At 71.3% G+C, this 443,532-nt stretch carries 418 protein-coding genes, 6 tRNA genes, 1 rRNA gene and 3 pseudogenes; 256 read left to right on the top strand and 172 right to left on the bottom strand.

The features are described from left to right. The 6 genes from ACIBQ8_RS17690 to dcm form a co-directional block, all read left to right on the top strand. Positions 1 to 417, top strand: a 417-nt coding sequence (locus ACIBQ8_RS17690) for a WD40 repeat domain-containing protein (RefSeq protein WP_397192438.1), incomplete at its 5' end; no start/stop codon positions are given. Positions 418 to 731: 314 nt separating this feature from the next. Continuing rightward, the gene (locus ACIBQ8_RS17685) at positions 732 to 2,201 is read left to right on the top strand and encodes an ATP-binding protein (protein WP_397192437.1); all 1,470 of its coding nucleotides are present in this window, start codon (positions 732 to 734) and stop codon (positions 2,199 to 2,201) included. Between the two features lie 2 nt (positions 2,202 to 2,203). Continuing rightward, positions 2,204 to 5,026: a Z1 domain-containing protein gene (locus ACIBQ8_RS17680; RefSeq protein WP_397192436.1), complete on the top strand. Its 2,823-nt coding sequence runs from the start codon at positions 2,204 to 2,206 to the stop codon at positions 5,024 to 5,026. Next, entirely contained in the window at positions 5,023 to 6,012 is a 990-nt protein-coding gene (locus ACIBQ8_RS17675) for a PD-(D/E)XK motif protein (RefSeq protein ID WP_397192435.1), read from the top strand. The genes ACIBQ8_RS17680 and ACIBQ8_RS17675 overlap by 4 nt, the downstream gene beginning before the upstream one ends. A 3-nt stretch (positions 6,013 to 6,015) precedes the next feature. Next, positions 6,016 to 7,752 (top strand): AIPR family protein, encoded by a 1,737-nt coding sequence (locus ACIBQ8_RS17670; protein WP_397192434.1) that lies wholly within the window; start codon positions 6,016 to 6,018, stop codon positions 7,750 to 7,752. 249 nt (positions 7,753 to 8,001) lie between these two features. After that, a complete protein-coding gene (gene dcm / locus ACIBQ8_RS17665; RefSeq protein WP_397192433.1) occupies positions 8,002 to 9,888 on the top strand; it encodes a DNA (cytosine-5-)-methyltransferase in 1,887 nt (628 codons plus the stop codon). A 1-nt stretch (position 9,889) separates the two neighbouring features. On the opposite strand, the gene ACIBQ8_RS17660 is transcribed toward dcm, so the two are convergent. The 4 genes and pseudogenes from ACIBQ8_RS17660 to ACIBQ8_RS17645 all read right to left on the bottom strand — a co-directional run bounded on the left by ACIBQ8_RS17660 (position 9,890) and on the right by ACIBQ8_RS17645 (position 12,555). Further along, positions 9,890 to 10,339: a very short patch repair endonuclease gene (locus ACIBQ8_RS17660; protein WP_397192432.1), complete on the bottom strand. Its 450-nt coding sequence runs from the start codon at positions 10,337 to 10,339 to the stop codon at positions 9,890 to 9,892. Between the two features lie 330 nt (positions 10,340 to 10,669). Further along, positions 10,670 to 10,891, bottom strand: a complete 222-nt coding sequence (locus ACIBQ8_RS17655) for a hypothetical protein (RefSeq protein WP_397192431.1) — start codon at positions 10,889 to 10,891, stop codon at positions 10,670 to 10,672. 894 nt (positions 10,892 to 11,785) lie between these two features. Continuing rightward, positions 11,786 to 12,269, bottom strand: a pseudogene (locus ACIBQ8_RS17650) (NUDIX hydrolase). A gap of 34 nt (positions 12,270 to 12,303) precedes the next feature. Continuing rightward, positions 12,304 to 12,555 (bottom strand): winged helix-turn-helix domain-containing protein, encoded by a 252-nt coding sequence (locus ACIBQ8_RS17645; RefSeq protein WP_357696295.1) that lies wholly within the window; start codon positions 12,553 to 12,555, stop codon positions 12,304 to 12,306. A 118-nt stretch (positions 12,556 to 12,673) separates the two neighbouring features. Here ACIBQ8_RS17645 and ACIBQ8_RS17640 point away from each other — a divergent pair, with 118 nt between their 5' ends. Then, complete coding sequence (locus ACIBQ8_RS17640) at positions 12,674 to 12,892, top strand: hypothetical protein (protein ID WP_364341064.1); 219 nt, start codon at positions 12,674 to 12,676, stop codon at positions 12,890 to 12,892. Positions 12,893 to 13,169: 277 nt separating this feature from the next. On the opposite strand, the gene ACIBQ8_RS17635 is transcribed toward ACIBQ8_RS17640, so the two are convergent. From ACIBQ8_RS17635 to ACIBQ8_RS17625, 3 genes are all read right to left on the bottom strand, one after another. Beyond that, the gene (locus ACIBQ8_RS17635) at positions 13,170 to 13,736 is read right to left on the bottom strand and encodes a guanylate kinase (protein WP_397192430.1); all 567 of its coding nucleotides are present in this window, start codon (positions 13,734 to 13,736) and stop codon (positions 13,170 to 13,172) included. Then, entirely contained in the window at positions 13,733 to 14,761 is a 1,029-nt protein-coding gene (locus ACIBQ8_RS17630; protein ID WP_397192429.1) for an AAA family ATPase, read from the bottom strand. Before ACIBQ8_RS17630 ends, ACIBQ8_RS17635 begins: the two co-directional genes overlap by 4 nt. A 247-nt stretch (positions 14,762 to 15,008) precedes the next feature. Beyond that, the gene (locus tag ACIBQ8_RS17625) at positions 15,009 to 15,374 is read right to left on the bottom strand and encodes a GntR family transcriptional regulator (RefSeq protein WP_397192428.1); all 366 of its coding nucleotides are present in this window, start codon (positions 15,372 to 15,374) and stop codon (positions 15,009 to 15,011) included. 152 nt (positions 15,375 to 15,526) lie between these two features. Here ACIBQ8_RS17625 and ACIBQ8_RS17620 point away from each other — a divergent pair, with 152 nt between their 5' ends. From ACIBQ8_RS17620 to ACIBQ8_RS17585, 8 genes are all read left to right on the top strand, one after another. Then, the gene (locus tag ACIBQ8_RS17620; protein WP_357696286.1) at positions 15,527 to 15,856 is read left to right on the top strand and encodes a hypothetical protein; all 330 of its coding nucleotides are present in this window, start codon (positions 15,527 to 15,529) and stop codon (positions 15,854 to 15,856) included. Continuing rightward, positions 15,849 to 17,183, top strand: coding sequence for an FtsK/SpoIIIE domain-containing protein (locus ACIBQ8_RS17615; RefSeq protein ID WP_397192427.1), 1,335 nt, complete (start codon positions 15,849 to 15,851; stop codon positions 17,181 to 17,183). The genes ACIBQ8_RS17620 and ACIBQ8_RS17615 overlap by 8 nt, the downstream gene beginning before the upstream one ends. A 22-nt stretch (positions 17,184 to 17,205) precedes the next feature. Next, a complete protein-coding gene (locus ACIBQ8_RS17610; RefSeq protein WP_397192426.1) occupies positions 17,206 to 17,892 on the top strand; it encodes a DUF2637 domain-containing protein in 687 nt (228 codons plus the stop codon). 10 nt (positions 17,893 to 17,902) lie between these two features. Continuing rightward, positions 17,903 to 18,232, top strand: coding sequence for a hypothetical protein (locus ACIBQ8_RS17605; RefSeq protein ID WP_397192425.1), 330 nt, complete (start codon positions 17,903 to 17,905; stop codon positions 18,230 to 18,232). Positions 18,233 to 18,244: 12 nt separating this feature from the next. Beyond that, on the top strand, positions 18,245 to 18,406 hold the full coding sequence (locus ACIBQ8_RS17600) for a hypothetical protein (protein ID WP_357696279.1): 162 nt from the start codon (positions 18,245 to 18,247) through the stop codon (positions 18,404 to 18,406). A 241-nt stretch (positions 18,407 to 18,647) separates the two neighbouring features. Next, entirely contained in the window at positions 18,648 to 19,982 is a 1,335-nt protein-coding gene (locus tag ACIBQ8_RS17595; RefSeq protein ID WP_397192424.1) for a replication initiator, read from the top strand. Further along, entirely contained in the window at positions 19,975 to 20,166 is a 192-nt protein-coding gene (locus tag ACIBQ8_RS17590) for a helix-turn-helix domain-containing protein (protein WP_357999261.1), read from the top strand. Before ACIBQ8_RS17595 ends, ACIBQ8_RS17590 begins: the two co-directional genes overlap by 8 nt. Beyond that, positions 20,163 to 21,527, top strand: coding sequence for a tyrosine-type recombinase/integrase (locus ACIBQ8_RS17585; protein ID WP_397192423.1), 1,365 nt, complete (start codon positions 20,163 to 20,165; stop codon positions 21,525 to 21,527). The genes ACIBQ8_RS17590 and ACIBQ8_RS17585 overlap by 4 nt, the downstream gene beginning before the upstream one ends. An 823-nt stretch (positions 21,528 to 22,350) precedes the next feature. Here the strand turns inward: ACIBQ8_RS17585 and ACIBQ8_RS17580 are convergent. From ACIBQ8_RS17580 to ACIBQ8_RS17565, 4 genes are all read right to left on the bottom strand, one after another. After that, entirely contained in the window at positions 22,351 to 22,947 is a 597-nt protein-coding gene (locus ACIBQ8_RS17580) for a hypothetical protein (protein WP_397192422.1), read from the bottom strand. A gap of 1 nt (position 22,948) precedes the next feature. After that, entirely contained in the window at positions 22,949 to 25,069 is a 2,121-nt protein-coding gene (locus tag ACIBQ8_RS17575) for a hypothetical protein (protein WP_397192421.1), read from the bottom strand. Continuing rightward, positions 25,066 to 25,299 carry a hypothetical protein gene (locus ACIBQ8_RS17570; RefSeq protein WP_397192420.1) on the bottom strand — a complete coding sequence of 78 codons (234 nt, stop codon included), beginning with the start codon at positions 25,297 to 25,299 and terminating at the stop codon, positions 25,066 to 25,068. Before ACIBQ8_RS17570 ends, ACIBQ8_RS17575 begins: the two co-directional genes overlap by 4 nt. 238 nt (positions 25,300 to 25,537) lie before the next feature. After that, a complete protein-coding gene (locus ACIBQ8_RS17565) occupies positions 25,538 to 26,194 on the bottom strand; it encodes an HAD family hydrolase (RefSeq protein ID WP_397192419.1) in 657 nt (218 codons plus the stop codon). Between the two features lie 296 nt (positions 26,195 to 26,490). Between ACIBQ8_RS17565 and ACIBQ8_RS17560 the strand changes: the two genes are divergently transcribed. Together ACIBQ8_RS17560 and ACIBQ8_RS17555 are read left to right on the top strand one after the other, a co-directional pair. Then, positions 26,491 to 28,374 (top strand): DNA/RNA helicase domain-containing protein, encoded by a 1,884-nt coding sequence (locus ACIBQ8_RS17560; RefSeq protein WP_397192418.1) that lies wholly within the window; start codon positions 26,491 to 26,493, stop codon positions 28,372 to 28,374. Positions 28,375 to 28,479: 105 nt separating this feature from the next. Continuing rightward, positions 28,480 to 29,025: a GIY-YIG nuclease family protein gene (locus ACIBQ8_RS17555; RefSeq protein ID WP_397192417.1), complete on the top strand. Its 546-nt coding sequence runs from the start codon at positions 28,480 to 28,482 to the stop codon at positions 29,023 to 29,025. A gap of 173 nt (positions 29,026 to 29,198) precedes the next feature. On the opposite strand, the gene ACIBQ8_RS17550 is transcribed toward ACIBQ8_RS17555, so the two are convergent. Next, on the bottom strand, positions 29,199 to 29,498 hold the full coding sequence (locus tag ACIBQ8_RS17550; protein WP_397192416.1) for a hypothetical protein: 300 nt from the start codon (positions 29,496 to 29,498) through the stop codon (positions 29,199 to 29,201). A gap of 126 nt (positions 29,499 to 29,624) precedes the next feature. Between ACIBQ8_RS17550 and ACIBQ8_RS17545 the strand changes: the two genes are divergently transcribed. Further along, entirely contained in the window at positions 29,625 to 30,638 is a 1,014-nt protein-coding gene (locus ACIBQ8_RS17545; RefSeq protein ID WP_397192415.1) for an HNH endonuclease, read from the top strand. Positions 30,639 to 30,915: 277 nt separating this feature from the next. Here ACIBQ8_RS17545 and ACIBQ8_RS17540 read toward each other — a convergent pair. After that, positions 30,916 to 30,988, bottom strand: a tRNA-Arg gene (locus ACIBQ8_RS17540). A gap of 1,675 nt (positions 30,989 to 32,663) precedes the next feature. Between ACIBQ8_RS17540 and ACIBQ8_RS17535 the strand changes: the two genes are divergently transcribed. After that, the gene (locus tag ACIBQ8_RS17535; RefSeq protein WP_397180196.1) at positions 32,664 to 33,677 is read left to right on the top strand and encodes a D-alanyl-D-alanine carboxypeptidase family protein; all 1,014 of its coding nucleotides are present in this window, start codon (positions 32,664 to 32,666) and stop codon (positions 33,675 to 33,677) included. On the opposite strand, the gene mscL is transcribed toward ACIBQ8_RS17535, so the two are convergent. From mscL to ACIBQ8_RS17520, 3 genes are read right to left on the bottom strand one after another with little or no spacing between them, the layout of a single operon-like run. Further along, complete coding sequence (mscL, locus tag ACIBQ8_RS17530) at positions 33,674 to 34,072, bottom strand: large conductance mechanosensitive channel protein MscL (RefSeq protein WP_397180195.1); 399 nt, start codon at positions 34,070 to 34,072, stop codon at positions 33,674 to 33,676. The genes ACIBQ8_RS17535 and mscL overlap by 4 nt on opposite strands. Positions 34,073 to 34,105: 33 nt before the next feature. Then, positions 34,106 to 34,687 carry an RcpC/CpaB family pilus assembly protein gene (locus tag ACIBQ8_RS17525; RefSeq protein WP_397192414.1) on the bottom strand — a complete coding sequence of 194 codons (582 nt, stop codon included), beginning with the start codon at positions 34,685 to 34,687 and terminating at the stop codon, positions 34,106 to 34,108. Continuing rightward, entirely contained in the window at positions 34,684 to 35,493 is an 810-nt protein-coding gene (locus ACIBQ8_RS17520; RefSeq protein WP_397192413.1) for an S-methyl-5'-thioadenosine phosphorylase, read from the bottom strand. The genes ACIBQ8_RS17525 and ACIBQ8_RS17520 overlap by 4 nt, the downstream gene beginning before the upstream one ends. A gap of 133 nt (positions 35,494 to 35,626) precedes the next feature. Between ACIBQ8_RS17520 and ACIBQ8_RS17515 the strand changes: the two genes are divergently transcribed. Next, positions 35,627 to 37,594 carry an MFS transporter gene (locus ACIBQ8_RS17515; protein WP_397192412.1) on the top strand — a complete coding sequence of 656 codons (1,968 nt, stop codon included), beginning with the start codon at positions 35,627 to 35,629 and terminating at the stop codon, positions 37,592 to 37,594. Between the two features lie 31 nt (positions 37,595 to 37,625). Here ACIBQ8_RS17515 and ACIBQ8_RS17510 read toward each other — a convergent pair whose 3' ends face one another. The 3 genes from ACIBQ8_RS17510 to ACIBQ8_RS17500 form a co-directional block, all read right to left on the bottom strand. Next, entirely contained in the window at positions 37,626 to 37,931 is a 306-nt protein-coding gene (locus ACIBQ8_RS17510; RefSeq protein WP_352366385.1) for an FmdB family zinc ribbon protein, read from the bottom strand. Positions 37,932 to 38,000: 69 nt separating this feature from the next. Beyond that, complete coding sequence (locus ACIBQ8_RS17505) at positions 38,001 to 39,506, bottom strand: potassium/proton antiporter (protein WP_397180191.1); 1,506 nt, start codon at positions 39,504 to 39,506, stop codon at positions 38,001 to 38,003. Between the two features lie 23 nt (positions 39,507 to 39,529). Then, entirely contained in the window at positions 39,530 to 40,099 is a 570-nt protein-coding gene (locus ACIBQ8_RS17500; protein WP_352366381.1) for a 5-formyltetrahydrofolate cyclo-ligase, read from the bottom strand. A gap of 24 nt (positions 40,100 to 40,123) precedes the next feature. Between ACIBQ8_RS17500 and galU the strand changes: the two genes are divergently transcribed. The 7 genes from galU to ACIBQ8_RS17465 all read left to right on the top strand — a co-directional run bounded on the left by galU (position 40,124) and on the right by ACIBQ8_RS17465 (position 44,672). Continuing rightward, the gene (gene galU, locus ACIBQ8_RS17495) at positions 40,124 to 41,026 is read left to right on the top strand and encodes a UTP--glucose-1-phosphate uridylyltransferase GalU (RefSeq protein WP_397180190.1); all 903 of its coding nucleotides are present in this window, start codon (positions 40,124 to 40,126) and stop codon (positions 41,024 to 41,026) included. After that, positions 41,013 to 42,188 carry a gephyrin-like molybdotransferase Glp gene (glp, locus tag ACIBQ8_RS17490; RefSeq protein WP_397180189.1) on the top strand — a complete coding sequence of 392 codons (1,176 nt, stop codon included), beginning with the start codon at positions 41,013 to 41,015 and terminating at the stop codon, positions 42,186 to 42,188. Before galU ends, glp begins: the two co-directional genes overlap by 14 nt. After that, positions 42,185 to 42,661, top strand: coding sequence for a cyclic pyranopterin monophosphate synthase MoaC (gene moaC, locus ACIBQ8_RS17485; protein ID WP_397180188.1), 477 nt, complete (start codon positions 42,185 to 42,187; stop codon positions 42,659 to 42,661). The genes glp and moaC overlap by 4 nt, the downstream gene beginning before the upstream one ends. Continuing rightward, positions 42,658 to 43,137 (top strand): molybdenum cofactor biosynthesis protein B, encoded by a 480-nt coding sequence (locus ACIBQ8_RS17480; protein WP_397180187.1) that lies wholly within the window; start codon positions 42,658 to 42,660, stop codon positions 43,135 to 43,137. Before moaC ends, ACIBQ8_RS17480 begins: the two co-directional genes overlap by 4 nt. Positions 43,138 to 43,195: 58 nt before the next feature. Further along, positions 43,196 to 43,849, top strand: a complete 654-nt coding sequence (locus tag ACIBQ8_RS17475; protein WP_352366396.1) for a GNAT family protein — start codon at positions 43,196 to 43,198, stop codon at positions 43,847 to 43,849. A 124-nt stretch (positions 43,850 to 43,973) separates the two neighbouring features. After that, positions 43,974 to 44,546 (top strand): hypothetical protein, encoded by a 573-nt coding sequence (locus ACIBQ8_RS17470; RefSeq protein ID WP_352325747.1) that lies wholly within the window; start codon positions 43,974 to 43,976, stop codon positions 44,544 to 44,546. A 49-nt stretch (positions 44,547 to 44,595) separates the two neighbouring features. Then, positions 44,596 to 44,672 (top strand) — tRNA-Ala (locus ACIBQ8_RS17465). A 704-nt stretch (positions 44,673 to 45,376) separates the two neighbouring features. Here the strand turns inward: ACIBQ8_RS17465 and ACIBQ8_RS17460 are convergent. Both ACIBQ8_RS17460 and ACIBQ8_RS17455 read right to left on the bottom strand, forming a co-directional pair. Beyond that, entirely contained in the window at positions 45,377 to 46,558 is a 1,182-nt protein-coding gene (locus tag ACIBQ8_RS17460) for a hypothetical protein (protein ID WP_397192411.1), read from the bottom strand. 140 nt (positions 46,559 to 46,698) lie between these two features. Then, positions 46,699 to 47,634 (bottom strand): hypothetical protein, encoded by a 936-nt coding sequence (locus tag ACIBQ8_RS17455; protein ID WP_397192410.1) that lies wholly within the window; start codon positions 47,632 to 47,634, stop codon positions 46,699 to 46,701. Positions 47,635 to 47,706: 72 nt separating this feature from the next. Here ACIBQ8_RS17455 and ACIBQ8_RS17450 point away from each other — a divergent pair, with 72 nt between their 5' ends. After that, positions 47,707 to 48,021 (top strand): helix-turn-helix domain-containing protein, encoded by a 315-nt coding sequence (locus ACIBQ8_RS17450; RefSeq protein ID WP_397192409.1) that lies wholly within the window; start codon positions 47,707 to 47,709, stop codon positions 48,019 to 48,021. Between the two features lie 279 nt (positions 48,022 to 48,300). Here ACIBQ8_RS17450 and ACIBQ8_RS17445 read toward each other — a convergent pair whose 3' ends face one another. After that, positions 48,301 to 48,792, bottom strand: a complete 492-nt coding sequence (locus ACIBQ8_RS17445) for a hypothetical protein (protein ID WP_397192408.1) — start codon at positions 48,790 to 48,792, stop codon at positions 48,301 to 48,303. 326 nt (positions 48,793 to 49,118) lie between these two features. Between ACIBQ8_RS17445 and ACIBQ8_RS17440 the strand changes: the two genes are divergently transcribed. The 3 genes from ACIBQ8_RS17440 (at position 49,119) to ACIBQ8_RS17430 (ending at position 52,367) form a co-directional block, all read left to right on the top strand. Next, complete coding sequence (locus tag ACIBQ8_RS17440) at positions 49,119 to 49,796, top strand: DUF6461 domain-containing protein (protein WP_397192407.1); 678 nt, start codon at positions 49,119 to 49,121, stop codon at positions 49,794 to 49,796. Between the two features lie 324 nt (positions 49,797 to 50,120). Further along, complete coding sequence (locus ACIBQ8_RS17435; RefSeq protein WP_397192406.1) at positions 50,121 to 51,374, top strand: WD40 repeat domain-containing protein; 1,254 nt, start codon at positions 50,121 to 50,123, stop codon at positions 51,372 to 51,374. Positions 51,375 to 52,187: 813 nt separating this feature from the next. Further along, the gene (locus tag ACIBQ8_RS17430; RefSeq protein WP_397176619.1) at positions 52,188 to 52,367 is read left to right on the top strand and encodes a hypothetical protein; all 180 of its coding nucleotides are present in this window, start codon (positions 52,188 to 52,190) and stop codon (positions 52,365 to 52,367) included. Between the two features lie 359 nt (positions 52,368 to 52,726). On the opposite strand, the gene ACIBQ8_RS17425 is transcribed toward ACIBQ8_RS17430, so the two are convergent. Next, the gene (locus ACIBQ8_RS17425) at positions 52,727 to 53,560 is read right to left on the bottom strand and encodes an SDR family oxidoreductase (RefSeq protein ID WP_397192405.1); all 834 of its coding nucleotides are present in this window, start codon (positions 53,558 to 53,560) and stop codon (positions 52,727 to 52,729) included. A gap of 571 nt (positions 53,561 to 54,131) precedes the next feature. Beyond that, positions 54,132 to 54,659 carry a CGNR zinc finger domain-containing protein gene (locus ACIBQ8_RS17420; protein ID WP_397192404.1) on the bottom strand — a complete coding sequence of 176 codons (528 nt, stop codon included), beginning with the start codon at positions 54,657 to 54,659 and terminating at the stop codon, positions 54,132 to 54,134. 26 nt (positions 54,660 to 54,685) lie between these two features. Between ACIBQ8_RS17420 and ACIBQ8_RS17415 the strand changes: the two genes are divergently transcribed. Beyond that, positions 54,686 to 55,150: a GNAT family N-acetyltransferase gene (locus ACIBQ8_RS17415; RefSeq protein WP_397192403.1), complete on the top strand. Its 465-nt coding sequence runs from the start codon at positions 54,686 to 54,688 to the stop codon at positions 55,148 to 55,150. Beyond that, on the top strand, positions 55,147 to 56,310 hold the full coding sequence (locus ACIBQ8_RS17410) for an MFS transporter (RefSeq protein ID WP_397192402.1): 1,164 nt from the start codon (positions 55,147 to 55,149) through the stop codon (positions 56,308 to 56,310). Before ACIBQ8_RS17415 ends, ACIBQ8_RS17410 begins: the two co-directional genes overlap by 4 nt. 70 nt (positions 56,311 to 56,380) lie before the next feature. On the opposite strand, the gene ACIBQ8_RS17405 is transcribed toward ACIBQ8_RS17410, so the two are convergent. Beyond that, the gene (locus ACIBQ8_RS17405; protein WP_397176629.1) at positions 56,381 to 57,145 is read right to left on the bottom strand and encodes an SDR family oxidoreductase; all 765 of its coding nucleotides are present in this window, start codon (positions 57,143 to 57,145) and stop codon (positions 56,381 to 56,383) included. A 240-nt stretch (positions 57,146 to 57,385) separates the two neighbouring features. Here ACIBQ8_RS17405 and ACIBQ8_RS17400 point away from each other — a divergent pair, with 240 nt between their 5' ends. Further along, positions 57,386 to 57,904: an NUDIX hydrolase gene (locus ACIBQ8_RS17400; RefSeq protein WP_397192401.1), complete on the top strand. Its 519-nt coding sequence runs from the start codon at positions 57,386 to 57,388 to the stop codon at positions 57,902 to 57,904. Here ACIBQ8_RS17400 and ACIBQ8_RS17395 read toward each other — a convergent pair. Continuing rightward, positions 57,894 to 58,043: a hypothetical protein gene (locus ACIBQ8_RS17395; protein WP_397192400.1), complete on the bottom strand. Its 150-nt coding sequence runs from the start codon at positions 58,041 to 58,043 to the stop codon at positions 57,894 to 57,896. The two genes, ACIBQ8_RS17400 and ACIBQ8_RS17395, sit on opposite strands and share 11 nt — an antisense overlap. Before the next feature lie 196 nt (positions 58,044 to 58,239). On the opposite strand from ACIBQ8_RS17395, the gene ACIBQ8_RS17390 reads away from it, so the two are divergent. After that, entirely contained in the window at positions 58,240 to 58,719 is a 480-nt protein-coding gene (locus ACIBQ8_RS17390) for a hypothetical protein (RefSeq protein ID WP_397192399.1), read from the top strand. Positions 58,720 to 58,735: 16 nt separating this feature from the next. Here ACIBQ8_RS17390 and ACIBQ8_RS17385 read toward each other — a convergent pair whose 3' ends face one another. Further along, positions 58,736 to 59,305, bottom strand: coding sequence for a TetR/AcrR family transcriptional regulator (locus ACIBQ8_RS17385; RefSeq protein ID WP_397192398.1), 570 nt, complete (start codon positions 59,303 to 59,305; stop codon positions 58,736 to 58,738). 67 nt (positions 59,306 to 59,372) lie between these two features. On the opposite strand from ACIBQ8_RS17385, the gene ACIBQ8_RS17380 reads away from it, so the two are divergent. Together ACIBQ8_RS17380 and ACIBQ8_RS17375 are read left to right on the top strand one after the other, a co-directional pair. Continuing rightward, the gene (locus ACIBQ8_RS17380) at positions 59,373 to 60,227 is read left to right on the top strand and encodes an FAD-dependent monooxygenase (protein WP_397192397.1); all 855 of its coding nucleotides are present in this window, start codon (positions 59,373 to 59,375) and stop codon (positions 60,225 to 60,227) included. Between the two features lie 42 nt (positions 60,228 to 60,269). Then, on the top strand, positions 60,270 to 60,542 hold the full coding sequence (locus tag ACIBQ8_RS17375; protein WP_397192396.1) for a hypothetical protein: 273 nt from the start codon (positions 60,270 to 60,272) through the stop codon (positions 60,540 to 60,542). 13 nt (positions 60,543 to 60,555) lie between these two features. Here ACIBQ8_RS17375 and ACIBQ8_RS17370 read toward each other — a convergent pair whose 3' ends face one another. After that, positions 60,556 to 61,554, bottom strand: coding sequence for a lytic murein transglycosylase (locus ACIBQ8_RS17370; protein ID WP_397176637.1), 999 nt, complete (start codon positions 61,552 to 61,554; stop codon positions 60,556 to 60,558). A gap of 152 nt (positions 61,555 to 61,706) precedes the next feature. On the opposite strand from ACIBQ8_RS17370, the gene ACIBQ8_RS17365 reads away from it, so the two are divergent. Beyond that, a complete protein-coding gene (locus tag ACIBQ8_RS17365; RefSeq protein ID WP_397192395.1) occupies positions 61,707 to 62,216 on the top strand; it encodes an STAS domain-containing protein in 510 nt (169 codons plus the stop codon). 43 nt (positions 62,217 to 62,259) lie between these two features. On the opposite strand, the gene ACIBQ8_RS17360 is transcribed toward ACIBQ8_RS17365, so the two are convergent. The 3 genes from ACIBQ8_RS17360 to ACIBQ8_RS17350 are packed head-to-tail and all read right to left on the bottom strand — an operon-like array spanning position 62,260 to position 65,440. Further along, complete coding sequence (locus tag ACIBQ8_RS17360) at positions 62,260 to 62,628, bottom strand: STAS domain-containing protein (RefSeq protein WP_397176640.1); 369 nt, start codon at positions 62,626 to 62,628, stop codon at positions 62,260 to 62,262. Further along, positions 62,625 to 63,725 carry a B12-binding domain-containing protein gene (locus tag ACIBQ8_RS17355; RefSeq protein ID WP_397192394.1) on the bottom strand — a complete coding sequence of 367 codons (1,101 nt, stop codon included), beginning with the start codon at positions 63,723 to 63,725 and terminating at the stop codon, positions 62,625 to 62,627. Before ACIBQ8_RS17355 ends, ACIBQ8_RS17360 begins: the two co-directional genes overlap by 4 nt. Further along, a complete protein-coding gene (locus tag ACIBQ8_RS17350) occupies positions 63,722 to 65,440 on the bottom strand; it encodes a SpoIIE family protein phosphatase (protein ID WP_397192393.1) in 1,719 nt (572 codons plus the stop codon). The genes ACIBQ8_RS17355 and ACIBQ8_RS17350 overlap by 4 nt, the downstream gene beginning before the upstream one ends. Positions 65,441 to 65,660: 220 nt before the next feature. Here ACIBQ8_RS17350 and ACIBQ8_RS17345 point away from each other — a divergent pair, with 220 nt between their 5' ends. The 3 genes from ACIBQ8_RS17345 to ACIBQ8_RS17335 all read left to right on the top strand — a co-directional run bounded on the left by ACIBQ8_RS17345 (position 65,661) and on the right by ACIBQ8_RS17335 (position 68,219). Then, the gene (locus ACIBQ8_RS17345; protein WP_397176646.1) at positions 65,661 to 66,446 is read left to right on the top strand and encodes a hypothetical protein; all 786 of its coding nucleotides are present in this window, start codon (positions 65,661 to 65,663) and stop codon (positions 66,444 to 66,446) included. 7 nt (positions 66,447 to 66,453) lie between these two features. Then, a complete protein-coding gene (locus tag ACIBQ8_RS17340) occupies positions 66,454 to 66,846 on the top strand; it encodes a hypothetical protein (protein WP_397192392.1) in 393 nt (130 codons plus the stop codon). Between the two features lie 101 nt (positions 66,847 to 66,947). Then, positions 66,948 to 68,219 (top strand): MATE family efflux transporter, encoded by a 1,272-nt coding sequence (locus ACIBQ8_RS17335; protein WP_397192391.1) that lies wholly within the window; start codon positions 66,948 to 66,950, stop codon positions 68,217 to 68,219. A gap of 42 nt (positions 68,220 to 68,261) precedes the next feature. Here ACIBQ8_RS17335 and ACIBQ8_RS17330 read toward each other — a convergent pair whose 3' ends face one another. From ACIBQ8_RS17330 to ACIBQ8_RS17315, 4 genes are read right to left on the bottom strand one after another with little or no spacing between them, the layout of a single operon-like run. After that, a complete protein-coding gene (locus ACIBQ8_RS17330) occupies positions 68,262 to 69,005 on the bottom strand; it encodes an amino acid ABC transporter ATP-binding protein (RefSeq protein WP_358301108.1) in 744 nt (247 codons plus the stop codon). A gap of 29 nt (positions 69,006 to 69,034) precedes the next feature. Next, positions 69,035 to 69,943 carry an amino acid ABC transporter permease gene (locus ACIBQ8_RS17325; protein ID WP_352322116.1) on the bottom strand — a complete coding sequence of 303 codons (909 nt, stop codon included), beginning with the start codon at positions 69,941 to 69,943 and terminating at the stop codon, positions 69,035 to 69,037. A gap of 2 nt (positions 69,944 to 69,945) precedes the next feature. Next, positions 69,946 to 70,911, bottom strand: coding sequence for an ABC transporter substrate-binding protein (locus ACIBQ8_RS17320; RefSeq protein WP_397192390.1), 966 nt, complete (start codon positions 70,909 to 70,911; stop codon positions 69,946 to 69,948). 14 nt (positions 70,912 to 70,925) lie between these two features. Continuing rightward, positions 70,926 to 72,488 carry an amidohydrolase gene (locus tag ACIBQ8_RS17315; RefSeq protein WP_397192389.1) on the bottom strand — a complete coding sequence of 521 codons (1,563 nt, stop codon included), beginning with the start codon at positions 72,486 to 72,488 and terminating at the stop codon, positions 70,926 to 70,928. A gap of 116 nt (positions 72,489 to 72,604) precedes the next feature. On the opposite strand from ACIBQ8_RS17315, the gene ACIBQ8_RS17310 reads away from it, so the two are divergent. Both ACIBQ8_RS17310 and ACIBQ8_RS17305 read left to right on the top strand, forming a co-directional pair. Next, positions 72,605 to 73,480, top strand: a complete 876-nt coding sequence (locus ACIBQ8_RS17310; protein WP_352322122.1) for a LysR family transcriptional regulator — start codon at positions 72,605 to 72,607, stop codon at positions 73,478 to 73,480. Positions 73,481 to 73,605: 125 nt separating this feature from the next. After that, a complete protein-coding gene (locus ACIBQ8_RS17305) occupies positions 73,606 to 74,781 on the top strand; it encodes an amidase (RefSeq protein WP_397192388.1) in 1,176 nt (391 codons plus the stop codon). Between the two features lie 18 nt (positions 74,782 to 74,799). Here ACIBQ8_RS17305 and ACIBQ8_RS17300 read toward each other — a convergent pair whose 3' ends face one another. Next, a complete protein-coding gene (locus ACIBQ8_RS17300; RefSeq protein WP_397176657.1) occupies positions 74,800 to 75,840 on the bottom strand; it encodes an Lrp/AsnC family transcriptional regulator in 1,041 nt (346 codons plus the stop codon). A gap of 111 nt (positions 75,841 to 75,951) precedes the next feature. On the opposite strand from ACIBQ8_RS17300, the gene ACIBQ8_RS17295 reads away from it, so the two are divergent. The 7 genes from ACIBQ8_RS17295 (at position 75,952) to ACIBQ8_RS17265 (ending at position 80,905) form a co-directional block, all read left to right on the top strand. After that, positions 75,952 to 76,671, top strand: a complete 720-nt coding sequence (locus tag ACIBQ8_RS17295) for an aspartate/glutamate racemase family protein (protein ID WP_397192387.1) — start codon at positions 75,952 to 75,954, stop codon at positions 76,669 to 76,671. 146 nt (positions 76,672 to 76,817) lie between these two features. After that, the gene (locus tag ACIBQ8_RS17290) at positions 76,818 to 76,970 is read left to right on the top strand and encodes a hypothetical protein (protein ID WP_357985462.1); all 153 of its coding nucleotides are present in this window, start codon (positions 76,818 to 76,820) and stop codon (positions 76,968 to 76,970) included. A 64-nt stretch (positions 76,971 to 77,034) separates the two neighbouring features. Beyond that, positions 77,035 to 78,012 carry an MvdC/MvdD family ATP grasp protein gene (locus ACIBQ8_RS17285; protein ID WP_397192386.1) on the top strand — a complete coding sequence of 326 codons (978 nt, stop codon included), beginning with the start codon at positions 77,035 to 77,037 and terminating at the stop codon, positions 78,010 to 78,012. Beyond that, entirely contained in the window at positions 78,009 to 78,977 is a 969-nt protein-coding gene (locus ACIBQ8_RS17280) for a TIGR04500 family putative peptide maturation system protein (RefSeq protein WP_397176662.1), read from the top strand. The genes ACIBQ8_RS17285 and ACIBQ8_RS17280 overlap by 4 nt, the downstream gene beginning before the upstream one ends. Positions 78,978 to 79,065: 88 nt before the next feature. Next, positions 79,066 to 80,274, top strand: a complete 1,209-nt coding sequence (locus tag ACIBQ8_RS17275) for an SMI1/KNR4 family protein (protein ID WP_397192385.1) — start codon at positions 79,066 to 79,068, stop codon at positions 80,272 to 80,274. 51 nt (positions 80,275 to 80,325) lie between these two features. Further along, positions 80,326 to 80,664, top strand: coding sequence for a hypothetical protein (locus ACIBQ8_RS17270; RefSeq protein WP_397192384.1), 339 nt, complete (start codon positions 80,326 to 80,328; stop codon positions 80,662 to 80,664). Between the two features lie 109 nt (positions 80,665 to 80,773). Then, the gene (locus ACIBQ8_RS17265; RefSeq protein ID WP_352353089.1) at positions 80,774 to 80,905 is read left to right on the top strand and encodes a bacteriocin; all 132 of its coding nucleotides are present in this window, start codon (positions 80,774 to 80,776) and stop codon (positions 80,903 to 80,905) included. A 57-nt stretch (positions 80,906 to 80,962) separates the two neighbouring features. On the opposite strand, the gene ACIBQ8_RS17260 is transcribed toward ACIBQ8_RS17265, so the two are convergent. Beyond that, entirely contained in the window at positions 80,963 to 81,406 is a 444-nt protein-coding gene (locus ACIBQ8_RS17260) for a PaaI family thioesterase (protein WP_397176668.1), read from the bottom strand. Between the two features lie 46 nt (positions 81,407 to 81,452). Beyond that, positions 81,453 to 83,396 (bottom strand): BTAD domain-containing putative transcriptional regulator, encoded by a 1,944-nt coding sequence (locus ACIBQ8_RS17255; RefSeq protein WP_397176669.1) that lies wholly within the window; start codon positions 83,394 to 83,396, stop codon positions 81,453 to 81,455. Positions 83,397 to 83,474: 78 nt separating this feature from the next. On the opposite strand from ACIBQ8_RS17255, the gene ACIBQ8_RS17250 reads away from it, so the two are divergent. The 18 genes from ACIBQ8_RS17250 (at position 83,475) to ACIBQ8_RS17165 (ending at position 103,104) form a co-directional block, all read left to right on the top strand. Beyond that, on the top strand, positions 83,475 to 84,347 hold the full coding sequence (locus ACIBQ8_RS17250; RefSeq protein WP_397176670.1) for an alpha/beta fold hydrolase: 873 nt from the start codon (positions 83,475 to 83,477) through the stop codon (positions 84,345 to 84,347). A gap of 157 nt (positions 84,348 to 84,504) precedes the next feature. Next, the gene (locus ACIBQ8_RS17245; RefSeq protein WP_397192383.1) at positions 84,505 to 85,527 is read left to right on the top strand and encodes an oxidoreductase; all 1,023 of its coding nucleotides are present in this window, start codon (positions 84,505 to 84,507) and stop codon (positions 85,525 to 85,527) included. After that, entirely contained in the window at positions 85,508 to 86,356 is an 849-nt protein-coding gene (locus ACIBQ8_RS17240) for a sugar phosphate isomerase/epimerase family protein (protein WP_397176674.1), read from the top strand. Before ACIBQ8_RS17245 ends, ACIBQ8_RS17240 begins: the two co-directional genes overlap by 20 nt. Beyond that, entirely contained in the window at positions 86,346 to 87,632 is a 1,287-nt protein-coding gene (locus ACIBQ8_RS17235) for a M20/M25/M40 family metallo-hydrolase (RefSeq protein WP_397192382.1), read from the top strand. Before ACIBQ8_RS17240 ends, ACIBQ8_RS17235 begins: the two co-directional genes overlap by 11 nt. After that, on the top strand, positions 87,629 to 88,843 hold the full coding sequence (locus ACIBQ8_RS17230; RefSeq protein ID WP_397192381.1) for an Ldh family oxidoreductase: 1,215 nt from the start codon (positions 87,629 to 87,631) through the stop codon (positions 88,841 to 88,843). The genes ACIBQ8_RS17235 and ACIBQ8_RS17230 overlap by 4 nt, the downstream gene beginning before the upstream one ends. Continuing rightward, on the top strand, positions 88,840 to 89,760 hold the full coding sequence (locus tag ACIBQ8_RS17225; protein WP_397192380.1) for a Gfo/Idh/MocA family protein: 921 nt from the start codon (positions 88,840 to 88,842) through the stop codon (positions 89,758 to 89,760). Before ACIBQ8_RS17230 ends, ACIBQ8_RS17225 begins: the two co-directional genes overlap by 4 nt. Then, positions 89,757 to 90,215, top strand: a complete 459-nt coding sequence (locus tag ACIBQ8_RS17220; RefSeq protein ID WP_397176679.1) for a DUF6917 domain-containing protein — start codon at positions 89,757 to 89,759, stop codon at positions 90,213 to 90,215. The genes ACIBQ8_RS17225 and ACIBQ8_RS17220 overlap by 4 nt, the downstream gene beginning before the upstream one ends. 185 nt (positions 90,216 to 90,400) lie before the next feature. Beyond that, positions 90,401 to 90,928, top strand: a complete 528-nt coding sequence (locus ACIBQ8_RS17215) for an EF-hand domain-containing protein (RefSeq protein WP_397176680.1) — start codon at positions 90,401 to 90,403, stop codon at positions 90,926 to 90,928. A 170-nt stretch (positions 90,929 to 91,098) separates the two neighbouring features. After that, complete coding sequence (locus tag ACIBQ8_RS17210) at positions 91,099 to 92,301, top strand: DegT/DnrJ/EryC1/StrS family aminotransferase (RefSeq protein ID WP_397192379.1); 1,203 nt, start codon at positions 91,099 to 91,101, stop codon at positions 92,299 to 92,301. After that, the gene (locus tag ACIBQ8_RS17205; protein WP_397176683.1) at positions 92,298 to 93,437 is read left to right on the top strand and encodes a DegT/DnrJ/EryC1/StrS family aminotransferase; all 1,140 of its coding nucleotides are present in this window, start codon (positions 92,298 to 92,300) and stop codon (positions 93,435 to 93,437) included. The genes ACIBQ8_RS17210 and ACIBQ8_RS17205 overlap by 4 nt, the downstream gene beginning before the upstream one ends. After that, complete coding sequence (locus tag ACIBQ8_RS17200) at positions 93,434 to 94,360, top strand: UbiA family prenyltransferase (RefSeq protein ID WP_397176685.1); 927 nt, start codon at positions 93,434 to 93,436, stop codon at positions 94,358 to 94,360. The genes ACIBQ8_RS17205 and ACIBQ8_RS17200 overlap by 4 nt, the downstream gene beginning before the upstream one ends. Continuing rightward, positions 94,357 to 95,634: a protoporphyrinogen/coproporphyrinogen oxidase gene (locus ACIBQ8_RS17195; RefSeq protein ID WP_397176686.1), complete on the top strand. Its 1,278-nt coding sequence runs from the start codon at positions 94,357 to 94,359 to the stop codon at positions 95,632 to 95,634. The genes ACIBQ8_RS17200 and ACIBQ8_RS17195 overlap by 4 nt, the downstream gene beginning before the upstream one ends. Positions 95,635 to 95,678: 44 nt before the next feature. Then, positions 95,679 to 97,286: an AMP-binding protein gene (locus ACIBQ8_RS17190; RefSeq protein WP_397192378.1), complete on the top strand. Its 1,608-nt coding sequence runs from the start codon at positions 95,679 to 95,681 to the stop codon at positions 97,284 to 97,286. Further along, positions 97,277 to 99,016 carry a CoA transferase gene (locus tag ACIBQ8_RS17185; protein WP_397192377.1) on the top strand — a complete coding sequence of 580 codons (1,740 nt, stop codon included), beginning with the start codon at positions 97,277 to 97,279 and terminating at the stop codon, positions 99,014 to 99,016. Before ACIBQ8_RS17190 ends, ACIBQ8_RS17185 begins: the two co-directional genes overlap by 10 nt. Next, positions 99,017 to 100,678, top strand: coding sequence for a class I adenylate-forming enzyme family protein (locus ACIBQ8_RS17180; RefSeq protein WP_397192376.1), 1,662 nt, complete (start codon positions 99,017 to 99,019; stop codon positions 100,676 to 100,678). Continuing rightward, on the top strand, positions 100,675 to 101,472 hold the full coding sequence (locus ACIBQ8_RS17175; protein ID WP_397192375.1) for a class I SAM-dependent methyltransferase: 798 nt from the start codon (positions 100,675 to 100,677) through the stop codon (positions 101,470 to 101,472). Before ACIBQ8_RS17180 ends, ACIBQ8_RS17175 begins: the two co-directional genes overlap by 4 nt. Beyond that, complete coding sequence (locus ACIBQ8_RS17170) at positions 101,472 to 101,900, top strand: carboxymuconolactone decarboxylase family protein (RefSeq protein ID WP_397192374.1); 429 nt, start codon at positions 101,472 to 101,474, stop codon at positions 101,898 to 101,900. The genes ACIBQ8_RS17175 and ACIBQ8_RS17170 overlap by 1 nt, the downstream gene beginning before the upstream one ends. A gap of 25 nt (positions 101,901 to 101,925) precedes the next feature. After that, the gene (locus ACIBQ8_RS17165) at positions 101,926 to 103,104 is read left to right on the top strand and encodes a hypothetical protein (RefSeq protein ID WP_397192373.1); all 1,179 of its coding nucleotides are present in this window, start codon (positions 101,926 to 101,928) and stop codon (positions 103,102 to 103,104) included. Positions 103,105 to 103,108: 4 nt separating this feature from the next. Here the strand turns inward: ACIBQ8_RS17165 and ACIBQ8_RS17160 are convergent, their stop codons facing one another. Then, positions 103,109 to 103,762 (bottom strand): SDR family NAD(P)-dependent oxidoreductase, encoded by a 654-nt coding sequence (locus ACIBQ8_RS17160; protein WP_397192372.1) that lies wholly within the window; start codon positions 103,760 to 103,762, stop codon positions 103,109 to 103,111. A 77-nt stretch (positions 103,763 to 103,839) separates the two neighbouring features. Between ACIBQ8_RS17160 and ACIBQ8_RS17155 the strand changes: the two genes are divergently transcribed. After that, positions 103,840 to 104,223 (top strand): MerR family transcriptional regulator, encoded by a 384-nt coding sequence (locus ACIBQ8_RS17155; protein ID WP_397176699.1) that lies wholly within the window; start codon positions 103,840 to 103,842, stop codon positions 104,221 to 104,223. Positions 104,224 to 104,227: 4 nt separating this feature from the next. Further along, entirely contained in the window at positions 104,228 to 104,683 is a 456-nt protein-coding gene (locus ACIBQ8_RS17150; protein ID WP_397192371.1) for a pyridoxamine 5'-phosphate oxidase family protein, read from the top strand. A gap of 12 nt (positions 104,684 to 104,695) precedes the next feature. Here the strand turns inward: ACIBQ8_RS17150 and ACIBQ8_RS17145 are convergent, their stop codons facing one another. Beyond that, the gene (locus tag ACIBQ8_RS17145) at positions 104,696 to 105,487 is read right to left on the bottom strand and encodes a maleylpyruvate isomerase family mycothiol-dependent enzyme (RefSeq protein WP_397176702.1); all 792 of its coding nucleotides are present in this window, start codon (positions 105,485 to 105,487) and stop codon (positions 104,696 to 104,698) included. 97 nt (positions 105,488 to 105,584) lie between these two features. Between ACIBQ8_RS17145 and ACIBQ8_RS17140 the strand changes: the two genes are divergently transcribed. Both ACIBQ8_RS17140 and ACIBQ8_RS17135 read left to right on the top strand, forming a co-directional pair. Next, positions 105,585 to 106,133, top strand: coding sequence for a TetR/AcrR family transcriptional regulator (locus tag ACIBQ8_RS17140; RefSeq protein ID WP_352326247.1), 549 nt, complete (start codon positions 105,585 to 105,587; stop codon positions 106,131 to 106,133). Beyond that, positions 106,117 to 106,536 carry a DUF5360 family protein gene (locus ACIBQ8_RS17135; RefSeq protein WP_397176703.1) on the top strand — a complete coding sequence of 140 codons (420 nt, stop codon included), beginning with the start codon at positions 106,117 to 106,119 and terminating at the stop codon, positions 106,534 to 106,536. Before ACIBQ8_RS17140 ends, ACIBQ8_RS17135 begins: the two co-directional genes overlap by 17 nt. Here ACIBQ8_RS17135 and ACIBQ8_RS17130 read toward each other — a convergent pair. Then, entirely contained in the window at positions 106,487 to 106,969 is a 483-nt protein-coding gene (locus ACIBQ8_RS17130) for a VOC family protein (RefSeq protein ID WP_397176705.1), read from the bottom strand. The two genes, ACIBQ8_RS17135 and ACIBQ8_RS17130, sit on opposite strands and share 50 nt — an antisense overlap. 87 nt (positions 106,970 to 107,056) lie before the next feature. On the opposite strand from ACIBQ8_RS17130, the gene ACIBQ8_RS17125 reads away from it, so the two are divergent. Beyond that, complete coding sequence (locus ACIBQ8_RS17125) at positions 107,057 to 108,064, top strand: helix-turn-helix transcriptional regulator (RefSeq protein ID WP_397192370.1); 1,008 nt, start codon at positions 107,057 to 107,059, stop codon at positions 108,062 to 108,064. On the opposite strand, the gene ACIBQ8_RS17120 is transcribed toward ACIBQ8_RS17125, so the two are convergent. Next, positions 107,973 to 108,758, bottom strand: a complete 786-nt coding sequence (locus ACIBQ8_RS17120) for an alpha/beta fold hydrolase (RefSeq protein ID WP_364341222.1) — start codon at positions 108,756 to 108,758, stop codon at positions 107,973 to 107,975. The genes ACIBQ8_RS17125 and ACIBQ8_RS17120 overlap by 92 nt on opposite strands. Before the next feature lie 70 nt (positions 108,759 to 108,828). Between ACIBQ8_RS17120 and ACIBQ8_RS17115 the strand changes: the two genes are divergently transcribed. Beyond that, positions 108,829 to 109,455, top strand: a complete 627-nt coding sequence (locus ACIBQ8_RS17115) for a TetR/AcrR family transcriptional regulator (RefSeq protein ID WP_397176709.1) — start codon at positions 108,829 to 108,831, stop codon at positions 109,453 to 109,455. Then, positions 109,452 to 110,870, top strand: a complete 1,419-nt coding sequence (locus tag ACIBQ8_RS17110) for an MFS transporter (RefSeq protein ID WP_397176711.1) — start codon at positions 109,452 to 109,454, stop codon at positions 110,868 to 110,870. Before ACIBQ8_RS17115 ends, ACIBQ8_RS17110 begins: the two co-directional genes overlap by 4 nt. Before the next feature lie 214 nt (positions 110,871 to 111,084). Here ACIBQ8_RS17110 and ACIBQ8_RS17105 read toward each other — a convergent pair whose 3' ends face one another. Then, the gene (locus ACIBQ8_RS17105; protein ID WP_397192369.1) at positions 111,085 to 112,026 is read right to left on the bottom strand and encodes a DUF5996 family protein; all 942 of its coding nucleotides are present in this window, start codon (positions 112,024 to 112,026) and stop codon (positions 111,085 to 111,087) included. Positions 112,027 to 112,117: 91 nt separating this feature from the next. Here ACIBQ8_RS17105 and ACIBQ8_RS17100 point away from each other — a divergent pair, with 91 nt between their 5' ends. Continuing rightward, positions 112,118 to 112,516 (top strand): MerR family transcriptional regulator, encoded by a 399-nt coding sequence (locus tag ACIBQ8_RS17100; RefSeq protein ID WP_397176715.1) that lies wholly within the window; start codon positions 112,118 to 112,120, stop codon positions 112,514 to 112,516. On the opposite strand, the gene ACIBQ8_RS17095 is transcribed toward ACIBQ8_RS17100, so the two are convergent. Together ACIBQ8_RS17095 and ACIBQ8_RS17090 are read right to left on the bottom strand one after the other, a co-directional pair. After that, entirely contained in the window at positions 112,503 to 113,702 is a 1,200-nt protein-coding gene (locus ACIBQ8_RS17095) for a hypothetical protein (RefSeq protein ID WP_397192368.1), read from the bottom strand. The genes ACIBQ8_RS17100 and ACIBQ8_RS17095 overlap by 14 nt on opposite strands. Before the next feature lie 112 nt (positions 113,703 to 113,814). After that, on the bottom strand, positions 113,815 to 115,446 hold the full coding sequence (locus ACIBQ8_RS17090) for a dolichyl-phosphate-mannose--protein mannosyltransferase (protein WP_397192367.1): 1,632 nt from the start codon (positions 115,444 to 115,446) through the stop codon (positions 113,815 to 113,817). Positions 115,447 to 115,525: 79 nt separating this feature from the next. On the opposite strand from ACIBQ8_RS17090, the gene rsmI reads away from it, so the two are divergent. Further along, positions 115,526 to 116,368 carry a 16S rRNA (cytidine(1402)-2'-O)-methyltransferase gene (rsmI, locus tag ACIBQ8_RS17085; RefSeq protein ID WP_387676853.1) on the top strand — a complete coding sequence of 281 codons (843 nt, stop codon included), beginning with the start codon at positions 115,526 to 115,528 and terminating at the stop codon, positions 116,366 to 116,368. Between the two features lie 5 nt (positions 116,369 to 116,373). Beyond that, positions 116,374 to 117,951, top strand: coding sequence for a dolichyl-phosphate-mannose--protein mannosyltransferase (locus ACIBQ8_RS17080; RefSeq protein WP_397192366.1), 1,578 nt, complete (start codon positions 116,374 to 116,376; stop codon positions 117,949 to 117,951). Here ACIBQ8_RS17080 and ACIBQ8_RS17075 read toward each other — a convergent pair. Further along, on the bottom strand, positions 117,887 to 119,374 hold the full coding sequence (locus ACIBQ8_RS17075; protein WP_397176720.1) for a hypothetical protein: 1,488 nt from the start codon (positions 119,372 to 119,374) through the stop codon (positions 117,887 to 117,889). The genes ACIBQ8_RS17080 and ACIBQ8_RS17075 overlap by 65 nt on opposite strands. A gap of 160 nt (positions 119,375 to 119,534) precedes the next feature. Here ACIBQ8_RS17075 and ACIBQ8_RS17070 point away from each other — a divergent pair, with 160 nt between their 5' ends. Continuing rightward, complete coding sequence (locus ACIBQ8_RS17070; protein ID WP_397192365.1) at positions 119,535 to 120,755, top strand: glycosyltransferase; 1,221 nt, start codon at positions 119,535 to 119,537, stop codon at positions 120,753 to 120,755. 119 nt (positions 120,756 to 120,874) lie between these two features. After that, on the top strand, positions 120,875 to 122,656 hold the full coding sequence (metG, locus tag ACIBQ8_RS17065; RefSeq protein WP_397176724.1) for a methionine--tRNA ligase: 1,782 nt from the start codon (positions 120,875 to 120,877) through the stop codon (positions 122,654 to 122,656). Here the strand turns inward: metG and ACIBQ8_RS17060 are convergent. Both ACIBQ8_RS17060 and ACIBQ8_RS17055 read right to left on the bottom strand, forming a co-directional pair. Beyond that, positions 122,601 to 123,830 (bottom strand): FAD-dependent monooxygenase, encoded by a 1,230-nt coding sequence (locus ACIBQ8_RS17060; protein WP_397192364.1) that lies wholly within the window; start codon positions 123,828 to 123,830, stop codon positions 122,601 to 122,603. The two genes, metG and ACIBQ8_RS17060, sit on opposite strands and share 56 nt — an antisense overlap. Before the next feature lie 150 nt (positions 123,831 to 123,980). After that, positions 123,981 to 126,773: an ATP-binding protein gene (locus ACIBQ8_RS17055; RefSeq protein ID WP_397192519.1), complete on the bottom strand. Its 2,793-nt coding sequence runs from the start codon at positions 126,771 to 126,773 to the stop codon at positions 123,981 to 123,983. A 414-nt stretch (positions 126,774 to 127,187) separates the two neighbouring features. On the opposite strand from ACIBQ8_RS17055, the gene ACIBQ8_RS17050 reads away from it, so the two are divergent. After that, positions 127,188 to 128,042: a TatD family hydrolase gene (locus tag ACIBQ8_RS17050; RefSeq protein ID WP_397192363.1), complete on the top strand. Its 855-nt coding sequence runs from the start codon at positions 127,188 to 127,190 to the stop codon at positions 128,040 to 128,042. A gap of 167 nt (positions 128,043 to 128,209) precedes the next feature. Beyond that, positions 128,210 to 129,046: a ubiquitin-like domain-containing protein gene (locus tag ACIBQ8_RS17045; protein WP_397176730.1), complete on the top strand. Its 837-nt coding sequence runs from the start codon at positions 128,210 to 128,212 to the stop codon at positions 129,044 to 129,046. 64 nt (positions 129,047 to 129,110) lie between these two features. Here ACIBQ8_RS17045 and ACIBQ8_RS17040 read toward each other — a convergent pair whose 3' ends face one another. Continuing rightward, positions 129,111 to 130,355, bottom strand: a complete 1,245-nt coding sequence (locus ACIBQ8_RS17040) for an FG-GAP-like repeat-containing protein (RefSeq protein ID WP_397192362.1) — start codon at positions 130,353 to 130,355, stop codon at positions 129,111 to 129,113. Beyond that, positions 130,352 to 132,655 carry a protein kinase gene (locus ACIBQ8_RS17035; RefSeq protein WP_397192361.1) on the bottom strand — a complete coding sequence of 768 codons (2,304 nt, stop codon included), beginning with the start codon at positions 132,653 to 132,655 and terminating at the stop codon, positions 130,352 to 130,354. The genes ACIBQ8_RS17040 and ACIBQ8_RS17035 overlap by 4 nt, the downstream gene beginning before the upstream one ends. Positions 132,656 to 132,702: 47 nt before the next feature. Between ACIBQ8_RS17035 and rsmA the strand changes: the two genes are divergently transcribed. Both rsmA and ACIBQ8_RS17025 read left to right on the top strand, forming a co-directional pair. Beyond that, a complete protein-coding gene (gene rsmA, locus ACIBQ8_RS17030; protein ID WP_397192360.1) occupies positions 132,703 to 133,563 on the top strand; it encodes a 16S rRNA (adenine(1518)-N(6)/adenine(1519)-N(6))-dimethyltransferase RsmA in 861 nt (286 codons plus the stop codon). 425 nt (positions 133,564 to 133,988) lie between these two features. Further along, entirely contained in the window at positions 133,989 to 134,621 is a 633-nt protein-coding gene (locus tag ACIBQ8_RS17025) for an NlpC/P60 family protein (RefSeq protein WP_397192359.1), read from the top strand. A 286-nt stretch (positions 134,622 to 134,907) separates the two neighbouring features. Here ACIBQ8_RS17025 and ACIBQ8_RS17020 read toward each other — a convergent pair whose 3' ends face one another. From ACIBQ8_RS17020 to ACIBQ8_RS17010, 3 genes are all read right to left on the bottom strand, one after another. Beyond that, a complete protein-coding gene (locus ACIBQ8_RS17020) occupies positions 134,908 to 135,717 on the bottom strand; it encodes an arginase family protein (RefSeq protein ID WP_397192358.1) in 810 nt (269 codons plus the stop codon). 271 nt (positions 135,718 to 135,988) lie between these two features. After that, positions 135,989 to 137,176, bottom strand: a complete 1,188-nt coding sequence (locus ACIBQ8_RS17015) for a CU044_5270 family protein (RefSeq protein ID WP_397192357.1) — start codon at positions 137,174 to 137,176, stop codon at positions 135,989 to 135,991. Further along, positions 137,173 to 137,682 carry an RNA polymerase sigma factor gene (locus ACIBQ8_RS17010; RefSeq protein WP_397192356.1) on the bottom strand — a complete coding sequence of 170 codons (510 nt, stop codon included), beginning with the start codon at positions 137,680 to 137,682 and terminating at the stop codon, positions 137,173 to 137,175. The genes ACIBQ8_RS17015 and ACIBQ8_RS17010 overlap by 4 nt, the downstream gene beginning before the upstream one ends. Before the next feature lie 334 nt (positions 137,683 to 138,016). Between ACIBQ8_RS17010 and ACIBQ8_RS17005 the strand changes: the two genes are divergently transcribed. Beyond that, complete coding sequence (locus ACIBQ8_RS17005; RefSeq protein ID WP_352321954.1) at positions 138,017 to 138,919, top strand: 4-(cytidine 5'-diphospho)-2-C-methyl-D-erythritol kinase; 903 nt, start codon at positions 138,017 to 138,019, stop codon at positions 138,917 to 138,919. A gap of 502 nt (positions 138,920 to 139,421) precedes the next feature. Continuing rightward, a complete protein-coding gene (locus ACIBQ8_RS17000) occupies positions 139,422 to 141,239 on the top strand; it encodes an ABC-F family ATP-binding cassette domain-containing protein (RefSeq protein ID WP_397176745.1) in 1,818 nt (605 codons plus the stop codon). A 617-nt stretch (positions 141,240 to 141,856) separates the two neighbouring features. Here the strand turns inward: ACIBQ8_RS17000 and ACIBQ8_RS16995 are convergent. Continuing rightward, positions 141,857 to 142,360: a MarR family transcriptional regulator gene (locus tag ACIBQ8_RS16995; protein WP_352321957.1), complete on the bottom strand. Its 504-nt coding sequence runs from the start codon at positions 142,358 to 142,360 to the stop codon at positions 141,857 to 141,859. A gap of 56 nt (positions 142,361 to 142,416) precedes the next feature. Here ACIBQ8_RS16995 and ACIBQ8_RS16990 point away from each other — a divergent pair, with 56 nt between their 5' ends. Genes ACIBQ8_RS16990 through ACIBQ8_RS16975 form a run of 4 tightly spaced genes read left to right on the top strand, consistent with a single transcriptional unit; the run spans position 142,417 to position 146,275 of the window. Next, positions 142,417 to 143,187 (top strand): trans-aconitate 2-methyltransferase, encoded by a 771-nt coding sequence (locus ACIBQ8_RS16990; protein WP_397176747.1) that lies wholly within the window; start codon positions 142,417 to 142,419, stop codon positions 143,185 to 143,187. Positions 143,188 to 143,224: 37 nt separating this feature from the next. Next, positions 143,225 to 143,575, top strand: a complete 351-nt coding sequence (locus tag ACIBQ8_RS16985; protein ID WP_397192355.1) for a VOC family protein — start codon at positions 143,225 to 143,227, stop codon at positions 143,573 to 143,575. 52 nt (positions 143,576 to 143,627) lie between these two features. After that, positions 143,628 to 145,103: a CHAD domain-containing protein gene (locus tag ACIBQ8_RS16980; protein ID WP_397192354.1), complete on the top strand. Its 1,476-nt coding sequence runs from the start codon at positions 143,628 to 143,630 to the stop codon at positions 145,101 to 145,103. Then, positions 145,100 to 146,275 (top strand): cytochrome P450, encoded by a 1,176-nt coding sequence (locus ACIBQ8_RS16975; RefSeq protein WP_397176751.1) that lies wholly within the window; start codon positions 145,100 to 145,102, stop codon positions 146,273 to 146,275. Before ACIBQ8_RS16980 ends, ACIBQ8_RS16975 begins: the two co-directional genes overlap by 4 nt. 58 nt (positions 146,276 to 146,333) lie before the next feature. On the opposite strand, the gene ACIBQ8_RS16970 is transcribed toward ACIBQ8_RS16975, so the two are convergent. The 4 genes from ACIBQ8_RS16970 to ACIBQ8_RS16955 are packed head-to-tail and all read right to left on the bottom strand — an operon-like array spanning position 146,334 to position 151,160. Continuing rightward, the gene (locus ACIBQ8_RS16970; RefSeq protein ID WP_397176753.1) at positions 146,334 to 147,167 is read right to left on the bottom strand and encodes an NUDIX domain-containing protein; all 834 of its coding nucleotides are present in this window, start codon (positions 147,165 to 147,167) and stop codon (positions 146,334 to 146,336) included. After that, on the bottom strand, positions 147,157 to 149,217 hold the full coding sequence (locus tag ACIBQ8_RS16965; RefSeq protein WP_397192353.1) for an RNA degradosome polyphosphate kinase: 2,061 nt from the start codon (positions 149,215 to 149,217) through the stop codon (positions 147,157 to 147,159). The genes ACIBQ8_RS16970 and ACIBQ8_RS16965 overlap by 11 nt, the downstream gene beginning before the upstream one ends. Positions 149,218 to 149,272: 55 nt before the next feature. Beyond that, positions 149,273 to 150,178 carry a TetR family transcriptional regulator gene (locus tag ACIBQ8_RS16960; RefSeq protein WP_397192518.1) on the bottom strand — a complete coding sequence of 302 codons (906 nt, stop codon included), beginning with the start codon at positions 150,176 to 150,178 and terminating at the stop codon, positions 149,273 to 149,275. Between the two features lie 43 nt (positions 150,179 to 150,221). Further along, a complete protein-coding gene (locus tag ACIBQ8_RS16955; RefSeq protein ID WP_397176759.1) occupies positions 150,222 to 151,160 on the bottom strand; it encodes an acyl-CoA desaturase in 939 nt (312 codons plus the stop codon). Positions 151,161 to 151,464: 304 nt separating this feature from the next. Here ACIBQ8_RS16955 and ACIBQ8_RS16950 point away from each other — a divergent pair. The 12 genes from ACIBQ8_RS16950 to ACIBQ8_RS16895 all read left to right on the top strand — a co-directional run bounded on the left by ACIBQ8_RS16950 (position 151,465) and on the right by ACIBQ8_RS16895 (position 162,920). Then, positions 151,465 to 151,536 (top strand) — tRNA-Gln (locus ACIBQ8_RS16950). Between the two features lie 135 nt (positions 151,537 to 151,671). Further along, positions 151,672 to 153,123 carry a bifunctional UDP-N-acetylglucosamine diphosphorylase/glucosamine-1-phosphate N-acetyltransferase GlmU gene (gene glmU / locus ACIBQ8_RS16945; protein ID WP_397176761.1) on the top strand — a complete coding sequence of 484 codons (1,452 nt, stop codon included), beginning with the start codon at positions 151,672 to 151,674 and terminating at the stop codon, positions 153,121 to 153,123. Further along, a complete protein-coding gene (locus ACIBQ8_RS16940; protein ID WP_352321976.1) occupies positions 153,120 to 154,097 on the top strand; it encodes a ribose-phosphate diphosphokinase in 978 nt (325 codons plus the stop codon). The genes glmU and ACIBQ8_RS16940 overlap by 4 nt, the downstream gene beginning before the upstream one ends. A gap of 97 nt (positions 154,098 to 154,194) precedes the next feature. Beyond that, positions 154,195 to 154,824, top strand: a complete 630-nt coding sequence (locus ACIBQ8_RS16935) for a 50S ribosomal protein L25/general stress protein Ctc (protein ID WP_397176763.1) — start codon at positions 154,195 to 154,197, stop codon at positions 154,822 to 154,824. A gap of 62 nt (positions 154,825 to 154,886) precedes the next feature. Then, positions 154,887 to 155,471: an aminoacyl-tRNA hydrolase gene (pth, locus tag ACIBQ8_RS16930; protein ID WP_397176765.1), complete on the top strand. Its 585-nt coding sequence runs from the start codon at positions 154,887 to 154,889 to the stop codon at positions 155,469 to 155,471. Positions 155,472 to 155,703: 232 nt separating this feature from the next. Beyond that, positions 155,704 to 157,080, top strand: coding sequence for a sugar transferase (locus ACIBQ8_RS16925; RefSeq protein WP_397177142.1), 1,377 nt, complete (start codon positions 155,704 to 155,706; stop codon positions 157,078 to 157,080). After that, positions 157,080 to 157,844: a 3'(2'),5'-bisphosphate nucleotidase CysQ gene (locus ACIBQ8_RS16920; RefSeq protein WP_397176767.1), complete on the top strand. Its 765-nt coding sequence runs from the start codon at positions 157,080 to 157,082 to the stop codon at positions 157,842 to 157,844. Before ACIBQ8_RS16925 ends, ACIBQ8_RS16920 begins: the two co-directional genes overlap by 1 nt. Before the next feature lie 18 nt (positions 157,845 to 157,862). Further along, complete coding sequence (gene cysD / locus ACIBQ8_RS16915) at positions 157,863 to 158,777, top strand: sulfate adenylyltransferase subunit CysD (protein ID WP_352321984.1); 915 nt, start codon at positions 157,863 to 157,865, stop codon at positions 158,775 to 158,777. Next, positions 158,777 to 160,039, top strand: a complete 1,263-nt coding sequence (gene cysN / locus ACIBQ8_RS16910) for a sulfate adenylyltransferase subunit CysN (protein ID WP_397176769.1) — start codon at positions 158,777 to 158,779, stop codon at positions 160,037 to 160,039. The genes cysD and cysN overlap by 1 nt, the downstream gene beginning before the upstream one ends. Positions 160,040 to 160,177: 138 nt before the next feature. Continuing rightward, positions 160,178 to 161,077, top strand: coding sequence for a sulfotransferase (locus tag ACIBQ8_RS16905; protein ID WP_397176771.1), 900 nt, complete (start codon positions 160,178 to 160,180; stop codon positions 161,075 to 161,077). Beyond that, the gene (locus ACIBQ8_RS16900; protein WP_397192352.1) at positions 161,074 to 161,961 is read left to right on the top strand and encodes a glycosyltransferase family 2 protein; all 888 of its coding nucleotides are present in this window, start codon (positions 161,074 to 161,076) and stop codon (positions 161,959 to 161,961) included. The genes ACIBQ8_RS16905 and ACIBQ8_RS16900 overlap by 4 nt, the downstream gene beginning before the upstream one ends. Further along, complete coding sequence (locus ACIBQ8_RS16895; RefSeq protein WP_397192351.1) at positions 161,958 to 162,920, top strand: WecB/TagA/CpsF family glycosyltransferase; 963 nt, start codon at positions 161,958 to 161,960, stop codon at positions 162,918 to 162,920. Before ACIBQ8_RS16900 ends, ACIBQ8_RS16895 begins: the two co-directional genes overlap by 4 nt. On the opposite strand, the gene ACIBQ8_RS16890 is transcribed toward ACIBQ8_RS16895, so the two are convergent. The 6 genes from ACIBQ8_RS16890 to ACIBQ8_RS16865 are packed head-to-tail and all read right to left on the bottom strand — an operon-like array spanning position 162,910 to position 169,357. After that, positions 162,910 to 163,800, bottom strand: coding sequence for a sulfotransferase (locus ACIBQ8_RS16890; RefSeq protein ID WP_397192350.1), 891 nt, complete (start codon positions 163,798 to 163,800; stop codon positions 162,910 to 162,912). The two genes, ACIBQ8_RS16895 and ACIBQ8_RS16890, sit on opposite strands and share 11 nt — an antisense overlap. After that, positions 163,797 to 165,050, bottom strand: coding sequence for a lipopolysaccharide biosynthesis protein (locus ACIBQ8_RS16885; RefSeq protein ID WP_397176778.1), 1,254 nt, complete (start codon positions 165,048 to 165,050; stop codon positions 163,797 to 163,799). Before ACIBQ8_RS16885 ends, ACIBQ8_RS16890 begins: the two co-directional genes overlap by 4 nt. Further along, positions 165,038 to 165,892 (bottom strand): sulfotransferase domain-containing protein, encoded by an 855-nt coding sequence (locus ACIBQ8_RS16880; RefSeq protein WP_397176780.1) that lies wholly within the window; start codon positions 165,890 to 165,892, stop codon positions 165,038 to 165,040. Before ACIBQ8_RS16880 ends, ACIBQ8_RS16885 begins: the two co-directional genes overlap by 13 nt. Continuing rightward, positions 165,889 to 166,785, bottom strand: coding sequence for a hypothetical protein (locus tag ACIBQ8_RS16875; RefSeq protein ID WP_397176781.1), 897 nt, complete (start codon positions 166,783 to 166,785; stop codon positions 165,889 to 165,891). The genes ACIBQ8_RS16880 and ACIBQ8_RS16875 overlap by 4 nt, the downstream gene beginning before the upstream one ends. Beyond that, a complete protein-coding gene (locus ACIBQ8_RS16870; RefSeq protein WP_397192349.1) occupies positions 166,782 to 168,047 on the bottom strand; it encodes an O-antigen ligase family protein in 1,266 nt (421 codons plus the stop codon). Before ACIBQ8_RS16870 ends, ACIBQ8_RS16875 begins: the two co-directional genes overlap by 4 nt. Further along, positions 168,044 to 169,357 carry a Wzz/FepE/Etk N-terminal domain-containing protein gene (locus tag ACIBQ8_RS16865; protein ID WP_397192348.1) on the bottom strand — a complete coding sequence of 438 codons (1,314 nt, stop codon included), beginning with the start codon at positions 169,355 to 169,357 and terminating at the stop codon, positions 168,044 to 168,046. Before ACIBQ8_RS16865 ends, ACIBQ8_RS16870 begins: the two co-directional genes overlap by 4 nt. A 384-nt stretch (positions 169,358 to 169,741) precedes the next feature. Here ACIBQ8_RS16865 and ACIBQ8_RS16860 point away from each other — a divergent pair, with 384 nt between their 5' ends. Further along, positions 169,742 to 170,761 carry a glycoside hydrolase family 26 protein gene (locus ACIBQ8_RS16860; protein ID WP_397176786.1) on the top strand — a complete coding sequence of 340 codons (1,020 nt, stop codon included), beginning with the start codon at positions 169,742 to 169,744 and terminating at the stop codon, positions 170,759 to 170,761. Here ACIBQ8_RS16860 and ACIBQ8_RS16855 read toward each other — a convergent pair. The 3 genes from ACIBQ8_RS16855 to ACIBQ8_RS16845 form a co-directional block, all read right to left on the bottom strand. Further along, positions 170,758 to 171,657 (bottom strand): sulfite exporter TauE/SafE family protein, encoded by a 900-nt coding sequence (locus ACIBQ8_RS16855; protein WP_397192347.1) that lies wholly within the window; start codon positions 171,655 to 171,657, stop codon positions 170,758 to 170,760. The genes ACIBQ8_RS16860 and ACIBQ8_RS16855 overlap by 4 nt on opposite strands. After that, positions 171,654 to 172,868 (bottom strand): adenylyl-sulfate kinase, encoded by a 1,215-nt coding sequence (cysC, locus tag ACIBQ8_RS16850; RefSeq protein ID WP_397176789.1) that lies wholly within the window; start codon positions 172,866 to 172,868, stop codon positions 171,654 to 171,656. Before cysC ends, ACIBQ8_RS16855 begins: the two co-directional genes overlap by 4 nt. A 70-nt stretch (positions 172,869 to 172,938) precedes the next feature. After that, positions 172,939 to 173,658, bottom strand: coding sequence for a methyltransferase domain-containing protein (locus tag ACIBQ8_RS16845; protein ID WP_397176791.1), 720 nt, complete (start codon positions 173,656 to 173,658; stop codon positions 172,939 to 172,941). Positions 173,659 to 173,720: 62 nt separating this feature from the next. Here ACIBQ8_RS16845 and ACIBQ8_RS16840 point away from each other — a divergent pair, with 62 nt between their 5' ends. From ACIBQ8_RS16840 to ACIBQ8_RS16740, 21 genes and pseudogenes are all read left to right on the top strand, one after another. Then, positions 173,721 to 174,092: a signal peptidase I gene (locus ACIBQ8_RS16840; protein ID WP_397192346.1), complete on the top strand. Its 372-nt coding sequence runs from the start codon at positions 173,721 to 173,723 to the stop codon at positions 174,090 to 174,092. A gap of 75 nt (positions 174,093 to 174,167) precedes the next feature. Next, the gene (mfd, locus tag ACIBQ8_RS16835; RefSeq protein WP_397192345.1) at positions 174,168 to 177,668 is read left to right on the top strand and encodes a transcription-repair coupling factor; all 3,501 of its coding nucleotides are present in this window, start codon (positions 174,168 to 174,170) and stop codon (positions 177,666 to 177,668) included. A gap of 23 nt (positions 177,669 to 177,691) precedes the next feature. Continuing rightward, positions 177,692 to 178,285, top strand: a pseudogene (locus tag ACIBQ8_RS16830) (SurA N-terminal domain-containing protein); the annotation flags it as partial. 4 nt (positions 178,286 to 178,289) lie between these two features. Then, on the top strand, positions 178,290 to 179,222 hold the full coding sequence (locus ACIBQ8_RS16825) for a MazG family protein (protein WP_397176797.1): 933 nt from the start codon (positions 178,290 to 178,292) through the stop codon (positions 179,220 to 179,222). Positions 179,223 to 179,297: 75 nt separating this feature from the next. Beyond that, positions 179,298 to 180,149 carry a serine/threonine-protein kinase gene (locus ACIBQ8_RS16820; RefSeq protein WP_397192344.1) on the top strand — a complete coding sequence of 284 codons (852 nt, stop codon included), beginning with the start codon at positions 179,298 to 179,300 and terminating at the stop codon, positions 180,147 to 180,149. Between the two features lie 31 nt (positions 180,150 to 180,180). Continuing rightward, the gene (locus tag ACIBQ8_RS16815) at positions 180,181 to 181,179 is read left to right on the top strand and encodes a WD40 repeat domain-containing protein (RefSeq protein ID WP_397192343.1); all 999 of its coding nucleotides are present in this window, start codon (positions 180,181 to 180,183) and stop codon (positions 181,177 to 181,179) included. A 99-nt stretch (positions 181,180 to 181,278) separates the two neighbouring features. Further along, positions 181,279 to 182,556, top strand: coding sequence for a phosphopyruvate hydratase (eno, locus tag ACIBQ8_RS16810; RefSeq protein ID WP_397176801.1), 1,278 nt, complete (start codon positions 181,279 to 181,281; stop codon positions 182,554 to 182,556). A gap of 71 nt (positions 182,557 to 182,627) precedes the next feature. Continuing rightward, positions 182,628 to 183,038 carry a septum formation initiator family protein gene (locus ACIBQ8_RS16805; protein WP_352323568.1) on the top strand — a complete coding sequence of 137 codons (411 nt, stop codon included), beginning with the start codon at positions 182,628 to 182,630 and terminating at the stop codon, positions 183,036 to 183,038. Beyond that, positions 183,028 to 183,516 (top strand): DUF501 domain-containing protein, encoded by a 489-nt coding sequence (locus ACIBQ8_RS16800; RefSeq protein ID WP_352323567.1) that lies wholly within the window; start codon positions 183,028 to 183,030, stop codon positions 183,514 to 183,516. The genes ACIBQ8_RS16805 and ACIBQ8_RS16800 overlap by 11 nt, the downstream gene beginning before the upstream one ends. Beyond that, complete coding sequence (locus ACIBQ8_RS16795) at positions 183,507 to 184,454, top strand: exopolyphosphatase (RefSeq protein ID WP_397192342.1); 948 nt, start codon at positions 183,507 to 183,509, stop codon at positions 184,452 to 184,454. The genes ACIBQ8_RS16800 and ACIBQ8_RS16795 overlap by 10 nt, the downstream gene beginning before the upstream one ends. Before the next feature lie 188 nt (positions 184,455 to 184,642). Beyond that, positions 184,643 to 186,064, top strand: a complete 1,422-nt coding sequence (locus ACIBQ8_RS16790; RefSeq protein ID WP_397176805.1) for a hypothetical protein — start codon at positions 184,643 to 184,645, stop codon at positions 186,062 to 186,064. Positions 186,065 to 186,152: 88 nt separating this feature from the next. Next, entirely contained in the window at positions 186,153 to 186,479 is a 327-nt protein-coding gene (locus tag ACIBQ8_RS16785) for a PadR family transcriptional regulator (RefSeq protein ID WP_397176807.1), read from the top strand. Then, positions 186,476 to 187,408 carry a hypothetical protein gene (locus tag ACIBQ8_RS16780; protein ID WP_397192341.1) on the top strand — a complete coding sequence of 311 codons (933 nt, stop codon included), beginning with the start codon at positions 186,476 to 186,478 and terminating at the stop codon, positions 187,406 to 187,408. Before ACIBQ8_RS16785 ends, ACIBQ8_RS16780 begins: the two co-directional genes overlap by 4 nt. An 18-nt stretch (positions 187,409 to 187,426) precedes the next feature. Then, the gene (locus ACIBQ8_RS16775) at positions 187,427 to 188,221 is read left to right on the top strand and encodes a uracil-DNA glycosylase (protein ID WP_397192340.1); all 795 of its coding nucleotides are present in this window, start codon (positions 187,427 to 187,429) and stop codon (positions 188,219 to 188,221) included. Positions 188,222 to 188,316: 95 nt separating this feature from the next. Beyond that, positions 188,317 to 189,633 (top strand): NAD(P)/FAD-dependent oxidoreductase, encoded by a 1,317-nt coding sequence (locus ACIBQ8_RS16770; RefSeq protein WP_364337717.1) that lies wholly within the window; start codon positions 188,317 to 188,319, stop codon positions 189,631 to 189,633. Positions 189,634 to 189,713: 80 nt separating this feature from the next. After that, a complete protein-coding gene (locus ACIBQ8_RS16765) occupies positions 189,714 to 190,226 on the top strand; it encodes a glycine cleavage system protein R (protein ID WP_397192339.1) in 513 nt (170 codons plus the stop codon). Continuing rightward, entirely contained in the window at positions 190,223 to 190,747 is a 525-nt protein-coding gene (locus ACIBQ8_RS16760) for a peptide deformylase (RefSeq protein ID WP_357974728.1), read from the top strand. Before ACIBQ8_RS16765 ends, ACIBQ8_RS16760 begins: the two co-directional genes overlap by 4 nt. A gap of 49 nt (positions 190,748 to 190,796) precedes the next feature. Then, a tRNA-Leu gene (locus tag ACIBQ8_RS16755) sits at positions 190,797 to 190,872 on the top strand. Positions 190,873 to 191,238: 366 nt separating this feature from the next. Further along, the gene (locus tag ACIBQ8_RS16750) at positions 191,239 to 192,030 is read left to right on the top strand and encodes a Bax inhibitor-1/YccA family protein (protein WP_397192338.1); all 792 of its coding nucleotides are present in this window, start codon (positions 191,239 to 191,241) and stop codon (positions 192,028 to 192,030) included. A gap of 159 nt (positions 192,031 to 192,189) precedes the next feature. Continuing rightward, on the top strand, positions 192,190 to 192,423 hold the full coding sequence (locus ACIBQ8_RS16745; protein ID WP_352323556.1) for a DUF4287 domain-containing protein: 234 nt from the start codon (positions 192,190 to 192,192) through the stop codon (positions 192,421 to 192,423). Between the two features lie 56 nt (positions 192,424 to 192,479). Then, positions 192,480 to 192,887, top strand: a complete 408-nt coding sequence (locus tag ACIBQ8_RS16740; protein ID WP_397176818.1) for a PPOX class F420-dependent oxidoreductase — start codon at positions 192,480 to 192,482, stop codon at positions 192,885 to 192,887. 63 nt (positions 192,888 to 192,950) lie between these two features. Here ACIBQ8_RS16740 and ACIBQ8_RS16735 read toward each other — a convergent pair whose 3' ends face one another. The 3 genes from ACIBQ8_RS16735 to ACIBQ8_RS16725 all read right to left on the bottom strand — a co-directional run bounded on the left by ACIBQ8_RS16735 (position 192,951) and on the right by ACIBQ8_RS16725 (position 196,702). Continuing rightward, positions 192,951 to 194,168 carry an acetyl-CoA C-acetyltransferase gene (locus tag ACIBQ8_RS16735; protein WP_397176820.1) on the bottom strand — a complete coding sequence of 406 codons (1,218 nt, stop codon included), beginning with the start codon at positions 194,166 to 194,168 and terminating at the stop codon, positions 192,951 to 192,953. Between the two features lie 74 nt (positions 194,169 to 194,242). Further along, entirely contained in the window at positions 194,243 to 195,571 is a 1,329-nt protein-coding gene (locus tag ACIBQ8_RS16730) for a PQQ-binding-like beta-propeller repeat protein (protein ID WP_397176822.1), read from the bottom strand. 147 nt (positions 195,572 to 195,718) lie between these two features. After that, on the bottom strand, positions 195,719 to 196,702 hold the full coding sequence (locus ACIBQ8_RS16725; RefSeq protein ID WP_397192337.1) for an SGNH/GDSL hydrolase family protein: 984 nt from the start codon (positions 196,700 to 196,702) through the stop codon (positions 195,719 to 195,721). A gap of 126 nt (positions 196,703 to 196,828) precedes the next feature. On the opposite strand from ACIBQ8_RS16725, the gene ACIBQ8_RS16720 reads away from it, so the two are divergent. Further along, a complete protein-coding gene (locus ACIBQ8_RS16720; RefSeq protein WP_352323551.1) occupies positions 196,829 to 198,199 on the top strand; it encodes a cystathionine beta-synthase in 1,371 nt (456 codons plus the stop codon). On the opposite strand, the gene ACIBQ8_RS16715 is transcribed toward ACIBQ8_RS16720, so the two are convergent. Next, complete coding sequence (locus ACIBQ8_RS16715; protein WP_397176826.1) at positions 198,200 to 199,048, bottom strand: NAD(P)-dependent oxidoreductase; 849 nt, start codon at positions 199,046 to 199,048, stop codon at positions 198,200 to 198,202. A gap of 72 nt (positions 199,049 to 199,120) precedes the next feature. Here ACIBQ8_RS16715 and ACIBQ8_RS16710 point away from each other — a divergent pair, with 72 nt between their 5' ends. Continuing rightward, the gene (locus ACIBQ8_RS16710) at positions 199,121 to 202,261 is read left to right on the top strand and encodes a BTAD domain-containing putative transcriptional regulator (protein WP_397192336.1); all 3,141 of its coding nucleotides are present in this window, start codon (positions 199,121 to 199,123) and stop codon (positions 202,259 to 202,261) included. 285 nt (positions 202,262 to 202,546) lie between these two features. Here the strand turns inward: ACIBQ8_RS16710 and ACIBQ8_RS16705 are convergent. Beyond that, a pseudogene (locus ACIBQ8_RS16705) lies at positions 202,547 to 202,813 on the bottom strand (histidine kinase); the annotation flags it as partial. A gap of 588 nt (positions 202,814 to 203,401) precedes the next feature. On the opposite strand from ACIBQ8_RS16705, the gene ACIBQ8_RS16700 reads away from it, so the two are divergent. Next, the gene (locus ACIBQ8_RS16700) at positions 203,402 to 203,602 is read left to right on the top strand and encodes a hypothetical protein (RefSeq protein WP_397192335.1); all 201 of its coding nucleotides are present in this window, start codon (positions 203,402 to 203,404) and stop codon (positions 203,600 to 203,602) included. Between the two features lie 133 nt (positions 203,603 to 203,735). Beyond that, the gene (locus ACIBQ8_RS16695; RefSeq protein ID WP_397176831.1) at positions 203,736 to 204,875 is read left to right on the top strand and encodes a cystathionine gamma-synthase; all 1,140 of its coding nucleotides are present in this window, start codon (positions 203,736 to 203,738) and stop codon (positions 204,873 to 204,875) included. Here ACIBQ8_RS16695 and ACIBQ8_RS16690 read toward each other — a convergent pair. Then, positions 204,872 to 205,303: a DUF2269 family protein gene (locus ACIBQ8_RS16690; protein ID WP_397176833.1), complete on the bottom strand. Its 432-nt coding sequence runs from the start codon at positions 205,301 to 205,303 to the stop codon at positions 204,872 to 204,874. The two genes, ACIBQ8_RS16695 and ACIBQ8_RS16690, sit on opposite strands and share 4 nt — an antisense overlap. A gap of 10 nt (positions 205,304 to 205,313) precedes the next feature. Next, a complete protein-coding gene (locus tag ACIBQ8_RS16685) occupies positions 205,314 to 205,439 on the bottom strand; it encodes a hypothetical protein (RefSeq protein WP_352326121.1) in 126 nt (41 codons plus the stop codon). Between the two features lie 139 nt (positions 205,440 to 205,578). Between ACIBQ8_RS16685 and ACIBQ8_RS16680 the strand changes: the two genes are divergently transcribed. From ACIBQ8_RS16680 to ACIBQ8_RS16670, 3 genes are all read left to right on the top strand, one after another. Beyond that, a complete protein-coding gene (locus ACIBQ8_RS16680; protein WP_358294493.1) occupies positions 205,579 to 206,001 on the top strand; it encodes a DUF6292 family protein in 423 nt (140 codons plus the stop codon). 360 nt (positions 206,002 to 206,361) lie between these two features. Continuing rightward, the gene (gene vph, locus ACIBQ8_RS16675; protein WP_397192334.1) at positions 206,362 to 207,225 is read left to right on the top strand and encodes a viomycin phosphotransferase; all 864 of its coding nucleotides are present in this window, start codon (positions 206,362 to 206,364) and stop codon (positions 207,223 to 207,225) included. Between the two features lie 279 nt (positions 207,226 to 207,504). Next, positions 207,505 to 207,627 carry a hypothetical protein gene (locus ACIBQ8_RS16670; RefSeq protein ID WP_397192333.1) on the top strand — a complete coding sequence of 41 codons (123 nt, stop codon included), beginning with the start codon at positions 207,505 to 207,507 and terminating at the stop codon, positions 207,625 to 207,627. 67 nt (positions 207,628 to 207,694) lie between these two features. Here ACIBQ8_RS16670 and ACIBQ8_RS16665 read toward each other — a convergent pair whose 3' ends face one another. The 3 genes from ACIBQ8_RS16665 to ACIBQ8_RS16655 all read right to left on the bottom strand — a co-directional run bounded on the left by ACIBQ8_RS16665 (position 207,695) and on the right by ACIBQ8_RS16655 (position 211,912). Then, the gene (locus ACIBQ8_RS16665) at positions 207,695 to 209,662 is read right to left on the bottom strand and encodes a VWA domain-containing protein (RefSeq protein ID WP_397192517.1); all 1,968 of its coding nucleotides are present in this window, start codon (positions 209,660 to 209,662) and stop codon (positions 207,695 to 207,697) included. A 37-nt stretch (positions 209,663 to 209,699) separates the two neighbouring features. Beyond that, entirely contained in the window at positions 209,700 to 210,458 is a 759-nt protein-coding gene (locus tag ACIBQ8_RS16660; RefSeq protein ID WP_397192332.1) for a hypothetical protein, read from the bottom strand. A gap of 62 nt (positions 210,459 to 210,520) precedes the next feature. Next, on the bottom strand, positions 210,521 to 211,912 hold the full coding sequence (locus tag ACIBQ8_RS16655) for a sigma 54-interacting transcriptional regulator (protein ID WP_397176839.1): 1,392 nt from the start codon (positions 211,910 to 211,912) through the stop codon (positions 210,521 to 210,523). A gap of 172 nt (positions 211,913 to 212,084) precedes the next feature. Between ACIBQ8_RS16655 and ACIBQ8_RS16650 the strand changes: the two genes are divergently transcribed. Together ACIBQ8_RS16650 and ACIBQ8_RS16645 are read left to right on the top strand one after the other, a co-directional pair. Further along, positions 212,085 to 213,266 (top strand): FIST N-terminal domain-containing protein, encoded by a 1,182-nt coding sequence (locus tag ACIBQ8_RS16650; protein WP_352353142.1) that lies wholly within the window; start codon positions 212,085 to 212,087, stop codon positions 213,264 to 213,266. Next, positions 213,263 to 214,546: an ROK family protein gene (locus tag ACIBQ8_RS16645; protein ID WP_397192331.1), complete on the top strand. Its 1,284-nt coding sequence runs from the start codon at positions 213,263 to 213,265 to the stop codon at positions 214,544 to 214,546. The genes ACIBQ8_RS16650 and ACIBQ8_RS16645 overlap by 4 nt, the downstream gene beginning before the upstream one ends. Positions 214,547 to 214,660: 114 nt before the next feature. On the opposite strand, the gene ACIBQ8_RS16640 is transcribed toward ACIBQ8_RS16645, so the two are convergent. From ACIBQ8_RS16640 to hppD, 4 genes are all read right to left on the bottom strand, one after another. Then, on the bottom strand, positions 214,661 to 215,308 hold the full coding sequence (locus tag ACIBQ8_RS16640; protein WP_397176842.1) for a hypothetical protein: 648 nt from the start codon (positions 215,306 to 215,308) through the stop codon (positions 214,661 to 214,663). Beyond that, complete coding sequence (locus ACIBQ8_RS16635) at positions 215,305 to 215,850, bottom strand: RNA polymerase sigma factor (protein ID WP_397176844.1); 546 nt, start codon at positions 215,848 to 215,850, stop codon at positions 215,305 to 215,307. Before ACIBQ8_RS16635 ends, ACIBQ8_RS16640 begins: the two co-directional genes overlap by 4 nt. Positions 215,851 to 215,923: 73 nt before the next feature. Beyond that, positions 215,924 to 217,330 carry a M1 family metallopeptidase gene (locus ACIBQ8_RS16630; RefSeq protein ID WP_397176845.1) on the bottom strand — a complete coding sequence of 469 codons (1,407 nt, stop codon included), beginning with the start codon at positions 217,328 to 217,330 and terminating at the stop codon, positions 215,924 to 215,926. Positions 217,331 to 217,516: 186 nt separating this feature from the next. Further along, on the bottom strand, positions 217,517 to 218,599 hold the full coding sequence (hppD, locus tag ACIBQ8_RS16625; protein ID WP_397192330.1) for a 4-hydroxyphenylpyruvate dioxygenase: 1,083 nt from the start codon (positions 218,597 to 218,599) through the stop codon (positions 217,517 to 217,519). A gap of 130 nt (positions 218,600 to 218,729) precedes the next feature. On the opposite strand from hppD, the gene ACIBQ8_RS16620 reads away from it, so the two are divergent. Both ACIBQ8_RS16620 and ACIBQ8_RS16615 read left to right on the top strand, forming a co-directional pair. Continuing rightward, positions 218,730 to 219,209 carry an Lrp/AsnC family transcriptional regulator gene (locus ACIBQ8_RS16620; RefSeq protein ID WP_397176849.1) on the top strand — a complete coding sequence of 160 codons (480 nt, stop codon included), beginning with the start codon at positions 218,730 to 218,732 and terminating at the stop codon, positions 219,207 to 219,209. Between the two features lie 217 nt (positions 219,210 to 219,426). Next, on the top strand, positions 219,427 to 221,505 hold the full coding sequence (locus tag ACIBQ8_RS16615; protein WP_397192329.1) for a transglycosylase domain-containing protein: 2,079 nt from the start codon (positions 219,427 to 219,429) through the stop codon (positions 221,503 to 221,505). Here the strand turns inward: ACIBQ8_RS16615 and ACIBQ8_RS16610 are convergent. After that, positions 221,491 to 223,455 (bottom strand): thioredoxin domain-containing protein, encoded by a 1,965-nt coding sequence (locus ACIBQ8_RS16610; RefSeq protein ID WP_397192328.1) that lies wholly within the window; start codon positions 223,453 to 223,455, stop codon positions 221,491 to 221,493. The two genes, ACIBQ8_RS16615 and ACIBQ8_RS16610, sit on opposite strands and share 15 nt — an antisense overlap. Before the next feature lie 95 nt (positions 223,456 to 223,550). On the opposite strand from ACIBQ8_RS16610, the gene ACIBQ8_RS16605 reads away from it, so the two are divergent. Next, a complete protein-coding gene (locus tag ACIBQ8_RS16605) occupies positions 223,551 to 224,702 on the top strand; it encodes a hypothetical protein (protein ID WP_397176854.1) in 1,152 nt (383 codons plus the stop codon). Here ACIBQ8_RS16605 and ACIBQ8_RS16600 read toward each other — a convergent pair. The 3 genes from ACIBQ8_RS16600 to mca are packed head-to-tail and all read right to left on the bottom strand — an operon-like array spanning position 224,688 to position 226,062. Then, positions 224,688 to 224,981 (bottom strand): GNAT family N-acetyltransferase, encoded by a 294-nt coding sequence (locus tag ACIBQ8_RS16600; RefSeq protein ID WP_397176856.1) that lies wholly within the window; start codon positions 224,979 to 224,981, stop codon positions 224,688 to 224,690. The genes ACIBQ8_RS16605 and ACIBQ8_RS16600 overlap by 15 nt on opposite strands. Beyond that, positions 224,982 to 225,143 carry a hypothetical protein gene (locus ACIBQ8_RS16595; protein WP_397176858.1) on the bottom strand — a complete coding sequence of 54 codons (162 nt, stop codon included), beginning with the start codon at positions 225,141 to 225,143 and terminating at the stop codon, positions 224,982 to 224,984. A gap of 34 nt (positions 225,144 to 225,177) precedes the next feature. Continuing rightward, positions 225,178 to 226,062, bottom strand: a complete 885-nt coding sequence (gene mca / locus ACIBQ8_RS16590; protein ID WP_364337743.1) for a mycothiol conjugate amidase Mca — start codon at positions 226,060 to 226,062, stop codon at positions 225,178 to 225,180. Between the two features lie 147 nt (positions 226,063 to 226,209). Here mca and ACIBQ8_RS16585 point away from each other — a divergent pair, with 147 nt between their 5' ends. From ACIBQ8_RS16585 to ACIBQ8_RS16525, 13 genes are all read left to right on the top strand, one after another. Next, positions 226,210 to 226,632, top strand: a complete 423-nt coding sequence (locus ACIBQ8_RS16585) for a DUF4307 domain-containing protein (RefSeq protein WP_357974645.1) — start codon at positions 226,210 to 226,212, stop codon at positions 226,630 to 226,632. A 108-nt stretch (positions 226,633 to 226,740) separates the two neighbouring features. Then, positions 226,741 to 227,241 carry a transcription elongation factor GreA gene (gene greA, locus ACIBQ8_RS16580; RefSeq protein WP_352323258.1) on the top strand — a complete coding sequence of 167 codons (501 nt, stop codon included), beginning with the start codon at positions 226,741 to 226,743 and terminating at the stop codon, positions 227,239 to 227,241. Between the two features lie 140 nt (positions 227,242 to 227,381). Continuing rightward, complete coding sequence (locus ACIBQ8_RS16575) at positions 227,382 to 228,491, top strand: C40 family peptidase (protein ID WP_397177146.1); 1,110 nt, start codon at positions 227,382 to 227,384, stop codon at positions 228,489 to 228,491. A 69-nt stretch (positions 228,492 to 228,560) separates the two neighbouring features. Further along, positions 228,561 to 229,082 (top strand): hypothetical protein, encoded by a 522-nt coding sequence (locus tag ACIBQ8_RS16570; protein ID WP_397176859.1) that lies wholly within the window; start codon positions 228,561 to 228,563, stop codon positions 229,080 to 229,082. Positions 229,083 to 229,330: 248 nt separating this feature from the next. Further along, on the top strand, positions 229,331 to 231,124 hold the full coding sequence (locus tag ACIBQ8_RS16565; protein ID WP_397192327.1) for a phosphoenolpyruvate carboxykinase (GTP): 1,794 nt from the start codon (positions 229,331 to 229,333) through the stop codon (positions 231,122 to 231,124). Between the two features lie 111 nt (positions 231,125 to 231,235). Continuing rightward, the gene (locus tag ACIBQ8_RS16560) at positions 231,236 to 232,159 is read left to right on the top strand and encodes a TIGR04222 domain-containing membrane protein (RefSeq protein ID WP_397192326.1); all 924 of its coding nucleotides are present in this window, start codon (positions 231,236 to 231,238) and stop codon (positions 232,157 to 232,159) included. A gap of 1 nt (position 232,160) precedes the next feature. Next, on the top strand, positions 232,161 to 233,009 hold the full coding sequence (locus tag ACIBQ8_RS16555) for a DUF692 family multinuclear iron-containing protein (protein ID WP_397192325.1): 849 nt from the start codon (positions 232,161 to 232,163) through the stop codon (positions 233,007 to 233,009). Next, complete coding sequence (locus ACIBQ8_RS16550; RefSeq protein WP_397176866.1) at positions 233,002 to 233,400, top strand: hypothetical protein; 399 nt, start codon at positions 233,002 to 233,004, stop codon at positions 233,398 to 233,400. The genes ACIBQ8_RS16555 and ACIBQ8_RS16550 overlap by 8 nt, the downstream gene beginning before the upstream one ends. A gap of 36 nt (positions 233,401 to 233,436) precedes the next feature. Next, positions 233,437 to 234,315 carry a hypothetical protein gene (locus ACIBQ8_RS16545; RefSeq protein WP_397192324.1) on the top strand — a complete coding sequence of 293 codons (879 nt, stop codon included), beginning with the start codon at positions 233,437 to 233,439 and terminating at the stop codon, positions 234,313 to 234,315. 27 nt (positions 234,316 to 234,342) lie between these two features. Continuing rightward, on the top strand, positions 234,343 to 235,170 hold the full coding sequence (locus ACIBQ8_RS16540; RefSeq protein ID WP_397192323.1) for an amidohydrolase family protein: 828 nt from the start codon (positions 234,343 to 234,345) through the stop codon (positions 235,168 to 235,170). A gap of 25 nt (positions 235,171 to 235,195) precedes the next feature. Continuing rightward, complete coding sequence (locus ACIBQ8_RS16535; RefSeq protein ID WP_397176872.1) at positions 235,196 to 235,744, top strand: hypothetical protein; 549 nt, start codon at positions 235,196 to 235,198, stop codon at positions 235,742 to 235,744. Between the two features lie 55 nt (positions 235,745 to 235,799). Continuing rightward, the gene (locus tag ACIBQ8_RS16530; protein ID WP_357974621.1) at positions 235,800 to 236,561 is read left to right on the top strand and encodes an isoprenyl transferase; all 762 of its coding nucleotides are present in this window, start codon (positions 235,800 to 235,802) and stop codon (positions 236,559 to 236,561) included. Positions 236,562 to 236,768: 207 nt separating this feature from the next. Then, positions 236,769 to 238,088: a PhoH family protein gene (locus ACIBQ8_RS16525; RefSeq protein ID WP_352323269.1), complete on the top strand. Its 1,320-nt coding sequence runs from the start codon at positions 236,769 to 236,771 to the stop codon at positions 238,086 to 238,088. A gap of 12 nt (positions 238,089 to 238,100) precedes the next feature. Here ACIBQ8_RS16525 and ACIBQ8_RS16520 read toward each other — a convergent pair whose 3' ends face one another. From ACIBQ8_RS16520 to ACIBQ8_RS16510, 3 genes are read right to left on the bottom strand one after another with little or no spacing between them, the layout of a single operon-like run. Then, a complete protein-coding gene (locus tag ACIBQ8_RS16520) occupies positions 238,101 to 238,622 on the bottom strand; it encodes a hypothetical protein (RefSeq protein WP_397176874.1) in 522 nt (173 codons plus the stop codon). Beyond that, the gene (locus ACIBQ8_RS16515) at positions 238,619 to 240,034 is read right to left on the bottom strand and encodes an ATP-binding protein (RefSeq protein ID WP_397176876.1); all 1,416 of its coding nucleotides are present in this window, start codon (positions 240,032 to 240,034) and stop codon (positions 238,619 to 238,621) included. The genes ACIBQ8_RS16520 and ACIBQ8_RS16515 overlap by 4 nt, the downstream gene beginning before the upstream one ends. Continuing rightward, positions 240,031 to 240,705, bottom strand: a complete 675-nt coding sequence (locus tag ACIBQ8_RS16510) for a response regulator transcription factor (RefSeq protein ID WP_125636689.1) — start codon at positions 240,703 to 240,705, stop codon at positions 240,031 to 240,033. Before ACIBQ8_RS16510 ends, ACIBQ8_RS16515 begins: the two co-directional genes overlap by 4 nt. Positions 240,706 to 240,990: 285 nt before the next feature. Here ACIBQ8_RS16510 and ACIBQ8_RS16505 point away from each other — a divergent pair, with 285 nt between their 5' ends. Further along, positions 240,991 to 241,683 carry a lytic transglycosylase domain-containing protein gene (locus tag ACIBQ8_RS16505; protein ID WP_397192322.1) on the top strand — a complete coding sequence of 231 codons (693 nt, stop codon included), beginning with the start codon at positions 240,991 to 240,993 and terminating at the stop codon, positions 241,681 to 241,683. Positions 241,684 to 241,754: 71 nt separating this feature from the next. Further along, a complete protein-coding gene (locus tag ACIBQ8_RS16500) occupies positions 241,755 to 243,755 on the top strand; it encodes a glycosyltransferase family 2 protein (RefSeq protein ID WP_397176878.1) in 2,001 nt (666 codons plus the stop codon). Here ACIBQ8_RS16500 and ACIBQ8_RS16495 read toward each other — a convergent pair. The 9 genes from ACIBQ8_RS16495 to ACIBQ8_RS16455 all read right to left on the bottom strand — a co-directional run bounded on the left by ACIBQ8_RS16495 (position 243,745) and on the right by ACIBQ8_RS16455 (position 255,244). After that, positions 243,745 to 244,911 carry an alpha/beta hydrolase family protein gene (locus tag ACIBQ8_RS16495; protein ID WP_397176880.1) on the bottom strand — a complete coding sequence of 389 codons (1,167 nt, stop codon included), beginning with the start codon at positions 244,909 to 244,911 and terminating at the stop codon, positions 243,745 to 243,747. The genes ACIBQ8_RS16500 and ACIBQ8_RS16495 overlap by 11 nt on opposite strands. After that, entirely contained in the window at positions 244,911 to 245,912 is a 1,002-nt protein-coding gene (locus ACIBQ8_RS16490; protein WP_397192321.1) for an alpha/beta fold hydrolase, read from the bottom strand. Before ACIBQ8_RS16490 ends, ACIBQ8_RS16495 begins: the two co-directional genes overlap by 1 nt. Further along, complete coding sequence (locus tag ACIBQ8_RS16485; RefSeq protein WP_397176884.1) at positions 245,909 to 247,183, bottom strand: MFS transporter; 1,275 nt, start codon at positions 247,181 to 247,183, stop codon at positions 245,909 to 245,911. The genes ACIBQ8_RS16490 and ACIBQ8_RS16485 overlap by 4 nt, the downstream gene beginning before the upstream one ends. A gap of 31 nt (positions 247,184 to 247,214) precedes the next feature. Then, complete coding sequence (locus tag ACIBQ8_RS16480) at positions 247,215 to 249,140, bottom strand: helix-turn-helix domain-containing protein (RefSeq protein WP_397192320.1); 1,926 nt, start codon at positions 249,138 to 249,140, stop codon at positions 247,215 to 247,217. A 219-nt stretch (positions 249,141 to 249,359) separates the two neighbouring features. Then, positions 249,360 to 250,112 (bottom strand): 3-hydroxybutyrate dehydrogenase, encoded by a 753-nt coding sequence (locus ACIBQ8_RS16475; RefSeq protein WP_397176887.1) that lies wholly within the window; start codon positions 250,110 to 250,112, stop codon positions 249,360 to 249,362. Between the two features lie 75 nt (positions 250,113 to 250,187). Continuing rightward, a complete protein-coding gene (locus ACIBQ8_RS16470) occupies positions 250,188 to 251,585 on the bottom strand; it encodes a class II fumarate hydratase (RefSeq protein WP_397192319.1) in 1,398 nt (465 codons plus the stop codon). A 98-nt stretch (positions 251,586 to 251,683) separates the two neighbouring features. After that, the gene (locus ACIBQ8_RS16465; RefSeq protein WP_397176891.1) at positions 251,684 to 253,420 is read right to left on the bottom strand and encodes a protein kinase; all 1,737 of its coding nucleotides are present in this window, start codon (positions 253,418 to 253,420) and stop codon (positions 251,684 to 251,686) included. A 35-nt stretch (positions 253,421 to 253,455) separates the two neighbouring features. Further along, entirely contained in the window at positions 253,456 to 254,565 is a 1,110-nt protein-coding gene (locus tag ACIBQ8_RS16460) for a serine/threonine-protein kinase (RefSeq protein WP_397176893.1), read from the bottom strand. 70 nt (positions 254,566 to 254,635) lie between these two features. Beyond that, a complete protein-coding gene (locus tag ACIBQ8_RS16455) occupies positions 254,636 to 255,244 on the bottom strand; it encodes a superoxide dismutase (protein WP_352330694.1) in 609 nt (202 codons plus the stop codon). A 340-nt stretch (positions 255,245 to 255,584) separates the two neighbouring features. On the opposite strand from ACIBQ8_RS16455, the gene ACIBQ8_RS16450 reads away from it, so the two are divergent. Further along, positions 255,585 to 256,256, top strand: a complete 672-nt coding sequence (locus ACIBQ8_RS16450; RefSeq protein WP_397176895.1) for a CHAP domain-containing protein — start codon at positions 255,585 to 255,587, stop codon at positions 256,254 to 256,256. Positions 256,257 to 256,719: 463 nt separating this feature from the next. Continuing rightward, the gene (locus tag ACIBQ8_RS16445; protein ID WP_352327892.1) at positions 256,720 to 256,908 is read left to right on the top strand and encodes a DUF5999 family protein; all 189 of its coding nucleotides are present in this window, start codon (positions 256,720 to 256,722) and stop codon (positions 256,906 to 256,908) included. 80 nt (positions 256,909 to 256,988) lie between these two features. Here the strand turns inward: ACIBQ8_RS16445 and ACIBQ8_RS16440 are convergent, their stop codons facing one another. Further along, a complete protein-coding gene (locus ACIBQ8_RS16440; protein WP_397192318.1) occupies positions 256,989 to 258,638 on the bottom strand; it encodes a fumarate hydratase in 1,650 nt (549 codons plus the stop codon). Between the two features lie 31 nt (positions 258,639 to 258,669). Continuing rightward, complete coding sequence (locus ACIBQ8_RS16435) at positions 258,670 to 259,536, bottom strand: DMT family transporter (protein ID WP_397176898.1); 867 nt, start codon at positions 259,534 to 259,536, stop codon at positions 258,670 to 258,672. 68 nt (positions 259,537 to 259,604) lie between these two features. On the opposite strand from ACIBQ8_RS16435, the gene ACIBQ8_RS16430 reads away from it, so the two are divergent. Together ACIBQ8_RS16430 and ACIBQ8_RS16425 are read left to right on the top strand one after the other, a co-directional pair. Next, positions 259,605 to 260,981: a PLP-dependent aminotransferase family protein gene (locus ACIBQ8_RS16430; protein WP_397176900.1), complete on the top strand. Its 1,377-nt coding sequence runs from the start codon at positions 259,605 to 259,607 to the stop codon at positions 260,979 to 260,981. A gap of 25 nt (positions 260,982 to 261,006) precedes the next feature. After that, positions 261,007 to 261,945, top strand: coding sequence for a Gfo/Idh/MocA family oxidoreductase (locus ACIBQ8_RS16425; RefSeq protein ID WP_397176901.1), 939 nt, complete (start codon positions 261,007 to 261,009; stop codon positions 261,943 to 261,945). Between the two features lie 13 nt (positions 261,946 to 261,958). Here the strand turns inward: ACIBQ8_RS16425 and ACIBQ8_RS16420 are convergent, their stop codons facing one another. Continuing rightward, positions 261,959 to 263,122 carry an MFS transporter gene (locus ACIBQ8_RS16420; protein WP_397192317.1) on the bottom strand — a complete coding sequence of 388 codons (1,164 nt, stop codon included), beginning with the start codon at positions 263,120 to 263,122 and terminating at the stop codon, positions 261,959 to 261,961. 93 nt (positions 263,123 to 263,215) lie between these two features. On the opposite strand from ACIBQ8_RS16420, the gene ACIBQ8_RS16415 reads away from it, so the two are divergent. After that, complete coding sequence (locus tag ACIBQ8_RS16415; RefSeq protein ID WP_397176904.1) at positions 263,216 to 263,833, top strand: TetR/AcrR family transcriptional regulator; 618 nt, start codon at positions 263,216 to 263,218, stop codon at positions 263,831 to 263,833. Here ACIBQ8_RS16415 and ACIBQ8_RS16410 read toward each other — a convergent pair. After that, positions 263,808 to 264,470 (bottom strand): DUF998 domain-containing protein, encoded by a 663-nt coding sequence (locus ACIBQ8_RS16410; protein WP_397192316.1) that lies wholly within the window; start codon positions 264,468 to 264,470, stop codon positions 263,808 to 263,810. The two genes, ACIBQ8_RS16415 and ACIBQ8_RS16410, sit on opposite strands and share 26 nt — an antisense overlap. A gap of 213 nt (positions 264,471 to 264,683) precedes the next feature. Here ACIBQ8_RS16410 and ACIBQ8_RS16405 point away from each other — a divergent pair, with 213 nt between their 5' ends. After that, entirely contained in the window at positions 264,684 to 265,334 is a 651-nt protein-coding gene (locus tag ACIBQ8_RS16405; protein ID WP_397192315.1) for a DUF1707 domain-containing protein, read from the top strand. 6 nt (positions 265,335 to 265,340) lie between these two features. Here the strand turns inward: ACIBQ8_RS16405 and glpX are convergent, their stop codons facing one another. Next, the gene (gene glpX / locus ACIBQ8_RS16400) at positions 265,341 to 266,375 is read right to left on the bottom strand and encodes a class II fructose-bisphosphatase (protein ID WP_397176909.1); all 1,035 of its coding nucleotides are present in this window, start codon (positions 266,373 to 266,375) and stop codon (positions 265,341 to 265,343) included. Between the two features lie 248 nt (positions 266,376 to 266,623). On the opposite strand from glpX, the gene ACIBQ8_RS16395 reads away from it, so the two are divergent. The 3 genes from ACIBQ8_RS16395 to ACIBQ8_RS16385 are packed head-to-tail and all read left to right on the top strand — an operon-like array spanning position 266,624 to position 268,038. Continuing rightward, on the top strand, positions 266,624 to 267,232 hold the full coding sequence (locus ACIBQ8_RS16395) for a TetR/AcrR family transcriptional regulator (RefSeq protein ID WP_397176911.1): 609 nt from the start codon (positions 266,624 to 266,626) through the stop codon (positions 267,230 to 267,232). 11 nt (positions 267,233 to 267,243) lie between these two features. Then, on the top strand, positions 267,244 to 267,774 hold the full coding sequence (locus ACIBQ8_RS16390) for a DUF4245 domain-containing protein (RefSeq protein WP_397176912.1): 531 nt from the start codon (positions 267,244 to 267,246) through the stop codon (positions 267,772 to 267,774). A gap of 36 nt (positions 267,775 to 267,810) precedes the next feature. Then, on the top strand, positions 267,811 to 268,038 hold the full coding sequence (locus ACIBQ8_RS16385) for an exodeoxyribonuclease VII small subunit (protein WP_352325447.1): 228 nt from the start codon (positions 267,811 to 267,813) through the stop codon (positions 268,036 to 268,038). A 4-nt stretch (positions 268,039 to 268,042) separates the two neighbouring features. Here the strand turns inward: ACIBQ8_RS16385 and ACIBQ8_RS16380 are convergent, their stop codons facing one another. Beyond that, positions 268,043 to 268,456 carry a nitroreductase family deazaflavin-dependent oxidoreductase gene (locus tag ACIBQ8_RS16380; protein WP_397192314.1) on the bottom strand — a complete coding sequence of 138 codons (414 nt, stop codon included), beginning with the start codon at positions 268,454 to 268,456 and terminating at the stop codon, positions 268,043 to 268,045. 83 nt (positions 268,457 to 268,539) lie between these two features. Between ACIBQ8_RS16380 and ACIBQ8_RS16375 the strand changes: the two genes are divergently transcribed. Next, positions 268,540 to 269,145, top strand: coding sequence for a TetR/AcrR family transcriptional regulator (locus ACIBQ8_RS16375; RefSeq protein ID WP_397176915.1), 606 nt, complete (start codon positions 268,540 to 268,542; stop codon positions 269,143 to 269,145). Here ACIBQ8_RS16375 and xseA read toward each other — a convergent pair. Further along, positions 269,142 to 270,344, bottom strand: coding sequence for an exodeoxyribonuclease VII large subunit (gene xseA / locus ACIBQ8_RS16370; RefSeq protein ID WP_397176916.1), 1,203 nt, complete (start codon positions 270,342 to 270,344; stop codon positions 269,142 to 269,144). The genes ACIBQ8_RS16375 and xseA overlap by 4 nt on opposite strands. Positions 270,345 to 270,370: 26 nt before the next feature. Then, a complete protein-coding gene (locus ACIBQ8_RS16365) occupies positions 270,371 to 271,459 on the bottom strand; it encodes a hypothetical protein (RefSeq protein WP_397192313.1) in 1,089 nt (362 codons plus the stop codon). A gap of 100 nt (positions 271,460 to 271,559) precedes the next feature. Between ACIBQ8_RS16365 and ACIBQ8_RS16360 the strand changes: the two genes are divergently transcribed. After that, positions 271,560 to 272,525 carry a 4-hydroxy-3-methylbut-2-enyl diphosphate reductase gene (locus ACIBQ8_RS16360; protein WP_397176919.1) on the top strand — a complete coding sequence of 322 codons (966 nt, stop codon included), beginning with the start codon at positions 271,560 to 271,562 and terminating at the stop codon, positions 272,523 to 272,525. Here the strand turns inward: ACIBQ8_RS16360 and ACIBQ8_RS16355 are convergent. Beyond that, entirely contained in the window at positions 272,522 to 273,031 is a 510-nt protein-coding gene (locus ACIBQ8_RS16355) for a DUF6542 domain-containing protein (protein WP_397176921.1), read from the bottom strand. The genes ACIBQ8_RS16360 and ACIBQ8_RS16355 overlap by 4 nt on opposite strands. Before the next feature lie 14 nt (positions 273,032 to 273,045). Next, positions 273,046 to 274,302, bottom strand: a complete 1,257-nt coding sequence (locus ACIBQ8_RS16350) for a DNA recombination protein RmuC (RefSeq protein ID WP_397176922.1) — start codon at positions 274,300 to 274,302, stop codon at positions 273,046 to 273,048. A gap of 95 nt (positions 274,303 to 274,397) precedes the next feature. On the opposite strand from ACIBQ8_RS16350, the gene ACIBQ8_RS16345 reads away from it, so the two are divergent. Then, positions 274,398 to 275,123: a hypothetical protein gene (locus ACIBQ8_RS16345; protein WP_397176924.1), complete on the top strand. Its 726-nt coding sequence runs from the start codon at positions 274,398 to 274,400 to the stop codon at positions 275,121 to 275,123. Between the two features lie 11 nt (positions 275,124 to 275,134). After that, the gene (gene ychF / locus ACIBQ8_RS16340) at positions 275,135 to 276,211 is read left to right on the top strand and encodes a redox-regulated ATPase YchF (protein ID WP_397176925.1); all 1,077 of its coding nucleotides are present in this window, start codon (positions 275,135 to 275,137) and stop codon (positions 276,209 to 276,211) included. 14 nt (positions 276,212 to 276,225) lie between these two features. On the opposite strand, the gene ACIBQ8_RS16335 is transcribed toward ychF, so the two are convergent. Then, entirely contained in the window at positions 276,226 to 276,525 is a 300-nt protein-coding gene (locus ACIBQ8_RS16335) for a hypothetical protein (RefSeq protein WP_397176926.1), read from the bottom strand. 197 nt (positions 276,526 to 276,722) lie between these two features. Between ACIBQ8_RS16335 and ACIBQ8_RS16330 the strand changes: the two genes are divergently transcribed. The 9 genes from ACIBQ8_RS16330 (at position 276,723) to ACIBQ8_RS16290 (ending at position 288,770) form a co-directional block, all read left to right on the top strand. Continuing rightward, complete coding sequence (locus tag ACIBQ8_RS16330) at positions 276,723 to 277,022, top strand: hypothetical protein (protein ID WP_397176928.1); 300 nt, start codon at positions 276,723 to 276,725, stop codon at positions 277,020 to 277,022. A gap of 623 nt (positions 277,023 to 277,645) precedes the next feature. Continuing rightward, positions 277,646 to 278,398, top strand: coding sequence for a conjugal transfer protein (locus ACIBQ8_RS16325; protein ID WP_397176930.1), 753 nt, complete (start codon positions 277,646 to 277,648; stop codon positions 278,396 to 278,398). Positions 278,399 to 278,479: 81 nt separating this feature from the next. Next, entirely contained in the window at positions 278,480 to 278,725 is a 246-nt protein-coding gene (locus ACIBQ8_RS16320) for a hypothetical protein (RefSeq protein ID WP_357974902.1), read from the top strand. Between the two features lie 55 nt (positions 278,726 to 278,780). Continuing rightward, positions 278,781 to 281,828, top strand: coding sequence for a TcpE family conjugal transfer membrane protein (locus ACIBQ8_RS16315; RefSeq protein WP_397192312.1), 3,048 nt, complete (start codon positions 278,781 to 278,783; stop codon positions 281,826 to 281,828). A gap of 47 nt (positions 281,829 to 281,875) precedes the next feature. Then, positions 281,876 to 284,353: an ATP-binding protein gene (locus ACIBQ8_RS16310; RefSeq protein ID WP_397176933.1), complete on the top strand. Its 2,478-nt coding sequence runs from the start codon at positions 281,876 to 281,878 to the stop codon at positions 284,351 to 284,353. Next, positions 284,350 to 286,635 carry a type IV secretion system protein gene (locus ACIBQ8_RS16305; protein WP_397192311.1) on the top strand — a complete coding sequence of 762 codons (2,286 nt, stop codon included), beginning with the start codon at positions 284,350 to 284,352 and terminating at the stop codon, positions 286,633 to 286,635. The genes ACIBQ8_RS16310 and ACIBQ8_RS16305 overlap by 4 nt, the downstream gene beginning before the upstream one ends. A 2-nt stretch (positions 286,636 to 286,637) precedes the next feature. Beyond that, on the top strand, positions 286,638 to 287,264 hold the full coding sequence (locus tag ACIBQ8_RS16300; protein ID WP_397176937.1) for a hypothetical protein: 627 nt from the start codon (positions 286,638 to 286,640) through the stop codon (positions 287,262 to 287,264). Between the two features lie 2 nt (positions 287,265 to 287,266). Next, on the top strand, positions 287,267 to 288,364 hold the full coding sequence (locus tag ACIBQ8_RS16295) for an NlpC/P60 family protein (protein ID WP_397176939.1): 1,098 nt from the start codon (positions 287,267 to 287,269) through the stop codon (positions 288,362 to 288,364). A 13-nt stretch (positions 288,365 to 288,377) separates the two neighbouring features. Beyond that, entirely contained in the window at positions 288,378 to 288,770 is a 393-nt protein-coding gene (locus ACIBQ8_RS16290) for a (deoxy)nucleoside triphosphate pyrophosphohydrolase (RefSeq protein WP_397176941.1), read from the top strand. Positions 288,771 to 289,822: 1,052 nt separating this feature from the next. Here the strand turns inward: ACIBQ8_RS16290 and ACIBQ8_RS16285 are convergent. Further along, positions 289,823 to 289,987: a hypothetical protein gene (locus ACIBQ8_RS16285; protein WP_397176943.1), complete on the bottom strand. Its 165-nt coding sequence runs from the start codon at positions 289,985 to 289,987 to the stop codon at positions 289,823 to 289,825. A 1,140-nt stretch (positions 289,988 to 291,127) separates the two neighbouring features. On the opposite strand from ACIBQ8_RS16285, the gene ACIBQ8_RS16280 reads away from it, so the two are divergent. Further along, positions 291,128 to 292,528, top strand: coding sequence for a hypothetical protein (locus ACIBQ8_RS16280; RefSeq protein WP_397192310.1), 1,401 nt, complete (start codon positions 291,128 to 291,130; stop codon positions 292,526 to 292,528). Positions 292,529 to 292,582: 54 nt separating this feature from the next. Here the strand turns inward: ACIBQ8_RS16280 and ACIBQ8_RS16275 are convergent, their stop codons facing one another. From ACIBQ8_RS16275 to ACIBQ8_RS16245, 7 genes are all read right to left on the bottom strand, one after another. After that, on the bottom strand, positions 292,583 to 293,335 hold the full coding sequence (locus ACIBQ8_RS16275; protein WP_352324162.1) for a succinate dehydrogenase/fumarate reductase iron-sulfur subunit: 753 nt from the start codon (positions 293,333 to 293,335) through the stop codon (positions 292,583 to 292,585). Then, positions 293,332 to 295,218 (bottom strand): fumarate reductase/succinate dehydrogenase flavoprotein subunit, encoded by a 1,887-nt coding sequence (locus ACIBQ8_RS16270; RefSeq protein ID WP_397192309.1) that lies wholly within the window; start codon positions 295,216 to 295,218, stop codon positions 293,332 to 293,334. Before ACIBQ8_RS16270 ends, ACIBQ8_RS16275 begins: the two co-directional genes overlap by 4 nt. A gap of 13 nt (positions 295,219 to 295,231) precedes the next feature. After that, the gene (locus tag ACIBQ8_RS16265; RefSeq protein ID WP_397176948.1) at positions 295,232 to 296,017 is read right to left on the bottom strand and encodes a hypothetical protein; all 786 of its coding nucleotides are present in this window, start codon (positions 296,015 to 296,017) and stop codon (positions 295,232 to 295,234) included. Positions 296,018 to 296,212: 195 nt separating this feature from the next. Continuing rightward, positions 296,213 to 296,662, bottom strand: a complete 450-nt coding sequence (locus tag ACIBQ8_RS16260) for a response regulator (RefSeq protein ID WP_397176949.1) — start codon at positions 296,660 to 296,662, stop codon at positions 296,213 to 296,215. Then, the gene (locus ACIBQ8_RS16255; protein ID WP_397192308.1) at positions 296,659 to 297,801 is read right to left on the bottom strand and encodes an ATP-binding protein; all 1,143 of its coding nucleotides are present in this window, start codon (positions 297,799 to 297,801) and stop codon (positions 296,659 to 296,661) included. The genes ACIBQ8_RS16260 and ACIBQ8_RS16255 overlap by 4 nt, the downstream gene beginning before the upstream one ends. Beyond that, entirely contained in the window at positions 297,798 to 298,934 is a 1,137-nt protein-coding gene (locus ACIBQ8_RS16250) for a PP2C family protein-serine/threonine phosphatase (RefSeq protein ID WP_397176952.1), read from the bottom strand. Before ACIBQ8_RS16250 ends, ACIBQ8_RS16255 begins: the two co-directional genes overlap by 4 nt. Positions 298,935 to 298,968: 34 nt before the next feature. After that, the gene (locus tag ACIBQ8_RS16245) at positions 298,969 to 299,898 is read right to left on the bottom strand and encodes a LysR family transcriptional regulator (protein ID WP_397176954.1); all 930 of its coding nucleotides are present in this window, start codon (positions 299,896 to 299,898) and stop codon (positions 298,969 to 298,971) included. A gap of 132 nt (positions 299,899 to 300,030) precedes the next feature. Between ACIBQ8_RS16245 and ACIBQ8_RS16240 the strand changes: the two genes are divergently transcribed. From ACIBQ8_RS16240 to ACIBQ8_RS16220, 5 genes are all read left to right on the top strand, one after another. Further along, positions 300,031 to 300,789: a succinate dehydrogenase cytochrome b subunit gene (locus tag ACIBQ8_RS16240; RefSeq protein WP_352352918.1), complete on the top strand. Its 759-nt coding sequence runs from the start codon at positions 300,031 to 300,033 to the stop codon at positions 300,787 to 300,789. After that, positions 300,786 to 302,711 carry a fumarate reductase/succinate dehydrogenase flavoprotein subunit gene (locus ACIBQ8_RS16235; RefSeq protein ID WP_352352917.1) on the top strand — a complete coding sequence of 642 codons (1,926 nt, stop codon included), beginning with the start codon at positions 300,786 to 300,788 and terminating at the stop codon, positions 302,709 to 302,711. The genes ACIBQ8_RS16240 and ACIBQ8_RS16235 overlap by 4 nt, the downstream gene beginning before the upstream one ends. After that, positions 302,708 to 303,448 (top strand): succinate dehydrogenase/fumarate reductase iron-sulfur subunit, encoded by a 741-nt coding sequence (locus ACIBQ8_RS16230; RefSeq protein WP_352352916.1) that lies wholly within the window; start codon positions 302,708 to 302,710, stop codon positions 303,446 to 303,448. Before ACIBQ8_RS16235 ends, ACIBQ8_RS16230 begins: the two co-directional genes overlap by 4 nt. Positions 303,449 to 303,584: 136 nt before the next feature. Next, the gene (locus ACIBQ8_RS16225) at positions 303,585 to 304,115 is read left to right on the top strand and encodes an RNA polymerase sigma factor (RefSeq protein WP_397176956.1); all 531 of its coding nucleotides are present in this window, start codon (positions 303,585 to 303,587) and stop codon (positions 304,113 to 304,115) included. Then, positions 304,112 to 305,251 (top strand): CU044_5270 family protein, encoded by a 1,140-nt coding sequence (locus ACIBQ8_RS16220; RefSeq protein WP_397192307.1) that lies wholly within the window; start codon positions 304,112 to 304,114, stop codon positions 305,249 to 305,251. Before ACIBQ8_RS16225 ends, ACIBQ8_RS16220 begins: the two co-directional genes overlap by 4 nt. Positions 305,252 to 305,307: 56 nt before the next feature. Here the strand turns inward: ACIBQ8_RS16220 and ACIBQ8_RS16215 are convergent, their stop codons facing one another. Then, complete coding sequence (locus ACIBQ8_RS16215; protein ID WP_397192306.1) at positions 305,308 to 306,255, bottom strand: anti-sigma factor RsbA family regulatory protein; 948 nt, start codon at positions 306,253 to 306,255, stop codon at positions 305,308 to 305,310. A 266-nt stretch (positions 306,256 to 306,521) separates the two neighbouring features. Between ACIBQ8_RS16215 and ACIBQ8_RS16210 the strand changes: the two genes are divergently transcribed. After that, on the top strand, positions 306,522 to 307,709 hold the full coding sequence (locus ACIBQ8_RS16210; protein ID WP_397176961.1) for an RtcB family protein: 1,188 nt from the start codon (positions 306,522 to 306,524) through the stop codon (positions 307,707 to 307,709). A gap of 54 nt (positions 307,710 to 307,763) precedes the next feature. On the opposite strand, the gene ACIBQ8_RS16205 is transcribed toward ACIBQ8_RS16210, so the two are convergent. Next, positions 307,764 to 308,153, bottom strand: a complete 390-nt coding sequence (locus tag ACIBQ8_RS16205) for a VOC family protein (protein ID WP_397176963.1) — start codon at positions 308,151 to 308,153, stop codon at positions 307,764 to 307,766. A gap of 73 nt (positions 308,154 to 308,226) precedes the next feature. On the opposite strand from ACIBQ8_RS16205, the gene ACIBQ8_RS16200 reads away from it, so the two are divergent. Next, the gene (locus tag ACIBQ8_RS16200; protein ID WP_397192305.1) at positions 308,227 to 308,907 is read left to right on the top strand and encodes a phosphotransferase; all 681 of its coding nucleotides are present in this window, start codon (positions 308,227 to 308,229) and stop codon (positions 308,905 to 308,907) included. A gap of 159 nt (positions 308,908 to 309,066) precedes the next feature. Continuing rightward, on the top strand, positions 309,067 to 309,486 hold the full coding sequence (locus tag ACIBQ8_RS16195; RefSeq protein ID WP_397192304.1) for a spore-associated protein A: 420 nt from the start codon (positions 309,067 to 309,069) through the stop codon (positions 309,484 to 309,486). A 53-nt stretch (positions 309,487 to 309,539) separates the two neighbouring features. On the opposite strand, the gene ACIBQ8_RS16190 is transcribed toward ACIBQ8_RS16195, so the two are convergent. From ACIBQ8_RS16190 to ACIBQ8_RS16170, 5 genes are read right to left on the bottom strand one after another with little or no spacing between them, the layout of a single operon-like run. Next, positions 309,540 to 310,160, bottom strand: coding sequence for a phosphotransferase (locus tag ACIBQ8_RS16190; RefSeq protein ID WP_397176967.1), 621 nt, complete (start codon positions 310,158 to 310,160; stop codon positions 309,540 to 309,542). A gap of 48 nt (positions 310,161 to 310,208) precedes the next feature. Continuing rightward, entirely contained in the window at positions 310,209 to 310,889 is a 681-nt protein-coding gene (narI, locus tag ACIBQ8_RS16185) for a respiratory nitrate reductase subunit gamma (protein ID WP_397192303.1), read from the bottom strand. Further along, complete coding sequence (gene narJ / locus ACIBQ8_RS16180; RefSeq protein ID WP_397192302.1) at positions 310,886 to 311,440, bottom strand: nitrate reductase molybdenum cofactor assembly chaperone; 555 nt, start codon at positions 311,438 to 311,440, stop codon at positions 310,886 to 310,888. Before narJ ends, narI begins: the two co-directional genes overlap by 4 nt. Continuing rightward, positions 311,437 to 313,038: a nitrate reductase subunit beta gene (gene narH, locus ACIBQ8_RS16175; RefSeq protein WP_397192301.1), complete on the bottom strand. Its 1,602-nt coding sequence runs from the start codon at positions 313,036 to 313,038 to the stop codon at positions 311,437 to 311,439. The genes narJ and narH overlap by 4 nt, the downstream gene beginning before the upstream one ends. Next, on the bottom strand, positions 313,038 to 316,550 hold the full coding sequence (locus tag ACIBQ8_RS16170) for a nitrate reductase subunit alpha (protein WP_397192300.1): 3,513 nt from the start codon (positions 316,548 to 316,550) through the stop codon (positions 313,038 to 313,040). The genes narH and ACIBQ8_RS16170 overlap by 1 nt, the downstream gene beginning before the upstream one ends. Positions 316,551 to 316,595: 45 nt before the next feature. Between ACIBQ8_RS16170 and ACIBQ8_RS16165 the strand changes: the two genes are divergently transcribed. The 3 genes from ACIBQ8_RS16165 to ACIBQ8_RS16155 all read left to right on the top strand — a co-directional run bounded on the left by ACIBQ8_RS16165 (position 316,596) and on the right by ACIBQ8_RS16155 (position 321,301). Further along, on the top strand, positions 316,596 to 317,771 hold the full coding sequence (locus tag ACIBQ8_RS16165; RefSeq protein WP_397192299.1) for a nitrate/nitrite transporter: 1,176 nt from the start codon (positions 316,596 to 316,598) through the stop codon (positions 317,769 to 317,771). A gap of 84 nt (positions 317,772 to 317,855) precedes the next feature. Further along, the gene (locus tag ACIBQ8_RS16160) at positions 317,856 to 319,544 is read left to right on the top strand and encodes an ABC transporter ATP-binding protein (RefSeq protein WP_397192298.1); all 1,689 of its coding nucleotides are present in this window, start codon (positions 317,856 to 317,858) and stop codon (positions 319,542 to 319,544) included. A 2-nt stretch (positions 319,545 to 319,546) separates the two neighbouring features. Further along, positions 319,547 to 321,301 (top strand): ABC transporter ATP-binding protein, encoded by a 1,755-nt coding sequence (locus tag ACIBQ8_RS16155; protein WP_397192297.1) that lies wholly within the window; start codon positions 319,547 to 319,549, stop codon positions 321,299 to 321,301. Here ACIBQ8_RS16155 and ACIBQ8_RS16150 read toward each other — a convergent pair. Beyond that, the gene (locus tag ACIBQ8_RS16150) at positions 321,298 to 322,173 is read right to left on the bottom strand and encodes an MBL fold metallo-hydrolase (RefSeq protein WP_397192296.1); all 876 of its coding nucleotides are present in this window, start codon (positions 322,171 to 322,173) and stop codon (positions 321,298 to 321,300) included. The two genes, ACIBQ8_RS16155 and ACIBQ8_RS16150, sit on opposite strands and share 4 nt — an antisense overlap. 64 nt (positions 322,174 to 322,237) lie before the next feature. Here ACIBQ8_RS16150 and ACIBQ8_RS16145 point away from each other — a divergent pair, with 64 nt between their 5' ends. Both ACIBQ8_RS16145 and ACIBQ8_RS16140 read left to right on the top strand, forming a co-directional pair. Further along, positions 322,238 to 322,666, top strand: a complete 429-nt coding sequence (locus ACIBQ8_RS16145; RefSeq protein WP_397192295.1) for a MarR family winged helix-turn-helix transcriptional regulator — start codon at positions 322,238 to 322,240, stop codon at positions 322,664 to 322,666. Between the two features lie 48 nt (positions 322,667 to 322,714). Continuing rightward, complete coding sequence (locus ACIBQ8_RS16140) at positions 322,715 to 323,578, top strand: hypothetical protein (RefSeq protein ID WP_397192294.1); 864 nt, start codon at positions 322,715 to 322,717, stop codon at positions 323,576 to 323,578. Here ACIBQ8_RS16140 and ACIBQ8_RS16135 read toward each other — a convergent pair. Beyond that, on the bottom strand, positions 323,575 to 325,641 hold the full coding sequence (locus ACIBQ8_RS16135; protein ID WP_397192293.1) for a prolyl oligopeptidase family serine peptidase: 2,067 nt from the start codon (positions 325,639 to 325,641) through the stop codon (positions 323,575 to 323,577). The genes ACIBQ8_RS16140 and ACIBQ8_RS16135 overlap by 4 nt on opposite strands. A gap of 44 nt (positions 325,642 to 325,685) precedes the next feature. Here ACIBQ8_RS16135 and mshB point away from each other — a divergent pair, with 44 nt between their 5' ends. From mshB to ACIBQ8_RS16120, 3 genes are read left to right on the top strand one after another with little or no spacing between them, the layout of a single operon-like run. Next, positions 325,686 to 326,615 carry an N-acetyl-1-D-myo-inositol-2-amino-2-deoxy-alpha-D-glucopyranoside deacetylase gene (mshB, locus tag ACIBQ8_RS16130; RefSeq protein ID WP_397176988.1) on the top strand — a complete coding sequence of 310 codons (930 nt, stop codon included), beginning with the start codon at positions 325,686 to 325,688 and terminating at the stop codon, positions 326,613 to 326,615. 11 nt (positions 326,616 to 326,626) lie between these two features. Then, complete coding sequence (locus ACIBQ8_RS16125) at positions 326,627 to 327,046, top strand: DUF6113 family protein (protein ID WP_397176990.1); 420 nt, start codon at positions 326,627 to 326,629, stop codon at positions 327,044 to 327,046. Between the two features lie 17 nt (positions 327,047 to 327,063). Then, complete coding sequence (locus tag ACIBQ8_RS16120) at positions 327,064 to 327,558, top strand: flavin reductase family protein (RefSeq protein ID WP_397192292.1); 495 nt, start codon at positions 327,064 to 327,066, stop codon at positions 327,556 to 327,558. Between the two features lie 351 nt (positions 327,559 to 327,909). Here the strand turns inward: ACIBQ8_RS16120 and ACIBQ8_RS16115 are convergent, their stop codons facing one another. Further along, positions 327,910 to 328,374 carry a VOC family protein gene (locus ACIBQ8_RS16115; protein WP_397192291.1) on the bottom strand — a complete coding sequence of 155 codons (465 nt, stop codon included), beginning with the start codon at positions 328,372 to 328,374 and terminating at the stop codon, positions 327,910 to 327,912. Between the two features lie 53 nt (positions 328,375 to 328,427). On the opposite strand from ACIBQ8_RS16115, the gene ACIBQ8_RS16110 reads away from it, so the two are divergent. Beyond that, on the top strand, positions 328,428 to 329,066 hold the full coding sequence (locus ACIBQ8_RS16110; protein WP_397176997.1) for a TetR/AcrR family transcriptional regulator: 639 nt from the start codon (positions 328,428 to 328,430) through the stop codon (positions 329,064 to 329,066). A 127-nt stretch (positions 329,067 to 329,193) separates the two neighbouring features. Here ACIBQ8_RS16110 and ACIBQ8_RS16105 read toward each other — a convergent pair whose 3' ends face one another. Next, complete coding sequence (locus tag ACIBQ8_RS16105; RefSeq protein WP_397192290.1) at positions 329,194 to 330,183, bottom strand: hypothetical protein; 990 nt, start codon at positions 330,181 to 330,183, stop codon at positions 329,194 to 329,196. 75 nt (positions 330,184 to 330,258) lie between these two features. Here ACIBQ8_RS16105 and ACIBQ8_RS16100 point away from each other — a divergent pair, with 75 nt between their 5' ends. Further along, on the top strand, positions 330,259 to 330,681 hold the full coding sequence (locus tag ACIBQ8_RS16100) for a hypothetical protein (protein WP_397177001.1): 423 nt from the start codon (positions 330,259 to 330,261) through the stop codon (positions 330,679 to 330,681). A gap of 15 nt (positions 330,682 to 330,696) precedes the next feature. Here ACIBQ8_RS16100 and ACIBQ8_RS16095 read toward each other — a convergent pair whose 3' ends face one another. From ACIBQ8_RS16095 to ACIBQ8_RS16050, 10 genes are all read right to left on the bottom strand, one after another. Next, entirely contained in the window at positions 330,697 to 331,548 is an 852-nt protein-coding gene (locus tag ACIBQ8_RS16095) for a hypothetical protein (protein WP_397177002.1), read from the bottom strand. A gap of 128 nt (positions 331,549 to 331,676) precedes the next feature. Next, complete coding sequence (locus tag ACIBQ8_RS16090; RefSeq protein ID WP_397192289.1) at positions 331,677 to 332,105, bottom strand: RICIN domain-containing protein; 429 nt, start codon at positions 332,103 to 332,105, stop codon at positions 331,677 to 331,679. Between the two features lie 146 nt (positions 332,106 to 332,251). After that, on the bottom strand, positions 332,252 to 334,738 hold the full coding sequence (locus ACIBQ8_RS16085; protein ID WP_397192516.1) for a penicillin acylase family protein: 2,487 nt from the start codon (positions 334,736 to 334,738) through the stop codon (positions 332,252 to 332,254). A 119-nt stretch (positions 334,739 to 334,857) separates the two neighbouring features. Beyond that, positions 334,858 to 336,195 (bottom strand): cysteine--tRNA ligase, encoded by a 1,338-nt coding sequence (locus ACIBQ8_RS16080; RefSeq protein WP_397192288.1) that lies wholly within the window; start codon positions 336,193 to 336,195, stop codon positions 334,858 to 334,860. Between the two features lie 16 nt (positions 336,196 to 336,211). Continuing rightward, positions 336,212 to 338,056 (bottom strand): sigma factor-like helix-turn-helix DNA-binding protein, encoded by a 1,845-nt coding sequence (locus ACIBQ8_RS16075; protein WP_397177007.1) that lies wholly within the window; start codon positions 338,054 to 338,056, stop codon positions 336,212 to 336,214. A gap of 48 nt (positions 338,057 to 338,104) precedes the next feature. After that, on the bottom strand, positions 338,105 to 339,865 hold the full coding sequence (locus tag ACIBQ8_RS16070; RefSeq protein ID WP_397177008.1) for a UvrD-helicase domain-containing protein: 1,761 nt from the start codon (positions 339,863 to 339,865) through the stop codon (positions 338,105 to 338,107). Positions 339,866 to 339,931: 66 nt separating this feature from the next. Next, a complete protein-coding gene (locus ACIBQ8_RS16065; RefSeq protein ID WP_397192287.1) occupies positions 339,932 to 342,136 on the bottom strand; it encodes a hypothetical protein in 2,205 nt (734 codons plus the stop codon). A 226-nt stretch (positions 342,137 to 342,362) separates the two neighbouring features. Next, complete coding sequence (locus ACIBQ8_RS16060) at positions 342,363 to 343,139, bottom strand: class I SAM-dependent methyltransferase (protein ID WP_397192286.1); 777 nt, start codon at positions 343,137 to 343,139, stop codon at positions 342,363 to 342,365. Between the two features lie 101 nt (positions 343,140 to 343,240). Continuing rightward, entirely contained in the window at positions 343,241 to 344,314 is a 1,074-nt protein-coding gene (locus ACIBQ8_RS16055; protein ID WP_397192285.1) for an ABC transporter substrate-binding protein, read from the bottom strand. A 17-nt stretch (positions 344,315 to 344,331) separates the two neighbouring features. Further along, entirely contained in the window at positions 344,332 to 344,562 is a 231-nt protein-coding gene (locus tag ACIBQ8_RS16050) for a hypothetical protein (RefSeq protein WP_352325366.1), read from the bottom strand. 105 nt (positions 344,563 to 344,667) lie between these two features. Between ACIBQ8_RS16050 and fdxA the strand changes: the two genes are divergently transcribed. The 3 genes from fdxA to ACIBQ8_RS16035 all read left to right on the top strand — a co-directional run bounded on the left by fdxA (position 344,668) and on the right by ACIBQ8_RS16035 (position 346,924). Beyond that, on the top strand, positions 344,668 to 344,994 hold the full coding sequence (gene fdxA, locus ACIBQ8_RS16045; protein ID WP_106240826.1) for a ferredoxin: 327 nt from the start codon (positions 344,668 to 344,670) through the stop codon (positions 344,992 to 344,994). Between the two features lie 94 nt (positions 344,995 to 345,088). Further along, positions 345,089 to 346,159: a succinyldiaminopimelate transaminase gene (gene dapC, locus ACIBQ8_RS16040; RefSeq protein ID WP_397192284.1), complete on the top strand. Its 1,071-nt coding sequence runs from the start codon at positions 345,089 to 345,091 to the stop codon at positions 346,157 to 346,159. A gap of 90 nt (positions 346,160 to 346,249) precedes the next feature. Continuing rightward, entirely contained in the window at positions 346,250 to 346,924 is a 675-nt protein-coding gene (locus ACIBQ8_RS16035) for a DUF4178 domain-containing protein (RefSeq protein WP_352352881.1), read from the top strand. A 30-nt stretch (positions 346,925 to 346,954) separates the two neighbouring features. On the opposite strand, the gene ACIBQ8_RS16030 is transcribed toward ACIBQ8_RS16035, so the two are convergent. Further along, complete coding sequence (locus ACIBQ8_RS16030; protein ID WP_397192283.1) at positions 346,955 to 347,812, bottom strand: hypothetical protein; 858 nt, start codon at positions 347,810 to 347,812, stop codon at positions 346,955 to 346,957. Between ACIBQ8_RS16030 and ACIBQ8_RS16025 the strand changes: the two genes are divergently transcribed. The 6 genes from ACIBQ8_RS16025 to ACIBQ8_RS16000 all read left to right on the top strand — a co-directional run bounded on the left by ACIBQ8_RS16025 (position 347,811) and on the right by ACIBQ8_RS16000 (position 352,500). Then, positions 347,811 to 348,629: a 2,3,4,5-tetrahydropyridine-2,6-dicarboxylate N-succinyltransferase gene (locus ACIBQ8_RS16025; RefSeq protein WP_352325370.1), complete on the top strand. Its 819-nt coding sequence runs from the start codon at positions 347,811 to 347,813 to the stop codon at positions 348,627 to 348,629. The genes ACIBQ8_RS16030 and ACIBQ8_RS16025 overlap by 2 nt on opposite strands. Next, positions 348,629 to 349,684: a succinyl-diaminopimelate desuccinylase gene (gene dapE, locus ACIBQ8_RS16020; protein WP_397192282.1), complete on the top strand. Its 1,056-nt coding sequence runs from the start codon at positions 348,629 to 348,631 to the stop codon at positions 349,682 to 349,684. Before ACIBQ8_RS16025 ends, dapE begins: the two co-directional genes overlap by 1 nt. A gap of 238 nt (positions 349,685 to 349,922) precedes the next feature. Next, on the top strand, positions 349,923 to 350,723 hold the full coding sequence (locus ACIBQ8_RS16015; RefSeq protein WP_397177019.1) for a TIGR00730 family Rossman fold protein: 801 nt from the start codon (positions 349,923 to 349,925) through the stop codon (positions 350,721 to 350,723). Positions 350,724 to 350,734: 11 nt separating this feature from the next. After that, positions 350,735 to 351,319, top strand: a complete 585-nt coding sequence (locus ACIBQ8_RS16010) for a TIGR00730 family Rossman fold protein (RefSeq protein WP_397177021.1) — start codon at positions 350,735 to 350,737, stop codon at positions 351,317 to 351,319. A gap of 72 nt (positions 351,320 to 351,391) precedes the next feature. Then, on the top strand, positions 351,392 to 351,958 hold the full coding sequence (locus tag ACIBQ8_RS16005; protein ID WP_397192281.1) for a hypothetical protein: 567 nt from the start codon (positions 351,392 to 351,394) through the stop codon (positions 351,956 to 351,958). After that, positions 351,955 to 352,500 carry a DNA-3-methyladenine glycosylase I gene (locus ACIBQ8_RS16000; protein WP_397177024.1) on the top strand — a complete coding sequence of 182 codons (546 nt, stop codon included), beginning with the start codon at positions 351,955 to 351,957 and terminating at the stop codon, positions 352,498 to 352,500. Before ACIBQ8_RS16005 ends, ACIBQ8_RS16000 begins: the two co-directional genes overlap by 4 nt. 22 nt (positions 352,501 to 352,522) lie before the next feature. On the opposite strand, the gene ACIBQ8_RS15995 is transcribed toward ACIBQ8_RS16000, so the two are convergent. Both ACIBQ8_RS15995 and ACIBQ8_RS15990 read right to left on the bottom strand, forming a co-directional pair. Next, positions 352,523 to 353,284 carry an enoyl-CoA hydratase-related protein gene (locus ACIBQ8_RS15995; RefSeq protein WP_397192515.1) on the bottom strand — a complete coding sequence of 254 codons (762 nt, stop codon included), beginning with the start codon at positions 353,282 to 353,284 and terminating at the stop codon, positions 352,523 to 352,525. 11 nt (positions 353,285 to 353,295) lie between these two features. Continuing rightward, positions 353,296 to 354,093 carry a PaaX family transcriptional regulator C-terminal domain-containing protein gene (locus ACIBQ8_RS15990; protein WP_397177026.1) on the bottom strand — a complete coding sequence of 266 codons (798 nt, stop codon included), beginning with the start codon at positions 354,091 to 354,093 and terminating at the stop codon, positions 353,296 to 353,298. Positions 354,094 to 354,252: 159 nt separating this feature from the next. Between ACIBQ8_RS15990 and ACIBQ8_RS15985 the strand changes: the two genes are divergently transcribed. Together ACIBQ8_RS15985 and ACIBQ8_RS15980 are read left to right on the top strand one after the other, a co-directional pair. Continuing rightward, the gene (locus ACIBQ8_RS15985) at positions 354,253 to 354,420 is read left to right on the top strand and encodes a DUF3117 domain-containing protein (protein ID WP_020545024.1); all 168 of its coding nucleotides are present in this window, start codon (positions 354,253 to 354,255) and stop codon (positions 354,418 to 354,420) included. A gap of 75 nt (positions 354,421 to 354,495) precedes the next feature. After that, a complete protein-coding gene (locus tag ACIBQ8_RS15980) occupies positions 354,496 to 355,911 on the top strand; it encodes a leucyl aminopeptidase (RefSeq protein ID WP_397177028.1) in 1,416 nt (471 codons plus the stop codon). 67 nt (positions 355,912 to 355,978) lie between these two features. Here the strand turns inward: ACIBQ8_RS15980 and ACIBQ8_RS15975 are convergent, their stop codons facing one another. Continuing rightward, complete coding sequence (locus ACIBQ8_RS15975) at positions 355,979 to 356,617, bottom strand: O-methyltransferase (RefSeq protein ID WP_352325381.1); 639 nt, start codon at positions 356,615 to 356,617, stop codon at positions 355,979 to 355,981. A 161-nt stretch (positions 356,618 to 356,778) separates the two neighbouring features. Between ACIBQ8_RS15975 and sigE the strand changes: the two genes are divergently transcribed. The 4 genes from sigE to ACIBQ8_RS15955 all read left to right on the top strand — a co-directional run bounded on the left by sigE (position 356,779) and on the right by ACIBQ8_RS15955 (position 360,232). Next, positions 356,779 to 357,411 carry an RNA polymerase sigma factor SigE gene (sigE, locus tag ACIBQ8_RS15970; RefSeq protein ID WP_352325382.1) on the top strand — a complete coding sequence of 211 codons (633 nt, stop codon included), beginning with the start codon at positions 356,779 to 356,781 and terminating at the stop codon, positions 357,409 to 357,411. Between the two features lies 1 nt (position 357,412). Further along, positions 357,413 to 357,937, top strand: coding sequence for an anti-sigma factor family protein (locus ACIBQ8_RS15965; RefSeq protein ID WP_397177030.1), 525 nt, complete (start codon positions 357,413 to 357,415; stop codon positions 357,935 to 357,937). A gap of 156 nt (positions 357,938 to 358,093) precedes the next feature. After that, positions 358,094 to 359,770, top strand: a complete 1,677-nt coding sequence (locus ACIBQ8_RS15960) for a S1C family serine protease (RefSeq protein WP_397177031.1) — start codon at positions 358,094 to 358,096, stop codon at positions 359,768 to 359,770. A gap of 96 nt (positions 359,771 to 359,866) precedes the next feature. Further along, on the top strand, positions 359,867 to 360,232 hold the full coding sequence (locus tag ACIBQ8_RS15955; protein ID WP_397192280.1) for a sec-independent translocase: 366 nt from the start codon (positions 359,867 to 359,869) through the stop codon (positions 360,230 to 360,232). Between the two features lie 69 nt (positions 360,233 to 360,301). Here ACIBQ8_RS15955 and ACIBQ8_RS15950 read toward each other — a convergent pair whose 3' ends face one another. Beyond that, entirely contained in the window at positions 360,302 to 361,441 is a 1,140-nt protein-coding gene (locus ACIBQ8_RS15950) for an Mrp/NBP35 family ATP-binding protein (protein ID WP_397177035.1), read from the bottom strand. Between the two features lie 160 nt (positions 361,442 to 361,601). Here ACIBQ8_RS15950 and ACIBQ8_RS15945 point away from each other — a divergent pair, with 160 nt between their 5' ends. Next, positions 361,602 to 362,063 (top strand): MarR family winged helix-turn-helix transcriptional regulator, encoded by a 462-nt coding sequence (locus ACIBQ8_RS15945; RefSeq protein ID WP_397177037.1) that lies wholly within the window; start codon positions 361,602 to 361,604, stop codon positions 362,061 to 362,063. Here the strand turns inward: ACIBQ8_RS15945 and ACIBQ8_RS15940 are convergent. After that, a complete protein-coding gene (locus ACIBQ8_RS15940) occupies positions 362,047 to 362,514 on the bottom strand; it encodes a DUF1003 domain-containing protein (RefSeq protein WP_397177039.1) in 468 nt (155 codons plus the stop codon). The two genes, ACIBQ8_RS15945 and ACIBQ8_RS15940, sit on opposite strands and share 17 nt — an antisense overlap. Then, on the bottom strand, positions 362,504 to 363,712 hold the full coding sequence (locus ACIBQ8_RS15935; protein WP_397177041.1) for a magnesium transporter MgtE N-terminal domain-containing protein: 1,209 nt from the start codon (positions 363,710 to 363,712) through the stop codon (positions 362,504 to 362,506). The genes ACIBQ8_RS15940 and ACIBQ8_RS15935 overlap by 11 nt, the downstream gene beginning before the upstream one ends. A 161-nt stretch (positions 363,713 to 363,873) precedes the next feature. On the opposite strand from ACIBQ8_RS15935, the gene ACIBQ8_RS15930 reads away from it, so the two are divergent. Further along, positions 363,874 to 364,761 carry an EamA family transporter gene (locus ACIBQ8_RS15930; protein ID WP_397177042.1) on the top strand — a complete coding sequence of 296 codons (888 nt, stop codon included), beginning with the start codon at positions 363,874 to 363,876 and terminating at the stop codon, positions 364,759 to 364,761. 64 nt (positions 364,762 to 364,825) lie between these two features. On the opposite strand, the gene ACIBQ8_RS15925 is transcribed toward ACIBQ8_RS15930, so the two are convergent. Continuing rightward, complete coding sequence (locus ACIBQ8_RS15925) at positions 364,826 to 365,194, bottom strand: hypothetical protein (RefSeq protein WP_397192279.1); 369 nt, start codon at positions 365,192 to 365,194, stop codon at positions 364,826 to 364,828. A 61-nt stretch (positions 365,195 to 365,255) separates the two neighbouring features. Between ACIBQ8_RS15925 and ACIBQ8_RS15920 the strand changes: the two genes are divergently transcribed. The 6 genes from ACIBQ8_RS15920 to ACIBQ8_RS15895 are packed head-to-tail and all read left to right on the top strand — an operon-like array spanning position 365,256 to position 369,131. After that, a complete protein-coding gene (locus ACIBQ8_RS15920; RefSeq protein ID WP_397192278.1) occupies positions 365,256 to 365,897 on the top strand; it encodes a hypothetical protein in 642 nt (213 codons plus the stop codon). Positions 365,898 to 365,952: 55 nt separating this feature from the next. After that, positions 365,953 to 366,564, top strand: a complete 612-nt coding sequence (locus ACIBQ8_RS15915; RefSeq protein ID WP_352319223.1) for a molybdopterin-dependent oxidoreductase — start codon at positions 365,953 to 365,955, stop codon at positions 366,562 to 366,564. Beyond that, a complete protein-coding gene (locus ACIBQ8_RS15910) occupies positions 366,534 to 367,259 on the top strand; it encodes a ferredoxin reductase (RefSeq protein ID WP_397192277.1) in 726 nt (241 codons plus the stop codon). The genes ACIBQ8_RS15915 and ACIBQ8_RS15910 overlap by 31 nt, the downstream gene beginning before the upstream one ends. 10 nt (positions 367,260 to 367,269) lie before the next feature. Continuing rightward, complete coding sequence (locus tag ACIBQ8_RS15905) at positions 367,270 to 367,539, top strand: DUF6510 family protein (RefSeq protein WP_397177050.1); 270 nt, start codon at positions 367,270 to 367,272, stop codon at positions 367,537 to 367,539. Between the two features lie 2 nt (positions 367,540 to 367,541). Next, entirely contained in the window at positions 367,542 to 368,138 is a 597-nt protein-coding gene (locus ACIBQ8_RS15900; protein ID WP_397177051.1) for a sulfite oxidase-like oxidoreductase, read from the top strand. 60 nt (positions 368,139 to 368,198) lie between these two features. Continuing rightward, a complete protein-coding gene (locus ACIBQ8_RS15895; RefSeq protein WP_397177053.1) occupies positions 368,199 to 369,131 on the top strand; it encodes an HpcH/HpaI aldolase/citrate lyase family protein in 933 nt (310 codons plus the stop codon). On the opposite strand, the gene ACIBQ8_RS15890 is transcribed toward ACIBQ8_RS15895, so the two are convergent. Continuing rightward, complete coding sequence (locus ACIBQ8_RS15890; protein ID WP_397192276.1) at positions 369,121 to 369,678, bottom strand: DUF6529 family protein; 558 nt, start codon at positions 369,676 to 369,678, stop codon at positions 369,121 to 369,123. The two genes, ACIBQ8_RS15895 and ACIBQ8_RS15890, sit on opposite strands and share 11 nt — an antisense overlap. Then, complete coding sequence (locus ACIBQ8_RS15885) at positions 369,675 to 370,388, bottom strand: hypothetical protein (protein ID WP_397192275.1); 714 nt, start codon at positions 370,386 to 370,388, stop codon at positions 369,675 to 369,677. The genes ACIBQ8_RS15890 and ACIBQ8_RS15885 overlap by 4 nt, the downstream gene beginning before the upstream one ends. 188 nt (positions 370,389 to 370,576) lie before the next feature. On the opposite strand from ACIBQ8_RS15885, the gene ACIBQ8_RS15880 reads away from it, so the two are divergent. Next, entirely contained in the window at positions 370,577 to 371,503 is a 927-nt protein-coding gene (locus ACIBQ8_RS15880) for a lysostaphin resistance A-like protein (protein ID WP_397177058.1), read from the top strand. A 525-nt stretch (positions 371,504 to 372,028) separates the two neighbouring features. Continuing rightward, a complete protein-coding gene (locus tag ACIBQ8_RS15875; RefSeq protein ID WP_397192274.1) occupies positions 372,029 to 374,929 on the top strand; it encodes a hypothetical protein in 2,901 nt (966 codons plus the stop codon). On the opposite strand, the gene ACIBQ8_RS15870 is transcribed toward ACIBQ8_RS15875, so the two are convergent. After that, positions 374,913 to 375,314 carry an NUDIX hydrolase gene (locus tag ACIBQ8_RS15870; RefSeq protein WP_397177062.1) on the bottom strand — a complete coding sequence of 134 codons (402 nt, stop codon included), beginning with the start codon at positions 375,312 to 375,314 and terminating at the stop codon, positions 374,913 to 374,915. The genes ACIBQ8_RS15875 and ACIBQ8_RS15870 overlap by 17 nt on opposite strands. 47 nt (positions 375,315 to 375,361) lie before the next feature. On the opposite strand from ACIBQ8_RS15870, the gene ACIBQ8_RS15865 reads away from it, so the two are divergent. The 4 genes from ACIBQ8_RS15865 to ACIBQ8_RS15850 all read left to right on the top strand — a co-directional run bounded on the left by ACIBQ8_RS15865 (position 375,362) and on the right by ACIBQ8_RS15850 (position 378,367). Next, positions 375,362 to 376,015 (top strand): DUF6758 family protein, encoded by a 654-nt coding sequence (locus ACIBQ8_RS15865; protein ID WP_397192273.1) that lies wholly within the window; start codon positions 375,362 to 375,364, stop codon positions 376,013 to 376,015. A gap of 82 nt (positions 376,016 to 376,097) precedes the next feature. After that, the gene (locus ACIBQ8_RS15860; RefSeq protein WP_352319244.1) at positions 376,098 to 376,712 is read left to right on the top strand and encodes a MarC family protein; all 615 of its coding nucleotides are present in this window, start codon (positions 376,098 to 376,100) and stop codon (positions 376,710 to 376,712) included. Positions 376,713 to 376,723: 11 nt separating this feature from the next. Continuing rightward, positions 376,724 to 377,443, top strand: a complete 720-nt coding sequence (locus tag ACIBQ8_RS15855; protein ID WP_352352854.1) for an MBL fold metallo-hydrolase — start codon at positions 376,724 to 376,726, stop codon at positions 377,441 to 377,443. Further along, positions 377,444 to 378,367 carry a RecB family exonuclease gene (locus ACIBQ8_RS15850; protein WP_397177064.1) on the top strand — a complete coding sequence of 308 codons (924 nt, stop codon included), beginning with the start codon at positions 377,444 to 377,446 and terminating at the stop codon, positions 378,365 to 378,367. Between the two features lie 15 nt (positions 378,368 to 378,382). Here ACIBQ8_RS15850 and ACIBQ8_RS15845 read toward each other — a convergent pair whose 3' ends face one another. The 3 genes from ACIBQ8_RS15845 to ACIBQ8_RS15835 form a co-directional block, all read right to left on the bottom strand. Then, positions 378,383 to 379,288 (bottom strand): oxygenase MpaB family protein, encoded by a 906-nt coding sequence (locus tag ACIBQ8_RS15845; protein WP_397192272.1) that lies wholly within the window; start codon positions 379,286 to 379,288, stop codon positions 378,383 to 378,385. Between the two features lie 13 nt (positions 379,289 to 379,301). Then, entirely contained in the window at positions 379,302 to 380,192 is an 891-nt protein-coding gene (locus ACIBQ8_RS15840) for an alpha/beta fold hydrolase (protein ID WP_397192271.1), read from the bottom strand. A 312-nt stretch (positions 380,193 to 380,504) separates the two neighbouring features. After that, positions 380,505 to 382,361 carry a DEAD/DEAH box helicase gene (locus tag ACIBQ8_RS15835; protein ID WP_397177070.1) on the bottom strand — a complete coding sequence of 619 codons (1,857 nt, stop codon included), beginning with the start codon at positions 382,359 to 382,361 and terminating at the stop codon, positions 380,505 to 380,507. Between the two features lie 350 nt (positions 382,362 to 382,711). Between ACIBQ8_RS15835 and ACIBQ8_RS15830 the strand changes: the two genes are divergently transcribed. After that, positions 382,712 to 383,365, top strand: coding sequence for a ferritin-like fold-containing protein (locus tag ACIBQ8_RS15830; RefSeq protein ID WP_397177072.1), 654 nt, complete (start codon positions 382,712 to 382,714; stop codon positions 383,363 to 383,365). Between the two features lie 515 nt (positions 383,366 to 383,880). On the opposite strand, the gene ACIBQ8_RS15825 is transcribed toward ACIBQ8_RS15830, so the two are convergent. From ACIBQ8_RS15825 to ligD (ACIBQ8_RS15805), 5 genes are all read right to left on the bottom strand, one after another. Next, positions 383,881 to 384,111, bottom strand: coding sequence for a DUF3107 domain-containing protein (locus ACIBQ8_RS15825; protein WP_397177073.1), 231 nt, complete (start codon positions 384,109 to 384,111; stop codon positions 383,881 to 383,883). Positions 384,112 to 384,202: 91 nt separating this feature from the next. Continuing rightward, positions 384,203 to 384,823, bottom strand: coding sequence for a TetR/AcrR family transcriptional regulator (locus ACIBQ8_RS15820; RefSeq protein ID WP_352319259.1), 621 nt, complete (start codon positions 384,821 to 384,823; stop codon positions 384,203 to 384,205). Between the two features lie 108 nt (positions 384,824 to 384,931). Continuing rightward, complete coding sequence (locus ACIBQ8_RS15815; RefSeq protein ID WP_397192270.1) at positions 384,932 to 385,141, bottom strand: hypothetical protein; 210 nt, start codon at positions 385,139 to 385,141, stop codon at positions 384,932 to 384,934. Between the two features lie 43 nt (positions 385,142 to 385,184). Continuing rightward, positions 385,185 to 386,060, bottom strand: coding sequence for a non-homologous end-joining DNA ligase (gene ligD / locus ACIBQ8_RS15810; RefSeq protein WP_397177077.1), 876 nt, complete (start codon positions 386,058 to 386,060; stop codon positions 385,185 to 385,187). Further along, positions 386,057 to 386,938, bottom strand: coding sequence for a non-homologous end-joining DNA ligase (ligD, locus tag ACIBQ8_RS15805; RefSeq protein ID WP_397192269.1), 882 nt, complete (start codon positions 386,936 to 386,938; stop codon positions 386,057 to 386,059). Before ligD (ACIBQ8_RS15805) ends, ligD (ACIBQ8_RS15810) begins: the two co-directional genes overlap by 4 nt. Positions 386,939 to 387,019: 81 nt before the next feature. Between ligD (ACIBQ8_RS15805) and ACIBQ8_RS15800 the strand changes: the two genes are divergently transcribed. The 3 genes from ACIBQ8_RS15800 to ACIBQ8_RS15790 all read left to right on the top strand — a co-directional run bounded on the left by ACIBQ8_RS15800 (position 387,020) and on the right by ACIBQ8_RS15790 (position 389,961). Then, a complete protein-coding gene (locus ACIBQ8_RS15800; protein ID WP_397177080.1) occupies positions 387,020 to 387,919 on the top strand; it encodes a Ku protein in 900 nt (299 codons plus the stop codon). Between the two features lie 983 nt (positions 387,920 to 388,902). Then, positions 388,903 to 389,274, top strand: a complete 372-nt coding sequence (locus tag ACIBQ8_RS15795) for a hypothetical protein (RefSeq protein ID WP_397177082.1) — start codon at positions 388,903 to 388,905, stop codon at positions 389,272 to 389,274. A 366-nt stretch (positions 389,275 to 389,640) separates the two neighbouring features. Beyond that, positions 389,641 to 389,961, top strand: a complete 321-nt coding sequence (locus ACIBQ8_RS15790; RefSeq protein WP_397177084.1) for a hypothetical protein — start codon at positions 389,641 to 389,643, stop codon at positions 389,959 to 389,961. A gap of 340 nt (positions 389,962 to 390,301) precedes the next feature. On the opposite strand, the gene ACIBQ8_RS15785 is transcribed toward ACIBQ8_RS15790, so the two are convergent. Next, on the bottom strand, positions 390,302 to 390,718 hold the full coding sequence (locus ACIBQ8_RS15785) for a hypothetical protein (protein ID WP_397177085.1): 417 nt from the start codon (positions 390,716 to 390,718) through the stop codon (positions 390,302 to 390,304). A gap of 462 nt (positions 390,719 to 391,180) precedes the next feature. Beyond that, positions 391,181 to 391,570, bottom strand: coding sequence for a hypothetical protein (locus ACIBQ8_RS15780; protein ID WP_397177087.1), 390 nt, complete (start codon positions 391,568 to 391,570; stop codon positions 391,181 to 391,183). Positions 391,571 to 392,346: 776 nt separating this feature from the next. On the opposite strand from ACIBQ8_RS15780, the gene ACIBQ8_RS15775 reads away from it, so the two are divergent. The 9 genes from ACIBQ8_RS15775 (at position 392,347) to ACIBQ8_RS15735 (ending at position 402,245) form a co-directional block, all read left to right on the top strand. Continuing rightward, positions 392,347 to 393,252 (top strand): alpha/beta fold hydrolase, encoded by a 906-nt coding sequence (locus ACIBQ8_RS15775; protein WP_397177089.1) that lies wholly within the window; start codon positions 392,347 to 392,349, stop codon positions 393,250 to 393,252. 43 nt (positions 393,253 to 393,295) lie between these two features. Beyond that, positions 393,296 to 394,477, top strand: coding sequence for an adenylyltransferase/sulfurtransferase MoeZ (moeZ, locus tag ACIBQ8_RS15770; protein WP_397192268.1), 1,182 nt, complete (start codon positions 393,296 to 393,298; stop codon positions 394,475 to 394,477). Between the two features lie 46 nt (positions 394,478 to 394,523). Then, positions 394,524 to 395,246: a hypothetical protein gene (locus ACIBQ8_RS15765; protein ID WP_397177092.1), complete on the top strand. Its 723-nt coding sequence runs from the start codon at positions 394,524 to 394,526 to the stop codon at positions 395,244 to 395,246. Continuing rightward, positions 395,240 to 396,469 carry a S8 family serine peptidase gene (locus tag ACIBQ8_RS15760; RefSeq protein WP_397192267.1) on the top strand — a complete coding sequence of 410 codons (1,230 nt, stop codon included), beginning with the start codon at positions 395,240 to 395,242 and terminating at the stop codon, positions 396,467 to 396,469. Before ACIBQ8_RS15765 ends, ACIBQ8_RS15760 begins: the two co-directional genes overlap by 7 nt. A gap of 158 nt (positions 396,470 to 396,627) precedes the next feature. Then, positions 396,628 to 397,428, top strand: a complete 801-nt coding sequence (locus ACIBQ8_RS15755) for a hypothetical protein (RefSeq protein WP_397177096.1) — start codon at positions 396,628 to 396,630, stop codon at positions 397,426 to 397,428. Next, positions 397,404 to 398,573, top strand: a complete 1,170-nt coding sequence (locus ACIBQ8_RS15750) for a S8 family serine peptidase (protein ID WP_397177097.1) — start codon at positions 397,404 to 397,406, stop codon at positions 398,571 to 398,573. The genes ACIBQ8_RS15755 and ACIBQ8_RS15750 overlap by 25 nt, the downstream gene beginning before the upstream one ends. Positions 398,574 to 398,629: 56 nt before the next feature. Then, positions 398,630 to 398,989, top strand: a complete 360-nt coding sequence (locus ACIBQ8_RS15745) for a hypothetical protein (RefSeq protein ID WP_357987375.1) — start codon at positions 398,630 to 398,632, stop codon at positions 398,987 to 398,989. Next, a complete protein-coding gene (locus ACIBQ8_RS15740; RefSeq protein ID WP_352319290.1) occupies positions 398,977 to 399,291 on the top strand; it encodes an MGMT family protein in 315 nt (104 codons plus the stop codon). The genes ACIBQ8_RS15745 and ACIBQ8_RS15740 overlap by 13 nt, the downstream gene beginning before the upstream one ends. A 101-nt stretch (positions 399,292 to 399,392) precedes the next feature. Then, entirely contained in the window at positions 399,393 to 402,245 is a 2,853-nt protein-coding gene (locus ACIBQ8_RS15735; protein WP_397177099.1) for a CDP-glycerol glycerophosphotransferase family protein, read from the top strand. A 10-nt stretch (positions 402,246 to 402,255) separates the two neighbouring features. Here the strand turns inward: ACIBQ8_RS15735 and ACIBQ8_RS15730 are convergent, their stop codons facing one another. Next, positions 402,256 to 402,855 carry an NUDIX domain-containing protein gene (locus ACIBQ8_RS15730; protein ID WP_397192266.1) on the bottom strand — a complete coding sequence of 200 codons (600 nt, stop codon included), beginning with the start codon at positions 402,853 to 402,855 and terminating at the stop codon, positions 402,256 to 402,258. A 301-nt stretch (positions 402,856 to 403,156) separates the two neighbouring features. Between ACIBQ8_RS15730 and ACIBQ8_RS15725 the strand changes: the two genes are divergently transcribed. Both ACIBQ8_RS15725 and ACIBQ8_RS15720 read left to right on the top strand, forming a co-directional pair. Then, positions 403,157 to 406,408: an ATP-dependent helicase gene (locus ACIBQ8_RS15725; RefSeq protein ID WP_397192265.1), complete on the top strand. Its 3,252-nt coding sequence runs from the start codon at positions 403,157 to 403,159 to the stop codon at positions 406,406 to 406,408. Then, on the top strand, positions 406,402 to 409,662 hold the full coding sequence (locus ACIBQ8_RS15720) for an ATP-dependent helicase (protein WP_397192264.1): 3,261 nt from the start codon (positions 406,402 to 406,404) through the stop codon (positions 409,660 to 409,662). Before ACIBQ8_RS15725 ends, ACIBQ8_RS15720 begins: the two co-directional genes overlap by 7 nt. On the opposite strand, the gene ACIBQ8_RS15715 is transcribed toward ACIBQ8_RS15720, so the two are convergent. The 4 genes from ACIBQ8_RS15715 to ACIBQ8_RS15700 all read right to left on the bottom strand — a co-directional run bounded on the left by ACIBQ8_RS15715 (position 409,651) and on the right by ACIBQ8_RS15700 (position 415,102). Continuing rightward, a complete protein-coding gene (locus tag ACIBQ8_RS15715) occupies positions 409,651 to 410,703 on the bottom strand; it encodes a type III PLP-dependent enzyme (protein WP_397192263.1) in 1,053 nt (350 codons plus the stop codon). The two genes, ACIBQ8_RS15720 and ACIBQ8_RS15715, sit on opposite strands and share 12 nt — an antisense overlap. Before the next feature lie 104 nt (positions 410,704 to 410,807). Then, positions 410,808 to 412,508 (bottom strand): IucA/IucC family protein, encoded by a 1,701-nt coding sequence (locus ACIBQ8_RS15710; RefSeq protein WP_397192262.1) that lies wholly within the window; start codon positions 412,506 to 412,508, stop codon positions 410,808 to 410,810. Next, entirely contained in the window at positions 412,509 to 413,972 is a 1,464-nt protein-coding gene (locus ACIBQ8_RS15705) for an IucA/IucC family protein (protein ID WP_397192261.1), read from the bottom strand. Further along, positions 413,969 to 415,102, bottom strand: coding sequence for a siderophore biosynthesis protein (locus ACIBQ8_RS15700; RefSeq protein WP_397192260.1), 1,134 nt, complete (start codon positions 415,100 to 415,102; stop codon positions 413,969 to 413,971). The genes ACIBQ8_RS15705 and ACIBQ8_RS15700 overlap by 4 nt, the downstream gene beginning before the upstream one ends. 145 nt (positions 415,103 to 415,247) lie before the next feature. Between ACIBQ8_RS15700 and nudC the strand changes: the two genes are divergently transcribed. Further along, a complete protein-coding gene (gene nudC, locus ACIBQ8_RS15695) occupies positions 415,248 to 416,222 on the top strand; it encodes an NAD(+) diphosphatase (protein ID WP_397177112.1) in 975 nt (324 codons plus the stop codon). On the opposite strand, the gene ACIBQ8_RS15690 is transcribed toward nudC, so the two are convergent. Beyond that, a complete protein-coding gene (locus ACIBQ8_RS15690) occupies positions 416,223 to 416,471 on the bottom strand; it encodes a mycoredoxin (protein ID WP_397177114.1) in 249 nt (82 codons plus the stop codon). A 98-nt stretch (positions 416,472 to 416,569) separates the two neighbouring features. Next, the gene (locus tag ACIBQ8_RS15685; RefSeq protein ID WP_397177116.1) at positions 416,570 to 417,466 is read right to left on the bottom strand and encodes an alpha/beta hydrolase; all 897 of its coding nucleotides are present in this window, start codon (positions 417,464 to 417,466) and stop codon (positions 416,570 to 416,572) included. Positions 417,467 to 417,620: 154 nt separating this feature from the next. Between ACIBQ8_RS15685 and ACIBQ8_RS15680 the strand changes: the two genes are divergently transcribed. The 6 genes from ACIBQ8_RS15680 (at position 417,621) to ACIBQ8_RS15655 (ending at position 423,349) form a co-directional block, all read left to right on the top strand. Beyond that, positions 417,621 to 419,654, top strand: coding sequence for an ATP-dependent DNA helicase UvrD2 (locus ACIBQ8_RS15680; RefSeq protein ID WP_397177154.1), 2,034 nt, complete (start codon positions 417,621 to 417,623; stop codon positions 419,652 to 419,654). Between the two features lie 156 nt (positions 419,655 to 419,810). Then, the gene (locus ACIBQ8_RS15675; RefSeq protein ID WP_352352821.1) at positions 419,811 to 420,680 is read left to right on the top strand and encodes an acyl-CoA thioesterase II; all 870 of its coding nucleotides are present in this window, start codon (positions 419,811 to 419,813) and stop codon (positions 420,678 to 420,680) included. Positions 420,681 to 421,229: 549 nt separating this feature from the next. Further along, positions 421,230 to 421,499 carry a WhiB family transcriptional regulator gene (locus ACIBQ8_RS15670; protein WP_352319337.1) on the top strand — a complete coding sequence of 90 codons (270 nt, stop codon included), beginning with the start codon at positions 421,230 to 421,232 and terminating at the stop codon, positions 421,497 to 421,499. A 41-nt stretch (positions 421,500 to 421,540) separates the two neighbouring features. Further along, positions 421,541 to 421,735: a hypothetical protein gene (locus ACIBQ8_RS15665; protein WP_352319311.1), complete on the top strand. Its 195-nt coding sequence runs from the start codon at positions 421,541 to 421,543 to the stop codon at positions 421,733 to 421,735. A 733-nt stretch (positions 421,736 to 422,468) separates the two neighbouring features. After that, positions 422,469 to 422,912 carry a helix-turn-helix transcriptional regulator gene (locus tag ACIBQ8_RS15660; RefSeq protein ID WP_357987330.1) on the top strand — a complete coding sequence of 148 codons (444 nt, stop codon included), beginning with the start codon at positions 422,469 to 422,471 and terminating at the stop codon, positions 422,910 to 422,912. A 20-nt stretch (positions 422,913 to 422,932) separates the two neighbouring features. After that, a complete protein-coding gene (locus ACIBQ8_RS15655; RefSeq protein WP_352352819.1) occupies positions 422,933 to 423,349 on the top strand; it encodes a VOC family protein in 417 nt (138 codons plus the stop codon). 750 nt (positions 423,350 to 424,099) lie between these two features. Here ACIBQ8_RS15655 and ACIBQ8_RS15650 read toward each other — a convergent pair. Together ACIBQ8_RS15650 and ACIBQ8_RS15645 are read right to left on the bottom strand one after the other, a co-directional pair. Beyond that, complete coding sequence (locus ACIBQ8_RS15650) at positions 424,100 to 425,434, bottom strand: ABC1 kinase family protein (protein WP_397192514.1); 1,335 nt, start codon at positions 425,432 to 425,434, stop codon at positions 424,100 to 424,102. Between the two features lie 63 nt (positions 425,435 to 425,497). Beyond that, entirely contained in the window at positions 425,498 to 426,742 is a 1,245-nt protein-coding gene (locus ACIBQ8_RS15645; RefSeq protein WP_397192259.1) for a ThiF family adenylyltransferase, read from the bottom strand. A 164-nt stretch (positions 426,743 to 426,906) separates the two neighbouring features. Between ACIBQ8_RS15645 and ACIBQ8_RS15640 the strand changes: the two genes are divergently transcribed. The 3 genes from ACIBQ8_RS15640 to ACIBQ8_RS15630 all read left to right on the top strand — a co-directional run bounded on the left by ACIBQ8_RS15640 (position 426,907) and on the right by ACIBQ8_RS15630 (position 428,853). Next, on the top strand, positions 426,907 to 427,689 hold the full coding sequence (locus ACIBQ8_RS15640; protein WP_397192258.1) for an enoyl-CoA hydratase/isomerase family protein: 783 nt from the start codon (positions 426,907 to 426,909) through the stop codon (positions 427,687 to 427,689). Between the two features lie 67 nt (positions 427,690 to 427,756). Further along, positions 427,757 to 428,272 (top strand): M48 family metallopeptidase, encoded by a 516-nt coding sequence (locus ACIBQ8_RS15635; RefSeq protein ID WP_352319320.1) that lies wholly within the window; start codon positions 427,757 to 427,759, stop codon positions 428,270 to 428,272. Beyond that, positions 428,269 to 428,853, top strand: coding sequence for a hypothetical protein (locus ACIBQ8_RS15630; RefSeq protein WP_397177121.1), 585 nt, complete (start codon positions 428,269 to 428,271; stop codon positions 428,851 to 428,853). Before ACIBQ8_RS15635 ends, ACIBQ8_RS15630 begins: the two co-directional genes overlap by 4 nt. A gap of 7 nt (positions 428,854 to 428,860) precedes the next feature. Here the strand turns inward: ACIBQ8_RS15630 and ACIBQ8_RS15625 are convergent, their stop codons facing one another. From ACIBQ8_RS15625 to ACIBQ8_RS15615, 3 genes are read right to left on the bottom strand one after another with little or no spacing between them, the layout of a single operon-like run. Next, entirely contained in the window at positions 428,861 to 429,847 is a 987-nt protein-coding gene (locus ACIBQ8_RS15625) for an endonuclease/exonuclease/phosphatase family protein (RefSeq protein WP_397177122.1), read from the bottom strand. A gap of 30 nt (positions 429,848 to 429,877) precedes the next feature. Further along, a complete protein-coding gene (locus ACIBQ8_RS15620; protein WP_358294320.1) occupies positions 429,878 to 430,438 on the bottom strand; it encodes an NUDIX domain-containing protein in 561 nt (186 codons plus the stop codon). After that, positions 430,435 to 431,664 (bottom strand): zinc-dependent metalloprotease, encoded by a 1,230-nt coding sequence (locus ACIBQ8_RS15615; RefSeq protein WP_397177124.1) that lies wholly within the window; start codon positions 431,662 to 431,664, stop codon positions 430,435 to 430,437. The genes ACIBQ8_RS15620 and ACIBQ8_RS15615 overlap by 4 nt, the downstream gene beginning before the upstream one ends. 130 nt (positions 431,665 to 431,794) lie before the next feature. Between ACIBQ8_RS15615 and ACIBQ8_RS15610 the strand changes: the two genes are divergently transcribed. The 5 genes from ACIBQ8_RS15610 (at position 431,795) to ACIBQ8_RS15590 (ending at position 437,604) form a co-directional block, all read left to right on the top strand. Continuing rightward, positions 431,795 to 432,868: an NAD-dependent epimerase/dehydratase family protein gene (locus tag ACIBQ8_RS15610; RefSeq protein ID WP_397177157.1), complete on the top strand. Its 1,074-nt coding sequence runs from the start codon at positions 431,795 to 431,797 to the stop codon at positions 432,866 to 432,868. A gap of 23 nt (positions 432,869 to 432,891) precedes the next feature. Then, positions 432,892 to 433,317 carry a molybdenum cofactor biosynthesis protein MoaE gene (locus ACIBQ8_RS15605; protein WP_358294316.1) on the top strand — a complete coding sequence of 142 codons (426 nt, stop codon included), beginning with the start codon at positions 432,892 to 432,894 and terminating at the stop codon, positions 433,315 to 433,317. A 10-nt stretch (positions 433,318 to 433,327) separates the two neighbouring features. Next, a complete protein-coding gene (locus ACIBQ8_RS15600; protein ID WP_397192257.1) occupies positions 433,328 to 434,374 on the top strand; it encodes a PDZ domain-containing protein in 1,047 nt (348 codons plus the stop codon). A gap of 129 nt (positions 434,375 to 434,503) precedes the next feature. Then, positions 434,504 to 437,470, top strand: a complete 2,967-nt coding sequence (locus ACIBQ8_RS15595) for a UPF0182 family protein (RefSeq protein WP_397192256.1) — start codon at positions 434,504 to 434,506, stop codon at positions 437,468 to 437,470. 57 nt (positions 437,471 to 437,527) lie between these two features. After that, a tRNA-Met gene (locus ACIBQ8_RS15590) sits at positions 437,528 to 437,604 on the top strand. Positions 437,605 to 437,645: 41 nt separating this feature from the next. Here the strand turns inward: ACIBQ8_RS15590 and ACIBQ8_RS15585 are convergent. Further along, the gene (locus tag ACIBQ8_RS15585) at positions 437,646 to 437,918 is read right to left on the bottom strand and encodes a hypothetical protein (protein WP_397192255.1); all 273 of its coding nucleotides are present in this window, start codon (positions 437,916 to 437,918) and stop codon (positions 437,646 to 437,648) included. 224 nt (positions 437,919 to 438,142) lie between these two features. Here ACIBQ8_RS15585 and ACIBQ8_RS15580 point away from each other — a divergent pair. The 4 genes from ACIBQ8_RS15580 to ACIBQ8_RS15565 all read left to right on the top strand — a co-directional run bounded on the left by ACIBQ8_RS15580 (position 438,143) and on the right by ACIBQ8_RS15565 (position 441,993). Beyond that, a tRNA-Met gene (locus ACIBQ8_RS15580) sits at positions 438,143 to 438,219 on the top strand. Between the two features lie 94 nt (positions 438,220 to 438,313). Then, the gene (locus tag ACIBQ8_RS15575) at positions 438,314 to 438,781 is read left to right on the top strand and encodes a group II truncated hemoglobin (RefSeq protein WP_397177131.1); all 468 of its coding nucleotides are present in this window, start codon (positions 438,314 to 438,316) and stop codon (positions 438,779 to 438,781) included. Positions 438,782 to 438,790: 9 nt separating this feature from the next. Continuing rightward, on the top strand, positions 438,791 to 441,325 hold the full coding sequence (locus ACIBQ8_RS15570) for a DUF4118 domain-containing protein (protein ID WP_397192254.1): 2,535 nt from the start codon (positions 438,791 to 438,793) through the stop codon (positions 441,323 to 441,325). Then, on the top strand, positions 441,322 to 441,993 hold the full coding sequence (locus ACIBQ8_RS15565) for a response regulator (protein WP_397192253.1): 672 nt from the start codon (positions 441,322 to 441,324) through the stop codon (positions 441,991 to 441,993). The genes ACIBQ8_RS15570 and ACIBQ8_RS15565 overlap by 4 nt, the downstream gene beginning before the upstream one ends. 293 nt (positions 441,994 to 442,286) lie before the next feature. Here ACIBQ8_RS15565 and ACIBQ8_RS15560 read toward each other — a convergent pair whose 3' ends face one another. Further along, entirely contained in the window at positions 442,287 to 442,712 is a 426-nt protein-coding gene (locus ACIBQ8_RS15560; RefSeq protein ID WP_397192252.1) for a hypothetical protein, read from the bottom strand. 610 nt (positions 442,713 to 443,322) lie between these two features. On the opposite strand from ACIBQ8_RS15560, the gene ACIBQ8_RS15555 reads away from it, so the two are divergent. Continuing rightward, positions 443,323 to 443,532 (top strand): 16S ribosomal RNA (locus ACIBQ8_RS15555); the annotation flags it as partial.

The following is a 443,532-nucleotide window of genomic DNA, read 5'->3' as shown; positions in this document are numbered from 1 at the left end:
TCCGCCGTAGGTAGCCTGACCGGCCACACAAGCGCGGTGTCCGCGATTGCCTTTGCGACACTCCCCGACGGCACCCCACTACTAGCCACCGGCAGCCACGACCAGACGGTGCGGCTCTGGAACCCCGCCACCGGCAGCCAACGCACCACATTGGTCGGGCACGCAAGCGCGGTGTCGGCAGTCGCCTTCGCGACACTCCCCGACGGCACCCCACTACTGGCCACCGGCAGCCACGACCAGACGGTGCGGCTCTGGAACCCCGCCACCGCAACCGCCACCGACGGCCTGCCCCTCTCGGCTTCCGTAAGAGCACTCGCCCATGCCAGCAGTCGCCTTGCCATCGGAACCGATCACGGCGTCCTGATGTTCGATCTCGGAAAGCCGACCCTCCCTGAACAGACCTTTGCGGCGCGCTAGATCACGGCTCTTCGAATCTAGTGCGGTGCTCGCTGGTGGTGTCCACAACCGCCGACTTACACCAGGTCCTCATCCAGAACCGCGGCCTTCGGCCCCCCGACGCGTGCCATGGCGAGATACCCGAGCTTCGAGGTCTATTCCCGCCCATCCGGCCCGAATCAGCCCGGTTGCCCGTTCCCCGACACTGAGTCCGCTACATAGAATCCTTTTGCGCCCGCATGACACCAATCTCGGTTCGTTACGTCCATCACTTTTGTCAGCCCCCTCCTCTAGCCTCTCGGTAAAGCGGAGAACGAGAGAGATCCGAGCTGAATATGACGGCATCTGGTCCAGCAGACGAGCTCCTCGACCCATGTGCCGAGGACCTGATCGAGTCGCTGCGCGCCTTTGGATATGACCTGCCAACGGCCCTTGCCGACTTGATCGACAACAGTATTGCTGCCGGAGCCCAGAATGTCCGGGTGGAGTACTCCTCCGATCCGGGGTCAGCATGGGTTGCCGTCTTGGACGACGGGCGCGGGATGAACGAGAACGAGCTGAGGTCCGCCATGCGGTTCGCTCGCAATCCCAACGCACACCGCACCGCCAGCGACCTCGGTCGGTTTGGGCTCGGTTTGAAGACGGCGTCCCTGTCCCAGGTCAGGAATCTCACCGTGCTGTCGCGGGACTCCAACGGGGAGCTATCCAGCCGGACGTGGGATATCGACCACGTCACACACCAGCGCCAGTGGATGGTGCTCACCGAACTGGACGATGGGGCTCGAGCAATCGTCGACCTACTGGGATTCACCGGCCAGGGCACCCTCGTCCTTTGGCGGAACCCCGACAGGCTGGGGGACGGCCCCGATCTTTCTCGCCGGATCAAGGAAGCAGGCCGGGAGCTCTCTCTGTTGTTCCACCGCTTCATTGCTAACAAGCGTCTCGCCATCCTGGTCGGTGGGAATCGTCTGGAGGCGATGGATCCCTTCCTGCGCACGCACCCAGCGACCCAGGACCGCGGCTACGAGGACCTCAAGCACGGCCACCACCGGATCCGGGTTAACCCGGTGATCCTTCCCCATCCTTCACGACTCTCCAAGGGAGATACCACCAAGTCCACTGGGTCGGGTGGGATGCTTGCCCGACAGGGGTTCTACGTCTATCGGGGCGACCGGCTCGTGGTAGCAGGCGGCTGGCTTGGGATCTCTGGCCTCTACAACTCCCAGCCCACCCGACTGGCCCGGCTCTCCGTCGAGATCCCCCCCGGCGCGGACCTCGACTGGGAGGTCGACGTCCGGAAATCCACCGTTCGACCACCATCTCCGATCGAGAAACGTCTGGTCGAGATCGCGAAGGACCTGCGAGCGGGCTCAGAACGAGTCTTCACCCATCGTGGCACCCCGGTCCCTGGCCATCGCGCTCGGGGCGAGGTTCAACTCGTATGGCAACAGGTTCGGCGGCTTGGCATGTCGGAGTACCTCGTGAACCGCTCCCACCCGCTCGTCAGCGCAGCGCTGACCGGCCCCGGAGGAGAGTCCCTCGAAGGCCTCCTGCGGCTTATCGAAACGACATTCCCGATCGACCTGGTCGTCCAAGAGGTGGCGACGTCAACTGCGCAGGAGCAGGTAGAAGCTCCTGACGTTGAGGAGATCCTCTCCGAGTTCCGTTCGATGCTGACTGGACTTCCACAGGATCCGGTGGTCAGAGCCGCCCTCACCTCCGCCCTCATGGAATCTGAGCCCTTCAGCCGGTACCCCGGTCTCATCCAGGAGATCGTCAAGTCCGAGACGACCGAGGAGGATTGAACGTGTTTGACCCTATCGAAATGGCCAAGAACGCGGTTCTGAGCCTGGAGCGGCATCAGCGGACCCCCGAACGTCTCCGGGAGATTGCGTCGCAGGTCGCTGTTGTACTGAGGCCAACCCAGGGTGAGATCTCTGTCGACGACCTGGTTAAGGTCCTTGAATCCGAGTTCGATGTCTGGATCACTCCACCGGTGGTGGTCAGCGACCCTGACGGACACGAGCCCTGGCTGGAGCAACGGCGAGCGGGCATCAAATTCTCCTACTGGAAGCGATACCGCACCCTGCTCTCCAAGAGGTGGAAACCTGGAGCAATCGAGGCGTTGGACGGGAGCACCGACCAGATTCTCGGTCTGATGGAGGATCCGAAACGGCCCGGCAGTTGGAAGACCTATGGGATGGTTTACGGGCAGGTTCAGTCGGGCAAGACCGCGAGTTACACAGGGGTGATCTCCAAAGCTGTCGACGCCGGCTACCAGGTCGTGATCGTTCTCACTAGCCAGCACGAGAGTCTTCGCCACCAGACCCAGGCGCGCCTCGATCTGGAGTTTCTCGGGTTCAACAGCAAGTTCACCAGGGATTCCACCTCCGGGGACTCGATGAACATCGGGGTCGGTACCCTGGGCCTCCAGAAGCCAGAGGTTGCCTGCCTTACCCTGACCACCCGCGACAGCGACTTCACTGCGGCCAAATTTCAGGGCAGCGCGATCGACATTCACTCCTTCCGGGTCCTGGTCGTCTCCAAGAAGAACAAGAGGATCCTGGAGAACCTCCGGGACTGGCTTGCCAATGCCGCCACAACGGGTCCTGACAGCTCCCGGCTGATCCGCAACGCTCCCCTGCTTCTGATCGACGACGAGGCCGACTACGCATCTGTCGACACGAAGAAGGCCGCGAAGGGCCGCACCCAGAGCGACCCCGACCACGATCCGACCGCGATCAACAAAGCCATCCGCGAACTCCTGGAGCTCTTCGAGAAGCGGGTGTACCTCGCCTATACGGCTACACCGTTTGCCAACATCTTCATCTCGGAGTCGACCTCCCATGAAAAGTACGGTGCGGACCTGTTCCCCCGCAGTTTTATGGTGGCCCTGGAACCTCCCTCGAACTACTGTGGCCCCGAGGTCGTGTTTGGTCTTGAAGACCCCTCCGCGGCAGAAATCCGTGAGCCGCTCCCGATCATCCGGGAAATCGGCGACCACGAGGACTGGATGCCCGACGGTCACCGCAAGGGCCACATGCCTGAGCTTCCACTTCCGGCATCTCTGGTAGAAGCATTGGACGCCTTCGTCCTGTCCACCGCCGTGCGCGGGGTCCGTCGGGACCAGTACAGCGTGGGCGGCGGCCACAACACCATGCTCATTCACGTCACCCGCTTCACTGACGTGCAGGGGCAGGTGGCCAGACAGGTCCAAGACCATCTGCGTGCCACAGCCGACGCTTGGGGCGACTACGGCGAGGCCGGGCGATCCGTCCAGAGGCGTCTCGCTGCTCTGTGGGAGAAGGACTTCGCCCCCACATATGACACGCTCGCGGAATACACCGACGTAAGCTCTTCGATCGGACCACAGGTCACTTGGGACCAGGTTCGGAGACTCGTCCCGGAAGTGTTGGAGAACGCCGCCCATGGCGTTAGGCGGATCAACGGGACTGCCGCCGACGTACTCGACTACCAGTCCACCACCCCCGTCACCGTGGTAGCTGTGGGAGGTGACAAACTCTCACGAGGGTTGACCCTCGAAGGACTCTCGGTCTCCTACTACCTGCGCACTTCCCAGACCTACGACACCCTGCTACAGATGGGCAGATGGTTTGGGTATCGTCCTGGCTACCTCGATGCCACCCGGCTCTACACCACACCGGAGCTCGTCGGGTACTACGTGCACATTACCCGGGCGAACCGCGAACTTATGGACCTCACCAGCGCCGTGGCGCGGGCCGGTGGCACCCCGAAGCGTGTCGGCCTGCGGGTCATGGACGGCGTCGGCAACCTCCAGGTGACCGCCTCCGCGAAGATGCGCTCAACAAAGATCATGACGGTCAGCTTCTCCGGAACCCGCGTCGAGACCCTGGTGATGCTCACCAGCGCCAAGGCTCTTCGACACAACCATGCCAAGCTGGAGAAACTTGTTGCAGAAATACTTCCGTACGGGGAGGTTCCACCGGACCGGCGGGAGGGGATCGGAGACGGATTCTTCCGGGAAGGTGTGCCCTCGAGCACAGTTTTGGACTTCTTCACTGGGTTCGCGGTCTCGCCCAGAGTTCTCGCCGCTAATCCCGAAAACCTGACCGACTACATCCGCGCACAGAACGACATCGGTGAACTCACCCGCTGGACAGTCGCGGTAACCGCCGGAAATGCCTCCAACATGCTCTCCCTGCCTGGCGCTGACATCGCCATGGTCAAACGAAAGACCATCACTGGCCACGCCCGTGTGCAGGACGGAGAGTTCGAGGTCGGCGTCTTGGTCAGCCCGATCCATGAGTCTCTGGGACTGTCGCGCGAAAGATACCGGCGAGCGTACGAGCGCACGGTGGAGGAATTTAGGAAGAGCGGCAGAGAGAAGAAACCTGCGAGAGCCAGCGGCGAGTCCCTGAGGGGGCTCCGGGACCCGGAGGAGGGCCTCCTGCTGATTTATCCGATCGACCCCGCGACATCCAAGGTTGCCGTCCCCGCCGAGGTCCACGGTCTTCCCGCTCTGGGATATGCCGTCGTGTTCCCTGTCTCCGATCGAGCCCAGAAGGTCAAATATCGCGTAAATGAGATATTCCTGAACAATCTCGCCACCGCCATGGGTGATGATGAAGAGGAAAACGAGGACCAGTGACCACGCCCACACCGGAGGAACTCGAACATTCCTTCCTCGCGGCAGAGGAAAAGGGCGGGCCCCCAGAAGGATCCGTACGCCGGAGGATTCTGCCTTCGTCGAAGGTCGATATTTTCGTCGAAGTCCGGTTCCCTGGCCTTGAATGGGCACTGGTGGTGAGGAGCAGGGAGAAGCTTGAGGACCGAGATCTCATGCTTACCAACGGACTGACCTGCCGTATACGAGAAGGCTCCGTCGAGATCCTGGCGGACCAGCAGACGGATCGGCTCCTGTTTTGCTCGCTCCTGGCCGACCTGGTCGGCCACCTACAGCTACCCAGCAAGATGCCGACGAGGACACTGGTTCGCAGGCTCAATGCCTGGCGCCGGATGCTCACCCGGGGGCTGCCCACAGGTCTCACCCCAGAAGCACGCCTGGGGCTCTTCGGGGAGCTGCTTGTGCTCCAGGACCTGATGCTCTCCGCTCTCGGAACCGCGGCCGTGCGCTCTTGGGTCGGCCCACGTCAGTCACCCCAAGACTTCGTCCTCGGGTCCACAGCCGTCGAGGTCAAGAGCGTGGCACGCAAGGAGATGCATAGCTGTCGCATCAGTAACGAGAACCAACTCGACTCCGATGGTCTGAATAGCCTGTTCCTCGTCCACCAGGTGGTGGACCAATCTCCGGAGGGTATCTCGCTCCCCGAACTTGTGGACGACCTGCGCGAGGATCCCCTCATCGGCCCAGAGCTCTCCTGGTTCGAGAACTCCCTCATGGAGGCGGGGTGGCTGGACTCCCACCGCGACAATTACCTCAGTGATCGCTATGCGTTGGTCCGCCGGCAATGCTTCACTATAGAGACAGGATTTCCACGAATGACACCTGTGGACCTCCCTGTAGGAGTGTCTGGAGTATCATATTTTATTGATCTATCCACCTGCGAAAGCCACCGAGTGGACGAGGGCAAGGTCCGCGAGTCCCTCATAGGGGCAGGCGCGGCGGAGAGGTAGCACATGGGTGACGAGAGCACTGAAGAGTTCGCGCTCAGTCTCGAAAGGGACGTTGAAGAGCGGCTGGGACTGGACTCAGGCCGCCTCAAGCGAGACGTCTTCGTGCAGATCGCCGCCGAGTACCTTGTCGAAGACGGGGCATTGGAGGACCTGACCGTCTGCTACTTCAAGGCCCCCCTCGCGCAGAGCTACATGGAGGTCGCTGGGTACCACCTCAGTGACGACGGGCACGTCCTCGACCTAGTCGTGGCCAACTATGGACATCTCGGCCAGACACTGGCGAAGGACCAGGCGATCCGACAGCTTCGCTGGGCGAAGAACTTCGCCATCCAATGCCACGCAGGTCACCACCTCAAGATGGAAGAAGCCAGCGCAGCTTACGACATGGTGCAGGATATCAACGCGCACTGGTCCGAGCTCGACAAGATCCGGATATTTCTTATAACCGATGGTCGGACCACCATCGACTCCTTGGAGGAGGATTCCGTAGGAAGCCTTCCGGTGATCCAGCACGTCTGGGACATCGAACGTCTGCACCGACTCGTAGCATCAGGTCGGCATGAGGAGCCGATCAACATCGACTTCAAGGAGCTTGGCAGCCCCGTCGCCTGCCTCCCCGCATCCGGCACCGACGGCGACCACCAGTGCTTTATGGCCATCCTCCCTGGCCAGGTCCTCGCGGACATGTACGAGAAGCACGGCACGAAGCTGCTCCAGCGGAATGTGCGGGCCTTTCTGCAGGCTCGGGGCAAGGTCAACAAGGGGCTCAACGAGACCATCCGCAACGATCCTGGCCGGTTCCTGGCCTACAACAACGGCATCTCGGTGACAGCCACTGGCGTCCAACTCACGGAGGGCCCAACGGGACCGCTCCTAGCAAGCCTGAGCGACCTCCAGATTGTGAACGGCGGGCAGACCACCGCCTCCCTTCACCATGCCTTGAAGCGCGACAAGGCGGATCTGAGCCGGATTCAGGTCCCGGCGAAGATCACCGTTGTCGAACCCGAGTTGCTCGACCAGCTCATCCCGCGAATATCCCTCTACGCGAACTCTCAGAACGCCATCAACGAGGCGGACTTCCAGTCCAACAGCCCGTTCCATGTGGAACTAGAGCGACTGTCACGGCGGCTCTGGGCTCCTGCTCCCCCAGGGTCAAAGCAGGAAACCCACTGGTACTACGAGCGTGTACGTGGACAGTACGATGTCGACCGAGGCCGCCAGCCGAAAGGCGCACCACAGAAGAAGTTCGTCAAGGAGAACCCCTCCCTGCAGCGGTTCACCAAGACGGATGTGGCGAAGTTCGAGATGGTCTTCCTTCAGCTGCCTCATATTGCCAGTTGGGGGGCGCAGAAATGCTTCCGGCAATGGACCCTCGACGTCCTCTCGCACCGGACCGAGCTCCCGGACGAACAGTACTTTCGGAACCTGATCGCGAAGGCCATCTTCTTCACCCAGGCACGAAGGGAGATCATGCGGCTCAACCCAGGTGCGGGCTATCCCGCCCAGGTCACCGCCCACACTCTCGCGCGACTGGTTCCAGAAGTCGCTCTGGAGGCGATACTCGGCGCGATCTGGCGCAACCAGGCTCTCCCCTCGGAAGTGACGCAGGCCGTCGGCCCCCTGAGCACCCTCGTCCGCGAGGTGTTGCTGGACACGCCCTCAGGCGGCAATGTGACCGAGTGGGCCAAGAAGGAAGCGTGCACGAAGCGGGTCATGGATATCCACTGGGTAGGCGTCTGACACCTCGTTGTCCACAGCCGGTCCGAGACCTCATGGGATGCCTCCTCGAGACTCGTACAGTGCAACCCCAGGAAGGGCGCATGGGCCTGCAGGACCAGTTTGGTAGGTCGAGGGGAAAGGAGTACCTTCTGAGATTGGCGCCGCTTCGGGAGGCAAAAGTGACGCCTGTTGAGGCAGAATGCCTTGCACGACCGGGGCCTCTGTGTTCTCCTGGTGGTCATTGGGGAGTACAACGGGATGGAGGGTCGCGTGGCATTTTACGGGGTGAAGCTGCATCGCAGCGACGTCCTACAGCTCCCCGATCCTGACGATCGTTGCACCGAGGACATCTTCGTTGAGTGGTGCGACAAGCGCCTGGCTGCGGGTGAACGACTTGCGGTTGATCTTTTTTCCGGTGCTGGTGGACTAAGTCTTGGCCTCGAACGGGCTGGTTGGACCGTTGTCGCCGCAGTGGATCATGATCGGCGCGCATTGGAGACCCACAGGGCCAACTTCCCAGGACTGTCGCTGGACGTGGACATGTCCGACGTCCGCGCCAGAGCAGACCTCATAGCTCTTCTGAAGCAAACCAAGATCGATCTTGTTGCCGGCGGCCCACCATGTCAGCCTTTCAGTAGAGCCGGTCGAAGCAAGATACGCAGCCTCGTCGACTATGCGGGACGCGACCCCCACGATGCGCGCAAGGAGCTATGGAAGGCCTTCCTCGAGGTCGCGCTGGCCATCCAACCCCGCGCCGTTCTCATGGAGAACGTTCCCGACATGGCGCTGGGCGATGACTTCCGTGTCGTTCGAGAAATCGTCGAGCACCTTGAGGGCGACGGCTATCACACCGACGTTCGCCTGGTTGACGCGTGGAAGTACGGAGTTCCTCAGCACAGGAAGCGCTTGATCGTCCTCGCCCGAACTGATCACCATGAGTTCCCTTGGCCCGAGGCTCTCCCCAAAGTCACAGTGCGGGATGCGATCGGCGATCTTCCCGTGCTGCCCGAAGACGACCCTGTCGGCGATCGCCGCCTTCCATACCAGGGGGAGTCATTGGCCTCTGCGTTCGCAAGGCGAATGCGAGAAAATGAGCACTCCGGTTTCGTCTGGGACCACATGACCCGCCCGGTCCGGCGTGACGACCTCGAGACGTTCAAGCTCATGGACCACAAAACTCTGTACCGCGACATCCGACCCGACCTTCGTCGGTATACCGCCGAGACCTTCGATGACAAGTACAACCGCTTGGGCTGGGACGAACTCAGTAGATCCATTACAGCCCATATCGCCAAGGACGGCTACTGGTATATACATCCCGAGCAGCATCGAACACTTACCGTGCGAGAAGCGGCTCGAATTCAAACTTTTCCGGACGATTTTCGCTTTTCCGGTACGCGAAGCGATGCCTTCCGGCAGATTGGAAATGCCGTACCTCCAGAACTTGGCAGAGTCGCCGCCCAGGCGATCAATCCCGAGAACACCATTCAGGAAACGCTGTTCTCGACGCCCGCCCGCTGGGCACTGATCCATAAGGCCCTTACATCCTGGGCCGAAGAACAGCGGAAGGGCTCGGACTGGTTCAACATTCCTAGCGATGACGTTACTCCGGCCGTTGCCCTTGTCGTTGCAATGCTCAGCGCCAACGGGAGGGCCGAGACCCGCGGGCTTGCTCAAGCCTTGGAGCCGCTGCGCGGCGTGGCCAAGGTGACGGCTAGAGAACTCCGCTCCCTGATGGACCGTCTCGGCCCACGTGCGGAAAGCCGGCTTGCCCCCCTACAGGAACTCACGGCCAAGCACAACGTATGGAAGAACCCCGCCGACCTGGCCGAGGCGCTACGCCTGAAGCCGGCAGAGGAATCCCTCCTTACGTTGCTTAGCGGGCACGACGTCATGCTCACCTCGCAGGTGTCCCTGCGGGTTGCGGCTCGGGTATCTGGCACGAACTCCGACCAGACCAATCGCCTTACGGACGGCAGAGTTGATTTGGCGCGGCTCATCGGAGGCGGTAAGCCGGCCCCCCTTCGCATGGCGGCTCTACGAGTACTCGGTATGACGACCTGCACTCCGAACGAGCCGTTGTGCAGCACCTGTCCGCTGACGACTTGGTGCAGTTACTCCATCGAGGAACGTCCACGCGCCTCTACACTCTGGTAGGTCAACGACCAGACGGATCTCGGGGAACGCTTCCTTCTCTAGCCTTACGCCCAACTTCCTCGGCTGCGAGACGCACGTCTCTCCTAATTTCACACTCCCATACACGGTGCACGCGCCAACCAGCCTCCTCAAGGGATGCGTCGTTCCGACGGTCCCTGGCGCGGTTTGTATCGATCTTTATGCGCCACCGCTCCGCATTCGGCCCCCTGAAAGCTGGCGCGTGATCAGGGCAGCCGTGCCAGAAGCAACCGTCCACAAAAACCGCCAGTCTCCACCGGGGAAGAACGAAATCCGGAGTGCATCTAGCGACGAGTTGCTGGTGGAGTCGGAATCGGAAACCCAGCGCGTGAACAGCACTGCGTAGCGCTACTTCCGGCTTAGTGTTCCTCGTACGACGTCCGCGGAGGTGTGCTCCCTTCTCTGTCGCCTCCCACGATCGGTCGGCAGCCACGTAGAACTCCTTTCAATCAGGTACGTCCGCCGGTTCTGATGGTACGTGCCTCGGCCATCAGCCGATGTCATTCAGAACTACCCTCTTCGCGACGCCCTTGAGGAGATTGCATTGCTGCCCGGTCAACTCGCTGGCCAGACGACAACCGCGCATTAAGCTCCTCCGAGAGCAACGATGACGCGACGGTTGATGTCCAGCGCTTCAGCTCAAATCCCCAGTCAGGCCAGCACTCTTGATCCACCGCACCCATCGAGGACTTCCCTCGAAGTGCTCCGTGATCATGGCGCCCGACGGAAGGGAGCCGTCTGAGCGCCTGTTGGACTGTGCCCATTACCATGCCACCTGGCGGAGGTCCGAGGCGCTCTTCCGCGCGATGGTGGACACTCTGATGTCCCTGCACCTGCGCTCCTGCCACATCAGCATCTTGTAGGCACCGATCAGCGCGAACGAGGGCCAGGCGGCGACGATCTGTGCCACAAGGTTCGGGTCGGCAACCGCGACATTCGCTGCCAGGCTTGCCATGCTGCTGACGATGAGCAACGTCCAGGCCAAGGTCTCCATCAAAGCCGGGGCGGTTCAACATGCGGTCTGGCGGCTGGGCTCGCATCTTCTCATCGTGGCCCAAGGCGACGACCTCACGACGTACGGCTCTACGACGAGGCTTCGCTCCAAGTGGTCGATTATCCGGCCAACATGCCTATTCCGACAGGCTGGGATCTCCACGGTCTTCTGCTGGGCTCCAATCTGGAATGAGGCCGGGCTGTGCGCCCGTGCACGCCTGATCGTCTACCTGAGATTCGCTGAGGTTCGGGCCACGCAGAGAGACACACGTAGTCCGGCGGGCCAGGGCTGAGGAACGAAGCCTTGGCCCTTCGATCGCCCCCGACCATGCACGATGCCCGGCCATGCTGTGGCGATCGTAGGGCTGCATCTGTGCGGCGGCGTGGCAACCCCGGTCGACGCGTTCAGTTGGTACGGCGGGGCGGGCGTGCGGTGGCCGACCCGGTGTCCCGCACGCCGTCCGGGACCGGCCCCCAGGCCCCACGCCCAAACGGCGTGTGGGCGGAGGGCCGGGGGTACGGCGGCGCGCCGCGCCGCCGCTTGATCTCCTATCGGTACAACCCGGCAAGCTTGAGGATGCGGAGCCTCACGCGGTGTAGTGCTGAGGCACCAGATCCATACGGTCGATGCCTATGCCATGATGCGCCTCTCGACGTTCTTGCTGTCCGCCGTGTTGCTTGCAGCGCGTGGGTGGTGCTGGCCGCGACCGGCCGAAGAGCCGCAGCGCGGCCAGCGACCGCCCGACGCGCGGCGAGACGCCGCAGGCGGCTCGCCTTTAAAACCGTGGAGAAAGTCCTCATCCACTTGTCGATCACGCTTCTGACCTGCGACTCTGTCGGAGTTCCATAGTGCTTAGCTATGGCTCCATGCCGGTTGTCTCAGGTCTCAGCCGATGCACGGGTCTGCTGCTTCGAGGTAGTGGTTGATGCGCATGCGCATGCGCATGCGCATTGACCGATCCATCGGGTGGCTCTCGATGTCCTGTCGCGCTACCATCGGACCTCGCGGGACTCTGAGCTCGGAGTTGGCTCGCCCCCGGTAGGGCGTGCCGTGAGCACGATGGAGAGCTCTTGTCGCGCCTCCCCATTGCTGGTGTAGAGGATGACGTGCCTGGGGTCGCTGTACGTGCCGACGATCCCGGTGATCTCGCAGGTGATTCCCGTCTCTTCCAGGGTCTCGCGGATGGCTGCGGCGGGGATGGACTCGCCGAGGTCGATGGCGCCGCCGGGGAGGGCCAGTTGTCGTTGTCGCTACGGCGGATGAGGAGCAGGGCGCCGGCCTCGTTGGTGACGGCCACATTGACCGAGGGCACGAGGCTGTTCGGCAGAGGCGCGTCTGGGTCGTCGTAGTAGTCGATCCGGCGGTTCATGCTCGGGGAGAGTACTCCGCCAATGTGCCGGGGCTCAGCTCTTCGTGGATTCGGCTTCGCCGGGTGGGCTTACGAAGCTGCCGAGGTTCGGCACGGTGTAGATCAGCCCTTCGTCGCGGAGTTGGCGGATCGCCTTGCGGATGGTGTCGCGGGCTACGCCGAACTCCTGGACGAGGCGGACTTCCGAGACGAGGTACTTTGGCGGGTATTCGCCGCTGCTGATGCGTCCGCGGAGGACGTCGGCGACCTGCTGCCAGCGGGGGCGATCCGGCTCGAATTCGATCACGAGGCCCAAGCGTAGAAAGGGGACTTCAAGGGTCGTCACTCGCCTATAGGGATCTATCGCTATCCCTCGGTATCCCTAGGGGTAGACAGGCTCTTCGCTCAGCTTCTACGCTCGTGACATGGCGACCAAGAGTCACTGCCTTGTAGCGCTTCGCGCCTGCTTCCCCGGCTGGTCCTTCTTCCAGAGTGACGCAGGGGCCTTCTACGGGAGCCGGAGCGGCGTACGGCTCAGCGACAAAGAGGTTGACGCTGGGATGCAGCAGACGGTGAGCGCGGATGACCTGGAAACCTTCGTCAGGCTGCTTCTCGCGCAAGCGCAGTTGGGGGCCGAGGTATGAACGTACCGTCGTGGCGCTTCGACCATCACAGCCATCACTTGGCAGTTCCTCAGGAGGATGTGCTTCAAGTGGCCTGGCAAGACGTTGTGCGGCGATGCGATCGGATCAGGGTCCATGAGCACACGTGCACCTGCATGCCTCCGATGTATGAGCTGTGCGCGGCCGGCGGGTTGTCGTTCATTCGACGCATGTCATGGGACGGCCGTCCGCGCGTCGTTCAGACTGAATGGATGTCTGCTCGGGCTGCTCGGCAGCTATGGATGCAGATCCTCACCGGCTACGCGCGTTGATCCATCGGCGCCACTTCGCGGCCGTGGTAGGCGCTTGCGATTTGCTGCGCTATCTCTTCCGGCGCGATCAGGTCGGTTCGGTGTCGGTGATGGAACGTGCTCTCACCATGGGTGTACAGGTCGGCGAATGCCTCGTCCCATGCTGCCAAGCGGTGTGGGGTGTCTATGTCGAGGCGCTGTCGCGAGCGTTCCTCGCAGACCGCCCGCGGTACCCACAGCAGGACGACCAGCCAGGCTGTTGCCTCGGTCAGCCGGCGGATGTCGGCGATGGTGCCCAGATGGACGATCGGTACCTGGCCGGACGAGACCAGTTCGTCGATCTGGTGGCGGTCGATGGCGTACGTGTTGCCGTAGCGGCGCGTCTCCAGGAGGAGGCGGCCGGCGGCTCGCAGCCTGGCCAGCTCCTCGACGGGGACGAAGTCGTACTCTGTGCCGCGCTGGTTGCCGGCCTTGAGCTTGCGCACCAGCGCGAACCGCGGGTCGAGTCGGCTGAGGGCGGCGGTGATGGTGCTCTTGCCGCTGGCGGGTGGCCCGTACAGGACGATGCCCCTCATGTGAGGATCCGCTTCAGGGTCTCGCGGGTCTGGTCGGCAAGGCTGATGGCGGCGCCGAGGCGGTTGTCGACGGTGATGTGGGCGGTGGGCGGGCTGGTCTCGGAGTTGAGGCCGCTGACGTACGTCTGCCAGTTGGCGAGCTTCCAGGCGTCTCGGGGCGCGCCGCGGAATTCGATGTACTCACGCATGGACTCGGCGTCGCAGCGTACCCAGACCACGGCCACGTCGATGCCCTTGGCCGCGCATCGGTTGGTGAGGCGGGAGATCCAGTCGGGGGATTGGAGTTCGGCAATGAATGGCGCCGCGAGGATGGCCGAGGTGCCGACTTTGAGGTTGTCGAACGCGGTTTCCATCAGGCACCGGTACTCCAGTGGACGGACCTCGCTCAGGTACAGCTCGGTGTGCCGGTCGTGGGGGTCGCCGCCGAGGGAGATCAGCAGGCGCTCGACCATGGGGCGCGTCAGGGAGTCCTTGTCCAGGAAGGCCCAGCCGGTGATGTCGGACAGGAAGCGGGAGAACTCTGTCTTGCGGGATCCCTCGTAGCCGCCGACGAGGGTGAGGATGGGCTTGGGGCTGCCCTGGCCGTGGCGGCGTCGCCAGGCGTCCACGACTCGGTTGAGGAGGGCGTTCTGCTCACCGTTGATGGGAGCGCCCGAGACTTTGACGAGGGCCTGTTCGATCACCTCGGCGGCGGCGTTGTCCACGGCAGGGTCGGTGGGCTGGGGCAAATCCGAGATGGAATTTTCCACTTCGGATATTTCGCCAGGAAGCGGCAGCCGGAAACCCAGTGTGGGTTCGTTTGCCTGGTATAGAAGGCAATAGGCTCGTCGGTAGTGAGGCCCGGGATATACCGATCCCTGTTCGTGTGCCCAGAGTGTCTGGAAATTCGCGGCCGGCGCGGTGAGCCCGTGCCGTGCGGCGACCTGGCGTAGCTGGTCACCTGCAGCTTCGAGGGTGAGTCCGTGTGCTTCGCGGTACTGGCGCAGCAGCAGGGGTTGCCATCCGGGGCGGTGAATTGTCTTCATCGCATCCTTTTGCGCGCTTGGAGGGGTGGGCGTGTGTAAGCGCATGTGTAACCGCCGTGCAGGCAGCAATGCAGAAGCTTAGCTAACGCTCCGTGATACTCAACAGCGGCGATACGCGATGAACTAACGGCATCCCGCAGGGGATTACGAACCACCAGAAATGGGGTGCCGAGAGTGACCGCAAACGAGCGAATTCTGGCCGAACTTCAGGCCATTCGGTCGGAGATGGAGGAGTTGGCCTGTCGGGTCAGCGAGATCGCTTCCGCTCTTGGAACACGGCCTTCTCCAGGTCGGCGATCCGCTCGCCGAGAGTCGCCAGAGTGCTCCGCATCTGAGAGAGCTGGTCCATGACGTCCGACGGGGCCGGCTCTTGGAGCGACTCCGCCGCGCCCTCCCGTACGAACACACCCTTGCCCTGCTGGCCGACGATCAGCCCCTCGGTGCGGAGCACGCTGATCGCGGCCTTGACCACGCTGGCGGACACGTCGTAGCGCTGGCCGAGCTGGGCGGTCGAGGGCAGCGCAGCGCCGGGTGCGAGTGAGCCCGTTCTGATCTGCGTACGAAGGTCGTCCGCTATCTGGAGGTAGCCGGGGCGACCGCTCTTCTCGACCATTCCGCGCCTTCCGTGAGGTCGTCTGGCCTCTACTTCAGCACACCCCGCACGACATGCCAACCAAGTCTTCGTGGAATCCCTTGACAACTTAGAACGCCAAGTATTCCATGCATACTAAGAGTCGCAACGTCACTACGTAAGGAACTCACGCCATGCGCACCGTCCCCATCCCTGTGGACACCAGCAAGCTCGCGATCACCTGCGTGAAGGCGCCGCGCCCGCGGCTGCTCAACAAGGACACCGGCGAGATCAAGACCGACAAGAACGGCAACACCGTCTACGAGGTGACGGTGTCGGTAGAGGACGAGTTCGGCCGGATCGAGCTCGTGAAGATCGGTATCAGCGGAGAACCGCCCATCAAGGCCGGCGACGCCGTCAACGCCGTCGGCCTGCTCGGCTACGTCTGGGAGATCGCCGGCCGTTGGGGGATCGCCTACCGGGCCGCTGCCCTGCTCCCGCAGCAGGAGGCCGCCAGTGTTTGATCAGCTCTACACCCTGCTCGGAGTCCTGGCCGCTGTCGCGGCCGGGCTCTGGGCCTGGCGCCGCTGGCATCACCCGTCGTTCTGGCTCGTTGTCGGCTATCCGCTGACCGCGATCAGCGTGCGGGCGTCCTGGCGCAAGGTCGCCCTCGGATGCGGTCTGACCAAGAAGCGGCAGCGGTTCTGGTTCACCACCGTTCCCGGGATGGTGGCCTCGACCGGCGTCGTCCGCGTCCGGCGCAAGTTCCAGCGCGTCGCCGTGGACACCAAGCCGTTCATGTGGCTGCCGCTGCCCACCCGTTACGGCTGGCGGGTCACGCTGCACACCCTTGAAGGCCAGATCCCGGCCGACTACTCCGACGCCGCCGAACGGCTGGCGCACTCCTGGGGCGTGCATGCTGTGCGCGTCTCCTCCGACAAGCCTGGTCGGGTACGGATCGCCGTCACCCTGCGCGATCCGCTGGTCAAGGTTGATGACCTGCCACCCTCGACGGAGCTGCTCAAGGTCACCGTCGGTCGGCTGGAGACCGGCAAGCCCTGGACCGTCGACTTCCGGACGGTCCCGCACTGGCTGAACGCCGGCGCCACCCAGTCCGGCAAGTCCAACCTGGCCAACGCGCTCATCGTCGGCCTGGCCCCGCAACCCGTCGCTCTGGTCGGTTTCGACCTTAAGGGCGGAGTCGAGTTCACGCCGTACGCGCCGCGGCTGTCCGCGCTGGCCACGAGCCGCGCCGAGTGCGGGGGACTGCTCGACGACCTGGTGGAGCTCATGACCGACCGGATGGGCTTGTGCCGGATGGCCTCGGCCCGCAACATCTGGCAGCTCCCGCCGGGCATGCGTCCGGTCCCGGTCGTGGTCCTGGTCGACGAGCTGGCCGAGCTCTACCTGATGGCCGACAAGTCGGAGAAGGACGAGATCGCCAAGACGTCGACCGCGCTGCTTCGGGTGGCGCAGCTCGGGCGAGCGTTCGGCATCTACCTGTTCTGCTGTGGTCAGCGCATCGGCTCTGACCTCGGTCCCGGTGTCACCGCCCTTCGGGCTCAGTGCTCCGGGCGGATCTGCCACCGGGTGAACGATCCCGAGACCGCCACCATGACCCTCGGCGATCTCGACCCGGCGGCGCTCGACTCGGCTCGCGCCATCGCCGCCGAGACGCCGGGTGTCGCCATCGTCGCCGGTCAGGACGGCCAGTGGTACCGGGCCCGGTCGTTCTACGTCAGCGAGCAAGCCGCCGAACACGCCGCCCACACCTACGCCGACAGAGCGCCGAAGTGGGCGGAGGTCATGGCCGCACAACCTCACCAGACACCCGACTCCCAGACCGCCTGACTCGCCGGAGAGGAGGAGCAAGATGCGACGCTTCGCCGCCTGGCTGCTCGACACCGGCCCCGTCGTCGTCCTGGCCCTCATCGCCGGAGCTGGATCCTTCACCCACATCCGCGACACCGCCACCGAGAACGGCCAGCAGGGCTGGATGGCGTGGGCCATCGCGGTCTGTGTCGATCTGACTTGCGTCATGGCTGCCCGGGAACGCCAGCGCGACAAAAAGACAGGCAAAGCTCGGCGCGGTCTCGTCTCCTGGCCCGTCCTCGTCCTATCCGGAGGCGTCGTTCTGTCCCTGGCCGCGAACCTGCAACAAGCCACCCCGACCATCTGGGGCTGGATAACCGCTGCCACTCCGGCCGGCGCCTTCCTCGTCGCGGTCTCCATGCTCGAACGCCGCGCCACCACTGCCCGTACTGAACCGTCCCAGGACGTCCTGCAGCCGTCCTCGTCCTGGGCAGAAGCGTCCCCGTCCGTTCCCGAGACGTCCCAAGCCGTCTCGTACGAGGACCGTCCCGCGCTCGTCCCCGCTGACGACGACGGTCCCGCTCCCGCACCAGCCCTGGTCGACTACGCCCGCCGCGTAGCCGCAGAACACCAGACCAAGCACGGCAAGCCCATCACCTGCGACCTGCTGCGCGCCCGCCTGGGCGTGTCCGACCAACTCGCCTCCGCCCTGCTCCGCACCCTGCGGACCACACCAGAGATCCCTTGAGAGGAACGTCATGCGCGACCACCGCCGAGAACTGATCAACGGCCTGCTCAACCTGGCCATCTTCCTGGAGACCCACCCCGACGTACCGGCTCCGCCCGACCCGACCCTTCACTACTTCTCCGCCCACGAAGCCGACGAGGACATGCGCGCTGAGATCGACCAGATCGCCGCCCGGATCGGATCACCCATCGAATTCGACAACTCGCCGTACGGCCACTACGCGACCTCCGTGCACTTCGGCCCCGTCGAATACCGGGCCGTGGCCATCCTCGCCGCCGCCCAAGCGCGCCACGACGCCGTGAACAGCTACCGCGACTCCATCCAGCACGACGAGATCTAGGAGATCACCAACATGCGTATCCGCCTCGAAGGAAATCGCGCGGAGATCACCCTCGGTCTGATCCATCTGCGTGAGGTCTTCACGGTCACCGCGATGTCGCGGGCGTACCCGGACCGTGCTCACCCGCGCAAGTACCGCGTGTACGTCCGCATCGTCCCTCGGGACAACCGGTGACCATCCCGATCCCGCGCTACTGCTGCTGCACCTGCAACGGCACTGGCGTCACCGACGACCAGACCTGCGCCGACTGCCACGGCAGCGGCATCGACAACCACGGCGCATAACGCGTAGCGCCCCCCGCCTGGCCACACATCCGCCAAGATCCGCGCCAGGCCGGGGGCCATCCACACCAGCGTCACTGGATAGGACGGAACCCATCTTGCCCCACCTTGCCCGCTCTCACGCGGTAGCCGGGATGATCGACCGGCTCCACCAACCCGACTACGACCGCTGGGCGCACCAGATCAAGCGCACCGGCGGCTGCCGACAGCCCATCCACCTGCGTGGCAAGGTCGAGCACTTCGACCAGGCCACCGGCGAGCTGCTCCACCGCTACAGCACCAACCGAGAACCGGGCGGCGTCCTGCGCGTTCCGTGTAAGACTCGCCGCGCCTCCCGTTGCCCGGCCTGCGCCGAGGTCTACCGCTCCGACACCTACCAACTCGTCCGCGCCGGCCTCATCGGCGGCAAGGGCGTCCCGGAGACGGTCAGCTCGCATCCGTGCCTGTTCGTCACCCTCACCGCGCCCTCCTTCGGGAGTGTTCACGTGCGGCGGGAGAAGAACGGCAAGGTCCAGCCCTGCCACGCCCGCCGCAACGCCCAGACCTGCCCGCACGGACACCCCATGTCCTGCACCGACCGGCACCACGCCGACGATCCGCGGCTCGGCGAACCGCTGTGCCCCGACTGCTACGACTACGACGGCTCGGTCCTGTTCAACGCCATCAGCCCCGAACTGTGGCGCCGCTTCACCCTCGCCCTGCGCCGCCGCTTCGCCCGCCTCAACGGCCTGACCGTCAAAGCCCTGCGCGATCAGGTCACCATCGCCTTCGCCAAGGTCGCCGAGTACCAGCGCCGCGGCGTCGTCCACTTCCACGCCGTCATCCGCCTCGACGGACCCGACGGCCCCAACTCGCCGCCACCGGCCTGGGCCACCGCCGACGCCCTGGCCGACGCCGTCCAGCACGCGACAGCCGCCGTGACCGCCGAGATCAAGCCATTGGGTCGCACGTTCCGGTGGGGAACCCAGCTCGACGTCCGACGCATCACCATGAACGGCGACCTCATCGAACAGGCCGTTGCCGCCTACATCGCCAAGTACGCCACCAAGGCCGCTGAATGCGTCGGCACCCTGGACCGCCGCATCCAACCACTCGACAACCTCGACGCCCTACCCGTCCGCGACCACGCCCGCCGACTGATCGCCGCCTGCATGCGACTGGGCGGCGACGAGGACCTGGCCGACCTACGGCTCACCCACTGGGCCCACATGCTCGGCTTCCGCGGCCACTTCTCCACCAAGAGCCGCCACTACTCCACCACCCTCGGCGACCTCCGAGCCGCCCGCGAAGAACACATGCGCACAGAAGAGATCAGCCTCGGGCGGCTGCCGCTGTTCGACGAGGACACCGTCCTCGTCGTCGCCCACTGGGAGTACGCCGGACAAGGACTCTCCCTCGGAGATCAACTCCTTGTGGCTGCACTCACCGGCACACCACTCGCAATGCAGTTGGTGACCGCCGATGAGTAGGCGCGACGAACTGCTGACCGTCCCGCAGGTTCTCGCCGAACTGGGCGGCGTCTCCCGACGCACCTTCTACCGCTGGCGCGAGCTCGGCCGCGCGCCGGTCTGCGTCCAACTGCCCAACCTCGAACTCCGCGTCTGGCGGAGCGACCTCACAGCCTGGCTCGACTCGCGACGGGGGGCCGTATGAACACCACTTACGACGTGAAGCTCGGCGAAATCCAGCACCGTACGGACCGCGAGACTCCTACATTCATCGCCCGCTGGCGGGTCGCGGGCAAGCCCAAGTCCAAGAGCTTCAGGACCAAGGGCCTGGCCAACGCCTTCGTCTCTGATCTGCGCCAGGCTGCCAAGGCGGGGGAGGAGTTCGACATCGCCACCGGCCTGCCGGTGTCGATGCTCGCCGCCGGGTCCTCCGGGCCGTCCTTCCTTGAGTTCGCTCAGGCGTACGTTCTCCGGCGCTGGAACACCTCAGCGGCCCGGACCCGCGAGACGGACGCGTACGCGCTCCTGACCCTGATTCCAGCCCTGGTGTCCGATGCACCCCGCCGGCCCGCCGCTGAGGAACTGCGGGAAGTCCTCAGGATTCACGCACTGCTCCCGGAGGGCAGACGTGACGCTCTGGCGACGGCCCAAGCAGCGGCATTGGCCTGGCTTGAGAGGGCGTCACTCCCGCTCTCGGCACTGGGAGAGGCACACGTTCTCCGTACGGCCCTCGACGCCATCTCGGTCACCTTCGCCGGCACTCCTGCGGGGGCGAACACGGTACGGCGCAAGCGCGCCATTCTGCATCACCTGCTGGAACACGCAGTAGAGCAGAAGGTGTTCAACACCAACCCGCTGGACGAGATCAAGTGGACGGCACCGAGGGCCGTCACAGTCATCGACCCTCGTACGGTGGTCAATCCCGCCCAAGCACGGCAACTCCTCAACGCCCTGCCCAAGGTGGGCCGCAAGCGGGGCGCTCGACTTCAAGCCCTGTTCGCCTGTATCTATTACGCCGCTCTCCGGCCAGAGGAGGCGGCCGACCTCCGGCTGAAGAACTGCACGCTGCCTGAAACGGGCTGGGGCCTGATCGTGCTGGAGAAGGCCCGTCCCCAAGGCACGAAACGCTGGACCAACTCCGGCGAGACCCACGAATCCCGCAGCCTGAAGCACCGCGCGGACAAGGAGACACGAGAGATCCCCATTCCGCCCACCCTGGTCACCTTGCTCCGCGACCACGTCGCCGAGTACGGCACGGCCAAGGATGGCAGGATCTTCAGCACGGGCACAGGCGGCACCTACTCCAGTTCAGCGCACTCCTACGTCTGGCAAGAAGCCCGCAAGCTGGCTCTCACCCCGGAACAGGCCGCGTCCTCGCTTGCAGCACGACCGTACGACCTCCGCCACGCCGCGGTCTCCCTCTGGCTGAACGCAGGCGTCCCGGCCCCCGAGGTAGCCAAACGTGCTGGTCACAGTGTGGACGTGCTCCTTCGGGTCTACGCCAAATGCATCGACGGCCAGCAAGAACACATCAACAGCAAAATCAACAACGCCCTCGACACATAGCCATCCTTGCCCACCTTCGGCCCCGGATCTGCCGGGGCCATTTCGTTTCACGCTGTCACCCATGCGCGTCGTTCCCGCCGAAGCCCGTCACGCTGCGCGACCCTGTCATGCACGCAACGAGAGGAGGGCCATGAACCCCGATTACGCCCACTCCGCGTCGTCCCCAGAAGAGCACCGCCCATTGCGGCGACCGCGCTACGGCCTCCCACTCCAGAACCGGCCTCGGCTTCTCAACGCGTCCGACTCCCTCGACTGGCGAACGTATTCAACTCCCGCCCCACCCGGGAGATCATTTCTGCGAATGCAGGATCGTCTGACCCGTTCGGTGCTCATCGCCAGCCTCCTGGCCTGCGCCAGCATCGGCATTTGGTCAAGCGCGTGGGGCAATGACAACGCCTCACCTCAGGTAAAAGCCGTTTCGATGCCGACGCCTCGCGAAAGCCCAACCGCACGCCCAACTGTGCTCACCTCACCGGCGACGCACACGCCTGCTCCCCATAAGCCTTCACCTTCGGCGGTGCCGCAGACAGATCACGAGCAGTCGAAGAACAAGGTGAGACGAGAGAGGAACCGTCATGAAGCACGACGCGGGACTGCGTCCCTTCAACGTTACGACGATGCCCCTGAAACGCCACACACGACGATTACGACGCCGCCCCGCCGTCAAAGGAAGACAAAGCCCGTCGTTCCTGAGAACCGCGGTAGGAGGAGTGTGGATTCCTTGATCGACGCAACATGCGACGGACTGTTCCCACATTCCCGTCCCGCGTTCCGCATCCGTAACCTTGCATGCCACCTGATCTACGGATAGCGTCAACGCATGTCAGCTCGGCTTAGGGGTGCATTTATGCAGTTCGCCGTACCGCTTCCGGGCGATGCTGAGCAGCTGCGTCAGGTCGCTGACTGGGTCGCGGCCCTTGGCGACCTCGGAAAGATCGACGCTGATCCACGGATGCTTGTCACCGCACCGGAACAGCATATGGGTGTAGTACGGGTTGGTGCGAGGCAGGCGACCGGTGTAGGAAATGAGCCCGCTACCGAGATTTGCCGGCAGGCCTGCCAGTTGATGGGCTCCGAAGTTCTCCTGTGCGAGGTCCGTCGCCTCCTTGCCGCCAAATGTGGCCCACACCACTGAGAGTCGGTCATATTCATTGCGAAGCGAGCATTGCCCATGAGATGCCGGTACTCCGCTCTTGCGCTCCTCGAGTGGAATGGTGAGCCCGGTGATTGTACGGATGGCCTGTTGTGGAAGAAAGTCGCACCAGTAGGGTGGAGAGTCGGTAACCGGACTGATGGGGGCCTTTCCGGTGGGACTCGGCGGCACTTGTGTGGGGGTACCGGTGCAACTGGTAGTCATAGCGAAGAGGAATGCCAGGCCAACAGTAATGTTGCGGCGGACGCGAACGACTCGAAGCGGCATGTCAGTACCTGCTGACATTGAGGTTTCCGGGGACAGTGGTCGTGGCGATATTTCCCATGGTGGTTTGCAAGTCGTTCGCTGTGCTCTCAGTATTAGTGAAACGTTGTGCCCATTCAATGAAGTCGTCGAAAGTCGTCGGCTCTGCCAGTATCTCCTCAAGGGGTCTGATCTGGGGCGGCTGATCGCGGGTGGCGAAGCTCTTGCCCTTGACTGCTTCCATGGCGTTCTTGGACCAATCGCCTGCGGCGATCTTTGCGCTGATGATGGCCCTCTTCATCAGCCACCCCACCATCTCGGTTTGGTTTTCGGAGGTCTTCAACGCGTCGCCTGAGGTAACGCCCACTTCGATCACCTGTTTGGCGATGAATGAGGCGAGTGTGTCCAGCGACAGTTCAGCGCCCTTTTCCCCAATCTTCCCGCCGATCTCTCCCGCCACCTTGGTACCGAGTCGCCCAGTCGGCCCAGTCAGTTCGGAGAATGCGGAGTTGAGTGTTTCCTTCAGGTCCTTTCTGGCCTGCTCGTCGCTCCAGGCGTTGGCGAGCAAGGCTTGCCTGCGGGCTTCCACCAGGTGTCCGAATACCCTCGCTTCTGGAATGAGCTGGTCCTTTACATGCTTTCCGCCGTCCACCTTGAAGGCATCGTTGACCCGATCGCCCACCCTGCCAGCCTCGGCAGCTTGGAGTTCCGTGGCGGCTTCCTTGTCGCCGCTCACCAGAACTAGTAGTCGATCCATGTCGGGCTTGTCGATGCCTGAGAAGCCATGGGTCTTGGTCTCGAACGTGCCGTAAAGCTGGTCGATATGTGCGGCTAAAGCGCTGCCCGCGGGATACCTGAGGAAGGTCAACTGATCGAACAGCTTCCGGTCGGTAATTGAGAGGCGGTTGTTGTCGTCTGGCCCGAATGCCTTTTTGGCGTGCTCCTTGAGGACGTTTAGCGCCTCTCCGGTCAGTTTCAGCGAGGTGTCGTCCTTCCCTGTCATCGCCTTCCGCATTGCTTGGGCGAACGGGTCGGTGTTGCCGTGGAACTGGAATGCGGCGAGGCGGTCGGTCAGCATGTAGGACAGGACCGACTGCTTCCATCCGGCCGGCGTGTGATTGAGGAGGACTTGTGAAGCCTTCGCATCGCTGGCCGCCGCATGGAACAGGTCGTCGATGACCGCTGAGCCAGGATGCTTCCGCGACTCGTCTATGGGCTGTTTTGCCGGGCCGATAGTAGGGGTCCTGGGAATCATCCACTGGGTCACGCCGAGCGTGGTGGCGAGGTCCGCCATCGGGACCTGTTGGCTGCCCAGGGCGCTCCCGATCGCGTCCTTGGATGCCTTCCAGCGATCCTCGAACTTCTCCTTCTCGAAGACGATGGCATCTCGTCCGACAACCTGCATGAACTTCTCGGAGAACGGCGGATTGCCCTCGCTTGCCTGCCAGATCATCGCCTGTGCTTGGTATCCAAAGTAGGAGATGCCGTTCAGCTTGAACTCGCTGCGGCCGTGCTTCACCAGATCGGTGAGGAAGGCGTCGCCCATGTACGCGGGATCGCTGGGATTGGTCCCCTTGGCGAGCGCGGTAGCGAGCAGTCGCATCGCCTCCCGGGCTTCCTTGGACGCCTGTCCGGTGCCACCTGCTGAGGCTGCCGCCTTGAGCTGTCCGGCGATCGTGGCGGGCAGTTCCGTCACTCCCTTGGCGCCGAGTTGGGAGAGGAACGCCTTGACGAATGTGGCGTCGCGCGTCTTCGACACGTACGCCTGCAGTTGCTTCAACGCGTTCTTATCGCCTGCTGCCGCGGCCTTGGCGGCGTTAGCTGCGGCAGTGCCGTCGAGTTGCCCTTGAGCCTGAGGGAGAGAGTCCGGCATCGCGATGAGGGTTCCTGCCACAGCGGCCGGCCCGAGGGAGACCTTGAGCCGCTCCATCTCCCGGACGATGCCCTGCCGCTTGCGCAAGTCTGCGGCTTCCTGGCCGACCTGTGCCGCGAGTCGCCTTATCCGTTCCGCAGGAGCGGTATCGAGCCCTGCGCCGTTGAGCTCCCCGTACAACAGTGAGGCCAGCTCCTCGATCTGCATGGCGGCTGCCGTGTGGCGGGTGACCAAGGTGTCGAACTCCGGCAGTTTGACTCCGCTGAAGCTCATGTCGCCCTCGTCAGCTCGTCCCGGGCCATGGTGACGGCCTCAGCCAGCATCGCACGCAGCTCCTGCTGACTTTTATGAACGGCGTCACCGAAGCTGGTCCCGCTCGGCCCGACCCATGCTTGGGCTTCCATCAAGGTGCAGGAAGCGTGCAGGACCCACCAGTTGTCATCGGACAGCTTCTGGATGCGGGACATCGCAGCCTGCATCGCCTCGCGGTCAAGACCAGGCATGCCGATCTCTCCTCGTATGGCTCCTCAAGGACCCCCAACCGACGATAACCCCGCCCGAGTCGATTGCCATGGAAACCAACCGATTCGCGATTCTTGCTAAGAAATCGATCCAAACGGCAGGACCTGTGCGTACACCTACGAAGGGCTGCAGATACCAACTACTCGAATGGCCGCCGCGTATCGTCGCTTACCTCAGGGCAGTCTCGAGGGCGTCATACCCCGGGCGCGCTCTGCCGTGTTATCCGTGACGCTGTCCGCGCATGATGGTGATTGCCTCAGACACGTCTGCCACCACGTGATCGGCCCGATGTTCGTGCCCCGACCACGTACCTCGATCGACCCAGATCCCGCGCAAGCCCGCAGCCTGAGCACCTGCGATGTCCGCGATGAGGTTGTCACCCACCATCCAACCGCCATCGATGAGGCTGGCTCCGCACCGCTCGGCGGCGATCTGGAACAGGCGAGCATCCGGCTTTCGGACACCCTCAACCCCCGACACGGCGTAGCCAGCAACCGCGCCGGCCAGGCCAGTTCGGTGGAGCTTGCCGAGCTGGTTGTCCGCCATGCCATTCGTGACGATTCCTACTCGCCACCCCGCGGCCCGTAGGTCAGCCAACTCCGCCATGACGCCGGGGTAACACTCCACGAGATACGGCATCCGCTGACGGTAACCGGCCCACAGCTCTTCGACCGGGTCCGGCAGCGCGAAGTGCTCGCGCACCTTGGTGAAGAAGACGTCTCGGTGAGGGTGTACGCCCTGATCCAGGGAGGTGAGCCAGGAGATGTCTTCCGGCTGCAAGTGATGGTGCTCAGCGAACTCCTCGGCCCACCGTAGGAACGCGCCGCTGAGGTCAATGAGCGTCCTGTCGAGGTCGAAGAGGGCAAGGCGCTGCACGATGACACCCTAGGTGTGAACATCCCACGACAACAGTCCGTCCTGGGGCCCGCTGAGTACCTCGGCCAGTGCCCTCCGATTCGTCACGTCGCATCAACTGGCCTGGCACCTGCGAAATGCGGAAAGGTGATGCAGGCTGCTCCGCTCAAGGCTTTCGTCGGCTTATCCGGGAGTGGATCCAGGCGAGATCCCGCTAATCTTTGACGCATCGGTGATGCGGCCCGACGGGCTTCCGCCCCAGTTGCGGACACGCCCCCATACCGCACGAGTCTTTCGTGCTGCCTGGGGGTACATCCGTGGCCGTTTTCCGGCACTCGGCGGAAAGCCTTGTCCAGTTGGTGTCTGAGTCGGTGCCTGAACGCGTCCTCAGCGAGGTGATCGCTGAGAACATGCGCGCCACCCAAGGCATCAATCCAGGCAAGAGCGAGCGCAGGTCCTGGGACCGGAGCATCCCGATCTTGGCCCGCGATCTGATGGAAGCCGGGCTCGGTGGCGTCGAGATGCTGATTGAGTACCAACTGCCGTTAACCAGCAAGCGGGCGGACGTCATTCTCGCCGGACGCGACCGGCGCACAGGAGCCGACTCCTACCTGATCGTCGAGCTCAAGCAGTGGAGCCAGGCTGAGCTGTACGAAGACGACGCTGACATGGTCCTGGTGTCGGGCATGGGGTCGCGGCCCAAGCTCCACCCGGTCGTGCAGGTGCGGGGCTACTGCGAATACCTGGCCGACTTCGTCGGAGCCCTGGACCAGCACCACAACGCCGTGCGTGGAGTGGCCTACCTGCACAACGCCAGCGACCCGGACATCCACGATCTCTACGACCATGTCGAGGACGAACGCACCCGGCTCTTCAGCAAGACACGCCGCGGCCAGTTCGTCGACTACCTCAAGGCACAGTTCGCGCCTGAGCCCGGGGCTGCTGCGGCCGATCGCCTGCTGTCCAGTTCCATCCGGCCGTCCAAGCAACTGCTCAAGGTCGCTGCCGGCGAGATCAAGAACCGCGATCAGTTCGTCCTGCTGGCCGAGCAGCGGTTGGCCTACGAGATGGTCCTGCACGCGGTGGAGAAGGCTCGAGCGAACAATTCGAAGCAAGTGGTGATCATCACCGGAGGGCCGGGTTCCGGTAAGAGCGTCATCGCGCTGTCCCTGCTGGGTGAGCTCTCCGGCCATGGGTACTCGGCTCTGCACGCCACCGGTTCACGGTCCTTCACCGAGACGATGAGGCGCGTCGTCGCCAAGGGGTCGACCCGGCTGAAGGGGATGTTCAAGTACTTCAACAACTTCATGACCGCCAACCCCAATGACGTGGATGTCCTGATCTGCGACGAGGCCCACCGCATTCGCGAGACCTCGGCCAACAGGTTCACCAGATCAGACCAGCGAACAGGCCGGCCGCAGCTGGATGAGCTGATCAACGCAGCGAGAGTGCCGGTCTTCCTGCTGGATGAGCATCAGGTGGTACGGCCCGGCGAGATGGGACGCGTCGCCGACATCACCACCTACGCCGAATCACTCGGCCTCGCCGTGCACCAGGTCGACCTGGACGCACAGTTCCGCTGCGGTGGAAGCCGCAAGTACGAGGAATGGGTGCTGCGCCTGCTGGGCTTGGACGGCGACTCGCCAGAGGTGTGGAAGGGGGACGACCACTTCGCTGTCTCCCTGACCGAGTCTCCGTACGAGTTGGAGGCCACACTGCGAGCCAGGCTTCAAGCGGGCTACTCGGCGCGGATGACAGCCGGGTTCTGCTGGCCCTGGAGTGCGCCGAATGGGGATGACAGCCTGGTCGCCGACGTGCGGATCGGTGAATGGGCGCGGCCGTGGAACGTCAAGGGTGACAGGGCCGTGGGGAATGCGCCGGCCAGCGCCTTGTGGGCCTCGGCGGCCGGTGGCTTCGAGCAGGTGGGGTGCGTCTACACGGCGCAGGGCTTCGAGTACGACTGGAACGGCGTGATCTTCGGTCCGGACCTCGTCTACCGCGACGGCAGGTTGGTCACTGTTCGCAGCGCCAGCAAGGATCCAGCGCTCATGCGGAGAGGAGTCAGCGACGAACAGGCGGACCGGTTGATCCGCAACACCTACAAAGTGCTGCTGACCCGCGGCATGATGGGCACCGCCGTGTACTCGGTCGATCGGGCGACGCAAGAGTTCCTCTCAGGGCTGCTGGAATCGCAGGCATGAACGACCGGGCAGAGATAGAACCTGCCCGGTACCCGTTGCAGCGCCTTCATCCGCATTGTCGGTGGCGTGCCTTAGCCTTCTGCACGGACGAGACCGGAGGCAAGGATGGACACTGCTGGGCTGCTGAATCCGGCCAAGTTGTGGGAGGCAGCAGAAGTCCTCACCCGCCCAAGCCCGGTGCCTGGTGCTGCAGGTATCTATGGCTGGTACTTCACCCAGCCTCCACATCCGAGCCTGCCCGCTGACCGTCTCCTCTACGTCGGGATCGCTCCCCGTCGTATGGCGACGCGAGCCAGCAGGCAGAATCTCCGGAGCAGGGTGCGGTATCACTTCCGCGGCAACGCTGAGGGCTCCACCCTGCGGCTCAGCCTCGGTTGCCTGCTCGGGCTCGAGCTCCGGCGGGTAGGCAGCGGGAAGCGGTTGACCTTCGGCCAGGCCGGCGAGAAGGAACTGACGGATTGGATGGCGGAACACGCCCGGGTGTGTTGGGTTCGTCATGAGGAGCCCTGGACGGGGGAGTCTGCGCTGATCGCTCAGCTGGATCTTCCACTGAATCTGGATCAGAACCGCCGTCATGCTTTTCATCCGTACTTGAGTGGTCTCCGTTCCTCGGCGCGCGCCCATGCTCGCGGCCTGCCGATCAGCTCTTGAGCTTGCGGGCGGCGTTACGAGTGTGCTCATCGCTCTTTCAGGATCGTTGGAGATTACGCCGACGGGCAATTTTGGGGAGTTACAGGACGCTCCGAATTCTCGCGGGGCCATTCACTCTGCTACGAATCACATCTGAGCAGAGATCCTCATGGTTCAGCCTGGGCAATGACCCATCACGCCAGGTAGAGACGGTGGTGGAACCCTCCGCGCTCCTTGCGTTTGCTGGCTGCCACCTTCTCAATCGCGCTCCAGTCGTGCCCATGGACCGTAGCTAGCGCACGCAAAACTTCGTACACATCGGCGATCTCCTCCGCGACTTCGGAGGGAGACGCTTCGCCGAGTTCGGTGGCCTCTTCAATCAATTTAGTCAGCAGAGCATTGCGGTAGTCGACGCCTTCGAGCACGGTAATGACCGGTTCTTCACCGCCCTGGCGGATGATGTCCGGAATCTTGTCCCGAACCAGTTTGCCCATGCTCCACGTCCTTCACTTCGAGCGCCCTACCTGCAAGGCTTCTGAGCCTATCGAGCCTCAGTGACATCCACGTGATCGCGAACTACCCTGAACCGGTCGAAACGCGATCAAGGCTGGTATGTACGGATGACTGTGGAGTTCTTTCGCGAAGAACCGACCGCTCGCTCCTCATGGAGGCTGGCGGTGCTCATGGGCGCCAACTCGCGTACCTACAAGTTCGCCTTGGGGGAGGCGCTGCTGGGCGCCGCTGCCGAGGGGCGCACCGACATCCCTCTACGGGAGCTGGCCAGGCCGTACGCGATGAGCCTGGTGGAACATCTGGCGCAGGCGCCGCAAACCTCGCAGCGGAGCGCTACCGGCGGAGCCGACTTCCTGACCGTGGCTCAGGAGGAGACCGCAGAGTCCGTACGACTTGGTTCACCCACCGAGAAGTTGCTCGCCGCTGCGATGAAGTCGATGCCTGAGATGGTGATGCAGAAGTTTCACAATCTGCGTGGCAACGGCGGTGCTGAGATACCCCATCGCTTCTACGAGGTGACCGGCAGCGCTCGGGAACGGGTGGTCAAGCTGACAGAGCCTCTCCGTGAGGTTGCTCTGTCGGAGCAGAGGACAACTCTGCAAGCAGAGCTGGCTGCTAGGTGGAGCATCGTTGAGACCTCCTTCGCCGCCGGAGTAGGCCGAAGTCTGGTGGAGGAGGGCGTCGCGGTCGATCTGACGACGCTGCGGATCACCGACAAAGAACGGCGGCGCTCAGTCGCCGGGGTCACTGAGGCCGTCATCGGGTTTCAGCATGGCCGTTGCACCATCTGCGCCCAACCGCTCATCCCTGGCGCCGATGAGGTTGCGGTCGACCACGTGTTTCCGTACTCCTTCAAGCGGCTCCTGAGCGGTGCGAAAGTCGACCTGGACGCGATCTGGAACCTTGCCCCCGCACACAGGCTCTGCAACGGACAAAAGAGCAACCAGCCGCCCTCACAGGGCGAGCTCACTCGTCTGGCTCTGCGGAACGAGGCGATCATGCAGTCACCCCATCCGCTGAAGCGGACCCTCCAACTGACGCTGAAGCGGCACGGCTATTCAGGTGGACGGGTCGGCGAATGGTGGGACTTCATCAACGAAGTGCGTAGCCGGCTCCAATAGCGGCGCGGGACGGTCAGACGGTGCACTGCCGTGCCTGTCGAGGCTCACCCGAGCTCGCCGTCTGCAGGAGAAAGTGGGCGGCAGGGGGAGCGTGGCTGAGTATGAACCCAGGCTCAGGTGTTCCGGGGACGTTCCAAGATCATCCCCCACATGTCCCCAGAGCGCTGTCCTACGGCTGCATTCGGGTGCGCTCGGCGGCCTACCAAGGGTCTGGTAAGCAAAAGACCTGCGGTCAAGAAACCGCAGGTCAGAAGGTGAAACGCCTGATCAAGATGAGTGCCCCCGGCAGGATTCGAACCTGCGGCACCCGCTTTAGGAGAGCGGTGCTCTATCCCCTGAGCTACGGAGGCGGACTCTCGTAAGCCTAGCGAAAGTTGGGCAGTGCGTGGGCCGCTGGGCCGGGGTCAGTTTGGTGAGGTTGGTTATGGGTGCTCTGAGCTGCGGTAAAGGCATGGCAAGCGGTCGGATTCCGGTGCTTCGTGCGTGGCTAGGTTCTGCCTGTGACCATGAGGCGATCCACGCAAGCTCGTAGGCGGCCCGTTGTGTTGTTCGGGGCGTTGCTGGCGCCGGCGATTCTTGCCGGTGGGCTGTTGGCGGGGGAGATGCGGGGGTTCGAGGGAGTTGGTGCGCCGGTGGGGATGGAGGAGCGGAGGGCGGTGCGGGTGGCGTTCGAGCCTGTGTGGATGCCCGCGCCTGCGCATCCTGATCGGCGGTACGAAGGGGTGATTCCGGCGCCTGTGCGGAAGGTCCCCAAGGTGTCTGAGGCGTTGGAGGTGCGGTCGTCGGTGCCCGCGCCCGAGCCCGAGCCGGATCCTGTGGTTGAGGAAGATCCATACGAGCCTGAGGCTTCGCGGTCCTCGCCTGGGTGCGCGGGGGAGTGGGAGGACACCTGGCTGTGGGACATGTGCCGGGAACGGGAGCAGGAGGCGGCACAGAATGCCCGGTATGGCTGGTTGTCTGGCTTGTGAAGTCGGTGAGGGGCGTGGGCTGAGGAGGGTGTGGTCACGGGGTGCGGCGGTGCCCAGGCCGCCGACGGCCGGCTAGGCCAATGACCTGTCTGACTACCGTGTCGCTGTGTCTCGGAGCGGTTGGGCGGCGGGAGGTGCTTGGGGATCCTGATGTCCGTTGCGGGTGGGGTTTCCGATCAGGGGCACTGCGCTGCCGGGGCAGGGGCTTCGGCTTCGGTGGCACTTGGAGGCAGACCTGCGTGCGATCGCGCGGCTGGTGTGAAGGCTCTGAAACAGAGGGTTGGGTTGAGGTCCTGAGTGACCCGGCGACGATGCGCTTCGTGTGGAGGGCTGTAGGTCGGGTGGCGCAGCTCTTGGGATGGACCTTCCGCGACAGGCTCGGAGGTGGGGGACGCTGTCGGCGGTGATCTCGGGAGGAACTGGCCGCAAGGGAGTAGAGCACTGTTCGGGAGGAGACCGAGCCGCCGAAGATCAGACGACGGAGGTTCCGTAGAGGGGGCTTCGCGGGCCTCGTAAGCGGTCGCGGGTTCTCGTGACAAGAGGGACGCCGAAGGCTTTCGGGGAGGTGAGCAAGGGTGCTGTAGCGGACATCGGACACGAACCGCCGCAAGGAAGCTCAGAGTGGCGTCGTGCGTGGAGCTATGCCATGCCAGGGCGGCTGCAGGTCGGGGTGTGCGCGGGGCGGCGATGTATGAGGGGCGCAGCGTGTATGCCGGGCAAGGGCGCGGTTGGCCCGTTTGGCCAGTGTGTGCTCTCGCAGCCGTCTCCGGGCTGCGCAGCGACAGCGCCTCGCGGGCCGCCGGAACCCCGGCAGAAGAGGCCAGGACGGAGGCAACACGGAGGTAGGGATGCGATGCCGCTGGTGGGGAGGGGGAGCCGTACATAGTGCGCTTTTTGTCTCATAGCAGCTCTTCGGAGTTCGGTCCGGACACTCGGGGGGCTGTAGTAACGTGCGTGCCTGACCCGGGTAACGAGTGTGCAAACGGAGGAGTCGAACGTGCCATCCCCTCGATCAGCGGGTCTGATCGCGGTCGTCATGGCGATGGCTTCTCTCTTCGTGCCATCAGCGGTTCAGGCGCAGGCGCGGACCCAGGTGGAGCGGCGGGATCCGAGCAATCTGGCGGAGCTGCGCAAGGAGGCCGAGAAGTCGGCCAAGGAGCTTGAGGACGCGACCAAGGCGCTGGAGAAGCGGCGTGCCACGATCGCGGCGTCCGAGAAGGAGCTCAAGACCAAGCTGAACGGGCTGCAGGATCTGGAGCGCAGGCTCGCGGTGATCCGGCAGCCGGTCTCGCAGCTCGCGGAGCTGCTCTACGAGCAGCCCGTCGGGGCGGACGGCGTGGTGCCGTTCCTGTCGGGGGACGCCGGGATCGGCACCCTGCGGGCGCTCTCGGACTCGACCGAGATGGTCCGGGTGCGGCAGCAGGCCGTGGAGCAGACCAGCACCCTGTACAAGGAGGCGGAACGGCTGGCCGCCGAGGCTCAGGAGCTGAGGGCGGGCAACCTGCTGGCCGAGGCCCAGATGGCGGCCGAGATCGACACGCTCAGGCAGCGTTCGGACAAGATCGTGAAGTCGCTCACCGCGGCGCTGGTGAAGCTGGGCATCAAGATCGACAAGGTCGGACGGGCGGCGCTGGGCTGCAACCCCCTCCAGGCCGCCACGGCCAACAGCTACCCCAACGGGCTCATCCCCAAGAGCATGCTCTGTCCGCTGCAGCAGAAGGGGTTCAGTCTGCGGGCGGACGCCACCATCGCCTTCGTCAGCCTCAACGAGGCCTACCGGAGGCGGTTCGGCAAGGCGATCTGCGTGACGGACGCCTACCGGAGCCTGGCCGAGCAGCAGTCCGTCTACTACCGGCGGCCGGGGTTCGCGGCCGTGCCGGGGCGGAGCAACCACGGTCTCGGGCTGGCTGTGGACCTGTGCGGCGGCGTGGAGCGGTTCCGGTCCACGGAGTTCGTGTGGATGGAGAAGAACTCCAAGAGGTACGGGTGGTTCCATCCTGCCTGGGCCTACAGCAGCCCGTTCGAGCCGTGGCACTGGGAGTACGACCCGAAGATCGACTCGCAGCTCTAGGCGGGCACGACCTCGGCGCTGCAGAAGGCGCAGCGGGAGGCGGCCTTCGGGATCTCCGACAGGCATTCGGGGCAGTCGCGGGTCTTGGCCTCGACCTGGGCCGCCGCACGCTCCTTGAAATGCGTGTACGGCTTGACGACCAGGAAGTAGATCACCGCCGCGATCATCAGGAACGAGATCACCGCGTTGACGAACTTGCCGTACATGAAGTTGGACGCGCCGACGGTGATCTTCAGCGAGGAGAAGTCGGGCAGGCCGCCGAAGGCCGAGATCAGTGGGGTCAGCAGGTCGGCGACGAACGACTGCACGATCGAGTTGAAGGCCGCCCCGATGACCACCGCGACGGCCAGGTCGAGGACGTTGCCCTGCATGAGGAACTTCTTGAATCCGTTCATGGGCAAGAATCGTAGTCGAACGATTACTTTCGGTTAACTCTTGAAGGTGATGGAGAGGCGGCCCGCTGTCTGGGCCCCCGCCAGCTGGGCCGCCTGCTGCGGGGTGGCCGCCAGCACCACCAGCGCGCCGCCGGTACGGGAGTCGTCGGCGGGACGCGGGATGGTGATCACGCGCACGTCGTCGGCGATGAGCTGGGCCGGCTGACCGCTCTCCCCGGCGGCCAGGACGCCGACGATCGAGCCGGGGGAGATGAGGGCGACGGCGTCGGGATCGGCGATGCGCACGGGGGCGGCCACCGTGCCCGGCGGCAGCGGCACGGGATGGAGCAGCCGCGCGTCGGTCAGCGGCTCGCCCCGGCGCATGGGCCCGGCGAGGTAGCGGCCCGCCGCGTACGACCGGACGGCCCCGTCGGGCGGATGGGCGAGCGGCGCCGGACGGAGGTCGCCCGGACGCAGGGGGCCGGGGACGAGGTCGCGGGCGGCGACCAGGACCTCGGGGCCCGCGGCGGGACGGAGGGCGACATAGGCCGACAGGACGCCCACCGCGGCCAGGGCCGCCGCGATCAGACGCCGCCGCCGGGCCCACGGCCGCAGCCAGGCCGGCTGCCTGCTCACGGCAGCTCGAAGGGCAGCTTGATGCCGTCGAGGGCCGAGCCGCAGGAACACGTGCGGTCGATGGGTAGGGCCTGGACGGTCTCGGCGATCAGCGTGCGCATGCGGGTGACGTTGCGGGCGAAGAACTCCAGCACCTCGTCGTGGGTCACGCCCTGACCGGCCTCGACCCCGGCGTCGTGGTCGGTCACCAGGGAGAGCGAGGTGTAGCACAGGGCCAGCTCGCGGGCCAGCACGGACTCGGGGTAGCCGGTCATGCCCACGATCGACCATCCGTTGGCGGCGAACCATTGGGACTCGGCCCGGCTGGAGAAGCGGGGGCCCTCGATGACCACCAGCGTGCCGCCGTCGACGACGTCGCCCCAGCCGGTGGAGCGGGCCGTGGCCACGGCCGCGGCTCTGCCGGACGGGCAGTAGGGGTCGGCGAAGGAGACGTGGACGGCCCCCGAGACGTCGTAGTACGTCTGAGGCCGGCCCGAGGTGCGGTCGACGATCTGGTCGGGCACGACGATGGCGCCGGGGCCGTACTCGGCCTTGAGCGAACCGACGGCGCTGGGGGCGAGCACCTGGGTCACGCCGAGCGAGCGCAGCGCCCACAGGTTGGCGCGGTAGGGGATGCGATGGGGAGGGAAGCGGTGATCCCGGCCGTGCCGGGGGATGAACGCGACCGAACGCGAGCCGATGCGGCCGACGGTGACGACGTCGCTGGGCGGCCCGTAGGGGGTGGAGAGCTCGATCTCCTCCGCGTCGTCGAGGAGGGAGTAGAAGCCCGAGCCGCCGAGGACGCCGATGTCTGCGCGAGTGACCATGGCGCCGAGAGTAGCCGGACGGCCGGGGGCCCCGAGAACGCCGAACGCCGTTCTGTGGACAACCGCACGGGCGCCGGTCACACCGCTCGAACGCGGAGCGTACGCACACCAGTACGAAGAGTAGGATCGCCGCATGCGGCAAAAAGGGCTGGGCCTCATCATTCTCGCGCTGATGCTCGGGATGCTGCTGGCCTCGCTCGACCAGACCATAGTCTCCACGGCCCTGCCGACGATCGTGAGCGACCTGGGCGGGCTGGAGCAGCTCTCCTGGGTCGTGACGGGCTACATGCTCGCCTCGACCGTCTCCACGCCGTTGTGGGGCAAACTGGGCGACCAGTACGGCCGCAAGAAGCTCTTCATCGCCGCGATCATCATCTTCCTCATCGGATCGGCCCTGTGCGGGCTGAGCCGGAACATGGGGGAGCTGATCGGGTTCCGGTCGATCCAGGGGCTGGGCGGCGGCGGGCTCATGGTGCTCGCGCAGGCGATCGTGGGCGACGTGGTCTCGGCCCGCGAACGAGGGCGCTACCAGGGCTTCTTCGGCGCCGTCTTCGCCGTCAGCAGCATCGTGGGGCCGCTGCTCGGCGGGTTGTTCGTCGACCATCTGTCCTGGCACTGGGTGTTCTACGTCAACCTCCCCCTGGGCGCGATCGCCCTGGCCGTGATCGCGGCGGCGCTGCCCGGCGACGACACGCGCACCAGCCATCGCATCGACTACGCCGGGGTGGTGCTGCTCGGCGGCGCGACCTCGTGCCTGGTGCTCATCACGACGTGGGGCGGCGCCGTCCATCCCTGGGCGAGCCCGGTCATCGCCGGCCTGGCGCTGGGGGCGGCGGCGCTGGTCGCGGCGTGGGTGGCCGTCGAGCGACGGGCCCCCGAGCCGGTGCTGCCCCTGGGGCTGTTCCGGGTGCGGGCGTTCGCGATGTCGTCCGCGGTGGGGTTCGTGGTGGGGTTCGCGATGTTCGGGGCGCTCACGTACCTGCCGCTGTTCCTGCAGGTCGTGCACGGGGTGAGTCCCACCTTGTCCGGGGTGTACCTGCTGCCGATGATGGCCGGGATGCTCACGATGTCGATCGTCAGCGGGCTGGTGATCTCCAAGACCGGCAGATACCGCTTCCTGCCCATCGCGGGCACGGCCGTGGCGACGGCGGGGCTGTTCCTGCTGTCCGGGCTGAGCGAGCGCAGCAGCCTGCTGACGATGGGCGGCTACCTGCTGGTGCTCGGCGTCGGGCTCGGGATGACCATGCAGGTGCTGGTGATCGTCGTGCAGAACGCCGTCGACTTCAAGGACCTCGGCGTCGCCACGTCGGGGGCGACGTTCTTCCGGTCGATCGGCGGGTCCTTCGGGGTCGCCACGCTGGGGGCGGTCTTCACCGGCACGCTCAACGGCGACCTGCGGGAGGTGCTGGCCAGGGCCCGGTTGCCGGCGGGGTTCGACCCGTCCAGGATCCAGCGCGACCCGACCGTCATCCAGCGGCTGCCTCCCGCGCTGGCCGGTCAGTTCCTCCATGTGTACGCCGACGCCATCGCCACCGTCTTCAGGGTGGCCGCGCCGGTGATGTTCGGCGCGTTCGCGCTGAGCTGGTTCATCCCGCAGACGCGGCTCAGGGAGACCACCAAGGCGGCGGACCTGGGCGAGGGGCTGGGCGCCACGTCGGCCGAGCGGTCGTCGCTGGAGGAGGTCGAACGGGGGCTCATGCGGCTCGCCGACGCCGACCTGCGCAGGGGCTACTACGAAAGGCTCGGGGCGCTGGCCGGGCTGAGCGGCCTCGCGCCGCAAGGGGTGTGGGTGCTCGCCAGGCTCAACGGCAAGGGCTGGGTCGGTGCGGACGAGCTGGCCGAGTGCGCCAAGGTGAGCAGGGCACACGGACGGCCCCACGTCGACCGGCTGGTGGACGAGGGGCTGGTGGAGCGTTCTGACGACGGCGAGCGGCTGCGGCTCACGCCGAAGGGGGACCGGGCGGCCCTGGGGCTCGTGCGCTGCTCACGCGAAGGGTTGAGCAGGCTCGTGGCCGACTGGGGGCCCGATCCACAGCTGAGGCGGCTCGTCGATCGCATCGCGCCGGAACTGCTCGGCGCGTACGCCGACCGGCCTCGATGAGGCCCCCGCCCGTGCGGGCGGGGTGACGCGCCTAGTTGGAAGCCGCGGCGGGCGCCGGCGCCGGGGTGGACGACGACGAGGACGACGCGGACGACGACTCGCTCGACTTGCTCTCGGCCGGCTTCGACGGGGTGGTCGAAGAGGCGGAGGACGTCGAGGACGAGCGGTTGTCGGTGCGGTAGAAGCCCGAACCCTTGAACACGATGCCGACGGCGGAGAACACCTTCCGCAGGTTGCCCTGACAGTTGGGGCACACCGTCAGCGCATCGTCGGTGAACTTCTGCACGACTTCGAGCTGCTCGCCGCAGTCGTTGCAGGCGTACTGGTAGGTCGGCACGCGCTCCTCCTTATACGTTCTGGCACTCGAGCGATGCGACTGCTAATGCTAACCGATTGGGCCAAACACCTATTCCAACCCCCGCTCCCCGTACCAACCGGCCAGCTTGCCGCTGCGGCTCACCGCGCGCAGGCGGCGTTCGACCTGGTCACGGCAGGCGGCCGTGGTGACCACCAGGAGCTGGTCGTCGGCCCGGACGCGGGTGCTGTTGTCCGGCACGAACGATTTGCCGTCGCGGACCACGAGCGTGACGGCCGCTCCGGCGGGCAGGCGCAGCTCGAAGACCTCCACGCCGTGCAGACGCGACCCGACGGGCACCTTGACCTGGAGCAGGTCCGCCTTGAGCTCCTCCAGCGGCGCGGACTCCACCTCCAATTCGTGCGCCTCGCCCGGCGCGCTCACCCCGAGCAGCCGGGCCGCGTACGGCAGTGTGGGCCCCTGCAGCAGCGTGAACACGATCACGATCACGAAGACCTGGTTGAAGATCTCCTTCGAGCCCTGCACGCCGGACGCCCACGGGATGGTCGCCAGCACGATGGGGATCGCGCCGCGCAGCCCGGCCCACGACAGGAACGCCTGGTCGCGCCAGCTCACCCGATCCAGCCGCAACACCCGGGCCACGGTCGAGCTGACCAGCACCGACAGCGGGCGGGCCACCATCACCAGCACGGACCCGGCGATCACGCCTGGCACGATGGCCGACGGCAGCTCGTCGGGCGTGGCCAGCAGGCCGAGCATGACGAACAGCCCGATCTGCGCCAGCCATGCCGCGCCTTCGGCGAACCCCCTGGTCGCGGCGCGGTGCGGCAGGCGTGAATTGCCCAGGATGAGGGCCGTGAGGTAGACGGCCAGGAAGCCGGAGCCGTGCAGCAGCACCGCGCCGCCGTAGGAGACGAAGGTGAGGGCGAGCACGGCGATCGGGTAGAGGCCGGAGGCGGGCAGGGCGACGCGGCGCAGCGCGTACGCGCCCGCCGGTCCGACCGCGAGGCCCACGGCCGCGCCGATGACCAGCTCGATGGCCGTCTCCAGCAGGAACGTTCCCACGGACGCCGGCCGCCGGGACGCCCCGCTGAGCAGCACGACGGCGATGACCGTGGGTGCGTCGTTGAACCCGGACTCCGCTTCCAGGACCCCCGCCAAGCGGGTCGGGAGCGGCAACCTGCGCAGCACCGAGAAGACGGCGGCCGCGTCCGTCGAGGCCAGCACGGCGCCGAGGACGAGCGCCGCGGTCGGATCCATGCCGAGCAGCCCCTGGACGGCCAGCGCCACGACCACGATGCTCACCGTCACGCCGACGGTGGCCAGGATCAGGGCGAGGGGCACCGATTTGCGGACGTGCGACCAGGTCGTGGTCAGACCGCCCTCGGCCAGGATCACCGCCAGCGCGATCAGGCCGATCTGCTGGACGGCCTGCGGGCTCTCCAGCTTGGCGCCGAACCCCGAGGCCCCCAGAACCAGACCGAGGGCCAGGAAGAGGAGAAGACTGGGCAGACCGCTGCGATGTGTGATGCGTACGGACGCGATGGCCGCGATGACAATTCCGGCGCCGATCAGGAGCCAGACATCAAGCGTCATCCAGCCCCCTCTCGTCCCTTCGGTCACATAAGCCTAGTGAGTCCGCGCGGCGTCATCGCAAAACGGACCCGGTGGTCGTGCGGCTCGGCGGGCACGTCGTCGATCAGCTCGCCGTCGTGCAGCAGGGCCACCGTGGGGACGTTGGGCCCCACCCTGGCCAGCGCGCGGTCGTACGAACCGCCGCCGCGTCCGAGCCGCACCCCCGTGCGGCGGTCGACCGCGAGGGCGGGCACGATCACCAGCGCGGCCGTGCGGACGGCGTCGACGCCCCGGCGCGTGTCGACCGGTTCCATGATGCCGAAGCGGCCAGGGGCGAGCGTGTCCGGGCCGTCGTAGACCGCCCAATCCAGGTCATTGTCCTCTTTCAGCACCGGAAGGATCACCGTCGCGCCGTGTTTCCACAGAGCGAACACGAGACCGTGCGTCTCCGGCTCCGACCCCGCCGACCAGTAGCAGGCCACCAGACCGGCCATCTGGACCCACGGCTGCTCGAGCAGCGTCTCGCGGACCTTGGTGGCGTTTGCCCGCAGTTGTTCGGGGGACAGAGCGGTACGCGCCGCGAGCAGTCGGCGACGCAGGTTCAGCTTGTCCACAGGTACCTCCACTAGGGTCTACTCATGGCTGACTTCGACCCTGTGACGAAAGCCGTCGTGCCCGCCGCGGGTCTGGGCACCCGGTTCCTCCCGGCGACCAAGGCGACACCCAAAGAGATGTTGCCCATCGTCGACAAGCCCGCGATCCAGTATGTCGTCGAGGAGGCGGCCTCCGCCGGGCTCCTCGACGTCCTCATGGTCACCGGCAAGAACAAGCGGTCCATCGAAGACCACTTCGACCGCGCGTTCGAGCTGGAAGAGGCCCTGGAGGCCAAGGGCGACGAGCAACGGTTGTCCCAGGTCCGCGAGCCCGCCTCGCTCGCCACGCTGCACTACGTGCGGCAGGGCGAGCCGAAGGGGCTCGGGCACGCGGTGCTGTGCGCCAAGCAGCACGTCGGCGACCACCCGTTCGCCTGCCTGCTCGGTGACGACCTGATCGACTACCGCGACCAGCTGCTCAAGCGCATGATCGAGGTGCGTGACACGTTCGGCGGAAGCGTGGTGGCGCTGATGGAGGTGCCGCGGGAGCAGGTCTCGCTCTACGGCGTGGCCACCATCGCCGGCACCGTCGAGGACGACGTCGTGCGCGTGACCGACCTGGTGGAGAAGCCGCCGGTGGACGAGGCGCCCTCCACGTGGGCGGTCATCGGGCGATACGTGCTCGATCCCGCCGTTTTCGAGGTCCTGGAGAACACCCCGCCGGGGCGCGGCAACGAGATCCAGCTCACCGACGCGCTGCGCACGCTGGCCGGCCGCGGCTCCGAGCAGGGCGGGCCGGTGCACGGCGTGCTGTTCCGCGGGCGGCGGTACGACACCGGCGACAAGCTCGACTATCTGCGGACGGTGGTGAAGTTCGCCGCCGATCGCGAGGATCTGGCGCCGGAGTTCGTGCCGTGGCTGCGGGAGTTCCTCGATGAGATCGGTTGACGCGCATCTGGCCGAGATCCTGGCCACTGTGCGTCCGCTGGCGCCCCTGGAGCTGGAGCTGGAGCGGGCGCTCGGCACGACCCTGGCCGAGGACGTCTCCTCGCCGGTGCCGCTGCCGCCGTTCGACAACTCCGCGATGGACGGCTACGCGGTCAGGGCCGAGGACGTCCCCGGCACGCTGCCGGTGATCGACGACGTCGCCGCCGGCTCCGACGAGCTGCGGGCGGTGGGCCCCGGGCACGCCGTCCGCATCATGACCGGGGCGCCGATGCCGGCCGGGGCGGACTCCGTCGTGCCGGTGGAGTGGACGGACGGCGGCACGGTCTCCGTCCGGATCAATCGTGATGTCCCGGTTGGCAACGCGATTCGCCGGGCGGGCGAGGACGTCCAGGCGGGCGAGGTGGTGCTCAAGGCCGGCACGGTGATCGGGCCGGCCCAGCTCGGGATCATCGCCGGTGTGGGCCGGCGGCGCGTGTGGGTGCGTCCGCAGCCGCGCGTCGTCGTCATCTCGACCGGCGCCGAGCTGGTCGAGCCGGGGGCGCCGCTGGGCCGCGGGCAGATCTGGGACTCCAACAGCTTCGCCCTGACGGCCGCGGTGCGGCAGGCGGGCGCCGAGGGGTTCCGGGCGGGGTCCGTCGGCGACGACCCCGCCGTCCTGCTCGACCAGCTCGACACCCATCTGGTACGCGCCGACGCGATCATCACCAGCGGCGGCGTCTCCATGGGGGCCTACGAGCCCGTCAAGGAGGCGCTGTCGCCGCTCGGCACGGTCCGGTTCGAGAAGGTCGCGATGCAGCCCGGCATGCCGCAGGGGTTCGGCGTCCTGGGCGACGACCGGGTGCCGATCTTCGCCCTGCCGGGCAACCCGGTGTCGTCCTTCGTGTCGTTCATGCTGTTCGTCCGTCCCGCGCTGGACAAGATGCGCGGTCTGCCCACCGAGACCGCTCCGGTGACCGCCTACGTCACCGCGGCGCTGCGCTCGCCGTCGGGCCGGCGCTCGTACCTGCGCGGCGTGCTGTCCTCCGACGGCACGGTCGCGCCGGTCCACGGGCAGGGCTCCCACCAGCTCGCGGCCCTGGCCTCGGCGAACGCGCTGATCGTGGTGCCGGAGGACGTGACCGAGGTGCCCGGCGGGTCCGAGGTGGAGGTGATCCGGCTGTGAGCGAGTTCACGCACCTCGACGAGACGGGCGCGGCGCGCATGATCGACGTCTCGGCCAAGGACGTCTCCGCCCGTACCGCGACGGCGACCGGGCGGGTGCTGCTGTCGTCCGAGGTGGTGGCGCTGCTGCGGTCGGGCGAGGTGCCCAAGGGCGACGCGCTGGGGGTGGCCCGGATCGCCGGGATCATGGGGGCGAAACGCACGCCCGACCTCGTCCCGCTCTGCCATCCGATCGCGTTGCACGGCGTCAAGGTCGTGCTCGACGTCGAGGACTGGGGGGTGGCGATCACCGCCCGGGTGAAGACGGCCGACCGCACGGGGGTGGAGATGGAGGCGCTGACCGCCGTCACCGTGGCCGCGCTGGCGCTGATCGACATGGTCAAGGCGGTCGACCCGGCCGCCGTGATCACCGACGTCCGGGTGGAGGAGAAGGTGGGCGGCAAGACCGGCCTGTGGACCAGGGAAGCCACGTGATCAGGGCGCTCGTGGTGACCGTGTCGAACCGCGCGTCCGCGGGGATTTATGCCGACAAGTCAGGGCCGTTGCTGGCCGAGTTGCTGGCCTCCGACGCCGGTTGCGAGGTCTCCGGGCCCGTGGTCGTCCCCGACGGCGACGCGGTCGAGACGGCCCTGCGGGACGGCGTCGCGCAGGGGTACGACGTGATCGTCACCACCGGCGGCACCGGGCTCACGCCCCTCGACCTGACGCCGGAGATGACCGCCCGCGTGATCACCAGGGAAATTCCTGGTATAGCGGAGGCCATTCGCCTGGCGAATCGCGACAAGGTGCCCACGTCGGTCCTGTCCCGCGGGCTGGCCGGTCAGGCGGGTGACACGTTGATCGTGAATCTGCCTGGCTCGTCCGGTGGCGTCCGGGATGGGGTGGCGGTGCTCGCACCCGTCCTGCGGCACGCCGTCGAGCAGATGAAGGGCGGCGACCACCCCCGCTGACCAGGTTTCGGTCTGCCGATCGATGATCCGTGGCGACATCGAGCCCGATGGGGGGATGATGAGAGGCGTGGATCGACTTCGTGGCTGGCCGGCGATTCTGAACGAGGGCCCGGTAGGACTGCGGCCGCTGCGGCTGAGCGACGTACGCGTCTGGCGCGAGACCAGGTTGCGCAACGCCGACTGGCTGCGTCCCTGGGAACCGAGCAACCCCGAGACCCCGCTGTTCAGAACGGGGCTCGGCCCGTACATCTCCATGGTCGGCACCCTGCGCCGCGAGGCCAGGCAGGGGCTGGCGCTGCCCTGGGTGGTCACCTACGGCGGCCGTTTCGCGGGGCAGCTCACCGTGGGGGCCATCGTGTGGGGATCTGCCCGTTCTGCCCAGGTCGGTTACTGGGTGGACGGCGCGCTGGCCGGGCGGGCCATCATCCCCACCGCCCTGGCCCTGGCCGTCGATCATTGCTTTTTCACCACCGGATTGCATCGGCTAGAGGCGAACATCCGTCCTGAGAACCAGGCCAGCCGTAGGGTGGTGGAGAAGCTCGGGTTCAGGGAAGAAGGCATTCGGCGTCGCCAACTCCACATCGACGGGGCCTGGCGCGACCACATCTGCTACGCGCTGACCGTCGAGGACGTCCCCGGCGGCCTGCTCGTACAGTGGCGGCGCGCCCGTGAGGCGGCCGCTCACGGCGGTTCTCCGATCGAAGAGGTTTGACGATCTCGCGACACACCGCACCGAATGCTCGTCAATCAGTGACACACGGTCTTACGGTGCGTGACGTGAGCACAATGAAGGCGCGACGAGCACAGACGCGCTTTCGTGCTGCCCGGAGGTGGTCGTGAGCAGCGCCTTCCTCTATGTCGCCATTGTGGTGATGTGGCTGTGCGTCCTGATCCCGATGTGGTTGCGCCGGGACAAGACGAACCTCCAGGAGCTGGCCGAACTCGAAGAGCACTACACCGGCGAGCACGCGCTGCCCGACCTGGACAACCTCGACGCCACCCTCGGCGACGAGGACGCGCCGGAGGTCGAGAAGGTCGATGTCCGGCAGTTCCGGCTTCGGCGTAGGGCGATCATCGTAGCGCGCCGCCGGAGGTTGTTGTTCTTCACCGCGCTGCTCGTGCTCGCCTCGGTGGTCACGGCCGGGGTCGAGATGATCCCGTGGTGGGGTGTGGCGCCGTCCGTGGTCGTCATGCTGTCGTACATGGCCTTTCTGCGGATCGCCGTACAGGTGGATCGCGAACGCCGCGAGCGGGCGCTCCAGGCGCGCTCTGAGCGGCTGCGACGGGCCCGCGAGCGGCGGCGGGCGGCGGCCGAGGTCGAGGCCGAGGTGATCGACCTGACCGCGCTGCACGCCGACGTCCTGTTCGACCAGTACGCCGAACCACCCAAACGGGCGGTGGGGGACTGAGACGATGGCGCGAGGACCCTCGGGAGTTTGCTAATCTGGTCGAGTCCTTGGGGATGTAGCGCAGTCCGGTAGCGCACTTCGTTCGCATCGAAGGGGTCAGGGGTTCGAATCCCCTCATCTCCACCAGGAGCCGTTCTTGAAACGGCTGGACTGAAGTTGACGGGATCCCGTCTGATCGTTCAGATCAGGCGGGATCTCGTCATTTCAGGTGTTTCCGAATCGGATTCGTCCTGGTTCGGGGACTGCGGAATCAGCTTCGGAAGGCCCGGGTGGTGTCAGGCCGCTGGTGGAGGAGCGAGATCCGGCCGTTGGGCATGGCGAAGCCGACGGTGAGCGGGGCGCTGCGACAAGGTGGCGGTTTCTGCGGCTTATGGGGCGGGTGGCGGCCTGCTCTGCCCTGCGGGTGGTATGCCGTCGAAGGGCTGAGGTGGAGCCTGCGGCGTGTCGGCGAGTATGACGGGCTCGTCTTGGGGCTCGTGGATGTGGCGCCATTGGTCGAGGAAGTGGTCGTTGGCGACCGTGACGAGCAGCGCGATCAGGATGGTTTGGGCGACGCGGCCGTGGGCGAGCCGGTTCTTGGGATCGCCGAGGTCGAGGTCGTGTCCCTTGAGTCTGCCGTTGATGCCTTCGGTGTTGGCGCGGACAGACTTGTAGGTCCCGATCCAGGCGGAACTCAGGTAGGCCAGGTCCTGGCGGAACTTGTCGAGGTGGCCGAGATCGTCCTTGCGGACGGTGATCGTGTGCTGGCCGCAGATCTTCGGCAGTTGGCCGGCCTTCAGATCAGGTTGTGGCGGCAGGACGCGGGGTTTGGCCGCGGGGTGGGCGGCTCGCTACCGGGCATCGGTGAGGTCGACAGCGGTGGGCCGGCTGGATCCGCGCTGGTGGAGGCGGTCGAAGCGGGGGCAGGTGACCGAGGGGGAGGTGCCTGCTGCCGGGCATTGGTAGCGGACGGCGCCGTCTGCGTTCGCGCTCTGTTTGAGGCGCAGCAAGTACGGCTCTCGCGCGGCGATCAACGCGGTGAGCTCTTGCGATGGTGTGCGGATGGCGGCGTCGTCCAGGCCGGTGGTCGCCTGGGCAAGCCTGTCGGGAATCAGCGGGCAGGCCGGGGAACCGTCGATGAGCGGGCTGTCGTGGACGCTGCCCTGCACTCCCCGCTGCTCCACTTTGTAATCAAGTGCGAGCCGGTAGCCGAGTTCGCGTGCTGGCCGGGCGAAGTGGCCAGGTTGCTGGTCGGTGTAGGCGCGGTCGGCGACGGCGAAGCCGGCGGGAAAGCCGAGCGTGGCCAGGGGTTTGAGAGTGGCGATGGCGTTGGCGCCGATGCGTTTGTGCGGGGTGTCGAGGACCAGGCCGAGCGCCAGTTGAGGGAAGGAGCCGAGTGCCGGGCGGGTGCGGGCGGCGACGGTGAGGGTGGCGCTGTAGCCGTACTCGGGTGGGCCGTTGCCGGCCGAGTGGTGCCAGCCCGCGGTGATCTCGGTGGAGGCGATCAATTCCCCGGTGGAGCGGCGGGCCCGGGGTGGGCGGGCGAGGACAGGGGCGGCGGTGGTGTCGATGCCGACGTCGCCGCGGAAGTGACGGAGGTAGCCCCGGCCTTTGGCCCAGCGCACTGGGGTGAGCACCAGCGCGGTGACAATGGCCTGCAGCAGTTCCCGCTTGCGCGCGTGTGCTGGGTTGTCATGCTCCCACGCGGTGGCCAGCGCGTCGGCCTGATGCTGGGGCAGGCGGGCGCGCCGATCGTGGCGGGCTGGATCCAGCACGGTGGTCAGCCGGTCGAAGGCCCGATAGAAGCGGCGAGAAGAGGCGAGCACCTGGTGGATGTCTTCGCGGTTGATGTCGGGCAGGCCGAGCCGGTGGCGTGCGGCGGCGCTCAGGCAGAACGCGGCGATCCGCCAGGCCTCGACGAGCGTGGCCTTGCCGGTGTGGTTGATGGACAGCAGCAGGCAGGTCAGCACCGCGGCGATGGGCAGACCGGGCGGGCCGGGCCGCGGGCCGAGTTCGGCGTCGATCAACGGCATGATGCCGGAGTCGTTCAGCAGCCGGGCATAGTGACCGACGACGGCATCGGGGATCTGTGCCGTCTGCTTGGCAGGTGGCCGGGGCCGGGTGGCTCGGGCTCGGGTGGTGCGCGGCGGCCAGGCGCGTGGTTTCGCCGTACTCAATGGGCCCGTTCGTCGGGCCTGCCGCGCAGCAGCGCGACAGCGGTGGACTCGTCCAGGACGGGGACGAAATGTTGGTAGCGGGCCAGCGCGGCGGCGCTCATCCCGGCCGCGGCTGCCACTACCCCCAGATCGATCCGCGCGCTCAGCAGCTCGACGATCCACGAGGAGCGCAGTCGGCGCACCGACAGGGCGGGCAGGCCCCCGGTCGGGGTGTGGCGGGCTGTCCAGGAGCTGAACAGGTTCTTGGCGTGCCGGGCGGTGCGCCCGGGCCGGAACACGAACCGGTCGCCCGGCTGGCCGGCAGCATAGGCCAGGACGTCCTCCCAGGCAGCGCGGCAGACGATCAGCCGCTCGGTGCCGGCGACGGTGACCACGACCGCGCCGCAGTCCAGGCGGCGCAGATGCCCGGTCCGGACGGCGGCCACTTCCTCAGAGGTCAGGCCGCAACCGAAGGCGAGCGCCATCAACGCCAGCGCGTCGCCTCTGGCCTGGCCGGGCAGGCGTTCGGCCCAGCCGCGAAGGCGGCCGAGCTGGGCCGGCGAGTACGGCGGGCTGACCTTCTTGGGGGCTTTCATCGGCGGTGGCACCTGTTCGCCGCGCTCCAGCCAGGCCAGCGTGGCGCGCATGTGCCGCAGCCAACTGCGGTAGGTCTGCGCCGAGCTCGGGGCCAGGTCGGTGCAGCCGGTCAGGACGAACGCGTCGATCGTCTCGTGCCGCAGCCACACTTCCGGGTTATCCGGCAGGCCGGAGCGGTGACACCACACGGCCAGGCGGGTGGTCGCGGTGAGCAGCCGTTGCACCCGGTAGGGGGAGCGGTCGGCGCTGCCGGCGACCAGCATCCGCACGTGCCCGGCGATCTGTTCCCATTCCGGCGGGACCTGCTGCGGCCGGTAGCCGGTGATCGTTGCCGAGATTTCCGCGTCGAGGGTCACACCCCATCCATAGCGGCAGAACAATCTGCCGTTACGGAGGGCGACGACATCTACCGAAAGGAGTCGTTTGTCATGGTCGGAGGACGCGGGCGTTCGATCTCTCCCCGGGAGTTGGCCGACGACCCGGAGAACTGGCCCCACGCGGACCTGTCCGGCCATCCGGCCGCTGCCGTCGTCCAGGCCATCGCCGCGGCTCTGCAAGCAGTGATGGCCGAGCAGGGGCTGAGTTTCCGCCGGCTGGCCGAGGTCAGTGGGGTGAACCGGCAGACCGTCAACGATGTGGTCGTTGGGCGTTGCTGGCCGGATGTGGCCACCATCGCCCAACTGGAGGCCGGCCTGACCGTCCGGCTGTGGCCTGCTTCGCCCGCCGATGCGGGCGGAAGCTGACCCTCGCCGGACTCCTTCTCGCCCTGGTGAGGGCATCATCGATCCTTCCCTCGCCTGCCCTGCTGATCGCAGGGCAGGCGAAATCTAGGCTCGACGCCTCCCTAAAGGCCCCCATTCGAGTTACTCTCGGGAGTGCGCGAGACACTGTCAGTTAGAACCTGGAGGGTGCTCACGCAACCTCGGGTGCCGCCGAGGGCCTAATCTCGGCGGCACCCTGCTCGTCCGGCCCGGCGTCCCACGACCGTCGTTGAACGCCTGGCCTGCAATGTGTCTGTCGCCCTATGCCTCGTCGTTGGCGACTCCCCCCAGCGCGTGACCATTGATGCCCGCGGCGATCGAGAACAGGCCCGGCTCGTGCTGAGTCAGCCAGCCGAGCGCCGTCAGCCGCTTGAGCCGTGCCCGGGTGGTCTCCACCCGGCCTCGCACGTCAGGCTCGCCCAGCGCCTGAGCCACTTCTTTGGCGCGCATCGTCCGTCCGGAACTCGCCATGATCACGACGACCCGCTGGTCGAGCCCGGTGACTTGTTTTGGCGCCAGCGCGACTTTCTCCGGCGAGGTGTGTGTCGGGGCGTCAGGCGTGCCGCCAGAAAGCGCTTGCGCGGGCTGGGGGTGCCTGGCCAGCATCGGCGCGACTATCCTTCGAGCGGTGGCCAGGTCGCTCAGCTGCTCTTCCAGGGCCGCCACCTGCTCACGCAACGACTCAATTTGCCTGCGGACGGACTCCTCGCCCGCAGCCAGTTGCTCCAGCAGCGATGCTTCGCCCAACGTCATGCCGAGCTCCACTTACTGGCGCCGTGCGCAACCCGCAGAGAATGTGCGACTGCACAGAGTCACGCAGCGCCTGCAAATCGTAACTGCAGATGGCTTTGCAGCTCGCGTGAAGAGACACATCTGCAACAGGCCCCTCACCGAGTGCAGCTCTCCCTTCGCAACTACAGACCCGCCAGATGGCCCGACTCGCGCGGCGTGGCATCGCTTACTCCTCAGCCTGCGCAGAGAGTCAGCGGAAAGCCCCGGGCACAGAGTGTCTGGCCGGTTTCGCCACACCTCTGGGATGATCGTCACCGTCCGTTCCCGTCGAATAAAGGAGCCCCTGCTTGGACACCGGACAGCCGCCGACCGACGACCTGCGCGAGTACTACCGAGGCCTGATGAACCGCACGCGCTGGCTCAGCAACGGCATGTGCTGGACGGCGGTGATCCCCGATGACGGGAGAGAGCTCACTTTGGACCAGGTCGCCGCCCGGCTCGCCGGGAACACGCCTTACCGTCTGCATGAGCCGGCGTCGCTCGACGCCGTCGGGCCGCCCGAACGCGACGCCTACCTCGTGTTCGTCGGCGAGTTCGGCTCGGCCACCGCTTTGTTCGAGTGGGGCCATCTTGGGACAAGCCCCGCCGTGCTGCGGCGGCTCAGCCAGAAGGCGCGTGTCTACAGCGCCTGGTGGAACGTCAACGCCAGCAATCTGCTGAGTTTCGCGGCCGGAGGCGAGCACGTCCTGGCGATCGACGCGCTCTTCCCCGGGCGGCAGGAACACCATGCCGGTCTGGCTCAATGGCCCGAACTGCAGGCGATGACGGACTTCTTCGCCGCGCCCGCGTCCGAGGACTCCGACGAGGACGAGGATGAGGACGACCTCGACGACCGCGCCGACTACGACTGGAGGGCCGCCTGCCTCGCAGTCATCGACCGCACCACCGGGGCGCGGCTGACCGGAGAGTGGCTGGAACAGCCGCATCCCTACGTGACGGTCCGCATGCCCGATGCGACCCGCTGACCCCTGAACGGCCAGCGCCAGAGCTGCGTATGCGGGAAGCGATCATCCTCTTCTCGGGAAGCGATCTTCTCAACCCCTCTTGCGCCCCAGGCCAGTCCTATTCGTGAACACCCCACCAGGTCAAAGGCCGCTTCCGAGTAATCGGGAGCGGCCTTCTGCGTTGCCGGGTGACTACGGTTTCTTTCTTCGAGCTCAGCCCTCGGAGCGTTCGAGTCGCTCGCATGATCTAGCGCACTCGGGCCACTCCCATTACTGTCGGCCATCTGTGATCGCATGACTCCTCCGGCCCCCCGAGGTAAGAGCCGGCCATAAGGACGGTGAGCGGTGTCTGATCTGGTGCGGCTGGACATGGACGACGGGTCCGGACATGGTGCGGCCAGGCGGGGCGTGAGTGATCCCCCGGTGGACGACCTATTTGTCCCATCTACTTCGCCCGGTTCCATGGGCTTCTGGGCTGATGGCTACACGGTCCCCGCCGGTGAAGGCGTGGGTATGTCAGCCGCATCGACGCGGCCATCACTCCTTCGTCGAGACCTCCCGTGGATCGTCGCGCTGGCGCTTGTGGCGGCGTTGACCATCGCTGTGTGGCCTTCCTCGGTTCTGCTGGGGCATCACGACGACCCCGTCGTGGCGATGGCGGTAGGGGAACTGGAGGGCCGGCCGGTCGCCGTGAGCGCTGGTAGCGGCTACGACGACACCGCCTTACGGGTGTGGGACCTGACCACGGGCGATCCCGTCGGCGAACCGATCGTCGCTCACCCGGTCGGTGTCCTGACGCTGGCGCTCGGGGAGGTGGACGGTCGGCCGGTAGCTGTCATAGGCGGCTACGACGATGCCGTACGGGTGTTGGATCTGACCACACGCGAACTCGTGGGCGAACCGATGAGGCTCAGTAAGTCTGACCGCGTCGATGCGGTGGCGGTCGGGGAGGTCAACGGTCGGGCCGTCGTCGTCGTTGCGGGAGATTGGGGCGACGCCGCCACCCGGAAGCTACCTGTGCGGGTCTGGGATCTGGCCACGCATGAGCCCGTCGGCGAACCGCTGGTCGGACACACCGGCCTCGTCTTGAGCGTGGCCCTTGGAGAGGTGAACGGTCGAGCGGTTGCCGTCACTGGCAGCGTTGACGGTACGACACGCATATGGGATCTGGTCACCCGCAAGCAGATGGGCGATCCGATAGTCAGCGCGACCGGTGTCGGGAACGTCGCGCTCGGGCAGGTGGACGGCAGACAGGTCGTCGTCTCCACCGACGACGAGAACATATCGGTGTGGGACCTGGCCACCCGCCGACTCATCGGTGCACCGATACCGACAGGTCTCACCTATGGGGTCAGGACCGTAGTGATTGAAGAGGTTGACGGCCGGTCAGTCATCCTCGCCGGTGGTGGTGACGGCGATGACGGCGGTGCCGTGCAGGTTTGGGATCTCGGTACGCATGAACCACTGGGCAGACGGATGAGATACGCCAACTGGGTCGGGAACGTGGCGATCGGACATGTGGCTGGAAGAGTGGTCGCCGTCACCGGAGACGGTGACGGCGAAGTGCGAATGCGGGACTTGAGCGGCCACACACAATGAGCCAGTGTCGCCGAGGACACGCCTCAGGTTGGCCAGGTAGTCCGCGACAGACTTTGACGTATGGAAATACTTCCCGGCGCAGGCGTGGCCTTGGTAAAGGGCGGGGATCGGGTTCTTCGAGGGCGTGCAGTTGACCTACCGGTTCATGGATGAGGTGGTTTCTGATCTGGCGGGGAAGGGCTGCACGAGCACTTCTTCTGACATCGGATTCACTTTCCACGCGGGCTTCTCGGTGTGGTCGATGGGATCTCTGTGGGTTCGTGATCTAAACCATGAAGCTGACGAGGAGGACGAACGCTCAATCGTCGAAGGGGTGTCTGTGCCCCCTACTCGTAGTGGGGCGAGGGCTGAATGGGCCATCTGCGCAGGCAGCCGACCGGTTCCAGGGCGTCGGCGCGAGCCTGCTCGATCAGCTCCCTGCGGAGTCTTTGGGCTCTGTACGTGCTACGGCAGCGTGCTCCAGATCGATTTCCGTCGATGCCTGGATCACAGTGCTCATCAGTGCGTCAGTCAATAGCTGATTCCGGTTCTGACGATGCAACCAGGCTTCTGCGGTCTTGGTATCGCCGGGGTTGGTATCGCGAGCACACCTTGAATGACATAGTGGCGCCCGATATGCTGCTGGAGCTGTTTCTGTATTGACACGTCTCGGCGGAGGCGGCGGGTAGGAATTTCCTTGAAACATCCCGACACTCGCGAATGCCGCGCCCGCGAGCCCGATTGATCGGATCGCTGCGGACATAAGTGATCATGAGTCCGCCGCAACCGGCTCATCCTGGAACACGAACCAGTTGCAGCGAGAGATTGCAGGTCGTGGAATTGGACGCGCTGTGGGTGATCGGGGTCGTCTCCGCCTTGGCCGCGGTATGCGCCGTGACGGCCTCGATCGTGACGACTCGAAGACAGACGGGGCTGAGCCGTCTGTTCGCCGGGATCGCCGTCGCCCTGGTCGCGATTTTTGTCATCATCGCGCGGACCAGGAATCTGCGATAACGAAGAACTGCCGACGCGTGCACGACTCTCATGAGAGTAGTCGTGGCTTCAGTGCCCGTGTGCGTCTGTGCCGCTGCGCGGCGATTCCGGAAGAGGGGACGATCTTCCCACGCCTCAACTGCGTTGAGATGCCCACCGTTGGCCAGATCGGCCTTGGCCGACTGTCAGACCGGAAGCTGTTGCCGCCGTCTGGAGGGGGCCTCCTGAAAGGTGATGCCGGGATCTCTGTAGAGCCCGCAACCGCCTCAGGGGGCCGGCCGTTGCTGCCCGTCACCCGCCACGTCAAGGCGGCTTCCCTTTTCCATCGAGCGGCTCTTGCTTCTACTCCGGAACGGCCTCATGCGACATCCTTCATGCCGTCAGTGGAAGGCTGTGGCGTTGCGCTTGGCCCAGGTGGCGAAGGTTGCGGGGGTGCGGCCGAGGATGTTCTGGACGTCGGGGCTGACGGTCTGTTCGCGCAGGGTTGGGGTGCCGAGGATGTCGAGGGTGGTGTCGGCCACCGGGGCGGGCATGAAGGTGAGCATCTGGGTCCGGGCCTCTTCTCGGGTCTGGTCGATGAAGGTGATGGGCTCGCCGATGGCGTCCCCGATGGCGGCCGCGCGCTCGCGTGGGGTGGTCGGCGTGGGGCCGGTCAGTTCGTAGATCGCCTTCGTGTGGCCGGGCTGGGTCAGGGTGGTGGCGGCCACGGCGGCGATGTCGTCGGGGTCGATGACCGGGAGGCCGACCTCGGCGAAGGGGGCGGCGATCGTGCGGGTCGCCTGGACGGACGAGACCCAGGCGTAGGCGTTGGAGGCGAAGCCGCCGGGGCGCAGGATGGTCCAGTCGGTACCGGAGTCCATGACGGCCTGTTCGAAGGCGGCGAAGGCCTTTCCGTGTGACAAGGAGTCCGGGCGGGTGGCCACTCCCTGGGAAGAGAGCAGGACGATCCTGCCGGAGTCCGCGAACTGGGCGACGACCCGGGCGGGGTCGCCGGCCATCATCAGGTCACCGCCGATGAGGAGGAAGACCGCGTCCGGCGCGGAAGGCAGGTCGGCGGGCGATTGGGAGAGGTCGGCGGCGATCGTGCGGACGCCGGGTGGTACGTCGGCATTGGTGATGCGGCGGGAGACGGCGGTCACTTCGTGGCCCTGCTCCGCGAGGATGCGGACCAGCGTGCGGCCGACATTTCCGGTGGCTCCTGTGACGACGATCATGGCAGTACCTCGATGTTGAGAGTTAGTTGGCTGACTGACTAAGTAGACGGTAGCACGACTTGCGCTCCTGTAGTTAGTCGGATGACTGACTTTTGCGACGTCCGCCTGCGGGGTGGAGGTCGGCGGTGAGGGGGAGGGGTTCATCAGGGCGGAGGTCGAGGCGTGTGCTGGCTGGACGCTGGGCGCACGCGACCTCGTTACGACGCCAGTGCACTGGCTGGGCGTTGAGTGCACACGACCTCGTTACGACGTCAGTGCGCCGCCGGAGCCGCTGATCCCGCTCAACGTCGGGACATGTCCGGATCCGCGCCCTAGCCGCCTTGCGCCGTCACCCCTCGCCCGGATTCGGCACCCGTTGGCCCGGTCGCCAGGGCGGGATCGCTGCGAAGGGGCTTCCCTCCTGTGTGCATGTTCGAGGACGTGGCGGGTCCTCGGTGAGGAGGGCGGTGGCGGTTCAGGCGGTTGAGGCGTGCGGGGGAGGGTGCTCGGCCTGCCTTCGAAGTGGCTCACCGGCCTGGGGGTGAGTGCGAAGGCGGCCAGCAGGGGCGGTGTACAGGTGACGACGTGAATGTCAGGTGAGGGGGGTGGAGTGGCGGGCGCGGTGGCGGCGTACTGCGTCTCTGTTGGCGCACGAGGGGGAGCAGTAGCGCTGGCGTGCGGTGCGTGAGGTGTCCGCGAAGATCGTGTCGCAGCCGGCGGCGGCGCACCGTCCGAGCCGGTCCATACCCCGGCTGACCAGGTGCATCGCCGTGCCGACGGAGATCAGCGCGAACAGCACCGCGCCGAGCGGCTGCAGGTCGTCGCGATAGTGCAGGTGCCAGCCGTGGGCGTGGTCGGTCATCCGGGGGTAGGCGGCCGACTGGGCCAGCATCTCGTTGACCAGCTCGGCCTTCTCGCGCTCGCCCGTGGCGTCGACGACGTTGGTCCAGGCGGCGATGACGGCGAGGGTCTGGTCGAGATCCGACGGTTCGACCGGGCGTTCCAGCACCAGGCCGGCCGTACGGCAGCGATGGGCGAGTTCGTCGGCGGACACCGGTGGGTGGTTCGCCAGTTCCGCGGCGAAGTTCACCACGTCCGCGCCGTAAGGGTTGAGGTGCACAAGGGCATTACATCAGCCTGTACGTCATGACGCGAACAGCAACGGAACAGGATGTTCCGGAACTCGTCCGCCTCCGGGCGCTGCTCTTCGACGACCTCGGCGGCGACTTCTTCAACCCCGCGGACGCCGATGACGACTGGCGCGACGCGCTCGCCCGGGTCTTCAAGCGGAAGCTGGCCGAACCCGACTGTCAGATCCTGGTCGTGGACGGCGACACCGGCCTGGCCGCCTGCGGCATCGGCACGATCGAACAGTGGTTCCCCGGCCCCCACTCCCGCAACGGCAGGATCGGCCACGTCATCGGCATGGTCACCGACCCGTCGTACCGGCGGCGTGGGCACGGCCGGGCGATCATGCTCGGCCTGCTCGACTGGTTCCGCGACCGGGACGCCGTACGGGTCGATCTCACCGCCTCCCGCGAGGCGGAACCGCTCTACCGGCGACTCGGCTTCGCCGACCACCCCGATCCCCTGCTGTGCTGGAAGCCGTGAGGACATCGCGATACCGCTGGATCATTCTGGGGGTCGCGACCTTCACGCAGGCCGCGTCCGCGTTCTTCGTGCAGGGCATCGGCGCGATGAGCGTCCACCTGCAACGGGACCTGAGGCTGAACACGACCCAGCTCGGCCTGCTGCAGTCGGCGGCCCAGTTGCTTCCGCTGGCCGGGCTGCTCGTGGCGGGACGGCTGCTGGACCGCCACGGCGAACGCTGGGTCGTCGGGATCGGCGCTCTCGTGGTCGCCGCCGCGCTGGCCGCCGGGAGCGCGACGACGGGGTACGTCTCCTTGGTCGTCGTCCTGCTGGTCGTGGGTGCGGGGTACAGCGCCGTTCAGCCGGGTGGGAGCAAGTTGGTGGCGTCCTGGTTCGATGCCTCGAAGCGCGGGCTGGCCATGGGGATTCGTCAGGCGGGGCTTCCGCTGGGCGGCGTCCTCGCCGCGTTCGTGCTTCCCGCGCTGGCGACGAGCTTCGGCCGGCGGTCGACGTTCGTGGCCGGCGCGCTCGTCGCATTGTCGGGCGCCGTCGTCTTCATGGCCCTCTGTCGTCATCCGCCGGACCGGCGGCCGGCGCCGGGCGCGTCCCGTGTGCGGCCGGAGCTGTTGCGCGGACCGTACCTGAAGAAGGTCATCCTGTCCGGCACGAGCATGGTGGCGGTGCACAGCGGCGTGGGCGTCCTCACTGTGCTGTATCTGCATGAGGTGGCGTCCATGGACGCCGCCTCGGCGGCCCTGGTCTACGTCGCGGTCCAGTGCGCGGGCGCGCTGGGCCGGGTCTGCCTGGCGGCGTGGAGCGACCGGCACAGCTCCGGCCGCTACGCCTGCGTCATGACGTGCCTGGCCGCCGTGATCATCGGGATGACGCTGCTGGCCACCCCCGTCGGCCGATCTCCCGTCGCGGCGTGCCTGCTGTTCAGCTGGCTCGGCTTCTTCGGAATCGGCTGGTACGGCCCCTGGATCGCCTACGCCGCCGAATCGGCGCCGCCGGACCACACCGGATCCGTCCTCGGACTGGCCATGGCCGTCAACCAGGTGGCGATCGTCCTGACGCCACCTGTGCTCGGCCTGCTCACGGACCTGACCGGCGGCTTCGCGCCCGCCTGGGCCCTGCTCGCCGCGCTGACCGCGGCCACCATGGCGGCGACCGCCCGGCCGTGACCGGTTCGGACGGCCGCCGCCGCAGCCTCCTCTGATGACGATGCATCGGCCGCGTCCTCTTGCCGGATCGTCACCAGGGCAGGGGGCCGTCCTCGCTGAAGAAACCGCCGGTGGGGCCGTCCTCGCCGAGGGTGGCCAGGCGCACCACCACGGCCGCGCCCTGCGCCGGGGTGAGGAAGCCGCTGTGGCCGTTGATGTCGGTGTCGACGTAACCAGGGGCGGCGGCGTTGACCAGGATGTTCTCTTTGCGTAGCTCGTTTGCGTACTGCAGGGTCAGCGCGTTCAGCGCGGCCTTGGACGGCGAGTAGGCCGCTGACGTCAGCCCCGACAGGGGCCCGTCGACCTCGGCGGTCAGCGTCAGCGAGGCGGCGTGGCTGGAGAGGTTGACGATCCGGGCGGCGGGGGATCGCCGCAGCAGCGGGAGCACCGCGTTGGTCACGTTGATCACTCCGAGGACGTTGGTCTCGAACACCTCGCGGACCAGCTCCACGTCCACGGCACTGGGGACCCGGTCCAGGGCGTCCTGGGGCGCGGCCTGGCCCGATCCGGTGATACCGGCGTTGTTGACCAGCACGTCCAGGCGGCCGAAGCGCTCGTCGATCCAGGAAGCGGCCGCCCGGGCGGTGGAGGGGGCGGTGACGTCCAGTTCGAGCGCGTGTGCGTCGCCGCCCGTGGCGCGGATCGCCGCCGCGGCCTCCTCGCCGCGGCGCGCGTCACGGGCGCCGACCAGGACGGTCACCTGCCGTGCGGCCAGCAGTTCGGCGACCGCGCGGCCGATCCCCTTGTTCGCGCCGGTGATCAGGGCCACCTTCGGCTGTGACGTGTGCTCGTTCATGGGCGGGGTTTCCTTCCGAGTCGGGCGGTTGAGGTGTCGCCGCTTTGTCCATGGAGACTCCGATCCAGGGGATCCTGTGACGCTGTTCCCCTGTGGTGTGCGTCACGTCCGTGCGAGGCGGAGTGGGGGCCGTCCGGCTGGGAGGCTGCCGGTCCGGGACAGACAGTCGGAGGGCGGTTCCAGGTGGTCCGAATGCCGTCTTCGATGTCTGTCGGTGATCGCGCGTCCGAGGAGGGTCGTATGGCAGCTTTGGTCGCTGCTCGTGACGGGGAGCGCATGCCCATGCGTTCGAACGGCCAGGACTGGCTGGTGTCCTGGCACCCGGTCGACGACCCGCAGGAAGGCCGGTCCAACGGCGCCGCCGGCGTCTGCGTGACGGCTGCCGGCGGGCTGGTCCTCATCAGTCATGACGGCGAGCACTGGGGTTTCCCGGCCGGACGGCCTGAGGGCACGGAGACGATAGAGGAGACCCTGCGCCGGGAGATGCTCGAGGAAGCGTGCGTCACGGTCACCGGCAGTCGCCTGCTCGGGTGTTCCCGCAGCGAGTGCGTGCGCGGGCGCGAGCTCGGCCTGGTCCTCGTCCGCTCCTACTGGCGTGCGGAGGTCCGGCTTGACGATTGGGCGCCGCGGTTCGAGATCCGGCACCGGCGGGTGGTTCCGGTGTCCGAGGCGAAGAAGTACGTCCGCGATCCCGACCCGGCCGCGACCCGGATCTCCTTCCGCGCCCTGGACGAAGCCGCCGACGCCTTCAGCCCCTGACCTCGGCGAGCGTCCTCGGCGGCGCGCAGACGGCGTCCGGGGGCGACAGCAGCACCCGCGCCGGCCCGACGCCTCCCGCCGGCTGCGCCGGACGCAGGCCGATCAGACCGCCAGCGGCCCACCGGGGAGCGGATCGCACGCCCAGAGACCGGTGCCGACGGCCCGGGAACCGTGCGGTGAGCCGGTCGCGATTGTGGTCCGCAGCGGCGAGCGCGGCTGGTTTAACGGCGAATGTCAAGAATGACGCGGTGATTGCATTCAGGAATGTTCTGCGGTTCGGCATTTCGACCTCCCGGGCCGGGCGCGACCCTTTTTAGCCTGGGCTAAAAGGCATTGTGGGGCGTGTTGCGGCTGGGGCAGGCTTCCCGTCATCGGGGCGCACCGGGTCCGGTGAAATCGCCGAACAGCGGTGTCGCCGTGGTTCCGCACGGCCGGAGAGGACGAGAAATGTTCGGAACGGGAAATCGGACGAGGAAACTGCTTGCCACGGCGGCCGCCGCCGGAGCGGCTCTGACGATCGTGGCCCCCCCGGCTCGGCCGCCGCGTCGGCGTCGGCGTGGTGCCAGTCGAGCTACCTGGTCTACAAGTACTGGAAGTCGGACGGCAGCATCGGCAGCTGGAGCAAGAACTGCAGCGGTGACTACTCGCTCAATTCCAAGGGCTACAAGCTGGAGCCCGGCGGCTGGTCCGGTTACATCGACTACAGCGACGGCACCTGGGATTACTTCTGCGACTTCCAGAACAAATGGCTGGGCAAGCGGGTCGTCAAAATCACGATGGCCGCCGCGAAGATCGAGTACTGCGTCAATAAGTGATCGCCGGGCCGAGGGGTCATCGGCCGGGGCGCAGGCCGTCCAGCAAGACGGTGAGGTAGGCGTCGGCGAGGGCCTGTGAGGGAGGCTGGGCGCGGGCGACGGCCAGGGCGGTCCGGCCGAGGAGCGTCGTGACGACGGCGGGGTCGAGGTCGGTGCGGATCGCTCCCTCGCGGCGCGCCCCCTCGATCATCTCCTCGACGGCGGCGGCCAGCCCGGCGCGCAGGGCGGTGGTGGCCGGCAGGTCCAGGCCGTTGAGCTGGTCGTTGACGGCGTGGTGGGCGGTCTGGAACGCGATCAGCTCGCGGAGGAAGGTCCGCAGGGCCTGGTGGGCCGTGGTCTCGGCGAGCAGGTCGCCAGCGCGCTGGACGACCGGTTCGAGCAGACGGGAGACGGCGGCGTCCAGCAGGGCGTCCTTGCCGCCGAAGGCGCGTACGACGGTCGCGGCCCCCAGCCCCGCCTGCTTGGCGATGGCCTCGACGGTGAGCGTCGCGCCGGGTTCGGCCAGCAGCGTCATGGCGGCGTCGAGGGCGAGTCGGCGGTTGCGCACGGCGTCGGCGCGGCGCTTGGGCTCAGCGGGTGTTGACAACTGAAATGCTCATTCCACATAGTTAACTGGAACGCTTATTTCAGTTACTGTACCCCGAGGAGCCCTGGTGAACGAGCGCATCCTGATCTCCGGGGCCGGCATCGCCGGGCTGGCCCTGGCCCACTGGCTGGCCAGGCTGGGCTTCCGGCCCACGATCGTCGAGCGCGCCCCGCGCCTGCGCGCCGGCGGCAACGGTGTGGATCTGCGTGACCACGCCGTCGAGGTGGCCGCGCGGATGGGCATCATGCCGCGGGTGCGCGCGCTGGCCGCCGACGTGCGCGGCATGAAGTTCGTGGACGCCGGCGGCCGGCCCGTCGCCCGCGTCGACACCCGCGACCCCGGCTCGGTGGAGATCATGCGCGGCGACCTGGTGGCGCTGCTGCATGGGGCGACCGACGTGGAGATCATGTTCGGCGACGCGATCAGCGGCCTGGACCAGGACGGGCAAGGTGTGCGGGTCGCCTTCGAGCACGCGCCCGCCCGCACCTTCGACCTGGTCGTCGGCGCCGACGGCATGCACTCCCGCGTGCGGCGGCTGGCCTTCGGGCCGGAGGAGGAGTTCGTCCGGCACAAGGACCACTACTTCGCCTTCGCCGACGCCGACGCCGCGCTCGGGGAGGACCGCTGGGTCACGATGTTCAACACGCCCGGCCGCATGGCCGGCGTCTACCGGTCGGGCAAGCACCCGCAGGCCAAGGCGTACTTCATCTTCCGCTCCGCGCCGCTGGACTACGACCGCCGGGACGTCGCCGAGCACAAGCGGCTGGTGAGCCGGACGTTCGGGGACGAGACGGCCTGGCGTACCCGGGAGCTGCTCGACTCGGCCCTGGCCGACCCCGACTTCTACTTCGACGCGCTGGGCCAGGTGCACATGGACGCGTGGTCCGAGGGCCGCGTCGCGCTCGTCGGCGACGCCGCCTAGTGCGCCTCGCCGGCTTCGGGCGCGGGCGCGGAGCTGGCCCTGGTGGGGGCGTACCGGCTGGCGGGAGAGCTCGCCGCCGCCGGTGGCGAGCACCGGGTCGCCTTCGCGCGGTACGAGGCCGCCCATCGTCCGCTGGTGACCAGGAAGCAGCAGATCGGCCCGAACGTCCGTCTCATGGTGCCGAGAACCGAGGGCGGCCGATGCGTCCGGGACGCCCTGGTCCGCCTCCCGCTGATGAGGGCCATGAGCGCGGTGGAACGCCACGTCCGGACCAGGACCACCCACCCCCTGCCGGACTACGGCCCGGTCCGATAGCGCGACCGGCGGGTTACTTGGGGCCGGTCAGGCGGCGTTCGCCTGCTGTGGTGAGCACGAAGACCTGCCAGTTGTAGTACGCGTGGTAGGCGCGCGGGTCGCGGCGCATCTGGCGGGCGTGCAGGAGCACGGCGTCCACGTACGCCTGGGACGGGTTGTAGGCGTGCAGGGCCCGCCGGTAGTCGCGCGGCGCGCCGCTGGCGTGGAGGTAGTTGGCCGCGGCCATGACGGCGTCCCGGGGGTTCTGGACGTCGCCGCCCATCCCGTACGCGCGCCAGGTCGCCGGCATGAACTGCATGGGCCCCTGGGCTCCGGCGTGGCTGTCGGCGCGTACCCGTCCGAACTTGGTCTCGACGAACATCACCGACGCCAGCACCTCCCATTCAACCCCGAAGCGGCGCTCGGCCCGCTTGAAGTGGCCGAGCAGTTCGGCGGCCGGGCGGGCCGGCTGGACCTTGAACACGGCCGACGGCTTGATGGGCCGGGTCAGGGCGAGCAGTCCGCGCAGGGCGCTGACGTTGTCCTTGGCCTGGGCGGCGAGGGCGGCGGGCAGGCGGGCGAAGGCGCGGTCGGCCAGGGCGCGGTGGCGGGCGGCGTGGCGGTAGAGGCGCTGCTGGTAGAGGGCCAGGAGCTCGACGTCCCGCGGCGGGGTGCCCGTCGGGGGGCGCCAGCGGTCGATGGCCGCGTTCAGCGCGGTGGTCGTGTCGCGCAGGGCCGTCGCCAGGCGGGCGGGGTCGGTGGGGAGCGGCGCGCCGGGGGCGGGGAGCGCCTGGCCGGAGGAGGCGCCGGCGCTCGCCGTCGCCGACGGGGCGGCGCCCGTCGCCTTCCCGGAGGCCGGGGAGGGGGCGGAGGCGGGGGAGGGCGAAGAGGGGGCGGCGGTCGTGGCCGTTGCGCCGCATCCGCCCGTCCCGGCGACTGCCGCGCTCACCAGCAGGAGACAGGCGAGCGTACGGCCCCGGCCGGTGCGGGGCTTCTGCGGGCGGGCGCGGAACGGGCGTCGGAGATCGTCCATGGTCGGCCAACCTACCTGCATCACGGCTTCATACCGGATATCTCACCCCGTATCGCTCCGCCGGGCGGCACTCGGCACTTGGGATGCGTACGCTTCTCACAAGGCGGCGGCGTGGCCGGGGATCGGCCGGGTAGAAGAGGACCCACCGGGAGGTGAGTGGCATCGACGGCGGAGAAGACGAGACGAGCTGGCGAGGGCCCCGGTTGCGGGCGGAGACGAGACAGGCGGACGGGTGCCTGGTCATGGGGTTGAGCGGGGAGCTCGACTTCATGCAGAAACCCGAGTTCCGGCAATGGGCGCTCGGCGTCGTGGCCGCCGGCCACAACGACGGGAACGCCGGGAACGCCGGGAACGCCGGGAACAGCGACAACAGCAGCGACGGCGGGAGCGCGGCGCCGATGGTCGTGCTCGACCTCAGGGGCATCGAGTTCTTCGACTCCACCGGGCTGTCCGTCGTCATCGCGCTGTGGAAGCAGGCGCGTGACGCCGGCGGCGATCTGGCGGTGGCCGGTCCGCCGCCGATCTGCGCCAACATGATGCGGCGTACGGGGCTGGCCGACCACATCGCCATGGGCGACACGGTGGCCGCCGCGGTGGCCGGGGCGGCGATCCTGCGCCGCACGAGGGGTGACGCGGCCGGCGACCAGGCCGCGGCCGGCTGAACCTGAACCCGGCCGGCCGGATGGTGGCGGGCGGGCGGCGGGGTCAGTCCTGGGTGAAGGAGTGCTGGGTGGCGCCGGCCGGGGCGCCGGTGAGGTGCTCGTACGTGCCGCTGACGTCCAGCAGCCGTTCCAGCACCCGCGGGCGCTGCTCCAGGTGCAGCCGGGTGCCGGCCGTCACGGCGTGCTGGTGGATCATCAGCAGCGCCGACAGGCCGCTGGAGTCGCAGAAGTGCAGCCCGTCGAAGTCGAGGTGCAGGTCGGTCAGGCCGCCGTCGGCGAGCGCGGCGACGGCGGTGGTCAGGAGCTCTCGCGCCGTGTTGTAGTCCAGGTCACCGGTGACGGCGACGCGCAGCACCCCCGGGCGGGGCGTGGCCTGGACGAGGGTCAGCGGGTCGGGGGCGAAGGCGGTCATGCGATCTTTCCGTGGCCGGGGAGCGGGATTTCGTGGGTCGGGGAGGCCGCGGCGCTCACGGCGTCGCGCCCCTGGGCGATCAGGGCCGAGGCGCGCGGGAAGTCCTCCAGCCGCCTGTCCAGCAGGTCGAGAGCCGGCAGCAACGTGCCCGCCGGGACGCCGCGAGCGGTCAGGACGCCGGCCGTCCAGGTGAGGAACCGGATGAACAGCCCGGGGTCGTCCACGTAGAGCGCGGCGGCGAGGAAGTCGACGATGTGCAGGATGTCCTCGGCGGTGTGCCTGCGCTGCTGCGGCGTGTAGTGCGCCATCGCCGGGACGCGTTCCTCCAGGCCGCCCATGACGTCCCTGACCAGGCTCCGGGCCGACCGGCTGACCATGGTGAACTCCTGGTCGTCCAGGTGGGGCAGGTCGTCCACGGCCTGGCGGGTGGCGACGGGGCGGGGCAGCGGGCCGGCGGCGAGCCGGTCGGCGGCGGCGGCGCCGTCGGCGGCCCAGGCGTCGGCGCCGAGGAGGCGGGCGTAGCGGCCGTCCGGTCCGAACGCGGCGCCGCCGGCCATCACCGGCGTGCCGGTCGCCTGGCAGGCGGTGATGGCGGCGTGGGCGCCGGGCAGCCGGGTGGGGATGGAGCTGGACAGCGCCACCACGTCGCAGGCCGTGCGGTGGAGGTGGGTGATGAGGTGGGGCGTCGGCACCTGCGCGCCGAGGTAGTCGACCCGCCAGCCGCGCAGCCGCAGCACCTCGGACAGGATGCGGGCGGGCATGGCGTGCCACTCGCCGTCGATGCAGGCTACGGCGATGCGCCCGCGTGCCGGGCCGTTCGCGGCGGCGCGGGCGGCTGGGTGGTGGGCGAGCGCGGCCAGCACCCGCTCGTTGACGGCGGTGGCGGTGTGCTCCTGCGCCACGGTGATCTGGTTGCTCTCCCACTCCCGGCCGACACGGGCCTGTACGGGGGCGACCACGTCCAGCAGCAGGGTTTCCAGCGAGATGTCCTGGTCGAGCGCGGCGAGCGCGGCGTCCGTGGCGGCGTACTCGTCGCCGGCGACGGCGGCGTCCCAGAGTTTTTCGCGCCAGGCGGAGAGTCCGTCTGCGTGCGTCATGCGGTGAACCTTCCCCGTCCGTGTCCTCCCACCGCGCTCAGATGTGCCCCGCGCGGCGCGGTGATGGCGATGACGGCCATGTCATCGTGATCGCCACCTCCTACCCACTGGGACGACAACATCTCCACACGCTCTGTGATCGCCTCGGGCGGCATGCCGCCGCACTGCCGCAGCTCCTCCTGCAGCCGCTCGTCGCCGAACATCTCGTCGCCGAGCGGGCCGCCCATGGCCTCGGTGATGCCGTCGGTGTAGAGCAGGCAGGTCTCGCCGGGTTCGAGGACCACGGTGTCGGTGACGCTCGTGACGCGTTCGAGCATGCCGATGAGGGTGCCCTTGGTGCTGGCCACGTCGACGCGCCCGTCGCCGCGCACGACGAGCGGCGGCGCGTGCCCGGCGCTGGTGACCCGGAGCAGGACGCGGTTGCCGGCCCGCTGGATCGAGGCCAGGACGAGCGTGACGAACCGGGAGCGGTCGCCGCCCTTGAGGAGCACGCCGTTGAGCAGTTCGAGCACGCGCTGATGGTCGCCGGCCATCGGCAGCAGGGCCTGCAGGGTGTGCCGGATCTTGCCGGTGAGCACGGCCGCCTCCAGGCCCTTGCCGGCCACGTCGCCGAGCACCACCAGCGACTCGTCGCCGGGCTCGGCGGGCGGGTGGAGGTCGTAGAAGTCGCCGCCGACGCGGGCGGTGTGCTCCGAGGGACGGTAGCGCGCGGCGACCTCGACGCCGTGCAGGCTCCGCACGCGGGGCGGCAGCAGCTCGCGCATGAGGGTCTCGGTGATGTCGGCCTGCTCGGCGTACAGGCGGGCGGCCGACATCGCGGCCCCGGCGCGGGCCGCGAACAGCCGGGCGAAGACCTCCTCGCCGTCGGAGAAGCACGCCTGGCCGCTGCCGCGCAGCAGCACGAGCGCCCCGGCCGGGACGCCGTGACCGGGCAGCGCGGTCACCACCATCGAGCCGATCTCGCCGAGCCCCTCGCGGGCCAGCCAGCCGGGGGCGGCGGCGGGGTCGATCCAGCGGGAGGGCAGCGGCGGGTAGCCCTGCAGCGCCTCGGCGAGCCCCGGCACGGCCTCGGGATCGACGGCCAGCTCCTCGCGGACGACGACGCCGTCCGGCCCGCAGTACGCGATGGGGTGCCGGCGCCGGTAGGGCGGCAGGATGACCAGCGCGGCGTCGGCCAGGTGGCGGGCGGCCAGCCGGGCGGTCACCTCCAGGCAGCGGTCGAGGTTGAGCGAGGACAGCAGCTCGCCGGAGGCCTTGTCGAGGAACGACGTCCGCTCGCGTTCGAGGTGCAGGGCCTGGGTGGCGCGTTCGAGGTCGGTGGTGTCGGCCAGCCACCAGGCGATCACGTCGCCGTCGCGGACCGGACGCGCCTCGAACGTGGCCGCCCCGATGGAACCGCGCACCCCCTCAGGAAGATCGGCGTCCGTAAGAGCGGCGTCCGTAAGAGCGGCGTCCGTAAGAGCAGCGTCCGTAAGAGCGGCGTCGAGGGGAGGGACGTCAGGGAGACGGGTTGTGGAGGCGTGGGCGTGGGAGAGCCAGGCGGGAGCGCTGTCCGCGAGCGTCGCGCCGGGCACCGCCTCGGGCAGCAGCCGCAGCGCCGCGTCGTTGGCCTGGGCGATGACTCCCGCGGTGTCCACCACCAGGACCGGGTAGGGGGCGCCGCGCCACACGGCCCCGGTCTCGTCCTGTCCCAGGCTGCTCCTCAGAACTCTCAAAACAACGAGCCCGCCGCAACGGGCTCTGCCTCCCTGAATCGTGGTCGCTTATACACGTTCTCCTCTCCACTGTAGCCGAGGCTCGCCCACCGCCCCAGCTGCGGACGGCCCGGTCGAGCGCCCCCGACCGGCCGTCTCCAGTGCTTTCCAGTCGTTTCCAAGGGGCCGCGGCCAGGGTCTGACCGGTCAGGACAGAACGCACTCGGCGGACGGGGAGAAGATGGGCCAGACGAGGACCCGGTCGGTTCTGGGCAGGACGGGGGCGACGCTCGTCCTGAGCGCGGTGCTCGGTTGCGCGGCGGGCCCCGCCGACGCGGCCGACGCGACCGTGGGGGCGGCGGCGTACGTGGTGCGGGGCAAGGTGGTGAACTCCGCCGGCCGGCCGGTCCAGGGCGCGAAGGTCGTGGTGAAGGACCGGCGTTACTACAACAGCGACATCGTCCTGCACAGCGACGGCAACGGCATCTACCGGGCGCAACTGCCACGCGAACCGTCGTCCTGGCTGGTCAGCGCCTCGGTGACGCGGCAGTTCCACGGCCGGCAGTACACCTTCGACCTGGAGCCGTCCTCGACCGCCTCCGTGCGGGCGAGCGCCGGCGGGGTGCGCAACTTCACCTGGCGCGTCACGGGCAGGCGGCCGGGCGCCGACGGCCGGTACTACGGCGGCCTGGTCGCCACGAACCTGTGGTTCGACAACCTTCCTGAGGACGTCGACCAGGAGAACGTACGGCTGACGATGACCCCGGTCGGCCCGCTGATCGACGGCAGCGACGGCAAGGTGGTCTCCGGCCGCGCGCCGGTCTACACCGACAGCGGCTGGGCGGTGGTCGACGTGCCCCTGGGCCGCTACCGCATCACCGCGACGTACCGCTCGGCCACCAGCGGCAAGGTCTACCCGCTCCAGGTGAAGCTGACCGGCTCGGCCTCCTTCGGCCCGCAGGTCACCGCCGACTTCGAGCAGAGCGGGACCAACCAGCGGATCAGGCTGGAGGTCAGGTTCGGCTGACCCGGCCGTGCCGCGCCCGAAGAACGTGGACGACGAGATGAACGTGGACGACGAGATGGACTCGGACCACGGCACGGGCCTGGACCACGGCACGGGCCTGGACGACGGCACGGGTCTGGACGACCGCTCGGAGCCGGCGGCCGGCACGGGTTCGCGGGCTCCCGGGCGGGTGGCCGCCGGCCTGCTCGTCCTGGCGGCGGTCGTGGTGGCGGGCGCCCTGGTCGGCGGTCTCGGGCATTACGTGCGGCTCGACCGGCCGCTCCTGCTGGGGACGCTGGCGGCCAGCCTGGTCGTCGTCTCGGGGGCGCTCGCCTTCGGCGGCGGTCCGCGCGGGCCCGTCGTCGCGCTCGTGATGACAGGCGGACGGTCATCCTCGACCCCCGTTCCGGACGCCCCCTGAACCCGGGCCGCCCCGAAGGCGGCTGAGAGGCAGAAAAGGAGAGGAGCCGATATAATGATCATGCATCCCGGCGAGCAGGCGCTCCCGGGATCTTGCTTTTCATGCCCTCCTCACCTCATCGCGCGCTGCTCGCCGCGGCCGTCCCGCTGTTCCTGTCCATGAGCGCCGGGATCGTCGCCCAGCTCGTCACCACCTCCCTCCTCGGCCGTCAGGCCACCGCCCAACTGGCGGCCTTCGCGCTGGTCAACGCGGTGCTCACCCCCGTGACGGCCGCGGTGTCGGGTGGTCTGCGGGGGATGACGCCGTTCGTCGCCGCCTGCCGGGATCGTCCGGCGGAGGCGCTGCTCGTCCTGAAGGACGCGCGGTGGCTCACCGCCGCCCTCGGCACGGCCGGCGCGGGGGTCATGCTCGGCGTCCCGGTGATCGCGCGGATCGGCGGGGCGCCCGGCGAGGTGATGGCCGAGTTCGGGGCGCTGCCGCCGCTGCTGGCGCTCCAGGTGCTGCTGTACGCGGCGGGCAGCGGCGCCGGCGGCGTGCTGGTCGCGCTCGGACGCGGCCGGCTGGTGCTCTGGTCCGGTCTGTCGAGCACGGCCACGGGGGTGGTGCTGCAACTCGTTCTGGTGCCGCGGATGGGCGTCCAGGGCAGCGGGGTGGCGCTGCTGGCGTCCACCGCGGTGGCCGTCGCGGTGTCCAACACGCTGCTGCTGCGCCTGCCCGAGCTGGCCGGGCGGTCGTCGTGGCCGGGCCGCCCGCGGTGGCGGGAGATCGCGCGGATGGCGCGGGTGGGCGTCCCGCTGTCGGCCACGCTCGTCGTGAAGTTCGCGGTCATGGGCGGGGTGACGTACGCCGCCGCGCGGACCGGGGCGCAGGGGGCCGCCGCGCACGCCATCCTGCTGTCGCTGCACGGATTCCTCGGGCTGGCCGCCGTCGCGGTCGCGCAGGCCGCGACGCCGGAGATCGCCAGGGCGGCCCTGCCGGGCGAGGCCCGCCGGCTGAACCGGGCGGCCCTGACGATCGCCGCCGCCGGCGTGCTGGCCGGCGGGCTGGTGCTGGTCATCGCGGGGGAGGCGGTGCTCGGGCTGTTCACCTCGGACGCCGCCGTGCTCGCCGTCGCGGTCGGCCTGGCGCCGTTGTCGGTGGCGTACGCCCTGACCGACCACTGCGCGATCGTGATGTCGGCCGGGCTGACGGCGCTCAGGCGGTCGTCCTGGACGCTGGGGTCGGCCGTCCTGGGGAACGGCCTGCTGGCGTCCGTGGCGGGTCCGGCGGCGGGGGCGTGGGGGCTGCGGGGCCTGTGGCTGGCGTTGATCGCCGGTTCCCTGCTCGTCCTGGTGACGCAGACGGCCGGTTTCCTGCGGTTCAGCGCGCGTTAGAAGGGAGGGAAGGGGGCTCCGGCGGGCGGAGCCCCCTCGCCGTCAGGTGCGGTCCTGGGTCAGGACGCTGGACAGGAACGCCCTGGTCCGCTCGTGCCCCGGGTTGGCCAGCAGCTCGGCCGGCGGGCCGCTCTCGACCACGACCCCGTCGGCGAAGAAGGCCAGCCGGTCGCCGACCTCCCTGGCGAAGGCGATCTCGTGGGTGACCACGACCATCGTCATGCCGTCGGCGGCCAGGCCGCGCATGACCTCCAGCACCTCGTCCACCAGCTCGGGGTCGAGCGCGGACGTGGGCTCGTCGAACAGCATCAGCTCCGGGCTCATCGCCAGCGCCCTGGCGATGGCGACCCGCTGCTGCTGGCCGCCGGAGAGCTGGTGGGGCCGCTTGTGCGCGTGCGCGGCCAGGCCGACGCGCTCCAGGTGCTCCATCGCGGTCGCCCTGGCCCGCTCCGCCGAGACCCCGAGGACGTGGACGGGGGCGCAGGCCACGTTCTCCAGGGCGCTCTGGTGGGCGAACAGGTTGAACCGCTGGAACACCATGCCGATCCGGCGGCGGAAGACGGCGAACTCCTTGGGCGTCCACGGCCGGTAGCGGCCCTCGCGCAGGCTGTGCCCGACCTCCTCGCCGAGCACCCGCAGGCTGCCGCCGAGCACCGGCTCCAGCCCGTTGACGCAGCGCAGGAAGGTCGACTTGCCCGATCCGGACGGCCCGATCACGCAGCTCACCTCGCCCGGCGCGACGGTGAAGTCGACGCCGTTGAGCACCTGCGTGTCGCCGAAGCCCATGCGCACGCCCGTGGCGTGCACGACGGGGCTCACGCCGCCGCCTTCGGCAGGATCCGGGCCGCCAGCCCGCCGCCGCGGACCAGCCGTACGGCCTCGGAGCCGAACCGGCGTTCCAGGCGGCCCTGGAGGAAGGTCGCGACGGCGGTCATCAGCATGTACCACAGGCTCGCCACGATGAGCAGCTCCATGATCAGGTTGTTGGCCTTGTAGATCTGGCTGGCGTTGGTCATCAGGTCGTGCCCGGCCACCACGTAGACCAGCGACGTGGTCTTCAGCATGGAGATGAACTCGTTGCCGGTGGGCGGGATGATGATCCGCAGCGCCTGCGGCAGCACGATCACGCGCATGCGCTTGGCCGGGGTCATGCCCAGCGCGTACGCGGCCTCGGTCTGCCCGTGGTCGACGGCCTGGATCCCGGCCCGTACGGTCTCGGCGAAGTACGCCGCCAGGTTCAGCCCGAGCCCCAGCATGGCCGAGGTGAAACCGGTCATCACCTCGTTGGTGTCCCACTTGACGCCGATCATGGTGAACGGCACCTTGAGCACCAGCTCGGGGAACAGGAAGGCCAGGTTGTACCAGAAGATGAGCTGCACCAGCACCGGCGTGCCGCGGAAGAACCAGATGTAGAGCGTGGCCAGCCCGCTGAGCACCGGGTTGTGCGACAGCCGCATGATCGCCACGGCGACGCCGAGCACCAGCCCCAGCACGGTCGCCAGCACCGAGATCTCGATGGTGACCCAGACCCCGGCCAGGATGCGGTCGTTGAACAGGTATTCGGCGACCTTGCCCCAGTCGAGGCGCGGGTTCACCACGACCAGGTAGACCAGCCAGCCGGCGATCGCCGTCACGACGGCCGCGGCCAGCAGGCGGCCCCAGTGGCGGGTCCTGGCGACCGGGACGTGCTCCCCGGACGGCCCGGTGAAGGGTTCCGTGCGCATGGTCACTTACCGCCGTTGACGACAGCGGACTGGACGGCCAGCTTGTCCAGGTTCCACGCCTTCAGCAGCTTGGCGTACTCGCCGCCGGCGATGAGCGAGTCGAGCGCGCCCTTCACCGCGTCGACGAGCTCCTTGTCGTCGGGCTTCATGCCGATGCCCCACGGGCTCTCGGTGCCCTCCAGAGCCATCGCCTCGACGTCGAGCTTGGGGTCGGCGGCCTTGCTGGCGGCCACCACGTAGTCGGTGATGGTGGCCTGCGCCCGCCCGCCGGTGACCTGGATCAGGGCCTCCTGGTCGCCGGGGAACTTCAGGATGTTCACGGCCGCCTTGCCGGCCTTCTTGCAGTCGGCGTCGTACTGCTCGGCCAGCTCCATGGACGAGCCGTTGTCGACGACGGACACCGTCTTGCCGCACAGCTCGGCCGGGCCGCCGATCTTGGCCGGGTTGCCCTTCTTGACCAGCAGACCGGCGCCGGCCTGCACGTAGTCCACGAACGTGACCTGCTTCTGCCGCTCCGGCGTGTCGCTCATCGAGGAGATGACGAAGTCGTAGCGGCCGGTGAGCACGCCGGGGATCTGGGAGTTGAACTCCTCGTCGGAGATGGTCACCTTGGCGCCGAGCTTCCTGGCGATGGCCCTGGCCAGCGCCGGGTCGAAGCCGATCGCCGTCTTGCCGTCGGTGGCGTACAGCTCCATGGGCGGGTAGCCGACGGACGTGACGACCTTCAGGCCCTGGGTCTTCAGGCGGGCGGGCGCCTTGGCGGCGAGAGCCTGGTCCGGGGTGATGGCGTTGATCACGTCGGCCGCCTTCTCCTCGGTGGGGGCCTGGTCGAGGGTGACCGCCGCCGCGCCGCCGTCCGCGGGGGCGGTGGCGTCGTCGCCGCCGCCGTCCAGGGACTGGGCGCCGCAGGCGGTGGTGGCGGCCAGCAGCGCGCCGGCGGCGAGGGCGGAGAGAGTGCGGATGTTCACGAGGGGGTGCTCCTTCAGGATCGCTGCCAGCGGACTTCGCCGCCGACGACGGTGGTGAGGACCTGGGTGCGCAGCACCGCCTCCGGCGGCTCCAGGTACGGGTCGGTGTCCACGGCGATGAAGTCGGCGAGCATGCCGGGCGCGAGCACGCCCTTGCGGTCCTGCTCGCCGGCCGCGTACGCGGCGCCGAGGGTGTGCGCGGTGATCGCCTCGGCCATGCTCAGCCGCTGCTCGGGCTGCCAGCCGCCGGCGGGCGTGCCGTCCTGCCGGGTACGGGTGACCGCGGCGTACAGTGCGGCCCACGGGTCGGGGCTCTCCACCGGCGCGTCGGAGCCGAAGGCCAGTGCGACCCCGGCGTTGAGCATGCCCCGCCAGGCGTAGGAGGCCAGGTCGTGGCCGGCGAGCAGCGAGTCCACCAGGGCGATGTCGGTGGTGCAGTGCACCGGCTGCATCGAGGCGACGACGCCCAGCCTGGCCATCCTGGTCAGGTCCTGGGGACGCAGGTGCTGGGCGTGCTCGATGCGGTGCCGCAGGCCGGCGGTGGGCCCGATCGCCTCGTAGGCGTCGAGGACCAGCCGGTTGGCGCGGTCGCCGATGGCGTGCGTGGCGACCGCGATGCCGGCCGCCGCCGCCTTGCTGAAGATCCGTACGAGGTCTTCGTACGGGGTGACCGCGATGCCGGTGTTGTCGTGCTCACCGGCGAACGCCTCGTGCATGTGGCAGGTGTGCGAGCCGAGCGCGCCGTCGCTGAACACCTTGACCGGCCCGGTGCGGACCCAGTCGTCGCCCTGGCCGGTACGGCGGCCCTCGGCGATGGCGGCCTCCAGGGCGACCGTGGGGATCGCCTTGTGCACGCGGATCTTCAGCTCGCCGGCGTCGCGCAGCTCCAGGTAGGCGGCCCGGCAGTCCTCGCCGTCGATGTCGTGCACGCTGGTCAGCCCGAACGACAGCAGCTCCTCCTGGCCGGCGCGCAGCCGGTCGCGCAGGTCGCCGGAGACCATGAGGGCGCGCAGCGGGTACGAGGCGGACTCGCGCAGGATGCCGGTGGGCTCCCCGTACGCGTCCCGGACGATCTCGCCGCCGACCGGGTCGGGGGTGGAGGCGTCGATCCCGGCCATCCGCAGGGCGGCGGAGTTGGCCCAGACGGTGTGGCCGTCGACGTTGGGCAGCGCCACGGGCAGGTCGGGGCAGACGGAGTCGAGGGCCTGGCGGTCGGGCTGGACCGGCGGGTTCCAGATGTTGCTGTTCCACCGTCCGCCGAACAGCCAGGCGCCCGGCCGCAGGGTGGCCGCGTGCTCGGCCACCTTGGCCAGGGCCTCGTCCAGGGAACGCACGTCGCGCAGGTCGACCGCGCCGAGACTCTGGGCGTACTGGGCCGTGTGGATGTGGGCGTCGTACAGGCCGGGCAGGACGGCGGCGCCGTCGAGGTCCACCAGCTCGGCTCCCGGGCCCGCCGCCGCGCGCACGTCGGCCTCGGTTCCGACGGCGACGATCAGCTCGCCGTCCACGGCCATGGCCTGGGCGGCGGGGGCGCCGTTGGTGCCGGTGCGAATGGTGGCGTTGCGGTATACGCGCATGTCATGGATCTCTCAGGGGTTCGGGTGGGGTGGTGCGGCTCACTGTAGAAGTGGCGGAAAGAAGTAGGAAGCGATATAAACACGACATTTAGCAACGCTGAGGGCAAGGAACGCTTATGCTCAAGCCGGAACATCTGCGCACACTGCGTGAGGTCGTGCGTCTGGGGTCGTTCGCGGCGGCGGCGAACCGGCTCGGTTACACCTCCTCGGCCGTCTCCCAGCAGATGGCCGCGCTGGAGCGGGAGACCGGCGTGCGGCTGTTCGACCGCTTCGCCCACAGCGTGCTGCCGACCAGCGCGGCGGAGGTGCTGGCCAGGCAGGCCGAGACCGTGCTGGCCGACATCGAGCGCATGGTGGCCACCGTCCAGGCGGTCCACCGCAACAGCGAGCCGCAGATCCGCCTCGGGCTGTTCCCCAGCTTCACCGGCGTGCTGGCCGATGTCATGCGGCGGATGGAGCCGGAGGACCGGGCCGGGATCCGGCTGTCGGTCGCCGAGTCGTCGCAGCTCATCGCCCGTCTGGGCAGCGGCGGCGAGATGGACGCCGCGGTGGTCTACCAGGTCGGCAACACCGGGCTGTCGTGGCCGTCGGTGCTGACCAGACGGTGGATCGCCGAGGACCGGTACCGGCTCGTGCTGCCCCGGCTGTGGCCGGACCTGTCGCCGTACCGGGCCGAGCAGCTCGTGGACCTGCCGTGGATCATGCACCATCCGGCCAGCAGCGACGCCACCCTCTTCGAGGCCCTGTTCGCCCACTGGAGCCTGCACCCGCGGGTGGTCTGCCACTCCGACGACTTCAAGATCACCCTGTCGCTGATCGGCGCCGGCGTGGGCGCGGCCCTCATCCCCGACCTCGCGCTGCGCGGCCACGGCGAGGACGTCGTGGTGGTCGACGTGCCGTGGCTCAACATCAGCCGCAGCATCTTCACGCTGGTCCACCCCGACCGCGAGACCGCCCGCCTGCAGTGGCTGCTGGACGAGCTGACCGTCTGAACCGCTCTCGACGCGGCCTTGCTCGACGCGGCCGGGGCGCATCTGCCAGCATGTGCCGGATCACCCCCCGGGCCGCGGCCACCTGGCGTCGCCGTGCCCGCGCAAGGCTAAGGAGATCTTCCACCGTGGAACGCGAGGCGGCGATCGCCCAGTCCGCCGAGGCAATCCGCCTCCACAGCGGGCGCCACATCCTCATCGAGGCCGGCCCCGAGCCCGTCCTCGGCCGCCTCGGGCGCGACGACCGCCGCACGCCGGACGGCCCCCTGCGGAACTGGACGTACGTCGTCAAGGACATGATCGACGTGGCCGGCCTGCCCACCACCCGCGGCTCCGCCCTGTACGGCGCCGAACCGGCCCTGGCCGACGCCCGCTGCGTCGAGCTGCTGGACGCGTCCGGCGCGCTGCTGGTCGGCAAGGCGAACCAGCACGAGTTCGCCTGGGGCGTGACCAGCGAGAACCCGCACTGGGGCGACGTCGGCAACCCGCGCCACCCGCACCTGACCCCCGGCGGTTCGAGCGGCGGCACCGCCGCGGCGCTCGCCGCCGGGATCGCCCGGTTCGGGCTCGGCACCGACACCGGCGGCTCGGTGCGCATGCCCGCCGCCTGCTGCGGCGTCGTGGGCCTGCGCCCGCGCTCGGGGGCCGTGCCCGCCGCCGGGGTGGCGCCGCTCGCGCCGTCCTTCGACGTGGTCGGCCCGATGGCCACCTCGGTCGCCGACTGCGCCCGCGTCTGGCAGGCGCTGACCGGCGAGGCCGTCGAGCCGCCCGACTCGCTGGCCGGGCTGGTCGTGGGCGTCGTGGAGGGCTGCGGGCAGGCCGGGGACTTCGCCGAGCTGGGCGCGCGGCTGCGCGAGGTGGCCCTGCCCGCCGAGGTGCTGGAACCGTACTGGACGATCGTCGGGGCGCAGGCGCGCCGGACGCACGAGGGCACCTACCCCGAGTGCGCCGCCCGCTACAGCCCCGGGGTGCGCGCCAAGCTGGCCGCCGCCGGCGGCGTCGGCCACGAGGAGTACCGGCGGGCCGTCGAGCGGCTGGCGGCGCTGCGGGCCGCGTTCGCGGCCGCCGTCGAGGGGATCGACCTGCTGGTCATGCCGACGCTCGGCGCCCCCGCGCCCCGGGTCGGCTGCGACGAGGCCCGGGTGCGCGGCGCGGTCGGCCGGATCACCGCGACGGTGTCGGCCCTCGGCCTGCCCGCCCTGGCCGTCGGCGACCTGCAGCTCGTCGCCACGAGCGAGGCCGCCGTGCTCCGGGCGGGGATGTGCCGTGAGGCCCGCGGCGGGACGATCCCCGAGCCGCGCTGATCCTCGGGGATCCGCTGGTCAGGCCGCCCCGGGCAGGCTCCACGGATCCACCGGCACCACCTCGGCGCACCGGCCGTACGGGTCGAGCAGCCGCCCGTACAGCTTCGACTGGCGCAGCACGATCTGCCGGTCGGCCACGGTGACGTGCGGGAAGCGCTCCTCCAGCCGCACCACCAGCGGATGCAGGTCGGCCACGCCGTGCAGGCCGACCGTCAGCAGCATGTTCCGCGGCCCGGCGAGCGCCGCGCACGTACGCGTCTCCGGCCAGCCGAGCAGCGCCCGGCCGGTCTCCTCCAGCAGCGCGTCGGGCATCCGCAGCCACAGCAGCGCGGCCGAGTGCCAGCCCGCGTGCGAGCGGGCCAGGTCGCAGCGGAAGTCGAGGTCGCCGGTGGCCACCAGCCTGGTCAGCCGGCGCTGCACCGTGCGCTCGGACGTGCCGACCGCCCTGGCCAGCTCGGCGTAGGGCGCGCGGCCGTCGGGGAGCAGGGCGGTGAACAGCCGCCGGTCGATCTCGTCCATCTCCCTGGTCGACTCCGGCGCGGCCGGCCGCCTGGCCAGGGCGGCGGCGGTGCGCGGCGGCAGCACCCGCAGCCGCCACCGGCACGACGCCTCGAACACCCGCGTGGCGACGTGCGTGCGGACCTTGGCCACGCCCGGCACCCGGGGCAGCGCGGTGAGCACGTGGTCGGCCAGGGCCGGCATCGACGGGGCCACGGCGATCACGAACAGGTCGTGCCCGGCGGCGACGTGCTGGACGGTGATCAGATGCCGCTCCCGCGCCAGCGCCGCCGCGACCTCGGCCGCCGCGCCGGCCGCGCAGTCGATCTCCAGGAACGCCATGCTCAGCGCGTGCATCTGGCGAGGACCGAGGGCGACCGTGGTCCACGCCTCGCCGGTGCTCGTGAGCCGCTGCCAGCGCCGCGCCGCCGTGACCGGGTCGGCCCCGACGGCCGCCCCCACCTCCACCCAGCTCGCCCGCGGACTGATCTGCAGGGCGTCGATGAGCTCAAGGTCGGACTCGGCCAGCAACGACGGCGGCTCCACGCCGGAATCCTGCATGGATCCTCCCTCTATGTCTGATTGCTGCGTTCCAGCGGTCGGGACACCCTATACCGGGATCCTGGGCCCCGACCGCCGTCAGGCGCAGCCACCGGAAAGGGAGACCCGCGGATGACCTCGCTCGGCCGGGCCAGGATGGTCGGCGTGCTGGGCGGCATGGGCCCGGCCGCCACCGTCGACTTCTACGGCAAGCTCGTGGCGGAGACCGCCGCGACCGGCGCGACCGGCGACCAGGAGCACGTGCCGGTCGTCATCTGGGGCGACCCCCGCGTCCCCGACCGGTCGACGAGCCTGCTCGGGCAGGGTGAGGACCCGACACCGCAGTTGCGGCGCGGCGTCGAGGCGCTCGGCCGGGCCGGGTGCGAGGTGCTGGCGGTGCCGTGCAACACCGCGCACGCGTTCGTGCCGCGTCTTGCCGAGGAGGCCGGGCTGGAGCTGGTCAGCATCGTCGAGGTCACCGCCGCCGCCCTCGCCGCCGACGGCGTCCGCGCCGCCGGCCTGCTGGCCACCACCGGCACGCTCCGCGCCGACCTGTACGGCCCCGCGCTCCGCCGGCACGGCGTGACCCCGATCGAGCCGGACGAGCCCGGCCAGCGCGAGGTCATGGCCGCCATCGCCGCCGTCAAGGGCGGCCGGCCCGGCCGGGAGCACGCCGACGCGCTGGCCGCGCAGGCCCGCTCGATGGCCGCGCGCGGCGCGCGGCGCGTGGTGGCCGCGTGCACGGAGGTGCTGCTCGCCCTGGACCCGGCCACGGTCCCGGTCCCCGTCGTGGACCCCGCCCGCCTGCTGGCCCGCGAGGTCGTGCGTGTGGCGCTGGCCGCCCGCGGCTGAACCGGACTTCTTTCACTTCCGCCTCTCAAGTCACATCCAAGCCACTTCCAATCTCCCGATGGTGGGCTTGGCGCATGAGCTGAGGACGTGCCCGCACGTCCGCGAGCCGGGGGGCTCGCAGCTCGATGTGAAGGGAGGTTACGACCATGAGCAAGAAGATCGTGAGTCTGGACGATCTGGGTGAGGAACTGGCGGTGATCGAGGAGGCCGATCTCGGCCTCGTCGCGGGCGGCATGCGGATGCAGCGCTGCTACGGCACCAACGGCAACCCGCCCACCGACTGGGTCTCCGACTACTGATAGAGACGATTCGCGGTCGCGTGGGAGGGGAGCCCGCTCTCCTCCCGCGCGGCTGGGGGGACACGTGCTACTGATTCTGAGCGAGCCCGGCGACGCGACCGTCGACCTGGTCCTGCCCAAGCTGAAGGCCCGGGGCGCGGACGTCCTGTGGTGGGATCCGGGCGAGTACCCGTCCGCGGCCCGGCTGACCGCGCGCTTCGGCGCCGACGGTGAGGAACTGACCCTGACCAGGGACGGGCAGGTCTTCGACCTCTCCGGCACGACGGCCGTCTGGACCCGGCGCCCCGGACGCCCGCGCGCCGCGGACGACGTCACCGCGGACGACCTGCGGGCGCGGGCGGCCGAGCTGTCGGAGTGGTTCACCGACGGCCTGTGGGAGCTGCTGGACGCGCGCTGGCTGCCGGCCCGCCAGCCGGTGCTGCGCAGGGCGCACAACAAGCTGGTCCACCTGGCCCTGGCCCGGCGGCTGGGCTTCACCACGCCGCGGACCGTGATCACCAACGACCCGTCCGAGCTGGTGCCCGCCTACGAGCACGCGGACGGGCGGCTGATCGCCAAGGCGATGGAGCACACCCTGTTCGAGATCGACGGCGGCGCGCACGCCGTCTACACGACCGTGGTCACCCGGCGGTCGCTCGGCGGCCGGGCGCGGATGGTCCACGAACCGGTCATCCTCCAGCCGTACGTGCCCAAGGCGGTCGAGCTGCGGGTCACCGTGGTCGGCCGGCAGGCGTTCACCGCCGAGATCGCCTCCCAGGACTCGCCGCGCACCCGCGACGACTGGCGTCACTACGACTTCGCCCGCGCCCGCCACAGCGTGCACCGCCTGCCGGACGACGTCGCCCGCCGCTGCGCCGACCTGGTCGCGGCGCTCGGCCTGTCCTTCGGGGCGATCGACCTCATCCTCACCCCCGACGGGGAGTACGTCTTCCTGGAGATCAACCCCAACGGCCAGTGGGCCTGGATCGAAGACCTGACCGGCCTGCCCATCAGCGACGCCGTCGCCGACTGGCTCACCGCCGGAGAAACGGACGCGCAATGACTCAGCTCTCCCTCGGCCCGGCCCTCGAAAGCGGCGTGAACCTGCTGCACGGGCTGGCCCGCCGGCGTTCGGCCGTGGAAGAGGCCCGCCGCACCGCCGCCGCCTGGGCCCAGGCGCACCCGCTGCTCGGGGTCCAGCTCGTGACCAGCCCGCGTCCCGGCTCGCCGGTCGTCGACTACGACCTGCTGCTCGACCACCCGTCGGGCGGCACCATCATGCTCGGCGTGCAGGCCGAGGACGGCGCGTCCTGGCTGGTCGACCACTCGACCCACTGGGCCGCCGGTTACGTGCTGACCGTGGACGGGACGCACGTGTCGGTGTCCGAGGCGATGCTCATGCTGCGCTCGCTGGCGCGTCCCGGGATGTCGCCGCAGGAGGAGCTGGTCCGGTTCTGCGTGCTGCGCAACGCCGCCGAACGGGAGGAGGTCGGCCTGGCGGACGTCCAGGCCGCCGCGGACGGGTTCCGCAGGCGGCGCGGCCTGCTCGGCCACGACACGATGGCGGAGTGGCTGGACCGGATGGGCATGAGCGCCGAGGCGTTCCACGACCACATGACCATGACCGCCAAGGACCAGCGGTTCCGCGCCCGGAAGCGGGCCGAGCTGGCTCCCGCCTACCTCGACCGCCACCGTGACCGCTTCGCCGCGGTACGGGCGGCCTGGGTCCTGTCGGACGACCCGGTCGAGGCGGCCGAGCTCGACGGGCCGCTCGCCGGCCGCTGGGACCTGCGGCTGACCAGGGCCCGGACGTGGGCGGGCGAGCTGCCCGAACCGCTGCGGCAGGTGCCGGCCGGTGGCGTCGCCGGTCCGGTCCCCTACGAGGGGGGCTTCCTGACCGGCCAGGTCGCCGAACGGCAGGAGGCCGTGGCGGACGCGGCCACGCTGAAGGCCGCCGGCGAGGCCGCCTTCGAGGAGTGGCTGACCGGCGCCGCCCGGGAGGCCCGGATCACCTGGCACTGGCTCTGACGCGTCCGGCGCCCGCAGCGCTGGACCATTTGGAGTGATTTCTCCGGTCATGTCGGTGCCTTCGGGTACTGTGCCGCACGTGCGGCGGATGATCACCTCTCGGGGTCTGTGGTGGGCGCTCGCGGCGGCGGCCGTGGCGGTGGCGGCGGTCGTGTTCGTCCGCCGCTCGCGCACGCCGTACCCTGACCTGCCCGGCGAGCGTCCGGCTCCGGAAGGGCCGCCTCCCGAGCGGGACCTCCCGCCGCCGTGGCCGCCCGTCCCGATCCTCGGCACGCCGACGAAGGCGGACATCGAGCGCTACGCCACCAGACCGGCCGGCTTCTTCGACAGACCGGCCGTCGCCGCCTTCTTCGCGGAGCGGCCGCCCCTCGACGGCCCCACTCGGCGGCGGCTGAACCGCTGGGCCGCGGTGGCGGTGGCGGTCGTCGTGCTGGCCGGCGGCGCGCAGGTCCTGGAGTCGGCGGTGTTCTCCAAGGGCGACCACTCGACCAAGGAACACTTCGGCGGCTGCGCGCCGGTCTACGCGGACGCCGGCGTCGGCTGCTCCACCGAACCGCAATGGCAGGTGGATTCCGGCTCGGAACCGGGCATCGAGTGGTCCCCGGCCCTCGAAGCGGCCCCCGGCGACCAGCAGCGCGCCGAGTCCCAGGACCCGCCGCTCGCCCAGGAGGCCGTGGACGCCGACTGCCGCCCACGGACGGCCGAGCCGCACGTACGCGCGATCGACCCCAAGGTCACCCGCGCGGTCAACCGGCAGTGGCGGCGGATCGAGACCTGGCTCAAGGCCCACGCCCCCAGGAGCTACCGCACGCTCGGCAGGCCGGGACGGGCGAGGACCATCGCCGTCGCCGAGGCGCAGACGGGCCTGACCTTCCCCGACGACCTGCGGGCCTCGCTGCTGCGCCACAACGGTTCCGCCCTCGCCGAGGGCATCTGGCCCTTCGGCTTCCTGAACAACGTGAACATGACCGTCCGCCAGATCCGCGACCACTGGCGCACCCTGTGCGGGATCGACGCCACCGACGACTCCGACGACCCCCGCACCGAATGGTGGGACGGACGCATGATCCCCGTCGGCTCCGACGGCGGGGGCAACAGCCTGGTGATCGACTCCGTACGCCGGGACGTCGGCGAGACCGACCTCGAGGACAGCATGAGCTTCACCCCCGGCGGGATCCGCATCCGCTCCTACCACGCCCTGCTGAAGGCGACCGCCGACGCCCTGGAGACCGGCGGAACCGTCGGCTTTTGGAAGCCCGAGGCGGTCGCCGGCCAACTGGAGTGGAACCTCCCCTGACCCACCCGCCGCCCTGTCGACATCGCCGGCCGCGGGTGTCACGATGCGAGGATGACCGCTCCGCGGGTGATCACGCAGCCGGGACCGCGCGTGGCCGGAAGGCTGGTCCTGGCCGCCGTGGCGGGGGGCGTCCTGACCGCGGCTCTGCTCGCGTGGACCTTCCTGATGCCGGTCCTCATGCCCTCGTCGCAGGCGCGCTACTGCGGCGAGTACACCGGCTGCCTCGGCTACCTCTTCGTGACCTGGGAGTACGGCCGGTGGATCGCGCTGGTCGCCGCCTGGCCGCTGCTGCGCCTGCTGCGGGTGCGCCCGTCGTGGCAGGTCGCCCTGACGGCCGCACTGTACCTGCCGGCCGTCTGGCTCGCCGTCACCTGGCCGCTCGTTCAGTGACGCGCAAGCGGGCCCGCCGCCCGCGCCCAGTGATCGCCAAGACGCCGCCAAGTGCCTCCTGCGACGGTGAGTGCGCGACATTCACCACGACAGAGGGGGACGTTCCCAGATGAACGACTTCGAGACCGGCGCCCGCGAGCTCGACGACAACGAGCTCGCCGCCGTCACCGGCGGCATGTGGGCCAACTACGACTGGATGAACTACGACTGGCGCGACGCCGTCATCGACGCCCTGCCGTAACCACGGGCACACCGCCGGGGCCGCCCTGCGCAGGGGTGGCCCCGGCCTCGCGCCGGATCAGGGGCGGCCCATCGTCCGCACCATGACGGTCGCGGTGGCCGTGGCCACGACCTCGCCGCCCGGGCCGAGGAGCTCGCCGGCGAGGAAGCAGATGTCCTTGCCGCGCCTGACCACGCGCCCCCGCCCGACGAGCCGCCCGGGCCGCGCCGGGCGCAGGAACTGCACATGGAGGTCGAGGGTCGGCGCGAACTGGCCCTCCGGCAGCGTCGCCACCAGCGCGGGCCCCAGCGTGTCGTCGAGCATCGCGGCCAGGAAGCCGCCCTGGACCACGCCGACCGGGTTGGCGAACCGCTCGCCCGCCAGGAACGCCACCTCGATCGTGCCCGCCTCCGGATCGACCTCGACGAGCTCCCAGCCGAGCAGCGCCGCCGCCGGCGGTGGCGGAACCCGCCCCGCGACCATGTCCCAGAACATCCCGCGCCTGTCCGCGTGCGTGGTCATGCCCGCCATTGAACAGCCCGCCACCGACAGTCCGGGCGGCATGGGGTCAGGCGTCGAGTTCGGCGAGGAAGGCGGCGACCGGGCCCAGGCTGATCAGGCCGCTGCCCGCCCCGGCCAGCTCCGCCGCGGCGGGGGCGAGCGCCTGGCGGGCGCGGGCCGCCGTCCGCCGGTCGCCGACCGCGACGGCGGCCCGCGCGACCAGGCACCACATGGCCTCCAGCAGCAGGTCAGGGGGCGGTTCCGGGATCCGGCCGACCGCCTCGGCGGCCTGCGCGCCCCGTCCCTCCGCCAGCAGGACGAGCGGCCGCACCCACGGCTCGTACGGCCCCCAGTCCACGGCGTCCCGATCGCCCTCGCCCACGACCGGCAGGCCGTGCCGCACCCGTACGGACAGCAGCGCGAGCGGTAGCAGCCCGCGCCGCAGCCCCGGCATGCCGACGTCGTCCAGCCGGGCCGCGGCCGCCCGGTAGGCCGCCTCCTCCTCGGCCGCCGGGATGCGCCCGCCGGCCGCCTTCCGCAACACCCGGTACCAGTCGGTGAACACGCTGACCAGCGGCAGCTCGTTCCGTTCCGCCAGCCGGTCGGCGGCGGCCGCGTGCCGGTCGGCGGCGCCGAAGTCGCCGAGCGCCCCCAGCGCCTGGAGGCGCACGAGTTGCCCCAGCACCTCGTACGTGACCAGCCCGTGCCGCGCCGACAACGCGACCAGCTCGGCCCCGATCCCGTCCCGGTAGGAGGCCAGCCCGGCCCGTTCGAACGCCTGCATGAACACCCCGTTGAGCGCGAACGCCAGCAGCGCCGGGTCGTCGAGGCGGCGGGCGACGCGCTCGGCCTCGGCGGCGGCCACCGGGCCGCGGGCCGACCGGACGCCGCGCGACTCGACGGCGATCGTGGCCAGCAGCCGCGCCCGCGCCGCCTCGGACGCGCCGGGCGGAAGGCCGCCCAGCGCCCGTTCGGCCGCGGCGACGACCTGGGCCGCCTGCTCGGGGTCGTCCGACCGGGTCCAGATCGCCGGGACGTCGTAGGCGCCGATCACCCGCGCGGTCAGCTCCGGGTCGCCCAGCTCCTCGGCCGCCGCGATGGCCGCCGTCCGGTGCCCGCGTGCCGCCTCCAGGCCGCCGCCCCCGGTCACCGCGAGGTTGCGCAGCAGGCCGACCGTCGACTCCAGCCGCGCCCGCGCCCCGGCCCCCACCGTGCGGTCGTACGCCTCGGCCGCCTGCGCCCACACCCGGGCCGTGGCGTCGGCGGGGGCGGCGAGCCCGCTGTCCTGGTGCAGGATGTCCGACTCCAGGCGGCGCAGCCGCGGCCCGGGGTCCACCCCGAGGTGCTCGGCCAGGAGCGTGCGCGCCCGGCGCAGCACCGCCAGGGCGTCCCCCTGGCGTCCGGTGCGGTAGAGGGCGAGGGCGAGCAGCCGCCAGGCGTCCTCCCGCCAGGGGTGCTCGGCCACGTGCGAGTCCAGGTCGGCGACGGCCTCGGCGGCCCGGCCGAGCGTCAGTTGCGCCTCGGCCCTGAGCTCGACGGCGTGCAGCCGCAGCTCGGTCAGGCGGGTCCGTTCGGCGCGCGCCCAGTGCTCGTCGGCGAACTCGGCGTAGGCCGGGCCGCGCCACCAGCCGAGCGCCTCGGTCAGCCGGGCCGGTTCTGTCGGGCCGGCGGTCACGGCCTGCTCGAAGCGCCAGGCGTCGACGGCGTCGGGCGCGGCGCGCAGGGCGTACCCCGGGCCCTCGGTGACCAGCAGCCGGGCGGGGGCGCGCGGCGGGCGGGCCGGCTCCAGCGCCCGGCGCAGGGCGGCCACGAACGTGCGCACCGCGCCCACCGCGTCCGGCGGCGGATCGTCCCACAGGTCCGCCACCAGGCGCGTCACCGGGACGACGCGGCGCCGGGCGACGATCAGACGGGCCAGCACGGCGCGATGCCGCGGCCCCTTCAGCGGGATCGGCTCGCCCTCGTCGTCCCAGGCCACCACCGGCCCCAGCACCCCGAACACGCTCCCCATCCTTCCTGCTCACCGGATGCTCATCCGTGCCCGGCACGCTGGGAACCGAACCGGTCACCCATCGAAGGAGGGCACCTCATGACCATCCCCGGATTCGACCACCGCCGCGTGACCGTCGCCGACGGCGTCACGCTACACGCGGCCGTCGGGGGCTCGGGCAGCCCGATCGTGCTGCTGCACGGCTTCCCGCAGACCCACCTGATGTGGCGGCACGTGGCCGCCGACCTGGCCGCTGACCACACCGTCATCTGCCCCGACCTGCGCGGTTACGGCGCCAGCGACAAGCCGGCCGAGACCGGCCCGGACGTCTACTCCAAGCGGACCATGGCCGCCGACGTGGTGGCCCTGGCCGCGGCCCTCGGCCACGAGCGCTTCGCCCTGGCCGGGCACGACCGCGGCGCGCTGGTCGCCTTCCGCGCCGGCCTCGACCACCCGGCGGCGATCACCCACCTGGCCTGCCTCGACGTGCTGCCGACCCTCGACATGTGGGACGTCATGCGCGGCGTCACCGCCGCCGTCGGCTTCCACCTCTACCTCATGGCCCAGCCGCCCGGCCTGCCCGAGCAGCTCATCGGCGCGAGCCCGGACGCCTTCTTCGGCCACTTCCTCGACCTGTGGACCAACGACCCGGCGGCCATCCCGGCCGACGTGCGGGCCGCGTACCTGGACGCCTGCCGGGCCGCCGTGCCGTCCATCGTGGCGGACTACCGCGCCTCGGCCGGGATCGACGTCGAGCACGACCGCGCCGACCTGGCCGCGGGCAACCGGCTGGGCATGCCGGTGACCGTGCTCCAGCAGGACTGGGGCGCCGCCCTCGGTTACGACGCCGCGGCGGTGTGGCGGGCCTGGGCGCCCGACCTGCGGCACGACACGGTCACGAGCGGACATTTCATGGCCGAGGAGTCGCCCGCCGAGATCGCCAAGGCGCTCCGAGAGCTCGTGTCCCGGTAGCCGACCCTCCTGGTCAGGGGCCGTCTCGTAACTTAAAGTAATTGACATGTCACGGTAAGTTATTCGACAATGGCAGCGCCAAATGAGGTCGTCCTTCCGGCGGGAAAAGTACGGGCCGGAAAGCCGAGTACGCGACGGAGTAGAGGCGCTCGCCAGCATGTTGCACGCATTCATCGTCGGGATGGGCAGATCCGGCGCAGGGCTGCATCTGCCGTCCCTGACCAAGGTGCGCGAGGCGGCCCCCGGGCTGCTGGCGCCCGACCCGGTCGTCGTCCTCGACCCCCTCCTGCCGCCCGGCGGCGTGCGGGGCGCGGTGACGGCCGGGTCGCCCGAGGAGGCCGCCGCGCTGGCGCCGCCCGACCGGACCGTCGTGCACCTGTGCACCCCGCCGCACGTCAGGGCCGGGATGCTGGCCCGGCTGGCGCCGCTCGGCTACCGCAAGTTCATCGTGGAGAAGCCGCTCGCGCTCGACCTGGTCGGGCTGGCCGCCGTGGCCCGGGTGCGCCGGCGCTGGGGCCTCGACCTCACGGTCGCCACCCACTGGCTCGACAGCACGCTCACCGGCCGGCTGCGGGCGGCGATGCGCGCCGAGGAGTTCGGCCCCCTGCGGCAGATCCGGGTCGTGCAGAACAAGTCCAGGTTCACCCGCAGCGCGGCGCGTCCCGACGCCACCACGGCCTTCGACATCGAGATGCCGCACGCGCTCGCCGTGGTGCTCAGCCTGGCCGGCGGCGCCCGGATCTCGGCGGCGTCCTGGGAGGACATGGTCACCGAGCGCCTGCGGCTGCCCCGGCTCGGACGGGCCAGCCTGCGGCTCGACCACTACTCGGGCGTGCGCACGGAGATCGACTCCGACCTGACCTCGCCCGTACGGGAGCGGCGCATCACCCTGCACTTCGACCGCGGCACGCTCACCGGCCACTACCCGTGCAGCGACGCCGACCACACCGCCCAGCTCCGGGTGGCCACCGCCGAGGGCGAACGGCGCACGGTGTTCACCGACGACGCCCTGCCCGCCTTCCTGCTGGCCGCCTACCGCCGCTACGCCCGCGCCCGCCGCTCGCCCGGGGCACTGCCCGTCCAGGTCGACGCCGTGCGGCTGCTCACCGAGGCCAAGCACCTGTGCGCGGCGCACGAGCCGGGGCGTGAGGAGGCGCCGCGTGCAGGCACCACCTCCTGAGCTGGCCGGCATCGGCGACGAGGCCGCCCCCGACCTCGACGGACAGCTCGCCGCCGTGGGGGAGCTGGGCTGGAACCGGCTGGAGCTGCGCACGGTCGACGGCGTGCCGGTCGCCGCGCTCGGCGAGCAGGCGTTCCGGCACGCCGCGCGGCGGTTGCGCGAGGCGCGGGCCGAGGTCGTCGCGGTCGCCTCGAAGATCGGCGACTGGTCGCGGCCGGTGACCGGCGACTTCGCGCTCGACCTGGCCGAGCTCGACGTGCTGGCCCGCCGCTGCCCGGTGCTGGGCACGCGGCTGGTGCGGATCATGTCCTTCCCCTCGGGCGGCCTGCCCGAGCCCGAGTGGGGGCGAAGGGTCCGCCACCGGCTGCGCGAGCTGGCCCGCCGGGCCGAGGACGCCGGCCTGCTGCTGGTCCACGAGAACTGCGCCGGCTGGGCGGGCGACCGCGCCGACCGCATGCTGGAGCTGGTCACCGGCATCGGCAGCCCGGCGCTGCGGCTGCTGTTCGACATCGGCAACGGCGTCGCCCACGGCTACCCGGCGGCCCCGATGCTGCGCGAGGTCGTCCCGTACGTCGCGCACGTCCACGTCAAGGACGCCGTCACCGGGCCCGGCGGCGAGGTCGTCTACGTGCTGCCCGGCGAGGGGCGGGCGGGCGTCGCCGAGTGCCTGCGCCTGCTGTCCGCCCACGGTTACACCGGTGCCCTGTCCATCGAGCCGCACCTGCGGCTGCGCCCCCACCTCGACGACCCGGGCGCCGGCGACCGGGCCGCGTTCGTCCGGTACGGGCGGGCGCTGGAACGGCTGGTGGGGCAGGTCGATGGACGTTGACGCCGTGCCTCTCGACGCGGCGGAGCGCGACCTGCTGCTGAGGCTGCTGCGGCTGCCCACGGCGGGCCCGCTGGAGACCGGACCGGCCGGGCCGCCGCCGCGGCTGCGCGAGGCCCAGGAGCAGTACGCGCGGGCCGCCGCGGCGCTCGGCTTCCGAACCGTGCGGCACACCTCGGTGCGCCCGGCCGAGCTGGACCGCGCCGACGTCCCCGCACCCGTGCGCGAGGCCCTCGACCTCCCCGGCTTCCTGGACGGCCAGCCCAGCCTGGTGCTGCGGCTGGGCCCCGGCCTCCCGGCGTCCCGCACGGTGATGTTCAACGTGCATCTCGACACGGTCGCCGGCGGCGGACCGGCCGGCTTCGACGGCGAGCGCTTCCACGGCCGCGGCGCGATCGACGCCAAGGGCCCGGCCGTCGCGCTGCTGGCGGGGCTGCGGGCGGCGCGCGCGTGCCGTCCGGCCATCGGGCGCGAGGTCGGGGTGCTGATCCAGGCCGTGGCGGGCGAGGAGGGCGGGGCCATGGGCGTGCTCGGCACCCGTCCGCTCGTCGAACGCGGCTACGTCGGGCGGCTCAACGTCTTCTGCGAGCCCACCGGCGTACGGTTCCTGCCGCGCAGCACGGCCGCCGCGACCGCGCGGATCGTGGTGGACGGCGACCACGCCGTGGACGACCGCCCCGCCGCCGGGCACAACGCCACGGTCCTGCTCGGCTTCCTGGCCCAGCACCTGGCCAGGGCGCTCGACCCGGACACCGTGTGCGTGGCGGGCCTGCACACCGGCACCCGCCACAACCAGGTCTACGGCCGCGGCTCCCTCCTGCTCAACCTGCCCTACGCCACCCCCGCCACCGGACGCCGCCTCGAACGGGACCTCGCGCTGGCCCTGGACGACGGGCTCGCGGCCTTCGCGGCGGCCTTCGGCGGCACCGCCCTGTTCGCCAGGACCGCCCGCGACGCCAGGGCCGTCACCCGGCTGGAGTGGCGCAAGCGCGGCCTGCCCGTGCTCGACGACCGCGACGCGTGGGGGCACGCGCTCCTGCGCGACCGGGCCGGGATCCCGCCCTGGCCCGACGGGGAGCCGGCGTTCACCTGCGACGCCATCTGGATGGCGGGCGTCGGGGGCGCCTGCACGGTCGTCCTGGGGCCGGGCGACCTGGCCGGCAACAACGCCCATGCCGAAGGGGAGTTCGCGCGGGCCGCCGAACTCGCCGGGTTCGCCGCCGCCGTGGCCCGGCTGATGATCGCCTTCACCGACGACAGGATTGGACGACGAGCATGAACCCCACCGCCTCACCCGCGACGGACGCACCACCCCCGCAGCCGTACCCGCCGGTCCCGGCCGGCGCACCACCCGCGCAGCCGTACCCGCCGGTCCCGGTGGTCGCCCGGCCGGCGCGGGACGTCGTACGGGTGCGCCACGACGACCTGCTGGACTTCGTCGCCGCCGTGTTCACCACCCGCGGCCTGGCCCCGGAACGCGCCCGCGAGGCCGCCGCCGCGCTGTGCTACGGCGACCTCGTCGGCATGACCTCGCACGGCCTGGCCAACCTGACCCGGCTCTACCTGCCGCTGTTCGACGAGGGGCGGGCCGATCCGCTGGCCGAGCCGTCCGTGCTGGCCGACCGGGGCGCGGCCGTGCTGCTCGACGCCGATCGCGCCCTGGGCCTGTGGGCCGCCGGCCTGGCCATGGAGATCGCCGCCGGCCGCGCCTCGACGTACGGCGTCGGCCTGGTGTCCGTACGCGGCGGCACCCATTTCGGCTGCGCCGGGCACCACGCGCTGCGCGCGGTCGAGTACGGCATGGTCGGCGTCGTCGCGAGCAACTGCGGCCGCCAGCGCATCGCCAGGCCGCCCGGCGGCGCGGTGGCGATGCTGGGCACCAACCCGATCAGCGTCGCGGCCCCCGCGGGCGGGCACCCGCCGTTCGTGCTGGACATGAGCACCACCGCCATGCCCACCGGGCGGGTCAGGCAGGCCGCGCGGCACGGCGACGAGCTGCCCGAAGGGGTGCTGGCCGGCGACGACGGCGCTCCCGTGACCCATCCTGCCGCGTTCGACGAGGGGCGGGCGCACCTGCTCTGGCTGGGCGGCCAGGCGGGGCAGTACAAGGGCTTCGGGCTGGGGGTGGCGGTCGAGGTGCTGGCCGCGCTGGTGTCCGGCGCGGGTCTCGGCGCCCACCCCGACGCCCACGACGGCGACGGCGGCCCGAGCGGGCGCGACGACGACATCGGCTTCCTCGCCCTGGCCGTCGCGCCGGGGGCGCTGCGCGAGGGCGTGGAGGGCGACGCGGCCACGATGTTCGGCGCGCTGCTCGGCTGCCCGCCCGCCGGCCCCGGCGCGCCGGTGAGCTATCCCGGCTGGCACGAGCATCGCCGGGCCGAGGAGCACCGGCGCTCGGGCGTCCCGCTGGCCACGGACCTGTACGACGAGCTGGCCGCCCTCGCCGCCGCCACCGGGCTCGACGCCCCCGCCGTGGTGGTGGCGCGGTGAGCGCCCGGCTGCGCGTCGCGGTCATCGGGCTCGGCGTGATCTCGCGGTTCTACCTGGCGGCCCTGCACAGCTCGTCCGGGCTGCGGCTGGCCGCGGTGTGCGACACCGATCCGCGCGTCCTGGAGGGGCATCGCGTCCCGGGCTACCGCGACCACGTCCGGCTGCTGGAGGAGGAGCGGCCCGACGCCGTCGTGGTGACGGTCCCCAACGACCTGCACGCCCGGGTCTGCGCCGACGCGCTGGAGAGGCGCGTCCCGGTCTGCGTGGAGAAGCCGCTCGCCCTCGACGCCGCGCAGGGCAGGCGGCTCACGGACCTGGCCGCCAGCTCGGGCGTGCCGCTGTTCACCGCCTTCCACCGGCGCTACAACTCCGCCGTCGGACGGCTGCGCGCGGCGTGCGCGGGCGCCCGCGTCGAGGAGCTGACCGTGCGCTACCTGGAACGCATCGAGGAGCACGCGGGCGACGACTCCTGGTACCTGGACGCACGCCGCTGCGGCGGCGGCTGCGTCGCCGACAACGGGCCCAACGCCTACGACCTGGTGGACCTGCTGCTCGGCCCGGCGCACGTCGTCTCGGCGCACGTCGACCGGGACGCCGCCGGGGCCGACCGGCAGGCGGACGTCGAGCTGCGCGCCGGCGCGGCCCGCGCGCGCATCCTGCTCGACTGGTCCTACCCGGGCGAGCGCAAGGACCTGGAGGTGCGCCTGGCCGACGGCCGCACCCTGTACGCCGACATGCTGGCCGGCCACTCCGGCTTCAAGAACTCCCTGTGGCACGAGTACGAGGGCGTGCTGGCCGCCTTCGAACGCTCGGTGCGCTACGGCACCCCCGACGGCGAGGGCGGCCTGCCCGCCCTGCGCTTCGTCGAGGACGTCTACCGCCTGGAGAAGGCCGGCGCGGGACGGGGTGCCGCGTGAACCCCGACGAGGACGGCCCCAAGACCGCGGTCACCGGGACCCTGCTGAAGGTGCTGGTGCACCGCAGGCAGGACCGCGGCATGCGGCTCGAACCGCACGCCAGCCGGTGCGTGCGCGCCGGCGAGGTGCACGAGCTGGTCGCCACCGACCACACCGAGACCGACGCGGGCGCCAGGATCGACCGGGTCGCCTTCCTGGGCTTCGCCGAGATCGTCGCGGCCGGCGTGCTGGACCGGGGCGACGAGGTGTGGATCGGCGGGCGCCGGGTCGGGGTGGTGCTCGGCTTCGACGGCTGCCACCTGCCCAACCACTACAACGTGCTGATCCACAGCGACCCCGCCGTCACCGGACGGGAGCTGGGACTCATGCCGGGCGAGCCGCTGGTGTTCAGCCAGGCCCTCCCGGAGGACCCCGACGAGGGCGGCGCCCGCGTCCTCCGCTGGCCCCTGCTGTAGAGACCGTTCCAGAGACTTCCGATTACTTTCCGTGACCTCTGGTTTACCTTCGGTCACTCAGGGTAATCTGTTGATTGCGCACAGTAGTGGGAACCGCTCGTTTTCGAGCCCCACTAGAGGTCGCGTCCTTCCCCCTGATGATCCCCACCGACGGCGGGCGGGCGCGTGTCACGAAAGGACAGACAATGGCTGCGGGCACCAAGACGACCAGCCGGCTGGAAGAGCGCTTCCGGCTCTGGGACAACGACGGCTCCGGCGCGATCGAGCGCTCCGACTTCGAGAACGAGGCCGACGGCATCATCGAGGGCCTCGGCGTGCAGGGGACGCCGCAGGCACAGCAGCTGAAGCAGGCGTACCTGGCGATGTTCGACCACCTCGCGGGGGCGGTGGGCGCGTCGCGGCTCGACCAGGAGCAGTTCGTCCAGGCCGCCGAGCGCGAGATCATCAGCAAGGGTGACGCCGGGTTCGCCCAGGTCGTGCGCCCGACCATCCAGGCCATCGTCAACGTCCTCGACCGTGACGACGACGGCGAGGTCGACTCCTCCGAGATGGCCAAGTGGTTCGCGGCCATCGGGCTCGACGGCGAGGTCGCCGCCGAGGCCTTCCGGCAGATGGACACCGACGGCACCGGCAGACTCTCCGTCTCCGAGCTGGTCGACGCCGTCCGCGACTACCACCTCGGCAAGAACGACATCCCTCTGCTCGGCAGGTGACCTAGGCCCGAGCAGGCCGAAAGGGTCGCCCAGAGCCGCTGTCTCCGGGGCGGCTCCGCCGAGGGAGCCGTCCGGGGGCCTGGTCCCCGGGCGGCTCCGCCCGAAGAAGGGGCCGTCCGGGCCGCATCCCCGGGCGGCCCCGCCGCCACCACCGCATCAGGACGGGAACCTTGGAGAAAACGCTCTCTCCGCCCGGGGGATCGCCGACCCGCGCCGCCGCTCCCATCCCCTTCTTCTCCCAGGCCGCGACGTTCGACCGGCTGTGGAAGGAGATCCGCGCCGGGTGCGTCGACGTGCTGGACCGCGGCAGGTTCTCCCACGGCGCGAAGGTCGCCGAACTCGAACGCCGGCTCGCCCTGTGGACCGGCGCCGCGCACGTCGTCGGCGTCAACTCCGGCACCGACGCGCTGGTGCTGCTGCTGCGCGCGGCCGGCCTGCGACCCGGCGACCAGGTCATCGTGCCCGCCTACAGCTTCATCGCGACGGCCAGCTCCGTCGTGCTGGCCGGCGGCGTGCCGGTCTTCGCCGACATCGAGGAGCACGGCCACGGCATCGACCCGGCCTCCGTCGACGCCGTGGCCGGCCCGCGCACCACGATGGTCATGCCGGCGCACCTGTTCGACCGCCTGGCCGACCTGCGCGGCGTGTGCGAGGTGGCCCGGCGGCGCGGCCTGACCGTGCTGGAGGACAGCGCCGAGGCCATCGGCATGCGGCTCGACGGCACGCACGCCGGGCTCGTCGGCGCGGGCGGCGTGCTGTCGTTCTTCCCGTCCAAGACGCTCGGGGCCATCGGCGACGCCGGAGCGCTGCTCACCGACGACGACGGCATCGCCGAGACCGCGCGGGCGCTGCGCCACCACGGCCGCGGCGGCCGCACCCTCGACCACTTCCCCGGCATCGCCAACCCCACGATCCTGCCCGGCTGCAACAGCAAGATGGACGACCTCCAGGCCGCCGTCCTGCTGGCCAAGCTCGCCAGGCTGGACGCCGACATCGCCCGCAGGTCCGAGCTGGCCACCCGCTACGACGCGCGGCTGCGCGACGTGCCCGGCGTGCTGGCCGTGCCGGGCGCGGCGCCGCCGCACCCGGGCGGCAACCGGGTCTGCTACGTCTACCTCGTCGAGGTCGAGTCCCGCGACGCCCTGGCGGCGCACCTGGCCGCGGCGGGCATCGGCACCGAGGTCTACTACCCGGTCCCGCTGCACCTCCAGCCCTGTTTCGCCCACCTCGGCCACGTCCGGGGCGACTTCCCGAGGGCGGAGGCGGCCTGCGCGCGGGCGCTCGCCCTGCCGCTCTACCCCGACCTGTCCGACGCCGCGGCCGACCGGGTGTGCGACGAGATCGAGGGCTTCTACCGAGGGCGGCGCGGATGAGCCGGGTGCCGTTCTTCGCCGCCGACCTGTTCGAGGCCGACCGGGCGACGCTGCTGCGCACGGTCTACGCCGTCGGCACCGGCGAGGCCCAGAAGTTCATCCTGGGCGAGCACACCGCCCGGTTCGAACGCGAGCTGCGCCACCGTCTCGGCGCGGCCGACGTCGTGGCCTGCTCCAGCGGCACGTCCGCGCTCACGCTGGTGCTGGCCGCCATGGACGTGGGCCCCGGCGACGAGGTCGTGGTGCCCGCCTTCGGCTGCGCCCCGCTGGCCGCCACCGTCGTCGGCGCGGGGGCGCGGCCGGTGTTCGCCGACGTCGACCCCGTGACGCTCACCGCCGACCCCGCCGCCGCCGAGTCGCTGGTCACCGGGCGGACGAAGGCGGTGATGCCGGCCCACATGTTCTCCGTCATGGCCGACATGCCGCGCTTCCGCGACCTGGCCGACCGGCACGGCCTGCGGCTGGTCGAGGACTCCGCGCTGGCCCAGGGCGGCACGCTGGGCGGGCGGCCCGCCGGCCGGTGGGGTGACGCGGGCGTCTACTCGTTCGTGCAGGTCAAGACGTTCGGCATGCCGGGGGAGGGCGGGGTGGTGATCACCGACGACCCGGCCCTGGCGGCGCACGTACGGATGCTGCGCAACCACGGCCAGGACGGCGCCCGGCGTTTCCACCACCGCCGCGTCGGCCACAACAGCCGCTTCGACGAGGTGATGGCGGCCTTCCAGCTCCACCGGCTGGCCGGCCTGGACGACCGCCTGTCGCGCCGGGCCGAGATCGCCTCCTACTACTCCCGGCGTTTCGAGCCCCTGGCGGAACGCGGGATCGTGGCACCGCCCGTCGGAGGGGACGGGCGGTTCCCCTACGTCTACACCGTGCTCACCGAGCACCGGGACGCGCTGGCGGCCCACTTGGCCGCCCACGACATCGCCACCCACGTCTACTACCCGCGCACGCTGCCCGCCCAGCCGGCCTTCGCCCGCTTCGCGCCGCCCGGCGCGTCCTGGCCGGCGGCCGAGTCGGCCGCCCGGCGCAACCTGTCGCTGCCGCTGCACCCGCGGCTCGCCGACGCCGAGGTCGAACGGATCGCCGACGCGGTCTGCGCGTTCGCCCACGGCTCCCCGCAGGAGAACCCATGACCGACCAGGTGGTCACCCGCGGCCTCGGCCCCTACGCGCGGCTGGCCAAGCTCGACATCTACGACTACTACCTCGGCCTGCCGCTGGTGTGGTCGCTGCTGCCCGTGGCCGGGCGGTGGCAGCCGTACGCGGTGGGCCTGCTGCTGTCCGTGCTGATCGCCGAGGCGGCCGTGGTGGCCGCGATGGTCGGGTTCGACGACATCACCGGCCACCGCGACGGCAGCGACGCGGCCAACTACTCCTCCGACGCCGCCCGGCGCAGACTGGCCCGCAAACCGCTGGTCGCCGGCACGCTCACCGAGCGGCAGGCGCTGCGCTTCGCCTGGACGGCCACCGCGATCAGCGCCGTGCTCTGGGCCGCGGTCGTGGCCGCCGCCCCCCACCGGCCCGCCTGGGTGGTCGTGACGGCGGCGGCGTGCGTGGTCGCGGCCGTCCAGTACTCCTGGGGGCTCAAGCTCAGCTACCGGGGGTTCCAGGAGCTGTTCCTCGTCGGGCTCGGCGTGGGGTGGGTGCTGGTGCCGTACGGGCTGCTGACCGGGCAGGCGAGCGGGTTCGTGGCGGTGCAGGCGGTGCTCTTCGGGCTCGGGCCCATGATCTTCGGCCTGTACTCCAACACCAACGACGCCCGCGGCGACCGGGAGGCCGGGCGGTTCACCGTCGCGGCGCGGACGTCCCCGCGGGCCAACGCCGCCTTCGTCACCGCGGTGAGCGCGGCCGAGAGCCTGGTCGTGGTGTGGGCCGTGGCCGCCGGGGTCGCGCCCTGGTGGTTCCTGGGCGTGCTCGTGCCGCTGGTCTCCCTCCGCGTGACGCAGCTCGTGATCGGGTTCGTCCGCGGGGACGTGCTGCGGGCCCGGCGGGTGGCGATCCGCACCCACCGCGTCACCGTCGGCGTGCTGATCCTGGCCAACCTGGTCCTGGCATGAACGTGGACGTCGCGGTGGTGGGCGCCGGGCCGGCCGGCCTGGCGGCGGCGTACGAGCTCAACCGGGCCGGGCTCGCGGTCCGCGTCCTGGAGGCGGCCGAGGCGGTGGGCGGCCGGATGCGCACGCTGCGGGCGCGGGGCTGCCTGATCGACACCGGCGCCGAGATGCTGCCGTCCGCGGACGGCTACCCGGCCACCTGGCGGCTGATCAGGGCGCTCGGCCTCGACGCGGCGGCCGTGCCGAGGGTGCGCGACGCCGTCGGCGTGTGGCGCGACGGGCGCGTCCATCCGCACGTCGGCCGCCCGCTCGGGCTGCTCACCGGCGCGGGCCTGCCGCCGCGCGCCCGCCTCGACCTGGCACGCCTGCGCCTCCGCCTGGCCCGCGGCGGTCCGGGCCCGGAGGCCACCGTCGCCGACCTGGTCGGGAAGTACCATCCCGACCTGCGCGCCTTTCTCGTCGAGCCGCTGGTCGCCGGGTTCTTCGGCTGGGACGCCGGGCGCTCGTCCGCCGCGGTCTTCGCCGAGCACCTGACGACCGCCGGAAGCACCGCCACCTGGCACACCTACCGCGACGGCATGGACACCCTGGCCAGGGTGCTCGCCGCCGGGCTCGACGTGGTCACCGGGCACGAAGTGACAGGGGTGGTCCCGTGCCCGGGAGGGGTGCGGCTGGAGTCGCCGCGGGGGAGCGTGAGCGCGCGGGCGGCGATCCTGGCCGTGCCCGCCCCCGTGGCGGCCCGGCTGCACCCCGGCGCCCCGCCGGAGGAGCGGGCGTACCTGGAGGCGTGCACGTACGCGCCCATGCTGCGGCTCAGCCTCGTCCTGTCCCGGCCGGCGGCGCCCGGTTGGCGCGGGTTCGCCACGCTCGTGCCCGCGGCCGAGGACCCCGTCCTCAACGTGATCACCGTCGACCACCACAAGCACCCGGGCCGGGCCCCCGCCGGTACCGGGCTCATCTCGCTCATCACCTCGCCGCAGGGCACGGCCGCGCTCATGGGGGAGCGCGACGAGAAGGTCGCCGACCAGCTCGTCGGGCGCGCCGAGCGGTTCGTGCCCGGCCTGGCCGGCCGGGTGGCCCGCTTCCACGTGCACCGCTTCCCGCACGGTCTGCCGGAGGCGACGCCGCGGGCGGTGGCGCTGCGGGCGGCGTTCGAGGGGCGTCCCGGGGCGGCGGTCGACTACGCCGGCGACTGGGTCGCCCTGCGGCCGTGCAGCGAGGGCGCGGTCGCGGCGGGGGAGCAGGCCGCCGCGCGGGTGCTCGCCCGCCTGTCGTAGCCGCCCGCCCGCCGGGGCCGCCCGCCTGTCAATGACGTACGCGCATGGAGAGAAAGCAGATGGCCTTCTTCACCCGGCCCATCGAGTTGGGCACCCTTTTCGACGACCTCGCCGAACGCGGACGCAGGACCGGCGTGCACGTGAGCCGTCCCCTGGACATCGCCCCCCACCTCGGCACCGACCTGGACCTGCCGGACCTGGCCGAGCTGGTCAGGGAGGCGGCCGGCTGGCTGGCCGCCGCCGGCGCGCGCCGGGGCGACCGGGTCGCCGTCGTCAAGCGCAACCACTGGGACTACGTGCTGCTGTCCTGCGCCGCCGCGCGCATCGGGGCGGTGCCCGCCACGCTGTCCGCCGACCTGCCGCCCGACGTGCTGGAGATCCTGCTCAAACGGCTGGAGCCGGCGCTGCTCGTCACCGACTCCGCCCTGGCCGCCCGGCCCGGTGTGGCCGTCCACGCGCCGCGCACCCTGATCCTCGACGGCACGGCGAAGGGACTGCTGTCGCTGGACGACGTCCGCGGCTGGGCCGTGCCGCCGGTGCAGCGGCCCGCGCTGGACGACCCGCTGGCCGTCATGCACACCTCGGGGACGACCGGGGTGCCCAAACTCGTCGTGCACTCCACCCGGACGCTGCTGCGCCGCCTGGCCGGGTTCGAGGCCCACCGGTGGCCGGTGCTGGGCAGCCGTCCGGACGACGTGGTGGCGAGCGCCATCTCCTTCGCCCACGGCCGGGCCCTGGCCTGGACCGCGAGCGTGCTGTGGCTCGGCCCCGCCAAGGTGCTGGCCGTCTCCGCGCCCGGCTGGGAGGAGGCCGGCCCGTTCCTGGCCCGGCACCGGCCCACGACGCTGGAGGCGCTGCCCGCCACGTACGTGCGGTGGCAGCGGCGCACGCTCGGCGAGGCCGGCCCGTTCGCGCGGGTGCGCCTGTACATCAGCACGTTCGACGCCGTGCACCCGCCCACCGTGCGCGCCTTCCTGAACGCCACCCGGCGCCGGCGGCCGGTGTGGATGCAGGGCTGGGGGCAGAGCGAGACCGGGCCGCTGACCTTCCGCCTGCTCACCCGCCGGTCCATGGCCGACGACGACGGCCGCCACCCCACCACGCGCGACCTCGGACGTCCGGTGCCCACGCGGACCCGGCTGCGGGTGGTGGACCGCGAGACGTTGCGTCCGCTGCCGCGCGGCGCGACCGGGCTCGTGGTCTGCCGCACCAAGGCCCTGTGCCTCGGGTACGTCGGCGAGCAGGAACGGTGGCTGGGCAAACGGCTCGGCGGGTGGTGGCACACCGGGGACGTCGGGGCGCTCAGCCGTACCGGCCGGGTGCGGTTCGTGGACCGGGAGACCGACACGATCCCCGGCGCGAGCTGCGTGGAGCTGGAGGACGTGATCGACGACCGGCTGCCCGAGGTGCTGGAGTGCGTGATCCTGGGCGTCCCCGGGCGGCCTTCCGTGCCGGTCGTGGTCACCGAGGACGGCGGCCTCGACCGCGACGCGTGGCGGCGGGCCGTCGCCGACCTGCCCGAGCTGGCCGACCCCGTCGTGATCACCTGGGAGCAGGTCCCCCGCACCGGCACGGGCAAGGTCCGCAGAACGGCGCTGCGCGAGCTGCTGGGCGAGACCCCCGACACCTACGGCACCGGGCGGTGGACGTGAGGACGGGGTCGCGGGCCGCCGGCCGGTCCGTCGCCGAGCGGGAGGCGGTCGCCTGGCCGCTGGCGGGCGTGGTCGTGCGGGCACGCGGCGAGTCGGTCGCATTGCGGGTGGCCGTCCAGCGGTTGTGCGCGCTGGGCTGCGAGGTCAGGTTCGACGGCGCGCCGCCGCCGGACGGGGCGCCCGCCGGGTGGCTGGGGGTCACGTCCGCGCCGTTCGGCAGGCCGGGGGAGGCGCTGCCGGAGTGCGGGATCGGCTGGTCGGGGCCGGTCGGGGTGACGATGGCGGACGAGCGCGACGTGCAGGCGGCCTGCGGGATCGCCCACGTGCACGGGCGGGCCGCCGGAGGGCCGAGGGCGCTGCGCCTGGACTACGCGTCGGTGTGCGCGGGGGTGCTCACCGCCCAGGCGGTCACGGCGGTCCTGCTCGCCCTGCTGCGGGGCGGGCCCGCGCTGGCGGCGCGCACGTCCGTCGCGCAGGCGGCGCTGCTCGCGCTCACCCAGTACATCGCCGTCGCCACCTGTGAGCGCTCCGACCCGCCCCTCTCCGCGGGACGCGCGCCGTCCCCGGGAGAGGGACGGGTGCCGCCGTTCCGGTCGGCGGACGGGGTGCCGTTCGAGATCGAGACGTTCGACGCGGAGCGCTGGCGGCTGTTCTGGGACCTGCTCGGCGCCGAGCCGAGGGCCGCGGCGGCGGGCTGGCCGCCGTTCCAGCAGCGGTTCGCGACGGCGACCTGCGCGCTGCCGGCCGGGCTTGGCCGGACGGCCGCCGCCGCCGGTTACCGGGACGTCGTGGCGGCCGCCGCGGAGGCCGGCGTCAGCGTGCTGCCCGTACGGGACGCCGACGCGCCGCTGGCGCCCCCGCCCGCCTCGCCCTGGCGGCTGCGCGCGCTGGCCGAGGCCGCAGGGGAGCCGTCCGTCCTGCCGCCGCTCGACCGGGACGCCCGGGGCCCGCTGGCCGGGCTGCTCGTCGTGGAGTCCACCAACCGGGTGCAGGGGCCGCTGGCCGGGCACGTGCTCGGCCTGCTCGGCGCGGACGTCGTCCGCCTTGAGCCGCCCGGCGGGGACCCGCTGCGCGGCGTGCCGCCGATGGCGGGGCCGACCTCGGCCCGGTTCCTCGCGCTCAACCGCGGCAAACGCGCCCTCGAAGCCGACCTGAAGTCCGCCGCAGGACGCCGGGCCGCCCTGCGCCTGATCGCCTGCGCCCACGTGTTCCTGCACAACTGGCCGCCCGGCCGGGCCTGCTCGTACGGGCTCGACCACGACGACCTCGCGCCCGTCCGGCCGTCCCTGGTGTACGCGCAGGCCGGGGGGTGGGCCGAGGCGCTGCCCGCGCCGCAGCCCATGGGCACCGACTACCTGGTGCAGGCCTACAGCGGGGTGGCGGCGCGGCTGGCCGGGCCCGGCGAGCAGCCCGCGCCGTCCCTGATGACGCTCACCGACGTGCTGGGCGCGCTGATCAGCGCAGAAGCCGTCGTCGCGGCGCTGGTGGCGCGCGCCCGCACCGGCGCCGGCGTGCGCGCGGGGACGGCGCTCATCGACGCGGCCCGCCTGCTGCGCGCCACCCCGTCCGGGACGCCGCCGGCCGGCCGGGAGGCCGCCTCCGTGACGGATCTGGCCGCCATGGCCGACGACCCCGCCTTCGACCGGGTGCTCGACCGCACCCCGCAAGCCGCCTACAGCCGTGCCCCCTGGACGTTCGCGCCAGCCCCCCACCACGAGGAGGCCCTCTGAATGCGTACCGAACCCCTGCCCTGGACGTCGGCCAACGGGATCGTCCTTGCCGACCGCGTGCCCGCGGGCGTGCGCGCGGCCTGGACCGCCCGCGGCCTGTGCCCCGGCCTGGACCTGTACAGCCTGTTCAGCCGGCACGTGCGGCGCACGCCGGAGCGTGAGGCGGTCGCCGACGAGACCGGCTCGCTCGACTTCGCCGCGCTGGACGCCCGCGTCCGCCGGGCCGCCGCCGCGCTGGCCGCGGCCGGGCGGGGCACGGCCGACATCATCGCCGTCCTGCTGCCCAACGGGCGCGACGCGGTGGCGGCCGAGCTGGCGGTGGCCGCCGTCGGCGCGGTGGCCCTGCCCATCCCGCACACGCGGGGACGGCGCGACATCGCGGGCCTGCTGAACCGGTCCCGGGCGGCCGCGCTGATCACCGTGCCCGAGCTGGCCCTGGGGTTGCGGGCCGGGCTGCCGTACCTGGAGCAGACGTGGACGTTCGGCCCGCCCATGCCGGGCACCCGATCGCTCGACGAGGTGGCCGGGCAGGACGTCCGCGCGTGGCGGCCCGCGTGCCCGGACGCCGAGTGGCCCGCCCGGATCCTGCTCTCCTCCGGCACCGAGTCCGAGCCCAAGATGGTCGCCTACTCCCACAACGCCATGGCCGGCGGCCGGGGCGCCTACCTGCGGGCCGTGCTGGGCGAGGACGGGCCCACCCGCAACCTGCTGCTGGTCTCGCTGGCCTCCTCGTACGGCTCCTGCGGCACCTCCGTCCTGCTGGCCCGGCACGGCGGCACGCTGATCCTGCGCGCCCGTTTCGACGCCGCCGACGCGTTGCGCGCCGTCGAGCGGCACCGCCCCACCCACCTGTACGGCGTCCCGACGATGCTGCGCCGCATGGCCGACTCGGCGGCCGAGGCTGACCTGTCGTCGCTGCGCCGCGTCGTCAGCAGCGCCCAGCCCCTGCACGGCGAGGCCAGGCAGGCGTGCGCCCGCCGCTTCGGCGTGCCGCTCGTCAACGTGTACGGCTCCACCGACGGCGTCAACTGCCACACCGGCCGCGCCCCGGACCGGTGGGCCCCCGGCCTGGCCGGAACCCCGGACCCCGCCGTCGCCGAGATCACCATCCGGGACGCCCAGGGCGAGCCGGCGCCGCCGGGCGAGCCGGGCGAGATCTGGGCACTCGGCCCGATGACCCCCCTGTGCTACGTCGCCGCCCCCGACCTGGACGACCGCTACCGCGCCCCCGGCGGCTGGGTCCGCACCGGCGACCTGGGCCGTCTCGACGCCGACGGCACGCTGTGGGTCCTCGACCGGATCAAGCGCGTCGTGATGCGCGGCGGCCTCAGCATCTCCCCGGCCGAGGTGGAACGCGAGCTCAGCGCCCATCCCGACGTCGCCGACGCCTTCTGCGTCCCGGTGCCGGACGACGACCTGGGGGAGCGCATGTGCGCCTGCGTGTCGCCGCGGCCCGGCGCCAGACCGCCGTCCCCGGCCGAGCTGATCGTCTACCTGCGCGAGGAACGCGGCCTGGACCGGCGCAAACTTCCCGAACGGTTCCTCTGGCTGCCCGAACTGCCGCTCGGACCGACCGGCAAGGTCTGCGCCGCCACCCTCACCCGCCTGGCCGCGCAGTCGGCGGTGCCCGTCCCGCGCAGCCCGATGAGGAGCGGCCGATGAGCCGGACCGCCTACGTGTTCGGCGACCGCCGCGACCACGTCGCCGAGCAGCACCGCTGCCTGGAGCTGGCCTACGACCCGATGACCATCGAACGCCTGGCCGAGGCGGGCGTCGGGCCCGGCATGCGGTGCCTGGAGGTGGGCGCGGGCGGCGGCAGCGTGGCGGAGTGGCTGGCCCGCCGCGTCGGATCGGCCGGGAGCGTGCTGGCCACCGACATCGAGCCCGCCTTCGAGCCCGTCGCCCCACGGCTGGAGGTGGTCAGGCACGACATCGTCCGCGACCCGCTGCCGGAGGCCGCGTTCGACGTGGTGCACGCGCGGCTGGTGCTGCTGCTCCTGCCGGAGCGGCTGGCCGTGCTCGACCGGCTCGTCCGGGCGCTGCGGCCGGGCGGCGTGCTGCAGCTCGACGAGTTCGACATCACCTACGGCCCCGGGCTGCTGACGCCCGACCCGGCCTCGGCCGAACTCTACGAGACGTTCATGCGGGCCAAGATCCGCGTGATGACGCGCGCCGGGGTGGACGTGGCCTGGGGACGTCACGCGGCGGCGGCGATGCGGCGGGCCGGGCTGACCGGCGTCGACCCCAGGCCCCGGGTGGAGCTGTGGGACGCGCGCTCGCCGGGGGCGCGGCTGGTCGCCCACCACACCAGGCACCTGCGCGACCGGTTCGCCGAGGAGGGCCTGACCGACCGGCAGCTGGCCGACGTGCGCGCGCTGCTGGCCCATCCGGACTTCCGCGCCACCTCGTGCGTGACCTACTCCGTGCAGGGCCGCCGTCCCCTGGAGGTGGCGTGATGCGCATCGACCTGCACGGCGCCGCGCCCGGCGTGCACGCCGCGATGGCCCGCTTCGACGCCGCCGCGAGCCGGGAGCTCGATCCCGCGCTCGCCGAGCTCGTCCGGGTGCGGGCCTCGCAGCTCAACGGCTGCGCGGTCTGCCTCGGCATGCACACCCGCGCCGCCCTGGAGGCCGGCGAGGACGCCGAACGCCTGCACGCCCTCGCCCTCTGGCGCGACAGCACCCTGTTCACCGGGCCCGAACGCGCGGCGCTGGCGCTCACCGAGTCGATGACCAGGATCTCCGAGGCCGGGGTGCCGCAGGAGGTGTTCGACGCCGTCCGCGAGCACTTCGACGAGACCGCGCTGGCCCACCTGCTGTGGACGATCGCCGCCATCAACGTCTGGAACCGGGTGGCGATCGCCGCCGGTCCGCCCGCCGGATAGGCGGCGGCTGTGGCACGATCGAGGCATGCGATCCCGTACGGAGGTGGCCTTAGCGGGCCTGATCGTGCTCACGCTGACCGCCGGTTGCGCCGACCCGGCGACCCAGCGGGTGTCCCTGATGAACGACCCGTCCCCGCCACCGTCCGCCAGCCTGGCGCCGGCCATGCCCCGCGTCGCCACGGACTCCCCGGCCGTCGGGCCGACGCCGGTCCCGTCCGGGCCCACTCCGAGCGCGACCGGGCCGGTCATCCCGACGGGGGCTCCGGTCGCCTCGCTGGCCGAGCCCATGGCGACGGGTGCGCCCCTGAAGGCGGCCGGCCCGCCGCGCTTCTTCGTCACTGTGGGGGCGCCTGGTGTTTCGTCCGGCCCCACCCCGAGTGGGGAGCCCGCGCAGGTGCCGCCCGTCGTGAACGACGCCGCCACCGGCGCGTTCGTGGCGGCCGTGCCGCGGCCCAAGGCGGGCCCCTCCGGCTGGGAACTGGTCGCCGCCGCGCCGGACAACCGCACGTTCGCGCTGGCCGGGGGGACCGTCGGCAAGCCGTTCCGGTTCTTCCTCGTCCGGCTGGACGAGAACGGGCAGCCGGGTGAGCCGCGGCTCGTGCCTGAGGTCGAGCCCGAGCTCGATCGGGTCGTGGCGCTGGCCCTGAGCCATGACGGCACCAGACTCGCCTACGCCTGTGACGTCGCCGGAGGCGGCGCCAAGGTGGCCGTCCTCGACGTCGCCACCGGCCGGCGCCACGAATGGATCACCTACGGCAAGCTCATGGGTCTGGCCTGGGCGCCGGACGGGCGCCGCGTGGCGACAACTGGGCTCGGATGGGGGATCGGCCTGCTCGATCTGGCCGCCGGAGGGTCCGACCTGCGGAAGGCGTCGCGGCTGCTCCGATCGTCCATGGAGGTGCCGCTGCCGCAGTCGATCGCCTTCACGCCCGACGGCGGCGCGCTGCTCTACACGGCCGGGCACAACGTCGACCGGCTGTCTCTGGACGGTGGGGAGCCGCGGCTCGCGGCACGGCCGGAGGTGCCGCAGGGCGCGCCGCCGGGTCCGCGGTTCAGCATCGACGGCAGCGGCCGGCACCTCATCTACACGCACGACTGGCGCGCCTACCGGATTGCTCTCGCCGACGGTTCGGCGTCTTCGATGCCGATCGACACGGGGAGCACGCAGCCGAGAGAGGGGCGATCGGCGGTCGTCGCCTGGTGAGGGGTCAGGTGCCGAGGTGCTGGGCCTCGTGTTGCCACTGGTCGCGGGGCTGGGTGTGCAGGCGCCAGTAGTGCTCGGCGATGTCGTCGGGGTCGAAGGCGGTGCCGGGGGCGACCACGCCGCCCACGGTGACGCCGGCCACGTGCACGCCGTCCGCGCCGTACTCCTGGTCGAGCAGGGTCACCAGGGTCCGGACGCCGGCCTTGCCCAGTGACAGGCTCACGTAGCCCGGCTTGGGCTGCGGCATGCCGCCCGTGACGATGAACGTGCCGCCGCCGCGCCCGGCCATCCCCGGCGCCACGTGGGCGGCGGCGGTGAGCGCCCCGACGACGTTGACCGCGTACGCGTCGAGCTGGGCCCGCGCCGGCAGCTCCCCGGGCCGGTCGGCCTGGACGATCGCGGCGTTGTAGACCACGACGTCGGGCGGCCCCAGCTCGGCGGCCGCCTTGTCGAGCGCGGCGCGCAGCGCGTCCTCGTCGGCGCTGTCGGCGATCGCCGTGGCGACCGGCACCCCGTAGGCGGACAGGGACGCCGCCGCCGACTCCACCGTCCGCGCGCTGCGCGCGATCAGGCCGACCGGCAGCCCCTCGGCGGCGAACCGGCGCGCCACCGCCTGCCCGATCCCCGGCCCCGCCGCGATGATCACTGCTCCGGACACCTTCATCTCCCATCTGTAGTGGCGACAATGGGGACGATAAAGGGTCACATCCATGTGAAGGTCAACCCGGAGGCTCCATGCGAATCGGCGATCTCGCCCGGCAGACCGGAGTGAGCCGCAGGCTGCTGCGCTACTACGAGGACCAGGGCCTGCTCAAACCGCTGCGCCTGCCGAACGGCTACCGCGAGTACGCCGAGACCGACGTCGCCGAGGTGCGCCACATCCGCGCGCTGCTCGACGCCGGCCTGCCCACGTCGGTCATCACCAGGGTGCTGCACTGCGTCCACGACGACGGCGCCGAGATGGTGCCCTCCTCCTGCCCCGAGATGATGGCCAACCTCAACCGCGAGCGCGCCCGCATCAGCGGCGAGATCAGCCGCCTGGCGGCCTCGCGGAAGGCGCTCGACTCCATGCTCGCCATCGCCCGCGAGCCTGCAGAAGGGCGGCGTCCGCCCAGGTGAGAGGATGGACAGCATGGATCAGGGGGCCATCCGGACGATGAGTCGCGAGGAGTGCCTGACGCTGCTGTCCACGGTTCCGGTGGGGCGGGTGGCGTGGGCGCGGCCGGGCGGCACGATCATCGTCCTGCCGGTGAACTTCACGCTCGACGCCGACACCGTCGTGTTCCGGATCCCGCCGGGCCGCATCCTGGAGGCGATCGAGCACCGCGTGCCGATGGCGTTCGAGATCGACGACATGGAGCCGGCCATGCGCACCGGGTGGAGCGTGCTGGTGACCGGCGTCGCGGAGGTCGTCCGGGATCGGGAGGAGGCCGGGCGGCTGGAGCGGCTGACCGGCGCGCCCTGGCCGGAGCTGGCCGATCCGGTGCTCGTCCGGCTGCCGTTGCACCGCGTCTCCGGGCGCCGGCTGCCGCTGCACCCGGGCGGGGTGGTGGTCGAGCGCCTCGGCGAGGAGGCGTGAGGCCGCGGCGGCTCACACCGGTGGGACGAGCGTGAAGTAGCGGTCGAGCAGGGCCCGGTCGCCGCGGACGTCGAGCCGGTCGGCGGGCAGCCGGTGCCACAGGTGCAGCAGCAGGTCGGAGGCCGTTCCGGCCACCTCGACGGCGGCCTTCGAGTCGCCGGTGAGCCGGACGTCGTCGCCGTCGAAGCACACCGCCCACACCCCCGGCCCGTCGCTCTGGCGGAACAGGTAGCGCTCGCCCGCGCCGGGCGGGGCCTGGGTCCAGGACCGGCGGGCCGGGGCCATCACCTCGAAGACCTGGGTGACGGCGTCGGCGGCGAACGCGGCGTCGATGGGGGCGGCGGCGCCGAGCGCGTTCTCGGCGTCCCAGCGGTGGACGGCCGCCTCGATGGCCTGCATGCGCTGCCAGAACCCGACGGTCTGCGCGGCGGACCACGTCCAGGCGGGGTCGCCGGGCGAGGCGGCGGCGAAGAGCGCGGCGAGCCGCGCGGCGCCTTCGGCGAACCAGTCGAGCACGGCCGGGGGCACCGGCCCGGTGTTGGGGGCGCGGTCGGGGTGGGGCCAGTCGCCGAAGTCCGCCGGCAGGCCGAGGACGGCGAGGTCGGCGGGGTCGGGCAGCCCGGGAAGGCGCTCGTCGATGACCGCGTGCACGTGCCGGTGCACCGCGCCGAGGTGGATGACCAGGTCGGCGACCGACCACCCGGGACAGGACGGCACGAGGGGCGCGCCGCCCGACGCGGTCGCCCGCCGTGCGGCCGCCTCGAACGCCCGCACCTCTCGCTGGAAGTGCGCGACATGATCCATGGGCTCGCTCCGATCAGCTAGGTGCGGACGTCGGATGACGTTATGCGCGGGACGGAACGGCTCGAAACTGTACCGGTCAGCCGGTACAGTAACGGCCATGCCACGACCCAGTTCCAAGGACCGGCTGCTCGACGCCGCCGCCGACGTGCTGCTGACGGAAGGCGCGGAGTCGCTGACGCTGGAGGCGGTCGCCCGGCGGGCGGGCGTGTCCAAGGGCGGCCTGTTCTACCACTTCCCGACCAAGCAGGCCCTGGTCGCCGCCATGGTCGCGCGGCTGACCGACGCCTTCGACCAGGCGCTGGCGGCGGCGGGCGGCCGGCCGGGCGACTTCCTGCGGGCCTACGTCCGGGCCACGATCCCCGAACGGCACACCGCCTCCGTCCCGGCCGACCGGGTCACCGTCGCGCTCCTGGCGGGCGTGCTGGTCGACCCGGCCGGGCTGGAGCCGCTGCGCGAGCGGTTCGCCGCCTGGCAGGCCCGGCTGGCCGACGACGGCATCGACCCGGCCGCCGCGACCGCCGTCCGGCTGGCGGTGGACGGGTGGTGGGCCGCCCGCCTGCTCGGCCTCGGCGAACCCGGCCCCGGCCTGCACGAACCCACCCGCCGCTACCTGATGGAGGCCATCGACCGTGCTGCGCGCGACTAAGGCGTTGATGGTGCTGACGGACCTAGGCTTCGTGGCCTACTTCACGATCACCGGTCTCGGCCTGATCCCGCCCGAGTGGGCCTTCGCCGACTATGCCGATCCGCTGATGGCCGACTGGAACTGGTCGTTCCTCTGGATCGACCTCCTGGCCAGCGCCACCGGCCTGACCAGCCTGGGGCTGCTGCGCCGGCGCTCGCCCGCGGGCGAGCCGCTGATGCTGGTCTCGCTGGTGCTGACGGCGGCCTCGGGGCTGATGGCGATCGCCTTCTGGACGCTGCGCGGCGACTTCTCGCCCGCCTGGTGGATTCCCAACCTCTACCTGCTGATCTTCCCGCTGCCGGCCATCGCCGCGCTCACCGCCCGGGGAAGAAGTCCGCGCCCTGGACGTATTCCATCGCCTTGACGAACCCGGGGTCGGTCAGGCGGCGCTCGGCCTCCTCGGCCGAGACGTCCTCGACGCGGGTCTGGAACCACCACAGGTTGCCCCACGGGTCGCGCACCCGGCCGACGAGGTCGCCGAAGAACAGGTGCGTGACCTCGGTGACGGACGTGCCGCCCGCCTCGACCGCGCGGCGGTGGGCGGCGGCGGCGTCCGGCACGTACAGGCGCAGGAAGGCGGGCGTCGAAGGCCATTCGGGCCGGGCGTCGAACATCATCACCACGGCGTCCCCGATCCGCACCTCGGCGTGCTGGACGTCGCCGTCGGGGCCCGTCACCCGGCCCAGCTCGACGGCGTCGAAGGCGGCCCTGAGCCAGTCGATCAGCCCGGCCGTGTCCCGCGAGATGATCCACGGCGTCACGGTGGTGTAGCCCTCGGGGATGGGGTTGACGGTCATGAGGTGCCTCCTCGTTCGGTGCGTCGAGACGACATTAGGAGGCCAGTAGGTCAACTCCTGTCCTACATCGGCGGCATTCTTGGACGCATGACGTCCTTGCGGTTGCTGAGCCTGCTGTCGCTGCTCCAGACCCCGCGCGAATGGCCGGGCGGCGAGCTGGCCGAGCGGCTCGGGGTCAGCCGCCGCACGGTCCGGCGCGACGTCGAGCGGCTGCGCGACCTCGGCTACCCGGTGGTGGCCACCATGGGCGCGGACGGCGGCTACCGGCTGGTCGCGGGCGCGGCCATGCCGCCGCTGCTGCTGGACGACGAGGAGGCCGTGGCCATCGCCGTGGGCCTGGTCACCGCGGCCCGGCATCCCGTGCAGGGCATCGAGGAGGCGTCGGTGCGCGCGCTGGCCAAGCTGGAGCAGGTGCTGCCGTCCCGGCTGCGTCACCGGGTGGCCTCGCTGGGCGCGGCGACCGTCCCGCTGCCCGGCGCCGAGGGGTTCGACGTCGATCCCGGCCGGCTCACGACGCTGGCCATGGCCGCCGCCAACCGCGAACGGGTGCGCTTCCGGTACCGGGCGGCCGACGGCGCGCAGAGCGCCCGGCTGGTGGACCCGTACCGGCTGGTGGCGGCCGGGCGGCGCTGGTACCTGCTGGCCCACGACCACGACCGGGACGACCGGCGGCTGTTCCGCGTCGACCGCATGGACGACGTACGGGCCACGGGCGCGCGGATCACCACGACCGAGCCGGCGGACCCGGCCGCGTACGTCGCCGCCAAGCTGTACTCGGGCGCGCCCACGTACGAGGCGGTGGTGACCCTGCACGCGCCCGCCGAGGCCGTGGCCCGCGCGATCCCCGGCGAGCTCACCCCGCTGGACGCGGCCACCTGCCTCCTGCGCGCCTCCGCCGACACCCTGGACTGGCTGGCCATCCGGCTGATCGCGCTCGGCTGCGAGTTCGAGGTGCACGAGCCGCCCGAGCTCGTCGCCCATCTTCAGGGGCTGGCCGCCCGCCTCACCCGCGCGAGCGCGCCAGGAACTCCAGCACCAGCGGGCTCGCCACCTCGCGGAACTCCTCGAAGTAGGCGTGCCGCGCCCCCTCGATGAGCCGCAGCTCCGCCCCCGGGATGCGCCCGGCCAGCAGCGGGGCGTTGGCGGCCGGGTTGAACACGTCGTCGGCGCCGTGCACGACCAGCGTCGGCGCGGCGATGGCGGGCAGCACGGCCCAGGCGTCGTGCCCGGCGCTGGCGGCCAGGTGGCGGCGGCGCGCGTGGGCGGGCATGCCCGGATCGCCGACCGTCCGGTACGGCCCCGGATGCGTGGCCAGCCAGCCCGGCGTGTACATCAGCTCCAGCAGCGCCCGCCCGGCGGCGGCCCGGTCCGGCTGCGCGAGCGCCCGGCGCACGTCGGCGCCGCGTTCGAGGCCGTGGACGCCGCCGGGCGAGGTGCAGCCGAGCACGAGCGCCCCCACCCGGCCGGGGTGGTCGGCGGCCAGCCACTGGGCCACCCGGCCGCCCATCGACGTGCCGTAGACGTCGGCGCGGGCGACGCCCAGCTCGTCGAGCACGGCCAGCACGTCTTCCGCGAACCCGCGGGTGGTGTAGGGCTCGTCGGGCTTGTCGCTGTCGCCGGTGCCGCGGTAGTCGAAGGTGATCGTGCGGTGGGCGCGGTCGAAGTCGTCGCGTACGGGGTCCCACCAGCGGTGGTCGTTGGCCTGGCCCTGGAGCAGCACGAGCGCGGGGCCGCTGCCGCGGACCTGGTAGGACAGCTTGACGCCGCCCGTCGTCATGGCGAAAGGCACGCCTTCGATGGTGCCACGGCGACGGTCGTGCCCTTGACGGAGTGAGTACTCACTCCGTATCGTCGCCGGTATGACGAACGAGACGAGCCGGCGGAGAGCGCCGGCGATGAGCCCGGAACGACGCCGCGAGATGATCGTGAGGGCCGCACTCCCCCTGGTGGTGGAGTACGGCACTTCCGTGACCACCGCCCAGGTAGCCCGCGCGGCCGGCATCGGCGAGGGCACGATCTTCCGCGCCTTCGGCGACAAGGAGGCGCTGCTGGCCGCCTGCATGGCCGAGGCGCTGCGCCCCGACGACACCCTCGCCCACGTGTCCGCGATCTCCCTCGACCTGCCGCTGGCCGACCGGCTGGTGGAGGCCGCCGAGGCGCTGCGCGGCTACCTGGCCAGGATGGGCGCGGTCGCGGGCGCCCTCGCCACCACGGGCGGCCTGCGCCGGCCCGCCCCCGCAGGCGAGTCCCGCGCGGAAGGCGAGCGGCCCGGGTCCGGGCGGGAGGAGTCGATGGCGGCCTCCCGCGAGGCGCTGGCCGGGCTGTTCGAGCCCGAGCGCGACCGGCTCAGGCTGGCCCCCGAGCGCCTGGCCGAGGCGTTCCAGTTCCTGGTGATGGCGGCCGGCCGCGGCCCGTCCCCGCTGGGTTCGGACGAGCTGGTGGACCTGTTCCTGAACGGCGCGCTCGCGGCGGGCGACCGCCCTTGACCGACCTCTACGAGGACCTCGCGCCCCGCCGCCGCGCGGCGGCCACCTTCGCCTTACTCGGCTGCGCCTTCCTGGGCATGCTCGACGGCACCGTCGTCGGCACCGCGCTCCCGCGCATCGTCGCGCAGGTCGGCGGCACCACCTCCTGGTACGTCTGGCTGATCACCGCCTACCTGCTCACCTCGTCCGTGAGCGTCCCCATCTACGGCCGCTTCTCCGACCTGTACGGCCGCCGCCGCCTCCTCCTCTCCGGCATCGCGATCTTCCTGACCGGCTCCCTGGCCTGCGGGCTCGCCGGCTCGATGGAGGTCCTGATCGTCAGCAGGGCCGTCCAGGGGGTCGGCGCGGGCGCGCTGCTCACCCTGGGCATGGCCCTGATCCGCGACCTCCATCCGCCGCACCGCGGCGAGGGCCTGATCCGCATGCAGACCCTGCTGGCCGCGATGATGATCGTCGGGATGGTCGGCGGGCCGCTGCTCGGGGGCCTGCTCGCCGACCACGCGGGCTGGCGCTGGGCGTTCCTGGTCAACCTGCCCGCCGGGGCGCTCGCGGCCGCGCTGATCGCGCTGCTGCTGCCCGACCGGCGTCCGCCGCGCGCCTCGGGCAGGCTCGACGCGGCCGGGATCGCGCTGCTCACCGCGGGCCTGTCGCTGGTGCTGGTCGGCCTGAGCCTCAAGGGCAACACCGGCCGCGGCTGGAGCGATCCGGCCGTGCTCGGCTCGCTGCTCGGCGGGGTGGCGCTGCTGGTGGCGCTCGTCCCCGTCGAGCGGCGGGCGGACACGCCGGTGCTGCCGCCGCGGCTGATGCGCCGCCGCACGTACGCGGCGCTGCTCGCGGGCGGGTTCTTCTTCCAGGTGGCGGGGCTGCCCGCGGGCGTGCTGCTGCCGCTCTACCTCCAGCACGTACGCGCCTACTCGGCCACGGTCTCCGGCCTGCTGCTGCTCCCGATGCTGGTGGGCATGATCGCCGGGAACCGGCTGACGGCCGTCCTCGTGCTGCGGTCCGGCCGCACCAGGCCGGTGCTGCTGGCCGGGGCGGCGCTGGTCACCGCCGGCACGCTCGCCTTCGCCGCGCTCGGGCCGCGCACCTCGCCGTACCTGGTCGGGGTCTGGCTGCTGCTCGTGGGGCTCGGCACGGGTCCGGCCATGGGCGGGCTCACCATCGCCACGCAGGGGAGCGTCCCGCACGCCGACATGGGCACGGCCACCGCGGGCTCGGCGTTGTCGAAGCAGCTCGGCGGCTCCTTCGGCCTGGCCTGCGCCCAGTCGCTCATCGGCGCGCAGGTCAGCGCGGCGGCCGTGGGCTCCACCGTCGCCTGGACCGGCGGTGTCGCGGGCCTGCTGGCCTTCGCCGTCCTGCTGCTGGTCCGCGAGAGCGGGCTGCCGGCCCGGCAGCCGGCCGCCGCCCGGACCTGAGCGGAGTCGGGGGGCACACGGGGAATGTTCCTGGGGGGACCCCCGTTACATAAACCGTGACCGGTGTGTCCAGTGTCCCCGGGCCTCACCTATTGCCTTCGCGGACTACCGTTCGGCTGGAGCCGCGTTGTGCCTTTCGCCGAGAGGCGACCTGCACACCGGTACACGCACACGTGGAAGCCCGCCCTCTCCGGAGGGCGGGCTTTCGCGTCGTTCAGGCCGGGCGGTTCTTCACGTAGTACGGGTCGGTGATGCCGCCGGGGCAGGCCAGCTCCTCGGCGTCCAGGTGGGTCAGCTTGGCCCCGGCCTGGTAGGCGCTCTGCAGGAACTCCAGCACGCCCGCCACGGGATCGCCCATGGCCCGCACGTCGTCGTAGCGCAGCACGGCCAGATGGCTGCCACGCGCGGGCAGCCACTCGGCCTGCTCGGGCAGCAGCGGCTCCCGCTCCAGCCCCTCCGGCTCGGGCGCGGTGTAGGAGTAGAACGCCGGCCAGGGCCGTTCCTTGTCGCCGAACCAGAACCCCGCGCTGATCACCTCCCGGCTGTACGCCTCCCGCGTGACCGGGTCGGCCTCCTCCGGCACCTCGGCCGGACGTCCGGTGAAGCGGGTGACCGCGATGTCGAAGGTGTGCCAGAAGTGGTGCACCGGGCTGATCTTGCCGCCGAAGTCCGCGGCGAACCGGTCGAGCAGCTGCGCCACCTGCGACAGGATCCGCCAGCATCGGTTGATCAGGACGGGGTCATAGTGCGCGTGGCGGGTGTCCTCGGCGAACGGCGTCTCGTCGTCCAGGTCGTAGGGCACCGCCCAGATCTCCGGCCGGATCCCCAGGTCGGCCAGCGTCTGGAAGAGCCGGGACTGGAACGCGGCCACCGACAGCCCGATCATGCTGAACTCGGCGCTGCGGCCGTCCAGCACGTCGATCACCAGGCGGTGGCGGACGAGGTCGAAGTCCATGCAGAACAGCGGCTGCTCGCCGAGCCCGCCCATGGGACGCGTCGTCAGGCCGCGCCCCGTCAGATGGAACGGCACCTGCCACCAGTGGTTACGCCGGTTACTCACCGTCAGCCGGATTTTCCCGACGATCTGCGCGAAGCGGTGGAAGGTCTCCTTGGTGTCGGCCCACTCTTCGAGTGGCATGGCCGGAAAGAGCTCCATGTGTCCATCGTAACTACGCTGCGTAACCATTCTTCGGTGGGTCTCCGCTAATATCCGGCTTGAAGGGTGGTTCAAGTCGAGGAGCCGGGGCATGCGGGACACGTTGATCGACATTGGCGAGGTGGCCAGGCGTACCGGGCTGGCCGCGTCCGCGCTGCGCTTCTACGAGCGCAAGGGGCTCATCGAGGCCGAGGGCCGCAACGGCCTGCGCCGCGTCTACCTGCCCGAGACGCTCGACCGGCTGGCGCTGATCACCTGCGCCCGCGACGCGGGGTTCACGCTGTCGGAGATCGCCGAGTTCCTGCGCGCCCGGCCGGCCGACACGCGGCTGCGCGAGCGCATGGCCGCCAAGGAACGCGAGGTCGACCAGCGGGTGCAGCAGCTCACCCGGCTGCGCGACAGCCTGCGCCACGCCGCCGTGTGCGAGCACGACCCGCTGGTCGAGTGCCCCGAGTTCAAGCGCGCCGTGAAGGCCGTCAACCAGAGCTGACGTACTTGCGCGGGCGCAGGGCGTGGGCGCGCAGCGCGGCCAGGGCCGCGTACTGGCCGGGCCGGTCCATCCGGACGACCAGGTCGTCGCTGTAGGCCAGGCCCAGCGCGGTGAGCTGGGAGACCAGGTCGGCGACCGGCGCGGTGACGTCGTCGAGGGTCGTGGCCGGATGCCAGCCCTCACCGCCCACCACCTCGGCCACCCGTTCGCGCAACTGGGCGGGGGACATCAGGACGCCGTCGGCCAGCAGCATGAGCGTGGCCTCGCGGGCCGAGACCTCGAACTCGTGCTCGCCCCTGGCCAGCAGCAGCCGGGTGACCGCCTCCCACATGGCCTCCGGCGAGCCCAGCAGGTGCCGGCCGTAGTCGGTGATGGCCAGCCGGGCGCCGTCGCGGCTGATCGCGCCGAGCTCGCGCTCGGCCAGCTCGCGCAGCCGCAGCGCCGCGGGCGAGGGGGCCAGCCGGAGCGGCAGGCTGCCCTCGGAGGCGGCCAGGGACAACAGCTTGCGCAGGGCGGGCAGGGGCTGCGGCGTGACCGGCGCGTGCAGGCGCACCTCGAACGGCTGCGCCAGCTCCCGCCTGGCCGGGCCGCGGCCGAGCACCCAGCGGTTGAGCCGTTCGCCGTGCACGCGGTTGAGCCAGCTGTCGCCGCCCAGCTCGGCGCGGGGCTCGGTGAGCCAGCGGCGGGTGAGCGCGGTGCGGTCGAGGTCGTCGCCGGCGACGATCGCCAGTTCGAGCGCCGCGGAGCAGGCCACGTGCGCGCCCAGCTCCTCCGGGCCCATGATCATGCTCCATTGCAGCTCGGGCACGTCGGGCGGGAGCACGCCCGTGGCCTCCAGGGCCTTCTGGTAGGCGCTGGTGCCGGCGTCCTCGCCCTCCTGGGCGTAGGTGCGCAGGATCTGCGCGGTGGTGGGGGACACGCACAGGGCGGCGTAACGTTCCATGCCGCCGAGTTGCAGCAGCCGCCCGAGCGAGCGGGACAGGCGTTCGTGGTCGCCTCCGGGCCGGAGCGGGCCCACCTTGATCGGAAGCGTGTACCAGAGGAACTCGCAGACGTCGAGCTGGGTCACCGTCTCCAGCGGCTCCCCACCCGTCAACCATTCGACGGCGGTCCTGGCCTCCTCGGCCAGGTCCGGCTGAGATCGCTCCAACTCGGCGAGAAGGGCGGTGACATCCGGTGCACTCATGCCTCGAAGTTTGCCGTATCGAACCCAGCTATGACGATGACCGAATGCGGTGCGTATTGGGTCTTGCACAGCGACTACCCTACGAAACCGATGTTTACCTACAGTGAGCGGGTCAGATCCATCGTTTGTCGAACAGCATCCGGGCCTTCCACTCGGTGTACGGGATCACCTCGGCGGACAGGATCGGGTGCAACCACCAGAAGTTGATCAGTGCCAGCAGCGCGTACGCGCCGACCACCGCGGCCCCCAGCGTGCGGCGCATCGGCATGGCCCCGCTCTCCGTCGGCGTGGCGGGCCCGATGAGCAACCCGGCGCACAACGTCAGCGCCAGGATCATGAACGGCACCATGGGGATCGCGTAGAACAGGAACATCGTGCGGTTCTCGGAGATGGCGAAGTAGAACCAGGGCAGCCACCCCATCGCGTACGCCAGCAGCACGGCCCCCGCCCGCCAGTCGCGCGAGGAGACGTACCAGGCGATCAGGGCCACCAGCGCGGCCAGCGCGCCGAACCAGATCACCGGCGTGCCCACGCCGAGCACCGCCTCCGAGCAGTCCTTGGCCCCGCAGACGTTCTGCTTGCCCTCGTAGAAGAAGGCCACGGGACGCAGCAGCAGCGGCCACTGCCAGGGCTCCGACATGTACGGATGGGACGTCTCCAGCCCGTTGTGGAAGGTGAAGACCTGCCACTGGTACTGGACCCATGAGCGCATGGAGTCGAACAGGAAGAAGAAGGGGCCGGAGGAGGTGGCCTGGTCCCAGTTGCGGCCGTAGCCGTTCGCGGAGGCGAACCAGCCGGTCCAGGTGGCCATGTAGGCCACGAAGGGGATGACGGTGAAGGACAGCAGGGCGTGGGGGAGGTCTTTGTTCCAGGCTCCGGCGTAGGGGCGTTTGAGTCCGATGGCTCGGCGGGCGCCGAAGTCCCACATGAGGGACATGATGGCGAAGGCGACGGCGAAGGCGAGTCCGGACCATTTGACGGACATGGCGAAGGCGAGGCAGACGCCGGCGGCCAGCCGCCAGGGGCGGGCTCCGAGCCAGGGGCCGTGGGGTGTGACGGGTGAGTTCTCGTACCAGGCGACGAGCCGTTCGCGGGCCCGGTCGCGGTCGACCACCAGGCAGGCGAACGCGGCCAGCACCCAGAACATGAGGAACACGTCCAGCAGCGCGGTCCGCGACAGCACGTAGTGCAGGCCGTCGAGGGCGAGCAGCAGACCGGCGAAGCAGCCCAGCAGCGTGGAGCGGGTCATCCGGCGCGCCACCCGGGCCAGGACCAGGATCGACAGCGTGCCGATCAGCGCCGCGGCGAACCGCCACCCGAACGGGTTGAGCCCGAACAGCCACTCACCCGCGCCGATCATCCATTTGCCGAGCGGGGGGTGCACCACGTACGAGGCGCACTTGTCGAGCGTCTCCTGCGTGCACGACTGCCAGATGTCGGTCTTCCCGGCCAGGATCGCCTTGTCCGCGTCTTTGATCGTGACGCGCTCGACGCCCCAGTTGATCAGGGAGAAGGCGTCCTTCATGTAGTAGGTCTCGTCGAACACCACGGCCCGCGGGTGGCCCAGGTTGACGAAGCGCAGGATGCCGCCGAAGAGCGTGACCAGCAGCGGGCCGACCCACCCCCACAGGACGCTGCCACGCATGGGGGGGATCACCCGGTCACGCAGGGACCGCGTCTGCGATTGGCTCTCGCCGACCTCCGGGTTGTCGTAGGCCTGGTACGGGGAATCGGTCACCGCCATTCGGACATCGTACGGGCCCCAAGCCGTTAGGTACTGCAAGAATCACGGTCTAATTGGTATGCCCTGCCACAATGGTCGGGTGACTGGAGAAGGCAGGTTGGTGCTGGCCGGAGCCCCCATCGGTCAGGCGGGTGACGTCTCGCCGCGGCTGAGGGAGGTGCTCGCCGACGCCGACGTGGTGGCCGCCGAGGACACCAGACGGCTGCGCAGGCTCGCCACCGAGCTGGGCGTGGAGATCAGCGGCCGGGTGGTGTCCTACTACGACCAGAACGAGGCGGGCCGCGCCCAGGAGCTCGTCGAGGCGCTGAGACAGGGCCGCACGGTCGTGGTCATCACCGACGCCGGGATGCCCGGGGTGTCCGACCCCGGCTACCGCCTGACCCACCTGGCGGTCGAGGCGGGCATCACGGTGACCGCGCTGCCGGGGCCGAGCGCCGTCACCACGGCCCTCGCCGTGTCGGGGCTGGCCAGCGACAGGTTCTGCTTCGAGGGCTTCCCGCCGCGCAAGACCGGCGACCGGGCGCGGCGGCTGTCCGCGCTGGCGGCCGAGGAGCGGACGATGGTCTTCTTCGAGGCCCCCCACCGGCTGGCCGAGTCGCTGGGCGCGATGGCCGAGGCGTTCGGGCCCGACCGGCCCGCCGCCGTCTGCCGCGAGCTGACCAAGACGTACGAGGAGGTGCGCCGCGGCGGTCTCGGCGAGCTGGCCGAGTGGGCCGCGGGCGGCGTCAAGGGCGAGATCACCGTGGTCGTCGCGGGCCGCGTGCCGGGGGCGGGCGAGCCCGACATGGACGAGCTGGTCGCCGAGGTCGATCGCCGGGTGGCCGAGGGCGAGCAGCGGAAGATCGCCATCGCCGACGTGGCCAAGGGCGCGGGCGTGCCGAGACGCGAGCTTTATGACCTGGTGCACAAACGCATAGGGTGATCGACATGGGGGAGACGGCACGACGGCTGGTCCCGCCGTTCCAGGGGCGGCCCCTCTTAGGCTGGGCGGGGCCGCTGCTGGTCGCCCTCTTCGGCGGGCTGCTGCGTTTCCTCCGCCTCGGTGAGCCGAAGGCCGTCGTCTTCGACGAGACCTACTACGCCAAGGACGCCTGGTCCCTGCTCAGGCACGGCGTCGAGCGCGCGATGCTGGGCGACGCCAAGAACCCGGTCGCCGACCGGCGGCTCATCGCCGGGAACCTGGACATCTTCCGCCAGTGCCCCCGGTCGTCCGACTGCGCCTCGTTCGTCGCGCATCCGCCGCTCGGCAAATGGATGATCGGCGCGGGTGAGTGGCTGTTCGGGCTCAACCCGTTCGGGTGGCGGTTCGCCGCGGCGCTGATCGGCACGCTGTCGATCCTGGTCCTGGCCCGGGTGGCGCGCCGGATGACCCGCTCCACGCTGCTGGGCTGCTTCGCCGGTCTGCTGCTCGCCCTCGACGGCCTGCACTACGTGCTGTCGCGCACCGCGCTGCTGGACGTGTTCCTCATGTTCTGGGTGCTGGCCGCGTTCGCCTGCCTGGTGGTCGACCGCGACCGCGCCCGCGAACGGCTCGTCGCCTGGTACGAGAACTCGCCCGTCACACCCCACGGCCCCTGGCTCGGAGCCCGCCCCTGGCGGCTGGCCGCCGGCGTCTGCCTCGCTTTTGCCATGTCCGTCAAATGGTCCGGACTCGCCTTCGCCGTCGCCTTCGCCATCATGTCCCTCATGTGGGACTTCGGCGCCCGCCGAGCCATCGGACTCAAACGCCCCTACGCCGGAGCCTGGAACAAAGACCTCCCCCACGCCCTGCTGTCCTTCACCGTCATCCCCTTCGTGGCCTACATGGCCACCTGGACCGGCTGGTTCGCCTCCGCGAACGGCTACGGCCGCAACTGGGACCAGGCCACCTCCTCCGGCCCCTTCTTCTTCCTGTTCGACTCCATGCGCTCATGGGTCCAGTACCAGTGGCAGGTCTTCACCTTCCACAGCGGGGTGCACGAGTATCACCAGTACATGTCCGACCCCTGGACGTGGCCGCTGCTCGTCCGCCCGGTGTCGTTCTACTACCCCGCCGACGTGCCGCCGTCGGCGTGCGGGGCCTCCGCGTGCGCGCAGGCGATCCACGGGGTCGGCACGCCCGCCCTGTGGTTCGGCGCGCTGATCGCGCTGGCGGGCACGGCCGTCCTGTACGTCAGGAGGCGCGACTGGCGGGCCGGGGCGGTGCTGCTGGCGTACGGGATGGGGTGGTTGCCCTGGTTCTACTACGCCCTGGCCGACGACCGCACGATGTACCTGTTCTACATGCTGCCGGTGGTGCCGTTCATGGTGCTGGCGGTGGTGCTGATGGCCGGGCTCGTGCTCGGCCAGGCCGACGCGCCGCCCACGCGCAGGGCCGTCGGGGCGGCGTTCGCGGGCGCGTTCGCGATGATCGTGCTGATCAACTTCTGGTGGCTGCAGCCGGTGCTCACGGGCGAGACGCTCACGCAGGCACAGTGGTGGGCTCGGATGCTGATGCGCTCTTGGGTGACCGCCGCCCCCAAGTGACGCCCTTGCGCAGCGTGATGGCCGCCGCGATGCAGGCCAGCGGGACGGCCGGCAGCACGTAGCGGTAGTCGAACTCGGCCGTCGCCGCCGGGGCCAGCAACAGCCCGAACGCCCCCAGCCAGGGCAGCGCCACCGGGCCGCCGAACCTGCGCCAGCGGACGACGATGCCGTACAGGCCGATCAGCATGATGCCGCCGAGCATGATGCCGCGCAGGTAGAAGATCTTCTGGTAGCCGCTCATGATGTCCGCCCACGGGTGGACGATCCTGGTCTCGGGCGGGCCCTGCTCGTAGCTGAACGCGTCGGTGTCGGTGTGGCCGCCCCCGTAGGAGGACCACTTCGGCAGGCGCTTGGGCCGCCCGGTGTCGTCCACCTCGTAATAGGGCTTGAACTGGTACATGTTGTACGTCGACTCGTCCGGGAAGCGCGGCCGTCCCCAGTGGAAGGAGCGGAAGAAGTCGCGCGCGACCACCTTCAGGTAGTCGCCCGGCTGGGACAGGATCGCCCGCGTCGCGAACGCGCTGGCCGCGTCGTTGGTGATGCCGCTGAACTTCTTGTTGATGCCCCACCGGTGGAGGACCTCGCCGGTGCCCGTGCCGTCGCCGTTGCCCTGACCCCACAGATACCACTGTGCGTAGTCTTTGCGCTGGTTGACCGGGTCGTTGATGCACAACAGGAGGAGCTGGACCTCTTTGTACTTGTCGATCTTCATCTCGTTGCAGTCGGCGAAGATCGCGGTACGCATGTAGAGGATGAGCCCGTCGCTGTTGGTCATGGCGAATTTGCCGTAATTTGTAGAAAACCACCCCATATAGCTAAGTACGGGAACCGCGCACGCCGCGATGACCGCCACGATCGGCCGCCACCCCGTGCGCTGGACGATCAGGTAGAGCACCACGAGCCCGAGGATCGGCATGCCGATCGACCGGGTCAGCCAGGTCAGCGCGAGCAGCAGCCCGACCACGATCCCGGCCCGCCACGACAGCCGCCGCTTCCACAGCACCAGCGTCACCACGCCCACGACCAGCAGCGTGAACAGGGTGTCGGACATGACCATCTGCTCGAGCTGGATCTGGTAGGCGTCGAACAGCACCGGCGCCGCCGCCAGCGTCGCCCCCCACTTGGGCAGCGCGAACTTGCAGCGCAGCAGGGCGTAGATGAGCGCGGCCGCGGCCAGGCCCATCAGGTGCTGCGTGAAGATGGCCAGCGTGAAGCTGTGGAACGGCTTGAGCAGCATCAGCCAGAAGCTGTAGCCGTCGGGCCTGATCGGGTGGGGCCTGGGGTGCAGCGCCACGTTGACGTACTCGTAGGAGTCGTTGAACCACATCGCCGGGCCGTAACCGAGCATGGTGATCAGCCGCAGCACGGCGCCGACGCCGAAGGCCACGGCGAACACGCGATGACGGCGCACGAGGGACAGCACGCGAGCTGCCCGGCCAGGAGCGGAGTGGTCCACAGGGGTAATCTCCGCGACGCTCACCATGCTGTAAAGAATGCCAGTCGTTTTTAGGTCTTGACCCGAGCACGCCGGGCACAGGGCATGATGGTTCACTGGAAGAGCCTTATTACTGAAGGGTTGAGACGTGGAACTGACGGTGGTCATGCCCTGCCTCAACGAGGCGGAGACCGTGGAAGTCTGTGTGCGCAAGGCATTGGCGTGCATGGAGGAGCACGGAATCGAAGGGGAAGTCCTGATCGCCGACAACGGCAGCACGGACGGCTCGCAGCAGCTCGCTCGTGATGCCGGCGCCCGTGTCGTCCACATCGACGAGAAGGGCTACGGCAACGCCCTCATGGGCGGCATCCGCGCCGCCCGCGGCAAGTACGTGATCATGGGCGACGCCGACGACTCCTACGACTTCACCTCGTTGCTCCCGTTCGTCGAGCAGCTCCGCGACGGCGCCGACCTCGTGATGGGCAACCGCTTCAAGGGCGGCATCGCCCCCGGGGCCATGCCCCCGCTCCACCGCTACCTGGGCAACCCGGTGCTGTCGTTCATCGGCCGGCTGTTCTTCCCGTCGGCCATCGGCGACTTCCACTGCGGCCTGCGTGGCTTCCGGCGCGACTCCATCCTGCGCCTGCACCTCCAGACCGGCGGCATGGAGTTCGCCTCCGAGATGGTCGTCCGCTCCACGCTGTCCGGCCTCGACGTGCGCGAGGTGCCCACCACGCTCTCGCCCGACGGCCGTTCGCGCCCGCCCCACCTGCGCTCCTGGCGCGACGGCTGGCGCCACCTGCGCTTCCTGCTGCTCTACAGCCCCAAGTGGCTGTTCTTCTACCCCGGCGTGTTCCTCATGGCCCTCGGCCTGGTCGCGGGCACGGCGCTGACGTTCGGGCCGGTGGAGATCGGCGAGCTGGCCTTCGACGTCGACACCCTGGTCGGGTCGTCGGCGCTGGTCGTGATCGGCTTCCAGGCGGCGCTGTTCGCGGTGTTCACGAAGGTCTACGCGGCCGAGGAGGGCTTCCTGCCCGAGTCGCGGCGGATCCGGAAGATCATCGACATCGTGACCCTGGAGAAGGGCCTCGTGGTCGGCGGCCTGCTGGCGCTGGCCGGTCTCGTCGGCCTGGTGATGTCGCTGGTCCACTGGCAGGTGCGCAGCTTCGGCGCGCTCGACCCGCGCGAGTCGCTGCGCATGGTCGTCCCGGCCGCCACGGCGCTCGTCATGAGCTTCCAGACGATCTTCGCCTCGCTGTTCATCAGCATCCTCGGCATCCGCCGTACCAAGGAGAGCTCGATCGACGTGGCCGCCAAGGCGGCCGAGGAGGCCGCCGAGGCGGTCTCCCTGGAGAAGTCCAAGCGCTAGGGTCCTCCGCGTCCCGGTGGGAGCCGGCGCCGGCCACGTGCCGGCGCCGGCTCCCGTCTTTCCGCGTGGGGGTTGGGGGTTTGGACGAGGAGCAGGGCCGCGCCCCGTAGGCTAAGCACATGTCCCAGCACATCTTGACCGCCGTCGCGTGGCCGTACGCTAACGGCCCCCGCCACATCGGGCACGTCTCGGGTTTCGGCGTGCCGTCCGACGTCTTCAGCCGCTACCAGCGGATGGCGGGCAACAAGGTGCTGATGGTGTCCGGCACCGACGAGCACGGCACTCCGATCCAGGTGCAGGCCGACAAGGAGGGCGTCAGCGCCCGCGAGCTGGCCGACCGGTACAACAGGGTGATCGCCGAAGACCTGACCGGCCTCGGGCTCTCCTACGACCTGTTCACCCGGACCACGACGAAGAACCACTACGCCGTCACGCAGCAGATCTTCAAGGGCCTCTACGACAACGGCTACATCTTCCCCAAGACCACGATGGGCGCGATCTCGCCCTCGACCGGCCGTACCCTGCCCGACCGCTACATCGAGGGCACCTGCCCCATCTGCAGCTACGATGGCGCGCGCGGCGACCAGTGCGACAACTGCGGCAACCAGCTCGACCCGATCCAGCTCATCAACCCCAAGAGCCGCATCAACGGCGAGACCCCCGTCTTCGTCGAGACCGAGCACTTCATGCTCGACCTGCCCGCCTTCGCCGAGGTCCTGGGCTCCTACCTGCAGTCCAAGCAGGGCGAGTGGCGGCCCAACGTGCTGAAGTTCGCCCTCAACCTGCTCGGCGACCTCCAGCCCCGCGCGATCAGCCGCGACCTCGACTGGGGGGTGCCGATCCCGCTGGAGGGGTGGCGCGACCAGCCCAACAAGCGCCTCTACGTGTGGTTCGACGCGGTCATCGGCTACCTGTCGGCCTCCATCGAGTGGGCCAGGCGCTCCGGCGACCCCGACGCCTGGCGCCAGTGGTGGCAGAACCCCGACGCCCGCGGCTACTACTTCATGGGCAAGGACAACATCGTCTTCCACGCCGAGATCTGGCCGGCGATGCTGTTCGGCTACAGCGGCATCGGCGCGCGCGGCGGCTCGCCCGGCGCGCTCGGCGCGCTCGACGTGCCGTCCGAGGTGGTCTCCAGCGAGTTCCTGACGATGGAGGGCAAGAAGTTCTCCTCCTCCAGGCAAGTAGTAATTTACGTACGCGACTTCCTGGCGCGTTACGACGCCGACGCCCTGCGCTACTACATCGCCGTGGCCGGCCCCGAGAACCAGGACACCGACTTCACCTGGCAGGAGTTCGTCAACCGCAACAACGGCGAGCTCGTCGCCGCCTGGGGCAACCTGGTCAACCGGTCGATCTCGATGGCCTCCAAGAACTTCGGCGTCGTGCCCGAGGCCGGCGACCTGACCGACGCCGACCGGGCCATGCTGGAGCGCTCGCGCAACGCGTTCGCCCCGGTGGGCGCCGAGCTGGGCAGGTCGCGGTTCAAGAACGCGATCACCGAGGCGTTCGACGTCGTCCGCGAGGCCAACAAGTACCTGGCCGAGCAGGAGCCCTGGAAGCTCAAGGACGACACCGAGCGGCAGAAGTCGATCCTCCACGTCGCCCTCCAGGTCGTCGACGACGCCAAGACGATGCTCACGCCGTTCCTGCCGGGCTCGTCCAACAAGGTCTTCTCGATGCTCGGCGGCCAGGGCGTCTGGTCGGGCATGCCGGAGATCCGCGAGGTCGACGAGGACGGCGGCGCCCCCTACCCCGTCATCACCGGCGAGTACGACGGCGCCGCGCGCTGGGAGCACCGGCCGATCAAGCCGGGCACCCCGCTCGCGCCGCCCGTGCCGCTGTTCAAGAAGCTCGACCAGAAGGTCGTCGAAGAGGAGCTTGGCCGGCTGGCCGACTGAGGCCGTAGTCCTTGAGCGTGATGGCGGAGGCCGTCTTCCTGACGGACTTCGCCATCATGCCCTTCCACGGCAGATACGGCATGATCTTGTAGTTCTGGTTCATGAACCAGGCCATCAGCCGGCTCTCCGGCACCATGAACTTGCTGACGCCCACGGCCGACTTCTGGCAGCCGGTGGCGTAGGCGCGCACCTCCTGCTCGTAGCGGGCGAACGCGGTCCGGTGGTCGCCGCCGGCCGCGGCCAGCTCGCCCGCCAGCACGTACGCGCCGATCAGCGCGAGGCCCGTGCCCATGCCCGACAGCGGCGACGGGCAGCAGGCGGCGTCGCCGATCAGCACCACCCGGCCGCGCGACCACGCGTCCAGGTGCACCTGGCTGGTCGAGTCGAAGTAGAAGTCGTCCGCGTCCCACATCCTGCGCAGCAGCTTCGGCGTCTCCCAGCCGACCCCCCGGTACGCCTCGGCCAGCAGCTCCTTCTGGCGGGTGACGTCCCGGCGGTCGTGCTCCAGCGGCGGTGAGCCGAAGTAGAACATGGCCTTGGCCTCGGTGTTGTTCCTGGCGCTGTAGAGGCCGACCGTCTTGCCCGGCGTGCTGTAGAGCAGGCCCGTGTGGTCGAGGTTCAGGTAGTTGTCGAGGGTGAACACCGCGCAGTAGAGCCCGAGGTGGCTGGTGACGGCGGCCTCCGGCGCGTCGAAGGCCAGCGAGCGCACGTTGGAGTGCAGGCCGTCCGCGCCCACCACGAGGTGGAACCTGCGCGTCGCGCCCCGCTCGAACGTCACCGTCACCCCGTCCGCGTCCTGGGCGAGGGAGGTGATGGAATCGCCGAAGACGTACTCGGCGCCGTCCTTGGTGGCGTCGTAGAGGATGCGGGCCAGGTCGCCGCGGAGGATCTCGACGTCGCCGGAGAACAGGTCGCCGGGCACGGAGGCGAGCTTCCTGCCGGACTCGTTGACGTACGACATGTCGCCCATGTGGGTCTGGAGGCGTTCGACGTCGGCGAGGACGCCGAGCGCGCGCAGCGCGGTCATGTGCGCCTCGCCGCGGAAGTCGACGGAGTAGCCGCCCTCACGCAGCGCGGGGGCGCGCTCGACGACGGTGACGCGGTGGCCGGAGCGGGTCAGGTGGAGGGCCAGGGCGGGGCCGGCGACGCTCGCGCCGGAGATCAGGATGTCCATGCCCCAGAGCCTGCCGGGCCCGGCTCACCGCGCCCTCACCCCGCACTCACCGCCGGCGAAGCCCCCGCTCACGCCTTCCGCGCTCCTGCTCGCGGCCTTCTACGCTCCCGCTCACCGCCTTCTGCGCCCCTGCTCGCGGCCTTCCGCGTCTCAGGCCGGGGCTTGGAGCGGGAAGTCGTCGAGGAAGTGCAGGGGGGAGGCGTCGATGACCTCCGCCGGGACGCCCGCCAGCATCAGCGCCTCCCGGTGGGAGAGCCGCGCGCCCGCCCGGCGCGCCGCCGCGTACGCCTGCTCGCCCAGCGCCTCGCGCAGCCGCCCCGGCAGCCCGGCGACGTGCTCGTCCTCGGGCACGTCGATGCCGCGGATCGCGACGGCGGCGCCGAGCAGCGTGGCCGCCGCGGCCGGATCGTCGTCGAAGGCCAGCACCGCCAGCGCCTCGATCGCCCTGACGCTCTCCGACAGCGCGCCCGACGTGACCGTGCTCTCGATCGCCCGCAGGTAGGAGGCCCGCGCCCCGGCCGGGTCGCCCTCGGCCGCGGCCAGCCGTCCGAGCCCGACGAGCAGCCTGGCCATGTTCCCGGACGTCTTCACCCAGACCGGGTCGGACCGGCGCAACGCCTCCTCGTAGAGCTCGCGGGCCCGCGCCAGGTCGCCCTCGCGGACCGCCACGTCGCCCAGGCCGCGCAGGGCCGCCGGCAGGATCGCGCCGCCGGTACGCCCGGCCAGCTCCGCCGCGCGCTCGTAGTCGGCCCGCGCGCCGGCCAGATCGAGCCGGATGCGGTAATCGCCCCGGTTGCAGTAGTGGTCGGCCAGGTCCTCCTCCGCGCCGAGCTGCTCGGCCAGCGTGATGGCCTCCTCGGTGCGGGCCAGCGCGGTGGCCTCGTCGCCGCACGTACTGGCCAGCCAGGCCAGGGCGTCGAGCGTCATCGCCGAGCCCCAGCGCTCGCCGAGGCCGCGGAAACCCTGGAGGGCCGCCGTCAGGTCCGCCTCGGCGGCGGCGAACTCGCCCGCCGCCATCCGCGGGTAGGCCCAGATCAGCCGGGTGGCGGCCTGCTCCCACGCGTCGGGGCCGCGCTCGCCGCGCCGGATCAGCGCGATCGTGACGGCGGGGTCGACCGACGCCGAGGTGACCATCGGCCACAGGCAGGTGAGGACCGGGTTGCGCAGGCCGTCCGCCGCGATCATCGTCTCGGCGCCGTCCTTGTGGCGCTCCCACAGCTCGCGCCGCCCGCTCGCCGCGGTGAGCAGGGTCAGCAGGTACGCGTCCCCCAGCGCGGGATCGGGCCGTGGACCGGCCCCCTCCAGCAGGGCCGCCGCCGCCTTGGCGGGGACCGTGCGCATGCCGCGCATCCACAGCGAGAACGTCTGCGCGGCCAGCAGCCGCATGCCGAGCGCCACCTCGCCCTGCTCCACCGCCCAGCGCAGCGCCGCCTGGAGGTTGTCGTGGTCGGCCGCGAACCGGGCCAGCCACGGCAACTGCTCCGCGCCCCGCAGCCGGGGGTCGCCCTCCTCGGCCAGGGCCAGGAAGTACGCGGCGTGCGCCCGCCGGAAGGTCGCGGCCTCCTCGCCGAGCCGGTCGGCGCAGAACGCCCGGATCGTCTCCAGCATGCGGTAGCGGCCGCCCGCCACCTCCAGGAGCGACTTGTCGGCCAGCGAGTCGAGCAGGTGCTCGGGCAGGCCGCAGACAGCCGCCGCGGCGGCCGCGGTGGCCCCGCCGGAGAAGACGGTCAGGCGCATGGCCATGGCCTGTTCCGGCTCGGTGAGCAGTTCCCAGCTCCAGGCGACGACCGCGCGCAACGTCTGGTGCCGGGCCTCGGCCGTACGGCTGCCGCGCAGGCTGAACCGGCCCTGACCGGCCAGGCGCTCGGCCAGCTCGCCGGCCTCGTGCGTACGCATGCGGGCGGCCGCCAGCTCGATGGCCAGCGGGAGGCCGTCGAGCGCGGCGCAGATGCGTTCGACCGGCTCACCAGGGGTGAAACCAGGACGTACGGCCTTGGCCCGGTCGGTGAAGAGCGTGCGGGCGTCGGAGGGGGTGAGGGGGCGTACCGGCCACAGGTGTTCGGGGGTGATCGCGAGCGGCTCGCGGCTCGTGGCCAGCACCCGCACCGCCGGGCACGCCGACAGCAGCCGCTCGGCCAGGGCCGCGGCCTCGCCGACGACGTGCTCGCAGTTGTCCAGGACCAGCAGGGCCGGCCGATCGGCGAGCACCGCGACCAGGCGGGCCAGGGGATCAGGCTCATCGGACGCGCCCAGCGCCGCGGCCCCCAGCAGCGCGCCGTCGCGCACGCCCAGCGCGGCGAGGACCGCCCGCGCGAGGTCGGCCCCGGGGCCGAGCGGGGCCAGCTCGACCAGGACGGCGTCGCGGTGGTCCCGGGCCAGCTCGACCGCCAGCCGGCTCTTGCCCGCGCCGCCGGGGCCGAGCAGCGTGACGAGCCGGGCGGCGGCCAGCAGCGCCCGCACCTCGGCCAGGTCGCCGTCGCGGCCGACGAAGCTGGTGAGCCTGCCGGGCAACGGCGCCGCCGCTGCGCCCGTCCCGGCCTGTCGCGCCGGGGCCGGGGCCGCGGGCGGGGGCGGGGGCGGGGGCGTGCTGGGCGCGCCGCGCAGGAGGGACCGGTGGAGGGCGGCGAGCTCGGGGGAGGGGTCGGCGCCCAGCTCATCGGCCAGCAGCCGCCGGGTCTCCTCGTAGAGCACCAGCGCCTCGGCCGGCCTGCCGTCGGCGCGCAGCGCCCGCATGAGCTGGCCGCGCAGCCGCTCGCGCAGGGGGTGGCGCTGGACCAGCTCGCCGAGCTCGGGGATGACGCCCTGGTGGCCGCCGCAGCGCAGGTCGGCCTCGATGCGGTCCTCCAGCGCGGCCAGGCGGCGCTCCTCCAGCGGCGCGCCGTGCACGGGGTCGAGGTCGGCGAACGCGGGCCCGCGCCAGAGGGCCAGCGCCTCCCGCAGCAACGTCCCGGCCAGGGCGGCGTCGGCCCGGCCTTCGTTCGCCCTGCCGGTCTCGGCGGGGTGGTGGCCGAGGAGGGCGGCGCGGCCGGTGTCGGCGAGGTGCAGGAAACGGCCGGCGTCGATGTCGCCGGGGGCTGCCGGCAGCCGGTAGCCGGCGGGGGTCAGCTCGACCGGGATCCCGTCGCCCCGCAGCCGGGAGACCTGGGAGTGCAGGGCGTGCTGGGCGTTCTTCGGCGAGCGGTCGCCGTACAGGAGGTCGACGAGGCGGTCCTGGCTGACGATCTCGCCCGGACGGACGAGCAGCAACGCCAGCAGCGCGCGCCTGGCCGGACCGCCCAGAGGTACGTCGACGCCGGCCGCGTCCCATGCCCGGGTGCTGCCGAGAATGCCGAAGCGCATGGAGGCTACTTTAGATGCGTGAGCAAGATTCCCGCCGCGCCCGAGCCGCTTTCCGCACCGGTGTTCGACAGCCACTGCCACCTGGACATCATGGTCGGCAACAGGCAGGCGTCCTCGGGAGACCCGGTGGCCCAGGCGGCCCAGGCGGCGTCGGCCACCGTACGGTCCATCCTGCGGGACGCCCGCGAGGTCGGCGTGACCAGGCTCGTCACCATCGGCTACGACCTGCCCTCCTCGCGCTGGAACGCCGAGGTGGCGGCCGGGCAGGAAGGCGTGTACGCCGGGGTCGCCATCCACCCCAACGAGGCCCACGAGGCGACCCCCGAGGTGCTGGCCGAGATCGAGACGCTGGCCGGGCAGGCCGACGTCCGGGCGGTGGGGGAGACCGGCCTCGACTACTTCCGCGACTGGGCGAGCAAGGACGACCAGCACGCGAGCTTCCGCGCGCACATCGAGATCGCCAAGCGCACCGGCAAGGCGCTGGTCATCCACGACCGGGACGCGCACGACGACGTCCTGAAGGTGCTGGCCGAGCAGGGCGCGCCGGACAAGGTGGTGTTCCACAGCTACTCAGGCGACGCCGAAATGGCGAAAAAGTGCGCGGAAGCTGGATATTTCATGTCTTTCTCCGGTCCGGTCACCTACAAGAACGCCGGCTACCTGCGCGAGGCCGCCGCCGTCGCCCCCGTGGAGCTCATGCTCGTCGAGACCGACGCCCCCTACCTGCCGCCGGTCCCGTACCGGGGCAAGCCCAACGCCCCCTATCTCATCCCGCTCACCCTGCGCTGCCTCGCCGAGGTCAAGGGCGTCCATCCGGACGAGTTGTGCGCGGCGATCAGCACCAACGGAGTCACGGTCTTCGGCGAGTGGTGACCATCTTTCCGTGCTGCTTTTCGTGAAGCGGTGGAGGCGGGCGCGCCGCCGCCGCTAGCGTTCGGGCGGTCCCTGGCCGTTTCCGGAGGTGGTTCGTGCGAGGCAGGAGGCGTGCGCCGCGTCCGCGGATCCCCTGGCGTTCTCCGTGGACGCCGGTGGTGTGCGTCGTGGGTACGCTGGCCGCCGGCCTGCTGGTCGCGGCCTCGTACCTGGTCAAGGACGTCGTCGTGGTCGTCGACGGCACGCCGGTGGCGATCCGCAGCTTCGCCGCGCGGGTGGCCGGCGCGCTCGGCGAGGCGGGCGTGTCCGTGGGTCAGGGCGACGTCGTGCGTCCCGCCCTGAGCGAGGGCATCGCCGACGGCTCCACCATCGAGGTGCGCCACGCCCGCCTGATCACGCTGACCCTCGACGGCCACACCACGACCCACCTGGTCACCGCCACCAACGTCCGCGACGCCCTGGCCGAGCTCGACGTCGAGGCGGCGGCCGGCAGCCTGTCCGCGCCGCCCGGCCGCCCGGTGCCGCTGTCGGGCATGTCGCTCACGGCGTACACCGAGCGCAGGGTCTACGTGGTCGCGGGCGCCACCCGGCTGGCCGCGCGCACCACCGCGCGCACCGTCCGGCAGGTGCTCAGGCAGGAGCGCGTCGTCGTCCGGCGCGGGTCCATGGTGCGCCCGCCGCTCGGCAGCTTCCCCGAGGACGGGACGGTCATCACGGTCATGCCGCCCAGAGCCGTACAGATCCCGTGGGAGGTGACCCGGCTCGACTGGCAGGCGCTGGCCGCCTGCGTGGCGCGCGGCGACCCCCAGGCGTACAACCCCGACGGCCCCTACTACGGGATGTACCAGTTCAGCCTGCCCTCGTGGCAGGCGGTCGGGGGTGTCGGCCTGCCGAGCGCCTGGCCCGAGGAGGAGCAGACCTACCGGGCGCAGCTGCTCTACCAGCGGGTCGGCGGCCGGTGGCAGACCCAGTGGCCCAACTGCGGCGACCGCCTGTTCGCCTGACACCGCCCCGGCTGGGTCTCTGTTCGGGCCCCTGTCCGGGGCCCCTGCCGGGGGCCCGGCCCGTTCAGCCGGCCAGGGCGGTGCCGAAGTCGGTGCCCTTGGGGGGTTGCACGGACTGCACGTCGTCGGCGTTGCGCGGCGCCACCGCGACCTTCCCGTACGGCGGCCCGTCCGGCTGGCCCACGAAGAGCTTGTTGCCGCTGAAGGCCACCGACCAGCCGAACAGCCCCTCGGCCGTCGCGAGCTTCCGGTCGTCGGCCGGGTTCTTCCACGAGAACACCTGGACGCCGCCGCCGTAGGGCGCGCCGACGGCCAGCCTGCCGTCCGAGGAGGCGGCCATCGAGAAGCCGAACGCCTGCCTGCCGCCCTGCTTCACCATCCGGGTCTGCTTCCTGCCCAGGTCGAGGAGCTGCACGTAGCCGGGGCCTGGCGCGCTGACCGCGTACCCGTTGCCCTCGGCATAGGCGACCGCATAGCCGTACCGGTCGCCGGAGGACTTGGTGGGGGAGTCGAGCTTCAGGCTCGCGATCCGGGGAGCCAGCACGTCGTCGATGAAGACCACCGACCCCGAGTCGATCTTGCCGGCCTGGACCTGCCGTCCCGCGCCGTCGTCGTTCTCGTACGGGACGCCCACGACCAGGCCGTTGCGCGGCCCGATCGCCAGCGACCAGCCGAACTGGTCGCCGACCTCGCTGTTGCCGCGCACGTCCACGGTCTCCTGGCTGATCCGGCGCAGCGCGTCCGAGCCCTGACGCACGTAGACCGCGCCGGCGTCCTCGATCTGGCCGTCGTCCTCGTAGGGCGCGCCGATCACGATCAGGTCGTCCCTGGCCGCCAGCGACCAGCCGAAGTGCGCGAAGCGCTGCGGCTGCGGGGCGGTCAGGCGTTGCGGGGGCGCGGCCTTGCCGCCGTAGACGACGTAGACGCTGCCCGCGTCCTGCTCGCCGTCCACGTCCGCGAAGGGGGCGCCGACCAGCAGGTCGGCGCAGGAGTCGCCGTTGACGTCGGCCAGCCGTACGGACCAGCCCAGCCCGTCCCCCTTGACCGGCCCCGGCACGGCGACCGGGGTCACCTTGGCGCCCGACAGCAGGTGGACCGACCCCTTCTGCCCGTCGCCGAACGGGTCGCCCACGGCGACGTCGTCCGCGCCGTCACCGTCGAAGTCGGCGGCTCCCGCGCAGGCCGCCGCCGACCCGGCGGCGGCCGCCGGTGGCAGGACGCCGCCGGCGGCCAGCAGGACGGCCATCGCCACGGCCATCGCCACGGCCATCCTGCGGGCGCCGGCGGGAAGCGTTCGGACGGGGCTCACAGGGCGACCTCGATCTGTCGGCCGTTCTCCAGCATGGTCGCGGACAGTTTCACGGGCCTGCGATAGGGCGCCAGGTCGAACACGAAGGCGCCGTCCACCCGGCCGCCCGGCTGGAGGGCCGGGGGCAGGGTGACCGGGGCGGGGTCGTGCTCGCCGCCCTTGTCGTCGACCATGGTGACGACCGGCCGGACGAGCCGGCGGCGTTCACCGCCTGGATTGATCACGGTCCAGTGGACCACGCAGAGCTGCCCCTTCGTGGTGGTTTGCCCCTGGAACTCCTTCAGCCCGCACTCCGGCGCCTCCGGGACGACCGCGACCGGGTCGTCGAAGTTCCCGCCCAGCGCGAACCTGCGGCCCACGTCGCCCGGACGCGGGTTCGTCACGGCCCTGGAGGGGCTGTTAGAAGTGACGACGGTGGAGGAGTTGCGGCCGGAGTTCACGATCAGGACGGTCACGGTGACCACGATCGCCAGGACGGCGGCCGCGGCGGCGATCAGCCAGCGGGTGCCCTTCGTACGGGTGCCGCCCAGGGTGTCCGGTTCGTCGGGCGCGTACGTCAGGACGCCCGGATCCGTGCCCTCGCCGCTCCGGGACGCGGCGACCCGCCGGGAGTCGGTGGTGGATCGACGGTCGGTGGTGGATCGGGGGCCGGTGAAGGGGCCGGAGTCGGTGGCGGGGCGTGTCTCGGTGGCGGGCCGGGTGTCGGAGGCGCGCCCGGACTCGGGGGTTGGCCGGGACTCGGGGGTTGGCCGGTACTCGTTCGAGGGCAGCGACTCGTTGGGGGACCGTGATTCGATGGGGGACCGTGATTCGGTGGGGGGCCGTGATTCGGTGGTCGGCCGGGCCCGTGCCGGTTGGCCGCCCGAGGCGGCCTGCCTGCGGGCCAGTTGGCGGGCCTGCTCAAGCTGGCGCTCCTGCTCCTGGCGACGGGCCTGCGCCTCTGCCTCCCAGCGGGCCAGCTCCTCGCGGGCGGCCTGCTCCTCGCGCCGCGCCAGCTCTTCCGGGGATGCCTGCCGTGCCCCCGCCTGCCCGCCCGCTAAATCGGCGGCCCCTCCGAAAGCGTTCCGAACATCGCGCCCGGCCTCCGCCCCGAACGCCCCCGGCACCTTGGGCCGTCCCGCCCCCGCCCCGGGGGCTGCTCCAGCCCCCGCCCCGCCTCGTGCCCCGGCTCCTGGCCCCGAGCCTCCTCCTGGCCCCGAGCCCCCACCGGGTTCCGCGCCTCCTCCGAGCCCCGAGCCCCCTCCCGGCCCTGAGCTTCCTCCGAGCCCCGAGCCCCCTCCCGGACCCGTGGCGCCCCCGAAACCCGGGTTGCGTGCGCCCGTCGCGTCGCTCGGCGGCGGGGTCGTGAACGTGGCCGTGACGTCCGGCTCGTCCACGACGTTCTGCGGCGGCTCCCAGTCGGTCAGCATCTCCGTGGCGACCAACGTGGGCGGATTGTCGGAGATCGCCGGAGTGCTCCCGCCCACCAGCGCGATCAGGAGCTCCTGGGCCGTGGGCCGATGGGCGGGGTCCATGGCCGTGGCCCGGCGTACCAACTCGTTGAGAGGCGCGGGAAGCGCGCCGAGCTCGGGCGGCGTGTTCAGCACGCGGGTCGCCATCGTGATGGGATCGCCCCGCCCGAACGGATGCCGCCCGTTGCCCGCGTACGCCACCAGGCACCCCCAGGCGAAGATGTCCGCCGCAGGGGACACCAGCTCACCCCGCACCTGCTCAGGGGCCCACCAGCCGGGGCTGCCCAGCAGTTCACCCGAGAGCGTGAACCCGGTCTCCCGGTCCAGCGCCCTGGCGATCCCGAAGTCGATCACCCGCGGCCCGGACAGCGACAGGATGACGTTCGCCGGCTTCAGATCCCGATGCACCAGCCCCGCCACGTGGATCGCGGCCAGCGCCGCGGCGACCCCCAGCGCCACGCCGTGCAGCGGCCCCGGGTCGAGCGCCCCGAAAGTCACGATCTGATCGGACAGGGGGGTGCCCGCGATGTACTCGGTCACCATGTAGGGACGCCCGTCCCCGGTGTTGCCGTTGTCGAGCACCTGAGCCGTGCAGAACGACGCCACCCGGCGCGCATTGTCCACCTCGGCGTGGAAGCGGGCGGCGAACCCCTCCTGGTTGGCGAACTCCGCCTTCACCACCTTGAGCGCGACGAACCGCCCCGTCGGGGCCCTGGCGAGGAAGACGGTCCCCATGCCGCCTTCGCCGAGTCGTCCGAGCAGGCGGTAGGGCCCGATCTCCCGCAGATCGGTCGGACGGAGCGGCGCGGCGCCCGTTGGCTCCATCAGGGACGTCCCTTCCTGTTCCACGCCATCCTCTCCTTAGGTCTCCCCCATCCGCCATCGCAGGTTCTTCGATGCGGGAGACTGGTTGGATGATGAGGCTGTTGGGCCCTGCAGAAATACGTATTTTGGCGAACAAGCTAGATCTTCGCCCCACCAAAAAGCTAGGCCAGAACTTCGTGATCGACGCGGGGACCGTCCGGCGCATCGTCCGTGTGGCCGACCTGTCGGTCGACGACGTGGTCATCGAGGTCGGGCCCGGCCTCGGCTCGCTCACCCTGGCGCTCCTGCCCGAGGCCGCGCACGTGGTGGCCGTCGAGATCGACCCGGTCCTGGCCACCCAACTGCCCCTCACCGTCGCCGAGCGCGGCCCGTCCGACCGGCTCACGGTCGTCAACGCCGACGCCATGAGGATCGGCCTTGACGACCTCGCCGGTCACGACCCCACGGCCCTGGTGGCCAACCTCCCGTACAACGTGGCCGTCCCCGTGGTGCTCCACCTCCTGGAGACGCTGCCCTCGCTGCGCAAGGGCCTGGTCATGGTGCAACTGGAGGTCGCCGACCGCCTCGCCGCCGGTCCCGGCTCCAAGGTGTACGGCGTGCCGTCGGTCAAGGCCGCCTGGTACGCCGACGTACGCCGGGCGGGCCCGGTCGGCCGTACGGTGTTCTGGCCCGTCCCCAATGTGGACTCCGGGCTGGTCTCCCTGACCCGTCGTGAACCTCCCGCCACCACGGCCACCAGGGAAGAGGTCTTCGCCGTCGTGGACGCCGCCTTCGCCCAGCGCCGCAAGACCCTGAGGGCCGCCCTGGCGTCCTGGGCGGGCAGCCCGTCCCAGGCGGAAACGGCACTGAGAGCCGCCGGCGTGGACCCCTCAGCCAGAGGCGAACAACTCACCGTCGACTCCTTCGCCCGAATAGCCGAACAAAAGCCCTAACCCCCAGCGCACCCCCAAAGCGCCCCCCAGAACGCCCGCACAGGAACGCCCGCACCAGAGCGCCCGCACCCCTCGGATTGCACCAGCGCGCCCCACCAGCGTGCCCGTGGACGCAACCTCCACCAGCGCGCCCCCCACCACCAGGTTCCCTGCACCCCCGGCTTCTGGGGTCTTCGGCTCCCGGAGCTTCGCCATGCCAGGGACCCTTCAGCCCGAGGCATCCCCCACCCGCGCCTTGGCTGGACGCGTCCAATGCGGGCCCGCAGAGCCCCACCAGGTGCCCACAGAGGACACCCCCGGCGGTCTTCCACAACCCTCAGACGCTCAACCCCCACCTATCCACAGAACCCCGTTCGGCCCCTCCGACCCCGCCTCACCCACGTGATCCTGGCTCCCGTCCCCTCATCACGACGAAGGAGCCACCGATGAACCCCCGCCACCCCATCACCCAACTCTCGATCATCCTCAGCAGCGGCCTCCTGACCGTCACAGGAGCCCACCCCGCCCCCGCCAGAGCCACCCCCACTCCATGCCTCCGGGCCACCGTCACCATCCCCGCCACCGGCACCGGAGCAACCGCCACCACCCGCTGCCCGGCCCCCCACCACCCCAAGAGACCGAAGCCGAAGAAACCCAGAAAGCGCCCGAAGCGCAAGGGCGAAATCGCAGCCGCCGCAGCCCTCACCCAGTTGGGCGTCTCGTTCTCGTGGGGCGGCGGCTCCTCGAGAGGCCCCACCATCGGAGTCGGCACCGGCGCGAACACAAGAGGCTTCGACTGCAGCGGCCTCACCCTCTACGCCTGGTCCAAGGCAGGAGTAAGGCTCGGCCACTACACCGGCACCCAGTTCCGCCAGGGCCGCAGAGTCCCCCTCGCCTCCAGACGCAAGGGCGACCTCCTCTTCTTCGGCGGCACCGGCGACCCGACCCACGTAGCGCTCTACCTGGGCGACAACGTCATGATCCACGCCCCCCGCACAGGCGACGTGGTCCGAAGAACCAACTTCCTGAACTCCGCCTACTACCGAGCCACCTACCGAGGAACCATCCGCCCCGCCTGACCACACCCCCCACCAACAAGAACGGCCGACTCAGGCCCCCCAGTACGCCCTCCGCATAGACGCCCAGCAACCTGAGGCGTCCACCACCCACGGGCACCCCGCAACCCGCGGCGTCCACCACCCACGGGAGCCCATCAACTGGGCTGTTCACCCCTGGACCAGCACCACAGGCAACTGCCGCTCACCTGGCCAGCACCGCGGGCGCCCACCGTTCACCCTGACCGGCACCACAGGCGAGCGCCCGCCCGACCAGCACCCAAAAGAACCACTTCACCATGAGCGCCACTTACCGTCCGACGCAGACCGTCACCAGTTCCTTCACCACCGACGTGAGCAACGCCTGATCCGCAGCCCCCGCCGGCTCGTACTCCATGAGCCCCAACCCCACCACCTCGAACCGCTCCGCAATGGCCCTCACCAGTCCCACAAGCTCCTCAGGCCGGAACCCTTCAGGCGTAGGAGACCCCACGCTTCCGAAGATCTGCGGATCAAGCACATCGAAGTCGACATGCACATAAACAGCCGTCCGCTCCCCGCCCCCCGCCGCAGCCGCAGCACCGACAGCCTCGACCAGAGCGTCCGCATCCGCAGCCCGCACCCACCGCACACCCTGAGCCTCGACGAACGCGACCTCGGCCGGATCCAGATCACGCACCCCCGCCAGCACGATCTGCCCGGCCCCGACCGGCTGCCCGGCCACCAGCCCGTCAGGCCCTTCACCGGTCAACGCCCTCAGGACCATGCCATGAAAGGCCCCCGACGGCGACGACTCCGGCGTGTTCAGATCCCCATGCGCATCGAACCAGACGACGACCAGCCCATCCCCGAACCTCTGTCGCGCCGCCGCCACCGGCTCCAGTTCGACCCCGCAGTCCCCACCCGCCGTGACCAGAAGCCCGTCCCACCCAACCTCGACGACCGCATCCCGAACCCTGGCAGCAGTGACCACCAGATCATCGTCATCGACCTCGACCTGAATCCGACGATCCGCGTCCACCATCTCCGAAAGCAGCCGAGCCCCCTCACGCAGCCGCTCAGCCGTACGAGCCCCCGACCCCCGCCACTGCGGCACCTCGACAACCGTCACCTCGGACACGAGCACCTCCACATCAAGTAGTCCCCCCTCAGCATCCCAAGGACGAACCCATGCGGACCACCACAAACCCTGCGGAACCCGATCTACGAGAGTCGCATGGAAGCCCCGGCCGCCGTTCTGGACGGTGGCTGCCTCCCGCCTGCCTCGGCCCGGCCGGATCCCGCACGTTCAGCTCCCAGGCGGGTGGTGACGCGCCATGAGCACCCCTGACCCTGACCGTCCCCGGCGTCAGGCCCAGGGGTCCGACGAGGCAGCACCACTCCAGGCCCGGTCATCCACCCCGCTTGCACCCCTCGGGCGCCCGAGCCGGCGGGCCGGTCCAGCCGGACTCGGGGCCGCGTGCCCGATAGCCCAGCACCTGGCCCTCGCTCACCCCCGCACCCGTACGAGCCGCGTAGGAGACCGACGCGAGCAGCTCGCCCGTCCCGGGATCGAGGATGTGCCTGTCGCGGACCGTCGCCGTCCTGTCCGGCGACAGCAGTTGGCTTCCGGTGCCGCCGAAGTCCACCGAGAGCCCGGCTCTGCCCAGCGGGTCTCTGACCGTGCCGACGACCTTGGTGGACGGCGACCCGGCCAGCACCCGGATCACCGCCGCACGCTGGGCCGGACCGAGCGGCATGGCCAGAAGGTTCACGGTGACGGGCAAGAACTCCTCGAAGGACTGGGCGAACCCGCGAGCCGTCGAGAGCTCGTGGTAGGCGTGCAGCCGCTTCAGCAGAGCGTCAGGACGGGCCGGGAACCCGGACAGATCGGCCATGGTGAATTCGGCGACCGTCATATCGGGGTAAATCCCACGAGGCTCCAGCCCCGAGCTGTACCCGCAGCCCTTGGAACCGCCCACACCGCCCCCACGGGCCGACGGCGGCCCGCCTACGACATCCCCATCGCTCAGGGGAACCGGACGGCACGACGTCCTGCCGCCGACGTAGCACGGGCCCGCCACCTGGGCGGGCGCCCCGGAGGCGCGCCAGGCACGTTCGTCCGCGACCGTGGCCGGATGGGCGGCGGCCGACGACCACCGCCTGATCACCACGTCGGCGGGATCACGCGGCTGCCAGGTCTCCCGGCGCTCGACCACCATGATCATGTACCTGCCGCCGGCCGACCAGGCGTTCCCCTCGATCCGAACGTCACGCCAATACGCGCCGCTGCTCGCCGGCAGCCTCTCGATCCTGTCGGCGAGGTCGTACAGCTCCTGGTTGGGTCTCGACGGCGTGAGCACGGGCGGGGCCGCGGTCAAGCTCGTCACCAGCGTGACGACCAGCGTGACGACCAGGGCGACGACCGCGGCCGTCGCCGCCGGCGCCAAGAGGATCCGTAGACGGAGGTGCGGCAGGCGGCGTGCGCGCCGCGGCTCGTCCGCCATGATGGCGTCACGCAGCTCGCGCGCGCCGGGTCCCAGGGGAAGCGCGTACGGAGCGGGATCGATGGCCTGCACCAGGTCGTCTATGTCGTTCATGCCTTCCTCATCACCATCGTCAACGGCTGCCGCTCCAGCAGCGCCGCCAGCCGTCTGCGCGCGCGATGCAGCCGGGTCCGGGCGGCGATCGCCGTACATCCCATGACCTGGGCGATCTGCTCGCCGCTCAGCCCCTCCCAGCACGCCAGCGCCAGCACCTCACGGTCCCGTTCGGGCAGCTCGTCGAACGCCTTGCGCACGTGGTCCAACTCGACCGGCGTCACCGTCCGGACGGCGGCCAGTTCGTCGCGGAGGCGTTCGGTCAGCACGGCCCGCCGCGAGGCGCCGCGCTGCTGGTTGGCAAGCACCCGCCGGGCCACGCCGTACAGCCACAGCAACGCCTTGTCCCCCTGAGGGACGTCGCCGATCCGCCGCCAAGCGACGAGGAAGGTCTCGGCGAGCACGTCGGCCGTGTCCTCGGGCGAGCTGGTACGGCGGGCGGCGTACTGCTGTATCGCCGAGTAGTGCATGTCGTAGACCGCCTTGAAGCGATCTCGCTGCGTCACAGGTTCTCCTCGCGAAAAGTGCCGGACACCGTGGTAAATGTCCGGCATCCGCCAGCCTGTTGCGCCACCGCTGACAACGGCAGCGACCGTCACCGAAGCGGAAGGCAAGGCGTCGTCCCGGAGGGAAGGCCGGCCCGAAGAGGTGAGGGGCAGAAAGACGGCAATATCGGCGTATGAACCCCTGACTGGTAGAAAGGCGGACGAATCTCACTCTGCGTGGCCCGCAGTCGGCCATCTCACACGTCTAATTCCGAGAACCGCATGTCAGCGCACCCCACCCCGATAACATCGAGTGTCCTTGACCCCGGCAAGCGATGAAAGTGGCAGAAGATCGATGAGTTCGGTGACCGTACGTGTGCCCGCGAAGGTCAACGTGCAGCTTTCAGTCGGCCCGCTCCGGGAAGATGGCTACCACGACCTGGTCAATGTCTTCCACGCAGTGTCGATCTTCGATGAGGTGGTCGCGAAGGAGGCCGAGTCGATCACCGTCACGGTCAACGGCCGATGGTCCGACCAGGTGCCCGTCGACGACGACAACCTCGCCATCCGCGCCGCCCGCGCCCTCGCCAAGCACGCGGGCCGCTCGTACGGCGCCGACCTGATCATCGAGAAGGCCATCCCGGTCGCCGGCGGCATGGCGGGCGGCAGCGCCGACGCGGCGGGGGCTCTCGTCGCGTGCAACGAGCTCTGGGGGCTCGGCCTGCCGTTCGAGGACCTCATGGAGATCGCCGGAGACCTGGGCAGCGACGTACCGTTCTCGCTGCTCGGCGGCACGGCGGTCGGCACCGGGCGCGGCGAGCAGCTCAGCGAGCTGCCCACGGGAGGCACGTTCCACTGGGTGTTCGCGCTGGCCGACGGCGGCCTGTCGACCGCCAAGGTCTACGCGGAGTGCGACCGCCAACGGGAGGCGTCGAACGCCCGCGTGCCCTGGCCCGAGCTCGACGCCCCGCTCATCGAGGCCCTCGGCACCGGCGACGCGTACGCCCTGGGCGCCCACCTGAGCAACGACCTCCAGGCCGCCGCCCTGGCCCTGCGTCCCGAGCTCGCCACGACGCTCGACAGCGGGCGCCAGCACGGCGCGCTGGGCGCGATCGTCTCCGGTTCCGGCCCCACCTGCGCCTTCCTGGCCATCGACGCCACCCACGCCCGCGACCTCGCCAACAGCCTCACCGCCACCGGCGCCGCCACCACCACGGTCGCCGCCCACGGCCCCGTAACCGGCGCCACCCTGCTCTAACCCCCTGGTGACGCACCCCTCCAGCGCCCCACGACCACCCCCACGCCGGCCCGCACGGGCCGCCTGGCTGGGCATGGCACGACAGTCGGCACGGTGGTCCGAGGTTGCGGCCTGAGGTGGTGGCCTGAGGGTGGCGGCTATGGGCAGCCCGAGGCGGCTACCTGGGGCAACAGCCTGAGGCGCTGGCTCGCGGTGCTTGTTGGGGCGGCGGCCTATGGGAGCGGGCGAAAGGCCCGTGGTCGCTCTTGTGGTGGGTGCCGTCATCATCCGCTGGCCCCCGGATCTGAACAGCGGTGGGGCACGGGTATCGGTTCGGGGGCTGGCTTGTACAGAACCGCGAGGGCCGGCGCTTCATCACGCGGGGGCGACGCCCGCAGAAGCTACGGACGTGAGCCTGGCGCTCAAGGCGAGCATTCGGTCCGGCAATCCCTGGCCCGTAGACGATCAAGGGACGTCGTGGGCGTCGGGAAGCGGTTGAGGGGACCGATACCCTGGACACGTCATGAATCTGGTCAACCTTGAGTCGGTCTCCCACGCCTACGGGCCCAAGCCGCTCCTCAGCGACGTCTCCCTGGGCATCGAGGCCGGGGAGCGCATCGGCGTCGTCGGCCGCAACGGGGGCGGTAAGACGACCCTGATGTCGGTCATCGCCGGTGACGTGCGTCCCGACAGCGGCCGGGTCACCCACACGCGCGGGCTGCGGGTCGGGTTCCTGTCCCAGCAGGACACCCTCGACCCCGAGGCCACCGTGAGCCAGCTCGTCCTGGGGGACAGGGCTGAGCACGAATGGGCAGGTGACCAGCAGGTCCGCGAGATCCTGGCGAACCTGATCGGCGACCTCGACCTCAGCGCCAAGGCCGCCGCGCTGTCCGGTGGCGAGCGCAGGCGTACGGCGCTGGCCCGTCTGCTCATCGACGACCACGACCTGGTCATGCTCGACGAGCCCACCAACCACCTCGACATCGAGGCGATCGCCTGGCTCGCCGCCCACCTGGCGGCCAGGAAGAGCGCCCTGCTGGTCGTGACCCACGACCGCTGGTTTCTCGACGCCGTCTCCACCCGCACGTGGGAGGTCGTCGACGGCCGGGTCGAGCGCTACGAGGGCGGTTACGCCGCGTACGTGCTGGCCAAGGCCGAGCGCGCGCGCATCGCCCAGGCCGCCGAGGAACGCCGCCAGAACCTCATGCGCAAGGAGATCGCCTGGCTGCGGCGCGGTCCGCCCGCCCGCACGTCCAAGCCGAAGTTCCGGATCGACGCCGCACAGGCCCTGATCGCGAACGAGCCGCCGGCGCGTGAGACCGTCGAGCTGATGCGGTTCGCCGCGGCCAGGCTCGGCAAGACCGTCTACGACCTGGAAGACGTCACCCTGCACGCGGGCGGCCCCGGCGACGGGCCGCTGGTGCTCGATCACTGCACCTGGCAGTTCGGGCCGGGCGACCGGATCGGCCTGATCGGCGTCAACGGGTCGGGCAAGTCGTCGGTGCTGCGGTTGCTCGCCGACGGCGTCCAGCCCGACTCGGGCCGGGTGATCCGGGGCAAGACCGTACGTCTGGCGCATCTGTCCCAGGAACTGACCGAGCTCGACCCGTCGCGGCGGGTGCTGGAGTCGGTGGAGGAGATCCGCAAGTACCTCCAGCTGGGCAAGCGGGAGTGGACGGCGTCCCAGTTGCTGGAGCGTCTGGGCTTCAAGGGCGACGCGCAGTGGAAGGTCATCGGCGACCTGTCCGGCGGCGAGCGGCGGCGGCTGCAGCTGCTGCGCCTGCTGATGGACGACCCCAACGTGCTGCTCCTCGACGAGCCCACCAACGACCTCGACATCGAGACGCTCAACGAGCTCGAAGACCTGCTGGACGGCTGGCCGGGCACGCTGATCCTGGTGAGCCACGACCGCTACTTCCTGGAGCGGGTGACCGACCGGTGCGTGGCGCTGCTGGGTGACGGCAAGCTCGTGCTGCTGCCGGGCGGGGTCGACGAATACCTCGAACGCCGCAGCGCAGGCACGGCGGTGACCGCCCGTGTCGGCAGCGCCCCCGCCTCGGCGTCCGGCGCTGTGGCCCCTGCCGCGGTTTCGTCCGGCACGCAGCCGGAGACCGGGCTGTCGGCCAAGGAGGAACGCGAGCTCCGCAAGGAACTCAACCGCCTGGAACGCCAGCTCGACAAGCTCGGCGACCAGGAGGCCCGCCTCCACGCCGCCATGGCCGAAGCCGCCAGCGACTACGCCAAGCTGGGCTCCCTCGACGCCCAGCTACGCGACGTCCTGGCCCAGAAGGACACCGTCGAGGCGGAATGGCTCGAACTGGCCGACCGCCTCGGCGACTGACCCCCGCCACGCTCTCCCACACGAGGGTCCGCACCGGTCCGACGGCCGCCTGTTCGACGGCCGCCGGAGAGGCGGCGTCGGTGGTACAGGTCGCAAGCCAGTGACCGACGTGATGGCCTCCGCCGCAGGTCGGCGAGGCCCCTAGAGGTCAGTCCACGCTCTGCCTCGGCCGGATGCCGGCCGCCGTCGGCGGGCCAGGCCCATGGGGGGTCAGTCCCTCAGATCCGCCTTGGGGGACGTTCGCCGGTGTCGGTGGGTGAGGCTCATGGAGGTCAGTCCCGCCGGCCCGCCTTGACGCTCGCCGACGTCGGCGGCCAGGGCTCTGCACAGCGACGGAACCGCATCAGAGAGCCCGCGTAAGAGAACCTCGGCATGGGGACCCCGCGGAAGAGCAGAACCGCGGAAGAGCAGAATCGCCTCGCAAGCAGCAGAGCAGCAGAGCAGCAGAAGCGCAGTACCCCAGAGGACGGAGCCGCAGCAGAGCAGGGCCGCACGCGGCCGGCCGCCGTCGTCACTGCTGGAAGCGTCGCCGTTGTCCGGGGCCCGCAGGCCCCCCGAAATGGGGGCCGTTCGCGGCGGCGCAGGTCGGAAGAGCCTGCGTGGGACCTCGTAGAGGGTTATTGGGGGGAGTCGAAGGGGGCGAGGAGGAGGCGCAGGAGGGCGGCGAGGGAGCGCTGGTCGGCGGGTTGGAGGCCGGAGAGCAGGTCGCGCTCACGCCGGAGCAGGTCGGCGAACGCCGCGTCCACCCGCGCCACCCCCGTGTCCGTCAGCGACACCAGCACGCCGCGCCGGTCCTCGGGGTCGGGCCGCCGCCGCACCAGACCCGCCTGCGCGAGCCGGTCGATGCGGTTGGTCATCGTGCCGGACGTCACCAACGTGGCCCGCAGCAGGGCCCCGGGGCTCAGCTCGTACGGCTTCCCGGCCCGCCGCAACGCGGTGAGCACGTCGAACTCCCAAGGTTCCAGATCATGTTCGGCGAACGCCGCCCGCCTGGCGCGGTCGAGATGTTTGGCCAGCCGTGACACCCTGGAGAGGACCTGGAGGGGCTCGACGTCGAGATCGGGCCGCTCGATCCGCCATGCCGCGACCAGCCGGTCGACCTCGTCATCCTGTGGCGTCATGACACAGAGTCTACTGTCTTGACATCGAGATATCTCTCTCGATATCAATTATCTCTATGTCAAGAGATATCTGGGACCCGGTGACCTACGCCGTCTACGCCGACGAGCGGTCGCGGCCGTTCATCGAGCTGATATCCAGAGTCGGTGCGGTGGCTCCCGATTATGTCGTGGACGCGGGCTGCGGCAGCGGCGAACTCACCGTCATGCTGGCCGAACGCTGGCCGGACGCCACCGTCGAGGGCTTCGACGCCTCGCCCGCGATGATCAGCAAGGCTCGCAAGCTCACCAGCTCGGTGCACTTCGCCGTGGCCGACGTCGACACCTGGCACCCCGACCGCCCCATGGACGTGATCGTCTCCAACGCCGTCCTGCAGTGGGTGCCCTCCCACCACGGCGTGCTCGAACACTGGCTGGAGGAGCTGGCCCCGGGTGGCTGGCTGGCCTTCCAGGTGCCGGGCAACTTCGACGCCCCGAGCCACGTCGCCATCCGCGAGCTGTGCGCCTCCCGCACCTGGTCCGACCGGCTCAGCGACCTCAACAGGACCAACCCGGTGGACGACCCGATCCAGTATCTCGACTTCCTCAACGACGGCGGCTGCCAGGTGGACGCCTGGGAGACCACGTACGTGCACCTGCTCCAGGGCGAGAACCCGGTCCTCGACTGGGTCTCCGGCACGGCCCTGCGTCCGATCTTCGACCGGCTCGACCCTGAGGAGCAGCGGCGGTTCAAAGCCGACCTGGCCGGGCCGCTCGCCGAGGCCTACCCGGCCAGAAGCTACGGCACCCCCTTCCCCTTCCGCCGCATCTTCGTGGTGGCCCAGAAATGACCCGTGGTGGCCCCGAGATGACCCGTGGAGACCAGAGATGACGATCAAAGCCCTGCACCACGTGCAACTGGCCGCCCCCAAGGGCAGCGAGCCCGACCTGCGCGCCTTCTACGGCGACGTGCTCGGCCTGCGCGAGGTCCCCAAGCCGCCGGAACTGGCCAAACGCGGCGGCGCCTGGTTCCGCGGCGACGGCGTGGAGATCCACCTCGGCATCGAGGACGACTTCAGGCCCGCGCGCAAGGCTCATCCGGCGTTCCTGGTCGAGGACCTCGACGCCTACGCGGCCAGGATCCCCGGCGCGGTGCCCGACGACCTCTTCCCGGGATATCGCCGGATCTACGTCACGGACCCCGTGGGCAACTGGATCGAGCTCCTGCAAGCCGTGTGATGTTCATCTCCAGGTGGCATCATGGTCCGAAATCGGACACTTGTGAGGTGCAGTGGGCATCGAGATCGAGGACAAGTTCGACGTTCCGGCCGACTACACGATCCCGGACCTGAGCGGCCTGGCCCAGGTCACGGGCCCGCGCAGTCACCAGCTCGTGGCGCTCTACTACGACACGGCCGATCTGCGGCTGGCCGCGCGCGGCGTCACACTCAGGCGCAGGCGCGGCGGCGACGACGCGGGCTGGCACCTGAAGCTGCCCAAGGCCAGGGGCGTGCGCCAGGAGATCACGTGCCCGCTCACCCGCAGCACCAAGGTCGTGCCGCCGGAGCTGGCCGAACTCGTCCGGGCCTACGCCAGGGGCGCGGAGCTCCAGGTCGTGGCCGAGCTCGACACCCGGCGCAGCGTCACCCTGCTGCACGACGGCGGCACCCGGCTGGTCGAGATCGCCGATGACCGGGTGAAGGGCACCGTCCACCGGGACGGCAAGGTGCTGCGGTGGCGCGAGGTCGAGGCCGAGCTGCTGGCCGAGGACCGGCGGGACCTGCTGGCCAAGGTCGGCAAACGGCTGCGCAAGGCCGGGGCGAGCCCGGCGGGCAGCGCCAGCAAGCTCGCCCGGCTCCTCGAACCCGCCCCGCCCGCCAGGGCCGCCACCGAGCCCGGCACGGCGGGCGAGACCGTCATCGACTACCTGTCGAGCCAGGTCGCCGCCCTGCTCAGCCAGGATCCGCGGGTGCGCAGGGCCGAGGAGGACGCCGTCCACCAGATGCGGGTGGCCTCGCGCAGGCTGCGCAGCGCGCTCAAGGCGTTCAAGTCGGTGGTGACCGGGACGGAACGGGTCCAGGAGGAGCTGCGCTGGCTCGGCACGGTGCTCGGCGAGGCCCGCGACCTGGAGGTGATCAGGGCCAGGTTCGCCGGGGAGCTGTCCGGCCTCGCCCCCGAGCTGGTCACCGGCCCCATCCAGACCCGGCTCGGCGCGGACCTGCGCGTCCGCGAGCAGGAGGCGTACGAGCGCATCAAGGACGCGCTCAGCGGCGACCGCTACTACGCCCTCCTGGACGCCCTCGACGCCCTGATCGCCACCCCCGAGCTGGGCAAGGCCGCCGCCAAGCCGGCGAAGGACAAGCTCACCGCCCTGGCCGCCGCCGGCTGGGACCGCGTGACCAGGGCGTACGAGGTCGCCCAGGCCACCGAGGACGCAGGACGCCGCGAGGTCGCCCTGCACGACGTCCGCAAGGCGGCCAAACGCGCTCGATACACCGCCGAAGCCCTCGAACCCACTCTCGGCAAGGGCATGGCCAGGCTGGCCGAGCTGGCCGAGAACGTCCAGGAGGTGCTGGGGGCGCACCGGGACGGCGTGGTCGCCCAGGAGACGCTGGCCAAGGAGGCCGAGGGCGCCCGGCAGGCGGGCGAGGACACCTTCACGTACGGGCTGCTGATCGGCATCGAACGCAGCACCGCCGAACGTGCCGAGGCCGATTTCCCCAGAGTCTGGGCGGAAACCGTGAAGGCGGTTAAGAAGGTTCTATGACGAACCTTCCGGCAATACCCTTCGCGCGCAGCGACCCCCTCGAAGTCCCGGCGGCCTACCGGGAGCTGCGGGCGAAGGAGGGCATCGCGCGGGTGCGCACCTCGGTGGGCGACGAGGTCTGGCTGGTCACCGGCTACGAACAGGCACGCAGGCTGTTCAGCGACAGCCGGCTGGGACGCTCCCACCCCGAGCCCGAGCGGGCGCCGCGCGTGTCGAACTCGGCCCTGCTCGGCGGGCCGCAGGGCGAGGCCGCCACCGAGAAGGCCGACCACGAGCGCCTGCGCAGGCTGTTCGCGCCCTCCTTCTCGGCCCGGCGGATGAGGCGGCTGGCCGGCGAGGTCGGCACGCTGGTCGAGGAGCGGCTGGACCGCCTGGCCGGGCTGGGGCCGCCGGCCGACCTGCACGCCGAGCTCTCCTTCCCGCTGCCCGTGCTGGTCATCTGCCGGCTGCTCGGCGTCCCGTACGAGGACAGGGAGTACTTCAGCGGCGTGTCCGCGCGCATGGCAGACCTGCGGGACGAGGCGGCCGGCGAGGCGGCATGGGCGGAGCTGAGCGCCTACATGGCCGGGCTGATCGCCCGCAAGCGGCACGAACCCGCCGAAGACGTCCTGTCGGACCTGGCGGGCGAGCTGGACGACGACGGCAAGGTCGCCGAGCTGGCCGCCGGTCTGCTGTTCGCCGGGCACGAGACCACGGTCAACCGCATCGACCACGGCGTGCTCCTGCTGCTGGCCAACCCCGGCCAGCTCGACCTGCTGCGGGCGGATCCCGGGCTCGCGCCCGCCGTGGTCGAGGAGATCCTGCGCATGGCCGTGCCGAGCCTGCACGGCCTGCCCAGGTACGCCCACGAGGACATCGAGATCGACGGCCGTACGATCCGCCGCGGCGAGGCCGTCGTCCTCAACCCTGGCGTGGCGAACCGGGACGAACAGGTCTATCCCGATCCCGACACCTTCGTCATCGGCCGCCCTCCGACCGACCCGCATCTCGCCTTCGGGTACGGCCCGCGGTTCTGCATCGGCGCGAGCCTGGCCAGGGTGGAGCTGGAGGCGGTGTTCAGCCGGCTCTTCCAGCGTCTGCCCGGCCTGCGCCTGGCCGTCCCGGTCGCCGAGCTGCCGCGCAACGAGGGCAGGGTCACCCAGGGTTTCGCCCGCCTGCCCGTGACCTGGTGACCCGCCGAAGCCGCCAAAGCCGTAAAGGCCCTAAAGGCCGCCGAAGCGGCCCGAGCGGTCAGGTCGCGTAGCGTTCCACGCCGACGACGTGCCCGCCGGCCCGGTGCAGCACCGCGAACGCGCCCTTGCGCAGGTGCACGTCCTTGCCGCTGAGCGCGTGGATCAGGTGCGGCAGGACCTTGCCGTGGCTGCACACGGCGGCGGGCACGGCGAGGTCGCCGACCAGCTCCGGCGTCTTGCGCGGGTCCTGGCCCTCCTCGCTGAGCAGCGGCTCGGTCCTGATCTCGGTCCCGTACGGCTCCAGCGTCTGGACGCACCGCCGGCTGGGCGAGCTGACCAGCAGCTCGGGCCGGTACGCGGGCAGCGCGGTGGCCAGGGCGGCGGCCTGGGAGCCGCCGTGCTCGTCCAGCGGGCGCAGCGCGTCGTCGCCGTCCCACTTGCTCCTGGACCCGGCCGTGGCGTGCCGGACGAGCACCAGCGGCACGGTCGCGAGCGGCGCGGCGGTCAGGGCGCGCAGCAGCCCGGCGTCCCACTCGTAGGTCAGCAGCTCGCGGGCCCGGTCGACGGGCAGCCAGCGCAGCCCGTCGACCTCGTCGCCCGGCTCGAAGCCCGCGTCGGAGGCGACCCGCGCGGTCCAGTAGTCGACGCGCTTGAGCCGGCCGCCGCTGAGGTAGTGGATCGGCGGCAGGGCGCGGCCCAGGACGACCGTCAGCCCGGTCTCCTCGGTGACCTCGCGCAGGGCGGCGGCGATGACGTGCTCGCCGCTCTCCAGCTTGCCCTTGGGGAAGGTCCAGTCGTCGTAGCGCGGACGGTGGATCACCGCCACCTCGGGGCTGCTCTCCGCGCCCCTCCAGACCACGGCTCCGGCGGCCCGGAGCAGCTCAGTCGTCAACGGTCCTCCATCGCCTGGTGCCGACGAGATGGCTCTGCAGGTCCTCGCCGTCGTGGCGGATCCAGGTGCCGTCGGAGTTGAGCCACCACGCGTTCGTGGTGTCGGCCATGGCCAGGTCCATCAGCTCGATCAGGTACGCCTTGTGCTGCTGCGAGGTCACCTTGACCAGGGCCTCGACCCGCCGGTCGAGGTTCCTGCGCATCAGGTCGGCGCTGCCGATCCACACCTCGGGACGCCTGCCGAGGCCGAACTCGTACACGCGGGAGTGCTCCAAAAAGCGCCCCAAAACCGACCTTACGCGGATATTTTCTGACAAATTGGGGATTCCTGGGCGAAGGATGCAGATACCGCGCACCCACAGGTCCACCGGCACCCCCGCCCTGGACGCCCGGTAGAGCGCGTCGATGATCGGCTCGTCCACCAGCGAGTTCGTCTTGATCCTGATCCGCGCCGGACGGCCCGCCTGCTGGTGGGCGATCTCCCGGTCGATCCTGGCCAGCAGGCCGCTGCGCATCGAGTGCGGCGCGACCAGCAGCCGGCGGTAGGCCGAGTGGTTGGAGTAGCCGGTCAGGTGGATGAACAGGTCGGTGACGTCCTCGCCCACCAGCGGGTCGGCGGTGAGCAGGCCGAAGTCCTCGTACTGGCGGGCCGTCTTGGGGTTGTAGTTGCCGGTGCCGATGTGGCAGTAGCGGCGCAGCTCGCCCGAGGGCTCCTGCCGTACGACGAGGGCCAGCTTGCAGTGGGTCTTGAGGCCGACCACGCCGTAGACCACGTGGCAGCCGGCCCGCTCCAGCTTCCTGGCCCAGGAGATGTTGGCGTGCTCGTCGAAGCGGGCCTTGATCTCCACGACCACGACGACCTGCTTGCCCGCCTCGGCCGCGTCGATCAGCGCGTCGACGATGGGCGACTCGCCGCTGGTCCGGTAGAGGGTCTGCTTGATCGCCAGCACCCGCGGGTCGGCCGCGGCGACCTCGATGAACCGCTGCACGCTGGTCGCGAACGAGTCGTACGGGTGGTGCAGCAGCACGTCGCGCTCGCGCAGGGTGGAGAAGAGGTCGTCCTCGGCGTTGATCACCTCGGCCGGCACGAACGGGCGGAAGCTCAGCTCGCCGCGGTCGAGGTCGGCGATGGCGTGCAGGCCGGTGAGGTCGAGCGGGCCGGGCAGCCGGTAGATCTCGTGCGGGGCCAGCTCCAGCTCCTCGATGAGCGGGGCCAGCACCTCCGGCGTGATCGTGTCCTCGACCTCCAGCCGCACGGGCGGCCCGAACCGCCGCTTGAGCAGCTCCTTCTCCAGCGCCTGCATGAGGTTCTCGGTGACGTCCTCGTCGACGTCGAGGTCTTCGTTCCTGGTGACGCGGAAGACGTGGTGCTGGAGGATCTCCATGCCCTTGAAGAGCTGGCCGAGGTGCGCCGCGATGACGTCCTCCAGCGGCACGAACCGGTCCTTCGACGCCGGCACGAACCGGGGGAGCTGCGAGGGCACCTTCACCCGCGCGAAGACGGTGTGGTCGGTCATCGGGTTGCGCACCAGCACGGCCAGGTTGAGGCTGAGCCCGGAGATGTAGGGGAACGGGTGCGCCGGGTCGACCGCCAGCGGCGTCAGCACCGGCCTGATCCGCTCCCTGAACAGCTTGCGCAGCTCCGTGCGCTCCTCGCGGCCCAGGTCGTCCCACCGGACGATCTCGATGCCCTCGGTCGCGAGCTGGGGGCAGACGCGGTCGTGGAAGGCGGCGGCGTGCCGCTTGGCCAGGGAGTCGGCGATCGTGGCGATCCGGGCCAGCTCCTCGCGCGGCTTGAGCCCGCTCTTGGTGCGCAGCAGCAGGCCGGTGGCCATGCGCCGCTTGAGGCCGGCCACCCGTACGCGGAAGAACTCGTCCAGGTTGCTGGCGAAGATGGCCAGGAAGCGCACCCGTTCGAGCAGCGGGACCGACGGGTCCTCGGCCAGTTCGAGGACGCGCTCGTTGAACTGGAGCCAGCTTTCCTCGCGGTTGAGGAACCGCTCCTGTGGCAGGGGCAGGTCGTTTCCCGATTGCAGCGGTTCCGCGGACATATGGCCTATATTGCCCCGATTGGTTGAACGGAACGTTAACGTAGCCGCAACGAACTCACTCTGGCTGGTCGGCCTGCTCAAGGCGTGCGGCGCGCTCGGCGAGCCTGGCCTCCCGCTGACGGATCTTCTCCTCGCGCTCGCGGGCCTTCTCCGCCTCCTTCAGCAGCCGCTCGCGCTCCTTCAACTCTCGTACCCTGGCTTTCTCCGCGTCACGCAACTCTCGCTGGCGGAGCTTCTCGGCTTCCTTGAGCTCCTTCTCGCGGGCCTTCTCGAACTCGCGCAGATCCTTGTCGCTGACGCGCGGCTTGGCGGCGGCGGCGGCCTGGTTGCGGGTGGCCACCGAGATCGCCGGGCTCGGGTTCAGGCCGGTCAGGCCGTTCCAGGCCAGGTTCACCAGGTGCGCGGCGACCTCCTCGCGGCCCGGCTTGCGCACGTCCAGCCACCACTGGCCGGTCAGCGCGACCATGCCGACCAGCATCTGGGCGTACATGGGGGCGAGCTTGGGGTCGTAGCCGCGGCCGGCGAACTCGTCGGCCAGGACGTCCTCCACCTGGCTGGCGATCTCGCTGATCAGGCTGGCGAACGTGCCCGTGCCCGAGGCCGCGTGCGAGTCGCGCACCAGGATGCGGAAGCCCTCGCTGCTCTCCTCGATGTACTGGAGCAGGGCCAGGGCGGCCCGCTCCAGCTTGATGAGGGAGTGGGAGGCGGCGAGGGCCGAGGTGATCATGCCCAGCAGCTTCTGCATCTCGCGGTCGACGACGACCGCGTAGACGCCTTCCTTGCCGCCGAAATGCTCGTACACCACGGGCTTCGACACCTGCGCGGTGGCGGCAATCTCCTCTATCGAGGTCCCGTCGAACCCCTTCTCGGCGAACAGCGTGCGGCTGATCCGGATCAGCTGCTCTCTGCGCTCTCTACCGGACATGCGCCTGCGAGATCGGGGTTCGGTCACGGGTTCCATAATGACGGCCACGGACGAATGGCCGTTCATCGGCTGATTCTCGTCAGGCAATGCGCTTCGCCGCCAGGCGTTCTGGCGTCGGCCAGCGCACGTCGTACACCCAGCCCGCCCGTTCGAAGAGGCGGATCAGGCCGGCGCTGAGGTCGATCTGGCCCTTGAGCGCGCCGTGCCGGGCGCAGGTGGGGTCGGAGTGGTGCAGGTTGTGCCAGGACTCGCCGAACGACGGGATGGCCAGCCACCAGACGTTGCGCGACTTGTCACGCACCTGGAAGGGCTCCTCGCCGAAGACGTGGCAGATCGAGTTGATCGACCAGGTCACGTGGTGCAGCAGGCCGATGCGGATGAGCGAGCCCCAGAACAGCGCGGTCAGGCCGCCCTGCCAGGACCAGGTCAGCAGCAGGCCGAGCACGCCGGGCAGCAGGACCGAGACGAGGGCCAGCGTGGGGAACCACTTGTGCAGCTTCTGGATGTCCTCGTCCTTGCACAGGTCGGGGGCGTACTTCTCGCGGTTGGTGCGCTCGCTCTCGAACAGCCAGCCCATGTGGGCGTACAGCAGGCCCTTGGACATCGACTTGAAGCCGGGGCCGAAGCGCCACGGCGAGTGCGGGTCGCCCTCCTTGTCGGAGAACTTGTGGTGCTTGCGGTGCGTGGCCACCCAGTCCAGGACGGACATCTCCAGCGACAGGCTGCCCGCGATGCCCATCGCGATCTTCAGTGGCCGCTTGGCCTTGAACGAGCCGTGCGTGAAGTAGCGGTGGAACCCGACGGTGACGCCGAGCCCGGAGACGACGTAGAAGACGAAGGCGATGACGATGTCCGTCCAGCCGAGTCCCCATCCCCAGGCCAGGGGCACCGCCGCCGCGAGCGCGACCAGGGGCAGCCCGACCACGAGAGCGAACGTGATGATCTCTGCTCTGGATTTCGGTTCGGGTTCGAAGTCGGGCTTCGGGGCGGGGGAGGAACGCTCGGCGAGAACGGTCATGGGCTACCTCCAACTACATGTATGAGGATGAATGTCCAGGCTACGCCACCGTAACCTACGCCATCGTAAGTAAGGAAGCCCTAAGCTGTGGATGTCACTTAGCTGACGGTCGGCTCGCCCAGGTGAGTGGGTTTCGTACCTTGCGGCTTTTGGGGTGGTCTGTTATGCGACCAGCGTGCCGACTACCCCCGCGTGTCCCCGGTATACGCGGCACTGGAGATGTGCGAGAGAATTGAGGGCGCATACGCCCGTGCGGGCTCGGTATCGTAGGGGCTGTGTGTCGGACGCCACGGCGTCCGGTCCGTCCCGGATCGTCTAATCGGCAGGACAAGTGGTTTTGGTCCACTTTGTAGGGGTTCGAGTCCTCTTCCGGGAGCCTTGACAGCCATCCCGCGGCTCCCCGCGCGAGAGAGTTCCGAACCGGGCAGGTATCCTCACGGTGTCGGGAGGGTTGCGGTGCGGTAGCCGCGCCGACGACCCTGATCCGTCCAGTCACAGGGAGCCTCAGTCCGTGAGTGTGCCGCGCCCGGCAGCCGTCATCGTCCTCGCCGCCGGCGAGGGCACCCGGATGAAGAGCCAGACCCCGAAAGTCCTCCACGAGCTGTGCGGCCGCGCGCTGGTCGACCACATGCTCGCCGCCGCCCGCGACCTCGATCCCGAGCGGCTCATCGTGGTCATCGGCCATGCGCTCGAACAGGTCGGCGGTCATCTGGCCGCCACCAGCCCCGACGCGCGCGCCGTCGTCCAGCGTGAGCAGCGCGGCACCGGCCACGCCGTCCGCACCGTGCTCGAAGAGGTCGGCACGATCGCCGGCACGATCCTGGTCACCTACGGCGACGTGCCCCTCATGCAGGCCCGCACGCTCGCCACGCTGCTCGCCAAGCACGCCGCCGACGGCAACGCGGTCACCGTGCTGACGGCCGAGGTGCCCGATCCGACCGGTTACGGCCGGATCATCCGCGACCCCTCCGGCGCCGTGCTGGAGATCGTCGAGGAGAAGGACGCCGACGACGAGCAGCGCGCGATCAAGGAGATGAACTCCGGCATCTACGCCTTCGACGGCCTGCTGCTCGCCGACGCCGTCAAGCGCGTGTCCACCGACAACGCCCAGGGCGAGGAGTACCTCACCGACGTCCTCGGCATCCTGCGCGGCGACGGCCACCGGGTCGGCGCCTGCGTGGCCGCCGACTACGTCGAGGTCGAGGGCGTCAACGACCGCGTCCAGCTCGCCTTCGCCCGCAAGGTGCTCAACCAGCGGCTGCTGGAGCAGCACATGCGCGCCGGCGTCACCGTCGTCGACCCGGCCACCACGTGGGTCGACGTGGGCGTCGAGATCGGGCCCGACGCCGTCGTTCACCCCGGCACCCAGCTCCACGGGCGCACGGTCGTCGGCGCCGGAGCCGAGGTCGGCCCGGCCACCACGCTGACCGACACCCGCGTCGGCGAGGGCGCCGTCGTGCGCAACGCGGTCTGCGACAACGCCGACATCGGCCCCGAGGCCAACGTCGGCCCCTACGCCTACCTGCGTCCCGGCACCGTGCTCAGCCGCAGGTCGAAGGCGGGCACGTTCGTCGAGATGAAGAACACCAAGGTCGGCGAGCGCTCCAAGGTGCCCCACCTCACCTACGCCGGCGACGCCACCATCGGGGAGGACGTCAACATCGGCGCCTCCACCGTCTTCGTCAACTACGACGGGGTCGACAAACACCACACCACCGTGGGCGACGGCGCGTTCGTCGGCTGCGACACCATGCTCATCGCCCCCGTGACGATCGGCGAAGGCGCCAACACCGCGGCCGGGTCCGTGATCGTCAGCGACGTACCCCCAGGGGCGATGGGCGTGGCCAGGGCGCGACAGCGCAACATCGAGAAATGGGTCCTGCGCAAGCGCGCGGGCACCAAGTCGGCCGCCGCCGCCGAACGGGCGCTGGCCGAGCGAGCACAGCAGGAGAACGAACAGTGACCAGCATCAAACAGCCGGGCGAGAAGAACCTCATGCTCTTCTCCGGCCGGGCCTATCCAGAGCTGGCCGAAGAGGTCGCCGAGCACGTCGGCGTCTCACTCACCCCCACCAAACTGATCGACTTCGCCAACGGCGAGATCTACGCCCGCTACCTTGAGTCCGTCCGCGGCTGCGACGCGTTCGTGATCCAGAGCCACACCGGTCCCATCAACAAGTGGATCATGGAACAGCTCATCATGGTCGACGCGCTCAAGCGGGCCTCGGCCAAGCGCATCACCGTGGTCATGCCGTTCTTCGGCTACGCCCGCCAGGACAAGAAGGGCCGCGGCCGCGAGCCCATCACGGCCCGGCTGATGGCCGACCTGTTCAAGACCGCCGGCGCCGACCGGCTCATGTCGATCGACCTGCACACCTCGCAGATCCAGGGCTTCTTCGACGGTCCCGTCGACCACCTGTTCGCGATGCCGGTCCTGGAGAGCTACCTGAAGAACAAGCTCGACCTGGAGAACACGACGGTCGTCTCGCCCGACACCGGCCGCGTCCGCCTGTCCGAGCGCTGGGCCGACACCCTCGGCACGCCCCTGGCCTTCATCCACAAGCGCCGCGACCTCGACGTGGCCAACTCCGTGAAGGTCAGCGAGGTCGTCGGCAAGGTCAGCGGGCGCACCTGCGTGCTGATCGACGACATGATCGACACCGCCGGCACGATCTGCAAGGCCGCCGACGCCCTCTACGAGCAGGGCGCCACCAACGTCATCGTCGCCGCCACCCATGCGGTCTTCTCCGACCCCGCCGTCGACCGGCTGAAGAACTCGCGCATCTCCGAGGTCATCGTGACCAACACGCTGCCCCTGTCGGAGGCCAAGCGGTTCGACAAGCTGACGGTGCTCTCGATCGCGCCGCTCATCGCCCGCGCCGTCACCGAGGTCTTCACCGACGGCTCCGTCACGAGCCTGTTCGAGGGCGACACCTGAGCGAGTAAGCTGTACGGGTTGCGCTCGTAACGCCTTCCGCTAGGGCGGGTGAGGGGGAGCGCGCCACAATCCGATCTCTGCATCCCTAGGAGATGTCGTGTCTGAAGTACGTATCGCCGCCGAGCCGCGCACGGTGTTCGGCAAGGGCGCCGCCCGCAAGATCCGCCGCGCCGACAAGGTGCCCGCCGTCCTCTACGGGCACGGCATCGACCCCAAGCACCTCACCCTGCCCGGTCACGAGGTGCTGCTCGCCCTGCGCACGCCCAACGTGCTGATCCGCCTCCAGGGTGACGGCGTCGACGAGCTGGCCCTGCCCAAGGGCGTGCAGCGCGACCCGATCAAGGGCTTCGTCGAGCACGTCGACCTGCTCCTGGTCAAGCGCGGCGAGAAGGTCACCGTCGAGATCCCGGTCACCACGACCGGCGACGTCAACTCCGAGGGCCTGCTCGACCAGCAGCTCGTCTCGGTGGCCGTCGAGGCCGAGGCCACCCACATCCCCACCGGCGTCGAGGTCGACGTCGAGGGCATGGAGGTCGGCACCGTGATCACCGCCGCGCAGCTCGACCTGCCGTCGGGCGCCACGCTGGCCGCCGACCCCGAGGCCGTGGTCCTCCACGTCATCGCCAAGCCGACCGAGGAGCCCGCCGCCGAGGCCGAGGAGGCCGCCGAGGGCGAGACCGCCGAGGCCGAGGGCGAGGGCGAGAGCGCCGAGGCTGCCGCCGAGTAAGCACGTACCGCGACGACGGGGGTGGCGCGAGGCCGCCCCCGTTCCGCTGTAAGGGAGCGCACATGGACCGCTGGCTGATCGTCGGACTGGGCAATCCGGGACCCGAATACGCGGGTAACAGGCACAACGCGGGCTTCATGGTGCTCGACGAGCTGGCCGCGCGGGCCGGCGGGCGCTTCAAGGCGCACAAGAGCAGGTCCGAGGTGCTGGAGACGCGGGCGGCCGTGCTGGCCAAGCCGCTGACGTACATGAACCTGTCGGGCGGGCCGGTCAAGGCGCTCGCCGACTTCTACAAGATCGGCCCCGATCGGCTGATCGTCGTCCACGACGAGCTCGACGTCCCCTACGGCGCGCTGCGCGCCAAGCTCGGCGGCGGCGACAACGGCCACAACGGGCTCAAGTCCATCACCAAGGTCCTCGGCACCCGCGACTACCTGAGGGTGCGCTTCGGCATCGGCCGGCCGCCCGGCCGCATGGACCCGGCCACCTTCGTGCTCCGCGACTTCGTCACCGTCGAGCGCAAGGATCTGCCCTTCCTCGTCGACCGGGGCGCCGACGTCGTCGAATCGCTCATGGCCCGTGGCCTGGAAGCCACCCAGAACGACTTCCACCGGGCTGATCTCCACATTTCCGGCCCTCCACGCTGATCGCCGCATAGAACCGTTCGCCGCCTGTCGTGGCGCACGCGCGGCTAGCATCGGTGACTGTCCGTTCGGGAACGGGCACACAGAGGCGTGCCACCGCCCGGAGCGACGGCGGGAGCGGAGCGGGGGAAGACGGCATTTGGCGACCGAGGCCGCCTCACGGAGTGAGGCAGGAGAGCCCGTGAAGTCCGGCGAGGCCCTCTCGTGGCGGGTCAGCCCGGTGACTCCGGCGTGGATGCGTTCCTACCGGTTCCGTGCCGTGGTGGGCGATCTGTGCGGGGCGGGCATCGGGTCCGCCGCCGCCTTCTGCGGCAGGTTCGGCGGGTTCACCCCTTACGTGCTGCCGTACCTGCTGGTCAGCGTGGCGCTGCCGTGGGTGTGGATCTGCGCGGTCGCGCTCAACCGGGCCTACGAGCCCCGCATGATCGGCGCCGGCTCCGAGGAGTTCCGGCGCGTCGTGCACGCCGGCGTCGCGCTCACCGCGGCCACCGCGATCGGCTCGTACGTCACCAAGACCGACGTCGCCCGCGGCTACGTCGTGCTCGCGCTGCCCCTGGTCACGCTGCTCACGCTGGTCGCCCGCTACCTGCTGCGGCGCTCGCTCAACCGGCGCAGGGCGGCCGGGGCCTGCATGCGCCGCGTGGTCGCGGTCGGCCATCCGGCCTCGATCGCCGAGCTGGTCCACCTCTTCCGCAGGGAGCGCCACCACGGCATGGACGTCGTGGCCGCCTGCCTGCCCTACGGCGAGCCGCCCGGCGTGCTGACCGAGGTGCCCGTCGCGGGCGACTTCGGCGACGTGCCGCTGGTCGTCGACCAGGTGCGCGCCGACACCGTGGCGGTGCTGGCCTGCCCCGAGATGGACGGCGACGCGCTGCGCCGGCTGGCCTGGCGGCTGGAGCGCACCCACACCGAGCTGGTCGTCGCCCCCGCCCTGATGGACGTCGCCGGCCCGCGCACGATGATCCGGCCGGCCGCCGGGCTGCCGCTGCTGCACGTCGAGCACCCCGAGCTGACCGGCGCCCGGCAACTGGTCAAGAACGTCTTCGACCGCGTGGTCGCCGCCGCGCTGCTGGTGCTGCTGTCGCCCCTGCTGGCGACCCTGGCCGTGGCCGTGCGGGGCACGAGCCCGGGGCCCGCGCTGTTCCGCCAGACCCGGATCGGCAAGGACGGCAGGCCGTTCACGATCCTGAAGTTCCGTACCATGCGGCGCGGCTCGGAGCAGCAGAAGATCACCCTCGTCAGCGACCACGACGGCGTGCTGTTCAAGATCCGCAACGATCCGCGCGTGACGCCGCTCGGCACGCTGATGCGCCGCCACTCCCTCGACGAGCTGCCCCAGCTCATCAACGTGCTCCTCGGACACATGTCGCTCGTCGGCCCGCGCCCGCCGCTTCCGGAGGAGGTGGCGCGCTACGGTGACGACGTGCGCAGACGGCTTCTGGTGCGTCCGGGGCTGACCGGGCTGTGGCAAGTGAGCGGGCGATCTGACCTATCGTGGGAGGAATCCGTCCGTCTCGACCTGCGTTACGTGGAGAACTGGTCCCTCACGCTGGACCTGCAGATCCTGTGGAAGACTTGGTCGGCCGTCGCCCGCGGGCAAGGAGCATATTGATGACGATTCGCGACGACCACGCCGTGGCCGGCGACCTGGCGACGGAGGCGGGCGAGAGGCTGCTGCAGGTCCGCGAGCGCACCGGGTTCGGCGACTCCGCCGCGCTGCGCGCGGAGGGCGACCGGGCCGCGCACGTGTTCCTCATGGAGGCGCTGGCACGGTTGCGTCCCAGTGACAGTGTCCTGTCCGAGGAGGCCACCAGGGAGGAGCGGCTCGACCCGCGCAGGCTGGGCGCCGAGCGCGTGTGGATCGTCGATCCCCTCGACGGCACGCGCGAGTTCTCCGAGGAGGGCCGGGCCGACTGGGCCGTGCACGTCGCGCTGTGGGAGCGCGGCAAGCTGACCGCGGGCGCCGTGGCGCTGCCCGCGCAGGGCCGTACGCTGACCACCGCCGAGCCGCCCGCCCTGCCGGCCTTCGAGAAGGGCCGCTTCCGCATCGCGGTGAGCCGCACCCGGCCGCCGGAGTTCGTCAAGAAGCTGGCCTACCTGCTGGGCGCCGACCTGGTGCCGATCGGCTCGGCCGGGGCGAAGATCTCCGCGGTGCTCACCGGCGAGGTCGAGGCGTACGTGCACGCCGGCGGCCAGTACGAGTGGGACTCCGCGGCCCCCGTCGCCGTCGCGCAGGCGGCCGGGGCGTTCGCCAGCCGCGTCGACGGCTCGGAGCTGACCTACAACCAAGCCGACCCGTCACTACCGGATATCCTGGTTTCCCTACCGGAGCTGGCGACATCCCTGCTCGCCGGAATTCGGGACCTGCATCGCTAACCGCCGGAGGAAGCGCCCATGCTCCAGCGCGACTACACGACGTCGCAGCTCGACGTACTCGAAGCCGAGGCCATTCACATCATGCGCGAGGTGGCGGCGGAGTTCGAGCGGCCGTGTCTGCTCTTCTCCGGCGGCAAGGACTCGATCGTCATGCTGCGCATCGCGGAGAAGGCGTTCTGGCCCGCGGCCATCCCGTTCCCGCTGATGCACGTCGACACCGGGCACAACTTCGACGAGGTCATCGAGTTCCGCGACCGCCGTTCCGAGGAGCTGGGCGCGCGCCTGATCGTGGCCAGCGTGCAGGAGTCGATCGACAGCGGCCGGGTGGTCGAGGAGACCGGCCGGCGCGCCTCGCGCAACCGCCTGCAGACCACCACGCTGCTCGACGCGATCGAGGAGCACGAGTTCGACGCCGTCTTCGGCGGCGCCAGGCGGGACGAGGAGAAGGCCCGCGCCAAGGAGCGCGTGTTCTCCTTCCGCGACGACTTCGGCCAGTGGGACCCGAAGAACCAGCGCCCCGAGCTGTGGAACCTCTACAACTCCCGCATCCGCAAGGGCGAGCACATCCGGGTCTTCCCGCTGTCCAACTGGACCGAGCTCGACATCTGGGACTACATCCGGCGTGAGGGCATCGAGATCCCCTCGATCTACTTCTCGCACACCCGCAAGGTGTTCGAGCGCGACGGCATGCTGCTGCCCGACTCCGACGTCGTGTCCCGCGGCGACGACGAGCCGCTGTTCGAGGCCGTCGTGCGCTACCGCACGGTCGGCGACATGACCTGCACCGGCGCCGTGCAGTCCACGGCCGCCACGGTCGAGGAGATCATCGAGGAGATCGCGGCCACCCGGATCACCGAGCGGGGGGCCACCAGGGCCGACGACCGCTCGTCCGAGGCCGCCATGGAGGACCGCAAGCGAGAGGGCTACTTCTGATGGACATTCTTCGCTTTGCCACCGCGGGAAGCGTCGACGACGGCAAGTCCACCCTCATCGGACGGTTGCTCTTCGACTCCAAGGCCATCTTCGAGGACCAGCTCGAAGCGGTCGAGCGCACCTCCCGCGACCGCGGCACCGAGTACACCGACCTGTCGCTGCTGACCGACGGCCTGCGGGCCGAGCGCGAGCAGGGCATCACGATCGACGTGGCCTACCGCTACTTCGCCACGCCCAAGCGCAAGTTCATCATCGCCGACACGCCCGGCCACATCCAGTACACCAGGAACATGGTCACCGGCGCCTCCACGGCCGACCTGGCGATCATCCTCATCGACGCGCGCAAGGGCGTGCTGGAGCAGTCGCGCCGGCACGCGTTCCTGACCTCGCTGCTGCGCGTGCCGCACCTGGTGCTGGCCGTGAACAAGATGGACCTGGTCGACTACTCCCAGGAGCGGTTCGAGGAGATCCGGGAGGAGTTCACCTCCTTCGCCTCCAAGCTCAACGTGAGCGACCTGACGTTCATCCCGATCTCCGCGCTCAACGGCGACAACGTCGTCTCGCGTTCGGAGAACATGCCCTGGTACCTCGGCACGTCCCTGCTCCACCACCTGGAGAACGTGCACATCGCCTCCGACCGCAACCTGGTCGACGTGCGCTTCCCCGTCCAGTACGTGATCCGTCCGCAGAAGGCGACCGACCACGCCTTCCACGACTACCGCGGCTACGCGGGCCAGGTCGCGGGCGGGGTGCTCAAGCCGGGCGACGAGGTGGTGCACCTGCCGTCCGGGCTGAGCACGCGGATCGCCTCGATCGACACGTTCGACGGGCCGGTGGAGGAGGCGTTCCCGCCCATGTCGGTCACGCTGCGCTTCGAGGACGACCTCGACATCTCGCGCGGCGACATGATCGCCAGGCCCAACAACCAGCCGCACGCGGCCCAGGAGCTGGAGGCCATGGTCTGCTGGATGGCCGACGGCCTCAAGCTGACCCCGCGCACCAAGCTGACGATCAAGCACACCACCCGCACGGCGCGGGCGCTGGTGCGCGACCTGCACTACCGGCTCGACGTCAACACGCTGCACCGGGACGAGGAGGCCACCGCCCTCGGCCTGAACGAGATCGGCCGGGTCTCGCTGCGGGTCACCCAGCCGCTGTTCGTCGACGACTACGCCCGCAACCGGCTGACCGGCGGCTTCATCCTCGTGGACGAGGCCACCAACGGCACGGTCGGCGCCGGCATGATCATCGACGCCAGCTGAGCGTCACGGAACGGCCCGGCGGCACCACGCCGGGCCGTTCGCCGTTTCGGTAGATCTTTGCGGGGTTTCCTGACCATCTGATTACCCTCCGCGCTAGGGTCGTCGCGTTCCGTGTTGGCGACGTGAAGGCCCTCCCCTGTGACCGACCGCGCATCCGCCACCCGAGTGATCTTCCTCGGTGGCCTCGGCCGTAGTGGCACCACCCTGCTGGAGCGGCTGCTCGCCGAGCTGCCCGGCGTCGTGGCGCTCGGCGAGGTGGTCCACCTGTGGTCGAGAGGCGTGCTGGCCGGAGAGCCGTGCGGCTGCGGCGCCGCCTTCGCCGCCTGCGACTTCTGGCGGCAGGTGGGCCGGGCGGCGTTCGGCGGATGGCGGCCGTCGCTGGCCGAGCGGGTGCTCACGCTGCGGCAGCGGGTCGATCGCACCCACCGCATGGGGCGCATCGCGCATCCCGACCTGGCCGAGTACGCGCGGGCGTACCGGAGGGTCTACGAGGCGACCGGCGCGCCCGTCGTGATCGACTCCAGCAAGCACGCCTCCCTCGCCCACTGCCTGGTCGCGGCCGGCATGGACGTACGCGTCGTGCACGTCGTCCGGGATCCGCGGGCGGTGGCCCACTCCTGGCGCAGGACCGTCGAGCGGCCCGAGGACGGGCGTCCCATGACCCGCTGGGGGCCGCTGCGCACATCCCTCCACTGGACGGCCCAGAACGCCGGCCTCGAGCTCCTCGCCCGCCAGGGGGCCCTGGTGACCCGGGTGCGCTACGAAGACCTGGTCGCCGCTCCGGAGCCCACGCTGACCGCGCTGGCCGGCTTCCTCGGGCTCGACGTTCCCGGCCTGCCGTTCCTGGAGGGCACGACGGCGCGGCTCGGGCCCGCGCACACCGCGTCCGGCAATCCGATGCGGTTCCAGGTCGGAGGGATCCGGCTGCGGTGCGACGACTCGTGGCGTTCGGGGCTGCCCGTCCGCGACCGGCGGTTGGTCGCCGCGCTCACCTGGCCCCTGCGCGTCCGGTACGGCTACCGGGAGGCCGCCGCGTGAGCGCGCCGCCGTCCGTGGGGGTGGTGATCCCGACCCGCGGCGACCGGCCCGGGATGCTGCGCGAGGCCGTGGCGGCGGTGCTGGCCCAGGACCATCCGGGGCGGCTGGCCGTGGTCGTGGTCCACGATGGCGGGCGCGGGCGCGTGGGGCCGGAGCTTGGCGTGCCCGTCCTGGCCAACCGGCGTACCCCGGGGCTGCCGGGGGCGCGCAACACCGGCATCGCGGCCCTCGACACCGATCTCGTCGCCTTCTGCGACGACGACGACCTGTGGCTGCCGGGCAAGCTCGCCGCCCAGACGCGGGCGCTGGCGGCCACCGGCGGCGAGTTCGCGAGCTGCGCCATCGAGGTCGAGCACGGCCGGCGCCGGGTGGCCAGGCTCGCCGGCGCGGACACGGTGACCACGGCCGACCTCCTGCGGTCGCGCATGGTGATGGTGCACTCCTCGACGTTCCTGTTCCGGCGCGGGGCCCTGTGGGCCGACGAGAGCGCCCCCGGGGGCCAGAACGAGGACTGGGACCTGGCCCTGCGCGCGTCCCGGCGGCGGCCGATCACGCATGTCGACCGGCCGCTCGTCCGGGTGCGGTGGGGTGGTTCGTCCTACTACGCGGCCCGCTGGGCGGACCGGATCGCCGGGCTCGACTGGATGCTCGACCGCCATCCCGAGCTGGCCGCCGACCGGCGCGGCGCGGCCCGGGTCTACGGCCAGCTCGCCTTCGCGTACGCGGCGCTCGGGCGGCGGCGCACCGCGGTCCGGTGGGCGGTGCGCGCGTTCGGGGCGCGGCCGGGTGAGCCGCGGGCGCCGATCGCGCTGGCCGTCGCGGCGGGGATCGTCCCGGCCGCGACCGTGCTCGGGCTGCTGCACGGACGGGGGCACGGCATATGACCCCGCCCAGGACCCGCGTCCCGGCCGTCCCCGTCCAGCGCCCGTCCACCTCGAACCCCGCTGCCGACCCCGCGACCGCCCGCGGCCGTGCCGCCGAGTCCGCGCGGGCCCGCGCGGCCGGGCCGGGGGCTGCCCGCATTCTCCCGTCCGAGCGGCCGGCGGGTCGCGGGGTCGCCCAGGCCGGGCGTCGGGGGCGTGCGGGGGAGCGCGTCCGGGTCGGCGGCGTCGGCCTGGACGCCGTCACCGAGGCCGACGTGGTGCGCTGGGTGGCGGCCGAGGCCGCGGCCGGACGGGGCGGCCGCATCGTGACGCCCAACGTCGACATCTGCCGGGCCGTCGCCCGCGACCCCGCCCTCCAGGAGCTCGTGGGCTCGGCCGAGATCGTGGTGGCCGACGGCATGCCGCTGGTGTGGGCGGCCAGGCTGCTCGGCACCCCGCTGCCCGAACGGGTCACCGGCGCCGACCTGATCTGGTCGCTCAGCGAGGTGGCCGCGGCCCGCGACTGGCCGGTGTACCTGCTGGGCGGGCCGCCCGGGGTGGCCGAGCTGGCCGCGGGCGAGCTCAGGAGCTGCCGTCCCGGGCTGAAGGTGGCGGGGGTGCACGCGCCGCCGTACCACTTCGACGACACGGCGGAGGGGAGGGAGCGGGTGCGGCGCCGGGTGGTCGCGGCGCGGCCCCGCCTGGTGTTCGTCGGGCTGGGCTTCCCCCGGCAGGACCTGCTCATCGCCGAGCTGCGCGAGGAGCTGCCGCAGGCGTGGTTCGTCGGCTGCGGGGCGGCCATCGCCTTCGCCGCCGGCACGGTCCAGCGGGCGCCGCGCTGGATGCGGCGGGCCGGGCTGGAGTGGGCGTTCCGGCTGATGAGCGAGCCAGGACGGCTGGCGCGGCGCTACCTCGTGGACGACCTCCCCTTCGCGGTACGCCTGCTCGCCGGCTGCCTGCTGACCAGGCTCAGGCGGTGAGGGCCCGGACCCGGGCCGCCTCCGCCGGAGTGAGCCCCCGGGCCGCCGCGGCCAGCGCCTGACGGGAGTCCATCGGACGGAAGGCCGTACGGGACAGCCCAGACCAGGCGAAGGCCGCCGACCGGCGGGACGGCGTGGTGCAGGCCCGGACGATCCGCCGTTCGGCGGACGGTGACCACGGCAGGCCCGCATGGGCGTAGAGACGCCGGAAACCGGCGACCGGATCCCCGGCCAGCGACTCGTACGAGGCGACCAGGACGCCGGGCGTGGCGGCCAGCACCGACCGCGCGGCCCGCCACAGGGCGGCGATCGTGGCCAGGTCGTCGGCGGAGCCGAGCAGCGGGTGCAGGTTCAGCAGGCCGGGATGGTCGCGGACGAGCAGCGGCTGGCCGAGCAGGTCGCCGACGTCGAACCGCCACCCGAGACGGCGCCAGCTCGCCACGAACGACACCGGATCGCGGACGAGGACGATGACCGCGCACCCCAGCCGCCGGGCGAACCAGCCCGCCGACAACACCGCGAACGGGTCGTCGAGCAGCGCCCGTCGCCCGGCCAGGCGGCCGAACGCGAACGCGGTGCCGTAGCGCGCCAGGCGGGCCAGGTCGTAGGGGGAGCGGTTGGCGCGCAGCTCGGCGAGCCAGTGGTAGCGCAGGGCGACCGTGTCGCGGAAGGCGGGCAGGAAGCCGTCGGCGTTGTCGTCGCAGATGTACTGGAACCGGTGGGCGACCTCGGCCCGCAGCACGCCGGGGCAGCGGCCGGGCGGGTGCTGCGGGTTGAGCGGCTCGTTGACGTAGACCAGGCCGCCCCCGGCGGTGAGCATCTTGCCGGCCCAGCTCGTGCCGCTCCTCGGCAGGCCGGTGACCAGGACGGGCGCGTTCACGCGGCCGCCGCCCAGGTGCGCGGGCGCAGGGCGGGCAGGGTGTGGCGGCCGAACGGGTGCAGGCCGTAGCGGTGGTGGAGCTGCCACAGCGGCAGCAGGTTCTTCACGATCACCCCGCCTGACCAGCCGACGACCGCGCCGAACGCCCCCTGGGAGGGGATCAGGGCCAGGTCGAGCGCGATCGTGCAGCCGACCGCGGCCAGCAGGTTGAGCAGGCTGGCCAGGGTGTGGCCGGCGGCGGTCAGGACGACGTCGACCATGCCGCAGGCGGAGGCCACCAGCATGGTCCCGGCCAGGACGAGGGCGATGGGGGCGGCGGCGCCGTACGCGGGGCCGAAGACGCGCAGCAGCCACGGCGCGAGGACGGCGTAGCCCAGCCACACCGGCCAGGTCAGCAGCACCAGCCAGATCGTGGTGGCCTGGTACAGCTCGCGCGCGCGGCCGAGCTCCCCGTCGGCGAGCGCCCGGACCAGCCGCTCCTGCACGGCCTGCGCCAGCCCCTGGTTGGCGAGCTGCCCGACGACCCGGAACCGGGTGGCGGCCGTGTAGACGGCGGCCTGGGCCGGCCCGGCGAGCAGGGCGACGACCACGATGTCCAGCCGCTGGAACACCGCCTGGATGGCGCCGGCGGCGGACCGCGGCGCGGTGTAGCGCCACAGGTCACGCCCGGTCCCCGGCAGGTACGGCGTGCGCGGCGCCCGTCCGCGCAGGCCGGCGAGGGCCAGGACGAGCAGCGGCAGGAAGGGCAGCGCCCAGGCCGCCGGCAGCCACTGCGGCGCGTGCGCGAGAGCCGCCCAGGTGACGAGCACGAGCTGCGCGGCGGGCAGCAGCACGCCGTCCAGCAGCACGGTGGGCCGCATCGAGCCGAACCCCCGGGTGGCGGCCAGCGCGATGTCGCCGAGCACGATGACCGGCAGGGCCCAGGCCAGCAGCCCGATGCGCGGCTCCAGCAGCACCCCGGCCGCGCAGGCGGCCAGCGCGCACGGCAGCATGGCCGCCCGGAAATAGCCGGAGATACCGCGATAGCCGTACGTCCTGGCCCGCGCGATGAAGTAGACCAGCCCGTTGCCGGCGTCCAGCTTGGCGATGCCGGCCGCCATCAGGGCCAGGGCCGTCACGCTGAAGAACGCGCCCGCCTGCGCCGGGCTGAACGCCCTGGTCACCACCACGGCCACCAGGAACTGCGCCAGCGCGCTCACCCCGGCCCCGGTCAGCCCGGCGATCCCGCGCCGGACCATCACCGGCGCCACGACGGCTCACCGCCCAGCCAGCGCGTCAGCCGCGCGTCGTAGGGCTCGAAATGGTCCCTGAGCGCCTGCTCCAGCACCTTGGGCACGGGCCGGGGCAGCGGCCGGCCGTTGTGCCGCTCGAACGCCGGATAGCCCAGGTGCGGCACCGTCAGGAACTCCAGCACGCGGTCGTAGGCGGTCTCCGGCTCGGCGAAGAACCGGTGGCTGTCGAGCACCAGGATCCGGTCGCGGCCGAAGAGCGGTTCGAGGCGGTCGAGCTGGTCGGCGTACCGGCCGCGGGCCAGGTAGGCGTGGTGGCGGTGGGAGTGGTGCTCGGCGAACGGCGACACGCGCAGGCTCTCCTCGGCCCCGGCCAGCCGTCCGGCCTCCAGCTCAAGGGCGGATTCGAGGTGGGACTCGGACTCGAAGCCCCTGGCCAGCTCGTGGGCGTGGGCCGAACAGGCCCGCTCGACCGGGTCGCGGACCAGGACGATCAGCTTGACCCCGGGCAGGTCGGCGGCGATCCGCTCACCGGCCAGCGGATGGAACAGGTAGTAGGGGGACGACTCGAACGCCTGGGTGCGGCCGCCGTACCGGTGGGCCAGCAGCGCCGCGCCCGCGCGCAGCGGGAAGTGCGCCTGGTACCAGGTCATCGGCCGGTGGTAGCCGACGTCGAAGTAGTGGACCCCCTTGTGCAGGACGGGCTTGAGCAGCAGCGGGTGCTGGGCCAGCGCCCGGTAGAGCGAGGTCGTGCCGCACCGCTGCGCCCCCACGATCAGGAACGACGGCAGCACCCGCGCGCCCGACGTGAACCGGCCCGCCAGCCGCGAGAAGGACAGCACCGGCCGCTTCAGCGTCCTCATGGCAGCAGCTCCTCGTGGTCGACGGCCGGGTTGAGCCAGGTCTCTGGCGGCCCGAGCGGGCAGTGGCCGTCGGCGGCGTGCCGGTCGGCCAGCACGATGAGGTAGTGCAGCGCCGTCCGCCTGGCCTCGGCCGACGACAGGCCGAGCGGGGCCAGCTCGCGGGGCGCCCTGGCCACGCAGGCGCGGGCCGCCGTGGGCGGGTCCATCCTGCGCAGCGCCCGCTGGAAGAGGTGGTGCGCGGCGTCGAGGCCGTAGGGGACGCCGGTCTCGTACCGCTCCCAGTCCCAGACGAGCAGCCGGCCGTCGGCGGAGGGGCAGATGTTCCACGGGGACAGGTCGCCGTGCCAGGCCGGCACCGGGCCGCCGGTGGTGGCGATCTCCATGATGGCGGCGTTCAGCAGGGCCGGGGGCACCCGGCCGCGCCGTACGGGCAGCGGTGAGAGCGCCAGCACGGGCAGGCCGCGCCACTCGCCGTGGTGCAGCACGTCGGGCACGACGACGGTCTTCAGCGGCGTCGCGGCCAGCGCGCGCAGCGCGGCCGCCTCGCGGCCGACCAGCTCGCGGGCGAGCGGGCTGTCGCCGACCTTCACGTACGCCAGCAGCCGCCCCCCGGCACGGGCCTCCAGGACGGGCTTGCGGTTGGGCCGCAACGCCGGACGCACGTGCAGCACGGTCTCCACGGGCGCGTCGAAGACCTCGCCCAGATAGGCCGCCACGGACCCCTCCAGCGGCACGGTGACCGCGCCCCCCACGTGCCACCAGCGCCGCGGGGCCAGCCGGCGGGGCAGCACCCGGTGCGGCAGCACCGAGTACGGCCGCGGCGACCCTGGCCCCGGGTACAGCAGGCGCACGGTCTCGCGGAGGTATCCGAGCCGCGCGGCGGCGTCCTTCATGCGTTTCTCCACAGCAGGGCGAACGAGATGAGATAGAGGCTCAGCGGCGTCACCAGGCCGTCGTAGACGAACATGTAGAGCAGCACGAGGCCCATCACCAGCACCCCGGCCAGCCCGATCGGGGAGCGGTCGGCCCAGTGGCGGCGGATGGCGCCGAGGAAGAAGGCCACGTAGAGTGCGGCCCCGGTGAAGCCCTGGGTGATCAGCAGCAGCCAGAGCTGCCCGTCGCTGCCGAGCGGCGGGTGCCCGCACGCCGCGCACCACTGGGTCTTGCCCGTGGTGATCGAGCGGTGGTTGCCGAGCGAGTTGCGGGTGTTGCCGTAGCCGATGACCGGCGAGTGGCGGGCCGCGGCGACCGTGGCGGTCATCGTGAAGGCCCGGACGTCGTTGGAGTGCGGTCTGTCCAGCCGCTGGGCGAACACCGAGGCCAGCGGGCTGAGCGCGAACGCCACCAGCCCGGCCGCCACCGCCCCGCACAGCACGACCCTGGTCCGGCCCGCCACCCGCACGATCAGGTACGCCACGGCCAGCCCGAGCCCGATCCACAGGCCGCGGTTGAGCGAGTACACGACCGGGATCGCGGCCAGGGCGATCACCAGCACCGCCAGCACCCGGCGCCACCGCCCGCCGTACGTCCACCAGCCGACGACGAACCAGATGAGCAGCACCGAGGCGTTGCTGCCCCACGCGTTGGCCCACTCGAAGGGCGCCTCCGGCCTGGGGGAGGAGTAGCCGAGCACCTTCTGGGTCTGGGCGGCCGTGGGATGGATGAGGTTCTGGACGAAGGAGTTCTCGCTGATCCAGCCGGGCAGCAGCAGCTCGACCGGCGAGGTGAAGGCGAAGTGCGGGACCAGGACGCCGAGCAGGCCGCCGGCGACCGTCGTCAGGAACAGCACGCCGAGCCAGCGCACCAGGCGCAGCTGCGGCAGCTCGCGCTCGGTCAGGTTGCCCAGGTAGAGCACCATGACCAGGACGGACACGTACAGGGCCAGGCGCATGGCCCAGCCGACCAGGCGGCCGGGGCTGAAGTCGCCGTACGTGCCGGGCGGCAGCTCGTCCAGCATCATCGCGCTCAGCAGGTAGCCGGCCAGCAGCAGCAGCCACAGGCCGAACCCGTGGGGGACCCGGACCGGCCGGCGCCGCCACAGGATCACCGCCATCGGCACGGCCAGGACGATCACCGACAGGCCGCCGAACCCCAGCGCCCACCAGATCGGGTAGCCGAGCAGGAGCGCCGCGATCGGCCAGGCTGGTCCTGTCACGTCTGCTTGCGCTGCCGGTGGTGGAACGACTGCATGGGCGTGGTCTCGGCAGCCAGGCTCACCTCCAGCTCGCCGGTGGCGACGAGCTTGCCGAGCGAGGTGTGGGTACGCGGCTCCAGCAGCGGGACGAACTCCGGCACCGCGTCGGTCGCCGTCACCACGCCCACGACCGGCACGTCGTGCCGCTCCAGATGGCGGGCGGCCGCCGTCACCTCCGGCGAGGTGACCCGGCCCAGCCCGACCAGCAGCAGGGCGGCGTCGGCCCGCGCCAGGTCGCGGACGTCGGAGCCGTCGAGCACCGACAGCGGCGCGCTGATGGCCAGCGGCTCGGCCAGCGAGGAGGCGTAGAGGTCGGCGGGCAGCGACCGGACCAGCAGCTGCTTGCCGGGGCAGGCCGCGACCACGGCGCAGGCCAGCTCGTGCAGCACGCCGTGCTCGCGGGAGGCGGACAGGTCGGTCAGCACGGGCAGCCCGGTCAGCCGCTCGACGTCGGCGGCCGTGCGCAGCCGGGTGTCGAGCCGATCGCGGGCGTAGGCCGCCGCCGCGCCGAGCAGCAGGCCGGCCATCAGGCCGGTGCCCAGGTAGAGCGGCAGGCTGGGGGAGCTCGGCCGGGTCGGCGGCAGCGCCTCGCTGATGACCGAGCCGGGGGTCACCGCGACCGTGCGCAGGGCGTCGTACTTGAGCGTCAGGCTGGCGGCCTGCCGGTTGAGCACGCTCTGGCGCTGGGTGGCGATGGCGTGCTCGGCGCCGCCCTTGGGCAGGCGGCCGACCTCTTTGATGGCCGCGTCGAGGGCGGCGTCGACCTGCTTGAGCTTGGCCAGCACCGCCTGCTGCCGCTCGGCCATCGCGGCCTTCGCGCTCTCGCGCCTGTTGGCCAGGTAGGCGTCGGCGTAGGCCCGGGACTGCGCGGCGGCGGCCACGGGATCGGCGTCGGTCACCGAGACCCACAACACGGCCGAGTTGGGCGGGACGGAGACCTCGACCGGCTGCGGCGCGGTGATCCGCAGGGCCTGGGCGACCCGCGCCGAGACGACCGCCGACTGGGCGATCTGGGCCTCGGTGTCGAGGTTGAGCGGCTCGCGCTGCCGGTTGCTCACCTGGTTGCCCTGGTCCTGACCGTCGACGGGGGTGACCAGGACCTGGGTGATCGCGGTGTAGGCCGGCGGGGTGGCCCGCAGCAGGGCGAGCCCGGCGGTGCCGCCGACCACGACGCAGCCGACGAGCAGCAGCCACCGCCTGCGCAGCAGGGAGAGGTGCTCGTCCAGGTCGGCGCCCGGGCGGCGCGCCTGGAGGTCCGGCGACGGGCTCATGGGGACGGTCTCCTGGAGGGGATGCGCGCTGTCGCGGATGGGCGACGCTGCGTCACTCGGCGCAGCGTGCGCCCACTATAGGCCGGACGGATATTACCCAAGTCGAATACTGAAGATTTTTTCCGGTACGGCCGCGAAGATGCCCCTTTTTGAATGGATATTTCCGCAAAATGCGGGTGGCAGGTCGGGTGCCGTGAGCTGGGCAGACGGGCACACTGGCTGAAGTTCGAGGAATGGCATGGCAAGGTTCAGGTTTGATAGGCGGGGGTCCGTCGACAAGGGGGTTGGAAGGCGTTGCAGCTTCGGGGCTTTTCTCATTTCGCGTCTTTCGCGATGAAGTGTCACTTCGCGACTTTCGCGACGAAAACCGCAATCACCTGCGCGGTGCTCGCCCTCCTGGCCGCCTGCTCGACGGCCGAGGGCACGCCCGCCCGGGTCGACACCAGCACGGCCGAGCTGGCCGGCGCGCCCTCCTGCGCGGTCACCGCCAGGCTCATCCCCTCCTGCGGCGCCTGGTGGGGCGTGGCGCCCGAGGTCTTCACCGGCGCTCCCGTGGCCGAGGCGCTGCGCGGGGCCGAGTCGCGCATGGGCGCCGCCGCCGACGTGCTGCACGTCTACCATCGCGGCAGCGAGCTGTTCCCCACCCAGCAGGAGATCGGCCTGGCCCGCGACCCGGCCCGTCCGCGGCTGCTCATGATCAACTGGAAGCCGTCGCTCGACCGCACCTGGGCCGACATCGCCGACGGCGCCCTCGACCGGCGGATCGACCGCCTGGCCGACCACCTCAGGCGCACCTTCCCCGAACGCTTCTTCCTCACCCTCCACCACGAGCCGGAGAACGACGTGGACGCCCGCTCGGGGTCGGGCATGCAGGCCGGCGACTACGCGGCGATGTTCCGGCACGTCGTGCTCCGGCTGCGCGAGCGCGGGGTGAAGAACGCCGTGACGGTGATGACGTACATGGGGGCGCCCAACTGGGCGGCCAAGCCCTGGTTCGAGGATCTCTACCCCGGTGACGACGTGGTCGACTGGGTGGCCATGGACCCGTACGCCGACGACCGGGTGCACGACTTCGACGGGCTGGTGAACAAGACCCGCAAGGAGTACGGGCGCTGGCCGGGGTTCTACCGGTGGATGCAGGCGCGCTTCCCCGGCAAGCCGGTCATGGTGGCCGAGTGGGGGGTGTTCGAGCGGCCGGCCGACCGGGCCTTCAAACGGCGCTTCTTCGAGTCGGTGCTGAGACAGATCAAGCGGTATCCGCAGATCAAGGCGTTGCTGTACTTCGACTCGCCGCAGGCGCCGCGCGGCAACACGAGCTTCGACTCCGACCCGGGCGCGGCCCGCGCCTTCACCCAGCTCGCCCGCGACCGCTACTTCCGCTCGACCCGCGTACCACGACCTTAACGCCGCGCTTCCTGGGGAGCCTCGACGGCTGCGGCCGCGGCTCCGTCGCCGCGCCGGGCCAGATCGCCGGCGCGCAGCCGCCAGCCGGCGAAGGTGACCGCGCAGGCGGCGACGAGCAGCCAGGCGGTGACGGCGTTGCCGACGTCCAGGAGTTTGAGGGCGGAGGCGAGCAGGACGATTGCCAGCAGGGCTCGGATCAGGCCGCCCGGGGCGCGTGAGGAGATCCGCGCGCCAAGGTAGACGCCGGGGATCGAGCCGATCAGCAGCGAGAGCGTGAGCTCCAGCTTGAAGTCGCCGAACATCAGGTGGCCGAGCGCGGCCGCGGCGACCAGGGGCACGGCCTGCACCAGGTCGGTGCCGACGAGCTGGTTGGCCTTGAGCGCCGGATAGAGCACGAGCAAGGCCACGATGATCAGCGACCCCGACCCCACGGACGAGACGCCGACCACGAGCCCGCCTACCATACCGACCAGTAGGGTCGGAATTGGGCGCACGACGATCTCGTGCGGGCTCGACGAGCCGCCCCGCGCGCCGAGCCAGCCCTTGACCGCCATGCCGACGACGGCCAGCAGCAGCGCCACGCCCAGCGCGTACTTGACCGCGTCCGTCACGGCGAACGCGCGGGCCAGGAACACCCCGCAGAACGCGGCCGGCACCGACCCGGCGCACAGCCAGCCGACCAGCCGCAGGTTGACCGTGCCCCGCCGCAGGTGGACGACGCCGCCGACCGGTTTCATGACGGCCGAGGCCACCAGGTCGCTGGAGACCGCGGCCAGCGGCGGGACGTTGAAGAACAACATCATCATCGGGGTCATCAGGGCCCCGCCGCCCATGCCGGTCAGGCCGACCACGATGGCGACGACGAAGGACCCGGCGACCAGCGCGAAATCGATCAACGTACCCACCCTCCGGACTGCAGCGCCCCCAGGACCTGGGAGACGGCCGCCTCGATCGAGATGTGCGTGGTGTCGATCACCAGATCGGCGTCGTCCGGCTCCTCGTAGGGGTCGGAGACGCCGGTGAACTCGGGGATCAGGCCGGCGCGGGCCTTGGCGTACAGGCCCTTGCGGTCGCGCCGCTCGCACTCGGCCAGCGGCGTGGCGACGTGCACGAGCAGGAAGTCGGCCCCGACGGACTCGACCGTCTCGCGCACCTCCTCGCGGGTGGCGGCGTAGGGGGCGATGGGGGCGCAGATCGCCAGGCCGCCGTGGCGGGCGGCCTCGGCCGCGACGAAGCCGATGCGCCGGATGTTCAGGTCGCGGTCGGCCTTGGAGAAGGTCAGGCCCTTGGACAGCAGGTGGCGCACGACGTCGCCGTCGAGGTAGGTGACGGTGCGGGTGCCGAGCTCCAGCAGGGCGTCCCGCAGGCCGCGGGCGATGGTGGACTTGCCCGAGCCGGACAGGCCGGTGAAGAAGACGACCAGGCCGCGGCGGTGGGGCGGGCCGGGGAGCGTGACGGGCTCGGGGCCCGCGTAGTGCTCGGTGGCGCCGTAGGCGGTGGCGACGTGCTCGCGCAGTTCGAGGTCGATCTCCGGCTCCGCGCGCGGCGCGAGGGGGACCGGGACCACGAGCGTGCCCTCCGGCAGGTGCTCCTTGGCGCGCAGCGCGGCGCGGACGACGCCGGGGCCCGCCTCGCCGTACGAGAGGGGGAGCAGCACGATCACCGCGTCGAGCTCCTTGGCGGTGGCGGCGATCTCGGTGAGGTCGTCGAGCGGCCCGCGCATCGTGACGGCCAGCGCGGGCCGGCCGCCGAGCTCGGCCCTGACCTGCGCGGGCGTGCGGCGCAGCCGGGCGAACGGGCCGTGCTCGGGCGCGCCGAGCGCCTTGAGCGGGCCCGAGGTCAGGCCGTCGGCCTCGTGCGCGGTCACGGTGAGGACGGCCAGCGGCAGGCCCTCGGGGTCGAGCAGCCGCACCTCGTCGCCGGGCGAGACCTCGGCGGGCAGGTGGAGGGTGACCGGCGCGGGCCAGGGGGTGCCGTCGGCGAGGGTGCCGCGTTCCTGCACGGCGTGCAGGTCGTCGTGGCCGAGGAAGCCGGTCAGCGGCTCGAACGCCCCGGACAGCAGCAGCTCAAGGTCGGCCAGCTCGTGCGCGTCCGGGGTCCACTCCACGGTTCCGACATCCCAACTATTCCGATTGAATTGGTAGGAAAGGAGTCTAGTCGCTCGGACCGTCCTGTCGCTAGAGCAGCCGGGCGAAGTGATGCTGGGGCTTCCTGATCACCATCGTGATCTCGTCGTGGGAGGCGGGGTAACGCCCGCCGCTCAGCCGGTCGACCAGCGCGACGGCGGCGGCGCCGAGCCGGCCGGCGCGGGCCGGGCCGCTGATCCGGCGCTCGTCGTCGGTGATCATCAGGCCGCGGCTGAGACAGAAGGCGTGCATGCCGTCGCTGGAGGCCAGCGGCTCGTAGACGACGGGCAGCGGGCCCGGCGTGCCGGGGGTGACCAGCGTGCGCCACAACGCCCGGCGCAGCCACGACGGCGTGAGACGGTCGAGCAGTCCGTAGGCCGACTTCCTGTCGCGCATGCGCAGCAGTACCAGGCCGCCCGGGCGCAGCGACTGGAGCAGGCGGTCGAACACCAGCTCGGCGTGCTGGACGCGTTCGAGCAGGAACGACAGGTGGATGACGTCGTAGGCGCGGTGCTGGAGCGGCACGCAGCGCAGGTCGCCGAGCGACCAGGCCACCAGGTCGGCGCGCTCCTCCACGACGTCTCTGATGACCGGGTGGTCCTCGTCGGCGCCCGTGGCCCTGGCCTCCAGCGGCTCCACGTCGAGCGGCTCGTCGTGGGCGCACCCCGCGACGAGTATGTCGAGCCGCCGGCTGAACCGCCCGGCCCAGTGCTCGCGGATCCGTTGACCGAAGAGGTCGCCTCGCTGGGCGACTGATCGCACCTCAGACATGTCACCTACAGTAATCAATCGAGCCGTCTCGGTTAGGCACTTCCCTGCTAGCGTCCTGCCCCGTGAACGGGCAGGTTTACGTGGGGAACGCCAATATCGACGCGGCCGGTGACCGGGGCTGGCTGCTCGGTCACTTCAAACCCCTCGGCGACCCAAGACACAGTGAAGACGTCGAGGTCAAGTGGGGCGTGCACCCGGCGGGCGACGAGCGCGCCCAGTGGGTCAGGGGCGAGGAGCGCACCGCCCTGCTCGTCCTGATCAGCGGCCGGTTCCGGGTGGCGCTGCCGGGCCGCGACGTGCTGCTGAGCGAGCCCGGCGACTACGTGGTCTGGGGCAAGGGCGTGGACCACTCGTGGGTCGCCGAGACGGAGTCGGTGGTGCTCACCGTACGCTGGCCGTCGGTCCCCGGTTACCGGGTGCCGCACCCCGAGTAGGCTGGGTGGAGACCCCCGCGACCTGACCCGGCCGGGGGTAGTTGTGTTGCCGTCGTGGGGCTGTGGGCGTATCTGATGAGTCTTTCCGGATTGCTTGACCTTGTGGCCCTGGGGGCCGGGGCCGACCCGAAGCTGACCGCCGCGCTCGAAGAGGGCGGCGACGTCTCACTGATCGCGCCGTCGGCGTTGCGGCCGTTCGGCGTGGCCGCGCTGGCCGCGCACGATCAGCGCACCGTGCTGGCGATCACCGCCACCGGCCGGGAGGCCGAGGACCTGGCGGCGGCGCTGACGAGCCTTCTTGAGCCGAGCTCGGTCGCGGTGTTCCCGGCATGGGAGACGCTGCCGCACGAGCGGCTCTCGCCGCGCAGCGACACCGTGGGCCAGCGCCTGGCCGTGCTGCGGAGGCTGGCGCACCCGGTCAAGGGCGACACCGCCGCCGGGCCGCTCGGCGTGGTGGTCGCCCCGGTCAGGGCGCTGCTCCAGCCGATCGTCAAGGGGCTCGGCGACCTGGAGCCGATCAGGCTGAGGGCGGGCGACGACGCCGACCTCGACGAGGTGGTCGAGCGCCTGGTCACCAACGGTTACCACCGGGTCGACATGGTGGAGAAGCGCGGCGAGGTGGCCGTGCGCGGCGGGCTGCTCGACGTGTTCCCGCCCACCGAGGAGCATCCGCTGCGGCTGGAGTTCTGGGGCGACACGGTCGAGGAGATCCGCTGGTTCAAGGTGGCCGACCAGCGCTCGCTGGAGGCGGCCGAGGACGGCCTGTTCGCGCCGCCGTGCCGCGAGCTGCTGCTGACCGGCGAGGTCAGGGAGCGGGCGCGGGAGCTGGCGCAGGAGCATCCGGCGCTGGCCGAGGTGCTCGACCAGCTCGCCGACGGCATCCCGGTCGAGGGCATGGAGGCGTTCGCGCCGGTGCTGGCGGGGGAGATGGACCTGCTGCTCGACCACCTGCCGGCCAGGTCGGCGGTGTTCGTGTGCGACCCCGAGCGCATCAGGGGCCGGGCCGAAGAGCTCGTACGCACCTCGCAGGAGTTCCTGGAGGCGTCCTGGATCAACGCGGCGGCCGGCGGCGAGGCGCCGATCGACCTGGGCGCGGCGGCCTTCCGCACGCTGGAGGAGATCCGCGACCACGCCGACGCGCTGGGCCAGCCGTGGTGGACGATGGCGCCGTTCGGCAACGGCGTCGAGCTCGACGCCCAGGACTCCGAGGCCTACCGCGGCGACACCGCCAAGGCGCTGGCCGACATCAAGGGCTGGCTGGCCGAGGACAAGGCGGTCGTGCTGCTCAGCGAGGGCCACGGGCCGGCCGAGCGCATGGTCGAGCTGCTCAAGGGCGTCGACGTGCCCGCGAGGTTGCAGCGTTACCTGGACAAGGCGCCCGAGCCCAAGGTCGTGCACGTCTCGACCGGCCTGATCGAGCACGGGTTCATCACGCCGCGCCTGGCCGTGCTCACCCACCTCGACCTGGTGGGCCAGAAGGCGTCCACCAAGGACATGCGCCGGCTGCCCTCGCGCCGCCGCAACATGGTCGACCCGCTCCAGCTCAAGGTCGGCGACCACGTCGTGCACGAGCAGCACGGCGTCGGCCGCTACGTCGAGATGGTCCAGCGCACGGTCCAGGGCGCGACCCGCGAGTACCTGGTCATCGAGTACGCCAAGGGCGACCGCCTCTACGTGCCCACCGACCAGCTCGACGAGGTCACCCGCTACGTCGGCGGCGAGGCGCCCACGCTCAACCGCATGGGCGGCGCCGACTGGGCCAAGGCCAAGTCCAGGGCCAAGAAGGCGGTCAAGGAGATCGCCGGCGAGCTGATCAGGCTCTACTCGGCCCGCATGGCCTCGCCGGGCCACGCCTTCGGCGCCGACACGCCGTGGCAGCGCGAGATGGAGGACGCCTTCCCCTACGCCGAGACCGGCGACCAGCTCGAAGCCATCGACGAGGTCAAGCGCGACATGGAGCGCGGCGTCCCGATGGACCGGCTGATCTGCGGCGACGTCGGCTACGGCAAGACCGAGATCGCGGTGCGGGCGGCGTTCAAGGCCGTCCAGGACGGCAAGCAGGTGGCCGTGCTGGTGCCGACCACGCTGCTGGTGCAGCAGCACATGTCCACCTTCACCGAGCGCTTCTCCAGCTTCCCCATCGCGATCAGGCCGATCTCGCGCTTCCAGACCGACGGCGAGGTCAAGGGCACGATGGAGGGGCTGCGGTCGGGCGCGGTCGACGTCGTCATCGGCACCCATCGGCTGCTCAGCCCGGAGGTCAGGTTCAAGGACCTCGGGCTGATCATCATCGACGAGGAGCAGCGGTTCGGCGTCGAGCACAAGGAGGCCATGAAGCATCTGCGCACGCAGGTCGACGTGCTGGCCATGTCGGCCACGCCGATCCCGCGCACGCTGGAGATGGGCCTGACCGGCATCCGCGAGATGTCCACGATCCTCACGCCGCCGGAGGAGCGGCACCCGATCCTCACGTTCGTGGGGCCGTACGAGGAGAAGCAGATCGGGGCGGCGATCCGGCGCGAGCTGATGCGCGACGGCCAGATCTTCTTCGTGCACAACCGGGTGGCCTCGATCAACCGGGTGGCGGCGCGGCTGCGCGAGCTGGTCCCCGAGGCGCGCATCGCGGTCGCCCACGGCCAGATGAACGAGCACCAGCTCGAAAAGATCATGGTCGGCTTCTGGGAACGCGAGTACGACCTGCTCGTCTCCACCACGATCGTCGAGTCCGGCCTCGACGTGCCCAACGCCAACACGCTCATCGTCGACCGGGCCGACAACTACGGCCTGTCCCAGCTCCACCAGCTCAGGGGCCGGGTCGGGCGAGGCAGAGAACGCGGTTACGCGTACTTCCTCTACCCGCCGGAGAAGCCGCTGACGGAGACCGCGCACGAGCGCCTGGCCACCATCTCCCAGCACACCGAGATGGGCGCGGGCATGTACGTCGCGATGAAGGACCTGGAGATCCGCGGCGCGGGCAACGTGCTCGGCGCCGAGCAGTCGGGCTTCATCGCGGGCGTCGGCTTCGACCTCTACGTGCGCCTGATGGCCGAGGCCGTGCAGGAGCAGAAGGCCAAGCTGTCCGGGGCCGAGGTCCAGGAGGAGCAGCAGGACGTCAAGGTCGAGCTGCCCATCAACGCCCACATCCCGCATGACTACGTCACCTCCGAGCGGCTGCGGCTGGAGGCGTACAAGCGCATCGCGGCCATCACCGCGCCGATCCACATCGACGAGGTCCGCGACGAGCTCACCGACCGCTACGGCAAGCCGCCGGTGGAGGTCGAGAACCTGCTGGAGGTGGCCCGCTTCCGGATCATGGCGCGCTCGGCCGGGCTCACCGACGTCACGCTGCAGGGGCAGAACATCAAGTTCGGCCCGGCGCGGCTGCGGGAGTCGCAGCAGGTCAGGCTCGACCGGCTGTACAAGAAGGCGGTCTACAAGCAGGCGGCCGAGACGTTGCTGGTGCCGGTGCCCAAGACCAAGCCCCTGGGCGGGCAGCCGTTGCGCGACCTGGATCTGCTCAAATGGTGCGGCGACCTGGTCGAGGCGATGTTTCTTGAGCCCGCGCGGGTAAGCTAAGCGCGGTTTTTGTTCGGAAAGGGACGCATGTGAAGTCGATTCGAGTGGCTGTGGCCGCCGGCGCGGTAGGACTCGCCGCGCTGACCGCCTGCTCTTCGCCCATGGAGGCCGGAGCAGCGGCCGTGGTCGGGAGCGAGCGCATCTCGGCCCGCGACCTGACCAGGAACGTTCAGGAGTACGAGGCCGCACTCAAGCGCGCCAACGTCTCGGCCGAGCAGCTCGGGGTGCCCGTCACCCAGTTCGTGCTCTACCGGATGGCGAACGAGAGCGCGTTCAGGCAGCTCGCGGCCAAGCACAACGTGCAGGTCAGCGAGAGCGAGATCGACAACGCGCTCAAGGACCCGGGCCAGTACCAGTCGCCCGAGATCAACCTGATCGCCAGGGGCGTCAGCCCGGCCGACGCGCGTGGCTACCTGCGCGCGGAGCTGGGCGCGGTCAAGGTGCGCAACCAGCTCGGCGGCGCCCAGGACCAGGCCGCGCAGGAGAAGTTCGTCAAGGAGCTGACGAGCATCAAGCCGGTCTACAGCCCCCGTTACGGCGAGTTCAGCCAGCAGGGCTTCGTCGATCCGGGCCGGTTCGGCAAGTCCTCCCAGCAGGCGCAGCCGCAGCAGGGCTAGCCCGATGCCGCTGATCGTCGTCACCACCTCGCCCAGGGTCGCGCCGGGCCTGCTGAGCGACCAGGCCTGGCAGGCGCTGCGCTCGGGTCCCGTGCTGACCGGCTCCGCCGGTCACCCGCAGCTCCCCTATCTGGCCGCCGCCGGGATCGAGGCGGAGGTCGTCGTGCCCGACGCGGTCGCGCTGTCCAGGCGGGCGGTGCGCGAGCGGGTGGTCTGGCTCGCCGGTGACGACGAGGACTTCATGCGCGCGATCGGGCGCGCGGCCATCGCGCTCGACGAGCCGCCGCTCATCGAGGTCGTGCCCGGTTCGTACGACCTGCCCGGCTCGCGGGTGCTCGACCTGGTCGCGGTGATGGACCGGCTGCGCACCGAATGCCCGTGGGACCGCAAGCAGACGCACGAGTCGCTGGTGCCGTACCTGCTGGAGGAGTCGTACGAGGTCCTGGAGACGATCGAGCAGGGCGACTACCCGGCGCTCCGCGAGGAGCTCGGCGACCTGCTGCTCCAGGTGGTCTTCCACGCCCGCGTGGCCGAGACGTTCGACATGGACGACGTCGCCGCGGGGATCGTCGAGAAGCTCGTCCGGCGGCACCCGCACGTGTTCGGATCGGTGCGGGCCGAGAGCGCGGACGAGGTCAACGACAACTGGGAGGCGATCAAGGCGGCCGAGCGGGCGGCCAAGGGCGGCGAGCCGTCGGTGCTCGACGGCGTCCCCATGGGCCAGCCCGCGCTCGCGCTGGCCGCCCAGCTGCTGCGCAGGGCCGAGCGGGCCGGTGCGCCCGAGGCGCTGGCGGCCGCGATCGGCCAGGGGGTGGCCCGCGAGCTGTTCGACCTCGTACGCCGGGCCCAGGAGGCCGGGCTGGACCCCGAGGCCGAGCTGCGCGCCGCGGCCCGCGCCTACCGCGACCGCGTACGCGCGTGGGAGTCCAACGCCTGACCGCCTTGGTTGTCGGAAGAAGTCACCCAATGCCAGGATCCTCGGGGGCTTGAACCGGCGAGCCGAGGGGGACTGGTGGTGGAGCTGAGACCGCTGCGCTCGGGGGAGCCGCGGGAGGTGGCGGGCTACCGCCTGCTCGGCCGGCTGGGCGATGGCGGCCAGGGGTCGGTGTTCCTCGGCCGTGACGCGGGCGGCGGCCACGCGGCCGTCAAGGTGCTGCATCCGCGCCTGCTGGGCGACGAGCGGGCCACCCGCCGCTTCCTGCGGGAGAGCACGACCGCCGCCAAGGTGGCGGGCGCGCGCACGGCGCGGATCTACGGCAGCGGGCTGGCCGAGGGGCGGCCGTACATCGTCAGCGAGTTCATCGACGGGCCGTCCCTGCACGACCTGGTCCTCGACGGCGGCCCGCTGACCGGCGGCGAGCTCGACCGGCTGGCGGTCGGCACGATCACCGCCCTGACCGCCATCCACGGCGCGGGCATCGTGCACCGCGACTTCAAGCCGAGCAACGTGCTGATGGGCCAGGACGGCCCCCGCGTGATCGACTTCGGCATCGCCAAGGACCTGGACGTCTCCACCACGGCGAGCAGCGTCGTCGGGACGCCGGGGTACATGTCGCCCGAGCAGATCGCGGGGGAGGGCGCGACGGCCGCCTCCGACGTCTTCAGCTGGGCGGCCACCGTCGGGTTCGCCGCCACGGGGGAGCCGCTGTTCGGCCGGGACTCGATCCCGGCGGTGATGAACCGGATCCTGCACGCCGAGCCGGACCTGCGCGAGGTGCCCGAGCCGCTGCGCGCTGTGCTCGCGGCGTGCCTGGCCAAGGAGGCGGGGGCGCGGCCGCGGGCACGACCGCGAGCGCGTTCGCGGGCACGTTCGCGGGCGCGTCAGCGAGGACGTCAGCGGGCGGGGGCGGTCCGGCGCGGGTGAGGTGCGGGCGGCGTCGTCCGGCGTGCGTCCGGTGACGCGGCGGGGGTGGGCCGCCGCCGGGGTCGGCGTGCTGGTCGCCGTCGGGGTGGTGGCGGGGGCGCTGTGGCGGAACGCCGGCCTGCCCTCCGGCGGCCAGGACGGCGGCCAGGCGGGGGCGTTCGGCGTCGAGCTCGGCCCCGAGTTCGGGCCGGAGCCGGGGGCCCGGGTGGCGGCGATGGCCATCGGGCACCACAAGGGCGCGCCCGTCGTCGTCTACGCCGAGCGGGCGGGCAACTCGATCGAGGTGTGGGACCCGCGTACCGGCGAGCCGCTCGACCGGCTGGCGAACGCCGGCCCCACGCCGGTGCGCTCGCTGCTGCTGGTCCCGGTGGGCGGCCGGCAGACGGCGGTCTGGACGGGCACGGACGGAGCCGTGCGGCGCTGGCGCATCGGCGACGCCCGACCCGGCACGTGGCACGCGGTGTGCCCGTCGGAGGCCCGCCTGGCGCCCGGCCAGTGGCGCAAGCAGCCCGCGGTGCTGATCGGCTGCCGGGACGGCCGGGTCGTGACGCTCGACCTGGCCTCCAACCGCGTCGTCGCCGGCGCCAGGCAGGCCGCCGGCCCGGTCACCGCCCTGGCCTGGGACGAGGCCGGCGGCAAGGCCCTCGTCGGCACCGGCCGGGGCCTGGTGGGCGCGGCCGGCGGGCTGCTCGGCGAGGGCAAGGGCGAGGTGCGCTCGGTCGCCGCGCTCGGCGACGGCCGCGCCGCCGTCACCACGGGCCGCTCGACCGCCGTGTACGACCTGGCCAGCGGCGCCTACGTGCGCGGCTTCAGCACGGGCGCGGCGGGCGCCGGCGTCACGTCCGCGGGCGGGCGCCGGATGATCGCCGGCGGCGGCGACGGGGTCACCGTGTGGAACGCCGACCGCGGCGAGCGGCTGGGCGGGCTCGCGCCGGGCAGGAAGGTCACCGCCCTGGCGGCGGGCGACGGACTGCTGGTCGTCGCGACGGGCGGCCGCCTCCAGGCCTGGAGCCTGTCCCCGACCGGCTGACCCCTCCCGGCGTCCGGCAGTCGGACCGTGCCGTACCGGTGGCCCGGGGTACCGATAGGCTCTGATGGCATATTGCCTTTCGATTTAGGAGCGCAACCCGTGGCTACCATCGAGGTCGTTTACGCTCGCGAGATCCTCGACTCCCGGGGCAACCCCACGGTCGAGGTCGAGGTCGTGCTCGACGACGGCAGCAGCGGCCGCGCCGCCGTGCCGAGCGGGGCGTCCACCGGCCAGTTCGAGGCGGTCGAGCTGCGTGACGGCGGCAAGCGCTACGGCGGCAAGGGCGTGGAGAAGGCCGTGCTCGCCGTGACCGACGAGATCTTCGAGGAGATCAACGGGGTCGAGGCCGAGGACCAGCGCATCATCGACCAGATCATGATCGACCTCGACCGCACGCCGAACAAGGCCAAGCTGGGCGCCAACGCCATCCTGGGCGTCTCGCTCGCCGTCGCCAAGGCCGCGGCCGACAGCGCCGACCTGCCGCTGTTCCGCTACGTCGGCGGCCCCAACGCCCACGTGCTGCCCGTGCCGATGATGAACATCCTCAACGGCGGCGCGCACGCCGACACCAACGTCGACATCCAGGAGTTCATGATCGCGCCGATCGGGGCGGAGTCGTTCCGCGAGGCCGTGCGCATGGGCACCGAGGTCTACCACGCGCTCAAGGGCGTGCTGAAGGAGAAGGGCTACGCCACGGGCCTGGGCGACGAGGGCGGCTTCGCCCCCAACCTGCCCTCCAACCGCGACGCCCTCGACCTGATCCTGGTCGCGATCGAGCGGGCCGGCTACGTGCCGGGCGAAGACGTGGCGCTGGCCCTCGACGTGGCCGCCTCCGAGTTCCACAAGGACGGCGTCTACACGATCGACGGCAAGGGCGTCTCGGCGCGGGAGCTCATCGCCTTCTACGAAGACCTGGTCGCCAACTACCCGCTCGTCTCCATCGAGGACCCCCTCGACGAGGAGGACTGGGAGGGCTGGAAGGCCATCACCGAGGCGCTCGGCGACAAGGTGCAGCTCGTCGGCGACGACCTGTTCGTCACCAACCCCGAGCGGCTGGAGCGCGGCATCAACGAGGGCACCGCCAACGCCCTGCTGGTCAAGGTCAACCAGATCGGCACGCTGTCGGAGACCCTCGACGCCGTCGACCTGGCCCACCGCAACGGCTACCGGTGCATGATGAGCCACCGTTCCGGCGAGACCGAGGACACGACGATCGCCGACCTGGCGGTGGCGGTCAACTGCGGCCAGATCAAGACCGGCGCCCCGGCGCGGTCCGACCGCGTGGCCAAGTACAACCAGTTGCTGCGCATCGAGGAGCTTCTCGACGACGCCGCCCGCTACGCGGGTCGCGCGGCTTTTCCGCGGTTCCGGCGCTAGTTTCGACTGACGGTCCGCGGCCTGGGAAGGTCTGACGGCCGCGGGCCGTACGTCGAAGGGGGTGTGCAGCATTGGCGAAGAGGCCGCAGCTGACCGGGCGGGCCGCCATCCTCGCGGTCGTGGTGTGCGCGATCGCGATGAGCCTGGCCTACCCTGTGCGCGAGTACATCAGCCTGCGCCGCAGCATCGCCGAGCTGCAGGCGGAGAAGGCCAGGGTCGAGGCCGAGCGGCAGACGCTGCTGGCCCGCGACCGGCAGAGCGACGATCCCAACTGGATCAAACGCACCGCCAAGGAGCGGCTGCACTTCTGCGGCCCCGGCGAGAAGTGCTATGTGGTGATGGAGCCCGAGCAGGGCAAGGAGCAGACGGCCGTGAAGCAGCCCGTCGAGGTGCCGCCGTGGTACCAGACGCTGTGGGAGTCGGTGGAGGCCGCCGACAAGGGCACGGGCCGCAGAGCGGTGGAGAGCAGCAGTGGAAAGTGACGACGTCGAGGCGGTCCAGCGGCAGCTCGGCCGGCCGCCCAGAGGGCTGCGCGGGGTGGCCCACCGCTGCCCGTGCGGAAATCCCGACGTGGTGGAGACCGCGCCGCGGCTGCCCGACGGGTCGCCGTTCCCGACCCTGTACTACCTGACCTGCCCCAAGGCCGCCTCGGCCATCGGCACGCTCGAAGGCTCCGGCCTGATGCGCGAGATGCAGGCCAGGCTGGCGAGCGACCCCGACCTGGCGGCCGCCTACCAGGCCGCGCACGACGACTACGTCGCCAGGCGCGACAAGGCGGCCCACGACGAGGGCATGGAGCCGCTGCCCCGCGACATGCAGAGCACCGGCGGCATGCCGCTGCGGGTGAAGTGCCTGCACGCCCTGGTGGCGCACGAGCTGGCGGTGCCGGGGAGCAACCCGTTCGGCAGGGAGGCGCTCGACGCGCTCCCCGACTGGTGGAGTGACGGACCATGCGTGTAGCCGCCATCGACTGCGGCACCAACTCGGTGCGCCTGCTCATCGCCGACGTCCGCGACGACACGCTGCACGACGTCGAGCGGCGGATGGAGATCGTCCGTCTGGGGCAGGGGGTCGACCGCACCGGCATGCTGGCGCCCGACGCGCTGGAGCGCACGTTCAAGGCGATGCGTGCCTACCGGGAGCTGATCGACCGGCACGGCGCGGTCGCGACCAGGGTGGTGGCCACGAGCGCGACCCGCGACGCGGGCAACCGGCAGGAGTTCGCCGACGGCGTCCGCGAGATCTTCGGCGTGCCGCCCGAGGTCGCGACGGGGGCGGAGGAGGCCGAGTTGTCGTTCACGGGGGCGACCAGGGGCCTGCTGCGCATCTCGCCGGAGACGGAGATGCCGCAGGGCCCGCTGCCGCCCTACCTGGTGGTGGACATCGGCGGCGGTTCCACGGAGTTCGTGGTCGGCTCCGAGCACGCCGAGGCCGCGCTCTCGGTGGACATCGGCTGCGTCCGGCTGACCGAACGCCACCTGAAGGACGCCGGCGACCCGCCGCCGGCCCCGGCGCTGGAGGCCGTCGTCGCCGACATCGAGGCGGCTCTCGACCGGGTCGAGGAGGCGGTGCCCGTCGAGCGGGCGCACACGCTGGTCGGCCTGGCGGGCTCGGTGACCACGATCGCGGGCATCGCGCTCGACCTGCCGGCCTACGACTCCGAGCGCATCCACCACTCCAGGATCACCGCCGAAGAGGTCCACGAGGTGACGCGGCGGCTGCTCGCGATGACCCATGGTGATCGCGCGCAGGTTCCGGTGATGCATCCTGGGCGTGTTGACGTGATTGGCGCCGGTGCGCTAATTCTTGACCGGATCGTGCGCCGTTTCGCGTTTGCGCAGGTCGTCGTCAGCGAACACGACATCTTGGACGGAATCGCCTGGTCCCTCGCCCGCTGAGATAGCCAAATCCGGACATTTCCGATCTAAGACCCGTGTTGAGCGTGCAATCACTATTGTGATTAGGTAAAGGCGCAAAACGGGGGCTTTGCCATATTGCTGTGCACGGAAGGTGCCGGCGTGGCGACCGTTCCCGAGCGCGTCTTTTCCCTCACGGAATGGAGCACTCTCACATGATGTCTGTTGGGTTGGCACGTAAGGCGGCGGCGTTCGGCGCCTCCGCCGCCGTGCTGGCCGCCATGGCAGCGGGCCTGGTCGCCAGCCCCGCTCAGGCGGCGACCTCGGCCGCGGCCGGCAAGGCCGGCACGGCCACCGCGGCCAAGTCCTCCAAGGTCTCGGTCACCGCACCGAAGGCCGCCGACCAGGACTACCAGGGTTCCTGCCCGGTCAAGGTCAACTTCTCGGCCAAGATCAAGGTCCCGGTCAAGGGCAAGACCGAGCTCGCCTACCGCTGGCTCCACGGTGACGGGTCCAAGGGCAAGGTCCAGGTTGTCAAGCTCAAGGGCCACGGCACCAAGTCGGTCACCGTCAAGGAGTCGGTGACCTTCAAGGGTGACGTCAAGGGCTGGGAGGCCGTCCAGGTCCTCGGTCCGAAGAAGGTCACGTCCAAGAAGGGCTACTTCTCGGTCTCGTGTGTCGACCTCGGCGGCGTCCGTACGGACAAGGACGTGTCGGTCTCGGCTCGCGCCTGGGCCAGCCCGTCGTCCTACGAGGGCCCCTGCACCCCGGGTGACAAGATCGACTTCACCGGTCTGATCAGCGTCAACCACCCGAGCTGGGTCCGCTACCGCTGGATCCTGAACGGCGAGGTCGTCGACCACGGCAAGGTCAAGGTCTGGAACAAGCGCAAGGTCGGCTTCGGCATCTCCCCGCGTCACAGCCAGCGTGGCTGGGCGCAGCTGGAGATCGTCGGCCCCGACGACGCGCTGTCCAACCGCGCCTACTACAAGGTGTGGTGCAAGGACTCGACCCCCGCTCCCGCTGCGAAGGTGTCGGCCACCGACCTGGTGACGGCCACCAACCACAACGGGTGCAAGGTCGGCGCGCACGCCGCGATCAACGCGACCGGCGCCGCGCGCGTCCAGTACACCTGGGCGGTCAACGGCGAGTCCGTGCTCAAGGGCGAGAGCCTGTTCACGGGCAGCGGCTCCAAGACCGTCGAGCTCCCCGAGCGGGCGCTGACCGGCGAGGCGGCCAAGGGTGGCAAGATCACCCTGACGGTCACCGGGCCGAACAACAGCGACTCGATCACGCAGTCGTACGCGGCGTGCGAGGCTCCCAAGCCCACCGCGTCCGTGTCGGCCGTGTCGGTCTCCGGCACCCGCAACGACATGTGCAAGGACAACCGTGGTCCCGGCGTGGACTTCTCGGCCACCCTGCACAGCACCGGCCCGACCACCGTCAAGTACTACTGGGTGGTCAACGGCGTCAAGGACGTCAACGTCCTTGAGCGTCAGGTCAACGGCGACCTCGCCGTGACCTGGGGCGTCGGTGGCACGCACGACAGCAAGGAGACGAAGGGCACCATCGAGCTCGTCGTCGTCAGCCCGAACGCCGCCTCGTCGGGCGTCGCCAACTACTCGGCGACCTGCCCCAAGGCCGACGCCTAAGCTGATCATGTGACCGGGCGGCACCCTCAGGGGAGCCGCCCGGTTCTCTTGTTGCTACTACTGTGCATTGCACAGTACTCTGCTTCGCGTGGATAGCAGCCAGTTGCTCAAGGGCGTGCTCGATCTGGCCGTCCTGGCCGTGCTCGCCGAGCGCGACGGCTACGGCTACGACGTCGTGCGCCGGCTCAGGGAGGCGGGCCTGGAAGAGGTGGGCGACGCCTCCGTCTACGGCACGCTGCGCCGCCTGTTCAAGGCCGGCGCGCTCAACTCCTACGTCGTGGCCTCCGACGAGGGCCCCCACCGCAAGTACTACGGGCTCAACGAGGTCGGCCGCACCCTGTACGCCACCTCCGCCAAGCGGTGGACGACGTTCGCGGCCACCATGGATTCCCTGCTCAAGGAGGGCCACGCATGACCACGCCGGAACAGTACGCGCAGGCCGTCCGCGACGCCCTGGCCGGTCACCCCGACCGCGAGGAGCTGATCGAGGACCTCGACGACCATCTGGCCGAGATCGCGGCCGAGTCCGACCTGCCGCTGGAGGATCGGCTCGGGCCGCCCGCCGCGTACGCGGAGGAGCTGGTGGCGGCCTACGGAGGGCGTCCCCAGAGCGGCCGGAGCCGCCGTCCGCGGCCGCGCGTGTGGGCGGCGCGGGCGCATGCCGGGCTGCTGCGGCACAAGCCGTACCGGAGCCTGGTGGCCTTCCTGCCCGAGCTGCGGCCCGGCTGGTGGGTGCTGCGCGGCTACCTGCTGGCCATGCTGCTGCTGGCGATCACGGCGGGCGGCGGCGTCGTCCCGGGGAACCTGGCGGAGTGGGCGCTCGTGGCGGTGGCCGTGTGGGTCTCGGTGTGGTTCGGCCGGGCCCGCGGCGGGCGCTTCGCCGCGCTGCTGGCCACGGGCGTCAACGTGCTGGCGGCGCTGGCGCTGCTCGCCGGCATGGCGGCGGCCTCCGACCGCGACGACCAGCAGGTCGCGATGGCGGCGCCGGCCGACGTGATGCTGGTCGGAGACGGCCTCGACGTCTACAACATCAAGCCGTACGCCAAGGACGGCAGCCCGCTGACCGACGTCTACCTCTACGACCAGGACGGCAAGCCGATCACGGTCGACCCCGAGAGCCACGGCTACGCGGTCGACCGGTCGTGCGGCGAGCCGGTGCTCAACCGCTACCCGCTGCCGCTGGTCCAGCAGCAGGAGATGATGGCCGACAACGGCATGCCCACGGCCACGCCCGCCGCCTGCCCGACGGCCTCCACGGCGCCCCTCGCCCCCTCGGCGACGCCCGCCCCGACCGCCACAGCGACGGCCACAGCCACCGCGCCCGTGCCCGGGAGGACGAAGTGATCGGGCACCATCGGTGTCATGAGCTTCGTACCACCCGGCACCGGCTGGCCCGGCGACCCCGCCACCCCTGACACCCCGGTGGCCCACGACCCCGCGGACGTGCGCCGCCTCGCCTCCACCACCGGCACCCTCGCGGAGCTCACGGCCGCGCAGTCCGTCTGCCGCGCCTGCCCGCGCCTGGTGGAGTGGCGCGAGGAGGTCGCGCGCGTGCGGCGGCGCGCGTTCGCGGACGAGACGTACTGGGGCCGTCCCGTCCCCGGGTGGGGGGCCGAGCGGCCGAAGGTGCTGCTGGTCGGCCTGGCGCCGGCGGCCCACGGGGGCAACAGGACGGGCCGCATCTTCACCGGCGACCGCAGCGGCGACTGGCTGTTCGCCTCGCTCCACCGCTGCGGCCTGGCGGCCAAGGCGACCAGCACGTACGCCGGCGACGGCCAGGAGCTCATCGACACCAGGGTGGTGGCGTCGGTGCGCTGCGCGCCTCCGGCCAACAAGCCCACGCCGGAGGAGAAGGCCGCCTGCTTCCCGTGGATGGCGCGCGAGGTGGCGATGGTGGCCGGCAGCGTGCGGGCGGTGGTGGCGCTCGGCGGGTTCGCCTGGCAGGCCATGTGGCCCGCGCTCAAGGACGCCGGCTACGACCTGCCGCGCACCCGCCCCAAGTTCGGCCACGGCGTCGAGGTCGAGGTCCGGCACGACGCCGCCCCCGTCACCCTGATCGGCTGCTACCACCCCAGCCAGCAGAACACCTTCACCGGCCGCGTCACCGCCCAGATGCTGGACGACGTCTTCCTCCGGGCCAGGTCACTGGCGGTGTGACGCGTCCCACCATCCCCGGGTTGGACTCTCGGGAAGGGCCCGACGTAAGCTTGTGAATGCTTTCACAAGCATTCCACGAGGGATGGGGCCTCAGGATGAACAAGCACATCTTGATCGTCGGCGGCGGGTACGTCGGCCTGTACACCGCGCTCAGGCTGCAGCGCAAGCTCCACCGCGAGCTGCGCGGCGGCGAGGCGCGCATCACGATCATCGACCCCCAGTCCTACATGACCTACCAGCCGTTCCTGCCGGAGGCGGCGGCGGGCAACCTCTCGCCCCGGCACATGGTGGCCCCGCTGCGCCGGATCCTTCCCAAGGTGCGCATCCTCAACGGCACGGTCACCAAGGTCGACCACGCCGAGCGCGTCGTCACCTTCCAGCCCGCCGAGGGCGAGCCGCGCCAGGTGGCCTACGACGTGATCGTGATGGCCGCCGGGTCGATCTCGCGCACGCTGCCGATCCCCGGGCTGACCGACATCGGCATCGGGTTCAAGACCGTCGGCGAGGCCATCGCGCTGCGCAACCGCGTGCTGCACCTGCTCGACGTGGCCGAGTCGACCGTCGATCCCGAGGTGCGGCGCAGGGCGCTCACGTTCGTCGTGGTCGGGGCCGGGTTCGCGGGCGTGGAGGCGCTGGCCGAGCTGGAGGACATGGCCAAGGACTCCACCCGCTACTACCGCAACATCACCCCCGCCGACCTGCGCTGGGTCCTCGTCGAGGCCACGAACCGGGTGCTGCCCGAGGTCGGCCCCGAGATGGGCAAGTGGACGCTGGAGCAGCTGCGCGAGCGCGGCATCGAGGTCAAGCTGGACACCAGGCTGGAGTCGTGCGAGGGCGGCCACGTCGTGCTCAGCGACGGCACCGAGTTCGACGCCGAGACCCTGGTGTGGACGGCGGGCGTCAAGCCGAGCCCGGTCGTCAACGACAGCGACCTGCCCCTGGACGAGCGGGGCCGGATCAAGACCACCGCCGCCCTGACCGTCGCCGGCACCCGCGACGCCTTCGCCGCCGGCGACGCGGCCGGGGTGCCCGACGTGACGAACCCGGGCCAGTACTGCGCCCCCAACGCCCAGCACGCCGTGCGCCAGGCCAAGGTGCTGGCCGACAACATCGTCCGGCATCTGCGTGGGGAGCAACTGGTCGATTACCGGCACAAGTACGTCGGATCGGTCGCCGGATTGGGCCTGCATCAGGGCGTCGCCAATGTCTATGGCGTGAAGCTGCGCGGTTTCCCTGCGTGGTTCATGCACCGCACCTACCATCTGTCGCGGGTGCCGACGCTGAACCGCAAGGTCCGAGTCGTCGTCGACTGGACCCTGGCCCTGTTCTTCAAGCGAGAGACCATCTCGCTGGGTGAGATGGAGCATCCGCGCGACGGGTTCAGGGCCGCGGTGGCGACGACCCGCCGCTAGCCCAGGTACGGCAGCGCCCCGGCGAGCATCGCCGGGGCGTTTTCGGCACCCCTGGACGAAATGCGGAAGGGGTACCACGGGTGGGGCTCTCAGCGGTGACCGTGCTCGGCGTGGACCGGCCCGGCGTGATCGCCGCCGTCACCGGTTCGCTGGCCGACTGCGGCGCGAACATCCAGGACTCGACCATGACGCTGCTCGGCGGGTACGTGGCGATGATGCTGCTGGTCTCCGGCGACCTCGACCCGGCCGAGCTGACCAAGCGGCTCACCGCGCCCGAGCTGGTGGTCTCCGCCTCGGCGATCGAGGCGCGGCGGCACTTCTGCGACGACGGCGGCGGCCTCGGCTACGTCCTGACCGTGCACGGCCCCGACCGGCCGGGCATCATCTCGGCCGTCAGCGCCGTGCTGGCCGCCGACGGCGGCAACATCACCGGCATGAGCACCCGGCTCACCGGCCGTCTCTACGTGCTCATCGCCGACGTCGAGCTGCCCAAGGACGTCGACGTCGCCGCCCTCATGCGCCGTCTGGCGGCGGTCGGCGCCGGGCTCGACTCGGAGATCACCTTCCGTCCCGTCGAGCCGGACCTGCTGTGACGGGCGCCAGAGGCACCCCGCGCCAGGTGCTCGGCGCGCCGCACCCGGCGCTGTCGGCCAGGGCCGAGCCGGTCGATCCGGCGGCCCCGGAGACCGTCCGGGCCGCGGCCGACCTCCTCGCCACCTTGCGCGGCGAGACGGCCATGACCGGACTCGCCGCCCCGCAGATCGGCCTGAGGTGGCGGCTGATCGCCTTCAACGCCTGGGCCCACCCCCGGGCCCGGTCGTGGGCCGGGGAGCTCGTCCTGGTCAACCCTCGGCTCACGAGCGCCTCCCACTGGGACGGCGGGCGCGAGGGGTGCGCGTCCATCGCGGGGCTCACGGCGGACGTGCGCCGGGCGACGCGAATCACCGTACATGGGCATTTGCCGGGCACTGGGGAGCCGGTCATCATCGAGGCGGACGCCTTCGAAGCCCGCTGCATTCAGCACCAACTGGACCATCTGGACGGTCTACTCTTCTTGGACAGAGTGCCAGGGGCGCTATCACTTCACCGCAGACTTCACAGTTGTGACGCCTGATGCGAAGTTGTGCTCCTCGGAAGCATGGTCCGTTTCGTATGATTGCGGCGCCCCCGTAGCCCAATGGCAGAGGCAAACCCCTTAAAAGGGTTGTAGTGCGGGTTCGAATCCCGCCGGGGGCACCATTCTTAAGTGTCCCCGACCTGGGGTTTTCTCCGAGTGAAGCGTCTTGTCGCATCCGGTGGTTCACTACTGCTGTCAACCCGTCACACAATGCTTCCAGTCGTTTGCCGGGAAGACCCGGTGGGGGAAGGCATCGGGAAGATTCCGTTTTCATCACGAAACCCAACAGAACCCAGTTTCCATTGGTGGCGGAGCAGTTACTCGCCGCCCGGCCGCCTGCCCTCGGACGGCCGTCCGGGGGCCGGGAACTCGTGCGAGGTCACGTTCGTTGTCCTCGCTGCCGAAGTCCCCCCGACGAACTTCGATCTGAGCGTGAGTTGACCTAGGTGCCGCCAGGCCCCGTAGGCTCGGCGCCACAGGAGGCAGCGATGGAGAGCAAGAACCCCGTATTCGGCAGGGCGCGCCAGCAGCGCGCGGGTTGGGCCGGCCCGGCCCCGTCACCCGACACCCTGCGGAACATGTACGACGCCCCGTCGTACGCACCCCCGGCCCCGCCCGCCTACCGGGCGATGACCCTCGACGACGTCGTCGTCCGGGGCTTCCTCACCCTCGGAGCGCTCGTCGTGGCCGCCGCCGCGACGTGGGTGCTCGACGTCCCCCCGATGGTGGCCGTCGGCGCCGCTGTCGTGGCCCTCATCCTCGGCCTGATCGCCTCGTTCACCCAGAGCACCAACCCGGCGCTCATCCTGGGCTACGCGGTGTTCGAGGGAATCTTCCTCGGCAAGATCAGCCAGCTGTTCGAGGGCGCCATCAGCGGCATCGTCTTCCAGGCGGTGCTCGGCACGGCCTTCGCCTTCGGCGCGGTGCTGACCGTCTACTCGCTGCGGGTCGTCCGCGTCACGCCCAAGCTGGTCAAGTACGGCATGGCGGCCGCCATCGCGGTGGTCGGGCTGGTGCTGGTCAACCTGCTCGTCGGCATCTTCAACGGCGTCGGGCTCGGCCTGCGCACCGACAGCCCGCTCGGCTACGTCTTCAGCATCGTCATGATCCTGATCGGCTGCTTCTTCCTGCTCCTCGACTTCGACTCGATCGAGCAGGGCGTGCGTCAGGGCGTTCCGGAGAAGTTCGCCTGGCAGTGCGCGTTCGGTCTCATGCTGAGCCTGGTCTGGATCTACCTTGAGGTGCTCCGCCTCATCAGCTATTTCACCGGCGACGACTGATCGTTCATCTCCTGGGGGCCTCGCCGTAACCGGCGGGGCCCTCTCTTTGTGCGACCGGAAATCTACCTGCCGTCACAGAATGATGCCTGGCCGGGGGGTTGCCATTCGCAGCGCGGTGTTGCAGTGTCGAGCAAAGGACCTTAATCCGCGGAGGTGCCCATGTCCTTGAACCACTCACCGGAGACGCAGACGAAGCTCATCGCAAGGGTCCCCACGATAACGGGACGCGAACTCCCCGAGTGGTTCCAAGCCATCGACAACGGCCCATCCTTCCTGAGGTGCGACGAACGGGCCAACTGGCTCGCCGACGAGCACGGGCTGACCCACGGCTACGCCGCCGCGATCGTGCTGGAGCACGAGCGGCACCGCCGTACCCGAATGGGCTTGATGTAGAGCCCTTCCCCATCCCCGCGCCCGTGCTCCTGGTACGGGCGCGGCATCATGAACACATGGATCTGGACAAGGCGCTCGGCTTCATCGAGACCAACCACCACGCAGTCCTGCTCACCAGCCGTCGCGGAGGGCACCCGCAGATGTCGCCGGTGCTGGCGGGCGTGGCCGGCGGGCACATCGTCATCAGCACCCGCGAGACGGCGATGAAGGTGCACAACATCCGCCGGGATCCGCGCGTCTCGCTCTGCGTGCTGGCCGACGGCTTTTACGGCGAGTGGCTCCAGGTCGACGGCACGGCCGAGATCGTCTCCCTGCCGGAGGCGATGGACCAGCTCGTCGCCTACTACCGGGACATCTCCGGCGAACACCCCGACTGGGACGACTACCGCGAGGCCATGGTCAGGGACCGGCGCGTCATCGTCCGCGTCACCCCGCTCCAGGCCGGCCCCGACCGCCGGGGCTGACCCCCGGGACGCGAACGGCCCCGCACGGCCGGGAAGGCCGGGTGCGGGGCCGCCGAGCACGATCTAGGACAGGCGCTCCAGCACCATCGCCATGCCCTGGCCGCCGCCCACGCACATCGTCTCAAGGCCGAGGCTCTTGTCGTGGTGGCGCAGGCTGTTGATCAGCGTCGAGGTGATGCGCGCCCCGGTCATGCCGAACGGGTGCCCGACGGCGATGGCGCCGCCGTTGACGTTGAGCCGGTCGAGCTCGATCCCGAGATCCTGGTACGACGGGATCACCTGCGCCGCGAACGCCTCGTTGATCTCCACGAGGTCGATGTCCTCGATCGCCATCCCGGCCCGGGACAGCGCCTGCTTGGAGGCCTCCACCGGCCCGAGGCCCATGATCTCGGGCGAGAGCCCGCTGACGCCGGTGCTGACGATCCGGGCCAGCGGCGTGATGCCCAGCTCGGCCGCCTTGACGTCGCTCATGATGACCAGGGCCGCCGCGCCGTCGTTGAGCGGGCAGCAGTTGCCCGCGGTGACCGTGCCGTCGGGGCGGAAGACCGGCTTGAGCCCGGCCACCCCCTCGTACGTGGTGCCGGCCCGGGGGCCGTCGTCCTTGCTGACCACGGTGCCGTCGGGGAGCGTGACGGGGGTGATGTCCTTCTGCCAGAACCCGTCGGCCAGCGCCTTCTCGGCCAGGTTCTGGGAGCGCACGCCGAACTCGTCCTGCTCGCGGCGGCTGACGCCCTTGAGCTGGGCCAGGTTCTCGGCGGTCTGCCCCATGGCGATGTAGATGTCGGGGACGGCGCCGTCCTGGCGGGGGTCGTGCCAGGTGTGGCCGCCCTCGGCGAACTGCTTGGTGCGGGCCGTCGCGTCGAGGAAGAGCGGGTTGTGGGTGTCGGGCAGCGAGTCGGAGTTGCCCTTGGCGAAGCGGGAGACGGTCTCGACGCCGGCCGAGACGAACACGTCGCCCTCGCCCGCCTTGATCGCGTGGAAGGCCATCCGCGTGGTCTGCAGCGAGGAGGAGCAGTAGCGCGTGACCGTCGTGCCCGGCACGGTGTCGAGCCCGAGCAGCACCGCCACCACCCGGGCCATGTTGAAGCCCTGCTCGCCGCCCGGCAGGCCACAGCCGAGCATGATGTCGTCGATCGTGGTCGGGTCGAGCTGGGGCACCTTGGCCAGCGCCGCCTGGATCATCTGTACGGTCAGATCGTCGGGACGGATGTCCTTGAGCGACCCCTTGAAGGCTCGTCCGATCGGGGAACGCGCGGTTGCGACGATGACTGCCTCGGGCATGGCCCCTCCTTGTGTCCGGCGCTGATATTAGAACTATATTCCAGTCCTCCTCGCAAGCGCCCCGGGGGCCCGCGTCAGCCGTACATGCCGGGGGCGGTGGCGGTGTGGTCGTTGACGGCGTGCACGGCGCCCTTCTCGTCGCGCCACAGGCGCCAGCCGTCCTGGCTGCCGGTGAACCAGGGCGGCGGCGCGTTCATGGGGGAGACGCGGGTGCCGGTGCCCAGGTCGTACTCGCAGATGGCGGCCGTGGAGTAGAAGCCGGGGGCCTGGCCGCGCAGCGGCAGCGGCTTGGGGTCGGTGACGCAGAAGGACCAGCCCCGCTCCTCGCCCACCTGCGCGGGCTTGCCCGAGGCCAGGTCGAAGGCGCTGCCCTTGGCGTCGTGCTTGAGGAAGCCCAGTTTGTCCATGCGGTCGGGGAAGGCCAGCCACCAGCCCGAGCCGGGGACGTCGGAGGCGGTGATCTGGCCGACCACCCGGCCGGTCTCGGAGTCGAGCCTGGCGAAGCCGCCGTAGGCGCCCTGGCGGTCGACCGGGCGGACGACGGGCGCGTAGCCGGGGCTGCCGCTGGGATAGACGCGCACGACCGAGGGACGCATCCAGTTGACCGTGCCGTCGCTGATCCTGATGGAGAACAGCCCGAAGGTGGAGACCTTCTTCGTCTGGGGGTTGGTGTAGGGGGCGACGTAGCCGACCAGGTTGTCGCCGGTCGAGCCGAACGCCCACCCGCCCGACAGGTCGATGCCGGGCCCGAGCGCCTGCTCGATCGGCTGCTGCCACTGCAGCTTGCCGGTCTTGACGTCGTAGGACTCGATCATGGGGTTGGCGGCCAGGCGCAGCAGCAGGACCCGTTCCGGGTCGGACCACTCGACCTCGGAGATGCCGGGCAGCCGCCACATCACCCGGCCGGTCGCCGGGTCGAGCACGACCATCCGGGCGTGGGTCAGGGCGGTGTGCTCGGACACGCACAGGTAGGGGCCGCAGCGCTGGGGCCCGAACGTGGAGTGCATGGGCCTGGCCCACTTCTGCGCCCCGGAGCGGGCGTCGCGGGCGATGAGGGTGGCGTTCCAGCGGCCCTTCTTCGCCGGGTCGAGGGCCACGACCACCCCCTGGCCCTTGGCCGTCTCCACGACCGCGGGGGCGGAGACGCCCATGCCGGGCAGGCGGCCCGCCATGGTGGCCGGGTACGCCCACAGGCGCCGGCCGTCTTCGAGGCCGAGCGCCACGGTCTCCAGCGTGCCGTCGGGCTTCATGGAGGTGGTGGTGACCACACCGGCCGCGGACACGATCCGGCTGACCGCGTTGACCTGGGTGTTCTGCCAGGAGGGGAAGTTCGCCGTGGCGGCGTCGCTGCCGGAGCAGGCGGTCAGGGCGAGGGTCCCCGCGAGGGCCAGGGAAGGTTTCATGAGGGGCCGGAGCACAGGCAATTCACTCCAAAAGAGGACGAGGAGTGACGGCTAAGGCTCGGAGGGTGACCGGATCAGGCGTCGTCGAACCCCCGGCGCGCGGGGATCACGCGTCGGTGGGATCGTCGAGCCGCCCGCCGGGCGCGCTCACGCGTCGGTAGGCGTCTCGCCGAGCCGCCGGCGGAACAGCGTGGCCCACTTGCCGTGGAGCCCCGTCGCCCGCCCGTCGACCCGGGTCGCGGTGACCTCGGTGCCGGACTCCTCCGCGGCCGTTGCCGCCGCAAGGTAGATCGGTTGCAGTCCTTCGCCCCGCGCGGGCCGCGGCTCAGGCCACAGCCCCAACGCAGCGCACACCGACGGTAGCACCGCGTAAGCGGCCTGCGCGTAACCTCGGTCAGATGGATGGAAACGATCCGGTCCGAACATTTCTGTCGGATTTGTATCGAATTCCGGTCCCAGGACGTCGGCGAACGCCACCGTACGGCCGCCCGCGTCGACCACGGCGACGGTCTGGGCCGCCGCGAGCTGACGGCTCCACCGCCGGGTGACCCACCGCAGCGGCTGGGCGATGGGCCGCACCGTGCCCAGGTCGGGGCAGGTGCCGACGACCACCTCGACGCCCGCCTCGCGCAGCCGCCGCACCGCCTTGGCCAGATGGCGCACCGCCACGGCCGGCGGCGTCTGGGTGATGATGTCGTTGGCCCCCACGAAGATGACCGCCACGTCCGGGCGCATGGCGAGGGCGGCGTCCACCTGCTCGGGCAGCTCGGCGGAGGGGGCGCCCGACTTGCCCGCGACGAGCAGGTGCACCGGCCGCTCGGCCACCGCCGCCACGCCGTTGGCCAGCAGCACGGCGGGGGTGTGGCTGGGATCGGTCATGCCGAGGCCCACCGAGGTCGAATCGCCGAGCATGGCCATCTTGAGGGGGTTGCCGCGGAAATCGCCGTAGACGCCGTCGGAGGGCGGTCCGTCCAGACCGTGGGGGCGGCCGATGGCCTTACGTGCGAGCAGTCCCTCGGCGATCAGCAGGCCGTACGCCGTGGCTCCCAGAGCCGTGAGCCCGCCACCTCCGAGCGCCGCCGCCATCGCGATCCGCCTGGCCGCGCGTGCCATGCCTGCTGCCCAGACCACGTAGTGTCCTCCCGGTCGAACTCGGCGGTAGCGTTTGCTTGAAAACTAGCCGAGGGCCTGCCACCCCCACTGGATCTCGGCCTCGGGCAAGCTGATCAAGCTTCGGCAAAGAAGGTGAACACCTCGGTGCGCGTTTACGATTCCCTGGTCGATCTCATGGGGAACACTCCGCTCGTCCGCCTGCACAAGGTCACGGCGGGGATCTCCGCCCAGGTGCTGGCCAAGGTCGAATATTTCAATCCGGGCGGCTCGGTCAAGGACCGCATCGCGCTGCGCATGATCGAGGCCGCCGAGGCCTCGGGCGCGCTGCGGCCGGGCGGCGTCATCGTCGAGCCGACGTCCGGCAACACCGGAGTGGGCCTGGCCATCGTGGCCCAGCAGAAGGGCTACCGGTGCCTGTTCGTGGTGCCCGACAAGGTGGCCCAGGACAAGATCGCGGTGCTGCGCGCGTACGGGGCCGAGGTCGTGGTCTGCCCCACCGCCGTCTCGCCCGACCACCCGGAGTCCTACTACTCGGTCTCCGACCGGCTGGCCCGTGAGATCCCCAACGCCTGGAAGCCCGACCAGTACTCCAACGTCAACAACCCCGACTCCCACTACCACTCGACCGGTCCCGAGCTGTGGGAGCAGACCGACGGCCGCATCACGCACTTCGTGGCGGGCATCGGCACCGGCGGCACGATCAGCGGCACCGGCCGCTACCTCAGGGAGGTCTCCGACGGCCGGGTGAAGATCATCGGCGCCGACCCCGAGGGCTCGGTGTACTCCGGCGGCTCCGGTCGTCCCTACCTGGTCGAGGGCGTGGGCGAGGACATCTGGCCGGCCACCTACGACACCGGCATCTGCGACGAGATCATCGCGGTGTCCGACAAGGACTCCTTCAACATGACCCGCCGCCTGGCCCGCGAGGAGGGGCTGCTGGTCGGCGGCTCGTGCGGCATGGCCGTGGTGGCGGCGCTGCAGGTGGCGGCCAAGGCGGGCCCCGACGACGTGGTGGTCGTGCTGCTGCCCGACGGCGGCCGCGGCTACCTGTCGAAGATCTTCAACGACGACTGGATGGCCGACTACGGCTTCCTGACCACCAGCTCGGACGAGGGCCTGGTCGGCGACGTGCTGGCGCGCAAGGGGCCGGGCCTGCCGGAGTTCGTGCACGCCCACCCGCACGAGTCGGTCGGCACGGCCATCTCGATCATGCGCGAGTACTCGGTGTCCCAGCTCCCGGTCATGAAGGAGGAGCCGCCGGTCATGGCGGCCGAAGTGGTCGGCTCCATCGTCGAGCGCGACCTCCTGGAGGCCCTCTACCACGGCAGGCTCGCCTCCGACGACCCGATCTCCGACCACATGTCGGCGCCGCTACCCACGATCGGCAGCGGTGAACCCGTCGCGCGCGCGGTCGAGGCGCTGGAGAAGGCCGACGCGGCCGTCGTCCTGGAGGACGGCAAGCCCGCCGGGCTGCTGACCCGGCAGGACCTGCTCGCCTTCCTCGCCAACCACTGATCAGGGCTTCCTTATCGATTCGATCACGGTGCCGAGGCCCTCGTGCCCGCGTCCCTCGGCATCGGCGCGCTCGAACAGCTCCTTCAGCGCGTTCGGCACCGTGGTCTCCACACCGGCCTCGGCCAGCGCGTGCACGACGTGGCCGAGGCCCACGGCCTGCATGTGCAGCGAGTTCAGCTCGCCGGGGTAGGTCCCGGCGGCGAACTCCTCGGCCAGGATCCTCGCGAACCCCATCACGCCGTCGCCGCCGAGCTGGGTGAAGGTCTCCCGCACGTACGGCAGGAACTCCAGCGGGGAGACCCCGGCCGTGCTCAGCATCGCCATGGCGTGCATCTGGCTGGTCAGGCTCGACCAGAAGATCAGCAGCAGCGACTGGTAATACATCATCGCCAGGCCCTCGTCCGCGCCGACGTGGATGACGTCGCCGAGGGCGCTGAGCGTCGCCGTGTGCCGGTCGAGCACGTCCTTGGGGCCGCTGTAGAAGGCGTACGAGCCCGGCTGCCCGATGCCCGGGGGCGGGACCATGATCCCGGCGGTGATGAGCGTGCCGCCCCGTCCGGCCACCCACTGTGCCGCGGCGCGCAGCTCCTCCGGGGTGCCCGAGCTGAGGTTGACCAGCACCTTCCCGTCGAGCCCGGCCTCGCCGAGGCTGTCGTACATCGCCTGGTAGCCGATCTGGCTGAACACCAGCAGGTCGCCGTCCGCGGCCGAGGCCGCGCGCCGGGCTCCCCGGGCGACCAGCGGTTCGGTCTTGCCGGCCGTACGGTTCCACACGGCCACGTCGAAACCCGCGCCGAGGAACGTCTCGGCCATCTTCGACCCCATCGGGCCGAGTCCTGCAACTGTCACCTGAGTCATGACAGGGAGCCTGCGGCACCGCCCTACGGAAATCCTTATGACCGGCTACGGGTTAGTCTCTGCATGGTGCGATTCGGGGTGCTCGGCCCGCTGACCGTCCGGACGGACGGCGGCGAGGAGATCCACGTCGCCGAGCCCAAGGTGCGCGCGCTCCTCGCCGCCCTGCTGGCGGCCGGCGGCGGCCCGGTCTCCGCCGACCGGCTGATCGACGACCTGTGGGGCGACCGGCCCGGCCGCAACCCGCTCGGCACCCTCCAGGCCCGCGTCTCCCAGCTCCGCCGCGCGCTCGGCGACCCGGCCATGGTCGTCCACGGCCCGGCCGGCTACCGGCTGGCCGCCCACGACTGCGACGCCGTCCGGTTCCGCGCGCTCGTGGGCCGACGCGGCGCAGCCCCGCGTGAGCGCGCCCGCGAGCTCGACCAGGCGCTCGCCCTGTGGCGGGGCGCGGCCTACGCCGACTTCGCCGACGAGGGGTTCGCCCGTCCCGAGATCACCCTGCTGACCGAGCTGCGGCTGTCGGCCCTGGAGGAGCAGGCCGAGGTGCGCCTCGCGCTCGGCCACGACGTCGACCTCGCCGACCTGGTCGCCCGGCACCCCCTGCGCGAACGGCTGCGCGCCTCGCACATGAAGGCCCTGTACCGGGGCGGCCGGCAGAGCGAGGCGCTGGCCGGCTACGAGGAGCTGCGCGCCAGGCTGGCCGAGGAGCTGGGGCTCGACCCCTCGCCCGAGCTGGCCGCCCTGCACCGGGCCATCCTGCGCCACGACCCCTCGCTGGCCGCCCCGCCGCCCGCCGCCGACCCCGGGCCGCCGACCAACCTGCCCGCGCCGCTCACCCCGCTGGTCGGCCGGGACGCCGACCTCGCCGAGGTCGCCGCCCTGCTGGCGGACTCGCGGCTGGTGACCCTGACCGGGCCGGGCGGCGTGGGCAAGACCCGGCTCGCCCTCGCCGCCGCCCGCCGCCTGGCCTTCGGCGAGGCCGCCGAGCCGCGGCAGGGCGGGTTCGCCGACGGGGTGTGGCTGGTGGAGCTGGCCGGGGCCGGGGACGCCGACGTGGCCGAGGCGGTGGCGGCGGTGCTGGGCGTGCGCGACGACGACTCCGTGCCGCTGGCGTCCAGGCTGGCCGGGGTGCTGGCGGGCAGGAACGCGCTGCTGGTCCTGGACAACTGCGAGCACCTGGTCGAGCAGGTCGCCGGGCTCGTCTCGGCGCTGTTGCGGGCCGCGCCCGGCCTGCGCGTGCTGGCCACCAGCCAGGAGCCGCTGGGCGTCACCGGCGAACGGGTCCGCGTCGTCCACCCGCTGGCCGAGGCCGACGCCGTACGGCTCTTCGCGGCCCGCGCGGACGTCGAGCCCGGCCCCACCGTGGCCGTCATCTGCCGGCGGCTCGACGGCATCCCGCTGGCCCTGGAGCTGGCGGCGAGGCGGGTGCGGGCGCTCGGCGTACAGGAGCTGGCCGCCCGCCTGGACGACCGGTTCAGGCTGCTCAGCGCCGGGATGCGGGACGCCCCGGCCCGGCAGCGCACGCTGCGGGCCACCATCGACTGGAGCTGGGAGCTGCTGTCCGCCGAGGAACGCGCGGTGCTGCGGCGGCTGGCCGCGCACGCCGACGGCTGCACCCTGGAGGCCGCCGAGTCGGTCTGCGCCGAGCCCGGCGTGGACGTGCTCGACGTGCTGGCCAGGCTCGTGGACCGGTCGCTGGTCGCCGTGGCGCGAGGCCCCCTGGGAACCCGCTACCGGCTGCTGGAGTCGGTGACCGCCTACTGCCTCGAACGGCTGCGCGAGGCCGGCGAGCACGACCTGCTGCGGGAGCGGCACGCCCGCTACTACACCGACCTGGCCGCCCGCGCCGAGCTGCGCGGCCCGCGCCAGCACGAATGGCTGGACCGGCTGGACGCCGAGAGCGCCAACCTGCGGCTGGCCCTGTCCGGGCCGGAGCCGCTGCGCCTGGCCAACGCGCTCGCCTGGTACTGGATCCTGCGCGGCAGGCTGCGCGAGGCCCGCCGGTCGATCGAGGCGGCGCTGGCGGCGGGCGGCCAGGACGGCGCCGCCGCCCTGGCCTCGGTGTGGCTGGCCGGCATCGGGCTGCTGCTCGGCGAGCCCACCCCGCCGGTACGCCGGGCCGCCCTCGACCGGGCGGGAGCCGCGCTGGCCGACTGGTTCCTCAGCTACGTCCGCTGGGCGTACGGCGACCACGCGGCGCACCGGGACGCGGTGGGGCGGGCGCTGGCGGCGTACGAGGAGCTGGGGGACCGGTGGGGGGTGGCGGCGGCGCTGTGCCTGCGGGCCAAGCTCGCGGTGGGCCGCGGCGACCTCGCGGCGATGGAACGCGACGGCGAGCGCGGCCTGGCCCTCTTCCGCGAGCTGGGGGACGAATGGGGACAGGTCGAGGCCATGGACGTGCTCGACCGGCTGGCCGAGATCCGCGGCGACTACGAGCGGGCGGCCCGGCTGCGGCACGAGGCGCTGCGGCTGGCCGAGGGGCTGGGGTTCGACGTGTCGTTCAAGCTGGCCGCGCTCGGCCGGCTCGCGCTGCTCACGGGCGACTACGAGCGGTCCGACGACTACCACGGGCGGGCCAGGCGGCTGGCGGTGGCGCAGTCGTACCGGTCGGCGGAGGAGAACGCGCTGCTCGGCCTGGCCATGAGCGCCCGCAGGCAGGGGCGGTACGAGGAGGCGGAGTCGTACCTGCTGTCCGCGCTCGACTGGCTGCGGCAGGTGCGGGGGACGCCCGGCACGGCGTTCGTCATGGCCGAGTGGGGGTTCGTGGCCGAGCAGCGCGGCGACGCGGGGACGGCGCTGGCGCGCCAGCGCGAGGGCTACGCGAACGCCCGCGCGACGGGCGACCCGCGGGCCGTCGCGCTGGCCCTGGAGGGGCTGGCGGGCGCGCTGTCGATCGCGGGCGGCGAGCACCTGGCGGAGGCGGCGCGCGAGCTGGGACGGGCCGCGGCGCTCCGGCGGGAAGTCGGCGCGCCCCTTCCCGCGGGCGAACGCCATGACGTGGACCGGATCACCGCCCGCCTGCGCGCCGCCATGGGCGAGCCGGAGTTCGCCCGGTCCTTCGCCTCAGGGCAGCGGGAACTCGGCGATCACTTCCCAGGGGCCCTCGGGGGACGGGCCCGCGTAGAGCCTGCCGCCCAGCGCCTCCACCCGCTCGGCCATGCCGACCAGCCCGAACCCGCCGCCCAGCCGGGACACCCGCGGGTCTGAGGCGACCGAGCCGAAGTTCCGCACCCGCAGCACGACCACCCGCTCGTACCGCCGCAGATCGGCCTCCACCCACGCGGCCCGGGTGGCGTGCTTGCGCACGTTGGTGAGCGATTCCAGCAGGACCCGGTGCAGCGTCGTCATCACCTCGGGCGGCAGCGTCCGGTCGTCGATGCCCGACCCGATCTCGAAGGCCACCTTCGGCCCCTCGACCGAGAACCGCTCGGTCAGCAGCCGCAGGTCGGCCAGCGTCGTGCCGGGCCTGCGGTCGGCCTCGTCCTCGGTGCGCAGGACGGTGACCATGCGCCGCATCGAGGTCAGCGCCTCCGACCCGGCCGAGGCGATGGCGTCGAGCGCGGGCAGCACGGCCTCGGGCTTGTTCTCGGCGACCGTACGCGCGGCCTGGGCCTGGACGACGATGCCGGTGATGTGGTGGGCGACCAGGTCGTGCAGCTCCCTGGCCAGTTCGAGACGCTCGGCCCGGCGTACGGAGTGCACCGCCTCGGTCCGGCGCTCCTGCTGGAAGCGCAGGTAGCCGCCGATGCCCGCGGCCATCGACCACCCGGCGAACAGCAGGAACGCGAACGCCAGACCCGCCGTGGGGTAGTCGCGCCTGGCCGACTCGGCCATCAGCACGGCCAGCCCCGCCAGCGACAGCAGCGCCGCCCGACGTACCGGCTCCACGTGCCGCAGCACGCCGATGAGGAGGATCAGCAGCGACCCCGTCTCGGCCATGCCGGGCGCGCCCAGCGAGTCGACCGACCCGATGACCACCGACACGGCGAAGGACAGCCCCAGCAGCGCGCAGAAGCCCTCAAGCCGGTGGCGGCGGCGCAGGAGGACCGCCGCGATCCCGGCCGCGCCGCAGAACGGCACGAACCACTGCAGCCCCCCGGTGCTGACGGCGATGGCCAGGTCGAGCAGCAGCATCATGCCGAGCCAGCCGAGCATCGCGATCTCGCCCAGCCGCCGGACCCAGTACACGATGCCTTTCGAATCCCCCACGCCACGAGAGTAGGCCGGAAGTCGGACAACTCGTATCAACCGATCGGCCGACCCGGTCGCCGCCGGACCAGCCCTTCAGCGGAGGCGGCGGCGACGGCCCCTCGGCGATGCTGGAACACGTCGGAAGGGGGACAGGACATGGTTGTCATCGGGTTCGTTCTGCTGGGGTTGGGACTGGTCGTCACGGCGCTGCTCGCGCTGGCCGACCCCGTGCTGCTCTCGCGCATCAACGGTGAGGACGCGGAGGGCGCCAGCGGCCGCCACATCGACGTGGAGGTCGTACGGCTCAGCGCCCCGGCCGCCCCGGCCGCGGCGGCCCGCGAGCCCCGGGCGGCCTGAGCCTTCGAGAACGTGGCCCGCGCGGGCATGGCCGCGCGGGTCCGGGCGGGAGCCGTCGGGGGACGGGCCCCGCCACCGGCCCGCGATCCGCTGGGGAACGGATCGCGGGCCGCTTTCCGTTAACGTGGGGCCTATGACCAACGGTTTTGAGACCCTGGCGATCCACGCAGGTCAGGAGCCCGACCCGCTGACCGGCGCGGTCGTGCCGCCGATCTACGCCACGTCCACCTACAAGCAGGACGGCGTGGGCGGCCTGCGTTCGGGATATGAGTACAGCCGCTCGGCCAACCCCACGCGGACGGCGCTGGAAGAGGCGCTGGCCGCCGTGGAGGGCGGCGCGCGCGGGCTGGCGTTCGCCTCGGGCCTGGCCGCCGAGGACACCCTGCTGCGCACGGTGTGCCGGCCGCAGGATCACGTGATCATCCCCAACGACGCGTACGGGGGCACGTACCGGCTGTTCGCCAAGGTGAACGAGCGCTGGGGCCTGCACTACGACCCCGTCCCGCTGCACGACCTCGACGCGGTGGCGTCGGCCATGACGCAGAAGACGAAGATCGTGTGGGTCGAGACGCCCACCAACCCGCTGCTCGGCATCGCCGACATCGCCGCCCTGGCGCAGCTGGCCCACGAGAACGGCGCGCTGCTGGTCGTGGACAACACCTTCGCCTCGCCGTACCTGCAGCAGCCCCTGGCGCTCGGGGCCGACGTGGTCGTCCACTCCACCACCAAGTACGTCGGCGGCCACTCCGACGTGGTCGGCGGCGCGCTGATCGCCCGGGACAAGGGCCTCGGCGACGAGCTGACCTACCACCAGAACGCGATGGGCGCGGTGGCCGGCCCGTTCGACGCCTGGCTGACGCTGCGCGGGCTCAAGACCCTCGGCGTGCGCATGGACCGCCACTGCGACAACGCCGAACGCGTCGTCGACCTGCTGCTCGCGCACCCGCGCGTGACCCAGGTGCTCTACCCGGGCCTGGCCGAGCACTCCGGCCACGAGATCGCGGCCAAGCAGATGCGGCGCTTCGGCGGCATGGTGTCCTTCCGCGTCGCGGGCGGCGAGGCCGAGGCCGTGGAGGTGTGCAACCGGGCCAAGCTGTTCACGCTCGGCGAGTCGCTGGGCGGCGTCGAGTCGCTCATCGAGCACCCGGGCCGGATGACGCACGCCTCCGCGGCGGGCTCGCCCCTGGAGGTGCCGAGCGACCTGGTACGCCTGTCGGTCGGCATCGAGACGGTCGACGACCTGCTCGCCGACCTCACCCAGGCCCTCGGCTAAGGCGTCGGGACGACCATCAGGAAGAGGATCACGAGCCAGATCACGGCCAGCAGGCCGCTGATCGCGGCGACCCGGCCGGTCTGCACCTTCGCGTCGTCCTCCGCGTTCTCGCTCTCGAGCGCGCGGAGGGCGGTGCGCAGGTCGCGGTCGATGATGACCAGCAACACGATCGCCACGATGAACAGCGTCATCGACGCCGTCATGTACCACAGGCCGAGCACGCCGTTCCCGACGACGACGCCCAGGGCCACGCCGAACACCAGCACACCAAGGCTGGCCAGGCTGTAGATCCTCGTGGTGCGCTGGATGTTCCGCAGGACGGGCACGTTGTTGTTGCGGATGGCCCGCGGAGCCGCCATCGTCGCGGCGGTCAGCGGGCCGATCGTGAAGATGGCGAAGCCGATGTGCAGCCAGAGAAGCAGGGACATGCGCCTGAGACTAGTCCCCGACGATCTCGGTCGGCGGCTCGACACTCTCTTTAACCTGCGAGGAGCAACGCATGATGAGCTCCGTGGCCGCCACCGCTACGGCCATCAGGGTGATCAGCAGGATCGTGGCAATCATGGGCTCTCCTCCTTCCCCGTGTCCGACGTAAATATCGTCCGTAATGACTAGACGGACGTGCAACGGAATAAGTTCGCCACGGGTATGGTTGGTCACCGTCGCTTTTTTCTTACCTTCAGGGCACAAGGGGGTGCCGTCCGTGGCCATCAGGCATGTCGAGCCGTACACCGACGAGTGGCTGCAGCAGCCGGCGGGCTATGTGGAGCGCGTCGTCGACCTGCTCGGAGCCGAGGTGGCCGACTGGTGGGAGGGTCCCTGCGATCCGCGGCACGCCACCGTCAAGCTGACCGACGGCCACGCGCTGGTGTGGGACGAGGAGAGCGGCTGGCGGCTCGGCCGCTTCGTCTCCGGCGGGCCGGGCGCGCACACCGAGCTGACCGGCGTCCGCTACCTGGGCCACGGGCTGCTGCCCCGGCCGGAGCGCGTGCCGTCGGCGCTGGTGGACGCGCGGGCTGGAGTGGGGGCCAGCTCGGCCTGGCGGCCGTGTTACCGGTCGCACCGCAACTGCCGCGACGGGTTCGACGTGGCCCTCGACTTCTACGCCCGCCTGATCGAAGCCTGACAAGCCCTCAAGCAAGGGGCTTCCGCCCGAAGGGCCTCCGCCACTGTTTTCCCGGGGGAGCAGAGCTCCCCGTCGCCGGGGGTTGCCGCCCCGGGGCCCCGTCGGGTACGAGATGTCGCGACTCCGCACAGTGCGGCCTTCTCCCGCTTCCTGGACATCGTCCTGCCGAACCGGCCCTCTCCCGAACGGCCACCTCTTACCCTGAGCCGAGAAGGCAGCAGCCGGCCTCGGGAAGGGGACTCCCATGGGCTCCGCCGGTGACGGCCTGGCCCTGCTCGTGCCCTGCTCCAAGAGCCTGATCTCCCAGGTCGAGTCGTGCACATCGCCTCCGACCCATCGAAGAATCCACAGGTCACACCCATGAGCATCCGTACGACGCATCGCGCTCTGCTGAGCCGTCTGCTGCCCGACGACAAACCGGACGACCTTGCAGTACGTCAGGGGCAATTCCACATCGTGGTCATCGGCAAAGACCGCTTCGTGTGCCTGCCCCGCACCCGGGCAGCGGCCGCCCGGCTGCCCCAGCGGGCGGCCGCACTCCACGCACTCGCCAGCCTCGATCTCGGCTTCCGCACACCTGAGCCGCTGCTCCAGGGCGGCTCCCACGGCACCGACGAGCCACCGTTCCTGGTACTCAGCCGCATTCCTGGAGAACCGCTGGAGACCGACGCCCTCAACGATGCCCACGTGGTCGACACCGTGGCGGCGCAGTACGCCACGCTGCTGTCCGGCCTGGCCCGTGCCGGCACCGACGAGACCGTACGATCAATTCTCCCTCAGGCCCCAGAAGGCCAGTGGCGGCGGCTCGCGGAGAACGTGCGCGCGGAGCTGTTCCCGCTCATGTCCGACAGCGGACGCCTGCGGGCCGAACGGGAACTCACAGCACTCGACAGCCTTCCCCACCTCACCCGAGCAGTGGTGCATGGCGACCTCGGTGCCGAAAACGTCCTCTGGGAGTGGGCGCATGGCCTGCCGCACCTCTCCGGAGTGATCGACTGGGACGATGTCACACTCAGCGACCCGGCCGAGGACCTCGCAGCCATCGGCGCCAGCTACGGTCCTGAGCTCCTGGAGCGAGTGCTCGCCCTGGGCAGGTGGTCAAATCACCGACTCCTTACCCGCATCGCCGCGATCCGCGGCACATTCGCCCTGCAGCAAGCCCTCTACGCAATCCGCGACGGCGACGAAGAAGAACTCGCGGACGGCCTGGCCTGCTACCGCTGAGACACACCGACACATCCGCGTCATCGAGCACTTCACAGCAACAGCAACCCGGTGAACCTATGCGGTCACAGCACTGGAGAAGTCGCAGACAGCGTGTGACTTTCCCGCCGGCGACGTCCGTAGCTTCGGTCACGTGCCACGACATGACGACGCACCGAACCCCGGGCCACCGGGGACCGTGAGCGCGCAGTCGGTGAGGGCGGCCCATCCCGGCTGGCACATCGATGACGTGACCGGAGGCTGGGTGGCCGTTCGCAGGGCCCGGTACCCCGTGGGAGCGTGCTGTCCGACGTCCGCTGCGGCGCGACGCTGGACGAACTGGCCGAGCACCTGGCCGAGGAGACCGGCATCGAGACGACGGCCGCCCGTCCTCACCGGGCGTTCAGCCGTACGGCGGGGTGAGCGTCCGGCGCCGGCCGGTGGCGCCGGACGCCGGAGGAACGCCGCCGAGCGATGTCGCTGCCTTCGGTCAGCGGGAGCGGCGGAGGCGGAGGAAGTCGCTGACGACGTATTCGCCGAGCCGGTCGGCGCTCGGTGAGAACACCCGGCCGCCGTTCCTGCGGGCCACCTCGTCCACGAACTCCTTCAGCCGGTCGTCGGCCGCCAGCATGAAGACGTTGATCGTCGCCCGTCGTCGCGTCATCTTGTCCACCTCGGCCAGCGTCAGCTCCAGCGTCTCGTGCGACGGCGGCCACTCGAAGGCCGACCTGCCGTTGCGCATGAGGTGGGCGGTCGGCTCGCCGTCGGTGACCACCAGCACCACCGGCTCGAAGTCGGGGTGGCGGTCGAGGTGGCGGCCGGCGATCAGGAGGGCGTGGTGGAGGTTGGTGCCCTGGACCATGTCCCAGTCGAGGCCGGCCAGCTCGTCGGGCTGCAGGACCCGGGCGTAGTTGGAGAAGCCGATGATCTGCACGGCGTCCTGCGGGAACTTGGAGGCCACCAGCGCCTGGAGGGCCAGCGCGGTCTGCTTGGCCGCGGCCCACGTGCCGCGCAGGGCCATCGAGTACGACAGGTCGACCAGCAGGCACACCGCCGCCGCGCTGCGGCGTTCGGTCTCGGAGACCTCGAAGTCGTCGACGGACAGGCGCACCCGGGCCCGCCCGTCCTGAGGGGCGGTCGCCACGCCGCCGCTGCGCACGCCGTTGACCAGCGTGCGGACGACGTCGATCGGCTGCTCGTCGCCGAAGCGCCACGGCCGGGTGGAGCCGGTCAGCTCGCCGGCCGAGCCCGCGTCGTGCTGGTCGTGGTCGCCGCGCCGGCCCGCGTCGAGGGAGGAGAAGACGCGCCGCAGCGCGGTCTCGCCGAGCCGCCGGACCGCCTTCGGGGTCAGCTCCAGCTTGCCGCGGCGGCGCAGCAGGTAGCCCTGCTCCTCCAGCTCGCGTTCGATGCGCTTGAGCGCCTCCAGGTCGTCGACCGCCGCCCGGCCCAGGGCACGGCGCACGGCCGCCTCGTCGATGTCGTCGAGGCGCGCGCCCGGGTAGTCCTGGCGCAGGGCGGTCTCCAACTGGGTGAGGTCGGCCAGCTCCTCCAGGGCGGTGACGGCGTCGCCCATGGCCAGGGGCTCCTCGCCGGTCAGGCGCTCGGGGGCGTTCCAGGCCAGGTCGGGACGGCGGGCGTGCAGGGCCTCGCCGAGGCGGCGCATCTGGTCGGACAGGCCGGCCTGGTCGAGCGTCTGGTTGATGAGGCTGGACAGCTCCTCGCGCTGGCGGGGGGTCATCGAGGCCAGCATGCGCTGGGTGGCGGCGGCCCGCCGGGCCAGGATGTCGACGAGCTCCTCAAGGTTCCGGGGCGTTTCTGGGAACAAATCGCCATATTTCGCCATAAAGGCGTCAAAGTCTTCTTGGAGGTGCTCGCCCCGGCTGTCCCTGTCGAGCATGTCGTTCAGGTCGGACATCATCTGCCGGACGCGGGCCATGGCCTCGGGGTCGGGGTTGGCCAGCGCGTCGCGCAGCCCTCTGAACTGGCTGTCGAGCACCTCGCGCCGCAGCAGGTCGCGCAGCTCCTCGAAGGTCTGGCGGGCCGCCGCCGAGCGCCACTCGTACGTGCTCAGCTCCTGGATGGCGCTCGCGGTGTCCTCGGGCAGCCCGTCGAGCCCGGCCTCGCGCAGCCGCGCGTCGTCGGACGGGTCGGGGAACAGCTCGGCCCGCTCCTGCCCGATCGCCTTGTCCAGCAACGCCCGCGCGCGTTCGAGGGTGCCGTCGAGCCGCCCGCGCTCGCGCAGGTCCCTGCGCCGCCTGCGGACCTCCTTGAGCATGTCGTCGAGCCCCCGCCGGTCCTGGCTGCCCGGCAGCCCGCGCTTGAGCAGGTCGCGCAGCGCGTGGACCGGCGTCGAACCGGACAGGATCGCGTCGCCCATCTCGTCGAGGGCCGCGCGTACGTCGTAAGGAGGGGCCAGGGGGTCGGGGCCGTCGTGGTATTCGCCGTAGCGGAAGGCCATCACGCTTCCACGCTAACCCCAACCCGCCCCCGCCCGTCTACGGACGCCTGGCCACTTCCCACACCTCGACCGCGCTGTTCGCGTCGGGCGTATAACTCACCTGCACCTGGACCGCGCGCCCGGCCCCCTTGAGCGCCTTGGCCAGATCGGCCGACTCGCAGGGCAGCGTGCCGAGCCCGCGCTTGTCGACGCCGGCCGGCTTCCCGGACACCCAGCGGTCGCCGCAGCGGGCGGTGGCCCGGTAGAAGGACGTCAGGTACGTGTAGCCCAGCTTGAGCTGCTCGCCGCCGGTGCTGAACAGGACCGTCGCGTCGTCGATGCGCTTGATCGAGCCGCGCGCGGTGACCGGCTCCGGCCAGGCGTTCAGCAGGAACTCCTGGGCCTTCACTGCCCTGCCGCCCTCGTACTCGACCCGCAGCGGGACCGCGCCCTCCCGGAGCCCGACGGTAAGCTGGGCGGGCTTGCACGGCGTACGGCCCAGGCCGTCGCGGTCCAGCGCCACCCGGCCCTCGGTCTCCTTCAGGTCGCAGGCCGTCGTCACCCGGCTGTAGGCGGCGCGGGTGTAGTCGAGCTTGAGCTCTGTGGCCCCCGGGACCGGGGTCAGCTTGTAGAGCACGTTGCCGCCGCGCCGCACCTTGGCGGGCTTCATGGGCACGATCCGCAGGCTGCCCTTGCCGTCGGCCCAGGCGTAGCCGTAGGCGGTCTTGGCGGCCGCCGTGGCGGGGGCCGCCTGCGCGGGAAGCGCGAGGCCGCCCAGGACGAGGCCGACGGCGGTGGCATGGATGAGCAGGCGCATGGGCGGTTCCCCCCGGAGTCGTGATCAACCAAACACTACGACGCGGGAAACCGCCCGTTTGTTCACGTCCTGTAGATGGTGACCCCGTCGAGGTCTTCCCTTGACAGCCGCCGCATGAGGTAGAGACCTTCCAGCGCGAACTCCAGGGCCGCCGCGGCGTGCCCGGGGGACTCCTCGCCGGCGCCCATGCCGAGCCTGGACATGATCTTGGCCAGGCCGCTGACCGGCCCGATCCGGTGCAGCAGCTCGGCCGCGGCCACCATGTCGCCGGACTCCACCTGGTTGCCCTCGGCGAACTTGTCGGTCACCGGGGACAGGTCCATGCCGCCCAGCCTGCTCCTGAACGTCTCGGCCGTGGCCCGGCGCAGCAGGTGGGCCAGGATCTCGGTCTCCCTGCCCTCCTCGCTGACCTCGAACTCCACCTTGCCGCGCAGGCTGTGGACGACGCAGGCCAGGTCGCAGACGCGCGTGACGGCCTGGTCCTCGCCCTTGATCGCCGACCTGCGCACGGCGGAGGCCGCGGCGGTCTCGGCGGCGGCGATCGAGAAGCGCGCCGACACGCCGGAACGGGCGTCGACGGCCGTGGACTCGCGGACCAGCCGGGTGAACCTGGCGATCACCTCGATCAGGTGCTCCGGCACGTCGGCCCCGATGTCGGGCACCGACTCCTGGCGGATGAGGGTGAGCTCGTCCTCGACCGTGAGCGGGTAGTGGGTGCGGATCTCGGCGCCGAAGCGGTCCTTCAGCGGCGTGATGATGCGGCCCCTGTTGGTGTAGTCCTCGGGGTTGGCGCTGGCGATGAGCAGGATGTCGAGGGGCAGGCGCAGGTTGTAGCCGCGCACCTGGATGTCGCGCTCCTCCAGCACGTTGAGCAGCGAGACCTGGATGCGCTCGGCCAGGTCGGGCAGCTCGTTGACGGAGAACACGCCGCGGTTGGTGCGGGGGACCAGGCCGTAGTGGACGGTCTCGGGGTCGCCGAGGGTGCGCCCCTCTGCGATCTTGATGGGGTCGACGTCGCCGATGAGGTCGCCGACGGAGGTGTCGGGAGTGGCGAGCTTCTCGCCGTAACGCTCGTCGCGGTGCTTCCACGCCACCGGCAGCTCGTCGCCCAGCTCGCGCGCCATGGTCTTGCAGCGCGTGCAGGCGGGGGCGTACGGATGGTCGTTGATCTCGCAGCCCTCGACCACCGGGGTCCACTCGTCGAGCAGGCCGGTGATCGTGCGGATGAGCCGCGTCTTGCCCTGCCCTCGCTCACCGAGCAGGACCAGGTCGTGCCCGGCGAGCAGCGCCCGCTCCAGGTGTGGCAGGACGGAGTCGTCGAAGCCCACTATGCCGGGGAACCGGGGCTCGCCGGCCCGCAGCCTGGCCAGCAGGTTTTCCCGGACCTCGGCCTTGACGCTGCGATGAACGTGGCCGCTCTCCCGCAACTCGCGGAGAATACGTGGCTGATGCACGGGATCGAGACTACGTCCCCCGCGAGAAATGCGGCAGAGAGTTTCGCATCTGGCGGAGATTTCGGATCTTGACCTATTGCGTGACGGTTCGTACGCGTGCTTGTCCCTTTAGTGGGGAGAATCGGCCCTAGGGAACATGCACATGTCGAGGGAGGCGAGACGCGTGGCCTTGATGACAAGCCGCTTCGCCGACGGCCTCGCCGTGGGTTCCGACCTGGTGGAGGCCGCGGAGAGCGCCGTCGGTCAGGCACTGTCGAGGCTCAGCGGCCAAGCCGACCTGGTCTGCTTCTTCATCTGTGGCGAGGACCCCGAGGACGTCGCCAGAGCCGGCCAGGCCGCGATGAAGCTGGCGCCCGAGGCGCACGTGATCGGATGCAGCGCCACCGGTGTGATCGGCGACGGGCAGGGGGTCGAGCTGACGCCCGCGGTGAGCGCGTGGGCGGCCACCCTGGAGGGGGCCAGGCTCACCACGTTCGCCCTGGAGACGCTGGCGGCCGAGGACCGGTTCGTGGTCGTCGGGCTGCCCGAGCGCACCGGCGACGACCACGTGGCGATCCTGCTGGCCGACCCGTACACCTTTCCGACCGACGCGTTCGTGGAGCGCTCGGTCGACGTGCTCGGCGACCTGCCGCTGATCGGCGGCCTGGCCAACGGGCTGCAGGGCAGGGGATCCGTACGGCTGTTCGCGGACGGCAAGATCTACACCGAGGGCGCGATCGGCGTCCTGCTCAGCGGGCCGATCAAGATCAGTACGGTGGTCAGCCAGGGCTGCCGCCCGATCGGGCCCAGCATGGTGGTCACGGCCTCGGAGGAGAACCTGCTGCTCGAACTGGCCGGTCAGCCCGCGCTGGCGAGGCTGGAGGACATCGTCAGCGAGCTGGACGAGGACGACCGCGAACTGGTCGCCGCCGGCCTGCAGATCGGCGTGGCCATGGACGAGTACGCCGAACGTCACGAACGCGGCGACTTCCTCATCAGAGGCGTCATCGGCATCGACCCCGAACGCGAGGCCGTGGCCATCGGCGACATCGTGGAGATCGGCCGTACCGTGCGCTTCCAGGTCAGGGACGCGGCCACCGCCGACGAGGACCTGTACGACCTGCTCGACGCCCACCGCGAGGAGCTCGGCAAGGTGGACGGCGCGCTGCTGTTCTCGTGCAACGGCCGTGGCTCGGCGATGTTCGGCACCGCCGACCACGACCCGGTCGCCCTGCGCGACACGCTGGGACCGATCGGCGTCGCGGGCTTCTTCGCCGCGGGCGAGGTCGGGCCGGTCGGCGGCCACAACCACGTGCACGGGCTCACGGCGTCCGTGCTGGTCTTCTCCAGCGCCGCGGAGCCGGAGCTGTCGTGATCCTGGCGATCGACGTCGGCGGCACCAAGATGGCCGCCGGGCTGGTGGCCCCTGACGGCACCGTGATCACCTCCCGGCGCGCCGCCACCCCCCAGAACGCCGACGCCGAGACGCTGTGGCACACCCTCACCACCCTCATCGACCCCCTGTCGGAGCGCGCCGAAGGGGTGGGCGTGGGCTGCGGCGGGCCGATGACCTGGCCCGACGGCGAGGTCTCGCCGCTCAACATCCCCGGCTGGCGCGGCTTCCCGCTGCGCGCCCGGCTGGCCGGCCGGTTCCCCGGTTTACCGGTACGCCTCCACAACGACGCCATCTGCCTGGCCATCGCCGAACACTGGCAGGGCGCCGGCCGGGGAAGCGCCGACATGCTGGGCATGGTGGTCTCCACCGGCGTCGGCGGCGGCCTGATCCTGGGCGGACGCCTGGTCAACGGCGGCACGGGCAACGCCGGCCACATCGGGCACGTCGTCGTCGAACCGGACGGCGGCCCCCGCTGCGGCTGCGGCGGCCACGGCTGCCTGGAAGCAGTCGCCCGCGGCCCCGCCTTGACCACCTGGGCCCAATCCCAAGGCTGGACCCCCACCCCGAACAGCCACCCCACCACCCCCCTCAGCCCCTCCGCCCCCGACAACCCCTCCACCACCGCGGGGCCTGGCGCCACCTTCAGCCCCGGCGCCCCCTTGGCCCGCAGCGCCACCCCCAGCTCGTCCGCCTCCGCCAGCCCCACCGCCTCTGCCATCCACAGCGCCAAGCAGCTCAACGCCCCCGGCCCCTCCTCCCCCCTTGACCCCCGCGATGGCGCGCCATTTCCGGGACAGGGCCGCGGAGGTGCGGAGGCCGCCGGACAGGGCCGTGAGCGGGGGCCGCTTGCGGGCCAGGGGCGTGAAGGGGCGATGGGCGCCGGTGGGGCGGCGGGGATGGGACTCGAGGCGTACCAGGAGGATCGGGCGGTCACCGGGCGGGCGCTGGCGGCCGACGCGCTCGCCGGCGACCCCGTGGCCCTGCTGGCGATGCGGCGAGCCGGACGGGCGCTCGGGATCGCGATCGCCTCCGCCACCCACCTGTGCGACCTGGACCTGGTGACGATCGGCGGCGGCCTGTCGCAGGCCGGCGAGCCCCTGTTCGGCCCCTTGGAGGAGGCGCTGCGGGACCACGCCCGCATGGGCTTCGCCCGCCGCCTCAAGGTCGTCCCCGCCGCCCTCGGACAGGAGGCCGGCCTGGTAGGCGCCGCCGCCCTCCTCCTGGCCGGCGACGCCTACTGGCCCCCCACCCGCCCCTGAGCCCCACGGGTGACGTTCGCGACGTGGCTCCTGTGGGAGGGGTGCCGGGCGGGTGCGGGATGAGGGTGCGCAGGCCCGCGGCCCGCCCGGTGTTCCTGGCCGGGCTCTAGGAGGTCAGCCCTCCTGGGTGTGCACGCCCGAGCCCGCGTCGTCGCCCGTGTCCGTACGGGGGCCGGAACGGTCGTCGTTGTGGTCGCCCGCCGGCGGGACGGGCATCGCGACCGGTTCGCACCGGCCCACCTCCCCCTGGACGACCTGCAGCGAGGTGGACACCGGCGGAGCCTCGGGCCCGCTCCTGTCCAGGGTGACCGCCAGCACCAGGGTCTGCCCCGCCGGGACCTGGCCCTTGGCGATCCGGAAGGAGATCCCGCCGCCGCTCCTGCCGATGCTCGCCTCGAAGCGCCCCTCGCCGCCCCCGTTCCGCCCTCGCGGCTGCTTGCAGGTCTGGCCGTACGGCAGATAGTCCACCACCGCCTTGACCCCCGCCGCCGCCAGCTCGTCCGCCAGCCCGCCGGGGTCCCGGAAGGCGTTGATCTCCACCGCCACCCCGCCGTCGGCCGTCCCGGTCACCGCGTAAGCGGGCCCACCGCCGAACAGGCCGGTGGCCGTCACGGTGGCGACCACGGCGACGCTGGCGGCCGCCGCGGCGAGCCCCACGACCCTGCGCCGGGGCCGCCGGACGACCGGAGCCGGGACGGGCTGCGTCCCGGCCGCCATCTCCGCCTTGAGCGCGCCCAGCAACCGCTCCTCGAAAGTGTTCATGCCTGTCCCTCCACGTACATGGCCGACGGCGAAGCGACGTTCTCCAGGGCGCGTCTGGCCCGATGCAGGCGGACCCGCGCGGTCACCTGCCTGATGCCGAGGGCGGCGGCCGCCTCGGAGACGGTGAGCTGGTCGATCGCCACGAGCTCCAGCACCGCGCGTTCGCCCTCCGGCAGGCCCGCCATGGCCTCCAGGGCGCCGCGCATGCCGCGCTCGGCGTCGATCCGCTCCTCCATCCGGACGAGGTCGTCGTCGTCCATCAGCCGCCGCCCCGCGATCCGGCCGGCCGCCCGCGCTTCCCTGGCCGACCTGCGGAGCTGGGCCGACACCACGTTGCGGGCCACGCCGTACAACCACGCGGTCTGGCTGCCCCGGCCCGGCACGTAGGTGTGGGCCGAGTCGAGGGCCGCCAGGAAGACGTCGGCGGTCAGGTCGGCGGCCAGGTGAGGATCGCTCACCCGCCGGACCACGAACCGCATGACGACGTCGACATGGCGGCGGTAGAAGGCCTCGAAGGCCGCCGGGTCCTCGTTGAGGCGCACTGGCCTCGCTCCCTTCGTCGTTCGCCCTTACACCTGTACTTGGCCCGGCCCAAGGAAAGCGTTTCTGCGCAGGTCAGGCGAGGGTGGGGCGGCGCGGCTGGAAGAGCCACGCGTCGAAGAGCGGGTCGAGGTCCTTGCCGGACAGCCGTTCGGACAGGTCGACGAACTGCCGCGTGGTGACGTTGCCGTAGCGGTGATCGGCGGTCCAGGTCTTGAGCAGCTTGAAGAACGTCGGGTCGCCGACCGCCTTGCGCAGGGCGTGCAGCGCCATGCCGCCGCGGGTGTAGACCGACTCGTTGAACAGGTCGCCGGGCTTGGCCCGGCCCGGCGGGTAGGACCACATCGGGTCTTTGGCGCCGCGGTTGTAGAAGTCCTTGAAGATGGTGTCGGCGGTCTTCTTGCCCCGGTGCTCCGACCACAGCCACTCCGCGTACGTCGCGAAGCCCTCGTTGAGCCACAGGTCCTTCCACCGCTTGATGGTCAGGCTGTCGCCGAACCACTGGTGGGCCAGCTCGTGGGCGATGATGCCCTCGTCGGGGTCGAAGCCGCCGTAGAGGGGCTTGGTCTGGTTCTCCAGGGCGTAGCCGGCCGAGTAGTCGTCGACGACGGCGCCGGTCGAGGAGAACGGGTAGGGGCCGAAGACCGTGCTCCAGTAGTCGGTGATCTCGCCCGAGACGTCGTAGACGCGGTCGAGGCCGGTCTTGAACTTCGGATCGACGGCCGCGTACGTCGGGATGCCGCCCGGCGAACGGCCCTGGCGCACCTCGAACTTGCCGATCGTGGCCGTGGCGAGGTAGGTGGCCATCGGGTGCCGCTCGCTCCACCGGTAGGTGGTGCGGCCGCCCGCGGTGGACGGCGGCGCGCTCTGCTCGCCGTTGGCCACGACGGTCAGGCCGGCGGGCACGGTGACCGCGAAGTCGAACGTGGCCTTGTCGGCCGGGTGGTCGTTGCTGGGGAACCAGGTCTTGGAGCCGTTGGGCTCGGAGGCCACGAACGCGCCGTCGGCGGTGGGGATGAACCCGTACGTGCCCAGGTTGGCGGTGTCCTTGGCGGGCGTGGGGCTGCCGGAGTAGGAGATCTCGGCGGTGAACGGCGAGCCGGCGGCGAGCCGCGCGGCCGGGGTCACGGTCAGCTCGCCGCCCTTGCGGGAGAAGCGCGCGGGCGAGCCGTCGACGCTGACCTTGGCGACGTCGAGGCCGGTGAGGTCGAGGTTGAAGCTCGACAGGTCTTGGGTGGCCTTGGCGCGGATCTTCGTCAGGCCGGTGAGCCGCTTGGTGGCCGGGGTGTAGTCGACGGTCAGCGAGTAGTGGGCGACGTCGTAGCCGCCGTTGCCGTCCTCGGGGAAGTCGGGGTCGCCGATGCCCGGCGCGCCCGTGTGGCGGCCGGCGGCCGAGCGGGGCGGCGGCTCGTCGGTGGGCGCGCACGCGAGCACGCTGATCAGCGCCACCAGCACGGCCGCGCCGCGTCTTCTGATCCGCATAGGTGAACCAGCCCCCTTCAACCCGTGACCGGAATCTTACGCTGGGTCACGCGTTCCCGACGACTCGTCACCGTGGAGGGGGAACAGCCGGAGGCGCCGGCGGCTCCCCGCCGCCGGCGCCCCATCAGCCCAGAAAGTGGTGATGGTCCCATAAAATCCAGATCACCCCCACTAAGTCGGGACAAACTAAAGGTTGCCCCTGCGTTCCTGCTCGCGCTCGATCGCCTCGAACAGGGCCTTGAAGTTGCCCTTGCCGAACCCGAGCGACCCGTGCCGCTCGATCAGCTCGAAGAAGACCGTGGGACGGTCCTGGACCGGCTGGGTGAAGATCTGCAGCAGGTAGCCGTCCTCGTCGCGGTCGACCAGGATCTTGCGCTTCTTCAGCTCCTCGATCGGCGCCCTGACCTGCCCGATGCGCTCGCGCAGCTCGGGGTCGTCGTAGTAGGAGTCGGGCGTGTCGAGGAACTGCACGCCCGCCGCGCGCATGTGGTCGACGGTGGTGAGGATGTCGTTGGTGGCCAGGGCGATGTGCTGCACGCCGGGCCCGCCGTAGAACTCCAGGTACTCGTCGATCTGCGACTTCTTGCGGCTGATCGCCGGCTCGTTCAGCGGGAACTTGACCTTGCGCGTGCCGTCGGCCACGACCTTGGACATCAGCGCCGAGTACTCGGTCGCGATGTCGTCGCCGACGAACTCGGCCATGTTCGTGAAGCCCATCACCTTGCGGTAGAACTCCACCCACTCGTCCATCTTGCCGAGCTCGACGTTGCCGACGCAGTGGTCGACCGCCTGGAACAGGCGTCCGGTCTTCGTCGCGGGCGGCGCGACGAGCGGCTCGGCCGGCACGTAACCGGGCAGGTACGCGCCCCCGTAGTTGGACCTGTCCACGAGCGTGTGCCGGGTCTCGCCGTAGGTGGCGATGGCCGCGAGCACCACCTTGCCGTGCTCGTCCTCCAGCGTGTACGGCTCCACCAGCCCCGTGGCGCCGTGGGCGACGGCGTAGGCGTACCCGGCCTCCACGTCGGGCACCTGGATGGCCAGGTCGATCACGCCGTCACCGTGCTCGGCGACGTGCCTGGCCATGTCCGTGCCGGGCCGGATCGAGGCCCTGAACTCGAAGGTGGCGCTGCCCGAGGTCAGGACGTAGGCGACCTCGTCGCGGCTGCCGTTCTCCGGCCCGCGGTAGGCCGCCAGTCGCATGCCGAAAGCGGTCGAGTAGTAGTGGGCGGCCTGCCGGGCGTTGCCCACGGCGAACACCACGGCGTCCATGCCGTTAACCGGAAAGACATCAGTCATACCTCCAACTCTCGATTTAGCTGGACGAGTTGTGCAACAGTTACTTGAACGAGTGCACATTCTGTCCACCCATCCCGGGTCCGAGTCGGAGAACTTGTACAGCATGACGATCGACGAACTGGACGCCCGGCTGATCTCGCTGCTGACCGCCGAGCCGCGACTGGGCGTGCTGGAGTGCTCCCGCCGCCTCGGCGTGGCCCGCGGCACCGTCCAGGCCAGGCTCGACCGGCTGGTGGCCAGGGGCGTGATCACCGGGTTCGGGCCCGACGTGTCGCCCGTGGCGCTCGGCTACGACGTGACGGCGTTCGTCACCATGGAGATCAGGCAGGTCTCCGGGCACGACCCGGTCGCCACCCGGCTGGCCCACATCCCCGAGGTGCTGGAGGTGCACACCATCACCGGCGGCGCGGACCTGCTGTGCCGGGTGGTCGCGCGGACGAATGCCGACCTGCAAAGGGTCATCGACCAAATCGTGGATGTTCAGGGGGTGCTCAGGACTTCTTCGATCATCGCACTCGACACACCGGTTCCTTACCGAGTGCTGCCTTTGGTCGCCGATGTTCCGCGCCGCGGCGGGCGCTAGACGTACCATCGCTTAGGGACGAGGCACCGTTATCGATCGTTTACCCTTGACATTCGCCCAGCTTGCGGGGGTTGGGCGAGGGTGTCTCAGAGGGGGGTCTCGGATGCGGGGCGGTGGTGGAAAAGGCATGCGGAAACGGCGCGTACTCCGAATAGTGTTGATCTCTTTCGGCGCCGGAATCGCCGTGCTGGCCGGTCTTTTCGCCATTGCGTGGGCGATGACTCCCATTCCCGACAGCACGCAGAAATCGGCCACCGCCGAAGGCTCGGTGATCTATTACCGCGACGGCAAGACGGTCCTCGCCCGGCAGGGCGTCGACCGCCGGAACGTCGAGCTGGCCAAGGTGCCCAAGCACGTGCGCGACGCGGTCATCGCCGCCGAGAACCGCTCGTTCTACAACGACGGCGGCGTCTCGCTCAAGGGCACCGCGCGGGCCGTCTGGTCCACCGTCACCGGGCAGCAGCTCCAGGGCGGCTCCACGATCACCCAGCAGCTCGTGCGCAACTACTACAGCGGTCTCAGCCAGGAGCGCTCGGTCACCCGCAAGTTCAAAGAGATCCTCATCGCGATGAAGGTCGACCAGTCCAAGTCGAAGGACTGGGTGCTGGAGCAGTACCTCAACACGATCTACTTCGGCCGCGGCGCCAACGGCGTCCAGTCGGCCGCGCGCGCCTACTTCGGCAAGGACGTCGACAAGCTCACCGTCGCCGAGGGCGCGTACCTGGCGGCGGTCATCCAGCAGCCCAGCCGGTTCGCCGACCCCGAGGGCGCCGACCTCGACGCGGCCCGCTCCCGGTGGCAGGCCGTGATCAACGCCATGGGCCAGACGGGCGCGCTGTCGCGTCAGCAGGCCGCCGCCGAGCGGTTCCCGGTGCTCAAGGCGCCCAAGAAGCCGTTCGAGCTCAAGGGCCAGGGCCAGTACATGCTCGACCAGGTCACCGCCGAGCTCAACCGGCGCGGCTACTCCGACGAGACCATCAACAGCGGCGGCCTGAAGATCGTCACGACGTTCGACAAGAAGCTCATGACGGCGGCCGAGCAGGCGGTCAAGGACGTCCTCCCGGACTCGACGCCCAAGAAGGTGCGCACCGGGCTGGCCGCCGTCGATCCGGCCACCGGCGAGGTCGTCGCCTTCTACGGCGGCCGCCACGACCAGGTCGGCGACTACGACAACGCGTTCTCGGCCAAGCGGATGGCGGGGTCGACGTTCAAGCCGTACACGCTGGCCGCCGCGCTCGACAACGGCTTCGACCTGTCCACCAGGGTCGACGGCAACTCGCCGCTGCGGGTGGCCTCGGCCGACAAGCCCATCCCCAACGACAGCGGCCGCTCCTACGGCCAGATCAACCTGGTCAGCGCCACCCAGAACTCGGTCAACACGGCCTTCGTCGACCTCGGCCAGAAGGTCGGGCTGGACAAGGTCGCGGCCGTCGCCGAGGCCGCGGGCATCCCCAAGGAGCAGTTGCAGGGGCAACAGGCGTACGCGACGTTCCCGCTCGGCGTGTCCTCGGTCAGCGCCGTCCAGAACGCCTCGGGCTTCTCCACCTTCGCCAACAAGGGCGTGCACATGGAGGCCCACGTGGTGAAGTCGGTCACCGACGGCAAGGGCGAGAAGAAGACGGTCAAGCCCGTCGCCACGAAGGTGGTGGGGGAGCAGGCCGCCGCCGACACCGTCTACGCGATGCAGCAGGTCGTCAAGTACGGCACCGGCACCGCCGCCCGCCTCTACGACCGTCCGGTCGCCGGCAAGACCGGCACCACCGACGACTCCAAGAACGTCTGGTTCAACGGGTTCGTCCCGCAGCTCGCCGTCGCCGTGAACATGTTCCGCAGCGACGACGAGACCGTCACCATCCCCGGCTACGGCACGCAGTTCGGCGGCCAGCTCCCGGCGCAGATCTGGCGGGCGTTCATGACCGAGGCCATGGCCGGCGAGCCCGTCGAGGAGTTCCCCGAGCCCTCCCAGTACGGCTACGAGTCCTCCTACTCGCCGCCCGACCGCGGCCGCGACGTCCGCGACCAGCAGCCGACCCCGCCCGCCGACCAGAACGAGTGGGACAACCCCGACGCCGGCCCCACCGATCAGCAGCCGTTCGGCGACCCGGCGGTCACCGAGGCGCCCACCGACGACGGCTCCGGCGACAACGGCAGGACCGGCCGCGACCGCCAGGACGAACGCCCCCAGGACGCGCCCACGGCCCCCTCCGACCAGCCTCAGGGCCCCCCGGACGAGGGCCGTGACACCCAGCGTGACACCCAGCGCGACAACCTGGGCCGGCCGTCAGGCACCGGCTAGCTCGGCCCGCAGCTCCTCCACCGTGGTGACCGGCAGCCGGCAGGCGAACCCCCTGCACACGTAGGCGGCCGGCGCGCCGCCGACGGGCCCGCGCCCCTCCAGCAGCGCGGGGAAGGGCTCGCCGCCGGCCTCGCCGTCGCCGGGCGCGACCACCAGGCCCGGCACGTCGGCCAGCAGCGCCGCCCGGTGCAGGGCGGCCGTACGCGGGTCGGCGGGGCTGCCGACGACCGCCACCTCCACGGGCCCGTCGAGCGCCGCGCGGGCCACGGCCAGCCCCCAGCCGGCGAACCTGGCGTGCCGGTCGGCCAGCACCGACACCGTGGCGAGCGCGGCCGCGGCGGCCTCCCGGTGCCTGGCCGAGCCGGTCAGCGCGCCGTAGGAGAGCAGGGCCCCCGCGGCCGCGTACTGGCCGGAGGGCGTGGCGTTGTCGGTGGGGTCCTGTGGGCGCTGGAACAGCCGTTCGGCGTCGTCAGCGGTGTCGTAGAAGCCGCCGGAGCCGTCGGAGAAGCGGTCGAGGACCGTGTCGAGCAGCGTCCCGGCCAGCCGGAGCCATTTCGTCGCGCCGGTCACGCCATAGAGGGAGATCAGGCCCTCGGCCACGTTCGCGTAGTCCTCCAGCACGCCCGCGTTGGCGCCCGCGCGACCGTCGCGGGAGGTGCGCAGCAGCCGCCCGCCGCTCGTGTGCACCTCCGCGAGCAGCTCGGCCGCCGCCGTGGCGGCCTCGACCAGGTCGGGACGCTCGAACACCACGCCGGTCTCCGCGAGGGCCGCGACGGCCAGGCCGTTCCAGGACGCCACGACCTTGTCGTCGCGGCCCGGCCGCACCCGCAGCTCCCTGGCCGCCAGCAGCCTGCCGCGCACGCCGGCGTACCGCACCTGGTCCTCGGGGTCGCGCGGGAGCTGGAGCACCGACGTGCCGTGCTCGAACGTGCCGGTGACGTCGAACAGCCCGGTGGCCCAGCGGCCGTCGTCGTCGCCCAGGACCTCGCGCAGCTCCTCGGGCGTCCAGACGTAGAACTTGCCCTCCACGCCCTCGCTGTCGGCGTCGAGGGCCGAGGCGAGGCCGCCCTCGGGCGTGCGCAGCTCGCGCAGCATCCAGCCGGCCGTCTCCAGCGCCACCCGGCGGGCCAGGTCGCCGCCGCCCGCCTTCCACCAGTGGGTGTAGACCCGCAGCAGCAGGGCGTTGTCGTAGAGCATCTTCTCGAAGTGCGGGACCACCCACTCGGCGTCGACGCTGTACCGCGCGAAACCGCCGCCGAGCTGGTCGTAGATGCCGCCGCGGGCCATGGCTTCGAGCGTCCGGCCGCTCATCTCGCGCTCGCCGCGGCGCAGCAGGAACTCCAGGACCATCGACGGCGGGAACTTCGGCGCGCCGCCGAACCCGCCGTTGACCGGGTCGAACGACTCGCGCAGGTTGGCGACGGCCCGCTCCAGCGTCTCCGCCTCCGGCGTGCCGCCGCGCGGGAACGCGGTGTTCTGGTTGAGCGCCTCGACCACCTTGGCGCCCTGCGCCAGCACCGACTCCCGGTCGCCGGTCCACACCCGGTGGATCTCGGCCAGCAGCCGCCGGAAGTGGGGGCGCGGGAAGTACGTGCCGCAGTAGAACGGATGGCCGTCGGGCGTGGCGAACACCGTCATCGGCCAGCCGCCCTGCTGGGTCATGGCCTGGGTGGCCGTCATGTAGACGGCGTCGACGTCGGGCCGCTCCTCGCGGTCGACCTTGACGTTGACGAAGTGCTCGTTCATGAGGGCGGCCGTGTCGGCGTCCTCGAAGCTCTCGTGGGCCATCACGTGGCACCAGTGGCACGCCGAGTAACCCACGCTGATCAGCAGCGGCACGTCCCGGCGCCGGGCCTCGGCGAACGCCTCCTCGCCCCACGGGTGCCAGTCGACGGGATTGCCCGCGTGCTGCAGCAGGTAAGGGCTCGTGGCGTCGTTCAACCGGTTCATCAGGACCTCCCCCGCTCACCCTAAACCGCGTCACCGGGGCCGGGCCGCCACCCCCGCGGCTGACTCGGGCGGGGCGGACGGCGTAGGTTACGGGCGTGGACATCGACTACGTCTGCGCCCACGCGGGCCGCCCGCCGGCCGCCGTCACGCGCAGGGACGTCGCCCGCGCGCTGCTGGCCGTGCCCTCGGGCGTGGCGCTGGTGGCGCTGCCCGATCTGCGGCGGGCCATGGTGTCGGCGGGCAACCCGCTCTCGCAGCCGTTCTGGGACTCCGCCAAGGCCGCGCTCAGCTCCATCGAGGCGGGGGTGGCCACCGTCGGCGACGTGCAGCGCTGGGTCGAGTCCACCGGCACCGAGCCGATCCTCATGACGCCCAGCTACTTCGTCTGGCCCGAGGAGGACGAGCGCGGCCCGGTCGCGGCCGAGATGTTCGGGCGCATGGTCTCCTTCCTGGAGGAGCGCGTCGCCGCCGGCCAGATCGACCCCGACGCGCTGGCCCTGGGCGACCACGCCGCCCGCCGCGCGTACGAGGAGCTCCAGGAGCACTGGCTGGCCACGCCGCTGCCCGACGGACGGGTTCCCGGCTTCGCGGTCAGCGACGAGCAGGACGAGGAGCTGTTCGCCGCCCTCGACGAGGAGGAGGCGTTCGCGCTGTCGGAGCTGCGCCGCATCGTCGGCGAGCTGCCCAAGGCGCCCGAGCTGCCCCTGGTCGAGCTGGAGCTGGCCGCCGCGCGCCTGCGCGTGCTGCTGGACCTGCCCGGCTACCCCGCGAACGTGCTGCGCGCCTGCGCCGGTTTCGACGACCGGCCGATGCCCGACGACGACCGGGAGCTGTGGCTGGCGGTGGCGGCGGGCGTGGCCGGGCCGATCTCCGACCTGTCCGAGGACGACGACGTGCCGGAGGAGTTCGCCGACCTGGAGGGGGAGCTCGGCCACGAGGACGCCGCCCTGGCCAACCTGTGCGCGATCCAGCACGCCGACTGGCTGGCCGCGGTGGCGGCGCTGGCCCGCATGGGGCCCGGGGTGCTGGCCTCGCCGGAACGCCTGGCCAGGCTCATCGCCGAGTCCGACGACATCGAGTCGGGCGAGCAGGACGACGACGACCTCGACGCCACCGAGGGCCTGTTCGCCTCGGTGGTCAGCCTGTGGACCTACCTGGGCATCGTGGACGCCGACGAGGTGCTGACCCCGCTCGGCTGGTGGGGCCTGCCCAAGGCCCTGGAACGCGCCTGGTCACCCCGCGACTGACGAGTCGCTGTGCTCCTTGAACTCGGGGTGACGCTCGATGTAGCGGGCCACGTACGGGCACAGCGGCACGATGCGCAGCCCGGTGTCGACGCTCGTGCGCAGGGCGTACTCGACGAGCCTGCTCGCCAGGCCCTGGCCCTCGTAGGCGGGCAGCACCTCGGTGTGCGTGAAGACGACTTTCGTGGGCAGCAGTCGATAGTCGGCGAACCCGGCGACCTTGCCGTCGAGGAGGATCTCGAAGCGGCACTCCGTCGAGTTGTCGACTACTTCGATAGGCATCTAATCGGCTTTCCTGTCCGTCTCGCCCTCGTGCGGTACCTGGATCTTCGACATCTGCTTGTTCATCGACTTGATGAGGATGTAGAGGGCCAGCCCGATGAGGGCGACGACGACGAAGCCGAGCAGACCCGGACTGACATCACCAGCTGCGAGAACTGTCACACCTTCAGTCTGCCACCCGTATGCCGTGGTCCGGTCAGTGGCAGGCGGGTGAGACGTCCTCGGCGTGGATGCCGGCGAACAGGTCGTCCTCGGGCAGCTCGGTGTCGACCAGCGAGCGCGCCAGGTGGTAGTCCTCGGTCGGCCAGATCTCCTGCTGCAGCTCGCGCGGGCAGACGAACCAGAAGCCGTCGGGGTCGACCTGGGTAGCGTGCGCGAGCAGCGCCTCGTCGCGGATCTGGAAGTACTCGCCGCACGGCACCCGCGTCGTCACCGGCCACTTGGCGGGCCGGTCCTCCCAGCGGGAGATCCAGTCGGAGTACGGGGAGCCGAGCCCGCGCTCGGTCATGGCCTCGTGCAGCGCCTCGAAGCGCTCCTTGGTGAAGCCCATCTGGTAGTAGAGCTTCATCGGCTGCCACGGGTCGCCGGCGCCGGGGTAGCGGTCGGGGTCGCCGGCCGCCTCGAACGCCTCGACGGACACCTTGTTGGTCATGATGTGGTCGGGGTGCGGGTAGCCGCCGTCGTCGTCGTAGGTGATGATCACGTGCGGGCGGAACTCGCGCACGGCGGCCACCAGCGGGGCCGAGGCGTCCTCAAGCTTCTGCACGGCGAAGCAGCCCTCGGGCAGCTCCTCCTCCTCGCTCTCCGGCAGGCCGGAGTCGACAAAGCCCATGAAACGCTGCTGGACGCCGAGGATCTCGCGGGCCCGCTCCATCTCCGCCCGGCGCACCTCGCCGATGTTGGCCACGATCTCGGGCCGGTCCATCTTCGGGTTGAGCACGGAACCCCGCTCACCGCCCGTGAGGGTACAGACCAGCACTTCCACGCCTTCGCGCACGTAACGCGCCATCGTGGCGGCGCCCTTGCTCGACTCGTCGTCGGGGTGGGCGTGGACTGCCATCAACCTCAGGGGTGCACTCACGGGCGCGTTCTCCTCACAGGGTCTCCTCGGTGGAGGACCGGTCACTCGTCCAGAGAGGTTAGTTTCTGCTGGGCGGTCGCGAGGGCACGCCCCCCGCGGGCGACAATTGTCTCGGATAACGCTCAGGGAGTGCAGGGAGATTCCGCCATGGTCACCGAAGATGTCGGGAACGGACCCGTTCTCGGCACACCCGACGACTTCCCCGACCGTCCGAAGAGAGGCGGCCGGCTGGTCGTGCATGTCGTGATCGGCGTGCTGGTGGCCATCGTCGCGGGCGGCTGGGGATGGGTGATGTGGTCGATGACGGCCGGCGGCGGCTCGGAGGCCCCGGCGCAGGTCGTCTCGTTCAGCATCGACGCGCCCGGGCGCGCGGAGATCACCTTCGAGGTGTACAAGCCCGACGATAGAGTGGCCGTCTGCCGGATCAGGGCACTGGACGTCTACCACGCGGAAGTCGGTAGCAAGGAAGTAAGAATCCCGGCTGGTGAGGGTAGTAAGCAGCTCAAGGAGAGCCTCGACACCAGTGGTCAGGCCACTTCCGTCCACATCCAGTACTGCAATCTCGTATAGTGAGACATTTGGGGAAGCGTCCGGTCGGTTAAGTTGTTAGCCTTTCGCAATTCAACCGTCCACATCCTCAAGTGATCTCAGGGCCCCCTAGGCAAGCAAGGAGAACCCGTGGCCGACTCTCGCGATGAGAACGTCACATGGCTGACGCAGGAGGCGTACGACCGCCTGAAGGCGGAGTACGAATATCTCTCTGGCCCCGGGCGCGTCGACATCGCCAAGAAGATCGAGGCCGCCCGTGAGGAGGGCGACCTGAAGGAGAACGGCGGCTACCACGCCGCCAAGGACGAGCAGGGCAAGATGGAGGCCCGGATCTTCCACCTCCGCCAGATCCTCGACAACGCCAAGGTGGGAGAGGCCCCCAAGACCGAGGGCGTGGTCGGCCCCGGCATGACCGTGACGATCCGGTTCGTCGGCGACGACGACGAGGTCACCTTCCTGCTCGCCTCCCGCGAGGAGAGCGGAGCGCCGATCGACGTCTACTCGCCCAAGTCGCCGCTCGGCTCGGCGATCAACGGCAAGAAAATCGGTGAGAAGGCGACGTACTCGATGCCCAACGGCCGCCAGAACACCGTCGAGATCCTCGAGGCTGTGCCGTACATCGGCAACTGACCCCCGCAGATCCAGACCGCCGGGCCCACGTCGGCCCGGCGGCGTTTTCGCGTTCGCCGGCGATCGCGCAGGACCTCAGCTTTCTGGTGAAGACGCGGAAACGCCGAGACTTATCCCGGCTCATCCCCTTCATCGTGGTGATGCTGGTGGCCGTGCTCACCACCGACGTGCTGGTGCTGGTCCAGACGGGGGAGGAGCAGGCGCCGGTCGAGGTGGTGCGGGCGCGGCCGGTGCCGAAGCAGACGCTCATGGCCCAGTCCCGTGCCGACCAGCCCGTGGCCCCGCTGGGCAAGCTGCGCAAGCCCAACCTCTTCGTGCTCACCCGCAAGCCGTTCACGGACGAGCTGCTGCGCAAGGTGGCCAGGCTGCGCGGCGTACGGGCCCTTGAGCTGGCCGACGCGGCCTCCATCTCGCTCGACGGCAAGCGGGTGCAGACGCTCGCGGTGAACCCGTCCACGTTCCGGGCCTACACCCCCAAGGTGACGGCGTCCTCGGACGCCCTGTGGCAGAACGTGGCCTCCGGCGACGTGGCGGTCTCGTTCGTGCTGGGCAACGACGGCGGGCTCGCGCTGCACAGCCGGGTGAGCGGGCCGGCCGGGCCGCTGCGCATCGGCGCGTACGCCACAACCGGGTTCGGCGCGGTGGACGCGGTCGTGTCCAAGGAGACCGGGCGCAGGCTGCGCCTCCCGCGCGACAACGCGCTCATCGTCAGCGCCCCGGGTGCGAACTCCGACGCGCTGCGCCGGGCCATCCTGGCCGCGATGCCCAAGGGCACGCAGGTGGCCACGGTCAACCCCGTCCAGCCGCGGCCCAGGGCCGACACCCCGAAGAACTGGCCGTCCGGGTCGTTCATGACCGTGGAGCAGCTCACGACGGCGCTGAAGGCCGCGGTGTCCAAGCTGGGCCGGCCGTACGTGTGGGGGGCCGAGGGGCCCGACACGTTCGACTGCTCGGGGCTGGTGCAGTGGGCGTACGGGCAGGCGGGCGTGCGGATGCCGCGGGTGACCCACCAGCAGTGGGTGGCCGGGCCGCAGGTGCCGCTGGCCCAGGCGCAGCCGGGCGACCTGATCTTCTGGCGCAACGACCCGACGAACCCGGGTTACATCTCGCACGTGGCGATCTACTGGGGCGACGGGAAGGTGCTGCAGGCGCCGCGCACCGGCGACGTCGTCAAGATCTCCCCGTTGAGCACGCGGAACCTGGCCGGCGTCGTCCGGGTCAGTCCCGTCGCGGCCGCCCGCGTCCGCTGAGCGAACCCCTTCGGCATGAACCGCGGTTCGGCTCGTGCATTTCGCGCGCAACTGTGTAATCGTGATTACATGTCAGCAGATGAAATGAGCGCGCAGGTCCGCGGCTGGTTCACCGGCCGGCTCCCCGAGGGGTGGTTCACCGGGGCCCCCGAGATCGTCCGCGACCGCGAGGAGATCGCGGTGCTCGGCACGCTGCCCGACCCGCCCGCCGACACCCCCGAGGCCGAGCGGCTCGCGCTCATCGAGGGGCTGGCCCGCCGGTTCCGGGAGGAGACCCGCGAGCGGCGGATCGAGATCGCCCGCGAGGCGGAGCGCCGGTTCCGCCAGAAGGTCTCCTGGGGCGTGCGGTGCGGGGGCGAGACTGTGATGTTCACCACACTCTCCGTGCCCGTGATGACGCGGCTGCGCCAGTCGGAGCGTCAGGTGCTCGACACGCTGGTCGCCGCCGGGGTGGCCAGGAGCCGCAGCGACGCGCTCGCCTGGTGCGTGCGGCTGGTCGGCAAGAACACCGACACCTGGCTGGCCGAGCTGCGCGACGCCCTTCAGCACGTCGACAGAGTGCGCAACGCGGGCCCCGACGTCAATTCCTGAGAACACCGGCGGAAACGGCTCAGGAAATTGGACTAAACCATTGCGGTAATTGGTTTAGACCACGCTAATTGGCCTGGACCACGCCCCCGAATTCCTCTTTTAAATCTCGGAGACCTGGGTAGGCTCCCCGGATCGTCAGGGTCGCTGCCTGCGGCGACGGTCGCGCCAACAGGTCTATGCCAATTGGCTTTCATGCGCCTTCGTCGTTAATGATGTCTGGGCCCTGAGAGAGTGGAGGAGTCGCAGTCGTGTCCGTTTCCGTGGAAGTGCCCGCGCCGACGAGCAATCGCGAATTGGTCGCGTGGGTGAACGAGATCGCAGCCCTGACCCAGCCCGACCGGATCGAGTGGTGCGACGGCTCGGAGGAGGAGTGGACGCGCCTGACCAACCTCCTCGTCGAGCAGGGCACGCTCACCCGGCTCGCCGCGCGCCCGAACAGCTTCTACGCCAAGTCCGATCCCAGCGACGTGGCGCGGGTCGAGGACCGTACCTACATCTGCTCGGAGCGCGAGGAGGACGCAGGCCCGACCAACAACTGGATCGCTCCAGCGCAGATGCGCCAGACCTTCTCCGAGCTCTTCGCGGGCTGCATGCGCGGCCGCACCATGTACGTCGTCCCGTTCTGCATGGGCCCGCTCGGCGGCGAGATCTCGCAGCTCGGCGTCGAGATCACCGACTCCGCGTACGTGGCCGTGTCGATGCGGATCATGACGCGCATGGGCGACCGGGCCCTGCGCCTGATCGAGCAGCGCGGCAGCTTCGTCAAGGCCGTCCACTCCGTCGGCGCCCCGCTGCGGCCGGGCCAGTCCGACGTGGCCTGGCCGTGCAGCTCCACCAAGTACATCAGCCACTTCCCCGAGACCCGCGAGATCTGGTCCTACGGCTCGGGCTACGGCGGCAACGCGCTGCTCGGGAAGAAGTGCTACGCGCTGCGCATCGCCAGCGTCATGGCCCGCGACGAGGGCTGGCTGGCCGAGCACATGCTCATCCTCAAGCTCACGCCGCCCGACGGCGAGACCCGTTACGTCGCCGCCGCCTTCCCGAGCGCGTGCGGCAAGACGAACCTGGCCATGCTCCAGCCCACGATCCCGGGCTGGAAGGTCGAGACGATCGGCGACGACATCGCCTGGATGCGCTTCGGCGACGACGGCCGCCTGTACGCCATCAACCCGGAGGCCGGCTTCTTCGGCGTCGCGCCCGGCACCGGCCAGGTGACCAACGCCAACGCGATCAAGACCCTCTGGGGCAACAGCATCTTCACCAACGTCGCCCTGACCGACGACGGTGACGTGTGGTGGGAGGGGCTCACCGAGGAGCCCCCGGCGCACCTGACCGACTGGAAGGGCCGCTCCTGGACGCCCGACAGCGACGAGCCCGCCGCCCACCCGAACGCCCGCTTCACCACACCCGCCTCCCAGTGCCCGACCATCGCACCGGAGTGGCAGGACCCCAAGGGCGTGCCCATCTCGGCGATTCTCTTCGGTGGCCGCCGCGCCACCGCCGTGCCTCTGGTCACGGAGTCGCTGAGCTGGGAGCACGGCGTCTTTCTCGGAGCCAACGTCGCCTCCGAGAAGACCGCCGCGGCCGAGGGCAAGGTGGGCGAGCTGCGCTACGACCCGTTCGCCATGCTGCCGTTCTGCGGCTACAACATGGGCGACTACTTCGGCCACTGGCTCGACATCGGCCGGGTCAAGGGCGCGAAGCTGCCGCGCATCTACTACGTCAACTGGTTCAGGAAGAACGACGAGGGCAAGTTCATCTGGCCCGGGTTCGGCGAGAACAGCCGCGTGCTCAAGTGGATCGTCGACCGCCTCAACGGCGAGGCCAAGGCGAACCCGACGGCGATCGGCCTGCTGCCCGCCGAGCTCGACACCGACGGCCTCGACCTGTCCGAAGAGGACCTGCGCACGCTGCTGTCGGTCGACCGCGACGTGTGGCGCGAGGAGGCGGCCCTGATCCCGGCCCACTTCGAGAAGTTCGGCGACCACCTGCCGAAGGAGCTGTGGGACGAGTACGACGCCCTGCTCGACCGGCTCGGCTGAGCGGGCGCGCGCGGTGCGGCGGTGCTGGCCGCCGCACCGCGCGGAACCTTTATGCCTTCCTTATACGTCTTCCCGGTACGCGGCCCGACGGGTCGCACGAGGGGAGGGCGTATGGATCTGTTCCTTCTCATCCTCGCGGTGGCGCTGGCCGGAGCGGCCGGGGCCACCGTTCTCGCGGTCCGGCGTGAGCACGCCGCCATCCGGGGGGCCGCCGTCGAGCCCCGGCCGCACGATCTCGGCCCGTACGAGCTGGCCTTCCTGGCGGGCGGGGCCAGGCGCGTCGCCGACACCGCCGTCGGGCTGCTGGCGGCGTCAGGGGCCGTACGCGTGTCCCGCGACGGACGGGTGCACCCGGTGGCCGGCGCCCGAAGCACCGGCGAGCCGGTCGAGGACGCCGTCCTGGACGAGGTCGAGCGCAACCCCGGCGCGTGGGCGAGCACGGTGCGGGAGCGCGTGAGCCGGAGCGAGACCCTGGACGGCCTCAGGCACCGGCTGGGCAGGATCGGCGCCGTCCACCCCACCGGCTCCTTCACCCAGGTGGACCGGCTCATCGTCCGGTTACGGGTGCTGGCGCTGCTGGCGCTCGCCGGGGCGGCCGTGGAGGCGCTGTCGGTGGCCGTCGAGGGCACCTCGCCGCTTCCCCTGGCCGCGCTCGGCGTCCTGGCCGGGACGGTCGTGGGCGCGCCCAGCGCCATCGCCAGGCATCGGCGCACGTTCCCCACCGATCTCACCGCTTCCGGGCAGGCCGCGCTCGACCGCGCCAAGCTGGACCACCCGCCGGGCACGTCCGCGGGTCCGGTGGCCGTCGCGCTGTACGGCCTCGGCGAGCTGGACGACGCCAACCTCGTCCTCGCGCTCAACGGCTCCCCGGCCCGTACGGTCGCCACCCGTCGGCGGCGTGGCGGCGCCCAGTCGCACAGCACCGACGCGGGCGGCTCCGGCGCGGTGGGATGCGGCGGCGGAAGCGGCTGCGGGGGCGGAAGCGGTTGCGGGGGCGGCGGCTGCGGGGGCGGCGGCTGCGGCGGGGGGATCTGACATGCCGGACCTGTCGGATCTGCCGGGCTTGGGGGTGGGCATCGGGTGGCGGCCCGAGCTCGACCTGACGATCGAGCGGCTGGCGGGCGTCGGGTTCGTCGAGGTGGTGGCCGAGAACATCGACCCCGGCGACCTCCCCGAGTCGCTGCGGGTGCTGCGGGCCAGGGGCGTGCCGGTGATCCCGCACGGCGTCTCGCTCGGCGTCGGCGGCGCCGAGCCGCCGGACCCGGCCCGGCTCGCCCACCTCGCCGCCTGCGCGCGGGCCCTGGACTCGCCGCTGGTCAGCGAGCACCTGGCGTTCGTCCGCGGAGGCGGCGTGGAGGCGGGCCACCTGCTGCCGGTGCCGCGGACGCGGGAGTCGCTGGAGATCGTCGTGGAGAACGTGCGGCTGGCCCAGGAGGCGCTGCCCGTGCCGCTGGCCCTGGAGAACGTGGCGCCGATCTTCGGCTGGCCGGACGACGAGCTGACCGAGGCCCGCTTCCTGGCCGAGGTGGTGGCGCGCACCGGGGCCGGGCTGCTGGTGGACCTCGCCAACCTGTACGCCGCCCAGGTCAACCTTGGGCTGTCGGCCGTGGACGCGCTGGACGCACTGCCGCTGGAGCACCTGGCGTACGTGCACGTCGCCGGTGGGCACGAGCACCACGGGATCTGGCACGACACGCACACCGCCGCCGTGCCGCCGGCCGTCCTCGGGCTGCTGACCGAGCTGTGCGCCCGGACCAGCCCGCCCGGGGTGCTGCTGGAGTGGGACGCCGGCTACCCGGGCGACGCCGCGCTCGCCGCCGAACTGGCCCGCATCCGAGCCGCCATGTCCAGGGCCGAGCAGACCGTGGGCGGGCGCGGTGAGTGAGGAGGCACGGGCGCGGCGTGGGGGCGCGGTCGGTGACGGGGCGCGGGCGCGTCTGGCGGAGGCGCAGGGGCGGGTGGTCGCTTGCCTGGTGGCCGGGGCGGATCCGCCCGCGGGCTTCGACGCCGGGCGGCTGAGCGTGCAGGCGTCCGCCCTGCTCGCCAAGCGGCGCGGCGTGGTGGCCAGGCTACGCCCGGACGCCGCCCGTGCCGCGGGGCCCGCCCTGGCGGCGGAGTTCGCCGCCTACGCGGCGGCCCGTGCCGTCCCGCCGCCCGGCTACCGGGCCGACGCCGACGACTTCGCCGCCTGGCTGCGCGCCCGCGGCCTCATGCCGGCCGCGAAGCCGCGCGGGTGGGCTCGGCTGCTCTTCGTGTTCCGCCGGGATCGCCGCTAGGCTTGCCCGTAGCAAGCGCTTGGGAGGCGGTACGGCATGCGCATCGTCAACATGGGCGACTGGCCCCTCGGCGAGCAGGACGAGCAGCTCCACCAGTCCGGCGACGACCCGCTGTGGAACGAGTCCTACTACCTCGACTTCGTCGCCGACGACGGCGAACTGGGCGGATACGTCCGCATCGGGCTCTACCCCAACTGGAAGCGCACCTGGTTCTGGGCCCGGCTCGTCCGGCGCGGCGGCGGCCTGGTGGAGATCACCGACCACGAGGCCCCGCCGACCGGCCTGACGATGTCCGCCGACGCCTACGAGGCCGACCTGACCGCGACCGACCCCCTGCGCACCGCGCGGCTGCGCCTGGCCGCCCCGGGCCTGTCGCTCGACCTCGAATGGCACACCCGCGGCGGCGTGTACGGCTACCAGCTCACCCCCCGCTACGAGGTCCCCTGCGAGGTCACCGGGACGGTCGACGGCCGCCCCTTCCGCGGCCATGGCGAGCGCGACCACAGCTGGGGCGTCAGGGACTGGTGGTCGCTGTCCTGGACGTGGAGCAGCGGCCGGCTCTCCGACGGCACCCACCTGCACGGCACGCAGGTCAACCTGGGCATGCCGCTGCCGTGGCCGGCGTTCACGGTGCCGCCCGGCGGCCTGATCGAGCACGCGGACGGCTTCACGGCCGGCACCCGGTTCGACGGCGACCGCCCGGCGGAGACGCTGCTGAGCTTCCCGGGCCGCGCGGTGACCGTGCGGCCGGTCGCGTTCGCCCCGGTGCGGCTGGTCTCGCCCGACGGGGCGGTGGCCGAGTTCCCGAGGGCGCTGTGCGAGCTGGCGTCCGACGACGGCCGCACCGGCTTCGGCTGGACCGAGTGGCACCAGCCGCCGGGCTGGCGTCAGCACGGCTGGCACCCCTTGCTCTGAAATATCGAGACATCCTAGGTTTGGGGGGTGATTGTCGACGCGCACCAGCACTTCTGGGATCTCGAAACCGGCGACTACCCATGGCTCACCCCCGAGGCGGGCGTCCTCTACCGGACCTACGCGCCGCACGACCTGGCCCCTGAGCTGGCACTGACCGGTGTGGATCGGACGGTGCTGGTGCAGGCCGCCGACTCGTACGCCGAGACCGACGCCCTGCTGGCCCTGGCCGGCGCCCACGACTTCGTCGGCGCGGTGGTCGGATGGATCCCGCTGCTGCGCCCGGACGAGGCCGCCGAGGCGATCGCCCGCTACGCCGGGAATCCGAAGTTCCGCGGCGTCCGGCACCTGATCCACGACGAGCCCGATCCCGACTGGCTGGTCCGCGACGAGGTGCTGGAGTCGCTGGGCCTGCTCGCGGCGGCCGGGCTGACGTTCGACGTGGTCTCGCTGCTGCCCAGGCACCTCGACCACGTGGTGACGCTGGCCGGGCGGCACCCGTCCCTGAAGATCGTCGTCGACCACCTGTCCAAGCCGCGCATCAGGGACCGCGAGTGGGAGCCGTGGGCCGGCGGGCTGGCCCGCGCGGCCGCGTTCCCCAACGTGTACGCCAAGGTCTCCGGCCTGGTCACCGAGGCCGACCACCGGAACTGGACGGTGGAGGACCTGCGGCCGTACGTGGAGCACGCCGTCGAGCTGTTCGGCCCGGACCGGCTGATGGCCGGCAGCGACTGGCCGGTGGCCCTGCAGGCGGCCGACTACCGGACGGTCTGGGAGGTCACCGGCGCGCTGCTCGGCGGAACCGACCGGGACCTGGTGCTCGGGGAGACAGCCAGGGGTTTCTACGGGTTTAGCTGACTTGGGGCCGGAAACGGGGAAGGGCGTGGGGGGACTACGCTGTGTCGATGGATCGTATCTGACGGTCACGCCCGTCGCGTGCACGGACACCGTCGGCACGCCGTACGAGATCACCCTTGAGCTCCATCGCGACGGCACGCCGTACGGCAGCGTGGGGGAGCGGTGCGGCTGGCTGCTCGCGCGCCTGGCGCGCGGGGTCGACGAGGCGCGGCAGGGAAGGGGGGCGGCCCGGCGGTGGAACGACCCCGACGACCGCTTCCCCGACGAGGAGCCGGAGAGCGAGCTGTTCTCCTTCCGCTACCGCACCCGCTCGGGCCTGGTGGGCGGCGGCGAGCTGCGCTGCCAGCTGCGCACCATCCCCATCTGGCAGCCCGCGCCGGGTCAGTGGCGGCTGACCCGGCGGGCCTACGTCGAGGCGTGGGGGGCCACCGGCGTGGGCATGAGGGCCGTCCTGACGTCGGCGGAGTTGTCCGAGTTCGTTCGCGAACTGGTCCATGAAGCCGAGGGGTGTCTCGGCGGAAGAGATCTCGCCAGGAATCCCATTGCGGGAGCAGGCACGGGCGAAACGCGGTGATAATTGCCTGTTGGGTCATTCGACCAAAGGCACAGCACCGCTGGGGAGGCACTCCGTGGGCCTGCGCGACCTGGTCTACCGGCTGTACGAACACCGGCTGGAGACCAAGCTGTCCAAGGACAGCGTTCCCCGGCATGTCGGGGTCATCATCGACGGCAACCGCCGCTGGGCGCGTGCCATGGGCATGCGCGACGTGGCGACCGGCCACCGCAAGGGCGCGGACAAGATATCGGAGCTGCTCGGCTGGTGCCGGGAGACGGGCGTCGAGGTCGTCACCGTCTGGATGTTGTCCAACGACAACCTCAACCGGCCGCGCGAGGAGCTGGAGCCGCTGCTGCGCATCATCGAGGACGTGGTCCAGGAGCTCGTGGACGAGGGCTGGCGGATCAGCCCGGTGGGCGCGCTCGACCTCCTCCCCGACCGCACGGCCAATGTCCTGAAAAATGCAAAAGAAGCGTCATCACACCGTCCGGGCCTGATTGTGAACGTTGCAGTTGGGTATGGAGGAAGACGTGAGATTGCCGATGCGGTGCGCTCACTCCTCCAGGAGCATGCGAGTAAGGGCGCCAGCATCGAGGACCTCGTGGAGGTCCTCGATGTCGAACACATCGCGGAGCATCTCTACACTCGCGGCCAACCCGACCCGGACCTCCTCATCCGTACGTCGGGCGAGCAGCGTCTGTCCGGATTCATGTTGTGGCAGAGCGCTCACTCCGAGTTCTACTTCCACGAGGCTTACTGGCCGGACTTCCGCAGGGTCGATTTCCTGCGGGCGCTGCGCGATTACGCTGCGAGACACCGGCGTTACGGTTCTTGATGCGACATTCGGGTATCCAAGACGTAACGTTGGAAGTGTCCGGCCACAGGCCGGGCATCCCGGAGAGGGCCCGCCTTTGCACCGACACTTGCCGAGGGGGGCCGGAGTCCGGCTCCGCCGGCAGGTTGCGGTCGGGGACGCGGGTCCGGTCCGGTTCCCACCTCGTCTGCAGGGTGCCCGCACCTATGGGCGCCCGGGGGAGAACGTGTGGCAGTGTCCTCGAGCAACCCTACTCACCAGCCGGCCAAGCGCACGTACGTGCTCGACACCTCGGTCCTGCTGGCCGACCCGGCGGCATTGACGCGCTTCGCCGAGCACGACGTCGTCCTTCCCATCGTGGTCATCACGGAGCTGGAAGGTAAGCGGCACCATCCCGAGCTCGGCTACTTCGCGAGGAAAGCCTTGCGCTACCTCGACGACCTGCGGGTTCAGCACGGCAGGCTCGACGAGCCGATGCCGACAGGGGATGGAACGATCAGGGTTGAGCTCAACCACAGCGATCCGTCCATCCTGCCCGTCGGGTTCCGCCTGGGCGACAACGACACGCGCATCCTGACCGTCGCGCGCTCGCTCGCGGCCGAGGGCTGCGACGTCGTGCTGGTCTCCAAAGACCTGCCCATGCGGGTCAAGGCGGCCTCGATCGGCCTGGCGGCCGAGGAGTACCGCGCCGAGCTGGTGGTCGAGTCCGGCTGGACCGGGATGGCCGAGCTGCAGGTGACGGCGGAGGACGTCGAGACGCTCTTCGACAAGGGCACGGCCGACCTGGAGGAGGGCAGGCAACTGCCCGCGCACACCGGCCTGCGGCTGCTGTCGGCCAAGGGATCGGCGCTCGGCAGGGTCGCGCCGGACAAGTCCGTCCGCCTGGTCCGCGGCGACCGCGAGGTCTTCGGCCTGCACGGCCGCTCGGCCGAGCAGCGCATCGCGCTGGACCTGCTGATGGACCCGGAGATCGGCATCGTCTCGCTGGGCGGCCGGGCCGGCACCGGCAAGTCGGCGCTGGCGCTCTGCGCGGGCCTGGAGGCGGTCCTGGAGCGCCGCCAGCACCGCAAGGTGGTCGTCTTCCGCCCCCTGTACGCCGTCGGCGGCCAGGAGCTCGGCTACCTGCCGGGCACCGAGGGCGAGAAGATGGGCCCGTGGGCGCAGGCGGTCTACGACACGCTCGGCGCGATCACCTCGCCCGAGGTGATCGAGGAGGTGCTCGACCGGGGCATGCTGGAGGTGCTCCCGCTGACGCACATCCGCGGCCGGTCGCTGCACGACGCGTTCGTGATCGTGGACGAGGCCCAGTCGCTGGAGCGCGGGGTGCTGCTCACGGTGCTGAGCCGGATCGGCGCCAACTCCCGGGTGGTGCTCACGCACGACGTCGCCCAGCGCGACAACCTGCGGGTCGGCCGGCACGACGGCGTGGTGGCGGTGGTGGAGAAGCTGAAGGGCCACCCGCTCTTCGCGCACGTCACGCTCACCAGGTCCGAGCGGTCCCCGATCGCCGCCCTGGTGACGGAGATGCTGGAGGACATCACGATGTGAGCCGCGACGGGCTCACCTGAGTTCCGGACAGGTGTACGGCCGCCCCTCCGCCTTGGCGGGGCGGCCGTCCCTCTCCCGGACGATCTTGACCTGCTCGAACGCGGCGTCCTGCTGCGCGGTGCAGACGATCTGCGCCTTGCCGAGCCTGCTCAGCGGCCGGTCGCCCTTGAAGTACACGGTCAGCGTGGACGTGCGCGGGAGCTGCTTCTCGTCGCGCTGCACGGGGTCGAGCGAGTCCTTCATGCCGACGTACTCCAGGCCGTGCAGCTCGGTGGTGCGGTCGCCGAGCGGCTGCTCGGAGGCGGCGAACAGGGCGCCGAGGAGGCTGCCCACGGTGCCGTTCTCGACGTCGGCAGGTTCGAGCGTGAGCTGCTTGTTCCTGATCAGATAGATGGTCTTCGAGGGCGGCGGGAGCTTGATGGTGGGCGCGGCGCCCTTGGTCTGGACGTCGGTCGGCGAGATGCCGCAGGCGGCCACGGCCAGCAGGGCCGCGACGCCGACGAGGACCCCGCGCACGGTCGTGGACGCCGTCATTGGTGCGGCAGCCAGACCGTGAACAGGGTGCCGGGCTGCTGGGCGCGTACGGAGATCGTGCCGCCGTGCAGGTGCACGTTGGCGCGGGCGATGGCCAGGCCGAGGCCGCTGCCCTGGCTGCGGGCCCGGCCCGCGCCCGCCTTGAAGAAGCGGTCGAAGACGTGCGGCAGCGCCTCGGCGGGGATGCCCTTGCCGTGGTCGCGCACCTTCACCTCCAGGCCGTTCTCGGTGCCGCGCGCGGTGACCTCCACCGGGGGCAGGCCGTGCTTGAGCGCGTTGCCGACCAGGTTGGCCACGATGACGTCGAACCTCCTCGGGTCGAGATTGACGGTCAGGCCCTGGGAGGCGGTCACGTCCACCTCGTCGCTCCAGCCGCGCACCTCCAGGCAGTCCAGGATGGCGTCGGCGACGTTCACGGGCTCCACGTTGAGCGTCGCGGTGCCGGCGTCGAACCTGCTGACCTCGATCAGGTGCTCGACGAGCTCGCGCAGGCGCCCGATCTCGCGCAGCACCAGCCGTACGGCCTCAGCCGGCGCGTCGGGCAGCCGGCCGGCCTCCTCCGAGAGCATGTCGGCCACGGCCGTCATGGCGGTGAGCGGCGTGCGCAGCTCGTGCGAGACGTCGGCCACGAACCTGCGGGACATGGCCTCCAGCGAGCGCAGCTCCGACACGCTGAGCTCCAGCGCCGCCGCCGCGTCGTTGAACCTGGCGGTCAGCTCGGCCAGCTCGTCCTGGCCGTGCACCGGCAGGCGGGTGTCCAGCCGGCCCTGGCCGAGCGCCTGCGCCGCCGCGCTGAGCCGCCGTACGGGCAGCAGCACCTGCCGGGCCGACAGCAGCGCCACCACCAGCGCGATCAGCACGATGACCGCGCCGCCCTGGGTGAGCGTGTTGCGCAGCGTCGCGAGCTGGCTCTCCTCGTCGTGCAGCGGGAAGAACACGAACGCGCGCAGGCCGGTGGCCTCGGGGGCGACGCCGGGCTCGTACCGGTGGACCTCGGCGCCGACGATGAGCCACAGCTCGTTGCCGATCACCTTGCGCTGGGTGACGACGTTCTGCTTGGCCCGGCCGTACAGCTCGTTGGGGACGTCCTTCATGGTCATCGGGCCGTCGGCGGACAGCAGGTTGCCGTACTCGACCAGGACGCTGCGGCCGGGGCTGGACAGCGTCCTGACGACCTGGTCGAGCTCCTTCATGGACGGCGCCGCCTCGCCCGGCCTGAGCTTGCCCACGGGGAAGGTGATGCGGCCGAGCTCGCGGGTCACCAGGTCGAGGGAGGTGGTCTCGGCCCTGGTCACGAGCGCGGTCTTGGCCAGCTCGAAGCCGATGGTGGCGACCAGCGTGGACGCGGTGACCGCGACGAGGGTGAAGGTGATGACCAGGCGCGCCCGCAGCCCGGTGGGCAGCGGGATCACGGAGGGCTGAACCGGTAGCCGAACCCGCGCACGGTGTGGATGAAGACCGGCTCGGCCGGCCTCGGCTCGATCTTGGCGCGGACGCGCTGGACGCAGGCGTCCACCAGCCGCGAGTCGGCGACGTGCGTGTGGTCCCAGACGACCCGCAGCAGGTAGCGGCGGTTGAGCACCTGGCCGGGATGGCGGACCAGCTCCAGCAGCAGCCGCAGCTCGGTCGGCGTCAGGTGGATCTCCTTGCTGGCCAGCGTGACCTTGAGCGCGCCCCGGTCGATCACCAGGTCGCCGAAGGTGATGCGGTCGGAGGTCGCGGACTCGGCCCTGCGCAGGATGGCCCGGATGCGGGCGTCGAGCACCCGCGGCTCGACCGGCTTGACCACGTAGTCGTCGGCGCCCGCCTCCAGGCCGACCACCACGTCCAGGTCGTCGCCGCGGGCGGTGAGCAGGATGACGGGGAGCTGGTCGAGCTTGCGGATGCGGCGGCAGACCTCGACGCCGTCGATGCCGGGCAGCATGACGTCGAGGATCGCGATCTCGGGGCGGCGGGCGCGGATGTGGTCCAGAGCCTCCTCGCCCGTCGCGTAGGACGTGACGGAATGTCCCTGCCGCGTCAACGCCAGCTCCAAGGCTGTGCGGACGGAGGGATCGTCTTCTACAAGGAGGATGCCGGCCACGCGCACATTATTATTCCATGTCCCCTATACCCGGGTTGTGTCATCAAACTGTGACCGGGTGCGGATCAGATCCTGAAGATGGGGCGGAAGCCTGAAAGCGGCCTCCCTTCGGTGCGGGCGCTCGAAGGGAGGCGCCCACCAGTCTGTGACGAAATTCACAATTTTTCGTGAAAAAGGTTGTTACCTGCTGGTTGGCCAAGAGAACGTCAACCGAATCCCGCGTTCCGGTTGCGGACCACCCCCCATGACAGGGCAAGCTCATGGATCGTGAGCCCCGGTCCGCAGTTGAGTGAGCGCCCCCCGAAGGATGACCTTCGCTCGGCGCGCCGCCGGCCTTCGCGTTTCACCCCCAAGCGCGTCGCCGTCGTCGTCGTGTCGCTGGTGGTGGTCGTGGGCGGTGGCGGTTACGTCGCCTATCGCGCCGTCGACAACGCCGGCAAGCCGCCGGTCGATCCGTTCACGGCCGAGCAGCTCGGCGCGCTCGCCGGAGGCAACCTGTTCGCCCCCGACCCCGAGACCGACGCGCTGAAGAACGCCGCCGAGCAGGCCTACCGGGCCGACCTGCTCAAGAAGAACCGCGGCGGCACCAAGAAGCTCAACTGGGTCGTGCCCAAGAAGGCGCCGGGCGGCAGCGGCTTCCCGCCCGCCAACTTCCCGCCGGGCAGCAACCCCTCGCCGGGCAGCAACAAGGCCGTCGCCAAGCAGATGCTCGCCGCCAAGGGCTGGGGCGCCGACCAGTGGGGCTGCCTGGAGCTGCTCTGGCAGAAGGAGAGCGGCTGGAACGAGCGGGCGATGAACCGCTACTCCGGCGCGTACGGCATCCCGCAGGCCCTGCCCGGCAGCAAGATGGCCAGCGCGGGCGGCGACTGGCAGACCAATGCCACCACCCAGATCGCGTGGGGTCTCGGCTACATCAAGGGCCGTTACGGCACGCCTTGTGGCGCGTGGGGGCACTCACAGTCCACAGGATGGTACTAACAGGTCAACTCTTCTTCTGTAATCGGCAAGCCGTCTCACCCGATCGTGTATGAGCGGCGCACGCTGGCCGCATGGGTGCGAAGGTCAGTGTGATCGTCAATGTCCACAACCCGGGTGACACCGCGGACGCGTGCATCCGCTCCGCGCTGGAGCAGACGCTGCCCGCCGCCGACTACGAAGTGATCTTCGTGGACGACGGCTCCACGGACGGCATCGGGGAACGGCTGGACACCATCGCCGATCTCCGCGAGAACGTCCGGGTGCTGCATCTGCCGCACACCGGGTCGCCTTCTCGCGGCCGCAACATGGGCATGGCCGCGGCGGAGGGCGATTACGTCTACTTCCTCGACCAGACCGACCGGCTGGCGCGCGACGCGCTGGCCCGCATGCACGAGCGCGCGGTCGAGACCGACGCCGACGTGCTGATCGGGCGGCTGGCCCGCGACTACGGCCCGCCGATGGTGGCGTTCGAGCGCAGCAGCGCCCGCGCCGACATCCTGCGCGAGCGCCTGATGACGCTGCTCGTCCCGCAGCAGCTCTACCGCCGGGCCTTCCTGGAGGAGCACGAGCTGGGCTTCGGGATGCCCGGCGGCCGGCTGGCCGAGCAGGCGTTCGTCATGCGGGCCTACCTCGCGGCCAAGGTGATCGCCGTCCTGGCCGAGGAGGTCTGCTGCCAGCTCGGGCCGCGGCCCGAGGCGCCCGAGGAGGACCCCCGGGTGATCGTGGCCGGGCTGAACACGCTGCTCACCGACATCGACACCTACGTCGGCGCCGGCCGCCAGCGCGACCGCATGTACGCCTACTGGTTCCGCTCAGCGGTGCTCAGGCCGCTGCTGACCGCCAGGTTCGCCGACTCCTCCGTGGACCGCGGCATGCACTTCCGGGTCGTCCAGGAGCTCGTCGGCGAGCGTTTCCCCGAGCGCGTCGACCGCTACCTGCCGGTCCAGCTCCGGGCGGTGGCCGCGTTCGTCCGGCGCGGACGCCTGGACCAGATCGTCATGTTCGCCAACTCCACCCGGCGCGCGGGGCTGCGCGCCGAGCTCACCGAGATGCGCTGGGACGCCCACATCCTGGTGCTCGGCCTGACCGTGGAGGTCATGTCCGGCGACGGCCTGCCCGACCGCTACCGGGTGGACGGCGAGCGCCTGCACTGGATCCCGCCGCGCTCGGTCGACACCAAGCTGCTGTCCGACGACGTCACCGACATCACGGCCGACGTCGAGCGGGCCCGCATCGACGTCTACGTCCGGCACAGCACGACCGGCGTGGTGCACTTCCTGCCGGTCACCCAGCACGTCGAGCGTTCCCCCGACGGCCGCCGCCGGGTCCGCGTGCAGATCAGGGGCGAGGCCCGCCTGGACGTCACCAGCGCGGCCATGGGCCAGCCGCTCAGCCCCGGGCAGTGGGAGGTGCACGTCCGCATGTTCAGCGGCGCCAACCAGGCCAGGAGCCGGGTCGGCCGGGCCGAGGGGCCGCTCAACTGCCTGGGCGTGCTGGCCCAGCGGCCCAGGATGCGGCTGGTGGTGCCGTGCTGGTCGGACAAGGGGGAGCTGGGCCTGGCCGTCGAGCCGCGCTCGTTCTCGGAGTCGATCGCGCTGGTGTCGCCGGGGGTGACCGTCCGCCAGCTCGACGGCCACGTGTACGTCGTGCTGCCGGTCCCGTACGTGCCGCCGAGCGGCGGGCCGCCCCTGGAGCTGGTGCTGCGCAGCACCGGCCGCCGGGAACGCGAGGTGTGCGCGCCCGCGCTGGTCGAGGCCGGCGTGCCGGGCAAGCTCGCCGGCCAGCTCGTCGCCAAGATCCCGGTCAAGCGGCACCTGCCGAGCGAGGAGCAGCTCGGGCCGGGCGCCTGGCTGTCGTCGCTGCGCTCGTCCGACGAGGAGATCGGGCTGCGGTTCGGCCTCCAGGTGCGCCGCGGCCGGGTCGAGACGCGCCCGGCCGTCGCGGTGGACCCCCAGCGGCGCTCGCCCATGGGCCGGGACACCGCGCTCCACCGCCTCGGCAGGCGCCTGCCCGGGGCGCGGCACATCGTGCGCTGGGCGCGCGCGGGCAGGCATCGCTACCTCAAGGAGTGACCCAGTCCTCCAGCTCCTGGAAGGCGTCCCTGAAGGCCGGGAGCATGGGCCTGAGCCGGTCGGGATAGACGTCGACGAGGCTGTCGAGGTGGTTGCCGCCCTCGATCCGGTGGTAGCGGAACGGGCGGTGCGGGCCGACCATCCTGGCGTAGACGTCGGAGTCGCGGGAGATCGGCAGCAGCGAGTCGAGCGTCCCGTGGATCGTGATCAGCGGCTTGGTGATCCTGCCGGTCAGCCCGATCCTGGCCATCGCGGCGTACGGCCGGCGCGCGTCGTAGTCGTAGTCGGCCGCCGCGCCCGTGTACGACGGGTCCAGCTCCTTCTGGTAGAGCTGCTGGGTGAGCTCCCAGTAGTACTGCCGGTGGAAGGGCCACAGGAACTCCGACCCCGGCGCGAACCCGGCCGCCCGCACGCCCGCCTCGTCCGGGTACGCCTTCAGCGCGGGCGGCAGGAAGTTCAGCAGGTTGTCGCCCTTGACCCGGAAGAGCGTGCCCTCCCAGTCCACGCCGCCGTCGTAGAGCCAGGCGCGGTTCTCCAGCTGCCACCTGACCAGGTAGCCGCCGTTGGACAGGCCGGCCATGAAGGTACGGGCCGGCGGGCGGCCGTACCGCTGCCTGACCACGGACCTGGCGGCCACGGTGAGCTGGGTGACGCGGTCGTTCCACTCGGCGATGGCGTCGCCGGGGCGGCGGCCGTCCTCGTGGAAGGCCAGGCCCACGTTGCCCTTGTCGGTGGCGGCGAACGCGTAGCCCTTGGACAGCACCCAGTCGGAGATTGTGTAGTCGTTGGCGTACTGCTCCCGGTTGCCCGGCGTGCCGCTGACGACCAGGCCGCCGTTCCACCGGTCGGGCAGCCTGATCACGAACTGGGAGTCGTGGTTCCAGCCGTGCGTGGCGTTGCCGGTGGAGGTGTCGGGGAAGTAGCCGTCGAGCTGGGTGCCGGGCACGCCGGTCGGGTTGACCGTGGCCTTGGAGTGCAGGCCGGCCCAGTCGGCCGGGTCGGTGTGGCCGGTCAGTGCGGTGCCGGCCGTGGTCAGGTCGTCGAGGGTGGCGCTGATCAGCTTCTCCGCGCCGGGCACGGTCAGGCCGTCCGCGGCCGGACCGTCCGCGGCGGGCGCGGTGAGCAGGCTCGCGACCAGGGTCAGGGCGAGGAGCATCAGACCTCCTCCAGGTGCTCGGCCAGCAGGCGGGCGAACTCGGCGGGCCGTTCCAGATGGGGGCTGTGGCCACAGTCGTCCAGCACGACCTCGCGGTAGCGGCCGTAGCGGTCGAGGACCGCCCTGGTCTGGGTCACCATCGGCTGGGCCGGGGTGCCGGGGGAGCCGGGCACGACGCCGATCGCGCCCAGGTGGGCCAGGTCGAACAGCGAGGTGTCGGAGACGATCACGTCGTCGGCGCCCCTGATCCACAGGACGGGCGGCCTGGGGCCGATCTCGTGCAGGTCGTCCAGGCGGAAGTGGGTGGGGGCGCACGCGTTGAGCACGCCGTGCTTGCCGGGGGCCACGCCGGGCCAGGCGGGGGAGCCGGCGGCGTCGCCCGGGTAGTTGGCCTCGTCCACGCGGGTGGTGAGCATGGACCGCAGGTAGAAGTCCTCGTCGGGGATCCGCGGGTGCTTGACGTAGCCGGTGCGGAGCACGTTGCGGGGGGACGTCGGTGATTCGTCGGACATGTCGCCCGCCTTGAGCCGGGCCACGAAGTCCGGGTTCGCCGCTCCGGCGCCCGACCCCGCGCCGTCGGGGTGGGTGAGCATGCCGTCCGGGCCCTCGGTGCCGCCGAAGCCGTACGGGGAGATCGGGTTGACCAGCGTGACGCTCCTGACCAGCGCCGGACGGTCGCGCAGGAGCTGCAGGACGACGCCGCCGCCGAGGCTCCAGCCGACCAGGTGCACGCCGTCCAGCCCGAGCGCCTCGACCAGCTCGGCCAGGTCGTCGGACCAGTCGCGCAGGCCCCTGGTGGCGTCCACCGGCTCGGGGTCGGTGTCGCCGAAGCCGCGCAGGTCGGGGGCGAGCGGGCGGTAGCGGGCGGGCAGCGCGGCCATGCTGTCGCGCCAGAAGGCGCCGGAGGAGACGTTGCCGTGCACGAACAGCACGGGCTCGCCGGACGTCCGGCCCTCGACGGTCAGGACGTGCTGCGTGAGGCGGGGGGTGGTGACCTTCATCGCGCGTGGATCCTCTCGGCCAGGTCGCGTCCCTGGGTCTCGCGGGCGGTGTAGACGGCGACCAGCGTGAGCACCGCCGCCAGGCCAAGGTAGACGGAGATGGGCACGCTGCTGGAGTAGCTCTTGAGCAGCGCCACCGCGATCAGCGGGGCCAGCGCGCCGGCCACGATCGCCGAGAGCTGGGCGCCGATCGACACGCCGGTGTAGCGCGTCCTGGTGCCGAACAGCTCGGAGAAGAAGGCCGCCTGCGGGCCGTACATCATGCCGTGGAAGAGCAGGCCGACGGTGACCGCGAGGGTGATCGCCAGGAAGTTGCCGGTGTCCACCAGCGGGAAGAAGGCGAAGATCCACACGCCGATCCCGGCGGCCCCGGCCAGGTAGACCGGACGGCGGCCGACCCGGTCCGACAACGCGCCCCACATCGGGATCGTGACGAAGTGGATCGCCGAGGCGAGCAGCACCGCGTTCAGCACAGTCGAGTTGTCGATCTTGGCGTTCTTCGCGTACGTGATGACGAACACCGTCAGCAGGTAGAACGAGATGTTCTCGGCCAGACGGGCGCCGATGGCGGTGAGCACGTCCTTCCAGTGGCGCCGCAGCACGCCCACGATCGGCGCGGTCGGCTCCGGCTCGGCCTGCTGGAACACCGGCGACTCGGTGATCGTCAGCCGGATCCACAGGCCGACCATCACCAGCACCCCCGACAGCAGGAACGGGATCCGCCAGCCCCACGACAGGAACGCCTCGTCGGACTGCCAGGCGGCCAGCACCGCCAGCACGCCCGTGGCCAGCAGGTTCCCGCCGGGCGCGCCCGCCTGCGGCCAGGAGGCCCAGAACCCGCGGCGGTCCGTGTCGCCGTGCTCGGACACGATCAGCACCGCGCCGCCCCACTCGCCGCCGAGCGCGAAGCCCTGCACGAGCCGCAGCGCGGTCAGCAGCAGCGCCGCCGACGAGCCGAGCGTGGCGTACGTCGGCAGGCAGCCGATCAGGAACGTGGCGGCGCCCATCATCAGCAGGCTGACCACCAGCAGGGTCTTGCGGCCCACCCGGTCGCCGAAGTGGCCGAAGACCAGGCCGCCGAGCGGGCGGGCGACGAATCCGACGGCGTAGGTGAGGAACGACAGCAGCGTGCCGGTCAGCGGATCGGACTCGGGGAAGAAGAGTTTGTTGAACACGAGAGCGGCTGCCGAGCCGTACAGGAAGAAGTCGTACCACTCGATGGTGGTGCCGATCAGGCTCGCGGCGACGATCCTCTTGATGGAAGTGGCCATGCCGGTCACGGTAAGGAGTGACCGGCGTCACTTATATGGGGCCGGGACCCACAGTCTGCGGGGAGGATGTGTGGCCGAGCCGGTGCAGGCGGAGGGCGAGCTGGATCTCCAGCGCGCGCTCGGGCTCCAGCCAGCCGTCGCCCAGCAGCTTGCCGATCCGGTCGAGGCGCTGGGTGACGGTGTTGACGTGGATGTGCATGGCCTCGGCCGTACGGGAGGGTGAGCCGCCCGTGCCGAAGTAGGCCGACAGGGTGTCGGTGAGCGCGGTGCCGCGGCGGGCGTCGTAGTCGATCACCGCGCCGACCACGCGGCCGACGAAGCCGCGCACGTCGCGGCCGTCGCCCACGAGCAGCCCGACGAAGCCCAGCTCGGCGGGGCTCGCGCCGTCGCCGGCCCGGCCGAGCGCGAGCAGCGCCTCGGCGCACCGCCGCGCCTCCTGGTAGGCCTCCGCGACGTCCCGCGCTCGGTCGGTTGCGCCTCCTCCCGAGCCGCCCGGCGGGCCGCCGGGCGAGGCTTCGGGGAGGCGGGCCGGGGAGGCGCCCGCCGTCGCCGGGCTGTGCAGGGACGCGCTCAGCTCGGCCGCCACCCGCTGGGCGAGACCGCCCGCGTCCACGCCCGGCAGCAGCAGCACCACCTCGTCGCCGCGCCCCGCCGCCAGCCCGTGCCGGACCGCGGCGTGCGAGGAGGCCCAGAACGCCGCCCGCTCCCGCTGGCCGCCGTGCCTGGCCACCACCACGACGTGCGGCGCGCGCAGGTCCACGCCGAGGCGCCGGGCCCGGTCGGCCAGGCCGGGCGAGTCCGGCCGCGAGATCAGGTCCTCCAGCAGCTCGCCCCTGACCCGGCCCTCGGCCTCGGCCACGCTCCGCCTGAACAGCAGCAGCAGCGCGCACACCAGCGCAGCGCGCTCCAGGATGCGCTCGTCGGCGTCGTCGCTGCGCAGGACGAGCGTGCACAACGGCTCGCCGCCGACGTCCACCGACGCGATCAGCTGGTCGCCCCTGCGCACGGTACGCCCCAGCGCCCTGGACGCCTGCGCCGCCTCGAACACCCCGGCGTCCAGCTCGCCCACGTCGCCCGTGATCGGGCGGCCCAGGTCGTCGAGCACGGCCAGCGACCCGCCGAGCACCTCGGTCACCACGGCGGCGACGTCCTCGATGCCGCCGCCCCGCAGCACCAGCGAGGTCATCCGGTCGTGGGCCAGCGCGGCCCGCTCGACGGCCTCGCCGTGCGCCCTGGCGGTGCGGTGGGCCTGGGAGAGCTCCTCCAGGGCGTTCCTGGTCTCCTGGAGCAGCCGGGCGTTGTCGATGGCGACGGCGGCGTGCGCGGCCAGGCTCGCCAGCAGCGAGACCTCCTCCTGGTGGAAGGGCCTGGCGCTGCGGTTGGCCGCCATCAGCACGCCGATCACCCGCTGGCCCAGCCGCAGCGGCACCCCCAGGATCGCGACCAGGCCCTCCTCCTTGACGGCCACGTCGATGTGGTCCTTGTGCCGGAACCTGGCGTCGGCGAAGTAGTCGGCGGTCGCGTACGGGGTGGCCGTCTGCGCGACCAGCCCGCCCAGCCCGGCGCCCATGGCCAGCCTGAGCGCCCGGAACTTGGCCGAGATCGACCCGTCGGTGACCCGCATGTACGTGTCGCCCTGCTCGGGGTCGTGCAACGTCATGTACGCGATGTCGGTCGCCAGCAACTGCCTGGCCCGGTGGACGATGGCTTCGAGCACGGCGTCGAGGTCGCGCAGCGCGGCCAGGTCGCCGGCGGTGTCGTAGAGCGCCGACAGCTCGGCCTCCCGCCTGGCCCGCCGCCTGAGCAGCGCCCTGACCTTCAGCGCCTCGACCTTGGCCTGCTCCAGCTCCTCGATCGTGGCCGGATCGGCGCCCTGCGCCCTGGCCTCCACGATCGGCCCCTCGAACTCGACCGCCGACGCCTCCCGCGCCAACAACTCCAAGAAACGCGTGCTCATGGCCTCACTCCGTGAGGCGGGCTCGGTCGCCAGATGCCGGTGGCTTCCTCCGCTCTGGTCGCTGCGCTCCCGCCGCTCCTCCAGCCACCGGCACTCCCTCGCCTGCTCATGGCCTCACTCCGTGAGGCGGGCTCGGTCGCCAGACGCCGGTGGCTTCCTCCGCTCTGGTCGCTGCGCTCCCGCCGCTCCTCCAGCCACCGGCACTCCCTCGCGCGTTCACTAATGGGCCGTCCAGCCGCCGTCTACGGGGAGGGAGGTGCCGGTGATGAAGGAGCCGTGCGGGCCGCAGAGGTAGGCGACCAGTTCGGCGACCTCCTCGGGCTCGATGAGCCGCTTGATCGCGGCCGGCTGGAGCATGACGGTCGAGACGACCTCGTCGTTGCCGATGCCGTGCACCCGGGCCTGGTCGTCGATCTGGGCCTCGACCAGCGCCGTGCGCACGTACGCCGGGCACACGCAGTTGGACGTCACCCCGTGCGCCGCCCCCTCCAGCGCGACGACCTTGGAGAACCCCTCCAGCGCGTGCTTGGCCGTCGTGTACGCCGACTTGTACGGCGAGGCCCGCAACCCGTGCACCGACGACATGTTCACGAACCGCCCCCACCCCCGCGCGTACATGCCGGGCAGCACCCGCCGCGCGATCAGGAACGGCGCCTCCACCATCACCCGCATCATGGTGGAGAACACCTCCGGCGGGAAGTCCTCGACCGGCGCCACGTGCTGGAACCCGGCGTTGTTCACCACGATGTCCACCGGCTCGTCGGGCAGCGACGCCGCGAAGGCCGGATCGCTCAGATCGGCCACCACCGCGACCCCGCCGACCTCCGCGGCCACCTTCCCGGCCGCCTCGCCCTGCCTGTCGACCACCAGGACCTTGGCCCCCGCGGCGGCCAGACGCCGGGCGCAGGCGGCGCCGATGCCGGCCCCAGCCCCCGTCACCAGCGCGGTCCGCCCAGTCAGCTCCTTCGCCATACCCCGAACCCTAGGCGCTCGCCGCGCCGGGACGCATGGGTGCAGCCGACATAGATCCGAGCCGACCTATGTGGATCACCCCTCCGCCGGCGGCCGGGTCATGGACAGCACGTCGAGGGCGGCGTCGAGCTGCTCCTCGGTCAGGGTGCCGTCGGCGACGTGGCCGCGTTCGACGACCACCTCCCTGATGGTCTTGCGCTCGGCCAGCGCCTGCTTGGCTATCTTGGCCGCCTCCTCGTAGCCGACGTGCCTGTTGAGCGGGGTGACGATCGAGGGGGAGGACTCGGCGTACTCGCGCAGGCGCTCGACGTTGGCGGTGATGCCGGCCACGCAGCGGTCGGCCAGCAGCCTGGCCACGTTCGCCAGCAGCCTGATCGACTCCAGGATGTTGCGGGCGATGACCGGGAGCTGGACGTTCAGCTCGAAGCTGCCCGAGGCCCCGGCGAAGGTGATCGCCGCGTCGTTGCCGATGACCTGCGCCGCGACCATGGCCGTGGCCTCCGGGATCACCGGGTTGACCTTGCCGGGCATGATGGACGAGCCCGGCTGGAGGTCCGGCAGGTTGATCTCGCCGAGCCCGGCGCGCGGGCCCGAGCCCATCCAGCGCAGGTCGTTCGCGATCTTGTTGAGCGACACGGCCACCACCTTGAGCTGCCCGGACAGCTCCACGATGGAGTCCTGGGCGCTCTGGGCCTCGAAGTGGTCGGCGGCCTCGCGGAAGGGGATGCCGGTCGCCTCGGCCAGCTTCTCGATCGCCCGCCGCGCGAAGCCGGGCGGCGTGTTGATGCCCGTGCCGACCGCCGTCCCGCCCAGGGGCAGTTCCAGTACGTGGTTCAGCGCCGTGCGCACGCGGGTGCCGCCGTGGTCGATCTGGGCGGCGTACCCGCCGAACTCCTGGCCGAGGGTCACCGGCGTGGCGTCCATCAGGTGGGTCCGGCCCGACTTGACCACCTGCGCGAACTCGGCCTCCTTGGCGTGCAGCGTCTCGGCCAGGTGGGTGAGCGAGGGCAGCAGGTGGAAGGTCACCTCGATCGCGGCCGCCACGTGGATCGAGGTCGGGAAGACGTCGTTGGACGACTGGGAGGCGTTCACGTGGTCGTTGGGGTGCACGGGCCGTCCCAGCCGCTCCTCGGCCAGCGTCGCGATCACCTCGTTGGCGTTCATGTTGGACGAGGTGCCGGAGCCGGTCTGGAAGACGTCGATGGGGAAGTGGGCGTCGTGCTCGTTGTCGGCGACGTCCGCGGCGGCCTGCGCGACGGCCTCGGCCAGGTCTTTGTCGATCACGCCCAGCTCGCCGTTGACCTCGGCGGCGACCGCCTTGATCAGGCCGAGCGCGGCGATGTGGGACGGTTCGAGCGGCCGTCCCGACACCGGGAAGTTCTCCACCGCCCGCTGCGTCTGGGCCCGCCACCGCGCTCCCGCCGGCACCCGGACCTCGCCCATCGAGTCATGTTCGATCCTGAACTCGCTCATGACTCCAGTCTGTCCCACGGCCGGGCGATCAGTCCGGGGGCGGCCCGCCCCGGCCCGCCCCGGCCGGGGACGGGCCGTCGTACCGGAGAACGGCACGCTCAGCTGGAGATGAGCGCCACGATGAGGACGGCGATCACCACCGCGGCGGCCGCCGCCACGGCCATGAGCACGAGCATGCCGTTGCGGTTGCCCGCCTGCGGCTTCTCGGGCGGGCCTGCGATGGCGAACAGGTCGGTCCCGAGGCCCTGGCCCTGGTGCGGGCCGGCGGCGGGCGGCACCGGCTGCCCCGGCCGACCCTGTCCGGGCCCGCCCGGCACCGGGCCGCCCTGCTGCGGACCGGCCTGCTGCGGGCCACCCTGTCCCGGGCCCTGCTGTCCCGGGCCCTGCTGTCCGGGACCCTGCTGTCCTGGGCCCTGCTGCCGCGCGGCGTGCGGCGGCTGCTGGGCCGGCGGGTAGACCTGCTGGCCGGGGGAGCCGCTCCTCGGCGTGGCGATGTGCCTGGTCGTGACGGTCCCCTCGTCGTCGGGGCGCTGCGGCGGACGGCCGCCGCCCTGCTCGGGCCCCGGCGGGAACGGCCCCTTGGGGCGCATGACGCTGACGGTCCGGTCGGGGTCGAAGCCGCCCTCGAAGCCCTCGTCGCCGGCGTCGCCCGCCTGCGGCGGTCGGCCGGGGGCGGTGCTCTGGGGCATCGTCGGCGCTCCCAGCGGGCTCCTGGCGGGCTCCTGCGGGCCGGACGGCACGGGCCCGGCCCCCTGAGCCCCGGACGGCCCCTGAGGCCCGGACGGCCGCCCACCGGCGGGACGCGCAGGCTGCGGGCCCGAGCCGGGCGGTGTGCCTGAGCCGGGCTGCGGGCCCGCGACGGGCGGCGCGCCCGCCCCGTACGCCTCCTGAGCCCCTGCAGGGCGCCCCTGAGAGCCGGCGGGACGCCGTGGGCCGGAGTCGGTGAAGGGGTCGGGCAACGCGGCCTCCTGGGCCATCAGGGCTTCCGCCGTGAGCGCCGGCATCTCGCTCGTGGGCGTGTCGGCGACCATCCGCATGAGGGTCTCCGCCTTGGCGGCGCTGAGCCGCTGCCGGTAGTCCTTGTTGAGCAGCCCGTTCAGCACCGGCCGCAGCCGCCCGGCCTGCGTGGGCGGGTCGGCGCTCTCGCTGAGCAGCGCCGCCAGCGTCTCGGCGATCGTGGCCCGCTCGTACGCCGGCCGCCCCTCGACCGCGAAGTACAGCGTCGCGCCCAGCGACCAGATGTCGGACTCGGGCCCGGTGTACTCGCCCCTGGCGCGTTCCGGGGCCGTGTACCCGGGCGAGCCGATCACCATGCCCGTCTTGGTGAGCCGCGAGTCGCCCTCGGCCTTGGCGATGCCGAAGTCCGTCAGGACCACCCGGCCGCTCTCGGTGATGAGCACGTTGCCCGGCTTGACGTCGCGGTGCGTGATGCCCTGGGAGTGCGCGGCGCGCAGCGCGCCGAGCAGGTCGACGCCGATCTCGGCCACGAGCCGCGGCGGCAGCGGGCCCTCCTCCTCGATCACCTGCTCCAGGGAGCGCGCCTCGATGAGCTCCATGATGATCCAGGGGCTGTCGTCCTGGATGAGCACGTCGTGGATGGCGGCGACGGACGGGTGGTTGATCCGCGAGGCGATGCGGCCCTCGCGGACCATGCGCTCGCGTAGCTCGGCCCGCTGGTCCTCGGTGAGCCCCTGGTCCTGGCGGATCTCTTTGACCGCCACCTCGCGCCCGAGCGCGCGGTCGCGGGCGCGCCACACGGTCCCCATCGTGCCCCGGCCGAGCGGGGCGATGAGCTCGTAGCGCTCCGCGAGCAGGCGTGTCTGCTGTTCCGGCATGAGAAGAAGATATCGATTCTCGCTTGGGAAGTGCTTTACCCTCGCTTGCGAAGTTCTCTTGGCCAGAACCGCCGAGGAAGGAACAACTTTATCACCGCAGCCTTGAAACGGACATAAGTGGACGGACTGGGACGCGGTTCGACCCGCTTGCGGTGGACGCCCTCACCCGGCCTGCGCTCCTGGCGCGGCGGCGGGACCGACAGCGCGGCGGCGGTGGCCTCCGCCCTGTGCAGCCCGCGGTGCGCGGGCCTGCGCGCGAAAGGGGGCGAGGCGACCACGGGAACCGGGCGTACGGGCCGGCGCGGGGCCAGCGGCTCCTCCGCCGAGCCGCCCGCGGCCACCCGGGCCAGCATGAGCGAGGCGCGCACGGAGTCGAGCCGGGTCTGTGGATCGATCCTGAGCAGCGCGTCGAGCACGGGGGCCAGCGGGCCCGCCTTGCTCATCGGGATCGGCTCGCCACTGGTCAGCGCGGCCAGCGCGGCGGCGGCCGTACGGCGGCCGTGCAGCCCGCGGCCCTCGACGGCGGTGTAGAGCGTCGCGCCGAGCGACCACAGGTCGCCCGCGGGGCTGGCCTTGGAGCCGAGAACCCGCTCGGGGGCGATGTAGCCGGCCGAGCCGAGCACGATGCCGGCCTGGGTGATGGAGACGTCCCCTTCGAGCGCGGCCAGGCCGAAGTCGGTGAGCACCGCGCGGTCCTCGGTCACCAGGACGTTGCTGGGCTTCACGTCGCGGTGGAGGATGCCCTTGGCGTGGACGGCCCGCAGCGCGCCGAGGATCTGTCGGCCGATCTCGGCGGCCCGGCGCGGATGGAGCGGTCCGTGCTCCTGGATGAGCTGCTCCAGGGACCTGGCCCGGAGCAGCTCCATCACGATCCAGGGACGGTCGTCCTCGGTCACGACGTCGAAGACGGTGATGACCGACGGATGGGCCACCATCGCCGTCGCCCTGCCCTCGCGCTCGGTGCGGGCGCACAACTCCGCGCGCAGCTCCTCGTCGAGGACGGTGGGCAGCCGTACTTCCTTCACCGCCACGTCGCGGTCGAGCAACTCGTCATGCGCCCGCCAAACGGTGCCCATGCCGCCGCGACCAACCGGCTCCACAAGCCGATAGCGCGCGGCGAGAAGGTAACCGGAGGGCGCACGCATGCCAGGCAGCTTACCTATTTGTGTAAACCGACCAGTAGAGGCGGGGCCGATAAATTGTTGCGAACTTAAGTCAACCCGCCTGACTCGTTACGTCAGCGAACCTCCGGGCCACATCTGCCCAGTTGACGAGGCCCCACAGTTTCTCGACGTAGTCCGGACGCACGTTGCGGTACTGCAGATAGTAAGCGTGCTCCCACGCGTCGAACACGAGAAGCGGCGTGGTGTTCATTCCGACGTTGCCGTGGTGGTCGTAGATCTGCTCGACCACCAGCCGGCGGCTCAGCGGCTCCCAGGCCAGCACGCCCCACCCCGAGCCCTGGACCGACGCCGTGGCCGTGGTGAGCTGCTTCTGGAACGCCTCGAACGTGCCGAAATGCTCGTCGATGGCGGCCCTGAGCGCGCCGTCGGGGCGGTCGCCGCCGTCGGGGGAGAGGTTCTCCCAGAAGATCGAGTGCAGGACGTGGCCTGACAGGTTGAAGGCGAAGGTCTTCTCCAGGCCCACCAGGCCCGCGAAGTCGCCGCCGTCGCGGGCCTCGGCCAGGCGGTCGAGCGTGTCGTTGGCGCCCTTGACGTAGGCCGCGTGGTGCTTGGCGTGGTGCAGCTCCAGGATCTCGCCGGTGATGGCGGGCTCCAGCGCGCCGTAGTCGTACGGCATGTCGGGAAGGGTGTAGTCCCCCATGGGTCCGTCCTCTCGAAGTAGATCTCTGGAGGACACTATTGCAAGTAGTTCGCAAGTGCATCAGACTTGCGACCTAGGTCTCGCCTTGGCATCGTGGCGAGAGTCAGTTGGGTCCAGTTTGTGCGCGGACGGCATAAGCCGTCCGCGCACAGGCGTCCTGTGGGGATTCTTTGGGGTGGGAATTACCCAGGTCAGGGCGCTGTTGTACCTGTTTGTACGCGACGGCAGGGCAGCCGTGTCGAGGCGCCCCCGCAGATCTGTCGTCATCAACCATCGCAGGATTCACACCTGTGACCCGCCGTGCCTCATGCGCGGACGGTGAGCAAAGGAGCACCCCCCGATGGCAAAGCACGCCATGATGACCACGTCCCACATCGCCAAGCTCGCTCTCGGCGCGACCATCGCCGCGAGCGCCCTGGGCGCCACTGCCGCCGTCAGCGCCGCGACCGCGGGCCGGACCGATGCCCAGACCGCCGCGCAGCAGTCGGCCGCGCAGGGTTCGGCCCAGGGCCGGGTGAACGTCACCGCCGCCCAGGTGCTGGCCACGGCCCGCGCCCAGGTCGGCACGTCCGAGGACGCCAACGGCGGCGGCACCAAGTTCCAGAAGTGGTACGCCGACTCCCAGCGCGCCGCCGAGACCGTCGCCCGCGACGGCGGCAGCCGCCAGGACTACCTGAACGCCGCCTGGTGCTCGATGTTCGTCTCCTGGGTCGGCGAGCAGACCGGCGCCCGCCCGCAGGTCGGCTGGGACGCCTACACCGTGACCCACGCCAAGTGGTTCGCCGCCAACGACCGCTGGGGCACCGAGGCCAAGCCGGGCGCCGTCGTCTTCTTCTCCTGGAGCGGCAGCAAGAGCCTGAGCGACATCCAGCACGTCGGCTTCGTCGTCAAGGACAACGGCGACGGCACGATCTCCACGATCGAGGGCAACACCGGCAACGGCAAGGTCGAGGAGCGCGTCCGCCCGACTTCGCAGGTCGTCGGCTACGGTTACCCGTCCTACGCCGCCTGACACGTCGACACAGCGCGCATTCCTGCCCGGGATGCGCGCTTTGTTGTATTACCGCACGTCACAGCGACTGTGACGCTCGGCACACCCCTCTCCCCGATAAATGTGCATGATGCCTAGTAGGGCACTTTCCGGCGTACGGCAGGCTGATTGACAGGAACCATGGCACGCCGTCAGCAAGATGTAAGGGTGCCGAAAGGGGACGGGGGCATGGTTAGGACATGAGACCAGGCGAGAACCCGCGAGCGACGGAAACTGTCGGTGCCGGCCCTGAGACTGGGTAGGACGCCGACGTCCCACCACTGACGACAGAAGTTGAAGGACGTGATGGAGATGCGCCAGACACAGGTTCGCCGCCGGCCGAGGAAGCCGGTCGGCGCCACCCTGGACCTTCGCACGCCGTCGGGGCGACAGTTGCCCTTTTGAACATCAGGAAGCAGGAGCGCCATCTGAGAGGTGCGCGATGATGTGCAGTCACTTTCCCGTATGCCCCAGTGCGGACTCGCCCGACCGTGAGCGTTCGCACGTGATCTCGGCCCACCCCGACCAGGGCTGGAGCCTCCTCTGCAACGGCGTGGTGCTGTTCGAGGACACGGGTCTGCTCCTGCCTGACGGCAGCGTCGTCGCCCCCCACCGAGCCCCCGTCGCGGCCTGAGACGCCCGAGGGCAACCCCCCGTCGTCCGGTGCCGAGGGGCTTCGACCGCCCGCCCGGCACCCTTCGACGCGCTCGGGCCCTACCTGCGCCCGATGCTCAGCACCGGCCCGGTGCGGTCGGTGAAGAAGTCCTCACCCTTGTCGTCGACGACGATGAAGGCGGGGAAGTCCTCGACCTCGATCTTCCACACCGCCTCCATGCCCAGCTCGGGGTATTCGAGCACCTCCACCTTCCTGATGCAGTCCTGGGCCAGCCGGGCCGCCGGGCCGCCGATGGAGCCCAGGTAGAAGCCGCCGAACTTCTGGCACGCCTCGGTGACCTGCTTGGACCTGTTGCCCTTGGCCAGCATGACCATCGAGCCGCCCGCCGCCTGGAACCGCTCGACGTAGGAGTCCATCCGGCCGGCCGTGGTGGGGCCGAACGAGCCGGAGGCGTAACCCTCGGGCGTCTTGGCCGGGCCGGCGTAGTAGACCGCGTGGTCCTTGAGGTACTGCGGCATCTCGCCGCCGTTGTCGAGCAGCTCGGCGATCTTGGCGTGCGCGATGTCGCGGGCGACGACGAGCGGGCCGGTGAGGGAGAGCCGCGTCTTGACGGGGTACTTCGTCAGCTCGGCCAGGATCTCCGGCATCGGCCTGTTGAGGTCGATGCGGACGACGTCGTCGGACAGGTGCTCGTCGGTGGTCTCCGGCAGGAAGCGGGCCGGGTCGGTCTCCAGCTTCTCCAGGAACACGCCCTCGGCCGTGATCTTGGCCAGCGCCTGGCGGTCGGCCGAGCACGACACCGCGATGGCCACCGGGCAGGACGCGCCGTGCCGGGGCAGGCGGATCACCCGCACGTCGTGGCAGAAGTACTTGCCGCCGAACTGGGCGCCGATGCCGAGCTTCTGCGTCAGCTCGAAGACCTTGGCCTCCAGCTCCAGGTCGCGGAAGCCGTGCCCGGAGGGCGAGCCCTCGGTGGGGATGGAGTCGAGGTAGCGGGCGCTGGCGTACTTGGCGGTCTTGAGCGCGAACTCGGCGGAGGTGCCGCCCACCACCACGGCCAGGTGGTACGGCGGGCAGGCCGCGGTGCCCAGCGAGCGGATCTTCTCCTCCAGGAAGGCCAGCATGCGCTTCTCGTTGAGCACCGCCTTGGTCTCCTGGTAGAGGAACGACTTGTTGGCCGAGCCGCCGCCCTTGGCCATGAACAGCAGCTTGTACTCGTCGGCGTGGCCGTGGGGGTCCTCGGCGTAGAGCTCGATCTGGGCGGGCAGGTTGTTGCCGGTGTTCTTCTCCTCCCACATGGTCAGCGGGGCCATCTGGGAGTAGCGCAGGTTGAGCCTGGTGTAGGCGTCGTACACGCCCTCGGAGATGTGCTCGGCGTCGCGGCCGTCGGTCAGCACGTGGCGGCCGCGCTTGCCCATGACGATGGCCGTGCCGGTGTCCTGGCACATCGGCAGCACGCCGCCGGCCGAGATCGAGGCGTTCTTCAGCAGGTCGAGGGCGACGAACCGGTCGTTCCCGCTGGACTCGGGGTCATCGACGATCTTGCGCAGCTGCGCCAGGTGCGACGTGCGCAGGAAGTGGGAGATGTCGTGGACCGCGGTCTCGGTGAGCAGCCGCAGGGCCTCGGGGTCGACCTCCAGGAACGTACGCCCGGCCGCTTCGACCTTCCGCACCCCCTCCGACGTGATCAGCCGATACTCGGTCTCATCGGCGCCCAGGGGAAGCAGATCGGTGTAGTCGAAGTCCATGTCCATAGAGGGTACGCCCCCCGTCACGTGGTCATCCCGGGGCCGGCACGGGCTCCGGCGAGCGCCGCGCGGTGAGCCCCACCAGGATGCCGACGATCACCAGACCGGCCCCCGCCAGGTCGTAGACGCTCGGCGTCGCGATGCCGAGCACGAGCCCCGTCACGATCGCGCCGACCGGGATGAGCCCGGCGAACAGCCCGGCCGTCCCGGGGCCGAGCCTGGGCAGCGAGGTGTACCAGAGGAAGAACGCCACGACCGTGACCACGACCGCCAGGTACGCGAATCCCAGCGCCTCGGCCGCGGTCGGCGTCCTGAACATGGCGGAGCCCTCCTGCACCAGGCCGACCACGGCCAGCATGGGCACGGCCAGCGCCGTCGAGTACGCCGACACCCGGATCGCCCCCAGCTTCGGCAGCAGCGGGATGGCCAGCATGGAGAAGCTCACCTCGCCGACCAGCGCCCCGAGCGCCCACAGCAGGCCGGTCGGGTTCCCGCTGCCCAGCCCGGTCGCCAGCGTCGCGCCGGCCACCACCACCGACGCCCCCACCAGCAGGCGCGGCGCCGGACGCCCGCCCGCCAGCGCCAGCGCCAGCGGCACGGTGCCGAGGACGGTGCCCACGAGCGCCGGCCCCGAGGCCCGGGTGGACTCGACGACGCAGACGTTGAAGACCACCAGCCCGAGCAGGGTGAGCCCGCCCAGGTACAGGGTCTCGCGCCCGGTCAGCCGGACGAACCGCAGGCCGAGCGCCCTGGTGACGACCAGCAGGATGACCGCCGCGGCGAGGTAGCGCACGGCCTGGCCGCCGTACACGGGGTAGGAGCCGATCAGGCCGGACACTCCGGCCAGGGTGCCCACCAGGAACATGGCGGTGGCGGCTCCGGCGATTCCGTTTCTCATGTGCAGGATCGTAGGGAGACAATGGTTCGGGCAAACAGTCCAATGGGCCGCTATATGACAGGACCAATATGGCCGACCTGCACATCCACATAGATCGGGACGCGGGAGGGATCGCCGGGCAGATCGCGGCCGAGCTGCGCGACGGCGTGCGCCTCGGGCGGCTCGCGCCCGGCACCCGCCTGCCCGCCACCCGCGACCTCGCCGCCGACCTCCAGGTCTCCAGGGGCGTGGTGGTGGAGGCGTACGAGCAGCTCGTGGCCGAGGGGTTCCTGGTCTCGCGGGTGGGGGCCGGGACGGAGGTGGCGCCGCTGGGGGCCGTCCGGTCCGCCCGTCCCCGGCCGGTGGCCGACGGGGGCGCCTGCGGGCCGTACCGGGGGCATCGGGCCACGTCCCCCGACCTGGGGCACTTCCCCCGGGAGCGGTGGTCGTCGGCCGTACGGCACGTCCTGGCCACCGTGCCGTCCGACGCGCTCGACTACGGCGACCCCGGCGGCGTCCCGGAGCTGCGCGAGGAGCTGGCCGGTTACCTGCGGCGGGTCAGGGCGGCCGACGTGCATCCCGACAATCTGGTCGTCGTGGGCGGCGTGGCCCAGGGGCTGAGCCTGGCGCTGCACGTCCTGGCCCGGCGCGGCGGCCTGCGCCTGATCGTCGAGGACCCCACCAGCCGCCGCCAGGTGCCGCTGCTGGAACGGGCCGGGGCCCGCCTGGTGCCGGTGCCCGTGGGCTGCGAGGGCCTGGTCACCGGCGCCATGGAGGGCGACGCGGCGCTGGTCACGCCCGCACACCAGTATCCGACGGGCGTCGTGCTCTCCCCGGCCAGGCGGGCCGCGCTCATGGAATGGGCCTGCGCGGGCGACCGGACGATCCTGGAGGACGACTACGACGCCGAGTTCCGCTACGACCGCGACCCGGTCGGCTGCCTCCAGGGCCTGGCGCCCGACCGGGTGATCCTGACCGGCAGCGTCAGCAAGTCGCTCGCGCCCGGCCTCCGGCTCGGCTGGGTCGTCGCCCCCGCCCATCTGGCCGAGGCGATCGGCCGCGCCCGCAGCGAGCTCGACCTGGGCTCCCCGGTCATCGAGCAGTACGCGCTGGCCCACTTCCTGCGCACCGGCGGCTACGACAAACACCTGCGGCGCATGCGCAGGGAGTACCGCCGCCGCCGGGACGCCCTGGTCAGGGCGCTGGCCGAGGAGCTGCCGGAGATCCGCGTCCGGGGCATCCAGGCCGGGCTGCACGTCTACCTCGACCTGCCGGACGGCTGGGACGAGCTGCGGGTCGTCCGCGCGGCCGAGGAGGTCGGCCTGGCCGCCGAGCCGGTCGCGCCGATGCGGTTCTCGTCCGGGCCGCCGGCGGTCGTGGTCGGGTTCGCCCGGCTGCCGGTGCATCAGGCGGCGGAGGCCGTCCAGGGCTTAAAAGTCAGAATGTCTGGACATATCATGGACTGAGGCGGAAAGTGGCACTGGAGGCGGCATGCGGGTGGGACTGCTGGGCCTGGGCCGGATCGGCGCGCTCCACGCCGCGAACCTGGCCGCGCACCCCCTGGTGGACGAGCTGATCGTGGCCGACCCGGTCAGGACCTCGCCGTACGGCAGGCCGGGGGATCCGTTCGAGGCCGACGCCGTGGTCATCGCCACGCCGACGAGCACGCACGCCGAGCTGCTGATCCGGGCCTGCGAGCTGGGCGTCCCCGTCCTGTGCGAGAAGCCGGTGGCGGGCACGGTCGCCGAGACGGTCAGGGTGCTGGCGGCGAGCGCGGGCCGGCGGGTGTGGGTCGGGTTCCAGCGCAGGTTCGACCCCGGTCACCGGGCCGCCCGCGCCGCGCTGCGGGCCGGCGAGCTGGGGGAGCTGCACCGCGTCCACCTGGTGACGGCCGATCCGGCGCCGCCGCCCGCCGCGTACGTCCCGCTGTCCGGCGGCCTCTTCCGCGACTGCCACATCCACGACTTCGACGCCCTGCGCTGGGTGACCGGGCGCGAGGTCGTCTCCGTGCACGCCGTCGGCGCGAACCGGGGCGCGGCGTTCTTCAGGGAGGCCGGCGACGTGGACAACAGCGCCGCGCTGCTCACCCTCGACGACGGCACGCTGGCCACCCTCCAGGGCTCCCGCTACAACGGCGCCGGCTACGACGTGCGCATGGAGCTGGCGGGCACGAAGGGCACCCAGGTGGCCGGGCTCGGCCCGCGCGCCCCGCTGCGCAGCGCCGAGGGCCTGCAGCCGCCCGGCCCGCCCTGGCCCGACTTCGCCGCCAGGTTCGGCCCCGCCTACGCGGCCGAGATCGACGCCTTCCTGCGCGGCGGCGAGGGCCTGTGCCCGGTCGAGGACGCCCTGGCCGCCCTGTACGTCGCCGAGGCCGCCGACCTGTCGCTGCGCGAGTCGCGTCCCGTCCAGGTGGCCGAGGTGCGCGGCTGAGGAGGCGTGCGGATCACGCCCGCGCGGCGGCCCGCCCGGGCGCGAAGCCCGGCGCCAGCGCGATGATCACGCCGGCCAGCAGCAGCGGCGCGACGAACGCCACCCGCCAGTCCGTGGCGTCGGCGATGCCGCCGATCAGCGCGGCGCCCACGATGAAGCCCACGTAGTTGAAGAGGTTCACCCGGGCGATGGCCACCCCGGTGCCCGCCGGGTCCAGCTTGCCCGCCGCCGAGAACGACTGCGGCGCGACCACCGACAGCCCCAGCCCGGTCAGCCCGAACGCGACGATCGCCAGCGGCTGGTTCGGGGCCACCACGACGCCGAGGAAGCCCAGCGTGGCCAGCGCGCCGCCGAGCCGGACGATGGCGGCCGGGCCGTAGCGGCGGACCGCGACGTCGCCGCCGAGCCGCACGGCCAGCGTCGCGCCCTGGTAGACGCTGTAGGCCAGCTTCGCCACGCTGTCCTGGGCCAGCAGGGCCTTGCCCATGAAGACGGTCGCGAAGTTCGACACCGCCGCGTCGCCGATGTAGAGGAAGCCCATGGCCAGGCAGAGCGGGATGATCGGCCGCCAGGGGAACTTGCCGGTCGCGGCCTCGACGACGTTCTCGACCTTCTCCTCGGCGATCGTGTACAGCTTCGGCCCGGCGTAGATCGAGCCGGCCACCGCCAGGACCATGGGGATCGCCATCGTGACGGCCAGCGAGACTAGGCCGGCCATGAACACCGCCCACAGCGCCCCCGCCAGGCTGAGCACGCTCCACACGCTGTGGAAGCCGTTCAGCACGGCGGTGCCGTACCGGCGTTCGACGGCCACGCCCTGCATGTTCATGCCCGCGTCCACCGCGCCGACCGCCAGGCCGAACAGCAGCAGCGCGGGGACGGCCAGCGGCACCGAGGGCGCGAGGCCGGTGAGCACCACGGCGAGCGCCACCGCGGGCTGCGCGACCCGCAGCAGCAGCTTGCTGCCGTACCGGGCGGCGAACGTGCCCGCGCCGACGCTGCCCACGCCGGCGAAGACGGGCATGATCAGCAGCAGGAGCGTGAGCGCCCCGTCGGTGAGCTCCAGCTCGGCCTGGAGGCTGGCCACCTGGACGAGCAGGGTGGCGAAGGAGAGGCCCTGCACGCCGTACACGACGTACGTGGCGGCACGGGCCTGGCGATCACGCGGGGACGGCACGACGGCCTCCTGATCGGGGGGGAATCAAACGTGAGGCGGAGTCAGGTTAGCGGCTGGTCAGGGCCGTACGCCAGGGCCGGATAAGGTGCCTGGGTGAAACGGGGCTACGCGACCGGAGAGGCGCGCAAGGAGCGCATCCTGGCGGTCGCGCTGCTGGAGTTCGCCGAGCACGGCTACCGCGGCGCCTCGCTGGCCCGCATCGCCGAGCGGGTCGAGCTCTCCCAGGCCGGGCTGCTCCACCACTTCAGGAGCAAGGAGCGGCTGCTCATCGCGGTCCTCGACCACCGCGACGAGCTCGACCGGCGCAGGTTCGGTCCGGGCCGCGACGGCCACGAGGGCGGCCTCGACGGCGGCGGCGTCGCCGCGCTGCGCGCCCTGGCCGACGTCGTCGACCACAACGCGCGGGTGCCGGGCCTCGTCCAGCTCTTCTCGGTGATCAGCGGCGAGGCGGTGACCCCCGGCCACCCCGGCCACGAGTGGGCCAGGCGGCGCTACCGGCGGCTGCGCGCCGACGTGGCCGCCGCGCTGCGCGCGGGCGCCGAGCGCGGCGAGTTCCGGGGCGGCTTCGACGCCGAGGCCCACGCCGACCGCCTGATCGCGATGATGGACGGCCTGCAGACCCAGTGGCTGATCGACCCCGGCCAGGTGGACATGGCGGCCGTCTTCCGCGGTTACGTGGAGGACCTCATCGCCGCTCTACGGCCCGCCTGACCGCCCGCACGGGCTCGGCCTCCGCCAGCCGCCCGGCCGCCCACACCCCGAGGGCCAGCAACGCGGCCACCTCGGTCACCGCCAGCCCCCGTTCGACCAGGCCGAGCGGCAGGACCCGGTACCACGGCAGCCCGTGGCGCGCGCCGATCAGCACGGCCGCGCCGATCCCCACGACCCAAAGCGCCGAGCACACCCCCAGCCCGAACGCCACCGTCGCCGACCGGCGGCGCTCCCGCTGCCGCCAGGGCCGGGCGATGACCAGCGCGGCGAGCGGCAGGCTGAGGAAGGCCACGAAGCTGCCGACCCGGTGGATGCTGCCGCTCGCGCTCGGCCCGACCGCCCAGTCGTGCTTGTGGAACGAGGCCGTCAGCAGCAGTCCCACGCTCCAGGCCATGAGCGCGACCGTGCCGACCGCCCCGGCCAGCCGCTTGCGCGCCAGCGAGACGCCGATGGCCGCCGACCCGGCCGCGAGCAGCCCCACGGCGAGCCCGAAGATCCATCCGTCGGGGCCGAGGCCGTGCTCGCTGATCGTGCGCCGGAACGGGTTCGTCTCGTCGAGGCTGGTCAGATCCAGGCCCACGAGCACGGCGATGCCCGCGCCCGCCGCACCGAGCCCCCATCGCGCCGGTTGGTGCACGCCCGCCTCCCGGGATCAGCGGTCAGAAGCCTGTCGGGTGGATCAACGGCGGAGCAGCCGGGACGATTCCGGCGTACGGTCACCGGCACGCCGAGGGGAACGAAGAGCCAGTTCGGGAGATCGGCGCGTTGCTCGGGCGGATTCGCCGATGTGCGCCCTGTTGGTCCGCTCTTGGGCGAGCGAATACCCGGGCCGCCGGATATCGTCAGAAGTGTGAACGAACGCGCGGGATCGTGGTTGCCGAAGCTGCAGGAAGTCGGAGAGCGGCTTGCTGAGGAGTTCGTGACGTCCCGGCGCGCACCGGCGGCGCCGGGCCTGCCGCAGCCGCACGAGCTGCGCGCCTCCGACGCCGACCGCGAGCGCATCGCGCAGGTGCTCCAGGACGCCCACGCCGACGGCCGGCTCGACCTGGTCGAGCTGGAGGAGCGGCTCGGCGTCGTCTACTCCGCGCGCACGCTCGGCGACCTCGCCGGGCTCACCGCCGACCTGCTGCCGGCCGATGAGCAGCCGCTGAACCTCGACGGCCGGCCCGTGTCGGCCATCTTCAAGAAGGAGCAGCGCGGCGGGCGCTGGGTGGTGCCCGCCGAGCTCGACGTCACGGCCATGTTCGGCACGACCAAGCTGGACTTCCGCGACGCGATCCTGCAGAACAGCCGGATCGTCATCAACGCCACCCTGGTCTTCGGCGGCCTGGAGATCAACGTGCCGGAGGACCTTGAGGTGATCAGGGTCGCCAAGGGGGAGACCGTCCGCCTGACCAGGCAGCCGGTCGAGCCCGGCGGGCCCGTGGTCGAGGTGCGCACCACGAACTTCGCCGGCGACATCAAGGTCAAGGAACCGCCCAGGCGCAAACGCCGCCGCTGAGCCGGGTCAGCCGGCCGTGTCGAAGTTGATCGCGCTGTAGGCGCGCAGCTTCCAGAGCTGGTGCTCGCTCTCGATCTTCCTGATGGTCCCCGACCGGCCGCGCATCACCAGCGAGCTGGTCACCGCCGCGCCCGACCTGAACCGCACGCCCTGCATCAGCTCGCCCTGGGTGATGCCGGTCGCGGCGAAGAACACGTCGTCCGACCTGACCAGGTCGTTCGTGGTGAGCACCTGGCTGAGGTCGTGCCCGGCGTCGACGGCCTTGCCGCGCTCGGCGTCGTCGCGCGGCCACAGCCGGCCCTGGATCACGCCGCCCAGGCACTTCAGCGCGCACGCGGCCACGATGCCCTCGGGCGTGCCGCCGATGCCCAGCATCAGGTCGATGCCGGTGCCCGCGCGGGCCGCCATGATCGCGCCGGCCACGTCGCCGTCGACGATGAACTTGATCCGCGCGCCCGTCTCCCTGATCTCCTTGACCAGCTTCTCGTGCCGCGGCCGGTCCAGCACGACCACCGTGACGTCGGACGGCGAGCAGTGCTTGGCCCTGGCCACGGCGTTGATGTTGTCGGCCACCGACGCCTCGATGTTCACCACGTCGGCCGCCTCCGGCCCGGTGACCAGCTTCTCCATGTAGAACACCGCGGACGGGTCGTACATCGAGCCGCGCTCGCTCACCGCGATCACCGACACCGCGTCCGGCATGCCGAGCGCCGTCAGCCTGGTCCCGTCGATCGGGTCCACCGCCACGTCGCAGTCGGGGCCGCTGCCGTCGCCGACGCGCTCGCCGTTGTACAACATCGGGGCGTGGTCCTTCTCGCCCTCCCCGATGACCACCACGCCGTTCATCGACACCGTGTTGATCAGCTGGCGCATGGCGTTGACCGCCGCGCCGTCGGCGCCGTTCTTGTCGCCGCGGCCCACCCAGCGGGCCGCGGCCATGGCGGCCGCCTCCGTCACGCGTACCAGCTCCATCGCCAGGTTGCGGTCGGGGGCGTGCTCGCCCGTCGCGAGCGCTGCCGGTACCGACGTCTGATCGGACATGATGAGCCTCCTCGTTGAGAACTCTCTCGATCGTAGTTGCCGGTCTATTCCCGGTCAGAGGGGGATAATCTGCCCAGTCCGGCTCAGCCCGCTGCACAAGGGCCGCCGCGCGATGGTCAGGGACCGGCGAAAAGGGATATCTATATGGGTGCCCCGCATGACGGAGACCGGATTTTGCGCCATATCGCGTGCGCGTAGGAGATCTCGCCTCCACCATGGACATGCGCCCCCGCCGTGGAGGAGATCGAATGAGCGAAGTGGAACACGCGGTGACCCAGCCTCGCACGTCCGAGCGGGGGGCTGCGACGCGGAGCTCGCTGCTGGCCGCCGCGCGGGAGGTCTTCGTCTCCAAGGGCTTCGCCGAGGCCGGCGTGACGGACGTCGTCGCCAGGGCCGACGCCAGCGTGGGCAGCCTGTACCACCATTTCTCCGGCAAGGCCGACCTCTACCTCACGTTGTGGGAGGAATGGCAGGCCCGCCAGGCCCAGCGCACCAAGCAGGCCGCCCGCACGGCCCGCGCCGCCGGCGAGGGCGACCCCATGCGGGTGTTCATCGACGCCGCCCGCGCCTACCTCGAAGGCTGCCTGGAGGAACGCGAGCTGGCCGCCCTGTTCCTGCGCGGCGACGGCCCGCCCGGCTTCGAGGTGGTCATGCGCGACCGGCTGCGCACCTGGGCCCAGCGCAACGCCGCCCTGTTCGAGGACGAGCCCGCGCTCGTCGTCGTGGTCACCGGCGCCCTGGCCGCGGCCGTCAGCGAGATCGTCTTCTCCGGCGACCGCGCGATGGTCGACGACGTGCTGGCGATCATCGGCCAGATCAGGCCCGCCGCTTCGGCGACCGCGCCCGCCAGCGGGTAACCTCGCCAAGTGTGCGACGGTTCAGCCAAAACTTCTACGGCTACGCGGTAGCCCTCTTCGTGTGCCTGGCGGGTGTGGGGCTCTTCATGCTCGTCGCCCCGCAGAGCCGCGAGGAGCACATCCCGCGGCTCGACTACTCCATCACCGTCGCCAACTTCGGGCACGGCGTGCCCTACCAGGTGTGGTCCCCGCAGAAGGACCCCGCGGGCTGGGTGCCCAACAGCAACAGGATCGCCAAGGGCGAGAACGGCGCTCAGGTGCTCTACCTGGGCTACGCCACCGCCGCGCGGCAGCACGCCATGTTCGCCCAGAGCGACGAGAAGCCGGCCGCCGAGTTCGCCAACCGCATGACCGGCATCGCGAAGTCGTCCGGCAGCCAGCAGGTGGGCGGGGTGACGTGGGAGAAGCGTTTCCGCGAGGACAAGAACCAGCGCTCGCTCGTGCGGGTGCTCCCCGACGTCACCCTCGTGATCACCGGCACGGCCGACTGGCCCGAGCTGACCGAGCTGGCCGGGCTCCTGCAGCAGCGCGCCAAGGGGTGACCGTGGCCGGGCGCGGCGGCGTCTAGGGTGGTGGCCGTGGCAGACGAGAAGACACCTTCGTACGAGCAGGCCCGCGAGGAGCTGACCGAGGTGGTGCGCCGCCTGGAGACGGGCGGGCTCACCCTGGAGCAGTCGATCGAGCTCTGGGAGCGCGGCGAGCGGCTCGCGGCCGTCTGCGAGGAGTGGCTGCAGGGCGCCCGGGTCAAGCTCGCCGCCGCCATGGCGAGGCGCTCGGAGCCGGGCGCCGACGACGCCCCCTTCTGATCCGTCAGGAGGCGGTGCGGTTGAGCGCCACCACCGGGATGCGGCGGCTGGTCTTGGCCTCGTACTCGGCGAAGCCGGAGGCGATCTCGACCATGCGGGCGTAGAGCCGGTCGCGCTCGTCGCCCTCGACGAAGTCCGCCTTCACCTCGAACGTCTCGGTGCCGATCTCGGCCGTCGCCGTGGGGTTGGCGCGCAGGTTGTGGTACCAGGCCGGGTGGTTGTCGGCGCCCGCGTTGGAGGCGATGATCACATAGCGGTCGCCGTCGGCCAGGTACATCACCGGGGTGGTCGTCGGCCGGCCGCTCTTGGCGCCCGTCGTGGTGAGCAGCACCAGCGACGCGCCCTCGAACATGCCGCCCACCCGGCCCTCGTTGGCCCGGAATTCGTCGATGACCTGCTGGTTGAACGAGTTGGTCATGCTCAGCTCCTCATAATCGGAGAGTTCTCCGATTCGGAGAATACCGGAGAGCTCTCCGTTCGCGGGGGAGTTATGCTCCAGGCGTGTGCGCACGTCCTCTGCTGCCCGTCGTCGGGCAGCCCCAGCCCGAGCGGGCTGACGCCGCGCGCAACCGCCGGAAGATCATCGAGGTGGCCGCCACGATGATCGCCGAGCGCGGCGCCGAGGAGCTCTCGCTCGACGAGGTGGCCAAGGCCGCCTGCGTCGGGGTGGGCACCGTCTACCGGCGCTTCGGCGACCGCGCGGGGCTCGTCCTCGCGCTGATCGACGAGCGGGAACGGCGGTTCCAGGCGGCGTTCCTGAGCGGCCCGCCGCCGCTCGGGCCCGGCGCGCCGCCCGCGGAGCGGGTCACGGCGTTCCTGCACGCGCTGGTCGATCGCATCGTCGAGCAGCAGGACCTGTTCCTGCTGCTGGAGAACGGGCCGGGCAAGGTGCGCTACAGCGGGCCGTACAAGGTGCACCAGGTCCATCTGGCGAGCCTGCTCGCCGCGGCCCGGCCGGGGGCTGACGCCGCCTACCTGGCCGACTCGCTGCTCGCGCCGGTCACCGCCTGGCTGATCAAGTTCCAGCGGGAGGAGCGGGGCATGACGGTGGAGGGCGTCAAGGCCGGCCTCGCCGACCTGGCCGCCGCCGTCGTGCGGGGGCCCTAGTCCTCCGTACGGACCGTGAGCCGGTCGTCGCTCAGCCTGATCGTCAGCGGGGTGCCCGGCGGCACGTCCTTGGCCAGGCGCACGACCTCGCCCGACGGATGCTGCACGATCGCGTAGCCGCGCTCCAGCGTGGCCGCGGGCGACAGCGCGACCAGGCGGGCCCGCAGGTGCGCGAGGTCGTCGGCGGCCCGGTCGAGCGAGCCGGTCAGCGACCGCCTGGCCCGCTCCCGCAGCGCGTCGACCTGCTCGGCGCGGCGTTCGAGCTCGCGCACCGGATCGGCCAGCGACGGCCGCGAGCGCACCGACGTCAGCCAGGACATCTCCCGGTCGAGCCAGCCGTTGAGCACCCGCCGCCCGCGGTCGCGGAGCTGGCGGATCAGCGCGAGCTGCTCGCCCACGTCGGGGACGACCTTCTTGGCGGCGTCGGTGGGCGTGGAGGCGCGTACGTCGGCCACCAGGTCGAGCAGCGGGCTGTCCTGCTCGTGGCCGATCGCGCTGACCACGGGGGTGCGGCAGGCGGCCACCGCGCGCACGAGCGTCTCGTCGGAGAAGGGCAGCAGGTCCTCCAGCGAACCGCCGCCGCGGGCCACGACGATGACCTCGACCTCGGGATCGGCGTCGAGCTTGCGCAGCGCCTCGGTGACCTCCCCGACCGCGTACGGCCCCTGGACGGCCACCTCCTCCACCTTGAACCGCACGGCCGGCCAGCGGCGGCGGGCGTTCTCCAGCACGTCGCGCTCGGCGGCCGAGTCGCGCCCGCAGACGAGCCCGATCGTGCCCGGCAGGAACGGCAGCCGCCGCTTCCTGTCGGCGTTGAACAGCCCCTCGGTGGCCAGCAGCCGGCGCAGCCGCTCCAGCCTGGCCAGCAGCTCGCCCACGCCGACCGGCCGGATCTCCATCGCCGTGAAGGCGAACGAGCCCTTGTTGACCCAGAAGTCCGGCTTGACGTGCACCACGACCCGCGCGCCGTCGGAGGGACGCGGCTCGGCGGCCTCGTAGACGCCGCGCGGAGCCGTGACCCGGGCCGAGACGTTGGCCACCGGGTCACGCAGGGTCAGGAACACCGTGCCGCCGCGCGCGCTCAGATCGGTGATCTGGCCCTCGACCCACACCGTGCCGAGCCTGCCGATCCAGCCGCCCACCATCTGCAGGACCGTGCGGATCGGCAGCGGAGACTCGGGTGTGGTCTTCGAGGTCATGGCGGAAGACTACGGGTTCGCCGCGACTACTCCCCGGTCTGCAGCTTGGCCAGCCGGTTCTCGAACATGCGGACGACCTCGTCGCGGGCCTGGGTGGCGCGCTCGTAGGCGAGGTAGTCGCCGATCTGCGCGGCGGACTTGCCGCGCATCCTGGCCCGCAGCGAGGCCACGGTCAGCTCGGAGTAGCCGGGCAGCGGCTCGGCCAGGTCGTCCGGGACGGCCTTGGGCTCCGCCACGGGGGCGGCCGGCTCGGTGACGGCCTCCGCGGCGGCCTTGAGCACGCCGTCCTGGGGCGCGGCGGCGGCCGCGGGCTCCTCGGCGACCTCGGTGACGGCGGCGGGCTCGGCGGCGGGCTTGGCGGCCTTCGTCGCCTTCGCGGGCTTGGCGGTCGCGGCGGTCTTCGTGCTCTTTGCGGTCTTCGTGGCCTTGGCGGGCTTGGCGGGCTTGGCGGGCTTGGCGTCGCTCTCGGTGGCGGGCTCCGCCGCGGGCGCGACCTCAGCCACGGCGGCCGGCTCGACCTCTGCGGCCGGCTTGGCCTCGACGTCCTTGGTCTGGACGTCCTTGGTCTCGACGGCCTTGGTCTCTGCGGTCGGCTCGGCCTCGGCGGCGGGCTCCGGCTCGGAGGCGGGCTCGGCCTTCGCGGGCGCTTCGGCCTTGACCTCGGCCTTCGCGGGCGCGTCGGCCTTCGCCGGGGCCTTCGTCGGGGCCTCCGTCTCAGCGGCGGCCTCCGGCTTGGGCTCGGTCTCCGGCTTGGCGGCGGTCTTGCCCGCGGGGGCGAAGATGACCGGGTCCGGCTTGCTCTTGGCCGACCCGTTGGGCGCCGCCTCCGGACGCGGCGTGAAGATCACCGGCTCCTTGCGCGCCGGCTTCTCCTCCTCGGCAGGGGGAGCGGCGACCTGCGCGGCGGCGGAGGGACGAGACTCCTCCTCCTGCTCCTCCTTGGAGCCGAGCCCCTTGATGGAGTTCTTCACCCGGTCCACCACCAGCAGCGCCTGCCCGGCCGCGCTGAGCGTGGTCTGGACGACGAGCAGCGGCAGATCCTTGGCCTTCTCCTTGAGTTCGTCCTTGTTGGTAACGGTTCTGGCGATGTTGCGTATCACGTCGCTGAGGGACATGACGTCTCCCTGGGAGGTCTGTATTGGACGGCCAGTCTGGCAAACGGCGGGCGACCACGCACGCGCAGCCCTGATGGCCGCTCCACGTAGCATAAGAAGTATGGAGCCCCAGACCCCCACTTCCCGCCGAGTACTCGTAGCCAAGCCGCGCGGCTACTGTGCCGGAGTCGATCGAGCCGTGGTAGCGGTCGAGAAGGCTTTGGAGCAGTACGGCGCGCCGGTCTACGTCCGCAAGCAGATCGTGCACAACACCCACGTCGTCAGGACGCTGGAGGCCAGGGGCGCCATCTTCGTCGAGGAGACCGATGAGGTGCCCGAGGGCGAGATCGTGGTGTTCTCGGCCCACGGCGTCTCGCCGGCCGTGCACGAGGAGGCCAGGCAGCGGGGCCTGCGCACCATCGACGCCACCTGCCCGCTGGTCACCAAGGTGCACAACGAGGCCAAGCGGTTCGCCGCCCAGGACTACGACATCCTGCTCATCGGGCACGAAGGCCACGAAGAGGTCGAGGGCACCTCGGGCGAGGCCCCCGACCACATCCAGCTCGTCGACGGCCTCGACTCGGTCGAGAAGGTCCAGGTGAAGGACCCCGACAAGCTCGTGTGGCTGTCGCAGACCACCCTGTCGGTCGACGAGACCACCGAGACGGTCGCCCGCCTCAAGGAGCGCTTCCCCACCCTGATCGACCCGCCGAGCGACGACATCTGCTACGCCACCCAGAACCGGCAGGTCGCGGTGAAGGAGATCGCCGCCGAGGCCCAGCTCGTGATCGTGGTCGGGTCGGAGAACTCGTCCAACTCCAAGCGCCTGGTCGAGGTGGCCAAAGACTACGGCGCCGAGGCCGCGTACCTGGTGGACAACGCCGGCTTCATCCAGGACGAATGGCTCGACGGCGTCACCACGGTCGGCGTGACCAGCGGAGCCTCGGTGCCGGAGGAGCTGGTGGACGAGGTGCTGGCGCGGCTGGCCGGGCACGGCTTCGGCGACGTGCGCGAGGTCGAGTCGGTGCAGGAGAGCATGCGCTTCGCGCTCCCGCACGAGCTGCGCAAGGACCTTCGCGTGTCCTAGTCGTCGCCGCGCGGGGTGCCGTAGACCTTGGGCTCGAAGTAGCCCTCCGGCTCGGGCACGAACGGCTGGCGCGGGCGCGGCATCTCCGCGCCCGCCTTCAGCTCCTCGCGCAGCTCCCGCACGTTGTCGCGCAGGCCGCGCCGCCAGGCGACGGCCAGCACGACCGCCGAGCCGGCGAACAGCCAGGGGGCGCCGCGGGTCAGCGAGCCGTACAGGCCGAGGGCCAGCGACTGCATGATCGACACCGAGCCGAACGCGCGCCCGAGCTCGACGAAGAGCGTCGCGCAGAAGAACACCAGCGGCGGCGTGACCACCAGCGACAGCAGCTCGCGCTTGTTGACCAGGAGCACGCCGAGCAGGCTCGACGCCACGAACGCGGCCCCCACCAGGTAGGACAGGCCGAGCACCGCGCTCAGGACATAGCCCGCCAGGGTGGCGACCAAGGTGAGCGCGATGGCGCCGCGAGCGGTCAGCCTGACGCCAGAACGCCTGCCCTTCTCTGCCACTGTCCCACCCCCGTTTACGGCGACCCGCCTGCCAACTTACCGTTCGAGTGCGAAATCAGAGACGTGGTTTCGAGCAGTTCGGGCGAGGCCAGGGGTCTCGGGAGCCCTTCGAGCATGTCCGGGGCGTCCAGATCGCCGTCCACGACGCCCAGATCGTTGAGTTTGCGTGCGGTGACCAGGACGCGGCTTTCGAGCGAACCGACCGACTTGTTGTACGCCTCCACCGCCCGCGTCAGCGCCTTGCCCAGCGACTCCACGTTCCTGCCGAGGGACGACAGCCGCTCGTACAGCTCCTTGCCCAGCTCGAACACCGCCCGCGCGTTCTCGCTCAGCGCGGCCTGCTGCCAGGCGTAGTGGGCGGTGCGCAGCATCGTGATCAGCGTCGTCGGCGTGGCGATGTGCACCCGCCGCGCCATGGCGTACTCCAGCAGCGCGGGGTCGCGTTCGAGCGCGGGCGCGAGGAACGCCTCGCCCGGGATGAACAGCACCACGAACTCCGGCGAGGGGTTGAACCCCTGCCAGTACGCCTTGGCCGCCAGCCGGTCGACGTGCTCGCGGACGTGCCTGGCGTGCGCGTCGAGCCGGACGGTGGCCAGCGACTCGTCGCCCGCCTCGGCCGCCTCCAGGTAGGCCGCGAGCGAGACCTTGGAGTCGACCACGATGTTCTTGCCGCCGGCCAGCCTGATCACCATGTCGGGCCGCATCGCGCCCTCGACGACCTGCTCCTCGAAGTCGCAGTGGCGCTGCATCCCGGCGATCTCGGCCACCCGGCGCAGTTGCAGCTCGCCCCACCGCCCGCGCGCCTCGGGCCGCTGCAGGGCCCTGACCAGCGCGGTCGTCTGCGAGCGCAGCTGCTCGTTGCTCTGCTGCACGAACTCCATCTGCTTGACCAGCTCCGCCCGCGCCGCCCGCTGCCCGGCCTCGGTGTCGCGAAGCTGCGACTCGACCCGCGCGAGCGCGTCCTTCAGCGGCTCGACCAGGTGCTCGACGGCCTGCCTGCGCTGGTCGAGATCGCCGGCGGCCTCCGCCCGGCTGGCCGACAGGCGGGTCTCGGCCAGTTCCAGGAAACGCACGTTGTTGACGTCGAGGGCGCGCGTGGACAGGGCCTGGAACCGTTCGGCGAGCTGCTCCTCGACGTAGACCAGCTTCTCGGCGGCCGACCTGGCCCGCGCGTCGGCCTCGGCCACCCGCACCGCCGCGCGGGTCCTGGCGACCAGGAAGCCGACGAGGAGTCCGAGGGCGAGTCCGATGAGCAGCGAGACGACATCCACTCCAACGATGATTGCAGCACATCGCGTCTGGATCTTCCCGACACGCTTGCGGAATCCGCTTGTGCGCCGACTGATCCGTCACGCACAGTATTGGGATGGCTACCGGTACGAGCCTCGCCGTCGCCGTGTCCGCGGTGTCGGTCGCCCTGATCGCCCTGGCCGGAGCCGTGATCACCGGCCCCGGGGCCGAGGAGCCGGCGGCCACCCGCCCGACCCTGCGCTGGACGCCCGGCGCCTGCGTCACCGACCGCTACGCGCTGATCCCGTGCAACGGCGGCGACTTCGAGGTGCTGGCCATCGCCCACGACCCGCCGCGGCCCGCCGACTGCCCCGACGACACCGACGACGTGCTGCGCATCGGCCTGGGCCGCACGGCCTGCGTACGGTCCTCCCTGGCCCCGCACGCCGGGGCGCCCGGCGGTGGCGGCGGCGTGCTCAGGCCCGGCGACTGCGTGGCCCTCGACGGCCGGGAGCGCCCGTGCGCGGGCACAGGCTGGTACGGCAGATCCGTCGCGATCGCCTCGACGGCCGGCGAATGCCCCTCGACCACCCTCGACACGCTCGAAAGCGGAGCGAACGTCGTCTGTCTGGGCCCCGGCGGTCAGGTGCTCGACGAGGGCGCGTGCGTGGCCAGACCGGCCGCCGACGTCGTCGCCAGGTCGGCCGTGACCAGGGCCGCTTGCGACTCGTCCGCGGCCTGGGCGCGCGTCGTCTCCTTCGAGACCACGCCCGCGGCCTGCCCGGCCGGCGTCCAGCGCTACCTGCGCGCGGCGCCCGGGACCTACCGTCCGGTGACCTGCCTGCACCTGCTCAGCAAGTAAACTCGCTGTCCGTGAGCCTTTCCATCGGCATCGTCGGCCTGCCCAACGTCGGTAAGTCCACGCTCTTCAACGCGCTGACCAAGACCGGCAACGCACTCGCCGCGAACTACCCGTTCGCCACCATCGAGCCCAACGTGGGGATCGTGGGCGTGCCCGACGACCGCCTGCCCAAGCTGGCCGAGATCTTCGGCTCGGCTCGCGTGCTGCCCGCCAAGGTGGAGTTCGTCGACATCGCGGGCCTGGTCAAGGGCGCCTCGGAGGGGCAGGGCAGGGGCAACCAGTTCCTCGCCAACATCCGCGACACCGACGCGATCTGCCAGGTCATCCGCGTCTTCGGCGACCCCGACGTCACGCACGTCGACGGTGAGATCTCCCCCAAGCGGGACATCGAGACCATCAACACCGAGCTGATCATGGCCGACCTGCAGACGGTCGAGAAGGCCGTGCCGCGCCTGCAGAAGGAGGCGCGCAACAACAAGGACAAGAAGGCGGCGCTGGAGGCCGCCGAGGCCGCGCTGGCCGTCCTGGAGACCGGCAAGACCGTCTTCGAGAGCGGCCTCGACCGGGAGGAGCTGCGCGAGCTCCACCTGCTCACCGCCAAGCCCTTCCTCTACGTCTTCAACCTCGACGCCGACGAGCTGACCGACACCGCGCTCAAGGAGCAGCTGTCGGCCCTCGTCGCGCCCGCCGAGGCCGTCTTCCTCGACGCCAAGATCGAGTCGGAGCTGGTCGAGCTCGACGAGGAGGAGGCCCTGGAGCTGCTCCAGTCGGTCGGCCAGGAGGAGTCGGGCCTGCGCCAGCTCGCCCGGGTCGGCTTCGAGACGCTGGGCCTGCAGACCTACCTGACCGCCGGCCCGAAGGAGACCAGGGCCTGGACGATCCGCAAGGGCGCCACGGCGCCCGAGGCGGCCGGCGTGATCCACACCGACTTCCAGCGCGGCTTCATCAAGGCCGAGGTGGTCTCCTTCGACGACCTGGTCGAAGTGGGCTCCATCGCCAGCGCCCGGTCCGCGGGCAAGGCCCGCATCGAGGGCAAGGACTACGTCATGCGCGACGGCGACGTGGTGGAGTTCCGCTTCAACGTCTGATCCGCCGGCCCGCGCTATCCGAGCAGCCCGCCGAGCAGGGCCGCGGGGCCGCCGCTGAGCGGGCCGCCACCGCCGCTCAGCGGGCCTCCGCCGCCGTTGCCGGCGGGCTTCTTGTCGAAGTGGATGAGCTCGTTCGCGTACGTGCCGCCCTGGCACACGGCCTTGCCGCGGCCGACGGGGGCGACCTTGCCGCCCGCCTCGGTGCACTCGCTGTCGGTGACCCAGGAGGGCGCGGCGGCGGCCGGGGAGGGCGCGCTGAGGGCGAACGCGGCGAGCGCGGCGGCGGGCAGGAGGGCGGCGGCGAGGCGACGCATCACATCAGTCCAATCACGGTGGGCTAACTTTCGCTACGCTAGGTTACCGGCGGATCGCCGTCGAAAGCCCATCGTCCGGACGACGAACGCGCAGGCCCTTCCGGGATTATGTGATTCCGGGACAACTGACGCGTCAACCACTTTGGGTCCCTACGCGTCGAATCGTCACGGCGTTCACGCTGACTCGGGAGGCCCTCATGATCCGACGCATCATCCGGAAACGACGTCCGGCGCCCACCCTCGCGGGCATCAGCCTGGAGGAGGAGCTGGCCCTGATCAGGGTCGAGCTCATGTACGGGCTGCGCGTCAACCGTGAGGCGTATTTGCGCAGGAAGGTCGACGAGCGCAACGAGCTGGCCAGCCGCGTGCGGGAGCGGGACGCCGCCTCGATGCTCGCCGACCTGCGGGGGTCGCTGGAGCGCGCGGTGCCCCCCACGGTCGTCGACCTGCACAGCCGTCGCCGGGCACGCACCAGCCAGGACCCCGAGCCCGCCTGAGCCGAGACTGTCGTACCCCCAGAAGTGGTGCATAACACCCTCTGTCCTCCTCTCATGCCAAATGCGCAGGTCGTGAGCATCTATGCCTGTTTTGGACAGGAATCCATGTCTGCCGCGCTAGGCGGAAATGGGCGTCTGGCCTGGTCAAATGGTGATTCCGCCAGTTAGTGACGGGAAGCGGCACTGACGTCTGCCATACGGATCCGGTTTGCCGTCAGGCCGGTCATGCCTGCAGCATGGGCGTGGCTTTCCTGGAAGAATGGCGGGACCGGATAGGGTGACTACTTCACCGCGGATGATGGGGATCGGCAACGGACGACACCGCGCCAACCGGGGGGATCGGCGCGAGCGGAGGCGTGATGGCTCGTAGGTCTACCGTCCAGCACGATCCTCGGATCGCTGGCGAGCCTGAGCTTTCCGCGCGCCCGGACATGGCTGACTTCGACGCGCCGCCCTCGCGCAGGCCGCGCCGGGGCGGCTGGTCCGGTGGCGGCGGACGGTGGCTGGTCTGGGCCGGCCGCATCATTCTCTGGGCGCTTATTGTGGTTATCGTGGTGAATGGGATTCGTGCCCCATTTGAGCGGTTTACCCAGCAAGAGCCCACGACGACGAATGGCGCCGCCGTGGCGCACAAGGGATTCCCCGCCGACCAGGGCATGGCTTTCGCCGCCCAGTTCGCGGGGGTCTATCTGAATTTCAGCCCGGAAGACGCGGCCAGCCGGACCAGGAAGCTCGCCGCGTTCCTGGCCGAGGGCATGGACGCGCAGATGTGGTGGGACGGGTTCGGCAAGATGGCCGCCGTCGCGATCCAGCCGTACGACATCGAGGCGACCGACGCCCAGAACGCCGTGGTCAGCGTGGCCTTCCAGTCCGGGCCGCGCCGGCTCATGCTGTCGGTCCCGATCTACTACTCCGGCGACGACAACGGCAGGCGGTTCGTCATCTCGGGGCGTCCGGCGATCCTTCCCGCGCCGGCCCCCGCCGACCTGCCGCAGCTCGCCAAGCCGGAGACCGACGACGCGGCGGCGGCCGAGCTCAAGCCGCAACTGGAGGGCTTCTTCAAGGACTACGCCTCCGGCGACACCGCCGGGCTGCAGCGCTACGTGGCCGCCGGGAAGACCCTGCCGAGCTTCGGCAGCGCCTTCACCTTCGCGGAGCTGAAGGACATCGTGGTGCCTGTGGGGGGTGCCACCCGAGAGATCCAGGCGGTCGTGGTGTGGATCGTGCCCAACGGCGACGCTCCGGCCACGCCGAGCGCCACCGACCCGGCCGCCGTCGGCGGGCGGCTGGAGCAGGCCTACCGCCTCACCGTGGAGAAGCAGGGCGACAAGTGGTACGTCGCCGACATCCGCGGCGCTGGTCGGGCCGTTGGATAGACGCTCGGCCGCGCTGTTGTTCGGTACCCCCCGGGAGGACAAGAAGTGACGTTGAAGACCGTAGTGCTCACCTTGATCGAAATGACGCCGTCGCCGTCGCCGACCGGCATTGACACCGGAGGGCTCGCCAACTTCCTGCGTGCCTTCTTCGCCCCGTTGTTCCTGGTCGTCGTCTCCGTGGTCGCGCTCTTCTTCCTCTTCACCCGCGAGATCACGCGTTTCGTCCAGTTCCTCATCCTGGCTGTGGCCATCGGAGTGATCTTCTACGTTCCCAACATCATCGAGGTGACGGCGAAGGCGATCGCGGGCGCTCTCGGCATCAAGTAAAGGGTTGAGACCGCTCCAGGGCGGTCATGTACGAGCGGGTGGAGAGGAGGACTGCGTGGACCTGCCCACGTATACGAACATCTGGCGCATCGAGAAGCGGCTCTACAAGCTCTACGACCTTCGCCTCCCGATGCCGCTCCCCATCGTCTGGATCGGCGTGTTCGTCGGGGTGTTCGTGCCGTGGTCGCTCCTGCTGATCCTGGTGGGCGTGCCGGTGGCCATGCCGTGGCACGTACTGTTCCTGGTCCCGCCGGGGATCGTGACGTGGTTGTCCACGCGTCCCGTCATCGAGGGGAAGCGGCTCACCGAGCTTCTGGAGTCCCAGCTGCGCTACCTGGGCCAGCCCAAGGCCTGGTACCGGCTCGCTCCCACGTCCGAGCCCGAGGCGGTCACGTTCTCGGGGCGCATCTGGCGTACCACTCCGGTCCGGGTCAAGGCCAAGGCGGCGCGCAAGTCCCGCCAGCCGCAGCGCAAGCGTGAGGGGCAGCGGATCACGGGTCCGCGCCAGGTCCGTCCAGCCGTGGCCGCCGCGGCGGCGGCCGCCCAGCAGGCGCCGGTGGCGGAGGCGCGTACCGGGTGGGGGTCGCGTACCAGGCGGGGCACGGCGCCCGCGCTGGCGCCGCAGGCCCGCCGTCCCGCCCCCGCCTTCGGCCGGGACGTGCCGCTGGTCCTGGTCCCAGGGGATGAGAACGGACCGGCGCTGCCGCCGGTCGAGCATGACGTCGCCGCCGGAGAGCTGGCCAGCCGCGAGCTCACCGGCGGCGCCCTCCCCGCCCGCCCCCGCCGCGCCGCCCCCGGCCACGAGATCGCTGTTCCCGAGGAGAGAGACCCCTCGGAGGCGACGCAGCCGAGCGCACGCAGGGCGTCGGGTCAGCGTGCGGACGCCGATGCGGGCGAGGTGCAGGGTGGCGGGGCGGTCGTGCCGATCCGGCCGGCGGAGGGGCTCAAGCCCGTGGCCGGCAAGCCGATCGACACCGAGGCCCTGCGGCGGCTGCGCAGGCTCGCCGCCACCGCCGACGCGCCCGGCGAGGCCGCGGGTCGCGCGGAAGGCGAGCGCGGCACCGCAGAACGCCGCGACGACGTCACCGGACGTCGTGAGAGCACCGACGAGCGCCGCCAGGGCGTCACCGGCCGTCCCGAAGGCGTGGGGCGCGAGGACGACAACACGATCGCCCGCGACCAGCACAGGAAGGGGCAGCCGCCGCGGGTCGCGCCCGGGACGGTGATCCTGGGCGCGCAGCGTTCCTGGCCCCCGGTCGACCCCGACGCCAAGCCCCTCTCCGGCCCACCCCTTCGCCTCGAAGACCAGATCCCCACCCCCCAGCCCCCCACCGACACCCCACCCCCAGCCGAAGCCGGCCCCGTGGGCGAGGGCGCATACCCGGCAGAAAGCGCGCATCCCGACAAGGGGGCACCGACAGGGGCAGGCATCCCGACAAGCGAGGCCGAGTCGGCACTCGAAGGCACCCCCGTCGACCCGACCGCTCCTGCCGTCAGCACGGACACCCCGAGCACCGACGCTTCTACATCCGACGCTCCGAGGCTCGACGCTTCCAGGTCCGACGCTCCCGGCGCCGAACGGTCCTTCGAGACCGCGCATGAGGCCGCCGCCGAAGCCTCCACCCCCGCCGAAGCCCCCGCCCCCAGTGAAGCGCCTGTTGGCAGCGAAGCGCCCGCTGACGGCGAAGAGCCTGCCCGCGCCGAGGTCCCCGCCCGCGGCGGAGCCTCCGCCCGAGGCGAAGCGGCCGTTGGTGGTGAGCGGGCCGTTGTCGGCGAAGGGCATGCGTCCTCGGGGCAGGCTGTCACTGGCGAGGAGGGTGTCCCTGTTGGGGGAGACGCTGCTGGCGGGAGGGACGGTTCCGTGGGCGAGGAGGCTGCCACCGAGCAGGGGGTTTCCGCCGACGTGGGTGCCGTCGTTGAGCGGCCTGCGGCTGCGCGTACGGAGGTAGCGGCTGGCCAGGGCGAGGGGGACGGGGGCGTACCGGACGAGCCCTCCGAGGTGTACGGCGAGCCTGGGCGGGACGTGGCGGCGCGGCGGCGGCCCGCCGGCGGCCGGCCCGGGGACAGGGCGGGTGGGCTCGTGGCGCCCGTGCCGGTTCCCAGGCCCGGCGAAGGCGGCAGGCCTCCCGAGGGACGGGTGCGCAGGGTCGAGTCCGTGGTGGGCCGGGACTCCGGCGGATGGCGCCGGATCGCCCAGGTCGTGGTGGGCGGAGGCGGCGTACGCACCGACGGGTCCGAGATCGACGAGGCCAGGGCCAGGGCCGTGTTCGGCGGCAGCCGGCGGATCGTGGTGCTCGGCTGCACCGGCGGCGCGGGTCAGTCCACGACGGCGCTCATGCTCGGCCACACCTTCGCCACCTACCGCGACGACCGGATCGTCGCCGTCGACGCCAACACCGGCGGCACCACGCTGACCAGCAGGATCGAGCCCGAGACGCCGGAGACCCTGACGTCGCTGCTGTCCGGCCTCGACCAGGTCAGCGGCTACCTGACGATGCGGGGCTTCACCACCCGCACCGCCTCCGGCCTTGAGGTGATCTCGGCCGACACCGACGCGGGCGCCGAGCAGCGGCTCGCCGACCGCAGCTTCTTCTCCGACCACCGGCTGGGCGAGTCGATGCGCCTGCTCGACCGCCACTACAAGCTGTCGGTCATCGACCCGGCCGCCGCGCTCGCGGCCCGCATCCTGCCGTACGCCGACCAGCTCGTGCTGGTGGTCCCGGCGAGCGAGGAGGCGGCCGAGGCGGTGGCGATGACGTACGAATGGCTCGACGGGCACGGCTGCGGCGAGCTGCGCAGGCGTGCGGTGATGGTCGTCAACGGCGTGAGCAGGCGTTCGATGGCCGACGTCGAGCAGGCGGAGGCGGTGGCCAGAGGCAGGTGCCGGGCCATCGTCAGGGTCCCGTGGGAGGACGGCCTGGCGCCCGGCGGCGCGGAGATCGTCGACCCCGGTCAGTTGCGCGCGGCCGGACGGCGGGCCTACCTCGCCCTCGCCGGCGTCGTGGTTGCAGGCTTCGCGGTACAGGCACACGGACAGGCCGTCCGACCGAGCGAAGAGGAGTTGGCGAGTGACCCCCCGGGCACGAGAATCGGTGAGCGTTAAGTGAACATGCGAGCAGGTCTGGCCCGTTCATGCGCCGAGGGGGCGGCATGAGCAGGGCGTCCCGAGCGCACCAGCGTCTCGCGGTCCGCTACTTCGACGACCGCATCCTGCTCACGGACACCTGCGCGTGGGCGTACTTCCGGCTTCCGACGGTCAGCTACGAGTTCGTCACGCCGGAGGAGCGCGAGGCGCTGGCCACCAACGTCACGATCGCGCTGGCCGCGATCAGGATGCCCGACGCCGAGGTCCACCTGCGGGTCGCGCACCGCACCTACCCGGCGGCCGAGTGGGCGATGGCGCTCAACGCCACCTCCGACGAGGGGCCGGGCTGGCGCGACTACCTGGAGGAGATGTACCGGCACGTCTGGGCGAAGGACTTCTGGTCGAAGGAGGTCTACCTGGGCGTCCGCCTCGGGCCGCGCGGCAAGCAGCTCGGCAGCGGCGTGCTCGCCCAGCTCCTCGGCTTCTACCAGAAGACCGAGAAGGCGCTCGGCATGGAGGACGACCACGTCCCGGACAGCGAGATCGGCCGCTGGACGGAGTCGGCCGAACGGCTGGGCCGGGCCCTGGCCTCCAGCGCCCTGTACGCCAGGCACGCCACGTCCGTCGAGGTGGCCTGGCTGTTCCAGCACGCCGCCGCAGGAGCGGTCGGCGACCCGTCGCCCTCGGCCAGCCCGAAGCGGCGCTGGGGCAAGGGCGAGATCGAGTCGCTGGTCGAGGGCGAGATCCACAACGGCAGGTCGCTGCTGCGGATCGTGCAGCCGCAGGGCGACTCGTACGTGGCCCACCTGTCGTTCGCCCGCTTCCCCGACCTGATGCCGTTCCCCGACGGCGAGCCGTGGATGCACTTCGCCGACCAGTTGCCCTTCCCGGTGGAGATCTCGTCCAGGATGCGGCTGATCCCGCCGGTCAAGGCGTCCAAGGACGTCGCGCGCAAGCTGGCCCACGCCCGCGACATGGACCACCACATCCGCGAGGCGGGCGCCGAGGCGCCGATCGCGCTGGCCGAGCAGATCGACGCGGCCCGCATGCTCGAACACGGCATCACCAAGGAACGACTGCCCTTCGTGTACGGCTGGCACCGCCTGATCGTCTCGGCCCCCACGGAGGACATCTGCGTGCAGCGGGTCGAGGCGGTCGTCGAGCACTACCGCGACATGGGCATCGACGTGGTGAACTCGACCGGCGACCAGTTCTCGCTGTTCTGCGAGGCGCTGCCGGGCGAGAAGGTGCGCGTCAACGCCTACGCCCAGCGCCAGCCGCTGCGGACCATCGCGGGCGGCATGGCCACGGCCACCGTCGACCTCGGCGACCGGCTCGACGACGGCAGCGAGGGCTGGCTCGGGCCGTACATCGGGGAGACGGTCGGCAGGGCGCGCAGCATCGTGCACTTCGACCCGCTGCTGGCCGCGAGCCGCAACCGGCCGACCGCCATCGCGATCACCGGCGAGCCGGGCGGCGGCAAGACCACGCTCGCGCTGCTGATGATCTACCAGATGGCGCTGCGCGGGGTCACGGTCGCGGTGATCGACCCGAAGGGCGACGCCGAGTCGCTGGTCCAGCTCCTGGACAAGCGCGGGCGCAAGGCCAGGGTGATCCCGCTGGGCTCGGCCGCGCCGGGGCTGCTCGACCCGTTCTCGTTCGGCGACGACATCGCGGCGAAGAAGACCATGGCGACCGAGACGCTGCGGCTGCTGCTGCCCCGCATGTCGGAGGAGCGCGAGTCGGCCATGATCCAGGCCGTGGCCGCGGTGTCCAACGGCTCCGACCCGTCGCTGGGCAAGGTGGTCGACTACCTGGAGCAGGCCGACGACCCGGCCTCCAAGAACCTGGGCGCGGTGCTGCGGTCGATGTCGGAGATGCACCTGGCCAGGCTCTGCTTCGACCCCTCGGGCGGCGACCAGATCGACAGCGAGGGGTGGACCACCGTGTTCACCCTGGGCGGCCTGACGCTGCCCGACGTCGCCACGACCAGGGACGACTACTCCTACGAGCAGCGGCTGTCGGTGGCCCTGCTCTACCTGGTCTCGCAGTTCGCCCGCAGGCTGATGAACGGCCTCGACCGGCGGGCCCCCAAGGCGATCTTCCTGGACGAGGCGTGGGCGATCACCTCCACGCCGGAGGGCGCCAAGCTGGTCCCCGAGGTCAGCCGCATGGGCCGGTCGAGGAACACCGCGCTCGTCCTGGTCTCCCAGAACGCCGGGGACCTGCTGAACGAGCAGGTGACCAACTGCCTGTCCTCGGTGTTCGCGTTCCGTTCCACCGAAAGGGTGGAGGTGGACCACGTCATGTCGCTGCTCGGCGTGGAGCCGTCGGAGGAGCACAAGGCCGTGCTCCGCTCGCTCGGCAACGGCGAATGCGTTTTCCGTGATCTGGATGGCAGAGCCGGGCGCATCGGAGTAGACCTGATCTCCGAAGAACTGCTCCGCTGGCTCGACACGAACCCGACACACGACAGACCAGACGGTGGCGGGCATGATGATCTTCGAGGGGGCGTGGGCAGGGCGCAGGAGGTACGGTCATGAAGATCCGACTATCCCGACGACTGGCGCTGGTGCTCGCGCTCGTGAGCGCCGTTCTCGCGGTTCCGCTGGTGGTGGGCGGTTTCTCCACGCCCGTCGCCGCGGCGCCCTGTGACCTGTCGGGGCCGCTCAACCCCGAGATGATCGGCGGCGGCACCGACGGCATGATCCAGCCGCCGCCTCCCGCGGGCGGCGTCCAGGCCCCGACGACGAACTACGGCCAGTTCGGCATGGCCGGCCAGTTCTGGCAGACCCACGGGCTCGGCTGCTCCGACTACGTCGCCGTGCTCGGCAACATGTGGGCCAACGGCGTCTTCACCGCGGCCAAGGCCATCGACCGGCTGACGATCACGACGTACCAGGCGGCCGCGACGGAAGGACCGCTCCAGTCCATCAAGGACGTCGTCGACGACATCGTCCAGAACCTGTCCGAGGCCATGTACTGGCCGTTCCTGCGGCCGATCGTGATCCTCGGCGCGATCTGGCTCGCCTGGTACGGCCTGATCCGCAAGCGGGCCACCACCACCGCCGAAGGCGTGATCTGGATGGTCCTCGCGGTCACCGTGGCCGTGTGGTTCTTCAGCAGGCCCGGCGACTTCACGGGGCTCGGCAAGGTCGTGACCGACAAGACGGGCGAGGTGGTCAACTCCGCCTTCTCCGGCCTGCCGGGCGCCGGCGGCGCGTCCTGCCTGCCGCCACCCGGCCAGACGAACCCGCAGGTCAAACCGGGCGGTTACGGCCAGGTCGGCACGGCCGGCGTCGACCAGAACGCCGACGCCCTGTGGTCCACGCTGGTCTGCAAGCCGTGGCTGGTGGGCATGTTCGGCACCGCCGACCCGCAGCAGCCGATCGTGCGCGACTTCGGGCGCAAGATGCTGGAGACGCAGTCGATCGCCCCGGCCGTGGCCGGCCAGCCCGCCCCCGACATCGCCGCCCACCAGGCCGAGTACGCCAAGGTCGCCGAGCTGCTCAAGAACGACTCCCGCTACACCGTCTTCTCCGGCCGCGACTGGTCGAGCAGGCTCGGCGTGGCCGTCGGCGCGCTCATCGCGGCGGTGGTGGCCGGGTTGCTGATCTTCCTGGTGGCGGTCTCGCTGCTGGTGCTCAAGGTGGGCTTCCTGCTGCTGCTGATACTCGGGCCGGTGTTCCTGCTGGTCGGCGTGCATCCGGGCAGCGGGCGCATCATCGCCATGCGGTGGGTGGAGATGCTCGTCGGCACGCTGCTCAGGCAGGCGGTGCTGACGCTCGTGCTCAGCGTCCTGGTCTACGGGTACGCCCTGATCATCTCCACGGCCATGCCCTGGGGTCTCCAGGTGCTGTTCATGGCCCTGCTGACGATCGCGGTGTTCTTCTACCGGCGTCCGTTCCAGCACCTGTTCGCGTCCTTGAGCGGCCACACGGTCACCACCCGCATGCTCGGCGACGCCGCGAGCTCGCCCGTCCTGGAGCGGGCCGCGAACGTGTTGCCGCCGGTCGCCGGGGCCAAGCTCGGCCGGTGGGGCCTGCGCAAGGCCGAGCCGCTCATCAGGGCGGCGGCGGCCGGCAGCGGCGCGGGCGCGGCGGCCGGCGCCGCGGTCGCCCAGGCGCGGATGCGCGGCGAGGAGGGCGAGGGCGTCTCGGCCGGCACCCGGATGCCGGTGGGTGCCGCGCCGCTCGACACCGACCAGCACGGCGGCAAGGCGGGGGCCCGGCCTCCGCTCGAACCCCGCAGGGGCACCGCGCCGCCGCTCAACCTCGGCAGCCAGGCCGGCAGGACCCGCCCCGCGGCGACCGGCGCCCGCGGCGGCTCCGGTGGCGCGGGCGGCACCCCGTCCGGGGGCATGGCCGCCGGAGCCACGACCTCCGGCGGTTCTTCCAGCGGTTCCGGCAGTGGCGGCGGCGGTGGCTGGTTCGGCGGGCGGTCGGGCGGCGGATGGGCCTCGCGCGGCGGCGGTTCGGGCGGCTCGCGGGGCTCCCGGTTCGGCGGGTCCGGCGGGTCGGGCGGCTCGACGTCCTCGGGGTCGCGTGGCTCCGGTGGCGGGCTGTTCGGCGGCGGTGGCGGAGCCAGGAACGGCGGCGGGGCCCGCAACGGCGGCGGGTCCAGGTCCGGTGGCGGGTCCAGGTCCGGGGGGTCCGCGGCGCGGCCGTCCGGCGCGTCGTCGGGGTCCAGGATCTTCGGCTCGGACGAGCCGTCGTCCCGCTCGTCCGAGGCGCCGCCGCTGTGGCTGCGCGGCAGCGGCAACGGCGGCTCGGGTGACGATCCGTCGGTGCCCTTCTGGCTCAAGCCCAACCGAGGCAAGGACTGACCATGGCTCAGTCCGGTGACAAGCGCGGGCTGGCCTTCGCCGCCATCGTCGTGGTCATCGCCGCGGTCGGCGTCTACCTCACGATGTGGCCGAGCTCGGACGATCCGCCCGAGCAGGCCCCGGCCACGGGCACGACGTCCGCGTCCGCGCCCTCGGCGGCGGCGAGCAAGCCGCTGGCCACGGCCAGCGCCGCGCCGTTCGACGTCTACTCGTACCTGCCGATGAAGAAGGAGCAGCTCGCCGCGGCGGCGGACCTCGCCGAGCGCTTCACCGCCGTCTACGGCACCTTCCGGTACGACGAGGACCCGGCGGCGTACGCCACGAGGGTCAAGACGTTCACCACCGCCGAGCTGGGCAACATCCTCGCCCGGACGCTCACCTCGGCGGGCACCGTCCAGCAGAACCGCGACGACCAGATCGTCTCCCAGGCCACGGCCAGGCTGAAGGAGATCAGGCAGATCGAGAAGACCTCCATCGTCTTCGTCGTGACCGAGACCAGGCAGGTCACCGCGAAGAGCGGCAACCGGCAGGACGTCGAGGACCTGGCGGTCACGGTGAGCCAGCTCGGCGCCGACTGGCGGATCTTCGACGTGCTGCCCGCCACCGAGGGCCAGGACGGGGACAGCTAGCGGTGAAGTCCTCCCGAACCCGCCTGGGGCTGCTGCTCGGCCTCGCCGGGATCCTGCTGCTGGCCGCGATCATCATCTCGCCGATGCTGCTGGTCACGATGCCGTCCTTCCTGAACGGCGGCGGCGAGGGCTCGGTCGACTGCGAGGGCGGCACCCAGGTGCAGGAGGTGTCCGACTCGGGCGCCGCCGACATCCCGGGCGATTACCTCGACCTGTACAAGAAGTGGGGCAAGAAGATCGGCGTCCAGTGGACCATCCTGGCCGCCGTGGGTAAGCGCGAGACCGACCACGGCCGTTCCGACCTGCCCGGCGTCAAGAGCGGCACCAACTACGCGGGCGCGGCCGGCCCGATGCAGTTCCTGATCTCGACCTGGGGCGGCAAGGCGCAGATCCCGATCTCCTCGACCTTCAACGGCTACGCCTCCGACGGCGACGGCGACGGCGTGGGCGACGTCTACAACCCCGCCGACGCCATCCTCGGGGCCGCCAAGATGCTCAAGCGCAACGGCGCTCCGGAGAACGTCCGGCGGGCCCTGTTCACCTACAACCGCGCCTGGTGGTACGTCGACCAGGTCGAGGAGATCGCCAGGAAGTACGCCAAGTCGGGTGAGGTGGAGGTGCCGCCGCAGGCCGCCGAGGAGTGCGACGACCCCCTGGTGGCGGCCGCGCCCAGCGACGTCGTGGCCAAGATCCTGCAGTTCGCGCTGGCGCAGCGCGGGAAGCCGTACCTGTGGGGCGGCACCGGGCCGGACGCGTTCGACTGCTCGGGCATCATCTACGCGGCCTACCGGGCCGCCGGGCTGAGCATCCCGCGCACGACGTTCACGCAGTGGCCGTTCGGGGTGAAGGTGTCAGCGGGCCAGGAGCAGCCCGGTGACCTGGTGTTCTTCAACGCGGGTCCGGGCACGTCGGCCGACAGTCCGGGCCACGTCGGACTCGTCGTGTCCAAGGGGAAGATGGTGGAGGCCCGGTGCACGCTCTGCGGGCCGATCAAGGTCACGAGCTACCAGGCGCGCGACAACAAGGTGGGCTTCACCCGTCCCCTGCAGAACCCCGATGTGCTCGACCAGCTCAAGAAGCTGCAGAATCCCGCACTATGAGGATGACGAACGCATGAGCACGATCGTGGTCGCGGCGGTGATCGTCGCCCCCGGCGGCAGGGTGCTGGCCGCGCAGCGCGCCGCCCCCGCCGCGCTGGCCGGGGGCTGGGAGTTCCCCGGCGGCAAGGTGGACCCGGGGGAGAGCGAGGTCGCCGCGCTCGTTCGGGAGTGCCGCGAGGAGCTCGGCGTGGAGATAGCGGTGGGCGCGCGCGTGGGCGAGGACTGGGCGCTGTCGGAGGGGTACGTCCTGCGCGTCTGGCTGGCCACGCTCGCCTCCGGCACGCCCGAGGCCCGGGAGCATCTGGCTCTTCGCTGGCTGGGGCCGGGGGAGTACTACGACGTGGAGTGGCTGGGCGCCGACCTGCCGATCATGAAGACCGTGGAGAGTCTGCTGCGGCAGGATTAGACCGTCTCTCTCTGTGACATAACGATTACTACACGTGATTTGTTGCAGTGGGGGAGTGGAGTGATGCGGCGTGGCTGGATCCTTTCTGGAGCGCTGATCCTGGTGGCGTTGCCCTCCGTGCCCGTGGCGGCGGCGGGGGTGACGCTCGTGCTCGAACGCGTGAGCGGCCCCGAGGGTGTGGGCCAGTGGATCAGGACGGGTGACGTCCAGCGTTTCAGGGTCCGGCTCAACGGGATGGGCAAGGGGGCCAAGGTCGCGGTGGCTACCAGCCCTGCTGCGGCGTTGTCGGGGCTGGCGTGCCCGTCGCCCTCCGGTGCTTCCCGGCTGTCCGCTGGTGGGGTTGAGGGTTCCGAGGCTGTTGACGGGGTTCCGGCCTCCGGCGGGGACCCCGTGCCGGGGCCGTGGAGCGCGGGAGATGCGACGGATCCGGATGCCGGGGCGTTTCCGGAGGAACCGGAGCCGTGGCGTCCCGGGCCGGGCCGCCACCTGACCCGCGCGGAGACCGGTCGCGGCGCACCGCGGGCCGAGGCCGGTCGCGGCGCGGCGCCGTTTGAGGCCGGTCATAGCGCGCCGCAGGCGGGGGCGGACCGGGAGGCGGCACAGTTCGGTCCGGGCGCCCAGGACGCCGCCCCGCCGGTCGGGGCCGGTCACTGGATGCCGCCGGGTGGCGCGGCTCAGGGGATGCCGCGCGGCGAGGCAGGCCAGCGGGTCCCGCGCATGGAGGCAGGGCAGGGCGCGCCGTGGGCTGCGGGCGGTCGGGGAGTGCCTCGGGCTGAGGACGGCCGGCGGATGTCCCGCGTTGAGGGTGGTCAGGGCGTGTCTCGGGCTGAGGGTGGTCAGGGCGCATCCCAGGCCGAAGGTGGTCAGGGCATGGCTCAGGCCGAGGGTGGTCGAGGGGTGTTTCCGGCTGAGGGCGGGCCGGGTGGGGGGCAGGTCGGTGGGGGGCGGCAGGCGGCCGGGGTGCTGGCCGCGCGGGCGTTGGCCGGTGTGGAGGGCTCGCCTTCCGGTGGCGGTACGCTGCCCGGCGCGCGGGTCTGCGCCCTCGGGCCGATCTACGGTGAGCGGGCGCTCGACGTGACCTTCCAGGCGCCCGAGGGGGCCAAGGAGGTGGTGCTCGCGGCGGTGGCCAGGATGCGGACGCCCTCCGGTGGGCTGACCACCATCAACAGGACCACGTCCATGCAGGTCGCCGAGGAGATGCCGCGCGAGGCCGCCACGATCAGCGGTCAGGCGGTGCCCGTCCCGGCCACGGCCCCCCACAAGCGGCGGCGGCCCGGCCGGCAGGTGGCAGGCGCACAGGGGCAGCAGACGGGCGCCGCCGGGCTCCTCGCGGGGACGGGTGGAGGCGTCGCCGGGCTGACGCCCGGGGCAGGCGGAAAGACCCGAGGCGGCCTCCCCGGCCTGACCGGTACGACGGCGGGAAGGGGCGGCCTCCCCGGAGGAGCCGCAGGCTTGCCTGTCACGGGTGGAACCCGAGGGGCGCTCTCGCGCGTCGGCGGCGGAGGCGTGGCGCGGACGCCGCGACAGGGAGGCACGGGCGGAACCCTGGGCGCGTTCCCGCGTGCGGGAGGCGTCGGCCAGGGCGTCACCCCTGGGACGACCGGCCGGGCGCCCGCCGGCACTCGGGGGACGGCACGAAACGGCCTCCCCGGCGGCCTGGCGACAGGCAGTCTGCCCGGTGGCGCGGCGAGCGGCCTGACAGGGCCCCTGCCGGGTGGCGCGGCGGGTGGCTTGCCGGGTGGTGTGACGGGGAGCGTGCCCGGGGGTGCCGTTCAGAAGGGGCTGCCCGGTGGTGCGGCGCACGGGGGGTTGTCCGGCGCGGCAGGGCTGGCGCAGGGCGCGGTGCCGGGGATGACACACCAGAGCCTGCCCGGCGTCATGCCACCGGGGAGTGTGGCCGGAGGTGTGGCGCCGGGGAGCGCCGCCGGGGGCGTGGCGCCGGGCGGCACGGCCGGGGGCATGATGCCCGGAGGTGTCGCCGGGGGGATGGCTCCGGGAGGTGTCGCCGGGGGTGTGGTGCCCGGGGGCGTCGGTGGTGGGGTGCAAGGGGGAGGGGTTCCCGGGGGCGGGGTGGTGAGTCTGGCGCCGGAGTCGGGGGCCGGGGCGCCGTGGCCGGTGCAGGTCGTGGAGGCGCGGAAACCGGTTCGCCCGGTCGCGTACGCCAGCCCGCTGGACGGGCCGCGCGGCTTCTCGCTGGTCATCGGGGCCATCGGCGTCCTGCTCGGGGCTTTGTGGCTGGTTACGCGAGCTAAACGCCGCCATAAGCCGCGAAACGTATGGTAATTCCGTCTTTACTGTTGCTTTGACCCGACTAGTATTCCCTTGACCATGGTTCCGGGACTATGCGGAGGGCTCCGGTGGCACGCACGCGAGCGACGGCCGTGTCCGCGATCGTCCTAGCGCTCGGGCTCACGGGCGTCGGCGTGGCCCCCTTCGTGGGTCAGAGCGCGAGCGCTTCGGTCGGCAGCGCGGCGTTCGACCCGGCGGTGGAGCCGTGCGACGCGGGCCAGACCTGCGACCCGCAGACCACGGTCACGGTCACGACGACGTTGGGCACGCCCACGCCGGAGGAGGCTCCGGAGACGACGATCACCCACACCGTCACCGCGAGCCCGACGAAGACCACGAAGGCCCCGAAGCCGCCCAAGACCACCGCGGCCCCCACGCCGCCGCCCGTCCAGGAGACGACGCAGCAGCCGCTGGCGCCCCTGCCCACCGCGCAGACCACGGCCGGGCCGCTGCCCACGGAGCAGACGACGGAGCCGTCCGTCGAGATGCCGTCCGTCGCGCCGACGGACCCGCCCACCGCGACCGCCCCGCTGACGGCCGACACCGCCCCGAGCACGGACTCGGTCCAGCTGGAGGTGCGCGCGGCCGCGCCGGAGTTCGACCAGAAGTCGCTGACGCAGAAGCTCAGCATCCCGGCGCTGGTGCTGGTCCTGCTCGCGCTGTTCGCGGTGCTCATCTTCGAGGGACGGCTGCGCCGCATGGCCCACGCGGCGGCCGTGCGCAAGGCGGGCCCCCCGCTGGCCGGCTCCTCGATGGGCCGCCCGGACGCGCCGCCGCCCGGCTACCCCGCCGGCCCCGGCTACGCCACGGCGTCCTTCCCCGCCCCCGGCTATCCGGGCGGCACGGCGTACGCGCCGATCATCAGCTTCGTCCCGATCCAGACCTACCCGGCCGGCCAGCCCGGCTACGGTCCGGCCCACCACGACCCGGCCTACCACGACCCGTACGGGCCCCAGGGCGGCTACCCGCCCGAGCCGGCGCCGACCGTGCCCGCCGCCATGCCCCCCACGACGCCGGCGACCGCGCCCGAGCCCGTGGTCCTGCACCCCGACGAGTTCGACAGCTACAACGAGCCGCCGCAGCCCGCCCAGGACTACCGTGACCCGTTCGAGCCGCTGATCCCGGCCGAGCAGCCGCCGGCCGAGATCCCGCCGGGCGGCGGGAAGCCGTACGAGGACGAGCGCGAGTTCCCGCTCGCCCCGGCGGCGGCGGCCGAGAGCGGCGACTCCGAGCCCTGGCAGCAGGGCCCGTCCCTGTTCGAGCCGAAGCAGCCGGTGCAGCCGCGCCCGCCGATGGAGCCGCAGGGCGGGCCGCCGGGGCCGCCGGAGGGCTACCTGCCGCCGCCGTACCTGCCGCCGGAGGGGGACGCCGCGACGGTCGTCCAGCCGCTGCCGCCGCAGCCCCCGGAGGGCGCCACCAAGGAGATGCAGGACCCCAAGCACCGGAAGAAGCGCTGGGGCCGCAAGTAGCACAAAGCGGAAGCGGGGGCCGGATCCATCCGGCCCCCGCTTCCGCTCTGCCGCCTACTTGGCGCGCTTGAAGATCTTGTTGCCCAGCCAGACCAGCGGGTCGTACTTGCGGTCGGCCACGCGCTCCTTCATCGGGATGAGCGCGTTGTCAGTGATCTTGATGTGCTCGGGGCAGACCTCGGTGCAGCACTTGGTGATGTTGCAGTAGCCGAGCCCGTGCTCCTCCTGGGCGGACTCCTGCCGGTCGGCCACGTCGTACGGGTGCATGTCCAGCTCGGCGATCCGCATGAGGAAACGCGGACCGGCGAAGGCCGGCTTGTTCTCCTCGTGGTCGCGGATCACGTGGCAGACGTTGTTGCACATGAAGCACTCGATGCACTTGCGGAACTCCTGCGAGCGCTCGACGTCGACCTGCTGCATGCGGTACTCGCCGGGCCGCACGCCCGCCGGCGGGGTGAACGAGGGGATCTCGCGGGCCTTCTGGTAGTTGAAGGACACGTCGGTGACCAGGTCCTTGATGACGGGGAAGGTCCGCATCGGGGTGACCGTGATGGTCTCGTCCTCGGAGAAGGTGGACATCCGCGTCATGCAGCCCAGACGCGGCTTGCCGTTGATCTCCATGCTGCACGAGCCGCACTTGCCGGCCTTGCAGTTCCAGCGCACCGCGAGGTCGGGGGCCTGCGTCGCCTGGAGCCTGTGGATGATGTCGAGGACGACCTCGCCCTCGTTCACCTCGACGGTGAAGTCCTCAAGCTTGCCCTCGCCGCCCTCACCACGCCAGACCTTGAACTTCGCCTTGTAACTCATTTGGCAATCCCGTCGAACTCGGCCATCTCTTCGTCGGTGAGGTACTTCTTCAGCTCGTCCCGGTCGAACAGGGTGATCAGGTCCTCGCGCATGGACGGCTGGACCTTCTCCACGACCTGGACGCTGTTGCCGTCCTCGGTGGAGCAGACGAGCAGCTTGCGGCGCCATTCCGGGTTCATCCCGGGGAAGTCGTCGCGGGTGTGGCCGCCGCGGCTCTCCTCGCGCAGGAGGGCGGCGCGGGCGACGCACTCGGAGACCAGGACCATGTTCCGCAGGTCGATGGCCAGGTGCCAGCCGGGGTTGTAGATCCGCGAGCCGGCCGCGCCGACCTGGCGCACGCGCTCCTTGAGCTTCTCCACGACCTCCATGGCCTCGGAGACCTCCTCGGCCTTGCGGATGATGCCGACCAGCTCGTTCATCGTCCGCTGGAGCTCGTGGTGCACCTCGTACGGGTTCTCGCCGTCGCGCTGGAGGGGCGCCAGGGCCTCCTCGCGGGCCGCGTCCACGAGCTCCTGGACGACCTTGGGACGGGCGGTGAGCCCGTCGACGTAGGCCGCCGCGCCCGCGCCCGCGCGCCGCCCGAACACCAGCAGGTCGGACAGCGAGTTGCCGCCCAGCCGGTTGGACCCGTGCATGCCGCCGGACACCTCGCCGGCCGCGAACAGGCCGGGCACGGCCGCCGCGCCGGTGTCGGCGTCGACCTCGACGCCGCCCATGATGTAGTGGCAGGTCGGGCCCACCTGCATGGGCTCGGCGGTGATGTCGACGTCGGCCAGCTCCTTGAACTGGTGGTGCATCGACGGCAGCCGCTTCTTGATCTCCTCGGCCGGCAGGCGGGTGGAGACGTCGAGGAAGACGCCGCCCTGGGGGGATCCGCGGCCCGCCTTCACCTCGGCGTTGATCGCGCGGGCCACCTCGTCACGGGGCAGCAGCTCCGGCGGGCGCCGGTTGTTGGCCTGGTCGGTGTACCAGCGGTCGCCCTCCTCCTCGGTGGTGGCGTACTTGTCCTTGAACACCTCGGGGATGTAGTCGAACATGAAGCGCTTGCCCTCGGAGTTGCGCAGCACGCCGCCGTCGCCCCGGACGGACTCGGTGACGAGGATGCCGCGCACGGACGGCGGCCAGACCATCCCGGTGGGGTGGAACTGGATGAACTCCATGTTGATCAGGTTGGCGCCGGCGAGCAGGGCCAGGGCGTGGCCGTCGCCGGTGTACTCCCAGGAGTTGGAGGTGACGACGTACGACTTGCCGATGCCGCCGGTGGCCAGGACCACGGCGGGGGCGTCGAACAGCAGGAAGTTGCCGGTCTCGCGCCAGTAGCCGAACGCGCCGGAGATGCGGTCGCCGTCCTTCAGCAGGCGGGTGACGGTGCACTCGGCGAAGACCTTGATGTAGGCCTCGTGGTCGCCGTGCGTCTCGAAGTCCTCCTGCTGGAGCGCGACGACCCGCTGCTGGAGGGTGCGGATCAGCTCCAGGCCGGTACGGTCGCCCACGTGTGCGAGCCGCGGGTACTCGTGACCGCCGAAGTTCCGCTGGCTGATCTTGCCGTCTTTGGTGCGGTCGAACAGCGCGCCCCAGGCCTCCAGCTCCCAGACGCGGTCGGGGGCCTCCTTGGCGTGCAGCTCGGCCATGCGCCAGTTGTTGAGGAACTTGCCGCCCCGCATGGTGTCACGGAAGTGCACCATCCAGTTGTCGTCGGAGTTGACGTTCCCCATCGCGGCGGCCGCGCCGCCCTCGGCCATGACGGTGTGGGCCTTGCCGAACAGCGACTTGCAGACGATCGCCGTGCGCTTGCCCTGCTGACGGGCCTCGATGGCGGCCCGCAGCCCGGCGCCGCCCGCACCGATGACGACGACGTCGTATTCGTGACGCTCGATTTCCACTGGAAGAAGTCCTTTATGCGAACGGGAAGGCGATGACGCCCTTGGCGACCATGCGGACGTAGAAGTCGGCGATCATGACCGAGAACATCGAGGCCCAGGCGAGCTGCTGGTGCTTGGCGTTGAGCTTGGAGACGAACGTCCAGGCCTTGTAGCGCAGCGGGTGACGGGAGAAGTGGTTGAGCCTGCCCGCGGTGATGTGCCTGCAGGAGTGGCACGACAACGTGTACGTGTTGATCAGCACGGCGTTGACGACCAGGATCCAGGTGCCGAGGCCCTGCGGCTTGTGCACCAGCGCCAGGACGGCGTCGTAGGCCAGGACGAGGCCGATCACGATGGCCGCGTAGAAGAAGTACCGGTGGATGTTCTGCAGGATCAGCGGGAACCGGGTCTCACCGGTGTACTTGCCGTGCGGCTCCTGGACGGCGCACGCGGCCGGCGACAGCCAGAACGACCGGTAGTACGACTTGCGGTAGTAGTAGCACGTGAGCCGGAACCCGCCCGGCAGGCCGAGGATGAGCAGCCCCGGCGGCAGGGTGAACCAGTCGCCGATCGGCGCCCACCCGAACAGCCGCGCGCCCTCGGGGCACGCCGTGGTCAGACAGGGCGAGGCGAACGGGGCGATGTACGGATCGACGAAATAACTGCCGTCGATGATCGCCCACACGCCGTAGACGAGGAACGAGCTGAGCCCGAGGAACGTCAGCAGCGGGACCAGCCACCACCTGTCGGTGCGCAGCGTGCGCACCTTCACCTGGGCACGTTGCCTTCTGACCGGGGCTTCGGGCGTCGTCTGGGTCATCGCGGACCTCTCCACCTCCCGCGGACCCTGCACACAGGGGGGTCCGGGTCGTTTCACTGGGCGCGCGTACGGCGGGTGCGGTACCGCTCTGGGCGCGCATTGGTGGGGGATACGTTACGACGACCGCATACGATTTTGTGAGCGGGGTCACTCACTTTTTCGATGACCTACTGTGATTCCTGTCACGTATACGCGTCAGGGCCGCGGGCCGGGCGCCGGCAGCTTCACTACGGTCACGAAAAAATCATCTATTTGCCGGACAACACGGATAAATTGCTCGAAATCCACCGGCTTCGCGACATAGGCGTTGGCGTGCAGCCGGTAGCTGTGCAGGATGTCCTCCTCCGCCTCCGAGGTCGTCAGGATCACCACGGGGATCGTCCGCAGGGCGGCGTCGGCCTTGACCTCGGTCAGCACCTCCAGGCCGTTCATCCGGGGCAGGTTGAGGTCGAGCAGGATCAGGTCGGGCCGGGGCGCGCCGGCGTAAACGCCCTCCCGCCGCAGGTACGCCATCGCCTGCTCGCCGTCGTTGACCACGTTGAGCCGGTTGCGCACCTTGTTGAGGTCGAACGCCTCCCTGGTGAGCAGGATGTCCCCCTGGTCGTCCTCCACGAGGAGCACGTCGATCGGGCGCCAGTCCGTCATGCGTCGCCTCCGGCCGCCGGCAGCGTCCAGCGGAACGTCGTGCCCTGGCCGGCCGGTTCGGCGTCCAGCCAGAGCTGCCCGCCGTGGTACTCGACGATCTTCCGGCAGAGCGCCAGGCCGATGCCGGTGCCGGGGTAGACGTCGCGGGGGTGGAGCCGCTGGAAGATCAGGAAGATGCGGTCGGCGTACTTGGGGTCGACGCCGATGCCGTTGTCGGAGCAGCTGAACTCCCACATGTCGCCCTTCCGCTCGGCCGTCAGGCGCACGCGCGGCGGGTCCTCGGAGCGGAACTTGACCGCGTTCTCGACGAGGTTCTGGAAGAGCTGCGTGAGCTGCGTCCGGTTGCCCTCGACCACGGGCAGGCCGTCGCTGGTGACGGTGGCGCCGCTGTCCTCGATCGTGGCCGACAGGTTCTCCAGGGCCCGGTCCAGGGCCTGGCCGGAGTCGGTGGGCACCCGCTCGCCGCTCACCCGGCCCACCCGGGAGAAGTCGAGCAGGTCGTTGATCAGGAGCTGCATGCGCTTGGCGCCGTCGACGGCGTAGTGGATGTACTGGCGGGCGCGGTCGTCGAGCTGCGGGCCGTACCGCTGCTCCAGCATCTGGGTGAAGCTGGCGACCTTGCGCAGCGGCTCCTGCAGGTCGTGGCTGGCGACGTAGGCGAACTGCTCCAGCTCGCCGTTGGACCGGCGCAGCTCGTCGGCCTGGTCGGCGGCCCCGCGCCAGGCCGAGACGATGCGGCGGCGCATGGAGTCGACGTGGCTGGACAGCTCGCTCAGCTCGGCCGGCCGGTCGACGCCGAGCCGGTGGTCGAAGTCGCCGGCGGCGACCGTGCGGACCTGCTCGGTGAGCTGGTCGATGGGCTTGAGCACGGCGTACCTGATGACGAACGCCAGGCCCGCCCCGCCCGCCAGCAGCACCCCGAACAGCACGATCAGCGCCACGTTGAGCCGGTCGAGCTGGGCGGCCATCGCGGGCCTCGGCCCCAGGGCCCGCGCCTGCGCGATCATCGACATGGTGACCACCACGCCGGTCGCGAACGCGAACCCCGCCAGCACGCCGATGGCCAGGAACCAGCGGGCCACCGGCAGCCTGCCGAGCCCGGTCGGCCGCTTCGGCGGCGGCAGCGGATGGATGCTCATGCCTTCCTCCTCGACACCAGGACCACCGCGAGGTCGTCGCTGAGCCTGCCGGCGTGCCTGATCAGCCGGTCGAGGTCGATCACGCCGTGTTCGCGCACCAGCCCGATCAGGCCGTCGACGCCGAGCAGCTCCCTCTGCCCGCCGACGGCCGCCTCGATCAGGCCGTCGGTGTAGAGCATGATCGACCACTCCTCGCCCAGGGGCACGTCGATGACCGTCCACTGCGCGTCGGGGAAGATGCCGAGCGGCGGCCCCGAGGGCGTGCCGGCCAGCACCGCGGGCACGCCGTCGCGGACCAGCACCGGCGGCGGGTGCCCGACCACGCGCATCCGGGCCTGGCGCAGGTCGGGCGTGAAGGTGGCCATGCAGAGCGTGGTGTAGATCTCGGGCGCCTTGCGCTCGGCGCGCAGGAGGGCGTCCATCGTGCGCAGCAGCGTGTCGTCGGTCTGCCCGGCCAGCACCAGCGTGCGCCAGGCGATGCGCAGCGCCACGCCGAGCGCGGCCTCGTCGGGCCCGTGGCCGCAGACGTCGCCCACCACGACGTGCACCGAGCCGTCGGGGGTCTGGACCATGTCGAGGAAGTCGCCGCCCAGCAGGGTTCCCTGGTTTCCAGGCAGGTAGCGGATCTGGTGCGTGATCGCGTCGGTGCGCAGCAGGGGCACGGGCAGCAGGCCGCTCTCCAGGCGGGCGTTCTCCTTGGCGGTCAGCTCGGCCTCGAACAGCCTGAGCTGGGCCAGGTCGGCACGCTTGCGCTCCATGGCGTACCTGATCGACCTGGCCAGCAGGCGGGCGTCGATGTCCTGCTTGACCAGGTAGTCCTGGGCGCCCGCCTGCACGGCGGTCACGCCGACGTGCACGTCCCTGAGGCCGGTGAGGACCAGCACGGCCGCGTGCGGCGCCAGCGCCAGCACCTCCTCCAGCGCCTCCAGCCTGCTGGCGTCGGGCAGGGTGAGGTCGACGAGGACGCACTGGATCGTCGGGTCGAGCTTGGCCTTGGCCTCCTGGAGGCTGCGCGCCCAGAAGATCGTCGGTGGCGCCTCGGCCTGGTTGAGCAGTTCTTCGACGAGGAAGGCGTCGCCGTCGTCGTCCTCGATGAGGAGCAGTGTCAGCGGCTCGTTGAGGTTTGCCGTCACACACGCCTTCCCGGGGGAGTCGGGCTGTTGCTGCTCATTCTGCGATGAGTTCGACCCCTTGCGGAAGCGTGCCTTCCTGGCCGGCCTCGACCACGAAGGCGAGCAGGGTCTCCCGGAACGCCTGCGCGGCCCTGGTGGGTTCGACGTCCTTGCGGTGGGCCAGGGCGATCGTCCGGCTCAGTCCGGGCGGTGCCAGCGGGGTGCCGGACAGCCCCGGCCGCCCGTCGAGCACCATCGACGGCACCACGGCCACGCCGAGCCCCGCCTCCACGAAGCGCAGCACCGCGTCCATCTCGCCGCCCTGCACCGAGAAGCGGGGCTCGAACCCGGCCTGGCGGCAGGCGGTGAGGGTGGCCTCGCGCAGGTCGTAACCGCGCCGGAACATCACCATCTGCCGGCCGCGCAGGTCCTCGATCCGCAGGTACGGCCCCCGCGCCCGCTCGTGCGAGGGCGCGACCACGACCAGGTTCTCCCGCAGGATCTCCTCGGTCACCAGGGAGGGGTCGTCGCTCTGCAGCGGCATGATGATCAGCGACAGGTCGAGCTGCCCCCTGGCCAGCGCCCTGACCAGGTCACGCGAGCCGCCCTCCTCCACCAGCAGCTCCACCCCCGGGTACGCCCGGTGGAAGCGCGCCAGCGCGTCGGCCAGCAGGCCCGCGCACAACGAGGGCGTGGCCCCCAGCCGCACCCGGCCCCGGCGCAGCCCGGCCAGCTCGGCCACCTCCTGCCGGGCGGTGTCGGCGTCGGCCAGCATCCGGCGGGCCAGCGGCAGCAGCGCCTCGCCCGCGGCCGTCAGCGTGACGTTGCCGCGCGCGCGGGAGAACAGCGGGGCGCCGAGGTCGTGCTCCAGCGCCTTGATCTGCTTGCTGAGCGAGGGCTGGGCGACCCGCATGCGTTCGGCCGCCTGGGTGAAGTGCCTGGTCTCCGCGACCGCGACGAAGTAGGCGAGCTGCTGCAACTGCATGTGATTTTCCTCGCACCGGCCGAGCATTTTTCCTTATGCCGACCGTATAAACCAAGCATCATAGCCGGAAGCTATGGAAACCAGATCCGTGATGACTTGGACGGATCATTGCTGGATACCTAGCGTTCAAACGTGACTGCCACGATAGAGCGCGGCGCCGCCACCGCGCCTGTTAACGCCCCCAAGGGTGCCTCGCCCGCACCGACGTCCAAGAAGCCGAGCCGGTTCCTGAGCTCGTCGAACGGCAAGAAAGTCGTCATGGCCGTCACGGGCGCCGTGATGGTGTCCTTCCTCGTCCTGCACATGCTGGGCAACCTGAAGATCTTCCTCGGCAAGGACTCGTTCAACGAGTACGCCGTCGCCCTGCGCACGCTCCTTGAGCCCATCGCGCCGTACCGGACGGTGCTGACGATCCTGGAGATCGGGCTCGTCGTCTCCGTCGTGCTGCACATGTGGGCCGCGATCTCGCTGGCGCGCAAGGCGGCCAAGGCCCGGCCGGTCAAGTACGTGGCCAAGAAGTCGCAGGCCAACGGCTACGCCACGCACATCATGCGGTTCGGCGGCCTGACGATCCTGCTGTTCGTGATCTGGCACCTGCTCGACCTGACCTTCGGCGTCGTCAACCCCAAGGGCTTCGACTCCGAGCCCGCCGACCGCATGGTCGCCGGCTTCGACCCCTCCCGCTGGTGGGTGACCCTCATCTACCTCGTGGCCGTCGTCATGGTCGGCCTGCACCTGCGGCACGGCATCTGGAGCGCGTTCCAGACGCTGGGCTGGGCCAACCGCAGCCGCTACCGCGGCCTGCGCCTGACGGCCGCCCTCGTCTCGGCGGTCCTGGTCGTCGGCTTCCTGGCCCCGCCCCTCGCCATCACGTTCGGAGTTGTGAAGTGAAGTACACCGAAGGCTCGGAGATCCGGGACACCAAGGCGCCCGCCGGTCCCATCGAGGAGCGGTGGGAGAAGCGGAAGTTCAGCGCCAAGCTGGTCAACCCGGCCAACAAGCGCAAGCTCAACGTGATCGTCGTCGGCACCGGTCTGGCGGGCGGCTCGGCCGCGGCGACCCTGGGCGAGCTGGGCTACAACGTCAAGTCGTTCTGCTACCAGGACACGCCCCGGCGCGCCCACTCCATCGCCGCCCAGGGCGGCATCAACGCCGCCAAGAACTACCGCGGCGACGGCGACTCGATCTACCGGCTCTTCTACGACACCGTCAAGGGCGGCGACTTCCGCGCCCGCGAGTCGAACGTCTACCGCCTGGCCCAGGTGTCGGTGAACATCATCGACCAGGCCGTGGCCCAGGGCGTGCCGTTCGCCCGCGAGTACGGCGGCCTGCTGGACACCCGCTCCTTCGGCGGCGCCCAGGTCTCCCGCACGTTCTACGCCCGCGGCCAGACGGGCCAGCAGCTCCTGCTGGGCGCCTACCAGGCGCTGGAGCGGCAGATCGCGGCCGGGACCGTGGAGATGCACACCCGCCACGAGATGCTCGACCTGATCGTCTCCGACGGCCGGGCGCGCGGCGTCATCGTGCGCGACATGGTGACCGGCGAGATCGAGCGGCACCTGGCCGACGCCGTGGTGCTGGCCACCGGCGGTTACGGCAACGTGTTCTTCCTGTCCACGAACGCCAAGGGCTGCAACACGACGGCCATCTGGCGGGCGCACGAGCGGGGGGCGTACTTCGCGAACCCGTGCTACACGCAGATCCACCCGACCTGCATCCCGGTCTCCGGCGAGTACCAGTCGAAGCTGACGCTGATGTCGGAGTCGCTGCGCAACGACGGCCGCGTGTGGGTGCCGCTGCGCAAGGACGACGACCGGGCCCCCGGCGACATCCCGGAGGAGGAGCGCGACTACTACCTGGAGCGCATCTACCCGGCCTTCGGCAACCTCGTCCCGCGTGACATCGCCTCCCGCGCCGCCAAGAACGTCTGCGACGAGGGCCGCGGCGTCGGCCCCGGCGGGCTGGGCGTCTACCTCGACTTCCGCGACGCCATCGGCCGCCTCGGCCGCGACGCCGTGGAGAAGAAGTACGGCAACCTCTTCGAGATGTACGAGCGCATCACCGGAGAGAACCCCTACGACGTGCCGATGCGCATCTACCCCGCCGTCCACTACACGATGGGCGGCCTGTGGGTGGACTACGACCTGCAGTCCACGATCCCCGGCCTGTTCGTGATCGGCGAGGCCAACTTCTCCGACCACGGCGCCAACCGGCTCGGCGCCTCGGCGCTGATGCAGGGCCTGGCCGACGGGTACTTCGTGCTGCCCACCACGATCGGCGACTACCTGGCCAACGGCCCGTACGGCGAGGTGGACGAGGAGGCCGTGGCCGAGGCGGAGATCAAGGTCCGGACCAGGATCGACCGCCTGATGTCGGTCAACGGCACCCGCACCCCCGACTCCTTCCACCGCGAGCTGGGCAAGCTCATGTGGGACTACTGCGGCATGGAGCGCACCGAGGAGTCGCTGCGCAAGGCCCTGGAGCGCATCCCCGAGCTGCGCGAGGAGTTCTGGAAGAACGTCAAGGTGTCCGGCACCGCCGAGGAGCTGAACCAGGTCCTGGAGAAGGCCGGCCGCGTCGCCGACTTCTTCGACCTGGCCGAGCTCATGTGCCTGGACGCCCTCGTCCGCACCGAGTCCTGCGGCGGCCACTTCCGCGCCGAGTCGCAGGACCCCGACGGCGAGGCCCTGCGCGACGACGAGCACTTCGCGCACGTCTCGGCCTGGGAGCGCACGCCCTCCGGCGAGACGGTGCTGCACAAGGAACCGCTCGAGTACGAGTACGTCAAGATGACCCAGCGGAGCTACAAGTGAACCTGACCCTCAAGGTCTGGCGTCAGAGCGCCCCCTCGGACGCCGGACGCATGGTGACGTACCGGGTGGAGGACGTGTCCCCGGACATGTCGTTCCTGGAGATGCTCGACGTGCTGAACGAGCGGCTGATCCTGGAGGGCGACGACCCGATCGCCTTCGACCACGACTGCCGCGAGGGCATCTGCGGCATGTGCGGCATGGTCATCAACGGCGTGGCGCACGGCGAGCAGCGCGCCACGACGACCTGCCAGCTGCACATGCGCCACTTCGAGGACGGCGCCGAGATCACCATCGAGCCGTGGCGCGCCGCGCCGTTCCCGGTGGTCAAGGACCTGGTCGTGGACCGCAGCGCGTTCGACCGCATCATCCAGGCGGGCGGCTTCGTCTCGGTGCCGGCCGGTTCGGCCCCGGACGCGCACAGCGTCCCGGTGCGCAAGGAGGACGCCGACGCCGCGTTCGACGCCGCGACCTGCATCGGCTGCGGCGCCTGCGTGGCCGCCTGCCCGAACGGCTCGGCCTCCCTGTTCACCGCCGCCAAGATCACCCACCTCAGCCTGCTGCCCCAGGGCCAGCCCGAGCGCCTGACCCGCGCGAAGGCCATGGTGGACCAGATGGACGCCGAGGGCTTCGGCGGCTGCACGAACACCGGCGAGTGCACGGCGGTGTGCCCCAAGGGCATCCCGCTGGACACGATCGCCCAGATGAACAGCGACTACCTCAAGGCCAACGCCAAGTAGGCCAGGCCGAGCAGGCCCCGTCCCGGAACGCCACCGGGGCGGGGCTTCTGCTTTTTCCCGGCGAGCTGTAACAACACGGACGTTCCCACCACTTCCCGGTGTCAGAAGAACGCACCAGGGACGAAGGGGCTGCGCGGTGACGGATGATTCCCACCGTTTCACCGGCATGTACGACGAATGCCGACAACGGGTGTGGGCCTACGTGGTCAGTCGTGCGGGCCGGCAGGTGGCCGACGAGGTGGTGAGCGAGACGTTCGCCATCGCGTGGCGGCGGCTGGACGACGTGCCGGAGCCGCCGCTGCCGTGGCTGCTCGGCGTGGCGCGCAACCTCCTGCGCGACGACGCCCGCTCGCGGGCGCGCAGGGACGCGCTGGCCGCCGAGCTGAGCTCGTGGACCGAGGACGGCCGCCCGGACGTCGCCGAGCAGGTGACCGAGCGCCTGGGCGTGCTGCGGGCGCTGGCCGAGCTGCACGAGGACGACCGGGAGGTGCTCATGCTGGTCGCCTGGCACGGGCTGTCGCCCAAGGAGGGCGCCAGGGTCGTCGGCTGCTCGTCGGCGGCCTTCCGCGTCCGGCTGCACCGGGCCCGCAAGCGGCTCGCCCGAGCCATGGAGGCCGCCGAACCGTCCCGTCCCTACGTGCGCAACCTCAGCGAGGAGTGGTCATGAACCCGATGGACGAACTCCGGGCCGCGCGGCCCGCGCACCTCGGCGACCGGCCGGTGGACGAGCACACCAGGGCCGCCGAGCTCGCGCGCGCCATGTCCGGGCCGCGGGGGCCCCGGCGCCGGCGCCCGGCCGTCCGGCCCGTGTGGGGGCTCGCGGCCCTGGCGGCGGGGGCGACCGCGGTGGCCGTCGTGGTGGCGGGGAACGCCGCTCCGGCGCCCAGGAAGCAGGCTCCGCAGGCCGGGCAGAGCGCGTCGGCGACGCCGCGCAAGGTCACGCTGTCCGCCCGGGAGGTGCTGCTGGCCGCCGCAGAGAAGGCCGACCGGCAGCCCGACCGCACCGGCGCCTGGTGGTACACCTCGTCGGTGAGCAGGTACGTCTACCCGGCCGTCCAGGGCGGCTACCTGGTGGTGGACCGGGAGCGCAACGAGGAGTGGACGCCGCGCGCCACCGGCGGCGAGCAGTGGAGCCGCCAGCAGCGGCTCGGCGCGCTGCCCGCGACCGAGGCCGACCGGCTGGCCTGGGAGCGGGCCGGCTCGCCCGGCGAGATCGAGGTGGTGCCGCCCGCGAAGAAGCTGAGCCGGCTGCGCCTGCCGACCTCGGAAGGCAGGCCCACGACCAGCCACACCCCCCTGGTGGACGGCGACAAGGTGTTCTGGCTCGGCCGCAACGTCACGATGAAGGACCTGCGCGGCCTGCCGGACGAGCCGGCGAAGCTGAAGAAGTGGCTGCTCGACAGCTACGACGGGCATTCGACCGAGTCGTCCAGCGTGGAGATGTCCTCCGACGTCTGGCTGTTCACCGTCAGCGTCGGGCTGATCGTCGACATGCCGGTGACGCCTCAGGTGCGCGGGGCCGCCTTCCGCATGCTGGCCGGGCTCGACTCCGTCAAGGTCATCGAGAACGTCACCGACGCCGAGGGCCGCACCGGCACGGCCGCGGCCATCCGGCAGGACGACGACAGGACCGGGCTGCGGGAGAGCCGCCTGATCTTCGACGAGGCCACCGGGCGGGCGCTGGGCACCGAGACCGTGCTGGTCGAGCCGCGCGGGCAGCGGGGAGGACTTGAGCCGGGCGCGGTGTCGAGCTCCGAGGCCGTCCTGGAGGCCGGCTGGACGGACGCCGGCCCCAAGCGCTGAGCCCCGGCCGAGCAGCCCCCGCAGCGGCCCGCGGCGCCCCGCGGCGGCCCGTGCCGTCAGTCGCGCAGCAGGTGCAGGCGGAAGCGGGTCCCGGCCGGCTCCGAACGCACCTGGAGCAGGTCGCAGAGCTGGCGCACCACCCACAGGCCGTGCCCGCGCAGGGCGGTCGGGGCGGGCGGTAGGTAGCCGGGCAGGACGGCCGTCAGCCTGCCCGGGTCGGTGACGTCGCACACGACGGCGTTCCCGTCGGTCCAGATCGCGAGGTCGCCGTGCCCGCCGCCGTGCTCGACGGCGTTGGCGGCGACCTCGTTGACGGTCAGCAGCAGGCGGTCGGTCAGGGGGCGGGACAGGCCGAGCCGTTCGGCGGTCGCCCGCACGTGCCGGCGCACGCGGTGCAGGTCGCCGTCGAAGCGCAGCCCGGCGGCCCCGGGCGGCGGAGGCGGCAGCGGGTCGCGGTCGGAGTCGTGGCTGAAGGACCCGGGCTCGACGTAATCGGCGCTGGCACGGGGGCCGTCACCGGTCAGCAGCCCCGGATGGGTCCGGCGGGCGCCGCCGACGACCCGGTCCGGCACCGCGCGCGCGTCGAAGGCGCAGACCATCCAGGCCGCGCGGGCGGCGAAGGCGGCGTTGACCGCCGACTCGTACCGGGTCCACTCGGCCTCCTCGGCCGGTGTGCGGCCGTGCCAGACGGGCTCGGCGATCACCCTGGCGCGGGGATGGGCGTCGAGGTAGCGGCCGTAGGCGGCCAGGGTGCGGCCCGGGGCGTCGTACCAGCCGCCGGCCTCGGCGAACTCGACCTCGCCCGCCCCGCCCGCCTCGCCGCCGAGCGCCCGCGCGAGCAGGTCGACGGTGGCGGCCGTGGCCACCACGAGCACTCCGCCCCCGGCGGCCAGCCCGTCGCGGCAGAAGGGCACGGCCGCGGCCAGGAAGCCGGCGTCGCTGGAGTAGACGAGCGCCTGGTGGACCAGCGGGTGCTCGTCCGGCCGGCCGGCGACGGCGATCATGTGCGCCCCGTTTTCTCCGCGACGGCGAGCTGCTGCCCGGCCACGATCGGTTGCAGGGGTCGGGCCGTTCTCAACGGTATATCTCCCGGGTGCGCGCATACATGGTGTATGTCGGCACACCACGGTCACCCTAGCCAATGGAGGGCGGGCCCGGACCGGGCTTGTCAAGATCTCCGGCGGCGGGGGCCGTACTAATTCGGTTGCAGGGGGTATGTCGTGTCTGGCCAGATAGATCGTGTTCATGAAGACGGCCGGGAGGAGGCGACATGGCGTACAACGAGGTGAGCGGCACCAGGCATCCGCTGCGGATGTGGGCGGAGCCGGAGACGGTCGACCCGCAGGCGATGCAGCAGTTGCGGAACGTGGCCAACCTGCCCTGGGTCCATGGCGTCGCCGTCATGCCCGACGTGCACCACGGCAAGGGGGCGACGGTCGGGTCGGTCATCGCGATGAAGGACGCGGTGTCGCCGGCGGCCGTCGGGGTGGACATCGGCTGCGGGATGACCGCGGTGAAGACGTCGTACAAGGCGTCGCAGCTTCCCGACAACCTGGCCTACCTGCGGGGGAAGCTGGAGCAGGCGGTCCCCGTCGGCTTCCAGCACCACAAGCGGCCCGTCGATCCCGCCAAGGTGCACGGGATGAGGACGGCCGGCTGGGCGGAGTTCTGGCGCGAGTTCGACGACCTGGCCCCGGCCGTCCGCGCCCGCCGCGAGCGGGCCGAGGCGCAGATGGGCACGCTCGGCGGCGGCAACCACTTCCTGGAGGTGTGCGCCGACGACGAGGGCTGGGTGTGGGTGGTCCTGCACTCGGGGTCGCGCAACATCGGCAAGGAACTGGCCGAGCACCACATCGGGGTGGCCCGCGGCCTCTCCCACAACCAGGGCCTGGTGGACCGGGACCTGGCGGTGTTCCTCGGCCACACCCCGGAGATGGACGCCTACCGCCGCGACCTGTACTGGGCCCAGGACTACGCGCGCCGCAACCGGGCGCTGATGATGGGCCTGGTCTGCGACGTCCTGCGCCGCCACCTTCCCGGCATCGGCTTCGACCAGCCCATCTCCTGCCACCACAACTACGTGGCCGAGGAGCGCTACGACGGGGTGGACGTGCTCGTCACCCGTAAGGGGGCGATCCGGGCGGGCAGCGGGGACCTGGGGATCATCCCGGGCTCGATGGCCACCGGCACGTACATCGTGAAGGGGCTGGGGAACCCGCGGGCGTTCAACTCGGCCTCGCACGGGGCCGGGCGGAAGATGAGCAGGACCAAGGCCAAGAAGACGTTCACGGTCAAGGACCTGGAGGAGCAGACGTTCGGGGTCGAGTGCCGCAAGGATCCCGGGGTGATCGACGAGATCCCGGGGGCGTACAAGGACCTGGAGTCGGTGATGGCCGCGCAGCGGGACCTGGTGGAGGTCGTGGCGCACCTGCGGCAGCTCATCTGCATCAAGGGCTGAGGCCCGCACGGCCCTGAGAGGGGCCGTGCGGGCGCGCGCGCCCGCGGGACGGCTTCAGGGGTGCGGGGCCGTCCCGGCGCGCTCGGCGGCGCTGCGCAGGACGCAGAACTCGTTGCCCTCGGGGTCGGCGAGCACCGCCCAGCCCGTGCCGTCCGGCTCGCGCAGGTCGGCGATCAGGGTGGCGCCCCGGCGCACCAGGCGCTCGACCTCCTGGTCCCGCGTGGAGTCTGGACGCAGGCACAGGTGCAGCCGGTTCTTGGCCGCCTTCGGCTCCGGCACCTTGTTGAAGTGCAGGATCGGGCCCTCCTTCAGCATCACCCGGGTCTCCTCGTCACCCGGTCGGTCCTCCGGGTGGACGGGACAGCCGGTCACCTCGCTCCAGAACCGGGCGAGCTCGTACGGATCCGCGCAGTCGATCGCGACATTCTGCAATACCGACACCATGGTGAGATCCTGCCCCGAAGCAGGGCGCATGTCGCGCGAGACTTCTCTGTCACCACAAGGAGGGCGGGCCCGGATGGAGATCGGCGAGCTGCTGGGAACCGGCCGCACCGCGGACGTGTACGCGATCGGGCCCGACCGGGTGCTGCGGCGCAACCGTCTCCCGGCCGACACGCGGCGCGAGGCGGCGGTCATGGCCCACGTGGCGGCCTGCGGCTATCCCGTCCCGCGGGTGTACCCGGGCGGTCACGGGCCGGCCGACCTGGTCATGGAGCGCCTGGCCGGGCCCACGATGCTGCACGCCCTGCTGACCGGCCGGATGCGGGCCGGGGAGGCGGGGACGATGCTCGCGCGGCTGCTGCGCCGGCTGCACGAGCTCCCGGCGCGGACGGCGGCCGATCCCGGGCACCGGGTGCTCCACCTCGACCTGCATCCCGACAACGTCATGCTGACGCCCCGGGGACCGATGGTGATCGACTGGACCAACGCCGAGGACGGGCCGCCCGCCCTCGACCGCGCGATGTCCGCGGTGATCCTCGCCGAGGTCGCGGTGCAGCCGGCGACCGGGATCGCGGACGTGGCGCAGGCCGTCCTGGGCGGCTTGCTGGCCGGGCTCGGCGACGTCCTGCCGGAGGCGGAGCACCTGGCGGCGGCCAGGGCCAGGCGGGAGGCCAACCCGACGCTCAGCGCGGCGGAGGTCGCCGCGCTCGGCGCCGCTGTGGGCGAGATCACGCGGCTCGCCGCGGCGCTGGGGTGACCCCGCCGCACCTGCGCGGTCGTCCGCCGGGCGAGCCGGAAGGCCGTGGATTACGGGGGAACCGAAATCGCATTTGTGTGTTGTTCGCCTGCTGTTCGCTTTCTTGATCACTCGCTGCGCGAAGCTGACGGGCGTTCAAGAGCGACAGTAAGGATGAACATGCGCAAGATCACCAAGACGCTCTTCGCCGCGGGCGTGCTCGCGTGCGGACTGGCGAGCGCCCTGCCCGCACAGGCCGCCGTCGCCGCCGTGGACCCGGTCGGCGTGTGCGGGTCCGGGTTCCGCGTCATCGACTCGCACCCGTTCAAGTCCGGCAGCACGGCGCTGGGCACGATCTACCTGTCCTACAACTCCGGCACCGGCAAGAACTGCGTCGTGACGGTCAACAAGACGCCGTACACGCGGTGGATGCGGGCGACGCTGACCGTGCAGGGCGGCGCGACCAAGACCGACGCCGGTGAGTTCAAGTCGTACGCGGGGCCGGTGATCCTGTCCGCCGTCGACACCTGCGTCAAGTGGGGCGGCGCCTGGGACGAGTCGCCGTACGTGTGGACCAGCGGCTGGAGCCACTGCGGCTGATCCCGTCAGGACGTCCGGGCCTCGCCACCGGGGCTCGGGCACGGCGGGACGCCTCAGGCGCTCCAGGCGGCGGTGAGGTCGAGGCGTTCGCGCCACAACTTCTCGCCGCCCCCGCCCGGCTCCCACCGGCCGCAGAACTCCAGCAGGTCGCGGCAGCGCGCCACCATCGACGCCTGCCGCTCGGCCCAGGCCGGCACCGGGCCGCCGTAGGCGTCGAAGAAGCGCGGCAGCAGGGGGACGTGCTCGGGGTGGTGGCTGCGGACGATCCACTCGCACCAGGCGAGGTCCTCCACCGGCCGGCCCGGATGGGCCCACTCCCAGTCGAGGATCGCGGTGGTCTCGAACGTGGCGGGGTCGAACAGCAGGTTCTGGGGCCCGTAGTCGCCGTGCACGATGCCGAGGCGGTGGATGCGGGCCAGCACCCGGCCGCACTCGGCCAGCACCTCGGCGGCGCGGCCCTCGTCCAGCAGGTCCTGGCCGTGGGCGCCGGCCACGAAGCGGGTGGTCAGGCTCGTGGCGGTGATCTGGTGCACGCGCGGCACCGGCAGCCGGCCGCGCAGCCGGCGCAGGTACCTGCTCTCCGTGCCCAGCCTGAAGGCGGCCTCCGGGCCCTGGTAACACTTGACGACCAGAGCGCCGTCGCCGACCGTGCTGTTGGTGTACCCGTGCTCCACAGCCAACGATTCTGACGCACCGGCCCCCGTTCCGGGCGGCGCGGCGCGCTATCGGGACCGGGCCCGATACACGATGTAAGGGCGGAACAAATAGGTTATCGGGGCCGAAAGCGCGTGCACGAGGCGGCTGAACGGGAAAAGCACGAACAACGCCATCCCGATCACGGTGTGCACCTTGTAAAGGATGCTCGCGTGCCCCATCGCGGTGGCGTCCGGGTTGAGCACGAAGATGCCGCGGAACCAGGGGGCGACCGTCGTCCGGTAGCTCACCTCGCTCGGCACGAACCCCGCCACCGTCGTCACCACGCCCGCGACGATCGCCGCGGCGAGCACCACGTACATGGTCTTGTCGTTCTTCGTCATGGCCAGGAAGACGGGCCCGTTCGTCCGGCGGCGGTAGACCAGCAGGGCCAGCGCCACCAGCGTGGCCAGCCCGGCCAGGCCGCCCCAGATCAGGGCGTTGGCGTGGTACGCCTCGTTCGACACGCCGATCGCGTCCGTCCAGGAGAGCGGGACGAGCAGGCCGGTGACGTGCCCGAAGATCACGACGATCAGGCCGTAGTGGAACACGGGGCTGGCCACGCGCAGCAGCGGGCTCTCGTAGAGCTGCGAGGAGCGGGTGGTCCAGCCGAACTTGTCGTACCTGTACCGCCAGATCAGGCCGCCGATGAAGATCACCAGAGTGACGTACGGCGCGACCACCCACAACATGCTCTCGCCCCAGCTCACCGGTACCCTCCCACGGTCTCGGCGGGCGGCCCCCCGGCGGCCAGGCGATGCGCCGCGGCGCGCTCGGCGGCCGTGGGCGGCGGCAGCGCCGCGCACACCACCCCGATCACCTCCGCGTACGGCGAGTCCAGCTCGGTCAGGGCGGACAGCAGCAGATCCAGCCCGACGCGATGCTCGCGCAGCACCGCCACCCCGGACGGGTCGAGCGCCGCGAACTCCAGCACGACCGGCAGGAAGTCGGGCAGCTCGTCGTCCATCAGCTCCCAGCCGGCCAGCCGGTAGCGCTGCTTGAGCGCGGCCAGGGACGCGCCGCGGCGGCGGGTGTCGCCGTCGGTGTAGTAGGTCAGGTAGAGGCAGCAGCGCCGGCGCAGGTCGAACGTGTCGACGTAGTGCGCGGCCAGGTCGCCCGCGTCCAGGTCCGCGATCCGGGCCAGGAATGCCGCGAAGTGCGGCTCGGCGGCCTCCCTGATCAGCGGCAGGCGGCGGTGGAAGCGTTCGTCGGGATAGGCGAGCAGGTGCGCGGCGGCCTGCCAGATCACGGCCTTGTTCATGATTTTCCCTTTTTCGGCGGGAAGAGTCCTGCTGGGATGCCCCGGCCGTCCCAGTTGAGGAGGTTCACCCGGTCGTGGGTGATCTCGTCGCTGGTCTGGCGGTCCTTGAGGCCGTGGAAGGACTCGACGGAGACCGGCAGCGGCTTGCCCGACGCCTCCCCGAAGGGGGCCTGCATGCCGGGGCCGCCGTAGTAGTCGAGGCTGCAGCCGGCCTCCTCGACCACGCCGGGCACGTTGCCGTACGCGGTCGGGATCACGTACCGCTCCTCGTACTTGGCCAGGGCCAGCAGGCGGTACATGGCCCTGATGTCGTCCTCGGTCAGGCCGGTGTCCGGCAGGACCGGCTCCTGCCCCAGGTTGACCCCCCGCATGTACGAGCGCATCGCCGCCAGACGGCGCAGCGCGGCCGTCACCGGGACGGGGTCGCCCGCGGTGAACAGCTCGGCCAGGTACTCCACGGGGATGCGCAGCGACTCGATGGCGGCGAACAGGTTGTCCGCGTCCTCGCCGTCGTGCCCGGTGTTCGCCAGGGCGTCCACGACGGGGGAGAGCGGCGGGACGTACCAGACCATCGGCAACGTCCGGTACTCCGGGTGCAGGGGGAGCGCAATGCGATATTTCATGATCAGGTCGTAGACGGGGGATCTGCGGGCCGCCTCGATCCAGTCGGCGGGCAGCCCCGCCGTGGCCACGGCCGGGTCGTCGGGATCGACGAAGACGCCGAGCTGGGCCTCGTACAGGTCCCGCTCGTCGGCCACCGAGGCGGCCTGGCTCACCCGGTCGGCGTCGTAGAGCAGCACCCCGAGGTAGCGCAGGCGGCCCACGCAGGTCTCCGAGCACACCGTCGGCAGCCCCACCTCGACCCTCGGGTAACAGAACGTGCACTTCTCGGCCTTGCCGGTCCGGTGGTTGAAGTACACCTTCTTGTACGGGCACCCCGTCACGCACATCCGCCAGCCCCGGCAACTGTCCTGGTCCACCAGGACGATCCCGTCCTCGGCCCGCTTGTACATGGCCCCCGACGGGCACGAGGCCACGCAGGACGGGTTCAGGCAGTGCTCGCAGATGCGCGGCAGGTAGAACATGTACGCCTGCTCGAACTCCAGCCTGACCTGCTCCGACACCTTCCCCAGCACCGGGTCGGGGGAGGGGTCGCCGCCCAGGTTGTCGTCCCAGTTCGCGCTCCAGCCGATCTTCATGGGCTCGTTGCTGATCAGCGACCTCGGCGGCGCCACCGGGACGTCGTCGGAGAGCGGGGCGCGGGTCAGGTTCTCGTAGTCGTAGGTCCAGGGCTCGTAGTAGTCCTGGATGGAGGGCATGAGCGGGTTGGCGAAGATGCTGGCCAGCTTGCGGAAGCGCCCGCCGGCGCGCGGCGTCAGCCGGCCCCTGCGGTCCAGCTTCCAGCCGCCCCGCCAGCGTTCCTGGTCCTCGTACCGGCGGGGATAGCCCTGGCCTGGGCGGGTCTCGACGTTGTTGAACCAGACGTACTCGACGCCGGGACGGTTGGTCCAGGTCTGTTTGCAGGTGACGGAACAGGTGTGACAGCCAATGCACTTGTCCAGGTTCATCACCATGGCGATCTGAGCCATGATCTTCATCAGTAGCGCACCTCCTGCGACCTGCGGCGAATGGTGGTGACCTCGTCCCGCTGGTTGCCCGTGGGGCCGAGGTAGTTGAAGGCGTACGAGAGCTGGGCGTAGCCGCCGATCATGTGCGTGGGCTTGATCAGCACCCTGGTCAGCGCGTTGTGGATGCCGCCGCGGCGGCCGGTCTCCTCCGACTTCGGCACGTCGATCAGGCGGTCCTGGGCGTGGAACATGTAGACCGTGCCCGCCGGCATGCGGTGGGACACGATGGCCCTGGCCACCACGACGCCGTTGCGGTTGACCGCCTCGATCCAGTCGTTGTCGGCGATGCCGAGCCGGGTCGCGTCCTCGGTGGACATCCAGATGGTCGGGCCGCCGCGCGACAGCGACAACATGAGCAGGTTGTCCTGGTACTCGGAGTGGATCGACCACTTGGAGTGCGGGGTCAGGTAGCGCAGGGTGGCGCTCTCGCCGAAGAGCTCGGCCATGTCCAGCGGCGGGCGGTAGACCGGCAGGGCCTCGCCGTACTCGTGCATCCAGTCGTGGTCGAGGAAGAAGTGCATGCGGCCGGTGAGCGTGTGCCAGGGCTTGCCGTTCTCGACGTTGATCGTGAACGGCGAGTAGCGGCGGTCGTGCGCCTCCTTGCCCGACCACTCCGGGCTGGCCGCGACGTGCGTGGGCCGGGCCTGGGTGTCGGCGAAGACGATGCGGTGGCCCTCGTCCACCAGGTCGTCGAAGCTGCGGCCGGTGCGCCGGGCGAGCTGGCGGAAGCCCTGGGCGGCCAGCCTGCCGTTGCTCACCCCGGACAGCGCGAGGATCGTCTCGCACGCCTTGGCGTCGGTGTCCAGCTCGGGGCGGCCCTTGGCCACGCCGCGCGGCACCAGGCCGCAGCGCTGCCCGAGCCAGGCGACCTCCTCGTCCGGCATGAAGGTCACGCCCTTGACCTGGAGGCCGAGCCGCTCGGTGAGCGGCCCGAGCGCGGCCAGCTTCTCCGCGACCGCGCCGTAGTCGCGCTCGACCACCTTCAGCGTCGGCTCGGGCGCGCCGGGCGCGCGCCCGCCGGGCTGCCCGGTCTCGCCCGGCGTGTCGTGCTGGTACGGGACCACCACGACGTCCTTGCGCACCCCCAGCCGCTCCTTGGCCAGCGCGCTGAAGGCCCTGGCGATGGCGTGGAAGGCCGCGAAGTCCGTCCTGGTCTCCCAGGGCGGCGAGATGGCCGGGTTGAACGCGTGCACGAACGGGTGCATGTCCGTCGAGGACAGGTCGTACTTCTCGTACCAGGTGGCGGCGGGCAGCACGATGTCGGAGTAGATCGTCGAGGACGTCATCCGGAAGTCCAGCGTGAGAAGCAGGTCCAGCTTGCCCCGCGGCGCCTCCGCGTCGGGCTGTTCCAGGTTGGACGTGGCGCCGAGCAGGTGGTGCAGGAAGTACTCGTTGCCCTTGGCCGACGAGCCGAACAGGTTCGACCGCCACAGCGTCAGCACCCGCGGCCAGTTGGCCGGGTCGTCGGGGTCCTCGGCGGCGTGCCGGAGCCTGCCCTGCCGCAGCTCCTCCAGCGTGTACGCCACCGGGTCCTCGTGCTCGCCCAGCTCCAGCGGGTTGCGGTCGAAGGCGGGCGACATGGGCATCCAGCCGTTGCGCACGGCCTCGGCCACCAGGTCGGCCGTGTGCCTGCCGCGGAACGCGCCGGGCCCGAGCGGCGAGGTCAGCGCGCCCGCGTCGAACCGGTCGTAACGCCACTGGTCGGTGTGCAGGTACCAGTACGGCGTGCCGGGCGCCTGCCGCGGCGGGCGCGACCAGTCGAGCGCGCCGGCCAGCACCGCCCAGCCGCTCTGCGGGCGGCACTTCTCCTGGCCGACGTAGTGGGCCCAGCCGCCGCCGTTGCGCCCCTGGCAGCCGGTCAGCAGCAGCAGCGACAGGAACGCCCGGTAGATGGTGTCGCCGTGGAACCACTGGGTGGCGCCCGCGCCCATGATGATCATGCATCGGCCGCGGGTGGCCTCGGCCGTCCTGGCGAACTCGCGGGTGATCTTGATCACCCGCTCGGCCGGGACGCCGGTGACCGGCTCCTGCCAGCCCGGCGTGTACGGCTCGGCCGCGTCGTCGTACCCGCCGGGCCAGACGCCGGGCAGGCCCGGCCTGGGCACGCCGTACTGGGCGAGCAGCAGGTCGAACACCGTGGTCACCAGCCGTCCGCCGACGCGGGCGACCGGCACGCCCCGGCGCAGGACGCCCTCGCCGTCGAAGCGCGGCAGCAGGAGCTGGGCCGACTCGCCGCCGTACAGGGTGAGCTTCGGGTCGACGTCCAGGTCGAGGTTCCAGCGGCCCTCGCCGGAGTCGGTCCAGCGGAAGCCGACCGAGCCGTTCGGGACCACCGGCTCGCCGGACGCGGCCATGAGCACGGTCTTCCACTCGGCCGCCTCCTCCGCCGAGCCCAGGTCCTTGGCCGTGAGGAACTTGTCCGGCACGTACGCGTCCTCGTGCTCGCGCAGCGTGACCAGGAAGGGCAGGTCGGTGCAGCGCTTGACGTAGTCGGTGAAGTAGGGCACCTCCCGGTCGGCGAAGAACTCCTTCAGCAGCACGTGGCCCATGGCCATGGCCAGGGCGCCGTCCGTGCCGGGGCGCACGCTCAGGAACTCGTCGGCGAACTTGGCCGCGTCGCTGTAGTCGGGCGAGACAACCACGACCTTCTGGCCCCGGTAGCGCGCCTCGGCCATCCAGTGGGCGTCCGGCGTGCGGGTGACGGGGACGTTGGAGCCCCACATCATCAGGTACGCGGCGTCCCACCAGTCGGCCGACTCCGGGACGTCGGTCTGGTCGCCGAACACCTGCGGCGAGGCCACCGGCAGGTCGGCGTACCAGTCGTAGAAGGAGAGCATCGTGCCGCCGATCAGCGACACGAACCGGGAGCCGACGGCGTGCGAGACCATCGACATCGCCGGGATGGGGGAGAACCCCGCGACCCGGTCCGGCCCGTACGCCTGGATGGTGTGCACGTGCGCCGCGGCGATCATCTCGACGGCCAGGTCCCAGGTCACCCGGACGAGCCCGCCCCGGCCGCGCGCGCCCTGGTAGCTCGCCCGCTTGTCCGGATCGGTGGTGACCTCGGCCCAGGCGGCGACCGGGTCGCCCAGCCGCTCCCGCGCCTCCAGATAGAGCTGGACCAGCACGCCCCGCGCGTACGGGTAGCGGATCCGGGTCGGCGAGTAGGTGTACCAGGAGAAGGCCGCCCCCCGGGGGCAGCCGCGCGGCTCGTACTCCGGCCGGTCGGGGCCCACGCCCGGATAGTCGGTCTCCTGCGTCTCCCAGGTGATGATGCCGTCCTTGACGAACACCTTCCACGAGCACGAACCCGTGCAGTTCACGCCGTGCGTCGAGCGCACCACCTTGTCGTGGCTCCACCGGTCGCGGTAGAAGGCGTCGCCTTCCGTGCCGCCTTTCAGATAGAGAGTCCGCAGGTCACCACTGGTGGCCGATCTGCGGAGGAACCGACCGGTCTTCAGCAGGAGATCCTCGGCGCTCATACCCCCACTTCATCACAGAAGGTGACCCTCTGTTACACAGGGTGTATGTCTGTGCTCCGTAAAGGTCAGGTGCGGAACCTGGCGCTGGCCACGGCGGCCTTCGCCGTGACGTTCTGGGCCTGGAACCTCATCGGCCCCCTGTCGGGCAGCTACAGCAGGCAACTGCACCTGTCCGCGACACAGACCTCGCTGCTGGTCGCGATCCCGGTGCTGGTCGGCTCGCTCGGCCGCGTCCCGGTGGGCGTGCTGGCCGACCGGCTCGGCGGGCGGCGCATGTTCGCCGTCATCTGCTTCGTCTCGATCGTGCCGGTCCTGTTCGTGGGCTGGTCCGAGTCGTACGGGTGGCTGCTGTTCTGGGGGTTCCTGCTGGGCATCCCGGGCACGTCGTTCGCCATCGGCATCCCGTTCGTCAACGCCTGGTACGAGGCCGCCCGCAGAGGGTTCGCCACCGGCGTGTTCGGCGCCGGCATGGGCGGGACCGCGCTGTCGGCGTTCTTCACCCCCCGCCTGGTGGAGGAGTTCGGCCGGTTCGCGACCCACCTGCTCATGGCCGCGGCGCTCGCCCTGATGGGCGTGATCATGATCGGCGGCAGCCGCGACTCGCCGGCCTGGTCGCCCGCCACCGCCCCGGCCCTGCCCCGGATGCGCGCGGCCACGAAGCTCAGCGCGACCTGGCAGTGCGCCTTCCTGTACGCCGTCACCTTCGGCGGCTTCGTGGCGTTCTCGACGTACCTGCCGACCCTGCTCCAGAACGTCTACCACTTCGCCCAGACGGGCGCCGGGCTGCGGACGGCCGGGTTCTCGATCGCCGCCGTCGCCGCCCGGCCGATCGGCGGCACGCTGTCGGACCGGATCGGGCCGGTCAGGGTGCTGCTCATCTCGCTGGCCGGGACGGTCGTGATGGCGGTGGCGCTGTCGTTCAGGCCGCCCGCCGAGGTGCCCGCCGGGGCGTGCTTCGTGCTCATCGCCTTCTTCCTCGGGCTCGGCACGGGCGGCGTCTTCGCCCTGGTGGCCAAGCTCGTCGAGGCGTCGAAGGTGGGGACGGTGACGGGGCTCGTGGGCGCGGCCGGCGGGCTCGGCGGGTACTTCCCGCCGCTGGTGATGGGGGCCGTCTACGGCGCGTCCGGGTCGTACACCGTGGGCTACCTGCTGCTCGCGCTGACTGCCCTGGTCACCTTGCTCTACACCGTGCGCACGTTCAGGCACGTGCCGGATCGTTAGCCGGGCGCGGGCGCGTTCCCGATCGTTGGCCAGGCGAAAAACCGTTTGCCGGGCCGGGCGATGGCTTGTCAACCTTGTCAGACCATGCGCTCCCTTCCTGAGGCCGATCCCGGCACGCCCGACATCCGCAGTCCGCTCCGCTACCTGTGGTGGAACGCGCGGCGCCAGGCGCGTGCCCTGCTCGCCGGCATCGGCTTCGCCACCCTGTGGTGGCTGGTGCAGGCGCTCGTGCCCGCGGTGCTCGGCAAGGGCATCGACGCGGTCACCGCCAAGGACACCAGGGCGCTGCTGACCTGGGCGTCGATCCTGCTCGCGCTGGGGCTGCTGCAGGCGTTCACCGGGATCATGCGGCACCGGATGGCGGTGTTCAACTGGTTGTCGGCGGCCTACCGCACCGTCCAGGTGACCGCGCGGCAGGCCGCCCGGCTCGGGGCGACGCTGCCCAAGAAGGTCTCGACCGGCGAGGTCGTCAGCGTCGGCAACTCCGACATCGCCCACATCGGCAGCTCCATGGACATCCTGCTGCGCGGCACCGGGTCCGTCGTGGCCATCGTCGCGGTCACCGTGATCCTGCTGGCGACTTCGGTCCCGCTCGGGCTGCTCGTGCTGTTCGGCGTGCCGCTCATGGCGCTCGCCGTCTCGCCGCTGCTCAAGCCGCTGCACCGGCGGCAGAAGCGGCAGCGCGAGCTGACCGGCGACCTGTCCACCAGGGCCGCCGACATCGTGGCCGGCCTGCGGGTGCTCCGCGGCATCGGCGGCGAGCAGGTGTTCGCCGGCCGCTACGGCGAGGAGTCCCAGCGCGTGCGCCATGCCGGGGTGGGCGTGGCCCGGGTCGAGTCGCTGCTCGAAGGCGCCCAGATCCTGCTGCCCGGCCTGCTCATCGCGGTCGTCACCGGCATCGGCGCCACGTTCGCGGTCGGCGGCGAGATCAGCACCGGCGACCTGGTCGCGCTCTACGGTTACGCCGCCTTCCTCATCGGCCCGCTGCGCACCTTGACCGAGGCCGCTGACAAGCTCACCAAGGGCCACGTCGCGGCCCGCCGCGTCATCCGCATCCTGGCGATCGAGCCCGAGGTCGCCGGTGGCACCGAGACCAGCGGCGGCGGCGTGCTGCGCGACTGCTACAGCGGCGTCACCCTCCAGCCCGGCATGCTCACCGCCGTCGCGGCCGACGCGCCCGAGGAGGCCGCCGCCATCGCCGACCGCCTCGGCCGGTACGCGCAGGGCGACGTCACCTTCGGCGCCGTCGAGCTGGCCACGCTGCCCATGGCCGAGATCCGCGCGCGCATCCTGGTCGCCGGCAACGACGCCCGGCTGTTCACCGGCAGGCTCAGGAACGAGCTCGACGTCCGCGACGCGGCCACCGACGAAGACGTGCGCGCGGCCCTGCACGCGGCCTGCGCCGAGGACATCGTCGAGGCGCTGCCCGACGGCCTCGACGCCCAGGTGTCCGAGGCGGGGCGCGAGTTCTCCGGCGGCCAGCAGCAGCGGCTGCGCCTGGCACGGGCCCTGGTCGCCGACCCCGAGGTGCTCATCCTGGTCGAGCCCACCAGCGCCGTCGACGCCCACAGCGAGGCCCGCATCGCCGAGCGGCTGGCCAAGGCGCGCGCCGGCCGCACCACCATGATCTGCACGACCAGCCCGCTGGTGCTCGACCGGGCCGACCACGTCGTCTACGTGGCCGGCGGCCGGGTGCTCGCCGAGGGGACGCACCGGCACCTGCTGGACGCGTCCCCCGAATACGCCGCGACCGTGACCCGAGGGGAGGGCTGACCGTGGCCCGCGAGATCCTGCCGGTCGCCGACCGGAAACAGGTGCGCGCCTACGCGCGCAGGCTGACGCTGAAGTACCCGCGGCAGCTCGCCGTCGCCCTGGCCCTGCACGGCCTGGCCGCCGTCGCCGGGCTCGTGGTGCCGTGGCAGCTCGGCAGCCTGGTCCAGACCGTCCAGGACGGCGGCGAGGTCGACGGGCTGCTGGTGGCCGTCGTCATCGGCGCGTTCCTGTTCCTCCAGGGCCTGCTGGTCCGCTTCGCCGTGCTCGCCTCGGCCAGGCTGGGCGAGAAGGTGCTGGCCGAGCTGCGGGAGGAGTTCGTCGACCGGGTGCTCGGCCTGCCGCTGTCCACGGTCGAGCGGGCGGGCGCCGGCGACCTGATCACCCGTACCTCCCGCGACGTCGACTCGTTGTCCAGGACCGTCCGGCACGCCGTGCCCGAGACGCTCATCGCGCTGGTCACCTTCGTGATCACCATGGGCGCGCTGGTGCTGGTCAGCCCGCAGCTCATGCTGCCGATGCTGGTCGCCGGCCCGCTGATCTGGTTCGCGACCCGCTGGTACCTCAAGCGGGCGCGCGACGGCTACCTGCGCGAGAACGCCGCGTACGCCGACATGACCGAGGGCCTGGCCGAGACCGTCGAGGGCGCGCGGGCCGTGGAGGCGCTCGGCCTCCAGCAGCGCCGGCGCGAGCGCACCGACGGCGACATCCGCCGCTCCTACGCCGCCGAGCGCTACACCCTGGGCCTGCGGACGCTCTGGTTCCCCGCGGTCGAGCTCGGCTACGTGATCCCGGTGGTCTCCACGCTCCTGGTCGGCGGCCTGTTCTACACCAACGACTGGGTGACGGTCCAGCAGGTCACCGCCGCCCTGGTCTACGCCCAGCAGCTCATCGACCCGCTCGACCGCTTCCTCATGTGGATCGACGAGCTCCAGGTGGGCGGCGCGGCCATGGCCCGGCTGCTGGGCGTGGCCAACGTGCCCGACGACCGCGAGCCCTCGGCCGCCCGCCCGGCAGGCGAGCTGCTGCGGGCCGACGACGTCAGGTACGCCTACCGCGAGGGCCGCGACGTGCTGCACGGCGTGTCGCTGACCGTCGAGCCGGGCGAGCGGCTGGCCATGGTCGGCCCGTCGGGGGCCGGCAAGTCCACGCTCGGGCGGTTGCTGGCCGGCATCCACGGGCCGCGTACCGGCGAGGTCAGCGTGGGCGGCGTGCCGCTGGTCGACCTGCCGCTCGACGACCTGCGCGGGCACGTCGCGCTGGTCACCCAGGAGCACCACGTCTTCAAGGGCACCGTCCGCGACAACCTGCTGATCGCCCGCCCCGGCGCGGACGACGCGGCGGTGCGCGCGGCGCTGGCCGCCGTCGACGCGCTCGACTGGGTCCGGACGCTGCCCGAGGGGCTGGAGACCGAGGTCGGGTCCGGCGGCGTCGCCGTGCCGCCCGCGCAGGCCCAGCAGCTCGCGCTGGCGCGGCTGGTCCTGGCCGACCCGCACACGCTGGTGCTCGACGAGGCCACCTCGCTGATCGACCCGCGGGCCGCGCGCCACCTGGAACGCTCGCTGGCCGCCGTCCTGGAGGGCCGTACGGTGATCGCCATCGCCCACCGGCTCTACACCGCGCACGACGCCGACCGGGTGGCCGTCGTGGAGGACGGCCGGATCACCGAGCTGGGCCCGCACGAGGAGCTGGTCGCCGAGGGCGGCTCGTACGCGGCCCTGTGGGCGAGCTGGCACGGCACCCCCGCCCCCACTCCCTAGGCCACGGGCTCCCAGACCGGCCCGTCGGCCGTGTTACGCGCGCGGCCGAAGACCACGTCGGCGAAGTGGATGCCGAAGCCGATCGTGTCCGGCCGCAGCAGCTCCTCGACCAGCCGCCGCCGGTGCACGGTCGACTCCACGCGGTCCAGGTCGGAGCCGGCCGGCCACTCGGGATGGCGCACCTGCACGGGGGAGTGCAGGGCGTCGCCGAAGGCCAGCAGCCGCTGCCCGCCCGAGGTGATCGTGTAGGCGGTGTGCCCGGCGGTGTGGCCGGGCGCGAACGCGGCCCGCACGCCGGGGAAGATCTCCTCCCCGTCGCCGAACGTCCTGACCCGGGAGGCCATGGCCGTCAGGGCCTCCTCCGGCGTGCCGAAGTCGAGGGTCCGGTGCCGCTCGGCCCATTCGGGCTCGGCGAACAGGTACGCGGCGGACGGGAACGCGGGCCCGCCGTCGGCCGGGTGCCAGGCCCAGCCGATGTGGTCGATGTGCAGGTGGGTGAAGGCCACCGCCTCGACGTCCTCGGGACGGCGGCCCAGCCGGGCGAGGTTGGCCGGCAGGTCGCCGCCGCGCAGCTCGCCGATCAGCGGGTCGGCCGGGTCGTCCGGCTGGTGCACCGGGCCCACCCCCGCGTCGATCAGCAGGGCCCGCTCGCCCGACTCCACCAGCAGGCCGCCGATGCCGGCCACGAGGTTGCCGGTCTCGTCCAGGTGGTCGGCGTGCTCGGCCCAGTCGCGCTCGGTCGTGCCCGGCAGCCAGCCGTACGGCTTGAGCCGCACGCTCCCGTCGGGCACGAAGGTGACCTTGAGGTCGCCGACCCGCAGCGACCGGAGGGCGGACGGGCGGCGCAGACGAAGGCTCTCGGAAGTGCTCATGGCGGAAACTTATAGCTAGAACCTTTCAAGTTGCAAACATCCAAGCTTGAGGTAGTTTTGGGGTATGACAACGTCCGAAGCCGAAGCGCGGGCCGCGGCCGAGCGGAACCTGTGCGGCCTGGTGGGCGCGCTCGCCAGGCAGATCGAGGGGCACGTCAGGGAGCGCGCGGCCGCGCTCGACCTCACCGCCGCCCAGGCGGTGGCGCTGCGCGAGCTGACCGGCCCGATGACCATGAGCGACCTGGCGGGGCGCATGGGGTGCGAGCCCTCCAACGCCACGTTCGTCATCGACCGGCTGGAGCAGCAGGGGGTCGTGGAGCGGCGCCCCCATCCGAACGACCGCCGGGCCAAGCTGCTCGTGCTCACCCAGGAGGGCGCCGGCCTGCGGGAGCGCCTGCTGGGCCTGCTGACCGAGGGCTCGCCGCTGGCCGCGCTCACGCCCGACGAGCAGTCCGTGCTCCAGAAGCTGCTGGAGCGGGCGGCCCCGCGGTAGCGCCCGCGGGGGTTGCGATGATCGTCCGGCGCTGTCAGCATCGTCGGAGTGAGCACCTGGCAGCGCGCCTGGGAAGGCGTGCTCGGACTCCTCGCCCTGCTGGGCCTGGCACTCGTCCTGATCACTACGGTCAGTGACCGCCTGCTCGACATCCTCGCCCACGCCGGGCAGCTCGGCCTGATCGTCATGGGGTTCGGCCTGTCGCTGCGCACCGGCACGCCCAATCTCGCCGTGGGCGCGGTCGCCGCCGCGAGCGGCGCCTTCGTGGCGTCCACCGCCGGGGCCGGGGTGCCGCTGCCGGTGGCGATGCTGTTCGCGCTCGTGCTCGCCGGGCTCCTGGGGGCCGCCATGAGCGCGTTCACGATGCTGCTGTCGGCCCCGGCCTGGGCCGTCACGCTCGGGGCCGCCGTCGTGTGCGAGGCCCTGGCCGTCGCGCTGCTCGGCGACGGGACGATCCCGCTGCAGACCGCCGCGCTCTATCCCGGCCCGCTGGGGTTCGCCGTGTTCGCGGTCGTCTCGATCGCCGGCGGCCTGCTGTGGAACCGGCAGGAGGTGCGCAAGGAGCTGGGCGCCGGGTGGCCCGGCGCGGTGCTCGGCCTGGCCGGGTCGAGCATGCTCGCCGCCGCGGGCGGCATCGCGCTGCTGCTGCGCCTCGGCGCGGCGCCCCCGGGCGACCAGGGGCTCTACAGCACCGTGTTCGCGCTCGCCGCCGTCCTCCTGGGCGGCACCAGCCCGTACGGCGAGCGCGCCGGCGTGGCGGGCACCGTGCTCGGCGTGCTGATCCTGGCCGTGGCGCAGGGCCTGCTCGCCTACCTCGGCGCCCCCCTGTGGGTGTTCCTGCTGGTCATGGGGCTGGCCGTGCTGATCGGCCTGGGGGCGTCGAGGCTGCTCGACGCCCTGCGCGCCGCCTAGCCCAGCGCCTTCTTCAGGAAGTCGACCTGGAGCAGGAGCAGGTTCTCCGCCACGACCTCCTGGGGCGTCATGTGCGTCACGCCCGACAGCGGCAGCACGCTGTGCTGGCGGCCGGCCGCCAGCAGCGCCGAGGACAGGCGCAGCGTGTGGGCGGCCACCACGTTGTCGTCGGCCAGGCCGTGGACCAGGAGCAGCGGGCGTTCGAGCTTGGGCGCGTCGGCGAACAGCGAGGAGTTGTCGTAGACCTCGGGCTGCTCGTCGGGGTGGCCCAGGTAGCGCTCGGTGTAGCAGGTGTCGTACAGCCGCCAGTCGGTCACCGGCGCGCCCGCCACCGCCGCGTGGAAGACGTCGGGACGCCGCAGCACGGCGAGCGCGGCCAGGAAGCCGCCGAACGACCAGCCGCGGATGGCCACCCTCGACAGGTCGAGGTCATCGGGGTACTGCTCGGCCACGCCCTGAAGAGCGTCGATCTGGTCCTCAAGCGCCGGGGTCGCCAGGTCGCCCAGCACCGCCCGCTCGAACGCCGGACCGCGGCCCGGCGTGCCGCGGCCGTCGGCCACGATCACGGCGAAGCCCTGCTCGGCGAACCACTGGCTCTCCAGGAACGCGCCGCGCCGGTTGAGCACCCGCTGCGCGTGCGGGCCGCCGTACGGGTCCATCAGGACCGGCAGCCGGCCCGAGCCCTGCTCGTACCAGGACGGCAGCACCACGGCCGTGGCCAGCTCCCGGCGGCCCGAACGCCCCAGCGACACCCGCAGGTCGAGCCCCGGACGCTCGGCGTACGACGGGATCGGGACCGCCATGCCGTCGCGCCGCACCACCGTGGTCGAGACGCCCTCGGCGTCGAGGCTCTGCTCCGACAACACGCCGACGCCGCCGGACATCCGCCCCGAGAACACCCCGGACCGGGTCGAGACCGGCAGCAGCGAGTGGCCGTCCCAGGTCCACAGGTGGATGTCGGTCGGGTCGCCGCCGCTGGCGCTGAACAACACGCTGTCGTGGTCGACGTCGAGCACCGACCGGACCTGGAGGGTGGGCGGCGTGACCGCGCGGTCGCCGACGAACAGCCGGTGGCCGCCCTCCGACGTGGCCACCCAGACCAGCGAGCCGTCGTCGAGGTGCGCCGGCACGCCGGTCACGATGTCCACCCAGGCCGGGTCGGTGTCCTCGCGGACCAGCGTGGACACGCCGGTCGCCGGATCGACGGAGAACAGCCGCAGCGTCTTCTGGTCGCGCGTCATCGTCACGATCGACAGCGCGTGCTCGTCCCAGGCGGCCGTCGTGAGGTACTCCTCCTCGAACGGCACCGCCACCCGCGACCCGTCGAGCCCGAGCACGAACAGCTCGGTGCGGGCGTTGGGCGTGCCGGCCGACGGGTAACGCTGGGCGGCGGCCGGACGGGAGGGGTTGGCCGGGTCGGCGATGTACCAGGTCTCGACCGGCTCCTCGTCGGCCCGCTCGACCAGCAGCGCGTCGCCCGACGGCGACCACCAGTAGCCGCGCATCCGGTTCATCTCCTCGGCGGCGATGAACTCGGCCAGGCCGTAGGTGACGGTCGGCGACTCCGGCGTGGCGAGCACCTCGCCGCGCCCCGAGTCGAGGTCCTGGACGTGCAGCGCGCCGCCGGTGACGTAGGCGACCTGCCGCCCGTCGGGGGACAGCCGGGGGTCGATGACCGCGCCCGGCGTCTCCAGCCTGCGGGTCTGGCCGCTGGCCAGCTCGACGACGTAGAGCCCGCCGGACAGGGCGAAGGCCGCCCTCGTCAGCGCGGCGTCGGCGCCGTAGGCCACCACGCCGCCGGCCGCCTCGCGGCTGCGCTCGCGCCGCGCGCGCTCCTCCGGCGGCAGGTCCTCGTCGTCGGCGTGGAGGGTGCGCGGATCGACCACCAGGCGTTCGACGTGGGTTTCGGTGTCGAGCTCCCACAGGCAGGTGACCGGGTCGGTGCCGGACCTCGTCCGCAGGAAGACCACTCGTCCGCCGTCGGGGGAGATCGTGAACCCCCTGGGCACTCCCAGGGTGAACCGGCGGGTCCGTGCCGACAGTCGCGGGAAGCTCTCACTCATGGGCTCAATCCTGCCAGTATCCAGCCATTGTTACGCTCATGACTATGACTGATCGCCGCCTCCTGCTCGTGCACGCCCATCCGGACGACGAGTCGATCGGCACCGGCGCGACCATGGCCAAATACGTCGCGGAAGGCGCCCACGTCACGCTGGTGACCTGCACGCTGGGGGAGGAGGGAGAGGTCATCCCGGCCGACCTCGCCCACCTGGCGGCCGACCGCGACGACCTGCTCGGGCCGTACCGGATCGGCGAGCTGGCGGCGGCCTGCCAGGCGCTCGGCGTCGAGGACCACCGCTTCCTCGGCTCGCCCGGACGCTGGCGCGACTCCGGCATGATGGGCGTCGCCACCAACGACCGGCCCAACGCCTTCTGGCAGGCCGACCTCGACGAGGCGGCCGGCGAGCTGGTCAAGGTCATCCGCGAGGTGCGCCCGCAGGTGCTGGTGACCTACGACGCCAACGGCTTCTACGGCCACCCCGACCACATCCAGGCCCACCGGGTGGCCCGCCGGGCCTTCGAGCTGGCCGCCAAGCCCGGCTACGTCCCGGGCGGCCGGCCCGCCCCGCGCCAGGACGAGCCGTGGCAGATCGCGAAGTTCTACCACACGGCCGTGCCCAGGTCCGTCATGCGGCGCACGGCCGAGGCGCTGCCCGACTCCGGCACCGGCTTCCTCGTCGAGGACGTCGACGACATCCCCTTCGGCAGCCCCGACGAGGACATCACCACCGAGATCGACGCCCGCCCCTGGGTCGGCAACAAGCGGGAGGCCATGCGCGCCCACGCCACCCAGATCACCGTCGAGGGCCCCTGGTACGCGCTGTCCAACAACATCGGGCAGGAGGTGCTCGGCGTGGAGCACTTCGTCCTGGCCATCGGCGTGCCCGGCCCGCCGGTGCCCGGGCCGCCGGTCGACGCCGGCGGGCTCGGCGAGCCGCACAACCGCGAGAACGATCTCTTCGCGGGCATCCACTAACCTCGTTCCCCATGGAGCATCGCAGCCAGGCGGAGTCGGCGCTGGGCGGGGCGGCGTACGGCATGCTGTTCGTGCTGGGTGTCGTGCTCGGCGTCGTGGGCGGGTTCACGCACGCGCTCGACCAGCATGGCGCGGTGCCGTGGGTGGCGATCGGGTGGGTGCTCGCGCTGTTCCTCCTCCCGCTGGGGGCGGCCAGGCTCATGCGGACGAAGCTCGCCGCGTTCGCGGTCGGGCTCGGCTGGCTGCTGGTGACGATGCCGTTCACCCTCGAACTCAGCGCCGGAGATCTGGTGATCTCTCAGGGTGCGGCGGGGTACGTCTACCTCTATGGCGGATTGCTGGCTCTCGTGGTGGCGTTCATGTGCTCGCCCTCATCCGGTGGGGGTTCGTGGCTGTTGCGGGGATACCCACCTCCAAAGAATCCGACGTAGAGGCATAAAGTAACGTCGTGCATTCCATAGAGCGGCATGTGGACCCGGGAAACTACCGTAAGGTCGTCGGCCGCTTCGCCACGGGAGTCGCGATCGTCACGACCCGGCTCGGCGGCGTGGACCACGCGATGACGGTCAACTCCTTCACGTCGGTCTCCCTGGACCCCCTGCTCGTGCTCTTCTGCGCCGAGAAGGTGGCCCGCTTCCACGACGCCGTGATCGAGGCCGGGGTGTGGGGCGTGTCGGTGCTGCACGCCTCGATGGAGGACGCCTCCCGCTTCTTCGCCCATCGCGGCCGTCCGCTGAACGGGCAACTGGCCCGGTGGGAGCACCATCGCGGGGACTCGGGGGTGGCCCTGTTCACCGGCGCCCTGGCCACGGTCGAGGCCGCCACGACGGCGGTGTACGACGGCGGCGACCACTCGATCGTGCTCGGCCAGGTGACGGCCCTCGGCACCCCCGCGGACGGCTCGCCGCTGCTCTACCACGACGGCCGCTACAAGAACCTCTGACCCCGCCGCTGCTCTCCCGCGACGGCCGCTACAAGAACCTCTGACCCCGCCGCTGCTCTCCCGCGACGGCCGGTTCAAAACCTCTGACCCCGCCGCTACGCCCGGCCGGTGGGGCGGCGGTCGTGCCGGCCGAGCGCGTCGGCGAGGAGCGCCCGCGCTCGACGAGCACATGGTGTCGGCCGCCTGCTGCCGCCTGCATCCGGCGATGTCGGCGAGCCGGACCAGCGTCCGGGGCCACTGCGACCAGCCGCCCTCGGGCCGCTGCCGGCTGTGCCGCAGGCGGGTGTCCTGGCCGCGGGCGAAGACCTCCGGGCGCCGTCCTGGTCGCGGACCACGGGCATGGCGCGCTTCTCAGGAGGTCTCGGCCGGACGGGCGCCGCTGCCGCGACGTTCCTCGTCCGCGTCCGCCTCGCGCGGGGGGCGCGGCTGCGTGGTGTAGAAGCGGATCTCGTGGCCGTCCGGGTCGTGCAGGCCGGGCAGGATCCAGCCGATGGTCGCCTCGTGCACGCCGGCGTGGCTGTCGCCGGACGCGGTCAGATGGGCGGCCAGCTCCTCGATGGCCTGCTTGTCCGGGACGCCGATGGCGAAGTAGTCGAAGCCCGCGGCGGCCCTGGCCCGCTCCGGGGCCAGCCGCAGCGCCAGTACGGGACCGCCGGCCGGATGGGCGAGCGCGTAGCCCATCGGCACGCCCTGCTCGACGAACTCGATGTCGATCTCGTACCCGAACCGGGAGCGGTACCAGGCCAGGGAACGGTCCAGGTCGGTGACCGGGAGCTTGAGGTGGTGCACGCCGTCCAGGCGCGGGAGGTGCGACACGGCAAATACCCTCCTTGCAGTTGCGCTGCATCGATGCAGTTATACTGCATTCTATGTCGGAGCCCGTCAAGCGTGATCTGCGTGCCGCCCGCATCGCCGCCACCGAGGAGAAGATCCTGACCGCCGCCACCGAGCTGTTCCTCCGCAACGGCTACGCGGCCACCACCCTGACCGCCGTCGCCCGGTCCGCCGAGGTCGGCGACCGGACCGTCTACCTGCGCTTCGGCACCAAGGCCGCGCTGCTCAAACGCTGCGTCGACGTCGCCTTCGCCGGTGACGGGGCCGCCGTCGACATCACCGGCCGCGACTGGTACGTCCGCGCCGGCACCGCCACCACCGCCGGGGAGCGCATCGCCGCCCTGGCCGGGGGCAGCCGCCAGATGGCCGAACGCGCCGGCGACCTGCTGGCCGTCGCGCTGCAGGCCGCGCCCACCGAGCCGGACCTGGCCGCCGCCACCCGGGCCGGGCGCGCGGCCACCCGGGCGAACATGCGCGCCTTCTGGGACAAGATGGCCGCCGACGGGCTGCTGGCGGGCGGGCACGATCTGGACTGGCTGACCGACACCACCGCCGTCCTGGTGCACGCGGAGACGTACCTGCTGGGGCGGGAGATGTTGAGCTGGACCGCCGACACCTACGAACGCTGGCTCACCGAAACCCTCACCCGCCTGCTGACCGCCGCCCCACACTGACCGGCCCGGGGAGCGGTGGCGCGGCGTCCCTACGGGGTTGGCGGCCCGGATGGAAGAGGGGGCGGGGGACATGAGTCAGGCCAGGCGTTGGGGCCTGGCCTGAGTCATGTGGTGTGTCGGTCGGGGGTTACTGGGTGGGGGGTTCCGGCGGGGTCGGGGTGTCGGTGGGGGCGCCGGTGTCCGTGGAGGTCGCGGTCGGGGTCGGGGTCGGGGTCTCGGAGGGGAGATCCGTGGGCGGCGCGCACGTCGGGATGTCCGTCGGGACGTCCGTGGGGACGTCGGTCGGGGCGCCGGTGGGGGTGTCGGTCGGGACGTCCGTCGCGGTCGGCGTCGGCGTCGGCGTCGGAGTGGGGGTCGGGGTGTCGCTCGCCGGTGGGACGGGGGCCTGAGCCGGGGCGTCCGGAACGTCCGGGGACTCCGAGACCGAGGTCGACGGCGTGGCGGTCGGCGGCTCGGACGGCGGGTCGGACGGCGGGAGCGGGGACGTCGGCGGGGCGGGCTGACAGGTGAACGTCACCGTCTCCGTCGGCCCCGGCACGGCCACCGTCGGGCCGGGCACGGTCACGGTCGGGCCGGGCTGGGTCACCGTGGCGGTCACCGTGGCCTGCTCGGTCACCGTGGACGTCACGGTCGCCGTCGCGCTCGGCGCGGTCGTGGCGGTCGGCGAGACCGTCACGGTGCGGGTCGGCCAGGGGAGCGGCTTGACCTTGACGGCCGGCTTGCCCCTCGCCTTGTACGTGCCCTTGCCCAGCTTCTTCGTGGTCTGCCCGGCCCCGGTGGTGACGGGGAACTGGGCGGTGGCGCTCCTGCAGGACTTGCTCCTGCACACCTTCTGCTTCACGGTGAAGCGGGCCGCTCCGTCGTACTTGACGGACACGTTCAAGTACGAGACGCCCTTCTTCTTGACCACCTTCGTCGTGGCGGTGTAATCCCCGACCGAGGGCGTCGCCGAGGGCGTCGCCGTCGGGGTCGCGGCGACGGGTAACGCCACCTGCGCGCCGGAAGGAGAATCGGTGGAACGTAGGGGATCGGTGGCTGATGTCTGGGTGATCGCGACTCCGCCGGCTCCGGCCAGTGCAACAGCGCCGAGCAGCGCGCCCAGGATGGAGAATCTCATAATCCTGCTCTTGTGGGAGATTTCAGGACGCAGATCATTATTCCGACTTGTCAAGATTGGTCAAGACTGAGACGCATGAACAGGCGCCATCGGTTCCGGCGGGCGGTGAACTACGTGAACCTCGCCACCCCGCTCGGCCTCCTCATCTCGATCGTCGGCGGCGCGGCCCGCCGGCCCGGCCCCGACGGGCTCATCCTCGCCTTCGGCTACCGCTACCGCTTCCCCATCGCGGGCGCGTTCACGGTCGGGAACGTCGTCCTGACCAGGCAGGACGAGCTGGACGACCGGCTCATCCGGCACGAAGCACGGCACGCCACCCAGTGGGCCTGCTGCGCCGGCCTGCCGATGCTCCCGCTCTACCTGCTGGCCATGCTCGTGTCGGTGGTGGTGTGCGGGCATCAGGCGTCGTACAACGTGTTCGAGCGGCTGGCCGACCTGGACGACGGCGGCTATCCCCGCGCGCCCGTGTGGTGGCGGCGGCGACGGCATAACGGCTGACCCATTACCGCGACCTCAATGTTTCGCCTGGCCGGGGCGGGGGCTGAACCGGCCCAGCGCGACCGCCGCGATGGCCAGGGCCGAGATCGCCCCGGCCGACAACACCGAAGCCGTGGACGGCCCCACGACCGCCACCCCCGCCACGGCCAGGCCGGAGACCACCGCGGCCACCGCGACGTACGCCCAGGTGGCCAGGCGTACGGCCCGCAGCCGCGCGCCCTCGGACGGCAGCGTGCGGGACAGCAGCCAGGACAGGGCCGGCAGGAGGAGCACCCCGTGCATGAGCACGGCGTGGGCCGGTTTGAGCGCCGTGGCGACCGTGTAGGCGAGCTGCTGGTTGCCCGTCATCACCGCCACGACGCCACGGGCGATCATCACGCCGCCGAAGACCATGGACGCCAGCAGCGTGGCGAAGCCGGCCCGTACGGCCAGCCGGGTGCTCGGGGCGACCTCCGGCGCCGGCCGGAAGGCGGCGATCGTCATGGTGATCGCGATGGCGATGAGCGTGACGCCGAACGCGGCCAGCGTGCGGGCGATGGCCGTGTCGAGGGGCGTCTCCATGTTGAAGTGGGACGGCACGCCGCGCCACGCCTGAAGGGTGATCAGCGCCACCTCGACCGTGGAGGCCACCGCGAACGCCCCGAGGACGAACGCGCGGGCACGCAGCCGTAACCACTGGGACACCCAGGTCAGGGTCAGCACGCTCAACCCGAACGACACCCCGAACGTGAACGGCTTGCGCCACGAAACGGCCCCCTCCCACGGACCGCCGGCCACGACGAGCACGCCCAGGTGCGCCAGGCCCACGAGCAGGAGGAAGACCCCGACGGAGTACCAGAGGCGATCGGAGTACCGGAGGCGAGTCATGCGGCCATGCTGACAGCGGCCGGCGGCCCGGCGCGTCGGACCACGGTCTGGCCTTCGACTACGACCACGGTCGTACACCGGGCGCGCCACCGGCCCCCGCCAGGCCGCCCACCAGGGAGGACGCGCCCCTAGGGAACGGCCTTGAGCAGCCAGAGTTCGTTCTCCTCATGACCGGTTTCGAACTGCACCACGCGCGCGCCCGGCTCGGTGGAGGCGTTCGCGACCGCCAGCACCTTGCCCGAGTGCTTGGCGAAGAGCCGGTAGACGCCCGCCTCGTGCTCCTTGAGGAACCAGATCTGGCTGGGGCTGCCGTTGACGCCCCACTGCATCGCGAAGTCGGTGTTCTGGTTCGCCCAGCTGACATCGAGGGCCTTGCCGGAGTGTTCGGCGATGAACCTGTGGCCGCCGTCGGCGGGTTCCAGGCGGAAGATCTGGTTGGTCCGGCCGTGGGGGGTCCACTGGATCACCCAGCTGCCGTCGGACATGTCGCATTCTTTGATGTCAAGGGCGAGCCCGGACTTCTTGTTGATCAGGGCGGCTCGGGCCGGGATGTCCATGGGTGTCCTCTCGAACGGGAGCGGGAGGGGACGATGCGCCGCCTCGTTCTCATGACAGACGATTACGCATGGGAAATCACCCTCCGCCCGTGACCGCTTCCGGACAGGGTTCCGGCCGGGCGCGGTGCGGGGACGGACGCGACGGGTCAGGGGGTGAGGGTGAGGGTGTGGACGGCGGCGTGCTGGACGGACTCGGGCTTGGAGTACATCGGGAGCAGGTCGCCCCGCGCCCAGGCTTCGGCCTGGTCCCAGTAGTTGTCGTGGAAGGCGTGCCCCGAGGCGCCCGTCAGGTTGATCCAGCGGGACTTGTCCAGGTCCGACAGGTCGACGACCATGCGCATCGACGGCACCGCCGTGACCCCGTACCCCTTCTGCACGTTCCACCCGGTCGCGTTCACCGCGTCCTTGTTGCCGGGCACGGCGAACGGGCCGCGGTTGAACAGCGCCTCCACGGGCGCGAGTCCCGAGGTGCCGAGCGTGCCGTTGACCAGTTCGAGCTGGTGCAGGTCGCCCCACTTCCAGGACTTGACGTCGGCGCCGAACAGCTCCGACAGCTCGTGGTAGGCCGAGGCCATCGCCTGCCGCAGCATGTCGTCGCGGGTCTCGGTGAGGTTCTTCGTGGTGACGTCGTCCCAGAAGGGGTCGTCGGGGGCGGTGAGCAGGTTGGCGACCACGTCGTACCAGCGGTCGCCGCCGCCGGGCCACACCTGCTCGGGCAGGTCGTCGTCGAACGTGAGCATGAGCAGGTGCCGCCACACCGCGTTGTAGTAGGCGGCGGGGGCGGAGTCGAGCCCCTGGGAGTGGTCCCACGTGCGCAGCAGCTCGCGGGCCTGGCGGGCGGGCCCGGCCAGGTCCACCTGCAGCAGCGCGGGCACCAGGGTCCCGGCGAACTCGTTGGAGGTGTCCTGCTGGATGTCCGACATCGTCCCGGCGTCGATCTTGCCCTTGCCGATCGCGGACTCGACGAGCTCGCGGATGCGCTGGGAGCGGTAGCCGTAGGACCAGTCCTTGGTCAGCAGCGGCTGGTAGCGGCGGGGGTCGATGACGGCGTTGTTGGCCGTGACGACGAACCCCTCGGCCGGGTCCTCAAGCGTGGGGAGCTGGTCGTAGGGGATGGGGTCGGCCTTCCAGTCGTACTCGCCGGTCCAGCCGGGCACCGGCCAGGTGCCGTCGCCCTTCTCCCGTACGGGGATGCGCCCGGGCGCCTGGTAGCCGATCTTGCCGCTGGTGTCGGCGTAGATCAGGTTCTGCGACGGCACCTCGAACAGCGCCGCCGCCGAGCGGAACGCGGGCCAGTCGCCCGCCTTGTTGAGCGCGAAGATCGCGTCCACGGTCCTGCCGGGGGTGAGGGCGGTCCATTGCAGGGCCACGGCGTTCGCCTCGCCGCTCGGCCGGGCGTCCGGCATGACCTCGTTGATCAGCGGGCCGTGCCGGGTGCTCTTCACGGTGATCGTGACGGGGTCGCCGCCGGCCACCTTGATCTGCTCCTGCCGCGTCTCCAGCTTGACCTGCTCGCCCTTGTACAGGTACGTGTCGCCGTCCACCTTCTCCAGGAAGAGGTCGGCCACGTCGGGACCGAGGTTCGTGAACCCCCACGCGATCTTGTCGTTGTGCCCGATGATCACGCCGGGCACGCCGGAGAAGGTGAACCCGGTGACGTCGTACGGGCACTGCTCGGACAGCTTCCTGCAGTGCAGCCCGGCCTGGTACCAGACGGACGGCATCTGCGGGGACAGGTGCGGGTCGTTGGCCAGCAGCGGCTTGCCGCTGGTGGTGTGCGCGCCGGAGACCACCCACGAGTTGGAGCCGATGCCCTCGCGCTCCTCGCTGCTCATCGTGCTCGGCACGGCGTCGAGCGTCGCGGCGGCCTGGGACAGCGCGCGCACGCCGCCGATCCGCGGCTCGGCCTGCTGGTCGTAGCGGCCCTGGGCGAGCGCGCCCTCGCCGACGATCGGGGCGTGGCGGTCGTACGGGTAGCCGGGGTAGAGCTGCTCGACGCGCTCCTTGGGCAGCTTGGTCAGCGCCAGGGCGCGGTCGATCTCGTCCTCCATGTTGGAGCGCAGGTCCCATGCCATGGCCTTCAGCCAGGCGACGGAGTCGACCGCGGTCCACGGCTCCGGCCGGTACTCGCCGTTCTGGAGCTTGAGCACCGAGTATTCGAGGCTGCGGTCGGAGGCGTTGGGGTTGGCCTCCAGCCAGGCGTTCACGCCCTTGGCGTACGCGGCCAGGAAGTCCTGGGTCTGCCGGTCGAGGCCCGGCAGCTCCTGCTCGGCAACCCGGCGCCAGCCCATGGTCCGCAGCGCCTTGTCGTTGCCGAGCGTGGCCTTTCCGAAGAGTTCGGAGAGCCGTCCGGCGGTGGTGTGGCGGCGGAAGTCCATCTCGAAGAACCGGTCCTGGGCGTGGACGAAGCCCTGCGCCATGAACAGGTCGGCCGCAGTATCGGCATAGATATGCGGAATCCCCGTTTTATCGCGATAAATCGTGACCTTGTGGGCTAGACCGGGCAGCCGCAGCGTCCCGTCCACCTGCGGGAACGACTTCCGTACCGTGTACACCAGGACCCCGGCCAGCACGAGCGCCAGCACGAGAAGCACGGTCAACACCCGGGCGAACCACCGCAAAGGCCACGGCATCCACGCAAAGGGTCTCACCGATACCTCCATCTTGCCGGACTGGAACAAGTCTGGCAGTACCGGCTCACTGCTCCGGCCGTTTCAGGTGGTCGGAGCGGCCTCGCGCGCGGGGCGGGCGATCAGAGGGCCCAGCTCTGTCCCTCCGGGGTGTCGGTGACGCGAACCCCAAGGTCGGCCAGCTCGTCCCGCAGCCGGTCGGCCGCCGCCCAGTCGTTGGCCGCCACCGCCCGCTCCCGCTGCGCCAGCAGCTCGCCGGCCCCGGCGGGCGGCACCCGCGGCTTGCCGATCTCCGTGGACAGGTCGAGCGCCAGCACCTGGTCCAGGTGCAGGAACGTCTCGAACTTCGACCCGGGCGCGACCGACTCGTCCAGCTCCAGCTCCCGCAGGACGGCCAGCGCCGCCGGGGTGTCCAGGTCGTCGTCGAGCGCCGCCCCGACGCGCTCGGCGTACGACGAGGCCATGGGCGCGCTGGGCGACTCCGACCACTCGGCCACCCGCGCCCGCCACCGCCGCACCGTGCGGTCGGCGGCCCGCAGGACGTCCCAGGACAGGTCGAGCCGCTCCCGGTAGCGGCGCCCGAGGAAGGCCAGGCGCGCCGCCAGCGGGTCGAGCCCGGCCGCCACCACGTCGGACAGCAGCACCGCCTCGCCCGCCGGCTGCGCCGACCTCGCCGACTCGGCCGTCTCGCGCCCGTCGAACAGCGGGCGCTCACCGTGCACCCAGTGGCGCACCACCTGGTGGCCGGTCGCCGCGTCCGACTGGGCGCGCTCGTCCTCGTGGTGCGGGAAGCGCCGGGCGGCGTCGCCGACGTGCAGGTCGATCCGCTCGCCGAGGAAGCGCAGCGACACCGCCGAGCACGCCACGTGCGGGCCGGGCAGGCCCCGGCCCCACGGCGCGTCCCGGCCCTGGTCGCCGTCGGCGGGCCGCCACAGGGCCCAGTCGGCGGGGAAACGCCTGTGCGGGTCGGCGGCGTCGGCCGGGCCGGCGGGCGCGAGGTCGTCCAGGCGGGTGCCGGAGATCTCGCCGTACGCCGGGAACGTCCGTACGTCGAAGTAGACCGAGCCGTCCGGCGCCGGGTAGGCGTGCCCCCGCTCGACGAGCCCGGCGATCAGCTCGATCATCAGGTCGACCGTCTCCCCGGCGCGCGGGGCGTGCTCCGGCGGCCGCAGGTTGAGCGCGGCCGCGTCGCCCCGGAACGCCTCCTCGTGGGCGAGGGCCAGGTCACGCGCCCCCGGCTCCTCGTCCGGACGCCCGAGGTCGGCGACGTGCCGGCAGGCCACCACCCGCGTACGCCGCCCCTCCAGAACCCTCCTGACCAGGTCGGACAGCACGTACGTGCGCAGGTCGCCCAGATGGACGCGGCGGTGCAGCGCCGGCCCGCACGTGTACACGCGCACCGCCCGCCCGCCCGAGATCTCCTCGACCTGCCTGGCCCGGGTGTCGTGGATCCGCAACATCACCCGAGCCTAGCCCTCACCCGCCGAGGAAGCCGAGGATGTCCCGGTCACCGCGCTCGCGCAGCCTGGCCAGCACCTCCTCGCGGGTGGCCGTGTCCGGCAGCCCGATGCGGGCCCCGATCAGCCGCAGCCCCTCCATCTCGGAGTGCACCGGGGCGGTATAGCCGATGAGGTAGAGCGCCCGGTTCAGCGGCGGCATCGCCACGGCGGCCGCGGGCAGGTAGCGGGTCAGCAGCTCGCCGCCGTCGGAGACGGTCAGGAAGACATGGTCGCCCTCGCTCGCCTTGAAGTCGGCCAGCACGTTGCGGATCGACCCCATGGTCGGCTGGTTGTGCCAGCTGATCACCACGTCGCCCGAGGGCGTCGAGGCGGTCAGCGACCCGCCGGGAGCCATGCCCAGGTAGGCGGCGAACCCCGTCGGCAGGGGCGAGCCCGACCCGCGCAGGTGCTCGGCGTTGACGTCCACGCGGTGCCACCACCGGCCGTCGCGGGAGCGGAAGCTGCGCCGCGTCTCCGAGACGTCCTTGCGCGGCTGGTACGGCTCCGACTCCCCGGTCGGCGACGTCCCGGCCACCCTGATCCAGCCCCGCTGCGTGCGCTCGAACCCGGGGCCGCCCGAGTAGGCGCGCACCGAGCTCTCGCTCACGTCGTAGCGGGAGGTCAGGTTCGTCACGATCGTGCTCACCGAGGCCTCGCCGCCGGCCCGCTCGATCTCCCTGGCGATCATCTCCCTGATGCCCAGGTACTCGTCGCCGCCCCACCTGGTCAGCCCGTACTTGTTCCGGTCAACCCGGCGGAAGCGCTCGTCGGCGGTGAGCTGGTTGCGGATGCCGACCAGGCTGTAGTCCTCGCCGATGCGTTCCTGGATCTCCTCGGGCGACAGCGGCGTGCCCGCCACCGCCAGCACCGCCTCGGCCTTCTCGTTGATGCTGCGCGGCCAGGGCACCACGTGCCGGCCGAGCACCCGGAGCTGCGGCACGGCGAGGATCCACCGCTCGGCGACGTCCTCGCGGACGCCGAGCTGGGCCACCATGGACACCGCCTCGCCGAGCGGCCGCGGCCCGTCGGTGAACAACTGCCGCGTCTTCTCCCGCAGCTCGTCGGCCCCGCCGGAGACCAGCCACCCGTCGGCCTGCTCGTACCCGGTCAGCAGCGTGCGGACGAACCGCCACGCGGGGATGCCCAGCGTGCGCAGGTCGCCGCGGTGCCACGGCACGGCGGCCGCCAGGTCGTCGGCCGGCACCGCCGACCCCAGCCTGCCCCTCAGCCACGTCACGTGCGCCACCAGCGCCGCCGCCTCCGGCGAGCCCAGCCATGCCTCCACGTGGTCGCGCAGGTCCCGCTCGATCTGCCTGATCCGCTCGCGGGTGACCGAGAAACGCTGCGCCAGCTCGTCCAGCGTGGCGCGCTGGGCCGCGTAGAGCCGGTCGCGGGCGATGGCGCGCTGCCGCTCGTCGAGGGCCGCGAACACCGCGTCGATCAGCTCGGGAAGGGGTTTGTCGGGCCGGGCGGGGACGGGCAGGGCGGCGGGCGCGGGTTCGAGCAGCCGCTCGAACACACCGGTGAACAGCTTCTGCACCACGTCCTTGCCCAGCGACTCCGGCGTGCGCTCGGCCTCGGCGGGGTCGGAGAAACGCAGCAGCGGCAGGATGTCGCCGAGCAGCAGGTGCCCCCAGCAGGCCACGGCCAGATCGGCCAGGTGACCCGCCACGGTCTGCGTCCCGACGATCGCGCACGCGCGGTCGAGGGGGATCGCCTGCCACCAGGCCTCGGGCAGCTGGGGCTCCTCCACGATCGGCGCGATCTGACCAGGGGAGGTCCAGCGCAGGGGTGGCGCGAGGTCGCTCAGGCTGAGGTTCATTGAGGTCCAACCGGCAAAGGGAAGATATCCGCAGTTCAGACTATGTGATCAGGGGGACAGAAATGGGCTCCCCCTTCCGGAATGCGAGATATAGAGCATCGTTCGGGCCCGTGTGCAGGCGACGAACAGTATGCTCCGCTCGCGTTGCAGCGCTCGAGCCCGCGCGGCCGGCTCCTCGGGCAGCGGTCCGGGCACCACGCCCTCCGCCACGCCGACGAGCGCCACCCGTTCGAACTCCAGGCCCTTCAGGTGCTGGAAGGTCGCCACGCGCACGTCCAGCCCGTCCAGGGCCTCCCGGGCGGCACGGGCCAGCGTGGGGGTGCGCGTCCCGACGGCGATCTCGGCCTCGGGCACGCCGTCCGCCAGCCAGCCGCCGACCGTGGCGCGCAGCCCGGCCAGCTCGGACTCCGGCGTGTCGTACGCGCGGACCACCGGCCGCCGGCCGTTGTGCGTGGCGCGGTAGCCGTACAGCTCGGCCACGCCCCTGACCAGGCCGTTCGCCGGGCCGCCGCCGCGCAGCCGGACCACGTAGGACAGGATCTCCTGCGGCAGCCGGTAGGAGATCCGCAGGTCGTGCCGGACGGCCGGGATGCCCACCGCGCCGAGCACCACCCGCGTGTCGGTCACCCGCTGGTGCGGGTCGCCCACCACGAACAGGTCGTCGTGCGCGTGCGGCGCCGCCGCCCGCAGCAGCCGCCACTGCGCCGGGCTGATGTCCTGCGCCTCGTCCACCACGATGTGCCGGTACGGCTTGCGCCCCGGCTCCACGTCGTCCAGCAGGTCGCCGGTCGTGATCGACAGCAGCCGGATCGCCTCGTCGGTGAGCTGGGCCAGCGACCGGGCCCCCGGGCCGACCAGGGCGGGACGGCGTCCCTCCGCGTCGGCGACGATCCGCATGGCCAGGCGCTCGGCGTTGTCCACCTCGACGCGCTTGCGCACGGTCTCGTCGTCGATCAGCACGTCCAGCCGGCCGGACAGCTCCTCGGCCAGGCTCTGCGAGAACGTCACCAGCAGCACCGGGCCGCTGCCCCGCGCCGCCAGGTGGGCCGCCCGGTGCAGGGCGATGATCGTCTTGCCGGTGCCCGCGCCGCCCACGACCAGCGCCGGCTGCTCGTACCGTCCGGCCCTGGCCAGCCGGTGCTGCGTCGGGTGCAGGAACGTGCACCAGTCCGGGGCACCGAGCACCCGGTCGAGCTCCACCTTGTCGGCGGCGAACACCGCGCGGTCCGGGCTGCGCAGCAGCGCCGCGTGCAGGTCGTCGGGGTCGATCGCGCCCGGCTCCTCGTCGCGGGCGCGCCAGTCGTCCAGCTCCCGCCACGCCTCCGACAGCGTGCCGCCCCTGGCCAGGACGGCCAGCGGCGCGTACTGGGTGGGCGGCAGCAGCGGTTCGAGCGCGGCCACGTCGGCCTCGGTGGAGATCAGCCTGACCAGGGGCAGCGCGTGCACGTCGATGCCGAGCGCGAGCAGGTCGCCGTCGCAGATCTGGTCGAACAGCCGCGAGGGGCGGGCCGACCTGCGTAAGGCGGGCTCGACCCGGTCCAGGGTCTCGGCGTCCCACTCCTCGACGACGCCGATCACCGGGTTGACGCCGTACCGGTGACGCTGGGCGTACGACCACGCCTCCGGATCGGGCCGCACGGCGAGCAGCCAGTAGACGTCGCGCTGCCGGACCACCACGCCGCGATGCCCGTCGGCCAGGCGCAGCGTGGCGACCTTGGCGTCCCGGCAGCCCCGCACCCGCTCGGGGTGCGGGGCTCCGGACACGTTCAGCAGGAACCGGCGCAGCGCGACCACGGCGTCCCTGCGCACCGGCTGAGCCAGTGCGCCGAGCTCCCCTGGAAAGTCAGGGCCGATCGCGAGCCGCGGCACGGGCGGTCAGTCCAAGAGGGCGAGCAGGTCGCGGTCGCCGCGTTCGCGGAGCCTGGTGAGCAGGTCGGGCAGCCCGACGGGGCCGGTGAGCCCGATCCTCGTCGCGATCACCCTGGCCGCCTGGTCCCGGGTGCCGCCCGGCGCCGTGTAGCCGACCAGGCGCAGCGCCTTGGTGATGCTCTCGGCGTTCTGGGCGGCGACCGGCAGGTGACGGGCGCGCAGGACGCCCTCGTCCGACAGGGTGAGGAACAGGTGGCCGCCCTCCTTGGCGCCGACGTCCACGAGCAGGCGCTCGATGGACTCCAGCACCGGCCTGCCGTGCCAGGTCATGGTCAGCTCGCCCGCCGCGCTCCTGACCGCCCGGCTCTCACCGGGGGACAGGCCCAGGTAGGCCGCGAAGCCCGTCGGGAGGGCGCACTCGCCGCCGGCGAGCTGCTCGGCGGTCACGTCGATCCGCAGCCACCAGCGGCCGTCCGGCTGGCGGAAGCAGCGCCTGGTCTGGGAGACGTCCTTGAGCGGCTGGTACGGCTTGTTCTGCTCTGCCCCGCCGTTGCCCTCCGCGGGCGGCGGCGGGACCGGCGTGAACGCCTGGAACTGCGGCGGACCGGGCGGACCGGCCTGGGACGGCGGCGGTGGCATGGGCGGGGGCGGCGTGGGGGGCGGCGGCATGGGAGGCGGCGGCTGCATCGCGGCGAACGCCGAGTGCGGCTGCTGGAAGTCCGCCGGCTGCTGGAAGTCCGCCGGCGGGTTCGGCTGCGCGGGCAGCGTGGCCAGCACGAACTGCCAGGCCGGCACCTCCAGCGCGCGGATCTCCCTGGCGTGCCAGTCGGCCGCGCCGATCAGCTGCTCCTTGGGCGCGGCCGGGCCCAGCGTCCTGCGCAGCTCGTCCAGGTGGGCGCGGAACGGCGCGGCCTGCTCGCTGGCCAGCCACTGGTCGAGGCGGACGCGCAGCTCCTGCTCGGTGGCGGAGATGTCGGCCGGGGGGACGGCGAACAGCTTGGCGAGCTGGTCGACCGCCGAGGGCTCGTCGGTGAAGACCCGGTTCTGGGCCACGGCCCAGCTCTTGTCGTCGAGCCCGGCGAACGCGGCCTCGATCAGCTCGGGCAACTCCTCACCGCTCGCCTCGGCGTGCCCGGCGTGCCCGGCGTCCGCCTCGTCGGGCTCAGCGTGCCCGGCATCGGCCTCAAGCGCGGCGTGCTCGGCGTGGTCGGCGTCGACCCCAAGCGCGGCGTGCCCGGCGTCGGCCGCAGGCTCGGCGTCGGCGACAGGCTCGGCGTGCTCGGCCTCAAGCTCGGCGTGCCGGGCGTCGGCCTCAGGCTCGGGATGCTCGAAGTCGGGGTGCTCGGGCTCGGGCTCGGGGGCGGTCTCGGTCTCGGGCTCGGCGGGCGCGGCGTGCGCCTCGGGCGCGGCGGCGGCCTCAGCGTGCGCCTCGGGCTCGGCGTGATCGGCGGGCACCGCAGGGTGTGCGGCCTCAGGCTGTGCGGGTGCGGCCTCGGGCTGTGCGGTCTCAGGCTGTGCGGCCTCGACCGGCTCCTCCCCGTCCCGCTCCTCAACGACCTCAGGGACGTCGGCGGGTTCGCGCCGTTCACCCTCTTCGTCGTGATCGTCCGGCGAGAAGGGCTCGCCGCCGACCCCCTCCGCCTCCAGCGCGGACGCCTCCGCGGCGGCGGGCTCGGGCGCGGGCTCGTCGGCGGCGTCGAGCACGGGCTCGGCCTCGGGCAGCGGCACCTCTTCGACGACCGGCTCGGAGTCGGCGTCGAGCACCCGCTCACCGTCACGGCCGGCCGCCTCCTCGACAGCCCCGCCCTCGACGGCCCCGTCCTCAGCGGCCCCGCCGTCAGGGAACGCGAGCTCCCGCGGCGCGGGCTCAGGGGCGAGAGCCGCCGGTACGTGCGCCTCGCCCTGCCGCCCACCCGCGTACGGATGCGCCAGCCGGACGAGCACCGCCCCGAACAACGTGTTGAGCACCGGCCGGGCCTGGATGAACGGCTGGTCCACCAGCTCCCGCCCGGTCAGCGACAGCAGCCCCGTCCACGACCCGGCGCGGTCGAGCGCGATGGCGACGGCGGGCTCGTCGGCCTCGTCCGGGTCCAGGACGTGCAGAGCCGGCAGGACGTCACCGACGGCGGCGGCCGGCCAGTGCTCCAGCGCGATCTCGGTCAGCAGCTCGCCCAGCGACTCCGGGCCGATGGCTGCGAGCACCAGCGGCATGGGCAGGCTTCGCCACCACGCGTCCGGCAGATCCGGCTGCCCGGTCAGTAGCGTGATCGTCGACGCGTCGCTCCACCTCAACGGTGGAACGAGGTCGCTCAGGCAGAAGTTCATCCCGTTCCGTTCACCAGCCCCTCACGCCGCGCAAGCGGCGCAGCCAACATCTCGCCGCCCACGGAACAGACCATAGTCCGGCAAAACAGCCCTACGCATCATGCACTACGCATCAGCGCCGAACAGCGGCAAAGCGTAGACGCACGTAGTCGGCCATCCAGCCCGTCTCCCTGCGCAGGGCGGGCGCGGCCAGCTCGTTGACCCGCCCGAGCAGGGGCTCCACGATCTCCGGCGGCAGTCCTTCGAGCACGGACGAGGCGAACATGCGCACCCAGTCGGCGGCCCCGCCGGGGCACTCGTCGAGCGGCGTCGGCCGGTCGAAGTACTCCAGCAGCCGGACCACGAAGCCCTTCTGCTCCAGCCGGCGCGCGTACTCGGCGGGCGTGGGGAAGTACCAGGGCAGGTCGGGCTCGCGCAGGCCGTACTCGCGCCAGGCGGTCAGCATCGCGGCGGTCAGCTCCGCGCAGTTGCCCGCGCCGCCCATCTCCGCGACGAACCGGCCGCCCGGCTTCAGCGCCTCGCGGACGCTGGCGATCACGGCGGCGGGGTCGCGGCTCATCCAGTGGAGCGCCGCGTTGGAGAAGACGGCGTCGTAGGGGTCCACCACGGTGAAGTCGTGGCCGTCGCCGATGATGAAGTCGATCCCCGGGTACTGGGCCAGCGCCTTCTCGATCATCGCGGCGGAACCGTCGATGCCCAGCACGTCCGCGCCCCTGAAGGCGATCTGCGCGGTCAGCACCCCGGTGCCGCACCCGAGGTCGAGCACGCGCTCCCCGGGCTGCGGGTCGAGGAGGTCGACCAGCGGCGCGCCCTGGGTGGAGACGTACCCGAAACTGCTGTCGTAGGCGCGACTGTTCCACCGCTCCAAGCTCGGTGCGTCGTATCGCAAGACGATCAGCTCACATTCGTCAGACATCGGGCCCCCGTGGCCGTGCTGTCCGTTCACTTTAGAGCCTGATCGTCTCTACGACATATCAAGTCACAACGGACTCATCCCACGCTCTTGCTCCATTCCCGCTTCAAGTACGCCTTCGCCGCGTCCGTCTGCGGGATCGTCATGAGCACGGGAGGGCCGGCGGCCTTGGGCAGCCGGGCGGCCTGCTCGGTGTCGAGCTTGCCCTTCATGAGCATCGCCTCGCCGCGCGCCGGACGGGCGTAGCCCTTCTGCAGCAGGTTCTGGCCCTCGTCGGAGAACAGGAACTCCTGCCACAGCCGGGCGGCGGCCGGATGCGGGGCGGTCTTGCTGATCGCCTGGACGTGGTACCCGCCGAACGGCGCGTCGCGCGGGATCGTCACCTCCCAGGAGTCGGCGTGGTCGGCGCTGCGGGTCGCGTTGAGGTGGTCCCAGTCGATGATCACGTTCGCCTTGGCCGGCTCGACGAGCTGCCCGGCCTGCTTGAGCTTGGCGAACAGGTCCACTCCCTGCCGGGCGTCCGGCTTGGCCCCGGCCTTCATGGACGCGGCCATCACGCCGCCGAACGCCGCCGCCGAGCGCAGCGGGTCGCCGTCGAGCGCGACGCGGTAGCCGGGCTTGAGCAGGTCGGCGAAGGAGGCGGGGGCCTTGACCTCGCGCGGGTCGTAGCCGATCGACATGTAGCCGCCGTACGCGCCGTACCAGGCCCCCTTGGGGTCCTTGACGAAGTCGGGCAGGTCCTGCCAGCCCGTCACCTTGTACGGCGCGAACTTGTCGGCCCCGTAGACGGCCATGTCCAGAGTGAGATCGAACACGTCCGGCTTGAGCTGGTCGGCGGCGTCGAGCTCACGCTTGCTGCTGGCGCCCGGTTCCAGCTCGTTGACCTTGATGTCGTACTTGTCGGCGAAGGTGTCGATGATCTCGCCGTAGTTCACCCAGTCGTGCGGCAGGCCGATCACGGTGAGCTGGCCCTCGCGCTTGGCGGCCTCGGCCAGGCGCGCCATCGTGCCGAAGCCCTGCTTCAGCGAGGCGGCCCGGACGTTGAGCACCGGCAGGTCCTTGGCCCCCTCGGACGTGGACTGGGATGTGGACGCGCCGCATCCGGCGCTGGCGAGAACGGCTGCTACGGCGGCGCAGATACGTACGGTCACACAACGAATACTTACCGTTACTTCGCCCGAGGTCGAGGAGGCGCGACCGGAACGACCTTGGCCGCGACCAGCGATTCCTCGTCGATCTCCACCAAAGTGCCGTCCCGCTTGCGAACGCGCAACACGCCGTCCGTCCAGGATTCGAGCACGCCGACGGCGTCCCGAAAGCCTTCTGGGACGCGCCTTCGAGTGGTGATCCGTGCGCCTATGTCCTGAGTTGTGATCGCGACGACGAGGCGTGCGGCCATGAGTTTGCCACCCTCCGTTTCGGCCAGCTGGCAAGCACGGCAATACTAGGGCGTAGCAAACCGCGGTCAGAGTCATGCCATGGTGCGGAGAAAAAGGAGCTCGAGGTGACCTACGTCATCGCGCAGCCTTGCGTGGACGTCCTGGACAAGGCGTGCATCGAGGAGTGCCCCGTCGATTGCATCTACGAGGGCGAGCGCATGCTTTACATCCACCCCGACGAGTGCGTGGACTGCGGCGCGTGCGAGCCTGTGTGCCCCGTCGAGGCCATCTTCTACGAGGACGACCTTCCCGAGCAGTGGAAGGACTTCTACAAGGCGAACGTGGACTTCTTCGAGGACCTGGGCTCGCCCGGGGGCGCCTCGAAGGTCGGCAAGATCGAGAAGGACCACCCGGTGGTGGCCGCGCTGCCGCCGCAGGGCGAGGACCACTAGCGAGTCGCGTGCGCCGGGGCCGTCCACGTCGGGCGGGCCCCGTGCGCCCGCGTCCGCGGCAGGCGCGTACGGCCCCGAACGACCCTGGAGAACCGTGAACAAGCTGCCCGACTTCCCCTGGGACCGGCTCGAACCGTACAAGGAACGCGCCTTGGCGCATCCCGACGGCATCGTCGACCTCTCGGTCGGCACGCCGGTCGACCCGGTGCCCGAGGCCGTCCAGCAGGCGCTGCGCGACTCGGCGGACAGCCCCGGCTACCCGCTGACCCACGGCACCAAGGCGCTGCGCGAGGCCGCCGCGGGCTGGTTGCGGCGCCGCCACGGCGTCACCGTCGACCAGCAGGACGTCCTGCCGCTGATCGGCTCCAAGGAGTTCGTCGCCTGGCTGCCCACCTACCTCGGCGCCCGGCGGGTGGTCTTCCCCGAGCTGGCCTACCCCACCTACGACGTGGGCGCCCGGCTCGCCGGCGCGACCGCCACCGCCTCCGACAGCACGCTGTCGGTCGGCCCGGAACACGTCGACCTGCTCTGGATCAACTCCCCGGGCAACCCGACCGGGCGCGTGCTGCCCGCCGAGCACCTGCGCAAGGTGGTCTCCTGGGCGCGCGAGCGCGGCACGGTCGTGGCCTCCGACGAGTGCTACATCGAGCTCGGCTGGGAAGAGCAGCCGGTCTCCGTCCTCCATCCCGACGTCTGCGGGGGCTCCCACGAGGGGCTGCTCGCCGTCCACTCGCTCTCCAAGCGCTCCAACCTGGCCGGCTACCGGGCGGGGTTCGTGACGGGCGATCCCGTCCTGGTCAAGCGGCTGCTGGAGACGCGCAAGCACGCCGGCATGCTCATGCCGAACCCGGTCCAGGACGCGATGACGGTCGCGCTCGGCGACGACGCGCACGCCGAACGCCAGCGCGAGCTGTACTCCGCGCGGCGCGCCGTGCTGCGTCCCGCGCTGGAGCGGGCGGGGTGGACGATCGACCATTCGACCGCCGGTCTGTACCTGTGGGCGTCGAATGGGCAGAACGCCTGGGATCAGGTGAGTAAGCTTTCCGAAATCGGGATTTTGGTCGCGCCGGGAGACTTCTACGGATCGGCTGGTGGACGGCACATCCGCGTCGCGATGACCGCCACCGACGAACGCATCAGTGCGGCCGTGCGCCGCCTCCAGTAGGATCGCCCGTCGTAGCGCACGGACAAATTGCCACGGACAAATTGAAAAAGGCGTCTGCCGAGACAGACCGCGAGTGGAGCGAGCTGACGGATGAGCATGACCTCCATGGTCGTACTCGGGCTGAGCATCGCCACCGTCCTGTTGTTGCTGGGGGCGTTCCTGGCCACCATGCGGCAGGACAGGAGGGGCCGGTCGAGCGCGCCGCCGCCACCGGCCGAGGTCGCTCCGGTCGAGGCCCCGCTGCCCGCGCCGGTCGAGGCCCCCGGGCACGCCGGCACCGACTACGCCGACCCGCGCACGATCCAGGTCGCCGACCGGATCGAGGTGCACGGCTCCCCCTACCGGGTGCTCGGCGCGATGCACGTCTCCTGGCAGGGCCGGCAGTGGATCGAGTACCTGCTGCGCGACGTCGCCCGCCGCCGTCTGTGGCTCTCCGTCGAGGTGCGCGAGGGCAAGGCCGCGGGCGAGGCGTCCCATCTTGAGGTGCTGCTGTGGACCGAGGTGCCGACGCAGGGCATGGTCCCGGCCAAGAGCATGCTGATCATGGAGGGCGTCGAGTTCTTCCCGATCCAGCGCGGCACCGCGGCCTTCAGGAGCGAGGGCGAGACCGGCAACCCCGAACGCGGCCTGCTCGACTTCGCCGACTACCACGCCTCCGACGGCCGCCTGCTCTCCTTCGACCGCATCCAGGGCCATGCGTGGAGCGCCAGCTACGCCCAGCCGCTGCCGCCGGGCTCGATCACCATCGTCACCCGCGCCACCTGACGTCCGTCCGGCCGGGGGCGCGGCCGGCGGTCAGGACAGCTCGACCTCGCCGTCGCCGGCCCGGCCGCCCTTCTTCCAGCCGTCCGCCTCGACGTCGTTGACCCAGGTCGCGCCGCTGTAGCCGACGCGCCGAAGCTGGTACTTCTCGGCGTAGGCCACCGACCAGGACGCCACCAGCCAGCCCCGCTTCCTCGTCGTGATCGCCGGGTCGCCGAGCGCCCTGGCGAGCTGCTTGCGCGCCTCGGCGGTCCTGGCCTGCGGCGCGGGCGTCTGCTTGGGCGGCGGATACCAGCAGTGGACGGACCTGGGCACCCGGCCGGTGAAGGCGGCGGCCAGGATCTTGGCGTCCTGCTCGTGCTGCGCGTACGCGTAGCCGCCCGCCGACCGCTGGACCTCCTGGGCCGCCTCGGCCAGCGGCAGCTTGCGGTAGTTCTTGACCTTCACCAGGGCGGCGAAGAACTTGTTGCTGGCGTAGACCGGGTCCATCAGCTGCTTCTTGCGCCCCCAGCCCTGCGACTCGCGCTGCTGGAACACGCCCACCGAGTCGCGGTCGCCCCAGGAGAGGTTGCGCAGCTTCGACTCCTGCAACGCGGTGCCGTACGCGATGACGACGGCCCGCTCGGGCAGCCGGCGGCGGGCCGCGACCGCGGCGATGGTCGCGGAGACCTGCGCCTGCTCCGGGTCGAGGGGCAGGACGCCCTCGGGGGTGCGCACCATGCAGTACGCCTCCGGCAGGACCAGCGGCGTCGCCCGCTTGAGCAGGAGATAGAGCCCCACGGAGACGCCGACGGCGAGCACCACGACGATGATCGCGATGGTGATGACTCCACGGGAGAAGCGCAGGCGCACCCTGAAGAACCTACCCGGCCGGATAAGCTCCGTGGCCATGAGTCACGTGATGTCCCCGGTGGTGGACGAGCTGTGGGAACGACGCGCGGAGCTGTCCCCGGCCGACGTGGAGGCGCGCATCCAGGTGGTCGGCGCCGTCGACCTGCTGGACAAGGGCGAGGCGAGGGTCGCCCGTCTGGTCGGCGGCGAGGTCGTGGTGGACGAGCGGGCCAAGCGCGCGATCCTGCTCGCCTTCCGGCTGCTGGGCATGGCACGTTCCCAGGTGGGCGACTTCCAGCACCACGACAGGGTGCCGCTCAAGACCTCCTTCGAGGGGGTGCGGGTGGTGCCGGGCGCCATCGCGCGCTGGGGCTCGTACCTGGCGCCGGGGGTGGTGCTGATGCCGTCGTTCACGAACATCGGCGCGTACGTGGACTCGGGCACCATGGTCGACACGTGGGCCACGGTGGGTTCGTGCGCCCAGATCGGGAAGAACGTGCACCTGTCCGGCGGAGTGGGCATCGGCGGCGTCCTGGAGCCGCCGGGCGCGGTGCCGGTCGTCGTGGAGGACGACGCGTTCATCGGCAGCCGCTCGATGATCGTCGAGGGCGCGCGGGTGGGCCGGGGCGCGGTGATCGGGGCGGGCACGATCCTGTCCGGCACGATCCCCGTGATCGACGTCCAGACGGGCGAGGAGCTGGCCAGGGGCAGGGTGCCCGACTGGTGCGTGGCGGTCGGCGGCACGCGGCAGAAGGAGTTCCCCGGCGGCACGTTCGGGCTGCCGTGCGTGCTGGTGATCAAGCGTCTGGAGCCGGAGCAGCGGCACGACAAGGCGGCACTCAACGAGGTGCTGCGCGAACATGGAGTGAACACCTGATGCTGGACCTGACACAGGACGTACGCGCGCTGACCGCCGCGATCGTGGACATCGAGTCGGTGAGCGGCGACGAGAAGGCCCTGGCCGACGCGGTCGAGCGGGCGCTGTCCGCGCTGCCGCACCTGAAGGTCGACCGCTCCGGCGAGACGATCGTGGCCCGCACCGACCTCGGCCGGGCCGAGCGGGTGCTGATCGCGGGCCACCTCGACACGGTCCCGGTCGCGGACAACCTGCCCAGCCGGGTGGAGGGCGACCTGCTCTACGGCTGCGGCACCTCCGACATGAAGGCGGGCGTGGCGGTCGCGCTGAAGCTGGCGGCCGCCGTCCCGGCCCCCAACCGCGACGTGACGTACGTCTTCTACGACTGCGAGGAGATCGAGGCCGAGCGCAACGGCCTGACCAGGGTCGCCAGGGATCATCCCGAGTGGCTGGCGGCCGACTTCGCGGTGCTGATGGAGCCGACCGACGGCGTGATCGAGGGCGGCTGCCAGGGCACCCTGCGCGCCGACGTCACCGTGACCGGCAAGCGGGCCCACAGCGCGAGGTCGTGGTTCGGGGTCAACGCCGTCCACGGCATCGAGCCGGTGCTGGCCAGGCTCAACGCCTACGAGGCGCGGCTGCCGGTGGTCGACGGGCTGGAGTACCACGAGGGGCTCAACGCGGTCGCCGTGCGCGGCGGCGTGGCCGGCAACGTCATCCCCGACGAGTGCGTGGTCACCGTCAACTACCGCTTCGCCCCCGACCTGACGGTCGAGCAGGCCGAGCAGCACGTGCGCGAGGTGTTCGAGGGCTACCGGGTGAGCTTCCTCGACGCGGCGTCCGGGGCGCGGCCCGGCCTGACGCATCCCGTGGCCGCCGCCTTCGCCGCCGCGGTCGGCGGAACCCCGCGCGCCAAGCTGGGCTGGACGGACGTCTCCCGCTTCTCCGCGCTCGGCGTCCCGGCCGTGAACTACGGCCCCGGCGACCCCAACCTGGCACACCAGCAGGGCGAGTACGTGTCGCTTCCGAAGATCACGGAGAGCGAGCGGGCCCTGCTCGACTGGCTGACAAAATGAAAGTGGCTTTCCTCGCCGGCCATTTGGCGGGGAAAGCCACTTTCAGTCCCGAGCAGCACCCTCGGCAGTTAGACGCAGGGGGGTCGAAATTCGGTTCCCTGCTTTTCCCAAGATTTTTTCGGAGCCGTCATCTGGCCTTCGACCTGGGCGTTCATCCTCGAAGTGCCCGCTTCGGCGGGCGCGGCCCCGGTCGGGAACGGCGCCGCGGGCCGGTACGGAGAGGACTAGCGTGACCACCATGGAACACAAGCAACGAGCCGAACGCCGTCAGGGGCAGGCGGTCGTGCGCGGGAGTCTCGTCCCCAGCTCCACCCACGACCAGCGGCTGCTCGACCGGCAGGGTCCCTCCGACTGGGTGCACATGGACCCGTGGCGGGTGCTGCGCATCCAGGCCGAGTTCGTGGAGGGGTTCGGCCAGCTCGCCGAGCTGCCCGCGGCGATCACGGTCTTCGGCTCGGCCCGCACCCCCGAGGGCACCCCCGAATACCAGATGGGCCGGCGGCTCGGCCGGGCGCTGGCCGAGTCCGGCTACGCGGTGATCACCGGCGGCGGCCCCGGCGTCATGGAGGCGGCCAACAGGGGCGCCTCCGAGGTCGAGGGCGCGGTCTCGGTCGGGCTCGGCATCGAGCTGCCGTTCGAGCAGCGCATGAACGACTACGTCGACCTCGGCATCGAGTTCCGCTACTTCTTCGTGCGCAAGACGATGTTCGTCAAGTACTCGCGCGGCTTCATCGCCCTGCCGGGCGGTTTCGGCACGCTCGACGAGCTCTTCGAGGCGCTGACGCTGGTCCAGACCCACAAGGTCACCTCGTTCCCGGTCGTGCTGATGGGCTCGGAGTTCTGGGGCGGCCTGCTCGACTGGATCAAGAACACCCTGCTCGGCACCGGCAAGATCGCCGCCCAGGACCTCGACCTGATCTCCGTCACCGACGACCCCGACGAGGCCGTGCGGATCATCGCCGACTCCGACCGGGCCCGCTCCCGCCAGCGGGAGGAGGAACTGGAGGCCGCCGCCGCCCAGACCGCGGAGCCCCAATAGGCTGTCGGCCCGTGAACATCTGCGTCTTCTGCGCCTCCAGCCTCCGCATCGACAGGAAGTACGTCGACCTGGCCGCAGAGGTGGGCGCCGAGCTCGCCAGGCGTGGTCACACGCTGGTGAGCGGCGGCGCCACGGTCTCGTGCATGGGCGCGGTCACCTCCGCCGCCCGTGCCGCCGGCGGGTTCACCGTCGGCGTGATCCCGCAGGTGCTGGTGGACATCGAGGTGGCCGACACCGAGTCCGACGAGCTGATCGTCACCGACGGGATGCGCGAGCGCAAAGGCGTCATGGACGCCCGCTCCGACGCCTTCCTCGTGCTGCCCGGCGGCATTGGCACCCTGGAGGAGCTGTTCGAGATCTGGACGGCGCGGGTGCTCGGCATCCACGACCGCCCGCTGGTGATCCTCGACCCCTGGGGCCTGTACGAGCCGCTGCGGCAGCTCGTCTCCGGCATGCACGCCGAGGGCTTCACCCGGGCCGACGTCTTCGACGCGATCTCCTGGACGACCACGGTCGAGGAGGCGTTCGCCCACCTCGAAGCGCGTCCGCAGCCGGTCCGGCCGAGCATCGCCGAGCTGGGGGAGGCCACCGGCTGACCAGGCTGCCCCGATTGCCCGCACTTGTGGTGGATCGCTGAACGTGCTCGTCCATATGAGTACGATGCCAATGTGCTGGTCATACTCGCCATCGCCGCGATCGCCATCCTGGCCTGCGTGGTCCTGGTCTCCCTCGGCAGAGGCGGGGAGCTGACCGAGTTCCCGCCGGACGTCCCGCCGCTCGACCTGCCCGAGGCCGGACAGCTCACGGCGGTCGACTTCATGGCGCTGCAACTGCCGGTCAACCTGGTCGGCTACCACACGCAGAGCGTCGACGAGACCCTGCGCCGGGCGGCCCAGGCCATCAGCGCCCGCGACACCAGGATCGCCGTCCTGGAGCAGCGGGTGTCGGAGCTGCTGTCCAGCCGGCTGCACGCGCGCCAGGAGATCTACGCCACGCCCGGCGCCCGGCTGCGCACCGACCACGAGCCCGAGGCGCCCACCGCCGAGCTGCGCGACCCGTCGGAGGAGCACGACCGGCACGCCCCCGAGCATGACGAGCCCGAGCATGACGAGCCCGGGAACGACGAGCCCGGGAACGACGAGCCCGAGCAGGAAGAGCCCGAGAAGGACGACGACGACTCCATGCACGCGTCCCCGGGCGAGGACAAGGACAAGGACAAGGACGAGCGCCCGTGACCGAACTCATCCGGTGCACCTGGCCGGGCATGGGCGACCCGATGTACATCGCCTACCACGACGAGGAGTGGGGCCGCCCGGTCAAGGGCGACGACGAGGTCTTCGAACGCGTGGCGCTGGAGGCGTTCCAGTCGGGCCTGTCGTGGCTGACGATCCTGCGCAAGCGGGAGAACTTCCGCGCCGCCTTCGACGGCTTCTCGACCGTCAAGGTGGCCGCCTACACCGAGCGCGACGTCGAACGGCTGCTCGGCGACGCCGGGATCGTCCGCAACCGGGCCAAGATCGAGGCCGTGATCGGCAACGCCAGGGCCGCGCTCGACCTGCCCGAGGGCCTGTCGGAGCTGGTGTGGCGGTTCGCCGACCCCGACGCGCCGGTGCCCCGGACGATGGCCGACGTGCCCGCCATCACCCCCGGCTCCAAGGCCCTGGCCAAGGAGCTGCGCAAGCACGGCTTCAGGTTCGTCGGCCCGACCACCGCGTACGCGCTGATGCAGGCGATCGGGCTGGTCAACGACCACATCGAGGGCTGCCTGGCGCGTTGAGCGCCCGCGTGGGACCGGCCGCTCAGCGGCCCCTGAACACCGGCCGCTCCTTGGCCAGGAAGGCGCGGGTGGCGTCCTGGTGGTCTGCGGTGGCCACGCACGCGTCCTGCAGGTCGGCCTCCAGCGCGAGCGAGTCGGCCAGCGAGTGCGTGGCGGAGTGGGCCAGCGCGCGCTTGGTGGCGGCGTAGGCCGCGGTCGGCCCGGCGGCCAGGCGTACGGCCAGCTCGTGCGCGGTCTTCGGCAGGTCGTCGGCGGGCACCACGCGCGTGACCAGCCCCAGGTCGAGCGCGGCGGAGGCGTCGAGCGGCTCGCCGAGCAGCAGCAGCTCGGCCGCCCGGCCCCGGCCGACCAGGCGCTGCAACGTCCAGGACGCGCCGGAGTCGGGAGCCAGCCCGATGCCCGCGAACGCCAGCGCGAACTTGGCCTTGTCGGAGGCGACGCGCAGGTCGCAGGCGAAGGCCAGGGCCGCGCCCGCGCCCGCGGCGACGCCGTTGACCGCCGCCACGACCGGCTTGGGCATGGTCGCGATCAGCTCCACGATCGGGTTGTAGTGCTCGCGCACGGTGTCGGCCAGCCCGCGGCCCGCGGCCAGGTTGGCGGCGTGCTCGCGCAGGTCCTGGCCGGCGCAGAAGGCCCGGCCCGAGCCGGTGAGCAGCACCGCCCTGACCTCGGGGTCGGCCGCCGCCCGGCCCACCGCCGCCAGCAGCGCGGCCTTGACCTCGGCCGTGAGCGAGTTCATCGACTCCGGACGGTCGAGGGTGACGGTGGCGACGGCGTCGGCCATGTCGTAACGGATCACATGAGCTCCCTGTCGACGAACGCGGCGGCTGCGGGCAGCAGCCTGGTGGCTTCCTGCTCGAAGAACGTGCGGGCCTTCTCGCCCGGCCAGCCCGCGGGCAGCAGCTCGGCCGGCAGCCCGGGGTCGCGGAACAGGAAGTTGCGCCAACCGTGCACCAGTCTGCTCCTGGTGGCGAACACCCGGTCGGGCGGGGCGTCCTCGGGCAGGGTGCTGATCAGCGTGACAGCCTCGGCGTGCCAGTGCTCGTACGCCTCGCCGATCGCCGCCAGGTCCCAGGCCCGCGCCACCAGCTCGCGCGGGTCGCCCTCCAGCGCCGCGTCGAACCGGTCGGCCCGCACGCCCTCGCCGTCCAGCAGGTTGTCCAGCTCGATGGAGGAGCGCGGCCCGATCCACGTCGTCTCCGACAGGCAGGCGTAGCCGAGGAAGGTCAGGTCGGCCCTGATCCGCTCCCGGCGCTGGCGCTCCCTGACCGGCTCGATGACGATCACGTGCCAGCGGCCGTGCCAGGCGAGTGTCCCTGATCGGTAAATTCTCAGCGCTGCCTCATCCAGGCGCCTGACACACTTCGGGGTGAGCCCGTAGCCGGCTCCCTGGGGCAGCCGCAGCGGCCGCAACCAGCCCTGCCGGACCATCCGCGAGACCGCCGTGCGGACCGCCGGAGCGGCGATTTCCAGGGGGTTCATGAGCCGTACGAGCGCGGCCACGGTCGCCTGCCCACCGCGCGCACGCAGGTGGTCTCCGTACAGGTCGAAGAGAGCGGCGCGAGCGTGCACGAAGTCCAGTTTGGACGCCATCGCCTGCCTCGACAACGCATTCTGGGAGGAGATCGTTACCCATGAGGGCTCTCGATGCGGGAGAATAGGACATCACAGAAGACGTGAATGCGCCGACCACCCCCTCGGGCGGTCGGAAATCGCGGGCCGCGGGAGCCCAAGGCAGGAAGGGATGCACGCATGGCGGCGATGAAGCCGCGGACCGGCGATGGTCCGCTCGAGGTCACCAAGGAAGGGCGCGGCATAGTCATGCGGGTCCCTCTCGAAGGTGGCGGCCGGCTCGTCGTGGAGATCTCCGCCGACGAGGCAAAGGCGCTCGGCGAGGCGTTGAAGAACGTCGTCGGCTGAGCGCTCCCGAGACAACCTGATCCTCCGACCCTGGCGTAAGTCCGGCGCCAGGGTCGCTGACGTTTGGAGGGTTCCGTGCCCATCGAGACCACCGTCTCCGCGGTCGCCGAGGTCCCCGAGGGTGCCGAGCTGCTGGCCGTGCCCTATGCCTCCGACCTGCGTCCCGCTGTCGAGCCGTACGTCGAGCTGCACCTTCCGGTCGCCGACCTGCTGGCCCACTACGAGGCCAAGGGCGAGGCCGGCGAGATCGTCGAGGTCCCGGTGGCGCGGGCGGGCGGGGTCGGGCGCGTGCTCCTGTACGGCGTGGGCGACGGCTCGCCGCGGGCGCTGCGCAGGGCCGGCGCGGCGCTGGCGCGCAAGGTCAAGGGCCGCGACACGCTGACCGTGGTGCCGCCCGAGGGCGACGTCGCCGCGTTCGCCGAGGCCGCGCTGCTGGCCGGATACACCTTCAAGATCGGCAAAGAGGGCCGGAAGGGCGTGCGGGCGATCGAGCTCGCCGGCGCCGACGCCGAGCCGGTGCGCCGGGCCGAGATCGTGGCGGAGGCCGTCGCGCTGGCCCGCGACCTGGCCAACATGCCGTCCTCGGTCAAGCATCCCGCCTGGCTCGCCGAGCGCGCCGCCGAGCAGGGCCTGCCGGTGCGGGTGTGGGACGAGGAGCAGCTCCAGGCCGAGGGGTTCGGCGGCATCCTGGCCGTCGGGCGCGGCTCGGTCCGGCCGCCCCGGCTGATCCAGCTCTCCTACGTCCCCGAGCAGCCGGCCGAGCGGCACGTCGTGCTGGTGGGCAAGGGCATCACGTTCGACTCGGGCGGCCTGTCGCTCAAGCCGACCGAGAACATGAAGACGCAGAAGACCGACATGGCGGGCGGCGCGGTGGTGATCGCCGTGCTGGCCGCGCTGGCCCGGCTGGGCGCCCCCGTCCGCGTGACGGGCCTGATCGCCGCCGCCGAGAACATGCCGTCCGGCACCGCCCAGCGTCCCAGCGACGTCATCAGGCACTACGGCGGCCGCACGGTCGAGGTGCTGAACACCGACGCCGAGGGCCGGCTCGTGCTGGCCGACGCGCTGGCCTACGCCGACGCCGAGCTCGACCCCGACGCCGTCGTGGACATCGCCACCCTCACCGGGGCCATCTCCGTGGCGCTCGGCCGGAACGTCGGCGCCGTCTACGCCTCCGACGAAGACCTGGCCGCCCAGCTCCTGGCCGCCGGTCAGGCCAGCGACGACCGGCTCTGGCGCATGCCGCTGATCGACGACTACGCCCCGGCCCTGGAGTCGTCGATCGCCGACCTGGCCAACGTCGAGAGCGGCACCCGGTACGGCGCCGGGTCCATCACGGCGGCGCTGTTCCTGCGGGAGTTCGCGGGCAAGCGCCCGTGGGCGCACCTCGACATCGCCGGGGTCGGCCGCAGCACGGTCGACGAGGGCACTCTGACCAAGGGCGCGACCGGGTTCGGCGTGCGCGTGCTGCTGGAGTGGCTCACCCGGGGCTGACCCGGTCTGATCCGGGGCTGATCCGGGGCTGGTCCGGGGCTGGTCCGGGGCCCGGCTCGGGCGGCGGCTAGTCGGCGATCTTCACGGCGGCCAGCAGGCCGTCGCCCAGTGGCATGAGCACCGACCGCAGCCGGTCGTCGCCCTGCACCAGCTTGCCCAGCTCGCGCAGCGAGACCGTGTCGGGGTCGCGCTGCGTGGGGTCGGCCACCCGGTCGTGCCACAGCGCGTTGTCGAAGGCCACCACGCCGCCGACGCGCAGCAGGCGCACCGCCTCGGCCAGGTAGTCGACGTACTCCTGCTTGGCGCCGTCGGCGAAGACCATGTCGTAGCCGCCGTCGGAGAGCCGGGGCAGCACGTCGAGCGCCCGGCCCGAGATCAGCCGCACCCGCCCGCCGGAGAAGCCCGCCTCGGCGAACGCCTGCCGGGCCAGCCGCTGGTGCTCGGGCTCGACGTCGACGCTGGTCAGCGTGCCGTCGCCGCGCATGCCGCGCAGCAGCCACAGCCCCGAGACGCCGCAGCCGGTGCCGATCTCGACGACCGACTTGGCGTTGACGACGGTGGCGAGGAAGCAGAGCGCCGCCCCGCCCCCGGGAAGGATGGGCACCGCACCCATCTCCAGCCCGCGCTGACGCGCCGCGTGCAGGATCTCATCCTCGTGATGGAACTGCTCCGCATAGGCCAGAGTGGCCTCCACCGGACTGGTCATCGGCCTCCTCCCCCCACTTTCGTGCGATTGGTCACCGATCGCAGCCTAGGGGAGTCACGCCGGGACGGGAACTCAGGACGGTCCGAAGGCGTTGCAGGTTTAAACGGGCTTTGCCGGTCCGGAAGGCAGGCAGTGCGCACGAAGGGACGAAACCAGGCACTATGACGGTAGCGGTGGTCCCAGAGAGAGGAGTGCTGGTGGACGAAAGCGACCACCAGGCGGATACTCCCGTGTCGTCTGATTGGACGCCTCCCACATGGGAGGAAGTGGTGCGGACTCATTCCGCACGCGTGTACCGGCTGGCGTACCGGCTTACCGGCAATGTCCACGATGCCGAAGACCTCACGCAGGAGGTCTTCGTCAGGGTCTTCAGGTCGCTGTCGAGCTACACCCCCGGCACGTTCGAGGGCTGGCTGCACCGGATCACGACGAACCTGTTCCTCGACATGGCGCGGCGCAAGCAGCGCATCCGGTTCGAGGGGCTGGCCGACGACGCCGCCGAGCGGCTGCGCGGCCGTGAGCCGTCGCCGGCGCAGGCGTTCGACGACGCCCACCTGGAGCCCGATATCCAAGCCGCCCTCGACGCGCTCGCCCCCGAGTTCCGGGCCGCGATCGTGCTGTGTGACATCGAGGGCCTGTCCTACGAGGAGATCGCGGCCACGCTCGGCGTCAAGCTGGGGACGGTCCGAAGCCGTATTCACCGTGGCCGGGCGCAGTTGCGGGAGGCGCTCGACCATCGAGCCCCCCGTACTACCCAACTCCCCCCGACCGTGATCAGTGGGGAGGAAGTCTGATATGGCTCATCTAGGAGAACGCGTTTCGGCGCTCGTCGACGGAGAGCTGAACCACACCGAGCGCGATCGCGCGCTCGCCCACCTGACCTTCTGTGCTGACTGCCGGCGCGAGGTCGAGTCGATGCGGGCGCTGAAGTCGCGCCTGCGCTCGCTCGACGGCCCGGCGATGCCGGCTGATCTGACCATGTCGCTGCTGCGCATGGCGGAGCCCGGTGGGCCGCTGCCGCCGAGGGAGCGCCCTTTCCCTACCCGTACGTTCGGGGGGGTGCCCATCCCTGGGCCCCACAGCATCGCGCCCCTGGACAACCGCCCGCGCAGGGACGCCACCGCTGGGGCCTCGGGCCCTGGGCGGGGAGGTAGGCGGCGCGGGGCGTACGTCGCGGTGGGCGTGGTGTCCGCCGCCGTCGCACTCGGCACCTTCTTCGCGGTCTCGGGCACAGGGGCCCAGACCTCGCCGCCGCCGGTCGAGCTCTGGCGGGTCCAGCACTCACCGGCCACCAGCGCGCCGCCCACCGCCACGCCTTGAACCGGGGGCTCGCCTGGGATACTCGGGTGGCGTAGTCGACGATGCCAGGGGCATACGATCTGGGTTCGGGATTTGTCGCAAACAAAGCCTTTTATGACCCTCGTATGCCGCCAGAGCAAAGATTGCGGTGGCCGAGCAAGGAGTGGTGAGACGTAGATGACCGACGAGACGCGCCCGGGCGAAGGACGCACGACGTCGGACTTCCCCGAGCCACAGGGGCGGCCGGAGTTCCTGCCCGCCGACGAGCCGGGCGAGCAGGCGGACCGCCGGTCCGACCCGCCCGCCTCGTTCGGCGCGTCCTGGGGCGACCCGTCGGGCCGCCCCGACAATCCGGGCGTGTCACCGTACGAACCCCCCGGCCGTTCCGACAGCTCGGGCGCGTCGCCGTACGAGTCGCCGGGGCGTGCCGATGGCGTGCCGCCGCAGGACGGGGGTGCGCGGGCGTACGAGGGCCCGTCGTTCGAGAGCCCGGCCGGGACGCGGGGGTTCGAGAGCCCGTTCGAGAGCCCCGGCGGCACGAGGGCCTACGAGACCCCGTCCTTCGGGCCGGCGGAGACCGGGCCGCGGCCGATGCAGCCGCCGCCCTTCATGGGCGCGTACGGCGGGAACCACCCGCCGCCGCCGCGGCAGGCCCTGGGCATGGGCCCGGGATGGGCGCCGCCGCCGCAGGGCGGCCCTGGCGCGGGCGCGCTGCCCAGGCGCGGACTCAACGCCGGCGCGCTGATCGCGATCGCCGTGGCCATCGCGCTGGTGGCCTCCGTGCTCGGCAGCCTGGGCACGTACCTGCTGACCAGGTCGGGCAGCAGCGGCACCGACCCGTCCTACAGCCTCGGCCCGGCCCCGACGGGCGCGACCAACAGGGCGCCCGACTCGGTGGCCGGCGTGGCCGCGCGGGTCCTGCCCAGCGTGGTCTCGCTGGAGGTCGGCAACGGCACCAACACCGAGGGCGCCTCCGGCTCCGGATTCCTGATCAAGAACGGCTACGTGGTGACCAACAACCACGTGGTCGCCATGGCCGCCAAGGGCGGCGAGATCAAGATCATGTTCAACAACCGCAAGACCACCGCGGGCCGCATCGTCGGCCGCGACCCGGGCTCCGACCTGGCCGTGGTCAAGCCCGAGGAGACCTTCGGCACGCCGGAGATCACCCTCGGCAACTCCGACCAGGTCGTGGTGGGCGACCCGGTGATCGCCATCGGCTCGCCGCTCGGCCTCAGCGGCACGGTCACCACGGGCATCGTCAGCTCGCTCAACCGTCCGGTCATCGCCGGCGACGAGACGGGCGCCGCCACCGAGGAGCCCGCCTACATCAGCGCCATCCAGACCGACGCCGCCATCAACCCAGGCAACTCCGGCGGCCCGCTGGTCAACGGCCGGGGCGAGGTGGTCGGGGTGAACTCGGCCATCGCCACCCTCAGCCGTTCGGTGAACAGTCAGAGCGGCAGCATCGGCCTGGGCTTCGCGATCCCGGTGAACCAGACGCGGCGGGTGGCCGAGGAGCTGATCACCACGGGCAAGGCCAAGCGTCCCAAGATCGGCATCGTGCTGGACAAGGACTACAAGGGCCAGGGCGTGCGCATCGCCTCCGAGCCCGCCGAGGGCCGCCAGCCGGTCGACGCCAACGGCCCCGCCGACAAGGCCGGGCTGAAGGCGGGCGACGTCATCCTGGAGGTCGACGGGCTCGCGCTGCAGGACGGCAACGAGCTGATCGCCCTGATCCGCAGCAAGGCGCCGGGCGCCAAGATCACCATCAAGTACCAGCGCGCCGGCCAGGAACGCACCGCCACCCTCACCGTCGTCGCCGACGACCAGCCGGCTCCCAGCCCGTCCTGAGTGATATGACCCATGGGGGACGGTTCAGCCACGGGCTGGAGCCTTTAGTCTGTGGAGAGCGTGGAGAGCATTGTGGACTGCGGGTAGGAGCGTACGGTGTTCGGACTCGGGTGGATGGAGGTCGGAGCGCTGATCGTCATCGCGCTCCTGGTCTTCGGTCCTGACAAGTTGCCGCAGGCCGCCTCCCAGGCGGGCAAGACGCTGCGCAACCTGCGGCGCATGGCCAACAACGCGCGCGACGACCTGAGGGCGGGCCTCGGGCCGGAGTTCCAGAACTTCGACCCCGCCGACCTCAACCCGAAGAACTTCGTCCGCAAGCACCTCCTCGACGAGCTGGAGGACGACTGGAACGGCCGTCCCAGAGACCTGGAGCCGGCCGCCGTCGCGTCCTACGACGCCCCTGAGCCGCCGTCGGAGCTCGCCTATGGCGAGCTGCCCCCCTACGACTCCGAGGCCACCTGACACGCCCTGCAGACGCGCGACGGGCCCGCCCAGCTTTCGCTGGGCGGGCCCGTCTTCTGCGTGGAAGGGTCAGGAACGGTTGGGCGACAGGCCGAGCTGCATGCCCTTGATGCTGGAGGAGCGCTTGCTCAGACCGGCGGCGATCTTCCGCAGCTCGGCGGCGGCGGGCGAGTCGGGGTCGGTCAGCACCAGCGGCTTGCCCTCGTCGCCGCCCTCGCGCAGGCGCAGGTCGATCGGCACCTGGCCGAGCAGCGGGACGCGGGAGCCCAGCGTGCGGGTCAGGGCGTCGGCGACGGTCTGGCCGCCGCCCTCGCCGAACACGGCCACCCGCTCGTCGCAGTGGGGGCAGGGCAGCCAGGACATGTTCTCGATGACGCCGGCGATCTGCTGGTGGGTCTGGGCGGCGATAGAGCCGGCCCGCTCGGCCACCTCGGCGGCGGCCTGCTGGGGCGTGGTCACGACCAGGATCTCGGCCGACGGGAGCCGCTGCGCCACCGAGATGGCGATGTCGCCGGTGCCCGGCGGCAGGTCGAGCAGCAGGACGTCGAGGTCGCCCCAGTAGACGTCGGCCAGGAACTGGTGGAGCGCCCGGTCGAGCATCGGGCCGCGCCACACGACCGGCGAGTTGCCCTCGGGCTTGAACATGCCGACGGAGATGACCTTGATGTCGTGCGCCGACGGCGGCATGATCATGTCCTCGACCTTGGTGGGACGCTCGGCGGCGCCCAGCATGCGAGGAATGCTGTGACCGTAGATGTCGGCGTCGACGATGCCGACCTTGAGGCCGTTGGAAGCCATCGCGGCGGCCAGGTTGACGGTGACCGACGACTTGCCCACGCCGCCCTTGCCGCTCGCGACGGCGAAGACGCGGGTCAGCGAGCCGGGCTGGTTGAACGGGATCTCCTTCTCCGGGCCCCGGTCGCCCCGCAGCTTGGTCTGCAGGGTCTTGCGCTGCTCGGCGCTCATGACGTCGAGCTCGATCTGGACGTCCGTCACGCCGCCGACCTTGCCGACCGCCGTCTTCACGTCGCGCGTGATGGTGTCCTTCATCGGACAGCCTGACACGGTGAGGTAGACGCCCACCCGGACCGCGCCGTCGGGGGCGATCTCGATGTTCTTGACCATGTCGAGGTCCGTGATCGGGCGACGGATCTCGGGGTCGATGACGGTGGCGAGGGCGGCCGTCACCTGTTCCTGGGTTGGTGCCATCGAAGTCTCGGCACGAGGGAGTGCCGTCCCTCCTTAGTCGGTCTATGTGTGACAGGCGCTGAAAGCCAGTGAGAAATGCCCCTCCATGGTATGAACCCGGGGCGCCGCTCAGTTAATCCGCGCTGTTAGGTGTCTGTGCAACAACGTCTAAGGTTACTGCGTGACTCTGCTGCGCGACGAGGGGCTCACCGCCGAGGAGCTGGCGGTCTGGCGGATGTTGCAGCGGGCCCAGGTGCGCATCGCCCGCCGCCTGGAGGCCGAGCTGCTGGTGGCCCACGATCTTCCCCTGGCCTCGTACGAGGTGCTGGCGCAGCTCGCCGAGGCGCCGGGGCGGCGGCTGCGCATGAACGGCCTGGCCGACCGCGTGCTGCTCTCGCGCAGCGGGCTGACCAGGCTGATCGACCGGTTGCAGCGCCACGGGCTGGTCGGGCGGGAGGCGTGCTCCGACGACGCCCGCGGGCTGTTCGCGGTGCTGACCGAGGCGGGCGCCGCGCGGCTGGCCGAGGCCACGCCCACCTACCTGCGCGGGGTCAAGAACCAGTTCCTCGACCTGCTGGGCGACGGCGACGTCGGCGCGGTGCGGACGCTGCTGGCCAGGCTCGACGTCACTGACGTTTGTTGAGCTCCTCCAGCAGCCGGCCGAGCTCGGCGCGCAGGTAGTCGCGGGTGGCGACCTCGTTGAGGGCCAGGCGCAGGCCGGCGATCTCGCGGGTGAGGTACTCGATCTCGGCCTGGTTGCGGTCGGCGGCCTCGCGGTCCTGCTCGTACTGAATGCGGTCGCGGTCGTCCTGGCGGTTCTGGGCGAGCAGGATGAGCGGCGCGGCGTAGCTGGCCTGGAGCGACAACATCAGCGTGAGGAAGATGAACGGGTACGGATCCCACTTGAGCGCCGGAGGAGCCGCGACGTTCCAGATCACCCAGATCGCCACGAACACCGTCATGTAGACGATGAAGCGGGCCGTGCCGAGGAAGCGGGCGATGCGCTCCGACAGGCGGCCGAACGCCTCGGGGTCGTAGTGCGGGCGCAGCGAGCGCCGCAGCGCCCGCGGCTGGTCGAGCCGGTCAGTGGTCACGGGCGTCCCCCTCGCGCCAGTCATCGGGAAGCAGGTGGTCGAGGACGTCGTCGACGGTCACCGCGCCGACGAGTCTGCCCAGCTCGTCCACGACCGGGGCGGCGACCAGGTTGTAGTTGGCCAGGAAGGCGTGGACCTGGCGCAGGGTGAATTCGGGCCTGATCGGGTCGAGCGACGGGTCGAGCACGCGGCCGAGCAGCGTCGAGGGCGGCTCGCGCAGCAGCCGCTGGAAGTGCGAGACCCCGAGGTACGTGCCGGTCGGCGTCTCGGTGGGCGGCCGGGTCACGTAGACCTGGGCGGCGACGGCCGGCGGCAGGTCCTGCTGGCGGATGTGGGCCAGCGCCTCGGCCACCGTCGCGTTGGGCGGCAGGACGACCGGCTCGCTGGTCATCACGCCGCCCGCGGTGTCGTCGGCGTAGGTCAGCAGCCGCCGCACCGGGGCCGCCTCGCCGGGCTCCATGAGCGCCAGCAGCCGGGCCGCCTGGTCCTCGGGCAGGTCGTGCAGCAGGTCGGCGGCGTCGTCGGGGCTCATCTCCTCCAGGACGTCGGCGGCCCGCTCGGGTTCGAGGGTGCCGAGGATGCCGATCTGGTCGTCGGGCGGCAGCTCCTCCAGCACGTCGGCCAGTCGGTCGTCGGCGAGCTCGCGGGCGATCTCGATGCGCCGCTTGCTGGGCAGCTCGTGCAGGGCGCTGGCCATGTCGGCGGCGCGCAGCGACTCGAACGCGGCGATCAGCCCGGCCGCGCCCTGGTCCTTCTGCAGGGTGTCGAAGCCGGACACCTCGTTCCAGCCGACCGTCCTGGGCTCGCGCCGGCGGCCCTTGAAGAGGGCGACCCTGGTGATCTCCCACCGGGACGGCAGGGTCTCCTCCATGGCGACGTCGTAGACGGTCATGGGCTCGTCGCCGACGCGTACGGACAGGTCGAGCACCTCGCCGATGACCAGCGTCTCCGAGGCGCGCTGCTCGAACCGGCGCATGTTCAGCCGTCCGGTGAAGACGACCGCGCCCGCCTCGATGCGGCGCACACGGGTGATCGGCAGGAACACCCGGCGGCGCGGCTGCACCTCGACGACCATGCCGTGCACCTGGGGGTTGCCGGTGATGCGCAGGCCCACGACGACGTCGCGGACCCGGCCGATCTGATCGCCCGTGGGGTCGAAGACGGGGGTCCCCGCCAGCCGGGCCACGAAGATCTTCACGTGGGCCAGGCTAACAGTGAGACGCCGTTGCGCCCCGGTTGCCTGGCATGTCAGTATCAAACGCATTTAACGCTGATTACGGGCACTAGGGGTACACCATGAGGCTGGCGGGGCTCGCACTGGCATTCGTGTCGTCGTGTTGTTTCGCGTTCTCCGGGCCGATGGCCAAGTACCTCATCACCGCCGGGCTGGCGCCGGTCGAGGCCGTCTGGACCCGGATGGCGGGCGCCGGGCTGCTGCTGGTCGCGGTGCTGGCGGTGGTCAAGCCGCGGGCCCTGCGCATCCCGCGGGCGCGGCTGCCGTTCCTCGGGCTCTACACCGTGATGGCCGTCGCGGGCGTGCAGTCGCTCTACTTCGTCGCCATCACCCGGCTGCCGGTGGGGATCGCGCTGCTGCTGGAGTTCATGGCGCCGGTGATGGTCGTGGCCTGGGTCAGGCTCGTCCGCAAGGTACGCCTGGCCGGGGCCGCGTACGTCGGCGCGGTGATCGCGTTCGTCGGCCTGGCGATCGTCGTCGAGGCGTGGCAGGGCATGCGCCTGGACGCGGTCGGCCTGCTCCTCGGCCTGCTGGCCGGGGCGTGCTGCGCCGGTTACTTCCTGATGGGCGACAGCCTGGGCCCCGACATCGACCTGCTCGGCCTGGTCGCCTGGGGCATGGTCGGCTCGGCCGTCGTGCTCATCCCCTTCGCCCAGCCCTGGGACATCCCCTGGGAGGCCTTCACGACCTCCGTCGCCCCGCAGGGCGGCACGACGCTGCCGGTGCTGGGGGCGTACCTGTGGCTGGTGCTGGTGGCGACCGCGCTGGCGTACATCCTCAGCATGAACATGGTGCGGCGGCTGTCGGCGGCGGTGGGGGCGACGGTCGCCTCGCTGGAGGTCATCGGCGGCGCGGTGGTCGCGTGGGCGCTGGTCGGCGAGACGCTGGGGGTGTTCCAGATCGTCGGCGGGATGATCGTGCTCGGCGGCGCGCTGCTCGCCCAGACCGCCACCTCGGGCGGCGCCCCCGCCCCCGCCCCGGACCGCCCGGCCGAGATCACCGCCCAGGTGTGAGCCCGGCACAGGGCCCGGTACAGGACCCGGCACAGCTCGGCACACGGGCCGGGCGCGGCCGGGGTCAGCGTTGCGGTGTCAGGCGCAGGACGGTCGAGTCGCGGGCCCAGCGCTCGGTCAGGTGCTCGCTGTCGGGGGCGTTGAGCCGCTCCTTGGCCAGCACCGCCACGGCGTCGGCCGCCGCGGCCTGGTCGACGACCGAGACCGCCGCGTCGAACTCCACCAGCCGCGCGCCGTTGTCCTTGCTGCGCAGCGTCACGCGCACCCGGTCGAGCGCCCCGAGCCCCGGCAGGTCCTGCTCGCCGCCGCCGGTCACGAGGTAGATGGCGCCGTCGTGCCAGGCGTGCCAGGCCAGGCGCGGGCGGTCGAGGGCGAGCCAGAGGATGCCGGACTTCTTGGCGCCCTCCTCGATGGCCGCGATGTCGTCGCTCACGATCAGACTGTAACCCCCGGAAACCCCCGAACCGCTTGGGGCTTGCGCGCGTTTCACCGGTATGCGGTCGTTCATCCTCGTGCTCGTCCTCGTCGCGGGCTGCGGCGCCGCCGCTCCGGAGCCGCCGTCCGCGTGCCGGGCCTCCGCCCGTACGGGCCCGCTGGACCCGCGCGCCCTGCGACAGGTCGTGTACGACTACCCGGCGCGCCCGACGCCGGAGGCGCTCGCCGGGAAGGTGGAGACCGTCGTCACCGGCCACGTGACGGGCTGGGGCGCCGGGCCCGTGGTCGAGGAGGGCATCCCGGGGGACCGCACCCATTACGTCCTCATGCGCACCCGGGTCGGCGAGCGGCTCAAGGGCGCCGCCGCGGACGTCGCGGACCTCGCCTTCTACCAGGGGGCGGCGGTGGACGACGCCGGCACGCCGGTCCACAGCGTGGCCGACTTCGCCCGCGCGGTCCCCCCGGGCACCCGGGTGCTGCTGTTCATGAACCGCGCCAGAGCGACCGGCAAGGTCGTCGAGGGACGCCAGGTCGCCTGGTCGACGCCCCCGCAGGGCGTGATCCTGCACGAGGTGGCCGACGACCCCGGCGGCCGGGCCGTCGGCGGCAGGGACGAGATCTTCGCCTCGACCGGCTGGAACCAGCCGTGCGGCATCGACGGCCTGATCGCCCGCCTGCGCGCCCACGGATTCACCGGCTGAACACTTTGCCCTTTTCTGGTGTCCGCCGGGCGCCTTGCCGGGGAGAACCGCATTCATGGGGATCGTCTCTCGCGGCTTCGCCGGAAAGCACTTCCGGCGGCCGCGGCCGGAGCTGGCCGGGCGGGTGCCGCCGGGGCAGTACCTGGCCGAGGGCTTCCCGGTGCTCACCGCGGGGGCGACGCAGCACATCCGGACCGAGCGGTGGTCGTTCACCGTCAGGGGCGGCGCGGGCGAGCCCACCTGGACGTGGACGGACCTGCTGTCGCTGCCCGCCGAGCAGATCACCGTGGACATCCACTGCGTCACCCACTGGAGCAAGCTCGACACCACCTGGACGGGCGTGTCCCTCGACCGGCTGCTGACCGGCGCCGACCGGGCGGCCGGGTACGCCCTGGCCGTCAGCTACGGCGGCTACGCCACCAACCTGCCGGTCGAGGAGATCGTGGACGGCAAGGCGTGGCTGGTCTACGCCTACGAGGGCGCGCCGATCCCGCCCGAGCACGGCGGCCCGGTGCGGATGCTGGTGCCCGCCCACTACCTGTGGAAGAGCGCCAAGTGGATCCACGAGCTGTGGCTCATGGACGAGGACCGCCCGGGCTTCTGGGAGCGGTCCGGCTATCACAACTTCGGGGACCCATGGCGGGAACAGCGGTACTACGACGACTGACCTGGCAGCCGGCCACGATCGCCGAGGTCGTCCCGGAGACCGACCAGACGCGCACGCTGCTGCTCGACGTGCCGGGCTGGCCGGGACACCGCGCCGGCCAGCACGTGGACGTGCGGCTGACCGCCGACGACGGCTACCAGGCGACCCGGGCGTACTCGCTGGCCAGCGCGCCCGGCGAGCGGCCCTCGATCACGGTGGTCAGGGTGGCGGGGGGCGAGGTGTCGCCGTACCTGGTGGAGGTGGCCGAGGCCGGCGACCAGGTGGAGGTGCGCGGCCCGATCGGCGGCTACTTCGTGTGGGAGCCCATGCCGGAGCGGCGGCCGCTGCTGCTGGTCGCGGGCGGGTCCGGCGTCGTGCCGCTGCGCTCGATGCTGCGCCACCGCGCCCGGCTGGGCGACGGCACCCCGGTGCGGCTCGTCTACTCCGTGCGCGACCCCGGCCAGGTGATCTACCGCGACGAGCTGGAGTCCGCCGGCGCCGAGGTGACCTTCGTCTACACCCGCTCGGCCCCCACCGACTGGCCCGAGCCCGTGGGCCGGCTGGACCGCTCGCAACTGGTCCGGCTGGCCTGGCCGCCCGCCCACGAGCCGCTGGCCTACGTCTGCGGCCCGACCGCGTTCGTCGAGCACGTCGCCGCGATCCTCACCGCCCTGGGCTACCCGCCCACCGACATCCGCACCGAGCGGTACGGCTAGGAGAGACACCATGCAACAACCCGTGGACGGCAACGCCGCGGCCGGCCCGCTGGCCCAGTTCTTCGGCCGGGACATGACGGCGGCCCAGGGCGTCTGCGCGCAGTGCGGCATGAACGGCCCGCTGGGGGAGGCCACCGTGTACGGCCCCGCCCCCGGCACCGTGCTGCGCTGCCCGAACTGCGACAACGTGCTCATGACCCTGGTGGAGGCGCCGGGCCGGATGATGGCCGCGATGCCGGGGCTCGGCCTGCTGGAGACGCCCGTGCAGGGAGGGAGCTGACCGTGGCCGTCGTCTCGAAGGGCTTCAAGGGTCGCGGCGGGCACGACGACCGCCTGCCGCCCGGCCAGTACCTCACGCCCGGCTTCCCCGTCCTGTCCGCGGGCCCGACGCCCCGCGTCGACACCGCCGACTGGACGTTCACCCTGGTCACCGAGGCCGGCCGGGAACGCGTCTGGACCTGGGACGAGCTGCTCGACCTGCCCCAGAGCGCCCCGCACACCGACCTCCACTGCGTCACCGGCTGGACGAAGTTCGACACCGACTGGCAGGGCGTGTCGATCGACGTCCTGCTCGACGACGTGGACACGCAGGCGGAGTTCGCGCAGGCGTACTGCCACGGCGGCTACACGACCAACCTGCCGCTCGCCGACCTGCGCGGCGGCAGGGCGTGGATCGTCCACACCTTCGACGGCGACCCGCTGCCCGCCGAGCACGGCGGCCCGGCCCGGCTGCTGGTGCCGCACCTGTACCTCTGGAAGTCCGCCAAATGGGTCAAGGGCCTGCGCCTGCTCGACCGCGACCGGCCCGGCTTCTGGGAACAGGCCGGGTACCACAACTACGGCGACCCGTGGCGCGAGCAGCGCTACTGGAACAGCTGATCGTGCCCATAGACGGGGGACGCCTGCCGCGGGCCGCCCCGCAGCCGTTAGCGTGGGCGCATGCGCTCACGTCGTTCCGTGCTCTCCGTGCCGGGCAGCAACCCCCGCTTCCTGGAGAAGGCCCAGACCCTGCCCGCCGACGAGGTCTTCCTCGACCTTGAGGACTCCGTCGCGCCGCTGGCCAAGGACGAGGCCCGCAAGAACGTCGTGACCGCGCTGCGCGAGGGCGACTGGACCGGCAGGACCCGCGCGGTCAGGGTCAACGACCTGACCACGATGTGGACGTACCGGGACGTGATCGAGGTCGTGGAGGGCGCCGGCGAGTTCCTCGACTGCCTGATCCTGCCCAAGGTCCAGGACCCGACCGAGGTCGTCTGGCTCGACACCCTGCTGACCCAGATCGAGCGGTCGATGGGCTACGAGGTGGGCCGCATCGGCATCGAGGCCCAGATCGAGAACGCCCGCGGCCTGGTCAACGCCGACGCCATCGCCGGGTCGTCCAGGAGGCTGGAGGCCCTGGTGTTCGGGCCGGCCGACTTCATGGCCTCGATCAACATGCGCACCCTCGTGGTCGGCGAGCAGCCGCCCGGCTACGAGGAGGGCGACGCCTACCACTACATCCTCATGCGCCTGCTGATGGCCGCCAGGATGCACGACCTCCAGGTGATCGACGGCCCCTACCTCCAGATCAAGGACGTCGAGGGCTACCGCCGGATCGCCCGCCGGGCCGCCGCGCTCGGCTTCGACGGCAAGTGGGTGCTGCACCCCCTGCAGGTGGAGGCGGCCAACGAGGTGTTCTCGCCCAGCCAGGACGACTACGACCACGCCGAGCTGATCCTGGAGGCGTACGAGCACTACACCACCGTGGAGCGGCGCGGCGCGGTCATGCTGGGCGACGAGATGATCGACGAGGCGTCCCGCAAGATGGCGCTCGTCGTGGCCGCCAAGGGCCGGGCGGCCGGCCTGTCCAGGACGAAGTCGTTCACACCCTGACGCCCACCGCGGTGAAGAACCACAACGACGAGGTCAGCCAGAGCCCGACCAGCGCCGTGAACGCCAGCCCGCCGAACACCGGCAGCGTCCAGCCCGGCGCGTCGCGCTTGGGCAGTGCCAGCATCTTCGCCGTGAACACGCCGTAGAAGAAGCAGCCGAGCAGCGAGTGGGCCAGCACGCGCGGCACGTCGAACTGCAGGCCCAGGGCGTACAGGCAGTGGAAGGCGACGGGGATCGTGAGCAGGAACGCCAGCCGCCCCGACCAGCGGTGGACGGCGTCCGGGAGCTCGATCCCCAGCCTTCCCCACATCGACAGCGCCGAGACCACCTGGACGATCGCCAGCGCGAACGCCCCGGTCGTCAGCCACGCCTTCATCGGCAGCGCGCCGGAGAACCCGGCAGGGCCGATCGCGAACCCCGTGGGCGTGTGCGCCCGGCCGTACACGCCGAGTCCCAGCGCCACCAGGCCGCCGGCCAGCAGCGGGATCAGCAGCACGGCGGCCGTGCGGTGCGAGGGCCGGTGCGAGGGGCGGTGGACGGCGGTCATTGCATCTCCTCGATGAAGCCGTCCACGTCCTTCGGCAGGACGGTGGCGCCGGCGACGGTCACGGGGGTGGTGGGCCGCCCGGCGTCCAGCCGGGGGATCTCCACCTGGGTCTGGCCCAGGAACGCGGCGCCGACCTGGTCGTAGCCGCCGCCGGGGCGCGGGACGCGGATCCAGCCCGCGCGCAACCTCGCGCCCCTGACCTGCGCGGTCGCCCGGTACAGCCCGGACGGCCGGACCACGGCGGGCGCGGTGAACGTCCACCTGCCGCCGCCGACGGACAGGCTGCCCCTGGCGCGTCCCACGCCGAGCGTGGCGGTCAGCCGGGCCGTCCCCGGGCCCTTCAGCACGGCCTTGCCGCCGGCCTCGCCGCCCTTGAACCAGGCTTCGGACCTGCCGTCGCAGAAGTAGCCGACGGCCTTGCCGTCGCGGACGGAGATCGCTATCAGGCCGCCGTTGCCCTTGACGTACCCGCCGTAGTCGGCCTTGGGGATCTTCGCGGCCTCCGTGGGCGCGGGCGACACGGGCGGCGACACGGATCGCGACACGGACGGGGACGGCGCTGGGGCGGCCTCGGTGGGGGATCCCGCCGCCGCCGCGCGGGTGGGGGGCGCGGGGTCGGCCGCCGGGGTCGCGGTGACGCTGGCGACGCCCAGCCCCGCGGCCAGGACCGCGCCCGCCGCCAGGGTGATGAAAGGTCCCAGCCTTGACATGACTGCTCCCAAACTCGGAAGGGCAAAATGCCGTACGACTCCGAGCATCCGCCCAAAGGGGTGGGTCGTCTGTGAACTAATGCTCACCCGGCAGACAGAATGTATGGATGCAGGAGAACCCTGGACCGAATCCGCCATATGGCAGTCAGCCGCCTGGGCCGCCCGTCTATCCTTATGGGCCGCCGCCCGTGCCGCAGCAGCGGTCCTGGTTCCTGCCGACGCCGCAGGGGGCGCGTTACGACCATCTCGCCCGTACTGCGGCGAACGAGCCGTGGCGGGCCGTCGTGGGCACGATCGTCGTCGGCGTCGGGTTCTTCGTCGTCGGCACCGGCGTGCTGCTCGTGGGCAAGGCCGCCGAGCTGATCCTCGGCCTGCCCACGCCGACCGACCCCGGGCAGATCTTCGGCGATCCGGTGTTCGGGCTGGTGATGGTGCTGCTGTCGATCGCGGCCGTGCTGCCGCTGGTCTTCGGCACCGCCGCGCTCGTCCAGCGCCGCAGGCCCGGCACGCTGTCGTCGGTCGCCGGACGGCTGCGCTGGTCGTGGTTGCTGCGCTGCCTCGGCCTGGCCGTGCTGGCGCTGGTGCTGGGCCAGATCGCGCAGGTCATGGCCCTGTCGTTGTCGGGGGAGGGGTACTCCGACCTGTTCGGCTGGGTCGGCTGGGGGCGGTTCCTGCCCGCCCTCGTGGTGATCGTGCTGCTGGTGCCGTTCCAGGCGGCGACCGAGGAGTACATCTTCCGCGGCTGGTTCGTCCAGGCGGTCGGCGTGCACGTGCGCAATCCGGTGTGGGCGATCCTCATCGGGTCCCTGCTGTTCGCGTCGCTGCACGGCTACTCGTGGGTGGGGCTGCTCGACGTGTTCGCCTTCGGCGCGGTGATGGGCTGGCTGGCCGTACGGACCGGTGGGCTGGAGGCGCCGATCGCGCTGCACGTGATGAACAACATGCTGGCCTTCGGGCTCAGCGCGGCCTCGGGCAGCCTGGAGGACGCGCTGGATCAGGGCAAGACGCCCATCCCGTGGCAGGCGTTGTCGGGAACGGTGGTGCAGCTCGGGGTGTACGCGATTGGTGTGTTCTATATATCCAAAAAGCGGGCAATTAGTGCTGTTTCCGGATAAATCAGGCGAGAGGTGCGGGAAATCTCGCTAGAGAGGTCTCGCCAATCCGGCTCAGGCATGCTGGTCTGGTTCCTGTGGGACAGGCGAGGGTGTCACGGAGGTGATCGTTTTGGTGGGACGGGGTAGAAAATAGGCGCATAAGGTGGGACGGGGTTTGTGGAACGGTCCGTAAGAAACGGCCCGTCCGCTCACCGTTTCCCCGCGCACCCGGTTGACCAGGTCCGATTCGACGGGTTCCACCTGTACGACGAGTTCGACTAGGAGGTGCGGCGCGTGGCCTCCGGCCCCAGCGTTCCGCCACGGCGACCGCCGGACGACGACGACCCGCGTCCTGAGGACGCCGCGGAACCCCCCTCACCGGAGCCGCCCGGAACCTCTCCCGGGCAGCCCAGGACCTCCTTCGAGCAGGCCGGGTCCTCTTCCGGGCAGGCCGGGTCCTCTTCCGGGGAGCCCAGGATCCGCCACTCCCCGCCCGGGCCCACCGACGACCGGGCTCGGGGCTTACCCCTGACCTCCCCTTGGGGCATGCCGCCGTTCGCGTCCCCGATCCCGGAGGAATCGCCGCAGGAGCCGCCCAAGGGGCGCAGACCATACAGCTCGCCGACGGCCGAGCCCGAGGTGGAGCCGCGCCGCCGTCCCCGGCGCATCGTCAACCGCCCGGACAAGCTCGTCGCCGGCGGCCCGCCCCGCCAGGAACCGCCCGCCGCGCCCCCGCCCACTGAACCTCCCTCCGAGCCCCCGTCAGGGCCCCCGGCCCCGGCCACAGACGGCCCCCAGGAGGGCACGGCCCCCGCAGGCCCCTACCGCGAGCCGCCCTACCACCTGCCGCTCCCCGCCGACGAGGCCCACGACCCCGCCACCACCCAGCCCCCGCCCCCGCGGTCCGAAGCCCCCGGCCCCCAGGCCACCGGACCGCACGACCCCGAGTCCCGTGATCCGGAGTCCTCCGTCCCCGAAGCCCGTGACCCCGAAGCCCGTGACCTCGAGGTGCGGGACGCCGGGCCGGCGGCGGCCGGTGAGGAGGACGCCGAGGTCAGGCGGGTCGGCCGGCCGCCCGGCGGGCGTCCCACGAGACCGGACCTGCTGGTCGCCACCGGCCCGCCGCGCCCCGGCGGCGCCGGCGGCAGGCACCACAGAGGCCCGGCCCCGGCCGCCGTCCGCAGGTCCAGCCCCGTGCACCGGGGCAGCAGGGCCGCCCCCGTCGTCCTCACCATGGCCCTGGCGCTCCTGGTGGCCGCGGGGGTGCTCGTATGGCGCTGGAGCGACACCGACGCCACCGGACTGCGCCTGGAGGCCGGCACGGGCCGCTCGGGCGACGACCTCTTCACCGTCCCGGCCGCCGGCGTCGGCACCAACCAGAAGCTCAACGACATCGTCTCCGTCGGCCGCGCGGTGGTCGCGGTGGGCAGCGACACCACCAGCCCGACCCCGCGCCCGCTGTTCCTGTTCTCGCCCGACGCCGGCAAGCACTGGCAGCTCGGCCAGGTGAGCGGCGCCTCCACGCCCATCGTCCAGCGCGTGGTCGGCGGCGACGGCCGCTGGCTGGCCAGCGGCGGCGACGGCCCGTCCGGCGAGCGCGGCCTGTGGACCAGCGTCGACGGCTTCAGCTGGACGACGGTCAACGCGACCGGCATGGCCGCGTTCCGGCCCGGCGACCAGATCTACGACATCGCCAGGACGGCCTCCGGCTTCGTCGCCGTCGGCGCCACGCCGGGGGAGGGCGGTCCCGGCCCGGCGGCCTGGCGCTCGTCCGACGGCCGGGCCTGGGAGCGCGTGGAGACCAGGGGCCTGGACGTCCAGGAGATCAGGGCGGTCGTCGCCCAGGGCGACACGGTCGTGGCCGTCGGCCGTCCCATCGAGGGGACCGGCTCGCGGGTGCTGCGCTCGTCCGACGGCGGACGCGCCTGGCAGGCGACCGGCTTCCAGCTCCCCGAGGCCGAGCCGCGTACGGGCACGGTGGCCGTGCTGCCCAAACGGTTCGTCCTGGTGCCGACCAGGCAGCGCACGGTCGACGGCGGCGTGCGCGTCTACTGCTCGCCCACCGGCGCCCAGTGGTCGCAGTGCGGTTCCATCGGCGGCCTGAGCGGCGAGAGCCCCGGGGTGGAGTCGCTGGTCTCCTACCGGTCCGGCGTGGCCGCGATCAGCCAGGCCACCTTGGGCAAGTACGCGGTCCTGACCAGCGCCGACGGGCGCGGCTGGGCCAAGCGGGCCGACCTCGGCGACCTGGCGGGCGCCACGCTGCGCGGGTTCACGATCTCCGACGGCGGCACCCTGTTCGCCGGCGGCGACCAGGCCGCCTCCGACGTCGACAACCAGCTCGTGCTGATGGCCGCGCCGCCGCGCGGTGCCGCGTCCCGCGTCCCGCTCGGCCAGGTCGAGGGCCTGACCAGGGTCTCGCGGGAGACCACCCGCTTGGCGGCCGCCGGCGGCCGGTACGTCGCGGTCGGCGCGGCCTCCGGCGACGCCGGCCTGTGGACGATCAGCAACTGGCAGCGCTGGAAGTCGATGAGCCTCGGCGGCCCCGGCAGGCAGATCCTGGAGGACGTCGCCCACGGCGGGCGCGGCTGGCTGGCGGCCGGCAGCACCCAGACGAACCTGGCCGTCACCGACCCCCTGCTCGTCACCTCCGACGACGGCGAGAACTGGCGGCGCGTGCCCGTCTCGGGCGACCTGGCCCGCGACCGCGACCGGCCCTACCTGGACACCCACGCCGTGGCGGCGGGCAAGAAGGGGTACGTGCTGGCGGGCGAGTCCCGCGACCAGGCGGGCTCGGCGGCCGCCGCCATGTGGTTCACGCCCGACCTGCGCAAGTACACCCGGTCCAGGAAGCTGCCCCAGGGCGGCTCGGGCGTGCGCGTCCACGACGTGATCGCGACCCAGGGCGGCTACGTCGCGGTCGGCGGGTCGGGGACCGGCGACCGGGAGAACAGCGTGGTCTGGTTCTCCGACGACGGCGTGAACTGGACCGCCCGCAAACGGGTCACCCCGCCGGACGCCACGTCGGCCGGCCTGCGGCAGGTCACGACGTACCACGACAAGCTGGTCGCCATCGGCACGGCCGTGACGGACGGCTCACGCCGCGCCTTCTCCGCCGTGTCCGACGACGACGGCGAGAGCTGGACGACGGCCTGGCTGCCCGCGGACCAGGCGGCGGCCGTGCACGACCTGGCCGCCGGCGACCAGGGCCTGGTGGCGGTCGGCTGGCACGGCGTCCCCGGCGAGGGCGACAGCGCGGCCTGGGTCTCCCAGGACGGCCTGTCGTGGAACCGCATGGCCCTGACCAAGGACCGGCTCTCCGGCCTCGGCATGCAGGCCCTGACGGCCGTGGCGATCAGCGGCACGGAGGTGGTGGCGCTCGGCAGGTCCACGACGTACGACACCGACCATCTGATCCTGTGGACCTCCAGCCTCACCGCCAGCCGGTGAGCACGCCCCACTCGGCCAGGCAGCCGAGCAGCCCCTCGGTGAGCGGCAGCAGCGCCAGCTCGCCGGGGCCGCACCAGCGCACGTCGGCGGCGTCGTCACCGGCCACGGGCACGCCGCCGGCGCAGGTCGCCAGGTAGTCGCGGATCACGTACGTGACGCCGCCCGGCCCGGGACGCTCCACCGTGCCGGCCAGGCGGCCCACCTCGACGCTCAGCCCGGTCTCCTCCATGACCTCGCGGCGGACGCCGTCCGCGTCGGTCTCGCCGGGCTCCAGCCGGCCGCCCGGCAGCGACCACAGGCCCAGGCCCGGCGGGCGGCCGCGCCGGATGAGAAGAAGCCGGTCAGAGGCGTCGAAAATGATCGCGCCGACACAATTTACGCGCACATGACCAAGATTACGACGGGATAACGGGTCCCGGTCTTGACGCGACCGTGCCGGAGGAAGCACCGTGGGTAGCTGTGAGAGCGGCTCCTACCTGCCCAAGGTGCTTCGGCCCGCTTCACGGGTCGAGCACCCCGTCCAGTGCGTTCCATTGCGACACGCACGGCGACGTCCTGCCGTACCAGCCTCCGCGACCGCCCACGGGCGAATCGCTGGAGGCCATGCGGAAACGCTCGGTGGTGCCCGTGTGGCTGCCCTGGCCATTGCCGCCCGGCTGGACGGTCACCGGGTTCGGCGAGGTCGGCGACGAACGTACCGGCTCGCGGGCCAGCGTGGTCGCGCTCAGCGGGCCCTCGCCGATCGAAGGGCCGGCCGACCTGCTGGTCATCGCCGAGGAGCCGGGCGTCGGGCTCGGCGCGACGTTCGCGGGGCTCGACGGGCCCGACCCCGGCGAGGGGTTCGACTCCGGGCCGCCCAACGCGAAGATCGAGGTGCTGGGGCATCCCACGGCCATGTGGTGCCTGGCCGGCATCGACGACCGGGCCGTCTACGCCGGCGAGGCGCTCGGCAACTGGCTGTGGACCATCGCCTGGCCCGCCGAGGCCGGCTGCATGATCGCGCTGGCCGAGCTGTCCCTCCAGGACGCCCGCGACCGCGAGTTCGAGGTGCCGTTCGGCGGGTTCTCGCCGCTGCTGGAAGACTGAGGGCCGGTAATCGCGCGCCCGCGGGATCGGGCGCGGGGCTGAGCACAGGATCGCCTCCCCCGGGCGGCCGGTTGGGGGAGCGGTGTCCGGGGTCAGGTTCTTCGTCGAGGCGTTCGTGACGATGTTCGTGATCATGGACCCGCCGGGAGTCATCCCGCTCTTCCTCGCCTACACCTTCGGCCGCACCCCGGCCGAGCGCAGGCGCATCGCCTGGCAGGCCGCGGTGACGGCGTTCTGCCTGGTGGTGGTGTTCGCGGTGTTCGGGCGGGCCATCCTGTCGTACCTGCACGTCGAGGTGCCGGCCATGCAGATCGCCGGCGGCCTGCTGCTCCTGCTGGTGGCCCTGGAGCTGCTGCGCGGCACGGCCGAGCCGCGCACCGACACCGTGCGCTCGAACGTCAACGTCGCCCTGGTGCCGCTCGGCACGCCGCTGCTGGCCGGGCCCGGCGCGATCGTGGCGACCATCGTCTTCGCCCAGCAGGCCGAGGGGCGCGCCGACGGGCTGGCCGCGCTGATGCTGGCCATCGCCGCCGTGCACATCCTGCTGTGGCTGTTCATGCGCTTCTCGGTCAGCATCATCCGCGTCATCAAGGAGAACGGCGTGGAGCTGGTCACCAGGATCGCCGGCCTGCTGCTCTCGGCGCTCGCCGTGCAACTCATCATCAACGCGATTCGCGCTCTCATGCAGACGGGCTAAAGTTCGGAAGCGTGACAGCGCGTATCGAGCGAGTGGTGACCGAGGGCGTCGTCGACATCGACGGCACCGAGCACAAGGTCGAGAACAACACCTGGATCATCGGTGACGACGACGAAGTCATCGTCATCGACGCGGCGCGTGACGCCGAGAAGATCCTCGAGCAGGTGGGCGAGCGTGAGGTGCTGGCCGTCATCTGCACCGCGGGCCTGCCCGACCACGTCGGCGCGGCCATCGAGGTGGCCAGCAGAGACGAGGCGGTCGTCGCCCTGCACCCCAAGGACAAGCCGCTGTGGCGGGAGACCTGGCGGGAGACCTGGCCCGACATCGACATGGAGGACGACGGCGTCTTCGGCGTCGCCGACGTCCAGCTCGACGTCATGGAGACGCCCGGCGTCACGCCCGGCGGGATCTCGCTCTACTGCGAGGCGCTGGGCGCCGTCTTCACCGGCAAGGCCCTGCAGGCCGACGGGCCGGGCAAGCTCGGCGGCGAGTACCCGGCGCTGGCCGACCAGCTCACCTCGATCGGCGGCCGGCTGTTCACGCTGCCGGCCGACACGCGGGTGCTGGCCAACCACGGTGACGAGGTCACCGTCGGCGACCTGGAGCCGCACTTCGACGACTGGGTGTCGGGCTCGCTGACCCGCGACCCGGCCGCCGCGCGCGACGACGAGGGCCCGCTGACCGACGGCACCAGGGTCTCCGGCATCAAGCTCGGCCCCGGCGACGAGTAGGTGTACGACCAGCTTCCGCTGGACGGGATGCCGCGGCGGCTCTACGCGTGCACGCCGTCGCGGTTGAACACCTGGCTCGACTGCCGCCGCCGCTACCGGTTCACCTACCTGGACCGGCCGCAGCCCTCCAAGGGGCCCGCCTGGGCGCACAACAGCGTCGGGGCCAGCGTGCACAACGCGCTGGCGGCCTGGTGGCGCGAGCCGTACGAGCGGCGCACGCCGCTGACGGCCGCCGTCCTGCTCACGAACGGGTGGATCACCGAGGGGTTCAGGGACGCCGAGCAGTCGGCCGAGTGGCTGGGCCGGGCCCGCGACCTCGTGTCCGGATATGTCACGACCTTAGATCCCGCGGACGATCCGGTCGGCGTCGAGCGCACGGTCGCCACGCGTACCAAGGTGGTCGCGCTGTCCGGGCGCATCGACCGGCTCGACCGGCGCGGCGACGAGCTGGTCGTGGTCGACTACAAGACCGGCCGCCGCCCGCTGACCCAGGACGACGCCCGCTCGTCCCTGGCCCTGGCCACGTACGCCATCGCGGCCTCCACGATGATGCGCACCCCGTGCCGGGCGGTCGAGCTGCACCACCTGCCCACCGGCGAGATCGTCGAGTGGCGCCACACCGACGAGTCGCTGGGCCGGCACCTGCGCCGCGCCGAGGAGATCGCCGTCGAGGCCGCCACCGCCGACGACCGCTACCGCGCCGTGATGGGCGCCCCCACCTCGACCAAGCGCCCGGCCTCGGCGCAGGGCCGGGGAGCGGGCGAGCGTCCCGTCGTCGGCCCGGCCCAGGTTCCCGCCGAGCTCGATGCGGTGTTCGCCGCAAGCCCCGGCCCGCTCTGCTCGTGGTGCGACTTCCGCCGCCACTGCCCGGAGGGCCAGGCCGCCGGCTCCGACCGCAACCCCTGGGACGGCCTGGCCGACTGATCCCCGGCGGAATGGTCAGGCGGCCCGCGCCGCCGGCCAGCGACGGGGGTCGGTCAGGCCCTTGAGCCCCTTGCTCACGTCGTAGCCGGCCGCGCCGAGCCGGGCCCGCGCGCCCGCCAGCATCGCCCGCGTCGAGGGCATGAACGCCCGGTCGTGCACCGGCTCCGGCAGCGCGTTCATGCCCAGCCGGAACGCCCTCAGCGCCGCGGTGACCGCCGCGGGGGGCACCTCGGGCAGCACGCCGTACATGCGGCGGGCCCACTCCGGGAGCGTGTAGTAGCAGAGCGCGCCGAAGGGGAAGTAGGCCGGTTTGCCCGGCGACAGCATGCGCAGCCCGCGCGGCAGCCGGGGCCACAGCAGGAACCGCACGGCCGCCGCCGCCTCCTCGGTCACCCGCAGGGCGGGCCGGGCCTGCTTGAAGTAGGCGTCCATCTCGGCGCACGAGCCCGGCACGTCTTCAGGGTGCAGCCCGACGTAGGAGGCGCTCCTGCGCTGCTCGCGCAGGTAACGGTCGGCCTGCCGCTCGCTCAGCCCGAGCCCGCCGCGCCTGGCCACCTCCAGGTACGACGACACCTCCGCGCAGTGGACCCACAGCAGCAGCTCCGGGTCGTCCACCCGGTGGGTGCGCCCGGTGCGCGGATCGGTGATGCGCAGCGCCTTGTGGATGCCGCGCACCCGCCTGCCGATCTCGTCGGCCTCCGCCGGGCTGCCGAACGTCACCCGGCCCACGAAGTCGGCGGTGCGGCGCAGGCGGCCGAAGGGGTCGTCCTGGAAGGTGGAGTTCTGCCAGACGCCGAGCATGGCCAGCGGGTGCAGCGCCTGCAACATCAGGCCGCGGACGCCGCCCACCCACATCGAACGGTCGAGGTGCACCTGCCAGGTCACGCTCCGCGGCGCCTGGACGACGAGTTCGTCCGTCATAGTAAGTAAAGGATTACATGGTGTTGGACCTTGTGTCCAAATAGTGCTTCTCGGCCGCGTTCCAGAACCTGACCAGCGCGGCGGCCGTCGTCTCCGGCGCCTCGACGGCGGGGGAGTGGACCGCGCCGGGCACGACCACGCAGTCGGCGCCGAGCCGGGCGGCCGTCTCTGACTGGGTCTCGGGCGACCAGCCGTCGTCGTGCTCGCCGTAGAGGACCAGGGTGGGGATCTCGATCTGGCGCAGCTCGTCGGTGCGGTCGTGGGCGTGCAGGACCTGCTCGGCCATGCGGGCCAGGCCGGTGGGGGAGTTGGTCAGCAGCCGCTTGCGCAGGAACGCCAGGATCTCGTCGGAGACGTCGGCGGCCAGCGCCTCGGGCTCCATCCGGTGGTGCCAGAGGTGTTCGAGCCCCAGGGCCGGGATCTCGTCCATGATCTCCCGGCCGTTGCGCGCCCGCCTGCCCTCGATGGCCGCCGGGCCCGAGCTCATCAGCGTGAACGAGGCGAACCGGGTGCGCCCGTCGATCACGGCCTCCCGCCCGACCAGGCCGCCGAAGGAGTGGCCCACCAGGTGGACGGGGTCGCCCCCGCCGATGGCCTGGGCCAGCAGGTCGACGTCGGCCCCGAGGGCGGCGCAGGTGTAGGCGGCGGGGTCGTCGGGGCCCGGGGTCTCGTACTGGCCGCGCAGGTCGACGGCCACCACCCGGCGGCCGGACTGGGCCAGGGTCATCAGGACCGCGATGAAGTCTTCCTTGCTGCCGGTCAGGCCGGGGACCAGGAGGGCGGGCCAGCGCTCGACCACGCCGCTGACCGGAAGCGCCTCCAGAGCCGCGAACGCGCCATGGGGCGTTTCGAGCTTCTGCGGCGTCACACCGGGTGGCAGGTCGAGGAATCGCGGCGTACTCACGTGGGGCAACAATACCCAGAGGTCAGCGCCTCGACACCGGCAAAGCTTCGACGCTGGTGCGAGTTGTGGCGACTTGTGAGCTTTGCGGCTTTCACGCTCCGGAGGTGGGCGGGCGACGTCCTCGTCCCCAGTCGGGCGTGGCGGGCTCTGAGGCGGCCTCTCGGGCCCTGCGATGCGTGGAGGGCGCATATGGCGGGCGGTGCGTCCGTGAGGCCGTGAGGGGCGCGTACGGCTCCCTCCCGGCCTCGGCGCCGCTACGGACGAAAAAGGCGCGCACCCCGCGAACGGGATGCGCGCCTTGTTCCGTTGTCGCTAGCCCGCGCGGCGGCGGTTGCCGCCGCCGCCACCGCCACGGGACTGGCGGCGCTGCTGCTTGCGCTCGGTCGCCGCGGACGGCGCGATGTCATCGTCGTCCGTGGCCAGGTCGGGCGACTGGAAGATCACCGCGAACGGGCTCGGCGGGATGATGCGCTCCGGCTCCTTGCGGACCGGCGGCGGAGGCGTGGCCAGGAAGCTCGGCTCCGGCACGGACGCCACGACCGGCTCGGGCGCGGCCTCGGCCGCCCGGCTCCGGACCGGCTCCACCGGAGCCGCCTCGGCCGCCCGGCTGCGCGCGGGCGCCTCGGCGGCCTCCTCGGCCTCCTCGCGCGGCCGCGGGTCGGCGGCCTGGGGCTGGTCGGCGGCCTTGCGGGTGCGGGTCCGCTTCACCGGGGTCTCCGGTGCCTCGGTCAGCGCCTGCTCGATGGCCGACGACGCGGCCCCCCTGCTGCGGACGCGCGTGCGCTTCGGCTCGGCGGCCGCCGTCTGGACCTCGTCGGGCGTGAAGATGGCGGGAGTCTCCTCCGTCTTGGTGGCCACGATCTCGACCTCCGGCGTCTCGGCGGGTGCGGTTTCGGCCAGTTCCCTGCCGCCGCGGGTGCGGCGACGCTGGCGCTGGGCGCGCGGCGGGCGCTCGCGCTCTTCGCGCTCCTCGCGCCGGCGGTTGCCGCCGCGGGTGCGGGTGCGGCCGGTCTCACCGAGGTCCTCGATGCGCTCCGCCGACAGCCCGGCGCGCGAACGGCTCGCGTGCGGCAGGACGCCCTTGGTGCCCGGGGGGATGTTCAGCTCGGTGTAGACGTGCGGCGAGGTGGAGTAGGTCTCCTCCGGCTCGGCGAAGTCGAGCCCGAGCATCTGGTTGATCATCTTCCAGCGGGTCAGCTCCTCCCACTCCACGAAGGTGACCGAGATGCCCGTGCGCCCGGCCCGGCCGGTACGGCCGATGCGGTGCACGTACGTCTTGTCGTCCGTGGGGCAGTCGTAGTTGACCACGTGGGTGACGTCGTCGATGTCGATGCCGCGGGCCGCCACGTCGGTGGCCACCAGCACGTCGATCTTGCCGTTGCGGAAGGCGCGCAGCGCCTGCTCGCGCTGGCCCTGGCCGAGGTCGCCGTGGACGGCCGCGACCGCGAAACCACGCGTGTCGAGCTGTTCGGAGACCATGTCGCAGGCCCGCTTGGTCTCGCAGAAGACCATGGTGAGCCCGCGGCCCTCGGCCTGGAGCAGCCGGGCGACGATCTCGATCTTGTCCATCCGGTGGGCGCGCCAGACGATCTGCCGCACCTGCGGGGTGGTCTCGCCCTCGCCGCTCTCCATCTCCGCGCGCACGTGGGTGGGACGGTTGAGGTATTTGCGGGACAGCGTGACGATCTCGCCCGGCATGGTGGCCGAGAACAGCATCGTCTGCCGCTCCGCGGGGATCAGCTTGAAGATCCGCTCGATGTCGGGCAGGAAGCCCAGGTCCATCATCCGGTCGGCCTCGTCGAGCACGAGGGAGGTGACCTGGCTCAGGTCGAGGTGCTTCTGCTTGACCAGGTCGAGCAGACGGCCCGGGGTGCCGACGATGACGTCGACCCCGGCCTTGAGCGCCTCGATCTGCGGCTCGTACGCCCGGCCGCCGTAGACGGTCAGGACTCGGGAGCCGAGCTTGCCGGCCGCGGTGACCAGGTCCTCACTGACCTGGACGGCCAGCTCGCGGGTCGGCACGACGACCAGCCCGCGGGGCTTCTTGCGGTTCTTGCGCGGCTTGCCGATGCTCTGGAGCATCGCGATGCCGAACGCGTAGGTCTTGCCCGTGCCCGTGCGCGCCTGGCCGATGAGGTCCTGGCCGCTCAGGGCGAGCGGGAGCGCCATCTCCTGGATGGGGAACGGTGTGACGATACCCTCGGTCTCGAGGGCATCGGCGATCTCTGGTGTGACTCCGAGGTCTCGGAAAGTCGTCAGCGTGGCCTGCCTCAGTCTCAAATGAAGGCGGGCCTGCCGGGACCGACGGGCGGAAAACAGCCCCCGTTACGTGGGTCCTCGCGGTAGAGCCAGCCCTCTCGCGTCATCAGCGACCGCGCACCCGGGGAATCGGGGGTTATCGGGGGAATCCCCCGAACTAACACAGTGCGGTCGCACTTTCACAGAGCAGTGTACTCGATACCACAACGCTGGCCGAGCTCGCTTATGTTCCCGCATATTTCGGGAAGTACGCTGCCTCCATGAAGGAGTCTCCTGGAGTCGTCGACCTGCTCGGGGTTCTAGCTTACGCCGAGCTCAGCGCCTACGCCCGGATGACCGAGGACGCCGCCACCCTGGCGCCCTCGCTCGCCGACCGCGCCGCGCTCAGCGAGCTGGCCGTGGCCGAGTACGCCCACTTCCGCCTGCTGCGCGACCGCCTGGCCGAGCTGGGGGCCGATCCGGAGGAGGCGATGGCGCCGTTCGTGACGGCCCTCGACGCCTGGCACGCCCAGACCCGGCCGGCCGACTGGCTGCAGGCCCTGGTCAAGACGTACGTGGGCGACGGGATCGCGCTCGACTTCTACCGGGAGGCCGCCCGGCACCTGGAGCCGTCGATCGTCAAGCTGGTGGACGAGGTGCTGGTGGACGAGGCGCGCTCGCAGTTCGCCGTCGAGCGGGTCAGGGCCGGGATCGAGGCCGATCCGACGGCGGGCGGGCGGCTGGCGCTGTGGGCCCGGCGGCTCGTCGGCGAGGCGCTCAGCCAGGGGCAGCAGGTGGCGACGGCTCGGCCGGAGCTGGCGTTGCTGCTGGTGGAGTCGGCCAGGGCGGCGGGCGGCGAGACGCCCGACATCTCACGCCTTTTCGCGACGCTGACGGAGGCGCACAACAAGCGGATGGCAGCCCTCGGCATCTAGCGCCGGCCGGTGGGCGGGACGACCGTGGATGGCCTGGCCCGCGGGCTCGGCCGCATCTTGCCGGGTGCTGAAGGAGACCGGTCCGGTCTTTTGGCGGTGCGAGGGGACGAAAGGGGATGTACCGTCCCAGACATGAGGGCCTCGCGCCGCTACGGCAGTTCCTTGACGAGATGTGGGCCGAATCGCTGGACTTCGCGCGTCGTGCTGCGGAGGGGAAGCGCGGGATGCCCGACGAGCGACCAGAGCCGGGATCACGCCGAGCGGCGCCGCCCTCACGTCCGGGGCTGCCGCCTCGGACGACCGGGCGACGGCGAGGCATGCGACCCCTGATGCCGGTGCGGCCCGGCCCGTGATGCCGGTGCGCGGCCTGTACGGCTGGTTAGGCCTGTACGGCTGGTTAGCCCTGTACGGCTGGTTAGCCCTGTGTGGCGCGTGTGGCTGGTGAGGCGCGGCGGGTGTGGCTGTGAGGGTACGGCTGATCACGGCCGTACCCTCGTCGTGGGCCTCTGGGGTGGTTAGAGGGTGCCGCCGAAGCCGACCGGCCTTGCTTCGTCCTCACCGATCTCGACGAAACCGAGCGAGGCCACCGGCACGACCACGCGCCGGCCCTTGACGTCGGTGATGGCGAAGACGCCGCGATCTACCGACAGCGCGTTCCTGATCTCCTCTTCCACCTGCTCGGCGGAGAGGTCGGTCTCGACAACGAGTTCGCGGTGTACCGAGCGTACGCCGATCTTGATTTCCATCGTGGCTCCCTAGTCGACTGGGTTAGCGCTCGATCCCATCGTCGCCGTTCGCGGGCCCGGAGGCGGTGAATGATCGCGCCCAGCGAACGGGTTATGCCGTACGCGGAAAACCGCTGATCCCGCGCCAGGCCAGCCGCGCCATGAGCTGCTCGGCCGCGTCCTTGGGGATCGAGCCCTGCGCGGTGACCCAGTAGCGGGCGCTCACCTCGGCCATGCCGACCAGGCCGACGCCGAGCAGGTGGGCCTCGTCGCTGGTGCAGCCGGTGTCCTCCTGGATGACCGCGCTGACCATCTCGGCGCACTCCTGCAGGGACCGCTCCACCCGCTGGCGCACGGGCGCGACGTTGCGCAGGTCGGACTCGAAGACCAGCCGGAACGCCTCCCCCTGCGTGGAGACGAAGTCGAAGAACGCGCTGAACGTGGCCTGCACCCGCAGCTTGTTCTCGTGGGTGGAGGCCAGGGCCTCGCGGCAGCGGTTGACCATGTCGTCGACGTGCAGGTCGAGCAGCGCGAGGTAGAGCTCCAGCTTGCCGGGGAAGTGCTGGTAGAGCACCGGCTTGCTGACCCCGGCCCGATCGGCGATCTCGTCCATGGCGGCCGCGTGGTAGCCGTTCTCCACGAACACTTCCTGCGCGGCGCTCAGCAGTTGCCGGCGTCGGGCCAGTCGGGGCAGCCGGGTGCCCCGGGGCTTCGCGTCCGGGGTTGCGGTCACGCGGGTCTCCATTGGTCTCTCAGCGAACTGTGCCGACATCCTACGTGCGGGCAGCCGACACCTCGGCGGTCATCGTCATACGCGCTCGGTCTGGCGGGCGGCCCGTGCTCAGCGGTAGTCGTCGTCGTCGTAGTCCACGACGCGGTCCTGGTCGGCCGCGTCGGCGGGGTCGGCGTCGAGCGGAAGCTCCCGGCGCGCCCCGGCGGTCTCCTCGCGGATCTCACGATGCTGCTCGGCGGCGTCGGCCTCGGGCGTCTCCGGCGACAACTCCTCTTCCTCCTCCTCGTCGTAGACACTTTCGTCCCCGCGGGTGTCCATTTCCGACATCTTCGGTCCCCCTCTTGGTGTGGACGGGTCCAGACTACGCCCGGCCGAAAAGGTCGCCGTGCTTCTCCACTCTGGCGAGTACGTCAGGCGCGGTGAACACCAGGTCATCGGGGTGTTCACAGTCCTCGACCTCCTTCCACAGCAGCGGCGTCGAGACCGTCGGCCGCTCCCTGGCCCGCAGCGAGTACGGCGCCACGGTGGTCTTGGCCGGATTGTTCTGACTCCAGTCGATGAACACCTTGCCCGGCCTGGCCTTCTTGGCCATGACGCTGACGATCTCCTTCGGATGCTCCTTCTCCAGGACCTGGGCCAGCCTCTTGGCGTACGCCGAGGGCTCCTCGCGGCAGTCCCAGCCGGCGTAGAGCTGCATGCCCTTGTTGCCGCTGGTCTTGGGCCTGGCGTCGAGCCCCTCGCCCTTCAGCACCTCGCGCAGCGTGAGCGCCACCCGGCAGCACTCCACGATCGTCGCCGGCGCGCCCGGGTCCAGGTCGAACACGAGCGTGTCGGGCGGCAGCGCCGCGCCGTCGTCGTCCACGCGCCACTGAGGCACGTGCAGCTCCAGCGCGGCGAGGTTGGCGTAGTAGGCGAGCGTCGGCAGGTCCTCGATGACGGCGAAGTCGATGCTCTCGCGGTTCTTGGTGCTGCCGGGGGCGGGCAGGTTGACCTTCCTGACCCAGTCGGGCGTGTGCTCGGGCGCGTTCTTCTCGAAGAAGAACTGGCCGGTGACGCCGTTGGGATACCGCTTGACGGTCAGGGGCCGGCCGGCGAGGTGCGGCAGCAGGACGGGGGCCACGCGGCTGTAGTAGTCGATGACCTCGGCCTTGGTGAAGCCGATCTCCGGGTAGAGCACCTTGTCCAGGTTGCTCAGCGTCAGCTCGCGCCCGTCGACCCTGACCGGCACCTTCTTCACAGCCTCACCTCCGCGGGGAGCTTGTCGGCGCGCAGCCCGCGCCACACCGGATGTCTCAGCCGCAGCTCGTCGGTCCACATCGTGTAGCCCACCTCCCCGACGAGATCGGGCCTAACCCACCGATTTCTCCACGGGACCGCGTTCGTGAACGGGCTGCGCGGGATCTCCAGAGGCTGGAGCTCCTGGTGGAGGTCGTCCAGGATGGCGTCGGTGAACCCGGTTCCCACGTGGCCGACGTACGTCAGCCCTTCACCGGTGAAGACGCCCATGACGAGCGAGCCGATCCCGCCCGCTCTGCGGCCCTTGCCGGGTTTCCAGCCGCCGATCACGACGTCCCGGGTGCTGAGGTGCTTGACCTTGATCCACCACGGCGAGCGCACGCCCGGCCGGTAGGGGGAGTCGAGCCGCTTGGCCACCACGCCCTCCAGGCCCTGCTCCCGCGTGGCGGCCAGCAGGTCGCTGTCCCCGGGGAAGTACGGGGGCGCGCCGACGTCCAGCTCGTCGAGGAGCGCGCGGCGGTCGCGGTAGGCCAGGTCGAACAGCGGCCTGCCGTCCAGGCAGAGCAGGTCGAAGGGCATGTACGTGACGGGATAGAGCTCCAGCACGGCCGGTTCCGGGTCGGTCAGGTGCATGCGGTGCTGGAGCCGGACGAAACTGGGCCTGCCGCGCCGGTCCAGCGCCACGACCTCGCCGTCGAGCACGGCGTTCTTGACCCCGAACCCTGAAATTTCCGGGTATCGCCGGGTGTACTCCACGCCATGCCGTCCCGTCACTCTCAGGACGCCGTCGAGGTGCACGAGCGCGCGGATGCCGTCCCACTTGACCTCCAGGCCGTACCGGTCGCGATCGGAGGGTAGTTCCCCAGGTACGGCCAGCATTGGTTCAATCGGGTATGGCATTGGTTGCCCCATGACGGGTATGTGCCCATATGGTGAGCCCGCTACTGCTGAGGAGTGCCCATGCGCAGCATCTGGAAAGGTGCGATCTCCTTCGGGCTGGTCACCATCCCCGTGAAGCTCTACTCGGCGACCGAGCAGAAAGACGTCAGCTTCCACCAGGTCCACCGGGACGACGGCGGCAGGATCCGCTACAAGCGCGTGTGCACGGTCGACGGCGAGGAGGTCCCGTACGCGGACATCGCCAAAGGGTACGAACTGGCCACGGGCGAGATGGTGGTGCTCACCGACGAGGACTTCGAGGACCTGCCGCTGAGCACGTCGCGCAGGATCGACGTCCTCCAGTTCACCCCCGCTGAGCAGATCGACCCCATTTACTTCGCCAAGTCGTACTACCTGGAGCCCGACGCGCAGGGCGCGAAGCCGTACGTGCTGCTGCGCGACGCCCTGGAGAGCTCGGGACAGGTGGCCGTGGTCAAGGTGGCGCTGCGGCAGCGGGAGTCGCTGGCCACCCTGCGCGTGCGGGACGGCGTGTTCGTCCTGGAGACCATGTTGTGGCCGGACGAGATCCGCGCCCCCGACTTCGAGTTCCTGGAGGAGGACATCGAGGTCCGGGCGCAGGAGCTCAAGATGGCCGAGTCCCTGATCACCACCATGGAGTCGGACTTCGATCCGAGCGAGTACCACGACACCTACCGCGAGGCGTTGCAGCAGGTGATCGAGGCGAAGGTGGCGGGCAAGGAGGTCGTCGCGGCGCCGGAGGAGGAAGAGGCGGGGCCGGCGGTGGACCTCATGGCCGCCCTGCGCGCCAGCGTCGAAGCCGCGAAACGGGAGCGGACCGGGGAACCGGCCAAACCGAAGAAGGCGGCGGGCGGCAAGTCCGCCAAGGCGGCGAAGGGGGCCGAGGAGGCCAAGGAAGAGGAGAAGGCCCCGCCGAAGCGCAAGGCCCGCAAGTCCGCCTGACCCCCTTTGCCACGTCGGTCCGTACGACGACGCCCCCAGGACGTTCGCCCCCGCACACCGTGACGTAGGGAAGACCGCCTGGCCGGAAGGCTGGGGCGGCACTGAGGTGCGCGCGAGGGCCGGCGACGGTGACCGTTGCGGTGTTGAAGAGTGGCGACGAGCCGCCGACCCCGGCCCGGATGCTCCCGTTGCGAGGCTTGACCGCCTAAGAGACCGATCAGGTCGCGTGCGACACCCGGCGGACCAGCCAGGCGCGCCGGCGTGAGGCGATCGCCGCGCGGTAATCGGCGGGGCGGCTGATCGGGTGAGGGGTCCACCGTCAGGCTCGCGCCTCGACAGCCAGGGGGCTGGGCGAGTGGTAACCGCGCGCCCGACAGAGCGGGAAGCCGAGCAGGTCGTGCTCATGGCGGTGGACGGGCATTCCCACGGCCGACGTGCTGGAGTGGCTGGACGCGCATGCATCTACGCGCACAAGCCGCAGGCCGGGCTCAGTGTCGCGTGGCGGTAGCCGCAACGCCTGCTCGGCCCCGAGGGCGGCACAGAAGGTGTGTGGCTCTCACGGTGTGCCGAGGATCCGGCTGTCCGCGTTCTGGCTCACATAACGGCCAATAGCCTCAAAGCGGACATTGTCTTCAAATCCCAATAAGCCGCATCAATTGCCACGGGTTAAATCGGTTGATCACCGACACTCGACGCGGGTCGAGGGGCCGTGCTCGGGTTTCCGAGGCCGCTCGTCCTTGACTGACCTCCTCGCCCGGCGATCATGATAGATTCGGACATATCATGGCATATCAGTCAATAAATGTTTAATGCAAGCAATAAGGCTGTTAATGCATAGCAAAAAGGCGGCGGTTCTGTGTTGCCATGCCCGCGTCCAGGAAATGACATTTCACGGATGGCTCGTCACAGGTCGTCCAAGGGCAGTTCCCTGGCAACCGGGGAGCGTTGAGAACGGGGCAACCAATCCTTTAGGGGGAAACGCAATGCCCAAGCTCAAGAGTATTCTCGCAGGCCTCGCCGTCAGCACGGCCATGAGCGGCGGTGTCGTAGCGCTCGGCGCGGCGACCACCGCGACCAGCGCCGACGCCGCCACCAGCGCCGGTGTCGTCACGTCCACCAGCTTCCAGGCCGGCTGCTTCCGCAGGTCCCGGTGCGGTGGCTGGGGATGGGGCAACAACTGGGGCGGCTGGGGCGGCGGCTGGGGCTGGCGCCGTCACCACAACCGCGTGGGCAAGGTGAAGGTCACCATCCACAACCGCAACTTCAACCGCAACCGGGTGACGGACACCGAAGCCGTGCGGCCGATGGTCCGCGACCACGACCGCGACCACGACCGCGACCGCGACTGGCGCTGACGGCGGACGGAACCGTCATCCTCATGAAGGCGGCGCCGCGCTGAATTCGACCACCGGGTACCGGGCTCGGAAAAGGGACTGAATGACGGTCCGGCGCGCCGGAGGGTTCATTCTCTCCGCGTCTTCGGAAATTCTCGTGAGGGCTTCACCGGCATCGGCCGGGGAGCCCTCACTTGCGTTTGCGCGCGAGTCGCCATGCGAATCTGTGGCTACCGGCAAAACTGGACAATTGCGGTTTGCTGGCTATTCATGGGGATATATCAAGGTCATGGATGGCAGGCATGGCAAGCCATACCGTCCACGTCGTTTCCTGGGAATCCGGAAGCGTCGAGAAACGGGGCATCCAAACCTTTAGGAGGAAACGCAATGCCCAAGCTCAAGAGTATTGTCGCAGGGCTCGCCATGAGCACGGCCCTGAGCGGCGGAGTGATCGCCCTCGGCGCGGCGACCACGACCACCAGCGCCGAAGCCGCCACGAACGTCACCACCGGGGCGACCACCACCACTCTGTCCGGCTGCTTCCGCCGTTCGTGGTGCGGCGGCGGCTGGGGCTGGCGCAACAACTGGCGTCGCCACCGGCTCCCCAGGATCCGGATCATCATCGTCAACCGGAACCGGAACCGCGACGCGATCGCGCGTGACGTCCGCCAGCAGGTCCGCAATGACGACGACCGCGACTGGAGCTGACCGCAGGTTCTGAACCCGGGGCGCGACCGAGTGCCCGCATCCCACCGGACCTTCGTTCTCGTCGAGAACGAACTCCTGGCACGGGATGCGGGCACTCACTCGTTTCACCTTCTTCGTCCGTACGGTCTTGGCATCGGGTGACGATCCCGTGCGGCGGCACGGAGGGGGCGGGCCGGCTCGGGAAGGACGCGGGACACGTCGAGTGCCCGCATCCGGGAGGCGATCCTCGCTCTCCGTCGAGAGAGCCGGTCGGCCGGATGCGGGCACTCCTCTACGTCGGCGTGGTCTCACTTCTCAGGTGGGCTCTCGCTGGGCGGGCTTCCCCTGGTGAGACCGCCGCCTAGTCGTCGTGGTGGTCGCGCTCGTCGCGCCGTTGGACGTTGGTGCTGTTGTGGTTGCTGTTGTGGTTGGAGTTGTGGATGACGACGCGGACCCGGGGGGCGTTGTTACGCCGCCAGCCCCAGCCGCCGCCGCGACCCCAGCCCCAGCCGCCCCCGCGGCCCCAGCCCCAGCCGCCGCCCCAGCCGCAGCGGCGGTGGCAGCCGCCGCCCCAGCGGTTGCCCCAGCTGCGGCCCCAGCCGCCCCAGCCGCACCGGACCTCCCGGAAGCAGCCGGCCAGGGTGGCCGCGGTGGCCGAGCCGGAGACGCTGGCGGCGCTCGCGCCGGTGACGGTGGTCGCCGCGCCCGCGCTGACCACACCGCCCGTCAGCGCGGTGCCCATGGCGAGCCCTGCGATAACACTTTTGAGCTTGGGCATTGTGTTTCCCCCTAAAAGGATTGATTGCCCCGTACTCGACGCTCCGCTTCGTCCGAGCCTTTCCGGATTTCTGCGGAGCGGCGTGGATGTCCGCTAGCGAGCATCCATGCCAGGGATATATCCGACCGAATGCCCCACAAACGGACATTGTCCTCTCTTGTCCGACACTATGGAGCATCATGGTGCATAATCGGACATTTCGGACTACCAGGGTCGAGGGGGTCCGGCATTGCGGGGGAGGCGGATCCCGCATTCGAGGGAGAAACGCAGTGAGGGCCCCACCGGCATAATGCCAGTGGAGCCCTCACCGGGAATTGCCGCGGTGACAGAGGAGAATGGATTCTCAGGCAGGACAGCAAGGTCCGGGTGCGGTCACTGCCTGAGAGCCCAATACTCGCCGGTCGGTTTCACTTCGCCGTGAAGAGCGACCATCCATGGATTACGGGCACCATCCCCGCGCGATCAGTCGTCGCGGTCGCCGCGCGCCCGGCGGTCCTCGCGCAGCTCGTTGCTGGTCCTCGTCTCGGTGTTGTCGTTCGTGTTCTCGTTGAAGATCTTGACGCAGACGCCGCCGCCGCGGTGCCGGCGCCAGCCGCCACCCCAGCCGCCGCCCCAGCCCCAGCCGCCGCCGCCCCAGCCGCCGCCCCAGCCGTGGCGGTTCCTGTTGCAGCGGTGGTGACGACGGTGCCACCAGCCGTGACCGTCCCCATCGCCCCAGCTGAGGGTCGTCGGGCTGGTGACGTTGTTGGCGGTGCTGGCGTTGGCGGTGGTCGTCGCGCCCAGGCTGACCACGCCGCCGGTCAGCGCGGTGCTGACGGCCAGACCTGCGATAACACTTTTGAGCTTGGGCATTGCGTTTTCCCCCTAAAGGATTGGTTGCCCCGTTCTCGACGTTCCCGAGAGGCCGGGAACCAGGTCTTGAACGACTAGCTGATGAGCCATCCGTGAAATGTCATTTCCGAGACAGAGCTACAGCAAACAGGAGTGGCCCTATTTTGCTATGCATTAGCAATCTTATTGCTTGCATTACAGCTCTATCGAATGAAATGCCATGATATGTCCGATTATGTGCATATGACGGAGTGCCCATCACATCGGGTTCCGACAGTGTCGGCCGTGCTTTTCTCGTGAAATGACGGCATGGCTGGACGCGCCGGAAGGCGGCGGCCATGCGTGTATTTACGGCTCGCGGAAAATGCTCGCCGGCACACCTGTGCGCCAGGCATGAGAAATGCTGGACGATGCTGTCGTCGGGATCGTTCGGGAAATGTCGTTACGCTTCCCCGATGGATTTCCGGTGATCGCGACTTTCCGGCCGCTAACCAAGAGTGTCCGGTAGGTCGCGCACTGTATCCGTTCCTCATGGTTACCCGTATCGAACCTGGTAAACGGGGACAGACAGCTTTTGCCGGGCACTTAAGCCGCCAAGAGATCCATTAGACATCTATGAGCGGAAATTTCGGGCCTGCCCCCCATGTCCCCCGTGCTCGCCGCGCGGAGCGCGACCTCCCCCCTCGCGTCCCGTATGTCCAGTGCTGCTCTGATAGGTCAGAGAAGGCGGCGTCTGTACGGAATGCAGACCCCGCCCGAGCGCGCTGGTTATCGTGGAAGAGCGACAAGGAGGACGTATGACAGCGGTGGAGCCGGTCCCTCACTGGCCGGGACGCATGATCGGCCCGGTGCACGTGCGATCCACCCCCGATGGCGGCCCCGCCGAGCAGGCGGTGTTCGTCCACGGGCTGGCGGGCTCGGCCACCAACTGGACCGACCTCATGGACGAGCTCAAGGACACCGTCACCGGCCACGCCCTCGACCTGCCCGGCGCGGGCTTCTCCCCGGCGCCGCGGGACGGCGACTACACGGTGGCCGGCCACGCCACGGCGGTGATCGGGCTGATGGAGCACACCGGCCCGGCCCACCTGTTCGGCAACTCGCTGGGCGGCGCCGTCGCGGTGCGGGTCGCCGCGGCCAGGCCCGACCTGGTCCGCTCGCTCACGCTCGTCTCGCCCGCCCTGCCCGACCTGCTCCCCAGGTACGGCCCGGTCCGCGTGGCCGCCGCCGCCGTGCCCAGGGTGGGCGAGTGGTTCGCCGGCAAGCTGCGCCTGCTCCCGGCCGAGCAGCGCATCAACGCCTCCTTCGCCATGGTCTGGGCGGACGTGAACGCCGTCCACCCGGTGCGCCTGGCCGACGCCGTGGAGGAGATGCGCCGGCGCGACGACGTCCCGTACGCGGGGGAGGCCATGATCGGCTCGGCCAGGGGCATCGTGGCCGAGTACTTCCGGCGCGGCGAGGACAACCTGTGGCGCCAGGCGGCCAAGGTGGAGGCCCCGACGCTCATCGTCCACGGCCGGCACGACCGCCTGGTGCGCCCGGCCATGGCGGCGAAGGCGGCCCGTACGTTCCGGCAGGTCAGGCTCGTGCTGCTGCCGACGGCGGGGCACGTGGCGATGATGGAGATGCCCCGCGTGGTGGCGGCGGAGGCGCGCCGTCTGATCGGTGAGACGAGATTGGGGAATGCCCCACTCGCCGAGTAGGTTTCAGCTAGAGATGTGACCCCCTGAAACGGGAGCGTAGAACGTGTCGTTGCCACCGCTGGTCGAGCCGGCCACAGAGCTGACCGTAGACGAAGTGCGCCGCTACTCGCGCCACCTGATCATCCCCGATGTCGGGATGGCCGGGCAGAAGCGGCTGAAGAACGCCAAGGTGCTGTGCGTGGGCGCCGGCGGCCTGGGCTCGCCCGCCCTGATGTACCTGGCCGCGGCGGGCGTCGGCACCCTCGGCATCATCGACTTCGACGTCGTCGATGAGTCCAACCTGCAGCGCCAGATCATCCACGGCCAGTCCGACGTGGGCAGGCTGAAGGCCGAGAGCGCCGCGGCGTCGGTCCGCGAGATCAACCCGCTGGTCGAGGTCGTCGTCCACAACGCGACCCTGACCACCGAGAACGTCATGGAGATCTTCTCCGGCTACGACCTCATCGTCGACGGCACGGACAACTTCGCCACCCGCTACATGGTGAACGACGCCGCCGTGCTGCTCGGCAAGCCGTACGTCTGGGGTTCGATCTACCGCTTCGACGGCCAGGCCAGCGTGTTCTGGGCCGAGCACGGGCCCTGCTACCGCTGCCTCTACCCCGAGCCCCCGCCTCCCGGCATGGTGCCCTCGTGCGCCGAGGGCGGCGTGCTCGGCGTGCTGTGCGCGTCGATCGGCTCGATCCAGGTCAACGAGGCCATCAAGCTGCTGACGGGCATCGGCGACCCGCTCGTCGGCCGGCTGATGATCTACGACGCCCTGGAGATGAAGTACCGGGACGTCAAGGTCCGCAAGGACCCCGAGTGCGTGCTGTGCGGCAAGAACCCGACGGTCACCGAGCTGCTGGAGGACTACGAGGCCTTCTGCGGCGCGATCTCCGACGAGGCCGCGCAGGCCGCCAGCGGCTCCACGATCACCGCGGCGGAGCTCAAGTCCATGATGGACAAGGGCGACAACATCTACGTGGTCGACGTCCGCGAGCCCAACGAGTACGAGATCGTGTCCATCCCGGGCGCCACGCTGATCCCCAAGGGCGAGTTCCTCAACGGCTCGGCCCTGGAGAAGCTGCCCCAGGACAAGCGCATCGTGCTCCACTGCAAGTCGGGCGCGCGCTCGGCCGAGGCCCTCGCGATCGTCAAGAACGCGGGCTTCGCCGACGCGGTGCACGTCGGCGGCGGGGTGCTGAGCTGGGTCAAGACGGTCGACCCCAGCCTGCCCAGCTACTGAGGCGTTTTCCGGGGAACCTCCCCCCGAGGCGCTTAAGGTCGGTGTCGTGAACCACGCCCGCCCCTGGCCCACCCTGGTGGTGTCCTCCGCGCTGACCCTGATCTGCGCGGTGGCCGCCGGGGTGGCCGGGAGCGCGGCGGGCACCGAGCTGACCCGCGGCCCGAGCGCGGCCGAGCTGCGTGCCGCCGCCACGCGCGAGGTCGCCGAACGCTGGCGCGCCTGGCCCGCCGGGCGCGTCTTCCCCGCGGCTCTGCCGTACGCGGCCGAGCAGGGCGGGCAGGAGCGGGCCGAGCGCATCGGCATCTCGCCGCACACCGGCTGCGGCGCCGGGTCCGTCGACGCGAAGGCGGTCAAGGCGTTGCGCGAGGCCGGATGCAGAGGCGTGCTGCGGGCCACCTACATCGACGCGCTGCGCGGGGTGCTCGTCACCGTGGGCGTGGTGGCGCTGCCCGACGAGTCACGCGCGGTCCGGGCCAGGAGCGCGTTCGCCGACAACGGCAAGCCCGTGCCGGGGCTGCGGCCGCTGAGCTTCACGGGCACGGTCGCCGAGCGGTTCACCCCCTCCATGCGGCAGGCCGGGTCGGTGCGCCAGGCGGGCCCGTACGTCGTGCTGACCACGGCGGGCCAGGTGGACGGGCGGCCCGCGACCACGTCCGGCGAGTCACGTCCGGCGATCTTCGCCTTCGCCGCCGAGCTGTCCGAACGCGTGCTGCTCGGCCTCAGCACCCCTCGGATGCCCGACTGCGCGGCCGAGGGATGGCGGTGCTGAGCCGCCGCGCCGTGAGGGCGCTGTCCGCCGCCCCCGCGGTCCTGCTCGCGGTACTTCCGACGGCCCCGCCCGCCCACGCCGACGACGACGTGCGCGGCGGCCAGCGGGCCGTGATCGAGACGCTCGACCTGCCCGCGGCCTGGCGCGTCACCAAGGGCTCGGGGGTCACGGTGGCCGTGCTCGACTCCGGGGTCGATCCGGCCCACCGCGACCTGGCCGGCTCGGTGACCGTGGGCCGCGACTTCACCGCGGGCGCGAACCCGCCGGGCGTCGCGCCGCCGCGGCTGCACGGCACGTACATGGCCTCCCTGATCGCCGGGCACGGCCACGGGCCGGGCGGAAGGAAGGGCGTCATCGGCGTCGCGCCCGAGGCCGGCGTCCTGTCGGTACGGGTCATCCTGGAGGACGAGGAGCCGGGGTTCCGGGAGTTCAACTCGGCCGAGCGCTTCGAGGACGTCGTCGCCAGGGGCATCCGCTACGCCGTCGACCAGGGCGCGGACGTCGTCAACATGTCGATCTCCAAGGAGCTCGCGACCCGGGAGGAACGGGCGGCCATCAGGTACGCCATCTCCAGGGGCGTCGTGCTGGTGGCCGCGGCCGGCAACGACGGCGACAGGAAGACCGCCGGCGACTTCGCGCCCTACTCCTACCCGGCGTCCTTCCCCGGCGTGGTGTCGGTGGGGGCGACCGACCGGCGGCTGCGCAGGGCCACGTTCTCCAACTGGAACTCCTCGGTGCTGGTGGCCGCGCCGGGCGTGGACATCATGGGCGCGGGGCCGGGCGACGAGTACTGGGTCGGCCGGGGCACCTCGCAGGCGACCGCGCTCGTCTCGGGGGTGGCCGCCCTCATCAAGGCGAGATATCCGCGGATGTCGCCGCCGCTGGTCGTCCAGGCGCTCGCCGACAGCGCCGACGACCGCCCGCCCGGCGGCTACGACACCGGCACCGGCTTCGGCGTCGTCAACGCCCGCAAGGCCCTGGCCGAGGCCGCCCGCCTGGCCACGCACACCGAGACCGCGACCGGCCCGCAGGCCCAGGACCCCGCCCGGCCCCTGGCGGGCGGCCCGGCCGGGCCGATCAGGGTCACCACGAGGGACCACCGGCGCGTGACGATCTACGCGGCCGTGGCCGCGGGCGCCGCAGGCGGGGCGCTCGCGTCGCTGGCGGTCATCTTCTTCCTGGTCAGGCGCGTCCGGCGCGACCACGGCGCACACGACGCATGATCCGCCTGCTAACGGGGACGAAATAGACACCGACCGAACGCGGGAACGAGGCCAGGGTGGTGAAGGCACGTAGGTCGACCTCAGGGCTACCGCGCGCCGGCGAGGCCACATCGGGACGCAGCAACCCGCTCGGGGCGTCGACCGGCCGCCGGTCCCGCGTGCGCGCCTGGCCGGCGGCGAACTCCCGGACGCGCACCGCGGCCAGGGAACGCGCCGAGCTGGCGGCCCTCCAGCAGGGCGTGCGCTTTCGGCGCATCTTCGTCGTGCTGGTCGGCGCGGTCGTGGCCGTGTCGGCCCTCGTGGTGCTGCTGGGCACGATCGGGCTGCTCAACGAGACGCGCTCGCGTCCGCTGACCCCGGCCGAGCAGAACCAGTACAAGCAGGAGGAGATCGCCCGGCGCTGGCAGGCGTGGCCGGCCACGGGCGTCTTCCCCGAGGAGGTCAAGTACCTCGGCCTCGACCGCGCCCAGCAGTACGCCAGGCGGGTCGGCATCGCCCCCGAGACCGACTGCGGCAAGGGCGTGGACGCCTCCGTCGCCGGGGTCCTCGACAGCCACGGATGCCTCACGCTATTGCGCGCCACGTACGTCGACCAGACCTCCACCTTCGTCATCACCGTCGGCGTGGCCGTGCTGAAGGACGAGGAGTCCAGGGTGTCGGCGGGCGAGCAACTGGGCCAGGACGACCGGGTGGGCGTGCTGCCCGTGGCCTTCCCCGGCACCGTGACCGAACGATTCGGCACCGAGCAGCGCCAGCGCACCGGCTGGGTGGGCGCCGGGCCGTACATCGTCTTCTCCACCGCCGGGTACGCCGACGGGCGCACCAGGGCCGCCATCCCTCCGGAGGAGATCCTGCACAGCGAGCTCTGGCCGGCGGCCAAGTCGGTCGGCAACCAGATCGCCTACTTCCTGGCGGATCCTCCCAAGGTCCCGCCGTGCACCCAGGGGAACGTGTGCTGACCGCCGTACGGGCGCTCGCGGCCACGCTGCTCGTCCTCCTCGGGCCCACGGCCGCCCCGATCAGGGACCAGCAGCAATGGGTGCTGGACGCGCTCAACGTCGAGCAGGCGTGGAACGTGACCAAGGGCGAGGGCGTCACGGTCGCCGTCGTGGACAGCGCGGTGGACGCCGGGATCAAGGAGCTGAAGGGCCGCGTCACGACCGGGCCCGACATGAGCTCGGGCACGGTGGCCCGCGAGGTGCAGCCGGGGCGGCACGGCACCGCCATGGCCGCGCTGATCGCCGGTTCCGGCGCCGGCGACGGGCTGATCGGCGTCGCGCCCGGGGCGCGCATCCTGTCGCTGCCCCTGGCCACCGACGACGAGCCGGCGTTCGACCTGCTGCCGCCCACGGACCTCCAGTCGCCCGAGAGCTCGCTGGCCCGCGCCCTGCGCTACGCCGCCAACCACGGCGCCCAGGTCGTCAGCATGTCGATCGGCTCCTACGGGCCGGTCAGGTCCGAGCGGGAGGCGGTGTCGTACGCGCTGAGCAAGGGCGTGGTGCTGGTGGCCGCCGTCGGCAACGACGGCCAGACGCCCTACGCCAAGGAGAAGGGCACCTCGTTCTGGAGCTTCCCGGCCGGCTACTCGGGCGTGATCGGCGTAGGCGCGACCGACAAGCAGGGCAGGAAGGCCACGTTCAGCAGCGACAACCTGTCGGTCCTCGTCGGCGCGCCCGGCGTGCAGGTGCCCGTGGTCAAGCGGCCCAGCGGGTACGAGCTGTCCGACGGCACCAGCTCGGCCGCCGCGCTCGTGGCAGGGGTGGCCGCGCTGATCAAGTCGCGCTATCCCGCCCTGCCGCCCGAGCAGGTGGCCCAGGCGCTGGCCTCCAGCGCGCGGGGCCGTCCGGCCGCCGGCTACGACGACAACACCGGGTTCGGCGTGGTGGACGCCGGGGCCGCGCTCAACGCCGCCGAGCGCCTGACCGGTCAGCGGCGCAGCGTGATCACGCCGGGAAAGGACCACTTCGGCCGGGGCGAGGACTCCCCGGTGCCGACCCGTCCGGGGGCCGATCCGTGGCGGTTGTGGCTGTACGGAGGGGGTGTGCTGGTCGCGCTGGTGACGTTCTGCGGGGCGATCATCGTCCTCAATCAGCGCAAGGAGTGATGAACCGCTCGTACTTCGCCCGCGTGGACGTTAAAGATCCGCTATGGTCGCGCGTCATGGGATACGAGCTGCGGGTGGTGCGCGAGTCGCCACTCGCCTTCGCGGAGCTCGCGAAGGCCATCGCGCCGGCCGGTTTCGAGCTGCGCGGATCTGAGGAGATCGTGGCCGGCCACGACGGCGGCCGGCACGCGGTGGCGCGCTGGCAGGGCCAGGTCGTGGGCGAGCCCGGCTCCGACTGGCAGGTGGCCCAGCTCCTGCGGCTGTCGGCCGCGCTCGGCGCCCGCCTGGTGGGCGAGGACGGCGAGGTCTACGCGCTGCGCGACGGCGTGATCGAGGTCCTGTCCGGCGGCACGGTGATGGAGATCGGCAAGTTCGACGAGATCATCGACGCGGGCCCGGCCGCATGGACCCCCTGAACCCCTTCGCCGAGCGGGTGCTCGACCTGGTCGAACGCATCCCGCCCGGCAAGGTCATGGCCTACGGCGACATCGCCGAGTACCTGGGCGAGGGCGGCCCCCGCCAGGTCGGCAAGGTGATGTCCACCTGGGGCGGCGGCGTCCCGTGGTGGCGGGTCGTGCACGCCGACGGCAGCGGCGCCGCCCCCGACCACCTGCGACGATGCCTGGCCCACTGGCGCGAGGAGGGCACCCCGCTGCGCGGCGAACGGGTGGACATGAGCCGGGCGCGCTGGGACGGGCGTTCAGCCGATTTTCAGTAAGGGTCCTGACCTGCGGTTTCGCTGTTGAGGCGCTTCTGTGACATGTGACTCCCATTACCATGGGCTGAACACTGACAGGCCCGAAAGGCGGTGCCTCCACGATGGCCACCGGCGTCACAGCCCAGCGCCACAGCGGCGACACGCTCGCCGACCGCCTCAAGGCTGTCCAGGATCTCTGCGATCGTGGCGAGCCTCTTGAGGCGGTCATGCGTGCCGTCGGGCCCGGCGGCCGCGACGCGGCGTTCGACACCGAGGTGCTCAGCGGGCCTCTGGGGTCGCGCATCGACCTCGCGGTCAAGCGCGGCCCGGCGCGGCGCCGCGAGATGCTCACCCTGATCCGCCCCTACCTGGCCGGCGTGGCCGCGGAGGTCAAGCGCGACCTGCCCGTCGCCCGCCGCGTCATCTGCCACCTGATCGAGCACCGTCCCGACGACGAACTGGTCGACGGCGAGACGCTGGTCAAGGTCGTCACCGCGGCGGCCGAGCCGTCCAAGCGCATCCGCAAGGGCCTGAGCTGGTACGCCGACCTGCCCTTCCGCGACGAGCTGCCGCCCGGCCTCTACCGGCTGCGCCGCGCCGACATGGTGCCGGTGACCCACATCGACGACATCGTGTGGGTCGACGGCAGGCTGCGCGTCACCGGCTTCGCCTACCTGGCGGGGCTGTCGGTGCGCAGCCGCAGGTTCAACTGGGCGACCGTGGTGTTGCGCGGGCCGCGCTGGCTGCCGCCGATCCGCATGCGCACCAAGCGGGTGCTCGCCCCCGAGGCCACCCACGGCGCGCGCGAGCCCGGCTGCAACTACGACTGGTCCGGCTTCACCGCCGAGCTGAGCCCGTGGCCGCTGCGCTGGCGCGGGGCCGTGCGCGGCATGGTCCACGCCGTGCGGCGGCGGTTGCGCCACCGTCCGGGGGTGCCCGACGCGACGACGTGGCGGGCCGAGATCGTCTTCTGGAGCCGGGGCGCGCGGGCGACCGGCCTGCTGCGCGGCTCGGCCATCGGCAGGCCCGAGCGTCCGGCCGGCCTCAAGCTGAAGCCCGGCTGGTGGGTGCGTCCGGTCTGGACGTCCGACCGCGCGCTGCAGGTCGTGCTCCAGCCCAACAGGGCCGAGCTGACCGGCGTGTCCGTCCAGGACGAACGACTCGAACTCAAGGTCTTCCTGCCCGGCCGCAGCGTGACCAAGGGCCACGCCAGGCTGGGCGGCCACCGCATCGCCGCCGACTTCACGCCGTCCGGCGGCGGCACCGAGGTGTCGATCGGGCTCGCCGTGCCCGCGCTGCTCCAGGAGAAGGACGGCCGGCGGCTGTGGGTCGAGCCCAAGGGCGACCCGGCGGCCTCCGTCATGCTCGCCGACCTGGTCGAGACGCGCACCCCGGTGGGCGACCGGGAGATCACCGTGCTCGGCGACCGGCGCGACCGCGTCGTGGTCTCCGCCCACCGCATCCGCCCGGTGATCACCTCCGCCGTCTGGGAGGGCTCCACGCTGGTCCTGCGCGGCGACTACCCCGACGCGCCCGGCCCCCGGGTGCTGACGTTGCGCCACCGGTCGGGGCTGTCGTACTCGCTGCCCATGGACCGGTCGGGCGACGACTTCACCGTCCGCGTGACGCCCTCGTCCATGGACCGCTTCGGCGAGTCCGTGCCGCTGGCCTCGGGCACCTGGAACATGTCCTTCCGGCACCCGTCGGGCGAGATCGTGCCGTTCCGGATGGACCACGCCGCCCTGCCGGGGCTCGACGAGGAGCCGCGTACGGTCGACAGCCGGGCGTACCGGATGATCTCCACCAGGTTCGACGTGCCGGTGATCACGGTCGAGGAGGGGCGTCCCAACGACGAGCGGGGCGTGGCCGGCACCCACGTGCTGCGCCGCGTCTTCTACCCGGCCCAGCGCAGCGAGCCGCTGCACGACGCGACCGTCTACGTCGTCAACGACGGCCGGCTCTACGCCGACAGCGTGCGCGCCATCTACGAGGAGCGGCTGCGCAGGGGCGACGACCGCGAGCACATCTGGATCGTCAAGGACGCCGCGTTCGTGCCGCCGGGCGGCGCGCGGGCGGTGCGGGCGGGCAGCCGCGAGCACCACGCCGCGCTGGCCCGCTCCAGCCACATCGTCACCAACTCGTTCCTGCCCGCCTGGTTCCGCGCCCGCGAGGACCAGGTCGTGCTGCAGACCTGGCACGGCACCCCGGCCAAGCGCATCGGCAACGACCAGCCGCACATGGCCCGCGACCCCCGTCCGCCGATCTGGTACCGGCAGGCGGCCGAGGTGCGCGGCTGGGATCTGCTGCTGTCGCAGTCGCCGTGGGCCACCACGGTGCTGCGCCGGGCCTTCGGCTACAAGGGCGAGATCCTGGAGAGCGGCCTGCCCAGGAACGACGTGCTCAACTCGCCCGAGCGCGAGGTCCGGGCCGCCGCCGTCCGCGAACGGCTGGGGCTGGCCGAGGGCAAGCGGGTGGTGCTCTACGCGCCGACCTGGCGCGACTACGACCGCAAGAACGCCATGGTCAAGCTCGACCTGGCCAAGGCCCGCGAGGCCCTGGGCGCCGACCACGAGATCCTGGTACGCGCCCATCCGATGCAGGCCATGCCCGCCGTCCCCGACATCGCCCACGACGTCACGACTTATCCGGATATGGCGGATCTGTTGCTGGTCACCGACGTCCTCGTGACCGACTACTCCTCGGTCATGTTCGACTTCGCCGCCACCGGCCGGCCCATCGTCTTCTACGGCTACGACCTGGCGAAGTACTCCTCCAAGCGGGGGCTCTACCTCGACCTGCCCGAGCAGGCGCCCGGCCCGGTGCTGCCGACGTCGGCCGAGGTGATCGACGCGCTGCGCTCCATCGACGAGGTGGCCGCCGCGCACGCCGACCGCTACGAGGCCTTCCGGGCCACGTACGCGCCCAAGGACGACGGCAAGGCGACGGCCCGCGTGGTCGACCACCTGTTCTCCTGAGGGCGCGGCCTCAGAGGTCGATCGGCAGGTCGGAGAGCATGAAGGGCTTGCCGGTCTCGTAACCGAGGGGACGCGGCGCGGCCGGCAGGCGCTCGACGAGCAGGTAGAGCAGCGCCGACAGGGTCGTGGCGCACACGATCTCGCCGGCCTCGACCAGGCGCCGGACGCTCGACAGGTGCACCCACTCGATGCGCTCGGCCTCCCAGGGGTCGCTGGGCGGGCCGATGTGGGTGGCCGTGTCGGCCCGGTAGATGTGGTTGAGGCTGTCGGTGAAGCCGTTGGTCGGCTGGACCGACATCAGCGGGCGCAGCGGCCCCGGACGCCAGCCGGTCTCCTCCTCGACCTCGCGGGCGGCCGCGGCCATCGGCATCTCGCCCTCGTCGACCTGGCCGAGCGGGACCTCCCACCCCCAGCTGTCGGTGATGAAGCGGTGACGCCAGATCAGCAGCACCCGGTCCCTGTCGTCGGTGACGACCGCGCCCGCGGCCGGTGCGGTGCGGACCAGCCGGTGATCGAGATGCCGCCCGTCGGGCAGCTCCACATCCGCGATGCGGATGTCCAGCCACTGGTCGGCGTAGAGCGACGTTTCGGAGTGGACCTGCCAGCGCATGTGACCAACCCCCTAGCAGAGGCGCGGGTATCAACCCAACGTTACAAGAGACAACGCTGCGTGTGTGGGGCAATCGTGCGGATCGTCGCATCGCCCCAGGCAGCGCGACGCTCACGGCGAAACCGGGGCTTCGGCGTGTCGCACGATATTGGGATATTTGCCTCGATACCGTAGGCGGATCGCGGGGGAGACCGGGTAAGTCGGCACGATCTGTCCGTGTGGTCTGGTGGAATCTAGTGCTGTGAGTGGTCAGACCTGGCGGTTGGTGCGGCGTGGCAGCGGAGGCCCTGTTGAGCCTCCAGTGCTGGATGAACACCAGCGTGCCGTGGTCGAGCACCGGAGCGGCCCGCTCCTCGTCCTCGCGGGGCCCGGCACGGGCAAGACGACGACGATCGTCGAGAGCGTGGTCGAGCGTATCGAACGGCGCGGGGCCGACCCCGAACGGGTGCTCATCCTCACCTTCAGCCGCAAGGCGGCCGAGGAGCTGCGGCAGCGCGTCACCGGGCGGCTGCGGCGCACCACCCGCTCGCCCCTGGCGCTGACCTTCCACTCCTACGCCTACGCGCTCCTGCGCCGCGAGTCCGTGCTGGAGGGCAAGGCGCCGCCGCGCCTGCTGACCGGCCCCGAGCAGCTTCTGGAGATCCGCCGGCTGCTCCACGGCGAGCTGGAGAACGGCGCGCTCGACTGGCCGCCGTCGCTGCGCGAGGCGCTCAAGACCCGCGGCTTCGCCGAGGAGGTGCGCGACTTCCTGTCCAGGGCCGCCGAGCGCGGCCTCGACGGCGAGCGGCTGGTCGCACTCGGCCGGCTGCACGGCAGGAGCGACTGGATCGCCACCGGCCGGTTCTACCAGCGCTACCAGGACCGCTTCGACCTCGACCCCGAGGAGACCTACGACTACGCCGAGCTGATCGGGGCCGCCTCGGCGCTGCTGACCAGGCCCGAGGTGCGCGAGCGCGAGCGGGCCGCCCACGACGTGGTGTTCGTCGACGAGTACCAGGACACCGACCCGGCCCAGGAGTACCTGCTCGACCAGCTCGCCGGCGACGGGCGCGACCTCGTCGCGGTGGGCGACCCCGACCAGTCGATCTACGGGTTCCGGGGCGCCGACGTCCAGGGGATCATGAAGTTCCCCGAGCGGTTCAGGACGCTCGACGGGCGCGAGGCGCCGGTGGTGGCGCTGCGCGTGTGCCGCAGGAGCGGGGCCGACCTGCTGGAGGCCTCGCGCCGGGTCGCCGCCCGCCTGCCGATCGCCCCGGCCCCCGACCACGACCAGCGGCACGGCCACCGCGACCTGGTCCCGGCGGCCGGCGTCGAGACCGGCGACGTGCGCGTCCTGCTGGCCGACAGCACCAGCCAGGAGGCCGCGATCGTCGCCGACACGCTGCGGCGGGCGCACCTGATCGAGGGGGTGCCCTGGCATCGCATGGCGGTGCTGGTGCGCTCGGCCAAGCGCCAGGTGCCGCTGCTGCGGCGGGCGCTGGTCAACGCCGGGGTGCCGACGATGATCGCCGGCGACGAGGTGCCGATCGCCCAGGAGCCGGGGGTGCGGCCGCTGCTCACGATGCTGCGGGTGGCGCTCGATCCGGCGCAGCTCGACGAGGGGGTGGCCGAGGAGCTGCTGACGGGCCCGCTCGGCGGCACGGACATGATCGGCGTGCGCCGCCTGCGCCGGGCGCTCAAGATAGCCGAGAACGAGGCCATGGCCGCCGAGGAGAAGCCGGCCACCGAAGAGGAGCCGGCCGCGGAGGAGCCGGCCGCCGAAGAGGAGCCGGTCGCGGAAAAGCCGGCCACCGCGGAGGAGCCGGTCGCGGGAGAGGGGGCGGTCGCGGAGGAGCCGGTCGCCGGGAAGACCGGGGCGCGGTCGTCCGGCGAGCTGCTGGTGGCGGCGATCCAGGACGCCCGCGAGCTCACCCGCGTCGAGCCGCACGTCGCCCTCCCCGCCGAACGCGTCGCCAAGCTGCTCGCCGCCGCCCGCGAGGCCGCCGCGCAGGAGGGCACCGCCGAAGACCTCCTGTGGGCCGTGTGGCACGCCAGCGGCCTGGGCGGGCGCTGGACCGACCAGAGCCTGTCCGGCGGCTCCCGCGGCGCGCAGGCCGACCGCGACCTCGACGCGGTGGTGGCGCTGTTCGACCACGCCGCCAAGTTCGTCGACCGCATGCCCAAGGCGGGCCCTGAGGTGTTCCTCGACAACCTGGCCGCCCAGGAGATCCCGGGCGACACGCTGGCCGACCGCGCGCCCGACGGCGACGCCGTGCGGGTGCTCACGGCCCACCGTTCCAAGGGCCTGGAATGGGACATCGTGGTCGTGGCGGGCGTCCAGGAGGGGGTCTGGCCCGACCTGCGGCTGCGCGGGTCGTTGCTGGGCGCCGACGACCTGGTGGAGGTGGTCGAGGGCGCCGAGCCGAGCGCCGCGTCGCTGGCCTCCAAGCTGCTGGCCGAGGAGCGGCGGCTGTTCTACGTCGCGGCCACGCGGGCCAGGCGGCGGCTGGTGGTCACGGCGGTCGGCGGCGAGGACACCGACGAGCGGCCCTCCCGGTTCCTGTCGGAGCTGATGCCGGGCGAGGTCGAGTCGGCCACGGTCGACGACCGGGCGCGCTGGCTGACCATGTCGGCGCTGGTGGCCGACCTGCGCAGCGCGGTGACCGACCCCACCAAACCGGCCAAGCTCCGGCAGCGCGCCGCGCGGCAGCTCGCCCGCCTGGCCGCCGCCGGGGTCCAGGGCGCCCACCCCAACGACTGGTACGCCCTCACCCCCATCACCGACGACCGCCCGCTGAGCTGGCCGGACGACATCGTCAACATCTCCCCGTCCGCGGTCGAGAGCTTCACCAAGTGCGGCCTGCGCTGGCTCCTGGAGACGGCGGTCGGCGCCGCGGGCACCAGCACCGCCCAGGGCCTCGGCAACGTCATCCACGCGCTGGCCATGCTGGCCGCCACCGACCTGCCCGGCGAGGACGCCCTGGGCGACCGGCTCGACCAGGTCTGGAACGAGCTCGACTTCGGCGGCGTCTGGTACAACCGCAAGCAGCGCCAGGTCGCCGAGCAGATGATCGGCAAGTTCCTGCGCTGGCAGAAGGACAACCCGCGCGAGCTGGTCGCCATCGAGGAGTCGTTCGTCGCCACGGTCTCCGAGGGCGTGCAGATCAAGGGCCGGGTCGACCGGGTCGAGCGCGACGACGACGGCCGCGCGGTGATCATCGACCTGAAGACCGGCGGCTCCAAGCCCAAGGCGGGAGAGCTCGACCGCCATCCGCAGCTCGGCGTCTACCAGCTCGCCGCGCTGCTGGGCGCGTTCGCCCGGCACGGCATGACCGAGCCCGGCGGCGCCGCGCTGGTCCAGCTCGGCAAGGCGGCCGGCAAGAACGCCGCCACCGAGCAGCGGCAGGGCGCGCTGGCCGACGACAGGAACCCCGGCTGGGCCGGCGACCTGGTCGACACCGTCGCCACGGGCATGTCGGGCCCGTTCTTCCAGGCCAAGGTGAACGACGGCTGCCGCACGTGCGCGGCGCGGGCGAGCTGCCCGGTCAACGACAACGGGGGCCAGGTGTGCTGAACCCGGTCGAACTGGCCGACAAGCTCGGCATCCTGCCGCCGACGAGCGAGCAGGCCGCGGTCATCGAGGCGCCGCTCGAACCGATGGTCGTCATGGCGGGCGCGGGCTCGGGCAAGAGCGAGACGATGGCCGGGCGGGTGGTCTGGCTGGTGGCCAACGGCCTGGTCAAACCGGAGAACGTGCTGGGGCTGACGTTCACCCGCAAGGCCGCGGCCGAGCTGGCCGTCCGGGTCAGGGAACGCCTGACCGGGCTCGCCGAGGCGGGCCTGGTCGCGCCCGGCGCGCTCGACAACGAGCCGACCGTCTCCACCTACCACGCCTACGCCGCCCGCCTGGTCACCGACCACGCCCTGCGTGAGGCGCTCGAACCCACCATGCGCCTGGTCACCCCGGCGGTGTCGTGGCAGCTCGCCTCGCGCGTGGTGGCCCTGTACGACGGGCCGATGGACAAGATCGAGCTGGGCCCGCCCTCCGTCACCGCCGCCCTGCTCGAACTGGCCGGCGAGCTGTCGGAGCACCTGCGCGGGCCCGCCGACGTCCGGCGGGTGGGGGAGTGGCTGGAGGCCCGGCTGGCCGCGCTGCCCGGCCGCACGACCGCGGCGCAGCGCAAGCCGGTCGGCGTGCACGCGGCCAGGGAGCAACTGCTGCCGCTGGTGGAGGCGTACGAACGGCTCAAGCGCCGCCGCGAGGTCATCGACTACGGCGACCAGATGTCGCTGGCCGCCCGGATCGCCGCCAACCACAAGGAAGTGGGCGAGATCGAACGGTCCCGCTACTCCGTGGTCCTGCTCGACGAGTACCAGGACACCAGCCACGCCCAGCTCGTCCTGCTGCGCTCGCTCTACGGCGGCGGCCATCCGGTCACCGCCGTCGGCGACCCCTGCCAGTCCATCTACGGCTGGCGCGGCGCCTCGGCCGGCAACCTGCGCCGCTTCCCCCGCGACTTCCGCACCCGCGCCGGTGAGGAGGCGCCGGTCCGCCAGCTCAGCGTCAGCTTCCGCAACGGCGACCGGGTGCTCGACGTCGCCGCCCGCGTCCAGCTCCCGCTGCGCATGGAGGCCCGCGAGGTGCCCGTGCTGGTGCCGGGCCCCAACCGGGTCGAACGCGGCCGCGTCACCTGCGCCTTCCACGAGACCGCCGAGGACGAGGCGAAGTGGATCGCCGACGGCGTGGCCAGGATCCTCGGCCAGGAGACCGCCCCCGACGGCCTGCCCTGGGGCGAGAAGGAACGCAAGAAGACCCTCGCCCTCCAGCCCCAGGACATCGCGATCCTGGCCCGCAAGCGCTCGCAGTTCCCCGCGCTGCGCAAGGCGCTGGAGGACCGCGACATCCCGGTCGAGGTGGTCGGGCTGGGCGGCCTGCTGACCGTGCCCGAGGTCAGCGACATCGTGGCGACCCTGCGCGTGCTCTACGACGCCACCGCCGGCGACGCGCTGGCCAGGCTGCTGGCCGGGCCGCGCTGGCGGGTCGGGCCGGCCGACCTGCGGGTGCTGGGGGAGCACGCCAGGGAGCTGGCCCGCGAGCTGAGCGAGAGCCACCGCGCCGACGACCCGCTCGACCAGGTGGTCGCCGACCTGGCCGAGGAGCGCGGCAGCCTGGTCGACGCGCTCGACGAGCTGCCCGACCGGCCCGAGTGGCTGGAGTCGTTCTCGCCGCTGGCCCGCACCCGGCTGGTCGCGCTCGCCCAGGAGCTGCGCAGCCTGCGCGGCCACACCGCCCAGCCGCTGCCCGACCTGGTCACCGAGATCGAACGCCGGCTCGGCCTGGACATCGAGGTGGCCGCCCGCAGCGGCACGGCCGGGGCGTTCGCCGCGCGGGCCGATCTCGACGCCTTCATCGACGCGGCCGCCAGGTTCGCCGGCGACGCCGAGGACCCGACGCTGGGCGCGTTCCTGGCCTACCTCCAGGCGGCCGAGAGCGAGGAGTTCGGGCTGGAGGCGGGCCGGGTCGGCGAGAGCAACAGCGTCAAGCTGATGACCGTCCACGCGTCCAAGGGGCTGGAGTGGCCGGTCGTGGTCGTGCCCGGCCTGTCGCAGCTCCTCAGCTCGAAGGGCACGGTCGCGACGGGCAGCGTGTTCCCGGCCACGCCGGTGATGAACAGCCGCTGGACCGACAATCCGCGCAAGCTGCCCTACCCGCTGCGCGGCGACGCCGCCGACCTGCCCCGGCTGGGCGGGCTGAGCAAGGACGAGCTGGCCGCGTTCGACGAGCAGTGCCGTGAGCGCGACCTGATGGAGGAACGGCGGCTGGCGTACGTCGCCGTCACCCGGGCCCACTACCACCTCATCGCCTCCGGCTACCGCTGGGGGAGCGCGACCAAGCCGCTGGAGCCGTCGGAGTTCCTGCTGGAGATCCGCGACACGGCCGACCGGGTGTCCTACTGGGCCGGCGACCTGGCCGAGGGCGCGACGAACCCGCTGCTCGCCGAGCCGGCCGAGGCCGTCTGGCCGGTCACCCCCGAGGGCCTGCGCTACGAGTCGGTGCTCGACGGCGCCCGGCTGGTCGAGGACGCCCTGGCCGGCAACCTGGCCGACGAGGACGACGAGCCGCTGCGCCCGTTCGAGGAGGAGCGCCTGCGCGCCTGGGAGCGCGACACCGACCTGCTGCTGCGCGAGCGCGAGCTGAACCGGCGCAGACCGGCGACCGTCGTCGAGCTGCCGGCCAAGCTCACTGTGTCGTCGCTGGTCACGCTGGCCACCGACCCGGCCGAGCTGGCCCGCAGGATCCGCCGTCCGGTGCCGCGCAAGCCCGCGCCGCTGGCCCGCCGGGGCACGTCGTTCCACAAGTGGCTGGAGAGCCGGTGGGACCAGCAGCGGCTGATCGACGACTTCGACCTCGACCCGCTGGAGGAGCTGGAGGAGGCCGACGTGCGGCTGGCCGAGCTCCAGGAGCGGTTCGAGGAGAGCGAGTGGGCCGACCGGCGGCCGGTCGACCTGGAGGTGCCGTTCGAAACCATGATCGCCGACCGGCTCGTGCGCGGGCGCATGGACGCCGTCTTCGAGCTGCCCGACGGCGGCTACGAGGTGGTCGACTGGAAGACCGGCGTCCCGCCCAGGGGGAAGGCGGCCCGCACGGCCTCGGTGCAGCTCGCCGCCTACCGGCTGGCGTGGTCGCACCTGGCCGGGGTGCCGCTGGAGAAGGTGGGCGCGGCCTTCCACTACGTCCGGGCCAACAGGACCGTCCGGCCGGTCAACCTGCTCGACGCCGACGGGCTGGTCGCGCTCGTCGAGGGTGTCCCCGCCTCAGAGTCCTAGGTGGTGGAAGACGGGGCGGGGGTGCATGAGGAAGTCGTGGTGGGAGATGTTCCAGGCGTAGGCCCCGGCCATGCCGAACACCACCTTGTCCCCTGCCCGCACTGACGTCACGATGTTCCGGGCGAAGACGTCCTTGGGGGTGCAGAGCTGGCCGACGAAGGTCACGGGCTCGCCGGCGACCCCAGGCCCGTCGCCCGTCGGCAGGATCGTGAACGGCTGGTCGTGGCCCTTGGCCACCGGCGTCCGCAGGTGGTGCGTCCCGCCCAGGACGATCGCGTACGCCTGGCCGCGCACCCGCTTCACGTCCACGACCTCGGTGACGTAGTGGCCGCAGTAGGCGGTGAGCGACCTGCCCGGCTCGACCCGCAGCCGCCGCCCCGCCCGCAGCGCGGCCAGGCCCTCGCCGTAGGCCGCCCAGTCGAAGCGTTCGCCCGACGTGTACGACACCGCCATGCCCCCGCCCAGATTGACCTCCGGATGCCCGGTCTCCAGCAGGGCCCCGGCCAGCCGGAGGAGCTGGGCGGCGTCCAGGCCGCTGGCCAGGTGGGCGTGCAGGCCGCGCAGCCGTACGCGGCCGGTGAACAGCGGCAGGCACTCGCCCAGGGCCGCCTCGTCCATGCCGAAGGGGCCGTCCATCGTGAGCGCGGCCCCCTCGACCGGCAGGTCCGGGTTGGCCCGCAGCAGCACGTCCGCCTCCAGCCCGGTCGCGAGCAGGCGGCGCAGCTCGTACGGCGACTCCACGTGCAGGCGGTGGTGCGGCAGCCGCAGCTCGGCGTCGGTCTTGCCGGGCCCGCCGAGCGCCAGCCGCGCGCCCGGGAACAGCGCGGAGACGTGCGCGTGCTCGCCCGCCGACGACACCTCGAACCCGTCCACGTGCCGGGCCAGCACCCGCAGCAGCTCGGCGTCGGGGTTGGCCTTGACCGCGTAGTACAGCTCCACCTCGCCCAGCGCCGCGCGCACCGACGCGACGTGCTCGTCGAGCGCGGGCAGGTCGTAGAGGTAGGCGGGCAGCGCCGGCAGCCGGGCAGCGACCTCCAGCACACGGTTCCCGCGAGCGGGTTCAGGCTCTGTGACGCGGTTCCCGCGAGCGAGTTCGGGCTCCGAAACGTGGTTCACGCGAGCGGGTTCGACCTCCGGGACGTGGTTCACGCGAGTGGGTTCGCGATCGGGACGTAACCGGCGTTGCGGTCGGCCGCCCTGGCCCACCGCACGCGCAGGTTCGCCTTGGCGGGCAGCGGCGCCCCGGCCAGCAGGTCGCGCAGCGGGAGCGGCTGCCCGAGCTCGGCGGCCTGGCGGGCGAGCAGGTCGCGGGCGGCCCGCCACAACGCGCGCAGCAGCTCGTCGTCGGGGCCCGCCAGGGTGGCGGCGATCTCGGTGAGGTGGTTGACGAACAGGCAGTAGACGACGCGCGCCCAGCCCCGCGCCGGGTCGTGGGTGAGCGCGGCGGCCACGGCCGGGTGCAGCCCGCCCAGGTCGTGACGGCCCGCGACGAGCTTGACGCCCTCCAGGTCGCGGAAGATCGCCCGGACGGGCCGGCCGGCGGCGTCCAGGCCGACGAGCACGTTCTGCAGGTGGGCTTCCAGGACGACGCCGTGGCGGACGTACAGGTCCACGACCGGCAGCGCGACCGCCGACACGTACGCCGTCCACCAGGCCAGGGGATCGGCCGGGGCGGCGTCCAGGGCGAGGGCGGCGGCCAGGACCGGGGTGACGCCGGGGTCGCAGACCGTCCACGGGCTCGCCCGGACGATCACGCCCAGGCCCTCGCGCTGCCCGAGCGCCGTGCGGTAGCCGGGCTCGGGCAGCCAGCGGACGGCCGGGTGCCGCGCCGCGACCTCGGCGATCAGCGGGGCCAGCCGGGAGGTGAGCTCGACCGCCCCGGCCAGCTCGTACCAGGCGTTCTTGCGCACGCAGTTCGTGATCCGGACGTCCAGGGAGAACTTCAGGCACACCTCGGCGTCCGGGACGTACACGGTCCGCACCGACGAGGTCGGCACCGCGAGCGGCCCCGGCCCGAGATCGGCCAGCTCGGCGCCGAGAGCCGGACGCAGCAGGGCGAGCTGCCACGGATGGGCGGGCAGCAGCCGGTGCCCGGCGGGCGCCGGGCCGAGCGCGTCCAGGGCCGTCAGGTCGCCCTCCTCGGCCAGCGCGTCGTCGCGTACCGCGAGCAGCCGCAGCGGGAAGGCGGCGTGGGCCTCGGGGGCGTAGCGCAGCCAGTCAGCGCCGTCGCGGGCCTTGGGGGTGGGGTGGAACGGGTGCCCGTGCACGAGCGCCTGCTCCGAGGCCAGCCAGGGGTCGGCGGGCGGCTCGGCCCGCGCCCTGGCCGCCAGGATCGCCGCGATGGCGTCCCTGCTGGCGGCCACCTGGCGGGCGAACTCGCCGTTGGGCTCGACGGAGAGGTGCGCCGCGCCGGCTCCCGGGCCCTGGCGCGCCCGCTCGTCCCGCCGGTCGGCGAGGCCGGCGAGGCCGGCCGGATCGGCGAGGTCGGTCGGGTCGGTCGGGTCGGCGAGGTCGGTCGGGTCGGCGAGGGCGGTCAGGTCGGTCGGGTCGGCGAGGGCGGTCAGGTCGGTCAGGGTGGTCAGGTCGGCCTCGGCCAGCCGGACCAGCTCGGCGACCGTCAGCGGCTGCCAGGAGCCGCCCTCCAGGCGTTCCGGGGGCCCGTCGAGGCGCAGCGCGGCTCCACCGTGCGTACGGGCGCGCAGCAGCGTCCCCGCCACCCGCAGCAGCACGTACGGCGGCGCCGGCCAGACCAGCCCCCTCGGCCCGGCCACCTCGCGCACGCAGCACCGCAGCAGGGCCGCCAGCGTCGCCTCCTCGGCCGGCGCCCCGATGGCCAGGACGTCCATTCACGCTCTCCTCAGGTAGTTGGGCCCGGTGATGCCGTAGAACTTGTTCACGTCCCGCGCCCCGGACCGTTCCTTGGCCACGAGCGTCCCGGCGGTGACCATGGACTTGCCGGTGAGCCTGGCCGCGTCGAGCGTCCTGGCGCGCAGGAGCCGGGCCATGGGGTGGTCGCCGTGCTCGTCGAGCGCCTCGGCGAGCGTGCCGCGCACCAGGGCCGCCGCCCGCGCCGGCGGCAGCACGGCGAACGCCACCGCCGCGGCGGCCAGGTGCAGCGTGATCGTGACGAACACGTCGGCCAGCGCGTGCGGGTCGTCGGTGAGCATGCGCCGGTCGGAGAAGGCCGGCACGTCGATCCCGGCCGCCGCCAGCCTCGACGGCGAGGCCAGCAGGCCGTCGTTGTCCTTGACCAGCAGCCGCAGGTCGCCGTCCCGCAGGACGAGGGCCAGGTTCTGCTGGTGGGCCTCCAGCGCGACGCCGTACCGGACGAACAGCCGCACGTTCCAGCGCAGCAGCAGGCGCAGGTAGCGGGGCAGCACGTCCGGGCCGAGGCCGTCCAGCACGCCGGGCACCGCCAGCGCCGCGACCGGGACGATCCGGCCCTCCGGCAGCCGCCGGACCATCCACGCCAGGTACTCGTGGCCCGCGTGCGCGTAGGTCTGCTCGTCGGCCAGGAGCACGCCGGGATCGGCGAGCCGGCGCAGCAGCAGCTCGGCCCGCGCGCCGTCGTCCAGGGTGCCCGCCCTGATCGAGCGCCGGTTGCGCACGCCGAGCGTGCTCACCGGCAGCGGCAGCTTGAGGTGCGTGCGCGGCCCCACCTCGACGGTCCGCATGGACAGGGTGGGCCGTACGGTGACCGCCTCCTCCTCCAGCACCCGGACCCCGTCGATCTTCCGCACCTCGCCGACGGCCATCGGGTGCACCGGGAACAGCACGCCCTCGCCCGCCGGTCTCGGCACGTCCGCGGGCAGCTCGGCGGCCGCATGGGGGACGACCGCCCATCGCAGCGCGAACGAGGGCGCGAACTCCGGCGCGTACGCCAGCAGGTCGCGGTCGCAGGCGCCGATCCTGGCCCGCGAGGTGGGGTAGACCGGGTGGTCGGCGAAGGCCGCCAGCGACTCGTACGTCGGCCCGCGCCGCAGCACCTCCTCGGCGTGCGCGTCGTGCAGTTCCAGCGCGGACAGGGCGGTCAGGCACTCGTCGAAGAAGGCCGCCACCCCTTCGGCGTCGGCCGCGTCGGACACCTCCACGAGCGTCTCCAGCACCTGCTCCAGCCCCAGCCGCTCGTCCGGCGCCACCACGAAGTCCTGGAACGGCGACCCGGGGACCATCCGGACCCACCGCCCGTCGGCCAGCAGCAGCCCGGCCCCGGCGCTGGTCCGGTCGAGACGGGCGGCCAGCCCGCCGTAGTCCTCGCGGACCAGCGCGTCCAGCACCCGGGCGGCCAGGTACGCCTCCCGCGACCTCACCCGACCACCCACGGCCGGGCCGCCCGGTACCGCTCGACGGCGGCGTCCACGCGGGCCCGGTCCGGTCCCACGGCCCGGATGACGCCCAGGTAGTCCCGGTTCGTGTGGGTCAGCTCGATGACGTCCCCGGCGGCCCGCAGCGGCCGGTGCCACAGCCGTACGCCGCCGTCCTCGACGTCCTCCTCCGGCGGCCCCTCCTTGACGACGCCCGGCCGGTCGGCGACCACGCTGACCGCGCAGCCGTGCCGGGACGGAAGCGGCGGCTCGGGCGCCGGCTCCCCGAGGTGGACGCGCAGGATCCACTCGAACAGCGGCACGCCCAGCACGTCGGCCAGCAGGAAGTCGCAGTGGTCGCCGATCGCCCGGTAGTTCACCTCGACGATCCGCGGGCCTGCGGGCGTCAGGACGTACTCGGTGTGGCAGGCGCCGAAGCCCACCCCGAGGGCGCGCAGCGCGGCCAGCACGTGGGCGTCGGCGGCGGGCGCCCAGTCGAGCCGTTCCTCCACGAAGTGCGGCAGCGGGCCCAGCGTGGTCGCGAAGCCGCCCAGCACCCGCGTCGCCGAGCCGTCCCCGAGGGTCTCCAGGGTGCGCAGCGGCCCTTCGAGGTACTCCTCCACGACCAGCGTCTCGCCCGGACGCCGCCGCCTGGCCGCGGCCACCGCGCGGGGGAGGTCGTCCTCGACCAGCACGACGTCCTCGCTGGCCACCCCCTCGCGGGGCTTCAGCACCACGGCGCTGGGGAGGCGCTCGGGCACCGGATCGGCGGGCGCGAGCCGCAGGGACCGCACCGTCTCGACGCCGGCCGCGGCGAGCGCGCGGCGCGTCAGGAACTTGTTCTTGGCGGCCAGACAGGCCCGCCAGTCCTTGCCCGGAAGCCCGAAGTACGCCGCCGCGAGGGCGGTCTCCGCCTGGAGGTGGTCGGAGTTGGAGAAGATCGCGTCGGGCCTGCCCAGGTGCTCGACCGCGTCGATCAGGGCGCGCGGGTCGCGCACGTCGCACCGCACCGAGCCGGGGTGCCGCTCCGGCCGGTCGGTCAGGACGGTCACCTCGCACCCGAGGGCCCGCGCCGCGGGCAGGAAGCCGTGGGTCACCGAGTCCGTCGGCTTGAGCGCGGTCAGGTAGAGCCGCAACGCGAAGGCACCCCCGAAGAATCAGGTAAGGCTAACCTAACTCGATGATCTTAGCCCGAGAATGATCGCCGCGGTGCCCGCACACCCTAATCGGCGGCTAACTGCGAGGTCATAGGATGACAAGGAACTTGGGGAGGGGCGGCCAGTGGAAAAGACCGCGGAAGAGCAACTCATAGGCCCACTGCTCCTGGCACGGGGGACCATCGACAGATCGTCGGCGCTGCGTGCCGACGACAGATGGCTGGAGAAGGCGTGGGCCGACCCCGGGACCAGGGTGCTGGTGATCGACAACGGCCACACTCTGGTGCGGCGGGCGGGCGACGAGGTGCACGCGGTGCTCTACACCTCCGCCGAGGCGCCGCCGGGCGAGCGCTACCTGCTCGGCGTCGAGGGCGGCACCGCCTACTTCGCGGTGGCCGCGCCGCTGCCCGGCGCGCCGGTCGCCGACCTCAACGGCCGGGTGACGATGCCGATGAGCCTGAAGGACACCCCCGAGGGCCGTCCGGTGCCGGCGGGCCTGCGCCAGGTGGGCGGGCTGCTCGGCGACCGCGACGCGGGCCTGCTGGTCCACGCGGTGGCGCTGGAGGCCTGGCACGCCACCCACCAGTTCTGCCCCCGTTGCGGCGCCCGTACGGCGGTGCAGGCCGGCGGCCACGTCCGGGTGTGCCCGAACGACTCCAGCCAGCACTTCCCGCGCGTCGACCCCGCGGTCATCATGCTGATCAGGGACGAGGACGACCGCTGCCTGCTGGCCCGCGGCCCCCAGTGGCCCGAGGGGCGCCTGTCGATCCTGGCGGGCTTCGTGGAGCCGGGCGAGTCCCTGGAGTACGCGGTGGTCCGCGAGGTCGCCGAAGAGGTCGGCGTCAACGTCGTCAACCCGCGCTACCTGGGCAGCCAGCCCTGGCCGTTCCCGCGCAGCCTCATGCTCGGCTTCTTCGCCGACGCCACCACGACCGCGCTGACCCCCGACGCCGACGAGATCGCCGAGGCCCGCTGGTTCACCCGCGACGAGCTGGTGGCCGCGCTCCGGACGGGCGAGGTGCGCCTGCCGCCCCCCGTGTCGATAGCCCGCCGCCTGATCGAGACCTGGTACGGCGGCGAGCTCATCGGCGACTGGTGATCAGGCCGCGCCGAGCAGGTCCTTGACCTCCCGGGCGGAGGGGTTCGTCCGGACGATCCGGCCGTGGGCGGTCTCGATCACCACGGTCGGAACGGTCTGGTTGCCGTTGTTGACGCTCATGACGAATTCGGCGGCGGCCGGGTCGCGCTCGATGTCGACCTCTTTGAACGTGATGCCTTCGCGCGCGAGCTGAGACTTCAGCCGCTTGCAGGGGCCGCACCAGGTAGTGCTGTAGACCGTGAGCGCCATGTCGGGTTGTCCCTCCAAGGTCAGGAAATCAGGCGCTCCGTGCAACAACGCGGAGGCGCCCGCTTAATCCCTACCCGCCAATCCCTGCCCTGGGCCCTCTAACCGATGCGCTCGGCGATCCAGGCCTGCACCCGCTCGGCCACGCCCGGCTCCCGGTACAGGGGAGCGCTGTGGTTGGTGCCCGGCGCCGTCATGATCGTCATCGGCACGCCCACCTGGCCGAGCATCTGCTTGAGCAGCTGGCTCTGCGACGGCGGCACGAACTCGTCCTCGGAGTGCACCGTGAGCATCGGGGCGTCCTTGGCGCTGGCGTGCCAGGCCACCTCCATGCTCGCCCACACGCGCGAGCACTTGCCCTTGGGCTCGCAGCCGCCGGCCAGCCGGATCGCGGCCTCGCGCAGCTTGCGCTTGTCGTGGTCGGCGCTCTTCTCGCCGTCGGCGTACGCGCGCAGCGGCGAGATGATCGGCGACAGCCCGACCACGCCCTTCAGCCCGGCGATGCCGTTGCCGTACGTGCCGACCGAGGCGGCGATGTGCCCGCCCGCCGAGAAGCCGACCACGACGTACTTGCTCGCGTCGAAGGCCCAGCGGTCGGCGTTCTTGCGGGCCAGGGCGATGGCGGCCAGCGCGTCGGTGCGCTGCGCCGGCCAGGCGGCCTCGCCGGAGAGGCGGTAGTTCAGGTTGAAGACCGTGTACCCGAGGTCGGCGTAGCTACGGGTGATCTCCTTCATGTACTTCTTGTCGCCACCGGACCACCAGCCGCCGTGGATCAGGAAGACGCCGGGGCGCTTCTGGCCGTCGGGCGTCCACCACACGTCCATGTCCTGGTTGCGCTGGCGGCCGTAGGAAAGGGTCTCCGTGGCCAGCCCGCCGAGGCCGTCGGGGTCTGTGGGATTCGTCACCACGGGGACGGGCGGCTCGGCCGCGAACGCGACGGCTGGTGTGAGCGCCACGGCAGCGAGCACCAGCGCGCCCGCGAAAACCGCTGTTCGCACGGCCTTCCTTTCCCCCATGCGGCATGGTCGGCCCCATTGTGGGGGAAGAGACCATTCCTTTGCATCTCGGTGACTATGAACATACGTCGGGCCGCATGTTGCCAGAATAAAGTGCTTCGGCGCCACTTGCGGGGAGGAAGATCGGGTGAACAGCGTGGATGACGTCCTCAGCGGCCTCGACCCGGAACAGCGGGAGGTCGCCGAGGCGGTGCGCGGCCCGGTGTGCGTGCTCGCCGGCGCCGGCACCGGCAAGACCAGGGCGATCACCCACCGCATCGCCCACGCCGTGCGCAGCGGGGTGGTCGACGCGCCCAGCGTGCTCGCGGTGACGTTCACCACCCGCGCGGCGGGGGAGCTGCGGCAGCGGTTGCGGGCGCTGGGGGCGCCGGGCGTCCAGGCCCGTACGTTCCACGCGGCCGCCCTGCGCCAGCTCACCTACTTCTGGCCGCGGGTGATCGGCGGCGAGGCCCCTTCGGTCATCGAGTCGAAGTTGCCGGTGCTGGTCGAAGCCTGCCGCCAGATCCGGAAAAATCCCGACCGGTCCGAGCTGCGGGACATCGCGGCCGAGGTCGAATGGGCCAAGGTCTCCCAGATCGGCCCCGAGGACTACGTGGCCGCCGCCGCCAAGCACCACCGCACGCCGCCCGGCTCGCCGGAGGAGGTGGCCCGGCTGTACGAGTCGTACGAGCGCATCCGCCGCGAACGCCACCTGGTCGACTTCGAGACCATCCTCGAACTGACCGCCGCAGTGATGACCGAGCACCAGGAGGTCGCGGCCCAGATCCGCCAGCAGTACCGCTACTTCGTCGTGGACGAGTTCCAGGACGTCAACCCGCTCCAGAAGCTCCTGCTCGACACCTGGCTCGGCGGCCGGGACGACATCTGCGTGGTCGGCGACCCCAACCAGACCATCTATTCGTTCACCGGCGCCAGCCCCCGCTACCTCACCAACTTCGCCGTCGAGCACCCGAAGGCCGCGGTCATCAGGCTGGTCCGCGACTACCGTTCCACCCCGCAGGTCGTGAACCTGGCCAACCTGGTCATCGCCAAGTCCAAGACCCCCAACCGCCTCGAACTCATCGCCCAGCGCCCCGACGGCCCCAAACCGGTCTTCTCCGACTACGACGACGAGCCGGCCGAGGCCGCCGGCGTCGCGCGGGCCATCAGGAAGCTGCTGGACAAGGGGGTGCCCTCGCGCGAGATCGCCGTGCTGTTCCGGGTCAACTCCCAGTCGGAGTCCTACGAGGAGGCCCTGTCCAAGGCCGAGATCCCGTACGTGCTGCGCGGCGCGGAGCGGTTCTTCGAGCGTCCCGAGGTGCGGCAGGCGGTCGTGCTGCTGCGCGGCGCCGCGCGGTCGGCCGCGGGCGAGCCGCTCGCCTCGGAGGTCCACCACATCCTGACCGGGGTCGGACTGACCCCCTCCCCGCCCGGCGGCGGCAAGGCCAGGGAGAAGTGGGAGTCGCTGAAGGCCCTGGCCGACCTGGCCGAGGACATGGCCGCCGAGGGCGCCGACCTGCCCGCGTTCGTCGCCGAGCTGGAACGCCGCGCCTCCGAGCAGCACGCGCCGCCGGTGGAGGGCGTCACGCTGGCCTCGCTGCACGCAGCCAAGGGCCTGGAGTGGGACGCGGTCTTCCTGGTCGGCGTCACCGACGGCATGCTGCCGATCATCTACGCCGAGACCCCCGAGCAGATCGAGGAGGAGCGGCGGCTGCTCTACGTCGGCGTCACCCGCGCCCGTGAGCACCTGTCGATCTCCTGGGCGCTGGCCCGCGCGCCCGGCGGGCGCAAGAGCCGCCGTCCCTCCCGCTTCCTCGACGGGCTCACCGGCCGCGCCTCCACACCGCCCCGCGTGACGACCCCGGCGGGCGAACGCCGCACGGTCGCCGCGCCGGTGAGCTGCCGGGTGTGCGCCAAGACGCTGGTGGCCGCGGCCGAGCAGAAGCTCGGCCGGTGCGCGACCTGCCCCGCCGACTACGACGAGGCCCTGCTCGAACGCCTCAAGGTCTGGCGCACGGCCACCGCCAAGGAGGCAAAGATCCCGCCGTACGTCGTCTTCACCGACGTCACGCTCCAGGCCATCGCCGAACGCGCGCCGGCCACCGAGCAGGAGCTGCTGTCGATCGCCGGCATCGGCCGGGTCAAGGTCGACCGCTACGGCGAGGCCGTCCTCGGCCTGTGCCGCGGGTGAGATCCCTCACGTACGGCCGGCCCCCGCGCGCGTGAGTCCCTTCCCCACCGGGCGAAACGACGAGACGGGGGCATTCCGGCAAGGCAGGGCGGGTTTGGGGGAACAGGCGTGGCACGTCAGACTTGTCCATGGAATGTTCGTCTGTGAGGGGGCCCTGTGAACGAGGCGCTGAAGGAGCTGCTCGACCTGCTCGACCTTGAGCAGATCGAGCTGGACATCTTCCGGGGCCGAAGCCCGGAGGAGCGCATCCAGCGCGTCTTCGGCGGCCAGGTGGCCGCACAGGCCCTCGTGGCGGCCGGCCGCACCGTCCCCAAGGACCGGCACGTCCATTCGCTGCACGCCTACTTCATCAGGCCGGGCGACCCGTCCATCCCCATCGTCTACAACGTCGAGCGCCTGCGTGACGGCCGGTCGTTCACCACCCGCCGGATCGTCGCCGTCCAGCACGGCAAGGCGATCTTCACGATGTCGGCCTCGTTCCACATCTTCGAGGAGGGCGTGGAGCACCAGGCGTCGGTCGCGCCGGTCGTGCCCGCCCCCGAGACGCTGCCGACGTTCCAGGACAGGATGTCGGAGGTGCTGGGCGACCACCCCGAGCTGCGGGAGTGGCTCTCGCGCCCGCGCCCCGTGGACGCCCGCTACGTCTCGCCCCTGACGTGGGAGGCGCACCTGAACCCCGAGCTGCGCAGCGCCCAGACCAACGTGTGGTTCCGCTACGACGCCGACCTGCCCGACGACCCGCTGCTGCACGTCGTGCTGGCCGCCTACGCCTCGGACTTCACGCTCGTGGACACGATCCTGCTGGCCCACGGGATGGCCTGGGGAGCATCGAACGTGATCGGCGCGTCCCTGGACCACGCGATGTGGTTCCACCGCCCGTTCCGGGCCGACGACTGGCTCCTGTACGCCCAGGAGGCCCCCTGGTCGGCGGGGGCTCGGGGGCTCGCGCGCGGCGAGATGTTCACCGCGTCGGGCGAGCTCGTGGTCTCCGTCGTCCAGGAGGCGATGATCCGCGTGGCGAAGTAGTCGGTTCGCAGCACGTTGTGACACCGTGGTTGTGTCACAAAATCGCAGGTAGAAAATATGTTGCCCCTTCCTGGCTTCCCGGTTTAGGGTCATGGACAAGCGAGTCGGACACTCCTGTTTCCGACGATCTGATGAGAGTGGAGGTGAGCCCCGGTGATGAGCATCCAGATGTCGGCCACGCAGTGGCTCGCCTCCGCGTGCCGTGACTCGGTGAGGCTCGCCGATGGGCCGGCCAAGCTGCGGCAGGAGAAGTCTGCCCGTATCCAGGCCCCCGCCGTCCGTGCGAGGGCTCACGCGGGTGTCGCCGCTCCGCAAGGCGTTCCTGTCTATGGCGCAGGTATCGCTGCCCCGACCAACCAGCTCACCAAGGGTGGACTGTGCGGTCCGCAACCCTGGAGGGATGCTCCGGTCATAACCTGACCGGCACATAGCAGCCCCCAGGCCGCGGATCCGCACACAGGATCCGCGGCCTCTTTGTTTTTCCGCGATCCCCGACCACCTCCGAGGTGCCCGACCAAGATCAAAAAGCTCGATCAAAAGGAGAAGCAGATGGGGGCCAAGACGATCATGGACCTGATCGACGAAGCCAAGATCCCCTGTCGTACCGACCCTGACCTGTGGTTCGCAGAGTCACCCGAGGACGTCGAGTTCGCCAAGGCTCTCTGCAGCGGCTGCCCGATCCAGCAGGCCTGCCTGGCCCGCGCGCTGGAGCGCGAGGAGCCCTGGGGAGTCTGGGGCGGCGAACTGATCCTCAGGGGAACGGTTGTTCCCCGCAAGCGTCCGCGCGGGCGTCCCCGCAAGCACCCGGTCGCTGCCTGACCATCCACCAGCCCTACGAACGAGAGAGAACAAGAACACCGATGAGCACTTCTTCCACCAGGAGCCTGGCCGTGCCGTATCTGTTTCATGACTTGGTCAACGACCGAATACAAACTCTCCACCGCGAAGCGGAGGAGCAGCGTCTCATCCTGCGCGTAAGCCGCGTACAGCGGGCGCGACGCGAGGTCAAGCGGGCCAACGACCGCTTGCGGAAGGCGCTGAGCCGGCAGGTGTGATCAAGGAGGTCCTGCCGCCGGCGCAGGATCTCCTGATCCCCACCTGCACCTGAAGAGCCGGGCGCACCCAGCGCCCGGCTCTCCCCATGCCCGCACCTCCGCGTTCTGTCGGACGAGCTGCGGGATCTGTGCGTTCAGCGGGCTGAGCTGCGGGTTGTCTGCGTTCTGTGGGGTGAGTCGCGGAACTTCTGCGGTCGTCCAGGGGCTGCGGGACTTTTGCGCTCCGTCCGGCGGAGTTGCGGGATGTCTGTTCTTAGCGTGGTGAGCTGTCGAGTCCTCTGCGTTCCGTGGAGTGGGCGCGGGATTTCTCCGCTTGGCCAGGTGAGCTGCGGGACCTTCGTGCTCCGTCCGGCGAGCTGCGGGACGTCTGGGCACAGCGCGATGTGCTGCGGGGCGGGGACCTCTGCGCTCTGTCGGATGAGCTGTGGTCCGGTCGCCTGCGATGCACGGCGCAGCCTGCGATGCACGGCGCAGCCTGCGTTGCAGGGTGCCGCCTGAATTGAGAGCCTTGGCCGTCTGTCTCCTTCCCTGATTCACCATCTGAGCCTGATTCACCAATCCGGACCTTGGATGGCCTTCTTGTGCGACCGGGAACCTCGCTTCCACCCATTGGTCCTCGGCGCCTCGGCTCTTTCCGGCATATCGGACTCGCCTCCGCGAAGGCTCGTGAGGGCGGAGAGTGCGTTGTGAGCTGGGTGGCCGGCGGTCCCGGCCGACCTCGGGCCGACGTACGATGGCGCATGTGACCAGCAGACCCGCCGAAGCGCAGCACCTGCGTGACCTCGCCCTGCTGCGCCGCGTCCGCGACCGCATCGACCGCGACTACGCCCAGCCGCTCGACGTCGAGGCCCTGGCCCGCGGTGTGAACATGTCAGCCGGCCACCTCAGCCGCGAGTTCCGCCGCGCGTACGGCGAAGCCCCGTACGGCTACCTGATGACCCGCCGCATCGAACGCGCGATGGCGCTCCTGCGCCGCGGCGACATGAGCGTCACCGAGGTCTGCTTCGCGGTCGGCTGTTCCTCGCTGGGCAGCTTCAGCACTCGCTTCACCGAATTGGTCGGCGTGCCGCCGAGCGTCTACCGTCGTCGTGCGGCGAGCGCGACCGCGGGGATGCCGTCGTGCGTGGCGAAACAGGTGACCAGACCCATCAGGAACCGAGAGACCGCGCTTACCTGACCCCAATTAGCGTGACTTCCATGGACATCACCATCCACTCCAGCTTCCTCCCGCACACCGACCCCGAAGCCTCCCTCGCCTTCTACCGTGACGCCCTGGGCTTCGAGGTACGCAACGACGTCGGCTACAAGGGGATGCGCTGGCTCACGGTGGGCCCCGCCGGCCAGCCGGACACCTCCATCGTCCTGCAACCACCGGTCGCGAACGGCTACGGCATCACCGACGACGAACGCCGCACCATCACCGAAATGATGGCCAAGGGCACCTACGCCGGCGTGAACCTGGCCACCACCGACCTCGACGCCACCTTCGAACGCCTGAAGGCCAGCGGCGCCGAAATCGTCCAGGAGCCGATGGACCAGCCGTACGGCGTCCGCGACTGCGCCGTCCGCGACCCCTCCGGCAACCTGATCCGCATCCAGGAACGCCACCCCTGACCCACCCCGGCACCATCCCCCCGGACGCGCCCGCCAAGGTCGCCCCCTGCCTCACATCCAGGAACGTCGTCGCTGGTCCGTGCTCGGCGCCATTGCCCTGGACATGTTCTTTGAAGGCGTCCTCTGCCCCGCATCCAGGAACGTCATCCCCAAGCCGTGAGCCCGGGCAGTCGGGAGTGGGGAGCGCGGAGCCCGGACCCAAGCCCGGAGCCCGGAGCCGGAAGGCGGAAGCTTGGGCCACCGTGAGTCGGGCGCGCGGAGCTGGGAGCCCATAGCCCATGGCTTAAAGCCCGGAACCGGCCCCGAGCCGGGAGCGGGGAGCCCGGAACCGGAAGCCGGAAGCTTGGCCCGTCCTGAGTAGGGAGCGCGGAAGCCAGGAGCCCATAGCCCATGGCTCAAGCTCAAGCTCAAGCTCAAGCTCAAGCTCAAGCTCAAGCGAAGGGGCCGGAGCTCGGAACCGACAGCCAGGTGGAGGGGGAGGGCGACGGTCGAGGGAAGACCGATAAACCACCTTTACGGTGACACGCTTTGTCGGCTGCCTAGGAAGGCGAGGATGAGGCCCATGTTCCTCACCCTTTCCTCGCCATCCCGCTGCGCGGCCTGAGCGCATCTGCAGCGAATGCTGCGATCACCCTCACTTCAGGGGAGCCAGCCGCGCCCCGCCCAAGCAGCCGTACATCTCCCAAGCCGGTCGTCCCTGTCCATAACTCAAGGCGCCGCCTCCGCCCACGAAGGGCAAGCGCCGCCTGATCAGCCGATCGCCAGTGCCTCGCCGTTCGGGTCGTCGGCGAAGCCCGGAACCCAGCGGATCACCTCGTCACGGAAGCGCGCCGTGGTGCCGAGCTGGCAGAGGACCCCGACGCCGGCCGCATGCACCCGATGGATGAGCACGTACGACGGCGGCAGGTTGAGCTGGCGAACCACGTTCGTCGGGCGGAGATCCGTGACGCTGGCCGCCTGGGCCTGCAACCACTCCCGGCTGAAGGTGAACTCCTCCACGGCCGTCGGCTCCACGTACGGCGCCAGGAAAGCACGCAGCGCATCAGGGTCGATGTCGATGTCCTGACGGATGAACCCCTCGTCACGCAGACCCGTCATCACGGTGTCCATGTCGCCCTGGTTGAAGATGCGTGTGAGCTGCCCGAAGACCTTCGGATAGCCGTCGGGCAGGCGGTTGACCGCGCCGAAGTCGAGGACGCCGAGCTTGCCGTTGGCCAGCACGCGGAAGTTGCCCGGATGGGGATCGGCGTGCAGCATGCCGACCCGGGCAGGCGAGCAGAACAGGAACCGGACGAACAGCAGCCCCGCGTGATCGCGCTCCTCCTTGCTGCCCTCGGCGATCACTCGCGACAGGGGAGTGCCGTCCATCCACTCGCTGACCAGCACCATCTCGTTGGCCGCCACCACATCAGGGACGTGGAAGTCGGGATCGCCGTTGAACTCCAGCGCGAAGGCGTGCTGTGCCTCGGCCTCGCGGAGGTAGTCGAGCTCCTCGGCGATCCGCTCGCGCAGCTCGGCCAGCAGCGCCTTCATGTCGAGTCCGGGCAGCAGCGCTCCGAACATCTTTCCCAGCCGAGCCAGCTGCGTGAAGTCACCCAGCAGCGCCTTGCCCGCCCCCGGGTACTGGATCTTGACGGCCACCTCGCGCCCGTCGTTCCAGACGGCCTTGTGCACCTGGCCGATCGAGGCGGCGGCCGTGGGCCGGTCGTCGAACGAGAGGAAGTGCTTGCGCCAATCGTCCCCAAGCTGCTCGGCGAGCACCTTGTGGACGGTGGCGACCGGCAACGGAGGAGCGGCGTCCTGGAGTTTCGTCAAGGTCGCCCGGTAGGGGCCGACGATCTCCGGCGGAAGCGCCGCCTCGAAGATCGACAGTGCCTGCCCGAGCTTCATCGCCCCGCCCTTGAGCTCGCCGAGCACCTTGAAGATCTGCTCGGCGGTGCGCTGCTGAACCTCCTGGGCCACGATTTCTGCTGATTTGCCGCCGATGCGCTTGCCGAGGCCGAGGGCGGCCCGCCCGGCGAACCCGAGCGGAAGGGTGGCCAACTTGGCTGAGCGGGTGACTGCCCGGCGCGGAAGATCGCTCACACTCATGCGCGGAACCTCGCCCGAGATGCCGCTTCCCCCCTTCGTGGTCGTCCCCTGAGCACGTCAGTCGCTGGTAGGTGACACGTCCATTGTTAGCGAATATGGATTGTTTCGCATACAACGACATTGCGGATGACCACTCCACGACCGTCTTTTCCAGCACCAATCAGGCATTACGTCCATTGTGCCGTTCGTCACAGAGGTCGCCCGGCCTTCGAGGTGAGCAAGCGCCTGGCCGGTCGCCGCGGCAGCGACGAGCGTGGCGAGGGTCGCGTCGCAGGCGATCTCGCCGGGCGGATAGCCGCCCAGCCTGGCAGTGACGATGGGCCAGGCGGGATCGTGGTCGCGGCGCGTCAGGTCGAGACAGTGCAGGCACGTCGTCTCGCCGGGAAACACCAGCGGGCCGACGGACCCGTGCCCCTCGAAGGCCGACGCCAGCAGATGCGGGATGCCGAAGTCGGCCAGCTCGTTGACCAGCACCCCGTCCAGAGGCCCCACGGGCGCGAGGATGGCGAGGTCGGGACGCGCCGTGCCGTCCCCCAGATGCGGAGCTCCGGCCAGCACGTTGGACGACGGAACAGCGCCCTGGCTCACCTCCGTCGGAGGGGACGGCACAGCAGGAGAGACCCGCGCAGCGGCGGTGCCGGACGGCGTGACGCCCGGCCGCCTGGGTCGTGCGGTCGTGCCGCCGGGCGGAACGGCCGGCGCGTGCTTCGGCGGGGGAGCGAGCAGCCGCCGGGCGACCGCCGCCGCGCCCTCCTCCCGGGACAGCCCCACCTCGGCCCATGTCAGCCCACCCGGCGTGATGTCCCCGGGCCGGACCGGCCCGGGATCGATCACCCGGATGTCGCCGACTCCGCCGGCCGCGAGCAGAGCGACGATCTGCGCCCCCACGCGCCCGGCCCCGTAGACCCTGACCTTCGCCTCCCGCCGGCGTCGCAGCAGCTCGACGCCGCCCTCGGGGGTGTTGGAGGCCAGATCGAGCGCGTCGAGGTCGGGTTTCAGCCGATCCCGCTCGGCCAGGGAGAGCTCCCGCAACGGCTCGGGGAACGGGCCGGCGTCGTGCAGGGCGCCCCGCGTGGCGAGATAGTCGAGCAGGGCCTGGGCGCACGGCTCGTCGAGGCCGGCCGCCGCCGCGTCGCGCATCACCCGGCGCAGGTCGCGGGTGCCGTCGAGCCCCTCGACCCACTGACGCGCCGATCTCGTCAGGCCGGTCAGCGTGATGGCCCGGAGGGGATGCACGCCGTACTGCAGGGTGTGCTCGTCGCGGAGGATTCGCCGGAGGGCCGGCTTCACACGTGGCCTCATGGCCGGAAGGCTCGCACGTCCGACCAAGATCCCGAGCCGGTTCCGCGCCGCCTGTGGACAACCTCCGACCGCCACGCCCACCCTGTGGACAACGTCCCCCGCAAGCGCACCCGAGGTAGCCCAGGGACCGCATCCGCGCCCCGCGGAGCGTTACGCTTCGCCGCATGAGCGAGATCTTGGTCGACCGCACAGACGACGGAGTAGCCGTCCTCACCCTCAACCGCCCGGGACTCCGCAACGCCATGACCGACACCATGACGGCCGAATGGCGCGAAACCATGACCACCCTGGCCGCCGACCGCGACCTGCGCTGCGTCGTCGTCACCGGAGCGGGCAGCGCGTTCTCCTCGGGCGGTGACCTGTCATGGATCGGCGAGCGCGGCGCCGAGGCCGTGCCGCCGCTGCGCGACCGCATGCTCGCCTTCTACCGCACCTGGTTGATGATCGCCGACCTGGAGGTGCCCACCGTCGCCGCGGTCAACGGCCCCGCCGTCGGCGCGGGCCTGTGCGTGGCCCTGGCCTGCGATCTCGTCTACGCCGCCGACGACGCCAAACTGCTGGCCCCCTTCACCCGGCTCGGGCTGCACCCGGGCATGGCCGCCACTTACCTGCTGCCCAGAAGAGCCGGTACGGCACTGGCCCGCGAGATGCTCCTGACCGGCCGTCTCCTTACGGGTACGGAAGCGGCAGATAAAGGCTTGGTAAATCAATCTTTCCCGAAGAATGACCTTCTCTCCGAGGTTTCGGTCATCGCCAAGAAGATCGCAGAGATGGCTCCAGTCGCCACCCGCCTCACAAAGGTCGCCCTGAACCAAGGGCATCAAGACCTGGAAGCCGCTCTGAGGTGGGAATCCTTGGCCCAGCCCGTCACCATGGCATCATCCGACCTGCTGGAGGGCCTGGCGGCGCATCGGGAAAGGCGCATGCCCAAATTCACCGGCTCTTAATCATCTGACCAGCGAAAACAACGTCCACCCTCTGTGGAATTTCGCCAGTCTCGGCTAACGTGCTTATGTGCCCCCCGAGACAGTCGAGGTCCGTCGCAGTTCTCGTCGCCGGCGTACGGTCTCCGCCTACCGCGACGGCGACAAGACGATCGTGCTCCTGCCCGCCTGGCTGAGCGGCGAAGACGCGGATGAATGGGTGAGCCGGATGCTCGACCGGCTGGCCGCCAAGGAAGAACGACGAAGGCCGACCGACGAGGCCCTGCTCGAACGGGCCAGGGAGCTGTCGGTGAAGTACCTCGACGGCCGGCCCGACCCTGTGAGCGTTCGATGGGTCGACAACCAGCAGCATCGCTGGGGCTCCTGCACCCCGGAGAACGGCACCATCAGGATCTCGACCCGGCTCAAGGGCCTGCCCGAGTGGGTCATCAACTACGTCATCATCCACGAGCTCGCGCACCTGATCGTGCCGAGCCATGGCCCGGGGTTCTGGGCGCTGGTAGAACAGTATCCGAAGGCGGAGCGGGCGCGCGGGTTCCTCGAAGGATTCTCTGCGGCGGCCCACACGGCACCGGAGGAGTGTTGACGCGCATCGTCGCCGTCCTGGTACGCGGCCGCATGGCCGAAGCGGCGCCCCCCGGCGTCGATCCACGGCAGTTCCTGACGGCCGTGGCCGAGGACACCTACGAGATGGTCGCCGGCCTGGAGTTCGTCACCCCGGTCCTGATCACGGCCGTCCCCGGCCTCGACGACATCGTCTGGCCCGGCACGGAGATCGTCGCCATCGACGAGGACGAGCCGCTGCGAACCGTGCTCGGCCGCCTGTCCGGCGATCAGGCCGCGGTGATCAACGCCGACGCGCCCGACCTGCCCTCGCTGCTGGTCGGCAAGTTGTTCAGGGAGCTGGGCCGGGCCGAGATCACGATCTGTCCCGCGGCGGACGGCGGCGCGGCGGCGCTGGCCTGCTCGCTGCCGCTGCCGGCCTGGGCCGACCCCGACCTCGACGATCCCGACGTCGTCGCCGTCCTCCGGGAGCAGGCACCGGGCCCGCGCAGGGTCGCCACCATCTCCGGATGGCACCGCCTGCGCACGCTCGACGACGTCGAACGCCTCGACCCGGGTCTCGAAGGCTGGGACAACACCCGCGCCCTGATCGCCGGCCGCTGACCCCGCGTCAGGGCACGGTGAGCTCGGCCAGCACGGCCCGATGGTCGGTGCCCGGCACGTCGCGCACGCTGACCTCCCTGACGCCCACCCGCTCGTCCACCAGCACGTGGTCGATGGTGATGATCGGCGGTACCCGCTTGTTGGCCGGCCACGTGGGGATCAGCCCCGCGCCGACCTGGTCGGCCGCGTCTTTGTACCCCCTGGCCAGCAGCCTGCGCAACGAGGCGTGGTCGAGTGAGGCGTTGAAGTCGCCGGCGAGGATCCGCACGGTTTCGCCGCCGGCGGAAGGAAGGCTCGACAGCGCCTCGTTCCAGTTGACCACGTTGGGGCCGAGCGGCGGGTAGGGATGGACGTCGACGAACTCGACCGGCTTGCCGCCCGGCAGCGCCACCATGGCGGCGGGCATCTTGTGCCCGACCGGGGGCACCACGTCGTCGAGCGGCTGGAGCGGGTGCCTGGAGTAGAGGCCGCTTCCGCCGGCGTCCCATTCGTCCTCAAGCACGCGGTGGGGCATGAGGTCCTTCAGACCGGCCGCGTCCATGTCGGCCACCGCGCCGGGGGTCAGCTCCTGGGTGCTCAGCACGTCGGGACGGAACTCGCGCACCAGGTTCACGATCACCTGCGCGTCGGCCCTGCCGAACAGCATGTTGATGGTCATGACCTTGAACGGCCTGCCGGTCGTGGCCTCGGCCGTGCCCAGCGCGCGCGGCAGGACGCTGAACCCGAGCGCGGTCGTGGTGAGCAGCGCGACGGCCGTCGCGGCCCGCCTGCGCCCGACCGCCGCGATCAGGAGGGGGACCAGGGACCCGGCCGCCGCGTACGGCGTCGCCGTCATCAGCTGCGTGGGCAGCGACCCGCGTTCCAGCCCGGCCACCCTGGCCACGGCCCAGGCCGCGAAGGGCGTCACGGCCAGCCAGGTCAGGACGTTGCCGGGCAGCTTCCGCGGCTTGCGGGCAGGCGTCACGATCGTGCCGCCAACGGCAGAAGTCTCCACGCGGCCCCCCTTGGAACGATGCGAAGGACTCTAGCCCAGCGAACGCGAGCGCGAGCTGAGCGCGGCGCGTCCGCGTGCGGCCAGCCGGCGCGTGGCCTCGTCGGACAGCTCGGGAATCTCGTCGACGGGGAACCAGCGCAGGTCGAGCGACTCGTCGCTCATGACGGCCTCGGCGCCGGGAGGGGCCACGGCCGCGTACTCGACGTCGAGGTGCCAGCTGCGCGGCGGATGGCACCAGACCTCGTGCTTGTCCACGGCCAGCGGGCCGGGCAGCAGCTCAAGTCCGGAGATTCCCGACTCCTCGGTGGCCTCGCGCAGCGCCACCGCCTCCAGCGTGGCGTCGAAGTCCTCGCAGTGGCCGCCCATGGGCAGCCACTGCCCGGCCTTCGGATGCAGCGTGAGCAGCACCCGGGCGCCGTCGTGGCTGAGCACGGCGGTGGTGGCCGTCAGGTGACCGGGTGCGCACGCGCGCCACATGGCGTCGTCGTACGTCCGCAGATGGCCGAGGAACTCGGCGCGCAGCGCCTCCTCCTCGGGGGTCGGCGCGGTCCAGGAGGACAGCACCGCCACCGCGTCGTCGTGCAGGGTCACCGGCCGCCGTCCTGGTCGCCGTCCTGCTCGCCGTTCTCGTCCCCGGGCTTGGCCTCCAGCTGGGAGATGTCCCAGGCGGCCTCGCCGCGTACGAACGCGTCGGGGTCGTCGAGATCCTCGGCCGTCGGCATGAGGTCGGGGTGGCCCCACAGGGCGTCGCGCCCGTCGACGCCGCGCTCGGTCTCCAGCGCCCGCCACAGCGCCGCGGCCTCGCGCAGGCGCCGGGGCCGCAGCTCCAGCCCGACCAGGGTGCCGAACGTCAGCTCCGCGGGCCCGCCGGTCGCCCGGCGCCTGCGTACGGTCTCGGCCAGCGCGACCGCCGAGGGCAGCTTGCCGTCGGCGGCCCGGTCGACCACCGTGGCCACCCACCCCTCGACCAGGGCGAGCATCGTCTCCAGCCGGGCCAGGGCGGCCTTCTGCCGCTCGGTCTCCTCGGGCTTGAGCAGCGCGCCGCCGCTCAGCGCCTCCTGGATCGCCTCGGGGTTGTTGATGTCGAGCCCGCGGATCTGCTCCTCCAGCGCGGAGGTGTCCACGGTGATGCCCCTGGCGTATTCCTCGACGGCCCCGAGCAGGTGCGAGCGCAGCCACGGGACGTGCTGGAACAGCCGGTGGTGCGCGGCCTCGCGCAGCGCCAGATAGAGCCGGATCTCGTCGGCGGGGATCTCGAGGCCCTCGCTGAAGGACGCGATGCCGCCGGGCAGCAGCGCCGCGGTGCCGGACAGCGGCAGGCCGATGTCGGTCGTGCCGATGACCTCGCGCGCCAGCGAGCCGAGCGCCTGGCCGATCTGCTGACCGACCATCATGCCGCCCATCTGCTTCAGCATGCCCATGAGCGGCCCGGCCATCTGCTGGGCCTCGGGCGGCAGCCCGGAGCCGCCGAGCGCGCCGCCCATGGTCTCGACCATGCGTTCGGCAACGGGTTCGCAAAGCTTGCGCCAGACCGGGACCGTGTTCTCGATCCACTCCGACCGGCTCCAGGCCTGCGGGTTGGACACGCCGCTCGGCAGCGTCGTCGCCTCGTTCAGCCACAGGTCGGCCAGGCTCAGCGCCTCGACGATCTGGCGGCGCTCGCCTTCCATGACGCTCGGATCGCCCTGGGCGACCACGGCGTGTCGTGCGATGTTCTTGGCCATGTCCCAGTTGACAGGGCCTGAACCCTGGGGCGCCGACAGCATGTCGGCGAACTGGCGCATCGCCTGAGCCATTTGCTCAGGGTTGCCGAACATGGCGAACGGGTTCTCGTTAGGGTCGTTTTCGCGACCTGGCAGGTCAGTCACCGCTCTACCTCGTGCAGGATGGAGGAGTCCACATCCGCCACGTTAGTCGTCCTACGGCGGATCAGTGCAAAGTGAGGACCTGGTGCCTACCTCGAAACGCCCGCGTCAACCCGTTGTCGCCGTCACCGGCGCGGCCTCCGGCATCGGCCGCGAGTTGCTCGTGAGGCTCGCATCCTCCGCGGATTTCCGCAGAGTGGTGGCCATCGACGAGGAGCGCGGCGACGTTCAGGAAGCCACGTGGAGAGTGATCGACGTACGGGATCCGCTCTTGGCGAACCGGATCTCCGACATCGACGTCCTGGTCCATCTGGCCGGTGACTACGCCGTCGACTCCGAGCCGGGGGAGCGGCGCGCGTACAACCTCAGAGCCGCGCAGACGGTGCTCACCGCCTGCGCCGCCGCCCGCGTGCGGCGGGTGATCCTGGTCACCAGCGCCATGGTGTACGGCGCCGCGCCCGACAACGAGGTCCCCCTGCCGGAGGACTCCCCGGTGGCCGCCGAGCCCGACACCGGCGTCGTTGGCGACTACCTGGAGATCGAGTCGCTGGTCCGCCGGTCGCTGCGCAGCCACCCCGGCCTCGACGTCACGGTGCTGCGCCCGGCGGCGGTCGTCGGTCCGGGCGTCGACACGGTCATCACCCGGCACTTCGAGTCGCCGAGGCTGCTCACGGTCAAGGGCTGCAACCCCAACTGGCAGTTCTGCCACATCGACGACCTCGTCTCGGCGCTGGAGCTGGCCGCCAAGGGGGCGGTCACCGGCGTGGTGGCCGTGGGCTCCGACGGCTGGCTGGAGCAGGAGCAGGTCGAGGAGCTGTCCGGAATCCGGCGGTTCGAGCTGCCGGCCGGGCTCACGTTCGGCACCGCACAGCGCCTGCACCGGCTCGGCATCACCCCGGCCCCCGCCACCGACCTGCACTATGTCGTCTATCCGTGGGTCGTCGACTGCTCGGCGCTGCGCGAGGCGGGCTGGAAGCCGACGTGGACCAACGAGGCCGCCTTCCGGCAGCTCCTCGAACTCCGCGAGAACAGGACCACCGTGGTCGGCAGGCGGCTGCCGGTCAAGGAGGCCACGCTCACCGCGGCCGGCGCGACGGTGGCCGTCATCGGCACCGCGGCGATCGTCCGGCAGGTCCGCAAAAAGCGTCGCCAGTAGGAACGTGAGGTTAGGCTCTTTCCGTGGACGTCATCCGGTTGCTCGGCATTCGTGACACCCCGTTGTCCGTGGACGAGGTGCTGGCCGCGGTGGGAGACCACGCGGCGGGCGGCACCGCGATCTTCATCGGTACCGTGCGCGAACAGGACCACGGCAAACCCGTGACCCGGCTCTCCTACTCCGCCCACCCCTCGGCCCCCGACGAGCTGCGCAGGGTCGCCGAGAAGGTCGCGGCCGACTTCCCCGTCACCGCGATGGCCGCCGTCCACCGGGTCGGCGACCTGGGGCTCGGCGACACGGCGGTGATCGTCGCCGTGGCTGCGCCACACCGCGACGAGGCGTTCAAGGCCTCCCGCAGGCTCATCGACGACCTCAAGGCCGAGGTCCCCATCTGGAAACACCAGGTGTTCGCCGATGGCGAGACCGAGTGGGTCGGCGCCTGCGAATAAGCTCATCACCATGTCACGACGCGTCCTCACCCTGCTGCTCGCGGGGTTCTTCGTGCTCGCGCTGGGCGTGCTGGGCGCGTTCCGGCCGGTCCCGTACGTCGTGCTGAGTCCCGGCCCCACCGAGAACACCATCGGCGAGATCGACAAGAAGCCGGTGATCTCGATCAGCGGCCGGCAGACCTATCCCACCAGCGGCGCGCTGAGCCTGGTCACGGTGGCCTACCAGGGCGGCCCGGCCGCCCAGATCGACCTGCTGACCGCGCTGCGCGGCTGGCTCGACCCGACCGTCGCGGTGGTCCCGCAGGAGACGATCTTCCCGCCCGGCCGCGACGCGAAGAAGGTCGACGAGGAGAACGCGGTCGAGATGACCAATTCCCAGGACTCCGCCAAGGCCGCCGCGCTCAACGAGCTGAAGATCCACTACGACCGGGTCGTCACGGTGCTGTCCACCGAGAAGGGCAAGCCGGCCGACGGCAAGCTGCAGAAGGGCGACCAGATCAACGCGGTCGACGGCAAGCCGGCCACCGACTCGCAGTTCGTCGGCGACACCGTCAAGGCCCATAAGCCTGGCGAGACCGTGACCTTCAACGTGACCAGGGGCGGCCAGAAGCTCGACGTGTCGTTGCAGCCGATCGCCAGCAAGGACGGCAAGCCCCTCGTCGGCGTGCTCATGCAGGAGAAGTTCAAGTTCCCCTTCGACGTCGAGATCAACGTGGGCGACGTCGGCGGCCCGAGCGCCGGGCTGATGTTCTCGCTCGGCATACTCGACAAGCTGACCCCGGGTGAGATCACCGGGGGCAGGCGCATCGCCGGCACCGGCACCATCGACACCGAGGGCCAGGTCGGGCCCATCGGCGGCATCGCCCAGAAGATGGTGGGGGCCCGCGACTCCGGCGCGACCGTCTTCCTCACCCCCGCGGACAACTGCGCGGAGGCGATGAAGGCCGTGCCCGACGGCTTGCGCCTGGTCAAGGCCGACACGTTGCACGACGCGGTGCTCGCGCTCGACGCGCTGCGCACCGGGAAGGGCAATGTGCCCGCTTGTGAGGCCGGATGAAACTTCCGGCGAGCGCCGTGCGTTAGCCGTACGGCTGGCGCTGCGGTGTAAGTTGCCAGACACGGACCGTTTCTTCATCACGACGAGGGGTTGGCCTTGAGCTTCCGGACCCCAGGGGCCGGCAGGGCGATGCGCTTGCCACGCCGGCCGCGGCTGCTTCTGCCTGTGGCCATCGCGCTGGTCGCGATCGTGGCCCTGTTTTTTCTCTTTTCTGGGATTTATACCGACTACCTGTGGTTTGACGCGACCAACTACACGTCGGTCTTCTCCGGGGTGCTGCTGACCGAGATCGTGCTGTTCCTCGTCGGAGCGGTGCTCATGGTCGGCATCACGGGCGGCAACATGCTGCTGGCCTTCCGCACCCGGCCGATGTTCGGCCCCGCCGTGTTCGGCGGCGGCAGCGGAGCCGACCGCTATCGCATGGCGATCGACCCCCACCGCAAGCTGATCTTCATCGTCGGCATGGGCCTGCTCGCGCTCTTCTCCGGCTCCTCGTTCGCGGGGCAGTGGAAGACGTGGCTGCAGTTCGTGAACGGAGCCCCCTTCGACAAGAAGGACGAGCTGTTCGGCATGGACATCTCGTTCTTCATGTTCGACTACCCGTTCATCAGGATGGTGCTGAACTTCCTGTTCACCGCCGTGATCATCTCGATCGTCCTGGCCACGATCACCCACTACCTCTACGGCGGTTTCCGGCTGCAGTCGCCGGGCGTGCACGCCTCCAGGGCCGCGCGGATCCACCTTTCCGTGCTGCTCGGCGTGTTCGTCCTGCTCAAGGCCGTCGCCTACTACATCGACCGGTTCGGTCTGGTCTTCTCCGACCGCGGCTACGTGCACGGCGCGTCCTACACCGACGTCAACGCGGTGCTCCCGGCCAAGAACATCCTCGCGATCATCGCGTTGATCTGCGCCGCGCTGTTCTTCGCCGGCGTCGTGCGCCCCGGCGGCATGCTGCCCGGCGTCTCGTTCGGCCTGCTCGTGCTCTCGGCCATCCTGATCGGCGGCGTCTACCCGGCGCTGGTCGAGCAGTTCCAGGTCAAGCCCAACCAGCAGGTCAAGGAAGCCGCCTACATCGACCGGAACATCCAAGCCACCAGATCAGCCTACGACGTGAAGAACGCCGAAGTGATCGACTACAACGCCCAGGCCGACCCGACCAAGGTCAGCGCCGGCGGCGACGAGTCGGTGACCGGCGTGCGCCTGCTCGACCCGGCGCTGGTGTCGTCCACGTTCGAGCAGACCCAGCGCATCCGCGGCTTCTACGGCTTCCCCGACCAGCTTGACGTCGACCGCTACCCCGGCAAGGACGGCAAGCTGGTCGACCACGTGGTCGGCGTCCGCGAGCTGCTCGGCCCGCCCGCGCCCCAGAACAACTGGATCAACCGCGCGCTGGTCTACACCCACGGCTACGGCTTCGTCGCCGCGCCGGGCAACGAGGTCGACGCGGGCGGCCTGCCCGCCTACGACAGCAAGGACATGCCGGTCACCGGCGACCTCGCCGCCTCCACCGGCCTCAAGGAGTCGCGCGTCTACTTCGGCGAGAACCCCGGCTCCACCGAGTACGTCATCGCCGGCGGCAACCCCAAGGCCCCGCAGGAGCTCGACTACCCGGTCTCCGGCGGCCAGACCGGCCAGCAGAACACCACCTACACCGGCAAGGGCGGCGTGCCGATCGGCTCGGCACTCAACCGGCTCGTCTACGCCGCCAAGTACGGCGAGATGAACATCCTGCTGTCGGGCGACATCAACGACAACTCCAAGATCCTCTACGTGCGCAACCCGCGGGAGCGGGTGGAGAAGGTCGCGCCCTTCCTGACCCTCGACGGCAACGCCTACCCGGCGATCGTCGACGGCCGGATCACCTGGATCATCGACGGGTACACCACGTCCAACGCGTACCCGTACTCGCAGAGCGAGAGCCTCGGCGACATGACCCGCGACCTGGCCACCGACCGCCGCGTGGTCGCCCAGCAGCCGCTGGACGAGATCAACTACATCCGCAACTCGGTCAAGGCCACGGTCGACGCCTACGACGGCACGGTCACGCTCTACGCCTGGGACGGCAACGACCCGGTGCTGAAGACGTGGTCCAACGCCTTCCCCGGCACGATCAAGCCCGCCTCGCAGATGAGCCCCGACCTCCAGGCGCACATCCGCTACCCGGAAGACCTGTTCAAGGTGCAGCGCTACATGCTGTCGCGCTACCACGTCACCAACGCGGCAGCCTTCTACAGCGCCCAGGACTTCTGGAACATCCCCAGCGACCCCTCGCAGGGCAACCAGTCGGTCAAGCAGCCCCCGTACTACCTGACGGCGACGATGCCCGACGAGTCCGAGCCGTCGTTCTCGCTGACCACGACCTTCGTCCCGAGGGAGGGCCCCAACCTGGCGGCCTTCATGGCGGCGGGCTCCACGGTGGGCAAGGACTACGGCAAGCTGCGCATCCTGCGCATGCCGTCCAACACCACGGTCCCCGGCCCCGGTCAGGCCCAGAACAACTTCCAAAACAAGTTCTCGGGCGAGCTGGGCCCCCTCGGCCTCGGCCAGGCCAACGTCAGGTACGGCAACCTGCTGACCCTGCCCTACGCGAACGGCCTGATCTACATCGAGCCGGTCTACGTGCAGACCAAGGCCGGCACCGGCCAGGAGCCGTACCCGATCCTGCGGCGGGTGCTGGTGGCGTTCGGCAACAAGGTCGGCTCGGGTGACACCCTCGACCAGGCGCTGGAGCAGGTCTTCGGCGGCGAGCAGCAGCAGCCGAACACCCAGCCCCAGCAGACCACGCCCAACCAGACGAACACCTCGGCGATGAACACCGCCATCTCCAACGCCCAGAAGGCCTACGAGGACGCCCAGAAGGCCCTCCAGGCCAGCCCCCCGAACTGGGACGAGTACGGCAAGGCGCAGAAGCGGCTGGAGGAGGCGCTGAAGCAGATCGAGAGCGCCAACGCCAAGCCGGCGGCCACCCCGGCGCCCTCGGCCTCTCCCTCCGCCTCCCCGTCGGCGACGCCGTCCGCCTCACCGTCCGCCTCACCGCCGGCCACGTCCACACCGACGCCGACACCCTCGGGCACACAGGCGGGAGGCACCACCTAGCCCGTTCGGTTTGCGCCCGCACCCCGTCGCCGATAGTCTTGAGAAGCAAGACAGCGACGCGGGGTGGAGCAGTTCGGTAGCTCGCTGGGCTCATAACCCAGAGGTCGCAGGTTCAAATCCTGCCCCCGCTACCAAGATTCGAGGTCCTGGCCGACGGCCAGGGCCTCGTTGCTTTTCAGCGGCACCGCAGGTCCCATCCGGCATCGTCGGTCTCCACGACCTCGACCACCGCCGATGCGGGGTCGCCGTCCTGGAAGTAGACCCTGCCGTTGATCCGGTCGTAGTAGCTCGTGAGCTCGGCCTCGGGCAGCCTGGTGAGCAGCGAGAACCTGACCAGGAAGTCGCAGTGGTCGCCGTTGCCCTCCTGCACCCCCACCGACCCCTGGGCGCCGGCGGCGTTGAACGAGGTCTCGGGCGGCAGCGGATGGGCCAGGAGCCGATCCTTCATGTCCGCCAAGCGGAGATCATTCGCCCATATGGGCGCCATGACGAGCAGGGCCAGGGCGACGGGTGACGCGAGGAGCAGGATTCTCCGCCGACGGGGAAGCCGGCGCCGTGGCGGCAGGGGTGCGAGCAGCATGAGGCCCATGATCACGCCGCCGACGCGCCCGGACAAGCCCGGCCGGGTCGGAGGAGTCCAGAAGGGCGCTATAGTTAATAACGACACACCGACGCGGGGTGGAGCAGTTCGGTAGCTCGCTGGGCTCATAACCCAGAGGTCGCAGGTTCAAATCCTGTCCCCGCTACCAATCCGAAGTCCCCGGTCGCCACACGGCGACCGGGGACTTCGTCGTTTCCGGACAAGTCTTGTCCTGCAACCTCGACTGCTGATTACATGATTACATGACGGAAAAAGACGTCCCGACCATCTACGAGTGGGCGGGCGGGACCGAGGCGTTCGAGCGGCTGACCGAGGCGTTCTACCGGACCGTCCTCAAGGACGACCTCATCGGGCCGCTGTTCGCCCACATGGACCCCGAACACCCCAAATACGTCGCCATGTGGCTCAGCGAGGTCTTCGGCGGCCCTGACCGATACACCCACGAACGCGGCGGATATCCCCACATGCTCGCCCACCACCTGGGCCGGGCCATCACCGAGCCGCAGCGCCGCCGCTGGGTGAACCTCCTCATGGACGCCGCCGACGAGGTCGGCCTGCCCGACGACCCCGAGTTCAGGGCCGCGTTCGCCGGCTACATCGAATGGGGCACCAGGCTGGCCGTGCACAACTCCCAGCCCGGCGCGACCCCGCCCCCGAAGGCGCCGGTTCCGCATTGGGGCTGGGGAGTCGCGCCGCCATACCAGCCGTAACCTGGAGAAATGGGAAGCACGTCGCGCGGGCGGCTGCGGGTCTACCTGGGCGCGGCGCCCGGCGTCGGCAAGACGTACGCCATGCTAAGCGAGGCCCGACGGGCCAGGGAACGCGGACGTGACGTGGTCGTGGGCCAGGTCGAGACCCACGGCCGCGACCAGGTCGCCCGCCTGCTCGACGGGCTGGAGACCGTGCCGGGCCGCACCGTCGTCCATGCGGGCGCCACGTTCACCGAGCTCGACGCCGACGCGGTCATCGCCCGCCGTCCCAAGGCCGTGCTGGTCGACGAGCTCGCCCACACCAACCCGCCCGGCTCCCGGCACGACAAACGCTGGCAGGACGTCCAGGACATCCTGGACGCCGGCATCGACGTCGTCTCCACGCTCAACATCCAGCACCTGGAGTCCCTGCGCGACGCGGCCGAGCAGATCACCGGCCTGCCGCAGCGCGAGACCGTCCCCGACGACCTCGTCCGGCGGGCCGACCGGCTCGAACTCGTCGACATGTCACCCGAGGCCCTGCGCCGCCGTCTCGCCCACGGCAACGTCTACCCGCCGGAACGCGTGGACGCCGCCCTCGCCAACTACTTCCGCGTCGGCAACCTGTCCGCTCTGCGGGAGCTTGCCCTGCTCTGGGTAGCGGACCGGGTCGACCGGCAGCTCATCGCGTACCGGGCCGACCACGACATCGCGGGCACCTGGGAGGCCCGCGAGCGCGTCGTCGTCGCCCTCACCGGCGGCCCCGAGGGCGACACCCTTGTCCGCCGCGCCGCCCGCATCGCGGCCAGGACCAAGGGCGCCGACCTGCTCGCCGTGCACGTCACCCGGGCCGACGCCCTGTCCACCGCGAGCGACCCGGCCAACCTGACACGCCAGCGCAAACTCGTCGAGGACCTCGGCGGCACGTACCACCAGGTCGTGGGCGACGACATCCCGCGCGCGCTGATCGCGTTCGCCGACGGCGTGAACGCCTCGCAACTCGTCCTCGGCGCCTCCCGGCGGGGACGGCTCGCCCAACTGCTCACCCGCGGCGTGGGCATGACGACGGCCACGCTGTCCGGCTCGATCGACGTGCACATGGTCCCGCACGAGGCCGTCAGCGCAGGCTCCGGCCGGCCGCCGTCCGGGGGTGCGCTGACGCGTCGGCGCACGTCGGCCGGATGGGCCCTGACCCTGGCCGCCATGCCGGCGCTCACCGCCGTGATCGCGCCGCTCGACCTGAGCCTGCCCAGCGAGATCCTGCTCTTCCTGCTGCTGGTCGTCGGCGTCGCGCTGGTGGGCGGGATGTGGCCGGCGATCACGGCGGCGGTGCTCGCGTTCGGGCTGCTCAACTGGTTCTTCACGCCGCCGGTGCACACCCTGACCATCGCCGAGCCGGAGAACGTGCTCTCGCTGGCCATCTTCGTCCTGGTCGCGGCCATGGTGAGCACCGTCGTGGACCTGGCCGCCCGGCGCAGCAGGGAAGCGGCCCGGTCCAGGGCGGACGCCGAGGTGCTCTCCACACTGGCCGGCCACGTGCTGCGCGGGGAGTCCGCGCTGGCCTCGCTGCTCGGACGGCTGCGCGAGACGTTCGGGCTGACCGCGGTGACCCTGCTCGAAAGGGACGATCCATCGGGTGAGTGGCGCATCGTCGCCACGTCCGGCGGCCCCCCGATCACCACCCCGCCCGCCACCACCCCGGACCACACCGGGCCGGACGCCGGGAGCGACGTGGTCACCATCGACGACCGGCTGGTGCTCGCGACCCGCGGCCGGCTGCTCGACGCCAGCGACCGCCGCGTCCTGGAGGCGTTCGCCGCCGAGGCCGCCGTCGCCCTGCGCCAGGAACGCCTGCGCGAGGCGGCCGAGCGCGCCGAGCCGCTGGCCGAGGCCGACCGCATGCGCACCGCACTGCTCGCCGCCGTCGGCCACGACCTGCGCACCCCCCTCGCCTCGGCCATGGCCGCCGTGGAGAGCCTGCGCAGCACCGACATCGTCTGGTCCGACGACGACCGCGCCGAACTGCTGGCCACCGCCGGCGAATCCCTGATCAAACTGAACCGGCTCGTGTCGAACCTGCTCGACATGAGCCGCCTCCAGGCCGGCGTCCTGGGCGTCACCTTGCGGCCCGTCGCCGTCGAGGACGTGCTGCCGCGTGCCATCGACGACCTCGGCCCGCTGCGCGACCGGGTCAAAAGTGACGTGCCGGCCGACCTGCCCGAGTTCCAGGCCGACCCGGCGCTGCTCGAACGCGTCCTGGTGAACCTGATGGCCAACGCCGTCCGCTACAGCCCCGAAGCCGAGCCCGTGCTGGTCACCGCGAGCTGGCACGGCGAACGCGTCGAACTGCGCGTCATCGACAGGGGGCCAGGAATCCCCACGGAAGCGCATGAAAGGGTGTTCATGCCCTTCCAACGACTCGGCGACCGCGACAACCATACCGGCGTGGGCCTCGGTCTCGCGCTCTCGCGCGGCCTCACCGAGGCGATGGGCGGCACGCTGCTCCTTGAGGACACCCCCGGAGGAGGGCTCACCATGACGGTCTCACTGAGGAGGGCCCCGTGACCCGCGTGCTCGTCGTCGACGATGAGCCCCAGATCCTGCGTGCTCTGCGCATCAACCTGGCGGCCAGGCACTACGAGGTCGCGGTCGCCCCGGACGGCGCGTCGGCGCTGCGCCAGGCCGCCGACTGGCACCCCGACCTGGTCGTCCTCGACCTCGGACTGCCCGATCTCGACGGCGTCGAGGTGATCCAGGGGCTGCGCGGCTGGACGAAGGTTCCGATCATCGTGCTGTCGGGGCGAACCGACAGCACGGACAAGGTGGACGCGCTCGACGCCGGAGCCGACGACTACGTCACCAAGCCCTTCGGCATCGACGAGCTGCTGGCCCGCATCCGCGCGGTGACCCGCCGCACGAACCAGCACGAAGAGGAACCCGCGACGGTGCGGCTGGGCGACCACGTGATCGACCTCGCGGGCAAGACGATCTCAGGTGGCGTACGGCTGACGCCGACGGAATGGCACTTCCTGGAGATCCTGCTTCGCAATCCCGGCAAACTGATCAGCCAGCGGCAGCTGCTGACAGAGGTGTGGGGCACCGGCTACCTGAAGGAGACGCACTACCTGCGTCAGTACATGGCCCAACTGCGCCGCAAGCTCGAACGCGACCCGGCCCACCCCGTGCACCTGCTGACCGAGCCCGGAATGGGATACCGGTTTCAGCCCTCCTGACCCCTGACCAGGACGACCGCCTTGAGCACGGCCCACCCGAGCAGCAACGCCCCGAAGAGCACCTGAGCGGCACGCACCCACAGGGAAGACACCTGGTCCGCATAGATCACAACACCGATCCACATCACACCAAATATCCCGACCAGGATGATTGCCGACCAGTTCAGCCCACGTTGCCACATACGCGCAGTCTTACAGCCGGGTGGCCAAGGCCGGGTATGGCCACAGTCCTCATCCGGTCCAAGCCTGAGCCGCTGGGGGATCAGCCCTGAGCGATCAGCGGCCGGGCCGGCTCACCGGGGGAGCGTCCGGTGCGCGCCGACGCATCGCCGCAGGCGCATCCCGCGCACCCGCACGACCGGCGGCTCCTGCGGTAGCTGCTGCTGCTGCTCCTCCTGCATGCAGGCGAGCAGCGCCTCAGCCGTACGGGCGTCGGACAGGATCTGCTGCACGGCGACCTCGTCCTCGGGCAGCTGACCGCGCTCGGCCAACTCGCGCGTGAGGAAGGCGAGCGGGTCGGGCGCGCCGACCATGTCCGCGGCCACGGTCGTCCGCGCCGCCGTGAGCAGCCGCAGGTATTGGGTACGCAGGACGGCCTCGCGCACGCGTGCCTGTTCGAGGTCGTCGATCAGGGTCCGGGCGATGCGCAGGAGGTCTCCCGCATGGGTCGCCGGGTCGGCGAGGAAGGCACGGATGTCGTCGAACTCCGAGCGGGTCATGGCGGGCACCTCCGAGAGCGCAGTCTGCTCGTGGCTACCTTCGTACCGAGGCACGATTGCGGATGACTTGCTGACGGCTTGACTTCGGGTGTCGTGCGGGCGGCGATGACCAAGGTTTGACGATCTTGTGGCGAGGGAAGGACCCTACGATTACCTGTGTGGCGCGAAGTAGGTGCGGGAGACTGCTAGAGTTGCTTCGCGCAGGGCGGCCGAGGGGCTCGCAAGAGCCTCACCAGAAGCCCGGCAAATCCCACTCCCTTCTGGCTCATTCAAGACGGTTCAGAGCGGTCTGAATGAGCTGGTAAGTTAGAGGGGTTGTCCCGGAAGCGGGGCGCGACTTAATTCCAGCAGGTCGAGCAAGTCCGGTCAATTTGACAGAGACTTGAACGGCTGAAAGAATTAAGACACAACGAAAGAACGCAAGACGAAATGAACGCCTCTGAACGAGGATCCGGGAACGGGTTCTGGTGAGGAAGTACGCGTCCGTTTCTTGAGAACTCAACAGTGTGTTAAAAGCCAGTGCATGAATACATGCATAACCCCGTCCACGTCTGCTTCGGCGGATGGACGGATTCCTTTTTGGTTGGGATTCAACCACTTTTCCAAGCATTGTTTGGAGAGTTTGATCCTGGCTCAGGACGAACGCTGGCGGCGTGCTTAACACATGCAAGTCGAGCGGAAAGGCCCTTCGGGGTACTCGAGCGGCGAACGGGTGAGTAACACGTGAGCAACCTGCCCCCGACTCTGGGATAAGCCCGGGAAACTGGGTCTAATACCGGATACGACCGCCTCCGGCATCGGGTGGTGGTGGAAAGTTTTT

The sequence above is a fragment of the Nonomuraea sp. NPDC049646 genome (assembly GCF_044465525.1).
In the GTDB taxonomy this organism is placed as follows: Bacteria; Actinomycetota; Actinomycetes; order Streptosporangiales; family Streptosporangiaceae; genus Nonomuraea.
The sequence above is the reverse complement of the archived record's forward strand: the minus strand, read 5'-3'. Positions and strand labels throughout refer to the sequence as shown.

Coding starts and splice junctions, on each gene's coding strand:
- ACIBQ8_RS17685 (WP_397192437.1), top strand. CDS start 732: ATGACGGCATCTGGTCCAGCAGACGAGCTCCTCGACCCATGTGCCGAG.
- ACIBQ8_RS17670 (WP_397192434.1), top strand. CDS start 6,016: ATGGGTGACGAGAGCACTGAAGAGTTCGCGCTCAGTCTCGAAAGGGAC.
- ACIBQ8_RS17640 (WP_364341064.1), top strand. CDS start 12,674: ATGGCGACCAAGAGTCACTGCCTTGTAGCGCTTCGCGCCTGCTTCCCC.
- ACIBQ8_RS17635 (WP_397192430.1), bottom strand. CDS start 13,736: ATGAGGGGCATCGTCCTGTACGGGCCACCCGCCAGCGGCAAGAGCACC.
- ACIBQ8_RS17630 (WP_397192429.1), bottom strand. CDS start 14,761: ATGAAGACAATTCACCGCCCCGGATGGCAACCCCTGCTGCTGCGCCAG.
- ACIBQ8_RS17625 (WP_397192428.1), bottom strand. CDS start 15,374: ATGGTCGAGAAGAGCGGTCGCCCCGGCTACCTCCAGATAGCGGACGAC.
- ACIBQ8_RS17620 (WP_357696286.1), top strand. CDS start 15,527: ATGCGCACCGTCCCCATCCCTGTGGACACCAGCAAGCTCGCGATCACC.
- ACIBQ8_RS17610 (WP_397192426.1), top strand. CDS start 17,206: ATGCGACGCTTCGCCGCCTGGCTGCTCGACACCGGCCCCGTCGTCGTC.
- ACIBQ8_RS17605 (WP_397192425.1), top strand. CDS start 17,903: ATGCGCGACCACCGCCGAGAACTGATCAACGGCCTGCTCAACCTGGCC.
- ACIBQ8_RS17600 (WP_357696279.1), top strand. CDS start 18,245: ATGCGTATCCGCCTCGAAGGAAATCGCGCGGAGATCACCCTCGGTCTG.
- ACIBQ8_RS17595 (WP_397192424.1), top strand. CDS start 18,648: ATGATCGACCGGCTCCACCAACCCGACTACGACCGCTGGGCGCACCAG.
- ACIBQ8_RS17590 (WP_357999261.1), top strand. CDS start 19,975: ATGAGTAGGCGCGACGAACTGCTGACCGTCCCGCAGGTTCTCGCCGAA.
- ACIBQ8_RS17585 (WP_397192423.1), top strand. CDS start 20,163: ATGAACACCACTTACGACGTGAAGCTCGGCGAAATCCAGCACCGTACG.
- ACIBQ8_RS17580 (WP_397192422.1), bottom strand. CDS start 22,947: ATGCCGCTTCGAGTCGTTCGCGTCCGCCGCAACATTACTGTTGGCCTG.
- ACIBQ8_RS17575 (WP_397192421.1), bottom strand. CDS start 25,069: ATGAGCTTCAGCGGAGTCAAACTGCCGGAGTTCGACACCTTGGTCACC.
- ACIBQ8_RS17570 (WP_397192420.1), bottom strand. CDS start 25,299: ATGCCTGGTCTTGACCGCGAGGCGATGCAGGCTGCGATGTCCCGCATC.
- ACIBQ8_RS17555 (WP_397192417.1), top strand. CDS start 28,480: ATGGACACTGCTGGGCTGCTGAATCCGGCCAAGTTGTGGGAGGCAGCA.
- ACIBQ8_RS17550 (WP_397192416.1), bottom strand. CDS start 29,498: ATGGGCAAACTGGTTCGGGACAAGATTCCGGACATCATCCGCCAGGGC.
- ACIBQ8_RS17545 (WP_397192415.1), top strand. CDS start 29,625: ATGACTGTGGAGTTCTTTCGCGAAGAACCGACCGCTCGCTCCTCATGG.
- mscL (WP_397180195.1), bottom strand. CDS start 34,072: ATGAACGGATTCAAGAAGTTCCTCATGCAGGGCAACGTCCTCGACCTG.
- ACIBQ8_RS17520 (WP_397192413.1), bottom strand. CDS start 35,493: ATGGTCACTCGCGCAGACATCGGCGTCCTCGGCGGCTCGGGCTTCTAC.
- ACIBQ8_RS17515 (WP_397192412.1), top strand. CDS start 35,627: ATGCGGCAAAAAGGGCTGGGCCTCATCATTCTCGCGCTGATGCTCGGG.
- ACIBQ8_RS17505 (WP_397180191.1), bottom strand. CDS start 39,506: ATGACGCTTGATGTCTGGCTCCTGATCGGCGCCGGAATTGTCATCGCG.
- galU (WP_397180190.1), top strand. CDS start 40,124: ATGGCTGACTTCGACCCTGTGACGAAAGCCGTCGTGCCCGCCGCGGGT.
- glp (WP_397180189.1), top strand. CDS start 41,013: ATGAGATCGGTTGACGCGCATCTGGCCGAGATCCTGGCCACTGTGCGT.
- ACIBQ8_RS17475 (WP_352366396.1), top strand. CDS start 43,196: ATGAGAGGCGTGGATCGACTTCGTGGCTGGCCGGCGATTCTGAACGAG.
- ACIBQ8_RS17460 (WP_397192411.1), bottom strand. CDS start 46,558: ATGCCGTTGATCGACGCCGAACTCGGCCCGCGGCCCGGCCCGCCCGGT.
- ACIBQ8_RS17450 (WP_397192409.1), top strand. CDS start 47,707: ATGGTCGGAGGACGCGGGCGTTCGATCTCTCCCCGGGAGTTGGCCGAC.
- ACIBQ8_RS17445 (WP_397192408.1), bottom strand. CDS start 48,792: ATGACGTTGGGCGAAGCATCGCTGCTGGAGCAACTGGCTGCGGGCGAG.
- ACIBQ8_RS17425 (WP_397192405.1), bottom strand. CDS start 53,560: ATGATCGTCGTCACAGGAGCCACCGGAAATGTCGGCCGCACGCTGGTC.
- ACIBQ8_RS17415 (WP_397192403.1), top strand. CDS start 54,686: ATGACGCGAACAGCAACGGAACAGGATGTTCCGGAACTCGTCCGCCTC.
- ACIBQ8_RS17405 (WP_397176629.1), bottom strand. CDS start 57,145: ATGAACGAGCACACGTCACAGCCGAAGGTGGCCCTGATCACCGGCGCG.
- ACIBQ8_RS17400 (WP_397192401.1), top strand. CDS start 57,386: ATGGCAGCTTTGGTCGCTGCTCGTGACGGGGAGCGCATGCCCATGCGT.
- ACIBQ8_RS17370 (WP_397176637.1), bottom strand. CDS start 61,554: ATGGACGATCTCCGACGCCCGTTCCGCGCCCGCCCGCAGAAGCCCCGC.
- ACIBQ8_RS17360 (WP_397176640.1), bottom strand. CDS start 62,628: ATGACCGCCTTCGCCCCCGACCCGCTGACCCTCGTCCAGGCCACGCCC.
- ACIBQ8_RS17355 (WP_397192394.1), bottom strand. CDS start 63,725: ATGACGCACGCAGACGGACTCTCCGCCTGGCGCGAAAAACTCTGGGAC.
- ACIBQ8_RS17345 (WP_397176646.1), top strand. CDS start 65,661: ATGGGCCAGACGAGGACCCGGTCGGTTCTGGGCAGGACGGGGGCGACG.
- ACIBQ8_RS17335 (WP_397192391.1), top strand. CDS start 66,948: ATGCCCTCCTCACCTCATCGCGCGCTGCTCGCCGCGGCCGTCCCGCTG.
- ACIBQ8_RS17330 (WP_358301108.1), bottom strand. CDS start 69,005: ATGGGCTTCGGCGACACGCAGGTGCTCAACGGCGTCGACTTCACCGTC.
- ACIBQ8_RS17325 (WP_352322116.1), bottom strand. CDS start 69,943: ATGCGCACGGAACCCTTCACCGGGCCGTCCGGGGAGCACGTCCCGGTC.
- ACIBQ8_RS17315 (WP_397192389.1), bottom strand. CDS start 72,488: ATGCGCGTATACCGCAACGCCACCATTCGCACCGGCACCAACGGCGCC.
- ACIBQ8_RS17310 (WP_352322122.1), top strand. CDS start 72,605: ATGCTCAAGCCGGAACATCTGCGCACACTGCGTGAGGTCGTGCGTCTG.
- ACIBQ8_RS17300 (WP_397176657.1), bottom strand. CDS start 75,840: ATGCAGGATTCCGGCGTGGAGCCGCCGTCGTTGCTGGCCGAGTCCGAC.
- ACIBQ8_RS17295 (WP_397192387.1), top strand. CDS start 75,952: ATGACCTCGCTCGGCCGGGCCAGGATGGTCGGCGTGCTGGGCGGCATG.
- ACIBQ8_RS17290 (WP_357985462.1), top strand. CDS start 76,818: ATGAGCAAGAAGATCGTGAGTCTGGACGATCTGGGTGAGGAACTGGCG.
- ACIBQ8_RS17280 (WP_397176662.1), top strand. CDS start 78,009: ATGACTCAGCTCTCCCTCGGCCCGGCCCTCGAAAGCGGCGTGAACCTG.
- ACIBQ8_RS17275 (WP_397192385.1), top strand. CDS start 79,066: ATGATCACCTCTCGGGGTCTGTGGTGGGCGCTCGCGGCGGCGGCCGTG.
- ACIBQ8_RS17270 (WP_397192384.1), top strand. CDS start 80,326: ATGACCGCTCCGCGGGTGATCACGCAGCCGGGACCGCGCGTGGCCGGA.
- ACIBQ8_RS17265 (WP_352353089.1), top strand. CDS start 80,774: ATGAACGACTTCGAGACCGGCGCCCGCGAGCTCGACGACAACGAGCTC.
- ACIBQ8_RS17260 (WP_397176668.1), bottom strand. CDS start 81,406: ATGACCACGCACGCGGACAGGCGCGGGATGTTCTGGGACATGGTCGCG.
- ACIBQ8_RS17255 (WP_397176669.1), bottom strand. CDS start 83,396: ATGGGGAGCGTGTTCGGGGTGCTGGGGCCGGTGGTGGCCTGGGACGAC.
- ACIBQ8_RS17250 (WP_397176670.1), top strand. CDS start 83,475: ATGACCATCCCCGGATTCGACCACCGCCGCGTGACCGTCGCCGACGGC.
- ACIBQ8_RS17245 (WP_397192383.1), top strand. CDS start 84,505: ATGTTGCACGCATTCATCGTCGGGATGGGCAGATCCGGCGCAGGGCTG.
- ACIBQ8_RS17235 (WP_397192382.1), top strand. CDS start 86,346: ATGGACGTTGACGCCGTGCCTCTCGACGCGGCGGAGCGCGACCTGCTG.
- ACIBQ8_RS17230 (WP_397192381.1), top strand. CDS start 87,629: ATGAACCCCACCGCCTCACCCGCGACGGACGCACCACCCCCGCAGCCG.
- ACIBQ8_RS17215 (WP_397176680.1), top strand. CDS start 90,401: ATGGCTGCGGGCACCAAGACGACCAGCCGGCTGGAAGAGCGCTTCCGG.
- ACIBQ8_RS17205 (WP_397176683.1), top strand. CDS start 92,298: ATGAGCCGGGTGCCGTTCTTCGCCGCCGACCTGTTCGAGGCCGACCGG.
- ACIBQ8_RS17200 (WP_397176685.1), top strand. CDS start 93,434: ATGACCGACCAGGTGGTCACCCGCGGCCTCGGCCCCTACGCGCGGCTG.
- ACIBQ8_RS17195 (WP_397176686.1), top strand. CDS start 94,357: ATGAACGTGGACGTCGCGGTGGTGGGCGCCGGGCCGGCCGGCCTGGCG.
- ACIBQ8_RS17190 (WP_397192378.1), top strand. CDS start 95,679: ATGGAGAGAAAGCAGATGGCCTTCTTCACCCGGCCCATCGAGTTGGGC.
- ACIBQ8_RS17180 (WP_397192376.1), top strand. CDS start 99,017: ATGCGTACCGAACCCCTGCCCTGGACGTCGGCCAACGGGATCGTCCTT.
- ACIBQ8_RS17175 (WP_397192375.1), top strand. CDS start 100,675: ATGAGCCGGACCGCCTACGTGTTCGGCGACCGCCGCGACCACGTCGCC.
- ACIBQ8_RS17170 (WP_397192374.1), top strand. CDS start 101,472: ATGCGCATCGACCTGCACGGCGCCGCGCCCGGCGTGCACGCCGCGATG.
- ACIBQ8_RS17165 (WP_397192373.1), top strand. CDS start 101,926: ATGCGATCCCGTACGGAGGTGGCCTTAGCGGGCCTGATCGTGCTCACG.
- ACIBQ8_RS17155 (WP_397176699.1), top strand. CDS start 103,840: ATGCGAATCGGCGATCTCGCCCGGCAGACCGGAGTGAGCCGCAGGCTG.
- ACIBQ8_RS17150 (WP_397192371.1), top strand. CDS start 104,228: ATGGACAGCATGGATCAGGGGGCCATCCGGACGATGAGTCGCGAGGAG.
- ACIBQ8_RS17145 (WP_397176702.1), bottom strand. CDS start 105,487: ATGGATCATGTCGCGCACTTCCAGCGAGAGGTGCGGGCGTTCGAGGCG.
- ACIBQ8_RS17140 (WP_352326247.1), top strand. CDS start 105,585: ATGCCACGACCCAGTTCCAAGGACCGGCTGCTCGACGCCGCCGCCGAC.
- ACIBQ8_RS17130 (WP_397176705.1), bottom strand. CDS start 106,969: ATGACCGTCAACCCCATCCCCGAGGGCTACACCACCGTGACGCCGTGG.
- ACIBQ8_RS17125 (WP_397192370.1), top strand. CDS start 107,057: ATGACGTCCTTGCGGTTGCTGAGCCTGCTGTCGCTGCTCCAGACCCCG.
- ACIBQ8_RS17115 (WP_397176709.1), top strand. CDS start 108,829: ATGACGAACGAGACGAGCCGGCGGAGAGCGCCGGCGATGAGCCCGGAA.
- ACIBQ8_RS17105 (WP_397192369.1), bottom strand. CDS start 112,026: ATGGAGCTCTTTCCGGCCATGCCACTCGAAGAGTGGGCCGACACCAAG.
- ACIBQ8_RS17100 (WP_397176715.1), top strand. CDS start 112,118: ATGCGGGACACGTTGATCGACATTGGCGAGGTGGCCAGGCGTACCGGG.
- ACIBQ8_RS17095 (WP_397192368.1), bottom strand. CDS start 113,702: ATGAGTGCACCGGATGTCACCGCCCTTCTCGCCGAGTTGGAGCGATCT.
- ACIBQ8_RS17090 (WP_397192367.1), bottom strand. CDS start 115,446: ATGGCGGTGACCGATTCCCCGTACCAGGCCTACGACAACCCGGAGGTC.
- ACIBQ8_RS17080 (WP_397192366.1), top strand. CDS start 116,374: ATGGGGGAGACGGCACGACGGCTGGTCCCGCCGTTCCAGGGGCGGCCC.
- metG (WP_397176724.1), top strand. CDS start 120,875: ATGTCCCAGCACATCTTGACCGCCGTCGCGTGGCCGTACGCTAACGGC.
- ACIBQ8_RS17060 (WP_397192364.1), bottom strand. CDS start 123,830: ATGGACATCCTGATCTCCGGCGCGAGCGTCGCCGGCCCCGCCCTGGCC.
- rsmA (WP_397192360.1), top strand. CDS start 132,703: ATGCGGGAGACTGGTTGGATGATGAGGCTGTTGGGCCCTGCAGAAATA.
- ACIBQ8_RS17025 (WP_397192359.1), top strand. CDS start 133,989: ATGAACCCCCGCCACCCCATCACCCAACTCTCGATCATCCTCAGCAGC.
- ACIBQ8_RS17015 (WP_397192357.1), bottom strand. CDS start 137,176: ATGAACGACATAGACGACCTGGTGCAGGCCATCGATCCCGCTCCGTAC.
- ACIBQ8_RS17005 (WP_352321954.1), top strand. CDS start 138,017: ATGAGTTCGGTGACCGTACGTGTGCCCGCGAAGGTCAACGTGCAGCTT.
- ACIBQ8_RS17000 (WP_397176745.1), top strand. CDS start 139,422: ATGAATCTGGTCAACCTTGAGTCGGTCTCCCACGCCTACGGGCCCAAG.
- ACIBQ8_RS16995 (WP_352321957.1), bottom strand. CDS start 142,360: ATGACGCCACAGGATGACGAGGTCGACCGGCTGGTCGCGGCATGGCGG.
- ACIBQ8_RS16990 (WP_397176747.1), top strand. CDS start 142,417: ATGTCAAGAGATATCTGGGACCCGGTGACCTACGCCGTCTACGCCGAC.
- ACIBQ8_RS16985 (WP_397192355.1), top strand. CDS start 143,225: ATGACGATCAAAGCCCTGCACCACGTGCAACTGGCCGCCCCCAAGGGC.
- ACIBQ8_RS16975 (WP_397176751.1), top strand. CDS start 145,100: ATGACGAACCTTCCGGCAATACCCTTCGCGCGCAGCGACCCCCTCGAA.
- ACIBQ8_RS16965 (WP_397192353.1), bottom strand. CDS start 149,217: ATGTCCGCGGAACCGCTGCAATCGGGAAACGACCTGCCCCTGCCACAG.
- ACIBQ8_RS16960 (WP_397192518.1), bottom strand. CDS start 150,178: ATGGAACCCGTGACCGAACCCCGATCTCGCAGGCGCATGTCCGGTAGA.
- ACIBQ8_RS16955 (WP_397176759.1), bottom strand. CDS start 151,160: ATGACCGTTCTCGCCGAGCGTTCCTCCCCCGCCCCGAAGCCCGACTTC.
- pth (WP_397176765.1), top strand. CDS start 154,887: ATGGACCGCTGGCTGATCGTCGGACTGGGCAATCCGGGACCCGAATAC.
- ACIBQ8_RS16925 (WP_397177142.1), top strand. CDS start 155,704: ATGCGTTCCTACCGGTTCCGTGCCGTGGTGGGCGATCTGTGCGGGGCG.
- ACIBQ8_RS16920 (WP_397176767.1), top strand. CDS start 157,080: ATGACGATTCGCGACGACCACGCCGTGGCCGGCGACCTGGCGACGGAG.
- cysD (WP_352321984.1), top strand. CDS start 157,863: ATGCTCCAGCGCGACTACACGACGTCGCAGCTCGACGTACTCGAAGCC.
- cysN (WP_397176769.1), top strand. CDS start 158,777: ATGGACATTCTTCGCTTTGCCACCGCGGGAAGCGTCGACGACGGCAAG.
- ACIBQ8_RS16895 (WP_397192351.1), top strand. CDS start 161,958: ATGACCCCGCCCAGGACCCGCGTCCCGGCCGTCCCCGTCCAGCGCCCG.
- ACIBQ8_RS16880 (WP_397176780.1), bottom strand. CDS start 165,892: ATGAGGACGCTGAAGCGGCCGGTGCTGTCCTTCTCGCGGCTGGCGGGC.
- ACIBQ8_RS16875 (WP_397176781.1), bottom strand. CDS start 166,785: ATGAAGGACGCCGCCGCGCGGCTCGGATACCTCCGCGAGACCGTGCGC.
- ACIBQ8_RS16865 (WP_397192348.1), bottom strand. CDS start 169,357: ATGAGCCCGTCGCCGGACCTCCAGGCGCGCCGCCCGGGCGCCGACCTG.
- ACIBQ8_RS16845 (WP_397176791.1), bottom strand. CDS start 173,658: ATGTCTGAGGTGCGATCAGTCGCCCAGCGAGGCGACCTCTTCGGTCAA.
- mfd (WP_397192345.1), top strand. CDS start 174,168: ATGAGTCTTTCCGGATTGCTTGACCTTGTGGCCCTGGGGGCCGGGGCC.
- ACIBQ8_RS16825 (WP_397176797.1), top strand. CDS start 178,290: ATGCCGCTGATCGTCGTCACCACCTCGCCCAGGGTCGCGCCGGGCCTG.
- ACIBQ8_RS16795 (WP_397192342.1), top strand. CDS start 183,507: ATGCGTGTAGCCGCCATCGACTGCGGCACCAACTCGGTGCGCCTGCTC.
- ACIBQ8_RS16780 (WP_397192341.1), top strand. CDS start 186,476: ATGACCACGCCGGAACAGTACGCGCAGGCCGTCCGCGACGCCCTGGCC.
- ACIBQ8_RS16775 (WP_397192340.1), top strand. CDS start 187,427: ATGAGCTTCGTACCACCCGGCACCGGCTGGCCCGGCGACCCCGCCACC.
- ACIBQ8_RS16770 (WP_364337717.1), top strand. CDS start 188,317: ATGAACAAGCACATCTTGATCGTCGGCGGCGGGTACGTCGGCCTGTAC.
- ACIBQ8_RS16750 (WP_397192338.1), top strand. CDS start 191,239: ATGGAGAGCAAGAACCCCGTATTCGGCAGGGCGCGCCAGCAGCGCGCG.
- ACIBQ8_RS16745 (WP_352323556.1), top strand. CDS start 192,190: ATGTCCTTGAACCACTCACCGGAGACGCAGACGAAGCTCATCGCAAGG.
- ACIBQ8_RS16740 (WP_397176818.1), top strand. CDS start 192,480: ATGGATCTGGACAAGGCGCTCGGCTTCATCGAGACCAACCACCACGCA.
- ACIBQ8_RS16735 (WP_397176820.1), bottom strand. CDS start 194,168: ATGCCCGAGGCAGTCATCGTCGCAACCGCGCGTTCCCCGATCGGACGA.
- ACIBQ8_RS16730 (WP_397176822.1), bottom strand. CDS start 195,571: ATGAAACCTTCCCTGGCCCTCGCGGGGACCCTCGCCCTGACCGCCTGC.
- ACIBQ8_RS16710 (WP_397192336.1), top strand. CDS start 199,121: ATGGTGCGATTCGGGGTGCTCGGCCCGCTGACCGTCCGGACGGACGGC.
- ACIBQ8_RS16700 (WP_397192335.1), top strand. CDS start 203,402: ATGGTTGTCATCGGGTTCGTTCTGCTGGGGTTGGGACTGGTCGTCACG.
- ACIBQ8_RS16695 (WP_397176831.1), top strand. CDS start 203,736: ATGACCAACGGTTTTGAGACCCTGGCGATCCACGCAGGTCAGGAGCCC.
- ACIBQ8_RS16690 (WP_397176833.1), bottom strand. CDS start 205,303: ATGTCCCTGCTTCTCTGGCTGCACATCGGCTTCGCCATCTTCACGATC.
- ACIBQ8_RS16685 (WP_352326121.1), bottom strand. CDS start 205,439: ATGATTGCCACGATCCTGCTGATCACCCTGATGGCCGTAGCGGTGGCG.
- vph (WP_397192334.1), top strand. CDS start 206,362: ATGAGCATCCGTACGACGCATCGCGCTCTGCTGAGCCGTCTGCTGCCC.
- ACIBQ8_RS16665 (WP_397192517.1), bottom strand. CDS start 209,662: ATGGCCTTCCGCTACGGCGAATACCACGACGGCCCCGACCCCCTGGCC.
- ACIBQ8_RS16660 (WP_397192332.1), bottom strand. CDS start 210,458: ATGCGCCTGCTCATCCATGCCACCGCCGTCGGCCTCGTCCTGGGCGGC.
- ACIBQ8_RS16650 (WP_352353142.1), top strand. CDS start 212,085: ATGACAAGCCGCTTCGCCGACGGCCTCGCCGTGGGTTCCGACCTGGTG.
- ACIBQ8_RS16640 (WP_397176842.1), bottom strand. CDS start 215,308: ATGAACACTTTCGAGGAGCGGTTGCTGGGCGCGCTCAAGGCGGAGATG.
- ACIBQ8_RS16630 (WP_397176845.1), bottom strand. CDS start 217,330: ATGCGGATCAGAAGACGCGGCGCGGCCGTGCTGGTGGCGCTGATCAGC.
- hppD (WP_397192330.1), bottom strand. CDS start 218,599: ATGGACGCCGTGGTGTTCGCCGTGGGCAACGCCCGGCAGGCCGCCCAC.
- ACIBQ8_RS16620 (WP_397176849.1), top strand. CDS start 218,730: ATGACGATCGACGAACTGGACGCCCGGCTGATCTCGCTGCTGACCGCC.
- ACIBQ8_RS16615 (WP_397192329.1), top strand. CDS start 219,427: ATGACTCCCATTCCCGACAGCACGCAGAAATCGGCCACCGCCGAAGGC.
- ACIBQ8_RS16610 (WP_397192328.1), bottom strand. CDS start 223,455: ATGAACCGGTTGAACGACGCCACGAGCCCTTACCTGCTGCAGCACGCG.
- ACIBQ8_RS16600 (WP_397176856.1), bottom strand. CDS start 224,981: ATGCCTATCGAAGTAGTCGACAACTCGACGGAGTGCCGCTTCGAGATC.
- ACIBQ8_RS16585 (WP_357974645.1), top strand. CDS start 226,210: ATGGTCACCGAAGATGTCGGGAACGGACCCGTTCTCGGCACACCCGAC.
- ACIBQ8_RS16575 (WP_397177146.1), top strand. CDS start 227,382: ATGCTGGTGGCCGTGCTCACCACCGACGTGCTGGTGCTGGTCCAGACG.
- ACIBQ8_RS16570 (WP_397176859.1), top strand. CDS start 228,561: ATGTCAGCAGATGAAATGAGCGCGCAGGTCCGCGGCTGGTTCACCGGC.
- ACIBQ8_RS16560 (WP_397192326.1), top strand. CDS start 231,236: ATGGATCTGTTCCTTCTCATCCTCGCGGTGGCGCTGGCCGGAGCGGCC.
- ACIBQ8_RS16555 (WP_397192325.1), top strand. CDS start 232,161: ATGCCGGACCTGTCGGATCTGCCGGGCTTGGGGGTGGGCATCGGGTGG.
- ACIBQ8_RS16545 (WP_397192324.1), top strand. CDS start 233,437: ATGCGCATCGTCAACATGGGCGACTGGCCCCTCGGCGAGCAGGACGAG.
- ACIBQ8_RS16520 (WP_397176874.1), bottom strand. CDS start 238,622: ATGACGGCGTCCACGACCGTGCGCGGGGTCCTCGTCGGCGTCGCGGCC.
- ACIBQ8_RS16500 (WP_397176878.1), top strand. CDS start 241,755: ATGGGTGCGAAGGTCAGTGTGATCGTCAATGTCCACAACCCGGGTGAC.
- ACIBQ8_RS16495 (WP_397176880.1), bottom strand. CDS start 244,911: ATGCTCCTCGCCCTGACCCTGGTCGCGAGCCTGCTCACCGCGCCCGCC.
- ACIBQ8_RS16490 (WP_397192321.1), bottom strand. CDS start 245,912: ATGAAGGTCACCACCCCCCGCCTCACGCAGCACGTCCTGACCGTCGAG.
- ACIBQ8_RS16485 (WP_397176884.1), bottom strand. CDS start 247,183: ATGGCCACTTCCATCAAGAGGATCGTCGCCGCGAGCCTGATCGGCACC.
- ACIBQ8_RS16480 (WP_397192320.1), bottom strand. CDS start 249,140: ATGAGCACGCGTTTCTTGGAGTTGTTGGCGCGGGAGGCGTCGGCGGTC.
- ACIBQ8_RS16475 (WP_397176887.1), bottom strand. CDS start 250,112: ATGGCGAAGGAGCTGACTGGGCGGACCGCGCTGGTGACGGGGGCTGGG.
- ACIBQ8_RS16470 (WP_397192319.1), bottom strand. CDS start 251,585: ATGAGCGAGTTCAGGATCGAACATGACTCGATGGGCGAGGTCCGGGTG.
- ACIBQ8_RS16465 (WP_397176891.1), bottom strand. CDS start 253,420: ATGCCGGAACAGCAGACACGCCTGCTCGCGGAGCGCTACGAGCTCATC.
- ACIBQ8_RS16460 (WP_397176893.1), bottom strand. CDS start 254,565: ATGCGTGCGCCCTCCGGTTACCTTCTCGCCGCGCGCTATCGGCTTGTG.
- ACIBQ8_RS16455 (WP_352330694.1), bottom strand. CDS start 255,244: ATGGGGGACTACACCCTTCCCGACATGCCGTACGACTACGGCGCGCTG.
- ACIBQ8_RS16450 (WP_397176895.1), top strand. CDS start 255,585: ATGGCAAAGCACGCCATGATGACCACGTCCCACATCGCCAAGCTCGCT.
- ACIBQ8_RS16445 (WP_352327892.1), top strand. CDS start 256,720: ATGTGCAGTCACTTTCCCGTATGCCCCAGTGCGGACTCGCCCGACCGT.
- ACIBQ8_RS16440 (WP_397192318.1), bottom strand. CDS start 258,638: ATGGACTTCGACTACACCGATCTGCTTCCCCTGGGCGCCGATGAGACC.
- ACIBQ8_RS16435 (WP_397176898.1), bottom strand. CDS start 259,536: ATGAGAAACGGAATCGCCGGAGCCGCCACCGCCATGTTCCTGGTGGGC.
- ACIBQ8_RS16430 (WP_397176900.1), top strand. CDS start 259,605: ATGGCCGACCTGCACATCCACATAGATCGGGACGCGGGAGGGATCGCC.
- ACIBQ8_RS16425 (WP_397176901.1), top strand. CDS start 261,007: ATGCGGGTGGGACTGCTGGGCCTGGGCCGGATCGGCGCGCTCCACGCC.
- glpX (WP_397176909.1), bottom strand. CDS start 266,375: ATGTCCGATCAGACGTCGGTACCGGCAGCGCTCGCGACGGGCGAGCAC.
- ACIBQ8_RS16395 (WP_397176911.1), top strand. CDS start 266,624: ATGAGCGAAGTGGAACACGCGGTGACCCAGCCTCGCACGTCCGAGCGG.
- ACIBQ8_RS16380 (WP_397192314.1), bottom strand. CDS start 268,456: ATGACCAACTCGTTCAACCAGCAGGTCATCGACGAATTCCGGGCCAAC.
- xseA (WP_397176916.1), bottom strand. CDS start 270,344: ATGACCTCGAAGACCACACCCGAGTCTCCGCTGCCGATCCGCACGGTC.
- ACIBQ8_RS16365 (WP_397192313.1), bottom strand. CDS start 271,459: ATGTCCCTCAGCGACGTGATACGCAACATCGCCAGAACCGTTACCAAC.
- ACIBQ8_RS16360 (WP_397176919.1), top strand. CDS start 271,560: ATGGAGCCCCAGACCCCCACTTCCCGCCGAGTACTCGTAGCCAAGCCG.
- ACIBQ8_RS16345 (WP_397176924.1), top strand. CDS start 274,398: ATGGCTACCGGTACGAGCCTCGCCGTCGCCGTGTCCGCGGTGTCGGTC.
- ACIBQ8_RS16335 (WP_397176926.1), bottom strand. CDS start 276,525: ATGCGTCGCCTCGCCGCCGCCCTCCTGCCCGCCGCCGCGCTCGCCGCG.
- ACIBQ8_RS16330 (WP_397176928.1), top strand. CDS start 276,723: ATGATCCGACGCATCATCCGGAAACGACGTCCGGCGCCCACCCTCGCG.
- ACIBQ8_RS16320 (WP_357974902.1), top strand. CDS start 278,480: ATGACGCCGTCGCCGTCGCCGACCGGCATTGACACCGGAGGGCTCGCC.
- ACIBQ8_RS16310 (WP_397176933.1), top strand. CDS start 281,876: ATGAGCAGGGCGTCCCGAGCGCACCAGCGTCTCGCGGTCCGCTACTTC.
- ACIBQ8_RS16305 (WP_397192311.1), top strand. CDS start 284,350: ATGAAGATCCGACTATCCCGACGACTGGCGCTGGTGCTCGCGCTCGTG.
- ACIBQ8_RS16300 (WP_397176937.1), top strand. CDS start 286,638: ATGGCTCAGTCCGGTGACAAGCGCGGGCTGGCCTTCGCCGCCATCGTC.
- ACIBQ8_RS16290 (WP_397176941.1), top strand. CDS start 288,378: ATGAGCACGATCGTGGTCGCGGCGGTGATCGTCGCCCCCGGCGGCAGG.
- ACIBQ8_RS16275 (WP_352324162.1), bottom strand. CDS start 293,335: ATGAGTTACAAGGCGAAGTTCAAGGTCTGGCGTGGTGAGGGCGGCGAG.
- ACIBQ8_RS16265 (WP_397176948.1), bottom strand. CDS start 296,017: ATGACCCAGACGACGCCCGAAGCCCCGGTCAGAAGGCAACGTGCCCAG.
- ACIBQ8_RS16260 (WP_397176949.1), bottom strand. CDS start 296,662: ATGACGGACTGGCGCCCGATCGACGTGCTCCTCGTGGAGGACGACCAG.
- ACIBQ8_RS16255 (WP_397192308.1), bottom strand. CDS start 297,801: ATGAGCATCCATCCGCTGCCGCCGCCGAAGCGGCCGACCGGGCTCGGC.
- ACIBQ8_RS16245 (WP_397176954.1), bottom strand. CDS start 299,898: ATGCAGTTGCAGCAGCTCGCCTACTTCGTCGCGGTCGCGGAGACCAGG.
- ACIBQ8_RS16220 (WP_397192307.1), top strand. CDS start 304,112: ATGAACCCGATGGACGAACTCCGGGCCGCGCGGCCCGCGCACCTCGGC.
- ACIBQ8_RS16215 (WP_397192306.1), bottom strand. CDS start 306,255: ATGATCGCCGTCGCCGGCCGGCCGGACGAGCACCCGCTGGTCCACCAG.
- ACIBQ8_RS16210 (WP_397176961.1), top strand. CDS start 306,522: ATGGCGTACAACGAGGTGAGCGGCACCAGGCATCCGCTGCGGATGTGG.
- ACIBQ8_RS16205 (WP_397176963.1), bottom strand. CDS start 308,153: ATGGTGTCGGTATTGCAGAATGTCGCGATCGACTGCGCGGATCCGTAC.
- ACIBQ8_RS16200 (WP_397192305.1), top strand. CDS start 308,227: ATGGAGATCGGCGAGCTGCTGGGAACCGGCCGCACCGCGGACGTGTAC.
- ACIBQ8_RS16195 (WP_397192304.1), top strand. CDS start 309,067: ATGCGCAAGATCACCAAGACGCTCTTCGCCGCGGGCGTGCTCGCGTGC.
- narJ (WP_397192302.1), bottom strand. CDS start 311,440: ATGAACAAGGCCGTGATCTGGCAGGCCGCCGCGCACCTGCTCGCCTAT.
- narH (WP_397192301.1), bottom strand. CDS start 313,038: ATGAAGATCATGGCTCAGATCGCCATGGTGATGAACCTGGACAAGTGC.
- ACIBQ8_RS16170 (WP_397192300.1), bottom strand. CDS start 316,550: ATGAGCGCCGAGGATCTCCTGCTGAAGACCGGTCGGTTCCTCCGCAGA.
- ACIBQ8_RS16165 (WP_397192299.1), top strand. CDS start 316,596: ATGTCTGTGCTCCGTAAAGGTCAGGTGCGGAACCTGGCGCTGGCCACG.
- ACIBQ8_RS16160 (WP_397192298.1), top strand. CDS start 317,856: ATGCGCTCCCTTCCTGAGGCCGATCCCGGCACGCCCGACATCCGCAGT.
- ACIBQ8_RS16150 (WP_397192296.1), bottom strand. CDS start 322,173: ATGAGCACTTCCGAGAGCCTTCGTCTGCGCCGCCCGTCCGCCCTCCGG.
- ACIBQ8_RS16145 (WP_397192295.1), top strand. CDS start 322,238: ATGACAACGTCCGAAGCCGAAGCGCGGGCCGCGGCCGAGCGGAACCTG.
- ACIBQ8_RS16135 (WP_397192293.1), bottom strand. CDS start 325,641: ATGAGTGAGAGCTTCCCGCGACTGTCGGCACGGACCCGCCGGTTCACC.
- mshB (WP_397176988.1), top strand. CDS start 325,686: ATGACTGATCGCCGCCTCCTGCTCGTGCACGCCCATCCGGACGACGAG.
- ACIBQ8_RS16125 (WP_397176990.1), top strand. CDS start 326,627: ATGGAGCATCGCAGCCAGGCGGAGTCGGCGCTGGGCGGGGCGGCGTAC.
- ACIBQ8_RS16110 (WP_397176997.1), top strand. CDS start 328,428: ATGTCGGAGCCCGTCAAGCGTGATCTGCGTGCCGCCCGCATCGCCGCC.
- ACIBQ8_RS16105 (WP_397192290.1), bottom strand. CDS start 330,183: ATGAGATTCTCCATCCTGGGCGCGCTGCTCGGCGCTGTTGCACTGGCC.
- ACIBQ8_RS16100 (WP_397177001.1), top strand. CDS start 330,259: ATGAACAGGCGCCATCGGTTCCGGCGGGCGGTGAACTACGTGAACCTC.
- ACIBQ8_RS16095 (WP_397177002.1), bottom strand. CDS start 331,548: ATGACTCGCCTCCGGTACTCCGATCGCCTCTGGTACTCCGTCGGGGTC.
- ACIBQ8_RS16090 (WP_397192289.1), bottom strand. CDS start 332,105: ATGGACATCCCGGCCCGAGCCGCCCTGATCAACAAGAAGTCCGGGCTC.
- ACIBQ8_RS16085 (WP_397192516.1), bottom strand. CDS start 334,738: ATGCCGTGGCCTTTGCGGTGGTTCGCCCGGGTGTTGACCGTGCTTCTC.
- ACIBQ8_RS16080 (WP_397192288.1), bottom strand. CDS start 336,195: ATGTTGCGGATCCACGACACCCGGGCCAGGCAGGTCGAGGAGATCTCG.
- ACIBQ8_RS16075 (WP_397177007.1), bottom strand. CDS start 338,056: ATGAACCTCAGCCTGAGCGACCTCGCGCCACCCCTGCGCTGGACCTCC.
- ACIBQ8_RS16065 (WP_397192287.1), bottom strand. CDS start 342,136: ATGCCGCTGGTGCTCGCAGCCATCGGCCCGGAGTCGCTGGGCGAGCTG.
- ACIBQ8_RS16050 (WP_352325366.1), bottom strand. CDS start 344,562: ATGGCCGCACGCCTCGTCGTCGCGATCACAACTCAGGACATAGGCGCA.
- ACIBQ8_RS16035 (WP_352352881.1), top strand. CDS start 346,250: ATGAGCATGACCTCCATGGTCGTACTCGGGCTGAGCATCGCCACCGTC.
- ACIBQ8_RS16025 (WP_352325370.1), top strand. CDS start 347,811: ATGAGTCACGTGATGTCCCCGGTGGTGGACGAGCTGTGGGAACGACGC.
- ACIBQ8_RS16030 (WP_397192283.1), bottom strand. CDS start 347,812: ATGGCCACGGAGCTTATCCGGCCGGGTAGGTTCTTCAGGGTGCGCCTG.
- dapE (WP_397192282.1), top strand. CDS start 348,629: ATGCTGGACCTGACACAGGACGTACGCGCGCTGACCGCCGCGATCGTG.
- ACIBQ8_RS16015 (WP_397177019.1), top strand. CDS start 349,923: ATGGAACACAAGCAACGAGCCGAACGCCGTCAGGGGCAGGCGGTCGTG.
- ACIBQ8_RS15995 (WP_397192515.1), bottom strand. CDS start 353,284: ATGGCCGACGCCGTCGCCACCGTCACCCTCGACCGTCCGGAGTCGATG.
- ACIBQ8_RS15990 (WP_397177026.1), bottom strand. CDS start 354,093: ATGGCGTCCAAACTGGACTTCGTGCACGCTCGCGCCGCTCTCTTCGAC.
- ACIBQ8_RS15985 (WP_020545024.1), top strand. CDS start 354,253: ATGGCGGCGATGAAGCCGCGGACCGGCGATGGTCCGCTCGAGGTCACC.
- ACIBQ8_RS15975 (WP_352325381.1), bottom strand. CDS start 356,617: ATGACCAGTCCGGTGGAGGCCACTCTGGCCTATGCGGAGCAGTTCCAT.
- sigE (WP_352325382.1), top strand. CDS start 356,779: ATGACGGTAGCGGTGGTCCCAGAGAGAGGAGTGCTGGTGGACGAAAGC.
- ACIBQ8_RS15965 (WP_397177030.1), top strand. CDS start 357,413: ATGGCTCATCTAGGAGAACGCGTTTCGGCGCTCGTCGACGGAGAGCTG.
- ACIBQ8_RS15960 (WP_397177031.1), top strand. CDS start 358,094: ATGACCGACGAGACGCGCCCGGGCGAAGGACGCACGACGTCGGACTTC.
- ACIBQ8_RS15950 (WP_397177035.1), bottom strand. CDS start 361,441: ATGGCACCAACCCAGGAACAGGTGACGGCCGCCCTCGCCACCGTCATC.
- ACIBQ8_RS15930 (WP_397177042.1), top strand. CDS start 363,874: ATGGCCAAGTACCTCATCACCGCCGGGCTGGCGCCGGTCGAGGCCGTC.
- ACIBQ8_RS15920 (WP_397192278.1), top strand. CDS start 365,256: ATGCGGTCGTTCATCCTCGTGCTCGTCCTCGTCGCGGGCTGCGGCGCC.
- ACIBQ8_RS15915 (WP_352319223.1), top strand. CDS start 365,953: ATGGGGATCGTCTCTCGCGGCTTCGCCGGAAAGCACTTCCGGCGGCCG.
- ACIBQ8_RS15910 (WP_397192277.1), top strand. CDS start 366,534: ATGGCGGGAACAGCGGTACTACGACGACTGACCTGGCAGCCGGCCACG.
- ACIBQ8_RS15905 (WP_397177050.1), top strand. CDS start 367,270: ATGCAACAACCCGTGGACGGCAACGCCGCGGCCGGCCCGCTGGCCCAG.
- ACIBQ8_RS15895 (WP_397177053.1), top strand. CDS start 368,199: ATGCGCTCACGTCGTTCCGTGCTCTCCGTGCCGGGCAGCAACCCCCGC.
- ACIBQ8_RS15890 (WP_397192276.1), bottom strand. CDS start 369,678: ATGACCGCCGTCCACCGCCCCTCGCACCGGCCCTCGCACCGCACGGCC.
- ACIBQ8_RS15885 (WP_397192275.1), bottom strand. CDS start 370,388: ATGTCAAGGCTGGGACCTTTCATCACCCTGGCGGCGGGCGCGGTCCTG.
- ACIBQ8_RS15875 (WP_397192274.1), top strand. CDS start 372,029: ATGCCGCCGTTCGCGTCCCCGATCCCGGAGGAATCGCCGCAGGAGCCG.
- ACIBQ8_RS15845 (WP_397192272.1), bottom strand. CDS start 379,288: ATGACGGACGAACTCGTCGTCCAGGCGCCGCGGAGCGTGACCTGGCAG.
- ACIBQ8_RS15835 (WP_397177070.1), bottom strand. CDS start 382,361: ATGGCGCTCCCGCTCGCCCTGAGCGGCCAGGACCTCATCGGCCAGGCG.
- ACIBQ8_RS15830 (WP_397177072.1), top strand. CDS start 382,712: ATGAAGGAGTCTCCTGGAGTCGTCGACCTGCTCGGGGTTCTAGCTTAC.
- ACIBQ8_RS15825 (WP_397177073.1), bottom strand. CDS start 384,111: ATGGAAATCAAGATCGGCGTACGCTCGGTACACCGCGAACTCGTTGTC.
- ACIBQ8_RS15815 (WP_397192270.1), bottom strand. CDS start 385,141: ATGGACACCCGCGGGGACGAAAGTGTCTACGACGAGGAGGAGGAAGAG.
- ligD (WP_397192269.1), bottom strand. CDS start 386,938: ATGCTGGCCGTACCTGGGGAACTACCCTCCGATCGCGACCGGTACGGC.
- ACIBQ8_RS15800 (WP_397177080.1), top strand. CDS start 387,020: ATGCGCAGCATCTGGAAAGGTGCGATCTCCTTCGGGCTGGTCACCATC.
- ACIBQ8_RS15795 (WP_397177082.1), top strand. CDS start 388,903: ATGCCCAAGCTCAAGAGTATTCTCGCAGGCCTCGCCGTCAGCACGGCC.
- ACIBQ8_RS15790 (WP_397177084.1), top strand. CDS start 389,641: ATGCCCAAGCTCAAGAGTATTGTCGCAGGGCTCGCCATGAGCACGGCC.
- ACIBQ8_RS15785 (WP_397177085.1), bottom strand. CDS start 390,718: ATGCCCAAGCTCAAAAGTGTTATCGCAGGGCTCGCCATGGGCACCGCG.
- ACIBQ8_RS15780 (WP_397177087.1), bottom strand. CDS start 391,570: ATGCCCAAGCTCAAAAGTGTTATCGCAGGTCTGGCCGTCAGCACCGCG.
- ACIBQ8_RS15775 (WP_397177089.1), top strand. CDS start 392,347: ATGACAGCGGTGGAGCCGGTCCCTCACTGGCCGGGACGCATGATCGGC.
- ACIBQ8_RS15745 (WP_357987375.1), top strand. CDS start 398,630: ATGGGATACGAGCTGCGGGTGGTGCGCGAGTCGCCACTCGCCTTCGCG.
- ACIBQ8_RS15740 (WP_352319290.1), top strand. CDS start 398,977: ATGGACCCCCTGAACCCCTTCGCCGAGCGGGTGCTCGACCTGGTCGAA.
- ACIBQ8_RS15735 (WP_397177099.1), top strand. CDS start 399,393: ATGGCCACCGGCGTCACAGCCCAGCGCCACAGCGGCGACACGCTCGCC.
- ACIBQ8_RS15730 (WP_397192266.1), bottom strand. CDS start 402,855: ATGCGCTGGCAGGTCCACTCCGAAACGTCGCTCTACGCCGACCAGTGG.
- ACIBQ8_RS15710 (WP_397192262.1), bottom strand. CDS start 412,508: ATGGACGTCCTGGCCATCGGGGCGCCGGCCGAGGAGGCGACGCTGGCG.
- ACIBQ8_RS15690 (WP_397177114.1), bottom strand. CDS start 416,471: ATGGCGCTCACGGTCTACAGCACTACCTGGTGCGGCCCCTGCAAGCGG.
- ACIBQ8_RS15670 (WP_352319337.1), top strand. CDS start 421,230: ATGGGGGCCAAGACGATCATGGACCTGATCGACGAAGCCAAGATCCCC.
- ACIBQ8_RS15665 (WP_352319311.1), top strand. CDS start 421,541: ATGAGCACTTCTTCCACCAGGAGCCTGGCCGTGCCGTATCTGTTTCAT.
- ACIBQ8_RS15660 (WP_357987330.1), top strand. CDS start 422,469: ATGGCGCATGTGACCAGCAGACCCGCCGAAGCGCAGCACCTGCGTGAC.
- ACIBQ8_RS15655 (WP_352352819.1), top strand. CDS start 422,933: ATGGACATCACCATCCACTCCAGCTTCCTCCCGCACACCGACCCCGAA.
- ACIBQ8_RS15645 (WP_397192259.1), bottom strand. CDS start 426,742: ATGAGGCCACGTGTGAAGCCGGCCCTCCGGCGAATCCTCCGCGACGAG.
- ACIBQ8_RS15640 (WP_397192258.1), top strand. CDS start 426,907: ATGAGCGAGATCTTGGTCGACCGCACAGACGACGGAGTAGCCGTCCTC.
- ACIBQ8_RS15615 (WP_397177124.1), bottom strand. CDS start 431,664: ATGTTCGGCAACCCTGAGCAAATGGCTCAGGCGATGCGCCAGTTCGCC.
- ACIBQ8_RS15600 (WP_397192257.1), top strand. CDS start 433,328: ATGTCACGACGCGTCCTCACCCTGCTGCTCGCGGGGTTCTTCGTGCTC.
- ACIBQ8_RS15595 (WP_397192256.1), top strand. CDS start 434,504: ATGCGCTTGCCACGCCGGCCGCGGCTGCTTCTGCCTGTGGCCATCGCG.
- ACIBQ8_RS15585 (WP_397192255.1), bottom strand. CDS start 437,918: ATGAAGGATCGGCTCCTGGCCCATCCGCTGCCGCCCGAGACCTCGTTC.
- ACIBQ8_RS15575 (WP_397177131.1), top strand. CDS start 438,314: ATGACGGAAAAAGACGTCCCGACCATCTACGAGTGGGCGGGCGGGACC.
- ACIBQ8_RS15570 (WP_397192254.1), top strand. CDS start 438,791: ATGGGAAGCACGTCGCGCGGGCGGCTGCGGGTCTACCTGGGCGCGGCG.
- ACIBQ8_RS15560 (WP_397192252.1), bottom strand. CDS start 442,712: ATGACCCGCTCGGAGTTCGACGACATCCGTGCCTTCCTCGCCGACCCG.